Genomic DNA, 447,875 nt, shown 5'->3' on the forward strand with positions numbered 1-447,875 from the left:
TCCGCCACGTCGCGGAACGCCGACTGGATCGCCTTCTCGTAGTTCGCGATCTCGATGCGCTTCTGCACGTGCGCAAGATCGAGGTTCGCGATGTTCGCGCCGCCCTCGAAGATCGGCAGCGCGATGTTCGGCGCGAACGACCAGGCCGCCGTGCCAGCCTTGAACAGACCGCCCAGCGTCGGGCTCGCCGTGCCGAACGCGGCCGTCAACGAGATCTTCGGGAAGAACGCCGCGCGTGCCGCGCCAATGTTCGCGTTCGCCGCCAGCAGCGACTGCTCGGCCTGCATCACGTCGGGGCGACGCGTCAGCAGGTCGGACGGCAGGCCAGCCGGCACGTCCGTCAGCAGGTTCTGCGCGTCGAGCGGCATGCCCGCCGGCAGATCGTCCGGCAGCGGCTCACCGATCAGCAGCACCAGGTAGTTCAGCGCCTGAGCACGCGCACGCGCCTGCGCCTGCTGGTTCGCCAGCGCCTGCTCGACCACCGTCTGCGCCTGACGCAGCTCGAGCTCGGAGCCCGTGCCGTTGTCGAACTGCAGCTTCGTCAGGTCGTACGACGCCTGCGCCGTCTTCAGCGTGTCCTCCGTGACCTTCAGCAGATCGTCGGTCGACAGCAGCGTCAGGTATTGATCGGCCACCTGCGACACCAGCGAGATCTCCGACGCCTGCCGCGCATACGCGGTCGCCAGATACTGCGCGAGCGCCTGGTCCTTCAGGCTCTGCACGCGGCCGAACAGGTCGAGTTCCCACGACGCCGACAGGCCGACGTTGTAGGTCGTCGTGATGTTCCGGCCCGGCGCCACCGACAGCGCATTCGGCAGGCGCTGACGGTTACCGGTACCCGTCGCATCGAGCGTCGGGAACAGGCCCGCGCGCGTGATCTGGTACTGCGCACGCGCCGCCTCGATGTTCAGCACCGACACGCGAAGGTCGCGGTTGTTTTTCAGCGCGATCTCGATCAGCCGCTGCAGGCGCGGATCGACGAAGAACTCGCGCCAGCCGATGGCGGTCGCCGCCTGGCCGTTCGCGCTGCGCGCGCCGGCCGCACCCGGCTGCGTCGCGTAGACGCCGCCGGCCGGGTACGCCTGCGCGACGGGTGCATCGGGCCGCTTGTAATGCGGCGCCATCGTGCAGCCCGTGGCGAAGAGCGCGGCGGCCAGTGCGACCGCGGTTGCAGTCAAAGCGTGTTTTTGCATCATCACTGTCCCTTGTTGCCTTCGTCGCCGTTGCCCGGCTTCTCTTCGTGGTGCGAGTGCTCCTGAGCCAGGCGCAGCGCCTCGTCGACGTCTTCCTTCTCGCCGCTGAAGATCGCGCGGATCTTCACGAAGAACATCGGGATCATGAAGATCGCGAGGAACGTCGCCGTGATCATCCCGCCGATCACGCCCGTACCGATCGCGTGCTGGCTGGCCGAACCCGCGCCATTGCTGATCGCGAGCGGCATCACGCCGAGAATGAACGCGAGCGACGTCATCAGAATCGGACGCAGCCGCAGGCGCGCTGCTTCCAGCGCGGCCTCGATCGGCCCCATCTTCTCCGTCATCTGCAGTTCGCGCGCGAACTCCACGATCAGAATCGCGTTCTTCGCGGACAAGCCCACGGTGGTCAGCAGGCCGACCTGGAAGAACACGTCGTTCTCGAGGCCGCGCATCGTTGCCGCCAGCAGTGCACCGATCACGCCGAGCGGCACCACCATGATCACCGAGAACGGGATCGACCAGCTTTCATACAGCGCCGCGAGACACAGGAACACGACGAGGATCGAGATCGCGTACAGGATCGGCGCCTGCGAGCCGGACTGGATTTCCTGGAACGACAGGCCGGTCCACGAATAGCCGATACCGACCGGCAGCTTCTTCGCGAGCCCTTCCATCGCGGCCATCGCCTGACCGGTCGACTTGCCCGGTGCAGCCTGACCCTGGATTTCCATCGCCGACACACCGTTGTAGCGCTCGAGCTTCGGCGAACCGTACGTCCAGTGACCGGTCGCGAACGAACTGAACGGCACCATCCCGCCCGACCCGTTGCGCACGTACCAGATGTTCAGGTCTTCCGGCGTCATCCGGAACGGTGCGTCTGCCTGCACGTAGACCTTCTTGATCCGGCCGTCGGTATCCAGGAAGTTGTTCACGTACTTCGACGCCCATGCGATCGAGAACGTCTGGTCGATCGCATCCGCCGTCACGCCGAGCGCGTTCGCCTTCTCGCGATCGATGTCGACCTTGTACTGCGGCGTATCGTTCAGGCCGTTCGGACGCACACCCTGCAGCGTCGGATCCTTCGAGGCCATCCCGAGCAGCTGGTTACGCGCGGCCATCAGTGCATCGTGGCCGAGACCCGCGTTGTCCGTCAGCTCGAAGTCGAAGCCGGCAGCCGTACCGAGTTCAGGAATCGACGGCGGGTTGAACGGGATCACGATCGCGTCCTTGTAGCCCGCGTAGCGCCCGAACATCCGGCCGATCAGCGCCTGCACCTTCTGGTTCGCATGCTGACGCTGCGAGTAGTCCTTCAGGCGCACGAACACGAGACCGGAGTTCTGGCCGCGGCCCGCGAAGCTGAAGCCGTTGACCGTGAACGCCGATTCGACGATTTCCTTCTCGTCCTTCAGCAGGTAGTCGGAAATGTTCGCGAGCGTCTTCGCGGTCGTTTCCTGCGTCGAGCCCGACGGCGTCTGCACGATCACGAACATCAGGCCCTGGTCTTCATCCGGCAGGAACGACTTCGGCAGGCGCACGAACAGCAGGCCGACCGCGACGATCACGACCAGGTAGATGATGAGCCAGCGGCCCGACCGCTTGATCACGTGGTGCACGCCGACGTGGTACTTGTCGCGGCTGTTGTTGAACGTGCGGTTGAACCAGCCGAAGAAGCCCTTCTTCTCTTCGTGATGCCCTTGCGGGATCGGCTTGAGGATCGTCGCGCACAGTGCCGGCGTCAGAATCAACGCGACGAGCACCGACAGCACCATCGCCGACACGATCGTCAGCGAGAACTGACGATAGATCGCGCCGACCGACCCGCCGGAGAACGCCACCGGCACGAACACCGCCGACAGCACGAGCGCCACGCCGACGAGTGCGCCGGTGATCTGGCCCATCGCCTTGCGGGTCGCCTCCTTCGGTGACAGGCCCTCTTCCGCCATCACCCGCTCGACGTTCTCCACCACCACGATCGCATCGTCGACCAGCAGGCCGATCGCGAGCACGAGGCCGAACATCGACAGCGTGTTGATCGAGAAGCCCACCATCGACATGATCGCGAACGTACCGAGCAACACGACCGGCACCGCGATCGTCGGGATGATCGTCGCCCGCAGGTTCTGCAGGAACAGATACATCACGAGGAACACCAGCACGATGCCTTCGAGCAGCGTCTTGACCACTTCCTCGATCGACAGCTTCACGAACGGCGTCGTGTCGTACGGGTACTTCACGACGAGGCCGTGCGGGAAGAACGGTGCCAGTTCGTCGATCTTCGCGCGCACGGCCTTCGCGGTTGCGAGCGCGTTCGCGTTGGTGGCGAGCTGGATACCGAGTGCCGCGGTCGGCTGACCGTTGTACTTCGTGTCGAAGTTGTAGTTTTCGCCGCCGAGTTCGATCTTCGCGACATCCTTCAGGCGAACCTGCGAGCCGTCCTGGTTGACCTTCAGCAGGATGTTGCCGAACTGCTCGGGCGTCTGCAGCAGCGTCGATTCGGTGATCGTCGCCTGCAGCATGGTGCCCGGCGTGGCCGGCGTGCCGCCGATCTGGCCGCCTGCGATCTGCACGTTCTGTGCGGCGATCGCGGTCGACACGTCGACCGGCGTGAGGCCGTAGTTCGTCAGGCGGTTCGAATCGAGCCAGACCCGCATCGCGTACTGCGAGCCGAACAGCGTGACGGTACCGACGCCGTTCAACCGGCTGATCGGATCCTTCACGTGCGACGCCACGAAGTTCGCGAGGTCGTACTTGTTCATGCTGCCGTCTTCGGAGTTGAAGGCGAGCACCAGCAAGAAGCTGCTGCTCGACTTCGTCACCGAAAGACCGAGCTGCTGCACGACCTGCGGCAGAATCGGCGTCGCGAGCGACAGCTTGTTCTGCACCTGAACCTGCGCGATGTCGGCGTTGGTACCCGGCGCGAAGGTCAGCGTGATCGTCGCGTTGCCCGAGTCATCGCTGGTCGACGACATGTACAGGAAGTTGTCGAGACCGCTCATCTGCTGCTCGATCACCTGCGTCACCGTGTCTTCCACCGTCTTCGCGGAAGCGCCCGGGTAGTTCGCGGTGATCTGGATCGATGGCGGCGCGATCGTCGGATACTGCGAGATCGGCAGCGTGAAGATCGCCGCAACCCCGGCCAGCATCAGGATGATGGCGATCACCCACGCGAAGATCGGGCGATCGATAAAAAACTTTGCCATGAAACAGGCTCCCTGTTATTGCGCGCTCGAAGCAGCGGCAGCACTCGCCGGCGCAGCGCCCGATGCGGCAGCACCGGAAGCGGCAGCGGCGCCGGAACCGGCGGCAGCCGGCGCGGCGGTGGCGGCAGCCGCACCCGGTGCGGCATCGGCCGCCGGGGTGAGCTGCGCGGGGACCGTCTTCACGGTCGCACCCGGGCGCACCTTGTCGACGCCCTGCACGATCACGTGATCGCCCGCTTCCAGACCGCCTTCGACGATCCAGTTCGCGCCTTGCATGCCCGTCGTCTTCAGCGGGCGCGGCTCGACCTTGTTGCCGGCGTTCACCACCATCGCGATCGCCTGGCCCTTCTGGTCATGCGTGACGCCGATCTGCGGCACCAGGAACGCGTTCTCGTTCACGCCTTCCTCGATCCGTGCACGCACGAACATCCCCGGCAGCAACACGCGGCCCGGGTTCGGGAACACCGCGCGGATCGTCACCGAACCGGTGGTCTGGTCGACCGTCACGTCCGAGAACTGCAGCTTGCCCGGCTCCGAATAGGTCTTGCCGTCCTCCAGGATCAGCGACACCTTCGCGGCGCCCGGGCCGCTCGTCTTCAGGCGGCCGCTCTGCACGTCCTGGCGCAGCTTCAGGCCTTCGAGGCTCGATTGCGTGAGGTCGACATACACCGGGTCGAGCTGCTGGACCGTCGACATCAGCGTCGCCTGGCTTGCCTGCACGTACGCGCCCGGCGTCACCTGCGAGATGCCGACGCGGCCGGTGATCGGCGACACGACATCGGTGTAGCCAAGGTTGATCTGCGCGGTATCGACCGCTGCCTTGCCGGCCGCGACGTCCGCCGCGGCCTGGCCTTGCGTGGCCACCGCGTTGTCGTAGTCCTGCTTGCTGACCGCGTTCGCGGCCACCAGCACCTTGTAGCGCGCGACCAGCGCGTTCTGCGTGACGAGGTTCGCCTGCGCCTTCGCGAGCGTCGCCTTCGCGCTGTTCAGCGCGGCGACGTACGGCGCCGGGTCGATCTTGTAGAGGCGCTGACCGGCCTTGACGTCGGTGCCTTCGGTGAATTCACGGCGCAGCACGATGCCGTCGACCCGTGCGCGGACCTGCGCGACGAGGAACGCACTGGTGCGGCCCGGCAGGTCGGTGAAGACCGGTACGGTTTGCGGCTGGACGGTGACGACGCCAACTTCCGGCGTTTGCGGCGGCGGTGCCGATTCTTTCTTCCCGCACGCGGCCAGGAAAACGGCGGCCGTCGCGACAGTGATTAAGCGGTATGGAACCCGTTCGACGCGCATGGAGCGACCTCTGTGTATAACCAATGGAATAAGTGCCGCACCCGACCGGAGCGAGCGCGACACGGATGCGCCTCACGGCGCAGATCGAACACCTGAAATACTGGACTGCTAGATACAGCAAGCGGCACGAAACCTCCGTGCCGACAGGTTGCCCCGCACTGCGGACTGGTACTTTGGCGGGAATCAGCAGAGTGGGATATTAACTGATTGCCACTTGGGTCATTCGATCGTAGGGTGGTATTGTATATACATTCATGAATGTATGTAAAAAGCCCGTTTATGCCCCGCCTGCTGTCCAGTCTTACGGATTATTACCAACCGCAAGCATAGCCAGTCTATATGACTGCGCCGAGGGTTGCAGACCCTATATTCACCTACGATCGATCCAATCAGGCCTGCACATGGTCAGACGTACCAAGGAGGAGGCGCTCGAGACGCGCAATCGCATTCTCAACGCCGCCGAACACGTGTTCTTCGAGAAGGGCGTGTCGCACACGTCGCTCGCGGACATCGCCCAGCACGCCGGCGTGACGCGCGGCGCAATCTACTGGCATTTCGCGAACAAGAGCGAACTGTTCGACGCGATGTTCGACCGCGTGTTTCTGCCGATCGACGAACTGAAGCGGATGCCGCTCGACGCGCCGGGCGGCAATCCGCTGGAGAAGATCCGCCAGATCCTGATCTGGTGCCTGCTCGGCGTGCAGCGCGACGCGCAGTTGCGCCGCGTGTTCAGCATCCTGTTCATGAAGTGCGAGTACGTCGCGGACCTGGAGCCGCTGCTGCAGCGCAACCGCGCGGGGATGAGCGAGGCGCTGCACGCGATCGACGCCGATCTCGCGGCGGCCGTGCGGCTCAAGCTGCTGCCCGAGCGCCTCGATACGTGGCGTGCGACGCTGATGCTGCACACGCTCGTCAGCGGTTTCGTGCGCGACACGCTGATGCTGCCCGACGAGATCGATGGCGAGCGGCATGCGGAAAAGCTCGTCGACGGCTGTTTCGACATGCTGCGCTACAGCCCGGCGATGCTGAAGGACGACGACTGACCGCGCGACGCGCGTTCGCCCGCGGCTCTCGTTTCATCGGGCGGCGCGGCAACCTCGCCAACGCGCCGCCCCCTCCTCCTCCCCGTCCGGTTCAGGCCGCCTTCGCGCGCTGCGCGCGAGCCCGCCGGTTCGACGCGGCGACCGAATCGTGCTTCGGCATCGGTACGCCGGCCAGTCCCGCGATCCACGCATCGGTCGACATCACAGCCGCGAAATTCGACTGGAACACCACCCCGTACGCGCGGTGAATCTCCTCGGCGCTCGCCGCGCCCGCTTCGTTCTCGTACGGCAGCGCGCCCGTCGCGTCATCGAGGTACTCGACATTCAGCCCCGCGTGCGCCGCGTGATAGACCGTCGCCGCATTGCAGTTGTGCGTCATGTAGCCGGCCACCGCGAGCGTGTCGATCCCGTTCGCCTCGAGCCACTCGGCAAGGTCGGTCCCGGCAAACGAGCTGGCCTGCGTCTTCTCGATCAGGTGCGCGTACGGCCGGCCGGCGACCACCGCGTGCAGTGCAACACCGTCGGAGCCGGGCGCGAAGATCGGCGCACCGGCCGGCGCGACGTGCTGGACGACGATCACCGGCACGCCGGCCGCATGCGCGGCATCGATCGCACGGCCGATGTTCGCGAGCGACACGTCGAGCGGCGGGTATTCGATCGGCAGGTTGCCCGTCACGTACTCGTTCTGGACGTCGATCACGATCAGCGCGCGGCGGGTAGCCGGGCGGGAAACGGAATGGGCAGCGGAATGCGGGACGGCGTTCGACATGGCGGGCTCCTGGTCCGGGGCGCAGCCCCGTCCCGGAACGGGACGGCCAGCGGCGCGATGCGATGCATTGTCGGCGCGCATCGCTCGCGCGGACAGTGGCCCGATAGCCATTCTTCGATAGAATCGGGCCATCGCCATTCGGGAGCTCGCCATGACCGCCGCCTCGTCCACCCGGCCCGCCCCGCCGGTTCCGACCGTCGTTGCCGTGATCGCGTACGACGGCATCAGCCCGTTCCACCTGTCGGTGCCGTCCGTCGTGTTCGGCAAGGAACGCGATGCGGCCGCGTCGCCCGCATTCGAGTTCCGTGTCTGCTCGGCCGAACGCGGCCCGCTGTCGACGACCGGCGGCTTCACGATCACCGCGCCATACGGGCTCGACGGGCTCGACGACGCGGACATCGTCATCGTGCCCGCGTGGCGCGATCCGGACGAAGCGCCGCCCGACGTGCTGGTCGACGCGGTCCGCGCGGTCGCCGCGCGTGGCGCGCAGCTCGTCGGGCTGTGCCTCGGCGCCTACGTGCTCGCCGCGGCCGGCCTGCTCGACGGCCGCCCGGCCACCACGCACTGGGCATGGGCCGACGACTTCGCGCAACGCTTTCCACGCGTGAAGCTCGATCCGGACGTGCTGTACGTGGACGACGGCAACCTGATGACGTCGGCCGGCACGGCCGCGGGGCTCGACTGCTGCCTGCACGTCGTGCGGCGGCGCTTCGGCTCGGACGCCGCGAACCAGATCGCGCGCCGCCTCGTGATCCCGCCGCACCGCCAGGGCGGGCAGGCGCAATACGTGCCGCAACCGGTCGCCGCGCACCCGCGCGACGCGCGGCTCGCGGGCCTGCTCGACTGGGTGCGCGCCCACCTCGACGCCGCGCACAGCGTCGATTCGCTCGCCGAACGCGTGTTGATGAGCCGGCGCACGTTCACGCGCCACTTCCGCCAGGCAACCGGTACGACCGTCACCGCGTGGCTGCAGGCCGAGCGGCTCGCGCGCGCGCAGCATCTGCTGGAAACCACCGGGCAGTCGATCGATGCGATCGCGCAGGCGGCCGGCTACGGGTCGAGCGTGTCGCTGCGCCAGCATTTCGCGGGCGCGCTCGGCACCTCGCCGTCCGCGTATCGAAGGGAATTTCGCGGTGCCGGAGCCGGCGCCGATGTCGTGCGGTAACGCGCGCGGCGGGCGAGCCTTGCAGCGGAACCGTCCGGCCGCTCAGCCGCCGTTGATCCAGCGCGCCGCGTAAAGCAGCAGCGCGACGAAGACGATCATCGCGGCCCAGCCCCAGACGGGCACCGTGCCGGAGCCGCGATGCGGGAGCGCGCTGGCCGCGCGCCCGGTCAGCGCGCCACCGAGGTGCGGCGGCAACGCGCGCTTCGTCGCGGCCACCAGCGCCGCCGGCCGCAGGAACACATGCTGGCGCCGCGGCGCGGCCGAGCGTGCGCGATTCGGTGCGAGGCCGTGCTTCGCCTGGACGACCGCGCAGAATTCGCGGAAGAAATCGTCGGTCCATTCGCGCAGCGTATTTTCGATCTGCCGCCCCGGCAATTCGGTGAGCGGGCCGCTCGCCGTCACCCAGACGACGTACTCGATGCGCGTGGCGTTCGCGTCGTCATCCGGCATCAGCACGAGTTCGACCTGACCGCGCAGCGCGCCGAGCCCGTCGGCCCGCGCCTTGAAGTTGAGCACGCGGCGCGGCTGCCCTTCCGCGTCGCCCTGCTCGGCGGCCGCATGCGCCCGCACGTCGTAGCGGGCACGCAGCGGGCCGAGCGGCACCGTGATCGTCAGCGCGAACTCGCCATGCGCATGCTTCTCGAAGGATTCGCAATGCTCGAAGCTCGCGCGCAGCAACGCGAGATCCTCGAACGCCGCCTGTACGACAGGCGGCGCGAGCGGTACGCGTAATGTGTCGTTCAGTTCCATGACGCCTCCCCGATGAACGCGCGCCGCATCAGGACGTCTCGACGAGACTGTCGATCCGTGCGGCGTCAAAGGCGACATAGTGCGCGAGCGCCGACGCAGCCTCCTCCGGTTCCTCGTAACTCCATGCGGCGTTTTCGATCACGCCGTCTTCCGTCTGCAAGTCGAAGTGCACGGCCTGGCCCCTGAACGGACAGGCCGACGTGACGCCCGATTTCACGAGCCGGCGCATGTTGACGTCGCCGCGCGGCAGGTAGTGGGTGTCCGGCAGGCCCGTTTCGCGCACGGTCAGCGCGCCGTGCGAATCGGCGTACGTGATGCCGCGATGGATCACGCGCACGCGATGGCGGTTCGGCACGATTTCGAGACGAGGGTCGGCTGCATCGGACATCGTTTCTCCTTGGGGCGGCCCGGCCAGGCCGGACTCAGGAAACGAAAAAGCCACGGCACGCGTGCCGTGGCTTTCATTATGGGCGAAACCGCTGCCGAATGCGCGACCCCGGCCGGGGCCGCGCGCGGCGGGCTACTGGGCGCTCCACTGGAATGCCGTTTTCGCGCCGCCCTTCGCGCCGACCGTGACGGCGCGGGATTCCTCATTGCCCTGGTACGACGCATGCACGGTATAGCGGCCCGGCGGCACCTTCACGAGCATGTACGGCCCGCGCGCGTCGGTCTTCAGCACCTCGTCGCCCTTGCCGTCGACGATCCGCACATGGACGTCGGCCAGGAACTCGCCGCCCTTCCCGGTGAACCGCAGCGCCAGCGGCCACATCGGCTCGTTGCGCTGGAACGCCGTCGATTCGTCCTGCCCGACGCCGCCGGACACGAAGGTGACGTCGCCCTGCTGGCGCGCGGCGGGCAAGCCGTCCGACTGCGCGTACGCGCCGGTCGCACCGGCTGCGAGGCCGGCGACCAGCGCCGCGGCGACGGCAAATCGGGACACGTTGCGTAGATATTGCATGGCTCTCTCCTTGGGGTCGGAACACATACAGGGCGCAGCGTCACGCGTTCGAACGGCGGCGGCGCCCGCCGCGGCCGGCCTGGCCGGCCGTCGGCCGTGCCGGTCAGCTCAGGTCGACCGGCACGAAGATCTGTGCATTATCGCGCTGGATCAAGAGAGCAAGACTGTTGCCCGCGCCCTTGACCGCGTCGCGCAACTGCTCGGGGCTCGTGACCGGGCGGCCGTTGACCGCGAGGATCACGTCGCCGGGCTGGATGCCCGCGTTGGCGGCCGGCCCGCCGGCCTGCTGCACGATCAGGCCGTGCGACAGGTTGTCGGCGCTGCGCTCCTGCGGCGACAGCGGACGCACCGCGACGCCCAGGCGCCCCTGCTCGACCGGCCCGCCGTCATTCGACGCGAGCTTCGCGTCGGCCATCGCGCCGAGCGTCACGCTGATCGTCTTCTTCGACTTGTCGCGCCAGATCTGCAGGTCGGCCTTCGAACCCGGCTTCAGGTTCGCGATCTGCGCGGGCAGCGACGTCGAATCGGCAACCGGCGAGCCGTTGACCGACAGGATCACGTCGCCCGGCTGCAGGCCGGCCTTCGCGGCCGGGCCGTTCGGATCGACCGAGCTGACGAGCGCGCCGTCCGGCTTCTGCAGTCCGAACGAGCTCGCGAGCGTCTGGTTCAGCCCCTGCACGGCGACGCCGAGGCGGCCGCGGCTCACGTGGCCCGTCTTCACGAGCTCGTCCTTGACCTTGATCGCCTCGTTGATCGGGATCGCGAACGACAGGCCCTGGAAGCCGCCCGTCTGCGAGTAGATCATCGAGTTGATGCCGATCACCTCGCCCTGCAGGTTGAACAGCGGGCCGCCCGAGTTGCCGGGGTTCACCGGCACGTCGGTCTGGATGAACGGCGTGTAGTTCTCGTCCGGCAGCGCGCGCGACTTCGCGCTGATGATGCCCGACGTGACCGTGTTGTCGAAGCCGTACGGCGAACCGATCGCGACGACCCACTGGCCGACCTTGCTCTGCGCCGGGTCGCCGATCTTCACGGTCGGCAGGCCGCTCGCGTCGATCTTCAGCACCGCGACGTCGGACTGCTTGTCCGCGCCGACGACCTTCGCCTTGTATTCGCGCTTGTCGGTCAGCTTGACCGTGACGACGTTCGCGCCATCGATCACGTGCGCATTGGTGAGGATGTACCCGTCGGAGCTGATGACGAACCCGGAACCGAGGCTCGCGCTCGGCTGGTCGTCCGGCTGCGCGTCGCCGCCCATGCCCGGCACCTGGCCGTAGAAGTGCTTGAAGAACTGGTAGAACGGGTCGCTCGGGTCGATCGGCAGTTGCGGCTGCTGCTGCACGCGTCGCGACACCTGCTTCACGACATGCTTCGCGCTGATGTTCACGACCGCGGGGCCGTAGGTCTCGACGAGCCCGGAGAAATCGGGAATGCCGGTCTTGGCGGCCGCTTCGGCCGGCATCAGCGCGGCGGCCTGCGCCGGCGTGATGATCTGCGGATCGGCACGGTGGGTGCCGGCGACATAAGCGGCGGACAGGGCGGCCGCCACGGCGACCGCGACGGCGCCGCGCGCAAGGAATCGGGTGTTCATCGTAGGACCTCCTCTTTGTTAGGACGCAGCGTAACGACCCTGACTTAAAGGAGGCTTAATCAGCCTTAAGCGGGGCTTAGGGCCTGTTCACGCCCTTCCGGCACCGTTCTTCACACGGATTCGGACGGTTGCCGCGCCTCGGCCGGCATCTCCGCGTCGCGGAACACGACGCTGACGAGCAGGCCACCCGCGGCCGCGTCGCCGAGCGACACCGTCGCGCCCTGCTGCGCGGCCACGCGCTTGACGATCGCCAGCCCGAGCCCGCTGCCCGACACGTCGGTGCGCGCTCGCGCGGAGCTGTCGCGGTAGAAGCGGTCGAACACGCGCTCGCGCTCGTCGGCCGGAATGCCGGGCCCGCTGTCGCCGATCTGCACGCATGCGCGGCCGGCCGCGTCGCGGGTCAGCGACACGTCGATGCGGCCGCCGTCCGGCGTGTACTTCACCGCGTTGTCGAGCAGGTTGCCGAACATCACGCGCAGCGCGCCGACGTCCGCGACGACGCTCGCCGCGCGCGTTTCCTCGAAGCCGAGATCGATGTCGCGCCGCTGCGCGAGCGGCGCAAGCGCGGCCACGCATTCGGCGAGCAGCCCCTGCAGGTCGACCGGCTCACGCATCGTCGCGCCATCCGGTTCGGCGCGTGCGAGCGCGAGCAACTGCTCCGTGAGACGCGTCGCACGCGACACGCCATCCTGGAGATCCGCGACCGCCTCGCGGCGCGATGCATCGTCCTTCGCGCGGGCGACGAGCTGCGCCTGGATCTGCACGGCCGCGAGCGGCGTGCGCAGTTCGTGCGCGGCGTCGGCCACGAAGGCCTTCTGCGTGTCGAGCGCGGCCGACAGCCGCGCGAGCAGCCCGTTCAGCGCCCGTACGAGCGGCTGCACCTCGAGCGGCAAGCGCGCATCGGGCAGCGGATCGAGCGCTTCCGGCCGGCGTGCCTCGACCGCGCGCGTCACGCGACCGAGCGGCGCGAGCCCGCGCCCGACGATCACCCACACGGCCGCGCCGAGGAACGGCAGCAGCACGATCAGCGGCCACAGCGTGCGCAGCGCGACGTTCGCCGCGAGCCGGTTGCGCACCGACAGCGGCTGCGCGAGCTGCACGACGTTGTCGCCGACGATCGCACCGTACACGCGCCATTCGCCGCGGTCGGTGCGCTCGGTCGAGAAGCCGAGCTCCGCGCGCGGCGCGATCGGCGCACGCGGATGCGAGAAGTACATCAGCACGCCGTTGCGGTTCCAGATCTGGATCACGATGCCTTCGTCGCCGTTGGTGCGCGAGCCGAACACCTGCGAGAACGGCTCGGACGGCAAGGCCGCCGCGATTTCCTGCAACTGGTAGTCGAACAGTTCGTTCGCCTCGGCGAGCGCCTGCCGGTAGATGAGCCAGCCCGCGATGCCCACGCCCGCGACGACGATCGCGAGCAGCCAGATCAGCAATTGATGACGAATCGACCTCACGCGTCAGCTTTCCTTGACGACCATGTAGCCGAGCCCGCGCACGTTGCGGATCAGGTCCGAGCCAAGCTTCTTGCGCAGCGCGTGGATGTAGACCTCGACCGTGTTGCTGCCGATCTCCTCGCCCCAGCCGTACATCTTCTCCTCGAGCTGGCTCTTCGACAGCACCGCGCCGGGCCGTGCGAGCAGCGCCTCGAGCAGCGCGAACTCGCGCGCGGACAGCGCGACGGGCACGCCGTCGAGCGTCACCTGGTGCGAAGCGGGATCGAGCGTCAGCGCGCCGTGGCGGATCAGCGATTCGCTGCGCCCGGCCTGGCGGCGGATCAGCGCGCGCATCCGCGCGCCCAGTTCATCGAGGTCGAACGGCTTGACGAGGTAATCGTCGGCGCCCGCGTCGAGCCCTTTCACGCGATCGGCCACCGCGTCGCGCGCAGTGACGATCAGCACCGGCAGCGCCAGCCCGCGCGCGCGCAGCGTGCGCAGCACGTCGATGCCGTCGCGCTTCGGCAGGCCGAGATCGAGCAGCAGCAGGTCGTACGTCTCGCCGCCGAGCGCCGTCAGCGCGGCGTCGCCGTCCTGCACCCAGTCGACCGCAAAACCGTCCGAGCGCAGCGCCTTGCGCACGCCTTCGGCAATCATTCGATCATCTTCGACAAGCAGAATCCGCATCGGGACAGGCATCCATCGGGCGAGTGAAACACGGCGACCATTGTAGCGCCGCGAATCGCGTGCGCGGCACGGTGCAATGCAACAGAAAGGCGGATTGCAAGGGGCCTGTCCGGACTTGTCTCTACAATGTGCGCTTTGGCGCCGCGCGCGCCCTGCCCGAACGTCGTGCTTCTCCCGTATTCGCCCATGCCGATTTCCGATCTGTCCACCCGGTTCGCCCCCCGCGCCCGCGTCTGCCTGCGGGCCGCCGCCGTCGTCGCCACCTGCACGGCCCTCGCATTCGCGCCGTCCGCGCAGGCCCGCAAGAAATCCCACAAGGAAGCGCGCAAGACCCCGGTCGTGTCGCCCGCCGCGCGTGCGGCCGGCCTGCCGGCGTCCGTGCTCGTCGCGCTGCAGCGCGCGAAGGTGCCGGCGTCGGCGATGAGCGTCGTCGTCGAGCGCGTCGGCGATCCGGAGCCGCTGATCGCGTGGAACGCGAGCCGGCCGATGATGCCCGCCTCGACGATGAAGCTCGTGACGACCTTCTCGGGCCTGTCGATCCTCGGCCCCGACTACCGCTGGCGCACGACCGCCTACACGGACGGCACGATCGACCCCGACGGCACGCTGCAGGGCAACCTGTACATCAAGGGCACCGGCGATCCGAAGCTCGTGCCCGAAGAACTGATCGACCTCGTCGACAAGCTCCGCAAGGCCGGCGTCAAGCGCGTGGCCGGCGGCCTGGTGCTCGACAAGAGCTACTTCGCGGCATCGACGCGCGATCTCCCTTCGTTCGACGACGACGCAAGCGCGCCGTACAACGTCGGCCCCGATCCGTTGCTGTACGCCTTCAAGGCCATATCGTTCACCGTCACGCCGGGCGACGACGGCAAGGTGGCCGTCGACGTGCTGCCGCCGCTCGCCGACCTGTCGATCGACAACCAGCTGGTCGAAGGTTCGGGCTCGTGCAGCGCGGCCGCCGCGGCCGCGCGCCCGACGCTGACGGCCGGCAGCGGGATCATGACCGCCTCGTTCGCCGGCGACTATCCGCTGCGCTGCGGCGCGCACACGACCAACCTCGCGATCCTCGATCACACGACGTTCTTCGCGCGCGGCTTCCTCGCGCTGTGGCAGCAGGACGGCGGCACGATCGCGGGGCCGGTGAGCGAAGGCAAGGTGCCGACCACCGCGCGGCCCCTCGCCGTGCATCACAGCCCGGTGCTCGGCAGCATCGTCTACGACATCAACAAGTTCAGCAACAACGTGATGGCGCGCAACCTGTTCCTGACGATCGGCGCGGTCAGCGGCAAGCCGCCCGCGACGCCCGAACAGTCGAGCCGCGTGATCCAGGCGTTCCTGCAGAAGAACGGCATCGCGATGCCCGACCTCTTGCTCGAAAACGGCTCGGGCCTGTCGCGCGAAGAGCACATGAGCGCGTTGTCGCTCGCCGCGCTGCTGCAGGCCGCGAACGCAAGCCCTGTCGCGCAGGCCTTCATCGATTCGCTGCCGATCGCGGGCATCGACGGCACGATGAAGAACCGCCTCACCAACGCCGGCGTGCTCGGTAACGCACACATCAAGACCGGCACGCTGCGCGACGTGCGCGCGATCGCCGGCTACGTCGCCGGCGCCGACGGCCAGAGCTACATCGTCGTCAGCTTCATCAACAACGATCACGCGGAAGCCGCGCGCGCCGCGCACGACACGCTGCTCGAGTGGATCTACGCGGGCGCGCACTGACGTTTCAGCGTGCGGCGACACGATGCGGCGGCGCCGGCGGCCCGCTCGCGTCGACCTGCACCGGCCACGGGGCGGCACCGCGCAGCGGGTCGCCCCGGCGGGCGGGCGGCACGGCCTGCCGGGGCCGCCGCACACGGAATTCCGCCCTCCCCGGTTTGAAACGGTAGCCGCCACCGGTGCGCAACGCACCGCGCACCAACCGTGCCCATAAAACAGGGCCGCACCGCCCCGCCCCGCGCCGCGCGGTTTCCGTAGAAACCCTGTCCTCAGAGGGAACCCTCTACGCTCCCCCCTCGCCTAGCGCGTGGCGATTGCGTAGGCTGTTGGCCTGACTGATATCTACAACGGGCCACACGCCCGGCCTCACGGCTTGCAGGGGAAAGAAGGAGACACGCCCATGCGATTCGACGTCGAATTGCTTCTGCTCGCGCTGGCGCCCGTCTTCCTGCTCTGCATCGCGTGGGAGGCCTGGCACCTCGCCCGCACTCGTGCGCAGGACCATGTCTATGCGTGGCGCGACACGCTGTGCAACGCGGCGCTCGCGCTGATGCACCAGGGCGCCGACAAGCTCGCATGGCTGTTCGTGATCCCCGTTTATGCGTACTGCTACCGGCACTATCGGCTGGTCACGTGGCACGACGGCTGGCTGTCGTTCGCAGTGCTGTTCGTCGCGCAGGATTTTCTCTACTACGTGTTTCATCGCGCGAGCCATCGCGTGCGCTGGCTGTGGGCCGCGCACGTCGTGCACCACTCGTCCGAGCGGATGAATTTCTCGACCGCGTTCCGCCAGAGCCTGATGTACCCCGTCGCGGGGATGTGGGTGTTCTGGCTGCCGCTCGCGTTCGCCGGCTTTCCGCCGCAACAGGTCGTCGGCATCGTGCTGATCAACCTCGCGTTCCAGTTCTTCGTGCACACGCAGGCGATCGGCAAGCTCGGCTGGCTCGAATACGTGCTGAACACGCCGTCGATCCACCGCGCGCATCATGCGCGCAATCCGCGCTATATCGACCGCAATTACGCAGGCGTCCTTGTGATCTGGGATCGCCTGTTCGGCAGCTATGTCGAGGAAACGCCCGACGATCCGCCGCAGTACGGGATCGTCGAACGGCTCGGCTCGAACAACCCGCTCGTCGCGACGTTCCACGAGTGGCTATCGATGGCCGGCGACGCGTTGCGCGTCGACGGCTGGCGCAACAAGCTGCGCGCGATTTTCGGCCCGCCTGAATGGGCGAGCGCTTATCATGCGCAGATTGCCGAGGCCGCGAACCCCGATCCGCGCACCGTGCCGCTTGCGGCTGCGCGCGACCAATAAACCGTTTCAGCCAACGGCCGCCGCGCAGCCCGGAACCGAGCAGGCACGCGGCAGATGAGAAACACATCAGGCCATATCTACGAGGAGATCGAACGATGCAGACACAACAACACGCACCTACCCGCACCCGGCAACGCATGCTGCGTACCGCGCAAGTCGCGATCGCCGGCGCCGCGCTCGCGCTGCTCGCCGCGTGCGGTGGCGGCGGTGACGACAACAACAGTGCGTCGAACACGCCGCCGTCGGGCGTGAAAATGCAGATCGTGTCGTTCGGCGACAGCCTGTCCGACGCCGGCACCTACTCGCAGATCAAGCTCGGCTTCGGCGGCGGCCGCTTCACGACGAACCCCGGCCAGGTGTGGACGCAGGACGTCGCGCAGTATTACGGCGACACGCTGCAGCCGGCCAACCAGGGCGGTTTCGGCGTGCCGCTGCAGGCCACCGGCGGCCTCGGCTACGCTCAGGGCGGCGCACGCGTGACGCAGCAGCCGGGCATCGGCCACGCGGACGCGAGCGTGCCGAACGCGGACTACGCGCAGGCGACCACGATGCCGATCGCCGACCAGGTCAAGCAATACGTGTCGCAGCACGGCAGCTTCAACGCCGGCCAGATCGTGCTGCTCAACGGCGGCGCGAACGACATCTTCTATCAGGTCGCGGCGCTGCAGGCGGGCGCGATCACGCCGACGCAACTGCAGCAGAACATCGGGCTGGCCGCGCAGCAGCTTGCCGGCATCGTCCAGCAGATCGTCGCCGCCGGCGCGACCCACGTGTTCGTGTCGAACGTGCCGGACATCGGCGGCACGCCGCTCGCGCTGCAAGGCGGCTCGCAGACGACCCTCACGCAACTGTCGATGCTGTTCAACGGCACGCTCGCCGCGACGCTGCAGGCGCTCAAGGTCGATACGACCAAGTTCGTGCTGATGGACACGTTCACGTGGCAGGACGGCATCCTCGCGAACTACCAGGCGAACGGCTTCACCGTATCGAACACCGATACCGGGTGCAACCTGAAGGCGATGGTCGCGGCAGCAACGCAATACGGCGTCGCGAACGCAACCGCATTCGGCTCGTCGCTGTTCTGCTCGCCGCAGACCTACACGGCCGCCAACGCGGACCAGACCTACATGTTCGCCGACACGGTCCACCCGACCACGCACCTGTACGCGCTGTTCGCGCAGTTCGTCCAGTCGAAGATCGCGGCGTCGGGCGTCGGCAAGTAAGCCGCCGGCCACGCGCCCAAACGAAAACGCCCGACCGGTTCGCCGGTCGGGCGTTTTTTCATGCGCGGGGCAACCGGCGCGGCGACGGTCGCGTCAGCCGCGCACCTTCATCATTCGGTCGCTTCGAACGCCGCGGCCGCACGGCCGAGCCGGTCGTTGACCGCGATCCATTCGACGGTCTCGGGCAGCTTCTCGACGAGAATCCGCGCGACCTGCGCGCGGTCGAGCGCACGCAGCATCCCGTACAGCTCACGCGCATACGCGGACGGATCTTCCGGCGCCGCGACGAAATGCACGCCGTCGGCCTGCGCCCAGCGTCCCGCGCGCGATGCGCGTGCGACGAGCGCGACGCGTTCGCCGTCGGTCTGCGCGGCCGCGAGCAACGGCTCGAGCGCATCGAACGGCAGCAGCGCGAGCGGCGTGCGCGGCGCGTAATGCGCTTTCAGCGTGCCCGACGCACGCGGCGCGGTCGCATCGCTGCCGTCCGGCAGCCGCGGTGCGCGACCGAGCACGTCGGCGATCTGCTGCGGCGTCACGTGGCCCGGACGCAGCAGCGCCGGGAAGCCGCGCGACAGGTCGAGAATCGTCGACTCGATACCGACTTCCGATGCGCCGCCGTCGAGCACGTGCACGGTGTCGCCGAATTCGTCGCGCACGTGCTGCGCGGTGGTCGGGCTCACATGGCCGAACCGGTTCGCGGACGGCGCGGCCACGCCGCCATGTCCGCCGCGCCGCGCACTGAACGCGGCCAGCAGCGCCTGCGCGACCGGATGCGACGGGCAACGCAGCCCGACCGAATCCTGCCCGCCGCTCACGGCGTCCGGAATGCGCGCATGGCGCTTCAGGATCAGCGTCAGCGGACCCGGCCAGAACGCATCGATCAACGCCTGCGCGTCGGCCGGCAGCGCGTCGGCCCAGTAGCCGGGATCGCCGCCCGGCGGCAGGTGCACGATCACCGGATGATTCGCGGGCCGCCCTTTCGCCGCGTAGATGCGCGCGACGGCCTCGGGATTCGCCGCGTCGCCGCCGAGCCCGTAGACGGTTTCGGTCGGAAAGGCCACGAGCTGGCCCGCGTCGAGCAGCGCGGCGGCCGCGTCGATCTGCGCGGCCGTCACGGAGTTCGGGAGATCGATGGACATCGGCTGGCGCCTCAGTCGAGCGGCACGCGCAGCAGCTGCGCGCACGCGGTGGCCGCGGCAACGGCTTCGTCGCGCGTTTCGGCCGTGAAGTTCACATGGCCCATCTTGCGGCCGACGCGTGCGTCTTCCTTGCCGTACAGGTGCAGGTGCGCGGCCGGCATCGCCGCGACCGTGTCCCACGGCGGCGTGACGGCATCGGCCGCCGCACCGTTCGGGAACCACACGTCGCCGAGGATGTTCAGCATCGCGGCCGGCGAATGCTGGCGCGGGTTGCCGAGCGGCATGCGCGTCATCGCGCGCACCTGCTGCTCGAACTGGCTCGTGGCGCACGCGTCGACCGTGTAGTGGCCGGAGTTGTGCGGGCGCGGCGCCATTTCGTTCGCGACGAACGAGCCGTCTTCCAGCACGAAGAATTCGACGCACAGCACGCCGACATAGCCGAGCGTATCGGCGATCCGCACGGCCGCCTGCTGCGCCTCTTCGACGCGCGCGGCATCGGCCGCCGGTGCCGGAACGACCGTCAGCGCGAGAATGCCGTTGTGATGCACGTTCTGCGCGAGCGGGAACGCGGCCGAGCGGCCGTCCGCGCCGCGTGCGATCAGCGCCGACACTTCGTATTTCAGCGGCAGGCGCTTCTCGAGCACGCACGGCACGCCGTTCAGCGCCGCATGCGCGTCGCGCGCTTCCTGCGCGGTGCTCACGCGCACCTGGCCCTTGCCGTCGTAGCCGAGGCGCGCCGTCTTCAGGATGCCCGGCAGCACCGCGTCGAGCGCGGCATCGTCGAGCGCGGCGAGTGCCGCCGACGATTCGATCACGACGTGCGGTGCAACGGGCACGCCCGACGCTTCGATGAAGCGCTTCTCCGCGATCCGGTCCTGCGCGACCGCGACGCAGCGGCCGGCCGGCGCGACGAAGGTCGTGCGCGCGAGGCAATCGAGGCTCGCGGCCGGCACGTTCTCGAACTCCGTCGAAACAGCCTCGCACAGGTCGGCCAGTTCGGCGAGCGCGGCTTCGTCGTCATACGCGGCGCGCAGGTGGCGGTCGGCGACCGCGCCGGCGGGGCTCGTCGGATCGGGATCGAGCACGGCGACGCGATAGCCCATCGACTGGGCGGCAAAGCAGAACATGCGGCCGAGCTGGCCACCGCCGACCATGCCCAGCCACGCGCCGGGCAGGATCGGGGAAACGGAATCAGGAGTTGCGGTCATGTCAGTGGTCGGTCGCGGCGGGCGCTGCCCGCCGCAGTGGGGAGGTCAGGCAGCCGCGACGCGCGGCCGCCGGTGCGCCGTCATTCCAGCGGCGGCAGCACCATCGCGTGCGCGGCTTCGTTCTGGCGCACGCGGAACGCGGCGAGCCGGTTCGCATAGTCGACCGAGTTGCCGGACAGGATCGACACCGCGAACAGCGCGGCATTCGCGGCGCCGGCCTCGCCGATCGCGAACGTCGCGACCGGCACGCCTTTCGGCATCTGCACGATCGAGTGCAGCGAATCGACACCCTTCAGGTACTTGCTCGCGACCGGCACGCCGAGCACCGGCACCGTGGTTTTCGCGGCCAGCATGCCGGGCAGGTGCGCGGCGCCGCCGGCGCCCGCGATGATCGCGCGCAGCCCGCGCTCACGCGCTTTCTCCGCATAGTCGAACATCTCGTCGGGCATCCGGTGCGCGGACACGACCTTCGCTTCGTACGGCACGCCGAATTCCTGCAGGATGGCAACCGCATGCTTCATCACGTCCCAATCGGAACTCGAACCCATCAGCACGCCGACGAGCGGCGCGCTGTGCGTGTGGGCAGTCTGAACTTCGCTCATGTGTTCTGATCCCCGCTCAGGCAAGCGCCTGGCCCGTGATGCGCTCGAGCGCTTCCTGGTACTTCGCGGCCGTCTTCTCGACGACGTCGGCCGGCAGCGCCGGCGCCGGCGCCGTCTTGCCCCACGGCTGCGCCTCGAGCCAGTCGCGCACGAACTGCTTGTCGAACGACGGCGGGTTCGTGCCGACCTGGTACTGGTCGGCCGGCCAGAAGCGCGACGAATCGGCCGTCAGCGCTTCGTCCATCAGGTACAGCTTGCCGTGGTTGTCGAGGCCGAATTCGAACTTCGTGTCGGCGATGATGATGCCGCGCGTCGCCGCGTAGTCGGCCGCTTCCTTGTACAGCTTGATCGAGATGTCGCGGATCGTCGCGGCCAGCTCGGTGCCGATGCGGCGCTCGGTTTCCTCGAACGTGATGTTCTCGTCGTGCTCGCCCATCTCGGCCTTCGCGGCCGGCGTGAAGATCGGCTCGGGCAGCTTCTGCGCGTTCTGCAGGCCTTCCGGCAGCTGCACGCCGCACACGGCGCCCGACGCCTGGTATTCCTTCCAGCCGCTGCCGGCCAGGTAGCCGCGCACGACCGCTTCGATCATGATCGGCTCGAGTCGCTTGACGACCACGCCACGGCCCTTGACCTGCTCGACCTCGTCGGCCGCGACGACCGCTTCCGGCGCGTCGCCCGTCAGGTGGTTCGGCACGATGTGCGCGAGCTTGTCGAACCAGAAGTTCGCCATCTGGTTCAGCACGCGGCCCTTGTTCGGAATCGGCTCGCCCATCACCACGTCGAATGCCGACAGACGGTCGGTCGTGACGATCAGGAGCTTGTCGTTGCCGACCGCGTAGTTATCGCGGACCTTGCCGCGACCGAGGAGCGGCAGCGAGCGGAGCGTGGATTCGTAGAGGGTAGACATCGTCTTTTCGCAGATAAGGAGCCAAACAAAAAGGGAAACGCCGTTCCCCGCGGCAGGCGGGAACGGCGGCCTTGCAATACGTCGGCGAACCGGCCGGACGACAGCGCCCGGGCGGTTGCCGGCCGGCCCTCGTTCGGCCGGACGGAACGGCTGCGGGGTCGGATCAGATCCGGCCGGACAGCCTTGCCGTTGCCTTTCGGCGCGGCAATCGTACTACAGTCTTAGCGCACGACCTGTGCGAGCGCACCGGACTTGTACTGCTCGGCGATCTTGTCGAGCGACACCGGCTTGATCTTGCCGGCCTGGCCTTCGCAGCCGAACGCGAGGTAGCGGTCGACGCACACCTGCTTCGCCGCTTCGCGCGCGGGCTTCAGGTAGTCGCGCGGATCGAACTTGCCCGGGTTCTCGAACAGGTAGCGGCGGATCGCACCGGTGATCGCGAGACGCAGGTCGGTGTCGATGTTGATCTTGCGCACGCCGTGCTTGATGCCTTCCTGGATTTCCTCGACCGGCACGCCGTAGGTTTCCTTCATGTCGCCGCCGAATTCACGGATCTCGGCCAGCAGTTCCTGCGGCACCGACGACGAACCGTGCATCACGAGGTGGGTGTTCGGGATGCGCGCGTGGATTTCCTTGATGCGCTGGATCGACAGGATGTCGCCCGTCGGCTTCTTCGAGAACTTGTACGCGCCGTGCGACGTGCCGATTGCGATCGCGAGTGCATCGCACTGCGTGAGCTTCACGAAGTCGGCGGCCTGCTCCGGATCGGTCAGCAGCTGCTCGCGGGTCATCGTGCCTTCCGCGCCGTGGCCGTCTTCCTTGTCGCCCTTCATCGTCTCGAGCGAGCCGAGCACGCCGAGTTCGGCTTCGACCGTCACGCCGATCGAGTGCGCCATCTCGACGACCTTGCGCGACACGTCGACGTTGTATTCGTACGACGCGACCGTCTTGCCGTCGGCTTCGAGCGAACCGTCCATCATCACGCTGGTGAAGCCGCTGCGGATCGCGGCCATGCAGACCGCCGGCGACTGGCCGTGATCCTGGTGCATCACGACCGGGATGTGCGGATACGACTCGACCGCCGCTTCGATCAGGTGGCGCAGGAACGGCTCGCCCGCATACTTACGCGCGCCGGCCGATGCCTGCATGATCACGGGTGCGCCGACCTGGTCCGCCGCCGCCATGATCGCCTGGACCTGCTCCAGGTTGTTCACGTTGAAGGCCGGCAGGCCGTAACCGTGCTCTGCCGCGTGGTCCAGCAATTGACGCATTGATACGAGAGGCATTGTGGAACTCCTTGGAATGAAAACCGGTGCGCCCTGACGCCGGCGCGGCGCTCGCTCCCGTTCGAACCCGGGGTGGCGCGGCGCGGCTGAGCGTCGAATAGCCGCATTTTATCGCGAAGCGCCTCCGATTCCGACCGCCCGGTGGCGCCCACTCGCAATTTGTTACGTTCGCACGGCACAAAGCGGGCAAAAAAAGAAAAAAAACCGCGCGGGGCATGCGACCCCGCGCGGCTTTCGTCAAAAATCGGGGCCCGATTGCCTCGGCCGCCGTTTTTTGGGCCGGGCAGCTGCCCGGCCGGTGCTCAATAGTGCTCGCCGACCCGCACGATCTTCAGCGTGTTGGTGCCGCCCGCCTGCCCCATCGGCTCGCCGACGGTCAGCACGACCATGTCGCCGTGCTGCACGTAGCCCTGCTTGACGACGATTTCGAGCGCCGCCTGCAGCGCCGAATCGCGGTCGCTGTTGAAGTCGACGTGCAGCGGCGTCACGTTGCGGTACAGCGCCATCGTGCGCTCGCTGCCGACGCGCGGCGTCAGCGCGAAGATCGGCACGTGCGTGTAGTGGCGCGACATCCACAGCGCGGTCGCGCCCGATTCGGTCAGCGCGACGATCGCCTTCGCACCCAGGTGGTACGCGGTGAACAGCGCGCCCATCGCAATCGACTGGTCGATCCGCGTGAACGTGCGGTCGAGGAAATCCTTGTCCAGCTCGACGTGTTCCGACTTTTCCGCCTCGACGCACACTGCCGCCATCGTCTCGATCGTGACGACCGGGTACTTGCCGGCGGCCGTCTCGGCCGACAGCATCACCGCGTCGGTGCCGTCGAGCACCGCGTTCGCGACGTCCGACACTTCCGCGCGCGTCGGCACCGGCGCGTGGATCATCGATTCCATCATCTGCGTCGCGGTGATCACGAGCTTGTTCGACTCGCGCGCCATCCGGATCATGCGCTTCTGCAGCGCCGGCACGGCCGCGTTGCCCACTTCCACCGCGAGGTCGCCGCGCGCGACCATGATGCCGTCGGACGCGTCGAGAATGCTCTGCAGCGCCGGAATCGCTTCCGCGCGCTCGATCTTCGCGATCATCTTCGGCTTGATGCCGTACGGCGCGCCCGCGATGTTCGCGAGCTGGCGCGCCATTTCCATGTCGGTCGCGTTCTTCGGGAACGACACGGCCACCAGGTCCGCGCCGAGCGACATCGCGGTGCGGATGTCTTCCATGTCCTTCGCGGTCAGCGCAGGCGCCGACAGGCCGCCGCCCTGGCGGTTGATGCCCTTGTTGTTCGACAGCTCGCCGCCCACCTTGACGATCGTGTGGATCTCGTCGCCGAGCACGCGCTCGACGGTCAGCACGATCAGGCCGTCGTTCAGCAGCAGCAGGTCGCCCGTGCGCAGGTCACGCGGCAGCTCCTTGTAGTCGAGCCCGACGCGCTCGTCGTTGCCCATCTCGCAGCCCGCGTCGAGGATGAAGGACTGGCCCGGCTCGAGCGTCGTCTTGCCGTTCTCGAACTTGCCGACGCGGATCTTCGGGCCCTGGAGGTCGGCCATGATCGCGATCTCGCGGCCGACCCTGCGGGCGGCCTCGCGCACCATCTCGGCGCGCTGGCGGTGATCGTCGGCCGTGCCGTGCGAAAAATTGAGCCGCACGACGTCGAGGCCCGCCTGCATCATCTGCAGCAGAATCTCCGGCGAACTGGAAGCCGGGCCGATCGTGGCGACTATCTTGGTGGCGCGCTGCATGAAACTCCTCATCTGGATCAAGGTGGATGCGCTGGGTGAAACGCTGCGAGAGCCGGAAGCGGCAGGCCCAGCGGCGGCCGTTCCGGGGGGCGTGCCGGTGCTTGCGCCCGGCATCGCTTTGTTCTGAATCTCGTGGTGCTGCTCGGCCGCGTCGCCGGCGGCCGCCGGTGCGCGCGGGGCGGTGTTCGCCCGCGCGGGCGCGCGTTTGCGCTTGCCCGCGCCGGCCGGCTGCTCCGCTTTCGCGGAGCGCGCGGCCTTCGTCACCCCTGCGCGCGCCGCCACGCTCAGGCCGCCCGCGTTTCCAGCACTTCCACTGCCGGCAGCTTCTTCCCCTCGAGGAACTCGAGGAAGGCGCCGCCGCCCGTCGAGATGTAGCTGACCTGGTCATGGATGCCGTACTTCGCGATGGCCGCGAGCGTGTCGCCGCCGCCCGCGATCGAGAACGCGGACGATTTGGCGATCGCTTCCGCGAGCGTCTTGGTGCCGTTGCCGAACTGGTCGAACTCGAACACGCCGACCGGGCCGTTCCACACGATCGTGCCGGCCTTCTCGAGCTGGCTCGCGAGCGCCTTGGCGGTATCCGGGCCGATGTCGAGGATCATGTCGTCCGCTTCGATGTCGGCGACCTGCTTCACCGTGGCCACGGCCGTCGGCGAGAATTCCTTGGCCGTCACGACGTCGGTCGGGATCGGCACCGATGCGCCGCGCTCGCGCGCTTCGTCGATGATCGCCTTCGCTTCGTTGACGAGGTCGGCTTCCGCGAGCGACTTGCCGATCGACAGGCCGGCCGCGAGCATGAACGTGTTCGCGATGCCGCCGCCGACGATCAGCTGGTCGACCTTGCCGGCCAGCGACTTCAGGATCGTGAGCTTGGTCGACACCTTCGAGCCGGCGACGATCGCCACCAGCGGGCGGGCCGGGTTGCCGAGCGCCTTGCCGAGCGCGTCGAGTTCGGCGGCCAGCAGCGGGCCCGCGCACGCGACCGGCGCGTACTTCGCGATCCCGTGGGTGGTCGCTTCCGCGCGGTGCGCGGTGCCGAACGCGTCGTTCACGTACACGTCGCAGAGCTTCGCCATCTTTTGCGCGAGCTCGTCCGAATTCTTCTTCTCGCCCTTGTTCACGCGGCAGTTCTCGAGCAGCACGACCTGGCCCGGCACGACGTTCACGCCGTTCTCGACCCAGTTCGAGACGAGCGGCACGTCGCGGCCGAGCAGCTCGGCGAGGCGCTTCGCGACCGGCGCGAGCGAATCTTCCGGCTTGAATTCGCCTTCGGTCGGGCGACCGAGGTGCGACGTGACCATCACGGCCGCGCCGGCGTCGAGCGCGGCCTGGATGGCCGGCACGGACGCGCGCACGCGCGTGTCTTCGGTGATGTTGCCCTGGTCGTCCTGCGGGACGTTCAGGTCGGCGCGGATGAATACCCGCTTGCCGGCGAGCTGGCCGGCGGCGATCAGGTCGGTAAGACGCTTGACTTGGCTCATGTTGAACAGATTGAAGTAGTGGATGGGGAAAGGGGGTTCACGCTGGACGTGCGCGGGCTGCCGCGAAAGGGCGCCGGATGCGGCCGTGGCTGGCGGTTCGCATGACGCGCACGGGTAAAAAATCTCGAACGGGCATTCTAGCCGATCCACCCGGCAGACTGCCCCGCGGGCGGCGAATTCCGCCTATTTGGGATCGCGCGCGGGAATGGACACATTGCCGCAACGCAGCAATGTACCCGCGCAAGCGGCCGGTGCCCGGCGGGCCTGCACGGGCGGTTCATCAGAAGATCAGGCGCAGTACGGTAAACACGAGCATCCCGACGACGATCGTACCGAGCATGCTGCGCCGCCACAAGAACCAGCCGAGGCCGGCGAGCGCCGCGTAGAACGGATGGTTGGACAGCGCGAACGACAGCCCGGCCGGCGTTTCGAGCACGTCGGGCAGCACGACGGCGACCAGCGCCGCCGCCGGCGCGTAGCGCATCGCGCGCTGCGCGCGCTCGGGCAGCACGGTGCGCTCGCCGCCGATCAGGAACAGCGCGCGCGTGACCGCCGTGACGATCGTCATCCCGATGATGACGATCCAGATGTCGGTCGCGCTCATTCGATTTCCTTGTCATGCACGGTTTCGGTGCGGATGCGCCGCCAGTCGGCCCGCTCGACGAAGAAGTCGGCCATGCTGCCGGCCGCGAGCGCGGCGAGCACCGCGAGCGGCAGCGCGAGCCGGTACGGCAGGTCGAACGCGACGAGCGACACGACGCCGGCCACCGCGACGGCCGCAAGCGTCGAGCGGTTCGCGACCGCCGACACCATGATCGGGATCAGCGCGAGCGTGCCGGCCAGCTCCAGCCCCCAGCTCGCGGGAAAGAAGCTCGCGAGCAGGATGCCGGCGAGCGACGACACCTGCCACGACGCCCAGCTCGCGAGCGCCATCCCCCAGAAGTACGCTTCCTTGCCCGGCACGTAGCCGTTCGCGAAGCCCTGCTTCTGGAACAGCAGGTAGATCACGTCGCCGTTGAAATAGCCGATTGCGAGGCGCCGCCACAGCGGCAGGTAGGAGAAATGGGGGGCGAGCCCGGCGCTGAAGATCACGAAGCGCGTGTTGACCATCGCGGCCGTGAGCAGGATGGTCCAGATCGGCAGCTTCGCGGCAAGCAGCGGCAGCACCGCGAGCTGCGACGAGCCCGCGTAGACCAGCAGCGACATCGCGCTCGCCTGCCCGAGCGTCATCACCGACTTGCTCATCGCGATGCCCGTGACGAGCCCCCACGAGAAAATCGCCATCAACGTCGGGGAATAGTCGCGTGCGCCCTGGATCAGCGCGAAGCGGTCGGTGGCGGACAATCGAGCGAGCATGGGAAACGGGCCGCAGCGGGCGGTTCGTCGGGGCGGCGGCGCCTCCTGCCGGCACGGCCCGTCATTATTGGAATCGGTACCGGGCGATTATAGCGCCGGCCCCGCGCCGACCGACCGGGTTGACGCCAAATGACGCTAAAATAAGCGTCTTTCCGGCTCAACGCTGCACATAACCCGCTGCACCTCACTGCTTCCAGGAGAATCCTATGTCAATGGCCGACCGCGACGGCAAGATCTGGAAGGACGGCAAGCTGATCGACTGGCGCGATGCCACGATCCACGTCCTGACCCACACGCTGCACTACGGCATGGGCGTCTTCGAAGGCGTGCGCGCATACAAGACGGCCGACGGCAGCACCGCGATCTTCCGCCTGCGCGAGCACACGAAACGTCTGCTGAATTCGGCAAAGATCTTCCAGATGGACGTGCCGTTCGACCAGGAAACGCTCGAAGCCGCACAACTCGAAGTCGTGCGCGAGAACAAGCTCGAGTCGTGCTACCTGCGCCCGATCATCTGGGTCGGTTCGGAAAAGCTCGGCGTGTCGGCCAAGGGCAACACGATCCACGTCGCGATCGCCGCGTGGCCGTGGGGTGCGTACCTCGGCGAGGACGGCCTCGCGAAGGGCATCCGCGTGAAGACGTCGTCGTTCACGCGCCACCACGTGAACGTGTCGATGGTGCGCGCGAAGGCGTCGGGCTGGTACGTGAACTCGATCCTCGCGAACCAGGAAGCGACCGCCGACGGCTACGACGAGGCACTGCTGCTCGACGTCGACGGCTACGTGTCGGAAGGCTCCGGCGAGAACTTCTTCCTCGTGAACAACGGCAAGCTGTACACGCCCGATCTCGCGTCGTGCCTGGACGGCATCACCCGCGACACGATCATCACGCTCGCGCGCGACGCCGGCATCGAAGTGATCGAGAAACGCATCACGCGCGACGAGGTCTACACGGCAGACGAAGCGTTCTTCACCGGCACGGCCGCCGAAGTCACGCCGATCCGCGAGCTCGACAACCGCACGATCGGCAGCGGCGCGCGCGGCCCGATCACCGAAAAGCTCCAGTCGGCGTTTTTCGATATCGTGTCGGGCAAGAACGCGAAGTACGCGCACTGGCTGACGAAGGTCTGAGCGCGCCGCGCCACCGACCGCCCCACAAAAGAGTGATAAGAGAAAGTCTCATGAGTGAAATCAAGGAAATGCCGCTGGTCGAGCTGACGGCCAAGGATCTTCCCGCGTACTGCCCGAACCCGGCCATGGCGCGCTGGAGCGCGCACCCGCGCGTCTTCATCGACGTCTCGCACGGCGAGGCGCGCTGCCCGTACTGCGGCACGCGCTACAAGCTGCGCGACGGCGAGGTCGTCAAGGGCCACTGAGCCCCGGCGGCCGGGCTTGCAGGCCCGCCGACCCGCAAGGCGGCGCAGCCGGATCCCCGGCGCGTCGCCCTTCTCCATTCTGGCAACCCGAACGCGGCGCCTGAGCGCCGTGCTTCATTACGACATCGGAAGTCGACCTGATGCGTCGAGCGCTGGTTATCGCACCGAACTGGATCGGTGACGCATTGATGGCGCAGCCGCTTTTTGCGCTGCTGAAGAAAAACCATCCCCGCATCGCAATCGATGCCGTCGCGCCCTCGTGGGTCGCGCCCGTGCTCGAGCGGATGCCGGAGATCCACGATGTCTACGCGACCGATCTCGCGCACGGCAAGCTGCAGATGCTGCGCCGCTGGCAGCTCGCGAGCGACCTGCGCGACGTCGGCTACGACGCGGCATACGTGCTGCCGAATTCGCTGAAGTCCGCGGTGATCCCGTGGCTCGCGAACATCCCGCTGCGGGTCGGCTACACGGGCGAGCACCGCTACGGGCTGCTGAACGTGCGGCACGCGAACCCCGACAAGTCGGGCGAGCGGCCGCCGATGACGGCCCACTACGCGGCGCTCGCGTACGCGCCGGGCGCGAAGCTGCCCGAGTCGATGAAGACGCTGCCGCCGCCGCGCCTCGACGCCGACCTGAACGAGACGGCGCGCGTGTCCGCGCGCTTCAATCTCGACACGCGCAAGCCGCTCGTCGTGTTCTGCCCCGGCGCGGAATACGGCCCGGCCAAGCGCTGGCCGCCCGAGCACTTCGCATCGCTCGCCAACATCGTCCACCAGTCGTTCCCGTACACGCAGATCGTCGCGCTCGGCTCGCAGAAGGATGCGGCGGCCGCGCAGGCCATCGCCGACCACGCGCCGAACGTGCGCAACCTGTGCGGGCAGACGTCGCTGTCGGAAGCGTGCGCGCTGATCGCGCGCGCGAACGCGGTCGTCACCAACGATTCGGGGCTGATGCACGTGGCGGCCGCGCTACGCCGGCCGCTCGTCGCGCTGTACGGATCGACCGATCCGCGCCACACCCCTCCGCTGTCGGATCTGGCGAAGGTACAATGGCTTCATCTCGAATGCAGTCCCTGCTTCGAACGCGAGTGCCCGCTCGGCCACCTGAAGTGCCTGCGCGAACTCGGTCCCGAGCAGGTATTCGGCGATTTGCGCGGCATGCTCGTCGGGCAACGCTGACCCTGGCCGGCAGCGTCGCACGACGCGCCGGGCAATCCGATTCACCGGTGTACGGCGGCTCCATCCGGGCCGCCGTGCTGAATACGGCGCGCGACGCGCGCGAGAGATAACCCCGATGCCACGTTTTGCCCGCCTCTTCGAAGCCGCCGCCGATACGCTGAACGCCTACTACCAGGCCGTCGCCGATGCCAATCTCGACGCGCTGCTGGGATTGTGGATCGACGAGGATTTCGCCAGCTGCGTATGGGCGGACGGCGAGCATCTGCACGGCCTCGACCAGATCCGCAGCGGGCTCGCCAACCGGCTCGCCACGCGCCCCGTGACGATCGAGCCGCTCGACATCCGCGTGTACGACAGCCTCGGCACGGTCGTCTATACGATCGCCGAAGCGCATCAGCAGGCCGACCTGACGGCCGAACCCGACATGGTTTTCGCCACGTACGTGATGATTCACGAACGCGGCGAGTGGCGCATCGCACATATTCACGCGAGCCCGATTCCTGAACAAGCGGCCGGACAATTCGCCGCGAAGATCCGTCACGGGCAGGGTCCGCTGCACTGACGAAAAGACGAAGCAACGCATACGCGGGGCGATCATGAGTACGGCTTCTCCGCCCACCTCGCCGCTGACCGGGGCCCCGGCCCCCGACGACGACACACTGCGCTATCGCGCACCACGCTGGCTGCCCAACAGCCATGCGCAAACCATCGTGCCCGCGCTGTTCGCGCGACGCCCCGTCGTCGCTTACCGACGAGAGCGATGGGAAACCCCCGACCACGACTTCATCGATCTCGACTGGGTCGCGCATCTCGACAGCGCGGCGCCGGCGCCCGATGCGCCGCTGTTCGTGCTGTTCCACGGCCTCGAAGGCAGCTCCGGCTCGCACTACGCGCTCGCGATGATGGCCGCCGCGCGCGCGAAGGGCTGGCACGCCGTCGTGCCGCACTTCCGCAGTTGCAGCGGCGAGATCAACCGTCAGCCGCGCTTCTACCATCTCGCCGACAGCGCCGAAGTCGACTGGATCCTGCGCCGGCTCGCCGCGCAGCATCGCGGGCCGCTGGTCGCGGCCGGCGTGTCGCTCGGCGGCAACGTGCTGCTGCGCTGGCTCGGCGAGCATCGCAGCGACACGTCGATCCTGCGGGCGGCCGCCGCGATCTCGACGCCGATCGACGTGCACGCCGGCGGGCGCGCGCTGTCGCAAGGCTTTGCGATGGTCTACACGCGCAGCTTCCTGAAGACGCTCAAGCGCAAGGCGCTCGCGAAGCTCGACCAGTACCCGGGGCTGTTCGACCGCGAAGCGATGCTGCAGGCCGTGACGATGCGCGACTTCGACGAGATCGTGACCGCGCCGCTGCACGGTTTCGCGGATGCGGACGACTACTGGACCAAGGCGACGACACGGCCGCTGCTGCCCGCGATCGACGTGCCGACGCTGCTCCTCAACGCCCGCAACGACCCGTTCCTGCCTGAATCGGCGCTGCCCGGCCCGGCCGACGTATCGCCGGCCGTCGAGCTCGACCAGCCCGCGGCCGGCGGGCACGCGGGATTCATGACCGGACCGTTCCCCGGCCGCCTCGACTGGCTGTCGGCGCGGGTGTTCGGCTATTGCTCCAAATTCGTCGACCATGGATGACATCGTCCGGCAGGCCCTCGCCAAATGGCCGAACGTGCCGCACTGCACCGGCTGGCTGCTGCTCGACCGGCGCGGCGAATGGCGTCTGCGCGACGACGCGGCGCAGGCGGCCGGCGAGCTCGGCTCGCCGATCCGCCATGCGGCGCTGAACGCGTTCATCGGCCGCAACTACGAATGCGATGCGCAGGGCCAGTGGTTCTTCCAGAACGGGCCGCAGCGCGTGTACGTCGAGCTCGCCTATACGCCGTGGGTCGTCCGGCTCGCCGAGCGCGACGGGCAGCTCACGCTCGCCGACCAGACCGGCACGCCGTTCGAACCGGACGGAGCCTGGCTCGACGATGCGGGTGGCGTGCTGTTTCGCGCGGCCGGCACGCCGCCGCGCATCGCGGCGCTGCACGATCATGATCTCGGGCTGTTCGCCGATCACGCGGATTTCGATGCCGCGCCGCCCGTGCTGCGCTGGCGCGACGGCCGCACGCTGCCGCTCGGCAGCATCGTCTGCGCGGACGTCCCCGCCCGGTTCGGCTACGTCGCAAGCCCCGCGCAACAGGCACGCGGTGCGGCAGGCGGCGGTACCTGACCCGCGGCGGCTTCGCCCGCGTTTGCCGCGTCGCGGCCGCTACCCGCGGCCGTTCTTCTCGTCCTCGCGCTCTTCCTTGTAGCGCGCCTCGAATTCCAGCAGCCGCGCGCCGATCATCGACTGCTCGTAGAACGACACGTCCTTCGCGTCGCGCGCATCCTTCAGTTGGCGAATCGCCGACGGCCATGCGCCGTCGAGCGCGAGCTTCTCCGCGAGCGCGCGGCGCCGCGCCAGCACGTCGCCCTTGCCGTCGCTCGCCTTCGCGAGATAGTCCCACCAGTCCGGCTGCTCGGGGTCGGCCTTCGCCTGCGCACGTGCCTGCGCCTGCGCTTCGGCGAAACGGCGCGCGGCGATCAATGCCTGAAGATGCACGACGATCGCGGCGTGCGACGCCGGCCAGCGTCGCTGCGCGAGCGCAGCAAGCCGCACCGCGTCGTCGGCGCGCCCCGCGCGGCGCGCGATGTCGGCGGCCAGCACGTCGAGGCTCGGCGAACCCGTCGCCGGTTCGCCCTCGCGCCGCTCGCGCGCGTCGAACGCGGTGCGTGCCGACGCGAGCGCCTTGCCGGCCGCGTCGTACTCGCCGAGCTGCGCGTTCGCGAGTGCGATGCCGTACCAGTTCGCCGCGACGTTCGGTGCCGTGCGATCGTCGATCTCGAACTGCATCCGGCGCGCCTCGGCCGCGATGTCGGTCGGCGCGCGGTTCTGCAGGATCCGCAGCCGCGCGCGCACGAACCCGTATTCGGGCGACTGGCGAGGCTGCCGGTACGGCGCGCGACGCGCGCGATCCTCCATGTCGGCGATCCGCTCGCCGGTCAGCGGGTGCGTGCGTGCATACGCCGGCACGCCCGCATCGCCCATCGACGCGCGGTCGAGCCGCTCGAAGAAGCCCGGCATCCCGTACGGGTCATAGCCCGCGCCCGCGAGCAACTGGAAGCCGACGCGATCGGCCTCGCGCTCGGCCGAACGCGAGAAGCGCAGCTGGTTGTCCACCGCATACGCCTGCCCGCCCACCGCGATTGCGCTGCCGAGGTCGCCGCTTCTCGCGAGCACGCCGGCCAGCACGCCGAGCAGCATCGTCGCGAGCGCCGTATAGCCGGTCTTCTCGCTCGCACCGATCATCCGCGCGATGTGCCGCTGCAGCACGTGCCCCATCTCGTGGCCGACCACCGACGCCAGCTCCGACTCCGTCTGCGTCGTGACGACGAGCCCGCTGTTGATCCCGATAAAGCCGCCCGGCATCGAGAACGCGTTGATCTGCGGATCGCGCACCGGGAACAGGTCGAAGTCCGGCGTGTAGCCGCCGATGAAGCGCGCGGCCGCGGCGGCCGCGAGCCGCGCCGCCATCGCGTTCAGGTAGTCGCGCACGAGCCAGTCGTCGAGATAGTCGGGATCGCGCCGCACTTCGCGCATCACGCGCTCGCCGAGCCGGCGCTCGGCCTGTGGCGTCAGCGACCCGCCGGAACCGTCGCCGAGATCGGGCAGTTCGAGCGCGCGAAGCGGCGCGCGCAGGCTCGCGGCCGGCGCCGATGCGCCGCCCGTGTCCGAAAACCGGCTCTCCGCGCCGCCGTACGTACCGAACACGCCGGGCGCGATGCCGGAGGGCACGGTGGAAATCGACCGGGCGCCGTCGGCCGCCGATTCGAGCGGCGGTGCGGACGCGCGCTGCGCATGGCCGCTCGGCGGCAACGCGAGCGCCGCCGACAGCAACACGGCAAGCAACTGTTTGACACGCATGGCAGGATGAAAACGACGCCGTCCCGCGCGCCGGGCGCGCATCGCGGCGTTTGGTCTGAATATTCGGGTCATTGTACCGGCGGCAGCGTGACTGTCCCGTGCGGCATGGGTGCCATCTGCGCACCCGGCGCCGCGAATGCCACTGCTATGATAGGCGCCCGTTGAAACGTTGGACCGACTCGCGGCGCAGAGACGAGATTCGATGCCCCGCCCGATCGCGACGCCGGATCGCGGGACGTGCTCGCGCACTCCGTTCCACTAGAGGAAGACATGTCAGGACTCACCCATTTCGACGCCGCCGGCCACGCCCACATGGTCGACGTCGGCGGCAAGCAGGAAACGCAACGCATCGCGATCGCGCGCGGCACGATCCGGATGCTGCCGGCCACCTTCGCGCTGATCCGCGACGGCAAGGCGAAGAAAGGCGACGTGCTCGGCGTCGCGCGCATCGCGGCCATCCAGGGCGCCAAGCGCACGGCCGACCTGATCCCGCTGTGCCACCCGCTCGCGCTGACGCGTGTGGCCGTCGACTTCGAACTCGACGACGCGCTGCCGGGCGTCCACTGCGTCGCGCAGGTCGAGACGTTCGGCCGGACCGGCGTCGAGATGGAAGCGCTGACCGCCGTGCAGGTCGGGCTGCTGACCGTCTACGACATGTGCAAGGCCGTCGATCGCGGGATGGTGATCACCGATGTGAGCGTGCGCGAGAAGCGCGGCGGGAAGTCGGGGGACTGGAAGGCGGAAGAGTAAGGCTTTGTTTCGTAAGTCCTTTTCTCGACTCCATACCGGCCACCCCGGCATCACCTTCGTCTGACGAAATCGCCTCGAATCTGACTGCTGGCATACGAAAAATCGATCTTGTCCCACTCCTGTCCCACAGGAGACTGGAATGGCTTCAATTCGCCAACGAGACGGGAAATGGCAAGTACGTGTTCGGCGTCGAGGATTCGCCGACGAAGCAAAAACGTTCAACACGCGCACCGATGCGGAGCGATGGGCGCGATCCGTCGAAACGGAGATGGATCGCGGAAGCTTCGTCAGTCGCAGTGAGGCCGAAGCGAACACGCTCGAAGACATCATCAACCTCTACATCACCGACGTATGTCCGACGCAACGTAGTGGCCCTGACGCAATCATTCGGCTTCGTGCCACTTGCCGCAAGACACTGGCAAAACTCAGCATGGCGGCGTTGACGCCGAAGGCTGTCGCAGCTTACCGAGATGAACGACTGAAGCAGGTGAAACCGGCGACCGTGATTCGTGAACTGGCGTTCCTGTCGGCCATCATCAACCACGCTCGTCGGGAGTGGGACATCAACATCCCCAATCCCATCGCATTGATCCGCAAACCAACCGCCCCGCAAGGCAGGGACCGGGTACTGTCCATAGAAGAAGAGGCACGGCTTCTTGCTGAACTGGTTCCGGTTGGCCGCATTAATGTCTGGCTGCTTCCAGCAACGATCCTGAGCTTAGAAACCGGCATGCGACGCGGCGAACTGGTCGCACTTCGATGGTCGGACGTCAATCTTGAAGCCCAGACGGCACATTTACCGATGACCAAGAACGGGACCGCACGGACAGTTCCACTATCCAAGAAGGCAGTCGCTACGTTGGCGGCACTGCCACGATCCATCGACGGCCGGGTCATTCCGGTCAAGGGACTCACGTTGCATGCAGCGTTACGGAAAGCATGTGCGCGGGCGGGAATCGTGGACTTCCACTGGCACGACCTACGGCATACAGCCATCACACGGATGGCGCAGAAGCTGCCGAATGTCATTGAACTCGCCGCTGTCTCGGGCCATCGCAGTTTGGCGATGTTGAAGCGGTACTACCATCCGTCCGCAACTGATTTAGCACATAAGCTCGGATGACGGCAGTGACATGCGACGTGCCCATGAGTCTCATGCGCCACGTCGCATTTGGTGCAACGGTTGTCGCCCGATCAAGGGAGACAGCCTGTCGGACAGTTGCATATCGACTTTGCAGACTGCATTCCAATCGTCTGATGTGCCTTGATGGAGTTCATGACACCGCCAGAGCGAAATCTCGTCATCGAATGATGGAATTGGCATTTCCTCCATCTCAGCCCGTCTGCAAGCGGCGCGACAAAAATCCCGAAAATATCTCTTTCATCTCCCACGTCAGGTTGCTAACCTGCCCCCCGCTGAAAAATACTAGGGACATGGGATGGAGCGCGAACTGTTTCAACGTTTCTCGAATGATCTGATGCGTCTTGGTGCAGACGGGATGACCGCACCACAATTCAGTCTTGGAAAATCAGGCGTCTACGAGCTTCGGTACACACCCTTCGAGTACGTCAACCGGGAAGCAAAGTTGGTGATCGTCGGAATCACTCCCGGTAATACACAGCTTGAACTGTCGTATGGCAAGGCGCAGGAACTGCTACGACACGGGCACCGGACGGACATGATCCTCCGCGAAATCAAGAAGGTCGGAGCCTTCGGCGGCCCATCGATGCGACCGAACCTGTTGAAGATGCTGCGGCACTTCGGGTTCGAACGACTGCTTGGAATCGAGGATGTTGAATCGCTTTGGGGTTCACATGCCGACCTCCTGCAATCGACATCGGTAGTGCCACATGCTGCGTTCAAGGCTGGAAAAATGTTCGCGGGGAGCTTCGATGAAGTCTTGGCATCACCGCTGCTCGGCGAATGCTTCCGTGACTGCTTCGTCCCGTCGGTGCGGGAAATGGCATCGGACACACTGTTTGTCGGCCTTGGCCCTTGCCCTGAAGCCGCGTTGGACTGGTGCGTCCGTCATGGCGCACTCCAACGCAAGCAGGTCCTGGGGGCGTTCTGCCATCCGTCCGGTGCGGGCGGCAGCACAACGCGCTACTACCTTCGAGAAGTCGCCAAGGGTGAACTTGACGCCAAGAATCCGGTCCTGCGCAGGACCGACTGGCTTGACCGTGCCTATGAGCAGATGCATGCCGCAACGGCTTCGCTGCTTGGTCGAACTGCGCCGAAACCACTAGCACGGCGCGATAAGGAAGCAGCAATGCCGCCCCCTGACGGGCCGTCGTCTGTAGAGTCGAAAACGACAACGATCAAGGCGGATGACATCGCGATGTGCGGCACAGCCAACGACGAAGTTGCCATCATCCTTGCTGAAGTCCAGAAGGCCGGATACAGGCTGACGAAACAGACATCGAAAGTGGCCGAATTCGCGACCCCTAACGGTCAGATCATCTACTTGGTCAAGACCACATCGAGGATGAATCGCGTCAATCTGATGGTGCATCCCGGCCTGATGCCTGACGAGGTGATGGCATTGCCGGGAGTTGCATCGGTCAGCCACGAACATCGTTTCCATTCGAACATGTCGCAGTTTCCGAAGCGGCTGAACCGTGGGGCGACCGAAACCGCGTATGGCTGGCAGGTGAGCCTCGACACATTCGATGACCTTCCGCGCTTCCTTGCTGCATTCGCTGATTGGGCTGCGCCAGCCGGTGCAAGGCGCTAAAGGTAACTGACTATGGTCAATCGCCCCTCGCCGTCACGGTCAGTGCAGCAGTTCGTTGCCTGATGCCCCTGATCCAGCGTCAACTACGACTGGCAGCGCGTTCGGCGTACCAAAGTCGATCAGGTGGTCTGCGTGGTACTGCTCGACAACAAATTCCAGCAGCGACGCGAATCTGTTCACAACGGCAACAAAATTCCCAGCGATCAATCCCCCGATGTACGGCAAGACATAGGCCACCGTCAGGTCTTCGTCTGGGTCGATGGTGAAGACCGGGAGAAACACATCTTCGTTGAGGCGATTCGCCAGCGCGTACTTCAAGTCGATGGGTGCCTGCCGGTTCAGCGGAAGATATGTGCCGAACCGGATGAACTTCCGGTCGTTGATGAGGGAGATGCGATACCCGATACCCTGTTCCGTGCGCAATCGGATGCAGTCGGACTGCACGCTGTACGGGACTACGCCACTATCGCGGAGGTGCGCGTCGAGGGCTTCGATGGAAACTGAGGATTCTTCGAAAATTTTCGTCAATAGGCGCTCCGTTCGTGGATTCTGCCGGTCGTGATTGAATGGCTGGCCGGGACGACATCCGGCGTACTGTCGTCCCGCGATGACCTCGCCATCAGGTTAATCGTTGGCCGGTCCCATGAATTTCTTGCCGAACGCGGTCAGCCGAACATCCTTGCCAAGGGTGTACTTTCGCGTCTGCGCAGGACTGGTACCGTCCGATTCGTCAACTTCGATGATGCCGTCGATGTCCGTGTAGTTCCAGCTTGCATTCATGCCCTTCTCGGTCGTGCTGGCTTCGAATTCGCAGCCGTCGCATGACCGCTTGTCCAACAGCGTGATGCGTTCGCCGCCGTCGTTGATGGTGCCAACAACGTGCGCGTTCGCTGCCGTCACACCAACCGCCAGCAGCAGGCCAATAATCGGTCGTTTCATTGCATTCCCCTCATGTAGTCGTTGTCGAACATCGTCACATCGCAGACAGGGCTTGGATTCGCGCGTCCGTCACGCGTACCAAGCAGGCCGCATCGTCACAAGCATTGCGTTCCTTGAGCCAGTCTCGCTGCTGCTGCTTCAGTGCGGCCGGGTCACTCGTCGTCGCTACTGCCGCGCGATAGACAGAGGCAAGTTGCTTGTCTGTCGTTGCGGTTTCCGGGCTGGAACAGATCAGTTTCTCGATCTTCGACGCCGCCTTGGCACAATCAAACGATGCGACGATGGACGCTTGTATGGGCGGTGCTGCTTCCGGTTGCGTCGCATTGCCAACAGGGGTCGCCGCACTGTCCTGCACGGGCGTCGCTACCGTGGATGCAGGAGCATTCGGCACCGCGCCTTGATCGCCAACAATCGATGCAACGCTTTGCGTCATCGGGCACTGCTGACTAAGGGACTGCACCAACTTATTGAGATTGACGTACCGGTTTGCGAACATGCCGCCTGCCTGCTGCGCGAAGCCGAATCGCCACATGTCCTTCTCGGGAACGATCTTTTCCAGTTCGGTGACCCGGCAGGTACATCGCTCAACACCGAACGTGTTGCTGCACGACTGGATCGCGCTGTCCTTGAAGGTCTTGTCCCACGATGTCGCGTTCTTCGAATTCGCCGTGATGTCAGCCCCGGACAGGGACAGCACCTCGTAGTACATCGCATAGGTCTTCAGCAGCTTATCGACCCGACGATCCTCTTCGGTCGTCAGCGTGACAATCGGGCCATTCTTCTGTTCGGCTGCATCCGACGGCGTGGCAACCTGATACGTGATCGCCGCAGTGAACGTCGCATCCGATACCGGCGTATGGTTGCCAACCAGCATCACTGCACCAAAGGCGTCCTGCTGCTGCGCACGTTCCAAGTCTTCTTTGGGGAAATCGATCACGAAGCTGGCCGCACAATCGATGTTCTTGGACTCATCGTTTCGGGCAGTTTCCCGGATCGCATCAACGTGAATCTTGATCCGGTTGTCGCGCAAGGCCCAGACCAGATCGGGAATGCCGGTCTTCATTAGCGGATCAGTGCCGTAGGCGTCGATGACGTATTGCTTCACGTTCGGCGCGGCGCAGTCCAGCTTGTTGCCGCTGCCGAACAGACTGGCAAGACTGAAGGACGATCCGCCCGACGACTGATCGGTAGCCGCACCATCGGCGTTGGCACCGCCGTGCGTCGCGACCAGTAGGCCAAAGATGGCGGCTGCATAGGCAATCACGCATGCGAACGCAACCAGTAAGGGTTTCACCAGCGATTTCTTCGCATAGGTCTTGCCGAACTGTTCCTTCACATAGCTGACCTGTTTGCGCCCAGACAGCACGTACCAGACGACGAAGTAGACCAGTCCGCCAATGTTAACCGCGCCGCGAATGGCATCCTTACCGGCATCTGTCTTGCCGACTAAACCGATGGCAACGAGGCCCATCGCAGCCAAGACCAATAGGCTGACGTAGAACCATACCTTCGACGCGGCAGCGCGTTCCGGCTGGCCGAGAATGCGCCAGTTCGACGCGTGCAGATAGCTACCGAACGCCGGGGTCAGCACAACGCTGAGACTGGCGGCGGTCGATGGATTCCAGATCGCTTGGTTCTGGGTGTTTTGCATATGGCGACTCCCCGAAGGTTGTGTTTCTTCTGAGTTGATGTGCCCCAAATACTACCAAATCGGTAGTATTTGGGACGAGCCAAACCACGACGATCTTTGTCTTCAGCAACCTGAAGGCAAGCATGTCGGTATTCGCACAACGGCTCAAAGCCGCACGCTTACGAATCGGACTGTCGCAGGAACGTCTCGGTATCGAAGCCGGACTTGATCCCATGTCGGCCAGCGCACGCATGAACCGCTATGAGCAAGGGAAGCGCGTACCTGACGCACCGCTTGTCGAACGAATCGCAGCAGTATTGGGCGTGCCGGTCGCCTACCTTCATTCAGTCGATGACGAGGAAGCTGATCTGCTTCTGAAATTCCATCGTCTGAACAAGAAGCAACGGTCCAAGGTCGTTGCCTTCATTGACGAAATATCTGACTAGTCCGTCAGCTTCTGGCCGCGCGACTTCCGACGTTCAGACCAGTCGGCCAATGCGTACGGAACCCCATCCGGCCCGATGCCCGTGAAGTCCGTCTGCGTCGATGCCATTGATTCACGGACACGCATGATGGTCTGACGGCTGGTCTTCATCTCTCGGGCAATCTGCGCCACAGACACGCCTGCATTCAGTTGGTCCATGACGGTCGCACGCTGCGATTCAGTGAGTGCCGATGGTCGCCCAAACGTCTTTCCCTCAGCCTTGGCCCGACGAAGGCCAGACTGTGTGCGTTCGATGAGAAGGTCGCGTTCGAATTCGGCAACGGCGCTAATTACGCCCATCGTCATCTTTCCTGCTGCACTGGTGAGGTCCACACCACCAAGGGCAAGACAGTGAACGCGAACCCCGATAGATGCCAGTCTTTCGACCGTTGCCCTTACGTCCATAGCATTGCGCCCGAGCCGATCAAGGCGGGTCACGATCAGCACGTCGTTTTCTTCCAATCGATCCACCAGCTTCGCGAATGCCTTCCGCTCGAATGCTGGAACAGACCCGCTGACCGTTTCCGTAATGACGCGCTGCTTTGCTACTGAAAATCCGGCTGCTTCGATTTCTTGTATCTGGTTGTCTGTCGTTTGGTCGACGGTCGATACGCGGCAGTAAGCAAAGATTCGTGTCATTGGCACCTTGATGTGTCCGTAAAGGGAGTACGAATCATACAGGCCGTCCGAAATACAAACAAGCTATTTTTTGGACATACGGAAGTTGGGAGGTCCGGAACCGGTCGATTTCGGACAGTGGTGCGCGAACAGGATGCCACTTCGGCAATGTCAGTGGCTTCCGCTCAATTCCACGTTGGTCAAGGATAGAATTCGGCAAACAACTTCTGCGCGGCAACCATATGAAACTGACTTCGGCACGTGAAGCCTTTGAAACTTCGCGCGCACGCGACCCGCTCAAAGACTTTTTCAGCCTATGGGACGATGTGCAGCCGTCTGACGTAGAAGCACTTCGTCACGCGCTGGATACGGCGACGCGCGAAGAAGACATCCAGCAGTTCTTGCAAAAGAATCCCTCGCATCTGATCCAGCATTTAGGGGGCGGCCACGGGCGTTGGATCATCCCGAAACAGCGACTCGGCAGTGAGCATGTCACGGACTTCATGATTGCCGACTGCGACTCGATGGGCTTTCATTGGACTGCGGTGGAACTCGAAAGTCCGATGGCAACTATGTTCACCAAGGCTGGTAACCCTTCGGCGACGCTGAATCACGCCATTCGCCAAATCCGAGACTGGCGCATATGGCTCTCCCACAACCAAAACTACGCAGCGCGACTACGCAGCGACAACGGGCTGGGGCTTACCGAGATTGACATGGAGGTGCCCGGACTGATCTTGATGGGTCGTCGCGCAACCGAGTCTGAAGACACTAGGCACATGCGCCGCCAGATCAGTCGTGAGTCGAGAATCGAAATCCACACTTTCGACTTTCTACTCGATGCCTTGATCGGACGTTTGGCGAGTCTCGAACAACGTAGAAACCGAGATGCCGCCACCTAGAAAGGAATCTCATCATCCATTTCATCCAAATATCGATCAACCGCATCAAGTCTATTCGAAATATTGGCAATGATAATATTTTGCTTCTCTCTTGATGCAGATCGAAACATCTCGATGAATTTTCGCAGATGATCTTCCACGGAAAATTTCACCTTGGTACGAAACTTCACCGCCCCCTTAACGAAGCACAGCAACACAATGGCTGAATTCGGCACATCTTTTTCAAGCATCACCTTTTTGTAAGTGCTTTCGAGGTTGTTGAGTACGGTGGGCGCATCAGTGTAATACTTCGCACTTGCCTCTATCTCAATTAGCACATCGCTCATTCTCTGGGAGAAATCCTGATAAATTTTTCGCTCTGAATAGCTGAAGGTTGCACCAGAAAAATCGGCCGTCAACACTGCATTGCGAACCTCCGCAAAAGACGATATTCGATTTTCTGGTTCGATCTTGCACATACTATCAAGCAGATCACCATGCTTGAACATCTCAATACTCATGTCGGATATGATTTTCTGAAACAGCTTCCCGACGAAATATACTTCCGTGCGAAAATCATAGATCGAGCTTTTGAATTCAACAGGAAGATCGCACCACCAACTTAGAGATACGCTCTTCTCAAAATCTGCTGGCGCATTAGCGCGCTTCCCAAAACCGAAATCAATGATTTTCACGACACCCTTTTCTGTTACAAGGATGTTGTCCTCTCGAATATCCCGGTGCAAAACACCATTTTCCTCAAGATATGCAAAGCCACTGATTGTCTGCTCAAATATCTGATTAATGTCCTCCGGCGAGAATAAGAGATGAGTTCCAACATCCGCGCCCTTGATATACTCCATAAGAATGTAGCCCAAGTGCTTATCGGGATACAGATAGTAATTAAACACTCGCACCACGTTTGGATGATTGACTTGGTGCAGCAGTTTAATTTCCCGCACGAAAGCATCGAAAAGCTTCGCCGCCAAAGCTTGCCGTGAAGGCTCATATTTCTTGCAGGCAAAGTACTCATTAATCACGCTATCAAAAAGCAATACCGTATTTCCAGTTGCGCCTTGCCCAAGACGCCCCTCAAGCACGAAGTCCTTCTGTCGCAAAAATTTGACTAGCTGATTATCCATGTAGGATTCCCTCTCTCCCCAACCTTTCACTGCCCCGCAGTCGGCGTGATAAATCGTATTCTGATGGCACGATTATCCGGTTTTTTGCCGCCCCTCGGAATCCATTGCCCAAAGGCACCTTACCCTGATCGCGGGTGCGGCGGCCATGGCGTGCCGAATGAATCGATTAATCCTTCAGACCGGGCTTTCGCATTCGTGCCGTGACCGCGTTGACGTGTGCGGACAGGCCATCAAGATCGGGGAACAAGTACGAACGATCAACGCCATAGTCCGCCAAGAAGTCCAGAATTTCGGCCTTCAATGTCGCGGGGATGTAAAGCTGCATCAGGTTCGTAAATTCGCTACCAAAGCGAGACTGTGTCACCTCGATCTGATGCGAGGCATCGCAATGGACCGTGAATAGCCCTTTCTGATTGATGACACGGGGAAATGCTGCCTTGGGGAGATAGCCGAATACGCCGCGCTGCTCCTTCAACGCCGCTTGGACAATCTCATCTGTCATGACTACATCGCCCATCTCGTACATCCAGACCGCGCCATCCTTGCCATCATGATCGGAACACGCGAAGTAGCATGCGACCAGCGGATTCATCGACCAGTCGAGAAGGCGCGTCGCAAGGCCATGATGTTGCGCCAACGCCAGTTGTTCGAGATAGCTTGACGACAAAGACGTGTACGCGACGGCTTTCCTACCCCATGCATTGAACCGCCCAAGGTCCCTGTCGTCGGGTAGATAAAACTCGGGCCGACCGGCCTTCGGCAGCAACTCCCAACTCGCCTGAGCTTGTCCCCTGAAGACATACCCCACGCCATCGTGGCTTCTGAACCCCCGAAAGACCTTGTGAAGCATATCCACATCGGCCAGCTTGATCGTCTTGTATTCCATGATCTTCGATTAGTTGTCGGTCGAATCCATCGATACCCATATTCTCGCAGACGCAGCCCAGCAATTCCGCTCCCCTGCACCAGTTGGACATCATGTATCGCTCCCTTCAGTCGTGCCGCTGCGCGGACACACAGCCTTCTCAGGTCGGCACCTGCCGCCCACAAATGGGAGTAATTTCTATAAGATATAGATAGAAAAACTACCCATTTGTGGGAACCAGTCACCCCCTTTCTCCTCGCTACGGGGTGCGCCGCCGCACTATCAGATCATGCATAAGTAAACGGCAGCACAAAAGAAAAGACCCCACTGAACACGCATCCAGTGGGGCCACGATATACCCATGAAGCTACCAACCCCATGAGCGTTACTATTTATGCGCGTGTCGCGCCGTCCATGCGACCGACAACTACGACGACACTGCAATCCATCGAAGACATCATTGAGTCCGTCCGAAGCGGCATCTATGAAGACAGAATTCGCCTCATCCGTGAAACGAAGGACGACGACGAACGCAAGGCGCTGAAACTCGACACACTGCCGGTCTTCTATCCGACTGTGTTGCCGAGTGTCGATACCCGTCTCGGAGAAGACAGCGAACCCACCGGCATCGTCCAGTTCGACATCGACAAGAAAGACAACCACGGCTTGGACGTGAACGAGTTATGCACGGCCGTGATGAAGCACAACGCGTGCATCTATGCCTTCAGGTCGCCATCGGGCGGGCTGAAATTCGGCCTGTTAACCGACTTCGCTCGCGCACCCGGCGAACCCATTGACATCACGAAACGACGCTTCAAGATTGCGTATCGCCTGTGTCTTCAACTCATCCACCAATATTGCGGCATCAGGTTTCACGATGACGCGGACGCGAACAAACTTCGCCAGTCCTGTTTCCTATCGCACGATCCCGACGCGTTCTTCCGTGCCGACTGCATCCCGCTGGCGTTGAACGATCAGTGCCATGTGCCGCCGCCCGCAGCATTAATCGCCACGGAAGCAGACATCGCCTCCGTCCAAATTCTGCTGGATTACATCCCGCGCGATCTGCACTACGCCGACCGTTTCAAGGTGAACGTATGCGTCCTAAAGATGCTTGGCCGTCCGGGCATCGGGCTGCTGATGAACCACTGGGAGAAGAAAGAGCGGGCTGTACTTGAACAGCAACTCCAAGAAGCCCTACGCAACGCGACGTATGGAAACATCTACATGTTGCAGTCGTATGCGAAAGAGTACGGCAACTACAAGCCGTCCAACGGTGGCGCGGCACGGCGATATATCCAGCCGATGCCATGCGACTATTCCCTCCGTCCTCTTTCCACGCCCGCAGAAGCCACGGCGAGCCTACAGGCGATCATCCGCGAATTCGTGACTGGCAAGACATCGCACTTCGTCAAGGTCACGACCGGTGCCGGGAAGACCCGCACCGTGCTGGAAGCACTGTCGCGCGAAGTGGGTCACGGCGCGAAGATTCTGTTTCTCGTACCGACACACGACCTTGGCGACCAGATCATCAAGACCTACAACGAAATCCGCGCTGCCGACATTGCCAGTGCCGACACGCTACGCGGCAAGCTGCAACGCCCGTCCATCGTCAAGTTTCATTCACGGAAGACACTCTGCGAGAATAAGGAAGCGCGAGAGAACCTTGAAGAGTTCGGCATCAGCATCCCGCTTCAGTACTGCCTGTCGCGGTGCCCGCACCAAGGCGTCTGCGAGTACACGTTGCAATTCAATACGACAGCGAACATTCGGGTCATGACGCACAACGAATGGATCAACGAGCAGTCGGCATGGTTCAATGGCAGCCGGACGACGGATACGGGCGGCACCGAACCCAACGACAATCGATCCCGGTGGGTGCCCGACTACATCGTCATTGACGAAGACATCCTGAGACTTGGCAGGGTGCAGAAAGAATCCACGTCTAAACGGTTCCCTTCAATAGCCCGGATCATTTTGGACGTAGATACCGGCAAGTCGTTGCGGGACGCAATCTGGAACCACGGCGAACAGGTCATCCTCGATGCCGCGAAAAACACAAAGCCAGCAACACCATCACTGAATCTTCCACTCAAAAAGTACCGTCACGCCTATCTGAAAAGCCAAGAAGATAGCCAGCATTCCGAGATCATTGCGCGACTTGAAAGCTACGTCCAATCCGGCGATCCAACGCTGCTTGACGGCATGTGGGTCGAAGACAATGCGATTAGGTGGTTGCCGTTACCCGCACCGGCTGAACGATACGAAGGCATTCCAACGCTGTATCTCGATGCGACGGCACACCCTGCTGTCGTTCAGCGTCTGCTTCCGGGCGTTCAGTTTCATTCCATTGCCGTCCGACAGCACGCTGACGTTCAATTGTTCCAACTATCGAACAAGACGATTACTAAGGAATGGCTAAGCGGCAAGCCCGAGAACTTGTCGAACCTTGTTGATGGTTTGATCGAGATCGCGAAGCCCTACACGAACGTCGGCTTGATTACCTACATGCAGGTCGGCGACAAAAACGACTTCGCGGCTTATCTGGCAGAAAAGATCGGTGCATCGCATCACGCCCATTTCGGCGACCTACGCGGCCTTGACACGATGAAAGACGTTGATTGTCTGTTGGTCGTTGGGCGGCATATGCTCCTACCGAAGGACACACTGGATTACGCTCGCGCCCTGTTTTCATGTGAAGCCGAATCGGAGAGGCCGATATATGCCGACCTGCCGGTTCGCATGAAAGACGGTGAGACGTATAGCCTGAACAGCATGATTCCCAAGAACCCTTGGCATCAGGTGGTCTATGAACACACATCGCTGTCCGAAACCCTTCAGGCCATTGGTCGCGCACGCCCGGTTCATGGGCCGAAGAAGGATATTTACGTATTCGCGAATGAGAATCTTTCAATCAATACCGAAGTGGCTGGATTCTTCCCGTTCGAACGATATTTCAAGGAACTGGCAATGATTGTCACTCCAGAAGCCGTTGAACGCGTCCGGGACCGAGGTTTCGTACAGTTAATGCCGAAGGACCTGATGGACCAGTTGGGACTGAGCGACCATCAAGTAAAGGGTTCCGAGAAGCAGAACCGGATCGCGGACGAATTGGTCAGCAATGGTGCGGACTGGATCAAAGCAACGGTCAGGTTTGAGAAAGGCAAAGTCGCAGAGCAGACTTACCTCGTCTTCGATATTTCGGCACTCGAACGCCATCTTGATGTAAAAAGCACACGCATCATTGAAGTCAATGCCGTCACTTCCGACGAAGCCTTGACCAACTGACAGCCACCATTCGATGAGAGCAACAGGTGAACCATTGCAACGGACCATCGATCCCCTCTGGTTCGACTATATGACCCATTGCTACAGTCTTGGCGCTACAGTCGGCAGCAAGATCGAAATGCCAACGTGACTGAAGCTACTGCGCCACAATCACGACAAAAAGCACGGCGATTGCAGTCATCAGCAGAACAATCAGTCGGGCGCTAATGATTGCAATCGCCAACAGTGCTTACAGTCATGCGGTCAATGCGTCCGGTTCATCCTTCGCCTCTATCAACTGCCCGACAGTCGGACCATGCGACTGAATGTCCAGATGAGGCAATGACTTCACGATTTTCATCGTTTCCAGACTGACGGTCACAATCCTTTGAAAGAGTTCCAAGGGGTAGCGGGGGTTGTTCATCGTCTCGATGGCGTAGTCGTTCGCGTCGTTGACAATGCCGCTGTCCTTGTCGGTCTTGACGCACTGACGTTCGACGACCCAATCCAGCGCCGGTTTGCCGTTGACCACATATTCGTAGGCTTCCAGCGGGATGCCCTTGACCGTGATCTTGTCGTTGTAGATCAATGTGGTCAGGTCCTTGTCCTTACCATTCTTGCCGTACCGCATCTTCTCGACGCGGTAGTCCGCATCCGTCAACAACGGTCCTTCGCCTTCGATCTGCAACGGGAACTTTTCTACCGTCTCGTAGTTGATGTGCAGGTCGGCGAGCTTTCGTCCAGCCTTCGAAAACGCCCAAAAGTCAGTGGCTGTCTTCACGCATGGGATGCGCGGCAACTCCTTCGACAGATTGTCGGCATAGCGTTCGCGGTAGTCAGGTGAATGCAACAAGCCATAGACGTAGTAGAAGATGTCTTCTTTGCTGATCTGTTCGCCGGGATATGCAACTTCGAAGTGCGCGAGTCCTTCGTCAGTTAGCGCATCTCGGCGTTTGCGCCTAGCGGCCTGATCGGGGTCAAACAATCCGGCTTGTAACTGCTCGTCGCCCACTTCGCCATTCGGTTCGTCGTAGAGATAGAGCGGGAAGCACTGAGCACCGCCATCAGGCTGAAGGGAGACGACCTTGTCCACCATTAGCGCAAACTGACCGGCATCGGCGAGATTGCCTTTAATCATGATGGCGCGATTCTCCGCCGTCGCGTCAGGAAAGATACGCGGCATCTGCAATACCATTTCATTGAAACGGCGGTTGAAATACAGCCATTGCTTGCTGAATGGCCGATACAGACTTGGTGTCAGGCATTCCGGTTCGAAGGCAAACCGTCGGTTCTTGACTAGTTCCTGCTTCAGGCCACGCGTCCAACTGATCCGAGAAGGATCATTGTCAATGAAGTCATCCACGCGCAACATCTGAGTCTTCGGGTCCAGCCGACCGAATTTGCTTGAAAACCTTAAAACTTCACGGTTGTAAGCGTCAATCATGCGTGACATGTTCGCTGTCACGCCGCTCTTGGAAGCGTTGTAGCACCATGCGTCACGGTTTGTGGAAACACCCAACGAGAAGTTTTCAAATAGCCTTGGCGCGTTGCTTCTCTTGTCGCCCAACACGATGTATTCGCCGAAACGGTCGTCTCGCTGGTTCAGCCAATCACCGTGTTGGTCAGGGACGATGTGTTGCCAGCCACCTACTTCCCCGATCCCTTGAATGCTTCTGAATGCACTTACCTTCTCCAATTTCTCTTCGCGGCTGAGATAGTCACCGATGTCGTGGAAGTAAATCTGACCATGCTGCACGGCATTCGGATTCTTGACCAGCACAGAAATCGCAATAGGAGCGCGACTGCCGCTTCCAAAAATCTTGCCACCTTCCTTTCGCGACTGTTCTCCCGCCGTGCGTTGATTGCCGCGCAGATGAAACACATAGATAGTCGAAAACTCTTCTGCCAGACATTGGCGAAGACCATCAGCAGTGTTGGCGTCGAGAAAGCCGGCATTGGTCACAAAGCCGATCACGCCACTGTTGCCGATGCGGTCACTGGCCCAGCGAATAGCGCGAATGTAGCTGTCGTACAACCCCTTGGACAGAGCGGCGCTTGACCGCTGCACGTAAGTTTCCGTGATTCGCTTATCGAGATGCGGGTATGCGACATTCTGGTTGTTGTCATTCGCACTGGCTTGTCCTACCGAATACGGCGGATTCGCCATGATGACGCGAATGTCCAGCTTCTTCTGACGCTTTCGGCGGGCGCTGTTCTGCTCCAACAGCGCATCAACCATGTCTTCCGTCTCGTACATCTGAAACGTATCTGTAAGGCAAATGCCTTCGAACGGCTGGTACTTGCCGCCGACGATGCCGTGATATACCGCTTCTATGTTCACGGCTGCGATGTAGTAAGCCAGCAGCACGATCTCGTTCGCATGAATTTCATGCTTGTACTTGCGTGGCAGTTCTTCGGGCGTGATGTGGCCGCTTTGCAGAAGCCGTGTCACGAACGTGCCCGTACCAACAAAGGGATCGATGATGTGGACTCCCTTGCTACCCAAGGTCTGGCCGAACTCGGACTGCAACACATGGGCAACGCTATGAATGATGAAGTCCACGACTTCGACCGGCGTGTAGACGATCCCCAACCGCTCAGTCATCTTCGGGAAGGCATTGCGGAAGAACCTATCGTACAAATCGACGACGATCTTCTGCTTGCCCGCCGCGTTGTCGATGCCTTCCGCCCGGAGTTTCACACTCTCATAGAACCGTTCCAGCGTGTCGGCTTCCTTGTCCAGCCGATGTTCATCCAGCACATCTAACACATGCTGCATCGCCAGCGACATCGGGTTGTGCTTCGCAAAGCTGTAGTCCGCGAACAGGGCATCGAACACCGGCTTCGTGATGAGATGCTGCGCCAACATCTCGATGATTTCGCCATCGGTGATGCTGCCATTCAGGTCATCACGCAGTTCTGCGGCAAACTCGTTGAACGCGTCTCGTTCCTTCGCGTTGGCAGGGTTCTCGACGATGGCCGTAATACGGTCGATGTGAGTGCGAGCTATCTTCGCGATGTCGTTCGCCCAATCTTCCCAGTGGTGACGGTTGCCGACCTTCTGCACCAGTTTCGCGTAGATGGCCTTCTCGATCTCGCCGATCTCGAATTGCAGTTCGTGCTGTTCCTGCGCGGTGCGCTTCTTGACCGCTTCGCCAATGGTGAAGCCGCCCTTACCAGCGTCCTTGTTCTTCGTCCCGTTGGCTTTCTGCTGCTTCTTCTGAATCTTGTCAGTGATCGCGATGACTTCCATCTTGCTAGTGTTCGGCCCGTTCAATTCGAGCTTGTTCACCATTGCATCGAAGCGGTCGTCGTGCGACCGAAGCGCCTGTAAGACCTGCCAGACGACGGCGTAGGTCTTGTTATCATTCAGGGCTTCGTGTGGTTCGACGCCTGCCGGAATCACCACCGGCAAGACCACATAACCGCGCTTCTTCCCCGGTGCGTTGCGCATCACGCGACCGACCGACTGCACCACGTCAACCTGCGAGTTACGCGGCGTCAGGAACAGCACGGCATCCAGTGCCGGAACGTCCACACCTTCGGACAGGCAGCGAACGTTACTGAGAATGCGGCAAGTGTTTTCGGGCGTCTCGGCCTTCAGCCATGCCAGCTTCGCTTCCTTCTCGCTGGCATTCATGCCACCGTCAACGTGTTCAGCTTCGCAGTGAAGTCGGGCCGCCTGTTCGAATTCTTCCGTCTCTTCAGACTCCTGATACGCTTCAACGACCGCTTGGAACATCCCGGCGATCTGTTTCGAACTGACCTTGTGCGTCTTAGCCCCTTTCGAGACTTCGATGACCTGACAGAAGGCCACTGCACGACTCATAGGATCGCCGTCGCCAACCAAGTCGTCGGTCAATCCCTGCTTCGACAGGGCTTTCCAGCAGCCAACAATCTTGGCTGCGTCGTCAACCTTCAACTGGTTGTTCTCATCCCGCAGCAGGTCTTGCAGACGCCGGTTGACGTGCGTCTCTTCGACCGCCAGCACGATCACCTTGTAATCGACCAGCAACCCGCGTTTGACGGCCTCCGAGAACGTGATGACGAACAGTTCGTCACCGTACAGGGCCTTGTCGTCCATCGAGCAAAGCGCCACGTTGTCCCGTTCAGCCGTCGCCTTGGCCGAATCGCCATAGATGCGCGGCGTCGCCGTCATGTACAGGCGCTTGGCGGCGCGGATGTAGTCGGCGTCGTGAACCCGGACGAAGGTGCTTTCGTCATCGTCGCCGAACGTCGCGCCGGTCGTGCGATGCGCTTCGTCGCAGACGATCAGGTCGAAGTCGGCCAGCCCGAAGTCCTTCTGGGCGCGACTGATGACATCAATCGAGTGGTAGGTCGAGAAAACGACGCTCATGTGCGACGCATCGTGCCGCTTCGCCATCTCTGCCGCCAGTCGGGCCGAATCCGTCGTGGCCGGATAGCGCAGTTCATGGACGAAGGTTTGCACCATGTCGTCTTCTTTCTTGCGCTTCTTGCCAACGTCGCTGTCGGAACAAACGGCAAAGCTATGAAGCGGCGTCGCGCTTTCCTGAGTCCACTCCGTCAAGGTCTGGGAAAGTAGCGACAGACTTGGTACAAGGAACAGAACCCGCTTGCCCGCACCGGCCATCGCTTCGGCGATCCTCAAGCTGGTGAACGTCTTCCCGGTCCCGCATGCCATGATGAGCTTGCCACGGTCGGCATCCGCCAGACCATGAACAGCGGCGTTCAGTGCATTGGTCTGGTGCGGGCGCAGTTCCTTCTTCGCTTTGATGACCGGCGCGGCCTTGGGCTGGTACTGCCCCCAATCGATCTGGCTTTCTTCAAGGGCGGTCAGATCGATCTTGCTAACTGGCGGCTGCTGATCCAGCAACGCGTCTTCGGCGTGTTCGCTCCAATGATTCGTCGTGGCGACGATGATCCGGCGCGTGAATGGCTTCTTGCCGGATGCGGTGAAGAAGCTGTCGATGTCACTCTTCTGAACCTTGTAGTCTGGCGCATATAGCTTGCACTGGATGGCATGGATTTCATCCGTTCCGCGCGTCTTCGCCACAAGATCGATACCGGTGTCCCGCCTATCAAGCCCTTGCAGGTCAGCCCATTCCGCATAGGTCCACACGTCGCTGTACAGATCGCGATATGTGGCTTCGTTTCGCAAATAGGTAACGATCAACTCTTCGAAGTAGGTTCCCTTCTCCCGTTCAGTAACGGCGGTTTGGCGGAAGGTGTCGAGAAGCATTTCGAGTGCGGTCATAGTGCTGAGGTGCTTGTTATTGTGACGATTAAGCCACGAAGGCGACATTATGCCGTTCAGCCAATCCCTCGACACCTGACGGAATCACGAAGCATGTGCCAGCAACGCTGACTGACCCAGTACAACACGTCGGAACGCCACGGCGCGCGTCCAACGATGCGCCGAATGATGCGTCCGGAAAATCCTGTCGTGCTGCGACATGTACATGCACTTCCGCCCGAACGGGCCAATCGCGTAAACTTGCGGCACAGTGCGGTCCGATTGTTGTACCAAATCCGTCCCACTGCCGTCCCACTTTATCAACCGGGTGGGACAAGGTCGAATGAATCGCTACCAGTAAGCCTTTGATTTAAAAGGCCGTGCAGGTCGGGCTGCTGACCGTCTACGACATGTGCAAGGCCGTCGATCGCGGGATGGTGATCACCGACGTGAGCGTGCGCGAGAAGCGCGGCGGGAAGTCGGGGGACTGGAAGGCGGAAGACACGGCGGGTTGAGCGCCAGCGGCAGCAGCAGCCATTCACGGGGCATCGTCGGCCGTAACGATGCCCCGTTCGAACGATAAAAAGCCAGAAAAACACATCGCAAATGAAGACCCACACGCTGAAATACGGCGCGCCGCTGCTGTGCGCGCTCGCCCTGCTGCCGGCCGCCGCATCGGCCGCCGGCACCTGCCCCGCCGCCGACACCGCCGCGCGCGCGGCCATCGACGCGCAGCACCGCGTCCAGCAGATCCGCGTTCCGCCGAGCGACGGCGGCGGCGTCGACATTGCGCCGCCGCTGCGCGACGCGCTGCGTGCATACAAGCAGGCGCTCGTCGGCGCGATCGACGCGCGGCTCGCGTGCAGCGACGAACAGGTCGACCCGGCCGCGCTGAAACGCACGCTCGCGACCGCGCTCGGCGTGCCCGCTCAACCCACTACCCAGTTTAAAGACGGCGAATCGGCATTCGGCCGCAATCCGGACGTCGGCGTCGAACGCGGCGGCACGTCGCGCCCGTTGCTGTTCGTGCGCGCCGGCTTCGACATCGCATGCGGCGACGACAACGTGCTGACCGCGTACGCCTGGGAAAACGGTACTTGGCGGCGCGTGCTGCGCTGGCAGGCCGGCGACTACAAGGACATCGGCGGCGCGTATGGCGCCGGCTTCTGGTTCTCGGCGCTACCCGGCGGGCAGGTCGCGGTCGTCCACGGCACGCCGTGGTGCGCGTCGCGCTGGAGCCAGTTCGCCGTGGACGTGGTCGCGCCGGCCAACGGCTCGGCCGTGCAGCGCACGGTGTTCCATTCCGAGAACAGCTACGTGCTCGACGAAAACCCGATCCGCTTCAAGGTGCGCCCCGACGGCTTCGAGGTGCGGGCGACGGTCGGCTCGAAGGACAGCGACGTGATGACGCGGCCGGGCGTCTTCCGCTATCGCGTCGACGGCGGAACCGTGCAACGCGTACAGCCCGTTGCGCTCAACGGCCGCGATTTCGTCGACGAATGGCTGAAGGCGGACGATGCGCTGGCGCGCGAATGGAGCGAGCCCGCCGCCGCAGCGGCCGCGCTGAAAGGCCGACAGGTGTTCGAAAAGGCCAGCAAGACTGCCGACAGGGGGTTCGCGTACGGCCCGGTGCGCAGTTGCTCGGACAGCAAGGACCGCTTTCAGGTCGAACTGGATCTGACGGGCAACACCGGAGAAACGGTCGCGCGGCACTATGCGCTGATTCGCCAGGAGCGCAACGGGTTCACGCTGCTCGGGCTGAGCACGGCGGCCGAGCCGGCTTGCCGCGGCGCGAACCTGATGCCGCAGCACTGAACGGCGGGCGCGCGCGCCGCAACGGCCGCGCGCATCGACTGTCGGCGGCCGAGCGAAACTGTGCGGGTGGCCGCGGCGAAGCCGGACGGCAACCCGCACGCAGGCCGCACCGCCTGCCCATCACTGGCCGCGCTGCGGCTCGAACACGAACGGTTGGGTCAGCATGAACGGGTTCGCGGTCGCGCCCGTCTGCACGCAGGTCGCGTGCGTCATCGCGTCGATGGCCGCGCGATCGGCCGCCGCATTGCGGCTGCTCGTGGTCACCGTGACGTTCTGCGCCTCGCCGGACGTCGTCATCAGCGCGCGCACGAGTACGGTCGCCGGGCGCGTGAGCGGCTTCGCGGTATCCGGATAGACGGCACGCGGAATGTGGCAGGTCAGCTTGCTTTCCTGCGACGACGACAGCATCGCACAGCCGGAAAACAGCATCGCGACGGCGGGCAGGATCAGGTAGGTCGAGCGAATAGCCATGGTCGAATATCGTTCTTGAGCACTGTTCCGGACACACGCGCCACACACCGGGGAACATCGACCGGCCGCACCACGTGCGTCACACTGCGCCGCGGCCTTCGGACCGGCGCCCCGTTACGGCCGCACGGCCGATCGATGCCCGGCCGCGATCCTGCGTGGTGAACTTCCCGGATGGCCGGGGTACTGCCCGTGCTGACGCCGGCCCAGGCCCTATGCGAGCCGGTACGCACGCGCTTTCGCGCATTGTGCACGCGCCACCCGGAAAGCGGCGGTGATTTGACAATGGTTGACGCGAATCGCCGCGCGTTCAGACGGAATCCGCGCAATCCGCGAGGTAATCGCTATGCGGCCGGATTCGACGGGTTCGCGCCCGGCAGTTCGGCCCGACGTGCCGCTACTTCGTCACCGCGCGGCACATGCCGGTATTCCCCGTCCGGCAGGCGCGGCACGCATCAATCCGAATCGTCGTCCTCGTCGTCGGCCGCATCGGCCGGCACTTCGCCGTATTTCGCGACGACCGCCGCCTTGAACGGCTTCAGCGCCGGCTGCTGATCGCACAGCTTGTACAGCGCCGCCAGTTGCTGCGGCCAGTCCTTCAACTCCTTCGCAAACACGTGCAGGCGCGCGACGGTGTCGAGCGCATCGGTGTTGCGGCCCGCCAGCGCCTGCAGCGCCGCATAGCGGCGCAGCACCGTCTCGCCGGGCAGCAGCGCGATCGCGCGTTCATGCGCGGCGAGCTTGGCCGGCAGGTCGTCCGCCGAAATCGGCAGCAGCGTGGCCGCGCCGTATTCGCCCCACGCGCCGAACAGCAGCGACGGTGCATCGCGGTACTGCGCGGCCGGATCGCTGCCGTAATACAGCACTTCCGCACGCTGGTAGTCGCGCAGCACGGGCACCGCCGCCAGCACGCCGCCGACCGACAGCACCGCGAACAACCCGAACGCTGCGCGCCCCGGCAGGATGCGCAGCGGCTTCACGTCGAGCAGCCCGATCACGAACATCGCCGGCAACAGGAAGAACATGTACTGCTGCGGATACTCGACCAGCGCGTGCATCAGCAGGATGCCGATCAGCGCGAAGCCGAACACGCGCATGCTCGACTGCGGCGCGCGCACCGCACGCACGAACCACGTCACGAGCGTGACGACGAGCACGCCCAGGCCGATGAGGCCGGACTTCGCGAGCAGGTCGATGAAGATGTCGTGCGAGTTGTTCGCGATCTCGACGCCGCCGAGCGAGCGCACGAGCGCGAACTGGTGCGACGGGAACTCGCCCCAGCCGACGCCGAGCAGCGGATGCTCGCGGAACATCGCAAGCCCGTACTTCCACAGCGCGAGACGCGGCGCGATCTGCCCCGCGTCGCGCATCCGGTCGGCCGCGGATTCCGCGAGATTCAGGTGATAGTGCACGTTGGCCCAGCGCACCGCGACGTTCACCGCGATGAACGCCACCGCGAGCACGACCGGGATCAGCCACGCGCGCGCATTGCCCGGCGCACGACGCGATTCGAGCCACGCCATCCAGAAGCCTGCGACGACCATGACCCCGACCTGCAGCCACGGCCCGCGCGACACCGTCAGCGCGAGACCGACCGACAGCACGATCGACAGCGCGAACCACGCCCATACCGCGAGCCGGCGCGTCTGCACGAGATACAGCGCGCCGGCGAGCGCGAACGCGATGTAGCTGGCCAGATGGTTCGCCTGCGCCATGTTGCCGTACGGACGGCGATCGACCGCGACGTTGTACATCACGACGAACGGCGACAGCGCCGACTCGAGGTGGAACAACTGCGCGATCTGGGTTCCGACCGCGAACACGCCGCCGATGAGCAGCGCACCGGCCATCATCCGCGACACGGCCTCGGCCAGCCCGTCGCGCGCGAGCGCATAGCCGGCCTGCATCGCGACCAGCGCGGCGGCAAGATAGCCGACCGCCAGCCAGTTCATCGACGGCACCTTGAGCGGGATCAGTGCGACCTGCGCGATGAGCACCACGGCGAACCCGAGCGGCGCGACGAACGCGGCCGGTGCCGCAAACGGCTCGGCCGGGCGACCCGTGCGCGCGAGCAGCACGACGGACACCCCCACCAGCAGATACAGCACCAGCGCGGAAAACTCGGAATAGAAGGTCGGGATCGGATACGTGTGATTCGTGATTGCGTACGGCACGATCAGGGCGACAGCCAGTGCAACGAGCGGCAACGAACGGGAAAAAGTGGAGGGCATGAGCGAACCGGATGTCAGCAACCGGCGCACTATACAAAACTTTCCCCCCTCTGTGCGGGGCCTTCGCGCCGCGACCCGACGCGGGACGACCGCCCGGGCCGGCTGAAGCGGCGGCCGACATGCTGCCCGCGCCGCCCTGCCCCGCCGCCGGCACTACGCGCGGCACTCCGCCGGCGCATATTTCGCAGGCAGCGTCGCGGCGTCGCCCGGCAACGGCCCGGCCCCCGGCGCCGGCAACGACGACGCATCCTTGCCGGCGGCGAAGCACTCCCACGCGATCGCACCGGCCTGCATCGCGCCCTTTTTAAGCGGCACGCGCGCGGTGGGCGCATCGGCCTTGTCGGGCGCGGACGGCACGAGCACCAGCGTATTGGCGCCGGCCGCGGCGACGCGCGTGGTGAATGCGACCGTGATCTGGCCGGTCGCGCCGTCGATCGCAACGGATTCGACATTGCGGGTCGCGGCCGGCGGGCTGTAGCCGCCATCGAGGCTTGTGCCGCTTGCCGCGTTGTCGGCGACGGCAAGCCGCGCGGACGACGCGAGCGCGAGCCCCTCGCCGACGCGCGAGCGCGCCAGGTAATCCTGGTACGCGGGAATCGCATAGGCCGCGATCACGCCGACGATCGCCAGCACGATCATCAGTTCGATCAGCGTGAAGCCGGCCGGCCGCCAGCGCGGCGACGGCCGGTTCGCGCGCCGCAGATCGGCGGCCACGCGACGGAACAGGGAAATGGAAAAGGCTTCGAACATGGCAGGCTCCGGAAACGAAAAACGCCTGCCCGTAAAGGCAGGCGTCTCGATCGTAGCCAGCGGGCCGTGAATCCGGCAGTCGGCCGGACGGCCAATAGTCAGTGCGCGTGCGGCACGTCGCGGCGTTTCCTGAGCGTGTAACCGATCGCCACGACGAACAGCGCGCCTGCGATGCTCGCGCCGTAGAGGACCTCCGGCGTATCGAGCACCGGCCAGCGGTCGCCGACCGGGTCGTTCACGATCAGCCCGCCCGCGATCCAGCCGAGCAGCCCGGCGCCGAACGCCACGACGATCGGGAAACGGTCGAGCAGTTTCAGCACCAGCGTGCTGCCCCACACGATGATCGGCACGCTGACGACGAGCCCGAAGATCACCAGGGCGATCCGGTGCGACGGGTCGGCCTGCTCGGCCGCGCCGGCGATCGCGATCACGTTGTCGAGGCTCATCACCGCATCGGCGATCACGATCGTCTTCACCGCGTCCCACAGCCGGCTGGCCGGCTTGATGTCGTCGTGCGCGTCGGCGGCCGGCGCCATCAGCTTGATGCCGATCCACAGCAGCAACAGCCCGCCGCCGAGCTTCAGGAACGGCACGTCGAGCAGCGCGACTGCGAACGTGATCAGCGCGACGCGCAGCAGGATCGCCCCCGCGGTGCCCCAGATGACACCGCGCAGCCGCTGGTTCGCGGGCAGGTTGCGGCAGGCGAGCGCGATCACGACCGCGTTGTCGCCGCCGAGCAGGATGTCGATGACGACGATCTGGAGCACGGCGCCCCAGTGCAGCGATGTCAGGAATTCGAGCATGGCGGTGAGGACAGGACAGCGGCCGCCACGCAGGCGGCCCGGTTCATCGCCGGCACATGCGCGATGCATGCCCGGTGCTTACGAATTCATTGCGCGAGCATAACAAAAAACGCCGGCAAAGCCGGCGTTTTCTGCAGGACGAACCCAAGGGAAATATTACAGCGCCTTCTTCAGCAGACGGCCCATTTCCGACGGGTTGCGCGTGACGGTGATGCCGCACGCTTCCATGATTTCCAGCTTCGCTTCGGCCGTATCCGCACCGCCCGAGATCAGCGCGCCGGCGTGGCCCATGCGCTTGCCCGGAGGCGCCGTGACGCCAGCGATGAAGCCGACGACCGGCTTCTTCATGTTGTCCTTGATCCACTCTGCCGCATTGGCTTCGTCCGGACCACCGATTTCGCCGATCATCACGACCGCATCCGTATCCGGATCGTCGTTGAACATCTTCATCACGTCGATGTGCTTCAGACCGTTGATCGGGTCGCCGCCGATACCGACTGCCGACGACTGGCCGAGGCCGAGTGCCGTCAGCTGGGCAACCGCTTCATACGTCAGCGTGCCCGAACGCGACACGACGCCGATGCGGCCCTTGCGGTGGATGTGACCCGGCATGATGCCGATCTTCAGCTCGTCCGGCGTGATCGTGCCCGGGCAGTTCGGCCCGAGCAGCAGCGTCTTGCGGCCTTCACGGCGCATGCGGTCCTTCACTTCGATCATGTCGCGGACGGGGATGCCTTCCGTGATACAGATCGCGAGATCCAGATCGGCTTCGACCGCTTCCCAGATCGCAGCTGCTGCGCCTGCCGGCGGAACGTAGATGACCGACACGGTCGCGCCGGTTTCTGCCTTCGCTTCCTTGACGCTTGCGTAGATCGGAATGCCTTCGAAGTCTTCGCCGGCCTTCTTCGGGTTCACGCCCGCGACGAATGCTTCGCGGCCGTTTGCGTATTCACGGCAGGCGCGCGTATGGAACTGACCGGTTTTGCCGGTAATGCCCTGCGTGATGACCTTCGTGTCCTTGTTGATCAGAATCGACATGTATTTTGACCTCTGTTCGATTGGCGTCGCGAGCGAACCGCGCCGCCATGCGTGTTCATTAGCGCGCGCTTACTTGCCTGCGGCAGCCGCGACGACCTTCTGCGCAGCTTCTTCCATGCTGTCCGCCGAGATGATCGGCAGGCCCGAATCGGCCAGCATCTTCTTGCCGAGGTCCTCGTTCGTGCCCTTCATGCGCACGACGAGCGGCACGTTCAGGTTCACGGCCTTCGAACCGGCGATCACGCCTTCCGCGATCACGTCGCAGCGCATGATGCCGCCGAAGATGTTCACGAGGATCGCCTTCAGATCCGGGTTCTTCAGCATCAGCTTGAACGCTTCGGTGACCTTCTCGGTCGTCGCGCCACCGCCGACGTCCAGGAAGTTCGCCGGCTCGCCGCCGAACAGCTTGATGGTGTCCATCGTCGCCATTGCCAGGCCTGCGCCGTTCACGAGACAGCCGATGTTGCCGTCGAGCGAGATGTACGCGAGGTCGAACTTCGACGCTTCGATTTCAGCCGGATCTTCTTCGTCCAGGTCGCGGTAAGCGACGATTTCCGGGTGGCGGAACAGCGCGTTCGCGTCGAAGTTGAACTTCGCGTCGAGTGCGGTGACCTTGCCGTCGCCCGAGACGTTCAGCGGGTTGATTTCAGCCAGCGATGCGTCGGTTTCCCAGAATGCCTTGTACAGGCCTTGCAGGATCGCGCGCGCTTGCGGAATCGAAGCAGCCGGCACGCCGATCTTCGCGGCGAGGTCGTCGGCCTGAGCGTCGAGCAGGCCCGTCGACGGCTCGACGATGACCTTGTGGATCAGTTCCGGGTGCTTTTCGGCGACTTCTTCGATGTCCATGCCGCCTTCGCTCGAACCCATCAGAACGATCTTTTGCGACACGCGATCGACGACGAGGCTGACATACAGTTCCTGCTTGATGTCGGCGCCTTCTTCGATCATCAGACGGTTGACCTTCTGGCCTTCCGGACCGGTCTGGTGCGTGACGAGCTGCATGCCGAGGATCTGGTTCGCGTATTCGCGAACCTGCTCGATCGACTTCGCCACCTTCACGCCGCCGCCCTTGCCACGGCCACCCGCGTGAATCTGAGCCTTCACGACCCAAACCGGGCCGCCGAGCTCTTCTGCCACCTTGACGGCCTCGTCAACCGAGAACGCCGGCTTGCCGCGCGGTACCGCGACTCCGAATTTCCGCAGGATTTCCTTACCCTGGTACTCGTGAATCTTCATGCGTGATTCCCTTCAGTCTGAGAGTTGGATGAAAAGTCGCTTTAGACGCTTCTTCGAATGATTTCCGTTCATTCCTTCGTGCTGCCATCACCGGGCACGTCCGGCCGGCTCGCGCCATACCAGCGCGGGTAGTACTGCCGCACGACCTCACCGTCGAACCGCAACGCCCGGCAGCGGCCGAGCTGGAAAGGCGCTTCTTCGTGTGCGCCGTCATGATCCGGCCCTTCGCCGCCCTCTTCGCGCACGTTCCACACATCACCGGCGAACGCCTGGATCGCTGCCGTCGGCAGCACGGCGCACAGTTCGGTGAGATGGGAGCAGCCTGCGACGCCGGCGAGCAGCCGGTTCGCGTTGCGGCGGAAATTGCGGAAGAGATTGAGCCCGATGAGGGCCCGATAGGCGGGAGGGGCGGATTGACAGTGACCGGGATAGGGAACCCATTCCGAAGACGCTTCGGCGTCGACGACATTGAGGTCACGATCGATAGTCACGCGCAGCCAGAGTTCGTGGATCGGCAGGCCCTGGGGCCGGATGCCCGACGCAAGCGCGACATCGCGCGGCTTGTGGTCGGTCAGGCAGGCTTCGATGTCCCACAAGCCGTCGCCGCGCTCGTAAGCTTCCGCTCGGATTGCGCGTTGATGTCGCAACTGACGGGGCACGGGCTCGGATAGCGGCATGCTGGAGGTTGAGGCCGAAGAGGAAAACCCGTGGATTTTAGCATATTGGGTATTTGAGACAGCTTGACGCGACGGCGGGTATTCCCGCCTGTCCGGAAGTGGTTGCGTTGCAGCAAAATCGCGCGCCACGCGCGCGATCGGCGCGGTCAGTCGTCGATCAGGAAATCGTCGCCGACTTTCAGCAACTTCACGATGGTCGCGCTCGAGAAGCCGCGCGCGGCGAGAAAGCGCGCCTGCTTCGCACGCTCGGCCGGCGTTTGCGGCAGTGCACCGAATTTCTTGCGCCAGACCGCCTGCGCACGCGCCCATTCGGTCTCGCGGAGCTGCGCGTTCACTTCCTCGACGAGCGTGTCGCCCACCGCATGACGCTTCAGCTCGCTGACGATGCGTGCGACACCGACACGCGACGCACGACGATGCACGAGGCTCTCGGCAAAGCGCGCGTCGGACAGCCAGCCTTCCTGTTCCAGCGCATCGAGCACCGGCTCGACGGATTCGTCTTCGCCGACGTAGGGCGCGAGCTTGCGCGCGAGTTCCGCGCGGCTGTATTCGCGGCGGGATAGATAGCCGAGCGCGCGGCCCTTCAACGATCGCTGAGGCTTCGACGACTTGCGCTCGGTCGCGCCCGGAGCGTCACCTGGCGAAGCACTGGAAGAAGAAGCGCCCGACGCGCGACGTGTGCGACGCGGATGCTGGCTGCTGCGCGTATAGACATCTTCCCTGGCCGGCGCCGATGCATCGGCTGCGCGATCGCCCGGGAAGCTGACACCGGACACGCGACGACGGGAGCGGTCGTGCGCATCGAACGACTCATCGTCGTCGAACGGATCGTCCGGTGCGGTAATCTCAAACGAAACGAGGGCATCGTCGGATGCCCTCGTCGCGGTGCGGTTCGCGGCATGGCTGCCTGCGACCCGCCGATCGGCGCCCGAGGATCCGGCTCGCCGGCCGGAGCGACCCGCCGTTTCGGGCGCGTCGCTCTCCTCCGGCTCGCCAGCCTGACCTCGGCGCCCGACCATCACTCTTCTTCGTCCATCGCCTCGGCTTCGTCCAGGCCAGCACCATCGGGCATGGTGACCACGCCAAGCGATTCGCGAATGCGGTTCTCGATCTCGCGTGCGATTTCCGGATTCTCGCGCAGGAATTCACGCGCGTTGTCCTTGCCCTGACCGATCTTCTCGCCGTTGTAGCTGTACCAGGCACCCGCCTTGTCGACGATCTTCGCCTGCACGCCGAGATCGATGATCTCGCCCTGACGCGAAATACCTTCGCCATACAGGATGTCGAAGATCGCTTCGCGGAACGGCGGCGACACCTTGTTCTTGACGACCTTCACGCGGGTTTCGTTGCCGATCACCTCGTCGTTCTTCTTGATCGAGCCGATCCGGCGGATGTCGAGACGCACCGACGAGTAGAACTTCAGCGCGTTACCGCCCGTCGTGGTTTCCGGGTTGCCGAACATCACGCCGATCTTCATCCGGATCTGGTTGATGAAGATCACCAGGCAGTTCGTGCGCTTGATCGTGCCGGTCAGCTTGCGCAGCGCCTGCGACATCAGGCGGGCCTGCAGACCCGGCAGCGAATCGCCCATCTCGCCTTCGATTTCGGCCTTCGGCACGAGCGCCGCGACCGAGTCGATGACGATCATGTCGATCGAGCCCGAGCGCACCAGCGCGTCGGTGATTTCAAGCGCCTGCTCGCCAGTGTCCGGCTGCGAGATCAGCAGCTCCGGCACGTTCACGCCAAGCTTCGCTGCATATTGAACGTCGAGCGCGTGCTCGGCGTCGATGAACGCCGCCGTACCGCCGATCTTCTGCAGTTCGGCAATGACCTGCAGCGTGAGCGTGGTTTTACCGGACGATTCCGGACCGTAGATCTCGACCACCCGGCCGCGCGGCAGGCCGCCAACGCCGAGCGCGATATCGAGACCGAGCGAGCCCGTGGACACGACCTGGATGTTCTCCGTCGCCTCGCCGTCGCCCATGCGCATGATCGAGCCCTTGCCGAACTGCTTTTCGATCTGGGCAAGCGCGGCGGCCAGCGCCTTGCTCTTCTCGGCGGTCATCCCGGAGCCCTTCTTGCTATCTTCCATGAATCGTCCTTTGCTATGATGAGCAGCGTCTGTTAGAGGCGCGCCCGCTTTCAAGCGCCGCCCACGAATGCAGACACTGTATAAAAAAACAGTGTTTTGTGCAAGCCCGCAATGCAGGCTGCGTTGTACACGAATAACTTCGGAGACAGCCGGCCGGCGCGAACGCCCTGCCGGCCATCGGTCAGCATCATGCGAATTCTCATCGCGGAAGACGACAGCATACTCGCGGACGGCCTCACCCGGTCACTCCGCCAATCGGGCTATGCGGTCGACCACGTGAAGACCGGCGTCGACGCCGATACGGCGCTGTCGATGCAGACGTTCGACCTGCTGATCCTCGATCTCGGGCTCCCGAAAATGCCCGGGCTCGACGTACTCAAGCGCCTGCGCGCCCGCAATTCCAATCTCCCCGTGCTGATCCTGACGGCCGCCGACAGCGTCGACGAGCGCGTGAAGGGGCTCGACCTCGGCGCCGACGACTACATGGCCAAGCCGTTCGCGCTCAACGAGCTCGAGGCGCGCGTGCGCGCGCTGACCCGGCGCGGCGCGGGCGGCGGCCCGACCGTCGTGCGCCACGGCTCGCTCGCGTTCGACCAGGTCGGCCGCATCGCGTATGCGAACGATCACGTGCTCGATCTCTCCGCACGCGAGCTCGGCCTGCTCGAGGTGCTGCTGCAGCGGATCGGCCGGCTCGTGTCGAAGGAGCAGCTCGTCGACCATCTGTGCGAATGGGGCGAGGAAGTCAGCAACAACGCGATCGAAGTCTACGTGCACCGGCTGCGCAAGAAGATCGAACCCAGCGGCGTACGGATCTCGACCGTGCGCGGCCTCGGCTATTGCCTCGAGAAGGTCGCGCCCGCCGCGCCGGCCGACACGGCAGCGCCCCAGCCCGCGGTGGCCGGCACGCCGCTGCGCTGAACCCGGGCGTCGCCGCGATGGCCACGCCGGCCCATACCCGCCACCCGACCGGCGCGCCGTCGTCGGCCGCCGACGAGGCACGCGACGCGCGCTACGAGAACCCGTTCGCGCCACCCGACGAAACCGATGCGCCCGAGGCACCGCGCCCGCGCTCGCTGTTCGGCGAGATCCTCGACTGGATGCTCGCGCCTCTGCTGCTGCTATGGCCGATGAGCATCGCCGTCACTTATCTGGTCGCGAAGACGATCGCGAACGGCCCGTTCGACCGCGCGCTCGAGACCAACGCGTACGTGCTCGCGCGGCAGATCCATCCGGTGAACGGCGTCGCCGAGCTGACGCTGCCGGAGCAGACACGCGACTTCCTGCGCGCGGACAACGTCGACAGTGTTTACTTCCAGGTGCTCGGCACACGCGGCGAGCTGGTCGCGGGCGAAGCCGACATGCCGCTGCCGCGCGACGAGGATCGCCCGCCGCCAGGCGTCGTCATGTTCCGCGACGACCTGCTGCGCGGCAACGACGTGCGCGTCGCCTATACGACGGTCGCGCTGCCGCAACCGGGCAACACGCAGCCCGTGCTCGTGCAGGTCGGCGAAACGCTGGACAAGCGCAACGCACTCGCGAACGACATCATCAAGGGCGTGATCCTGCCGCAATTCGTGATCCTGCCGCTCGCGATCCTGCTGGTCTGGTTCGGGCTGTCGCGCGGCCTCGCGCCGCTCAACGCGCTGCAGGCGCACATCCGCGCGCGGCGGCCCGACGACCTGTCGCCCGTCGAGGCGCAGCGCGCGCCGCCCGAGATCGAGCCGCTCGTCACGTCGTTCAACGACCTGCTCGCGCGCCTCGAACAGAACATGGCGCTGCAAAAGCGCTTCATCGCCGACGCCGCGCACCAGATGAAGACCCCGCTCGCGGGCCTGCGCACGCAGGCCGAGTTCGCGCTGCGCCATCCCGTTCCGCCCGACGTGCAGCGCTCGCTCGAGCAGATCGCGACGAGCTCCGAGCAGGCCGCGCGGCTCGTCACGCAGTTGCTCGCGCTTGCGCGCGCCGAGAACCGCGCGAGCGGGCTGACGTTCGAGCCGGTCGAGATCGCCACGCTCGCGCGGCGCGCGGTGCGCGACTGGGTGCAGGCCGCGCTCGCGAAACGAATGGATCTCGGCTACGAAGGCCCGCCGGACGACACGCCGCTCGACGTCGACGGCAATCCGGTGATGCTGCGCGAGATGCTCGGCAACCTGATCGACAACGCGATCCGCTACACGCCGGACGGCGGCCGCATCACGGTGCGCGTGTGCGCCGAGCCCGCGGCGCGGGTCGTGCATCTCGAAGTCGAGGACACCGGGCCGGGCATCCCGGCCGCCGAACGCGAGCGCGTCGTCGAGCGCTTCTACCGGATCCTCGGCCGCGAAGGCGACGGCAGCGGTCTCGGGCTCGCGATCGTGCGCGAGATCGCCACGCAGCACGGCGGCACGCTGACGCTCGACGATCACGTGTACCAGCACGCACCGCGCCTCGCCGGCACGCTCGTGCGCATCAGCCTGCCGCTGACCGACACCGCCCCGGATTAACCCTGACGCGCGCCGCCGCAGCACGCCGCAACCGCACCAAAACCGGCAATTTGACGGACGTTCGAAGCACGATAGGCACACAAAGCAACCGATTCGACGCGGGTTAACGCGCAGTCGTTTTGCACGCGCGAGTCAGTCCGCCGTAAGTTTCCGTACCAATAATCGTCCACAGGCCCGCTCACCCAAGGCGGCCGCATATCTATATCAAGGGACTTGGAGACGACTCATGGCAACGTTAGGCGGGCAAATTTCGCACGCGCCGATGACGGGCGAAGAGAAGAAGGTGATCTTCGCGTCGTCGCTCGGCACCGTGTTCGAGTGGTACGACTTTTACCTGGCCGGCTCGCTCGCGGCCTACATCAGCAAGAGTTTCTTCTCCGGCGTCAATCCGACCGCCGCGTTTATCTTCACGCTGCTCGGCTTCGCGGCCGGCTTCGCGGTGCGGCCGTTCGGCGCGATCGTGTTCGGCCGGCTCGGCGACATGGTCGGACGCAAGCACACGTTCCTCGTGACGATCGTGATCATGGGCATCTCGACGTTCGTGGTCGGCTTCCTGCCCGGCTACACGTCGATCGGCATTGCCGCGCCCGTGATCTTCATCGCGATGCGGCTGCTGCAGGGTCTCGCGCTCGGCGGCGAATACGGCGGCGCGGCGACCTACGTCGCCGAGCATGCGCCGGCCAACCGTCGCGGCTTCTACACCGCGTGGATCCAGACGACCGCCACGCTCGGCCTGTTCCTGTCGCTGCTCGTGATCCTCGGCGTGCGCACGTTCATCGGCGAGGAAGCGTTCGGCAGCTGGGGCTGGCGCGTGCCGTTCGTCGCGTCGATCCTGCTGCTCGCGGTGTCGGTGTGGATCCGGATGCAGCTGAACGAATCGCCGGTGTTCATGCGCATCAAGGCGGAAGGCAAGACGTCGAAAGCGCCGCTGACCGAGGCGTTCGGCCAGTGGAAGAACCTGAAGATCGTGATCCTCGCGCTCGTCGGCCTGACCGCCGGCCAGGCCGTCGTGTGGTACACGGGCCAGTTCTACGCGCTGTTCTTCCTCACGCAGACGCTGAAGGTGGACGGTGCGAGCGCGAACATCCTGATCGCGATCGCGCTCCTGATCGGCACGCCGTTCTTCCTGTTCTTCGGTTCGCTGTCGGACAAGATCGGCCGCAAGCCGATCATCCTCGCGGGCTGCCTGATCGCAGCGCTGACCTACTTCCCGCTGTTCAAGGCCCTCACGCACTACGCGAACCCGCAGCTCGAGATCGCGACGCAGAAGGCGCCGATTTCGGTGATCGCCGATCCGGCCACCTGCTCGTTCCAGTTCAACCCGGTGGGCACGTCGAAGTTCACGAACTCGTGCGACGTCGCAAAGAGTGCGCTCGCGAAGGCCGGCCTGAACTACGAGAACGTCGCCGCACCGGCTGGCACGACGGCCCAGATCAAGGTCGGCGACACGGTGATCCCCGCCTATGAAGGCAAGGCGGCCGACGCGAAGGCGCAGGGTGCAACGTTCGACAAGACGCTCGCGTCGACGCTGAAGTCGGCCGGCTACCCGGCGAAGGCCGACCCGGCGCAGCTCAACTGGCCGATGACGATCGTGATCCTGACGATCCTCGTGATCTACGTGACGATGGTCTACGGCCCGATCGCCGCGATGCTGGTCGAGATGTTCCCGACGCGGATCCGCTACACGTCGATGTCGCTGCCCTATCACATCGGCAACGGCTGGTTCGGCGGCTTCCTGCCGGCGACCGCGTTCGCGATCGTCGCGGCGAAGGGCAACATCTACTCGGGCCTCTGGTATCCGATCGTGATCGCACTGGGCACGTTCGTGATCGGCCTGCTGTTCGTCAAGGAGACGAAGGACTCGAATATCTACGCGCAGGATTGAGGTCGGGTGGCGGGCGGGTTCCGGGAACGGCAACCCGCCCCGCGACGAGGCCGGCGCGGGCCGACGACAACCTTTTTCACGGAAGATGAAAAAAGGTGTTGACAGCCAGACCGGCATTCTCCATAATTCATTTCTTCGGCGAATTAGCTCAGTCGGTTAGAGCGACGGAATCATAATCCGCAGGTCCGGGGTTCGAATCCCTGATTCGCCACCAAATGCGAGAGCCGCTGTTTCGAAAGAAACAGCGGCTTTTTCATTTGTTCCGCCAAAAACACACGCCGTCACATCACGTTGACCGTGTGAGCCTCCGCCAGTCGAACGCGACGATCATTCGGCCATCGTCAATCGCACACGTCCTGTCGAAATCGCGATGCGTGACTTGAATGCGCCGACGCGAGCCGTCGCGCTGAATGGCCGCGATTCTTTCATCCGAGCTCGTCACGCGCCCCGACACCCGTGTCTGCGCAAGACCGACGCCAACAAGAACGATTGAACACAGTCGCAATCGGAAACCCGCGCTTTCAATTCAACGCTCCAGTACCGGCTCATGCTTTCGTGGCCACGATGATCGTGCCATTGCGCTCGAGAACGGAGCGGATACGCAACCGATGCCGGCACCGCTCTCCATAAAAAGACGATCCACGCGCCGATGCCGGTATGCGGCGATACCGAACGGTGCAAAAGTCGATACCCCGCGCAATCGCACCCAGACCACCGCGGCACGGACACTACACCGCACTTAGAATCGGCATGTCCAAATTTCTGCTGCATCCGGGCATAACGTCAATGAAAAAACGCCTCGCATGCTTCCTGTCGGTTCTGATCGGCATCGCCATCCCGCTTGCCTGCCACGCCGACCCTCTGCCAGACACCACCGTCGACGGCTTGCACTGGAGATTCGAGCAGTTGCACGACACCGGGCATGACGACGATTACGAAGTAGCCGCCCGTCGAAGCGAGCAGGTCCTGATCTGGGACAACGGCAAGAACCGGCAAGCTTATGCGGAAGCCGTGTTCCTGCTGGTCTCCGCCCCCTACGATCAGGTACAGCCGCTGGTGCAACGCGTACTGCAACGGACGAGCCCGGTAACAGCCAGCGCCAATAGCTGGCAGCTGCAGAATTTGCCGGACCCCTGGAGCCGTGTGCTGTTGTCGCGCCGGCCGGACCTGCGCGCAGCCATCGCCGACCACGCGACCCTGCCGAAACTGCAGCAGGCGCTGCAACAAGGCGCGATCACCCGGCAGGAACTGGACTGGCGCATGGATCAGGCTCGGACACGCGTCGACCGGCTGTTCCAGGGCTCGGGCGTGCCTGCGCTGCAGTCCACCTACGCATTCTGGGAAGCCCGCCAGGACCACAGCGATGGCATCACCGGTCAGTACCGGAGCGCGCTGTTCGTCAGGGTGCAGGACGTCAGCGCGATATTCGGGCACCCGGCGACGGTCGTTCAGTTCGGTCGCATCGACTCCCGGCCCAACCCCGACTACAGCCTGTGGAAAGCACTCACACTGCAGGACCTGGACATATTCAGCGGCAACCGGACCCAATCCAGCAGGACAGGCATATCCGTCGTACCGGGCGACGTGTTCACGGCATTGTCCGACGCGCTGTCCGCACTGCCAGCCAAGCTGGAAATCGCCACGTCGCCCGTTGCATGGCAGTTACCCACGACACCGTCGATGCCGCCCCCCGCAATCAAGCTGGTCGTGCCGGACCCGAGCGCCCCGGTCATCAAGCCTGCGATCATCCGCTGGGACAAGTTCGTGACCGACCCGTCGCAGCGCACGTTGCTGTACCCGCACGACATCCTCGGCCTGCCGGATGGCAGCCTGCTGTTCAGTGCCCAAGTGGCCGACAACCGCGGCTGGAACGAGTATGTGTGGCGACTGCACGCGGGCAACGGTGGGTTGCAGGCGGACGAAGTCTGGCACGGCAAGGACGGCCCGCGACGGATGATGATGAACGGCGACGGCAGCGCCGTCTGGTTCGACGGCCAGCCGGATGCCAAGAGCAACCCATGCCTGTACCGATATGACCTCGCGAGCCGCAAGGTCGATCGTCATGAAGTCGTCTGGCCGAGCGAGACCGATTGGCGAGACCATCAGATGAGCGATATGCACTGGATTCTCGACGACGATCTGCCGGTCAATTTCTGGCATGACATCCGGCGTGACGAGAAGAACGAGAACCCGGTCGGTTCCGAATTCCTGACCGTGCAGCGCCCGGCGTCACCGCCGTCGGCCACCGACGATCCATGGCCGTTCGTCACCACGCTGTCGTCGGTACGGCAGTCGCTGATGAACGAGATCAGCAACGGCAGCAATGCCCTGATCTGGCCGGTACGCTGGCGGCCTTCCGGGAGCTACTGGACGGAGGATTCGCAAGGGCTCGCCGAGCTGGACGCCCGCACCGGCCGCGCGCTGCGTACGATCGCCTTACCCCAGCGCTTCGGCATGCCGAATTCCGTCAGCGCTGCCGGTATCGCGCAATGGGTGCCCAAGCCGCTCGGTTCGCCGCAGGGTCAATGGATCGCGACAGGTTTCGTGCTCCTGCTCGACGACGACGGCAGCATGCCGCCTCCCGTGAAGTATCCCGGCCCGAAACGGGAGCGCTTTGTCGGCATGCACGTGGTGGATCTCAAGAGCGGGCACGTGCTGTCGGCACTGCTGGGCAGTGCCGACAACTTCAAGGCCGCCGCCCGTTCGGCGAACGGACGCTTCCTGGCAATGGGCACGACCTACACCACTGGCGGCTGGAAGCATCGCGTGGCACTCTGGGACGTCGCACAGGGCCGCACACCCGTGCAGCTCGACACATCGTCGATCCCCAAAGACAGCGAGATCCAGGCGCTGGCCTTTTCATGGAGCGGTTCGGCGCTGTGGGGACTCGGCACGCGCGAACTGATGCTGTGGCAATTGCCCGCCGCGCTGCGCGATCGCGCGACGCGTGGCGCTGCTCCGGATCAGTCCCACAATTGAGGCCGTGGCATCGACTGGCTGCCGACTTCCACGATCGGCGAAAATCGGACACGCGTTCGACCGGTCGGGCCGCTGCCCGCTTCTCCATGACCGGATTCAGCAGTGACCCGATCGCCAACGAAAATACCGAGGATCAGATGACGGAACGTAACGAATCGAACCGCGACAAGCCACGCGGACGCACGAGACGACGCCGGCTGGTGGCAGGTGTCGCGGTCGCCGCGGTCGCCGTTGCCGCGGTGGCAGGCGTGCGATACCTGTCACCGCCGGGCGGCCTGGGCAAAAGCGAGATCGACGAGATTCTGAAAGCCGCGCTCGCGGACAAGAACACGGCGCCGACTGACGCCTGCGTCAGCCTGAGCGGCGCCGAGCTGCCCGCCGACGTCACTGCGGCGAGCTTGCTGAGAGTGGACGGGACGGTCCGGAAAGACGTGCAGGCGCTCATCGACCGCGGCCTGATCACCGTCAAATTCGACGCGGGCAAAGGCAAGCCAACCATCAGGAATCCGGATTACGAGCTGAGTGACAAGCCTGTGCGCTTGAGCCATATCGAGCTTACCGCGTTCGGGAAGCCATACTACCGATATCAAGAAATCGAGTCGACCGATCCTTCGTCACCCGGCGGGCGCGTCCTGTACATGATCAACCTGTTCTGCGCGCACGTTTCATATGGCGGCGTCGAAAAATTCATGACGCCCTCCAAGAATCCGTTCGACGACAATCCGCATCTGGTGACGTGGGTCAATTTCCTGTGGAAACCGGACAAGCAAGCGACGCCGTGGCTGGCAGACCCGGACCTGCTGGGCGCGTTGTCGTTCTATCCCGAAGACGATGGCTGGGCCCACAAGGGGATCCTCCTCGAGCGGGACGACAACGCGCACTGGGCGCTGGGCAACAATCCGTACACCATCCGCTGGTAGCGGCGGCGTCCCCACGCGTGCCGGCGGCGCGCACCGGAACCCACGGTGGCCGGCAACACGGCCACCGCGGCAGCAGCCCGACGCCTTACGCCGCCACCGCGCCTCTCTGCACCTTCGCCGCCTGCGCCCCCACCCGCCCGCGCCAGTTCTCCCCGCCCTCCAGCGACGGCGTCGACTCGAACACCTCAGCGATCCAGTCGGCGAACACGCGCACCTTCTGCGACAGATGCCGGTTGTGCGGATAGACGATCGAGATCGGCTTCGGCTTCGGATTGCAGTCCGGCAGCACCTCGACCAGCGAGCCGTCGAGCAGGTTCGGCAGCACCATGAACAGCGTCGGCTGGATCATCCCGAACCCTTCGAGCCCGCACGTCACATAGGCATCCGAATCGTTGACCGTGACGCTCCCGTTCATCCGCACCTCGAACGGCTTGCCGTCGATCATGAACACCCATGGAATCGCACGCGCGCCGTGGCTCGAACGAAAATTCACCGCATGATGCTCGGCGAGATCGGCAATCTCGTGCGGCTCGCCGTGACGCGCGAGGTAGTCGGGCGACGCGCAGGTCACGCGCTTCAGCATCCCGATCCGCCGCGCGACCATCGACGAATCCTCGAGCGGCCCGACCCGGATCATGCAGTCGATGCCCTCCTCGACCGGATCCACGTAGCGGTCGGAGAGCCCCAGTTCGAGCGTGATGTCCGGGTAGCGCTGCCGGAAAATCGACAGCGACGGCAACACGACGCGCCGCCCGAGCGAACTCGGCATGTGGACGCGCAGCACGCCGCTCGGCTTGCGGTTGCCGGTCTGGAAACTCGCGTCGGCCTCCGCGATCTCCGAGATGATCTTCATGCAATGCTCGTAGTACGCCGCCCCTTCCGGCGTCAGCGACAGCCGGCGCGTCGTCCGGTGCATCAGGCGCACGCCGAGCAGCGCCTCGAGGTTCTGGATGATGGTCGTCACCGACGCACGCGGCATCGCGAGCGTGTCGGCCGCGCGCGTGAAGCTGTTCGCGTCGACCACGCGGGTAAAAACTTCCATTGCCTGGATTCGGTCCATGCTGCTCCCCCTTCGAATCGCCAACGAAACAGAATAGAGCGCGCGACGGGCACGGCACAAGCCCCCACCTATTGTTCTACGATCCTGAATAATTTCAGAATTTCGGACTGGAAAGCGATCGATTTCCGTTCAGTCTCACGCGACAATCGTTCCGGCCCCGACCCTGGCCGGACGGCCTGCGTTACCGCACGAACCGCTCGCGATACCCCTGCGGCGACACGCCCAGCACGCGCACGAAACAGCGTCGCAGCGTTTCCTCCGAGCCGAAGCCGCAACGCGCGGCGATCCGCTTGACGGGCCAGGCCGTTTCGCCGAGCAAACGCTGCGCGGCCTCGACGCGGATCTGCTCGACCGCGCGCGCGGGTGTGCGGCCGGTTCCCGCGCGGTAGTGGCGCACGAAGCTGCGTTCGCTCATGCGCACGCGCTCGGCCAGCGCGGGCACCGACAGGTCGGCCGTCAGGTGCTCGGCCATCCACGCGTGCAGTTCGCCGAACCGGTCGTCGGTGCGCTGCATCGACAGCATCGTGCTGAACTGCGCCTGTCCGCCCGGACGCTTCAGGAACACGACGAGTTCGCGCGCGACGTCGAGCGCGGTCGCCCGCCCGAGATCCTCCTCGACCAGCGCGAGCGCGAGATCGATGCCGGCCGTCACGCCGGCCGAGGTCCACAGCGCGCCTTCGCGGATGAAGATCGGATCGGACTCGACGCGCACGTTCGGATAGCGCGCCGCGAACTCGTCGCAGCGCGCCCAGTGCGTGACCGCACGCCGCCCGTCGAGCAGGCCGGCCTCGGCGAGCAGGAACGCGCCGGTGCAGACCGATGCCACGCGCCGTGTGCGCGCCGCCTGCTGCCGTACCCAGCGCACCAGCCGCGCATCCTTCGATGCCGCATGCACGCCCTTGCCGCCGGCGACGATCAGCGTATCGGGATGGCGCGCCGCCGAACGCAACGATTCCGCCATCACGACCAGGCCCGACGACGTCTCGACGGGCCCCGCATCGGCCGCGATGACGCGCGGCGCATACGGCGCCGGCTGGCCGCGCTCCAGCGCAAGCTCGTTGACGGACGCAAACACCTGCAGCGGCCCCGACACGTCGAGCAGCTGCGCGCGAGGGAACGCGAGGATCAGGATCGAACGCGGAGCAGCAGGCATGGCGATTGGCTGAAAACGTGGGTGATATGGCAATTTCGCCAAACACTACGCGCCTAGAATCGATCTGTCCATCCCGTGCCCGCAATGGTTCGTTCCCCTTCCTCTCGGAGTCTTCACATGACCCTGCATATCGGCTTTCTCGTGTTTCCGGGCGTCCAGCAACTCGATCTCACCGGCCCGCACGACGTGCTCGCGTCGCTGCCCGACGCCACCGTCCATCTGGTCTGGAAGTCGCGCGACACCGTCGCGTCGAGCAGCGGGCTCGCGCTCGCGCCGACCTGCACGTTCGACGACTGCCCGCCGCTCGACGTGATCTGCATTCCGGGCGGGATCGGGATCAACGCGCTGCTGCTCGATGCCGAGACGATCGCATTCGTGCAGCAACGCGCGGCTGCCGCGCGCTACGTGACGTCGGTCTGCACGGGTGCGCTGCTGCTCGGCGTGGCCGGCCTGCTGCGCGGGCGGCGCGCGACGACGCACTGGGCATTCCACGCGCTGCTCGAACCGCTCGGCGCGGTGCCCGTGCGCGAGCGCGTCGTGCGCGACGGCAACCTGATCACGGGCGGCGGCGTCACGGCCGGCATCGACTTCGCATTGACGATCGCCGCGGAACTGGCCGGCGACGAAGAAGCGCAGGCAATCCAGCTGCAGCTCGAATACGCGCCCGCCCCGCCGTTCGACGCCGGCTCGCCCGACACCGCGCCGGCGGCGGTCGTGAAGCGCGTCACCGAACGCTCGGCGGCCGGCTTCGCGAAGCGCAAGGAGACGATCGAACAGGCGCTGCGCGCGATGTCGCGCTGAATGCGAACGCCAGGAAATTGACGCGAAAACTGGAAGACGACGCGCATACGCGCCGGAGAACTCATCGATGAACATCATCCGCAGCGCCGCGTTCACCGCGGACCGTGCATGGGGCGCGCTCGACATCGCGAACCTCAACGGCATCACGGTCCGCCTGCACTGGACCGACCAGCCGTATCGCTGGCATGTGAACGACGGCGAGGAAGTGTTCGCGGTGCTCGACGGTCGCGTCGAGATGCGGTATCGCGAAGCAGGCGTCGAGCACGCGACGGTGCTCGAAACGGGCGACGTGTTCCACGCGGCGGCCGGCACCGAACACGTCGCGCATCCGCTCGGCGAAGCACGCATCCTCGTGATCGAAACCGCAGGCAGCGCCTGAGATCGGGCGGGCATTCCGCATGCGTTGCACACGCGGAACGCCCGCCTGCACGGCGGGTTCTATCCGGAGATCGTCCCGCTGCGACGCGACGAGTTTCGGCTGCGGCACGCATCGACACGAGCGCAGGTCGTGTTCGAGCGCGACGGCCTTGCCCATCACGGTCACATGCGCTCGCCGCCGTCCGACACGATCGCGCCCTGCGTCTTGCAGGCGGCGCATCTCTCGGCACGCCGGGATAGGCGAGTTCGCGCCCGTCGAACAACACTCGGGCAATCCCGTCGAGACCATGCACCGACACGATCGCGCGAAGCGCGCTGTGGCGATGGCGGCACGCGCGGGCGCGAAGCGCAATCGCATTGCGCAATGCAGCCCGATATCGCCAGAACAATTTTCGTACAATTCCTAAAATTGATTTAGTACAAGTACGAAAATCAACCCGCACAATCCAGTCAGCCCGATTATCTCAATAAATTCCCGGCCAATTATCCCGAAAATCCGGTGCGAGAAACTCATACGAACCCGCCCGCCAAGCAACGCCCGCAAGGCTTCAACGCGCAACCAAACCTTTCAGAATCCCGCCGTCTCCACCTTGAATTTTTACCCGGTTCGATAAAACACAATTGCCTTATGGCGTTTCGTTAATTAAAAAACAGAGGAATACAATTCAATAAAGATAAATTCACTGATCAACATCAAAAAACATGGATGAACTCCAGTCGATGCGTTTGTTCGTCAAGGTCGCCGAAATGCAGAGCTTCGCAAAAGCCGCCGCCGACCTGCACATTTCCAACTCGTCCGCCACCCGCCTGCTCCTGAGCCTGGAAAACCGGCTCGGCGCGCGCCTGCTGAACCGCACGACGCGCAGCCTGTCGCTCACCGACGCCGGACGCCTGTATTTCGAGCAGGTGCGCCGCTTGATCGGCGAGATCGATTGCGTCGAAGAGACGATCGCATCGCTGAACCATGAGCCGATCGGCTCGCTCAAGATCGTCGCGCCCGTGATGTTCGGTATCCAGATGCTTGCCCCGGCGCTCGACACATTCAAGCGCCAGCATCCGAAAGTCGTGCCCGAAGTGACGGTCGTCGACCGGCATGTCGACCTCGTGTCGGAAGGATTCGACGTCGGGCTGCTGATCACGCAGCGCATCAACGGCGCCAGCACCGTACGGCGCGTCCTCACGCGATTCGGTCTCGTCATCTGCGCGTCGCACGAGTACGTCGACCGGCATGGCCAGCCCGCGCATCCGCGCGATCTCGAGCATCATGCGTGCCTGCTGTTCCAGTCGGACTACGCGGGCGAATCGGTGTCGTTCGACCTCGGCAACATGCGCTTCGCCGTGCGCCCGAACAAGTCGGCAGCGTCGAACAACCTGGGCCTGATCCGGCAATTCGCATTGAGCGGCATGGGCGTCGCGATCCTCCCGCGCTTCCTCGTCGAGGACGACCTCCGCGACGGCCGGCTGCTGCCGCTGCTCGACGGTTATTGCGTCGACGATCTCGAGATGAACATCGCGTATCCGAGCCGCCGGCACTTCCCGCGCAAGACGCGCCTTTTCGTCGATCACGTGATCGAATATTTCACGTGCAAGCACTGAATATCCGACCCCACTTATCCGGCCTGCCGTTCCGGCAGCCCGTCGGGCGCCCAGGAACCGCCGGCCTGAAACCGGTTCGACCGCCACCGGCACCCCCTGGCTGCACCACCGGCGGGCACGGGCGTTGCATCCGCGCATCTCCGTAGTGACCGCTCTTGGCAGCACGCCTTTGAGGACTACACTAATCCTTAATGGGGTGCGGCCGGAGCCCGTGCCTTCAGGGAGACGCCGCCATGAATCGGCCGCTGAATCGTATCCTGCCGCGCGTGACCGGTCTCGCATCGGTCTGGACGTGGATCAAGTGGTCTTTGCTGGCCGCGCTGCTGATCGCGGTGGCGATCGTTGCGCGACTCGTGCAGAGCGAGATCGAAACGTCCCGGCTGCAGGCGCACTACCTGTCCGAGCTCACCCGCGATGTCGGCTACACGGTCGAGACGGGCCCGAGCGATCACATCCGCTTCCCCGCCAACGGCCCGTACGACCAGCGCCTCGGCTACGCGATGATTCCGGCGTTCCAGGAGCGCCTGCTCGCGCGCGGCTTCGTCGTCAGCAAGCAGGCGCGCGATTCGCAGCGGATGCTGTTGCTCGGCGATCGCGGGCTGTTCCTCCCGTTCGACGAGAAGGACCAGGCGGGCCTGATGCTGTTCGACTCGACCGGCGCGCCGCTGTTCACGACCGCGTTCCCGCAGCGCGTCTACGCCGACTTCGACATGGTGCCGCCCGTGGTCGCGAATTCGCTGCTGTTCATCGAGGATCGCTACCTGCTCGACGCGAACGAGCCGAACCGCAACCCGGCGATCGACTGGGGGCGCTTCGGCCGCGCGGTCGCCGACCAGGCGCTGCACGTCGTCAACCGCCATCAGGCACGCCCGGGCGGCAGCACGCTCGCGACGCAGATCGAGAAGTTCCGCCATTCGCCCGAGGGCCGCACCGCGACGCCGCCCGAGAAGCTGCGGCAGATCGCGTCCGCATCGGTGCGCGCGTACCTGAACGGCCCGCAGACGATGCCCGCGCGCCGCACCATCGTCGTGCGCTACCTGAATTCCGTCCCGCTCGCCGCGCGGCCGCATGTCGGTGAAATCACCGGCATCGGCGACGGTCTCGCCGCGTGGTACGGCCGCGACTTCAACGACGTGAACCGGATCCTGTCCGCGCCGACCACCGGCGACAACGTCGACGAACAGGGCAAGACATTCCGCGAGGTGCTGTCGCTGATCATCGCGCAGCGCGCGCCGTCGTACTTCCTCAACCGCGGCTATCCGGCGCTGCAGAAGCTGACCGACAGCTACCTGCGGCTGCTGTCGAACGGCGGCGTGATTTCGCCCGCGCTGCGCGACGCCGCGCTCACCGCGCAGATCGAACGCAGCGCGCCGCCAGCCGCCGCGCACGTGCAGTCGTTCGTGTCACGCAAGGCCGTGACGTCCGCGCGCGCGTCGCTGCTGTCGGCACTCGGCATCAGCGACCTGTACCAGCTCGACCAGTTCGACCTGCAGGCGACCAGCACGCTCGACAACGGCGTGCAGCAGGCGGTCGCCGAACGGCTCGCCCAGGCGTCGACGCGTGACGGCGCGCAGAAAGCGGGCCTGTACGGTTTCGAGATGCTCGCGCCGAAGGACGACCCGTCGCACCTCACGTACAGCTTCACGCTGTACGAACACCGCAACGGCGCGAACCTGCTGCGCGTGCAGACCGACAGCGTGAACGAACCGTTCGACGTCAATCGCGGCGGCCGCATCAACCTCGGCTCGACCGCGAAGCTGCGCACGCTGATCACGTACCTGCAGATCGTGTCCGACCTGCATGCGCGCTACGCGAACCTGTCGAACGCGGAGCTGGCCCGCGTGAAGCCCGACCCGATCGACGGGCTGTCGCACTGGGCGCTCGACTATCTGTCGCATACGCGCGACCGCTCGCTGCAGGCAATGCTCGACGCGGCCGTCGAACGCAAGTACTCGGCCAGTCCCGACGTGTTCTACACGGGCGGCGGCGCGCAGGTATTCTCGAACTTCGAAAAATCGGACAACGGCCGGATCCTGACGCTGCACACGGCGTTCGAGCACTCGGTCAACCTCGTGTTCGTGCGGCTGATGCGCGACATCGTCCACTACGAGACGCTGCAGGCGGCCGGCCCGTCGTCGTCGTGGCTCGGCGATCCCGAGCAGCGCCAGCATTACCTGCAGCAGTTCGTCGACGGCGAAAGCCAGGTCTACGTGAAGCGTTACTACACGCGCTATGCGGGCAAGGCGCCCGACGACGCGCTCGCGCTGATGCTGAAGGACGTGCGCAAATCGCCGCCGAAGATCGCGACGGTGCTGCGCAGCGTCGCGCCGAACGAATCGCTCGCGTGGTTCGATGCGCAGATGCGCGCGCAACTGAAGGGCACGCCGGCCGCGACGCTGTCCGACGACGACCTCGCCAAGCTCTACGCGAAGTACGCGATCGACCGCTTCAACCTCAACGATCGCGGCTATATCGCGAGCGTGCATCCGCTCGCGCTGTGGACGCTCAACTACCTGCGCGCGCACCCGGGCGCATCGCTCGCCGATGTCCAGCGCGACAGCCACGATGCGCGTTTCTACACGTACTCATGGCTGTACAAGACGCGCTACCACGCGACCCAGGACCGCCGCATCCGCCGCATGGTCGAACTGCGTGCGTACGCGGAGATCACGAAGGCGTGGCGCGCGCTCGGCTACCCGTTCGCGGAGGTCACGCCGTCGTATGCGGCCGCGATCGGCGCATCGGGCGACCAGCCCGACGCACTCGCGAAACTGATCGGCCTGATCGCGAACGGCGGCCAGAAGGCGCCGACCGAGACGATCACGCGGCTCGACTTCGCGAAGGGGACGCCGTACGAGACGCGCTTCGTGCGCGCGGCCGCGCAGCCGCAGCCGATGCTGTCGCCGGAGATCGTCAACGTGGCGCACACGCTGCTGCGCGACGTCGTGCTCAACGGCACCGCGCGCCGCCTCGCGGGCGGCTTCACGCTGCCCGACGGCAAGACGCTCGACGTGTACGGCAAGACAGGGACGGGCGACCAGCGCTTCAACGTCTATGCGCGCGGCGCGCGGCTGATCGAGTCGCGCAAGGTCAATCGCAGCGGCACGTTCGTGTTCGTGCTCGGCGACCGGTTCTTCGGGGTCCTGACCGCAACGGCGCATGAACCGTATGCGGCGCGCTACGACTTCACGAGCGCGATGGCCGTGCAGTTGCTGAAGTCGATGGCGCCGGCGCTCGCGCCGCTGATCGAACGCCCGGCCGGCACCGGCACGCGCACCGCGGGCCCCGCCCCGCAGGTGGAAACGCCCGCGCCGGATGCCGCTGCCGCGCAACCGTCCTGACGGCCACGCGACCCTTCATGCGCCGACGCGCCGCTCAGTGCGAGCGGCCGTCGTAGTGCGTGACCGGCAGCGCGTCGAGATCGACATCCTCGAGACAGCGCACGTTGATCGCGGCCATCGCGGTGCCGTTCGGGTGGACGCCTTCGCCGAACGTATGAATCCCGCAGCGCTTGCAGAAGCGGTGCTTGATCACGTGCTTGTTGAACATGTAGGTCGCCAGGTTCTCGTCGGGCGTGAGCAGCGTCATGCTCGTGCGCGGCACGAACCACATCAGCGCGCCCTTGCGCTGGCAGATCGAGCAGTTGCACGCCATCACGCCCTGCAGGTCGCCTTCCGCCTCGAACTTCACGTCGCCGCAGTGACAGCTTCCGCGATAAAGCATGGTCGTCTCCCGGTACGGCCCGTGCGCATCGACGGCGCCCCGTCGGGACACCGTTGGCCCGGCCGATCCAAGCGGGTACAGTAGCGCGCACATGCGCTGCACGCAATGTCCGGTGGCGCCCGTCCCGACCCTGCCCGAACCAAGGAACACCGTCATGCTCGAACTGCGCCCCGGCTGCGAATGCTGCGACAAGGATCTGCCGCCCGATTCGGCGGACGCGCGCATCTGTACGTTCGAATGCACGTTTTGCGCGACCTGCGCCGACGACGTGCTGAAGGGCCGCTGCCCGAACTGCGGCGGCGACCTGGTCGTGCGCCCGCGGCGGCCGGCGAGCCTGCTCGCGAAATACCCCGCGTCGACCGAGCGCATCCACAAACCGGGCGGCTGCGCAAACGCCTGACGGCGCCGCACCGCTCGGGCATGCCCGTCACGACATCTCGATCCGCGCGCGCGTCACCGCGAGCAGCGCCGCCATCGCGCGGCGCGCACCGTCCTCGTCGCGCACGCGGATCGCGTCGCTGACGGCCGTGTGCTCGGCGAGCGACGCGTTGTACACGTCCGCGCGGCGCGCATTCAGGTGCAGCTGCGCCTCGAGCGTGCGATCGATCAGCGTGCCGAGCGGCACCAGCAGCTCATTGCCGCCGGCCTCGAGCACGCTCAGGTGAAAACGCAGGTCGGCGCGCACCCATTCGTCGACGTTGCGCGCGGCGGCCATCGCGCGCGCCGCGCCGTCGATCGCGTCGAACGTGTCCTGCGTATGCATGCGCGCGGCGAGCGCGGCCGCGTAGGGTTCGACCATCTCGCGCATCTCCTGCAGCTTCAGCGCGAACGCGAGCGGTGGCGCAACGCGCGCGTACCAGTCGAGCAGGTCGGCGTCGAGCAGGTTCCATACGCCGCGCGGCCGCACGCGCGTGCCGATCTTCGGCCGCGATTCCACGAGCCCCTTCGACGTGAGCGTACGCAGCGCCTCGCGCATCACCGTGCGGCTCACGCCGTACAGCTCCATCAGGTCGGGTTCCCTCGGCAGCAGCGACTCGGGCGGGTAGTCGCCGCGCAGGATCGCCGTGGCGAGCCGGAAGGCCGTCTGTCCATGCAGGTCGCGTCGAATGATCGTTCTCCGTTATGCCGGTACCCGGGCGGGCCGGCTGCCCGCTATCTCACTATCTGCACAATAGTGCTATTAATACTATTTTTTATCGGGCTACGCTAGGATAACCGCGAAAGCACGCGACCGTGCGCCGCGCCCGACTGCCCGCGCCGGTCAACCCTGGAGACCCGCATCGTGAAAATCACCCGCCTCGAAACCTTCGTCGTCCCGCCGCGCTGGCTGTTCCTCAAGATCGAAACCGACGAGGGCATCGTCGGCTGGGGCGAGCCGATCGTCGAAGGCCGCGCGCACACGGTCGAGGCCGCGGTGCAGGAACTGGCCGACTACCTCGTCGGCCGCGATCCGCTGCTGATCGAGGATCACTGGCAGGTGATGTACCGCGCGGGCTTCTACCGCGGCGGCCCGATCATGATGAGCGCGATCGCGGGCGTCGACCAGGCGCTGTGGGACATCAAGGGCAAGCATCACGGCGTGCCCGTGCATGCGCTGCTCGGCGGCCAGGTGCGCGATCGCATCAAGGTGTACTCGTGGATCGGCGGCGACCGGCCGAGCGACGTCGCGAACAATGCGCGCGCGGTGGTCGAGCGCGGCTTCAAGGCCGTGAAGATGAACGGCTCCGAGGAGCTGCAGATCGTCGACACCTACGACAAGGTCGAGCAGGTGATCGCGAACGTCGCAGCGGTGCGCGACGCGGTCGGCCCGCACGTCGGGATCGGCGTCGACTTCCACGGCCGCGTGCACAAGCCGATGGCGAAGGTGCTCGCGAAGGAGCTCGACCCGTACAAGCTGATGTTCATCGAGGAGCCGGTGCTGTCGGAGAACGTCGAGGCGCTGCGCGACATCGTCAACCAGACCAACACGCCGATCGCGCTCGGCGAACGGCTGTACTCGCGCTGGGACTTCAAGCACATCCTCGCGGGCGGCTACGTGGACATCATCCAGCCCGACGCGTCGCACGCGGGCGGCATCACCGAGTGCCGCAAGATCGCGACGCTCGCGGAGAGCTACGACGTCGCGCTCGCGCTGCACTGCCCGCTCGGCCCGATCGCGCTTGCCGCGTGCCTGCAGCTCGACGCGGTCAGCTACAACGCGTTCATCCAGGAACAGAGCCTCGGCATCCACTACAACCAGGGCAACGACCTGCTCGACTACCTGCGCAACCCCGAGGTGTTCCGCTACGAGGATGGCTTCGTCGCGATCCCGCAGGGCCCGGGGCTCGGCATCGACGTGAACGAGGAGAAGGTGCGCGAGATGGCGAAGACGGGCCACCGCTGGCGCAACCCGGTGTGGCGTCACGCGGACGGCAGCGTCGCCGAGTGGTAAGCGCGGCGCGCGGCTGCGGCCCGCGCGGTCAGTATCGATTCGAGAACGGCTGCCCGACGGGCAGCCGTTTTTGCATGCGTGCAGCGACGCCGGGCACGTGCCGGGTGCGCTCGGGCGGCCTTGCGGCGCGCCTCTCCGCGCAAGCCTTGCCGTCAGCCGAGGGCTGCGAACCCCGGCACGCTGAACGACAGCACCGCGGCCGCGACGAACACGCCGATCATCGTCAGCGCTTCGAGATGCAGGATGTTGCGGAACGTGTGCGCATCCTCGGTCGATGCGGTGCGGCGCAGGCGCGGCAGCGCCGAGAAGCGGTTCAGGCCGCCGAGCACGAGCGCGAGCGCGACGAGCAGCAGCTTCAGCAGCAACACGCGCCCCCACGTGCTGCCGTCGAGCGGCGCGAGCGAACCGCCGAGCCCGCGAATCGCGTTGAGCGCGCCGGTGCCGAGCACGAAGACGACTGCGACGATCGACGTCCGCGACAGGTGCTGGCCGATGCGGATCAGCGCGCCGCGCGCGACCGACGAACCGAGCGCCGGCAGCACCGCGAGCCCGCCCGCGAGCACGAGGCCGCCCCACACGGCCGTCGCGAGCAGGTGCAGCGTCTGTACGCCGACCGCCGCGGACAGCGCGCCCGAATCGGCCGCATGGCCGAGCGACGCCTTGCCGGCCGCGACCACGATCACCGCGAGCCACAGCACCGCATGCGCGACCGGGCCCTCCGGCTTGGCCAGCGCGACGATCGCGAGCACCACGGCGCCGCCGAACGCGACGCTCCACGCGAAGCCCGTATGCGTCTGCGTCAGCATGACGGGAATCGCGGCGAACGCGCCGCCGAGCCCCGCCCCGCTCATCGTCGCGGCCTCGTAGACGAGCCAGCCGAGATCCGCGAGCACCAGCGCCAGCGCCGCCGCGGCCAGCGAATGTTGCGCGCGCAGCCACGCGGGATGCGACGGCGCGACGACCGGACGGGCGCCGTCCTTGCCGAGCCATGCCTTGAGCAGCGCCGAGCCGACCGCCATCGCGAACGCGGCGTCCATCAGTGCCGCGAGCGCGACCTGACCGATCCACAAGCTGTCGAACTTCATCGCGCACACCCTCCCGACAGCGGCAGGCCGACGGAGCGGCGGCAACGGGACGGACAGCGTGAGGAAGGCAACGGCACGGTAGAAAACGTCATCGATGAATCCGGAAACGGGAGAAATGACTGGACCTGCGGCGGAGGCGGCGCCGCGCGACCCGCGAGTGTACGGTCTTCGATGGTGAAAACGCACGCCGGTTCACACCAGCACGTCGCAATGCGCGTCAAATTGTCGCAAGTCGCAAACGGACAGGAACCGATGACCTTTTGCCAAATAGCCGTCATTACCCATCGATGATAGAATGCCGCGTCGCAGCAGCCCGGCTGCCTTGCCGTCATGCGCCGAGCCGATCGTAGCCCGGACAACAGGTCCCCGTCGAATAAACATGGAGTCTCGTGTGTCTTCAAGACGCCTCTTCCGTCCGCTGCTCGCCGTTCTGATGTTCGGCGGCGCGGGCCTTATGAGCGCTGCCCAAGCGCAGACCAAGCCCACGGAGCAAGCGCAAGCCCAGCAGGCGCCGCTCAAGGCACCCGATACCATGGCCGAGCGCGTGCGCGGCTGTACGGCCTGCCATGGTGTCCATGGCCAAGGCACCGACAACGACTACTTCCCGCGTCTTGCCGGCAAGCCGGCCGAGTACCTGTACAACCAGCTCGTCAACTTCCGTGACGGCCGGCGCAAGTACCCGCCGATGAACTACCTGCTGACGTACCTGAACGACGACTACCTGCGCGAAATGGCCGAGCACTTCTCGGCCGAACGCCCGCCGTACCCGGCGCCGGCGAAGCCGACGCTGCCGGCCGCGACGCTCGCGCGCGGCAAGCAGCTCGTCACGCAAGGCGATCCGTCGCGCAAGCTGCCGGCCTGCGTGGCCTGCCACGGCGCGACGCTGACCGGCATGCAGCCGGCGATCCCGGGCCTGGTCGGCCTGCACGCCGACTACCTGAGCGCGCAGATCGGTGCATGGCGTTCGGGCAACCGTCACGCGAAGGCGCCCGATTGCATGCATGAAGTCGCTTCGAAGCTTTCCGACGAAGACGTGACCGCCGTGACCGCATGGCTCGCCGCGCAACCGGCGCCCGCCAACCCCGTGCCGGCTCCGGCGCGTTCGATGAAGACTCCGCTCGCCTGCGGCAGCGAACCGCAATAAGGCAAGGGAGACAGACACAATGAAACGCAAGTCCCTGTTTGCACTCTCGGCCGTCGCGATCGTCGCGGCTGCCGCCCTCGTGCCGGTCCTGTGGCCGGGCAACGACACGCTGCACGGCGCTTCCGCCGTCGCGGCCACGCCGGCCGACCAGGCCGCGCTGATCAAGAAGGGCGAATACCTCGCGCGCGTCGGCGACTGTATCGCGTGCCACACCGTGCGCGGCGGCAAGTCGTTCGCGGGCGGCCTGCCGATGGCGACGCCGTTCGGCACGATGTACACGCCGAACATCACGCCGGACGACAAGGACGGCATCGGCAAGTGGACGTCGGACGACTTCTACCGCGCGATGCACACCGGCCGTTCGAAGGATGGCAGCCTGCTGTACCCGGGCTTCCCGTTCGCGAGCTACACGAAGGTCACGCGTGCGGATTCCGACGCGATCTACGCGTACCTGCGCTCGGTGGCGCCGGTATCGGTGCCGAGCCGTCCGCATGAACTGAAGTTCCCGTTCAACAACCGCAACCTGCTGATCGGCTGGCGCACGCTGTTCTTCAAGGAAGGCGAATACAAGCCGGATCCGACCAAGTCGGTCGAATGGAACCGCGGCGCGTACCTCGTCGAAGGCCTCGGCCACTGCTCGATGTGCCACACGTCGATCAACATGATGGGCGGCCCGGTGAGCTCGGCAGCCTTCGCGGGCGGCCTGATTCCGCTGCAGAACTGGTATGCGCCGTCGCTGACGAACGACAAGGAACTCGGCCTCGGCGACTGGCACGTTGAAGAGCTCTCCAACCTGCTGCAGGCCGGCGTGTCGAACAAGGGCGCCGTGTTCGGCCCGATGGCCGACGTCGTGCACAACAGCCTCCAGTACATGAACGACGAAGATACGCGCGCGATGTCGACGTACCTGAAGTCGATCCCGCAGAAGGCTGAAGCGCCGAAGAACATGCAGTACGAGCCGTCGAAGCAGTTCGGCAACGCGCTGTTCGACCAGGGCAAGAAGATCTACGCGGACAACTGCGCGACCTGCCACGCCGCAACCGGCGCAGGCAAGCCGCCGGCGTATCCGCCGCTCGCGGGCAACCATTCGATCGTGATGGAATCGGCAGTCAACCCGATCCGCATGGTGCTGAACGGTGGCTATCCGCCGAGCACGTTCAAGAATCCGCGTCCGTACGGGATGCCGCCGTTCGCACAGTCGCTGTCGAACCAGGAAGTTGCGGCGGTCGTCACGTATATCCGGATGTCGTGGGGCAACAACGGTACGCCGATCTCGCCGCAACAGGTGAGCGACCTGCGTTCCGCGCCGCTCGACTAAGAAGCGGCTGACACAAACGGGGCGCGGCTGCGGGAAACCGCGGCCGCGCCCTTTTGCATTTTGCGATGTCACCTCCCGCGCGGGCCGCGCGAGACGTCGCCGATCATAAAACTGAAGAGTGGTATCTATGTCTTTCGAATCTCTCGGCTTGGCCGAACCGCTGGTCAAGGCGGTCAACGAGCTCGGCTACACGTCGCCGACCCCGATCCAGCAACAGGCGATCCCGGCCGTCCTCGGCGGCGGCGACCTGCTCGCCGGCGCGCAGACGGGCACCGGCAAGACCGCCGGCTTCACGCTGCCGATCCTGCAACGCCTGCATACGTTCTACGCCGAGCATCGCGGCGCAAAGCGCGCGGTGCGCGCACTGATCCTCACGCCGACGCGCGAACTCGCCGCCCAGGTCGAGGAAAGCGTCCGTGCGTACAGCAAATACCTGAAGCTGCGCTCGACCGTGATGTTCGGCGGCGTCAGCATCAATCCGCAGATCGATGCGCTCAAGCGCGGCGTCGACATCGTCGTCGCGACGCCGGGCCGCCTGCTCGACCACATGCAGCAGAAGACGATCGACCTGTCGGATCTCGACATCCTCGTGCTCGACGAAGCCGACCGGATGCTCGACATGGGCTTCATCCACGACATCAAGCGCGTGCTCGCGAAGCTGCCGCCGCAGCGCCAGAACCTGCTGTTCTCGGCCACCTTCTCCGATGAGATCAAGGCGCTCGCCGACAGCCTGCTCGACTCGCCCGCGCTGATCGAAGTCGCCCGCCGCAACACGACCGCCGAAAGCGTCGCGCAGAAGATCCACCCGGTCGACCGCGATCGCAAGCGCGAACTGCTCACGCACCTGATCCGCGAACACAACTGGTTCCAGGTGCTCGTGTTCACGCGCACGAAGCACGGTGCGAACCGGCTTGCCGAGCAGCTGACGAAGGACGGCATCAGCGCGATGGCGATCCACGGCAACAAGAGCCAGTCGGCCCGCACGCGCGCGCTGGCGGAGTTCAAGAACAGCACGCTGCAGGTGCTCGTCGCGACCGATATCGCCGCGCGCGGGATCGACATCGACCAGTTGCCGCACGTCGTCAACTTCGACCTGCCGAACGTGCCGGAAGACTACGTGCACCGGATCGGCCGCACGGGCCGCGCGGGCGCGACCGGCGAAGCCGTGTCGCTCGTGTGCGTCGACGAAAAGCAACTGCTGCGCGACATCGAGCGGCTGATCAAGCGCGAGATTCCGCAGGAAGTGATCGCGGGCTTCACACCCGATCCGAACGCGAAGCCGGAGCCGATCCAGCAGCGCCGCGGCCAGCAGCAGCCGCGCGGCGGTGGTGGCGGTGGCGGCGGCAATCGCCAGCCGCGCGCAGGCGGCTCAGGCCAGCCGGCCGCGAAACGCGACGGCAACGCGCAACCGAAGGCTTCTCAGCAGAAGGCCGCGAAGCCGCGCACGCAAGGGCAAGGCGGCGCCGGCGGCAGCGGCGGACGTCCGGCCGGCGGCGGCAACAGCGCACGCCCGGCGAGCGGCAATGCCGCGCACCCGAACCGCAACCGTTCGTCGCGCAGCGGCCAGCGCGGTCACTGAAGCCGCGCGGCCGCGCGCCGCAGGTGCTCGACCTGGCGTTGCCAGCGCGCGAGCACCGCGGTGCGCTCCCCTTCCAGCGTGAACGTGACGCCTGTCGCGAGACGCGCATAGCCGACCCGCTGCGCATCGCCGTGCGCGATCGTCGCAGCGAATCCGGCCAGTCCGCCGAAGTCTCCTTCGAGCGGCGCCATCCTCAATTGCGCCTGAAAGAACGCGCCGTCCGCGACGAGCGTCAACGCGGCCGTACGCCGTTGCGCGATCGCGCGCGCCGCGCGCGATTGCGGCCAGAGCGCCAGCAGCAGCGTGCGCGCATCGTGCGCGTAGATCTCGCCGACGCCGAGCAGCGTCGTGCGCAACTGGCCATCGTCGGTTGCGACGATCAGCGAGGCGGCGACGTCGGCATGACGCTCGAGCGCGGTGCCGTCGAACAGCGAGACGACGGCCGGCGGCCACGCATCGAACGTCCATTGTTCGAGCGCGTGGCGATGGGTATCGGTCATGATGGCGTGGCCCCGGTGGAAAGCGGATGAAGACCCCGCAGCATACGCGTGTCGGGCCGCGCCGCGGCGATCAGCGCAGGAACACGTGCCGCGTGATCTTGGTGAGCGGATAGTGGACGCCCGGCTGGATCTTCGCGGGCAGGTCGAGCGGCTTGAGCAGCATCTTCACGCACATGTCGGCCGACAGGTTGCGCCGCACGAGCTTGCTGATGCGCGCGGCGCGCTCGCGGTTGTACTGGCTGTCGCCGACACGATCCGGATAACGGACCGCGAACACGTGGCGCAGCGCGATCTCGGAATCCTCGTTCTTGATTTCCATCACGCGGCGCGCCAGCGCGCCGAGCACCGCGAGCCGGCCATTGCCTTCGAGCTGGTTGTACTTCTTGAAGAACTTGAAGAAGTGCTTGTAGTGACGCACTTCGTCCGTACGGATGTTGTCGGTGATTTCCTTCAGCACGGGCTCGTCCGAGCATTCGTTGATCGCGCGATAGAGCGTGGCCGTGCCCGTCTCGACGACGCAGCGCGCGACCATCTCGAGCGCGCGGGTCTTCTCGAACGCCTCGACCTTGCAGGTCTTCGAATACTCGGCGAAGAAATTCGCGAACGCGGTGTCCCAGTCGAACTCCGGCCACACGTGCGCGATGTACGCCTTCAGCGCGCGCCCGTGCTGCAATTCTTCGTGCTCCCATGCATTGTTGAGCCATGCGGAGACTTCCGGATCGTCGTTGAAGAACTGGCTCAGATTGCTCGTGTAGAGATCCGAGCCGCTTTCGATGAACGACGACGCGCACAGCAACAGCAACAGATCCTCGTTCGCGGCGGCACGCTGACGATCGATCCGGTTCAGATCGATGTCCTCGATGCGCCACGGCATCACATGCGTCGTTTTGGTGTCCATGGTGGTGCGCTCCCAGTCGTCGCGCGGGGGCCGGCCCATGCCTTCGGCACAGGCGCCAACCGTCCCGCAGGCGGCGTTTTACTTGCGTTATATAGTGGATTGGTCCGGCCGAACCATGCTGGCATCTTAGCCGGACTTTGATGTTCGTGCTCCAAGCACTGACCATACCGGACCAGCGCAGTTCCACGGCGTCTGTTGCCGTTGGTTAGACGAGTCCTTCAAACCGCTTGCGCCCGCTCGCCGATACGGCCGCGGCAAACGAAACGGGCGGCCGTTCGGCCGCCCGTGAAGCGCAGGAAATGCCGGCGAAAGCCGGCGGCAATCCGTCAGAATCCCGCTGCCAGACCGTCGCGCCGGCTGTCGCTCGCGGCCACGTAGCCGCGTTCGCGATCGTCGCGATCGAGACGCCAGATGAACTGCCCCGAACCGAAATCCATGTAAGGATCGTCGATCGACTTGATCGTATGGCCGCGTGCGGCCAGCGCCTCGACGGTCGCGCGATTCATCGTCGCTTCGACGTCCAGCGTGAAGTCGCGATTGACCTTCCAGCGCGGCGCATCGCAGGCAGCCTGCGGTTGCTGCCCGTAGCCGAGCATTCGCACGACGGTCTGCAGGTGCCCTTGCGGCTGCATGTCGCCGCCCATCACGCCGAAGCTCATCACGGCCTCGGTGCGGCCGTCGACCTCCTCGGTGACGAACGCCGGAATGATCGTGTGAAACGGCCGCTTGCCGCCCGCGACGACGTTCGGCGAAGCCGGGTCCATCGAGAAGCCGTGCCCGCGGTTCTGCAGCGCGATGCCGGTGCCGGGCATGACGAGCCCCGAGCCGAAGCCCATGTAGTTCGACTGGATGAAGCTCACCATCATCCCGCGCTCGTCGGCCGCCGACAGGTAGACCGTGCCGCCCGAATGCGGGCGGCCGGCGCCGAAGTGCGTCGCGCGCGCGGGATCGATCAGCTTCGCGCGTTCGGCGAGATACGCGTCGTCGAGCATCTGCTCGGGCGTGACGTCCATCGCGCGCGGATCGGCGACGTAACGATAGACATCGGCGAACGCGAGCTTCATCGCTTCGATCTGCAGATGCTGCGAGTCGACCGAATCGACTGGCCATTCGGTCAGGCCCGCGTGCTCGGCGATCCCGAGTGCGATCAGCGCGGCGATGCCCTGCCCGTTCGGTGGAATATCGTGGATCGTGTGGCGGCCGAAGCGCTTGCCGATCGGTTCGACCCATTCGGGCCGGTACGCATGCAGGTCGGCGGCGGTCAGCGCGCCGCCGCCTTCGCGGGAGAACGCGGCGATGCGCTCGGCGAGCACGCCCTCGTAGAACGCGCGGGCGCCCTCCTTCTGCAGCGTGCGCAACGTCTGCGCATGGCCCGGCAGGCACATGCGCTCACCCACCTGCGGTGCGCGGCCGTGCGGCATGAAGGTGTCCGCGAAACCCGGCAGCCCCTTGAGTTCCGGCACCGCGGCCGCCCACTTGTGCGCAACGATCGGCGGCACCGCATAGCCGCGCTCGGCGATCTCGATCGCCGGTTCGAGCAGGTCCGCGAACGGCAGCGAACCGAATTTGGCATGCAGCGCCTCCCAGCCCGCGATCACGCCCGGCACGGTGACAGTATCCCAGCCGCGCGTCGGCTTGTTCGCAATGCCGTTGCCCGCCTCGCCGTGGCGCTGGCGGAAATAGTCGACGTTCCATGCGGCCGGCGCGACACCCGACGCGTTCAGCCCGGACAGCCGCTCGCCGTCCCACACGAGCGCAAACGCGTCGCCGCCGAGCCCGCACGACACGGGCTCGACGACCGTGAGCGCGGCCGCGGCGGCCAGCGCCGCGTCGACCGCGTTGCCGCCCTTCCACAGCATCCGCAGGCCGGCCTGCGCGGCGAGCGGGTGCGACGTCGACACGACGTTGCGCGCGAACACCGGAATACGGGTCGTCGGATACGGGTTGTGCCAGTTGAAGCCAGTCATCGGTTCCACCTCGTCGAAAGCTGAATGAACGCGCCGGACGCGCACCCGCGTGCGCGCGCAATCCGCCATTGCAGCGCGATCGGCGCGATCGCACAAATTCATTTGTCACATCAATCCATGCGATTTCCGCATGAATAGCGGGCAACCGTGCCGGCCGGGCCGGCCTAACGCCGTTGCCGCCCTTACAATACCCGCTCCGTCTCACGACACAACCATCGAGCCATGACCCGAGATCCCCGCCTCACCCTCAACGCGCGCCAGCAGGAATTGCTCGAATGGGTGCAGCGCGACGGCTTCGTGACGGTCGACGATCTCGCCGCGCACTTCGCGGTGACGCCGCAGACGATCCGCCGCGACGTGAACTGGCTCGCCGACCTGAACCTGCTGCGCCGCTACCATGGCGGCGCGAGCCTGCCGACCAGCTCGGAGAACGTGTCGTACACGGCGCGCCAGCGGATGTTCCACGACGAGAAGCGGCGCATCGCGGCGCTCGCGGCGTCGCACATTCCCGACCAGGCATCGCTGTTCATCAACCTCGGCACGACCACCGAGGAAGTCGCGCGCGCGCTGAACCGTCACCACGGGCTGCACGTGATCACGAACAACCTGAACGTCGCGTCGATGATGAGCGGCTACCCCGACTGCGAGGTGCTGATCACGGGCGGCATCGTGCGGCCGTGGGACAAGGGGATCGTCGGCGAACTCGCGATCGACTTCATCCGCCAGTTCAAGGTCGACTACGCGATCATCGGCACGTCGGCGATCGAGGCCGACGGCACGCTGCGCGACTTCGACACGCGCGAGGTGCGTGTGGCCGAGGCGATCATGCAGCATGCGCGCACCGTCTATCTCGTGACCGACCATTCGAAGGTCGGCCGCCCCGCGCTGGTGCGCCAGGGGCATTTGAGCCAGGTGCACGCACTGTTCACCGACAAGCCGCTGCCGCCCGAGATGGCCGACACCGTGGCGGCCGCGGGCACCCAGGTGTACGTCGCGGAGTGATGGCTCCGATGCTGCAGCGCACCTGAAACTTCAAGTGAAATCAAGAAGTTGGCGTCGCAAGCAAACCGCTTGCGCGCGGTCGGGCTGTCAAACGGAAAATTAACGGGGCACGATTTGTCGTTGCCTGCGCGCTCGACTAGACTCCAGTTCCCCGGCCCGTTCGGCCGTTCCGCCTGTGCCAGGGCGCGGACGAATGACATGGCCGGCGAATGCAGCTTTTCCCCCCAAGCCATACCCCGCTGGGTATCGCGCGTCGGCTTTCGCGCCGGCCGCGCGGGCTGACTGGTCGCCATGGAGAGAACGATGCTGAGTCCGCATGAATTCGCCACGCTATTGCTTGTGAAGGACGCTCCCGATCAAACCCATATGGATCGGGACGAAATCGACGCACTGCTGGAACAGCAGCTCGTTCGCCTGGAAGGGCTCGGATCGGGGCGCAAATACTGCGTGACCGAAACCGGCGACGCCGCGCTGCGATCCATCAAATACCGCTATTCGTAAAACCACACCGCTCGTCACCTGACCGCGCGGCCCGCATGCCGGGCCCGCGGCCATTTCCGCTTCCCGCTCGCCGCCCCGCCGCAGCCTGCTTCAGCCGCCGCGCAGCGTCGGATCGACCGCCGCCCGCCAGCTGATGGCCTGCGCGCGCGCACCGTTGAAGTAGGCGATCCAGCCGGCGCGCGTCGCCGCGTCGGGCGCCGCATAGTGCGTCGAAAGTTCGTTTACGAACGCACAATAGTTCGCTTCGGTCAGCCCGCGATACCGTTTCGCCACGTACGCGTCGTACAGCGTCGAATAGACCGGCTGCGCGTCCGCGCCCCAGTCCCGCGCCGTGCCGCCGCACGACGTCTGCAGGTCGACGAACGACGGCGCCCGCCAGTTGCCGGCAAGCGGCGGCGTGCCGGCACTGCAGCCCGCCAGAAGGACGGCGCACACGCCGGCCCACATCCCAATACGCATGATTCACCTCGCGAAACGGTCGATTCCGCCAGTATCGTCCGGGATCGCGCCGTGCGCTACTGGCCCCGCTTTTTCGAACTTTACTTTTTCGATTTCGTTCGTTAAATTTCGAATTCGAACATTTTCTGTTCACCCATTTCCCTCAGACGATAAGGACAGCAGGTGACCCAACCGAATCGCTACGATCTGCTCGTCGTCGGCGGCGGCATCAACGGCGCGGGCATCGCGCGCGATGCGGCCGGCCGCGGCCTGTCGGTCATGCTCTGCGAGCAGGACGATCTCGCGTCGCACACGTCGTCGTGCAGCACGAAGCTGATTCACGGCGGCCTGCGCTACCTCGAGTACAACGAGTTCGGACTCGTGCGCAAGGCGCTGCAGGAGCGCGAGACGCTGCTGCGCGCAGCGCCGCACATCATGTGGCCGCTGCGCTTCGTGATGCCGCACATGCCGAACCTGCGTCCGGCCTGGCTGATCCGCATCGGCTTGTTCCTTTACGATCACCTCGCGAAACGCGAACTGCTGCCCGGCTCGCGCGGCATCGACATGCGCCGCCATGCGGCCGGTGCGCCGCTGATCGATTCGATCAAGCGCGGCTTCGTCTATTCGGACGGTTGGGTCGACGACGCTCGCCTCGTCGTGCTGAACGCGATGGATGCGAAGGAGCGCGGCGCGGAGATCCTGACGCGCACGAAGCTGGTGTCCGCCGAACGTCGCGGCGACGAATGGGAAGCGCGGCTGCAGCACGCCGACGGTTCGATCCGTGTCGTGCATGCGCGCGCGATCGCGAACGCGGCCGGCCCGTGGGTCGGCGAAGTGCTGAAAGGCGCGCTCGGTCGCGGCGCGCACCACAGCGTGCGGCTCGTGAAGGGCAGCCACATCATCACGCGCCGCCTGTTCGATCACGATCACGCGTACATCTTCCAGAACCCGGACAAGCGGATCATCTTCGCGATTCCGTACGAACACGATTTCACGCTGATCGGCACGACCGACGTCGAATACACGAACGATCCCGCGAAGGTCGCGATCGATCGCGACGAGACGCAGTACCTGTGCGACTCGATCAACCGCTACTTCAAGCGCAAGATCTCGCCGGCCGACGTGCACTGGACCTACTCGGGCGTGCGCCCGCTGCTGGAAGACGAGAACGCCGCGAACGCATCGGCCGTCACGCGCGACTACCGCCTCGAGCTGGACGACGGCGCGGGCGCCCCGCTGCTGTCGGTGTTCGGCGGCAAGATCACCACCTTCCGCAAGCTCGCGGAAGAAGCCGGCGACATGCTGTGCGGGGTGCTCGGCCGCGACGCGAAGACCTGGACGGCCGGCGTCGCACTGCCGGGCGGCGACATCGCGAACGCGAAGTTCGACGCATTCGCCGATACGTTCGCCAAACGCCATGCGTGGCTGCCCGCCGCGCTCGCCCGCCGCTATGCGCGCGCCTACGGCACGCGCGCGGAGCGCGTGATCGACGGCGCGAAGTCGCTCGCCGATCTCGGCACCGAAATCGCACCGGGCATCCACGACGCCGAACTGCGCTACCTGCGCGATGCCGAATGGGCAACCTGCGCGCAGGACGTGCTGTGGCGCCGCTCGAAGCTTGGCCTGCACGTGGCGCCTGGCACGCTCGACGCGGTGACCGCCGCGGTCGACGCGTGGTTCGCCGCCGCGCACGCGCCGCAGGCCTGATCCGAATGCAGTTGCAGTTGCCGTACCGACGTTGACTCACCGACGCGCCGCCCCACGCGGCGCGCATCACAACTAAGCCAAATCCACGGATGGAGATGAGAGACATGCAGGATCAGTACATCCTCGCGCTTGACCAGGGCACCACGAGTTCCCGCGCGATGCTGTTCGATCGCCAGGGCAATATCGTTTCGATCGCCCAGAAGGAATTCGAGCAGATCTACCCGCAACCCGGCTGGGTCGAGCACGACCCGCAGGAAATCTGGTCGACGCAAGCCGGCGTCGCCGCTGAAGCCGTCACGCGCACGGGCCTGAACGGCACGTCGATCGCCGCGATCGGCATCACCAACCAGCGTGAAACCACGATCGTCTGGGATCGCGAGACGGGCCAGCCCGTGTACAACGCGATCGTCTGGCAGGATCGCCGCACGGCCGACTTCTGCGATTCGCTGAAGGCGCAGGGCTTCGAGGCAAAGGTGCGCGCGAAGACCGGCCTGCCGATCGATTCGTACTTCTCAGGGACCAAGATCCGCTGGATTCTCGACAACGTGCCGGGCGCACGCGAAAAGGCCAAGCAGGGCAAGCTCGCGTTCGGCACCGTCGACAGCTGGCTCGTGTGGAACTTCACGAAGCACGAACTGCACGTGACCGACGTGACGAACGCGTCGCGCACGATGCTGTTCAACATCCACACGCGCGAGTGGGACAACGAACTGCTCGACATGCTCGACATCCCGCGCAGCATGCTGCCGGAAGTGAAGGCATCGTCGGAAATCTACGGCCACACGAAGACCACCGTGTTCGCGTCGAAGATCCCGCTCGCGGGCATCGCGGGCGACCAGCAGGCGGCGCTGTTCGGCCAGATGTGCACGACGTCCGGCATGGTGAAGAACACCTACGGCACCGGCTGCTTCCTGATGATGAACACCGGCGACAAGCCGATCGAATCGAAGAACAACCTCGTCACGACGATCGCCTGGCAGATCGGCGACAACGTGCAGTACGCGCTGGAAGGCAGCATCTTCATCGCGGGTGCGGTGGTGCAGTGGCTGCGCGACGGCGTCGGCATCATCAAGTCGGCCGCTGAGATCGAAGCGCTCGCCGCGAGCGTGCCGCATACCGACGGCGTCTATCTCGTGCCGGCCTTCGCGGGCCTCGGCGCACCGCACTGGAACGCGCGGGCGCGCGGCTCGGTGTTCGGCGTCACGCGCGGCACGACCTCCGCGCACCTCGCACGCGCGGCGCTCGATTCGATCGCGTACCAGTCGCTCGACGTGCTGGCCGCGATGGAAGCCGACTCGGGCATCAGCATCGGCGAGTTGCGCGTCGATGGCGGCGCGAGCGCGAACGACCTGCTGATGCAGTTCCAGGCGGACCTGCTCGGCGTCGACGCGGTGCGTCCGCAGATCACCGAGACGACCGCGCTCGGCGCGGCCTATCTCGCGGGTCTCGCGATCGGCTACTGGAAGAACCTCGACGAAGTGCGCGACCAGTGGCAGCTCGATCGCCGCTTCTCGCCGTCGATGCCGAAGGAGCAGGTCGAACGCTGCATGTCGGGCTGGCAGCGTGCGGTGCGTGCCGCAAAGGCATGGGCCGACGACGCCCAGTAATCCTCGGACATCCAGACGAAATACAACAACACCGGCGGACCGCGCAACGCGCGAGTCCGCGATGACATACGAGAGACAACCATGTCACCTTATATTGCAGAGTTCATCGGCACAGCGATCCTCGTGCTGCTCGGCAACGGCGCGGTCGCAAACGTGCTGCTTGCAAAGACCAAGGGCAAAGGCGCGGACCTGATCGTGATCGTGATGGGCTGGGCGATGGCCGTGTTCGTCGCCGTCTACGTGACCGCGTCGTTCAGCGGCGCACACCTGAACCCGATCGTCACCATCAGTCTCGCGCTCGCGGGCAAGTTCGCGTGGTCGAAAGTCGGCGGCTACATCCTCGCGCAGATGCTCGGCGGGATGGCGGGCGCGCTGCTCGTGTGGCTCGCGTATCGCCAGCACTTCGCGAAGGAAGCCGATGCGGACCTGAAGCTCGCGGTGTTCTGCACGGCACCCGCGATCCGCAGCGTCACGCACAACGTGCTGACTGAAGCGATCTGCACGTTCGTGCTGATCCTCGGCGTGCTGTACCTCGCGTCGCCGCAGGTCGGCCTCGGCGCACTCGACGCACTGCCTGTCGGCCTGCTCGTGCTCGGCATCGGCATCTCGCTCGGCGGCCCGACCGGCTATGCGATGAGCCCCGCACGCGACCTGTCGCCGCGCATCATGCACGCGCTGCTGCCGATCCCCGGCAAGCGCGACAGCGACTGGCGCTATGCATGGGTGCCCGTCGTCGGCCCGCTGCTGGGCGGCGCCGCGGCGGCCGGCCTGTACCTGCGCCTGCACGCGATGGCCTGAACGCCGGCCTGTGACGAAGCGCGTGGCAATCGACCCGCGCGCGCTTCGGCAACAGGCCCGTTCGCCTGACCGCCGGCACGCCGGCATAGCGGCGCGGGTATCGCACCCGTGCCGCTTCTCCCCTCCTTCGCACCGTTCCCACGGCCTGTGGCGCGCGCCCAGTTGCACATTGCGCGCATCGTTTCGCTACCTGCCGCCCGCCTCTCCGATCAGCGATTTCAGCTTCACGTTCACGTCCGCCACTGCGGTCGGCGTCACGTCAGCCCCTCGCTCGACCAGCATCCGCGCAACCCGCATTTCCTTGACGAACCCCGACGCGCGGCCGAACCCGCTCGCCGCGACGAGCCGCGCACCGGCGTCGAAATGGAAATGGATCTCCGCGTCGTCGCCGAGCACGCGCGCGACCGACCGCTCGCCGAGCGCCGGCTCACCGGCCACCTGCAACTGCGCGTCGTATTGATCCGACCAGAACCACGGCATCTCGCGATACGGCTCGTCGGCGCCGAGCATGTTGCGCGCGGCGACGCGCGCCTGGGTCTCGGCGCCGTGCCACGTCTCCTGCCTGACCGGCCGCCCCGACAACGCACTCGGAAACACCGCGACGTCGCCGGCCGCGTAGATGCCGCCCGCCGACGTCTCGAGCCGCGCGTTCACGACGATGCCGCGCTCGACTGCGAGGCCCGCATTGCGCGCCAGCTCGTCGGCCGGCTCGATGCCGATACCGGCGACGACCGTGTCGGCGATCAGCGTGTCGCCGTCGTCGAGCACGACGGCCAGCGCACCGCCCGCCGTGCGCTCGATCGCAACCGGCTTCCGGTTCACGCGAATGGCCACGCCCTGCCGTTCGTGAAGCGCGTGCACGCGCGCCGCGATCGTCTCCGGCACCGCGCGCCCGAGCAGGCGCGTCGCTGCATCGAGCACCGTCACGCGACAGCCGCGCAGTCGCGCCGACGCCGCAACTTCGAGACCGATGAAGCCGCCGCCGATCAGCACGACCCGCGCATCGGGCACGAGCCGCGCGCCGAGTGCCGCTGCGTCGTCGAGCGTGCGCAACGCAAACACGCCGTCGAGCGTCGCGCCCGGAATCGTCAGGCGACGCGCGCGGCCACCGGTCGCGAGCAGCAACGCGTCGTAGCCGAACACGCTGCCATCCGACACGCGCACTTCGCGTGCGCCCGGATCGATGCGCTCGACCGTCGCGACGACCGGCTCGATGCGATCGGCCGCCCACGCGTCCGGATCGCGCAACCGGCACTGCGCCGCGCTGCTCTCGCCGGTCAGCATGCCCTTCGACAACGGCGGCCGCTCGTACGGCAGGTGCGCCTCCGCGCCGATCAGCACGATCCGCCCGCCCCAGCCGGATTCGCGCAGCACCTGCGCCGCGCGGCCGCCCGCGTGGCCCGCGCCGACGATCGCCATCACCCGGTCGTTCGTCATCGCGTCACACCTCGATCAGGATGCGGCCGTCTTCGATCTTCGCGCGGTACGTGCGCAGCTTCTCGCAGGCGGGTGCGGACAGCGGCCGGCCGTCGCGGACGTCGAAGCGCCCGTTGTGCTTCGGGCATTCGATCACGTGGTCGATCACGAGCCCGTCCGCGAGATGCACGTGCTCGTGCGTGCACAGGCCGTCGCTCGCATAGACTTCGCCGTCGATGCGGTAGATCGCGTATGTGTGGCCGGCATGGTCGAAGCGCGCGACGTCTTCGTCGTCGATGTCGTCGAGCGCGCCGGTGTCGATCCATTGCGTCATGTTGCGTGTCTCCTGGGTGGGAAGGGTCGTTGTCGGTCACGCACGCGAGGCAGCCGGCACGGGCCGCACGACGTAATCGGTCGGGTCGCGGGTCTGCCGGACCAGCGCCGGCACGATCTCCGCATACGCGGCCAGCGTGCTGCGGTACGGTGGCGGCATGTCCGCCTTCACCGCCTCGTGCAGCTTCGGCAGTGCGTGGAACGGCACCATCGGGAACATGTGGTGCTCGACGTGGTAGTTCATGTTCCAGTACAGGAAGCGGAACACCGGATTCATCATCACGGTCCGGCAGTTGCGGCGGTGATCGAGCACGTTCTCGGGCATCCCCGCGTGCTGCGTGAGGCCGAAATACAGGTATAGCCACGCGCCGTAGAGGCTCGGCAGCCCGATGTAGAGCAGCGGCAGGATCGTGTGCCAGTAGAGCGAAGCACCGGTCACGAGCGCGTACACCGCGAGATGGATGCGAGACTCGCGCACCACCTTCGGCCGTTCCGATTCGGGCACGTAGGTACGCTCGTCGTCGTCGAGCCGGCCGGTGAACGCAATCGCGATCATCTTGCGCAGCTCGCCGGCCACATGCTTCAGCGCGACGACGTTCAGCGCGAGCGAAAGCCAGTCGGTCGGCTTCGGCGCGGCGATTTCCGGATCGCGCCCGACGACCAGCGTATCGGTGTGATGGCGCGCATGGCTCCAGCGCCACGCCGTCGCGCGGCGGAACACCTGGAACGACGCAACCTGGTACAGCACGTCGTTCATCCAGCGTGTGCGGAACGCGGTGCCATGCCCGCATTCGTGCCAGCGCGAGTCGGCCGGGCTGCAGTAGAGCGTGCCGTACACGAAGAACGCGGGGATCGCCCACGCCGAATGCGCGCGCCACGCCAGCCACGCGAGCACACCGCTGATCGCGATCGCCGCGTACCAGAGCAGCGTGTCGCGGATCGCGCGCGCGTCGCCGCGCTGCATCAGCTGCTTCATCAGCGGCCGCGGCACCGCGCACCGGTACCACTCGGCGTTGACGAGCCCGGCCGCGTGCGCGCGCTCGCCGGCACCGCCGATCATCCGGTATTCCTGACGGCGCGCCGCCGTGCGGTCGTGCGCCTGGTCGTCGAGATGAGCCACGTGCGTCTCCTTGATTCCTTGTTCGTAGGAAGCGCGGCAAGCGCTTCGGCATGGAATCAAAATTAGGCCCGCGGCCGCCTCCGCTCAATCGAAACGTTGACGAAATTTCGCCATCGCTTTAGCGTTCCCCGCATCGCCACGTCTCGATGGCGACCCCACGATGGAGACAACCATGGCAGGCGAATCCGGACCGCGCTGGCGCAAGCGCACCGCGCGCTTCGACGAGATCGCGGCGCTCGCCGGGGTCAGCACGACCACCGTCGACCGTGTGCTGAACGAGCGCGGCAGCGTGTCGGCGCAGGCGCGCGAACGCGTGGTGGCAGCTGCGCGGCAGCTCGGCGTGCCGCGTCAGCTGCCCGACACGCGGCACGGGCTGATCCATGTCGACGTGCTGCTGCCGGATACCGAAGCAGCATTCTTCCGGCGGCTGCAACTGGCGCTGCAGCGCTCGCTGCAGATGCTCGACCGGCGCGTGGTCGTGCACCGGACGATCCTGCCCGCCGCCGACGACGAGCGGGCCGCCGCGCTGATCGAAAAGCCCGCGTACCGGCGCGCGGCACTGATCGTGACGGCGCGCGACACGGCCCGTGTGCGCGACGCGCTGGCCGGCGCGATCGCGCGCGGCGAGACCGTCGTCACGATGGTCACCGATATCGGCGGCGTCGACCGCGTGCACTTCGCGGGCATCGACAACTACCGGGCCGGGCGCACGGCCGGCTACTACATCGGCCGCCTGGCGGCACGCCCCGGCCGCGTGCTGCTGCTCGGCGGGCGCATGGGCTACCGCGCGCACGCCGACCGGATGGCCGGCTGCCGCGACCAGCTCACCGAAGCGTTCGCCGCCGTCCGCTGCGACGACGAGCCGGTCGAGACGCTCGACCAGGACGACCGCTGCTACCGCGCCGTGACGAAGGCGCTGCAGGCGCACGACGACGTGGTCGCGATCTACAACAGCGGCGCCGGCTCGGCCGGCATCGAAGCGGCGCTGCGCAAGGCCGGCGCCACCGGCCGCGTCGTGTGGATCGGCCACGAGATGATCGACCTGCATCGCACCTTCATCGAAGCCGGCGCGATGGACCTCGCGATCGACCAGGATCCGGACGGCCAGGTGATTTCCGCGCTGCAACACGTGCTGCATGCGTGCGGGATCGTCGAACAGCCGCCGCCGGCCGACCCGGTCGAATTCCGCGTGTTCTGTCCGGCGAACGTGAGGACCAGCGCCTACCTGCCGGCCTGAATCCCGCCGCTGGGTGAAGCGTTTGTCGCATCGTCTGTCGCACCGCATGCGCGTTGCAAAAAAATCGACCGCCGCATTGGCGATTTTTCGCCAACGTTTGTCATGCAGCCCGCGCCGCGCATCCGTACATTGGGCAGCCAATCCATGACAACGGCGGACAGGAGACGATGGCTGAACAGATCCTCATCGGCGTGAACCTCGACGGCGTGCTCGAACACGACGGCCTGCCGTTGCCCGCGCCCGCCGAACGCTTCCGGATGGTCGCCGGCGCCGGTGCATTCGACTACGTCGAAAAGAACCCGGCGCGCGGCGAGGACCTGTCGCCGTATTTCGCGCTGGTCGAACGCCACGCGCTGCCGATTCGCGTGATCGGCGGCATCTGGTGCGCGGGCCGTGACGAAGCACACGTCGCCGAGATCGTCGACGCGGGTGTGCGCTTCGGCAGCACGGTGCTCAACTGCCAGTTGCTCGCGCATCACGCGGACGGTCATCCGCTGTCGGATCGCGAGGTCGCCGATTTCTACCTGCGCACTTACGAGCGCGGCGAGCCGGCCGGTTGCCTGCCGAGCCTCGAAGTGCACGTCGACATGTGGAGCGAGGATTTCACGCGCATCGCGCGCGTCGCGCAGCATGTCGAGCAGGCCGGCGCGCCGTTCCGGATCACGCTCGATCATTCGCACCTGCTGTTCAAGATCGGCAATCGCGCCGAACTCGATGCATCGGGCCTGCGCGAAGCGGCCGACGGTGGCCGCCGGATGCTCGACCCTGCGTCGCCCGACGCCCTCTACGCCGACTGGATCGCGCGCGGCTGGGTCCGGCATGCGCATGCGCGCAGCGTGAGCCCGAACAATCCGGACAACCCATGGATGCGCCGCGCCGACGGCAGGCCCGGGCGCGGCATCCAGTATCCGTTCGTCGCGCCCGCGCCGGGCGCCTATCACGGCGCATGGCACGCGGCGGCGCTCGACACGTGGAAGGCCGCGCTTCGGCAATTGCTGGAATCGCAGACCCACGCACAACCGTCTCGACTCGAACAGATCAGCTGCGAGTTCATCCCGTTTCCCGACTACGGCGGCGGCGCGCGCTATTCGATCTTCGACAACAACGTCGCGTGCGCGCACTGGCTGCGCGACACGTGGCATGCCCTCGCCGCGCCGTCGACAGCCGGCCTCGCGCGCACCGGCACCTGATTCGAACCCGCCCCCACTCGAACCCCAAGGACAGAACGATGACGCAAGCCTTCCATTTTTCGCTGAACCGGATGAGCGCGCCGCGCTTGCCGTTCGACCGTTACGTCGCGCTGTGCAAGCGTCTCGGCGTCGACACGATCGAGATCCGCAACGATCTCGACGGCGTCGAGATCGCCGACGGCACGCCGGCCGCCACCGTGCGCGCGACGGCCGAAGCCGGTGGCGTAACGATCCTGACGATCAACGCGCTGCAGCGCTTCGAGCAATGGAACGCCGAGCGCGCGAACGAGGCGACCGTGCTGGCCGACTACGCGACGCAATGCGGCGCGCGTGCGCTGGTGCTGTGCCCGACCAACAGCCGGAGCGACACGCGCAGCGCGGACGTGCGCCACGCCGATCTCGTCAAGGCACTGAAGGCGCTCAAGCCGATCCTCGAAGCGCGCGGCCTGCTCGGCTTCATCGAGCCGCTCGGCTTCGAGGAATGCGCGCTGCGCCGCAAGTCGGATGCGGTGAAAGGCATCTACGACGCGGCGGGCGAGCAGGTGTTCCGGCTCGTGCACGACACGTTCCACCATCACCTGTCGGGTGAGGACATCTTCTTCCCGAACCTGACGGGCCTCGTCCACATCTCGGGCGTCGAGGAAGACGACCTGCCGGTCGACCGGATGCGCGACGGCCACCGCGTGCTGGTCGGCGGTGCCGACCGGCTCGGCAATATCCGGCAACTGCGCGAACTGCTCGCGCGCGGCTACCGCGGCGCGTTCTCGTTCGAGCCGTTCGCGAGCGAGATCGCCGAAGCCGACGACATCGAGGATCGGCTGCGGGCGAGCATCGACTACGTGCGCGGCGCACTGGCGGATCAATGACCGCCGCCACGGTGCATGGCCGACTCGAGACGCGTGCCGATGGAAAACCACCCAATCAACAGGAGAACGGAATGATCGAATTCGCGTTGTTCGGCGCGGGACGAATCGGCAAGATCCACGCGGCGAATCTCGCGCGCCATCCGGGCGCGAAGCTGAAGTACGTGGTCGACCGGCACGCGCCGTCGGCCGACACGCTGGCCCACGCGCACGGCGCGCAGGTGGCCGACGTCGAGCGCGCGCTCGGCGATCCGGCTGTCCAGGCCGTGGTGATCGCATCGAGCACCGACACGCATGCGGACCTGATCGTCGCGGCTGCGCACGCGGGCAAGGCCGTGTTCTGCGAGAAGCCCGTCGACCTGACCGTCGAGCGCTCGCGTGCGTGCGCGGACGTCGTCCGGCGCAGCGGCGTGACCTGCATGATCGGCTTCCAGCGCCGCTTCGATCCGACCTTCGCCGCGCTGAAGGCACGTGTCGAGCGTGGCGAGATCGGTGCGCCGGAAATGCTGGTCGTCACGAGCCGCGACCCGGGTGCACCGCCCGTCGACTACATCCGCAGCTCGGGCGGCATCTTCAAGGACATGCTGATCCACGATTTCGACGTGTTCCGCTGGATTCTCGGCGACGAAGCGCAGACACTCCACGCGACCGGCAGTTGCCTGACCGATCCGGCCGTGCAAGACGCAGGCGACATCGATTCGACCGCCGTGACGATCCGCACGCGGCGCGGGCTGCTGTGCCAGATCAACACGTCGCGGCGCGCGGCGTACGGCTACGACCAGCGTTTCGAACTGCTCGGCAGCAACGGGATGCTGCAGGCCGGCAACGTGCGGCCGACCGAAGTGAGCGCGTGGCTCGCGGGCGGCATCGCGACGGATGTGCCGGAGCCGTTCTTCCTCGAGCGCTACCGGCATGCGTACGCGGCCGAGATCGCGCACTTCGTCGACGCGCTGCGCGACAGCACGCCGGTCAGGACGACGATCGATGACGGGCTCGCCGCGCTCGAACTGGCCGAGGCCGCGATGACGTCGTGGAAAACGGGGCGCGCGATCGAGCTGTAACGCGACCGCTGGCAGGCGGCGGCGCACCGCGCCAGCGGGCCGCCGCCGGACGATCGGCCGCCCCTCTGGACGACACGTGGCGAGCACGCGGCCGCATCGGGAAAATTTGCCGAAGCGTCGCGCGGCGTATGCGTGAAAGCACGTATGATGGCGAATTGATCTGCGTCGCCGACATCCCGCTTTTCACCACCATGCTCGATCACCTCATCTGCGACTGCGACGGCGTGCTCGTCGACAGCGAAGTCATCGCCGACCGCGTGCTGCTCGACACGCTGTCCGCCACGTTCCCGAATCTCGATTTCGAAGCCGCCGCGAAGTCGGCGTTCGGCCAGCAGACGTCGCGCTTCCTGGCGGGAATCGAATCCCGCTTCGGGATCGAGATGCCGGCCAATTTCATCGAGACCATCGAGCACAACATCGAGAGCGCGCTGGCGCAGTCGCTCGCGCCGATCACCGGCGTGCGCGACGCATTGCTGAAGGTGAGCCTGCCGGCGGCCGTCGTGTCGAACAGCCGGCTCGCGCGCGTGCGCAGCTCGCTGAAGCGCGCGTCGCTCACCGAGATCTTCGGCGATCGCGTGTTCAGCTCCGAGCAGGTGGCGCGGCCGAAGCCCTACCCCGACGTCTACCTGCATGCGGCGCACACGCTCGGCGTCGCGCCGGAACGCTGCATCGTCGTCGAGGACAGCGTGTCGGGGTTGAATGCCGCGCGTGCGGCGGGCATGAAGACGATCGCGTTCGTCGGCGCGAGCCACATCCCGGACAACTACGCGGACGCGCTGCGCGCGATGGGCATCACGCGGATCATGCGCAAGATGGACGAACTGCCGGCGTTCGTCGAAGCCGGCATACGCGGCGAATTCGGGGACGTACAGTCCTGACGGTCGTGCCGGCCCGATCACGCTGATCGGGCCGATCCGGCGTGCGCCGGTTCACGCACGCCGTGCCACGGGCGCGCGAACGCGCCCGCCTTCCCTTCCCTCAGGCCGGTTCGCAGCAGCGCTCGCGCGCAGCGGCCAGCGCCTCACGGAACTCGACGAGTTCCGCGATCGTCAGCATCGGCAGCCCGTGCTGTTGCGCAAAACGCTCGACATCGTCGCCGCGCGTCATCGTGCCGTCCGGATTCATCAGCTCGCACAGCACGCCGGCCGGCTTCAGGCCCGCGAGGATCGACAGGTCGACCGTGCCTTCGGTGTGACCGCGGCGTGCCAGCACGCCACCCGGTTGCGCACGCAACGGAAACACGTGGCCGGGGCGCACGATGTCGTGCGGCTTCGCCCCTTCGGCGATCGCCGCGCGGATCGTCGTCACGCGATCGGCCGCCGATACGCCCGTATGCACGCCTTCGCGTGCCTCGATCGAGACGGTGAACGCGGTGCCGTTGCGGCTCTCGTTGGTCTGCACCATCGGCGGCAACTCGAGCGCGCGCACCGTGTCGTCGGTCAGGCACAGGCACACGATGCCGCTGCACTCGCGGATCAGCAGCGCCATCGTCTCGGGCGTGATGCGCTCGGCGGCAACGATCAGGTCGGCTTCGTTCTCGCGGTCGTGGTCGTCCTGCAGCACGACCGCACGGCCTGCGCGCATCGCTTCGAGCGCGGCGGCGATGCGCGGCGGCACCGGTTCGGAATCCAGCAACGGGAGATCGGCAAAGGCGTCGGCGGGTGCCGACGAAATGGACATCAAGGACATGTGAAACGCTCCTCGCAAAGACGATTTGGGCGAAAAACGTTTCAGGGCATTGCAAACAGACAGAACGACAACCCGCTTCGCATGCATCGCGAAGCGGCCCTGGCGGACATGACTATCTGCACATCTTCTCTCATCCGGACTGTGACCGTCGGCTCTGGCATTCGACCAGATCTGCTGACCCCGCGCGGATGCGCGGGCGCTCGCGGGCTCGCCGGCTTACGCCAGCCTACCGCCGGTGGGGAATTTCGCCCCGCCCTGAAGACGCACTGATTGCCGGATGGGCCAACCCCATCAACGGCGGGCCAAGCATACAACAGCTGCGCGCGCGGCGCAGCGAACATCACCTAAAACCTTACTGACGACTCCGTCTAACGGCATCGTCCGAACGGCCGACGGACGACCCGCGATCTCGCCCGAACGACGAAAACGCGGCCCGCTCCCGTGCAGCCTGCGCGATCAGCCGGCCGCGTGCGCGGCATGTGCCGCGTGCGCCGCGTCGGGCACGAGCCAGCGCGGCGGCACCTCGGGGCTCACCGTCACGCGAAACGCGCGCGCCTCGCTGTCGCCCGGGTTGCGCAGGCTGTACGGCTGGTCGGCATCGAACACGATCGCGTCGCCGGTCGCGAGCAACTGGCGGCGGTCATGCACGCTGACTTCGAGCGTGCCTTCGCTGACGACGAGGTTGACCGTCGTACCGGGCGCGCGGCGTGCGCCGGCCTCCGTATGCAGCGGCGCGATCCGCAGCTCGTGGAACTCGGCCGCAGCCGGCTCGCCTTCCGGGTACAGCGCGCGCGCCGAGAAGCGGCCGTTCGAGCTGACGACGCGCGACGCGCGTTCGGCCGCCAGATGCTCGAAGCCGTTCACCGCATGGCGGCGCAGGAACGCGGCGACCGATACCTTCAGCGCCGCAGCAATCTTGCAGAGCACCTTGATCGACGGCACGCTGCGCGCCGACTCGATCTGCGCGAGCATCGCGCGCGACACGCCGGACAACCGTGCGAGCGCATCGAGCGACAACTGCCGCTCGGCGCGCAACCGCGCGAGGTTCACGCCGACGACCTGCTCGAGCACGTCGAGCGACGCAGCAGCCCGCGCATCGACGGCATTGCCGGACTCGAAGGAAGACAGGTCGCGCACGAGCGCCAGGGATGAAGACATAGCATTGCCTCCGGGCCGCTTGTGCAGCCCTGCGTATGGGGTAAGCCGGGATCGGAATCGGGTTGCGCCAGCAACGGCGCGTATCGAGACGCTATCACCCGGCCCTGCACCGGCAAACGAAGTTATCTTCACACCGTTATCAGCATCGCGGAGGAATGCGTTTCTCGCGAACCTTTTCCTGCTGCTATCGCGTCGCGCAGGCGCCGCTCATTCGCCGCTCATTGCGCCGCCGGCGCCGCGCCGCGTGCCGGCCCGCGCGCATCGAGCCGCATCGCGAACCACGTGACGACGAGCGCTGCGACCGTCACCGCGACGGCGACCCACGGCAGCGCATCGAGCGCGAGGCCGCGATCCAGCGCAAAGCCGCCGAGCCACGCACCGAGCGCATTGCCGACGTTGAACGCACCGATGTTCAGCGTCGACGCGAGATGCGGCGCGCTCGCGGCCTTTTCGACCATGCGCGCCTGCAGCGGCGGCACCGTCGCGAACGCGGCGATCCCCCACGCGAACACGGTCACGGCCGCCGCGACCGGATAGTGGCTCGTCTTCGCGAACACGACCATCACCGCGATCAGTGCGACGAGGATCGCGATCAGCGACGGCATCAGCGCGCGGTCGGCGAGCTTGCCGCCCAGCGTGTTGCCGATCGTGAGCCCCGCGCCGAACAGCACGAGGATCAGCGCGACCGCGCGCGGCGAATAGCCCGACACGGACTGGAGGATCGGCGCGATGTACGTGAACACGACGAACACGCCGCCGAAGCCGAGCACCGTCATCAACAGCGCGAGCCACACCTGCGGCTCCTTCAGCACGCGCACTTCGTGGCCGAGGCCGACCGGCCCGCTGTCGTGGCGGTTCGGCACGAGCGCGGCGACGCCGCCGAGCGCCAGCACGCCGAGCGCGGCGACGATCCAGAACGACGCGCGCCAGCCGAGCAGTTGACCGACGAACGTGCCGAACGGCACGCCGAGCACGTTCGCCAGCGTGAGCCCCGTGAACATCAGCGCGATCGCGCTCGCGCGCTTGTCGGTCGGTACGAGCGATGCGGCGACCACCGCGCCGATCCCGAAGAACGACCCGTGCGCGAACGACGTGACGACGCGCGCGACCATCAGCATCGCGTAGCCGGACGCGGTCGCGCACAGCACGTTGCCGACGATGAAGATCGCCATCAGCAACTGCAGCGCGGCCTTGCGCGGCATGCGGCTCGTCAGCACCGCGAGCAGCGGCGCGCCGGCCGCGACGCCGAGCGCGTAGCCGGTCACGAGCAGCCCGGCTGACGGCAGCGACACGGCCAGATCCTGCGCGACTTCGGGCAACAGGCCCATGATGATGAATTCGGTGGTGCCGATGGCGAAGGCACTGATCGCGAGCGCCAGCAAGGGAATGGGCATGAGGTTCTCCGGGAAGCGGCGGGTGCGGCGCCCGGTCGGTGCCGCACCGCACCAAAATGCGGGATGTGCGCGCATTGTCCCGAATACGCCTATATTTGATAATTGGCGTGGCATTTGAACCATTTTCAAAAATTTCTGGAAAATCCGATGGATCGACTGGGCGATATCCGGCTGTTCGTCGAGGCTGCCGACCTGGGCAGCCTGTCGGCGGCCGGGCGCAAGCTGAACCTCACGCCGGCCGCCGCCAGCGCGCGCCTCGCGAAGCTCGAGGCGAAGGTCGCGACGCGCCTGTTCGAGCGCTCGACGCGGCAGTTGCGGCTCACCGACGAAGGCCGGCTGTACCTGAACTGCTGCCGGCAGGCGCTGCAGGCGCTCGACGACGCGGACGCGATGCTGCAGGAAGGCCGCAACGTGGTCGGCGGCAAGGTGCGGCTGTCGTCGACGTCCGACTTCGGCCGCAACCAGCTGCTCGACTGGCTCGACGAATTCACGACGCTGCACCCCGACGTCACGTTCTCGCTGACGGCGTCCGATTCCGCGTCGAACCTGTGGCAGGATGAGATCGACCTCGCGATCCGCTTCGCCGCGCCGCCCGACGGCGCGCTGATCGCCCGCCGGCTCGCCGCGAACCGGCGCGTGCTGTGCGCAGCGCCGTCGTTCGTCGAGCGGCACGGCATGCCGGCCGATCCACACGATCTGGCCTGCTTTCCGTGCAACGTGATCACGATCGCGTCGGGGCCGATGAACAGCTGGCGCTTCACGCGCGGCGACGAGGCGCAGACCCACACGGTGCCGATGTCGACCGCGTTCGAGACCAACGACGGCGGCCTCACCCGCGAATGGACGCTGCGCGGCCACGGCATTGCGCTGAAGTCGCTGTGGGACATCGCCGACGACGTCCGCGCGGGGCGGCTGCGCGTGCTGCTGCCCGACTGGCGGCACCAGGATGCGCCGCTGCACGCGATCTATCACAGCAAGCGCTACATGGCGCCGCGCGTGCGCGTGCTGCTCGACTTCCTCGCCGAACGCTTCGCGCGCGAGGAAGCCGCGCTGGAAGACCTGCTGAACGCGTGCCGCTGACGGCCGGCGCACGGCCCGGCCAGGGTCGGAACCCGACACGTACCGTCGCGCGGCCGCAACCCGCCGGGCGCTCCCGACAGCATGAAAAGCTATAATGGAAGGCTTTCCCGACGGCTTTTCATGCGCGATGCACGCGAGATGCGTGCAAGGCGGCACGCCCGCCCCTGCGCGGCGCGGCATGCGCCAGGCACGGCCGTCCCGATTCACCCTATAGACGACGCCCCCAGGTCAACCACTGCGAACGGCGAACCCCCATGACCAAGAAAGTTTACGTAAAGACCTTCGGCTGCCAGATGAACGAGTACGACTCGGACAAGATGGTGGACGTGCTGAATGCGGCCGAAGGCCTCGAAAAGACCGATACGCCGGAAGACGCGGACATCATCCTGTTCAACACGTGCTCGGTGCGTGAAAAGGCGCAGGAGAAGGTGTTCTCCGATCTCGGCCGCGTGCGCGAGCTGAAGGAAGCGAAGCCGGATCTGCTGATCGGCGTCGGCGGCTGCGTCGCGAGCCAGGAAGGCGCGTCGATCGTGTCCCGCGCACCGTACGTCGACCTGGTATTCGGCCCGCAGACCCTGCACCGCCTGCCGCAGATGATCGACGCGCGCCGCGCGAGCGGCCGCTCGCAGGTCGACATCACGTTCCCCGAAATCGAGAAGTTCGACCACCTGCCGCCCGCGCGCGTCGAGGGCCCGAGCGCGTTCGTGTCGATCATGGAAGGCTGCTCGAAATACTGCAGCTACTGCGTGGTGCCGTACACGCGCGGCGATGAAGTGTCGCGCCCGCTCGACGACGTGCTGACCGAAGTGGCCGGCCTCGCCGACCAGGGCGTGCGCGAAGTCACGCTGCTCGGCCAGAACGTGAACGCGTACCGCGGCGCGCTGACGGCCGGCTCGTCGGAAATCGCCGATTTCGCGACGCTGATCGAATACGTCGCCGACATCCCCGGCATCGAGCGGATCCGCTATACGACGTCGCACCCGAAGGAATTCACGCAGCGCCTGATCGACACCTACGCTAAGGTGCCGAAGCTCGTGAGCCACCTGCACCTGCCGGTCCAGCACGGTTCCGACCGCATCCTGATGGCGATGAAGCGCGGCTACACGGTGCTCGAATACAAGTCGGTGATCCGCAAGCTGCGCGCGATCCGCCCGGACCTGTCGCTGTCGACCGACATGATCGTCGGCTTCCCCGGCGAGACCGAGGACGATTTCGACAAGATGATGGCGCTCGTGCACGACATGAGCTACGACACCAGCTTCTCGTTCATCTACAGCCCGCGCCCCGGCACGCCGGCCGCGAACCTGCACGACGACACGCCGCGCGAAGTGAAGCTCAAACGCCTGCAACATCTGCAGGCGACCATCGAGGAAAACGTCGCGCGCATCAGCCAGTCGATGGTCGGGAAGGTCGAGCGGATCCTCGTCGAGGGCCCGTCGCGCAAGGACCCGAACGAACTCGCGGGCCGCACCGAGAACAACCGGGTCGTGAATTTCCCGGCGCCGCTCGCGTCGCACCCGCGCCTGATCGGCCAGATGATCGACGTGAAGATCAACCATGCGTATCCGCATTCGCTGCGCGGCGAGCTCCTGCTCGTCAGCGACGACGCGAGCGCGGCCACCCACTGACTGACGCTCAACAGGAACCCGACGCCACTTTGAAGCCGACCCAAGCACTGGAATTCGTCGCGCCGCGCGACGACAACGCGCGCCTCGCCAACCTCTGCGGCCCGCTCGACGAGAACCTGCGGCAGATCGAACAGGCGCTCGACGTCACGCTGTCGCGGCGCGGCCACCGGATCGCGATCCGCGGTCGCGGCGCCAAGCTCGCGCTCGCCGCGCTCGAGAACTTCTACAACCGCGCGCGCGATGCGCTGTCGGTCGACGACATCCAGCTCGCGCTGGTCGAAGTGCGCCACACGTCCGGCAACGGGCGCCAGGACACGCTCGACGTGCGCTTCCGCGGCGACCCCGACCATCCGTTCGACGACCCCATCGTTCAGCTCGACGCCAGCGAGCCGGACGAGGAGCCTGCACCGAAGCTCTACACGCGGCGCGCCGACCTGCGCGGCCGCACGCCGGCGCAGCGCGAATACCTGAAGCAGATCCTGTCGCACGACGTGACGCTCGGCGTCGGGCCGGCCGGCACCGGCAAGACCTACCTCGCGGTCGCGTGCGCGGTCGACGCGCTCGAGCGCGACCAGGTCAAGCGGATCGTGCTGACACGCCCGGCCGTCGAGGCCGGCGAGCGGCTCGGCTTCCTGCCGGGCGATCTCGCGCAGAAGGTCGACCCGTACCTGCGTCCGCTGTACGACGCGCTGTACGACCTGCTCGGCTTCGACAAGACGGCGAAGATGTTCGAGCGCCAGATGATCGAGATCGCACCGCTCGCGTACATGCGCGGCCGCACGCTGAACCACGCGTTCATCATCCTCGACGAGGCGCAGAACACGACGCCCGAACAGATGAAGATGTTCCTCACGCGGATCGGCTTCGGCTCGAAGGCGGTCGTGACCGGCGACACGAGCCAGGTCGACCTGCCGCGCGGCCACAAGAGCGGCCTCGTCGAGGCACAGCAGGTGCTCAGCGGCGTGCGCGGCATCGCGCTCACGCGCTTCACGAGCGCGGACGTCGTGCGCCATCCGCTCGTCGCGCGCATCGTCGAGGCGTACGACGAGTTCCACGCGCAGCACCAGGACGGCTGACCGGCCGGCGGCGCCTGCGCGCCGCTGGGCCTGACAGCCCGGCCCGCCAGACGGCGCGCCGGGCTTTTTTTCGCCTGCGCGAATTCGGGTGCGATCGGCCGTTTGGTGTATCCTCAACGCGTCCTAATCGCCGCACGCGTCATGAAATCCTCCCGTTCCCGCAAGTCGGGGCGCGCCCAGTCCGCCGCGCCCGCCTCCCCCCGCCTTTCGCTGTTCGATGCGAAGGGCAAGGCCCGGACCGTCAACGCGCAAGGGCTGCGAATCGACTTCCCGGATGGCCGCAGCCTGATGTTCGACCTGTCGGGCAGTTCGGGAGAAGCCGCCGTTGCGATCGTCGCGCAGCACAACGATCCGGCGATGCGCGCGAAGCTCGCGCTGCAGCCCGAGCACTACGACAGCGTGACGCTGCACGTCGGTGCCGAGCCCGCGCCGCGCGAAGACGACACCGAAGACGCGCTGCGCGAGCCGGAGCTCGACCTGTCCGTGCAGTACGGCGACGAGATCACGAGCGACGTGCGCAAGACTTGCCCAAAGCGCAAGCTGATCGCCGAATGGATCGAGCCGGCGCTGTTCGCCAGCGCGCAGCTCACCGTGCGCTTCGTCGGCGAAGAAGAAGGCCGCACGCTGAACGCCGGTTACCGCCACAAGGACTACCCGACCAACGTGCTGACCTTCGCGTACGACGCGGCGCCCGACGGCACCGTGATCGGCGACCTCGTGCTGTGCTGCCCGGTCGTCGAGAAGGAAGCGCACGATCAGGGCAAGTCGCTCACGGCCCATTACGCGCACCTGCTGGTGCATGGCGCGCTGCACGCGCAAGGCTACGACCACGAGACGAGCGACGAGGACGCGGCCGAAATGGAAGCGCTCGAAGTCGACATCCTCGCGAAGCTGGGCTTCCCGAACCCGTACCAGTAAGCCGTCCGCACGATGCGCAACGCCGCGACGCTCCCGCCCGCCTACCCGCCGTCGATCGGCGACGGGCGCCTGCTGACGGAAGACGAGCTCGCGGCCTCGCTCGCGCACACGATGCGCGACTGGGACGGCCAGCAGGATCTCTGGCTGTTCGGCTATGGCTCGCTGATCTGGAACCCGGGGTTGCCGACCATCGCCGCCGTGCGCGGCAAGGTGCACGGCTATCATCGCGGGCTCTACCTGTGGTCGCGCGTGAACCGCGGCACGCCCGAACGCCCGGGCCTCGTGCTCGCGCTCGATCGCGGCGGCTCGTGCTCGGGCATCGCGTTCCGGCTCGCCGGCCCAACCGCGCAGCCGCACCTCGAAACGTTGTGGAAGCGCGAGATGCCGATGGGTTCGTACCGGCCCGCATGGCTGCCGTGCTCGCTCGAAAACGGCGAACGCGTGAACGCGCTCGCGTTCGTGATGCGCCGCGACGCGCCGACCTATACGGGCAAGCTGTCCGATCCCATCGTGAAGGAAGTGTTCGGCTGCGCGGCCGGCCGCTACGGCACGACGCTCGACTACGTGAGCCGCACGGTCGACGCGCTGCGCGCGAGCGGCATCCCCGATCGCGCACTCGAAGGGCTGCTCGCGCGATGCCGGTGACGCGGCACGACGCCCGGCTTGCCGCCACGCGCTGCCGCGCCGGGTGCGGATTCGAACGAGGGCATGACCGATGAAACCGTCACGCTGGTCGCGCTGCAAGGTCGCCGCGCTGCTCGTCGCCGCGAGCATCGCGCTGTCCGGCTGCGGAATCCTTGGCTGCGGCGGCGCCGCGACCAACGGTGCGGCCGCCGGCGGCTGCTCGGCCGGCATGCGGTTCTGATCCACGCCCCGGCGGCCAAGCCCGCGTGCGGCAGAATGCCGCCGCTGGCCGCGTCGGCCGGCCGCTTTCCCGCGTCACGGTTCCCGGCCCCTTCCGCACCCGTTTTTTGCCGCCGCTGCCCCGCCGGCCTTTTCTGAGATAGGATGGAACCGAGGACGATGTCGCGCCCGGCGCGACCGTTCCCGAGCGGGGCCCGCGCGCGCTGCCCACCCTGGCCGTGCGGCCGGTGTGACACGGTCGCGTCGTGCCCTTGGTGTATCCTTGCCTACTCCGTGACAGCGCGCTCCGGCATGACCCGGGCGCACCACCATGAACGATTCGTATCCCAGTCGTAAGTCAACCGACAAACCGCAAGAAAAGCGCTCGCTCCTCGAGCGCCTGACCGACTTCATCTCGCCCGAGCCCGAATCCCGCGGCGAGCTGCTGGAAATCCTCCAGGACGCCCACGAACGCAACCTGATCGACGCCGATTCGCTGTCGATGATCGAAGGCGTGTTCCAGGTGTCCGACCTGTGCGCGCGCGACATCATGGTGCCGCGCGCCCAGATGGACGCGATCAACATCGCGGACAAGCCCGAAGATTTCATTCCGTTCGTCCTCGAGAAGGCGCACTCGCGCTACCCCGTGTACGAGGAGAACCGCGACAACGTCATTGGCGTGCTGCTCGCGAAGGATCTGCTGCGTTTCTATGCCGAAGAGGAATTCGACGTGCGCGGGATGCTGCGCCCGGCCGTGTTCATTCCCGAATCGAAGCGCCTGAACGTGCTGCTGCACGACTTCCGCGTGAACCGCAACCACCTCGCGATCGTCGTCGACGAGTACGGCGGTGTCGCGGGCCTGATCACGATCGAGGACGTGCTCGAGCAGATCGTCGGCGACATCGAGGACGAATACGATTTCGACGAGGAAGCCGGCAACATCATCTCGGGGCCCGATGGCCGCTACCGCGTGCGCGCGCTCACCGAGATCGAACAGTTCAACGAGACGTTCGGCACCGATTTCCCCGACGACGAAGTCGACACGATCGGCGGGCTGATCACGCATCATTTCGGCCGCGTCCCGCATCGCGGCGAGAAGCTGCAGCTCGGCAACCTCGTGTTCGAGATCCAGCGCGGCGATGCGCGCCAGGTTCACGTACTGCTGGTGCGCCGCAACCCGCTCGCCAGCCGTCGCGCCGAAACCTCGCACGAGGACTGACCGTCGCGCGCCAGCCGCGCGTTCCACAACCGCTCGCCCACTTTCGCTTCACATGGACGATCCGATCCTGTCCCGCCCGGCTGGCGGCCTGCTCGCGCCGACACCCGGCCGCGCGCTGCCGCGCTGGCACTACCCGGCCGCGCTGCTTGCCGGCGCGGCCAATACGCTCAGCTTCGCACCGACGCCGCATGGCGGCTGGCTGCAACTCGTCGTATTCGTCTGGTTTTTCGCGCAGCTCACGCGCACCGCGAGCTGGCGCAGCGCCGCGCTCACCGGCGGCGCGTTCGGCTTCGGCAACTTCATCACCGGCATCTGGTGGCTCTACATCAGCATGCACGTGTACGGCGAGATGGCCGCGCCGCTCGCGGGCGGCGCGCTCGTGCTGTTCTCGCTGTACCTGTCGCTGTACCCGGCGTTCTCCGCCGGGCTGTGGTCGTTCTGCGCGGGCCATGCGTGGCATCGCCGCACGCGCGACCCGCGGCCGTTCTCGCCGACCTGGCATGGCGCATTCGCGTTCGCGAGCGCCTGGGCACTCGGCGAATGGCTGCGCGGCACCGTCCTCACCGGCTTCCCGTGGCTCGCCAGCGGCTATCCGCAGGTCGACGGCCCGTTCGCGGGCTTCGCGCCGGTTGCCGGCGTGTACGGGATCGCGTGGGTGCTCGCGCTGTTCGCCGCGCTCGTCGTGCAGGCGCTCGCCGCCGCCCGGCCGTCGCCGCTCGCCGAACCCCGTGCCGGCAATGCGCGCGTGCGCATCGCCGCGCCGGCCGGCATCGCGCTCGCGCTGATCGCGGCCGGCCTCGGCCTGTCGCAGGTCACGTGGACCGTGCCCGCGAACGCGCCGCTCACCGTGCGGCTGCTGCAGGGCAACGTGAAGCAGGACATCAAGTTCGAGGAAGCGGGCATCGACGCGGCGATCAAGATGTACACGCAGATGATCATCGAGAAGCCCGCCGACCTGATCGTCACGCCCGAAACCGCGATCGCGGTGATGATCCAGGAGCTGCCCGAGCCGTTCGCCGTCGCGATCCGCAAGTTCAGCGACACGACGGGCTCGGCCGTGCTGTTCGGCGCGGTCGGCGCATCGGTGACCGAGGACGGCCACTACGTCGACTATACGAACAGCCTGTACGGCGTGACGCCGAATTCGCGCGACATCTATCACTACGACAAGCACCACCTCGTGCCCTTCGGCGAATTCATCCCGTGGGGCTTCCGGTGGTTCGTCGACCTGATGAAGATGCCGCTCGGCGACTTCGCGCGCGGCGCGCCCGTGCAGAAGCCGTTCCTGGTGCACAACCAGCCCGTGATGGCCGACATCTGCTACGAGGACTTGTTCGGCGAGGAAATCGCCGCGACGATCCGCGACAACCCGCAGCCGCCGGGCGTGCTCGTCAACGTGACGAACCTCGCGTGGTTCGGCGACACGATCGCGCTCGACCAGCACCTGCAGATCGCGCGGATGCGCTCGCTCGAGACGGGCCGGCCGATGCTGCGCTCGACCAACACGGGGATGACCGCCGCGATCGACGCGCACGGCCGCGTGCTCGGCCAGCTGAAGCCGTTCACGATCGGCTCGCTCGACGTGCGGATCGAAGGCACGAGCGGCTTCACGCCTTACGTGACGAGCGGCAACAACATCGTGCTCGCGGTGTCGCTCGTGCTGCTCGCGTTCGGCTTCACGTTCGGCCCCGGCCTGCGCCGGCGCAACGGCCGGAAGAACGGCGACAGCCAGCCGAAGTGACGCGACGGGCGGCCGCTGCGCAATGCGTGGCGGCCGCCGCCAATGCAACATGCAACAGCGGCCCGTGGCCGCGAACCGGCCGGCCGCTCAGCCCTGCCGGGCCGACTCCGTCGACCCTGCCGATTGAACCGGCTGCGCGGCCAGACGCCGCAAGTCGCGGCTCACCGCCTCCATCACCGGCGCCCATGCGCCGAACGCCGGTTGCCGGTACAGCGTCGCGGTCGGATACCACGGGCTGTCCTGGCGTTCGAGCAGCCACGGCCAGTGCGGATTCACGTCGAGCAGCACCCAGGTGTGCGCGCCGAGCGCGCCCGACAGGTGCGCGACCGACGTGCAGACGGTGATCACGAGATCCAGCGCGCCGATGAACGCGGCCGTGTCGTCGAAGCTCGTCAGTTCCGCCGTGAGATCCTCGATCGCGAAGCCCGCCGCGCGCGCCGCCGCGACATCCGCGCCCGCCCCCGGCTGCAGCGAATAAAACGCGACGTCGTCGATCCCGCGGAACGCGTCGGCATAGCGTTCGAGCCCGACGCGCCGGTACGGATTGCGCTGGTGCCCGGCGCTGCCCGTCCACACGAGCCCGACCTTCAGCCGGCGGTCGCCCGCCAGCCGCGCGTGCCACGCGTCGCGCGCGGACGGATCGGCCCGCAGGTACGGCACCGACGACGCGAGCGTCGACGCTTCCATGCCGAGCATCAGCGGCAGGCCGATCAGCGGTACTTCGTAATCGAACGCGGGCAGCACGTCGACGGCACCGCCCGCGCTGAACGCATCCGCATGCGCGCCGAGGCTGCGCTGCATCAGCGTGCCCACCAGCGGGAACGTATTCCAGATGAGCCGGCCGCCCTCGCGATGCACGCGCTCGGCGAGCGGCGCGACGAAGCGGCAGAACTGCAGCACGTCGCCGAGCCCCTGCTCGCCCCACACCAGCAGCGTCTTGCCGGCGAGCGGCTCGCCCTGCCAGCGCGGGCCCGGCAGCGCCGGCCGGCGGCCGCGCAACTCGCCCGCGCCGTCCCAGCGCGCCTCGTGGCCGCGCCAGCCGGCCGCGAAGTTGCCGCGCACGAGCTGGATGATCGCGAGGTTGAAACGGTACGACGCGTCGTCGGGCGCCAGCTCGCACGCGCGCACCGCGTAACGTTCGGCGTCGTCCCAGCGCTGCGCCTCCTTCATCGCCAGCGCGACGTTGTTCATCGCGAGCGCGTTGTCCGGCGCGAGCTCGACAAGCCGCGCGCCGCACGCGAGCGCGCCGTCCAGGTCGTGCGTCGCGAGCCGCGCGACCACGAGGTTGATCCACGCCTGCACGTCGCGCGGATCGGCCTGCACGGCTGCTTCGAGCAGCGCGATCTCCTCCGCGCGGTCGCTGCCCGACAGCCGCAGCGCGATCGCGAGGTTGTTGCGCAGCGATGGCCGCTCGGCATCGAGCGCCAGCGCCGCGCGGTACGGCGCCACGGCGTCCGCGTGACGGCCCGCCATCTGCAGCGCGTAGCCGTGATTGAAATACGCGGTGGCACCCGGTTGCATGCGCGCCGCGCATTCGGCAAGCGCGACCGCGTCGGCCGTGCGCTGCCGCGCGATGAGCGCGCCGGTGAGCTGCGCGAGCGCATCGGGCTCGACCGCATGCAGGTGCGCGGCGGCGGCGAGCCACAGATCGTGCACGGCGCGCTCGCCGCGCGCCTGCGCATCGATGGCCTGCCCGAGCAGCGCGAGGAAGGGCGGAAGCAGCGGAATGAGGATGTCGGTCGGTTCGTCCATGCGATCGGGATCGGCAAGCAGTGACGCAGCACGCATCGCGCGCACCGCAATACGCGCATCTTAACGCCCGCTCGAAGCCGCGCAGCACCCGCGTCGCCCATGCCGCGCGCGGCCGTCCGGCGCGCACCGGTCACGCCCGCACAGGCCGCCCGGACGGGGCCGACGGTGCGCCCGCCCGCGTTCCGGCCGCATCCGCCCGCCGATCCGGTAAAATTACGCGTTTCAGCACACTAACAAGCCGCGCCGCCGCGCGAGCCGACCCTCCGGGCCCCGCCCGGAGCGCCGCCCGCAACGGAGCGCCAGCGCCACGAAGGCTCTTCATGCTTACGTTTCAGCAAATCATCCTGACGCTGCAGTCCTACTGGGACAAGCAGGGTTGCGCCCTGCTCCAGCCCATCGACATGGAAGTCGGCGCAGGCACGTCGCACGTCCACACGTTCCTGCGCGCGGTCGGCCCCGAGCCGTGGCGCGCCGCGTACGTGCAGCCGTCGCGCCGCCCGAAGGACGGCCGCTACGGCGAGAACCCGAACCGCCTGCAGCACTACTACCAGTACCAGGTCGTGCTCAAGCCGGCGCCGGAAAACATCCTCGACCTGTACCTCGGCTCGCTCGAGGCACTCGGCTTCGACCTGCAGCAGAACGACGTGCGCTTCGTCGAGGACGACTGGGAAAACCCGACGCTCGGCGCGTGGGGCCTCGGCTGGGAAGTGTGGCTGAACGGGATGGAAGTCACGCAGTTCACGTATTTCCAGCAGGTCGGCGGCCTCGACTGCAAGCCGGTGCTCGGCGAGATCACCTACGGTCTCGAACGCCTCGCGATGTATCTGCAGAAGGTCGAGAACGTGTACGACCTGGTATGGACGGAGTGGGAAGAGCAAGGCCCGAACGGCCCCGAGCTGCGCCGCCTGTCGTATGGCGACGTCTACCACCAGAACGAGGTCGAGCAGTCGACCTACAACTTCGAGCACGCGAACGTCGACCTGCTGTTCACGTTCTTCAACAGCTACGAAGCGGAAGCGAAGAAGATGATCGACGCGCAGCTCGCGCTGCCCGCGTACGAACTCGTGCTGAAGGCCGGCCACACGTTCAACCTGCTCGACGCGCGCGGCGCGATCTCGGTCACCGAACGCGCGGCGTACATCGGCCGCATCCGCGCGCTGTCGCGTCTCGTCGCGCAGGCTTACTACGACTCGCGCGAGAAGCTCGGCTTCCCGATGCTCGGCAACCCGCCGGGCGTGCCCGGCCTCACCACCGACGCCCAGGATGCCGCCCAGCCGGCATGGGCGCCGCCGCTCAAGGTCGAACGCAAGATCGATCAGGACTGACGAGACGAGATTCACTCCAATCATGACGCACAATCATCCCGCCCCCCTGCTCGTCGAACTGCTGACCGAAGAGCTGCCGCCGAAGGCCCTCGCGCGCCTCGGCGACGCATTCGCCGAAGGTCTCGCGCAACGCCTCGCGGCACGCGACCTCGTCGAAGGCGAACTCGTGTTCGAACGCTACGCCACGCCGCGCCGCCTCGCCGTCGTCGTGCATAACGTGCGCGCCGTCGCCCCTGAAAAGCAGGTCCGCGAAAAGGTCCTGCCCGTGTCGGTCGCGCTCGACGCCGAAGGCAAGCCGACCGCCCCGCTCGCGAAGAAGCTCGCGGCGCTCGGCCACCCGAACCTGTCGATCGCCGATCTCGAGCGCGCCCAGGACGGCAAGGCCGAAGCGTTCTTCCTCAACTATTCTGCAGCCGGCGCGACGCTCGCCGACGGCCTGCAGGCCGCGCTCGACGAAACGCTCGAGAAGCTGCCGATCCCGAAGGTAATGACCTACCAGCGCCCGGACGGCTCCGACGTGAAGTTCGTGCGCCCGGTGCATCGCCTGACGGTGCTGCACGACGATCGCATCGTGCCCGTCACCGCATTCGGCGTCGACGCCGGCGATACCACGCTCGGCCACCGCTTCCTGTCCGACGGCCTCGTCGCGATCCAGCATGCGCGCGCGTACGCCGACACGCTGCGCGACAAGGGCCGCGTGATCGCGCACTTCGCCGATCGCCGCGAAACGATCCGCACGCAGTTGAACGAGCATGCGAACGGCGACACCGTCGTGATGCCCGAATCGCTGCTCGACGAAGTGACGTCGCTGGTCGAATGGCCGGTCGTCTACCCGTGCCGCTTCGAGGACGAATTCCTGCAGGTCCCGCAGGAATGCCTGATCCTCACGATGCAGACGAACCAGAAGTATTTCGCGCTGACCGACGTCGCCGGCAAGCTGCGCTCGCGCTTCCTGATCGTGTCGAACATCGAGACGAAGACGCCGGGCGAGATCATCGAAGGCAACGAGCGCGTCGTGCGCCCGCGCCTCGCCGATGCAAAATTCTTCTTCGAGCAGGACAAGAAGAAGCCACTCGCCGACCGCGTGCCGCAACTCGCGAACGTCGTGTATCACAACAAGCTCGGCTCGGCGCTCGCGCGCGTCGAGCGCCTCGAAGCGCTGGCCGGCGAGATCGCACCCGCGATCGGCGCCGACGCCACGCTCGCGAAGCGCGCCGCGCGTCTCGCGAAGGCCGACCTGCTGACCGACATGGTCGGCGAGTTCCCGGAGCTGCAGGGCACGATGGGCACGTACTACGCGCGCCACGACGGCGAAGCCGACGACGTCGCGCTCGCCTGTGCCGAGCACTACCAGCCGCGCTTCTCCGGCGACGCACTGCCGACCACGCCCGTGTCGACCGCGGTTGCGCTGGCCGACAAGCTCGAGACGATCGTCGGCATCTGGGGCATCGGCCTCGCGCCGACCGGCGAGAAGGATCCGTTCGCGCTGCGCCGCCATGCGCTCGGCGTGCTGCGCCTGCTGCTCGAGAAGCAGCTGCCGCTCGACCTCGTGTCGCTGCTGCGCACGGCCCACGCGCGCTTCGAAGGCGTGGCCGGGGTCGCCGAATCGACCGATGCGATCTTCGCGTTCTTCATGGATCGCCTGCGCGGCCTGCTGCGCGAGCGCGGCTATTCGGCCGGCGAAATCGACGCGGTGCTGAGCCTGAACCCGACGCGCGTCGACGATCTCGTCGCGCGCCTCGACGCGGTGCGCGAATTCACGCGCCTCGCGGAAGCCGAAGCGCTCGCGGCCGCGAACAAGCGGATCTCGAACATCCTGAAGAAGTCGGAAGGCGGCGCGAACGGCACGGTGCAGCCGACGCTGCTCGTCGAAGCGGCCGAGAAGGCGCTGCACGAACAGCTCGCGGCCGTGACGCCGCACGTGCAGTCGCAGCTCGAAGCGCGTGCGTACACGGGCGCGCTGTCGGCGCTCGCCGCGCTGCGCGCGCCGGTCGACACGTTCTTCAACGACGTGATGGTCAACGCGGAAGATCCGGCGCTGCGCGCGAACCGCCTCGCGCTGCTGTTCGCGCTGCACCAGCAGATGAACTGCGTCGCCGACATCTCGAAGCTCGCCGCATAAGGGCCGCACGATGCCGATCAGCCCCAACCGAAAGCTCGTCGTCCTCGATCGGGACGGCGTGATCAACGTCGATTCGGATGCGTTCATCAAGACGCCCGACGAATGGATCGCGCTGCCCGGCGCCCTCGAGGCGATCGCCCGGCTCAACCACGCGGGGTATCGCGTGGTGGTCGCGACCAACCAGTCCGGCATCGGTCGCGGGCTGTTCGACATGGCCACGCTCAACGCGATGCATCTGAAGATGCATCGCGCGGCGGCCGCGGTTGGCGCACGTATCGACGCGGTGTTCTTCTGCCCGCACACGGCCGAGGATCACTGCGACTGCCGCAAGCCGAAACCCGGCATGATGCAGATGATCGCCGAGCGCTTCGAGATCGATCCCGATCACACGCCGGTCGTCGGCGATTCGCTGCGCGACCTGCAGGCCGGCGTCGCGGTCGGCTTCCGGCCGCACCTCGTGCTCACCGGCAAGGGCAAGAAGACGCTCGCCGCCGGCAACCTGCCGCCCGGCACGAAGGTCCACGACGACTTGCGCGCGTTCGCGCTCGATTTCCTTTCACACGAACACGAGTGATGCAGCCGCCGCGCGCATCCTCCCTAACGCCAGACTTACGCCGATGCGCTTCGTCCGCTCCCTGCTGCTGCTGATCTACTTCGTCCTGTACACGGTGCCGTACGCCACCGCGTGCTTCATCGCCTTTCCGTTCATGCGCCCCGACGCGCGCTACTGGATGGCGGCCGGCTGGTGCAAGTCGACGCTGTGGGTCGTGCGCTGGCTGAACGGCATCCGCTACCGGATCGAAGGGTACGAGAACCTGCCCGACGGCCCGGCCGTGCTGCTGTCGAAGCACCAGTCCGCATGGGAGACGCTTGCGTTTCCGGCGCTGATGCCGCGGCCGCTCTGCTACGTGTTCAAGCGCGAGCTGCTGTACGTGCCGTTCTTCGGCTGGGCGCTCGGGCTGCTGCACATGGTCAACATCAACCGCAAGGAAGGCAAGAACGCGTTCGTTTCGGTGATCCGCCAGGGCAAGAAGCGCCTGTCGGAAGGCGCCTGGATGATCATGTTCCCGGAAGGCACGCGCACGCCGGTCGGCAAGCAGGGCAAGTACAAGACGGGCGGCGCGCGCTTCGCGATCGAAACCGGCGCCCCCGTCGTGCCGATCGCGCACAACGCAGGCCGCGTGTGGCCGCGCAACTCGTTCACGAAATTCCCGGGCGTCGTCACCGTGTCGATCGGCAAGCCGATCCCCAGCGAGGGGCTGACGCCCGATGCATTGAACTCGCAGGTCGAAGCATGGATCGAAGCGGAAATGCGCCGGATCGATCCGGATTCGTATCGCCAGGCGGACAATGCCGGCGCGCGCGATGCCGCGCGTGCCTGACGCCCGCAGGTTGCAGCCGTTGCGTACGACAAAAAGAAGCGAACTGATGAAACAGCGTCCGCGGCCACGGCCTGCCGTCGTGGCCCTCGATCATCGCCAGATGGACCTGCCGCTCTTCGACGGGCCGGCCGCCGCACCGTCGGCGCCCGCCACGCCGCCGGCGCCGCCCGCCGCGGCACCCGCCGCGCCCCTCGATCCGGGCCCGGCACCCGACCGCTCGCGCGTGCGGACGTTCGCACTCGACAGCCGCGTGCTCGAATACCGCCTCAAACGCTCCGCGCGCCGCACGATCGGCTTCACGATCGACGGCAGCGGACTGTCGATCACCGCGCCGCGCTGGGTCACGCTCGCTGACATCGAAGCGGCGATCGCCGAGAAACAACGCTGGATCTTCGCGAAGCTCGCGGAGTGGAAGACGCGCACCGAGCAGCGCGCGTTGCCGCAGATCGACTGGCGCGACGGCGCGCAACTTCCCTATCTCGGCAAGACGGTGACGATCGCGCTCGGCGCGGGCGCCGTCGCGTTCGATGGCGACGCGCTGCGGCTCTCGCTGCCGCTGCCCGTGCAGGCCGACATGCAGCAGATCAAGGATCGCGTGCAGGGCTGGCTGCAGGGCGAAGCCAAGCGGATCTTCGGGGAACGCCTCGCGGTCTATGCAGAGAAGCTCGGTGTCACGTATTCGATGTACGCGCTGTCGTCGGCCGCGACGCGCTGGGGCAGCTGCTCGAGCGACGGCAAGATCCGCCTGAACTGGCGGCTGATCCATTTCCCGATGTCGATCATCGACTACGTCGTCGCGCACGAGTTGTCGCACCTGCGCGAGATGAACCACAGCCCGGCCTTCTGGCAGACCGTCGAATCGATCTTCCCCGAGTTCCGCGAAGCGCGGCACACGCTCAAGCATCACCCGCCCGAACTGCTGCCGTCGCTTTGACGCGCACGGCTGCGCCGCCAACGAAAAAGGGCGATGCGGGTCACCCCGCATCGCCCTTTTTTGCGGCCGCGGCGCACATCGCGCGCCGCAGCCCGGTTCATCCGGCGCTCAGTGCGCCTTCTTCTGGATGAACTCGATCTTGTAGCCGTCCGGATCCTCGACGAACGCGATCACGGTCGTGCCGTGCTTCATCGGGCCCGCTTCGCGCGTGACCTTGCCGCCTTGCGCCTTGATCTTGTCGCAAGCCGCGTATGCGTCGTCGACTTCCAGCGCGAGGTGGCCGAAACCCGTGCCGAGGTCGTACGACGGGGTGTCCCAGTTGTGGGTCAGTTCGATCACCGTGTTGTCGCTTTCATCGCCGTAGCCGACGAATGCGAGCGTGAACTTGCCTTCCGGATAGTCGTCGCGGCGCAGCACCTTCATGCCGAGCAATTCGGTGTAGAACTTGATCGAGCGGTCGAGATCGCCGACTCGCAGCATCGTATGCAGCAATCGCATGGGTTGTACTCCTGTGGGGACTTTCCAGAACCGGGAACTCTACCAGAGTCGGGTAGATTTCGCCGGGGGCGCCTAGCCGGGGGCGCCTAGCCGGGGACGGCCAAGGTCAGGGGCGCCAGGCCGGAGCGCGGCCGAACCAGCTCATCGATACCGATCGGCGCGAGCACAACGGCGGAAAACGGCACGATCCGGCTCGCCCGGCTACAGCGCCGATCGGGTAACATCCTTCCACCTCGCACCAAAAGCGGGCATGCGACCTATCGCCCGAACGCGACCACCCACGCTTCCCTACCCCGACACTGCCGTGCGAAACCGCCGATTCGAGCGCGCCGGATGCGCCGCCCTCCCGATCTCGCTGCCGCCGTCCCGAACCGGCGAGGTTCGCCGATGACCACGCTCGCCGCTGCCCCCGTGCGCCGCGCGCTCGATACGCGCGCCGTCGGCCTGATGCTGCTGCTGTGCGCGATCTGGGGCTTCCAGCAGGTCGCGATCAAGAGCACGAACGCGGCGATTGCACCGATGTTCCAGGCCGGGCTGCGCTCGGTGATCGCGGCGGTGCTGCTATGGGGCTGGGCCCGCTCGCGCGGTACGCCGCTGTTCCAGGCCGATGGCACGTTCGGCCCAGGCCTCGCGGCCGGTGCGCTGTTCGCCGGCGAATTCATCTGCGTGTTCTTCGGGCTGACGCTGACGAGCGCGTCGCACATGGCGATCTTCCTGTACACGGCGCCGTGCTTCACCGCGCTGGGCCTGCACCTGTTCGCACCCGGCGAACGGCTGCAGCGCACGCAGTGGGCCGGCGTCGGCCTCGCCTTTGCCGGCATCGCGCTCGCGTTCGCGGACGGCTTCCTGAAGCCGCGCGCACCCGGTGCATCGGTGCTGGCCGGGCTCGCCGGCGACGCGCTCGGGATACTCGGCGGTGCGATGTGGGCCGCGACGACGGTCGTCGTGCGCTCGACGACGCTCGCGCGGGCAAGCGCGAGCAAGACGCTGTTCTATCAGCTCGCGGTGTCGGCGGTCGTGCTGGTCGCGCTGGCCGCGCTGTTCGGCCAGGTGTCGTTCGCGCGCGTCACGCCGGTCGCGATGGCAAGCCTCGCGTACCAGTCGGTGATCGTTGCGTTCGTCAGCTACCTGTCGTGGTTCTGGCTGCTGACGCGCTACAGCGCGTCGCGGCTGTCCGTCTTCACGTTCCTGTCGCCGCTGTTCGGCGTCGCGTTCGGCGTGCTGCTGCTCGGCGAATCGGTCGGCTGGCGCTTCATGTCCGCGGCCGCGCTCGTGCTGACCGGCATCGCACTCGTCAACGCGCCGCCGCGCAGGCGGGCATGACGACCCCGCGCAACACCCGCGCGTCCACGCGATAAAAAAGGCTGCCCCGCAGGGCAGCCTTTTTTATCCATCCGGGCCGGCTCGCGTGACCGGCGTTGACCCGCGTCAACCGGCCTTGCGCACCGCCGCGAGCGCCTGCGCGACGCCGACGTATTCGGCCACGCTCACGTCCTCCGCGCGGCGCGCGAGATCGAAGCCGAGCGCATCGAAATCGATCGTCTCGCGATAGTCGCCGAGCGTATTGCGCAGCATCTTGCGGCGCTGCGAGAACGCAGCGGTGACGACTTCGCCCAACAGCACGGGATCGACGTCCGGCAGTTCATGCGGCTCGTACGGAATCATCCGGACGATCGCCGAATCGACCTTCGGCGGCGGCTGGAACGATTCCGGCGGCACGTCGAGCATCTTTTCCATCACGTAGCGGTACTGCAGCATCACCGACAGACGCGAAAACGCCTTCGTGCCCGGCTCCGCGACCATCCGCTCGACGACTTCGTTCTGCAGCATGAAGTGCTGGTCGATGACTGCGTCGGCGAACGTCATCAGGTGAAACAGCAGCGGGCTCGAAATGTTGTACGGCAGGTTGCCGACGATCCGCAGCGACGGCTTGTCGCCGGGCGCCGCGAGCGAACGGAAATCGAACGCGAGCGCGTCGCCCGCGTGCAGTTCGAGCAGCGGGCCGAAGCGTTGTTGCAGGCGCCCGATCAGGTCGCGGTCGAGCTCGACCGCATGCAGCGGCAACTCGGGCGTCGCGAGGCGCTGGATCAGCGGCTCGGTCAGCGCGCCGAGCCCGGGGCCGATCTCGACCATGCGCTGGCCGCGCGCGGGGCCGATCGTCGAGACGATCGAATCGATCACGCCGTGATCGACGAGGAAGTTCTGCCCGAAGCGCTTGCGCGCGAAGTGGCCTTGGTGCTGTCTGCTGTTCGACATCGACTGAGTAAAACGAAAAATACGACGAATGAGGTGAAGCCGGGCCGCGTCAGGCCGCGCGGCGATGGCGCGCCATCGTGACGGCCGTGTCGAGCGCGGCGATCATGCTGCCCGGATCCGCGCGGCCCGTGCCGGCCAGATCGAGTGCCGTGCCGTGATCGACCGACGTCCGGATGATCGGCAGCCCGAGCGTCACGTTGATGCCCTCGCCGAACGTCGCATACTTCAGCACGGGCAGACCTTGATCATGGAACATCGCGAGCACGCAATCGGCATCGGCGAGATGGCGTGGCTGGAACAGCGTGTCGGCCGGATACGGGCCGCGCGCGTCGATGCCCTGCGCGCTCGCGCGGGCCAGCGCCGGCGAGATCACGTCGATCTCCTCGCGGCCGAGATAACCGTTCTCGCCCGCGTGCGGGTTCAGGCCCGTCACGAGGATGCGCGGCGCGGCCAGACCGAAGTCGCGCCGCAGGTCGCGATCGATGATCGCGAGCGTCTCGACGAGCCCGTCGACCGTCAATGCGGCCGACACGTCCTTGAGCGGCAGGTGGGTGGTCGCGAGCGCGACGCGCAGCGGCTTGTGGCCGGTACCGGCCAGCATCATCACGACACGCGGCGTATGCGTGCGCTCCGCCAGGTATTCGGTATGGCCGGTGAACGGCACGCCCGCATCGTTGATCGTGCTCTTCTGCAGCGGCGCGGTAACGATCGCGTCGTACCGGCCTGCCAGCGCGCCGTCGATCGCCGTGTCGAGCAGCCCGAGCACGTACGGGCCGTTCGCCGCGTCCAGCTTGCCCGCCTGCGCGGGCACGGCGAGCGCGTGATGCGCGACCGACACCGGCCCGCCACCGGCCAACGTGGCCCGGTCGGCGCCGACGGCCGCCGCCCGCGCATCGAGCAGCGCCGCATCGCCGAGCACGGTGAAATGCGCGTCGGGCCAGCGCTGCGCGGCATCACGCAGCGCTTGCACGGTCAGCTCCGGGCCGACCCCCGCCGGTTCGCCGGTGGTGATTGCGATCTGCAGCGCGGGCGTGGTCATCTGATACTCGCTCAGTTCGCCGGACCGGCGCCGCCGAACTTGTACTGCACGTACGACGAATCGCGCAGCTCACGCAGCCAGTCGGCATACGCCTGTTCGGCCTTGCGCTGGCCGATTGCCTGACGCGCGATGTCCATCTGCTGCTGCACCGAGCCTTCCGCTTCGCGGCGGCTCAGCACCTGGATCAGGTGATAACCGTACTCGGTACGAATCGGCTGGCTGACCTGGCCGTCCTGCAGGTTGTTCATCGCGCGCTCGAATTCCGGCACGGTCTCACCCGGGCTGATCCAGCCGAGATCGCCGCCCTGCGACGCCGAGCCGTCCTGCGAGTAGGTACGCGCGAACTTCGCGAAATCGCCGCCGGCCTCGACCTGGCTGCGGATGTCGGCCAGCTGCTGGCGTGCCTGGCCTTCCGACTTGCCTTCGCCCACGCGCAACAGGATGTGGCGCACGTGCGTCTGAACGATCTTCGGTGCCGCGGCGGACGCGCCCTGGCTCTGGCGACGATCGACGAGACGCACGATCTCGAAGCCGTCCGGCACGCGGATCAGCGTCGGGTTGACCTGGCCCGGGCGCAGCTTCGATGCGGCGTCGACGACGTCGGCCGGCAGCGCGCTCGGCGACTTGAAGCCGAGGTCGCCGCCCTTCTTCGCGTCGTTCGCTTCCGAATTGTTCTTCGCGAGCTTTTCGAAATCGGCGCCCGACTTCGCCTGCTGCAGCAGCGCATCCGCCTTCTTCTGCGCGGCTTCGATGTCGGCCTGCGGCGCGTTGGTCGGCGCCTTGATGAAGATGTGCTGGAAGCGCAGGTCCTGCTGCTGCGACGCGTTCGGCCCGCGCTGGCTCGCGATGTAGTTCACGACCTCGGCGTCCGATACGGTGATCTTGCCGTCGACCTCGCGCTCGCGCAGCTTCGACAGCATCAGTTCGGTGCGCGCGTCGCTCGTGAAGATGCTCCAGGGCACGCCTTGCGCCTCGAGACGCGCGCGGTACTGCTCGAGCGTCATGCCGTTCGCCTGCGCGAGGCGCTGCAGCGTGGACTGCACGGTCGCGTCGTCGATGCGGATCCCGTCGTCCTTGGCCTTCTGCACCTGGATACGCTCGAGCACCATCTGGTTCAGCACCTGCGCACGCAGCTGGTCGACCGGCGGCACCGGCGCGTTCTGCTGCTGCAGCCGGCGCGCGATCAGGCCTGCACGCTGGTCGAGTTCGCGGCCCGTGATCACGTCGTTGTTGACGACCGCGACGACTTCGTCGGCGAGCTGCGCACCTTGCGAACCGAGCGCCTGCGCCGCGGCCGGCGCGGCGGCGAGCAGTGCGGCGGCCGCAGCGAGGCTGGACACGACTGCCGCGAAACGAAGGGTTTTCTTCATTGCCACTGGAACTCCATTGAAATCGTGCTGACCGGTGCAGACAAGCCGGCGTTACTCGTAGTTGCTGAAGCGGGACATCGGCGGCGGCGCCGGCGGCAGCGGCGTGTAGCCCGGCACACCGGCACGGAACGCGGACACGAGGCCGTTGTCGACCGTCGACAGGCCCTTGAGCGTCAGCTGCATCATGACTCGCGTCGACGAATTCTGCTGTCCCGACGAATTGATGCCGTTCGCAAACCGCTGCACCCCGACCCCGAGCGCCCAGCAATCCGCGTCGTATTGTAAGCCGACCAGACCGTCGATCACGCGATTGCCGGCGATGTCGTAGTTGAAGCGGCCGATCGCATACAGGCTGCGCGTGAGCGGCCATTGCGCGGACACCAGGAACTGGTTGATCGGCTGGTTGTCGAGCGTGGTGTTCGATCGCGTATAGCGATAGCCGACGTTGATCACGCGGCGCTCGCCCGGGCTGTAGCCGAAACCGACACTCGACTTCACGAGCTGGTTGTTGTTCTGGTTGTACTGGAACGCCGTCTCCGACATGAAGCCCGAGCCGAGCTTCAGCGCGGCGCCGACGATCAGGTCCGAGTGGCGCGCCTGTGCAGCAGCCTGCCCGGAATTCAGCGTGACGCGCTGATTGGCGAAGTAGTACTGCTGCGCGATCACGAAGCGCGCGCGCTCGTCGCCGGTGCGCGGATCGATGAAGCGCGACGTCAGGCCGGCCGTGATCCGGTTCGCATCGGCGATCCGGTCGTTGCCGACGAACGTGTTCGGCTGGTAGATCTCCGCGAGGCCGAAGTCCGATTCCGCGGTGTCGAACAGCGGTGCGTTCGACTGGTTGCGATACGGCGTGTACACGTAGTACAGGCGCGGCTCGAGGGTCTGGATGAAGTCCTGCCCGAACAGGCGCACCGAGCGGTCGAAGATCAGGCCCGAATCGAAGCTCACGGTCGGGATCGACTCGGTGAAGCGCTTCGGGCTGTTCGGCGTGGTCGACGACAGGTAGTTCAGGTCGTACGACGCGACGTGGTACTGGATCTTCGGCACGACGAAGTAGCCGGGGCCGTACACGCCGTACGCGATATACGGGTTGAAGACGATCCGGTCGCCTTCCGTCGCATCGGCCGTCGTGATGCGGAACCGCGAATAGTCGGCTTCCGCGCCGAAGTCGAAGCCGCCGACGTTGTACTTCGTGTACTTCACGTTCAACTGCGGCTCGCGGCTGTAAGGCGCGATCGACGGCGGCAGCGTCTGCCAGTGCTGGTAGCGCGCGAGCACCGACCACGGGCCGTTGTTGTACGTGAGGCCCGCTTCCTGCTGGTACAGCGTCTGCGTCCCGTTGACGAACTGGTTCGTCGACCCGAGGTCTTCGGGATACGTGTTGTCCGAGACCTTGTTGTAGTAGACGTAGCCGCCGAAACCGCCGCCGAAGTTCTGCTGGTGCTGCCAGTAGATCGCGTAGCGGTTGCGATGCGCAAGCCGGTCATCCGGCAGGTAATTGGCCGTAAACGTGCCCGAATACGACGGCGACAGGTAGCGGAACGTCGCCTCGGCCATCACGCCGCGCCGCGAGATGATGCGCGGCGTGAGCGTCAGGTCGCGGTTCGGCGCGATGTTGAAGTAGTACGGCAGCGACAGCTCGAAGCCGTTGTTCGAGCTCATCGAGAACGTCGGCGGCAGCAGGCCGCTGCGCCGCTCGCCCGACAACGGGAACGTCATCCACGGGCTCGCGAAGATCGGCACGCCCTGGAAGAACAGCACGCCGTTGCGCGCGGTGCCTTCGTCGGCGCCCGTATCGAAGTCGAAGCGGCTGCCCTTGATGTACCACGCGGGGTTCGTCGAGCACTGGCACGCGGTATAGGTGCCGTTGACGAACACCGAGCGCTCGTTGTCGACCATGTCGACGCGCTCCGCGCTGCCCGAGCCGCCCGTCATGTTGAAGTGGTACTTCGGCGCCGTCATGAAGCCCTGGTTCGCCTCGATCTTCAGGTGCGCCTCGGGGCCTGCGAACGACGTACCGCCATTGACCACCTTGACCTGGCCGTACGCATCGGCCATGTCGGTATCCTGATCGTAGTGGATCGCGTCGGCCTTCACGACGGCGTCGCCGCGCCGCAGCTCGGCCGAGCCCTTCGCGGCGAGATCCTGCTCGGCCGTCCCGCTCGTGTGGTCGGCGATCACGAAGGCGGCCGGCTTCGCGCCGTCCTTCAGCGGATGATCCTCGAGCTGGGGCGCGAGACGCAGATCCCACGGCGAGTCGAGCGGCTGCGGCTGCGCGGCCGCGCCCGACAGCTGCGCGTACGACACGGCCGGCACGAGGCCGGGCACGGCCAGGAGCGCGAGCGCGAGCCGCCGTTTGCGCGGCGCCCCGTCACCGGGGAAAACATTCGGGAATAGCGGTTTGGGCGGCATCTATCGTTTGGCGAATCGCCCCTTGTCAACCGCGCCGACGCGGCACATTCACGCACGGCGGGCCGCGCCGTCGCACCGCGACTGCGGCTGAGCGCAAACCGGGGAGGCGATCGGGCGACGGCGCGACAGGCGGCGAGCCGGCACGGCGGAAAGCTGACGCGGGGCGCGTCAAAAAAGTCGTGGGGTATTATATGGCAAGACGTTCCCCCCTCCTCCGAGTTTCATGACGCCCCCATCCGCCGCATCCCAGCCCGACGCCCGCCTCGAAGCGCTCACCGCGTGGCTGCACCCGCTCGCCGAGCGCTACGCACTCGACCTGTCGACCCTCGCGCCCGCCTCGTCGGACGCCAGTTTCCGCCGCTATTTCCGTGTCGCATCGGCCACGAGCGCCGGCGGCACGCTGATCGCCGTCGACGCACCGCCGCCCGAGAAGTGCCGTGAGTTCGTCCAGGTCGCGCAGCTGCTCGCCGCGGCCGGCGACCACGTGCCGGACGTGCTGGCCCACGATTTCGACGCGGGCTTCATGCTCGTGACCGATCTCGGCCGCACGTCGTACATCTCGGTGCTCGATCCGGCCGACCCGGCCGCCGCCAAGCCGCTGATGCGCGCCGCGCTCGACGCGCTGATCCGCTTCCAGCTGACGTCGAAGCCCGACGTGCTGCCGCCGTTCGACGAGGCATTCCTGCGCCGCGAGATGGAGCTGATGCCCGAATGGTTCGTCGGCCGCCACCTCGGCAAGCCCGTCACCGACGCGATGCGCGGCACGCTCGACCGCACCTTCGCGCTGCTGGTCGCCAGCGCGCACGCGCAGCCCCAGGGTTTCATGCTGCGCGACTTCATGCCGCGCAACCTGATGGTCTGCGAGCCGAACCCGGGCATCCTCGACTTCCAGGACGCCGTCTACGGGCCGCTGACGTACGACGTCGTGTCGCTGCTGCGCGACGCGTTCATCAGCTGGGACGAGGAATTCGAGCTCGACTGCTTCGCGTACTACTGGGAAAAGGCCAAAAAGGCCGGCCTGCCGGTCGACCCCGATTTCGGCGAGTTCTACCGCCAGCTCGAATGGATGGGGCTGCAGCGCCACATCAAGGTGCTCGGCCTGTTCGCGCGCATCAATTACCGCGACGGCAAGCCGCACTACCTGAACGACCTGCCGCGCTTCATCACGTATGCGCGCAAGGTCGCGCTGCGCTACCGCCCGCTCGTGCCGTTCGCGAAGCTGCTCGACGAACTCGAGGGCAACGCGCCGGCCGACGTGGGCTACACGTTCTGACCGTTCCGACTCTCCTGACACCCGGCCGAACATGAGCAACACCCTGACCACGGCGATGATCTTCGCCGCCGGGCGCGGCGAACGGATGCGCCCGCTCACCGACACCCGTCCGAAGCCCCTGCTCGAAGCGGGCGGCAAGCCGCTGATCGTGTGGCAGATCGAAGCGCTCGCACGCGCAGGCATCGAGACGATCGTGATCAACCTCGCGTGGCTCGGCGACCAGATCGAGGCCGCGCTCGGCGACGGTTCGCGCTGGGGCGTACGGCTCGCGTATTCGGCGGAGGGCGAAGCGCTGGAAACCGCGGGCGGCATCGCTCAGGCATTGCCGCTGCTCGAGCGCGACGGCCAGCCGGCCGTGTTCGCGGCGGTCAGCGGCGATGTGTACTGCGCGTTCGACTACCGGACGCTCGCGCCGCGCGCCGCCCGGATGGCCGCGCTCGACACGCCTGCGATGCACCTCGTGATGGTGCCGAACCCGCCGTTCCACCCGGCCGGCGATTTCGCGCTCGGCGACGACGGCCGCCTGGCGCTCGACGGCGCCGCGCGCTTCACGTTCGGCAACATCGGCGTGTACGACACGCGGATGTTCCGCGATCTCGCACCCGGCACGCGGCGCGCGCTGACGCCGTACTATCGCGCGGCGATCGAAGCCGGCCGCGCGAGCGGCGAACTGTATGAAGGTATCTGGGAGAACGTCGGCACGCCCGCGCAACTGGGCGAGCTCGACGCGCGGCTGCGCGCCGCGGAGTGACCCGCTGACGGGTCGTCAGGTTGATCGATCCGCTGGCGGGTTGATCGACTGGTCAGTTGGCCGGCTGGTTAGCTGACCGACTGGCTGGTTGGCTGACCGGCGAACTGACCGGGTTGGCTAGACCGTCCAACCGGTCCAGCGCCCGCCGGGCCATCGTGTCGGCCCGACTCCGCCCATCGAGCGAGCCCCCTCCCGCTGCGCGCCTCCGCGCGCAGCACCGCCGCTCACGCGGCCTCGGCCTCTTCCCCGCCCGCTGCGGCGCGCTGCTGCTGCAGCGCCCACATCTGCGCATACAACCCGTCGGCGCGCACGAGTTCGTCGTGCGTGCCGCGCTCGACGATCCGCCCGTGGTCCATCACGAGGATCTGTTGCGCGTGGACGACCGTCGACAACCGGTGCGCGATCACGAGCGTCGTGCGATGCCGCGCGATCTGGTCGAGCTCGTGCTGGATCGCGCGCTCCGAGCGCGAATCGAGCGCCGACGTCGCTTCGTCGAACAGCAGCACCGGCGGGTTCTTCAGCAGCGTGCGCGCGATCGCGACGCGCTGCTTTTCGCCGCCCGACAGCTTGAGCCCGCGCTCGCCGACCGGCGTGTCATAGCCCTTCGGCAAGCTTTCGATGAAATCGTGGATGTGCGCGGCGCGCGCAGCCGCGATCACCTCGTCGCGGGTCGCGGTCGGCCGCCCGTACGCGATGTTGTAATAGATCGAGTCGTTGAACAGCACGGTGTCCTGCGGCACGATCCCGATCGACGCGCGCAGCGAATCCTGCGTGACGTCGCGGATGTCCTGCCCGTCGATCCGGATCGCGCCGCCGGCCTGCCGGTCGAGATCGTAGAAGCGGAACAGCAGCCGCGACAGCGTCGACTTCCCGGAGCCGCTGTGGCCGACCACCGCGGTCGTCGTGCCCGCGTCGATCGTGAACGACACGTCGTGCAGGATCTGCCGCGCCGGCTCGTACGCGAAATTCACGTGCTCGAACCGCACCTGCGCGCCGGATACCGCAAGCGGCCGCGCATCGGGCAGGTCGGCCACTTCCTTCGCGGCCGACAGCAGCCCGAACATCCGGTCCATGTCGGTGAGGCTCTGCTTCAGCTCGCGATACACGACCCCGAGGAAGTTCAGCGGAATGTACAGCTGCAACATGAACGTGTTGATCAGCACCAGATCGCCGAGCGTCAGCTTGCCTGCGAGCACGCCCTGCGTCGCACGCCACAGGATGAACACGAGCCCCGTGCCGATGATCGCCTGCTGGCCGAAGTTCAGCACCGACAGCGAATTCTGCGAGCGGATCGCGGCCTTGCGGTAGCGCTTGAGGTTCTCGTCGTAGCGCTGCGCTTCCCACTCCTCGTTGCCGAAATACTTGACCGTCTCGTAGTTGATCAGCGAATCGATCGCCCGCGAGTTCGCGCGCGAATCGAGCTCGTTCATCGTGCGGCGGAAATGCGTGCGCCAGTTGGTCACCTTCACCGTGAACACGATGTAGGTGACCAGCGCCGCGAACGTCACGTACGCGTAATAGGCCTCGTACTTGACCACGAAGAAGCCGAGCACGAGCCCGACCTCGACGAGCGTCGGCAGGATGCTGTACAGCGAATACGAGATCAGCTGCTGGATGCCGCGCGTGCCGCGCTCGATGTCGCGCGACATGCCGCCCGTCTGGCGCTCCAGGTGAAACCGTAGCGACAGCCCGTGCAGGTGCCGGAACACCTGCAGCGCGAGCTGGCGCACCGCGCTCTCGGTGACTTTCGAGAACAGGATCTCGCGCAGCTCGGTAAACAGTGAAGTCGACAGCCGCACGAGCGCATACGCGACGACCAGCAGCCCCACGCCGCCCGCGAGCACGATGCCGGCCGACTGTTCGGCGCGGCCGATCGCGGTGATCTGCTGGACGTAGGACAGGTGGTCGACGATGCGCTTCATCACGACCGGCACGCCGAGGTTCGCGACCTTCGCGCCGATCAGGCAGGCGAGCGCGAGCGCGACGCGCCATTTGTAGGTGGTCAGGTACGGCAGCAACGACCGGATGGTCTGCCAGTCGTTGCGGGGCCCGGTCGAAGCCGGCGCGGGCTCGCCGGAAGCAGGAAATCGGCGCATGGGGGAAGGATCGGCGGCGGTGCCGGGCGCGTGCATCGGCGGCCGGCTCGCTCACTTTCTCGTACAATTTGCGAACGTTGTATTGTCGCAGAAGCCGCTTCGCGCCGCTGCCGGCGCCCTCGCCGGCCGGCCTGCGCGCGGCGGCCTATTTATTACAGGATGAAAGCCCCCGCCATGACCGATTCGACCCTCGACCTCCCGCAAAAGCAGCCCGCGCTGCGCGTCGTCCCGCAACCGCATGACGCGAACGTCCACGGCGACGTGTTCGGCGGCTGGATCATGTCGCAGGTCGACATCGCCGGCTCGATCCCCGCGAGCCAGCGCGCGAACGGCCGCGTCGCGACGGTCGCGGTCAACTCGTTCGTGTTCAAGCAGCCGGTGTTCGTCGGCGATCTGCTGAGCTTCTACGCGACCATCACGCGCACCGGCAACACGTCGATCACGGTCGACGTCGAGGTGTACGCGCAGCGCATGCGCCTGATGGGCGAAGTCGTGAAGGTCACCGAAGCGACGCTCACCTACGTCGCGACCGGCCCCGACCGCAAGCCGCGGCAACTGCCGCCGCTCTGACCGGCGCGCGCCGCGACCGCGCGGCGCACGGCCGCGTCAATGCGTGGCCGTCAGCCCGAACTCCCGCATCGCGGGCAGGAAATCGTGGTTCAGCTTCGGCTTGCGCGACAGCTTCACCAGCACGTAGCGCTGGAACGGCGCGAGCCGCTGCCACTGCGCAAGCTCGGGCGCCATCAGCCCGGCCAGCGCGCTCTGCTGCACGAGCGACTCCGGCACGATGTCGGTGGCGCGCCAGGTCGGCTGCTCGTCCGGCTGGAACCACGACGGTTCCAGATCGGCATGCGTGCGCAGCATTTCGAACAGCGCGTGATCGAAGTTGGGCTCGATCGCGGTGTCCTCGTCGGCCGGAAAGCGCGCGAGCAGCTTGCGGTCCTCGAGCGGCAGCAACTGCCACTGCTCAAGCGAGATCCGCAGACCGAAACGGTCGAGATTGAAACGCACGATCATCGGAATGTACGTCAAATTTTCCGACGAATCGTGTTCGAAGTTGAATAGCAACGGAGCGTCGCTGAGTCCCATGGTCGTTACCTGACGTGGCGGATGCCGGCGCGGCCGGCCTGCCTGAGGTATTTTAGAACCTCTGCGCGCGGGCGGCGGACACGATTGTCGCCGCCCGTGCTTCGAATCAACGGGAGTGCTCGTGAATCCGACCGAAACAACCGAACCGCGCGGCGCGATCGAATTGTCCGTGCGCCGCACCCGCGGCGGCACCGTCGAAGCCGCGCACGACTACGTGGGCCAGGAATGGCCGGTCGCACTCGTGTTCAACGGCATCTCGCACGCGGTGATGATGTGTACGCCGTGCGACCTCGAGGCATTCGCGGTCGGCTTCGCGATTTCGGAGGGGATCGTCGCGCGCGGCAGCGACATCAAGGACATCGAGGTGATGCTGCACGCCGACGCGCCGCTGCCGCATGCGGAAGTTCATCTGGAAGTCGTGCAGCAGGCGTTCGCCGCGCTGAAAGATCGTCGCCGCGCGCTCGCGGGGCGCACCGGCTGCGGCGTCTGCGGGATCGAAAGCATCGACCTGCTCGACCTCGCGCCCGAACGCGTCCCCGATACGGGCTTTCTGGCCCGCCTCGCGCCCGACGCGCTGACCCGCGCGGCACAGGCGCTGCCGGCCCACCAGGCGCTCACGCGGCTCACGGGCGGCCTGCACGCAGCCGCGTGGTGCGACGCAACAGGCGCGATCCGGATGGCGTTCGAGGACGTCGGCCGCCACAACGCACTCGACAAGCTGATCGGCTCGCTCGTGCTGTCGCGCGCCGACACGACCGACGGCTTCGTGTTCCTGTCGAGCCGCGCAAGCTACGAGCTCGTGCGCAAGGCCGCGCGGGTCGGCATCCCGCTGGTGGCGACGATCTCCGCCCCGTCGTCGCTCGCGATCGAGATCGCGAAAGCGGCCGGCTTGCGGCTCGTCAGCTTCTGCCGCGAAACCGGCCACGTCGACTACGGCACGGCCTGAGCGCGATCGCAGGCGCGCGCCGGCGGCTCGCCGCCGGCGTGGCCTGCTCCGTCAGTCGAACTGACGGAAATCCGGCTTGCGCTTCTCGAAGAACGCCGTCATCGCCTCGCGCGCTTCCGGTGCACGCAGCATCGCGGCGAAGTGGCCCGCTTCCTCGGCCATCCGCGCGGACGTCGCAACACCACCCGTGTCTTTCAGCAGCGCCTTCGTCACGCGCAGCGACGACGCCGGCAGCGCCGCGAGCTTCGCCGCCTGCTTCGCCGCGAACGCGTCGAGCTCGGCGGCCGGCAGCACGCGGTTCACGATGCCGATCCGGTGCGCTTCCAGCGCATCGAACGCCTCGCCGAGTATCAGCTTCTCGGCGGCGACCTGATGGCCCGCCAGGCGCGGCAGCAGCACGCTCGATGCGGCTTCCGGGCACAGCCCGAGCTGCGCGAACGGCAGCGAGAACGTCGCCGTGTCGGCCGCGTACACGAGATCGCAGTGCAGCAGCATCGTCACGCCGACGCCGATCGCGATGCCCGGCACCGCGGCCACGATCGGCTTGCTCGCGCTGCTGATCCGAGCGAGAAACTGGAACACCGACGCGTTCTCGTCCTTCGGCGGCGACTTCAGGAAATCCTCGAGATCGTTCCCCGCGGTGAAGTTGCCGTCGCCACCGCGCAACAGGATCACGCGAACCGCCTTGTCTTCCTGGGCTTCGGCGAGTGCGTCGGCCATCGTCTGATACATCGCCGCCGTCAGCGCGTTCTTCTTCGCCGGGCGCGCGATCGTGATCGTCATCACGCCATCGGCGCGTTCCACTTGAATTTCGGCCACAACCGTCTCCTTTGACTTTCCTCTATCGGAATGAAAAAACGGTGCGCGAGCTCGTGGCCCGCGCACCGTCGTCGCTGTTCGTCCCGCTCCGCTTACAGGCGTTCGATGATGCCCGCGGCGCCCATGCCGGTGCCGACGCACATCGTGACCATCCCGTACTTCAGGTTGCGGCGACGCAGGCCATGCACGACGGTCGCCGCGCGGATCGCGCCGGTCGCGCCGAGCGGGTGGCCGAGTGCGATCGCGCCGCCCATCGGGTTGACCTTCGACGGGTCGAGGCCGAGATCACGCATCACCGCCAGCGATTGCGCGGCGAACGCTTCGTTCAGCTCGATCCAGTCGAGATCGTCCTGCTTCAGGCCGGCAGCCTTCAGCGCGGCCGGAATCGCTTCCTTCGGACCGATGCCCATGATTTCCGGCGGCACGCCACGCACCGCGAAGCTCACGAAGCGCGCGAGCGGCGTCAGGTTGAATTCCTTCAGCACCTTCTCCGACACGACGAGCAGCGCACCCGCGCCGTCCGACGTCTGCGAGCTGTTGCCGGCCGTGACCGAGCCCTTGTTCGCGAACACCGTGCGGAGCTTCGCGAGGCCTTCGATCGACGTATCCGCACGCGGACCTTCGTCGAGCGCGATCTCGCGCGTCTTCACGTCGACTTCACCGGTCGCGAGGTTCGGGAAGCGCTCGGTGATCGTGTATGCGGCGATCTCGTCGTTGAACTCGCCAGCCTGCTGCGCGGCGAGTGCCTTGCGGTGCGACTCGACCGAGAACGCGTCCTGGTCTTCGCGGCTCACCTTCCACTGCTCCGCGACGCGCTCGGCCGTCAGGCCCATCCCGTACGCGATGCCGAAGTCTTCGTTGCGATCGAAGATGTGCGGCGACATCGACGGCTTGTTGCCCATCATCGGCACCATGCTCATCGATTCGCAGCCGCCCGCGAAGATCGCGTCCGATTCACCGACGCGGATGCGGTCGGCCGCCATCGCCAGCGCCGTGATGCCCGACGCGCAGAAGCGGTTGACCGTCACGCCGCCGACCGTCTGCGGCAGGCCTGCGAGCAGCGCGCCCATCCGCGCGACGTTCAGGCCCTGCTCGGCTTCCGGAATCGCACAGCCGATGATCGCGTCCTCGATCAGCTTCGTGTCGAAGCCCGGCACCTGCGCCACCGCCGACTTGATCGCGTGCACCAGCAGCTCGTCCGGGCGCGTGTTCTTGAAGACACCGCGCGGGGCCTTGCCGATCGGCGTGCGGCTGGCGGCGACGATGTATGCGTCTTGCAATTGTTTGCTCATTTGAGACTCCTTGCCTTATCCGCTCGCTCAGTTACGCACCGGCTTGCCGGTCTGCAACATGCCCATGATCCGTTCCTGCGTCTTCTGCGTGCCGAGCAGCTCGACGAACGCGCGGCGCTCCAGCGCGAGCAGCCACTGCTCGTCGACCAGGCTGCCGGCTTCGACGTCGCCGCCGCACACGGCTTCGGCGATGCGGCTCGCGATCAGGTAGTCGTGATCGCTGATGAAGCGGCCGTCACGCATGTTGACGAGCGATGCCTTGATCGTCGCGATCGCCGAACGGCCTGCGACCGGCACGTCCTTCGCGCGCAGCGGTGCGCGGTAGCCGGTGGCGGCCAGCGCGCGCGCTTCCTTCTTCGCGGTGTCGAGCAGCTCGAACACGTTGAAGATGATCGTGTCGGACGGCTTCACGTAGCCCATCGCACGGGCGTCGTGCGCGGACGCCGAGACCTTCGCCATCGCCGCGTTCTCGAACGACTTCGTGACGAACTTCAGGATGTCGGTGGTCGCGTTCGCGGCCGTGGCGGCATCCGCTGCGCGCAGCGCCGCTTCCTTCAGGCCGCCGCCTGCCGGCACGAGGCCGACGCCCACTTCGACGAGACCGATGTAGCTCTCGACGTGCACGACGCGCTTCGCGCTGTGCAGCATCAGCTCGCACCCGCCGCCGAGCGCGATGCCCGACACGGCTGCGACGACCGGCACGTTCGCGTACTTCACGCGCAGCATGCCTTCCTGGAACTTCTTCACGAACGGCTCGATACCCTTCGCGCCGCCCATCATGAACGCGGGCATCGCCTCTTCGAGGTTCGCGCCGGCCGAGAACGGGCCGCCCGGCGTGCCGAGCTTCAGCGACGTCGGTTGCCAGATCACGACGCCCTTGTAGTCCTTCTCCGCGAGTTCGATCGCCTGCACGAGGCCGTCGATCACGCTCGGTCCGATCGTGTTCATCTTCGACTTGAACGACACGATCACGACGTCGTCTTCACCCGCGCGGTTGTCGACCCAAGCACGCACGGCATCGGTCTCGAACAGCGTCTTGCCGTACGTCTTCGGATCGGCACCCGCTTCGCCGAGCAGCGGCGCGCGGAATACCTGCTTGTCGTAGACAGCGAGATCCGAACGCGGCACGAAGCGCTTCGTTGCCGGCGCCCACGAGCCTTCGGCCGTGTGCACGCCACCCTTCTCGGCGACTGCGCCTTCGAGCACCCACGACGGCAGCGGCACGTTCGCGAGGGCCTTGCCGGCCGCGATGTCTTCCTGCACCCACTCGGCGACCTGCTTCCAGCCGGCAGCCTGCCAGCCTTCGAACGGGCCTTCGTTCCAGCCGAAGCCCCAGCGGATCGCGAGGTCGACATCGCGCGCGTTGTCGGCGATCGACTCGAGATGCACGCCGATGTAGTGGAACACGTCGCGGAAGATCGACCACAGGAACTGCGCGTGCGGATGGTCCGTTTCACGCAGCAGCTTCAGGCGTTCTGCCGGCGGACGCTTCAGGATGCGGCCGACGGTTTCGTCCGCCTTCGCGCCCGAATCCACGTAGGTGCCCGTCTTCGCGTCGAGCACCTTGATCGCCTTGCCTTCCTTCTTGTAGAAACCGCCGCCCGTCTTCTGGCCGAGCGCGCCCTGCTTCACCAGTTCGGCGAGCACGGCGGGCGTCTGGTAGACCGGGAAGAACGGATCGTCGGCGAGGTTGTCCTGCATCGTCTTGATCACGTGCGCCATCGTGTCGAGGCCGACCACGTCCGCGGTGCGGAACGTCGCCGACTTCGCGCGGCCGAGGCGGCTGCCCGTCAGGTCGTCGACTTCGTCGAAGCGCAGGCCGAACTTTGCGGCCTCGGTGATCACCGCGAGGATCGAGAAGATGCCGACGCGGTTCGCGATGAAGTTCGGCGTGTCCTTCGCGCGAACGACGCCCTTGCCGACGATGCTCGTCAGGAACGTCTCGAGCTGGTCGAGGATCTCCGGACGCGTATGCGCGGTCGGGATCAGTTCGACGAGGTGCATGTAGCGCGGCGGGTTGAAGAAGTGCACGCCGCAGAAGCGCGACTTCAGCTCGTCCGAGAAACCTTCGGACAGCTTCGTGATCGACAGGCCCGACGTGTTGGTCGCGAAGATCGCGTTCGGCGCGATGTGCGGTGCGACCTTCTTGTACAGGTCGTGCTTCCAGTCCATCCGCTCGGCGATCGCTTCGATCACGACGTCGCACTCGGCGAGCTTCGCGATGTCGTCTTCGTAGTTCGCTGCTTCGAGGTACTTTGCGTCGTCCTTCACGCCGAACGGCGCGGGCGACAGCTTCTTCAGGTTCTCGATCGCCTTCAGCGCGATCGCGTTTTTCGGGCCTTCCTTGGCCGGCAGGTCGAACAGCAGCACCGGCACGCGCGCGTTGATGAGGTGCGCGGCGATCTGCGCGCCCATCACGCCGGCGCCCAGCACGGCGACCTTGCGAATCAGGAAATTGCTCACGGGATGTCTCCGGATAGTGTCGTGCAGCGCGGGAGGGGTGGGCTGCACGGCGAAGTGAGTACCAGGAACCGTTGCGTTCGGGCGGCGCGCATCGCGCCCCGCCCGGTCTCGCGTCAGAACAGCGATTCGTCGACTTCCATCATCGTCTTCGAACCGGCGCGTGCGGCGCGGATCGTCGACGCCGTCTCGGGCAGCAGGCGTGCGAAGTAGAAGCGTGCGGTCGCGAGCTTCGACTTGTAGAACGGATCGCCCGACGCTTCCTTGTCGAGTGCGAGGCGCGCCATGCGCGCCCAGAAGTACGAGAACACCAGGTGGCCGACGGTGCGCAGGTACGGCACGGCGGCAGCGCCGACTTCGTCCGGGTTCTGCATCGCCTTCATGCCGATTTCCATCGTCAGCTTCTGCACCTTGTCGCCGATGTCGGCGAGCGGGTTGATGAACTCGGCCATTTCCGGCTTCACGCCTTCGGCTTCCGCGAATTCCGTGACGAGCTTGCCGAACTTCTTCAGCTTCGCGCCCATGTCGCCGAGCACTTTGCGGCCCAGCAGGTCGAGCGACTGGATCGAGTTCGTGCCTTCGTAGATCATGTTGATCCGCGCGTCGCGCACGTATTGCTCCATGCCCCACTCGGAGATGAAGCCGTGGCCGCCGTAGATCTGCATCGCGTGGTTGGTCGACTCGAACGCGTTGTCGGTCAGGAACGCCTTGATGATCGGCGTGAGCAGCGCGACGAGATCGGCCGCTTCCTTGCGCACCGCTTCGTCACCGTGCGACAGTTCCTTGTCGATCTGCAGCGCGGACCAGTACGTGAACGCGCGCGCGCCTTCGGCGTAGGCCTTCTGCGTGAGCAGCATGCGACGCACGTCCGGGTGCACGATGATCGGGTCGGCCGGTTTGTCCGGTGCCTTCGGGCCCGTCAGCGAACGCATCTGCAGGCGTTCCTTCGCGTACGTGAGCGAGTTCTGGTACGCGACTTCCGTGAGGCCGAGGCCCTGCATGCCGACGCCGAGACGCGCGGCATTCATCATCACGAACATCGCGTTCAAGCCCTTGTTCGGCTCGCCGACCATCCAGCCCTTCGCGCCGTCGAGGTTCATCACGCACGTCGAGTTGCCGTGGATGCCCATCTTGTGCTCGATCGAGCCGCACTTGATGCCGTTGCGCTCGCCCGGCTCGCCCGCTGCGTCGGGGATGAACTTCGGCACGATGAACAGCGAGATCCCCTTGGTGCCCTGCGGCGCTTCCGGCAGGCGCGCGAGCACGAGGTGGACGATGTTCTTCGACATGTCGTGCTCGCCGCTCGAGATGAAGATCTTCGTGCCGCTGATCGAGTACGAGCCGTCGCCGTTGGGTTCGGCCTTGGTGCGCAGGATGCCGAGGTCGGTGCCGCAGTGCGGCTCGGTCAGGCACATCGTGCCCGTCCATTCGCCCGTCACGAGCTTCGGCAGGTAGCGCTGCTGCAGTTCCGGCGCGCCGTGTGCGTGCAGGCACTCGTAGGCGCCGTGCGACAGGCCCGGATACATCGTCCATGCCTGGTTCGCCGAGTTCAGCATTTCGTAGAGCGCGTTGTTCACGAACGCGGGCAGGCCCTGGCCGCCGTAGTCCGGATCGCAGCCGAGTGCCGGCCAGCCGGCCTCGACGTACTGCTGGTAGGCTTCCTTGAAGCCGGTCGGGGTCTTCACGACGCCGTCGCCTTCATACGTGCAGCCTTCGCGGTCGCCGACCTGGTTCAGCGGGAACAGTACCTCGGAGCAGAACTTGCCCGCTTCCTCGAGGACCTGGTTGATCGTGTCGGCGTCGAGGTCCGCATGCTTGGGCATTTGCTTGACTTCGGCTTCGACGTTCAGAAGCTCGTGCAACACGAATTGCATGTCGCGCAGCGGCGCGGCGTACTGTCCCATGACTCTCTCCAAAGGTGGGCAAAACGGCTCGAGCTCCTGGCGGGCGGATCACGCGCCGCTAACGGCTCTCGCTCTGATACGAAACAATCGTCTTTTCCAGCGCGGCCCACGTGAGGCGCACGGCGTCCGGCGAATGCAGGAAGCGTGCGTCGTGATGCAGGCCGAGCGTGAAGCTGTACAACTCGAAGAGCATCAGGTCCGGATCCGTATCCGCACGCAGATGGCCTTCTTCCTTCGCCTGCGAAATGGCACGCAGCATCGCGGCACGCCAGGCCGTCACGCTTGCGATCAACTGCTCGCGCACGGGGCTGTCAGGCCGGTCGTCGTACTCGACGGCACCGCTGATGTAGATGCATCCGGTCGTTACCTCCTGGATGCGCTTCTCCGTCCAGCGGGCCAGCATCGCCCGAAGGCGCGGCAAGCCTCGCGGCTCGCGCAGGCTCGGAAAGAACACCTCGTTTTCGAAACGATGGTGATACTCGCGGACGACCTCGACCTGCAGGTCCTCACGCGATCCGAAGTGCGCGAACACACCGCTCTTGCTCATCTGCATGCGCTCGGCCAGCAGGCCGATCGTCAGCCCCTCCAGCCCATCACGGCTGGCGAGGTCCAAAGCAGCTTCAAGTATCGCGGCACGCGTCTGTTCGCCTTTTCGCATAGCTATTTCTGTAACCGTTCGGGGGTTCGAATAAAATCGAACGGCCGTACTATTATTGAGTGCGGCCGCTCGCGAAACAAGGAAATTATTAGAAACCGGTGTCTAACCGAGCCGCTATTTTGCGCGATTCCGGCGGGACCGGAGCGGCTTTTCCGCACGAACGTGCGGACAGATTTTTTGAAGCGAACGCTTAGTCTTCGTCAGTCGTAACCACCGACCGTCAGCGCCTTCATCACGACGCGATACGCCGTATAGGCGAGCCAGTTCAGCATGCGCTCGATGCGCGGGCGCGCGGCGAATCGTGCGGGGTCGATTTCCCGACCGTCGGCGAACGCGGCCGCGATCGCGTCGCGCAGTTCGTTCGTGACAGCATCGTAGCGCACCAGCACGACATTCGCCTCATTGTTCAACATCAGGCTCAGCGCGTCCAGGTTCGACGAGCCGACCGTCGCCCAATTGTCGTCGATCACGGCCACCTTGCCGTGCAGCATCGTCTTGTCGTATTCGGCCACGCGCACGCCCGCGCGCAGCAGCGCGTGATAGAGGAACGGCACGGCCGTATCGAGTGCCGCGAATTCCTTGCGGCCGATCAGGATCCGCACGTCGACGCCGCGTCGCGCGGCGCCCGTCAGCGCACGGCGCAGCTTGCGGCCGGGCATGAAGTACGGATTGGCGAGCAGGATCCGCTGGCGCGCCTGGCCGATCGCCGCGAGATACGCCTTCTCGATCGCGCGGCGGTTCACGACGTTGTCGCGCGCGACGAACGCGACGCTCGGCTCCGTCACGACCCGCAGCGCGCCGGCCTTGATCCAGCGGTGGCTGCGCATCCAGCGCCGGAACATCTCGGGGAATGCTTCGCCGCCATACAGCCCGGCCGCGTATTGCGCATACGGCTTGTGACCGAACATGATCCGGTGCCACTGCAGTTCGAACGCGGCGCGCACGTCGGACACCGCGGGCCCCGCCATCTCGACCGCGAAATCCCAGCGCGGAAACGGCAGCGTCGTGCCGCCCTGCGCGTAGTCGTCGATGATGTTGATGCCGCCGCAGAACGCGACCGCGTGATCGATCACCGCGAGCTTGCGATGCGTGCGCGAGAAGCCGAAGCGGCCGAACAGGAAACGGTTGTAGATGCAGTGCTCGACGCCGGCCTCGCCCCACGTGTCGAACAACGGCAGGCGGGCGGTGCCGATGCCGTCGGTGATCACGCGTACGCGCACGCCACGCTGCGCCGCGCGGATCAACGCGTCCGACACCGGCCGGCCGGCCGCGTCGTCGCAGAAGATGTAGGTTTCGAGCATCACCTGCTCGCGGGCGGCATCGATCCGTTCGATCAGCGCCTGGAAGAATGCGCCGCCGCCCTCGCACAACCGCACGGTGTTGCCCGACGTGAAGGCGAGCCGCGACGCGGAACCGCGTTCCTGCAGGAACATCTGCCGCAATTGCGCGAAGCGCTTGCGGGCTTCCGCCGTCATGCGGACGAGCCGTGCGGCGCGCGCGACAGTGCCACGCGCGCGGGCAATTGCAGGATCGCCTCGGCGTTCGACGGCGAGAAGCAGCGCGCGGCCGCCTCGCGGAACGGCAGCCACGCATGGTCGACATGCTCGCGCGGCGACAGCGTCACGTCGACGCGATGCGGCACGCACAGGCCGAACCAGTGCTCGGTGTTGCGCGTGACGCCCGGCGCATAGCGGTGCAGGTATTGCGGATAGATCGTGTATTCGATCCGGTGGCGCCAGTCGACGAGCGCGCCGGGCGGCACGTCCGGCGTGCCGATCGTGATGCCGGTTTCCTCGGCCACTTCGCGCGCGGCGGTGACCGCGAGCGGCTCGTCGAGCGCGTCCTTCGAGCCCGTCACCGATTGCCAGAAATCAGGCTGGTCGGCACGCTTGATCACGAGCACATCGAGGTCGGGCGTGTAGATCACGACAAGAACGGATTCGGGGATTTTCGGCGGCTTCGTCATCTTTATTTCATGCGGCACGGGGCCGCGCGCCGGGCAAATGCTCCGAACGGGCGGCAAGTGCTGCGACTGTACCGCAAAAAACGAAAAAGGCGCATCGCTGCGCCTTTTTCATGTGCGTCGTGTGCGCGTGAACGCACACACGACCGGGTACGAACCGCGTTACGCCTTCGGTTGCTCCGGCTGACGCAGACGGATGTGCAGTTCGCGCAGCTGACGCTCGTCGACCGGGCTCGGTGCTTGCGTGAGCAGATCCTGCGCGCGCTGCGTCTTCGGGAACGCGATCACGTCGCGGATCGAATCGGCGCCGGCCATCATCGTGACGATGCGGTCGAGACCGAAGGCGATACCACCGTGCGGCGGCGCGCCGTACTGCAGTGCGTCCAGCAGGAAGCCGAACTTCAGCTGCGCTTCTTCCGCGCCGATCTTCAGCGCGCGGAACACCTTGCTCTGCACTTCCTCGCGGTGGATACGCACCGAGCCGCCGCCGATTTCCCAGCCGTTCAGCACCATGTCGTACGCCTTCGCGAGGCAACGGCCCGGATCGGTCTCGAGGTACTCGAGGTGCTCGTCCTTCGGGCTCGTGAACGGGTGGTGCGCAGCGACGTAGCGCGCATCTTCGTCGTCGTATTCGAACATCGGGAAGTCGACGACCCACAGCGGCTTCCAGCCGGCATGGACGAGGCCGTTCGCCTTGCCGAATTCCGAATGGCCGATCTTCAGACGCAGTGCGCCGAGGCTGTCGTTGACGACCTTCGCGCGGTCGGCCGCGAAGAAGATGATGTCGCCGTCTTCCGCGCCGGTGCGCTCGAGGATCGCCGCGATCGATGCATCGTGCAGGTTCTTGACGATCGGGCTCTGCAGGCCGTCACGGCCCTTCGCCTTCTCGTTGACCTTGATCCAGGCGAGACCCTTCGCGCCGTAGATGCGCACGAATTCGGTGTAGCCGTCGATGTCGCCACGCGACAGCTCGCTGCCCTTCGGCACGCGCAGTGCCGCGACGCGGCCGTCCTTCGCGTTGGCCGGCGTGCTGAACACCTTGAAGTCGACGTCCTTCATCGCGTCGGTCAGCTCGGTGAATTCGAGCTGCACGCGCAGGTCCGGCTTGTCCGAACCGAAACGCGCCATCGCTTCCGAGTACGGCATCACCGGGAAGGTCGCGTCGAGTTCGACGTCGATCGTCGTCTTGAAGATGTGACGGATCATGTCTTCGAACAGGTCACGGATTTCCTGCTCGCCGAGGAACGACGTTTCGCAGTCGATCTGCGTGAATTCCGGCTGACGGTCGGCACGGAGGTCTTCGTCGCGGAAGCACTTGGTGATCTGGTAGTAACGGTCGAAGTTCGCGACCATCAGCAGCTGCTTGAACAGCTGCGGCGACTGCGGCAGCGCGAAGAACTGGCCCGCGTTCGTGCGCGACGGCACGAGGTAGTCGCGCGCGCCTTCCGGCGTGCTCTTCGTCAGCATCGGCGTTTCGATGTCGATGAAGCCCTGCTCGTCGAGGTACTTGCGCGCTTCGATCGCGACGCGGTAGCGCAGGCGCAGGTTGTGCTGCATCTGCGGACGGCGCAGGTCGAGCACGCGGTGCGTGAGACGCGTCGTTTCCGACAGGTTGTCGTCGTCGAGCTGGAACGGCGGCGTGACCGATGCGTTCAGCACGTTCAGTTCGTGGCACAGCACTTCGATCTTGCCGCTCTTCAGGCCGGCGTTGACCGTGCCTTCCGGACGGTTGCGCACGAGGCCCTTGATCTGCACGCAGAACTCGTTGCGCACGCCTTCGGCGGTCGCGAACATTTCCGCGCGATCCGGGTCGCACACCACCTGCACGAGGCCTTCACGATCGCGCAGGTCGATGAAGATCACACCGCCGTGATCGCGGCGGCGCTGCACCCAGCCGCACAGCGACACGGTTTGGCCCAGCAGGTGTTCGGTCACGAGACCGCAGTATTCAGTACGCATCGACATGATGTTTGCTTTCGTTCGGTTTGATCAACGGGCGCCGCAACGCGCGGCCCGGGCGATGATTCTTTACTTACAGCGGCGGCTCGACGGGGCGGCGTGCAGGCGCCGGAGCCGGCGCCGGGGGCGCCACCACGCCCATCGAGACGATGTACTTGAGCGCGGCATCGACCGACATGTCGAGTTCGATGACTTCGCTCTTCGGCAGCATCAGGAAGAAGCCCGACGTCGGGTTCGGCGTCGTCGGGATATAGACGCTCACGTATTCTTCCGTCAGATGATTGAGCACGTCGCCGCCCGGCGTGCCGGTCAGAAACGCGATCGTATACGAGCCGCGACGCGGGTATTCGATCAGCAGCGCCTTGCGGAACGCGTTGCCGCTGCTCGACAGCAGCGTGTCCGACACCTGCTTGACGCTCGTGTAGATCGGCCCGACGACCGGGATGTGACGCACCACGGCGTTCCACCACGTGACGAGCTTCTGGCCGATGAAGTTCCGCGTGGCCAGCCCGACGACGAAGATGAACGCGAGCGTCAGCACCGCGCCGATCCCCGGCAGATGGAAGCCGAGCATCCGCTCGGGCTGCCACGATTCGGGCAGCAGGAGCAGCGTCTGGTCCATCGTGCCGATGATGAGACCGAGCACCCACAGCGTGATCGCGAGCGGGACGAGAACCAGCAGGCCGGTCAGAAACACCGATTTCAGGGTCGTCTTTTTCATCATCTGCCGTCAATGAACCGCGCCGGTGGCGCGGGTTGGTCGCAGCCCGGCCGGGCCGCGACGGTCAACTGCTGGCGGCGGGCGCTGCAGCCGGGGCAGGCGCGGCGCTCGTCGTCGTGCTGGCGGAAGGGCTTGCTGCAGCCGGTGCGGCTGCTGCGGGCGCGGCTTCCGCCGGTGCGGCCGGGGCTGCGTCGCCCGACGCCGTCGCCGGCGCGCTGGTGCCGCCCGAACCGCCGCGGAAATCGGTGACATACCACCCCGAGCCCTTCAGCTGGAAGCCTGCGGCAGTGACCTGCTTGCGAAATGCATCCTTCCCGCATTCCGGACACTGCGACAGCGGCGCGTCGCTCATCTTCTGGAGCACGTCCTTCGCGAAACCACACGCTTCGCATCGATAGGCGTAGATCGGCATGATATTTTTCCCGCGGAAACTGGAAACGGCTTGCAAAACCTTGAATTATAGCCGAAACCCTGGCGCGCTCCGGCAATGGCCGCGACACACATGCATCAGCGGCGGCGCCACGTGAGCCAGCGCTCGTGCCCTTCGAACACGGGCAGCGAATCGGTCACGGGCAAATCCTCGATCAGCTCGAAGTGCGGTGCGAGCAGCGCATCGAGTTCGGCACGCTCGATTCCGAACGGCGGGCCCTTCGGTTTCGCCGTCAGGAAGAAATAGCCGGCCAGCAAGCCGTCCGTTGGCAGCAACTCGGCCATGCGCGCCGCATAGCCGGCGCGCATGGCCGGCGGCAGCGCGCACAGGAACGCGCGCTCGTACACCCACTGCACGTCGAACGGCGGCCGGTACGCAAAGAAATCGGCCTGCTCGACGACGCCCGCATGCGCGCCGAGCTGCGCCTTCGCGGCAACCACCGCCTGCGCGGCGAAATCGATCGCCCGCACGGGCCAGCCGGCCTGCGCGAGCCACCCGGCCTCCTGCGCACTGCCACAGCCGGGAATCAGCACCGCGCACGGCTCGAGCCGGTGCGCGAACACACGGAAACCATCCGGCACGCCACCGAATTCCCACGGCGTCATGCCACGCTCGAAACGCTCGTCCCAGAACGATGCGTCGCCGGGATCGCGCGTCGTGAAATCGGCGGCTGCCGGTGTGACGGGTTGCTTCGGATCGGACATCGCCCTGCTCCTTTCGATCATGTGCCGTACGCGAGCGCGAGCAGCACGCGCGCAACGAGCGCCCCGACGCCGACGGCGAGGCCGAAGATCAGCAGCGCCTGCATCAGCCGGTTCGTCCGCTTCTGCTCGACGAGGATCTGCCGCATCAGGTCCTCGCTCGCCGCGCGCGGCGCGTCATGGCGCGCCGCCATCGCGTGATGGATCAGGCGCGGCAGTTGCGGCAGCGTCTTGCTCCACTGCGGCGCTTCGACCTTGAAGCGCTCGTACCAGCCGCGCAGGCCGATCTGCTCGGTCATCCAGCGCTCGAGGTACGGCTTCGCGGTTTTCCACAGGTCCAACTCGGGGTCGAGCGAGCGGCCGAGCCCCTCGACGTTCAGCATCGTCTTCTGCAGCAGCACGAGCTGCGGCTGGATCTCGACGTTGAAGCGGCGCGACGTCGAGAACAGGCGCATCAGCACCTGGCCGAGCGAGATGTCCTTCAGCGCACGGTCGAAATACGGCTCGCACACCGCGCGGATCGCGCTTTCGAGCTCCTCGACGCGCGTTTCGGGCGGCACCCAGCCCGATTCGAGGTGGAGCGTCGCGACGCGGTGGTAGTCGCGCTTGAAGAACGCGAGGAAGTTCTGCGCGAGGTAGTTCTTGTCGAAATCGGACAGCGCGCCGACGATCCCGAAATCGAGCGCGACGTAGCGGCCGAACGTGTTCGGATCGAGGCTCACCTGGATGTTGCCCGGGTGCATGTCCGCGTGGAAGAATCCGTCGCGGAACACCTGCGTGAAGAAGATCTCGACGCCTTCGCGCGCGAGCTTCTTGATGTCGACGCCGGCGGAACGCAGCGTCTCGACCTGGCTGATCGGCACGCCGGTCATGCGCTCCATCACGAGCACCTGCGACGTCGAGAAATCCCAGAACATCTCGGGCACGAGCAGCAGGTCGAGGCCCGCGAAATTGCGGCGCAGCTGGCTGCCGTTGGCGGCCTCGCGCATCAGGTCGAGCTCGTCGTGCAGGTACTTGTCGAATTCGGCGACGACCTCGCGCGGCTTCAGGCGCCGGCCGTCTGCCCACATGCGCTCGGTCCAGATCGCGATGTCGCGCATCAGCGCGAGGTCGGAATCGATCACGGACAGCATGTTCGGGCGCAGCACCTTGACGGCCACGGCCTTACCGGCGTGCTGGCCCTGCTTGAGCTTCGCGAAATGCACCTGCGCGATCGACGCGCTCGCGATCGGCTCGCGCTCGAATTCGTCGAACAGCTCGTCGACCGGCGCACCGAGCGACTTCTCGATGATCCCGATCGCGACCGCCGAATCGAACGGCGGCACCTGGTCCTGCAGCTTCGCGAGTTCGTTCGCGAAATCGACCGACAGCAGGTCGCGGCGCGTCGACAGCACCTGGCCGAACTTCACGAAGATCGGGCCGAGGCTTTCGAGCGCGTGGCGCAGCCGCACGGCAGGCGGATCGGAATAACGGCGGCCGATCGTCGTGATCCGCAGCAGCAGCTTCACGCGCCGGTCGTCGATCCGGGACAGCATCACTTCGTCGAGACCAAAGCGGATGACGGTGTAGACAATCTTGATGAAACGGAAAATGCGCATGCCCTGCGGCCCCTCAGTGCGCGCCGCGCGGGCCGGAACCCGTGCGCGCGCCGATTTTTTGTTCGAGTCGCTCGACCCGCTTTTCGACCCGTGCGAGCGCATCGCGTGCGCGCGCCAGTTCGGCGTCGAAGCCGCCGAGCGACGCGCGCCGGACGACTTGCGGGTTCTCGTCGAGCCAGTATTCGGCGACGGAATCGAGCACGTTGCGGCCGGTGCGTCGCGCGCGTGCACCGGCGTCGCGCACGACCGTCGCGATCCGGTATGCCGCCGCGTCGCCGACCAGCTTCGCGAGATCTTCTTCAGGTTCCCAGCGCAGGTGCTCGGCCAGCTTCGCGATCTGCGTCGCGAACTCCGCGTCGCCCTCGATCTTCACGTGCTTCATCACGGCCGCCTGGCCGCCCTGCAGGAACGCGGCGACCGTGTCGCCGGCGAGCGCGATCGATACGTCGACCTGTTGCGCATCGTGCGCGTCGACGGCCGACAGATAGCCGTCGGGCTGCACTAGCAGCGTGAGCGTAACGGGAGGCACGTCGATCCGGGCTGTCTTGCCCGCATACGGAATCAGGCGGTCGCGCGCCCACGATTCGCGGGCGAGCAGGTGATTGACGGCAGCAGCAAAAGGCTTGGCGGCAAAGGTCATCGGACTGGGAAAGAAAAAACCCGCGCAGGCCGGGCGCCCACGCGGGTTTCTATTGTAACGTCGGATCGTCGGCAGACCGTGGCTGACCGCACACCCGGGCGGCAAGCGGTCGCAGTACGGCGGCCGTTGCCCGGGTGTCCGGCGGCGTGGGCCGCCGGTCACGCTCAGTGCGTGTTGATCTGCTGGATGCCCGCGAGCAGCCAGCCCTGACTGCCCGACTTCGACAGGTTCCACACCTCGTCGAACGGCGCGGCCGACGCACTCGCCGATTCGCGGATCAGGCCGTGGAAGCGCACGCTCGCCGACTGCTCGATGCCGCGATCCTCGATCGCGACCAGTTCCGCGTCGAGCTGCACGACGTCGGTCTGGTTCGACTCGTTGCCACGCGAATCGAGGTCGATCTTGATCTCGGCGAACATTTCGGGCGTGGTGAATTCGCGGATGTCGGCCAGGTTGCCCTGGTCCCACGCGGCCTGCAGGCGCACGAAATAGACCTTCGAGCTGCGCAGGAACGCTTCGGTGTCGAAGCCGGCCGGCACCTGGAGCGGTGCTGCCGCACCCGCCGCCGCTGCGCCGGCGGCCGCGGCACCGCCGCCGAACACGCCTTGCGCTTCGTTCGCGTAGTTGCTGCCGCTGCCCGCGTAGTTGCTGCCGGTGTTGCCCTGCTGGAACGACGGGCTTTGCGAGTAGCCGCCCGACGACGACGCCGAGCCGCCGACCGAGTATGCCGGCTCCTGCGGACGACGGCGGTTCATGAACTTGCGGATCAGCCAGATACCGACCGCCGCGAGCAGTGCGATCACGATGACGTTCGCCATCATGCTTGCGAACGCGCCGCCCATGCCGAAGTGCGACAGCAGCGCCGCGATGCCGAGACCCGCCGCGAGGCCGGCGATCGGCCCGAGCCAGCGCGAGCGGTTGGGCTGCGCGGCCGGCGCCGGAGCGGCCGGGTTCGCACGCTGCGCCTGCGACGGCGCGGCCTGCTGCATCGGCTGCTGCGCGGGCGGCGTAGCCTGGCGCTGCGTGACGGTGGAGTTCTGGCGACCGATGCTGCGCCCGCCGCCCATGCGCTTGGCTTCGGCGTCGAGCGATGCGAACGTGCCGGCCGTGAGCAGGCCGACCATCAGCAGCGTGCCGACCCGTCGAGCCCACGGCTTCGACGGCTTGCTACGGTTGAACAACGAACGCGATTCGAACATCAATTTCTCCAGATGTAAGACAAATGTATGGGAAGAGCCCCTTAGTACTTGGCTCCCATGTGTAAAGCTACCACGCCACCTGACAAATTGTAATATTTGACGGCATCGAGGCCCGCTTGTTCCATCATCGTCTTCAGCGTGTCCTGGTCGGGGTGCATCCGGATAGATTCAGCAAGATACCGGTAACTTTCAGCATCTTTCGCGAACTTGTCGCCAAGCCACGGTAATACTTTGAAAGAATACAGATCGTACGCTTTTTTCAGCGGATCCCAGACTTTCGAGAATTCCAGCACCATCACGCGGCCGCCGGGCTTCGTCACGCGGCGCATCTCGGCCAGCGCGGCATCCTTGTGCGTCATGTTGCGCAGCCCGAACGCGACCGTGACCACATCGAAGTAGTTGTCCGGAAAGGGAATTTTCTCCGCGTCGCACAGCAGCGACGGCGTCACGATGCCCTTGTCGAGCAGCCGGTCGCGGCCGACGCGCAGCATCGATTCGTTGATGTCCGTGTGCCAGACCTCGCCCGTCGGCCCGGCCGCCTTCTTGAACGACTTCGTCAGGTCGCCGGTGCCGGCCGCGATGTCGAGCACCTTGAAGCCGGGGCGCACGTTCGCCTGCGCGATCGTGAACGCCTTCCACGCACGGTGCATGCCCGCCGACATCAGGTCGTTCATCAGATCGTAGTTGCTCGCAACCGAATGGAACACACCCGCCACTTTCTTCGCTTTTTCGTTTTCCTCGACGCTTTCGAAGCCGAAGTGGGTTTTGCTCATCGCGTTGATCCTCAGTAAATGGCAAGACGGCGCCAAGCGGGCGCCGTCGAATTTCAGTGGCAGTGGCCGTGCGACGCACCCGCCGCCGGCATCGGGGCATCGCGCTCGACGCCCGCCGCCTTCAGTTTGTCGAAATAGTCGCGCCAAAGCGCGTCCTGCTGCGTGGCCAGCTCGTACAGCAGATCCCACGAGTAGATGCCGGTCGAATGGCCGTCGGAGAAGGTCGGCTGCAGCGCGTAGTTGCCGACGCCCTCGAGCGCGGTGATCGTCACCTCGCGCTTGCCGGTCTGCAGCGTTTCCTGGCCGGGCCCGTGGCCGCGCACCTCGGCCGACGGCGAATACACGTGCATCAGCTCGAACGGAATCCGGAAACTGTCGCCGTTCGGGTACTGCAATTCGAGCACGCGCGACACCGCGTGCACGACGACGCCGGACGGAATCGGCGTCGTGGAAGTCAAACCGCTCATGGCTGCCTCGAATCGGTCATGCGTTGAATTTCCTCGCGCACCGCATTGTGCAGCAGCGAGGCCTGCGCGGCGCGCGTGCGCAGCAGCGCCTCGGACACGCTGCGCTGGCGCGGCGCCCATACGGGCTGCGGAAAATGGGCGTCGTTGGAAAAGCGCGGAATCACGTGCCAGTGCACGTGCGGCACCATGTTGCCGAGGCTCGCGAGATTCACCTTGTTCGGCTGCATCACGCGGCGCACGGCCCGCTCGACCGCGTAGACCACGCGCATCAAATGTGCCCGCTCGGGCTCGCCGAGATCGGAGAACTCGGCCACGTGCGCACCCCAGATCACCCGGCAGAAGCCCGGATACTCGTGCTCGCCCGTCGCGAGGACGACGCGCACCGCATCGTCCCGCCAGAGCACCTCGCCGCCGTCTTCACGGCAAAACACGCATTCCATCGTCGCTCCCATGTGGACGGGCGCCGGCATTGCTGCGCCGGCGCCCGCTCATTCCTGGCCCGGTCGGGCGGTCGTCATGCCCGCATTAGACCAGCACGCGCTCGATCCCGCCATTGTTCGCACGTGCGACATAATCGGCCATCCAGTTCTCGCCGAGTACCTGACGCGCGATTTCGACCACGATGTAGTCGGCTTCGAGGTTCGCATCCTCGCTGTAGCGCGACAGGCCCTGCAGGCACGACGGGCAGCTGGTCAGGATCTTCACGTCCGGGCCGTTCGCGGCCGCGGCGGCCGGCGCCGGCGCGTTGCCGGCCACGACCGGAATGCTGCGCAGCTTCGCGGCACCCTTGCGGATCTCCTCTTCCTTGCGGAAGCGAACCTGCGTCGAGATGTCCGGACGCGTGACCGCGAGCGTGCCCGATTCACCGCAGCAACGCTCGTTCTTCTCGATCTTGTAGCCGTCCTTCTCCGAGCCCATCAGCTCGTTGACGAGCTTCACCGGGTCCATCGTCTTGATCGGCGTGTGGCACGGGTCGTGATACATGTAGCGCGTGCCCGACACGCCATCCAGCTTCATCCCCTTCTCGAGCAGGAACTCGTGGATGTCGATGATCCGGCAGCCCGGGAAGATCTTGTCGAATTCGTAGCCCGCGAGCTGGTCGTAACAGGTACCGCACGACACGACCACCGTCTTGATGTCGAGGTAGTTCAGCGTGTTCGCGACCCGGTGGAACAGCACGCGGTTGTCGGTGACGATCTTCTCGGCCTTGTCGTACTGGCCCGAGCCGCGCTGCGGATAGCCGCAGCACAGGTAGCCCGGCGGCAGCACGGTCTGCACGCCGGCCTCCCACAGCATCGCCTGCGTCGCGAGGCCGACCTGCGAGAACAGGCGCTCGGAGCCGCAGCCCGGGAAGTAGAACACCGCTTCCGAATCGACGGTGGTCGACTTCGGGTTGCGGATGATCGGCACGATCTTGTTGTCCTCGATGTCGAGCAGCGCGCGCGCCGTCTTCTTCGGCAGGTTGCCCGGCATCTTCTTGTTGACGAAGTGGATCACCTGCTCGACCACCGGCGGCTTGCCGACCGTCGCCGGCGGGTGCTGCGTCTGCTTCGTCACGACCTTCTTCAGCATGTCGTTCGCGAAGCGCTGCACCTTGTAGCCGGCGCCCATCATCACGCTGCGCGCGACGTTGATCGTCTGCGGGTTGGTCGCGTTCAGGAAGAACATGCCCGCCGCATTGCCGGCGTTGAACTTCTTCTTGCCCATCTTGCGCAACAGGTTGCGCATGTTCATCGTGACGTCGCCGAAGTCGATCTTCACCGGGCACGGCGTCGCGCACTTGTGGCACACCGTGCAGTGGTCGGCCACGTCGTTGAACTCGTCCCAGTGCTTGATCGACACGCCGCGGCGCGTCTGTTCTTCGTACAGGAACGCCTCGACCAGCAGCGACGTCGCGAGGATCTTGTTGCGCGGGCTGTACAGCAGGTTCGCGCGCGGCACGTGCGTCGCGCACACCGGCTTGCACTTGCCGCAGCGCAGGCAGTCCTTCACCGAATCGGCGATCGCGCCGATGTCGGACTGCTTCATGATCAGCGACTCGTACCCCATCAGCCCGAAGCTCGGCGTATACGCGTTGCGAAGATCGGCGCCTTCGAGCAGCTTGCCCTTGTTGAAGCGGCCGTTCGGGTCGACCCGCTGCTTGTACGCGCGGAATTCGGCGATCTCGTCGTCGGTCAGGAACTCGAGCTTCGTGATGCCGATGCCGTGCTCGCCGGAAATCACGCCGTCGAGCGAGCGCGCGAGCGTCATGATGCGTGCGACCGCCGCGTGGGCGTCCTGCAGCATCTCGTAGTTGTCGGAGTTGACCGGCAGGTTGGTGTGGACGTTGCCGTCGCCCGCGTGCATGTGCAGCGCGACGAACACGCGGCCGCGCAGCACCTGCTTGTGGATCGCCTGCGCCTCGTCGAGGATCTGCTTGAACGCGCCGCCGTTGAAGATCGCGCGCAATTCCGCGCGGATCTCCTGCTTCCACGAGATCCGCACCGTGCGGTCCTGCGTGATGTGGAACACGGTCGCGCCCGGCTGCTCGTCGGCGCGGTCCGCGAACTTCTCGGCGAGCGCCTCGTAACCGAGCTGCACGAGGTAGTGCTGCGCCTCGCGCAACGGCTGGTCGAGCCGGTCGCGCACGAATTCCCAGCGGGCGCGCACGCGGCTGAGCAGCTCCAGCGCCTGCTGGACACGGTCTTCGAGCAGTTCGGCGCTCGGGATCTCGTTCGCGTCGTCGGTCTTGCCGAGCGGCAGGTTGCCGGCGCGGAAAAACGCTTCCAGCGCGTCGACGAGCTGCAGCTTGTTCTTCAGCGACAGCTCGATGTTGATCCGCTCGATGCCGTCGGTGTATTCGCCCATCCGGTTCAGCGGGATCACGACGTCTTCGTTGATCTTGAACGCGTTCGTGTGCTTCGCGATCGCGGCCGTGCGGCTGCGGTCGAGCCAGAAGCGCTTGCGCGCCTCCGCGCTGACCGCGACGAAGCCTTCGCCGCTCTTGCCGTTCGCCATCCGGATCACTTCGGACGTCGCGTGCGCGACCGCATCGGCATCGTCGCCGACGATGTCGCCGATCAGCACCATCTTGGGGAATGCGTTGCGCTTGCTCTTGGTCGCGTAGCCGACCGCGCGCAGATAGCGCTCGTCGAGGTGCTCGAGGCCCGCGAGGATCGCGCCGCCCTGCTTCGACGTTTCGAACAGGTAATCCTTGATCTCGACGATGCTCGGGATCGCTTCGCGCGCCTGGCCGAAGAACTCGAGACAGACGGTGCGCGTGTGCGCGGGCATCTTGTGCAGCACCCAGCGCGCGGACGTGATGAGCCCGTCGCAGCCTTCCTTCTGCACGCCCGGCAGGCCCGCGAGGAACTTGTCGGTCACGTCCTTGCCGAGGCCTTCCTTGCGGAACCGGCGGCCTTCGATCTCGAGCATCTCGCTCTTCAGCAGCTTCTCGCCCGGCGCGTACGCGCCGTCGAACCACTTCAGCTCGAAACGCGCGACCGCGATGTCGTGGATCTTGCCCTGGTTGTGCTCGTGGCGCGTGACTTCGAGCCAGTTGCCGTCCGGGTCGACCATCCGCCACCAGGCCAGGTTGTCGAGCGCGGTGCCCCACAGCACGGCCTTCTTGCCGCCCGCGTTCATCGCGACGTTGCCGCCGATGCACGATGCGTCGAGCGAGGTCGGATCGACCGCGAACACGTAGCCGGCCGCTTCGGCCGCCTCGGTCACGCGGCGCGTGACGACGCCCGCGCCGGAGAAGATCGTCGGCACCTTGTGCGCGACGCCCGGCAGCTCGGTCAGCTCGACCGCGCCGAGTTGTTCCAGTTTTTCGGTGTTGATCACCGCCGAGAACGGCGTGAGCGGCACCGCGCCGCCCGTGTAGCCGGTACCGCCGCCACGCGGGATCACGGTCAGCCCGAGCTCGAAGCAGGCCTTGATCAGCCCCGCGATCTCGGCTTCGGTATCGGGGGTCAGCACGACGAACGGGTATTCGACACGCCAGTCGGTCGCGTCGGTCACATGCGACACGCGCGACAGCCCGTCGAAGCGGATGTTGTCCTTCTGCGTGCAGCGGCCGAGTGCCTTGGTTGCGCGGCGGCGCAGGTCGGCCATCTTCTCGAATTCGTCGGCGAACTCGTTGACCGCGCGCTGCGCGGCGGTTTCGAGCATCTCGACGCGCACCGCGCGTTCGCGGCCCGCGTCGTCGCGGTGCGCGGTGAGGTCCGCGCTGCGGCGCTTGCCGATTTCGGTCAGGCGGTGGTTCAGCGCCTCGATCAGCAGCGCGCGGCGCTTCGGGTTGTCGAGCAGGTCGTCCTGCAGGTATGGGTTGCGGCGCACGACCCAGATGTCGCCGAGCACTTCATACAGCATCCGTGCCGAGCGGCCCGTGCGGCGCTCGGCGCGCAACTCGTCGAGCACCGACCACGCCTCTTCGCCGAGCAGGCGGATCACGATCTCGCGATCCGAGAAGGACGTGTAGTTGTAGGGAATCTCGCGCAAGCGGGGCGCGGGGTCGGCGGCGACGGCAGCAGCCGCGCCATGCGGATCGAAAACTTGTGGTGCGTTCATGTTCGGACGACTCGGAGGGCCGATACACCGTGCACGGGCGTCGGCAAGCGCGTAGGCGCAATCTTGGGGAAATCTGTTCTGTTACCAGGCGCGCGGCTGTCCTTCATGGGGCCGGAGCGGGCGACTCGCCCCTCCTGGCCGGCGACAGGGCCTGGCGGCACTCGGAACCATCAGCACGATCGCGCGCGGCGCGCATGCCGCTCCGCCGCGGGGGTGGCTGCACGCGGCGTCGGCTTCAACGGGGCGATCCGAGGGTGCCTCTGCATCTTCCGATCCTTGATTCAAAACGGAATTCTAACCCATGATCGGGCCACGCGTGACACGTCGGACAGGTCGTGGGGCTATCGCCGCGAGCCGCGCCAGGCGGGGCTCGGCGCGATTTCGTGCGACCATTCGCCGTCCGTCCGGTCGGTAACCGCGCAGTTAAACCGGTAAAAAAGCCGCGCAAGCTCGCCGACGCACCGCCCGTACGGCCCGCCAAGCGCGCGCTCGGCATGCCGTTTGCATGCGGGCGGACCCTTGGCGCTATCATTGATCTTTTACCGTCTGCTTCCGCACTGCACGCGAGCGCCCATGGCATCCCACGATTACCTGAAGAAAATCCTCACCGCGCGCGTCTACGACGTCGCGATCGAGACGGAACTCGAATCCGCCCGCAACCTGTCGGCCCGGCTGCGCAACGCCGTCTACCTGAAGCGCGAGGACAACCAGCCGGTGTTCTCGTTCAAGCTGCGCGGCGCGTACAACAAGATGGCGCACATTCCGGCGGACGCGCTCACGCGCGGCGTGATTACGGCGTCGGCCGGCAATCACGCACAGGGTGTCGCGTTCTCGGCGGCCCGGATGGGCGTCAAGGCCGTGATCGTCGTGCCCATTACGACGCCGCAGGTGAAGGTCGATGCGGTGCGCGCGCACGGCGGCCCGAGCGTCGAGGTGATCCAGGCCGGCGAGTCGTACAGCGACGCGTATGCGCATGCGGTCAAGGTGCAGGAAGAGCGCAGTCTCACGTTCGTCCACCCGTTCGACGATCCGTACGTGATCGCCGGCCAGGGCTCGATCGCGATGGAAATCCTGCGCCAGCATCAGGGCCCGATCCACGCGATCTTCGTGCCGATCGGTGGCGGCGGGCTCGCATCCGGCGTTGCGGCCTACGTGAAGGCGGTGCGCCCGGAGATCAAGGTGATCGGCGTGCAGGCCGAGGATTCGTGCGCGATGGCGCAGTCGCTCAGCGCGGGCAAGCGCGTCGAGCTGAGCGAGGTCGGCCTGTTCGCGGACGGCACCGCCGTGAAACTGGTCGGCGAAGAAACCTTCCGGCTCTGCAGCGAATACCTCGACGGTGTCGTGACGGTCAACACCGATGCCCTATGCGCGGCGATCAAGGACGTCTTCCAGGACACGCGCAGCGTGCTCGAGCCGTCCGGCGCGCTCGCGGTCGCCGGCGCGAAGCTCTACGCGGAACGCGAAGGCATCGAGAACCAGACGCTCGTCGCGGTCACGTCGGGCGCGAACATGAACTTCGACCGGATGCGCTTCGTCGCCGAGCGCGCGGAAGTGGGTGAAGCGCGCGAAGCCGTGTTCGCGGTCACGATCCCCGAGGAGCGCGGCAGCTTCAAGCGCTTCTGCTCGCTGGTCGGCGACCGCAACGTCACCGAGTTCAACTACCGGATCGCCGATGCGCAGGCCGCGCACATCTTCGTCGGCGTGCAGATCAAGCGCCGCGGCGAATCGGCCGAGATCGCCGCGAATTTCGAATCGCACGGCTTCAAGTCCGTCGACCTGACGCACGACGAACTGTCGAAGGAACACATCCGCTACATGGTGGGCGGCCGTTCGCCACTCGCGCTCGACGAGCGCCTGTTCCGTTTCGAATTCCCGGAACGGCCGGGCGCGCTGATGAAGTTCCTGTCGTCGATGGCGCCGGACTGGAACATCAGCCTGTTCCATTACCGCAACCAGGGCGCGGACTACAGCTCGATCCTCGTCGGGCTGCAGGTGCCGCAGGCCGATCGCGCCGAATTCGAACGCTTCCTCGCGGCACTCGGCTATCCGTATGTCGAGGAAAGCGCCAACCCGGCTTACCGCCTCTTTCTGTCGTAAAGGCGTCACGCATGAATCCCGAACATTCCCCGCTCGGCAAGGCCACCGCCTACGCCGCCCAGTACGACGCGTCGCTGCTGTTCCCGATCCCGCGCGCCGGCGCGCGCGAACAGCTCGGCATCACGTCGGCGCTGCCGTTCTTCGGCACCGACATCTGGAACGCCTACGAGCTGTCGTGGCTCAACGCGCGCGGCAAGCCGCAGATCGCGGTGGCGACCTTCTACGTGCCGGCCGAATCGCCGAACATCGTCGAATCGAAGTCGTTCAAGCTGTATCTCGGCTCGTTCGCGCAAACGAAATTCGACTCGATCGACGCGGTGCGCGACACGCTGAAGCGCGACGTCTCGGCTGCGTGCGGCGCGACCGTCTCCGTGCAGCTGGTGTCGCCGCACGATTTCGGCAAGCTCGAAATGGACGAACTCGACGGGCTGTCGCTCGACCGGCTCGACCTCGACACCGACGTGTACGAACCCGATCCGTCGCTGCTGTCGGCCGCCGAGGACGAAGCGCCGGTCGAGGAGACGCTCGTGTCCGACCTGCTGCGCTCGAACTGCCCGGTCACCGGCCAGCCGGACTGGGGCAGCGTGCAGATCCACTACGTCGGGCCGCAGATCGATCACGCGGGCCTGCTGCGCTACATCATCTCGTTCCGCAATCACACGGGCTTTCACGAGCAGTGCGTCGAGAGGATCTTCCTCGACATCCTGCATGCGTGCAAACCGGTGAAGCTCGCGGTGTATGCGCGCTATACGCGCCGCGGCGGGCTCGACATCAACCCGTTCCGCACCAACTACAACCAGCCGATGCCGGACAACGCGCGCAACGCGCGGCAGTGACGGCGGCGGGCCGCCGCCGCGGTTTGCAGTGGGCAACGCGCGGCCGCCACCCCGGACAAAAACAGCCCGGCCGGAATCAACCGGCCGGGCTGTTTTTCATTGCGCGGAAACGCGCGAACGGCCCTCACCCACTCACCGGCCGCTCCGGGAGAATCTCCACCAGGCGCAACAGGTAGCCGTCGGGATCCTGCACCAGCATCTCGACCTGGCCATGTTCGATCTCGTCCTCCCGATACCAGGACGTGCGCGGTTCGACGAACAGCGTCACGCCCGCGGCGCGAATCCGGTCGAGGATGGGGTCGAGCGCATCGACCTCGATCTGCAGATTGATCCCGCGCCCGAACGGCGGCTCCAGCGGGCCGGTCAGCCAGCCCTCCGGGCTGTACTGCTCGAGCATCAGCTGGGCCCGCCCGATTTCAAGATAGACGAAGCCGTCTTCCGGGCGCTCGAAGCGAATCCGGAATCCCAGCACGTCGCGATAGAAGCGAACGCTTCCGGCAAGGTCCGAGCAGATCAGCTCCGGCACCAGCGCAGCCCATTCCATGCATGTCATCTCCGTATGGTCATGCGGCACATTACCTGAACGAATCGGGTGCGTTGCGGCGGTTGCCGCTTTGGGAACACCGCCCGCCGGTCGACCCGTGGCCGGCACATGAAAAAACGGGCCCGACGCACATGCATGCGTCGGGCCCGTTGCGTAGCGGCTCGCCGTGGCGGCGTTACTTTGCCGGCGCCTTGTACGCGATGCAGTCGACCTCGACCTTGCAGTCGATGACCATGCTCGACTGCACGCACGCACGTGCCGGCGGATGCTCGCCGAAGTACGAGATGAACACCTTGTTGAACGACGCGAAATCGCGCGCGTCGTCGAGCCACACGCCGCAGCGCACGACGTGCTCGAGGCCGTAGCCGGCTTCCTTCAGGATCGCGATCACGTTCTCGATCGTCTGCTTCGACTGCGTGACGATGCCGCCTTCGACGACCTCGCCGTTCACCATCGGCGTCTGGCCCGACACGTACAGCCAGCCGTCAGCCTCGACCGCGCGTGCGAACGGCATCACCTGGCCGCCGGTCCCCTTCGCTTCGCCTACGCCATATCGCTTCATCGTTTCACTCCTTGTTTCGGTTACGGATGCGCGCGCCGACGATGGCGCGCGCGGCAGATCGGAACAACCACCGCGTTCAGAACGCGGCGTCGGCACTCGCCGGCACGCGCTCGCCGCGCGCGACGAAGCCGCCGGCGCGCTCGCCGGTCGGCTGGCCGTTTTCATAAGTGAGCACGCCGTTCACCCACACGGCGTCGATCCCGTGCGCGGGCTGCTGCGGCTTCTCGAACGTCGCGGCGTCGATCACGATCGCCGGGTCGAACAGCACGAGATCCGCGTGGTAGCCCACATGCACCTCGCCGCGTCGCGCGATCCCGTAGCGGCGCGCGGACAGCGAGGTCATCTTGCGAATCGCCTCCTCGAGCGGCAGCAGGTTCGTGTCGCGCACGTAGTGGCCGAGCACGCGCGGGAACGCGCCCCACAGCCGCGGGTGCGGCAGCGGATCGTTCGGCAGGCCGTCGGAGCCGACCATCGTCGCGGGATGCGACAGGATCCGGCGCACGTCGTCCTCGGACATGTTGTGGTACACCGCGCCCGCCGGGCGGATGCGCTGCGCGGCTTCCTGCTCGGTCACGCCCCACTCGGCCGCGATCGCCTTCAGCAGCTTGCCGGCCACTTCCGGGTGCGGCTCCGACCACGTGATCGTGATGTCGATGTCGCCCGTCACCTGCTTCATGTCGAGCGTCGACGAGCTGCGGCTGTACGGATAGCAGTCGCAACCGACCGGCTGGTAGCGGCGCGCGCCTTCGAGCGACGCGAGCACTTCGGTGCTGCGCCCCCAGTTCGACGGGCCCGCGCACTTCAGGTGCGAGATCACGACCGGCACGCGCGCATGGCGGCCGACCTGGTACGCCTCTTCCATCGCGTCGAGGATCGCGTCGAACTCGGTGCGCATGTGCGTGGTGTACAGCGCGCCCGCGTTCGCGAGCGGCTCGGCGAGCGCCATCACCTCCTCGGTCGGCGCCGCGAACGCGGAGCCGTACGCGAGGCCCGACGACAGGCCGAGCGCGCCGTTCGCGAGCGCCTCCTCGAGTTGCACGCGCATGCCGGCGATCTCGCCGTCGGTCGCCGCGCGGTCGAGGCGGTCCATCTGGTTGTTGCGCAGCGCCGTGTGGCCGACGAGCGCCGCGACGTTCACGGCCGGACGCGCGTCGTTCACGGCCGCGACGTAGTCGGCGAAGGTCGGGTACAGGAACGCACCGCGCTCGCCGAGCAGGTTCATCGGGTCGGGCGGATCGCCCGCGAGCGTCACTGGCGACGCGCTGATCCCGCAGTTGCCGACGATCACGGTCGTCACGCCCTGCGAGATCTTCGGGATCATCTGCGGCGCGCGGATCACGTGCGTGTCGTCGTGCGTGTGCACGTCGACGAAGCCCGGCGCGAGCGCGCGGCCGTTCGCATCGACGACGTTCTCGGCCAGCCAGTTCGACAGGTTGCCGATCGCCGCGATCACGCCGTTGCGGATCGCGACGTCGCGCGTGACGGGCGGCGCGCCGGTACCGTCGTAAAGCTGCGCGCCGACGATCAGCGTATCGGCGGCTTCGGGATGCGAATGCATGGTCAGTCTCCTACCGGTTGACGGTCTCCGCCGCCGCGGTGCGCATCGAGCGCGTGCTTGATACGGCGCAGCGATTCTCGGCCCGCATCGCCGAGCCGCAATGCGACTCCGGTGACGAGCACGTCGATCGCCATCATCATCGCGTAGCGCGATGTCGACGGCTTGTAAATGAAATCGGTTTCGAACGCGACGACCGGGATCAGGTGGTCGGCCAGCTTCGCGAGCGGCGACGCCGGCGCGGTGATCGCGATCAGCTTTGCGCCGTAGCGCTTCGCAAGCCGGCAGCTCTCGAGCAGCTCGGGCACGCGCCCGCTCACCGACAGCGCGACCACGACGGTATCGCGCGACAGCGTCGCGGCCACCATCCGCTGCAGCACGCTGTCCTGGTAGCTCGCGACCGGCCGGCCGAAACGCACGAGCCGGAAGCGCAGCTCGTCGGCGAGCGCGGTCGAGCCGCCGCCCTGCCCGTACACGTAAGTCATCTTCGCGCTGGCGAGCAGGTCGGCCGCTTCCTCGAACGACGTATTGCGCAGCAACTGATGGTTGTGCGCGAGCGCCACGCGGATCTCGTCGTAGACCATCGACGCGGGGCTCGTGTCGTCGGCCGGCGCCTCGTCGGACGGCACCAGGAAGCGCTGGCCGACGGCCGCCGCCTGCGCGACCAGCACCTTCAGTTCGCGCACGTCGCGGCAGCCGACGGCCTTCGCGAAACGCGTGACCGTCGCGACGCTGACCTCCGCATCGCGCGCGAGCGCGCCGATGCTCGCATGCGCGGCGCGCGCCAGATCGGCGAGGATGAACGCGGCGACCTTGCGCTCGGCTTCGCGCAGCTCGGGCGCGCATTCGGCGATCCGCGCGACGATGTCGAGGACCGGCGGAGCAGCCGGAGCCGGATGGCGCTCGGCGGCGAGCGGAGCGGACGGGGGAGCGGGCGTATTCATCTGCGGAAAAGGGTGCGAAGCTCGATGTTACTAAATAACATCACCGCGCCGATGCTACTTTCTGTACCATCGGCGTGTCAACTTCAGTGCAATGCATAGTGATGATGGAGCGGGATGACATGAAAGTTACAAACTATCAGGAAGCGACGATCGATCCGTTCGGCAAGGGCCTCGGCAATCTGCCGAGCGCGAGCGTGCCGCTCGGCGACGCAGGCCGACTCGAGTGGAACCTGCTCGCGGAAGACGTCAGCCTGCCGGCCGCCGTGCTTTACGAGGATCGCATCGAACACAACCTGAACTGGATGCAGGCATTTGTCCAGAAGTACGGCGTCAAGTTTGCGCCGCACGGCAAGACGACGATGGCGCCGCAACTGTTCCGCCGCCAGCTCGACGCCGGCGCGTGGGGCATCACGCTCGCGACCGCGCACCAGACGCAGGCCGCGTATCACGGCGGCGTGCGGCGCGTGCTGCTCGCGAACCAGTTGGTCGGCCGCCAGAACATGACGATCATCGCCGGGCTGCTGTCCGATCCCGATTTCGAATTCTTCTGTCTCGTCGATTCGGCGGAGAGCGTCGACCAGCTCGGCCGCTTCTTCGGCGCATTGAAGAAGCCGCTGAACGTGCTGCTCGAGCTCGGCGTGCCGGGCGGCCGCGCGGGCGTGCGCGATGCCGCGCAGCGCGAGGCCGTGCTGGCCGCGATCGCGCGCTATCCGGACACGCTGAAGCTGGCCGGTATCGAACTCTACGAAGGCGTGCTGAAGGAGGAAGGCGAGATCCGCACGTTCCTGCAGGAAGCGGTCGCGCTCACGCGCGAGCTCGCCGAAGCAGGCCGCTTCGCGCGTACGCCGGCGATCCTGTCCGGCGCCGGTTCGGCCTGGTACGACGTGGTCGCGGAAGAATTCGCGAAGGCGTCCAACGCCGGCTTCGCGGAAGTCGTGCTGCGTCCGGGCTGCTACCTGACTCATGACGTAGGGATCTACAAGAAGGCGCAGACCGACGTGTTCGCGCGCAACCCGATCGCACGCACGATGGGCGAAGGGCTGCTGCCCGCGCTGCAGCTGTGGGCGTACGTGCAGTCGGTGCCGGAGGCCGATCGCGCGATCGTCGCGCTCGGCAAGCGCGACGCGGCGTTCGACGCGGGGCTGCCGGAGCCGGCGCGCCACTTCCGCCCGGGCCGCGACACGGCACCGCGCGACGTCGCCGCCGCCGAAGGCTGGGCCGTCACCGGGATGATGGACCAGCACGCGTACCTGCAGATTCCGCCGGGTGCGGACGTGAAGGTCGGCGACATGGTCGCGTTCGACATCTCGCACCCGTGCCTGACGTTCGACAAGTGGCGCCAGGTGCTCGTGCTCGATCCGCAGTTCAGCGTGACGGAAGTCGTCGAAACCTTCTTCTGACGCACCGCGCGCGCACCGCCCCGCCGCTCGCGCGGGGCGGCCGTCACGCGCGCTTCAAGCGGCCGGAGTACACTGCGCTTTCGTCCTCGGGGCCCCAGGCGGGCGTTGCATTCGCCTGTCGCGCGGGCCCTCAACGCAGCTCCACTGGAGAAAGCCATGGCCGCGAAGAAGATCCTGTTCCTGACCGGCGATTTCGCCGAAGACTACGAAACGATGGTGCCGTTCCAGGCGCTGCAGGCCGTCGGCCACCACGTCGATGCAGTCTGCCCGGGCAAGCGCGCGGGCGACAAGATCAAGACCGCGATCCACGATTTCGAGGGCGACCAGACCTACACCGAGAAGCCCGGCCACCAGTTCACGCTGAACGCGGCGTTCGACGACGTCGACGCATCGCGCTACGACGCGCTCGCGATCGCGGGCGGCCGTGCTCCCGAATACCTGCGACTCGATCCGAAAGTGATCTCGCTCGTGCGCGAGTTCGCCGAAGCCGGCAAGCCGATCGCCGCGATCTGCCACGCGGCGCAACTGCTCGCGGCGGCCGACGTGATCCGCGGCAAGCGCATCTCGGCCTACCCGGCGTGCGCGCCCGAGGTGAAGCTCGCGGGCGGCGAATACGCGGACATCCCGGTCGACGCGGCCGTGACCGACGCACCGTTCGTCACCGCGCCCGCCTGGCCTGCGCATCCGGCCTGGCTCGCACAGTTCCTCGTGCTGCTGGGCACGCGCATCGAGCTTTGAACCTGAAGGGAATTGAGATGAGATGAAGGGCCGGGCCGGCGGCGTATGCGCGCCGCCCTGCCCCGCGCTTCAGCGCGCGGCCGGCGTCGAGCCGACGTCCGCGATCCGCGACTCCAGCATCGCCAGCGCGCCCGACAGCGCATTCAGCACGTCGTCCGGCAATTGCGCCATCGTCTGCTCGAGAAACGCCTTGCGGCGCGGCAGGCACGCGTCGAACGCGGCGCGGCCTTCGTCCGTCAGCGTCACGTTGGTCACGCGATTGTCGCGTGCGTCGGATTCGCGCTGGATCCAGCCGAGCGCGTCGAGCGACTTCAACTGGCGCGTAAGCGCGCCCGGATCGACGCGCAGCACTTCGACGAGCTTCTTCTGCGACGAATGCCCGCCCATCGTGTGCAACGCGACCATGATGCGCCAGCGCGGCATCGGCTGCCCGACCTGCGCCTCGAACGCGGTCATGAACGCGCGATACGTGCGTCCGAATTGCTGCAAGATCGCGACGCGGTCCTGTTCTTCCATGCGCTCAGTTCTACTCGTTCAATCGTTCAGTCGGCCGCGACATGCGGTTCGATCTTGCGCCGCAGCGCGATGGGCGGCACGCGGCGGCATTGCCACACCGACACGACGGCGACGACGGCCGCCATCGCGACGCCCAGGTGAATCGCGCTGACGAGCGATTCGCGGGCCGCTTCCAGCAGCAGCGCGCCATTATGCCCGGCACGCGTCAGCTCCGCGACCAGGCCGCCCTGCGCCGCGCGATCGATCAGGATCTGCGGATCGGCGAGCTGCGCATGCCACTGCATCGCGTGGTCGGCCGACAGCGCATTGCGCACGCCGCCCGAATACATCTGGTTGACGAGCGTGCCGGTCAGCGCGGTGCCGATCATCCCGCCGACCATCCGCAGCGACTGCAGCAGCGCGGTCGCGATGCCGAGGTGCTCGCGGCCGGCCGTCTGCTGCGCGAAGACGGTGAGGTTCGGCAGCACGAAGCCGAGCCCGATGCCGCCCGCGACCATCAGCGCCATCAGCACCCACTTCGGCGTCGTGTGGGTCGACACGACGATGCCCGCGCAGGTGATCGCGAACAGCACGAAGCCGACGTGCAGCATCGCGTTCGGATTGCGGATGCGCGTGACGACCCGGCCGTTCATGATGCTGCCGATCGTGATGAACACGACGAGCGGCGTGATCACGAGCCCCGCCTCCTTCGGCGACATCCCGAACCCGCCCTGGAACAGCAGCGGCGCGTAGAACAGCAGCGAGAACATCGAGAAGCCGGCGAGGATCGCCAGCACGAAGAGCGCCGACAGCGCGCGGTTGCCGAACATGTCGAACGGCAAAATCGGCTGCGCGCAGCGCCGCTCCCAGTGCCACAGGCCGAAGCCGGCCGCGACCGCGACGACGAGCAGCAGCGACGCCCAGCTCGCGACGCCGTACTTCGGCAGCCATTCGACGAACAGTTGCAGCGCGCCGAGCGACAGCGCGATCAGCAGCGCGCCCGGCCAGTCGAGCCGCATCTTGCGATCGTGCTCGACCTGGCGCAGGTGCGGCAGGTAGCGCCACACGAACAGCAGCGACAGCAGGCCGACCGGCAGGTTCACGTAGAACACCGACCGCCAGCCGAACGACTGGGTCAGCACGCCGCCGAGCGACGGCCCGACTGCGTTCGCGATGCCGAACGCGGAGCTCATCAGCACCTGCCAGCGCAGCCGCACGACGGAATCGGGGAACAGGTCGGGAATGCACGCGAACGCGGTGCCGACCAGCATCCCGCCGCCGATCCCCTGCAGCCCGCGCGCGAGCACGAGCATCAGCATGTCGTTCGCCATCCCGCACAGCACGGACGCGCCGGTGAACACGACGATCGACACGATGACGAACGGCTTGCGGCCGTAATAATCGCCGAGCCGGCCGAAGATCGGCACCGTGATCACGGAACTGAGCAGGTACGAGGTCGCGACCCACGCGTACAGGTCGAACCCGCGGAGCTCGGCGACGATGGTCGGCAGTGCGGTGCCGACGACGGTCTGGTCGAGCGCGACGAGCATGGTGACAAATGAGATCCCGATCATCGCCAGCAGCGATTCGCGGAACGGCAGGACTTGCCCACTCGAATGATGGGCGGCAGTATGGACGGCCATTTTTTGTTGGCGCAACTTTTGACGAGTCAAACAATCTCAAAATTCTAGCACGCCGGAGTAATCTAGGCTGGCGACGGTCAAACTCACTCAGACCGCCAAGGAGAATGATGGAACCGATTTCAATTACCCCCGCGACCACGCTGTCGCAGGAGGATCGGGACGCGCTGTGGCGCGCGAAGCAGGTGCTGGAAAGCCCGTCGCTGACGATGAAGCTGACGGGCATGCTGGGCGCGCCGGTGGAGAAAATGATCGCCCGGCTGCCGGATTTCGCGACCGGCAAGATCAACGATGCGACGCAGCTCGCGCTGCGCAAGTGCCTGAACATCGCGCTGCGCACGCTCGGCAAGCCGCCCGCGCCGGACGCCGAGCCCGACAAGCCGAGCAACCTGCTGCACAAGCTCGCGGTCGCGACGACCGGCGCGGCGGGCGGGGCGTTCGGCTTTCTCGCGCTGCCGGTCGAGCTGCCGGTCACGACCACGCTGATCTTCCGCTCGGTGTGCGACATCGCGCGCAGCGAGGGCGAAGACCTGAGCTCGGTCGATACGCAGCTGCAATGCCTGGCCGTGCTCGGCATGGGCGGCAACCCGGACAAGCAGGAAGAGGACGCCGATCTCGGCTATTTCGTGCTGCGTGGCGCACTCGCGCAGGCGATCTCGAAGGCCTCGTCCGACATCACGACGAAGGGCATCGCCGCGCACAGCTCGGCGGCCGTGTTCAAGCTCGTGCAGACGGTGGCGTCGCGCTTCTCGGTGCAGGTGACCGAGCAGATGGCCGCGAAGTCGATTCCGGCGATCGGCGCCGTGCTCGGCGCGACCGTCAATACGCTGTTCATCGACCATTTCCAGCAGATGGCGCACGGCCACTTCACCGTCCGCCGGCTCGAGCGCAAGTACGGCTCGGTGGCCGTCAAGGCCGCCTATCAGGCAATCGACGCCTCGCCGGCACGCTGAACCGCACGCTCGACCGCGACGCGGCGCAGGAACGCGGCCGCGCGGTCGAGCGCGTCGCGCGCTTCCGGCACCATCGGCGTGTACAGCTGCCACACGTGCGGCATGTCCGGCCACACCTCGATCTCCACCGCCACGCCGGCCGCCTTCGCCTTCTCGGCGACGCGGCGCGAATCGTCGAGCAGCACCTCGGTGCTGCCGACCTGGATATACAGCGGCGGCAGGCCCGTGAAATCCGCGTAGAGCGGCGACGCGTACGGATTCGTCCCCGGCTCATCGCCCAGGTACAGCTTCGCGGCCTTCGACAACGCCGCACCCGCGAACATCGGATCGGCGCCATCGTTCGTGCGCAGCGTGGCGCCGGTGGCGGCCAGGTCGGTCCACGGCGAGAACAGGATCGCGCCGGCCGGCAGCGGCTCGCCGCGGTCGCGCAGCGCGACGAGCGTCGCGAGCGCGAGGCCGCCGCCCGCCGAATCGCCGCCGAGCACGATCGACTCGGGCGGGATGCCGAGCGCCAGCAGTTGCCGGTACGCGGCCAGTGCGTCGTCGAGCGCGGCCGGGAAGCGGTTTTCCGGCGCCAGCCGGTAGTCGAGCGAGAACGAGCGCACGCCCGCACGCTTCGTCAGGCCGAACACGAGCGGCCGGTGGGTCTTCGTCGAACAGAAGTAATAGCCGCCGCCGTGGATGTACAGCAGCGTGCGGCCGGACCCGCGGCCTGCAACCGAGTCGGTGCGTTCGAGCCATTCGCCGCGCAGCGGCGCGTCACCCGGGCCATAGCACTGGCGCAACCGGTAGCCCGATGGCGCACGGCGCGGCACGTACATCCGCAGGTCGGTAAAGCGCCGTGCGCGGGCAGGATCGAGCACCTCGCGCGTAGTCTCGGGACGGAACTGCCAGCGCAGCAGCCAGCAGGCGAACTTGCTTTGCCAACTCATCGGACGCACTCCGTAATCGCAGTGTGACGATGGTACGTGCGATCGCTCCCGCACCACTCGACAGGTGCCTCTATTTGACATCCTCCCGCGCCTGAAGGCTCGGGATTCCTACCGCGTTTGAAACGATGATGCTTGTCTCAGGCCGCCTCGGCGGGTTCCTGCTTCACGGAGCGGCCCGACTGCACCGGCTCTCCACCGGCTGCAACGCGGTGCCCCCGCGCCAGTATGTCGATCGCACCGACCGCATCGGCATGGCCCTCACGACCGCACGCGACACAGCGGAATGCCGCCTGCGTCTGCCGGTTTCGGTGCTCACGAATCAAACGCCGGCACTCAGTTCGCCGGCATCACCTGGCCGCGGATCTCGCCGGCCGGGTGGTCCTTCGTATGGACGTTGAAATACCACTTGCCGCCCATCAGGTCGGTGACCTGCGCGTCGGTGAGTTCCTTCGAACCCTTGATCGGGCTCGCCAGCTCGTCCTTCGGAATCGGCACCTGCACGCCCGCGTTCTGGCCGACCGGTGCGGGCCCGTGGAAGTGCGCGGCGGTGGCCGGCCCCGTGAGGTGTTCGTAAGTGACCTTCCACTGCAGCATGTGCGTGGCCGTGTCGTAGGTGGCCTCGACGTCGCCCGAGCCCTTGGTCGCCGTCGGCGGCACTTCGCTCGACGGCTGGAGATTGGCGGACAGGCGCACCGTTTCGGCGGCGGCGCTGCCGGCGGCCAGCACGCCCGCGAGTAACGCAACCTGGAGCAAACGCAGCTTGAGCATGGACTCTCCTTGTACGACGTGGTACGCCGCCCGAGCGGGGGCGTCAGACAAGATGGTAGTCGATCGCCGCTGATCCGGGCATCCACCGAACGGCCATGCTGCGAATCGCCGCAGCGCGCACGGCCGGCCATCTCGTGCGGCGCACGACGCGTCAGTCTGCGTCAACCTGGAATGGACCTTTGCAGCCAGATGACTGAATCGGCGCGCGGCCTTTCGCTACACTTCGTCTCACAGTTGCTTGTTTCCTTCGTCCGAAGGAGTCTGCGAGTATTCACGCGGCCGCCCGGCCGCGTTTTTTTTGCGCGCGCCGCCGGATCGATCCGGCTCACACCGTATCAAGCACGACGAAGCGATCTCGCCGCTTCGCGTCACGCGCGATAGCCGGGATCGATGCGATCGACGAGACGCTGCAGCGCATCGAACGCGTCCTGCCCCGCGCCATGCTTCGGATCGAAATTCAGCGAATCGCGCACGCACCCTTCGAGCACGGGCGGCGCGATCGACAGCGCATCGCCGATCGCATGCGTGGCGACCTGCACCTCGCACGCGCGATTGAGCAGCCACATCAGCGAGAACGTCTGCGCGAGCGTCGCGCCGATCGTCACGGGCCCATGATTGCGCAACAGCAGCACGGGCCGGCCGCCGGCGCTCTCGACGATGCGCCGCCCCTCTTCGAGATGCACGGTGATGCCCTCGAAGTCGTGATACGCGACCTTCCCGTACAGCTGCGCCGAATAGAAATTCGAGAACGACAGCCCGTCGCGCGAACAGCACACGGCCATCGTCGGCGTCGTGTGCACGTGCATCACGCAGTGCGCGTCGGGCAGCGCCGCATGGATCGCGCTGTGGAACGTGAAGCCGGCCGGGTTGATCGGCCAGTCGGAGTGACCGATCACGTTGCCGTCGATGTCGATCTTCACGAGGTTCGACGCGCACACCTCGCGGTAATGGAGCCCGAACGGGTTGATCAGGAAATGTCCGTCCTCGCCCGGCACGCGCAGCGAGATATGGTTGTAGATCAGCTCGGTCCAGCCGAGATGGTCGAAGATGCGGTAGGCCGCCGCGAGCTGCACGCGCGCCTGCCATTCGGCTTCGGAGAAACGCGCGGGACGCGTGAACGGCTGGTTCGGGACACGTTGCATGGGGGAGGCTCCGGTTGCGGGCGCATGGCGCGGCGGTACGGCCGTGCGCCCTGTCTCCTGGCGCCGCGCAGGATCAAATCGCGGCCCGGTTCGTCTGGCCGCCCTGCCCCTTGAATGCGGCTGCCGGCGGCACCTTCACGATGCAACGATAGTTGCTCACACAACCATATCACCTTTCCCCGCGCACCGGTATCGCGGGTTTTGCCGGAGCGCCCTGCCCGCGTCTGCCCCTTTTACAGCTGGTCGTCGACCGGCAGCAGCATGAACATGCCGGTCATCAGGTTGCGCAGCAGCCCCGCATGCGGGTCGACGTGGTACGTGCTCGGCACGCCGTTGTCGACGCCGGTCCATTCCAGTTCGGGCGTGCCGCCGCCCGGCGGCGTCACGAGGCTCACGCGGTAGCTGTCGTCGGGCTGCGTCACGCGCGCGAAGATCGTCGCGACCTGCTGCGCGAGCGCCGGGCTGTGGATCACCAGCGCCAGCTCGGTATTCAGGTTCGCCGAGCGCGGATCGAGGTTCATCGAGCCGATCACGAGGATCTTCCGGTCGATCACGTACGCCTTCGCGTGCAGGCTCGCGCGCGAACGCGAACCGAACAGCCGCGCCCGCCGCCGGCCCGGCTCCGCCTTGAACTCGTACAGCTCGACGCCGTGCTGCAGCAGCGGCACGCGGTACGGCCCGTAGCCGGCCTGCACGGCCACCGCATCGGTCGCGGCGAGCGAATTGGTCAGGATCGCGACCCGCACGCCGCGCGCGGTCGTCTCGCCGAGGATCTTCACGCCCGCGTCGTGCGGCACGAAGTACGGCGAGAACGCGAGGAACTCCTGCTGCGCGTGGCGCGTCAGCTCGACGAGCCGCTGCATCGGCGGGCTCACGTAGCCGGTCGGCTGCGCGACCTTGTCCGGCGCGTCGACCTCGAATTCGGCCGACGCCCACACGAGCCCGAGCTCGTCGCGTGCAATCTGCTGCGCGAGCGGCGTCGCGTTCAGCGGCTTCGCGTTGTACGGCTCGGCGTTCTTGCGCCAGTGGGCGCGCAGCTCGTCGCGCATCGCGTCGAGGTCCTTCGCGTCGAACGACTGGTGGTTCAGCTCGCGCAGCGGATAGCTGCTGCCACTCGCCCAGTAGGTGTCGAAGCTTCCGGAGACGTCGTTCGTCACGGGGCCCGCGGCGAGCACGTCGAGATCGCGGAACTGCAGCGTCGGGCTCGCGCTGAAGTATTCGTCGCCGAGATTGCGCCCGCCGACGATCGCGATCTGGTTGTCCGCGATCATCGCCTTGTTGTGCATCCGGCGCGTGAAGCTGTCGATCCGCGTGAAGAAGTTGGTCGTGCGCTCGACCATCCCCTGCTGCGACGCGCCGAACGGGTTGAACACGCGGATCTCGATGTTCGGGTGCGTGTTCAGCGCGGCCATCACGCGATCGATGTCGCGGAAGTTCAGATCGTCGACCAGCATCCGCACGCGCACGCCGCGATCGGCCGCGTACAGCGCCGCGCCGAGCAGCAGCTTGCCGGTCGTATCCTCGGTCGCGATGTAGTACTGCATGTCGAGCGTCTTCGTCGCCGCCCGCGCGAGTGCGATGCGCATCTGCAGCGCCGACGCGCCGTCGGCCAGCAGCCGGAAGCCCGACTGGCCCGGATGCGCGGCTTCGGGTGCGGCGAGCGCGTCGCGCAGCGGCGTCGCGGTGTCGGGCGACAGCGCACGGGACACGGGGCGATCGAGCGCGGTGGCGGGCGGATGGGTCGCACAGGCCGCGACGAGCGACAGCAGTGCGCAGGCGGCGAGCGCGCGGGCCGGGCGGCACGCGGCACGCCACGACCGGGCGGCCGGCGCGTGCCGGATGAAAGACATGAGCACGGGGCTTCCTCGACAGGCGGATCAACGGGTCCGCATTCGCCGCGGCGCGCGGCTGACGGGCGTTCCGGCCGATTCTAGTGGGCGGCCGACGACACGGTCAATCGCGCGGCGGCGGCCGGACAGGCTTGCGGCCGCCGCGTGGCGTCGCGCCACCGGGGCAACCGGTCGCGCGTTCGCCGCGGCCGTCACGCGCCGCCCCGCACGGTTCGCCCGCGCCCGCCCGGCGGCCTGCACCGCGAAGCGGTCCAACCAATCTCAGCGCGTATCGCCGCTTTGTTCGAAGTGGCTGCGCACGTAGTCGATATGCGTCTGCATTGCGGTGCGCGCCTCCTCGGGCCGCTGCGCGCAGATCGCGTCGCACACGACGCGGTGCTGCCGCAGCAGCAGATCCGACGCATATTCGTCCTGCTCGGTCATTCCCGACACGTTGATCGAGATGTGTTCGCGCAGCATCCCGAGCACGCTCGTATGCAGGTGCAGGAACATCGTGTTGTGCGACGCGAGCGCGATCGCCTCGTGCAGCTTCGAATCGGTCGCGGCCTCCACGGCCCGGTCGTTGTGCGCGTGCGCGGTTTCGAGCTCGCGCAGCAGCGCACGGATCCGGCGCCGGTCGTTCGCGTCGGCGCGCAGCGCGGCGAAATATGCGGTCGCGCCTTCGAGCACGCGGCGGAATTCGAGGATGTCGTCGCGCAGCGCGGGGTGATCGGCGACCAGCTGGCCCCACGGCGATGCGATGCCGGCCCGCAACTGGTCCGTCACGTAGACGCCCGCGCCGCGCCGGCTCTGCAGCAGCCCGCGCGCGACGAGCCGCTGGGTCGCCTCGCGCACCGTATTGCGCGCCACCCCGTACTGCTGCGCGAGCACGCGCTCGGCCGGCAGGCGTGCGCCGGCCGGCCAGGTGCCGTCGAGCAGCGCCGTCTCGATCTTGCGCATCACCACTTCGGTCCGGCCCCGTGCCGTCATCGCTGCCATCGTCGTGTCTCCCTGCGGAATGCCTGTCACGCCGATTGGCCCAACCAATTTGAGCTACGGCGCCGTCGCGGGAATTATGCAGCGAAATCGTCGTCCCGCATCCGCATGCCGGGCCGTCGCCTCTGGAGCGAGACATGAACGAAAGGCAGTACCCCGCCGCCGCCCCCGCGCACGTCTATCTGTTCGCGACCTGTCTGGTCGACCTGTTCGTCCCCGAAGCCGGGCTCGACGCGGTCCGCCTGCTGGAACGCGAAGGCCTGACCGTCCACTATCCGCGCGGCCAGAGCTGCTGCGGGCAGCCGGCCTACAGCAGCGGCAATCCCGACGAAGCGCGCCGCGTCGCGGCCGCGCAGCTCGACCTGTTCGCCGAACCGTGGCCCGTGATCGTGCCGTCCGGCTCGTGCGGCGGGATGATCCGGCACCATTGGCCGGCGCTGTTCGCCGACGATCCCGTCCACGGCCCCAAGGCCCGCGCGATCGCGGAACGGACCTACGAACTCGCCGAATTCCTCGTCCATGTGCTCGACGTGCGGCTCGATGCCCTCGCCGCGCCGGCCGGCGACGACGAGCGCGTGGTGCTGCATACGTCGTGCGCAGCCCGCCGCGAGATGGGCACACGCGTGCACGGCGTCGCGCTCGTCGACGCGCTGCCGGGCGTGACGCGCATCGAACACGAACGCGAATCCGAATGCTGCGGCTTCGGCGGCACGTTCTCGCTGAAGCATCCCGACATCTCCGGCGCGATGGTGCGCGACAAGGTCGCGTCGGCCTGCGCGACGGGCTGCGACCGGCTCGTGTCCGCCGACTGCGGCTGCCTGCTGAACATCGGCCACGCGGCCGACCAGTCCGGCGCGCCGCTGCCGGTCGAGCACCTCGCCAGTTTCCTGTGGCGCCGCACGGCCGGCGCCGCGTCGCTGCGCGGAGACAAGCGATGAGCGCGCGCGACGCAATCCTCAAGCGGCTGCGCGCCGCCGCCCCGGGTGTCGCCGCCGAGGCCGCCCCCGCGCTCGACGCGCGCATCGACACGCACTACGACACGTGCCGCGCACAGACCGAGACTGCTCTCGATCCGCACACACTGGCCCACACGATGCAGGCCGCGCTCGCCGCGTCGCACGCGGACGTCTGGTGTGCAACCGGCGACGAATGGCCCGAGCAACTCGCGGCGCGCCTCGCGGAAGCCGGCGTACACCGCCTGCTGCTCGATCCGGCCCGCGCCGAATCCGCGGCGCTCGCCCGCGCGCTGCCCGACACGGTCGCGCCCGTGCCGTTCGACCGGCCGATCGACGCGTGGAAAACCGAACTGTTCGACACGATCGATGCGGGCTTCACCGTGGCGCGCTCGGGCATCGCGGCCACCGGCACCGTCGTGCTCGCGCCCGACGCCGGCACGCCGCGCACGGTGTCGCTGGTGCCGCCGCTGCATGTCGCGCTCGTCCACGCGAGCACGCTGCATCCCGACCTGCACGCGGCCGTCCACGCGGAGCGCTGGCACGCCGGCATGCCGACCAACCTCGTGCTGGTGTCGGGCCCGTCGAAGACGTCCGACATCCAGCAGACGCTGGCCTATGGCGCGCACGGCCCGCGCCGCCTGTGGGTCGTGATCGTCACCGATTCTGCCGCTCCGCCCGCCGCCACCGCCCGCGAGGACCTCCCGCAATGAGCGACCACACGCTGCAATTCGTCGCCCCCGGCGACTTCAAGGCCCGCGCGCGCGCCGCGCTCGACGACCCCGCGCTGCGCAAGAGCTTCCGCGGCGCGATGGACTTCCTCCAAGGCAAGCGCGCGACCCAGTTCCCCGACGACGCCGAGCTGCAGCAGTTGCGCGACCTCGGCGAAGCGGTGCGGCAGCATGCGCTCGCGCAGCTGCCCGCGCTGCTCGAACGGCTGGAGACGAAGCTCACCGAAGCCGGCGTGCACGTGCACTGGGCCGAGACGGCCGCCGACGCGAACGCGATCGTGCTCGGCATCGCGCAGGCGAAGAAGGCGCGCCGCGTGATCAAGGGCAAGTCGATGGCGAGCGAGGAAATCGAGCTGAACCATTACCTCGCGGAGCACGGCGTCGACTGCATCGAATCCGACATGGGCGAATTCATCGTGCAGCTCGCGGGCGAGAAGCCGTCGCATATCGTGATGCCGGCGATCCACAAGACGCGCGGCGACATCGCCGAGCTGTTCGAGGCACACATCCCCGGCACGCGCTACACGGAGGACGTCGACGAGTTGATCCAGACCGGCCGGCGCGCGCTGCGCCGCGCGTTCGCCGATGCGGACATCGGTCTGTCGGGCGTGAACTTCGCGGCGGCCGACACGGGCACGCTATGGCTCGTCGAAAACGAAGGCAACGGCCGCCTGTCGACGACGGTACCCGACACGCACGTCGCGATCATGGGGATCGAGAAGGTCGTCGAGAAGCTCGAGCACATCGTGCCGCTGTCGAGCCTGCTCACGCGCTCGGCCACCGGCCAGGCGATCACGACCTACTTCAACCTGATCTCGGGCCCACGCCGCGACGGCGAACGCGACGGCCCGCGCGAGCTGCATCTCGTGCTGCTCGACAACGGCCGCACGCAGGCCTACGCGGACGAGCAGCTGCGCGCGACGCTGCAGTGCATCCGCTGCGGCGCGTGCATGAACCACTGCCCCGTCTACACGCGCATCGGCGGCCACGCATACGGGACGACCTATCCCGGCCCGATCGGCAAGATCATCTCGCCGCACCTGCTCGGCCTCGACGCAACGGCCGACCTGCCGACCGCGTCGACGCTGTGCGGCGCATGCGGCGAAGTGTGCCCGGTGCGGATCCCGATCCCGCAACTGCTCGTGCGGCTGCGTACCGAGGCCAACCGCAAGCCCGACGAACCCGTCGCGCATCCGCTGCGCGGCCAGGGCGCGAACTACAACCGCGCGGAAGACCTCGTGTGGCGCTTCTGGTCGGGCGCGTTCGCGCATCCGCGCGCGTACCGCGCGTTCCGCTGGACCGCGACACGCCTGCGCGCGCTGACACCCGCGAAACAGATGGGCTGGACGCAGCACCGCACGCCGCTCGAACCGGCACCGCGCAGCCTGTCCGACCTGCTGCGCGCACGCGGCCAGCCCGAATAGCACCCCGCTTTACCCGCCCGTACCCATAGAGATACAGATACAAATGGAGGAGACACCCATGCAGGTTTGGCACCAGATCTATACGCCGCTCGGCAGCCTCGGGCTGTCGGCGTTCGTCGCCGCAATCCCGATCATCTTCTTTTTCGTCGCGCTGGCCGCGCTGCGGCTCAAGGGCCACATCGCCGCGGCGATCACGCTGCTGCTGTCGCTCAGCGTCGCGATCCTCGCGTACGGCATGCCCGTGCCGCAGGCGCTCGCGGCGGCCGGCTTCGGCTTCGCGTACGGCCTGTGGCCGATCGCGTGGATCATCGTCGCGGCCGTGTTCCTGTACAAGATCGTCGTGAAGACCGGCCAGTTCGACATCATTCGCGCATCCGTGCTGTCGATCACCGACGACCAGCGCCTGCAGATGCTGCTGATCGGCTTCTCGTTCGGCGCATTCCTCGAAGGCGCGGCCGGTTTCGGTGCGCCCGTCGCGATCACGGCCGCGCTGCTCGTCGGCCTCGGCTTCAAGCCGCTGCACGCGGCAGGACTGTGTCTCATTGCAAACACTGCGCCGGTCGCGTTCGGCGCGATGGGCATCCCGATCATCGTCGCCGGGCAGGTGACGGGTATCGATCCGCTCCATATCGGCGCAATGGCCGGCCGCCAGTTGCCGCTGCTGTCGCTTGCGGTGCCGTTCTGGCTCGTGTTCATGATGGACGGGCTGCGCGGCGTGCGGCAGACGTGGCCGGCCGCGCTCGTCGCGGGCGGCAGCTTCGCGATCACGCAGTACTTCACGTCGAACCACATCGGGCCCGAGCTGCCGGACATCACGTCGTCGCTCGTCAGCCTCGTCGCGCTCGCCGCGTTCCTCAAGGTCTGGCAGCCGCGCACCGCGAAGCAGCCGGCCGGCGGCCTGGTCGCGTCGGGTGGCGGCGCCGCGCTCGCGGGCTTCGGCGGCGCGGGCGTGCGCAACGGCTCCGGCACGAGCCGGCAGGCGTCGCCGTACACGCTCGCGCAGACCGTGCGCGCGTGGTCGCCGTTCCTGATCCTGACGGCCGTCGTCACCGTATGGAGCATCGCGCCGTTCAAGGCGCTGTTCGCCGCGCACGGCGCGCTCGCGTCGACCGTGTTGAAGTTCCATGTCGCAGGGCTCGACCAGCTCGTCGTGAAGACCGCGCCGATCGCCGCGACGCCGAAGGCGCTCGAGGCGGTGCTGAAGATCGATCTCGTGTCGGCGGTGGGCAGCGCGATCCTCGTGACCGCGCTGATCTCGATGGCGCTGCTGCGGATGAAGCCGCGCGACGCGCTCGTCACGTTCGGCGAGACGCTGAAGGAGCTGACGCGCCCGATCCTGTCGATCGGCCTCGTGCTCGCGTTCGCGTTCGTCGCGAACTATTCGGGGATGTCGTCGACGCTCGCACTGATGCTGACCGCGACCGGCGCCGCGTTCCCGTTCTTCTCGCCGTTCCTCGGCTGGCTCGGCGTGTTCCTGACGGGCTCGGACACGTCGTCGAATGCGCTGTTCTGCTCGCTGCAGCAGGCCACGGCCCATCAGCTCGGCGTACCCGAGACGCTCGCGGTGGCCGCGAACACGACGGGCGGCGTGACCGCGAAGATGATCTCGCCGCAGTCGATCGCGGTCGCCTGCGCGGCGACGGGCCTCGTCGGCAAGGAGTCGGAGCTGTTCCGCTTCACGGTGCGGCACAGCCTGCTGTTCGCGGTGATCGTCGGGTTGATCACGCTCACGCAGGCGTACCTGCTGCCGGGCATGGTGCCGTAAGCGGCGCACGCCCCAAAACAAAACCCCACGCCGGGAAAAGCGTGGGGTTTTTCATTTCGCCGCTGGATCGCCCGCTTCGGCAGGCGACCCGTTATGCGATCAGCTGCCCTTCGCGATGCGATCCTCGATGTGCTGCGCGCGGCTCGCCGACGACGGGTGCGAATCCATCATCGAGCTCTTGCCGCCGTCCAGCTTCGCGAGCTTCTGGAACGACGTGACCAGACCCTTCTGGTTCATGCCCTTCTGCTTGAGCAGGTCGAACGAGTAGTCGTCGGCCGCGCTTTCCTGCGACTGCGAGAACTGCGCGTTGATGAACTTCTCGGTGATGTCGCCGAGCTGCGAGCTCGTCAGTGCCGCCACGCCCGGCGAAGCCGCGCCGGCCGCGGTGCGCGCCGCGCTGACCGCGTAGGCCGTCTGCATCGCCTTCTTCGAGTGGCCGAGGGCGACGTGGCCCATTTCATGGCCGATCACGCCACGCAGCTCGTCGTCGGTCATCAGGTCCATCAGGCCGCTGTACACGCGCACGCAGCCGTTGCCCATCGCCCACGCGTTGATGTCCTTGGTCATGTAGACCTTGTAGTTGATCTTCTGGTTGTTCAGCGTCATGTTGCCGAAGCCCTTCATCACATTCGTCAGGCGCTTCGAGTACGCGCTGTTCGCCGGCGCGACCTTCGATTCGGCATCGCTCGCCTTGCACGAGTCGTTCGACAGTGCGGCGATGTCGGCATCCGACAGCGTCGCTGCCTTGTACAGGCTCGTCCCCGCCGACGTCAGGCTGTTCGCGTCAAGGTTCTGAATCCCGCCACACGCGCTCAACAGAAACGCCACGCCACACGCTGCCACCGCTTTCTTGAGTTGCATCCCGGATCCCTCGATAGTTGTATTTGGGAGCGGCGATTTTGCATAATCCGGCAGAAAATTACCAGATGTTTACATCCGATGACACGTTCATTACTTATCGGACTGGAACGAAGCGGCGTTCCGGCGCGGAATTGACAACGAAAAACGGTGCAATCGCCGCACCCGGGCGACGATCGGCAGGGAAACCGGGGCTGTTCAGGCCGTCTGGTCGCGACGACGCATCAGCCGCCGCGCCACCAGCATCGGCAGCCGCACCGCGAAGCCGGTGAACAGGCGCAGGTGCATCCACGCGAGCAGCGCGTTGTCGCGGCCGTAATGGAAATGCGAGACGCCGCCCTCGTGCCGGCCGAAATAGCGCACCGGCGCGTCGATGCGAATCGGCCGCACGCCGGCCCAGCACAGCCGCACGGCCGCCTCGGGATCGAAGTCGAAGCCGCGCATCCACGGCTGGCGGCGCATGATCGCGGCAAGCGGCGCGACCGGATACACGCGAAACCCGTACAGCGAATCGCCGATCCCGGCCCACAGCGTCTCGAGGTCGGCCCATGCGTTCGACAGCCGGCGCCCCTGCACACGCAACTGCGGCGCGCTCGCGTCGAACTTCGGTACGCCCAGCACCATCGCGTCGGGCGCGGCCTGCGACGCGGTCATGAACGCGGGAATCAGGTCGGCCGGATGCTGGCCGTCGGAATCCATCGTCAACACATGCGTGAAACCGCTCGCGGCCGCCGCGTCGAGCCCGGCCAGCACCGCGGCGCCCTTGCCGCGGTTCTCGGGCAGCACGATCACGCGCAGCCCGGGGTCGCGCTCGGCCATGGCCTGCAGCCGTTCGGCGCTGCCGTCGGTGCTGCCGTCGACGACGACCCACACCGGATTCCACTGCGCGCGGGCATTGCGCACGGTCGTGTCGACCTTGGCGCCCGGGTTGTAGCTCGGAATCAGGACGAGATGGGTGGACGAGGCGTGCAGCTTGGACATGGAAACAGCCGATTGCGAAGACAGGGATCCTGACAAAAGTTTATGACTTGCCGGCGACCGTCGGCAGGCTTCGTCGACGTCGCCCGCGTGCGGGGCCGGTTGCTCGATCGTGAGGTTTTCTCGCTTCATGACAGCCACGCCTCCTGATGACCCGCGCTGGCCTCGATCTCGACCAGCAGGTCGTCGCGGCACACGTCCGCATGGACAATCAGCGGCCGCACGCCGGGGCCGGCCGCCTCGCGCAGCACGCGCTCGATCGCGGCCAGCGCCGCGGCATCGCCGGCGTCGCGCACGTAGACGCGATAGCTCAGGTCGGCGAGCGAGAACGGGCCATGCCCCTGGCGCGCGGCCTGCTTGAGCACGGCCGCTAGGTTCGCGACCGTCTCGCGCGTTTGCGCGACGACGTCGCCGTGATGCACGGTGCGGTGCCCGACGATGCTCGCGGTGCCCGACACGAACAACACCGGCGCGGCGTCGCCTGCCGTCCAGGCGGCGGCGCGCGCGAACGTCGGCGCACGCGGGCCGTACTGCGCCGGATAGTGATACGCGCTGACCTGGCGCGGGTTCTCGACCGGATCGGCCGGCGTGCGGCTCGCGAGGAAATGGATCGCGAGCGGCGCGGCTGGCGATGCGTCACCCGCGACCGGCACGACCGAGCCGAGCGCACATGCGGCCGGCACGCCGCCCGTCAGCGCGCGGCGGCACGCGTCGAACGCGTGCTGGCGGCCGATATTGAACTGACGATAGCGCTCGATCCCGAACTGCACCGCGTTGATCGCCGGCACGGTATTCCAGATGCGCAGCGGATGCGGCATGCGGAGGGAATCGAGCACGTCGAACAGCGCACGGTACGCAGCGTGCGTCGCGCGTTCGAGCGGCGTGCTGCCGTCGTGCGTTTCGTGCATTTCGTGCATTTCGTGCGTTTCGTGCGTTTCGTGCGTTTCGTGCGTTTCGTGCGTTTCGTGCGTTTCGTGCGTTTCGTGCGTTTCGTGCGTTTCGTGCGTTTCGTGCGTTTCGTGCGTTTCGCTCGTCTCGTGCACGACGATGCTGCCGAACACGAGGCCCGCCGTTTCGCTGTACCGATAGTGCAGCGCGCCGCGCCGTTCGCTGCGCAGGTCGCGCGCATCGCATTGCCAGATTTCACAGACGGCGTCGTCCGGCGCGATGCCGGCGCCGAGCAACGTCATCGGCACCGGCGCGACCGGCAGGTCGGGTACGACATCGGCCAGCATCCGTGTCGCCGCGTCCGCGTTCGATTCGTCCTGCAGGCCGGCAGCGCCGATGCACACCGCGCCCAATGCGCCAGGCAACGCGCGCTCGAATCCGTCGCCACGACCACGCGCATCGTCCAGCAACGCGGCGAGCCGCGCATGGCTCATCCGGACGAGCCGCAGCGCGCGGTCGCCGTCGTGCGCGAGCGGCGCGCCCGATCGCGATGCGGCCGGCCCGGCCGCCGTCTGCCCGCGCGCAACGGGCGCGGCGGCGGACGACAGGGAACACGGACGCCGTTCGGCGTCGACTGGATGCACGGACACTTCGATTTCCTCACTAGGCGGCGCAAGCCGCGCAACCTCGCGGCTGCGCCGCGTTGCGTTACGTCACGCCGACGCTGCGCGCTTCGTCAGGCCAGCCCGCCGTTGACGGACAGCACCTGCCCCGTCACATAGGCCGCGGCGTCGGACACCAGGTACGCGACCATCGCCGCGACTTCGTCGGGCCGCCCCGCGCGCTGCGCGGGTACGAGCTGTTTGATGCGTTCGGCGGGAAACGCCTGTTCGGCCATCGGCGATTCGATGATGCCGGGCGCCACCGCGTTCACGGTGATGCCGCGCGACGCGAGCTCCAGCGACAGCGACTTCGTCGCGCCGATCAGCCCCGCCTTCGCGGCCGCGTAATTGACCTGCCCGCGATTGCCGGTCACGCCGGCCACCGACGCGATGTTGACAATGCGGCCGCGCCGCGTGCGGATCATCGGCAACAGCAGCGGCTGCGTGACGTTGAAGAAGCCGTTGAGCGTCACGTCGATCACGCTGTGCCACTGCCGGTGCGACATGCCGGCCATCGGCGCGTCGTCGTGAATGCCCGCGTTGTTGACGAGAATCTGCACCGGCGCATCGTCGATGAACGGCTTCAGCGCGGCGAGCGTCGCATCGGCGTCGGTCACGTCGAACGCGATCGCGTGCGCGGTGCCGCCGGCCGCGACGATCTGCTGCGCGATCGCCTCCGCCTGCGCGAGATGGCGGTTCGCATGCACCCACACTTCATGGCCGGCCTGCGCGAGCGCCGTGCAGATCGCCTGCCCGAGTGCGCCGCTGCCGCCCGTCACGAGCGCCCGCATCGAATTGCTCCGTTCATCGCGTTCCACCTCGATCGACGCGGCCGCGTATCGTCTGCCGATTGCTGCCGCGTGCCGTCATCGTCTGCGCATCGCGCCCGTGCGCGACGCCGTCACTTCGTGCGGTGCGCGGCCACGTATGCAGCCAGGGCACCGAGCGTCGCAAAGATCTTCTGGTTGTCCGGATTGTCCGAACGCAGCTCGAAGCCGTATTTCTTCGAGATCAGCAGTGCGATTTCCAGGATGTCGATGGAGTCGAGCCCGAAACCCTCGCCATACAGCGGGGTCTCGGCCGTCACTGTTTCGAGCGGGACGTCTTCGAGATTCAGTTCGCCGATGATCAGCGTGGCGAGCTCTTGTTCCAGTGCGTTCATCATGCGTGCGGGCAGGCGGCCCCTGGCAGCGGAAGGTGCCCGGAAACGGCAATCGCCATGCACGCCCGGCGCGTGCGAATCTCCGTCCCTCCGGCGTCTGCCGGCTTCCCCGCCTGCTTTATTTGGGGATCGTTTGTAAAAGTTACGCGGATTCTAGACGAACGGGTATCGGGCCGTATACCGCCAATGGTTACAGACTGGCGAGCCGGCGCCGCGGCCCGTCTCGGGACCCGAATGCACCAGACGCTTGAGCCGCTTTGGATGGAAATGGACCGACCCCGAGAAACCGTTCGTCCTGCGCCATACAATCGGTTACAAAACCCGTTCGCGCCCGCCCCGAACACGCGGTGCCGCGGCCCTAAAATGAGCGTGCCCGACCACCGGCCCGGACCCGCGTCCCGGCCGCCATTCATATGATGTTTGACGGCCCGACCACGACGTCCGGCCACGATCTTCCCGATGTCGCCAGTCATGCCGCGCCCGACCTTCCGCTCCGTTCCGGTTCGCCCGTCCGTCCGCTGCCGCCCGGCCGCCGGTGACGGGTACCCGCGCCGTGTGCGCGGAGGCCGCCGATGAGCCGGCTGCTGCCCGTCGCGCGCGGCCTCGCCGCAGTCGGCGCCGTCGCGGCCTACCAGGCCGGCGCGCACTACGCGGCCGCGACGCCCGGCGCGCACGGCTTCGGCCTCGCGATGGCGCTCGTACCGCCGCTGCTCCTCGCGCTCGGCGCGGCGCTGCGCTCGCCGCGTCGCATCGGGTTCGTGCCGGCATGGCTGCTTGCCGCCGCCGCGCTGTGGGCCGCGCGCGTGCCGCTCGCCCGGCATTTCGAATGGGGCCTGTATCTGGAACACGCGAGCTTCAACCTCGCGATGGCGCTGCTGTTCGGCCGCACGCTCGCGGCCGGCCAGGTGCCGCTGTGCACGCGCTTCGCGACGATGATCCACGGCGCGATCACGCCGGCCGTCGCACGCTACACGCGGCAGATCACGCTCGCGTGGACGCTGTTCTTCGTCGCGATCGCCGCCGTGTCGACGCTGCTGTTCGCAACCGCGCCGATCGTCACGTGGTCGACGTTCGCGAACTACCTGTCGCTGCCGCTCGTCGCCGTGATGTTCGCCGCCGAGCATGCGTGCCGGCGCTTCGCACTGCCGCACGAACCGCGGCCGCGCATGGTCGATGCGGTGCGCGCGTATCGCGCGACGACGCACGCATCGCAGGCGTCACGATGAATTCACGGCCGGTGCGGCGCCGCCACGCGGCGCGCCGGCTTTCGCTCCCGTTTTGACCGATTTATGCCGACTCACCCGCTGGTTTTCCATTCATCGCCGGACCAGACGATCGCCTGGCGCGACGGCGCGCCCGTCACCGTGCGCGCGTTCGTCGCCGACGTCGCGCGCGTGGCCGCCGCGCTGCCCGCCGGCGGCCACGTGTTCAACGTGTGCCGCGACCGCTACCGCTTCGCGGTCAGCCTGTGCGCCGCGCTCGTTGCCGGCAAGATCAGCCTGCTGCCGTCGACCCACACGCCGGAAATGGTCCGCCAGCTCGCGTCGTTCGCGCCCGACGCGTTCTGCCTGCACGACGCGCCCGACTGCGCGATCGACCTGCCGCGCTTCGCGTACCCCGACGCCGCCCCCGGCGAACTCGCGAGCGATGCGCCGTTCGCCGTCCCGCAGATCGATGCGGCGCGGATCATGGCTTACGTGTTCACGTCCGGCTCGACCGGCGCGCCGGTGCCGCACCGCAAGACCTGGGGTTTCCTGGTCGGCTGCGTGCGCGCGGCGGCCGACCGCCTCGGCCTGCTCGACGGCCGCGCGGCCACGCTGATCGGCACGGTGCCCGCGCAGCACATGTACGGCTTCGAGTCGACGGTGCTGCTCGCGCTGATCGGCGGCCTCGCGTTCAGCAACCGCCAGCCGTTCTACCCGGTCGACATCCGCGACGAACTCGACGCGATCCCGCAGCCGCGCGTGCTCGTCACGTCGCCGATTCACCTGCGTGCGCTGCTGGCGGCCGGCCATGCGCTGCCGCCTGCTGCGCTCGTGCTGTCGGCCACCGCGCCGCTGTCGGAAAAGCTCGCATGCGAAGCCGAGGCCGCGCTCGACGCGCCGCTCGTCGAGATCTACGGCAGCACCGAAACCGGCCAGATCGCCACCCGCCGCACGTCGCAAGGCGCGACGTGGGCGTTGTTCCCGGGCATCCGGCTCGACCCGCGCGACGAACCGGAGAGCGACGACGGCGAGCCGACGATCTGGGTGTCGGGCGGGCACGTCGAAGCCCCCGTGCCGATGGGCGATGCGCTCGAACTGCTCGGCGACGGCCGGTTCCTGCTGCACGGCCGCAAGGCCGACCTCGTCAACATCGCCGGCAAGCGCACGTCGCTCGCGTACCTGAACCATCAGCTCAATGCGATTCCGGACGTGATCGACGGCGTGTTCTTCATGCCCGACGAAGCCGTGCCGGCGCACGCCGACGCGGGCCTCGAACCGGTCACGCGCCTCGTCGCGCTGGTCGTCGCGCCGACGCTCGCGGCCGCCGAGCTGCAGCGCGCGCTGCGCGAGCGGATCGATCCCGCGTTCATGCCGCGCCCGCTCGTGTTCGTCGACGCGCTGCCGCGCAATGAAACGGGCAAGCTGCCGCGCGACGTGCTCGCCGCACTCGTTGCGCAACATGCGCGCGCGGCGGCCGCGCCGACGCCCGTGCGCGACCCGGCCGGCACGCTCGCGCCCGCGCTCGGGTTCACGATCCCCGCCGACCACCCGGCACTGCCCGGCCACTTCCCCGGCCACCCGGTCGTGCCGGGCGTCGTGCTGCTCGATCACGCGATCCATGCGATCGGCACGGCGCTGAACCGCCCGCTGCACACGTGGCGGCTCGGTTCCGCTAAATTCCTGAGCCCGGTCGCCCCCGGCGAACCGCTCGAACTCACGTTCGACCCGGCCGCCAGCGGCGCGATCCGCTTCACGCTGCGCACCGGGGCGCGCGAGGTCGCGAGCGGCGTGCTGGCCGCGCAGGATGGCGCGCAGCCATGAAGCGCACCGCGTGGGCCGAACGCCAGGAGCGCAGCAATGCGGGCTTGCTGCGCGCGATGACGTGGATCTCGCTGCGCTTCGGCCGGCAGCGCGCGCGTATCGTGCTGCATCTGATCGCGACGTATTTCGTGCTGTTCTCGCCGGTCGCGTGCGCGGCGTCGCGCGACTACCTGCGCCGCGTGCTTGGCCGCCCCGCGCGCTGGCGCGACGTGTACCGGCACGTGTTCACGTTCGCGGCAACGATCCACGACCGCATCTACCTGATGAACGGGCGCTTCGACCTGTTCGACATCCGGCTGCACAGCGAGACGCTCGTCGATGACGCGCTCGCGGGCGGACGCGGCGCGTTCCTGATGGGCGCGCATCTCGGCAGCTTCGAGGTCGTGCGCGCGATCGGCCGCACGCACCCGGACCTGCGCGTCGTCGTGACGATGTACGAGAAGAACGCGCGCAAGATCAACGCGACGCTCGCCGCGGTGAATCCCGCCGCGCAGCCGGAAGTGATTCCGCTCGGGCAGGTCGACTCGATGCTGAAGGTGCGCGAGCGCCTCGACGCGAACTGCATGGTCGGCATGCTCGCCGACCGCACGCTGCTCGACGAGTCTGCCGCGTCGCTGCGGCGGCTGCCGCTGCTCGGCGCGCCGGCCGCGTTTCCGCTCGGGCCGCTCTACATGGCCGCGATGTTGAAGCGGCCGGTGATCTTCATGACGGGCCTCTATCGCGACGGCAACCGCTACGATGTGCACTTCGAGACGCTCGCCGACTTCTCCGACGTGCGGCGCGACGCGCGCGCGGCGGCCGTCGACGCGGCACTCGCGCGCTACGTCGCGCTGCTCGACCAGTATTGCCGCGCGGCACCGTACAACTGGTTCAACTATTTCGATTTCTGGCAAGGCGGCGATGCCACGGCTGCGCGCAGCGACGCGGCGCGCGCCGGTGCCGGCCTGTCCGCCACGAGGGATTCCGACGCATGACCGCCGTTCGCCGCTGCCTGCCCACGCCCCCGTCCGTGCTGCATCGTGCCGTCCGCACGCTTGCCGTCGCCGTTGCGGCAACCGCCGCCGCGATCGCGCTGACGGCCACGCCCGCGCAGGCGGCCGACGCGGGGTCGGCGTGGAGCCTCGACCGGCTGATGTCGACGCTTGCGCAGCACAAGTCGGGGCGTGCGACGTTCACCGAGACGAAATACCTGTCGATCGCGACGCAGCCGGTCGAATCGTCCGGCGAGCTCGTGTTCGTCGCGCCCGACCATCTCGAGAAGCACACGCTGAGCCCGAAGCCCGAACACCTCGTCGTCGACGGCGACATGCTCACCGTCGAACGCAACAACCGCAAGTACACGCTCGCGCTCGCGCGCTACCCGGAACTCGGCGCGTTCATCGACAGCATCCGCGCGACGCTCGCCGGCAACCGCTTCGCGCTCGAACAGGTGTACAAGGTTGCGCTCGCCGGGCGCGGCGACGACTGGACACTGACGCTCACGCCGCTCGACTCGCGGATGCTGAAGGTCGTCAGCACGATCACGCTCGACGGCACGCGCGACGTGTTGCGCAGCGTCGCGATCCGGCAGGCCGACGGCGACCGTTCGGTGATGCGCCTGCAACCCGTTCCCGCGAACCCGAACTGATGGACGAACGCACCCGGCCCTCGTCGTCACCGGTCGCGCGCCGCCTGCACACGCTGCGGCAGCGCGCGGTGCTGGTGTGGCTGCTCGCGCTTCTCGCGTGCGGCGTCGCGATCGGGCGCGCCCACTTCACGGCCGACCTGTCCGCCTTCCTGCCGAGCGCGCCGAGCGCCGGGCAGCGCGTGCTCGTCGATCAGTTGCGCGACGGCGTCGTGTCGCGGCTGATCCTCGTCGCGATCGACGGCGGCGATGCCGCCACGCGCGCCGCGCTGTCGCGACGCGTCGCCGGCGCGCTGCGCAACGATCCGCAGTTCGCGGCCGTTCACAACGGCGAAGCCGCGAATGACGCGCGCGACCGTCAGTTCATCTTCGATCACCGCTACCTGCTGAGCCCGGCCGTCACGCCGCAGCGCTTCAGCGCCGCCGGCCTGCATCAGGCGCTCGGCGACAGCCTCGACCTGCTGAGTTCGTCGGCCGGCCTCGTGGCCAAGGCGATGCTGCCGCGCGACCCGACCGGCGAAGTCGCCACGCTCGTCGACCAGCTCGACAGCGCGGCCGAGCCGGCGAGCCGCGACGGCGTGTGGGCGTCGCGCGACGGCACGCGCGCCGTGCTCGTGGTGCAGACGGCCGCCGCCGGTTCCGATACCGACGCGCAGGCCCGCGCGATCGACACGGTGCGCCGCGCGTTCGCCGCCGCGACGCAGGCCGTGCCGAACGCGGCCGCGACCACGCTCGCGATGACGGGCCCCGGCGTGTTCTCGGTCGACACGCGCGACACGATCCGGCACGACGTCGAGCGGCTGTCGACGGCGAGCGTCGTGCTGATCGTCGCGCTGCTGCTGACGCTGTACCGTTCGCCGCGCACGCTCGCGCTCGGCTTGCTGCCGGTGCTGACGGGCGTCGCGGCGGGAATCGCGGCGGTCAGCCTCGCGTTCGGCACGGTCCACGGGCTGACGCTCGGCTTCGGCACGACGCTGATCGGCGAAGCCGTCGACTATTCGATCTACCTGTTCGTGCAATCGGCGCAGGCCGGCGCGCGCGGCGCGGCACGCCCGGCCGACGCGACGCGCGCATGGGTCGCCGCGTACTGGCCGACGATCCGGCTCGGCGTGCTGACCTCCGTGTGCGGGTTCGCGTCGATGCTGTTCTCCGGCTTTCCGGGCCTCGTGCAGCTCGGGCTGTATTCGATCGTCGGGCTGACGGCCGCCGCGCTCGTCACGCGCTTCGTGCTGCCGCACCTGCGCGGCGAACATGTCGCGATCCGCGACGTGTCGCGGGTCGGCGCCGTACTCGCGCGCGCGGCCGACGCCGCACCGCGGCTGCGCTGGCCGCTCGCCGTGCTGGTGATCGCCGCGGTCGCGACGCTCGTGCTGCATCGCGATGGCTTGTGGAGCCGCGAACTCGCCGCGCTGAGCCCCGTGCCGGCGCAAGCGCAGGCACTCGACGCGCGGTTGCGCGCCGATGTCGGCGCACCCGACGTGCGCTACCTCGTCGTGATTGCCGCCTCGACCGAACAGGCCGCGCTCGAAGGCGCCGAAAAAGTGGCCGCGCAATTGCAGCCGCTCGTCGACCGGGGTGCGCTCGCCGGCTTCGAAAGCCCCGCGCGCTACCTGCCGAGCGACGCCGCGCAGCGCGCGCGCCTGGCCAGCCTGCCGGATGCCGATGTGCTCGCCGGGCGGATGCGCGATGCCGTCGCGAACCAGCCGATCGCGGTCAAGCCCGACCTGTTCGCGCCGTTCATCGTCGATGTCGAGGCCGCGCGCCACGCACCGCTGCTTGCGCGCGCGGACTTGCGCGGCACGTCGATGGCGCTCGCCGTCGATGCGCTGCTGACCGAACGTGACGGCCGCTGGAGCGCGATGCTGCCGCTGCGCGCGCCGGACGCCGCGCGCACCGCGCAACCGGCGTCGAGTCTCGATGCCACGCCGATTCGCGCGGCCGTCGCGCGCGCGGGCGTGCCCGATGCGCTGTTCGTCGACATGAAAGCCGAAGCCGATCGCCTGTACGTGAGCTACGTGCACGAGGACATCCGGCTGTCGCTCGCGGGTTTTGCCGCGATCGCCGTGCTGTTGCTGATCGCGCTGCGCTCGCCACGCCGCGTCGTGCGCGCGCTCGCGCCGCTCGTCGCGGCCGTGCTGGTCGTGACGGCCGGCTTCGCGCTCGCCGGCGTGCAACTGACGATCCTGCATCTCGTCGGGATGCTGCTGATCGTCGCGGTCGGCTCGAACTACGCGCTGTTCTTCTGCAAGCGCGACGACGCGCAGCCCGTCACGCCCTACACGCTCGTGTCGCTGCTGATCGCGAACCTCGCGACGGTCGCCGGCTTCGGGCTGCTCGCGCTGTCGCGCGTGCCGCTGCTCGAAACCTTCGGGCTGACCGTCGGCCCGGGCGCGATGCTCGCGCTTGGGTTCGCGGCGATTCTCGCGCCGCGCGCGGCTGAGGTCGCGACCGTCAACCGTCATCGAGGAAGCCGCGCATGAACGCGCCGTCGTCCGTTCCGTCGCGACCGCCCGGCGACACGCGCCGCTGGAAACCGACGCCGCTGATCGCGGGCACGGCCGCGCTGCATGCAGGCGCGGCCGCCGCCGTCGTCGCGCAACCGGCAACGTGGCCGTGGGCCGTCGGCGGCGTGGTCGCGTCGCATCTCGCGCTGACCGCCGCCGGCCTGTGGCCGCGCAGCACGCTGCTCGGGCCGAACTGGACGCGCCTGCCGTCCGGTGCCGGCCGCCGGATCGCCCTGACGATCGACGACGGCCCGGACCCGGACGTCACGCCGCGTGTGCTCGACCTGCTCGACCGTTACGACGCGCGCGCGACGTTCTTCTGCATCGGCGATCTCGCGCGCCGTCATCCGCGCTGGATCGAGGCAATCGTCGCGCGCGGTCACGCGATCGAGAACCACAGCCAGCGGCACCGGCACACGTTCTCGCTGTCGGGGCCCGCCGCGCTGCGGCGCGAGATCGCGGCCGCGCAGCAGACGCTGACCGAGCTCGCCGGTACGCGCCCGCTGTTCTTCCGTGCGCCGGCCGGCCTGCGCAATCCGTTTCTCGAACCGGTGCTGTGCGAACTCGGCCTGCAACTCGCAAGCTGGACGCGGCGCGGCTTCGACACGCGCGCGCGCGATGCCGCGACCGTCACGCGCCGCCTGCTGCACGGTCTCGAAGCGCGCGACATCCTGCTCGTGCATGACGGCCACGCAGCGCGCGACGCACGCGGCGAACCGGTCGTGCTCGACGTGCTGCAAGCGGTGCTGCGCGCGGCCGCCGATGCGCAGTTGCACTGGACCACGCTGCGCGCGGCGCTCGCGCCGGAGCCGCCCGGCAGGCCGGGCGAGCCGGCCGGTTCGGCACCCCCGTTTGATAAAATATGACCTCGAACGGCGCGCCTGCCAGCCCTGCTGCGGCGCCCGTTCCGGCCACCGGATGCGACCCTCGTGAAACCTCTCCTGCTCTCGCACTTCACCGCCACCAGCTGCATCGGCCGCGGCCTCGATGCGACCCTCGATGCGCTGCGCCACGCGCGCGGCGGGCTCACGCGCTGCGACTTCGAGCGTGCGGATCTCGACACGTGGATCGGCGCGGTGGACGGCGTCGACGCGCAGCCCGTGCGTGCCGACCTCGCCGACTTCGAGTGCCGCAACAACCGCCTCGCCCAGCTCGGCCTCACGCAGGACGGCTTCGACGCAAGCGTCGCGGCGGCCGTCGCGCGCTACGGCGCGGCGCGCGTCGGCGTGTTCATCGGCACGAGCACGGCCGGCATCCTCGAGACCGAGCACGCCTACCAGCGCCGCGATCCGGCGAGCGGCGCGCTGCCCGCCGACTTCCGCTACGCACAGACGCACAACCCGTATTCGCCGGCCGCGTTCGTGCGCGCGTTTTTCGCGCTGCGCGGGCCGGCGATGGCGATCTCGTCCGCGTGCTCGTCCGGCGCGAAGGTGTTCGGCTCCGCACGCCGCATGATCGAGGCAGGCTTGATCGACGCGGCCGTCGTCGGCGGCGTCGATTCGCTGTGCCTGACGACGCTGTACGGCTTCAATTCGCTCGAACTGCTGTCACGCCAGCCGTGCCGGCCGTTCGACGTCGCGCGCGACGGCATCTCGATCGGCGAGGCCGCCGCGTTCGCGCTCGTCGAACGCGTGCCCGACCGGCCCGCCGCACTCGACGCCGACGCGATCCTGCTGCTCGGCATCGGCGAATCGAGCGACGCGCATCACATGTCGTCGCCGCATCCGGACGGGCTCGGCGCGCGCGTCGCGATCGAGCAGGCGCTCGCATCCGCCGGCCTCGACGCGACCGACATCGACTACGTGAACCTGCACGGCACCGCGACGCCGAGCAACGACGCGGCCGAAAGCCGCGCGATCGGCGCGCTGTTCGCCAGCACGCCGTGCAGCTCGACGAAGGGCGCGACCGGCCATACGCTCGGCGCGGCGGGCGCGCTCGAGGCGGTCGCCGCCGCGCTCGCGCTGCGCGAGCAGTTCGTGCCGGCCGGCGTCAACACGACGCAACCCGACCCGGCCCTCGCCGCCGACTACGTGCTCGCGAGCCGCGATGCGCGCGTACGCGCCGTCCTCTCCAATTCGTTCGGCTTCGGCGGCACGAATTGCAGCCTGATCCTCGGCCGCGCCGACCACGCCCGCCGTTGAGGCCCGCCATGACACTCACCGCCTTCATCGAAAGCATCGGCCTCGTCGGCCCCGGACTGCCCCACTGGCCGCACGCGGCCGACGTGCTCGCGGGCCGCGCGCCGTATGCGCCGGCTCGCACCGAACTGCCGCCGCCGGCCGGCCTGCCGTCGGCCGAGCGGCGCCGCACGGGCCCCGTCGTGCGCGTGGCGCTCGCGGCCGGCCACGAAGCGGTAGCCGCGAGCGGACGCGACGCCGCGACGCTCGCGACCGTGTTCAGCGCGTCGGGCGGCGACGGCCAGAATTGCCACGCGATCTGCGAGACCCTCGCCGGCGACGATCGCCAGCTGTCGCCGACGCGCTTCCACAACTCCGTGCACAACGCGCCGGCCGGCTACTGGAGCATCGCGACCCGCGCGATGGCGACGTCGAACGTGCTGTGCGCGCACGACGGCAGCTTTGCCGCGGGCCTGCTCGAAAGCCTGTGCCAGGTCGCGGTCGATCGCGTGCCGACGCTGCTGATCGCGTACGACACCGACTATCCGGAACCGCTGCGCGCGGTGCGGCCGATCGGCGACGCATTCGGCGTGGCGCTCGTGCTCGCGCCCGACGCAAGCGAACGCGCGCTCGCCCGCATCGACGTGCAACTCACCGACGCGCCCGCCACGACGCTCGCGCATGCCGAACTCGACGCACTGCGCGCCGGCAATCCGGCCGCGCGCGTGCTGCCGTTGCTCGATGCGCTCGCCGCGCGGCGTTCGACACGCATCGTGCTCGACTACCTCGCCGACACACGCGTGCAGGTCGATGTCGCGATGCCGGATACGTTTGCGGAGCCTGCGTGATGACCGCGACGATCCCGCTCGCGCCGCCGCTCGACCACGCGTGGATCGCCGCGCACATTCCGCACGACGGCGCGATGTGCCTGCTCGAGACGGTCGATGCGTGGGATGCCGACCGCATCCGCTGCACCGCGACGAGTCACCACGATCCGCACAACCCGCTGCGCACGCATGGCCGGCTCGCATCGGTCTGCGGCATCGAATACGCGGCGCAAGCGATGGCCGTGCACGGCGCGCTGCTCGTTACGCACGACGCGCGTCCGCGTGTCGGCTATCTCGCGAGCGTGCGCAATATCGACGCGTTCGTCGACCGGCTCGACACGTTCGCACAGCCGCTCGTCGTCGAAGCGGAGCGCGTGAGCGGCGACGCCCGCTCGGTGCTGTACGGCTTCGCGCTGCGCTGCGGCGAGCGCGTGCTGCTGGCCGGCCGCGCGGCAGTGATGCTCGACGCGTCGGCGGCCGGCACGTTTCGCCCGGCGCCAGCCGGCAATGCGCATCCTCGATGAAGCCGCTTACTCAAGAGAAGGAAACCTGGTCGTGAAAGTTCGTCAGTTCATTGGTATCGCGCTCGTTCTGGCGCTGATCAGCCCGATCGCGCACGCGGACATGTCGGAAGTGAAGCAGGACATCAAGCGCGATTCGAAGGAAGCCGCGCACAAGACCGGCGAGGCGGCCCGCAGCTTCGGCCACGCGACCGCAAGCGCCGCGAAGGCGGTCGGGCACGGGGTCGCACACGCGTCGCGCGAAGGCTGGGATGCCACCAAGCGCACGACGAAGCGGATCTTCCACAAGAACGACTCGGGCGAGTCGGGTGGAAAGAGCGAAAAGAGCGATTGATCAAGGGCACCGCGCGCGTCGCCTGTGGCATGCGCGCGATGCGTGACCGCTCGTCAATCGTGACGCGTCACTACCGCAATGCAGTCGTCAACGCGCGCCGCGCAGGCGGCGTGCCGGCTTGGCCCGCACACGCGCGAAGCACCTGCCGTACGCGACGAGCCAGCAATCGCGATGATCGAAGTTCCGCAGCAGCCGCGCACGGCGCCGCTCGAGCCAGTAGAGCGAGATCGCCATCGTCAGCGCGACGGCCAGTGCCGTGCCGCCGATCGCGAGTCCCATCCAGGTGTCGCCCATGCCTTCTCCGGAATGCAAAGCCGAAGCGGCGCACCTGCCGCCGCCCTGGCACTGGATAGTGCGGAACGCGGCCCGGCACGTGCGCGCACGCCGCCGGACCGCCGTGCCACTGCGCGTCAGTGCATGTGCTGCCCGCCGTTGATCGCGATGTTGGAGCCCGTCACGAAGCCGGCCTCCTCCGAGCACAGGTAAGCCACCAGCGCCGCGACTTCCTCGGGCTTGCCGAGCCGGCCCGCCGGAATCTGCGGGAGGATCTTCGAATCGAGGATGTCCTGCGGGATCGCCGTGACCATCTTCGTCGCGAGGTAGCCCGGCGACACCGTGTTCACCGTCACGCCCTTGCGCGCGATTTCGAGCGCGAGCGATTTCGTGAAGCCGTGCATGCCCGCCTTCGCGGCCGCGTAGTTGGTCTGGCCGACCGAGCCTTTCGAGCCGTTCACCGACGAGATGTTGACGATGCGACCCCAGCCGCGCTCGACCATGCTTTCGCAGACCGGCTTCGTCATGTTGAACACGGAATCGAGGTTGGTGCGGATCACCGCATCCCAGTTGACCTTGTCGAGCTTGCGCAGCGTCATGTCGCGCGTGATGCCCGCGTTGTTCACGAGAATGTCGACCGGGCCGACGTCCCGCACGATCTTCTCGATGCATTGCTGGCACGAATCGTGATCGGCCACGTCCGCCGGGTACGCGTGGAACTCGCGGCCGGCCGCATGCATCTCGGTCAGCCAGCGGTCCGCGCCGGTGTTGTTCGGCGAATACGTGACGACTACCCGGTGGCCCGCGTCGTTCAACCTGATGCTGACCGCTTCGCCGAGGCCGCCCATTCCACCAGTCACAACTGCAATTCGCTTAGTCATCCTATAAATTACCGACAGAAAAGTAATCGATGAAGGCGGGGCGACGGCATCGCACCTGCTGCCGCCCCGCCGCTTCGATGCGAGCCGCCCGCGTCGCGGGCGCGGCACGCACCGGCACCTCGCGCTTGTTGTTCACGGCTTGTCGTGCGCGAAAACCGCTTCGCCCGCATGCAGCGCCGGCAGGCACCACACGCGGGACGTGTGTCAGGCCCTGCTCACGCGCGCTCGACCGCGAGCGCGACACCCATCCCGCCGCCGATGCACAGCGACGCCAGCCCGCGCTTCGCGTCGCGCTTGGCCATCTCGTGCAGCAGCGTCACCAGGATCCGGCAGCCCGACGCACCGATCGGGTGGCCGATCGCGATCGCCCCGCCGTTCACGTTCACCTTCGACGTGTCCCAGCCCATCTGCTTGTGCACCGCCAGCGCCTGCGCCGCAAATGCCTCGTTGATCTCCATCAGGTCCAGGTCGCCCGGCGTCCAGCCCGCGCGCTCCAGCGCACGGCGCGATGCCGGCACCGGGCCCATCCCCATCACGCTCGGATCCACGCCCGCGTTCGCGTACGCCTTGATCCGCGCCAGCGGCGTCAGACCGAGTGCCGCCGCCTTTTGCGCCGACATCACCAGCACCGCCGCCGCGCCGTCGTTCAGCCCCGACGCGTTCGCCGCCGTCACCGAGCCGTCCTTCGAGAACGCCGGCTTCAGCCCGGCCAGCGAGTCCGCCGTCACGCCGTGACGCACGAATTCATCGGTGGCGAACTGCAGCGGCTCGCCCTTGCGTTGCGGAATCGCCACCGGCACGATCTCGTCGTCGAAGCGACCGGCCTTCTGTGCGGCTTCCGCCTTGTTCTGCGACAGCGCCGCGAATGCGTCCTGCTCTTCGCGCGTGATCCCGTATTCCTTCGCGACATTCTCCGCCGTGATGCCCATGTGGTACTGGTTGTACACGTCCCACAGGCCGTCGACGATCATCGTGTCGACCAGCTTCGCATCGCCCATCCGGAAGCCGTCGCGCGAGCCCGGCAGCACGTGCGGCGACGCGCTCATGTTCTCCTGGCCGCCTGCGATCACGATCTCCGCGTCGCCCGCGACGATCGCGTTCGCCGCCAGCATCACGGCCTTCAGGCCCGAGCCGCACACCTTGTTGATCGTCATCCCCGGCACGGCCGTCGGCAGCCCGGCCTTGATCAGCGACTGGCGCGCCGGGTTCTGCCCGGAACCGGCCGTCAGCACCTGGCCCATGATCACTTCGCTGACCTGCTCGGGATTCACGCCCGCACGCTCCAGCACCGCGCGGATCACCGTCGCGCCCAGCTCCGGCGCCGCAATCTTCGCAAGCGAACCGCCGAATTTGCCGACCGCGGTCCGCGCGGCCGATACGATCACTACATCCGTCATGTCCAGTTCCTGCATTGAAATCAGTTCGTCGTTCCGACACCGGCTCTGACACCGGCGCGAGCCGGCCTCGGCTGGCGCTCGCGCATCCCGGGCCATCCGGCGCGAGAGCGGTCGCACGCCGCCGTACGGGCGAGCGGCGCCCGTTCGCACGGACGGCACACCGGTACGGCTCGCCGGGTCACCGGCGCGTTGCGGCAAACCGGACGTTCACCGGACGCCACGCGGCACACGCGGCGTCCGGCGCCATCCGGCGCCGATCAATCGTGTCGCGCGCGTGCGCGACACGTGCTTGCGTGGCTACGCGATTACGCAGCCGATTCGCGTGCGGCTGCTGCGTCCTTGCGTGCGGCGGCAGCCGTTTGCTTCGCGCCGCGCGTTGCCGTTTCGCTGACCGCATCGAAGCCGCTCTGGGCCGCTTCGATCGCCTGGCCCGTCGCTGCGCGCACGGAGTCGGCTGCGGCGGTCGCCGCGGACAGCGCCGAGTTCAGCGCGGCCACCACCGGCGCCGAGCCGGCCGGTGCATGCTTCGACAGCTCGCCCAGCACGTCCTTCAGGCGCTTGTCGTTCTGTTCGTATTGCGCTTGCGCGACCTTGGCCCACTCGGACTGCGTCGACACCGCGATGTCGAACAGATGGCGGCCATACGACACGGCCTTGCCGGCCGCTTCCTGCGGCGCTGCGACCTGCTGGGCGAAGCCCGCGGCCGGATTGCTGCTGTTGAACGCGTTCTTCAGCTTGTCCTCATATTCCTCGAGCGCCGTCCGGGCCGCTTGCAGGTTGAGTTCGACGACAGCCTCGAAACCTTGGATCGCCGGACGGGCGATCGCAAACCACGCGGCGATACCGGACTGATAATCGGCGTTGAGTTTTTCGGGGGCAAATACGGACATCGGGCACGCTCCTGTTAGCAATGCGAGAGACGACGTAAAGAAAATTGGAAGCCGGATCGACAGCAGACTTCCTTATTGACAACCCGTCACTTATTTGAGTACGGGAAGTTGAAGGAGCCCATTCTAGATCGATTAATTGTCAATTAAATGGCATTAATACTAGGTGTAAACCCTTATTTCTATTCGGGGCGACCGCTGGAACGCGCGATGCGCCGATCGCGCAGACAAAAATGCATACCTCTCTGTCCCGCAATGTATTTTTACCTTTTTACAGGATAGCGGATCATGACGTCGCGCAACATTTACCAATCCATTATTCCATTTATTAGAAAACCGGGACGTATTGAAAATGGAGCGGTCGCTTATGTAATCGTTTTTTCTGGATTTATTATGAAACCGTTTCCGCGATTATTAATGACGGGATCAATGATCGGATGAATTGCGGGTCGTAATGGAAAACGGCCGCGTGATGCAGCCGCGTCTCCATCGGGCAGACGCGAAATCAGCCGGCCAGTTCGCGATGCAGCGCGAGGAACTCCTGCGCGAGCTTGTGCCCGGGTTCCAGATGGATCACCGGCTTCGACTGCTGATGCGACTCGCGGATCTTCACCGACGCCGACAGCCTCGACGCGAGCACCGGCAGCCCTTCTTCGACGAGCTCGTCGACCAGCCGCTGCGGCAGGCTCGCCCGCGGCTGGAACTGGTTGATGACGATTCCTTCCACCTCGAGCGCCGCGTTGTGGTCCTGCTGGATTTCCTTCACGTTCTCGAGCAGCGTGTACAGCGCGCGGCGCGAGAAATCGTCGCAGTCGAACGGGATCAGGCAGCGTTCGACCGCGATCAACGCCGAACGCGTATAGAAATTCAGCGCGGGCGGCGTGTCGATGTACACGGCGTCGTAGGTGTCGAGCTCGTTCAGCGCGTCGCGCAGCTTGTAGATCTTGTAACGCGATTCGAGCTTGCCGTGCAGCGTGTCGAGATCCGGATGCGCGGGCATCACGTCGAGCCCTTCGAACGGGGTCGGATGGATGAACGACGCGACGTCGACCGGACGGAAGTTGAAGGTCAGTGCGGTTTCGAAGAAATCGGCGACGCCCGGCTGCGCGTCGGCCGCGGCGTCGCCGAGCAGGTAGCGCGTGGAGTTCGCCTGCGCATCGAGATCGATGACGAGCGTGCGCAGCCCTTCGCTCGCGCTGATCGCCGCCAGGTTGCAGACGATCGTCGATTTGCCCACGCCGCCCTTCTGGTTGAATACGACCCGCCGCATTGTGTCTCCTGTCGATCTGGATGTCGAAACGGACAGGATAGGCACGCAATCATGGCGCGCGCGTGAATGTGTCGACGCGGCGTGCGTCGGCTCGCGCCCCCGCGAGCGCGGGGGCCAAAAGGTTCAGCGACGCACCAGCGCCACGACGTACACGCAGGTTTCGGTTCCCGCATTGAAGAACGTGCACGGCGCGGGCGGCCCGAGCTGCAGGCAGTCGCCGGTGCGAAGCTCGTGGGTCAGTTCCCCTTCGTCGAACGTGAGCGTCCCCTGTTGCACCCAGATCTGCTGGTGCTGGAACGTAAACGCGGACGACGGATACGACACCCGCACGCCCGCGGGCAAGTTCACCTCGACCAACTCGAGCATGCCGCCGTTGCGCGGCGAAACGGCGCGCCGCAGGTAGCCCGTCTCCGGGTCCTGCCACACCAGTTGCTCGGCGTGGCGGCTCAACCGTTCTCCCGACTGCTCCGCCAGCGACAGCAGCATCGACAACTGCAGACCGAACGCGCCCGACAGACGGCCGAGCAACATCGCGGTCGGGCTGGCGGCCCCGCGCTCGATCTTGCTGATCATGGCCTTCGACACGCCGGACCGCTCGGCGAGGTCGCCCAGCGACCAGCCGCGCGACTCGCGTTCGATGCGAATGCGCTGCGAAATCGCGGGCGTGGGATCGATGGTCGAAGACGTCATGCCGGGCTTCCAGGTTTGCGGTAGCGAAATTATACGGCGCGGCCTCTCCCCGGCCGGCTTCGCCCCGGTCATCCCCCCTGCGTCACCCCCGTCGCCTCGCGTAAACCCCTGTGCGAAAGATTATTGATCGTAGCCAAACGTCTACTATAGTAAACATCAAGCGAGTTTGATCTCGTCCCCATTTCGTTGCAGACAAGGAGTAGACATGCCGCGTGAAATCCGACTGAACGCCTTCGAGATGAACTGCGTGGGCCATATCCAGCAAGGTCTGTGGACGCACCCCCGCGACCAGTCGTCACGCTACGGCGAGCTGCAGTACTGGGTCGACTATGCGAAGAAGCTCGAGCGCGGCCTGTTCGACGGCATGTTCTTCGCCGACGTGGTCGGCGTGTACGACGTCTACGGCGGCAACGCGGACGCCGCGCTGCGCCATGCGGTGCAGGTGCCGGTCAACGATCCGCTCATGCTGATCCCGGCGATGGCCGCGGCCACGCAACACCTGGGCTTCGGCGTGACGGCCAACCTCACGTACGAGCAACCGTTCCTGTTCGCACGCCGCATGTCGACGCTGGATCACCTGACCGGCGGCCGGATCGGCTGGAACATCGTCACCGGCTATCTCGACAGCGCCGCGCGCGCCATCGGCATCGACGGGCAGATCGCGCACGACGACCGCTACGACCTCGCCGACGAATACATGTCGCTCGTCTACCAGCTCTGGGAAGGCAGCTGGGACGACGACGCCGTCGTGGCCGACCGCGCCGGCGCGATCTACGCCGATCCGTCGAAGGTTCGCGCGATCCATCACCACGGCAAGCAGTACAAGGTCGACGCGATGCATCTGTGCGCGCCGTCGCCGCAACGCACGCCGGTGCTGTACCAGGCCGGCTCGTCGGCGCGCGGCTGCCGCTTCGCCGCGACGCACGCCGAATGCGTGTTCGTGAACGGCCAGAAGATGGACGCCGTGAAGGAGATCGTCGGCGAGATCCGCACGCAGGCGGTGCAGCTCGGCCGCGACGCCGGCGACGTCAAGGTGTTCATGGGCGCCACGCCGATCGTCGGCCGCACCGATGCCGAAGCGCAGGAGAAGTTCGACGAATATCGCCGCTACGTCAGCTCGGAAGGCGCGCTGGCGCACGCGGCCGCGTCGCTCGGCATCGACTTCGCGAAATACGACCTCGACGAACCGATCGACACCACGAAGAGCCAGGCAATCGTGTCGAACGTCGCGGCCATGACGCGCGCAGCCGGCCCGCAATGGACGCGCCGCAAGCTGCTCGAACAGATGGTGCTCGGCAGCCGCCAGGTGCCGTGGGTGGGATCGGCCGAACGCATCGCAGACCTGATGATGGCATGGAGCGAAACCACCGGCATCGACGGGTTCAACCTGTCGCGCACCGTGGTGCCGGAATGCTTCGAGGACGTGATCGATCACGTCGTGCCGCTGCTGCAGGAGCGCGGCGCGTACAAGACGTCGTACGGCGGCGGCACCTACCGCAACAAGCTGTTCGGCCACGACCGCCTGCCTGCCACGCACACGGCTGCGCAGTACCGCTCGGGTAGCAAGCCCGCCTGATCTTCACGCCAAACCGATCCCATTTGAGCGAGGCATCGAACATGGACCAGACCACGGTCGACAAAGCGACCTTCCGCGAAGCGATGGCCGGCCTCGGCGCCGCCGTCAACGTCATCACCACCGACGGCCCCGGCGGCCTCGCCGGCTGCACCGCGTCCGCGGTGTGCGCGGTGACCGACGATCCGCCGACGCTGCTCGTCTGCATCAACCGCGCGAGCCGCAACAATACGGTCATGCGGGAGAACGCGCGGCTGTGCATCAACGTGCTGTCGGCCGAGCAGCGCGACATCGCGATGCAGTTCGCGACCAAGGACCTGTCGATCGAAGCGCGCTTCGCGAGCGGCGCCTGGGATCGCCTGACAACCGGTGCGCCCGTGCTGCGCGGCGCGGTCAGCGTGCTCGACTGCGAAGTCGCGTCGGTGACCGAAGTCGGCACGCATACGGTCTTCTTCTGCGAAGTCAAGGCGGCACGAACCACCGGCGACCTCGACGGCCTCATCTACTTCGGGCGCGGCTTCCATCGCGTCGGCGCAGCCGCGCAAGCGGCAGCCGCCTGACGACGGGGACCTCATGGACCGTACTTCCCCGTACGACGCGCCGGCGGCCGGCCGCCGCGCCGAACGATGCGTGCCGCGAGGCAAGCTGCCGTCGCTCGTCATCGTGCTGTTCGCGCAGGTTGCCGCGATGGGCGTCTGGTTCTCGTCGACCACGGCGATGGCGCTGATCAAGCTGTCGCACGCGATCGCGCCGTTCGACGAAGCGATGCTGACCAGCGCCGTGCAACTGGGTTTCGTCGCCGGAACCATCGTTTCCGCCACGCTGTCGCTGCCCGACCGCCACGACCTGCGGCGGCTGTTCATGGGCTCCGCGCTGGTGGCAGCCTTCGCCACCGGGCTGCTCGCGGTCCTGCCGCCGACCGGCACACCCGTCGTCGTGCTGCGTTTCGTGACCGGCATGTGCATGGCCGGCGTCTATCCGGTCGGGATCCGCCTCGTCGCGACCTGGGCCAACGCCGACCTCGGCCTGCTGATCGGCCTGCTCGTCGGCGCGCTCACGCTCGGCTCGGCCAGCCCGCACCTGGTGGCTGGCATGCCGGGGCTCGACTGGCGCCTGATCTATCTCGTGGCAGCCGGCTTCGCGCTGCTCGCGGCGATCGCGATCGGCTTTGCCGGTATCGGCCCGAACCTGAAACGCGCCGCGCGCATCGACGTGCGCAAGGTGACGCAGGCGTGGCGCAATCCGGCGGTGCGGCTCGCCAATCTCGGCTATCTCGGCCACATGTGGGAGCTGTACGCGATGTGGGCGTGGCTCGGGCTGTTCCTGCAGCAGACGCTCGCGTCCCATGGCGTGGCCGGCTACCGCTCGAAGGCCGAGGCGCTGACGTTCGCCGTCATCGCGTTCGGCGCGGCCGGCGCCTGGGCCGGCGGCTGGCTCGCCGACCGCGTCGGCCGCACGCTCGTCACGATCGGCGCGATGGCGGTGAGCGCGACCTGCGCGGCCACCATCGGCTGGCTGTCCGGCGCGCCGCTGGCGCTCGTCGTCGCGGTCGCGTTCGTGTGGGGCTTTTCCGTGATCGCGGATTCGGCCCAGTTCTCCGCGAGCGTCGCCGAACTCGCCGAGCCCACCTCGGTCGGCACGTTGCTGACCGCGCAGACCTGCGCGGGTTTTCTGGTGACGCTCGTCAGCATCCATCTCGTGCCGGACGTCGTCGCGCAGTTCGGCTGGCGCGGCGGCATGGGCATCCTCGCGATCGGCCCGGCCCTCGGCTGCCTCGCGATGTGGCGCCTGCGCCGGCACCCCGATTCACGACGCATGGCCGGCGGCAAACGCTAGTCGCGCCCTCTTCCCCCAGTCATCCCGAACCCTGACATGCATTCCTATCCCGATATCAAGATGCTGATCGGTGGCGAGTGGCGCAGCGCGCCCGGCACGCCGATCGTCAACCCGTCCGACGAGACGACGATCGGCACCGTGCCGACCGCGCGCGCGGCCGACCTCGACGACGTGCTCACCGCCGCCGAACGCGGCTTCCGGATCTGGCGCGGCACTCCGCCCGCGCAGCGCGCGGAAATCATGCTGCGCGCGATCGCGCTGCTGAAGGAACGCGTCGACGCGATCGCGTACGCGATCTCGCTCGAGCAAGGCAAGACGCTCGCGCAGGCCCGCGCGGAAGTCCTGCGCGGCTGCGACCTGATGACGTGGGACGCGAACGAGGGCAAGCGCCTGTACGGTCGCGTGATCCCGGCCGCGCCGGGCATGCGCCACACGGTCGTGCGCGAACCCATCGGCGTGATTGCCGCGTTCACGCCGTGGAACTTCCCGATGAGTTCGCCGGCGCGCAAGGTCGGCGGCGCACTCGCGGCCGGCTGCGCGATCATCCTGAAGGCCGCGGAGGAAACGCCCGCCGGCGCGGTGCTGATGGCGCAGGCGTTCAAGGACGCCGGGCTGCCCGACGGCGTGTTCAACCTCGTGTTCGGCAATCCGGCGATGATCTCGGCGCACCTGATCGCGAGCCCCGTCGTGCGCGGCATCACCTTCACCGGGTCCACGCCGGTGGGCAAGCACCTCGCCGGGCTCGCCGCGCAGGCGATGAAACCGGCGATCCTCGAGCTCGGCGGGCATGCGCCGGTGATCGTCTGCGAGGACGCCGACCCCGATGCCGCGGCGCAGGCATGCGTCAACGGCAAGCTCAACAACGCCGGGCAGGTATGCGTCGCGCCGACGCGCTTTTTCGTGCACCGGAGCGTCTATGACGCGTTCGTCGCGGCGTTTGCCCGCCATGGCGGCGCGGTCCGCGCGGGCCACGCGCTGGAATCGACGAGCGACATCGGCCCGGTCGTCAACGCACGCCGGCGCGACGCGCTGCAGGCGCTGCTCGACGACGCGCTCACGCGCGGCGCGCGGCTCGTCTGCGGCGGCCAGCGGCCAGCCGGCCCCGGCTACGTGTTCCCGTTCACCGCGCTGGCCGACGTGCCCGCCGATGCGCGCGCGATGCATGAAGAGCCGTTCGGCCCGCTGTCGCTGATCGTGCCGGTCGACAGCCTCGACGAAGCGATCGAACGCGCGAACAGCCTGCCGTACGGGCTTGCCGGCTATGCGTTCACGCGCTCGTCGTCGAACGCGTACCGCCTCGGCGACGCGCTCGAGGTCGGCAACCTGGCCATCAACCACCTGGTGTCGGCCGTCTCCGAAACGCCGTTCGGCGGCGTCAAGGAAAGCGGCTACGGGCGCGAAGGCGGCACCGAGGGGCTCGAGTGCTATACGCACGTCAAGAGCATCTCGCACCTCATGGATCCGGCGTAACCCGACGGCGGACCTGATGCGGTGAGCATGCCGGACGCGCCACCGCAAACGTAGCGGGCGCGCGGGCGCCGGCCGATCGTCATCGGCCGTGCACGCGCCCCCGACAATCACAAGGGCACACTCTGGAGATCATTCATGCGCCCCGTCCATCTATTAGCAGTCCTGCCTGTCCTGATGGTTCTCGTCGGTCCGTTCTTCCTGAATCGCGTCACGCCATACGTGTTCGGCATCCCGTTCCTGCTCGCATGGCTATCGAGCGCGCTCGTGATCACGTCGGTCGTGATGGCCGTCATTTTCTATGCCGATCGCGCGCGGCTCGCCGCGAACCGCGTCGACCACGAAGGAGCCTGACATGAACAGCGCCTTGATCTTCATCGCTCTGGTTGTCGCGCTGGCGCTGTTCCTGGGTATCCGGGCGCGCCGCGGCAAGACCATGAGCCTCGAGCAATGGGCGGTCGGCGGACGCGGCTTCGGCGCCGCGATCGTGTTCCTGCTGATGGCCGGCGAGATCTACACGACCTTCGTGTTCCTCGGCGGCAGCGGGTATGCGTATGGCCACGGCGCCGGCGCGTACTACCTGCTCGGCTACGGCAGCCTGCCGTTCATCCTGTCGTACTTCCTGCTGCCGCCGATCTGGCGCTACGCAAAGGCGCGCGGACTGATCTCGCAGCCCGACTTCTTCGCCGCGAAGTACGACAGCCCCGCGCTGGGCGTGCTCGTCGCACTGGTCGGCTTCGCCGCGCTGATTCCGTACCTGGTGCTGCAGTTGAAGGGGCTCGGCATCATCGTCAGCGTGTCGTCGTACGCGGCGCTGTCGTCGAACCAGGGCATCGTGATCGGCGCGTGCGTGGTCGCGCTGTATGTCGCGCTCTCCGGCGTGCACGGTTCCGCGTGGACGTCGGTGGTCAAGGACGCACTCGTGATGTTCGTCGCGGTGTTCCTCGGCCTGTACCTGCCCTACCACTACTACGGCGGCGTCAACGGTATGTTCGTCGCGATCGAACAGGCCAAACCCGGCTTCCTCGCGCTGCGCGACGTCGGCGAAAGCCCGGTGTGGATGGTGTCGACGGTCGTGCTGTCGACGCTGGGCTTCTACATGTGGCCGCACATGTTCATGGCGATCTACACGGCCAAGCGCGAAGAGGTGCTGCGTCGCAACGCGTTCGTGCTGCCGGTCTATCAGCTGATGCTGCTGTTCATCCTGTTCGTCGGCTTTTCGGCGGTGCTCGTCGTGCCGGGCCTCACCGGCGGCGCCATCGACCTCGCGCTGTTCAAGGTGTCGCTCAAGACGTTCGACCCGTGGTTCGTCGGCATCATCGGTGCCGCCGGCGTGCTGACCGCGCTCGTGCCCGGCTCGATGATCCTGATGACCGCGTCGACGCTGCTCGCGAACAACGTCTATCGCCCGCTGCGCCCGCACGTGAGCAGCGCGCACGTGGCGCTCGTCGCGAAGTGGCTCGCGCCGGCGATCATGGCCGTGGCCGTGCTGTTCACGCTGAACGGCGGCCAGACCATCGTCGCGCTGCTGCTGATGGCCTACGCGCTCGTCACGCAGCTGTTCCCGGCGCTGGTCGCGAGCCTGGTCGGCAAGCAGTTCGTCACGCGGCCGGCCGCGTTCGCCAGCATCATCGTCGGCGAGGCCACCGTGGCCTGGGTGTCGCTGACGAAAAAATCGGTCGCGACGCTGTTCCCGCTCCTGCCCGATGCGCTGAAAGACCTCAACGTCGGCACCGTCGCACTGGTCTTCAACATCGCGACCCTGGTGATCGTCTCGCTGCTCACGCGGCGCACGGCCGGCGCGCGGCAACTGTCGGCCGACGCCTCCTGAAACCGCTGTATCGATACGCGCGGCCGGCCCCCGAACCGGGCCCGGCCGCGCCGGTGAACACCATGACCCCTACTCCCGACAAGCCGCGCATCGCGTTCGTGCAGGCCGGCTGGCACGCCGACCTGCTGAATGGCGCGCGCGACACCTTTCACGCCCGCATGGCCGAGCACGGCGTGCCGGCCGCGCAGATCGCGTGCTTCGACGTACCGGGCGCGTTCGAGATTCCGCTGTTCGCGCGGCGCCTCGCCCGAACCGGCGAATACGACGCGATCGTCGGCGCGGCGCTGGTGGTCGACGGCGGCATCTACCGGCACGAGTTCGTCGCCCAGGCCGTCGTCGACGGGCTGATGCGCGTGCAGCTCGACACCGACGTGCCCGTTTTCTCGATGTCGCTCACGCCCCATCGCTTTCACGCGCACGACGAACATCACGCGTTCTTCCGGCAGCACCTGCTCGACAAGGGGCGCGAAGTGGCCGACGCGTGCGCCGGCATGCTGCGCGCGCTGAAGCAGATCGAATCGTCATCCTGATGAACCACACCGCACCATGAAACCCATTCTTGATCTGGACACGCTGCTCGCGACCGGCGACGACGCGCTGCGCGCGGTCCGCCGCGACCTTCACGCGCACCCCGAACTGAGATTCGACGAACATCGCACGGCCGACGTCGTCGCGAGCCATCTCGCGCAGCTCGGTTATGCGGTCGATCGCGGGATGGCCGGCACCGGCGTCGTCGCGAGCCTGCCGGGCCAGGATCCATCGCGCGGCATCGTGCTGCGCGCCGACATGGATGCGCTGCTGATCCGCGAAGCCAATACGTTCGCGCATGCGTCGTGCCACGACGGGATCATGCATGCGTGCGGACACGACGGGCACACGGCGATGCTGCTCGGCGCCGCGCGCGTGCTCAAGGCGTTGCCGCCGCTGGCCGGCGCCGTGCACTTCGTGTTCCAGCCCGGCGAGGAAGGTGGCGCCGGTGCGCAGAAAATGATCGACGACGGCCTGTTCGCGCGCTTCCCGACGGAAGCCGCGTTCGGCATGCACAACTGGCCCGGCCTGCCGGCCGGTGAATTCGGCTTGCGGGTCGGCCCGATCATGGCCGCCGGCGTACGCTTTCGCATCACCGTGCGCGGCAAGGGCGCGCACGCCGCGCAGCCGCATCTCGGCCTCGATCCGGTGCCGCTCGCCTGCTCGGTGGTGCTCGAATGCCAGACGCTGGCCGCACGGCACAAGGATCCGGTGGCGCCGGCCGTGATTTCGGTCTGCATGATGCGCGCGGGCGACACGGACAACGTGATTCCCGATTCGGCGGAGCTGCGCGGCACGATCCGGACGCTGTCGTCGGCCGTCCTCGACAAGCTCCAGGCCGACGTCGCGCGCCTGTGCGGCGGCCTCGCGATCGCGCACGGCGCCGCGATCGACGTCGAGTTCTTCCAGTACTACCCGGCCACGGTGAACACGCCGGCCGAAACGGCGCTGTGCGAGCGCGTGATGCGCCGGACGTTCGGCGATGCCGCAACGCACGCGGACGTCCCGCCGAACATGACGTCGGAGGACTTCGGCTTCATGCTCGAAGCCCGGCCGGGCACCTACGCGCTGATCGGCAACGCACCGCGCGGGCAGGCCGGCGTCGGGCTGCACCACCCCGCGTACGACTTCAACGACGACATCATTCGCGACGGCGTCCGCTACTGGGTCGAACTCGCACATGCGTACTACGACGAGCGACCGGCCGCCGTCGCGGGGCAAGACCGGCTCGCGCCGGCGCGTCCCTGATCCCGCACCCGGCCGGGCTCGATTGCCGCGCATGGCCGCATGCCCGGCAAACCATTGACGACTTCGAAGCGAGGAAACGATGTTGATACGAGATGCAGTCGTCGCGGACATGGCAGCCGTGACCGCGATCTACAACGATGCGGTCGAGCACTCCACCGCGATCTGGAACGACACGACCGTCGATGTCGCAAACCGCGTGAAGTGGCTGGATGACCGCTCGCACGCGGGCTATCCGGTCATCGTCGCGGTCGATGCGGCCGGCGACGTGCTCGGCTATGCGTCGTTCGGCAATTGGCGCGCGTTCGACGGCTATCGCCATACGGTCGAGCATTCGGTCTATGTGCGGCAGGATCAGCGGGGCCGCGGCGTAGGCAAGCTGCTGATGCTGGAACTCGTCGCGCGGGCGGGCGCGCTCGGCAAGCATGTGATGATCGCCGGCATCGAAGCCGGGAATACCGGATCGATCGGCCTTCACAAGGCGCTCGGGTTCGAGCAGGTGGGGTACCTGCCGCAGGTCGGCGCAAAGTTCGGGAAGTGGCTGGACCTCGTCTTTCTGCAACGCGTGCTCGATGCCCGCGATGCTCCCGGCGAACATCGCGGCCCCCGGGCCGGCTAGCCGCGAATCAGACGCGCGGCCCCGATACATGGCGGTTGCCCGGCACGCGCCATCGCCACGGGAAGTCCTGGCCGACGCGGATGCCGATGCGTGGCCCGCTCAACGGATGTTCGGGCGGCGCCGTGCCGTCGTCAACGATCGCGAAGCCGTCACGGGCGCGCACCAGATCGATGCCGTCCTGCGCGCCGCCGATCCCCATCGCCTGCGTCAGCCGGGCCGGCCCGCGGCACAGATCGCGATCGCGCGTCTGCGGCGGCCGTGCCGCACGCATCCGTTCGAGCCCATGCAGCGGCTCGAGCGCACGGATCAGCACACCCGTTCCCGTGCCATCGGGGCCGCACACGCAGTTGCAGCACCAGTGCATGCCATAGGTGAAATAGACGTACAGGTGGCCGGGCGGCCCGAACATCGTCGCATTGCGCGGCGTCTTGCCGCGGTAGGTATGCGCGGCCGGGTCGATTGCGCCGACATAGGCTTCCACTTCGACGATCCGCCCGGCCCGGCCGTCCGCTGCCGCGAGGATCTTGTTCAGCAGTTGCGGCGCGACGTCGGTAGCCACGCGGTCGAAGAACGCGCGCGGCAGCACGGTGCCCGGCCACCGGGGCGCGGTGTCACTGCGCCGCATCCCGCCCCTCCGGTTGAAGACCGGAAACGGTCTTCGCCTGCAGACGAAGCTGACGGTATGCGTCGACCAGGTCGTCGAGACTGAACGCAAGGTTTCGCCCACTCGGATTGGGCAGCACCCAGACGCTCGATCCCTGCATCCGGGCCGGCTGCAATCCCCACTCGATTTCTCGCTGCCCGGAAAGCGCCGAGTACGCCGCCTTGCCGAGAAAAGCGACGAAGCGCGGCCCATAGCGCGCCACCTTGTGCTCGAACTCGGCAGCCGCGGCGATGAATTCCGCACGGGAAAGCTGGTCGGCACTCGCGGTTGGCCGCTTCACCACCGCCGTCAGGCCGCAGCCATATTGAAGAATCGCGCGATCGTCCTGCGGCGAAATTTCCACCGGCGTGAAGCCCGCGAGATGGATCACGCGCCAGAAGCGGTTGTTTCTCCCCGCGAAGTGATGCCCGGTCGCGGCCGCGGTCAGGCCCGGGTTGATCCCGCAGAACAGCACGTCGAGATGCGGAGCGATGAGGTCGGGGAGTTCGTCAGCCACGGTTTGCCTGGCGCGCAAGAAACATCGACGTAAACGAAACAAGGCCCGAAGACCCGGGCCAAGCAGCTGGCTTGACTCGGACATTCGGGCCCATCGTGATGCTGGATGCCGGCTTGCCGATCAGAACGGGATATCGTCGTCCATCTCGTCGAAGCCGCCGCCTGCCGGTGCGCTCGGACGGCTCTGCGCGCCGCCGCCTGCACCGCCACGCGGTGCGCCGCCGGCACGACCGCCGCCGCCACCGCCGCGCTCCATCTGCTCGCCACGGCCGCCGCCACCACCACCGTAGCCGCCGCCGTAACCGCCTTCGTCACCACCGCCGCCGCCGCCCGCACCGCCGCGGCCGCCGAGCATCTGCATCTGATCCGCGACGATTTCGGTCGAGTAACGATCCTGGCCGTCCTGACCCTGCCACTTGCGCGTGCGGATGCGGCCTTCGATATAGACCGACGAGCCCTTCTTCAGGTATTCGCTGACGATTTCCGCCAGACGGCCGAAGAACGCGACGCGATGCCACTCGGTCATTTCCTTGAAATCGCCGCTCGCCTTGTCCTTGTAACGGTCGGTCGTCGCGAGACGGATGTTCGCAACCGCGTCGCCGCTCGGCAGGTAACGGACTTCAGGATCGGCGCCGAGATTGCCGACGAGGATGACCTTGTTGACGGATGCCATGTGTTTCTCCAGTAAATTCGATGCCGGGCCGCCCGCGCATGCTGTCGGTGCGGCCCGCCGGGCAAGCCGGCGAACGCCGCCGGTGCCTGCCCGAAGTAAGTTCAGGCCTTGCGCGGCGGCGCTTTCATGCTGGCCGCGATTATAAGCCACGCGGCAACGAGCCCTGAGCAGGTGTAGAACACCGTATTGGCGCCCCCGTGCTTCAGCAGCCAGCCGCCCACGATGCCGCCGAGCGCGAGCCCGATCGACTGCGTGGTGTTGTAGACGCCCGTGGCCGCGCCCTTGCGCGAGCCAGGCGCGAGCTTCGACACGAGCGACGGCTGCGACGCTTCCAGGATGTTGAAACCCAGGAAGTACACGAAAAGAACCGCTGCCACAATCAGGATGGTATGCGGCGCGCTGCCCAACAACAATTGGCCGATCAGGATAGCCAGGATGCCGCCGAGCAGCACCGGCTTCATCTTGCCCCGTTTTTCCGCGACGATGATCGCCGGGACCATCATCACGAATGCGAGCCCCATCACCGGCAGGTAAACCTTCCAGTGCGAGGCGACCGGCAGGCCGCCATCGACCAGCAGGCGCGGCACGACGAGGAACAGCGCCGTCTGCGTCGCATGCAGCACCAGCACGCCGAAGTTCAGGCGCAGCAGCTCGACGTTGTGCAGCACCTCGGCGAACGGCGCCGGCACGTGCACGGGCTTCGCCGCGTCGGGCACGATCCACAGCACCACGCCGATCGCGAGGATCGACAGCACGCCGACGATCGCGAACAACCCGCTCATCCCGACCCAGTGGAACACGATCGGCGCGCCGACGATCGCGACCGCGAACGACACGCCGATCGACCCGCCGACCATCGCCATCGCCTTCGTGCGGTTCTGCTCGGAGGTCAGGTCGGCAATGAACGCGAGCACCGCGGACGACACCGCGCCCATCCCCTGGATCACCCGGCCGACGATGATCCACGTGATGTCGTGCGCGGACGCGGCGACGAAGCTGCCGATCGCGAAGATCACGAGGCCGGTGGCGATCACCGGCTTGCGGCCGAACTTGTCGGACGCCCAGCCGTAGAAGATATAGAACAGCGACTGCGTGACGCCGTAGGCCCCGAGCGCGATACCGACGAGCAGCACGTTGTCGCCGCCCGGGATGGTTTTCGCGTAGACCGAGAACACCGGCATGATCATGAACAGGCCGAGCATGCGCAGCGCGAAGATCGCCGCGAGCGACGTGGTCGCGCGCAATTCGGGCGCGGTCATGCGGGAAGACGTGGCAGACGGATTGGACATCGGGAATGAATTTCGAATGATCGGAATGTCCGCCCGACACCGGGCGGCGGAAGATCAGGACCAGCGGCCCGGGGGCTTGGCGGGCGACACGTCGGGGCAGGATTCAGGCAGCCCGCAGGCCACCCGGAACCACGCGGCGCGGCCGCTTTCCCGGCGCAGGTGCCACCTTGCTGCCACCTGCTGCTAAGGCTGGGGGCCCCAAACGACGGCCTCGAAAAGCCGTTATAGTAGCAGGTTTGGTTCCCTCCATTTTCGCCAGGTTCATGGAACAGATCCGTATCCGTGGGGCACGAACCCACAACCTGAAAAACGTCAATCTCGACCTGCCGCGCCACAAGCTGGTCGTGATTACCGGGTTGTCCGGGTCGGGCAAGTCGTCGCTCGCGTTCGACACCCTTTATGCCGAAGGCCAGCGCCGCTACGTCGAAAGCCTGTCTGCGTATGCCCGCCAGTTCCTGCAACTGATGGAGAAACCCGACGTCGACCTGATCGAAGGCCTGTCGCCCGCGATCTCGATCGAGCAGAAGGCGACGTCCCACAACCCGCGTTCGACCGTCGGCACGGTCACGGAAATCCACGACTACCTGCGACTTTTGTACGCACGTGTCGGCACGCCGTACTGCCCCGACCACGACATTCCGCTGGAAGCCCAGAGCGTGTCGCAGATGGTCGACGCCGCGCTGGCGCTGCCCGAGGAAACCAAGCTGATGATCCTGGCGCCCGTCGTCGCGAACCGCAAGGGCGAGCACGCCGAGCTGTTCGAGGACATGCAGGCGCAGGGTTTCGTGCGTTTTCGCGTTCGCTCGGGCGGCGGCGCCGCGAACGAAGGCGTCGCGAAGATCTACGAGGTCGAGTCGCTGCCGAAGCTCAAGAAGAACGACAAGCACACGATCGACGTCGTCGTCGATCGTCTCAAGGTGCGCCCGGACATGAAGCAGCGCCTCGCCGAATCGTTCGAGACGGCGCTGCGCCTCGCCGACGGCCGCGCGATCGCGCTCGAGATGGACACCGACCACGAGCACCTGTTCAGCTCGAAGTTCGCATGCCCGATCTGCTCGTACTCGCTGCAGGAGCTCGAGCCGCGCCTGTTCTCGTTCAACAACCCGATGGGCGCGTGCCCGGAATGCGACGGCCTCGGCCAGATCACGTTCTTCGACCCGAAGCGGGTCGTCGCGCACCCGTCGCTGTCGCTCGCCGCCGGCGCCGTGAAAGGCTGGGACCGCCGCAACCAGTTCTACTTCCAGATGCTGCAGAGTCTCGCGGCGTTCTACGAATTCGACATCGACGCCGCGTTCGAGGATCTCCCGGAAAAAATCCGGAAGGTGCTGCTGTTCGGCTCGGGCAAGCAGACGATCCCGTTCTCGTACATCAACGAGCGCGGCCGCACGACGATCCGCGAGCACGTGTTCGAGGGGATCATCCCGAACCTCGAGCGCCGCTACCGCGAGACCGATTCGGTCGCGGTGCGCGAAGAGCTGTCGAAGTACCAGAACAACCAGCCGTGCCCGTCGTGCGACGGCACGCGCCTGCGCCGCGAAGCGCGCCACGTGCGGATCGGCACGGGCGACTACGCGCGCGGCATCTTTGAAATCAGCGGCTGGCCGCTGCGCGACGCGCTCGGCTATTTCGACGGCCTGACGCTCGACGGCGCGAAGCGCGAGATCGCCGACAAGGTGATCAAGGAAATCGTCGCGCGCCTCACCTTCCTGAACAACGTCGGCCTCGACTACCTGTCGCTCGAGCGCAGCGCCGAAACCCTGTCGGGTGGCGAGGCGCAGCGCATCCGGCTCGCGTCGCAGATCGGCTCGGGCCTCACGGGCGTGATGTACGTGCTCGACGAGCCGTCGATCGGCCTGCACCAGCGCGACAACGACCGCCTGATCTCGACGCTCAAGCACCTGCGCGACCTCGGCAACTCGGTGATCGTCGTCGAGCACGACGAGGACATGATCCGCACGGCCGACTACGTCGTCGACATGGGCCCGGGCGCCGGCGAGCACGGCGGCGTGGTGGTCGCCGAAGGCACGCCGAAGCAGGTGCAATCGAACCCGCAGTCGCTCACCGGCCAGTACCTGGTCGGCAAGCGCACGATCGAGTATCCGGACGAGCGGATGGCCCCCGATCCCGAGCGGATGCTGCGCATCCTCGACGCGCACGGCAACAACCTGAAGCACGTCGATCTCGAGCTGCCGGTCGGCCTGCTGACCTGCATCACCGGCGTGTCGGGCTCCGGCAAGTCGACGCTGATCAACGACACGCTGTACCACGCGGTCGCGCGCCACCTGTACGGGTCGTCGGCCGAGCCGGCGGCGCACGAGGCAATCGAGGGTCTCGAACACTTCGACAAGGTGATCAACGTCGACCAGTCGCCGATCGGCCGTACGCCGCGCTCGAACCCGGCCACCTATACGGGCCTGTTCACGCCGATCCGCGAGCTGTTCTCGGGCGTGCCGACCTCGAAGGAGCGCGGCTACGATCCGGGCCGGTTCTCGTTCAACGTGAAGGGCGGCCGCTGCGAGTCGTGCCAGGGCGATGGCGTGCTGAAGGTGGAAATGCACTTCCTGCCGGACGTCTACGTGCCGTGCGACGTGTGCCACGGCAAGCGCTACAACCGCGAAACGCTCGAAGTGCAGTACAAGGGCAAGAACATCAGCGAAGTGCTCGACATGACCGTCGAGCAAGCGTACGAGTTCTTCAGCGCGGTGCCGGTCATCGCGCGCAAGCTGAAGACGCTGCTCGACGTCGGCCTCGGCTACATCCGCCTCGGCCAGTCGGCCACGACGCTGTCGGGCGGCGAGGCGCAGCGCGTGAAGCTGTCGCTCGAACTCTCCAAGCGCGACACCGGCCGCACGCTGTACATCCTCGACGAGCCGACCACCGGCCTGCACTTCCACGACATCGCGCTGCTGCTCGAGGTGATCCACCGGCTGCGCGACCAGGGCAACACGGTCGTGATCATCGAGCACAACCTCGACGTGATCAAGACGGCCGACTGGGTGATCGACCTCGGCCCCGAAGGCGGTGCCGGCGGCGGCCAGATCATCGCGCAGGGCACGCCCGAGCAGGTCGCGAAGACCAAGGCCAGCTTTACCGGCAAGTACCTCGCGCCGCTGCTCAAGCGCCCGACCCGCAAGGTCGCCGCGGGCTGACGCTTCCCTCCCGCGCGCGGCCGCCCGGCCGCGCGCGCCGCTGCGCACCGCGCAACCGGCCTCTTCTCGTTTTCCCTTCTGCGTTTACACCATGCGCCAAACGGCCCCGTTGCGGACCATAATGGCGGCTATACTTTACGGTCGTAAGGTTCGCCGTACGCACCAATCCGGTGCGGCGCCGGGCGAACACGGCTCTGCCGCGCATTCCACGGCATGACACACGAACGACAGGAATCCACGATGGAGAAGCAACCCGACTCGTCTCGCGATGCGCAGAATCGCGAACCGCACCTGCGCAGCGTGCGGCTGACGAGCGATTTCAGCCTGCCGAAGCTGTCGGCACTCGAGATCGGCAGCTATGTGTTTGCGATCGTCGCGATGTGGCTCGTGATCGAGCTCAAGCTGCTCGGCGGGCTGCTGGCCGGCCTGCTCGTCTACCAGCTGATCCACACGATCGCCCCCGTGATCGAACGCCACACCACGAGCATGCGCGCGCGCTGGGTCGCCGTCGTGCTGCTGGCGATCGCGATCGTCGGCGGGCTGACGGGCCTGACGATCGGCATCATCGAACACTTCGAACGCACGGTGCCGAACCTGCAAAGCCTGCTCGACCAGCTGATGCAGATCGTCGAGCAGACCCGTGCACGCACCCCGGCCTGGATCGCGAACCTGCTGCCCGTCGACGTCGAGCAGATGAAGACCAAGGCGGCCGTGCTGATGCACTCGCACATGGACCAGCTCCAGCAGAGCGGCAAGAGCGTCGCGCGCGGCTTCGGCCACGTGCTGTTCGGCATGATCATCGGCGCGATGATCGCGATCGGCGTCGAGCACGGCAAGGTGCGCCGGCCGCTGTCCACTGCACTCGTCACGCGCGTGTCGCGCTTCGCCGACGCCTTCCGCCGGATCGTGTTCGCGCAGATCAAGATCTCGGCGATCAACGCGGTGTTCACCGGCATCTACCTGCTCGTCGCCCTGCCGATCTTCCACCAGCGGCTGCCGCTGTCGAAAACGCTCGTGCTCGTCACGTTCATCGTCGGCCTGCTGCCCGTGATCGGCAACCTGATCTCGAACACGCTGATCGTCGCCGTGTCGCTGTCGGTCAGCATGGGCACCGCGATCGCATCGCTCGCGTTCCTCATCATCATCCACAAGCTCGAATACTTCCTGAACGCGAAGATCATCGGCGGCCAGATCGAGTCGCGCGCGTGGGAGCTGCTGCTCGCGATGCTGATCATGGAAGCCGCGTTCGGGCTGCCGGGCGTGATCGCCGCGCCGATCTTCTATGCGTACCTGAAGCGCGAGCTGTACCTGCTGCGGCTGATCTGAAGCAGCCCGCGCGTCAGAAGCGATAAAAAAACGCCGCGCCCCGTGAAGGGCGCGGCGTTTTTGTTTGTGGCGGCCGGCGATCCGGGGGCCGGCCATCCGGCGGCCGGCGAACCGGGGGCCGGCCATCCCGCAGCCGGCTGTCCAGCGCCCAACGAATCAGCGGAACACGACCGTCTTCGTCCCGTTCAGCACGATCCGGTGCTCGACATGCCACTTCACCGCGCGCGCAAGCGTCACGCATTCGACGTCGCGGCCGATCGCGGTCAGCTGGTCGGGCGTCATGCTGTGATCGACGCGCTCGACTTCCTGCTCGATGATCGGGCCTTCGTCGAGATCGGTCGTCACGTAGTGCGCGGTCGCACCGATCAGCTTCACGCCGCGGTCGAACGCCTGGTAGTAAGGCTTCGCGCCCTTGAAACTCGGCAGGAACGAATGGTGGATGTTGATCGCGCGGCCGGCGAGCTGCTGGCACATGTTCGGCGACAGGATCTGCATGTAGCGCGCGAGCACGACGAGATCGGCCCGATGCTCGTCGATCACTTCCAGTACGCGTGCTTCCTGCGCGGCCTTCGCGGCGTCGGACGAGCCGCCGATCAGCGGGAAGTGATGGAACGGGATGTTGTAGCTCGCGGCGAGCTGGTAGAACTCCTTGTGGTTCGACACGATCGCCGGGATCTCGATCGGCAGCTGGCCGGTGCGATAGCGGAACAGCAGGTCGTTCAGGCAATGGCCGATCTTCGACACCATGATCACGACGCGCGGCTTCACGGCCGCGTCGTGCATTTCCCAGCGCATCGAGAACTGCTCCGCGAGCGGGGCGAACTCCCGGCGCAGCGTGTCGAGCGCCGTGGCGGCATCCGCGCCGCCGCCGTCCTGCTCGAAGTGCACGCGCATGAAGAATTCGCTGGTGCGGCTGTCGCCGAACTGCGCCGAATCGAGGATGTTGTTGCTGCGCTCGAACAGGAAGCCCGAGACCGCATGGACGATGCCGTGCCGGTCGGGGCACGACAGTTTCAAGATAAAGCTGTGATCGGTCGGCATGACCGCTACTCCCTTCGTTTCCGTATTCGTCAAATTGCCCGTTCGCGCCGCCAGGCTGCGTGCGCGGCACGCGTCACGCGGCCGGTGCGAACAGTGCGTCGATACCCGCCGCGTCGGCCGCCGGGATCCAGCGATGGCGCAGCAGCGTGTCGAGCGTCGCGAGGCTCGCATCCATCGTCGCGCGGCCGGCGCGCAGCCAGCCGATCACCTCGGGCACACCGGCCAGCAGGTGCTCGGCCACTTCGCCGTCCTGGTTGCGCGGCGCGAAGTCGCGCGGCAACGGCAGGTCGTACACGAAGATCAGTTCGGACTGCGTGCCTTCCGGCAGCGAGCACAGCACCTGCACCGCGCGGCCCGCGATCGCGCGCGCGGCCAGTTCGGCCGGAATGCCGGCTTCTTCCCAGCATTCCTTCGCGAGCGTCTCGTGAACGCCCAGGCCCCAGCCGATGCCACCGGCAACGACGTTGTCGAGCATGCCGGGGTCGGTCGCCTTGGTCTCGCTGCGGCGGCCGAGCCACATCTGAGGGACGGCCGCGGCAGACGGCTCGCCCGGTGCAACCGCATATTCTACGATGCCGTTCAGATGCACCGCGTAAGTCTGTGTGCCGAAGAAGCGCGACGCGGCGCGCTCGATGTACGCGAGCGGCGGATCGTCGAAGCGGTTGCGGATCGCGTAGATCTCGTCGCGCCAGCCGGGAATCGCGCCTTCGGCCGCGAGCGCGCCGATCGCGCTCGCCAGCGCCATGCTGCGCGCATCGACCGAGTCGTAGCGCGCCGACAGCACGACGCGCTCATCGGTCAGCTCGAACACGTCGGGCCAGCGGGCAAGCATCGCGACGTCCTGGCGACGCACCCAGCCGACCGCCTGGCCGGCGATCTCGAAACGCAGGTGCGCGGCCGGATCGAAGCGGCGCGCGGCTGCAATGCACGGAAACGTCATCGTCTATCAGTCCTTCAACGCCACGCGGATGCCGATCGCGATGAACGTCGCGCCGGCGATCCGGTCGAGCCACACGCCGGCCTTCGGGCGGCGTTTCAGCCACGCGCCGATCATGCCCGCGCCGACGCCGAACAGCGAAAAGATCGCGGCCGTCTGCAGCATGAACAGCGCGCCGAGTTCGAACATCTGCAGCGTCACGCTCTGCCCGCCGTGCGGATCGACGAACTGCGGCAGGAACACGACGAAGAACAGCGTGACCTTCGGGTTCATCAGGTTGCCGATCACGCTCTGCCGGAAGATCGTGCCGAGCGGCTGCGGCGGACGCGCGTGCGCGTTCGCGAGGCCCTGGCTGCGCAGCGCCTTGATGCCGATCCACACGAGGTACGCGGCGCCCGCGAGCTTCAGGATCTCGAACGCGACCGGCGACGAACGCAGCACGGCCGCGACGCCGAGCGCCGCGAGCGTCGTGTGGAACAGGATCCCGGCGGTGAAGCCGAGCGCGGCGACGAAGCCGGCCGCGCGGCCCTGCGAGATGCCGCGAGCGAGCACCTGCAGGTTGTCGGGACCCGGCGCGAACGTGATCGCGATCGACGTGGCGAGAAACAGCATGAAGTTGGGCATCGTGACCTCGCTGCTAACGTGAACTCAGGTGGATTCAGGCTGGCCGGCGTTCAGTGGCCGGCGAATTCGGTGACGGTATAAACCGGCAGTCCCGCGTTGCGCAGCAGCGCCGAGCCGCCGAGATCGGGCAGGTCGATGATCGCCGCGCCTTCGACCACTTCCGCGCCGAGCCGCTGCAGCAGGTTGCGCCCCGCCATCATCGTGCCGCCGGTCGCGATCAGGTCGTCCATGATGATCACGCGGTCGCCGGGGCGGCACGCATCTTCATGGATCTCGACCGTCGCGCTGCCGTATTCGAGGTCGTACGATTCCGAGCGCGTCTTGTACGGCAGCTTGCCGACCTTGCGGATCGGCACGAAGCCGACGCTCAGTTCGTACGCGACGATCGGCGCGATGATGAAGCCGCGCGCGTCGAGGCCCGCGACATAGTCGAGCTTCGCATCGACATAGCGTTCGACGAACAGGTCGACGAGGATGCGCAGCGCCTTCGGGCTCTGCAGCAACGTCGTAATGTCGCGGAACATCACGCCCGGCTGCGGCCAGTCCGGCACCGTGCGGATCTGGCTGTGGATGAAGGCGACCGGATCGAGCGGTGCGCCCGACGACGAATGCGGCATGAAACTCTCCGAAAAAAACGGTGCGCGAAGATCGGGCACCGTTTCGAGTAAATACGGGTCAGGTTATCAATCCGAGCACGGGCTCAGGCGACTGCGGCCGGCGGATCGCGCCGATGGCGCGACAGCCGCTCCTCCGCGAGCGCGAGCGCCTCGGGCAGCCCGCGCAGCACGACGATGTCGCTCGCGCGCAGCTTGGTCTGCGGATCGGGTTCGACGCCGCGGATGCCGTGCCGGCGAATCGCCGTGACTTCCAACCCGAGCGCATACAGCCCCAGTTCTTCCAGCGACCGCCCGACCGCGTCCGCGCGCGCATCGACCGGCACCGATTGTAGCCGCACCTGCTCGTGGTCGTCGTCGTCCGCATCGTCCGCCCCGCGGAAATAGCCGCGCAGCAGGCTGTAGCGTTCGTCGCGCATCTCCTCGACGCGCCGCACGACCTTGCGCATCGGCACGCCGACCAGCACCAGCGTGTGCGACGCGAGCATCAGGCTGCCCTCGACGATCTCCGGAATCACCTCGGTCGCGCCGGCTGCGAGCAGCTTCTCGAGATCGGCATCGTCGACGGTACGCACGATCGCGGGCAGCGTCGGCTCGAGTTCGTGCACGTGATGCAGCACGCGCAGCGCGGACGGCGTGTTCGCATAGGTGATCGCGACCGCCGCCGCGCGGTGGATACCGGCCGCGAGCAGCGACTCGCGGCGCGCCGCATCACCGAACACGACCGATTCGCCGGCCGCGCCGGCCGCGCTGACGCGATCGGGGTCGAGGTCGAGCGCGACGTACGAAATGCCTTCCTGTTCGAGCATCCGCGCCAGGTTCTGGCCCGCGCGGCCGTAGCCGCAGATGATCACGTGGCCGCGCTGCTTGAGGCTCTGCGTCGCGATCCGCGTCATCTGCAGCGACTGCTGCATCCATTCGGTCGACGACAGCCTCATCACGATCCGGTCGGCGTTCTGGATCAGGAACGGCGCAGCGAGCATCGACAGCAGCATCGACGCGAGGATCGCCTGCAGCAGCGTCGCATCGACGAGATGGCGGTCGAGGATCAGGTTCAACAGCACGAAGCCGAATTCGCCGGCCTGCGCGAGGCCGATGCCGGTGCGCATCGCGACGCCCGGCGTCGCGCCGAACAGCCGCGCGAGCCCGGCGATCATCGTCCCCTTGAACAGGATCTGCCCGACGAAGAACGCGAGCACGAGGAACGGGTGCTCCCAGATCACGCGCGGGTCGAGCAGCATCCCCGTGGTCACGAAGAACAGGCCGAGCAGCACGTCGCGGAACGGCTTGATGTCCTCCTCCACCTGGTGGCGGAACGGCGTCTCGGAGATCAGCATCCCCGCGATGAACGCGCCGAGCGCGAGCGACAGGCCGAACTTGTCGGTGATGAACGCGGCGCCGAGCGTGACGAGCAGCAGGTTCAGCACGAACAGCTCCTGCGAGCGGCGCCGCGCGACGACGTTGAGCCAGCGCGTCATGAAGCGCTGGCCGATGACCAGCAGCAGCGTGAGCGCGATCACGATCTTGACGGCCGCGAAGCCGAGCGTGATCGCGAGGTCCTTCGACGATTCGGCGCCGAACGCGGCGATCACGATCAGCAGCGGCACCACCGCGAGATCCTGGAACAGCAGCACGCCGAAGATGTTGCGGCCGTGCTCGGTCTCGATCTCGAGCCGCTCGGCGAGCATCTTCGACACGATCGCCGTCGACGACATCGCGAGCGCGCCGCCGAGCGCGATACTGCCCTGCCACGTGATGTGTACCCAGTGCTCGAACAGCATGCCGAGCACGAGCGCGAGCACGAGCGTCGCGACGACCTGCAGCAACCCGAGCCCGAACACGAGCCGCTGCATCGCCCTCAGCTTCGCCAGCGAGAATTCGAGGCCGATCGAAAACATCAGGAACACCACGCCGAATTCCGCGAGATGCTCGGCCCGTTCCAGATCCGCCGCGATGCCGAACGCATGCGGGCCGACCAGGATGCCGACGGTCAGGTAGCCGAGCATCGGCGGCAGGTTCAACGAGCGGAATACGACGACGCCCACCACTGAGGCCAGCAGCAGCAGCAGGGTCATTTCGAGCGGGGAAATCACAGGCGAAGCGTCCTCGTTCGTCGGGGCCACGGCAATGCGGGCGCGGGTGGTGGCGGTGGTCGGGCGACCTCGGACGAGTCCGAAGGCCCGGCGCGGCGAACAAACGCCTTTGCTATACTCCGCGCATGATAGCGAAAATCAATGATGATCGGGCGCTCGCGCTCGCCCGCGACGTGCTCGACATCGAGGCGGACGCCGTGCGCGCGCTGCGCGACCAGCTCGACGGCGGCTTCGTCCAGGCCGTCGCGCTGCTGCTCGGCTGTCGCGGCCGCGTGGTGGTGTCCGGTATCGGCAAATCAGGGCATATCGCCCGCAAGATCGCGGCCACGCTGGCCAGCACCGGCACGCCGGCCTTCTTCGTCCACCCTGCCGAGGCCAGCCACGGCGACCTCGGGATGGTCACCTCCGACGATGTCTTCATCGGCATCTCCTATTCCGGCGAATCCGAAGAACTCGTCGCGATCCTGCCGCTCGTGAAGCGGATCGGCGCGAAGCTGATCGCGATCACGGGCCGCGCGGAATCGAGCCTCGGCACGCTCGCCGACGTGAACCTGAACGCCGCGGTCTCGAAGGAGGCCTGCCCGCTGAACCTCGCGCCCACCGCGAGCACGACCGCCGCGCTCGCGCTCGGCGACGCGCTCGCCGTTGCCGTGCTCGACGCGCGCGGCTTCGGGTCGGAAGATTTCGCGCGCTCGCACCCGGGCGGCGCACTCGGCCGGCGCCTGCTCACCTACGTGCGCGACGTGATGCGCTCGGGCGACGACGTCCCGTACGTCGGGCTCGACGCGACGCTGTCGGACGCGCTGTTCCAGATCACCGCGAAGCGCCTCGGCATGACCGCCGTGGTCGACGCCGACGGCAAGGTCGCCGGCATCTTCACGGACGGCGACCTGCGCCGCGTGCTGGCGCGCGACGGCGACTTCCGCGCGCTGCCGATCACCGACGTGATGACGCGCGACCCGCGCACGATCGCGCCGGATCACCTGGCGGTCGAAGCCGTGGAACTGATGGAGCGCCACCGGATCAACCAGATGCTGGTGGTCGATGCCAACGGCGCGCTGATCGGCGCGCTGAACATGCACGACCTGTTTTCGAAGAAGGTGATCTGATGAGCGCAGCGCTGACTGCGGCCGAACGCGCGAGCCGCGTGAAGCTGATGATTTTCGACGTCGACGGCGTGCTGACCGACGGCGGCCTGCTGTTTACCGCGGCCGGCGACACGATGAAGTCGTTCAATTCGCTCGACGGCCACGGCGTGAAGCTGCTCGGCGAAGCCGGCATCGCAACCGCGATCATCACGGGCCGCCGCTCGGAAATCGTCGCGGCGCGCGCGAAGGAAATGAAGATCGCGCACCTGTTCCAGGGCGTCGAGAACAAGCTCACCGTGTTCGCCGACCTGATCGCGTCGCTCGGCCTCACCGCCGACCAGTGCGGCTACATGGGCGACGACTGGCCCGACCTGCCCGTGATGCTGCGCTGCGGCTTCGCGACCGCCCCCGCGAATGCGCACCCCGAGGTGATCGCCCGCGCGCACTGGGTGGCCGAGGCCCGCGGCGGCCACGGCGCCGTACGCGAAGTCTGCGACGCGATCCTGCGCGCGCAGCGCCGCTACGACGCGCTGCTCGCGGCCGCCTGCGGAGCCTGACGGATGAACAAGCATTTCCGCTGGACCCAGTTGCTGCCGCTCGTCGCGGTCGCCGCGCTCGCGGGCATCACCTGGTGGCTGCTGCAGGCCACGCTGCCGCCGCCCGGCGAAGGCACCGTGCAGCCGAAGCGCCATACGCCCGACTATTTCGCCGACAACTTCTCGGTCACCGAGCTCGACCAGTCCGGCGCGACCCAGTACCGGCTGACGGCCGCGAAGCTGATCCATTACGAAGACACGGAAAGCAGCGACCTGGCCGATCCGGCCATGCGCGCGTTCCAGCCCGGCAAGCCGGTCGTGACGACCACCGCGAAGCGCGGCACCGTCAACGGCGACGTGTCGATCGTCGACTTGTACGACGACGCGCGCATCCTGCGCGCGGCCGGCGGCGGCGATCCGCAGATGCAGGCCGATTCCCAGCATTTCCGGATCTTCGTCAATGACGATGTGATCCAGACCGAAAAGCCGGTTAAACTTCAGCGCGGCCTGTCGCTCGTCAATGCGACCGACGGCATGAAGTACAACAACGTCACCCGGGTCATCGAGCTTTACGGCAACGTGCGCGGCACGATCGCCGCGGCGGACACGTCCGGCGGCTCGAAAGGTCAACCCAAGTGACGCTTCCCTCACGTGACTGCATGAACGAACCGTTCCCTCGACAGATTTCCGGCGGCGCTGCGCGCGCCGTCCGCGCCGCGCTTGCCGCGGCGCTCGTGGCGCTCCCGCTGGTCGGGCTGGCGCCGCTCGCCCATGCCGAGAAGGCCGACCAGAACAAGCCGATCAACGTCGAGGCAGACAACCTGACCTATGACGACCTGAAGCAGGTCACGGTCGCCACCGGCAACGTCGTGATCACGAAGGGCACGATCGTCATCAAGGGCGATCGCGTCGAAGTGCGCCAGGATCCGGAAGGCTATCAGTACGCCACCTCGTTCGGCAGCGGCAAGAAGCACGCGACGTTCCGCCAGAAGCGCGAAGGCCTCGACGAGTACATCGACGGCGACGCCGAGCGCATCGACTACGACGGCAAGCAGGACCTGACCACGCTGACCACCGCCGCGACCGTGCGCCGCCTGCAGGGCACGTCGACGATTGCCGATACCGTGCACGGCAGCGTGATCACGTACGACGGCCAGCGCGACTTCTACACCGCGAAGGGCGGCAAGGACGTCGCCGCGCCGGGCAACCCGAACGGCCGCGTGCGCGCGATGCTGTCGCCGAAGAACGGCGGTCCTGCACCGCTGAACGGCGCGCCGGCAAAGCTGTCGCCGTCGACCACGATCCAGGGGGCGCCGGGCCAATGAACGCGCTACCGAACCGCCAGCCGGCCGGCACCACGAGCTCGCTCGTCGTCCGCAACCTGAAGAAACGCTACGGCTCGCGCACGGTCGTCAAGGACGTGTCGCTCGACGTGAAGAGCGGCGAAGTCGTCGGCCTGCTCGGCCCGAACGGCGCGGGCAAGACCACGTCGTTCTACATGATCGTCGGCCTCGTGCCGCTCGACGCGGGCGAGATCTCGCTGAACGGCAGCTCGATCAGCCTGCTGCCGATCCACAAGCGCGCATCGCTCGGCCTGTCGTACCTGCCGCAGGAAGCGTCGGTGTTCCGCAAGCTGACCGTCGAGGAAAACATCCGCGCGGTGCTCGAGCTGCAGCACGGCGAAGACGGCAAGCGGCTGTCCAAGGACGCGATCTCGTCGCGCACCGAAGCGCTGCTCGACGAGCTGCAGATCGGCCACCTGCGCGAGAACCCCGCGCTGTCGCTGTCGGGCGGCGAACGGCGCCGGGTCGAAATCGCGCGCGCGCTGGCCACCAACCCGAACTTCATCCTGCTCGACGAACCGTTCGCCGGCGTCGACCCGATCGCGGTGCTCGAGATCCAGAAGATCGTCAAGTTCCTGAAGCAGCGCAACATCGGCGTGCTGATTACCGATCACAACGTCCGCGAAACGCTCGGCATCTGCGACCACGCCTACATCATCAGCGACGGCTCGGTGCTCGCCGCCGGTGCGCCGAGCGAAATCATCGAAAACGAAAGCGTGCGCCGCGTGTACCTCGGCGAACACTTCCGGATGTAACTCCCCCCTCGTGGCTGGCTGCACCCCGCCCGGCATCGCCGTGCGGGGACGCGCCCTGCTTCGCGGCCATGCCCGCGGCCGGGCGGCGCGCCGCGCGTAATCGCGGATGGCTCAACGCGCCTGGGTCGTGGCAAACTGCCGGTATGACTCCCTCCTTGCCATGAAAGCCAGCCTTCAACTCCGCCTGTCGCAACATCTGGCGCTGACGCCCCAGCTACAGCAGTCGATCCGGCTCCTGCAGTTGTCGACGCTCGAATTGCAGCAGGAAGTCGCGATGGCCGTCGCGCAGAACCCGCTGCTCGAGAACGACGACGAATGGATCGCGAGCCCGCTGCGCGTCGCAGCGGACGGATCGCTGATCGCGCAGACGCCGCCCGCGCAGAACACCGAGCCCACTTCGACGAACAGCAGCAGCTCGTCGAGCGATCGCGCCGAGCGCGACGAGCCGGCCGGCGCGGACGAGTACGACGGTTACGGGTCCGGCGACGGCAACGACGGCCCGCAGTGGAATCTCGACGAATTCGGCCGCTCGAGCGGCGCATCCGACGACGACGACCTCCCGCCGCTGCAGGTGCAGGAAGCGGCGACGTCGCTGCGTGACCACCTGTCCGCGCAGTTGCGCGTCACGCAGGCCGGCCCGCGCGATCGTGCGCTCGTGATGTTCCTGATCGAATCGCTCGACGACGACGGCTACCTGACCGCGACGCTCGACGAAGTGCTCGCCGACCTGCCGCCCGAGCTGGAGATCGACTGCGATGAACTGAACGCGGCGCTCGCGCTGCTGCACAGCTTCGATCCGGCCGGGGTCGGTGCCCGCTCCGCCTCCGAATGCCTGAAGCTGCAGTTGCTGCGCCTCGATCCGTCCCCGACGCGCACACTCGCGCTCGAGATCGTGTCGCAGCATCTCGAACTGCTCGCCGCCCGCGACTTCACGCGCTTGCGCAAGCACCTGAAGGCGAGCGACGACGCGCTGCGCGACGCGCACACGCTGATCCGTTCGCTGGAGCCGTTCCCCGGCGCCGCATACGGCAAGGCCGAGGCCGACTACGTCGTGCCCGACATCATCGTGAAGAAGGCCGGCCAGGGATGGCTCGCGGAACTCAATCCGGAGGTCGTGCCGCGCCTGCGGATCAACAACCTCTACGCGAACATCCTGCGCAACAGCCGCGGCGATCCGTCGGCCGGTTCGCTCAAACAGCAGCTCCAGGAAGCACGCTGGCTGATCAAAAACATCCAGCAGCGATTCGACACGATCCTGCGTGTCGCGCAGGCGATTGTCGAGCGTCAAAAGAACTTCTTTGCGCACGGTGAAATTGCCATGCGCCCCTTGGTTTTGCGGGAAATAGCTGATACGCTGGGCCTACACGAGTCGACTGTCAGCCGTGTGACAACCGGGAAGTACATGCTGACCCCGTTCGGGACGCTTGAATTTAAGTACTTCTTCGGATCTCACGTTTCGACCGACACCGGAGGCGCCGCTTCGTCGACAGCCATCCGAGCCCTCATCAAGCAACTGATAGGAGCTGAAGACCCTAAATCGCCACTTTCGGACAGCCGCATTGCCGAGCTGCTGGCAGAACAAGGATTCGTGGTCGCGCGCCGCACGGTTGCGAAGTACCGCGAAGCCCTCAAGATCCCGGCAGTGAATCTGCGCAAGTCTCTTTAAGCCTGCTGCCTGCCCGGCGGCAGGCGTGTTCCGGCCACCGCGCATACGGGGAACAGGCCGGGCGACCTGTCCGCGATACGCCGCCTCGTGCGGCACGGGCAAGTCGACCGGAGCGCCGCCTCGATGCGGCCGGGTGGTCACTCGCTTGGAGAAGCACTATGAACCTGAAGATCAGTGGACATCATCTCGAAGTCACGCCTGCAATTCGCGAATACGTGATCACCAAGCTGGACCGGGTGCTACGGCATAGCGATCAGGTGATCGATGGCACTGTGATCCTCTCGGTCGACAACCACAAGGAAAAGGACAAGCAGCAGCGCGCGGAAATCAACCTGCACCTGAAGGGCAAGGACATCTTCGTCGAAAGCGCCAACGGTAATCTGTATGCAGCGATCGATCTGCTGATCGACAAGCTGGATCGCCAGGTCGTCAAGCACATGGAGCGCCTGCAAACGCACGCGCACGACCCGATCAAGCTTCAACCGTCGATCGACCAGATCGAACTGCCGCCGCAGTAACCTTCACCGCAACACACACGTCGCCCGGTTCGCCGGGCGTTTTTTTTGCGACTCCGCGCAGTGGTGCAACCGGTCTGTCCGCGCTGCGCCACGCACGCGGCTGTGCTCTATAATGTTCCGGTTATCGCCGGGGGGCGCTGGACGCGGTAGCTGCCTTGCAGGTTGCCGATGCCGAACGCCTTGATATCGCCGAACATGGGTAATCAGTCTGCCGCCGCAAGGAGACCCCAGGCCGCCCAATCGCCTGCCAACATGAATCGCCTAGCCAAAATCCTGCCCATAGAGAACGTCGTCATCGACCTCTCAGTCACCAGCAAGAAACGCGTGTTCGAACAAGCCGGGCTGATGTTCGAGAATCAGAACGGCATCGCCCGCAGCACCGTCACGGACAACCTGTTCGCGCGCGAGCGCCTCGGCTCGACCGGGCTCGGCGAAGGCGTCGCGATTCCGCACGGGCGCATCAAGGGTCTCAAGCACCCGCTCGCCGCGTTCGTCCGGCTCGCCGATGCGATCCCGTTCGAAGCCCCCGACGGCCAGCCCGTCGGCCTCCTGATTTTCCTGCTCGTGCCCGAGCAAGCCACCCAGCAGCACCTCGAGATCCTGTCGGAAATCGCGCAACTGCTGTCCGACCGCGACGCGCGCGAGCGTCTGCACAACGAAACGGATGTCGCCGAGTTGCATCGCCTGCTCACTCAGTGGCAACCTTGAGTTGATCCGGGCGGAATATTTCCCCGTACGCGGCGGCACACGCCGCCGTTCAGGGCCGCCCGGCGCCGGCCCGGCATGGCGATGTCCGTCGCCGCACGCACGCACCGGCCCATTGGAGTGACGAAAGTCATGGATACGTCCAGCATCAACGCCCAGAGCATCTTCGACGACAACGCGGCCACGCTGAAACTGAGCTGGCTGACGGGGCATGAAGGCTGGGAACGCGGCTTTTCGGCCGACACCGTCGGCAATGCCACCTCGAGCGCCGACCTCGTCGGCCACTTGAACCTGATCCACCCGAACCGGATCCAGGTGCTCGGCGAAGCCGAAATCGACTACTACCAGCGGCAGACCGACGAAGACCGCTCGCGCCACATGGCCGAGCTGATCGCGCTCGAACCGCCGTTTCTCGTCGTCGCCGGCGGCGCCGCGGCGCCGCCCGAACTCGTGCTGCGCTGCACGCGCTCGTCGACCCCGCTGTTCACGACGCCGATGTCGGCCGCCGCGGTGATCGACAGCCTGCGGCTCTACATGTCGCGGATCCTCGCGCCGCGCGCGACGCTGCACGGCGTGTTCATCGACATCCTCGGGATGGGCGTGCTGCTGACGGGCGACTCGGGCCTCGGCAAGAGCGAACTGGGCCTCGAACTGATCAGTCGCGGCCACGGCCTCGTCGCCGACGACGCGGTCGATTTCGTCCGACTTGGCCCCGATTTCGTCGAAGGGCGCTGCCCGCCGCTGCTGCAGAACCTGCTCGAAGTGCGCGGCCTCGGCCTGCTCGACATCAAGACGATCTTCGGCGAAACCGCCGTGCGGCGGAAAATGAAGCTGAAGCTGATCGTCCAGCTCGTGCGGCGCCCCGACGGCGAATTCCAGCGCCTGCCGCTCGAAAGCCAGACCGTCGACGTGCTCGGCTTGCCGATCAGCAAAGTCACGATCCAGGTCGCGGCCGGCCGCAACCTCGCGGTGCTCGTCGAGGCGGCCGTCCGGAACACGATCCTGCAGTTGCGCGGAATCGACACGTTGCGCGATTTCATGGATCGGCAACGACTCGCGATGCAAGATCCCGACAGTCAGTTCCCCGGCAAACTGGTGTAACCCGCACGCGCCGGCCGCGCAACGCCGACGCGTCGAGCCGGTGCTATGATGAAACGTCAGGATTCTCTGCTTCCCATGCGCATCGTCCTTATCACTGGCATCTCCGGCTCAGGCAAGTCCGTCGCGCTGAACGCGCTCGAAGACGCAGGCTATTACTGCGTCGACAACCTGCCGCCGCACGTGCTCCCCGAACTTGCCCGCTACCTCGCCGAGGACGGCCAGCGCCGGCTCGCGGTCGCGATCGACGCGCGCTCGAGTGCGTCGCTCGACGAAATGCCCGGCCTGATCCGCGAGCTGTCGCGCGAGCACGACGTGCGCGTGCTGTTCCTCAACGCGAGCACCCAGGCGCTGATCCAGCGCTTCTCCGAAACGCGCCGCCGCCATCCGCTGTCCGGTTCGCTGTCGCACGATGCGAACGTCGGCCTGCTGTCGTCGCTCGAGGAAGCGATCGAGCGCGAACGCCACCTCGTCGCGCCGCTCGCCGAATTCGGCCACCAGATCGACACGAGCACGCTGCGCGCGAACGCGCTGCGTACGTGGGTCAAGCGCTTCATCGAGCAGAAGAACAACGACCTGATGGTGATGTTCGAATCGTTCGGCTTCAAGCGCGGCGTGCCGCTCGACGCCGACCTGATGTTCGACGTGCGCGCGCTGCCGAATCCGTACTACGACCATGAGTTGCGCCCGCTCACCGGGCTCGACCAGCCGGTCATCGCCTTTCTCGACGCACTGCCGATCGTCCACCAGATGATCGACGACATCCATGCGTTCCTGATGAAATGGCTGCCGCACTTCCGCGATGACAACCGCAGCTACCTGACCGTCGCCATCGGCTGCACGGGCGGGCAGCATCGTTCGGTGTTCATCGCGGAAACGCTCGCCACGCGCCTTGCGCACGAGGCGAACGTGATCGTGCGGCATCGTGACGCGCCAGTGGATGTCGACGCGTCGTCGCGGCTCGTCTCCGAGGTCGACCGACCCTAGCGACGCACGCCCCAACGCCCGCGCGCCATGTCCTCCCTATCGACCACCCTGATCGACCTGCCGCTGTTTCCGCTGCATACGGTGCTGTTTCCGGGAGGCCTGCTCCCGCTCAAGGTGTTCGAGGCGCGCTATCTCGACATGTCCCGCGCGTGCCTGCGCGACGACGCACCGTTCGGCGTGTGCCTGTTGAAGAGCGGGCCCGAAGTCGCGCAGGACGGTGCCGTGTCGGTGCCCGAGACCATCGGCTGCATGGCGCGCATCACCGAGTGCGATACCGGCGAATTCGGCATGCTGTACCTGCAGGCGGTCGGCACGCAGCGTTTCGAGCTGCTGTCGTATCGCGTCGAAGGCAACGGGCTGCTGGTCGGCATCGCGGAGCCGCTGCCCGACGATATCCCGCTCGAAGGCGAGCAGACGCTCGCGCAGTTCGGCTCGTGCGCCGAGGTGCTCGAGCGCATCATCGACGCGCTGAAGAAGTCCGAACCGGGCAAGATGCCGTTCGGCGAACCGTTCCGCCTCGACGATCCGAGCTGGGTGTCGAACCGCCTCGCGGAACTGCTGCCGCTCGACCTGCGCGCGCGGCAGAAGCTGATGGAGTTTCCGGACGTCGGCGCGCGCATCGACGCCGTGCACCACGTGCTCGGCCGGCACGGCTGGTTATAAAGGCCCCCAGACCAGTCGCTCCGCGCCAGGCCCCCGAGGGGGTCCAGAAAACCTGGGACGGCCCGGCGTTTTCTTGAGCGCGCCCCTCCCCTTCGTTACAGCAGCGGCCCGCTCAGCGCATCGAGCAGCTTGCGCACCGGTGCCGGCACGCCATACGCGTCGAGCCGGCTCAGCGGCACCCAGGCGGTGTCCGCATCCCGCGCGCCCGAAGGCAGCCCGCCACCGTCGGCCATGTCGCTCAGCCGCGGCTCGATTTCGAGCCGGAAATGCGTAAACGTGTGCGTGAGCGGCGCGAGCGGCACCGTGCCGCCGCCGCCGAAGCCGCGCGCGAGTTCCGCGAGCGCGGCGTCGCCGTCCGCTTGCGGCAGACTCCACAGCCCGCCCCAGATGCCGGTCGGCGGGCGCCGCTCGAGCAGCACGGCGTCGCCGTCGCGCAGCACGAGCATCCAGGTCTTGCGCGTCGGCACGGCCTTCTTCGGCCGCGCGGCCGGCAGTTCGCGCTGGCGGCCCGTCGATTGCGCGACGCAGTCGCCCGCGAACGGGCAGCGCGCGCAATCGGGCTTGCCGCGCACGCACAGCGTCGCGCCGAGATCCATCAGCCCCTGCGTATAGGCGCTCACGTCGGCCGCGTTCGCGGCGTCGGGCAACAGCGATTCGGCGAGCGCCCACATGTCGTTCTCGACCCGCTTCTCGCCCGGAAAGCCCTCGACGCCGAACACCCGCGCCAGCACGCGCTTCACGTTGCCGTCGAGGATCGTCGCGCGCGCGCCGTATGCGAACGACGCGATCGCCGCGGCCGTCGAACGGCCGATGCCCGGCAGTTCGGCCAGCGCGTCAGGCGTCGCCGGAAACGCGCCGCCGTGCTCGGCGACGACGACCTGTGCGCAGCGGTGCAGGTTGCGCGCGCGCGAGTAGTAGCCGAGCCCCGCCCACAGCGCCATCACGTCGTCGGTCGGCGCGGCCGCGAGCGCGGCGACGTCGGGGTAGCGGTCGAGAAAGCGCGTGTAATACGGGATGACGGTCGATACCTGCGTCTGCTGCAGCATGATTTCCGACAGCCAGATCCGGTACGGATCGCGGGTGTTCTGCCACGGCAGGTCATGGCGGCCATGCTCGCGCTGCCACGCGACCAGGCGCGTGGCGAACGTGCGGTGCAGCGGCGTAACGGGGAACGGAGCGGGGGCGATGCGGGGCGGCTTCAAGTTATCTAATCGTGAAAAAAGGTTTCAACGCTGGCACGTCGGGCAGAAATAGGTCGACCGCTGGCCCTGCACGATCTGGCGGATCGGCGTGCCGCATACGCGGCAAGGCTGGCCCGCACGGTCGTAGACGAAGCAGTCGAGCTGGAAATAGCCGCTTTCGCCGTTGCTGCCGACGAAATCGCGCAACGTGCTGCCGCCGCGCTCGATCGCGTCGGCGAGCGTCGCGCGCACCGCATCGGCCAGCCGCTCGTAGCGCGGCAGCGAGACCTTGCCGGCGGCCATCGTCGGCCGGATGCCGGCGCGAAACAGGCTCTCCGACGCATAGATGTTGCCGACGCCGACGACCATGTCGCCCGCGAGCAGCGCCTGCTTGACCGACACGGTGCGGCCGCGCGTGCGCGCGTGCAGCAGCGCGCCGGTAAACGCCGGCGAGAACGGCTCGACGCCGAGGCTCGCGAGGAGCGGATGCGCATGCACGTCGCCCGCTTCGCGCGGGTGCCACAGCACCGCGCCGAAGCGGCGCGGATCGCGAAACCGCAGCACGAATTCGTCGAAGATCCAGTCGATGTGGTCATGCTTCGCGGCAGCCGGCACGCCGTCCGCGGGCAGCACGCGCAGCGTGCCGGTCATGCCCAGATGGACGATGAACCAGCCCGCATCGACCTCGAACAGCAGGTACTTGCCGCGACGCTCGACGGCGAGCACCTCGCGCGCGCGCAACTGCTCGGCGAGCCCGGCCGGCACGGGCCAGCGCAGCATCGCGGTACGGACGTCGACACGCTCGACGCGGCGGCCTGCGACAAAGGGCTCGATGCCCCGGCGCGTGACTTCGACTTCTGGCAACTCTGGCATTGTTTGCGGGTCTGAGACTGGATTACCGATCGTGCGTGTATTGTAGCGAGCGCGTTACAATCGGTTGAAACATCGAACGGATTTCCATGACCCTGCCCTCGAAGCTGCTTCAGAAGCGCCCCGCCGCCGAGCGCGGCGCACGCGCCTTCCCGGTCCGCCGTGCACTCGGCGCCGCGTTGTTTGCTGCCTGGACCCTTACCGCCTTCCCGGCCCACGCGCAGGATCCGGCATCGGACGACGCGGAGCCGCAGGGCGCGTTCGAGCATGTGATGCCGGACGAGCAGAAGAATCTCCCCAGCGTGCCGCTGACGAGCCAGATCGTCTACCAGGTGCTCGCCGCCGAGGTCGCGCTCCAGCGTAACCAGCCGGCGCCGGCCTACCAGACCTACCTCGCGCTCGCCCGCGACACGCGCGATCCGCGCATGGCGCAGCGTGCGACCGAGATCGCGCTCGGCGCGCAGAGCCCGGCCGACGCGCTGTCCGCCGCGAACCTGTGGCGCCAGTACTCCCCGGATTCGAACCGCGCATCGCAGGTCGACGCCGCGCTGCTGGTGCTCGCCGGCAAGCCGGCCGACGCGCAGCCGATGCTCGCGCGCGAACTGGCCCGGGCGACCGGCGAGACGCGCGGCCCGGCGATCCTCGCGCTGCAGGCGCTGCTCGTGCGCGGCTCCGACCGCGTCGGCGGCCTCGCGGTGCTGAAGGACATGCTGAAGAACGACCTGAACCGGCCCGAGGCCCAGCTCGCGATCGCGCGCCAGCAGCTTGCCGTCGACGACAAGGACGGCGCCGCGCAGTCGCTGAAGCAGGCGCTGCAGATCCGCCCCGACTACCTGCCGGCCGCCCTGATGCTGTCGCAGATGGGGCCCGCGGAACGTGCGGCGGGCATCGCGTCGTTCGAGAAGTATGTTCAGCAGAATCCGAAGTCGCGCGATGCACGGCTCGCGCTGTCGCAGCTCTATCTCGCCGACGATCGCCTCGACGACGCGCAGAAGCAGTTCGAGACGATGCGCAAGCTCGACTCGAAGGATCCGACGCCGCTGATGGCGCTCGCGCTGATCAAGATCCAGCAGAAGAAGCTCGACGAAGCGACCGTCTACCTGAAGCAATACGTCCAACTCGGCGACAAGCAGCCGAACCTCGACGTCGGCCAGGGTTACATCTACCTCGCGCAGATCGCGATCGACCAGGACAACGACGCGCAGGCGTCGCAATGGCTCGACAAGGTCGACCAGACGAGCCAGCACTACCTCCCCGCGCAGATCACGCGCGCGCAACTGCTGCAGAAACAGGGCAAGACCGACGAGGCACGCAAGGTACTCGACGACCTGCCGATCACGGATCCGCGCGATGCGGCCGTGGTCGCACGCACCGACGCGTCGATCCTGTTCACCGCGAAGCGCTATCCGGAAGCCGAGGCCCGGCTCGGGCAGGCGGTCCAGGACTTCCCCGACGATCCCGACCTGCGCTACGACTACGCGATGGCGGCCGAAAAGACCGGCCACTACACGACGATGGAAAAGCAGCTGCGCGAGTTGATCCGCACGCAGCCCGACAATCCGCAGGCGTACAACGCGCTCGGCTATTCGCTCGCCGATCGCAACCAGCGGCTGCCCGAAGCCAGCAAGCTGATCGACAAGGCGATGACGCTCGCGCCGAACGACGCGTACATCATGGACAGCCTCGGCTGGGTGAAGTACCGGATGGGCGATACGGCCGGCGCGGCGAAGGTGCTGCGGCGCGCGTACGAACTGCAGCCGAACGCCGAAATCGGCGCGCATCTCGGCGAAGTGCTGTGGAAGAGCGGCGCGCAGGACGACGCGCGTACCGCGTGGCGTGCCGCGCAGAAGCTCGAGCCGGACAACGACACGCTCGTGCAGACGCTGAAGCGCCTCCAGATCAACGGTCTCTGATGCAGATGTTCCCGATGTTTTCCCTGTCCTCCCGCGCGCAGCGCACGCTGGCCGCAGCCGGCGCGGCGCTCGCGCTCGCCGGCTGCGCGAGCACGCCGCCGTCGGCAAACGCGCCGACCGGCGCGGCGCTGCAGACTGCCGCCACGCACGCTTACCATGGCCGCTTCGCGGTGCAGTACGACGACCGTCTCGGCAAGCAGCAGAACGTGTACGGCAACTTCGACTGGCAGGAGCACGGCGACGACGTGTCGCTCGAGCTGCGCAGCCCGCTCGGCCAGACGCTCGCGGTCGTGAAGTCGACGCCGCAGGCGGCGTCGCTCGAATTGCCGAACCGTCCGACGCAATATGCGCCGGACGTCGGCGACCTGATGCAGAAAACGCTCGGCTTCGAACTGCCGCTCGCGGGCCTGCGCTACTGGCTGCTGCCGACCGCCGCGCCCGCGACGCACGCGGAGACGGTGCGCGATCCGGCCGACGGCACGCGCGTCAAGCAGATCCGCCAGGACGGCTGGACGATCGACTACCTCGCCTACGCGGATGCCCCGGCCACGGGCGTCAAACGCGTCAACCTCGTGCGCGCGACACCGCCGCTCGACATCAAGCTCGTGCTCGATCAGTGAGCGCCTGCCTAGCCCAGACATACGCATGACCGATTCGACCCGCTCGCTGCGCAACTGCCTTGCGCCCGCGAAACTCAACCTGTTCCTGCACATCACCGGCCGCCGTCCGAACGGCTATCACGATCTGCAGAGCGTGTTCCAGCTGCTGAACTGGGGCGACACGCTGCACTTCACGCTGCGCGACGACGGTCGCGTCGCGCGCGTCACCGACGTGCCCGGCGTGCCCGAGGAAAGCGACCTCGTCGTGCGCGCGGCCAACCTGCTGAAAGCGCATACGGGCACCGCGCACGGTGTCGACATCGAGATCGACAAGTGCCTGCCGATGGGAGCCGGCCTCGGCGGCGGCAGCTCCGACGCGGCGACGACGCTGCTCGCGCTGAACCGCCTGTGGCAACTCGACCTGCCGCGCGCCGAGCTCCAGTCGCTCGCGGTAAAACTCGGCGCAGACGTCCCGTTTTTTATTTTTGGAAAAAATGCGTTCGCAGAGGGTATCGGAGAAGAATTAGCTGAGGTACAATTGCCGACTCGCTGGTTCTTGGTTGTAACGCCCCGCGTTCACGTCCCAACCGCTGAAATATTTTCAGATGAGTTGTTGACAAGAGATTCGAAGCGCGTCACAATTACGGACTTTCTTGCACAGCAAAGCAGCGATGCGGGATGGCCGGATAGTTTCGGTCGGAACGATATGCAGCAAGTTGTAACAAGTAAGTACGCGGAAGTTGCGCAGGTGGTCAAATGGTTGTATGATGTGACCCCCGCGAGGATGACCGGCTCCGGAGCAAGCGTGTTTGCAGCGTTTCGCAGCAAGCATGAGGCAGAAGCGGCGCAAGCCAAGCTGCCCACCGGTTGGAATGGTGCAGTTGCCGAGAGCCTGAACGAGCATCCGCTCTTCGCTTTCGCGTCATGAAGTTTTACTTTGCCGAACGGCCTACACGAGTTCGGTAAAGCAGTCAGTTAAGTGTAGGGGAGTCGCCAAGTTGGTCAAGGCACCGGATTTTGATTCCGGCATGCGAGGGTTCGAGTCCTTCCTCCCCTGCCAAAAATTTTCCCGCATTTCCCGCCCAAGCCTGAAGCAGGTGCACGATGAGCAGCCACAGCCATGATGGCCTGATGGTCTTTACTGGCAACGCGAATCCCGCGCTCGCCCAGGAAGTCGTCAATATCCTTGGTATTCCCCTCGGCAAAGCAATGGTCAGCCGTTTCTCCGACGGCGAGATCCAGGTCGAGATCCAGGAAAACGTGCGCGGCAAGGACGTCTTCGTCCTGCAATCCACGTGCGCACCGACGAACGACAACCTGATGGAACTGATGATCATGGTCGATGCGCTCAAGCGCGCATCCGCCGGCCGGATCACTGCAGCCATCCCCTACTTCGGCTATGCCCGTCAGGATCGCCGCCCGCGTTCGGCGCGCGTTGCGATCTCGGCGAAGGTCATCGCGAACATGCTGGAAATCGCCGGCGTCGAGCGGATCATCACGATGGATCTGCACGCCGACCAGATTCAGGGCTTCTTCGACATCCCGGTCGACAACATCTACGCAACGCCGATCCTGCTGGGTGACCTGCGCAAGCAGAACTACTCGGATCTGCTCGTCGTGTCGCCGGACGTCGGCGGCGTGGTGCGTGCCCGGGCACTCGCGAAGCAGCTCAACTGCGATCTCGCGATCATCGACAAGCGTCGCCCGAAGGCGAACGTCTCCGAAGTGATGAACATCATCGGTGAAGTCGAAGGCCGCACCTGCGTGATCATGGACGACATGGTCGATACGGCAGGCACGCTCTGCAAGGCCGCGCAAGTGCTGAAGGAACGCGGCGCGAAGCAGGTATTCGCCTACGCGACGCACCCGGTGCTGTCGGGTGGCGCAGCCGATCGCATCGCTGCGTCGGCACTCGACGAACTGGTCGTCACCGACACGATCCCGCTGTCCGCCGAATCGCTGGGCTGCTCGAAGATCCGTGCACTGACGAGCGCGAGCCTGCTGGCCGAAACGTTCTCGCGGATCCGCCGCGGCGATTCGGTGATGTCGCTGTTCGCGGAATCCTGATCGCGAATCGACTGAACAAAGCATGCGCAGAAAGCGAAGCGGCAACGCTTCGCTTTTTGCACAATCGGACGGGATAGACGAAACCCCGCCGTTTCATCGGGGGCCGCTGTTTGACGGCCCCGTTTTACTGCCTGGTCGCGGGCAGCTATTGGAGAATCACATGAAAGTCGTCGCTTTCGAGCGCCAAGAGCAAGGTACGGGTGCGAGCCGCCGCCTGCGCAACGCTGGTAAGACCACGGGTATCGTTTACGGTGGCGAAGCAGCCCCGCAAAAGATCGAACTCGATCACAACGCCCTGTGGCACGCCCTGAAGAAGGAAGCTTTCCACTCGTCGATCCTCGACCTCGAAGTGGCTGGCCAGTCGCAACAGGTTCTGCTGCGCGACGTGCAATACCACCCGTTCAAGCAACTGGTGCTGCACGTGGACTTCCAACGCGTTGACGCGAAGAAGAAGCTGCACACGAAGGCTCCGCTGCACTTCCTGAACGCTGAAGTCAGCCCGGCAGTGAAGCTGTCGAGCGCGATCGTTTCGCACGTCGCGACGGAAATCGAAATCGAGTGCCTGCCGGCTGACCTGCCGGAGTTCCTCGAAGTCGACCTGTCGAAGATCGAAGCGGGTCAATCGCTGCACGCGAAGGACATCACGCTGCCGAAGGGCGTCGCGCTGGTCGCGCACGTCGACGCGGAAAACCCGGTTGTCGCATCGGCGACGGTCCCGGCTGGTGCCGTGTCGGACGCAGCAGAAGGCGAAACGCCGGCTGCCTAAGCGGGCTGCTTACGCGCCCCATCGATCCGTTTCTCGAAACGGTCGACGCAACCCGCCGCGGCTTGCCCGGCGGGTTTTTCTTTTTCTGCGCCCAGGCGGCCGTTGCCGCCTTCGAAACGTCATGATCAAACTGATCGTCGGCCTCGGCAATCCCGGGGCGGAATACACCGCGACGCGCCACAATGCCGGCTTCTGGCTGATCGACCAGCTCGCCCGCGAAGCAGGCACGACGCTGCGCGACGAACGCCGCTTCCACGGCTTCTATGCGAAAGCGCGCCTGCACGGCGAGGAAGTCCACCTGCTCGAGCCGCAAACCTACATGAACCGCTCCGGCCAGTCGGTCGTCGCGCTCGCGCAATTCTTCAAGATCCTGCCCGACCAGATCCTCGTCGCGCACGACGAGCTCGACCTGCCGCCCGGCACCGTGAAACTGAAGCTCGGCGGCGGCAGCGGCGGCCACAACGGCCTGAAGGACATCACCGCGCATCTGTCGTCGCAGCAGTACTGGCGGCTGCGGATCGGCATCGGCCATCCGCGCGACCTGATTCCGGAAGGGGCACGCGCCGGCGCGAAGCCCGACGTCGCGAACTTCGTGCTGAAGCCGCCGCGCCGCGAGGAACAAGACGTGATCGACGCGTCGATCGAACGCGCGCTCGCCGTGATGCCGATGGTCGTCAAGGGCGAACTCGACCGCGCGACGATGCAGCTGCATCGCAACTGACCGCGTCGCACCGCTACGGTGCATCGGGCCGTCCGGCGTCACCGGGCGGCTCCGCCCACCCCACCCTGCGCGCACATGCGGTAATCTGGTCGCTTTGCCCGACAGGAGCCAAGCGGTGAGCCGTTACTGGAGCGACGTCGTTCAGCAACTCGTGCCTTACGTGCCGGGCGAGCAGCCCGCGCTCGCACACCCCGTCAAGCTGAACACCAACGAGAATCCCTATCCGCCGTCGCCGCGCGTCGTCGCGGCGATCGCGCGCGAACTCGGCGAGACCGGCGACACGCTGCGCCGCTATCCCGACCCGGTTGCGCGCGCGCTGCGCGAGACGGTCGCGGCCCATCACCGCATCAAGCCCGAGCAGGTGTTCGTCGGCAACGGCTCCGACGAGGTGCTCGCGCACACGTTCCAGGCGCTGCTCAAGCACGACCGGCCGCTGCGCTTCCCCGACATCACGTACAGCTTCTATCCGACCTATGCGCGCCTGTACGGCGTCCAGACGTCGATCGTGCCGCTCGCGGACGACTTCTCGATCCGCGTCGACGACTATCTCGACGATGCTGGCGGCGTGCTGTTTCCGAATCCGAACGCGCCGACCGGGCGCGCGCTGCCGCTCGCGGACGTCGAGCGGATCGCGGCCGCGAATCCGTCGTCGGTCGTCGTGATCGACGAAGCCTATGTCGACTTCGGCGCGCAGTCCGCGATTACGCTGATCGACCGCCATCCGAACCTGCTCGTCGTGCATACGACGTCGAAGGCGCGCTCGCTTGCGGGCATGCGCGTCGGTTTCGCGTTCGGCGATGCCGCGCTGATCGACGCGCTGAACCGCGTGAAGGACAGCTTCAACTCGTACCCGCTCGACCGGCTCGCGCAAGTCGCCGCGCAGGCCGCATACGAAGACACCGATTATTTCGGCGCAACCTGCCGGCGCGTGATCGACAGCCGGACGCGGCTCACGCACGCGCTCGACACGCTCGGTTTCGACGTCGTGCCGTCGGCCGCGAATTTCGTGTTCGCGCGCCATCCCGCACAGGACGCGGGTGCGATTGCGGCGAAACTGAAGGAACGGGAAATTTTCGTGCGGCACTTCCGGCTGCCGCGGATCGACCAGCACCTGCGCATCACCGTCGGCACCGATGCCGAATGCGATGCGCTCGTCGCGGCGTTGCGCGAGCTGCTGGCCTGAGACGAAAGAACCGGCGCCAGGCGGCGCCGATCGGGATGCGTGACGTGCGTGCCGACGAACGAGCGCGCGCGTCACCTCCGGGTCACGACGCGTCGTCGCCCTTCCCGGCGGTCAACGCGTGATACTTCTCCATCAATTGCGCGTGCGATTCGTCATGCTGCGGATCGCGCGGAATGCATTCGACCGGACACACCTGCTGGCACTGCGGTTCGTCGAAATGGCCGACGCACTCGGTGCACTTGTTCGGGTCGATCACGTAGATATCCGGGCCCATCGAAATCGCGCCGTTCGGGCACTCGGGCTCGCACACGTCGCAATTGATGCACTCGTCGGTAATCATCAAAGACATACTGATCTCACTTCTTCAGGCCGGCGGCCGGCTTCGCAACGAAACCGGCCGGCGCCGCATCACGCGGCAGGGCCTCCCATCGCAGCGACTTTCTCGGTCAGCCACTTCTCGACGGACGGGAACACGAACTTGCTGACATCGCCGCCCAACTGCGCGATTTCCCGCACGATCGTCCCCGAGATGAACTGGTACTGATCGGACGGCGTCATGAACATCGTCTCGACGTCGGGCAGCAGGTAGCGGTTCATCCCCGCCATCTGGAACTCATATTCGAAATCGGACACGGCGCGCAGGCCGCGCACGATCACGCGCGCATTGTTGGTCCGGACGAAATCCTTCAGGAGGCCGGTGAAACTCATCACCTTCACGTTCGGATAATGGCCGAGCACCTCGTTCGCAATCGTCAGACGTTCTTCGAGCGAGAAAAACGGCTTTTTCGCGCGGCTGTCGGCAACACCGACCACCAGCGTATCAAAAATGCTCGACGCACGCCGCACGAGGTCTTCGTGCCCGCGCGTCAGCGGATCGAACGTACCGGGATACACGGCGACTACCATGTCGCTCCTCCTGTCATCACGCAAACGGGATGGCAGCCGTGCGATGCGCACGCCGCTGCCGAGATGGGCATGCGTCGCCTTTGCGGCGCGCCGCCTCGTATGGAACGCGCATTATTCATCATTTTCGCGCCGCAGCAAATGATAGTGAACCGCACCGGCCTTGCCGTGCTTCACGACCTGCCAGCCGGCGAGCGCGTCGTGCGCGGCCGGATCGAGCTCCGCCCCCGTCTCGACGTACAGCGCGCCGCCCGCCGCGACGAGCGATGCCGCCAGCGCGATCGCGCGCTCGAGCACGGCCAGATCGCCGAACGGCGGATCGAGAAACACGACGTCGAACGCGCCCGGCGTGAGCCCGGCCGCGAGCCGCAATGCGTCCGCTTCCGCGACCTCGACCGCACGCGCGCCGAGCTTGTCCTTGATCGCACGCAGCTGCTGCGCGGCACGCGGATGGCGCTCGACCATCACGACGCTCGCCGCGCCGCGCGACGCGGCCTCGAAACCGAGCGCGCCGGTGCCCGCGAACAGGTCGAGGCAACGCCGGCCTTCGAGATCCTGGCCGAGCCAGTTGAACAGCGTCTCGCGCACGCGATCGGGCGTCGGCCGCAGGCCGTCGAGATCGAGCACCGCGAGCGGCGTGCGTTTCCAGTCACCGCCGATGATGCGGATCGTGTGCGGCTTGCCGCGGCTGGAAGGGGCCGCCGGGCGGCCGGAAGAGGAACGGGACATACGGAATATCGACGACGGAGGGACCGGGCGCGCGCGGGGGCGCACCGCCAAACAGGCGCACGTTACCACAGCGGCGGCGCACACTGACGCGAGCGCCCCGCCGCACTGATAAAATGCACGGTTTCGGCCGCCGTGCGCCGCGCCCGCGCGAACGCAGAACGGCCCGTCCGGTGCCCGCCCCTGGCGGCGGCCCGCCCTCTTCCCGACGTCAGACCATGTTCAGCTTCTTCAAACGATTCAAGAAAACGCAGGAGCCCGATCCGGCGGAATCGCAATCGGCCGACGCGCAGCAAACGGACGAACCGTCCGATGCGCCCGCGCTCGAGGCGCCGCCTGCGGTCGAAGTGCCGCAAGCGCCCGCGCAACCGGCCGCGCCGGCCGTCGTGATGACGGTCACGCCGACCAACGACGGCCGCGACGAAGTCGTCGAGACGGTCGAAATCGTTCCGCCGCCGCTGCAGGACGCCACCGCGAAGAAATCGTGGCTCGCGCGCCTGAAAACGGGGCTCGCCAAGACGGGCTCGAGCATCACCGGCGTGTTCGTCAACACGAAGATCGACGAGGATCTGTACGAGGAGCTCGAAACCGCGCTGCTGATGTCCGACGCGGGTGTCGACGCGACCGAGTACCTGCTCGGCGCGCTGCGCGAAAAGGTGCGCGCAGGCCGCCTGACCGACCCGCAGCAGGTGAAGGCCGCGCTGCACGACCTGCTCGTCGAGCTGCTGACGCCGCTCGAGAAATCGCTGATGCTCGGCCGCGCGCAGCCGCTCGTGATGATGATCACCGGCGTGAACGGCGCGGGCAAGACGACCAGCATCGGCAAGCTCGCGAAGCACCTGCAGAGCTTCGACCAGTCGGTGCTGCTGGCCGCGGGCGACACGTTCCGCGCAGCCGCGCGCGAACAGCTGGCGGTCTGGGGCGAGCGCAACAACGTGACGGTCGTGCAGCAGGAAAGCGGCGATCCGGCCGCGGTGATCTTCGACGCGGTCAGCGCCGCGCGCGCGCGCAAGATCGACGTGATGATGGCCGACACGGCCGGCCGCCTGCCGACGCAGCTCCACCTGATGGAAGAGCTGAAGAAGGTGAAGCGCGTGATCTCGAAGGCGCACGACGGCGCGCCGCACGAAGTGCTGCTGGTGATCGACGCGAACACCGGCCAGAACGCGCTCACGCAGGTCAAGGCATTCGACGACGCGCTCGGCCTCACCGGCCTGATCGTCACGAAGCTCGACGGCACCGCGAAGGGCGGGATTCTCGCCGCGATCGCGCGGCAGCGCCCGGTGCCCGTCTACTTCATCGGCGTCGGCGAGAAGGTCGAGGATCTGCAGCCGTTCAGCGCAGTCGAATTCGCGGACGCGCTGCTCGGCTGAACGCCGCCGGCACACGTCGCACAGGGCGCCTTCGGGCGCCCTTTTTCATGCGCGCCCTCTCGTCACCAAGAGCGCGCTCCGCTCACTCGGCGTCAGGCTGCACGCCAGGTTCGGCGGCCTTGAACGCATCGAGCGTCGACGCATGGTCGACGATCCGCTGGATCGTCGGATAGCGCGTCGTGTCGATCGAGAAGCGGTTCGCATTGAACACCTGCGGCACGAGGCACACGTCGGCGAGCATCGGCGTGTCGCCGAAGCACAGCTTCCCGGTGCGCGGATCGCTCGCGAGACGCGTCTCGAGCGATTCGAAGCCCGCCTCGATCCAGTGCCGGTACCACGCGTTCTTCGCCTCCTCGGGCACCTGCAGCGTGTGCTTCAGGTACTTCAGCACGCGCAGGTTGTTGAGCGGATGGATTTCGCACGCGATCTGCAGCGCGACCGCACGCACATACGCGCGATCGACCGGCTGCTTCGGCAGCAGCGCCGGTTCCGGATGGGTTTCCTCGAGGTATTCGATGATCGCGAGCGACTGCTGCAGCGTCGCGTCGCCGTCGGTCAGCGTCGGCACGACGGCGTCCGGATTCAGCGCGCGGTACGCGTCCTTCAGTTGCTCGCCGCCGTCGCGCAGCATGTGCACGGGCACGTAGTCGAACGGCAGCTGCTTCAGGTTCAGGGCGATCCGCACGCGGTACGACGCGGAACTGCGGAAATAGCTGTAGAGCTTCATGGGATGTCTCTCGTAGTCGTATTCGGCCGGCAACGGCACGGGCGCGGCGCAGCCGGCGCGCGCACCGCCGGGAACCAGAGTGTAGCGCGCCGCGCGGCGCGGCCTCGCTTGGCGACAGCCGCACCCGTGCGATACTCGGGGCATTCCTCACCGCTCACAGCGCGGCCCGATGCCGGCCGCCCTCCCCACGCCCCGATGACCGCTTCCCACGATCCCGCTGCCGTTCCGTTCCCGTGCGCCCGCTTCATCAAGGAAATCGGCCGCGGCCCGCACGGCGCGCGCGCGCTGTCCGCCGAGGACACGTTCGAGCTCTATCGCGCGATGCTCGACGCGCGCGTGTCGGACGTCGAACTCGGCGCGATCCTGATCGCCTATCGGCTGAAAGGTGAATCCGCCGACGAGCTGGCCGCGATGCTCGCCGCCGCGCAGGCGTCGTTCGCGCCGGTGCACGTGCAGGACGCCGCGTTCCGCCCCGTGTCGATCCCGAGCTACAACGGCGCGCGCAAGCAGCCGAACCTCGTGCCGCTGCTCGCGCTGCTGCTCGCGCGCGAAGGCGTACCGGTGCTCGTGCATGGCGTCGAGCAGGATCCGGGCCGCGTGACGAGCGCCGAGATCTTTTCGGCACTGTCGCTCGCGCCGTCGGCATCGCACGATGCGATCGAGGACACGCTTGCCGAGCGCCGCGTCGCGTTCGCGTCGATCGAAGTGCTGGCGCCGCGCATCGCGCATCTGCTGTCGATGCGCAGCGTGCTCGGCGTGCGCAACTCGACGCACACGCTCGTGAAGATCCTGCAGCCGTTCGCGCCGGCCGGCCTGCGGCTCGTCAACTACACGCACCCACCGTACCGCGACAGCCTCGCGCAGCTGTTCCGCGACCATCCGGACGCCGCGCTCGGCGGCGCGCTGCTGGCACGCGGCACCGAGGGCGAAGCCGTGGCCGATACGCGACGCCAGGTGCAGGTCGACTGGCTGCACGACGGCGTGTGCGACACGCTGATCGAAGCCGAACGCTCGTCGACCGATGCGTCCCCCGTCGCGCTGCCCGAATCGCGCGATGCGGCCACGACGGCCGCGTGGACCGACGCCGTATTGCGCGGCGAAGTGCCGGTGCCCGACACGGTCGCCCGGCAGGTCGCGACGATCGTGCAGATCGCCCGCATCGCGCGCTGACGGCGCGCTCGCGAACCGGCCCCGTTTGCAGGGCATTTGACACGAGAACGCATCCTGACTTAGAGTTGTCCTCATGCGTTCCTCTCCGAACACCCTCCGAATTACCTCCGGCCGCCTAGCGCGGCCGCTATCGCTACGACTAGCCTAAGGCTTTCGTAGCGCCGTGTGCTGTCCGCACGGTCCCTCCCAGCAGTTCCTCGCAGTACCCCTCTCGCAGTTTTTACAACCCGAAGTCGTCAGCCTTCGTCCGTCTATCCGTCGGCCGATTCGCGAAGATCATCCGCATCCGCAGCGCGCTTACGTGCCGCGGAGCGAGGCAGCGCCAACCGTCGCCCATGCCGCCCGTCTTCGCTCGCGACTTGAGACCCGAGGTCCAGAAGATGCAGCGCAATCCGCAAGACAAGTACCGCCCGTTCGAGCCCGTCCGCCTCAATGGCCGCAAATGGCCGTCGCGCACCATCGAGCGCGCGCCCGTCTGGATGAGCACCGACCTGCGCGACGGCAACCAGTCGCTGATCGAGCCGATGAGCATCGAGCAGAAGCTCGAATTCTTCGAGATGCTGGTGGCGATCGGGTTCAAGGAGATCGAAGTCGGTTTTCCGTCGGCGTCGCAAACCGACTTCGATTTCGTCCGCAAGCTGATCGACGACAAGCGGATTCCCGACGACGTGACGATCGAAGTGCTCGTACAGGCGCGCGAAGACCTGATCGCCCGCACGTTCGACGCGCTCGAAGGCGTGCCGCGCGCGATCGTGCACCTGTACAACGCGGTCTGCCCGTCGTTCCGCCGCATCGTGTTCGGGATGTCGAAGGCCGACGTGAAAGCGCTCGCAATCGACGGCACGCGCATCATCAAGGAGCACGCCGCCGCGCGCCCCGACACGCAGTGGACCTTCCAGTACTCGCCGGAAACCTTCAGCATGACCGAGCTGACGTTCGCGCGCGAGATCTGCGACGCGGTCGCGCAAACCTGGCGCCCGACCCGCGATCACAAGATGATCGTCAACCTGCCGGCCACCGTCGAGGCCGCGAGCCCGAACGTATTCGCCGACCAGATCGAGTGGATGGACCGCAACCTCGCGTATCGCGACAGCATCGTGCTGTCCGTGCATCCGCACAATGACCGCGGCACCGCGGTCGCGGCGGCCGAACTCGCGCTGCTCGCAGGCGCCGACCGTATCGAGGGCTGCCTGTTCGGCAACGGCGAGCGCACCGGCAACGTCGATCTCGTCACGCTCGCGCTGAATCTCTACACGCAGGGCATCGATCCGGGCCTCGACTTCTCCGACATCGATGCCGTGCGCCGCATCGTCGAACGCTGCAACCAGATTCCCGTGCATCCGCGCCATCCGTACGCGGGCGACCTCGTGTTCACCGCGTTCTCGGGCTCGCACCAGGACGCGATCCGCAAGGGCTTCGCGCAGCAGCGCCCCGACGCGGCCTGGGAAGTGCCGTACCTGCCGATCGACCCGGCCGACCTCGGCCGCAGCTATGACGCGGTGATCCGCGTGAACAGCCAGTCCGGCAAGGGCGGCGCGACGTTCCTGCTCGAACGCGGGATGGGCTTTACGCCGACGCGCCGGGTGCAGATCGAATTCAGCCATGCGGTGCAGACGCTCGCCGACGCGTCCGGCGAGGAAGTGACGGGCGACGCGATCTGCGCGCTGTTCGCACGCGAATTCTTCGACACCGACGGGCCGGCTGCACGACACGGCAGCGGCGCGCGCTGGCGGAACCGCGAGATCGCGGCGGCGTCCGCCGCGGACACGATGCCCGACGATGCCGTGCGACGTTTGGCCGCGGCCTTCGCGGCGGCCGCCGACGCCGCGATCGACGTCGCGTCGTGCGAACACGCGCGCACGACGGACGGGCGGATCGCGGTATCGGTCGGCTGCCGGGTCGGCGATGCGCCGCTGCGGCACGGCGTCGGCCTGCACGCCGATGCGGCGAGCGCCGCGCTCGATGCGGTCGTCAGCGCGATCAACCGCTCGGCCTGGCACTGCGCGGATCGCCGCGCGGCGGCCTGAGCGCCGGGTTCCGTTTCAGGGTTCAAACGTCAGCGAGCGGAGCGTGACCGCCCGTGCGCCGCGCGATCCGCGCCGCACGAGGCAGCAAAAAGCGGCCCAGAAGGCCGCTTCGGTCGGGACATGAAAAGGAGCGCCACGCGCGCTCAGGTCTCGGTCGCGCACCGCGTCGCCTGCCACGCGAACAGGCACCAGCGGCCCTGCTCGTGGGTGTGGACAGAGGTATACGCAATCGGGAAGACCAGGCCGCCGTTGTTCGTTTCCATCTCGATCAACGCGCGCCCGGTGACGACGCAGGTTGCATCGCCGACGGGCAGCACGTCCTGCGACTGGATTTCGATCTGGCGATAGCGGCGGCGGCCGGCGACGATGGCGTCGATGAACTGCTGCTTGGTTTCGCGTTTGCCGTTGGTGTGCACGAAGAACACCTTGTCCGACAAAAGCGTGTCGAGCGCTTCGCCGTCCCCGTCCACCATCGCCCGGAACCGGTCGCGCTCGAGCGCGCGGACCGCATCGACCACCTTCGCCATCGCCTGACTCCTCGGCAACGCGCACGCCGTGCGCGGGCGTGCGGATCAGAAGTTGTACTGCAAGTAGAACTGGTGGAAATTTATACCAGGATTCGGCTCTTTGATACCCGCGTTAGACACATGTTCAAAACGGTAGCCGACCTGATACTGTTGCCGTTGGCCGAACTGCACGCCCACCCCCGCGGTCGGTGCGAACTGGAACGCGGTCCCCATCGAGAAACTGTCCGAGATCGTCGGGTGCGTCAGCAGCCGGACGCCGCCGCCGGCCTCGATGAACGGTCGGATCGCCCCGGCGCTCTTGATGAAGCGGAACATCGGCGTCACGCCGAATTCGCCGATGCTGCTGTGGACGTTGCCGCCCGTATGCCAGTAGCCGGCGTGCCCTTCCACGACGAACGCGAAGTGCCAGCCGCCGATTTCCCACCAGTTCCAGCCCGGATCCCACACCACGCCGAGATCGGCCTTGTCGACCCCGCGGCGATCCGAAAAGCCGCCGCCCGCCTGAATCCCCCATCGATCCGCGCATGCCGCACCCGATCCACCCAGAAGGGACGCCGCCAGCATCGCGTGCAGCGCAAGCCGGCTGCGGGGCCGGCGATTCTTCTTATTGTTCATCTGACACTCCAACTTTATGGGTTGAATGGAGCCTGCCGCTTCGGCCGGCTCGAGCGAACTGAATGGTATGGTAAAGGACTTTTCGAATCGGCATCACAAAGCGAAATGGCTTCCTTCCAAAACGACAAAAATTGAAATCGTCTACTGATTACCATCAGAAACAACGGCTTACGGAACTTCGCTTCTCCACCTCTGTCGCAGATTAGACTATCGGCTCGAGTGGCTCGATAGAAAAAGCGGGAACTCCGATGCCCACGCTTGCTCTAAGGAATTAGCACTCGTCTTGCGGGAGTGCTAAGATGGCCCACGGAATTTCATTCGAGACCGGGGGTTTGTCCCTGATTCCAAAGGAGTTTTTTTAGTGAGCAACGCCCTGACCCTCCCGAACACCCTGAGCCCGACGCCGGCCAAGGCCGCATCGGCAGGCTCGCTGGCGCTCGCAGCCCAATCGATGTTGCCGGGCCAGCTTGGCAACATCGACGCGTATATCCAGGCCGTCAACCGTATTCCGCTGCTGACCGCCGAAGAGGAACGCCAGTACGCAACCGAATTCCGTGAAGGCAACAATCTCGACTCGGCACGCCGCCTCGTGCTGTCGCACCTGCGGCTCGTCGTGTCGATCTCGCGCAACTATCTCGGCTACGGCCTGCCGCACGGCGACCTGATCCAGGAAGGCAACATCGGCCTGATGAAGGCCGTGAAGCGCTTCGATCCGGCCCAGAACGTGCGTCTCGTGTCGTATGCGATCCACTGGATCAAGGCAGAGATCCACGAGTACATCCTGCGCAACTGGCGCACGGTGAAGGTCGCGACGACGAAGGCGCAGCGCAAGCTGTTCTTCAACCTGCGCAGCCACAAGAAGGGCCTGCAGGCGATGACGCCCGAGGAAATCGACGGCCTCGCGAAGGAACTCAACGTCAAGCGCGAAGACGTGACCGAAATGGAAACGCGCCTGTCGGGCGGCGACATCGCGCTCGAAGGGCAGGTCGAAGACGGCGAGGAGTCGTACGCGCCGATCGCCTACCTGGCCGACTCGCACAACGAACCGACCGCCGTGCTCGCCGCGCGCCAGCGCGACACGCTGCAGACGGACGGCATCGCGCAGGCACTCGGCGCACTCGACGCGCGCAGCCGCCGCATCATCGAGGCGCGCTGGCTGCACGTCGACGACGACGGCTCGGGCGGCTCGACGCTGCACGATCTCGCCGCCGAGTTCGGCGTGTCGGCGGAACGCATCCGCCAGATCGAAGCGAGCGCGATGAAAAAGATGCGCACCGCCCTCGCCGAATACGCGTAAATCGCTGCGATTTAGAGCGCTTCATCAAAAACCGCTGCCCGCCCGGCAGCGGTTTTTTTTCGCCTGTCTTTTCCCGGGCATTTCATTCGTTTCTTCGTTCGTTTCTCCACTCGTTTCTTTGCCGATTAATTGACCTGATTCGTCAGGTAATAGGCCGTTTGCGGGCCCCTTCCGCATAACCTTGATCTGCCTCAAATTTCGGCCCGTGTTTCGCGACGGTCTGCCGCAGCGCAGCACTCGGCATTGGAAAGCCGTCCTTTTAAAATTGGCATGTCAGGCGCAGAAGGATTAAAACAGCTTCACAGCCGTCATAAATCCGACGTAAAGTCGCCCCAAATCCGACCTAAATCGATTCAGGATAATCGCCTTGATCTCGATCAATAAAGAGCCTGCGCCGCCTCCGCCGCGGCCGGCCGGTACGATCGGCTGGCGCGCGCGCATCGCCGCGTGGGCACGCGGACCGACCCTCGCCCGCGACATCACCCTGGTGCTGATCGTCAAGCTGATCCTCCTGATGTCGCTCAAATACGCATTCTTCAATCATCCGCAGGCCGAGCACATGTCGTTGCCGCCTGCCGCCGTCGCCGAGAAGCTGCTCTCGGTACCGGCGCCTGCATCTACCGAGGGAGACCACCATGATAAGTAGTGAAGTTGTCGATCTGTCACGTCTGCAGTTCGGCATCACGGCGCTCTACCACTTCCTGTTCGTGCCGTTGACGCTCGGCCTGTCCTGGCTGCTCGTCATCATGGAAGCCGTTTACGTGATGACCGGCAAACAGGTCTACAAGGACATGACCCAGTTCTGGGGCAAGCTGTTCGGCATCAACTTCGCGATGGGCGTGACCACCGGCATCACGCTCGAATTCCAGTTCGGTACGAACTGGTCGTACTACTCGCACTATGTCGGCGACATCTTCGGCGTGCCGCTCGCGGTCGAAGGCCTGATGGCGTTCTTCCTCGAATCGACGTTCGTCGGCCTGTTCTTCTTCGGCTGGAACCGCCTGTCGAAGGTCAAGCACCTGATGGTCACGTTCCTCGTCGCGCTCGGCTCGAACCTGTCCGCGCTGTGGATCCTCGTCGCGAACGGCTGGATGAACAACCCGGTCGGCGCCGAGTTCAACTACCAGACGATGCGCATGGAGATGACGAGCCTGTTCGACGTGCTGTTCAACCCGGTCGCCCAGGTGAAGTTCGTGCACACGGTGTCGGCCGGCTACGTATCGGCGGCGATGTTCGTGCTCGGCGTGTCGTCGTGGTACCTGCTGAAGAAGCGCGACGTCGACTTCGCACTGCGCTCGTTCGCGGTCGCGGCCGGCTTCGGCCTCGCGGCGACGCTCTGCGTGATCGTGCTCGGCGACGAATCGGGCTATACGACCGGCGAAGTGCAGAAGATGAAGCTCGCCGCGATCGAATCCGAATGGGAAACGCAGCCGGCACCCGCATCGTTCACGCTGATCGGCATTCCGAACCAGGAAGAACAGCGCACCGACTACGCGATCAAGATCCCGTATGCGCTCGGCCTGATCGCGACGCGCTCGATCGACGAACCGGTGATCGGCCTGCGTGACCTCGCGAAGCACAGCGAGGAGCACATCCAGAGCGGGATGATCGCGTACGGCGCGCTGCAGAAGATCAAGCAGGGCGACACGAGCGACGCGACCCGCGCGCTGTTCGACCAGCACAAGCAGTATCTCGGCTACGGGCTGATGCTCAAGCAGTTCACGCCGAACGTGGTCGACGCGACGCCCGAGCAGATCAAGGCCGCCGCGAAGAAGACGATCCCGCCGGTCGCCCCCGTGTTCTTCTCGTTCCGGATCATGGTGGCCCTCGGCTTCCTGTTCGTCGCGACGTTCATCGCCGCATTCTGGTTCTGCGCGCGCCGCGAACTGCTGCAGGACAACCGCCGCTGGTTCCTCCGTTATGCGGTGTGGGCGATCCCGCTGCCGTGGATCGCGATCGAATTCGGCTGGATCGTCGCCGAGCTCGGCCGCCAGCCGTGGACGATCGCCGGCGTGCTGCCGACGCACCTGTCCGCGTCGAGCCTGCAGCCGAGCGACCTGTACCTGAGTCTCGCGGGCTTCATCCTGTTCTACACCGCGCTGTTCGTCATCGAGATCAAGCTGATGTTCAAGTACGCGCGCCTCGGCCCGTCGTCGCTGCATACCGGCCGCTATCACCACGAAATCGCGGCCGCCAGCGAGCGCGCCCCGGCGTGAGCACGCACCTGAAACGGAACAAGGAATCGCTATGGACTATGCAACTCTCAAGCTGATCTGGTGGCTGCTCGTCGGCGTGCTGCTGATCGGCTTCGCCGTCACCGACGGCTTCGACATGGGCGCGACCGCGCTGCTGCCGTTCCTCGGCAAGACCGACGAGGAGCGCCGCATCATCGTCAACACCGTCGGTGCGACGTGGGAAGGCAACCAGGTGTGGCTGATCACGGCCGGCGGCGCGATGTTCGCGGCCTGGCCGCTCGTCTACGCGGCGTCGTTCTCCGGCTTCTACTTCGCGATGCTGCTGGTGCTGTTCGCGCTGTTCTTCAGGCCGGTGGGCTTCGACTACCGCAGCAAGCGGCCTGACCCGCGCTGGCGCGCGGGCTGGGACTGGGGCCTGTTCATCGGCGGCTTCGTGCCGGCACTCGTGTTCGGCGTCGCGTTCGGCAACCTGCTGCAAGGCGTGCCGTTCAAGTTCGACAGCGACCTGCGCGTGACCTACTACGGCAGCTTCTGGGCGCTGCTGAACCCGTTCGCGCTGCTGTGCGGCCTCGTCAGCCTCACGATGCTCGTCGCGCACGGCGCGGCCTTCATCAAGATGAAGACGGAAGGCGTGATCGCACGCCGTGCATCGGTCGCACTGCGCGTGGCGTCGTTCCTCGCGGTCGTGCTGTTCGTGCTGGCCGGCGTGCTGATCGCGTCCACCATCGGCGGCTTCCACATCACGCACGCCGCGCCGACCGATACGGTCGCGAACCCGCTGCTCAAGGACGTCGCCGCAGGCTCGGGCCTGTGGCTCGCGAACTACGGCGAATTCCCGTGGATGATCGCGGCGCCCGTCGTCGCGATTGCGGGCGGCCTGCTCGCGCTGCTGCTCGCCGGCTCGAAGCAGGAAAAGACGGCGTTCTTCTGCACGGGCCTGATGATCACCGGCGTGATCCTCACCGCCGGCTTCTCGATGTTCCCGTTCATCATGCCGTCGTCGCTCGACCCGCGCAGCAGCCTGACCGTGTGGGATTCGACGTCGAGCCACATGACGCTGCAGGTGATGCTGTTCGCGGTGATCGTGTTCCTGCCGCTCATCCTGCTCTACACGAGCTGGGTGTACCGCGTGATGCGCGGCAAGGTCACGCGCGAAGTGCTCGAAGAGAACAAGCATTCGATGTATTGATGCTTTGAACCGGGACGGGGCGCGCATGCGCCCTCGCCCACCGTTTCGCAAGGAGTCGGATCATGTGGTATTTCAGCTGGATTCTCGGTATCGGCGTCGCGCTGTCGTTCGGCATCGTCAATGCGATGTGGCTCGAAGCGCGGCAGAAGACGCAGGAAGCACGCGTCCGCGACTGACGCGTACGGCCGGTCACGCGGCCGCCGTCCGGAAGAAACCTCGCCTCGCGCGAGGTTTTTTTTCGCCCCGGCCGACCGGGCAGGCCCGGTGCGTCGATGCCAATTTAGCGCCAGATTGATACCACTTGAATACCAATAAAAGGTTTCATAAGATCTTTGGACACGGCCGCTGACAGGCCGAATCCATCTGGGTGGGGGAGACATGCGAATCCCGTCTGTGGCGCGCGCTTGCGCGCCGTCTCGCCGTCGCCGTGCGGCGACCGGTTGCGCGTCGTCGGCGAGCGTCGCCATCATCGTCCGTATAGGTCGAACGCGCGCCTTTGCCACCGGCCGCGCCGCCACGACATCAGCAGCTGCTGCCGCGCGCCACCGATGAAGACGCGCACCCGCCCCCGCCGATCCGACCGGCACGCCTGCCCGCCACCCGTTCCGTAACCGCACGCCCACGCGTGCCGACTGCGCGCGGGGCGGCTGCATCGCCCGCGCACCCCGTTGTCCCCGCAGCTCCGTTGAAAGACCCGCCCGCAGCGACGTCATCCCGTGACGCCGCTACGCCCCCTTTTTTCTCAGGAGTTCGCATGAACCGAACCTTGTCCACCCTGTTTGCCGGCCTGCTGATCGCGGCACTGTCGCCGGTCGCGCTCGGCGCGCTGCCCGCGTCGAGCGCGGCGGTCGCGGCGGTCGCGGCGACCGGCACCGTCCGTCCACCGGTGCCGCCGGCCGATCTCGCGGCGCGGCTGGCGAACGGCCTCGCGCTGCGCGTCGCCGTCGACAACAATCACGCGGCCGCGGCCGGCGTGCCGTGCGCCGATCTCGGCGCCGACGGCGCGGCCTGCGCGACGGGCCGCCTGATTCTGCAGAACCGCGGCCACCAGGCGATCGCCGACGGCGGCTGGAAGCTCTACCTGCACAGCATCCGCCGCCTGCTGCGGATCGACCGTCCGGGCTTCGCGCTGCGGCGGCTCACCGGCGACCTGTACGAACTGACGCCGCAACCGGGCTCGGTGCGGCTTGCGCCCGGCGAGCGCCTCGAGTTGCCGTTCGTCGCCGAATACTGGCTGCTGCGCTACAGCGACGTGATCCCGCGCCCGTACGTGGTCGTCGACGGCGCTCCGCCCGCCGTGCTCCGCTACAACGACACCGACGACGAGCTGCGCTACGTCGAATCGCTGCCGGCCGATGCGCAGAGCAACTCGACCGGCAATGCGCCGCCGGTGGCCGCGCGGCCCGACGCGAGCCGCGCGCTGCCGAGCGTGAAGCGCGAGCAGCCGCTGCCCGGCACGCTCGACCTGCGCGGCGTCGAGCTCGCGCTGCCCGACCTGCCGGACGCGCAGGTCGCGGCGCTGCGCGAACGCGCGACGACACTCGGGCTCGACGGCGCACGCGTGCCGGTACGTGGCGCCGTCGCGCCGCGCCGGCTGCCGGCCGACATCGCGACGCCGGGCGGCTACCGGCTCGCGATCGGGCCGCGCGGCGTGCTGATCGAAGGCTACGATCGCGCCGGCCTCTACTACGGCGTGCAGACGCTCTACTCGCTCGCGCCCGCCGGCGGCGGCCCGATCCCGGCGATGCTCGTCGAGGATGCGCCGCGCTTCACGCATCGCGGGATGCACGTCGATCTCGCACGCAACTTCAAGCACCCGGCGACGCTGCGCCGCCTGATCGACCAGATGAGCGCGTACAAGCTCAATCGCCTGCACCTGCACCTGTCCGACGACGAGGGCTGGCGCATCGAGATTCCCGGCCTGCCCGAGCTGACCGAGATCGGAGGACGCCGCTGCCACGACCCGAGCGAGACGCGCTGCCTGCTGCCGCAGCTCGGCTCCGGCCCGGACAACCGCTCGGGCGGCGGCTACCTGACCCGCGACGATTACGTGTCACTGGTGCGCTACGCGGCCGCGCATTTCGTCGAGATCATCCCCGAGATCGACATGCCCGCGCACGCGCGTGCGGCCGTCGTGACGATGGAGGCACGTTACCGGCGGCTGCATGCGGCCGGCCGCGAGCAGGAAGCGAACGCATACCGGCTGCTCGATCCGCAGGACACGTCGAACCTGACGACGGTGCAGTTCTACGACCGGCGCAGCGACCTGAACCCGTGCGTGCCGGGCGCGCTCAATTTCGCGTCGAAGGTGATCCGCGAGATCGCCGCGATGCATGCGGACGCGCAGGCGCCGCTGCACATCTGGCACTACGGCGGCGACGAGGCGAAGAACATCTTCCTCGGCGGGGGCTTCCAGCCGCTGAACGGCACCGATCCGAACAAGGGGCGCATCGATCTCGCCGCGCAGGACAAGCCGTGGGCGCGCTCACCCGCGTGCACGGCGCTGCTCCAGCGCGGCGCAATCAAGTCGATCGACGAGCTGCCGACGCGTTTCGCGCAACAGGTGAGCGCGGCGGTCAGCGCGAACGGAATCGACACGATGGCCGCGTGGCAGGACGGCATCAAGCATGCGAACGGGCCGCAGGACTTCAGCACGCGCCACGTGATGGTGCCGCTGTGGGACACGATCTTCTGGGGCGCATCGGACAGCGCGCGCGACCTGAGCGGCAAGGGCTACCTGACGGTGCTCGCGCTGCCCGACTACCTGTACTTCGACTTCCCGTACACGCTGAACCCGCGCGAGCGCGGCTACTACTGGGGCTCGCACGCGACGGACGAGTACAAGGTGTTCTCGCTCGCGCCCGAGAACCTGCCGCAGAACGCCGAGGTGATGGGCGACCGAGACGGCAACGCGTTCGAGGTGACGGGCACGGGCCCTGCGCCGCGCATCGAAGGCATGCAAGGGCAGGCGTGGGGCGAGGTGATGCGCAACGACACCTTCCTCGAATACATGGCCTATCCGCGGCTGCTCGCGCTGGCCGAGCGCGCATGGCACCGGGCCGACTGGGAGCTGCCGTATGCGGCCGGCGTACGCTTCAAGCGCGGCGACACGCATCACGTCGACATGGCCGCGCTGCAGCGCGACTGGGCCGGCTTCGCGACGCTGCTCACGCAACGCGAATTGCCGAAGCTCGACCGGGCCGGCATCGGCTACCGGAAGCCGACCTTCACGCTGACGAATCCGTGAACGGCTGAACGCTCGGGCGACGCGCGATGCGGACGCAGGCATCGCGCCATCGCCCGCACCAAAGAAAAACGGCTTGCGACGCATCGCAAGCCGTTTTCGTTTTGCCGGCCGGCCCGAACCCGCGTCGCGGATCAGGCCGGCTTCATCGCATCAGGCCGGTTGCACGGCCGCCCCGCTGCCCGACGGCGGCAAGCGCGCGCCGAGCTGTTCGGCATAGCGTGCGGCCGCGTTGCCGCAGACGATGTGGAACGTGTCGACCGACACCCATGCGACGTCGAGCGCACCGAGACGATCGCGATCGACCGCCGACGGATCGCGCACGACCACACGCAGGCGCGTGGTCGCGATCGCGTCGAGCGACACGACGTTGGTCGCGCCGCCGAACACCGCGAGCCAGCGTGTCGGCTCCGGATCGAGCGGGCCGGCGGCCGCGCCCGTGACGGGCTGCGCGGCGGCGGCCGTCGCCGTCGATGCTGCGCCTGCCGCGCCGCTGCCGATGGCGGTACGCATCTCGTCGGCAATGATGTCGGCCTCGGGCCCGATGATCACCTGCACGCTGTTGCCGCCGCGCTTGAGCACGCCACGCGCGCCGATCGACTTCAGTTCCGGCTCCGAGATCTTCTCCGGATCGACGACGGTCAGGCGCAGGCGCGTCGTGCACGCGTCGACGACCGACAGGTTGCCGGCCCCGCCGAGTGCAGCGATGTAGCGCTGCGCGCGCGGCGCAGCGGCAACCGCCGCAGCGCCTGCAGCCGGCGCGACGAAGCCGCCCGATGCGTACGATTCCGCGGCCGCATCGGCCGATGCCGGCTCACGGCCCGGCGTGGCCATATTGAACTTGCGGATGAAGAAGCGGAACAGCCCGTAGTACGCGGCACCGTACGCGAGCCCGAGCGGGATCGCGATCCAGCCCTTCGTCGACAGCCCGTAGTTCAGCACGTAGTCGATCGCGCCGGCCGAGAACGTGAAGCCGAGCTTCACGTCGAGGATCTGGCAGATCGCGAGCGACAGCCCCGTCAGCACCGCGTGGATCACGTACAGCACCGGTGCGAGGAACATGAAGCTGAATTCGATCGGCTCGGTCACGCCGGTCAGGAACGACGTCAGCGCCATCGACAGCAGCAGGCCGCCGACCATCGCGCGGCGCTCCTTCGGCGCTTCGTGCAGCATCGCGAGACACGCTGCCGGCAGGCCGAACATCATGATCGGGAAGAAGCCGGCCATGAAGGTGCCCGCGGTCGGGTCGCCCGCGAAGAAGCGGTGCAGGTCGCCGTGCACGATCTCGCCGCCGGCCGGCGGCGTGAAGTTGCCGAACACGAACCACGCGAGCGAGTTGAGAATGTGGTGCAGGCCCGTGACGAGCAGCAGGCGGTTCAGGAAGCCGAACACGAACGCACCGATCGCGCCCGCCGTCGTCAGCCACTGGCCGGCCGCGTCGATCAGATGCTGGACCGGCTGCCAGACGTACCCGAACGCGATGCCGAGTATCACGCAGACCAGGCCCGTGATGATCGGCACGAACCGTTTGCCGCCGAAGAACGCGAGGTAGTCCGGCAGCTTGATGTCTTTATAGCGGTTGTACAGCAGGCCCGCGACCACACCCGCGATGATCCCGGACAGCACGCCCATGTTCAGCTTGGGATCGATGTCCTTCATGATCGCGGTTTCGATCAGGTAACCGATCGCGCCCGCGAGCGCCGCCACGCCGTTGTTGTCCTTCGCGAAACCGACCGCCACGCCGATCGCGAACAGCAGCGGCAGGTTGTCGAAGATCGCACCGCCGGCGTCGGCGATCATCTTGATGTTGAACACGTCCGGCTGGCCGAGTCGCAGCAGGATGCCGGCAACCGGCAGTACCGCGATCGGTAGCATCAGTGCCCGGCCCAGGCCCTGTATTTTCAGAAACGGATTCCCGTTCATTCAGTCCTCCAATCCTTGTCTCGTCATTAATCGTCGTTGACCTAATTGCTTTCGTCGTGAAACCGTCGCGAACCTGCCGTCGACGCTCAGTCGAGCGGCCAGACCTCGCGGCTTGCTGCCCTTACCGCCTGTGCCGAATCGAGCGCGAGCAGATCCTGCGTGCGCTGCCGGCACAACTGGTAATCGAGACGGCGCACACGCGCCTTGATGCCCGGCACCGATACGGGGTCGACCGACAGTTCGGTCACGCCGAGGCCCACCAGGATCGGCACCGCGAGCGGATCGCCGCCGAGCGCACCGCACACGCCGACCCACTTGCCGTGCCTTTCCGCACCGCGCACCGCGATGTCGATCAGGCGCAGCACGGCCGGATGCAGGCCGTCGGATTGCGCGGCGAGATCGGCCTGGCAGCGGTCCATCGCGAGCGTGTACTGCGTCAGGTCGTTGGTGCCGATCGACAGGAAATCCGCGTGCTGCGCGAGCTGGTCGGCCAGCAGCGCGGCCGACGGCACCTCGATCATCACGCCGACCTCGATCGGCTCGGTGCGGCCCTGCGCGCGCGCGAATTCGTCGATGCGCTTTTTCAGGCGCACGAGCTCGCCCACGTCGGTGACCATCGGCAGCAGGATGCGCACCGCGCCGAGCGGCTTCACCGCGAGCAGGCCCTGCAACTGGTCATCGAGCAGATCGGGGCGCACCTGCGCGAGACGGATGCCGCGCAGGCCGAGCGCCGGGTTCGGTTCGGGCGGCAGCGTCAGGTAGTCGACTTCCTTGTCCGCGCCGACGTCGAGCGTGCGGATGATCGCCGTGCGGCCCTGCAGCGCGTCGACGATCGACTGGTAGCTCTGCTGGTGCTCGACGACCGTCGGCGCAGCCTGGCGATGGATGAACATCAATTCGGTGCGCAGCAGGCCGACCGCATCGGCGCCGTTGTCGACCGCGGTGTTCGCGTCGTCGAGCGTCGCGATGTTCGCGGCGACCTCGATCGCGCGACCGTCGACCGTCGCGGCGGCTTCACCCGCCAGTTGCCGGTTCGCCTCGCGCACGCCGTCCAGGCGCTGGCGTTCGTGCCGCGCGCGCTCGACATCGAGCGCGGTCGGGGCGTGTTCGAGCCGGCCCGCGCTCGCATCGACGACGACCTGCGTACCGTCCGGAATCGCGTACAGCGCATCGCCGACCGCGACCAGCGCCGGAATGCCGAGCTGCCGCGCGATGATCGCCGCGTGCGACGTCGCGCCGCCGCGCGCCATCACGAGCGCGGTCACGCGCTGGCGATCGAGCGACGACAGGTCGGACGGCGTGAATTCCTCGGCCGCGAGCACCGCTTCGTCGGGCAGTGCACGCGCGGCTCCGTTCGTATGACCGAGCGCGCGCAGCACGCGCTTCTCGATGTCGCGCAGGTCGGCCGCGCGTTCGGCGAGCAGCGCATCGTCGAGCTTCGACAGCGTGTCGATCTGCGTGCGGATCGTCGCGCGCCAGGCGAAGCCCGCGCTCTTGCCGAGGCTGATCAGGTCGCGCGCCGCGTCGATCAGCGTCGGGTCCTCGAGCAGCACGCGGTGCACCGCGAAGATGCCCGCTTCGCCGACCGCGCCGCGCGCCGATGCGTTGCGCACCGTTTCGTCGAGTTCGGCATCGACCGCCTTCAGCGCCTGGTCGAGCTGGCGGCTTTCCGCAGCCGGCGTGCCGGCGGCCTGCTCGGGCGGCACGATTTCCGCATCGTCGAGACGCACCAGCGTACCGACCGCGATGCCGGGCGCCGCGCACACGCCTGCGAGCGTGTTCGGGTCGATGGACGCGCCGACGTTGCGCGCGATCGTCTGCGGCACGGGCGATGTCATCCGCGCCGGTTTTTCCTCGACTTCGCCGTGCGCTTCGCGCAGCAGCTCGTGCTCGACCGCATCGACGGCCTGCTGCGCATGCGCGCCACGGCCGACCAGTTCGACCGTCACACCTTCGCCGGCGCCGAGGCCGAGCAGGCCGACGACGCTCGCGATCGACGCCTTGCGGCCGTCGAACAGCACGTCGACGGTCGCGTCGAACCCGCGCACGGCTTCGCGTGCTCGCGCGGCCGGCCGCGCATGCAGCCCGCCCGGTTGCGCCAGCACGATTTCACGGCGCACTTCGTTCTGCGCCGCGGCGCCGGCCTGTGCCGCCTGCACGGCCGCTTCGCCCTTGCCGCGCAGCGCGAGCAGCGGCGTCTCGCCGGCCGTCGCGAAGCCGCTGGCACGATCGACGACCTCGAACGCATCCGAGTTCGCGATCGCGATCACCGACACGAGCGAATGCGCGCTGCGCGCCACCGCATCCTGGTCGAACTCGATCAGCAGCGTGCCCGCCTCGACACGCGCGCCGGCCTCGATGTGCGCAGTGAAGCCCTGCCCGTTCAGCTCGACGGTGTCGATGCCGATGTGCAGCAGCACTTCCGCGCCTTGCGGCGTCGTGATCGTCACCGCGTGGCCTGTGCGCGCGAGGTGCGACACGACGCCCGCACACGGCGCGACGAGCTTGCCCGCGAGCGGGTCGATGCCGATGCCGTCGCCGAACATCCCGCCGGAGAACACCGGATCGGGCACGTCGGCCAGCGGAACGATCGGCCCCGTCAGCGGGGCAAGCAGAACGATCTGATCGTGGGTGGGGCTCTTCAACTGGGACTCCTCGGCGCGTCTCATCGGCTGTCTCGGCTATCAGTGCGTTTCGGTGACTTTGTTCAGGTGGCGCGGCGTATCGGGATTGCGGCCGCGCGCGACGGCGAGATCCGCCGCCATCACGTAGAACGAAAGAATGGCGGCGATCGGGTCGAGCGCCGAATGGGCAGACTGCGCAAGCGGCAGCGTCGCGCCGGGCGTGCCGGCGGGCGCCGCGAGCAGCACGGCCGCGCCGCGGGCGCGCATGTCTGCGGCGAGCTGCAGCAGGCCGGCCTGCTCGGGCCCCGGCGGTGCGAACACGAGCAGCGGATAGTCGCGGTCGATCAGTTCCATCGGGCCGTGACGGACTTCGGCGCTCGAGAACGCCTCGGCCTGGATGCCGGACGTTTCCTTCAGCTTCAGCGCGGCTTCCTGCGCGATCGCAAGGCCCAGCCCGCGGCCGATCACGATCATCCGCTCGACACCCGCCAGCGCGGCAACGGCCTGCGACCAGTCGAGCTGGCCGGCCTGCGCGAGTACGTCGGGCAGGCCGCGCAGCGCAGTTATCAGCGCGGCATCGCGCTGCCAGTAGGCAACGATCTGCGCGGACAGCGACAGCATCGCGATATAGCTCTTCGTCGCGGCCACCGACAGTTCGGGGCCGGCGAGCAGCGGCAACTGGTGCTCGCATGCGTCGGCGAGCGGCGACGGCAGCACGTTCACGGCGGCGACGGTACGCGCGCCGGCTTCGCGCAGCGCGGCCATCGTGTTGACGAGATCGGGGCTCTTGCCCGACTGGGAGAAGGCGATCGCGAGCTGGTCCTGCACCTTCAACGGCGCCTGCTGCAGCGTGGCGACCGACATCGGCAGCGACGCGACCGGCACGCCGAGGCGGCTCATCGTCAGGCTCGCGAAATAGCTCGCGGCGTGATCCGAGCTGCCGCGCGCGACCGTCAGCGCGACGGCCGGCGGGTGATCGAGCAATTGGCCGGCGAGCGCTTCGACGCGCGTGGTGTCGGCGATCTGCGCGGCGACGACCTGGGCGGACTCGCGCGCTTCCTTAAGCATATTCGACAATCGATTCTCCTTCGACGTAAGTCGCGGTGAGGTTCAGGTCGCGATCGAACACCGCGAGGTCGGCCCATGCGCCGCGCTCGAGGCGGCCGCGATCGGTGACGCCGAGGTAGTCGGCCGCATAGCGCGACATCCGGTTCGACACGTCGGCGATCGGCAGGCCGAGCGACACGAGATTGCGCAGCGCCTGATCCATCGTCAGCGTGCTGCCGGCGAGCGTGCCGTCGGCGAGGCGCACGCCGCCGAGGCACTTCGTCACGTGCTGGCTGCCGAGCCGGTATTCGCCGTCGGGCATGCCGGTTGCCGAGGTGCTGTCGGTCACGACGTACAGGCGCGGGATCGCGCGCAGCGCAGCACGAATCGCGCCCGGGTGTACGTGCAGCAGGTCGGGGATGATTTCCGCGTATTCGGCATGAGCAAGCGCCGCGCCTACCAGGCCCGGGTTGCGGTGATGCAGCGGCGACATCGCGTTGAACAGGTGCGTGAAACCGCACGCGCCGTGCTTGAGCGCGGCCACCGCGTCGTCGTAGGTCGCGAGCGAATGGCCGAGCTGCACGCGCACGCCGCGCGCCGCCATCTCGCCGATGATCTCGATGTGGCCGGCGATTTCCGGTGCGAGCGTGACGACGCGGATCGGCGCGATCGACAGGTACTTCAGCACTTCATCGAGCACGGCCGACACGGCCGCGTCGGGCTGCGCACCGAGCTTGCCGGGGTTGATGTACGGCCCTTCGAGGTGCACGCCGAGCACGCGCGCGCCGCCCGGCGTGCGGGTGCGCGCGACGGTGCCGAGGTTGCCGACGACTTTCATCAGTTCGTCGCGCGGCGCGGTCATCGTCGTCGCGAGCAGGCTCGTCGTGCCGAATTGCGCGTGCGTGCGGGCGATCGTCTCGATCGCGTCGCCGCCTTCCATCACGTCGGCGCCACCGCCGCCGTGCACGTGCAGGTCGATGAAGCCGGGCAGGATGTAAGGCGCATCGTTCTTCGCGGGATCGACGGGCTTGCCGTCGAGGGTCGTGATGCGGCCGTTCTCGCTATCGAGCGAACCGTGAATCCAGCCGTCGGGGGTAAGGATGTTTCCAGTCAGCATGACGTTCTCTTGATGATCTGGTGACGCGGGCATCCGCGTCGTGATTTGCAAATCCGTGTCGTTACTTCACGCGTGTCGCGCGCGGGCAGTCTCGCGCGTCAGCGTTTCAGTTCGGCGACGAAGTCGTAGTAATCGTCGCGGCAATACGTTTCACTCACTTCGATCGCGCGCTGGTCGGCGCCGTAGCCGATCCGCGTGATCACCAGCAGCGCCGAACCCGGCTTCACTGCCATCCATTTCGCGATCGCGTGGGTCGCGTTCGCCGCGCGAAAGTGCTGCAGCGCGCGCACGACGGTCATCCCGCGCGCTTCGAGGTATTCGTACAGCGACGCGCCGAGCACCTGCGGATCGGGCACCACCGCGGCCGGCAGCGTCGAGTGCTCGACGGCCATCACGATGCCGTCCGCGCGGCGCAGCCGTTCGAGCCGCGCCACCGTCGCGCCGGGCGCGAGACCGAGACGCGTGATCTCGTCGCGGTTTGCGGCGCGCAGCGTGCGCGACAGCCACACCGAATCGGGCACGAAGCCGCGCTGCTGCATCTTCGCGGTGAAGCCGACGAGACGCGACAGCGGATCGGCGACACGCGGCGTAATGAAGCTGCCCGCCCCGCGCGCCCGCTTGATCAGCCCCTGCTCGACCAGCAACGCGAGTGCGCGACGGGCCGTGATCCGCGACACGCCGACCGACACCGACAGCAGCCGCTCCGACGGCAGCGCCTCGCCGGCCCGCCACGCGCCGGCGTGGATCGCGCTCGCCAGGTTGCGGGCGAGCTGCAGATAGAGCGGCGTGTCGCTGAGGGGATCGGGCGCCAGTTCGGACCAGCCGGTTTCCATGTGCCTCCGGGTGTCGGACGACGACCGCAGGCCGTCGAAAGTGAGGGCATTATATAACCACCATAATACCAGTCAACGAACTGGTATTAGCCGTGCCGAAATCGCCACAAGCCTTGCTAGGCAAGCGTTTTAGTTCCAACAAACCCTTTGTTTACAACGAAGTGCGGGGTAGGGATTTACCCGGATTGGTATGCAAGGGGACAGTTCCAGCACGCGGTTCGGCCAGGTTTTGGGCACGAATATAAGACCTGAATAGAACCAGTTGAGCCGACTGGTATGCATGGATGGAAAAGCACCGCGCGTTCGGCGGCGCGCGCCGGTTGCGTCAGTGGAATTCGCGGCTCGATGTGCGCAGGCCGCCGAGCAGCGGCGTCAGATCCTCGAAGTGCTGTACGACGAGGTGCCGCACGTCGCTCGCGACCTGCCACACGCCGGACGCGGCGAGCAGCCGCGAGTCGAGGGTTTCGCGGCGCTGCCGCGCGAGCAGCTCGGGCCGGACGATCAGGTTCACGCAGCCCGTTTCGTCCTCGAGCGTCATGAACATCACGCCTTTCGCGGTGCCCGGCATCTGCCGCGCGGTCACGAGCCCGCACGCACGCGCGAGCCGGCCGTCGGGGCGGTCGTGCAACTCGGCTGCGGACGACAGCCGCCGCGCGCGCAGCGCGGGCCGCAGCAGCGCGACCGGGTGGCGGTTCAGCGTAAGGCCAGTGGTGTGATAGTCGGCGAGGATGTCGTCGGCTTCCGACGGCGCGCCGAGTGCAGGCTTCTCCGCTTCGTCGATCGGTGCGGTCGCGAGCAGGTCGCGTTCGGGGGCTGCTGCAACCGCTTGCCACAGCGCATCGCGGCGGTGGCCGGCGAGCGTTGCAAGTGCGTTCGCGGCGGCGAGCGCTTCGAGATCGCGGCGTTCGAGTTGCGCGCGGCGCGCGAGGGTGTCGACGTTGTCGAACGGGCCGGCCGCCGTGCGTGCGGCTTCGATGCGGCGCGCGGCAGCTTCGCCGAGACCGCGCACGAGCGACAGGCCGAGCCGCACGGCCGGCTGACCATCGGGAGGCGGCTGGTCGGGCAGCGCTTCGAGCGAGGCTTCCCAGTTGCTTTGCGTCACGTCGATCGGCAGCACCTGCACGCCGTGGCGCTTCGCGTCCTGCACGAGTTGCGACGGCGGGTAGAAACCCATCGGCTGGCTGTTCAGCAGCGCGGCGAGGAAGATCGCCGGTTCGTGGCATTTGAGCCAGCTGCTGGCGTACGCGAGTTTCGCGAAGCTGGCGGCGTGGCTTTCGGGGAAACCGTAATCGCCGAAGCCCTTGATCTGTTCGAAGATCTGCTCGGCGAAGTCGGGCGGATAGTCGCGCTCGCGCATCCCGTCGACGATCTTGCGGTGATATTTCTCGAGATTGCCCTTGCGCTTCCACGCGGCCATCGCGCGGCGCAGTTCGTCAGCCTCGCCGGGCGTGAAGCCCGCCGCGATCATCGCGATCTGCATCACCTGTTCCTGGAAGATCGGCACGCCGTACGTCCGTTCGAGCGCAGGCTTCAAATCCTCCTTCGGATAACTGACCTTTTCGATGCCCTGGCGGCGTTTCAGATAGGGATGCACGGCCCCGCCCTGGATCGGCCCCGGCCGCACGATCGCAACCTCGATCACCAGATCGTAGTAAGTCCGCGGGCGCAGGCGCGGCAGCATCGACATCTGCGCGCGCGATTCGATCTGGAACACGCCGACCGTATCGGCACGGCAGATCATGTCGTAGGTCGCCTTGTCATCCTGCGGAATGTGCTTCAGCGTGAACGGTTCGCCATCCGGCTCCGGCGGCCCGCGCCACGCGGTACGCATGTCGAAGGCGCGATGCAGCGCCGACAGCATGCCGAGCGCGAGCACGTCGACCTTCATCAGCCCGAGTGCTTCGAGATCGTCCTTGTCCCACTGGATCACGCGCCGCCCGTCCATCGCCGCGTTCTCGACCGGCACGAGCCGCGTGAGCTTGCCGCGGCTGATCACGAAACCGCCCGAGTGCTGCGACAGGTGGCGCGGAAAATTCAGCAGCCGCGCGGCGAGCCGGGCCCATGCCAGGATGAGCGGCGTCTCGGGATCGAGCCCGATCGTCGAGAATTGCTGCAGCAGGTCGCGGCTGCCGTCGAACCAGCGGTGCGCTTTCGCGACGCGATCGACCAGCATCGGATCGACGCCGAGCGCCTTGCCGGTTTCGCGCAGCACGCCGCGCGGGCGATAGGTCGATACCGCGGCCGCAAGTGCGGCGCGGTTGTGTCCGTATTTTTCGTAGATATGCTGGATCACCTCTTCCCGACGCTGATGCTCGAAGTCGACGTCGATGTCGGGCGGCTCGCCTCGCTCCACGCTGATGAAGCGTTCGAACAGCATCGTGCTCTGCTCGGGATTCACCTCGGTGATGCCGAGGCAGAAGCAGACGACCGAGTTCGCCGCCGAGCCGCGACCCTGGCACAGAATGTTCTGGCTGCGCGCGTATTTGACGATGTCGTAGACGGTCAGGAAGAACGGCTCGTAGCTCAGTTGCGCGATCAGGTCGAGTTCATACCGGATCTGCTTCGACACCCTCTCCGGCACACCTTGCGGATAGCGTGCGGCCGCCCCGGCCATGGTTTCCTGCTCCAGATAGCTCGTTGGCGTGAGCCCCTTCGGCACGATCTCGTCGGGATACTCGTAGCGAAGCGAGTCGAGTTTGAAATCGCACGTATCGAGAATCGTGCAGGTCTCCTCGATCTCCGCCGGCGAATACAGATTCCCGATCCGGTTCCGCCCGCGCAAATGCTGTTCCGCATTCGGCGCAAGCGCATACCCGCACTCGGAAACCGGCATGCCGACGCGAATCGCCGTCATCACGTCCTGCAGCTCCTTGCACGAGCGCCGGTGCATCGTCACGTCACCGAGTGCGACGATACGCACGCCACGCCGCTCGCCGGCTGCACGAATCTCCTCGCGCTGCGCACCGTCCAGCGCGCGCTGCAGTTGCACGAGCCCGAGCCGCGCACGTTCGCCGAACGTCGTGCGAAACCACGCGACCTGCGCATCGAGTACATCCGCACGCACCGGATACGTCGGCACGAGAATCACGAAGCAGTCGGGCATGCCGCGCAAGTGCGCAAACTCGGCAGGCGGCGCCGACAGCATCCGCGACGTCAGCGTGTAAGTGCCCTTCGGCGAAGCCATCCGCCGTCACGAAATCAGCTCGGACAGATTGCCGTAGCCTTCACGATTCTGCGCAAGCAACACGAGCCCGAATGCGCCGGGGCCGGGATCGTGGCCAGGTGCGACGTCATCCGGCGTGACCTCGAAATACGAACCGATGACGAGCGGCAACCCTTTCGCCTTCGCCGCGACGTGCATGCGCGGTGCGCCTGCAAGCGAGCATTCGTCGGTGATCGCGATCCCGCGATAGCCGAGCTCGAATGCACGCTCGACCAGTTCCTCCGCATGCGACGCGCCATGCAGGAACGAAAAGTTCGAACGGCAGAACAACTCCGCGTAATCGGGCAGCCAGCTGAATTCCGCAACCATCACCGTTCACCCGAACAGGCCGTGCAGGAACCAGCGCGGCTCGGCCTCGCTCCCCGCCCGCTCCTTGAACACCCAGTAGCACGCACCGGCCTCGTCCTGCGCGACGCAGTAATCGCGCGCAGCGAGCTGACCGTCGAACCACCCGGCCTCGATCCGTTCCACCGACGACATCATCCTCAGCGGCGTATGAAATACCGGCCGCTCCCCACGCATCAACAACGGCAGCGGCTCCGCCAGCAACCACGCGGGCCTCGGCGGCACAGCCGGCGGCCCGGCAGCCGGCTTGCCGGCCTGCGCGTCGAGCGGCAGCCAGCGGTTCGCGGCCTCGGGCCGGTGATCGGCGACGGGCGCCGCGCGCAACACGTTGTCCGCGCCGAGCCGCGCGACCAGCAGCTCGAACAGCCGCGCACGCGTCTCGCGCGTGCCGCCGGGCTCGGGAAACAGATCGTCGGCCGGCGGCGCGACCGATTCGACGCGCGTGGCCTTCAGGCGCACCGCGATCACCGCGGCCGGCAACTCCACGCGCGCGAGCCGCTCACCGAGCAGCCGCATGAAGTGCGCCTCGTCGCGCACGGGTGCCGCGAATGCGAGTTCGAGCGGCGTCGGCGGCACGGCCTGGCGGCCGCGCTCGTGTTCGAGATCGAACGTCATCGCGGCCAGTGACAGGTGCCGCGCGGCCAGCCAACCGCAGAGCTGCACGACGAGCCGCCGCGCAACGAACAGCACGGCTTCCGCGTATTCGACGCGCTCCTGCAGTTCGAGCCGCACGTCGAACACGGGCGGCACCGCCATCCACGCGAGCGGCTCGACCGCATCGCCATACGCGCGATCGAGCGCGGCCAGCAGCGCGGGACCGCAGCGGCGCTGCAGCCCTGCGCGCGGCAGGCCGCGCAGATCGGCGAGCGTGCGGCAACCGAGGCCGTCGAACCAGCCTGCATAGGGACGCGCGTCGGGCAGCAGCACGCATGGCAGCCGGTCGAGCACGCGCACGAGCGACGCTTGCCCGGCGACCCGGCGCCGGATGCGTGCGCGAGCCGACACGCGCGCGAGCAGCCACGCGCCGCCCCTGGTCGGAGCGGCAGACAGGCGCACGGCATAGCCGAGCGCCGCGAGCGTCGCGCGCACCTGGCGGCACAGCGACGGCAGCCCGCCGAACAGGCGCAGGCTCGGGCCGACGTCGACGATCAGCGTGGCTTCGTCGTCGAGTGCGACGCACGGCGAGAAGCGCAGCAACGCGAGCGCGACCGCGCGCAGCGCATCGGCCTCGCGTGCGGGATCGCGTTCGACGAGCTTCGTGTGCGGCGCGAGCGTGAGCACGCCGCCGCGCTTCATGCCCGCGCGCACGCCCTGCCGGCGCGCGGCCGCGTCGGCGATCAGCACGACACCCTGCTCGAGCACCGCACGGCCGGCGCTGCCGGCCTCGCCGTCAGACGGGGGCGCGACGCACACGTCGAGCGGCAGGCGCGGCAGATGGATGCCGAGCAAGACGCGCATAGCGGCTCTCCACGATGGGCGACGGCAGGTCGAGCACGAGCGGCTCGCTGCGGGCGGGGCCGCGCCGCTTGACGATGTCGAGCGACACACCGCCCGGCACCGGGTACAGCGCGACCCGCAGCACGGCCGGCGACGGTTGCCGCTCGGCCGACAGCGGGCGCAGCATCACGAACAGCGTGTCGCCCGTGCGCGCGGCCGCGAGATGCAGGCGCCGCAGCGCATCGGGCCGCGCGTCCTGCCACAGCAGCAGCGCGCCGCAACAGCCGGTCTTGAGTGCCTGCTCGGCAGCCCACAGCGCATCCGTGCGGCTGCCGGCACGCAGCCACAGCAGCGCGTCGGCCGGCACGCCGAGACTGGCGAGCGCGGTGGCATGCGGCGACTGCGGCGGCGCGACGAGCGCGAGCGGGCGCCGCGCGCTGACGGTGCGCGCGAGCGCGGGCGCGAGCAGCCGCATTTCGCCGCAGCCCGGCTGCGCGGCCAGCAGCTCGACGAGCCCGCCGACCGGCCAGCCGCCGCCCGGCAACTCGGCGGACAGCGATGCAAAGCCCGTGTCGATCGTGCGCGGACCGCCACGCGCGAGCTGCGAACCGCGCCACAGCGACGGATGAAGGGATTCGGGAGAAATGGAGGATGCGAGCATGACGCCACCCACAACTGTATGGATATACAGTATATGGCAATGCGTCCACGCCGCACAGTACTGGTACGAAACCGGTATTTCGTCAGATGAAAGACGGGTGAAAAGCCGGCGGGCCCGCGATATTACGGCGGGCCGCCACCGGCATCACCGGCTCGCACCGCCCGGACGCCCGCCACACCCCTCGGGCGCCGATGCGGCACATGCGAACCGAATCGCGCAGCCGGGCCGAACCGAGCAGAGCCCAGCCAGCCTGCCAACCGGCACGATGCACATCCTGCACACCGCGCCGGCCCGCCTGCCGCGCGTCAGCCGAGCAGCAACGCGTCGTCGTCGAGCTGCTCGTGACGCACCTTCTCGAACATCTGCAGCAGGTCCGGCACGTCGAGCCCCTTGCGCGCGTCGCCCGACACGTCGAGCACGACCTGCCCCTGGTGCAGCATCACCGTACGGTCGCCGTAGTCGAGCGCCTGCCGCATGCTGTGCGTGACCATCATCGTCGTCAGCTTGCTCTCGGCGACGATGCGCGCGGTCAGCTCCAGCACGAACGCGGCCGTCTTCGGGTCCAGCGCGGCCGTGTGCTCGTCGAGCAGCAGGATCCGCGACGGCCGCAGCGACGCCATCAACAGGCTCACCGCCTGCCGCTGGCCGCCCGACAGCAGCCCGATCCGGTCGGTCAGCCGGTTCTCGAGGCCGAGGTTCAGGAGCCGCAGCTTGTCGCGGAACAGCTCGCGCGACGGCCGGTCGAGCGCGGCCCGGAAGCCGCGCCGCGCACCGCGCGCCATCGCGAGCGCCATGTTCTCCTCGATCGTCAGCGCCTCGCAGGTGCCGGCCATCGGATCCTGGAACACGCGCGCGACGAGGTGCGCGCGATCCCACGCGGCCTTGCGCGTGACGTCCGTGCCGTCGATCGAGATGCGTCCCGCATCGACCGCTTGGTCGCCGCTGACCGCGTTGAGGAAGGTCGACTTGCCGGCGCCGTTCGAGCCGATCACCGCGACGAACTGGCCGTCGGGAATCTCGAGCGACAGCCCGCGCAGCGCGCGCGTCTCGATCGGCGTGCCGGGATTGAACGTGAGTTTCAGGTCTTGTGCGGACAGCATGTCAGGCCCCTCCGTTCTTGCGCGCGAACAGTTTCTTGCGCGTCGCCGGCAGCACCAGCGCGATCGTGACGAGCGCGGCCGTCACGAGGTTCAGATCCTGCGCCTTCAGCCCGATGAATTCGCTGTTGAGCGCAAGCGCGATGAAGAAGCGGTAGACGATCGCGCCGAGCACGACGGCGAGCGTCGTCAGCACGAGCCGGCGCGCCGGCAGCAGCGTCTCGCCGATGATCACGGCAGCCAGCCCGATCACGATCGTGCCGATCCCCATCGAGATGTCCGCGCCGCCCTGCGTCTGCGCGAACAGCGCACCGGCGAGCGCGACGAGCGCGTTCGACAGCGCCATCCCGGCGAGCGTCGCGCGGCCGGTCGCGATGCCTTGCGCACGCGCCATCCGCGGGTTCGCGCCGGTCGCGCGCATCGCGAGGCCGAGCTGCGACGAGAAGAACCAGTCGAGGCCGAGCTTCGCGACCACGACGACGATCGCGAGCAGCGCCGGGCGCAGCACGTAGTCGGGCATCCAGTCGGGCTGCAGCACGGTGAAGATGGTCGGTTCGGTGATGAGCGGCACGTTCGGCCGGCCCATGATCCGCAGGTTCACCGAATAGAGCGCGATCATCATCAGGATACTGGCGAGCAGATCCATGATCTTCAGGCGCACGTTGAGCCAGCCGGTGATGAAGCCGGCCACCGCGCCCGCGACGATCGCGATGCAGGTCGAGCTGAACGGGTCGTAGCCGGCCGAGATCAGCGTTGCGGCAACCGCGCCGCCGAGCGGAAAGCTGCCGTCGACGGTGAGGTCGGGGAAGTTGAGGATGCGAAACGAGATCAGCACCCCGAGGGCGACGAGGCTGAAGATCAGGCCGATCTCCAGGGCGCCCAGAAACGAGAACAGAGACATGATGGGGAAATCCTGTTGCTTCCCGGCCGGACGTGTACGGCCGGGCGAAGCGAACGGGCGGCCCCGGGTGGGAGCCGCCCGTCCGGCGAGGTCGTTCAGGCCCGGATCGGGCCCGCAAGCGCAGCGGTCGGGCCGCGGCTTACTTGATGACCGTCTTCGCTTCCTTGAGCAGATCCGGCGACAGCGTGACGCCCTGCTTCGCGGCCGCGCCCGTGTTCGCGAACAGTTCGAGGTTGCTGCTCGTCTCCGACGCGATCGCGCCCGGCTTCTCGCCCTTCAGGATGCGCGCGACGACTTTGCCCGTCTGGCGGCCGAGGTCGCCGTAGTTGATGCCGAGCGCCGCGATGCCGCCGCGCTTCACGCTGTCGGTGTCGCCGGCGACGAGCGGAATCTTCGCTTCGTTCGCGACCTTCACGAGCGCTTCGTACGCGGACACGACGTTGTTGTCGGTGTTCGTGTAGATCACGTCGACCTTGCCGATCAGGCTCTTCGCGGCCGGGCCGATGTCGACGGTACGCGGCGCGGCCGCTTCCTTCAGCGTCATCCCCTGCTTCGCGAGGATCTCCTTGAGCTCCTTCACGACCACGACCGAGTTCGCCTCGCCCGGGTTGTAGACCATGCCGACCGTCTTCGCATTCGGGACGACGCGCTTGATCAGCGCGACCTGGCGATCGAGCGGCAGCTTGTCGGACACGCCCGTCACGTTGGTGCCCGACGGGCCCCAGCCCTTCACGAGCTGCGCGGCGACCGGATCGGTCACGCCCGAATAGACGACCGGCACGCTCTTGGTCGACGCGACCACCGCCTGCGCGGCCGGCGTCGCGATCGCGACGATCACGTCGGGCTGGTCGCCGACGAACTTGCGCGCGATCTGCGCAGCCGTGCCCGTGTTGCCCTGCGCGCTCTGGTATTCCCACTTGAGCTTGTCGTCGCCGTAGCCTTCCGCCTTCAGCTCGGCGCGCACGCCGTCGCGGATCGCGTCGAGTGCCGGGTGGTCGACGATCGACAGCACCTTGACGGTCTGTGCGTGCGCGGCACCTGCCAGCGCGAGTGCGGCCACGCCGGCCGTGATCGAACGGATCGCGAAAGTCTTGAAACGCTTCATGGGTGTCTCCCCCGTATTGTGTCGGTTCTGGATGATGGATTCCCGCCGCCGTCATGCGGGCGCCGCCACGCGTGCAACGCGGTGGCGGCCGGCCCGCGCATGCCCCGGGAAGGCGTGCAGCGGCGAACGCACGAGGATACCATTTCCGCAGACCACCGCCTGACTCCGCGCTTTCGCGAAGATGCCGGTCCGCGGCGCCCGACGGGGCGCCACTCCCGCGCGCGAAGGCTGCCCGGCGGCGGCTCCCGTCGGCCCGGCGCAACGCGTCAGCCGCGCTCGCGGCTTTACGTTATGCTGTCGGCCGACCCAGTCCACTCCTTCGGAGAGCACATGAAACGGGGGATCCGAGCCATCGCATTCGCGGCCGCCGCGCTGGCGCTGCCAGGTGCGGCGTTCGCGCTGACCGACGGCAGTGCGCAATACGACGAGTGCATGCTCAATGCGCTGCGCGAAAGCCGCAACGGTGCGGCGGCCCAGCTGATCCAGCGCTCCTGCGACGCGCTGTATCGCAACAACGCGATGCTGCTGCCGCGCGAGCGGCGCTTTCACGAGTGCGTCGTGCAATCGCTGCCGGGCGTGCGCGACAACTATGCGATCCAGCAGATCATGTCGATCTGCTCGCGGCGCGGCGAGATGTGAGCCGGCGCTGAACCCGATGCACCCTGTGGGCGTCGGCCGGCCGCGCACATAAAAAAGGGCCTGCGCGATGCAGGCCCTTTTCATTCAGCGGGACGACCTGTGTGCGGCGTTCAGAACGACGCGACCATCGAGCCCTTGAACTGCTTCTTGATGAATTCCTTCACTTCCGGCGACTGGTACGCCTTGACCAGCTTCTTCACCCATGGCTGATCCTTGTCCTTCGCGCGCACGGCGATCACGTTCGCGTACGGGCTCGTCAGCGATTCGAGCGCGATTGCGTCCTTGGTCGGCTGCAGGTTCGCGGCGAGCGCGTAGTTCGTGTTGACCACGGCCGCGTCGACGTCCGACAGCACGCGCGGCAGTTGCGCGGCGTCGAGTTCGGAGATCTTCAGCTTCTTCGGGTTGTCGGCGATGTCGAGCACCGTCGCGTTGTTGCCGCCCGTGCCGGCGCCCGCCTTCAGCTTGATCAGGCCCTGCGTCTGCAGCAGCAGCAGCGCGCGGTTCTCGTTCGACGGATCGTTCGGCACCGCGACCTTCGCGCCTTGCGGCAGGTCCTTTAGCGCCTTGAACTTCTTCGAGTACACGCCCATCGGCGAGATGTAGGTCAGGCCAGCGGTGACCAGCTTGTAGCCGCGCTGCTTCACCTGGCTGTCGAGGTAGGGCTGGTGCTGGAAGCTGTTCGCGTCGAGGTCGCCCGCGTCGAGCGCCGCGTTCGGCTGGACGTAGTCGTTGAACTCGACGACCTTCACGTTCAGGCCTTCCTTCTCCTTCGCGACCTTCTGCACGAGCTGCCACACTTCCGAATCCGGGCCGGCGACCGTGCCGACCTTGATCACCTTGTCTTCGGCGTGCGCACCTGCCGACAGCGTCAGCGCTGCACCGGTGGCCAGCACGGAAAATACCTTCAGGAGACTGCGACGCTTCATCTGTTTCTCGCTTTCTTGCTTGACTGAAATGGGGCGCGATACGGGTATGCCCCGACTCGCTGGAAGGGGCAAATGGTGTCACAGGATCGGCGGGAAGTGAAATACATCCCGCTCATATGGGTATGCACCGCAGCGGTGCTGGCGGAGGTGGCGCGACTCGGCCGTTAGTTGCGTTTATGCGAGTCGCGCGTCAGCCTGGGTACGTCACGCCACCGTCGCCTGACCCGCCACCTTCGTATCGAATGCAGGTTCGCCCACCTGCCCGCCGACCCGGAACGCGCCGACCGCGTCGCGCAGCCGCGCGGCCTGTTCCTGCAGCGACGCGGCGGCGGCGGCGGCCTCCTCGACGAGCGCCGCGTTCTGCTGCGTCACCTGGTCCATCTGCGTGACCGCGCGCCCGACCTGCGTGATGCCGCTCGCCTGCTCCTCGGACGCGGCCGCGATCTCGCCCATGATGTCGGTCACGCGCGCGACGGCCTGCAGGATCTCGCCCATCGTCGTGCCGGCCTGGCCGACCAGCGTCGACCCGTTGCGCACGCGCTCGACCGAGTCGACGATCAGCTCGCGGATCTCCTTCGACGCCGTCGCGCTGCGCTGCGCGAGCGAGCGCACTTCGCCCGCGACCACCGCGAAGCCGCGGCCTTGCTCGCCGGCGCGCGCGGCTTCGACCGCCGCGTTCAGCGCGAGGATGTTGGTCTGGAACGCGATGCCCTCGATCACGCCGATGATGTCGGCGATCTTGCGCGAGCTGTCGTCGATCTGGCCCATCGTGCCGATCACGCGGTTCACGACGTCGCTCCCCGTGCGCGCGATCTCCGATGCGCTGTTCGCCAGCCCGCTCGCCTGCCGCGCGTTGTCGGCGTTCTGCTTCACCGTCGCGGTCAGCTGCTCCATGCTCGCGGCGGTTTCTTCCAGCGACGCGGCCTGCTCCTCGGTGCGCTGCGACAGGTCGTCGTTGCCGGCCGAGATCTGGCGGCTCGCCGACGCGATCGATCCGGCCGACTGGCGAATCCCGCCGATCGTCGCCTGCAGCCGCGCCTGCATGTCGTGCATCGCGGCCATCATGCTCGTGCGGTCGCCCGCGCGCACCGGCACCGGCTGCGTCAGGTCGCCCTGCGCGATGCGCGCCGCGAGCGCGGCCGCTTCGTCGGGCTCGCCGCCGAGGCTGCTGCGCACGTTGCGGATGATCACCAGCATCGCCGCGCTGATCACGAAGCCGATCACGAACACGACCGCGAGGTGGCCGAGCAGCGTCCGGTAGTAGATGGTGTCGATGTCCTTCAGGAAGACGCCGCTCGAGATGTTCCAGTCCCACGGCGTGAAGCGCGTGACGTAGCTGATCTTCGGCACGGCGGTCTCGCTGTGCGGCAGGCGCCCGCGGTATTCGGCGAAGCCGCTGCCGGTTTCCTTCGCCGCGTTCAGGATCGTGACGAACAGCGGCTTGCCGTCCGGGTCGAGATAATCGCCGACCTGCGTGCCGACCAGCTTCGGCAGCGTCGGATGCATCAGCACGACCGGCTTCGAGTCCATCACGAACACGTAGCCCGAATCGCCGTAGCGCATCGCGGCGAGGCTCGCGAGCGCATCGCGCTTCGCGTCGGCCTCGGGCAATGTGCCGCTCTGCGCGAGTGCGTGATACGCCTTCACGATGCCGGCCGCCGAGTCGACGAGATTCGCGATGCCTGCCTTGCGTTCGGCGAGCATCGTCGCGCGCGTCTCGTACGCGCTCCATGCGCCGACGCCCAGGAGACCGATCCATACCAGCGCAAGCGCGAGCCACAGCTTGCGGTTCAAACTCATTCTGCTCATCTGCGTGCCTTTGTCGATGTCGATGCGCACGCTGCGCGCGAACGGCCTGCCGCGCGCAAACGCTTGCCCTTTTATTTACGGCATCGAGGCTTACAACTTGAATACGCGCAGCAGCCGCGAACCGGCGATCAGCACGCCGCCCCGCACCGCGACCGCCGGCGCGACAGCCCGCATCCGCTGTGCTAAAAAGACCGGCTAGCCGGCACACGAAGAGCCGGCACCATTCCGGGGGCCATCCATGTACGTCATCGATATTCACTACACCGCATCGCTCGAACGCATCGACGATGCGCTCGAACGCCATCGCGCGTTTCTGCAGCCGCAGTTCGACAAGGGCATCTTCATCGCGGCCGGGCCGAAGGTGCCGCGCGAAGGCGGCGTGATCCTCGCGGCCCGCATCGATCGCGACGAGCTGGACGCGATCCTGAACACGGATCCGTTCGTCATCGAAGGAATCGCCACGTATCGCGTGACGGAATTCCGGATCACGCGCGCCGCATCCGGCTTCAACGTGCCCGCACTGCCGTAACGCGACGCCTGCGCGATGCGCGCGCAGGCCGACACGCCGCCCGACGGGCGGCGCATGCACACAACAAGGAAAGAGGAAAAGCGTGACGGCGCGTGGCGGCCGTCACGTGATCGCCGGGCCGGGCGCCCGGCGGCTTCCGGTCAGTCGACCAGCAGCTTCAGGTCGTGGACCCACGGGCCGGGGCCCTGGCCGTCGCGCACGAACAGGCGCAGCTTGCCGTCGCGGTCGAACACGTAGCTCGCGGCGGTGTGGTCCATCGTGTAGCTGCCGGGCGTCTTGCCGGTCACCTTCGCGTAGTACACGCGGAAATCCTTCGTGACCTTCTTCAGTGCGGCTTCGTCGGCCGGCCGCAGGCCGATGAACGACGGATCGAACGCGGGCACGTACTGGCCGAGCAGCGCCGGCGTGTCACGCTCCGGGTCGACGGTGACGAACAGCACCTGCACGCGCTTCGCGGCATCCGGCCCCAGCTGCTTCAGCGCTTCGGACAGCTCGGCCATCGTCGTCGGGCACACGTCCGGGCAGTGCGTGTAGCCGAAGAACATCACGACCGCCTTGCCCTTGAAGTCGGCCAGCGTGCGCACCTTGCCGGCCGTATCGGGCAGCGAGAAGTCGCTGCCGAACTGCGTGTTGCCGGTGATGTCGAGATTCTGGAATTTCGGCGCGTTGTCGCATCCGGCGAGCAGCAGCGCTGCCGTGAATGCGCATGCGAGCATCCAGCCTTGGCGCGCGCGGCGCCCGAACCGTGATTGGAGCATTGCGTTCAAACCGTGCGGTTACACGCCGAGCAGCGGGCGTGCATAGTGATCGACGAGCAGCGCGGCGAACAGCAGCGACAGGTAGACGATCGAGTAGCGGAAGGCCTTGCGGGCGAGTTCATCCGAATAATCGCGATGGATCTTCCACGCATACGCGAGGAACACCGCGCCGAGCAGCACCGCGCTCGTCAGGTAGACGGCCCCGCTCATCCCGGAGATGAACGGCATCAGCGTGACCGCGAACAGGATCACCGTGTACAGCAGGATGTGCAGCCGCGTGAACTTCTCGCCGTGCGTGACGGGCAGCATCGGCAGCCCCGCATTCTCGTAATCCTTGCGGCGATAAAGTGCGAGCACCCAGAAATGCGGCGGCGTCCACACGAAGATGATCAGCACGAGGATCCACGCGTCGCCCGGCACCGCGCCGGTGACCGCGGCCCAGCCGAGCGCCGGCGGCATCGCGCCCGACGCGCCGCCGATCACGATGTTCTGCGGCGTCATCGGCTTGAGCAGCAGCGTGTAGATCACTGCGTAGCCGACGAAGGTGGCGATCGTCAGCCACATCGTCAGCGGGTTCGTGAACGTATAGAGCGTCCATGCGCCGACGCTGCCGAGCACGGCCGAGAAGATCAGGATCTGCGGCGTCGTGATCTCGCCGCGCGCGGACGGGCGCCACGCGGTACGACGCATCATCGCGTCGATCTTCTGTTCGACGAGGCAATTGATCGCGAACGCGGCGCCGGCCAGCAGCCAGATGCCGACCGTGCCGCCGATCAGCACATGCCACGGCACCATGCCCGGCGTCGCGAGGAACATGCCGATCACCGCGCAGAACACCGCGAGCTGCGTGACACGCGGCTTCGTCAATGCCATGTACTGCGAAAACCGGCTACCGGGCGATTGGGAGAGGGTGCTTTGCATGGGGGCGGTCACGCCGGGGCGGCGTCGCGCGCAGGCTGCGCGACACGGCCGGGGCGGCTTGAAAGGATGCGAAAGTTTAACATGACGACGAGCAGCAGCAGGATCGCGGCCCCGCCGTTGTGCGCGACGGCGACCGGCAGCGGCCACTGCAGCACGATGTTGGTCAGGCCCGTCACGAACTGCAGCAGGACGACCAGCAGCACGCCGTTCGCGGGCCGCCGCAGCGACTCGAAGCGGCGCATCTTCAGCGCGAACGCGACCAGGTACGCGACCACGACGAACGCGAACGTGCGGTGCGTCCAGTGGATCGCGACCAGCGCGTCCTGCGTGATCGCCTCGCCGTCCTTCGTCATCCCGAGCGCGCGCCACAGGTGGAAGCCGTGCTGGAAGTCCATCGGCGGGATCCACTGGCCGTTGCAGGTCGGGAAGTCGGTGCACGCGAGCACCGCGTAGTTGGTGCTCACCCAGCCGCCGAGCGCGATCTGCACGACCAGCAGCACGAGCGCCGCGAGCGCGGCCGCGCGATAGCGGCCGGCTTCGGGGTCATGCGACGGCAGCGGCGTCTGCCGCGCCGCGAGCCAGCCGAGCGTGCCGAGCAGCGTGAGGCCGAGCAGCAGGTGGATCGTGACGATCACCGGCTGCAGCTTCATCGTGACCGTCCATGCGCCGAACGCGCCCTGCACGAGGATCAGCAGCAGCAGGCTCGTCGGCCACCACGGCGACACGTGCAGCGGACGGCGGCGCAGCCGCGCGGTCCACGCGATCACGACCTGCGCGATGATCAGCACGCCGATCGCCATCGCGAAATAGCGGTGGATCATCTCGATCCACGCCTTCGACATGCTGACGGGGCCCGTCGGCATCGCCTGGTGCGCGGCCGTGATCGCGGCGTGCGCGATGAACGGCGACGACGTGCCGTAGCAGCCGGGCCAGTCCGGGCAGCCGAGCCCCGAATCGGTCAGCCGCGTGAAGCCGCCGAACATCACCAGGTCGAGCGTCAGGAAGGTGGTGATCCACACCAGCTTGCGAAACTTGTTGTCGTCGGCCTTCACCCACACGTACGACAGCGGCAGCAGCGCGATGCAGAAGCCGATCAGGCCGAGTTGCAGTAGATACGACATCGGTTCATTGCCTCTCGTATTGCCTTAGCCGATGCTCGACCACTTCAGCAGCTTCGTCACGTCCGCCTTGATCTTGCTGGGGTTCGGATCCTTCGGGAAGCGCATCATCAGGTTGCCGTTCGGGTCGACCATGTAGATGTGGTCGCTGTCCTTCGTGCCCGCGTCGGCCGGCAGCCACGCGGCCACCGCGGCCGGATCGGCGACGAGCCGGCGCGTATCCGGGTACGCATCCAGCACCTTCTGCGGCGTCGCGCCTGTATCGCTGCGCAGCCACACCATCGTGATCCGGTGCCGCTCGCCTGCCTGCGTGACGCGGATCTGGCGCATGAAATAGAGTTTCTCCGCGCATGCCTTGTCGCACGCGCTGCTGTCGGTCATCACGAACAGCCACACGCCGCGCAGCGACGACAGCGGCACGGTCTTGCCGGTTTCGTCGGTCACCTGCAGATCCGCGGGGATCGGGCGCTGCGGCTCGATCAGCGTGCCGTAGTTGGTCGAGCCACCCTTCGGCTTGATCACGTAATAGGTGAAGTACGACGCGATCATCGGTGCGGCGCACACGAGACCCAGCAGCACGAGCATCCAGCGGCCGCGCTTGCGGGCCGCCGGCGAGATCGGCGCAGCGGCCGGACCCTGACGGGAAGATTGCATGGACAAATCAGACCTCTCGAAACGAACCCGCGGCGTCCTCGCCGCGTCCGGGCATCGCATTCACGCGTCGGACGACTTCTTCGCCGCGCGTCGCGCCGCGTACAAGCCGAAACCGAGCGCGGCCGCCGCCATGCCCCACCACTGAAACATGTAACCGTAATTGCGCTCGACGCCGGTCGTCGCCGCCGGCCAGTCGCGCACGAGCTTGTCGCCGTCGTCGCTCGTCTGCTGGATCACGAACGGCTGCAGCGGCAGCCCCGTTTCCTTCGCATACGCGGCGACGTCCAGGTTCTGCCGGATCTTCTGGTGTGCCGCCGACCCGCCTTCGCCGAGCTCGAACGCACGCGACGCGTCCGCGCGCGCGATGCCCACGACCTCGACGTCGCCCGCGGGCGTCGCGAACGGCTCGATCGTCGTGCGATCGGAGATATTGCGCGGTAGCCAGCCGCGGTTCACGAGCACGACGCCGCCGCCCGTGAGTTTAAACGGCATCACGACGTAAAAACCCGGCTGGTCGTTATACGGCCGATTGTCGAGAAACACGGCCTGCTCGGGCAGGAAACGGCCCGTGGCCCGCACGCGATGGAACTCGATCGACGCGAGCGGCATCGGCTGCGCGCCGACGTCGACGGGCGCCGCCTGCTCGTAGCGCTCGATGCTCGCCTGCAGCGCTTCCTTCTGGTGCGCGCGGTCGCGCTGCCAGAAACCGAGACGGATCGTGACCGCGACGACGACGAGAATCAGCAGTGCAGGCAGCCAGCGGATCTTCATCATGCGGCCCGCCCGGCACCTGCCCGAAAGCGAAGTGCGATAATTATCCTCTTCCTTTCGAATTGCCGTCGTCCGGTTCGTGTCATGCACATACTCGTTCCCATCGCCTTCGTCCTCATCATTGCCAGCATGGGCTCGGCGCTCTACTTCATGATGCACGACCGCGGCCACACGAAACGCATGGTCTGGTCGCTCGCCACCCGCGTCGGGCTGTCGGTGTCGCTGTTCCTGCTCATCCTGATCGCGAACGGGATGGGCTGGATCCATTCGACCGGCCTGCCGATCGGGCGTTGATCCGTTTGCCGCCGCGGCCGCTGTGACATTTCGCCGCACGGCCGCGCCACCAAGCAAAAGCGCCGCCTGACTGAGTCGTGGCGGCGCCAGGGTGGTGAAGGCCGGCAGTCAGGCTGCCCGGCCGACCCCAATGAAAACGGCCCGCGCATTGCTGCGCGGGCCGTTGTTCCATTTACAGCCAGTAGACGACGACGTACAGGCCGAGCCAGACGACGTCGACGAAGTGCCAGTACCACGCGGCGCCTTCGAATGCGAAGTGGTGATCGGGCTTGAAGTGGCCGCGGATCATCCGCACCAGCACCACCGCGAGCATCGTGCCGCCGAGGAACACGTGGAAACCGTGGAAGCCCGTCAGCAGGAAGAACGTCGAACCGTACACACCCGAGTTCAGCGTCAGGTTCAGTTCGTTGTACGCGTGGTAGTACTCGAAGCCCTGCAGGAACAGGAAACAGATACCGAACGCGAGCGTCGCGGCCAGCCAGGCGATCGCCTTCTTGCGATGATCGTCACGCAGCGCGTGGTGCGAGATCGTCAGCGTCACGCCCGACGACAGCAGGAATGCCGTGTTCAGCGTCGGGATCGGCCACGGGCCCATCGTCTTGAAGTGACCGGCGAGCGCGGCGGGGCCTTCGTTCGGCCACACGGCGGAGAAATCCGGCCAGATCAGCTTGTAGTCGAGGCTGCCGAGCTGGTGCAGCGCGATTTCACGTGCATAGAACAGCGCGCCGAAGAACGCGCCGAAGAACATGACTTCCGAGAAGATGAACCAGCTCATGCTCCAGCGGTACGACTTGTCGACGTTCTTGCCGTAGTGACCGCCTTCCGATTCGGCGATCGCGTCGCCGAACCAGTGATACAGCGTAAAGAGCAACCAAAGCAGGCCGAGCAGCGCCGTAAACGGCGCCCAGTCGTGACCGTTGATCCACAGCGCTGTCGATCCGAGCATGACCAGCAGGCCGATGGCCGCGCTGATCGGATGCTGCGACGGATGCGGCACGAAATAGTACGGGGTCTGGTTTTGACCGCTCATGCTTGATTCTCCACTTCAGTCCAATTTGTGTACCGGAAACCGCTCCGGCTTTATTTCTTGCGCGGCGTGACCACCACCGCTCCTTCCTGCACGCGGCGCCGTGGCGCCGCGCACTGCATTCTTTCGTGGCCGCGGGCTTCAGCCCACGACGGCACGCACGATCAGGATCAGCACGCCGATGAACACACCGGCTGCCAACAACGCGACGATCAGCACGTGCAGCGGATTCAGCTGCGTCGCGTCGGCCTCCAGGTCGCGCCGCTTGCGCACCCCGAAGAACGACCACAGCACCGCTTTCAGCGCCTGGCCGAACGTCCCGCCCCGCTTCTCCGTCATCGCCCCGCCTCCGTCGTCATGCGTCCGGCTTCGCCGCGCCCTGCGCCGCGGTCTTGCCCGGCGCCGGCGCCGGCGTGGCCGGCGTATTCAGCTCGAAGAACGTGTACGACAGCGTGATCGTCTTCACATCCTTCGGCAGTTTCGGATCGATCACGAACACCACCGGCATCTTGCGCGACTCGTTCGCGGCCAGCGTCTGCTGCGTAAAGCAAAAGCACTCGATCTTCTTGAAGAACTCCGTCGCCTGTTTCGGCGCGTAGCTCGGAATCGCCTGGGCAACGACCGGCCTGCCCTGCCCGTTCGTCACGTCGTACACGATCGTCGTCAGTTCGCCCGGATGCACGTCGAGACTGTTGTGCTCCGGCTTGAAACCAAGCGGGCCGCGCGCGTTCGCATCGAACTCGACCGACACCGTGCGGCTGTAATCGACCTGCGAGTTCTTCACCTCGCGCTCGCTGACATCGCGCTGCACCAGGTTGTTGATGCCGGTGATCTGGCAGATCGCCCGGTACATCGGGATCAGCGCGAAGCCGAAACCGAACATCAGCCCGGCCACGACGAAGAGCTTCACCAGCATCGAACGATTGAACGCGCGATCGACGGCGCCCTCTTCCGGCTTCGACATACGACAACTTCCTCGCTACTGCGTCCGTTACTGCATCAGTGTGTGGACAGCCACCACTGCTTGATCACGACACCCATAAAAAAGACGGCGGCGATGACGAGCAGGATGAGGCCGAGCCGCTTGTTACCCGCGCGAATCTGCTCGGGCGTTCGTCTTTCTTGTGGATTCCGGTTCATCTGACACTTCGGTTCGGCGCCCGCCGCGCCTGCCTGCAACGGCAGGCAGCGGCGGAGCGCACGGTGAAACTTATTCGACGTGCGGCGGTTGCTCGAACGTGTGGAAGGGAGCCGGGCTCGGCACCGTCCACTCGAGGCCCGTCGCGCCATCCCACGGCTTGTCCGACGCCTTTTCCAGCTCGCCGCCGCCACGGTAGGCCGGCAGCGCGACTGCGAACAGGAAGTACACCTGTGCGAGGCCGAAGCCGAATGCACCGATCGTCGCCACCTGGTTGAAGTCCGTGAACTGCGCCGGGTAGTCCGCATAGCGACGCGGCATGCCTGCGAGACCGACGAAGTGCATCGGGAAGAACGTCAGGTTGAAGAAGATCATCGACGCCCAGAAGTGGATCTTGCCGCGCGTCTCGTTGTACATCCAGCCCGTCCACTTCGGCGCCCAGTAGTACCAGCCCGAGAACAACGCGAACAATGAGCCTGCCACCAGCACGTAGTGGAAGTGCGCCACCACGAAGTAGGTACCGTGATACTGGATGTCGAGCGGCGCCATCGCGAGCATCAGGCCCGTCAGACCGCCGAACGTGAACACGAACAGGAAGCCGATCGCGAACAGCATCGGGGTTTCGAACGTCATCGAGCCGCGCCACATCGTCGCGAGCCAGTTGAACACCTTCACGCCCGTCGGCACCGCGATCAGCATCGTCGCGTACATGAAGAACAGCTGGCCGGTGACCGGCATGCCCGTTGCGAACATGTGGTGCGCCCAGACCATGAACGACAGGATCGCGATCGAAGCCGTCGCGTACACCATCGAGCTATAGCCGAACAGCGTCTTGCGTGCGAACGCCGGGATCACCTGCGACACGATCCCGAACGCCGGCAGAATCATGATGTACACCTCGGGGTGGCCGAAGAACCAGAAGATGTGCTGGTACATCACCGGATCGCCGCCGCCTGCCGCGTTGAAGAACGACGTGCCGAAGTGGCGGTCGAACAGCACCATCGTGATCGCGCCTGCCAGAACCGGCATCACCGCGATCAGCAGGTAGGCCGTGATCAGCCACGTCCATGCGAACATCGGCATCTTCATCAGCGTCATGCCCGGTGCGCGCATGTTCAGGATCGTCACGACGATGTTGATCCCGCCCATGATCGACGACGCGCCCATGATGTGCACCGCGAAGATCGCGAAGTCCATGCCCGGGCCCATCTGCGTCGACAGCGGCGCGTAGAGCGTCCAGCCGGCGGCCGTCGCGCCACCCGGCGCGAAGAACGAACCGACCAGCAGCACGGCCGCGACCGGCAGCAGCCAGAAGCTGAAGTTGTTCATCCGCGCGAACGCCATGTCGGACGCGCCGATCTGCAGCGGAATCATCCAGTTCGCGAAGCCGACGAACGCCGGCATGATCGCGCCGAACACCATGATCAGGCCGTGCATCGTCGTGAGTTCGTTGAAGAACTCCGGACGCATGATCTGCAGGCCCGGCTCGAACAGCTCGGCCCGGATGGCGAGCGCCATCACGCCGCCCGACAGGAACATGATGAACGAGAACAACAGGTACAGCGTACCGATGTCCTTGTGGTTGGTGGCGAACAGCCAGCGCCGCCAGCCGTGCGGCATTTCGTGCGCGTGGTCGTCGTGCGCGTGGTCCGCGGCTACGTCGTGCCCGATGCTAGACATGAGAATCTCCTAATGCGAATACGTCGACTAACTCAGCGACACGTCAAGCCGCCGGGCCGATCTCGACACGCCGGGCTTCCTTCGCGTCCGCCCCGCCCGTGATCGTTTCCGGCTTTTTGAGAATAATGTGGTCTTCCGCCACGCCTGCTGCCTTCAGCGCGTCGCGCACGGCTTGTGCGCGATGCTTCGCCAGTTCGGCGTTCGCGTCGGCCGAGCCCGACTTGTCGGTAAAGCCCGACAGCGCGAGCTTCGCGTCCGGATGTGCCTTCGCATAGTCGGCCGCGGTGGCGATCGCCGCTTTCGCGTCGGCCGGCAGCACGCTCTTGCCCGTCTCGAAGTAGATCGTCGACAGGGCGGCCGAGGCCGCTGCGGCCGGCTGCTCCGCGCCCGACGCGGCTTGCGCCGGCGCCGAAGCTGCTTCGGCCGGTGCGGCTGCCGCTGCGCCCGCCGCGTCTTCCGGCATCTTGCCGTTACGCGCGTCGGCCACTTGCTTCGGCTGCAGCAGGTCGTTCTTGTGGTTGCCCCACGAGTTGCGTTCGTACGTGATGACCGATGCGATGTCGAGATCCGACAGCGACGCCCACGACGGCATCGCGCCCTTGCCGTGCAGCACGCGCTCGACGTGGCCGGCGATCGGGCCGTTCACGATCGCGCTGCCGTCCATTGCCGGGAATGCGCCGAGACCCTTGCCGTTCACCTGGTGGCAGGCTGCGCAGTTCGCCTTGTAGACGTCCTCGCCGTGCGCGACGAGTTCAGCCATCGTGTAGACCTTGTTCGGATCGACTGCGGCGCTGGCCAGCTTGGCCTTCTGCGCGGTGACCCACTTCGCGTAGTCGTCTTCCGACAGGACTTCGACGACGACCGGCATGTACGCGTGTTCCTTGCCGCACAGCTCGGTACAGAAACCGCGGAACGTACCGACCTTGTCGGCCTTGAACCACGTGTCGCGCACGAAGCCGGGGATCGCATCCTGCTTCACGCCGAACGCGGGCACGTACCACGAGTGGACGACGTCGTTCGCGGTCGTGATGATGCGGATCTTCTTGTTGACCGGCACGACGAGCGGGTTGTCGACTTCCTGCAGGTAGGTGTCGGTGATCGGCTTCTTGCCCATCACTTCGTCACGCGGGGTGCTGAGCGTCGACAGGAAGCCGATGCCCTCGCCCGGGCCCTTCACATAGTCGTAGCCCCACTTCCACTGGTAGCCGGTGACCTTGATCGTGAGATCGGCGTTCGTCGTGTCCTTCATCGCGACGACGGCCTTCGTCGCCGGCAGCGCCATCAGCACGACGATGACGAACGGCACGATCGTCCAGATGATCTCGACGGTCGTGCTTTCATGGAAATTGGCGGCCTTGTGGCCCTTGGATTTGCGGTGCGCGAAGATCGAATAGAACATCACGCCGAACACGCCGACGAAGATCACCGTACACAGGATCAGCATCATCGTGTGGAGATCGTAGAGCTCCTCGGCGATCTTCGTGACAGGCGGCTGAAAGTTGATCTCGTTGACGCGGGGGCCGCCCGGGCTATCACCGACCGCCAGGGCGGCACCGGCAAAGAGCAATCCGCTGCATGCCAGCACGCCCGTGAGGGCTCGCTTGATTGTTTTCATAGCATCCTTACCCAAAATTTCCATTCAAACCCTCCCCCGTCGCAAGCCGCCGGCCATATCCGCCGGTGCCCGCGCCTCGTCAGCCGCAGCGCCTGAGCGACACGCGCAGTTCGTCGGCGAACTGCGCGCGCTTGTACTGCGCGAGATGCTGCCCGATTACGACGGTCTGCCCGCGCGATACCAGCCGAATCGGATCGCGTGGCGTCGCACCCGGCTCGACCCGCACCCAGCGCGGGTTGAATTCGATCTGCGTGAGCCGCTCCGCATCCATCCGCTCGATCACGAGCCGGTGCGGATACAGCCTGATGCGTTCGTAATCGACCGCATGGCGAGCATAAATCGCAAATGCGACACCCACAGCCAGCAACTCGATTCCGGTGAAGGGCATGACGAGCCAAGCCCCCCGCCACATCAGCAATGTCGCGATCACCAGCGAGAAGCCCGCGAGCGACGCGTAAAACAGCACGAACTGGCGCGGCGACGCCGAACAATTGCGTTTCATGAGCCAGTCTTCGAGGACCGGCTCACCGTTCGTCGTCTCCGCCAAAACCCTCGCTGCTTCCATCGCCGCCTCACGCGAATGGCATGCGATGCATGCCTGCATCGGACTCGTCGCCCCGTATTGCGGGGACCCCGGGACGACAAGCTGACGCATTATAGGCGGGTTCAATGGCATCCACAAGCAAGCGACTATCGGCCCGCGAGCCAAGCGCGACAAGCTTTTCGGCCATTTTAGGCGCCAATTCGACCCCGCTTTGCGCTGCTAATTTCAGACATAACAAAACCCCTCTTTACCGCTTTACCGATTCTTCGGACGCCCCTTTCCGATGTCTTCGATGCGCACGATCCCGTGCCCTTCGGCGGTCGTGCGCGGCACGGCCTTCCAGGCGTGGCCGTAGATCACTTCGAACGTCAGCGGAATCGTGCCGTCCGCGCGCCGGCGGGCCTCCAGCGCGTCGCCGAGCGCCGCGCGAAAGCGCCGCGTCGCGCGCTGCGGCGCCTCGCGGTCGAACGGATAGGCGCCCCAACCGCGCACGTCGGCCAGCAGGGAATCGGGGGTTTTGTAGGTGACGGTCAGCACTTCCTGATCCATCACGGGAATCTCGAAGCCGCTCTCGACGAGCATGTCGCCGAGGTCGTGCATGTCGACGAAATCGATCACGCGCGCGGCGGGCGGCGTCATGCCGAGCGCCGCTTCGGCGTCCGCGCAGGCCGCGCGCAGTTCGCGCAGGGTATCGGGGCCGAGCGTGCTGAACATCAGCAGCCCGTTGACGCGCAGCACGCGCTGCCATTCGGGCAGCACTGCGTCCGGGCGCGAATGCCAGTGGAGGGCGAGGTTCGACCAGATCAGGTCGAACGCGCCGCCGGGGAACGGCAGCGCGGCGAAATCGGCCTGCGCGACGCGCGGGCCGCGCTGGCCCAGTGCACGGCCGAGCGAGGCCGGCAGCCAGCGGCGCCAGCTCGTCTGCTCGACCTCGCGCTGCCCCGCTCGCGCGAGCATCGCGCCGGACAGGTCGACGCCGAATACGGGCGCCTCCGGAAAGCGCGCGCGCAGCGCCGGCAGGTCGTCACCCGGGCCGCAGCCCGCGTCCAGCACGGCTGCGGGGCTCACCTTGATGTATTCGAGGCGCTCGTTCATGCGCTGCGCGATCTCGCGCGGCAGGAACGCGACCGCATCGAACGTGGCGGCACGGCGGTCGAAGATCCGCCGCAGGCGCCTTGCGTCATTGGCCGGACGGCCGGTTGAAGTCGAAGCTGGGGACATGTCGGGCACACTGGCGAAGAGCCCGAAGTATACTCGCTCGCCCCGCAGGCTTCATTGAGGCGGGGTGTCAGGAGTGTTGCGATGATCCGCAGTTCCGCCCGACGTACGATGCGCGTCGCTTTGTCGCAGGTTTGCACGCTGGCAGCGCGCGTCGCCGCGGTCGCGCTACCCAATCGCTGCGCACTGTGCGGCAATTTGTCACACGCCGTGATTTGCGGCGCTTGCGACGCCGCGTACTGGAATGAAGCGCGGCTGCGCTGCGACGTCTGCGCGCTGCCGCTGGGCATCGGGCACGCTCGTTCGCCCCGGCCCCGCGGCGCTCGCGCCGCCGGCCGTGCAGCCGCGTACCGTTGCGACGCGTGCCGTGCGGCGCCGCCGCCGTTCGATGCGACGCTCGCGCTGGCGGATTACCGCGCGCCGCTCGACGGGCTCGCGCGCGGCCTGAAGTTTCACCGGCAACTCGCGCTCGGCGCCGAATTCGCGGCACGGCTCGCCCGGCTGACCGAGGATACGCCCGGCGCCGGCGGCTTCGACCTGGTGGCGCCGGTGCCGCTGTCGCACCGGCGGCTCGTCGCGCGCGGCTACAACCAGGCGTGGGCGATCGCGCGTCCGCTCGCGCGGCGGCTCGGCGTGCACGCGGATGCGGCGCTGCTCGCGCGGGTCGCCGACACCGCGCCGCAGTCGCGGCTCGACCGGCACGCACGGCGCGACAACGTGATGGCGGCATTCGCAGTGGCGGGTGGCGTCGCCGGCCGCCACGTCGCGCTCGTCGACGACGTGATGACCTCCGGCGCGACGCTCGCGGCCGCCGCGCAGGCGCTCAAGGCGGCGGGCGCCGCACGCGTGACGAATCTGGTTGCGCTGCGCACCGCCAGGGACTAATTAGATAGAGAGGCCAGCCGCCCGGATACGGCGGCGGCCGTCATGAACCGGCCGGCCGGGAAAGCGCACGCGTCGCCCCGGCCGGCCCAGCCAAACCGAAACATGTTCAACGTCGTCCTCGTCGCTCCCGAAATTCCGCCGAACACCGGCAACGTGATCCGCCTGTGCGCCAACACGGGCGCGCGCCTGCACCTGATCGAACCGCTCGGCTTCCCGCTCGACGACGCGCGCATGCGCCGCGCGGGCCTCGACTATCACGAGTACGCGCAGATGCGCGTGCACCGCGACTGGGACGCGTTCGTCACGGCAGAAACGCCCGATCCCGCGCGGATGTTCGCGTTCACGACGCGCGGCTCGGGCCGCTTCCACGATCATGCGTTCCTGCCCGGCGACTGGTTCGTGTTCGGCTCGGAAACGCGCGGCCTGCCCGCCGAGCTGCTCGAGCGCTTCCCGAACGAACAGCGCGTGCGCCTGCCGATGCGGCCGGACAACCGCAGCCTGAACCTGTCGAACACGGTCGCGGTGGTCGTGTTCGAGGCGTGGCGCCAGGCCGGCTTCGAAGGCGGCGCATGACGCCGGCGCGGCGCATCCCGCCCCGCGGGACGCGTCACGTCCGCGCGAGCCGCGCGCGATACAGGTCGTAAATGTCGGGGGAAAAGCACGCGAACACCACGCGTGCGAGGTTCGGCGCCTGCGGCAGCATTTCGGCGACGGTGCCCACCGCGATCTCGACGGCTTCTTCAGCCGGATAGCGATAGATGCCACAGCTGATCGCCGGGAACGCGATCGACGTTGCCGCGACCTCCTCGGCCAGCTCGATCGCGCGCCGGTAGCACGACGCGAGCAGCTCGGCCTCGCCACGCCCGCCGCCATGCCACACGGGCCCGACCGCGTGGATCACGTAGCGCGCCGGCAGCCCGTGGCCGCGCGTGAGCTTGGCATCGCCCGTCTCGCAGCCGCCCAGCGTGCGGCATTCGGCGAGCAGGCCGGGGCCGGCCGCGCGGTGGATCGCGCCGTCGACGCCGCCTCCGCCGAGCAGCGAGCCGTTCGCGGCATTGACGATCGCGTCGACATCGAGCGTCGTGATGTCGACGACCTGCGCATCGAGCGTGGTGGAATGGATCTGCAGCATGACAACCTCCCGGAACGCCGGAGACTGTTCAAGCGTAGCGCGCTTTGACGCCCCGCGCCCGACGCAAACACGGCGCCAGGCGGCGCCGTGCCACGTTACTCGGCGCGTGCGTCGCGCCGCAGCAGGCCGCTGACGGCGTCGCGCGGCGCGATGCCGTCGAACAGCACGCCGCACACGGCTTCGGTGATCGGCATTTCGATCGACTGCGCGCGCGCGATGGCCAGCACGGCCTGCGCGCAGCGCACGCCTTCGGCCACGTGGCCAAGCGCGCCGAGGATATCGTTCAGCGTGCGGCCGGCCGCCAGTTGCAGGCCGACCGTGCGGTTGCGCGACAGGTCGCCCGTGGCGGTGAGGATCAGGTCGCCGAGGCCCGTGAGGCCCGTGAAGGTTTCTGCGCGGCCGCCGAGCGCGACGCCGAGCCGCGACATTTCGGCGAGCCCGCGCGTAATCAGCGCGGCGCGCGCGTTCAGCCCGAGACCGAGGCCGTCGGCGATGCCGGTCGCGATCGCGAGCACGTTCTTCACCGCGCCGCCGACCTCGACGCCGACCACGTCGTCGCCCGTATAGATCCGCATCGCGCCGTGATGGAACGCGGCGAGCGTGCGCTCACGGCATTCGGCGGACGGGCTTGCCACCGTCAGCGCGACGGGCAGCGACTGTCCGACCTCGCGCGCGAAGCTCGGCCCCGACAGCACGCCGTTGCTGTGCTGTTCGGGCAGCTCGGCCGCGATCACCTGATGCGGCAGCAGATGCGTATCGGCCTCGAAGCCCTTGCAGACCCACACGACGTGCGCGGGCACGCAGCCTGCGTCGCGCATCGCGTGACACAGCGTGCGCAGCCCTGCCACGGGCGCGGCGATCACGCACAGTGCGTCGTCCGCGGCGCCATGCGCGAGCGCGGCGCCGAGATCAGCGTCGTAGCGCAATGCGTCAGGCAGCGCGATGCCGTCCAGATAGCGGGAATTTTCGTGCCGGGCCTGCAGCCCGGCGATGAGCGCGGCGTCGCGCGCCCACAGAAGCGTATCGTGCCGCGCGGCCAGATGGCCCGCGAGCGCGGTGCCCCAGGCACCGGCGCCGAGAACGGCTACTTTCATACCCAGCACCGGTCCTCCGAGTAAAACGTCAGTTCAGCGTCGTGCCGTTCGGTGCACCTGCTGCGGCACCGGCCTGCTGCTGAAGCTGCGCGAGGCGTTGTTCGTACAGCGCCTGGAAGTTGATTTCCGCCAGGTGGATCGGCGGGAAGCCCGCGCGCGTGATCGCGTCGGCGATGTTCGAACGCAGGTACGGGAACAGGATCGTCGGGCATGCGATGCCGACGAGCGGGTCGAGCTGTTCGTCCGGAATGTTGCGGATGTCGAAAATGCCGGCCTGCTTCGCTTCGATCAGGAACGCGACCTTGTCCTTCACCTTCGCGGTGACGGTGCCCGACACGACGACTTCGAACACGCTTTCCGCGAGGCGGTCGGCCTTGACGTCGACTTCGACTTCAACCGACGGCATGTCCTGCTCGAGGAAGATCGCCGGCGAATTCGGCTGCTCGAGCGACATATCCTTCAGGTAGACGCGCTGGATGTTGAAGAACGGTTGGTTTTCGACGTCGGACATGGTGTTTCCCTAAAAGTGGTGACGGGGCGGCCCGGCTTCTCGCCGGCCGCCTCGGATAATCCTGCGCGCTCAAGCCGCAGCGCGGCCGGCGGCCATTCTGCCCTAATCAGGCCGCTTGCAGAAGCGGGACGAGCCCGCCTTCACGGTCGAGCTTCGACAGATCGTCGTAACCGCCGACGTGCGTGTCGCCGATATAGATCTGCGGCACCGTGCGGCGCCCCGTGCGCGTCATCATTTCATCGCGGCGGGCCGGATCGCGGTCGATCAGGACCTTCTCGATCTGCTCGACACCGCGCAGCTTCAGCAGGCGCTCGGCCTGGATGCAATACGGACACACCTGCGTGCTGTACATCAAAACCTTGTTCACTTCGCCACTCCTTGTTTGACGACCGGCATCCCGGCCTGCTGCCAGGCGGCCACGCCGCCCTCGAGCACGTGCACCTCGGCGTAGCCCGCCGCCTCGACCTCGCGCGCCGCCTTCTGCGACTGCTGGCCGTTCTGGCAGACGAGCAGCACCGGCGTGCTCTTGTTCTTCGCGACCTGCGCGATCTTCGTGCCGATCTCGCCCGCCGCGACCTGACGTGCCGACGGCAGGTGGCCGGCAGCAAAATCGGACGCGGCGCGCACGTCGATCACGACCGCGTTGCGGCGGTTGATGAGTTGCGTCGCCTCTGCGGCCGACAGGCCGCCACGGCCGCGGCGCAGCGCGGGCCAGGCCAGCAGGCCGCCGGATACCACCAGGATCGCGATAAGGGCCAGGTTGGTGTAATCGGTAAAGAACGTCACGGAATTCCGCCGGAAAAAGAGAAATCGGATGAGGACAATCCCGCCATTATAAAATAACCGTCTTGCGCGATGGCGGGCCCGGGTCGGGTCCTGCTCGATGCGCCACAGCTTCCTTCACTACCGACCGCAAGATCCATGTACAAACTCGTTCTCATCCGCCACGGCGAATCGACGTGGAACAAGGAAAACCGCTTCACCGGCTGGGTCGACGTCGACCTGACCGAACAGGGTCGCAACGAGGCCTACCAGGCCGGCGAATTGCTCAAGGAGGCCGGCTACACGTTCGACATCGCGTACACGTCCGTCCTCAAGCGCGCGATCCGCACGCTGTGGCACGTGCAGGACAAGATGGACCTCATGTACCTGCCGGTCGTCCACTCGTGGCGCCTGAACGAGCGCCACTACGGCGCGCTGTCGGGCCTGAACAAGGCGGAAACGGCCGCGAAGTTCGGCGACGACCAGGTGCTCGTGTGGCGCCGCAGCTACGACACGCCGCCGCCCGCGCTCGAGCCGACCGACGAACGCGCGCCATTCAACGACCCGCGCTATGCGAAGGTGCCGCGCGAGCAGCTGCCGCTCACCGAATGCCTGAAGGATACGGTCGCGCGCGTGCTGCCGCTGTGGAACGAGTCGATCGCGCCGGCAGTCCGCGCCGGCAAGCAGGTGCTGATCGCCGCGCACGGCAACTCGCTGCGCGCGCTGATCAAGTACCTCGACGGCATCTCGGACAGCGACATCGTCGGCCTGAACATCCCGAACGGCGTGCCGCTCGTGTATGAACTCGACGAAAACCTGAAGCCGATCAAGCACTATTACCTCGGCGACCAGGACGCGATCGCGCAGGCGCAAGCCGCCGTCGCGAAGCAGGGCAAGGCGGGCTGACGCCCGTCGGCCGGGTGAGCCGCGTCCGGCGCGGCGTGCCCGGCCCCCGCCCCTGCCCCTGCCCCTGCCCGGCGCACTGCGCGAACCTTCGCGGCTCCGGCGCTGTCGAAACCGCTTTCGAACCCGCAGCGCATGCGGCGGTGCCCCGCCGGGCTGGCTCCCGGCCCTTTTCGACGCTTTTCGCGCCGTTCCACTGAGTTATCGGACGAACAGTTATACTTGTCCGCTACATCATCCCCGCTACCGCCACGCGCTTCCCGACCGCACCAGATCTCTATGCGAATGAAATTGAAGAACATCGGCCTGATTGCCGCGGGCCTCGCCACGGGCGTGTTCGCCACGCTGCAGGTTTCCGCATCGGCCGAGCAGACCGCCACGGCGCCGCTTCCCCTCGACCAGCTCCGCCTGTTCGCGGAAGTCTTCGGACAGATCAAGCGCGAGTACGTCGAACCGGTCGACGACAAGAAGCTGCTGACGGCCGCGATCAAGGGCATGGTGTCGAGCCTCGACCCGCACTCGTCGTTCCTCGACAAGACCGACTATGACGAGCTGCAGGAGCAGACGAAGGGCCGCTTCGCGGGTCTCGGCATCGAGATCTCGCAGGAAGACGGCCTCGTCAAGGTGATCTCGCCGATCGAAGATACGCCCGCGTTCCGCGCCGGCATCCGTCCGGGCGACCTGATCACGCGCATCAACGACAAGCCGGTGCGCGGCATGACGCTCGACAAGGCCGTGAAGCAGATGCGCGGCGAGCCGGGCACCAAGGTCACGCTGACGATCTTCCGCAAGAGCGACGACCGCACGTTCCCGGTCACCGTCACACGCGCGATCATCAAGGTCCAGAGCGTGAAGATGAAGATCCTCGATCCGGGCTATGCGTATGTCCGCATCACGAGCTTCCAGGAGCGCACGACGCCCGATCTCGCCCAGAAGCTGCAGGACATCGCACGCCAGCAGCCGAACCTGAAGGGCCTCGTCCTCGACCTGCGCAACAACGGCGGCGGCCTGCTGCAGAGCGCGGTCGGCGTGGCCGGCGCGTTCCTGCCGCCCGACTCCGTCGTCGTGTCGACCAACGGCCAGATCGCCGATTCGAAGCAGGTCTACCGCGATACGTACGACAACTATCGCCTGCCGTCCTTCGACGGCGATCCGCTGAAGAACCTGCCGCCGGTCTTCAAGACCGTGCCGATGATCGTGCTGACGAACGCCTATTCGGCGTCCGCGTCGGAAATCGTCGCCGGTGCGCTGCAGGATTCGAAGCGTGCGCAGATCATGGGCAAGACGACGTTCGGCAAGGGTTCGGTGCAGACGGTCCGCCCGATGACGGCCGACACCGCGCTGCGCCTGACTACCGCGTACTACTACACGCCGAGCGGCCGTTCGATCCAGAACAAGGGCATCACGCCGGACGTGCCGGTCGATCAGTACGCGGACGGCGATCCGGACGACGTGCTCGTGACGCGTGAGGTCGACTACTCGAACCACCTCGCGAACACGCAGGATCCGAACGAGAAGAAGGAACAGGAAGACCGCGAGCAGCGCCGGATGGATCAGCTGCGGATCCTCGAAGAGCAGAACGACAAGAAGACGCCGGAGCAGCGCCAGAAGGATCGCGATCGCAAGCCGATCGAGTTCGGCAGCGCCGACGACTTCATGATGCAGCAGGCGCTCAACAAGCTCGAAGGCAAGCCGGTCCAGGAATCGAAGTCGCTGCTCGCCGAGAGCACGACGAAGAGCCCGGCCGGCAAGGCTGCGGCGGGCTCGAAGGCATCGGGCGCAAGCGCGAAGCCGGCAGCCGCACCGAAGCCCGCGTCCGCGCCGCAGTAAGCGCCGGCCGGCATCCGACGGGCCATCGCGGGAAGACCGCGATGGCCCGTTTTTCATGCGCGCCTAAAATAACGACACGTCCGCCGCCTCGCCCACGACTCCCCATGAACGACGATCAACTCCTTCGCTACTCCCGTCACATCCTCGTCGACGAAATCGGCATCGAGGCGCAGCAGCGCTTTCTCGATGCGCATGCGATCGTCGTCGGCGCGGGTGGTCTTGGCTCGCCCGCCGCGATGTACCTCGCGGCATCGGGCGTCGGCACGATCACGCTCGTGGACGCCGATACGGTCGACCTGACGAACCTGCAGCGGCAGATCCTGCACGTGACGGCATCGGTCGGCCGCCACAAGGTCGAATCGGGGCGCGACGCGCTCGCGCAGCTGAACCCCGAGGTGAAGGTGCACGCGGTCGCCGAGCGCGTCGACGACGCGTGGCTCGACGCGCACGTGCCGCGCGCGACCGTCGTGCTCGACTGCACCGACAACTTCGCGACGCGGCACGCGATCAACCGCGCGTGCGTCGCGCACGGCGTGCCGCTCGTGTCGGGCGCCGCGCTGCGCTTCGACGGGCAGATCAGCACGTTCGACTTCCGCGACCCGGCCGCGCCCTGCTATGCGTGCGTGTTTCCGGAAGACCAGCCGTTCGAGGAAGTCGCGTGCGCGACGATGGGCGTGTTCGCGCCGACGGTCGGGATCATCGGCGCGATGCAGGCCGCCGAGGCGCTGCGCGTGATCGGCGACATCGGCAAGACGCTCAACGGGCGGCTGATGATGCTCGATTCGCTGCGGATGGAATGGACGACGATGAAAATCGCGCGCCAGGCCGACTGCCCCGTGTGCGGGGGCCGGCACTGACGCGCGACGGGCATGCGCCGTTCGGCGCATGCGTTGTGACACTTCCCTACAGTCTGAGCGGCGCCGTGAGCGCCTACGCAGCCGCGTCGGCGCGCGGTTCGGCAACCGACAGGCGCTGCAACGCGGCCTGCACTTCCTCCGGCTCGAACGCAGCCAGCACGTCGGCCGTCGGCTTTTCGAGCGCCTTCAGGTGCGCACGCAGGATCTCCTGCTTCACGACCAGCAACTGGCTCGGGTGCATCGAGAACTCGGTGAGCCCCATCCCGAGCAACAGGCGCGTGAGCGCCGGATCGCCGGCCATCTCCCCACAGACCGACACCGACACGCCTGCGCGCTTCGCTTCGCGCAACGTATAGGCGATCAGGTGCAGCACGGCCGGATGCAGCGGGTCGTACAGGTGCGCGACCGCGTTGTCGGCGCGGTCGATCGCGAGCGTGTACTGGATCAGGTCGTTCGTGCCGATCGACAGGAAATCGAACCGCTTCAGGAACAGCGGCAGCGCGATCGCCGCGGCCGGAATCTCGATCATCGCGCCGATCCGCACGTTCGGATCGTAGGCGAGCCCCGCGTCGTCGAGCTGGCGCTTCGCCTCGCGGATCAGGTCGAGCGTCTGGTCGATCTCCTGCGCGTGCGCGAGCATCGGGATCAGGATCTTCACCTGGCCGAACGCGGACGCGCGCAGGATCGCACGCAACTGCGTGAGGAACATCTGCGGCTCGGACAGGCTCCAGCGGATCGCGCGCAGGCCGAGCGCGGGGTTCGGCGCCGTCTCGTAGCCTTCGTCGAGCGCCTCGAGCGGCTTGTCCGCGCCGACGTCGATCGTGCGGATCGTCACCGGCATGCCCTTCATCCACTCGACGGCCCGCTTGTACGCGGCGAACTGCTCCTCCTCCTCCGGCATCTCCTTCTGATGCATGAACAGGAACTCGGAACGGAACAGCCCGACACCGACCGCGCCGGCCTCGACGGCCGCCTTTGCGTCGTCGGGCAGCTCGATGTTCGCGTACAGCTCGATCTTGGTGCCGCATAACGTTTGCGTCGGCGAGAACTTCAGACGCTGCAGCTTGCGTTGCTCCAGCAACTTTTCGGACTGCCGGTACGAATATTCCTCGAGGACGATCGGCGCCGGATCGACGATCACGATGCCCTGGTCGCCGTCGACGATGATCAGGTCGTCCTGGCGGATCAGCGCGCTCGCGTGCTGCACGCCGACCGCGGCCGGAATGCCGAGGCTGCGCGCGACGATCGCCGTGTGCGACGTGCGCCCGCCGAGGTCGGTGACGAACGCCTGGAACGACTGCGACTTGAACTGCATCATGTCGGCCGGCGCGATGTCGTGCGCGACGACGATCATCTCGTTCGTGCCGTTCTTGGCCGCGCGATCCAGTGCCTGCGACGCCGACGGCGCACCGGCGAGCGCCTTCAGCACGCGCTCGACCACCTGCTCGATGTCGGCCTTGCGCTCGCGCAGGTACTCGTCCTCGATGTCGTCGAAGTGGCGCGTGAGCAGCTCGAGCTGCTCGGTCAGCGCCCACTCGACGTTGTAGCGGCGCGTGCGGATCAGGTCGATGGTCTCCTGCACGAGCATCTCGTCGCTCAGGATCATCGCGTGCACGTCGATGAATGCGCCGACTTCGCTCGGGGTGTCGTCGGTCAGATCGGCGCGCAGCGCTTCGAGTTCGTGATGCACGACCTCGAGCGCCGTGCGGAAGCGCTCGACCTCCGCATCGATCTGGTTTGCCTCGACCAGGTAATGGGCGACGTCGAGCGCCGCCGGCGCGATCAGATACGCTCGCCCGATCGCGATACCACGTGAGACGGGAATGCCATGCAGCGTGAAGGACACGCGCACCTCCTCTGTACAAGTAAAGCCGCGGCACACTGCTGCGATGCGCTTATGACCCCGGTTAGCGATTATAAATTCCGCGACTCCCCGCTGACTGCATGCACCGCAGCATTGCGCATTCCGCATCAATGCTTCCGACGAAAAAAATGCCGCGGAATCCGCGGCATTCTGGCTGGAAACGGCAACGATCCCGCGTGAGGATCACTGGCCTTCGCCGAACTTGTCGGCGATCAGCTTCAGCAGTGCGTCCATCGCTTCCTGCTCGTCGGACCCTTCGGTCTCGATCGTCACGGTGCTGCCGATGCCGGCCGCCAGCATCATCACGCCCATGATGCTCTTCGCATTGATCTTGCGCCCGTTGCGTGTCATCCAGACTTCCGACTGGAAGTTGCCGGCCAGTTGCGTGAGCTTGGCCGATGCGCGCGCATGGAGCCCCAATTTATTGACGATGGTGGTTTCTTGTTGAAGCATGATTCTCGGTCGGGTCGGTCGGGGCCGCCGGCGGCGCGCGTCGGCGGTGCTGTCTAAAACGGAAAACGGGAAATCAGTGCGACTCGGTGCGCGGCTGCGGTTCGGGCGGAATCGGTGCGCACTGGCCGCAGCCGGTTTCCGTCGGCGGCGGCGGCGTACCGGCCGACACCTCGTGGACGCCCTTCGCGCCGCCGGACAGCGCCTTGTCGACCAGCTTGTCGAGCGGCACGGTGCGGTAGCAGACGACCCGCACGAGCATCGGCAGGTTCACGCCCGCGAGCACGCGCACGTTGTCGAGCTTCGCGAGCTGGCCCGCGATGTTCGCCGGCGTCGCGCCGTACATGTCGGTCAGCACGACCACACCGTTCTCTTCCCTGAGCCGCGCGAGTTCCGCGTGCGCGAACGCCATCACCTGGGTCGGATCGCTGTCCGCCATCACGTCGATACAGCCGATGCGTGCGGGCACGCCGCCGTAGATGTGCGCGATGCAGTCCCGCAGCGCGGTGGCGAGCGGGGCGTGCGCGATGATCAGAATCCCGGCCATGTCAGATCGCTCCCGGCCGCCCCTGGCGGGCCGACACCCCGCGGTGGGGCAATGAGCGTAGCGAGTGTGGGAAACGTTTCATGATCAGCCTTGCAACAGGTTCGGCCCGACCGCCGGGCCTTCGGTGCGCGATCGCGGCACCGGGCAAGCGGGCATTGTAGCAGGCCGGTCGAGCTGCTCCGGCGACGGGGGACCTGCGCGGCCCGCCGCCGGGGTTGCGCGGGAGACGGCCTACGCGGCCGCACGCTCCAGCGCGTCGATGAACATCGCGGCGACGTCGAAGCCGGTCTGCTCCATGATCTCGCGGAAACACGTCGGACTCGTGACGTTCACCTCGGTCAGCCAGTCGCCGATCGCATCGAGGCCGACCAGCAGCAGCCCGCGTGCCGCGAGCACCGGGCCGAGCGTGTCGGCGATCTCGCGATCGCGCGCGGTCAGCGGCTGCGCGACACCGAGCCCGCCCGCCGCGAGATTGCCGCGCACCTCGCTGCCCTGCGGAATCCGGGCGAGCGAATACGGCACCGGCTCGCCGCCGATCAGCAGGATGCGCTTGTCGCCGGCCTTGATCTCGGGGATGAATTTCTGCGCCATCACCGAGCGCGTGCCGTCGTGGCTCAGCATCTCGATGATCGAACCGAGGTTCATGCCGTCCGGCTTCACGCGGAACACGCCCATCCCGCCCATCCCGTCGAGCGGCTTCAGGATCACGTCGCCGTGCTCGGCATGGAACGCGCGCAGCCGTTTCGCATCGCGCGTGACGAGCGTCGGCGCGACGAACTGCGGAAACTCGCCGATCGCGAGCTTCTCCGAATGGTCGCGGATCGACTGCGCCTTGTTGAACACGCGTGCGCCCGCGCGCTCGGCCAGCTCCAGCAGCCAGGTGGACGTCACGTATTCCATGTCGAACGGCGGATCCTTGCGCATCAGCACCGCGCCGAACGATTCGAGGCGGCGCGCATCGACGGGCCCTTCTTCGTACCAGGTGTCGCGATGGAGGTCGTCCAGCTCGCCGACGAACGTGACGCGCCGTACGTCGGCCTCGACGGCGGAACCCGTCCACGCGAGGTGGCGCGGCTCGCACGCGTAGATCGCATGCCCGCGCCGCGCGGCCTCCGCCATCATCGCGTAGGTCGAATCCTTGTAGATCTTGAAGCGCTCGAGCGGGTCGGCGATAAAGAGAATGTCCATGAGGTCCTGTACTTGGCGAAGGTCCGTTACACCTGGATGGCTTCGGGATCGGTCTTTTCCAGTTCGATCGACGACGCGATCAGCGACAGCCGCGCGACGACGCCGTACATGTAGAAACGGTTCGGCGGCGCGGCACCCGGCTTCGCGCCGGCATCCGGCAGCGCGGTGTGCTCGAAGCCGAGCGGCACGTAGTGCATGCCGGGCGCGTTCAGGTTCTGGTCGCGCTCGCGGCCGGCGTGCGTGCGGTAGAAGCCGCCGACCACGTAGCGGTCGATCATGTACACGACGGGCTCCGCGACTTCGTCGCCAACGCGCTCGAACGTATACACGCCTTCCTGCACGATCACGTCGCGCACCGCGAGGCCGGCCTTCGACTCGGCCATCTGCGCGCGCTCGGCTTTCGACATGCGGCCGATCTCGGCCGCGTCGTGCACGGTCATCACGCCGCGCCCCGCCGTGCCCGCGTCGGCCTTCACGACGACGTACGGCTTCTCGCTGATCCCGTATTCGCGATACTTGCGCGCGATCTTCTTCAGCACGCCGTCGATCGCGTCGGCGAGCGCCTGCTCGCCTTCATGCGCCTGCCAGTCGACGCCTTCCACGTGCGCGAAATACGGATTCACCATCCACGGATCGACGCCGACCATCTTCGCGAACTTCTTCGCGACGTCGTCGTAGCACGAGAAGTGCGTCGACTTGCGGCGCACGGCCCAGCCCGCGTGCAGCGGCGGCAGCAGGTACTGCTCGTGCAGGTTTTCCAGCACGCCCGGAATCCCGGCCGACAGGTCGTTGTTCAGCAGGATCGAGCACGGATCGAAATTCTTCAAGCCGAGGCGGCGCTGCGAACGCTCGAGCGGTTCGAGCACGATCTTCTGGCCGTCGGCCAGCGTGATCGGCGTCATGTCGGTGATGCTCGGGTCGAGCGACCCGAAGCGCACGTTCAGGCCGGCCTGGCGCATGATCGTCGCGAGGCGCGCGACGTTTTCGAGGTAGAACGCGTTGCGGGTCGGCAGCTCGGGAATCACGAGCAGGTTTTTCGCGTCCGGGCAGATCTTCTCGATTGCGGCCATCGCGGCCTGCACGGCGAGCGGCAGCACTTCGGACGGCAGATTGTTGAATGCGCCGGGAAACAGGTTCGCGTCGACGGGCGCCAGCTTGAAGCCGGCGTTGCGCAGGTCCACCGAACAATAGAACGGCGGCGTATGTTCCTGCCATTCGAGCCTGAACCAGCGTTCGATCGCAGGCGTCGCGTCGAGGATCTTCTGCTCGAGTTCGAGCAGCGGACCGTTCAACGCGGTAACGAGGTGGGGAACCATGAATCACTCGCGAGCGGGAGAATGAAGATTGTAGAGCAATTGCTTTGCCCATTTGGGGATTGTTCCCGGCTTCGCAAGGGTTTGGAGGAAGTTTTCGGCTATTGACCCGATAGCGCGAAGGGTTATGCGCTACGGCAGCGCGCAGCAGGAGAAAAAAAGCCCGCCGGGTGGGGCGGGCCGAAGTCGCTGCGCTCATTCGTGACGGGCGCCGTCGTCGCGGCGGCCCGCCGGTCATTCTTATGACTTATTCGACGTGCTCGCCGTGCAGCACCACGTCGAGGCCTTCGCGCTCTTCCTCTTCCGACACGCGCAGGCCGATCGTCAGGTCGATCAGCTTCAGCAGCACGAAGCTCAGCACGCCGCTGTAGACCAGCGTGATCGCCACGCCCTTGGCCTGCAGCAGCAGGCTGCCGTCGGCGCCGCCGATATCCTTGACCGCGAACACGCCCGTCAGCAGCGCGCCGAGAATCCCGCCCACGCCGTGCACGCCGAACGCATCGAGCGAATCGTCGTAGCCGAGCTTCGACTTGAGCCACGTCGCCGACCAGAAGCACACGACGCCGGCTGCGATACCGATCGCGAGCGCACCCGTCACGCCGACGAAGCCGGCCGCCGGCGTGATCGCGACGAGGCCCGCGACCGCACCCGACACGATGCCGAGCACCGACGGCTTGCCGTGCGAGATCCACTCGGCGAACATCCAGCCGAGCGCCGCGCAGGCCGTCGCGACTTGCGTCGTCAGCATCGCGAAGCCGGCACGGCCGTCAGCCGCCACCGCCGAACCCGCGTTGAAGCCGAACCAGCCGACCCACAGCATCGAGCCGCCGATCATCGTCAGCACGAGGTTGTGCGGCGCCATCGATTCGCGGCCGAAGCCGACGCGCTTGCCGAGCATCAGGCACGACACGAGGCCTGCGATACCGGCGTTGATGTGCACCACGGTGCCGCCCGCGAAGTCGAGCACGCCGTCCGACGACAGCCAGCCGGTCGGCTCCCACACCATGTGCGCGATCGGCACATAGACGATCAGCGACCAGAGCGTCATGAACACGAGCATCGCCGAGAACTTCATGCGGTCGGCGAACGCGCCGCAGATCAGCGCCGGCGTGATGATCGCGAACGTCATCTGGTAGACGAAGTAGACCGATTCCGGAATCGTCGGCGCGAGGTGGCTGACGGTCAGCGTCGTCGCCTTGTCGCCGTGGATGTAGTTCATCCCGTGCAGGAACGCGCGCGACAGGCCGCCGATGAAGCCGTTGCCCGGCGTGAACGCGAGGCTGTAGCCGATCACCGTCCACAGCACCGTGATCACCGCGGTGATCGCGAAGCTCTGCATCACCGTCGCCAGCACGTTCTTCTTGCGGACCATGCCCGCGTAGAACAGCGCGAGGCCCGGGATCGTCATGAACAGCACGAGCGCGGTGGAGGTCAGCATCCACGCGGTGTCGCCCGCGCTGATCTTCGACGAATCGACGGAGAACGGTGCGGTCGGCGCAGCGGGTGCGGCCGGTGCCGATGCGGCAGCGGCAGCCGAGGCGTCGGTGGCGCCCGAGGCCGGTGCGGCGGCGGCGGCCGTGGCGGCCGTGGCGGATGCGTCGGTTGCAGCCGGCGCCGAAGCGGCCGGCGCGGCGGCAGCCGAGGCGTCGGAAGCCGTTGCGGCGGGCGCGGACGCAGCCGCGGCGGATGCCGCGTCGTCGGCGAGCGCGGAGCCGACGCCGGCCGCGATCAGCGAGCCGGCCATCAGCAGGGACATCAGAAGTTTGCGCATCTTGGGTTTCCTCTTGTCGCTTGTCTTGTCTGTTCTGTTACAGCGCGTCTGCGCCGGTCTCCCCGGTGCGAATCCGGATCACCTGTTCGATCGCCGTGACGAAGATCTTGCCGTCGCCGATCTTGCCGGTGCGCGCGGCCCGCTCGATCGCCTCGACCGCCTGGTCGACGAGATCGTCGGACACGGCGGCCTCGATCTTCATCTTCGGCAGGAAATCGACCACGTATTCGGCGCCGCGGTACAGCTCGGTATGCCCTTTCTGGCGCCCGAACCCTTTCACCTCCGTCACCGTGATGCCCGAGACGCCGAGGGCCGACAGCGCCTCGCGCGTCTCATCGAGCTTGAACGGCTTGATGATTGCGGTAATGAGTTTCATGAAGTCCTCTCGCTGGGTTGTCCCGTCGAATTGGTTGGAATGTTGTAACGGACTCTTCTCAGCAACTCGCATGCCATGTTGGCCCGAGCACCGTTTCAAAGGGCTTCATCAAGGGGTCGCATCCCGTGATGTAAGGTGCGGAAGCCCGGCCGAATGGTCAACATGGCCCGGTTTGCTGGCGCGGCGAAAGGATCGTTGCTAGAGTGCACGCACGTCCCGGATCACCGGGGCATTCACCCATGCGGGCGCCATGCCCGGAATTCGCGCTCCGGGCGCACCATTTCCGGTCATGCGTGCATCATGGGCACGTACGCAACTGAAGATGCACATTTTTTGTGCAAGGAAGGGGAATCACATGAAGCAACCCAGCGACGTTTTCAACGATCTGCAGTCGCGCGTCAGCGATCTGCTGAAAAACTCGCCGGCCAAGGACGTCGAGCGCAACGTGAAGGCCATGCTGTCGCAAGGCTTCTCGAAACTCGATCTCGTCACGCGCGAGGAATTCGACACGCAGGCCCAGGTGCTCGCCCGCACCCGCGTGCGCCTCGAGGAACTCGAGAAACGCGTCGCGGAACTCGAGCAGAAGCTCGCCGCGCCGCAAGCCTGACGCCCCACCCGGCCGCAAGGTCCGGGCGCGGGCCGCCTCGTGCGGCCCGCGCCCGCCGCCTCCGAAGTACTGAAGTACTGAGATCGTCCCCGCTCTTCGTCGTCCGTCGTTCTCCGCAGTACCCCCGCTCTTCGTTGTTCCTCGCTCTTCGCGGTTCCTCGCTCTTCGCCGTCCCTCGCTCTTCGCCGTCCCTCGCTCTTCGCCGTCCCTCGCTCTTCGCCGTCCCTCGCTCTTCGCTGTCCCTCGCTCTTCGCCGTCCCTCGCTCTTCGCAGCACCCCCGCTCTTCGCTGTCCGTCGTTCCGCAGTTCCTCGTTCTTTCCCCGCGCCACGCCGGCAAGCGCGCACCGATTCTCCGATTCCCGCGGCATGCGGCCCCGAACGGCCGTCGCCCGTCCGCCTTGTTTACAGGAGCCTCGCCATGTCGCTCGCCGTGGTGCGCAGTCGCGCGCCCGCCTCCGGCCGCGCGCCGGACGTCACCGTCGAAGTCCATCTCGCCAACGGGTTGCCGTCGTTCTCGATCGTCGGCCTGCCCGATCTCGAAGTCCGCGAAAGCCGCGAGCGCGTCCGTGCCGCGCTGCAGAACTGCGGCTTCGAATTCCCCGTGCGCCGCATCACGGTCAACCTCGCGCCGGCCGACCTGCCGAAAGAGTCGGGGCGGTTCGACCTGCCGATCGCGCTCGGCATCCTCGCCGCGAACGGCCAGATCCCGGCCGACGCGCTGGCCGGCCGCGAATTCGCGGGCGAGCTGTCGCTGACGGGCGCGCTGCGGCCGATGCGCGGCGCGTTCGCGATGGCGTGCGGGGTGGCGCGGGACTGGCAGGCCGCGGAAACCGGCGCGGGGTACGGTTCGCGCTCCGGCGCCCTTTCCGATTCGGGCCACGGCGGCGGGGGTTCTGCTTCGGGTGGGAGTGACGTCACCGGGTCGAGCGCCCCCGAGCTGTACCTGCCGCTCGCCAGCGCCGCCGAGGCCGCGCTCGTGCCGGGCGTCACCGTGTTCGGCGCGCCGGACCTGCCCGCGCTGTGCGCGCACCTCGCCGGTGCGCCGGACGCCCGGCTCACCCCGGTCGCGGCGCCGTGCCTCGACGGCCTGCCGATGCCAGCCGCCCCCGATCTCGCCGATGTAGTCGGCCAGCGCGGCGCCCGCCGCGCGCTGGAAGTCGCGGCCGCGGGCGGCCATCACATGCTGATGGTCGGGCCGCCGGGGGCCGGCAAGTCGATGCTGGCCGCACGGCTGCCGGGCCTCCTGCCGCCGCTGACCGACGACGAAGCGCTGACCTCGGCCGCGCTCCTGTCGGCGAGCCGCCTCGGCTTCTCGCCTGCGCAGTGGCGCCGGCGGCCGTTCCGCGCACCGCATCACTCGTCGAGCGCGGCCGCGCTGGTCGGCGGCCGCAACCCGCCGCAACCGGGCGAGATCACGCTCGCGCACCTCGGCGTGCTGTTCCTCGACGAACTCCCGGAATTCGACCGGCACGTGCTCGAAATGCTGCGCGAGCCGCTGGAGGCCGGCCGCATCACGATCTCGCGCGCGGCGCAGCAAGCCGACTTCCCGGCCGCGTGCCAGCTGATCGCCGCGATGAACCCGTGCCCGTGCGGCTGGCACGGCGATCCGTCCGGGCGCTGCCGCTGCTCGCCGGACGTCGCCGCGCGCTACCTGCGCAAGCTGTCGGGGCCGCTCGTCGACCGCATCGACATCCAGATCGACCTGCCCGCGCTGTCGCCGGCCGAACTGGCGACGCGCGTAACGGCGCCCGGCGAGCCGAGCGCCGCGGTGGCGGCGCGGGTCGCGCAGGCGCGTGCGCTGCAACTCCATCGGCAGGGCAAGACGAATCACATGCTGAGCGGCCGCGAGACGGACGACCTGTGCCGCCCGACCAACGAAGGCGAACGGCTGCTGCGCGAGGCCGGCGAGCGCTTCGGCTGGTCTGCGCGCGCGTATTACCGCGTGCTGAAAGTCGCGCGGACGATCGCCGACCTGGCCGGCGACCCGCTGCCGACGGCCGCGCAGATCGCCGAGGCGATCCGCTACCGACGCGCGCTGACGGCGCTCTGAACGCCCTCGGAGGACAAAAACCGGCTGTCAAGACTTGACTTATGCACAATTTCGCGAATCCGGCCCCGGATCCCGGTTCGGCGAGACCTTTGCGGCACGGAATCCGTATCCCATTGTTTTGATTGATTTTTCTCAAAACGCGAGCGATCCGCCAAACGGGCCGAAAGGCCGTCTGGCGTGGCTCAGCGGGAAATTCGGGCAACTTTTCAACAAAGTTATCCACATGCGCTGTGGATAGCCGAAAAAACCCCGCAAAATCCGACGACTAGCGCCGAAAGCTGCGAATGAACTTTCAGTTGTCACAGAGTGTCTGAGCGCCCTCGCCGGCCGCCGTCAGTCGAGTTTGAACGACCCGAAAAACTGGTCGAGCTGCTCCTGCGTGAGCGGCCCGTCGGCAATCACGACCGCCTGGTACGCGTGCCGGCCGCGCGCGACGAGCCGCGCGACGATCGTCTTGTGCGCGCGATCGCCGCCGGCGGCCGCGCCGGCGACGCGCAGTTCGAGCCCGTTCACCGCGCCGCCGGCCGCGAGCGGCACCGGCACCGCAGCCGTCTGCGGCGCGCCTTCGAGGTTGCGGGACAGCCCGGCGCGCAGGAACTCGAGCGCCGCACGGCGCGTGTCGTCTCGGTCGTCCGGCAGCGTCAGCGTACCGACCGCGAACACCGCGCCGTCAACGTGCGCGGCCTGCATCCGCATCGGCATCGATGCGCCGCCGATCACCACCGGCTGATTCTCGACGGTCGGCTTCGCCGGCAGGTCGATCGTGTAGCCGGCATCGTTGTGCAGCGTGCGCCAGTCGTACGACGGCGAGCACGCGGCCAGCGCAACGCTCACGCACGCGAGCGCGGCGAAGTGTCGCAGCGGACGAAAAAGGGGGCGCAACGAAACGGTGACTTCCTTCGGCATGGCGTGGGTCGGGCAGGCAAAACGGGCATTATCCGCCGAACGTGAATTCCGGGATGTGTGGCCGCCGCCGGTGCGCGCGCCGCATTCGCGCTAAAATGAGCGCCGAATTTCGATGTCCTTTGCATTGATCCGCGTCATCGACCGACTCCGAGAGCACCAGATGAACACCACGCCTCCCGCCCGGCGCAGCGCCGGCCCCGTCCGCTACATCGTCGCCGCCGCCGTCGTCGCGGCGATCGCCGTCGCCGGCTTCTTCGCATTCAACGGCAAGTCCAGCGTGCCGGACGCCACGTTCACGCTGCTGTCGGGCCAGAAGGTCTCGACTGCAGGCGATCTGAAAGGCAAGGTCTATCTCGTGAACTTCTGGGCGACGAGCTGCGCGACCTGCATGCAGGAAATGCCGCAGATGGTCGATACCTACAATCGCTTCAAGGGCCAGGGTCTGGAATTCGTCGCGGTCGCGATGAACTACGATCCGCCGATGTACGTCGCGAACTACGCACAAACACGCCAGCTGCCGTTCAAGGTCGCGCTCGACGACGGCAGCGTCGCGAAGCAGTTCGGCAACGTGCAGCTCACGCCGACGACCTTCGTCGTCGACAAGGACGGCAAGATCCTGAAGCGCTACGTTGGCGCACCGCAGTTCGCGGAACTCGACGCACTGCTCAAGAAGGCGCTCGGCAGCAACGCGGCCTGAGCACCGCCCGATCCGGCTCGAAGGGCCGCGCACCGCGCCCTTCCCCGCACGACGGACCGCACGACCGGGTAACCCGGTTCCGCGGTCCGTCTGCTTTTCAGCGCTCGGTTTCGCCTTTCGCCGACAACCCGTAGCGCTTCATCTTCTCGTACAGCGTCGCCTTGCCGACATGCAGCCGGTCGGCCGTCGCGGCAACCGCGCCGCCCGTCTGGTTCAACGCCTCGGCGATCACCGCGCGCTCGAATTGCTCGATGCGCTCCTTCAGCGTCTGCTCGTTGTCGGCTTCGTCGCCGCCCGCGCCCGTCTCCTGCGGCATGTCGGCCACGCCGAGCACGAAGCGGTCGGCCGCGTTGCGCAGCTCGCGCACGTTGCCGGGCCAGTCGCGCTGCATCAGGCTCGCGCGCTGCCGGTCGGTCAGCACCGGCGCGGGCCGCGCGTAACGCACGGCCGCATCGAGCATGAAGTGCTCGAACAGCGGCACGATGTCCTCGCGGCGCTCGGCAAGCGGCGGCAGCGCGATCGTCACGACGTTGAGGCGGTACAGCAGGTCGCGCCGGAACGTGCCGGCCGCGACGAGCTCGCTCATGTCGCCCTTCGCGGCCGCCACCACGCGGCAGTTCACGCGGATCGGCTGGTTCGAGCCGAGCCGCTCCAGCACGCCGTCCTGCAGCACGCGCAGCAGCTTCACCTGCAACGCGAGCGGCATGCTTTCGATTTCGTCGAGAAACAGCGTGCCGCCCGACGCGTATTCGAGCTTGCCGACCCGGCGCTTCGCGGCACCGGTGAACGCACCGGGCTCGTAGCCGAACATCTCCGACTCGAACATCGGCTCGGGCAACGCGCCGCAATTGACCGCGATGAACGGCTTGTCGCGGCGCGGCGACAGCTCGTGCAGGCTGCGCGCGATCAGCTCCTTGCCGGCGCCCGTGTCGCCGTTGATCAGCACCGACGCATCGGTCGGCGCGACGTTCGCGATCAGCTTGCGCACCTGCTCGATCGCGGGGCTGCGGCCGATGATGCGCGGCGCGACGACGTTCTGCCCGGCCAGCTCGCGCCGCAGCGCGTGGTTCTCGAGCACGAGCTCGCGCCGCTCGAGCGCGCGGCGCACCGTCTCGATCAGGCGCTCGGCCGCGAACGGTTTTTCGATGAAGTCGTACGCGCCGTCGCGCATCGCCTGCACGGCCATCGAGATGTCGCCGTGCCCCGTGACGAGGATCACGGGCACGTCGGGCACGCGCTCGCGGCACTGCGCGAGCACGTCGAGCCCGCTCGCGCCGGGCAGCCGGATGTCGCTGACGATCGCGCCGGCGGTATCCGCGACGATCGCCTTTTCGGCCGCTTCGGCCGACTCGAAGCCGGCGACGTCGAACCCCGCCAGCTGAAGGCTCTGCACGCTTGCCCGGCGAACGAGCGCATCGTCTTCGATATAGATCACTTGCAGCCGGTTGGCCATCGTACTCACTTGCTCCTGACGGGCCGCGCGGCGGCAGCGCGCGCGGCGTCGTTGATACCGATCGTGCGACGATCGGGCGGGCGGCGGGGCGCACCTAGCGCGGCGTGCCCGCCGGCTCGGACACGGAGTCCGGATGATGCGTGCGCGTGCGCCGCAGCGTCAAGACGAACAGCGCGCCGCCCGACGGCGCGTTGCGCGCGGTCAGCGCACCGCCCGCGTCGCTCGCGATCGACGACGAGATCGCCAGGCCGAGCCCGAGCCCGCGCCCCATTTCCTTGGTCGTGAAGAACGGCTCGAACAGGCGCGGCAGCAGGTCGGGCGCAATGCCGCAGCCGTTGTCGCGCACCTCGACCGCGAGCGTGGTCGCCGACACCGCGATCGTCACCTCGATCGCCGGCGCCGCAACGCCGGCCACCGCGTCGAGCGCGTTGCCGAGCAGGTTGATCAGCACCTGTTCGAGACGCAGATCCTCGCAACGCGCGACGAGCTCGGGATAGTCGCGCGCCAGGTCGAGCGACGCATCCTGCGCGGGCGACACGGTCGCGTCCTGCAGTGTCAGCGTGAGCGCGACGCCGCGCAGCCGCTCGTCGAGCAGCGACAGCACGCTGCGCAGCGCACGCACGACGAGCGCCTGCTCGTTGCGCGGCTTCGCGCGGCCGACGAACAGCTTCAGCTGGTTCGTGATCTTGCCCATCCGCTCGGTGAGCGCGGCGATCGCCTCGAGGTTCTCGCGCGCGGCGCCCTGCTCGCCGCGATCGAGCAGCACACGCGTGTTGTCCGAGAAGCTGCGCAGCGCCGCGAGCGGTTGGTTCAGTTCGTGCGTGATGCCGGCCGCCATCTGGCCGAGCGCGGCGAGCTTGCTCGCCTGGATCAGTTCGTCGTGCGCGGCGCGCAGTTCCTGCTCCGCGCGGATCCGGTCGCCGACCTCCTTCTGCAATTGCTCGTTCGCTTCCGACAGGTCGGCCGTGCGCTCCTCGACGCGCCGGTTCAGCTCCGCGTACGCCTGCTGCAGCAGCGCGCGGCCGCGGATCATTTCGCGCACGCGCGCGCGGCGCATCCGCCAGTAGAACGCGAGCAGCGCGACCGACACGAAGCCGAAGCCCGTGACGATCGTCGCGTTGCGCGCATCGGCGTCGACGGGGGCGACCGGCGCGAGCGTGACGAGCAGCCAGTCGGGCTCGCCGATCCGCCGCTTGCTCGCGAGGAAGCGCGGCGCACGCAGGCCGGGGCCGAGGCGCACGATCTCCGCATCGGGGCCGAGCACCTGTTCGATGCGCAGCGGCAGCGGCGTGACGGGCTGCTGCGCATACTGGCGCGTCTCGTAGATCGACGCGGCCACGGGCCCCGTCAGCGGCCGCAGCGTGTGGTACTTCCACGCGGGCACCGACGACAGGAACACGACGCCGTGATCGTCCGCGACGACGAGCGGCTCGGACGCATCGGCGCCCTGGAACCATTCGAGGTTGAGCTTCACGACGACGACGCCCGCGATCCTGCCGTCGCGCCAAACGGGCTGCGAGATGTAGTAGCCGGGATCGCGCGAGATCGTGCCGATCCCGAAGAAGCGGCCGACCTGGCCATTCATCGCGTCGAGGAAATACGGGCGGAAGCGGTATTCGATCCCGACGAAGCTTTCGGGTGCGCGCCAGTTGCTCGCGGCGACGCACAGGCCGTCCGCGCCGATCACGTAGGTGACGGTCGCGTGCGCGTGTTCGTTGAGGTCTTCGAGATAGCGGTTGACGCGCGCGGTGTAGTCGGCGCGCTTCGGCTCGGCGAGCAGGTCCTGCACGTACGGATGGCTGCCGAGCAGATAGGGCAGCGATTCGTAGCGGTCGAGTGTGCTCTTGAGCGCGTTGGTGGTGCGGTCGACGCGCACTGCGGCGTTGCGCTGCAGCTCCGCGACGCCGCGCCGCCAGGTGATCGTCCACGTCAGCGTGCACGCCGCAGCGAGCGCGGCGGCAAGCACGACGAGAATGAGCAGGCGGCGCGTCACGGTCGAGGCTTCCTGGCGATGCGGATCGCCTATTGTGTCATAGGCCTCCGCCTCGCCGCCCTGGCCGCCGCGGGCCGCGCCGCCGGCGGGCGGTGCCGCCGCCTGCTCGTTCATGGTGTCAGACGCCAGCCGTCTCGGTCGTCGTGACCTCGCCGCTGCCCGTCAGCGCCTGGCGCAGCTTGTTGCGGTCGAGCTCCTTCTCCCAGGCCGACACGACGACCGTCGCGACGCCGTTGCCGACGATGTTGGTCAGCGCGCGGCATTCGCTCATGAAGCGGTCGATGCCGAGGATCAGCACCATGCCCGACAGCGGGATCGTCGGCACGACGGCGAGCGTCGCGGCGAGCGTGATGAAGCCCGCGCCCGTGACGCCGCTCGCGCCCTTCGACGTCAGCATCGCGACGGCCAGCAGCGTGAGCTGCTGCATCCACGTCAGTTCGATGTTGGTCGCCTGCGCGATGAACAGCACCGCCATCGTCATGTAGATGTTGGTGCCGTCGAGGTTGAACGAATAGCCGGTCGGCACGACGAGGCCGACGACCGAACGCGAGCAGCCGGCCTTCTCGAGCTTTTCCATCAGCTGCGGCAGCGCGGCTTCCGACGAGCTCGTGCCGAGCACGATCAGCAGCTCTTCCTTGATGTACGACACGAAGCGCAGGATCGAGAAGCCCGTGACGCGCGCGATCGTGCCGAGCACGACGAGCACGAACACGACCGACGTCAGGTAGAACGTGCCGATCAGCTTGAGCAGCGGCACCAGCGAGCCGACGCCGTACTTGCCGATCGTGAACGCCATCGCGCCGAACGCGCCGATCGGTGCCAGCTTCGTGACGATGTGCACGATGCCGAACAGCACGCGCGTGAGCCCGTCGATGAAGTCCGTCACCACCTTGCCGCGCTCGCCGAGGTGCGCAAGCACGCTGCCGAACAGCAGCGCGATCAGCAGGATCTGCAGGATCTCGCCCTGCGCGAACGCATCGACCATCGTGTTCGGGATGATGTGCATCAGGAAGTCGACCGTCGACTGCCCGTGTGCCTTCGCCGCATACGACGCGACGGCCTTGCCGTCGAGCGTCGCCGGATCGATGTTGAAGCCGACGCCCGGACGCAGGATGTGCGTCGCCGCGAGGCCGAGCAGCAGCGCGAAGGTCGACACGATCTCGAAGTACAGCAGCGCCTTGCCGCCGACGCGGCCCACCTTCTTCATGTCCTCCATGCCGGCGATGCCGGTGACGACCGTACAGAAGATGATCGGGCCGATCACCATCTTGATCAGCTTGATGAACCCGTCGCCGAGCGGCTTCATGTCGGTGGCGAGCGCCGGGTAGTAGTGGCCGAGGATCACGCCGACGATGATGGCGAAGATCACCTGCACATAGAGCACTTTGTAGAAGGGTTTCTTCTTCACGATGGTTCCTGCTGAAGTAGATGAGCCGATGGAAACGGCGTCACGCGCGCGGACGAATGTCAGGGGAAGAATCGTTCGCCCGCGCGGCTGCCGTGCCGCAACAAGCGATGCCTCAGGACGTCCGGAGGGGAAGGAAGGCAGTGGTCATCGATTGTCTCCTTGCTTGCTGTAGTAGTTCGGCCGGGGGGATGGCCGTGCGCTTTATATTGCAAGGTCGATGCCAGGTTCCCGGAACCCGTCAAACCTTTGTTTTCATTGTATTTCTCATAATGCGGCAGGCAAGGAAATCCGGGATTCCGGATTTCCGGAAAATATCCGTCCGGCGATCCGGACGGATATCCCCATTTGTCTAATGAATCAATGCTGTACGGCGCGGCCGGCGAGCACGCCCGTCTGCGCGTAGAACTCCTGCTGCGCGAACGCGTCGCGCTCGCGCCGCGCGCGCTCGCCGCGATCCAGCAGCGAGCCGACGACGATCCCGATGAACGCGAGCGGCACCGACACGAGCGCCGGGTTGTCGAGGAACACCGGCGCATGCGCGTGGTGCAGCACGTCGACCCACACCGACTTCGACAGCACCGTGAGCGCGACCGCCGACGCGAGGCCGAGGCCGCCGCCGAGTACCGCGCCGCGCGTCGTCATTCCGCGCCAGAAGATCGACATCGCCAGCACCGGGAAATTCGCGCTCGCAGCCACCGCCGCGACGAGCCCGACCATGAACGCGACGTTCACGTGCTCGAACAGGATCGACAGCCCGATCGCCACCGCCGACAGCGCGATCGTCGCCGCGCGCGAGATGCGCATCTCGACGCGTTCGTCCGGCTTGCCACGCGCCCACATCTGCGCATACAGGTCGTGCGAGATCGTCGTCGCGCCGGCGAGCGTCAGGCCCGCGACCACCGCGAGGATCGTCGCGAACGTGACGGCTGCGATGAAGCCGTAGAACCAGTTCCCGCCGACCGCCTGCGCAAGCTTCACCGCAACCATGTTCGAGCCACCGAGCAGGTCGTGCGTGAGGTTGAACGAGCCGTTCGCGCCGAGCTTGAAGAACTCCGGATGCTGCGCGAGCAGCACGATCGCCGAGAAGCCGATCACGAAGGTCAGCAAGTAAAAGTAGCCGATGAAGCCGGTCGCGTAGAGCACCGACTTGCGCGCCTCCTTCGCGTTCGGCACCGTGAAAAAGCGCATCAGGATGTGCGGGAAACCGGCCGTGCCGAACATCAGCGCAATGCCGAGCGACAGCGCGTTGGCCGGATCGCGGATCAGCTTGCCGGGCCCCATGATCGACAGCGCGCCCGGATGCACGGCCACCGCGCGGCGGAACATCTCGTCGACGCTGAAGCCGAATTCGCTGAGCGCGAGCACGACGAGCAGCGTCGCGCCGCACAACAGCAGCACGGCCTTGATCACCTGCACCCAGGTGGTGGCCGTCATCCCGCCGAAGAACACGTACACGACCATCAGCACGCCGACGATCAGCTCGGCCGTGCCGTACGACAGCCCGAACAGCAGCTGGATCAGCTTGCCCGCGCCGACCATCTGCACGACGAGGTACAAGACGACGATGGTCAGCGAATTCGCGGACGTCAGCAGCCGGATCGGCCGCTGCGCGAAGCGGTACGCGACGACGTCGACGAACGTGAACTTGCCGAGGTTGCGCAGCGGTTCGGCGATCAGGAACATCACGAACGGCCAGCCGACCAGGAAGCCGATCGAGTAGATCAGCCCGTCGAAGCCGAACATGAACACCATCCCGGACAGCCCGAGGAACGATGCGGCCGACATGTAGTCGCCCGCGATCGCGAGTCCGTTCTGCAGCCCGGTGATGCCGCCACCGGCCGTGTAGAAGTCGCGCGTCGAGCGCGTGCGGCGCGCGGCCCAGCGCGTGAGCGCGAGCGTCGCGAACACGAATGCGAAGAACATCCCGATCGCGACCGGGTTCAGTTCGACCTTGTCGGGCATCGGGCCCGCAACGGATACCGCATGGGCGGCGGAGGAAACGAGAGATACGGGAACGGCCAGCGCGCCGAGCGCGATCGAGGGTCGTCGCATGTGGGCCTCCGTCACGAACGCTGCAGGATCGCGTCGACGCGGCGGTCGAACGCACGGTTCGCGCGCAGCACGTAGCACGCGGTCAGGCTGATCGCGACCAGGATGATCGCGACGCCCGTGGCGATCCCGACCGTCGTGGTCGCGCCGCGGTACAGCGGCGCGGCGAGCACGTGCGGCGCGAGCGCGACGAGCAGGATGAAGCCGTAGTACGTGGCGATCATCAGGGCCGTCAGCGTGAAGCTGAAGCGGCGCCGCGCACGCACGAGCTGCTGGTAGTCACGGCGCGCCGTGACCGATTCGATGACGGAAAGCTCCATGGTGTCTCCTGTCGACCAGAGTTAGCGCTTCAGCGCTTATGTCGGCCGGTGTTAGTGCTTCAGCACTTACTCCGGCCCCATGCTTCGCATCTGGTCCCATGCTTCGCAGTCGACTGGAGTTGGCGCTTCAGCACTTACTCCAGTCCCCGCAGGGCAAAACTCCTCGTCGTCGCGAGGGGTGTTTTGTGGATGGTCGGCGCGTCTACCGATCCGCCCGCGCCGCGGCGGCAAGAAATGCGCTACACGATGCGATCCGCACGCAACCGTGCGACCTCGTCAGCCGACATCCCGAGCCAGCCGCCGAGCACCGCATCCGTATCCGCGCCGAGCACCGGTGGCGCACCGCGCACCGGCAGCCGTGCGCCGTCGAACCGATACGGCGGCGCAAGCACGTCGACGCCGCCCGCGACCGGGTGCGGCTGCCGCGTGACGAGCCCCGCGCGCGTCGCGCGTTCCGACTTCAGCGCTTCGTGCAGCCCGAGCACTTCCCCGCACGGAATACCCGCATCGGCGAGCGCCGCGAGCAACGTCGCGCGCGACCGGCTTGCGAGTTCGCGACGAATCTCCGGCAGCAGATCGGCGCGGTTCTCCGAGCGGCCGAGGTTGGTCTTGTAACGCGCGTCGGCCGCGAGATCGGGCCGCTCGATCGCGTCGCAGAAGCGCGCGAACTGCGTGTTGTTGCCGACCGTGATCACGAGCGGGCCGTCGGCCGCGTCGAACACGCCGTACGGCACGATCGACGGATGCGCGTTGCCGTAGCGCGGCGGGTCCTCGCCCATCAGCAGCGCGTCGAGCCCGTAGTACGCGGTGATCATCAGCCCGCAGTCGAACAGCGCCATTTCGATGCGCCGCCCGCGCCCCGTTGCATGGCGCTCGTACAACGCGGCGAGGATCGCCTGCGCCGAATACATGCCGGTGAACAGGTCGACCGCCGCGACGCCGAACTTCAGCGGCGGCTGGCCGGCCTCGCCGTTCAGCGCCATCAGCCCGGCCTCGCCCTGCACGACGAGGTCGTAGCCGGGCCGCGCGGCCTCGGCACCCGACCGGTCGTAGCCGGAGATCGCGCAGTGCACGAGGCGCGGATTCAGCTCGGCCAGCGCGTCGTAGCCGAGCCCGAGCTTTTCCGCGCCGCCGAACTTGAAGTTGTGCAGCACGACGTCGGCCTGCGCGGCCAGCTCGCGTGCGAGCCGCTGCCCTTCGTCGGTCTGCAGGTCGAGACAGATCGAGCGCTTGCTGCGGTTCACGCTGTTGAAGTAGGTCGTCTCGGTGTCGCCGATCCTCAGGCCCCAGTCGCGCGTGTCGTCGCCGCGCGCCGGATGCTCGACCTTGATCACTTCCGCGCCGAAATCGGCGAGCACCATCGCGCACCACGGGCCCGCGAGCACGCGCGAGAAATCGAGCACCTTCACGCCGGCCAGCGGCAATGCGCGCGATTCGTTCGTCATCCTTGTCTCCTCCATTCGCGTCGTTCGTTTTTACTGTTTCGACAGCGCGATATAGCGCGCGAGATGGTGATCCTCGTCGCCGAGCTGGTGATCGATCATCACGAGGCGCTTCGCGTAATGCGACAGCGGCAGCTCCCACGTCATCCCGATCCCGCCATGCAACTGGATGCTCTCCTCGGCGACGAGCGTGCCGATCCGGCCGATCGTGACCTTCGCCGCCGCGAGCGCGCGTTCGCGCACCGCGCGCGGCGCATCGAGCTGCGCGGCTGCGTTGATCACGGCCGAGCGTGCCTGCTCGATTTCGAGCAACAGGTCGGCCATCCGGTGCTGCAATGCCTGGAAGCTGCCGATCGGCAAACCGAACTGCTTGCGCGTGCGCAGGTAGTCGAGCGTGTACTCCTTCGCGACATCCATCGCGCCGAGCGCTTCCGCGGACAGCGCGAGCAGCCCGTAGCCGAGCACGCGTTCGAGCAGCTCGGCGCCCGCTTCGCCGTCATGCGTGCCGAGCGCCGCATCGGCCGGCAGCGCGACGCGTTCGAAGCGCACTTCGGCCGCGCGGCCGCCGTCGATCTTCTGGTAGTCGCGCAGCGATACGCCCGGCGCGTCGGCCGGCACGACGAACAGGCCGATGCCGGCCGCATCGTCGTCGTGACCCGACACGCGTGCGCTGACGACGAAGAACGCCGCCTGCGCGGCCTGGTCGACGACGCCCTTCGCGCCCGTCAGCAGCCAGCCGTCACCCGAGCGCTCGGCGCGCGTGCGCACGGTCGTCAGTTCGTAGTGCGAGCCCGGCTCGTCATGCGCGAACGCGGCGCTCGCACTGCCGTCGATCAGCGTGGCGAGCCGGTCGCGATGCGCCGCGCCGCCGGCGAGCGACAACGCGCGGCCCGCGAGCAGCGCGCCGAGGAACGGCTCGACGACGAGCCCGCGCCCGAGGCATTCGAACACCACGGCGATGTCGAAGCCCGCGCCGCCGAAACCGCCGTCGGCTTCGGAAAACAGCGCGCCGACCGTACCGAGTTCGGCAAAGCGCTGCCACATCGCGCGATCGAACCCCTCGGCCGACTGCGCAATGCGATCGCGCACCGGGAACGCGTACTGTTCGGCGATGAAGCGGTTCAACGTATCCGCCAGCATCCGGCGGTCTTCTGTGTGCTGGAAATCCATCGTCGCGTCCCTCGTTACAGCCCGAGCATCATCTTCGCGATGATGTTCTTCTGGATCTCGTTCGAGCCGCCGAAGATCGACAGCTTGCGGTTGTTGAAGTACTGCTGCGCGGCGCTCGCGGCTTCGTCCGGGCCGACCGGCTCGCCGTCGTAGTCGGCATCGAGTGCTTCCTCGACGAACGGCTGCGCATACGGCCCCATCGCGCGCCGCATCAGCGCGGTGATCTCCTGGCGGATCTGCGTGCCGCGAATCTTCAGCATCGAGCTTTCCGCACCCGGCGCGCCGCCGCCCGCGACTGCGGCCAGCACGCGCAGGTTGGTCGTGCGCATGTTCTCGAGTTCGATCTCGACCCGCGCGATGCGCGCCGCGAAGAACGGATCGTCGGCGAGCGGCCGGCCGTTCTTCGTGACCTTCGCGGCCACCGCGCGCAACCGGTCGAGCGCGGCCGTCGAGAAGCCGATTCCGGCGATGTTGGTGCGCTCGTACGTGAGCAGGTATTTCGCGTAGGTCCAGCCACGGTTCTCTTCGCCGACGAGGTTCTCGGCCGGCACGCGCACGTCGGTGAAGAACACCTCGTTCACTTCGTGCTCGCCGTCGAGCGTGATGATCGGGCGGACCTCGACGCCCGGCGTGTTCATGTCGATCAGCAGGAAGCTGATGCCTTCCTGCTTGCGCACGTCGGTCGCGGTGCGCACGAGGCAGAAGATCATGTTCGCGTAGTGGCCGAGCGTGGTCCACGTCTTCTGGCCGTTCACGACGTAGTGCTCGCCCTGCGCGTCGATGCCGCGCACCGCGCTCGTCTTCACCGCCGCGAGATCGGAACCGGCGCCCGGCTCCGAGTAGCCCTGGCACCACCAGTCGGTGCCGTCGAGGATGCGTGGCAGCCAATGGCGCTGCTGCGCTTCGTTGCCGTATTTGATCAGCACGGGCCCGAGCATGTTCACGCCGAACGGCACGATGCGCGGCGCACCCGCGAGCGCACACTCGTTGTCAAACAGGAACTTCTGCGCGACGCTCCAGCCGGGGCCGCCGTATTCGCGCGGCCAGTGGCTCGCGAGCCAGCCGCGCGCGTTGAGGATCGCGTGCCATTCGCGCATGTCGTCGCGCGTGAGATGCAGGCCGCCCTTCACCTTGCGCGCGATGCGCGCGGGCAGTTCGGCTTGCAGGAAGCGCTGCATTTCGGTGCGGAAGGCTTCCTCTTCGGGTGTGAAATTGAGGTCCATCTTCGGTCCGTTACGAATGCGGTGGGCGTTCAGTCGATGCGGTTCAGGCTCGCGAAATCCGCGCCGCGCGCGACGAGATCGACGAGCAGCGGCGACGGCTTCCAGAACAGCGGATCTTCCTTCGCGAACGCACGGATATCGGCGAGCACGTTCGCGAGGCCGACCGTGTCCGCGTAGTGCATCGGGCCGCCGCGATAGCGCGGGAAGCCGTAGCCGTACAGGAACACCGCATCGACATCGAGCGGGCGCAGCGCGATCTTCTCGTGCACGACGTTCGCGCCTTCGTTGATCATCGCGGCAAGGTAGCGGCGCATGATTTCGTCGTCGGTGAACGTGCGCGGCGTGACGCCCTTCTTCGCGCGCTCTTCGGCGACGATCGCTTCGACGTCCGGGTCCGGCGTGCCGACCCGCGCGCCGTCCGGATACAGGTAATAGCCGCGCGCCGTCTTCTGGCCGAACCAGCCGCGCTCGCACAGCCGGTCGGAAATCTCCACGTAGCGTGCCCGCGGGTCACGCGTCGCCGCGCGGCGCTTGCGGGTCGCCCAGCCGATGTCGCCGCCCGCGAGGTCGACAACCTGGAACGGCCCCATCGGGAAACCGAATTCGCGCACCGCGCGGTCGATCTGGTACGGCGACGCGCCGTCTTCCATCAGGTAGTCGGCCGCCGTGCGATAAACCGCGAGGATCCGGTTGCCGATGAAGCCGTCGCACACGCCCGCGCGCACCGGCGTCTTCTTGAGCTGCTTCGCGAGCGCGAACGCGGTCGCGACGACGTCCGCGCTCACGCGCGCCGGCACGACGATCTCAAGCAGCTTCATCACGTTGGCCGGCGAGAAGAAATGCAGGCCGATCACGTCGGCCGGACGGTCGATGCTCGCGGCCAGTTCGTCGATGTCGAGATACGACGTGTTGGTCGCGAGCACCGCGCCCGGCTTGCACACGCGCGCGAGTTCGGCGAACACGGCCTGCTTCACGGCCATGTCCTCGAACACGGCCTCGATCACGACGTCGGCCTGCGCGAGCGCGTCGTACGACGTGCTGCCCTTGAAGCGCGCGAGCCGCGCCGCGTGCGCGGCCGGCGTCATCCGTCCCTTCGCGACGAGGCCGTCGTACACCTTCTCGACATGCGCGCGGCCGCGCGCGAGCGACGCTTCGTCGCGTTCGATCATCGTCACCGGCAGCCCGGCATCGAGCGCCGCGACCGCGATGCCCGCGCCCATCGTGCCGCCGCCGACCACGCCGATCCGCTCGACCGGCCGTGCGCTCGCGCGCCGCGCCTCGGGCGCCTTCGCCGCTTCGCGCTCCGCGAAGAACGCATGCACGAGGCCCGCGCGCTGCGGGCTGTCGATGCACTGCAGGAACAGGCTGCGTTCGAACTTCATCCCCGCGTCGAACGACTGCGTGAGCGCGGCCTCGACCGCGTCGACGATCTTCGCGGGCGAGAACAGGCCGCGCGATTTCTTCGGCAGCTCCGCGCGCGCCGCATCGATTGCGGCCTGCGCGGCCGCGCGGTCGGCGAGCCCCTGCGCATCGCGCGTGCGGCGCACCGGTGCGCCGAGCGACACGAGCTCCTGCGCGTACGCAAGGCCTTCGGCGAGCGTGTCGTCGCTGTGCGCGACGCGGTCGACGAGGCCGAGCGCGAGCGCTTCGTCCGCGCTCACATGACGCCCCGTCAGCATCAGGTCGAGCGCGGCCTTCGCACCGATCAGGCGCGGCGCACGCTGCGTGCCGCCGGCACCGGGCAGCAGGCCGAGCGTGACTTCGGGCAGCCCGAGCTTCGTGCCGGGCACCGCGAGCCGGTAATGCGCGGCGAGCGCGACTTCGAGGCCGCCGCCGAGCGTCGCGCCGTGCAGCGCGACCACGACCGGCTTCGTGCCCGATTCGATCCGCTCGCACACGTCGGGCAGCGACGGCGGCACCGGCGGCTTGCCGAATTCGCGGATGTCGGCGCCCGCGATGAAGTTGCGGCCGGCGCCGACGATCAGCACCGCGCGGATCGCATCGTCGGCCTGCGCGGCGTCGAGCGCGTCGGCAAGGCCGCGCCGCACATCGGCGGACAGCGCGTTGACGGGCGGATGGTCGATCGTGACGACGAGCACCTTGTCGCGCCGCTCGCGCGTGACGGTGCCGGCCGGGCTGGTGGGGGAAGCGGGTGAGTTCATCGTGTCTCCTTGACGCGGCGGCAGGTGCGTCGACGCCGGTTCATGGCTCGCGGCATCGCGAGCGGCGCCGGGGCACCCACCCCGGTCCCGCACGAAGCGGGACAAGATCCGGCCGTACGCCGGGCATGACCCGATTCTCGATTGATCGAGATTCATTGACAATTCCCTCCCGCTTTTACAAGCTGTCAAGTCTGACTTGACACTGAATGCTTCCAACCGTTAAACGGGACGGATCAGGAGACGCGACGCATGGACCTGAACGCGCTGACGCTGCTCGTCGAGATCCTCGACGCCGGCAATCTCAGCAAGGCCGCGCAGCGGCTCAAGATGAGCCGGGCGAACGTCAGCTACCGGCTGAACCAGCTCGAACGCTCGATCGGCCAGCAGCTCGTGCGGCGCACGACGCGGCGCATCGAGCCGACCGAGATCGGGCTGAAGCTGTACGAACACGGCCGGCGCATCCGCAACGAACTGCTGGCCGCGCAGGAATCGGTGACGACGCTCGGCCAGGACCTGCAGGGCCGCGTGCGGCTGTCGGTGCCGAGCGGCTACGGGCAGATGGTGATGTCCGACTGGCTGCTCGCGTTCAAGCGGCTGCATCCGGGCATCGTGCTCGACGTCGTGTTCGAGAACCGCGTGGAAGACTTGATGCGCGACGAGATCGACATCGCGGTGCGCGTGATGCCGGAGCCGCCGCAGAACCTCGTCGCGCGCGACATGGGCGCGGTGCGCTACGTCGCGTGCGCGTCCGCCGCATTCGCGGCCGAGCACGGGATGCCGGCGAGCCTCGGCGCGTTGTCGGCCTCCCCCGTCGTCACCGCGACGGTGATGGGCCGCCAGCTCAGGATCGCCGCCTATCTCGGCGACGAGCGCCACGAGGTGCTGCTCGAGCCCACGCTGGTTTCGGAGAACTTCCTGTTCCTGCGGCAGGCGATCCTCGGCGGGATCGGCGTCGGCATCGTGCCCGACTACGTGGTGCACGACGACATCCGGCGCGGCACGGTCGTCACGTCGCTCGACGCGTACCGGCTCAGCATCTTCGGCACGCACATGTACATGCTCTACATGCCGAACCGGCACCACACGCGCGCGACGTCGACGTTCATAGAGTTCATCCTCGAACAGGCCGGAAAGACCGGCCGGGGCGGGCCCGGCGCGCTGCGTCAGGGTTTCCTGTCGGGTGACAAGCCGCCGGCCGCGCGGCGACAATAGCGCGCCCGGGGCGGGCAGCCGCGCTGCGCCGGCACCGTCGCCTCCTTCGAATTCACTGCTGCCGAGGGTTCAATGTTCGACCGGATTCGTCCGCATTCGCGCTCCTGGACGCTGCTCGCCGCCGTCGCGCTCGTCGCGTTCAATGCCGGCTGCACGTCCCCGTCCACGCCGCCGTCGGGTGCGGTGGTGCCCGTCGCCGCCGCATCGGGCGCCGCCGTGCCGCTGCCCGGCGTCCACGCGCCCGAAATGTCGTCCGGCTGGACCGACAAGCCGGGCTGGACCTCGCAGCACTACATGATCGCGGCCGCGAACCCGCTCGCGACGCAGGCCGGCTACGACATGCTGAAGGCGGGCGGCACCGCGATCGACGCGGCGATCGCCACGCAGATGGTGCTCGCGCTCGTCGAGCCGCAATCGTCGGGCATCGGTGGCGGCGCGTTCCTGCTGTACTTCGACGGCAAGGCGACGCAGGCCTACGACGGCCGCGAAACCGCGCCGGCCGCCGCGACCGACCGCCTGTTCTACGGGCCGACCGGCCAGCCGATGAGCTTCTACGAAGGTGTCGTCGGCGGGCGTTCGGTCGGCACGCCTGGCGTGCTGCGCATGCTCGACGCCGCGCACCGCGCGCACGGCAAGCTGCCGTGGCGCCGGCTGTTCCAGGCGGCGATCCGGCTCGCCGAGCACGGCTTCACGATCAGCCCGCGGCTCGCGATGCTGATCGCAAACGACAAGTACCTGAAGAACGATCCGGCCGCGCGCGCGTACTTCTACAACAAGGACGGCACGCCGAAGGCGGCCGGCACCGTGCTGAAGAACCCCGCGCTCGCGACCGTGCTGCGCCAGGTCGCCGACCGCGGCGCGAACGCGTTCTACAGCGGCGCGATCGCGCGCGACATCGTCACGAAGGTGCGCAAGCACCCGACCAACCCGGGCCTGCTGTCGCTCCAGGATCTCGCGCGCTACAAGGCGAAGGTGCGCGCGCCGCTGTGCGCCGATTACCGGCGCTCGGTCGTGTGCGGGATGCCGCCGCCGTCGTCGGGCGGTCTCGCGATCGCGCAGATGCTCGGCATCCTCGAAGCGATGCCCGACTGGCAGCAGATCGGCGCGCAGAAGCCGGTGCGCAACGACGTCGGCTACGAGCCGACGCCGTTCGCCGCACACCTGTTCAGCGAAGCCGGGCGCCTCGCGTATGCGGACCGCGCGCGCTATGTCGCCGATCCCGATTTCGTGCCGCTGCCGGGCGGCAGCTGGGCGAGCCTCACCGACAAGACCTATCTCGCGCAGCGCGCGCACCTGATCGGCGACAGCAGCATGGGCGTCGCGCAGGCCGGCACGCCGCAGGGCGCGACGCTCGCGATGGCCGACGACCGCAGCCCCGAGTTGCCGTCGACGTCCGACATCGCGATCGTCGACCGCTACGGCCAGGCGCTGTCGATGACGACCAGCATCGAGGACGCATTCGGCTCGCGTCTGATGGTGCGCGGCTTCATGCTGAACAACCAGCTCACCGATTTCTCGTTCGTGTCGAACGACAACGGCCGGCCGGTCGCGAACCGCGTGCAGGCCGGCAAGCGGCCGCGCTCGGCGATGTCGCCGGAGCTCGTGTTCGACAAGAAGACGAAGCAGGTGACGATGGTCGTCGGCTCGGCCGGCGGCCCCGCGATCATCAATCACGTCGCGAAGACGCTGGTCGGCGTGCTCGACTGGGGGATGACGATGCAGCAGGCGATCGCACTGCCGAACTTCGGGTCGATGAACGGGCCGACCCAGCTCGAACGCGGCCGCGTGTCGGACGCGCTCGCCGACGGGCTGAAGGGTCGCGGGCACGACGTGCAGGTCGTCGAGATGAACTCCGGGCTGCAGGGGATCCAGCGGCTGAACGTGCAGGGGCAGACGGTGTGGTTCGGCGGTGCGGATCCGCGGCGGGAAGGGATCGCGATGGGGGATTGAGAGCGATGAGCGGCGCCCCCGTGCGCCGCTCGACGCGCGTGTGCGATCCGGCAGCGCGATCCGGCTGGCGAACGGGTGCGGAGTGCACCCATGCCGCCCATCCGGTCAGGTTTAAACTGACGGCTTCCGCTACCCGTTCAGAAGCCGCGACATGAATTCGACGACACTCCTGCTGTACGTCATCACGGTATCCGCCGTGACGGTCACGCCGGGCCCCACGATGCTGCTGGCACTGAACAACGGCGCCACGCGCGGCCTGCGCATCGCGGCTTACGGAATCGCCGGTGCCGCGCTGTCGGACCTGATCCTGATCGGTGCGGTCGGATGCGGCCTCGGCGCGATCATGCAAGCATCGGAGCACCTGTTCGTGATGCTGAAGTGGGCGGGCGCCGTGTATCTGCTGTACCTCGCATGGGCACTCTGGCACGCCCCGGCGACGCTGCCGTCGGCCGACGTCGTGCAAGCCGACGGTGCACGGAACGGCCGGTCGGCATTCAAGCGTTCGCTGCTGGTCGCGTTATCCAATCCGAAAGGGCTGCTGTTTTTCTCGGCCTTCCTGCCCCAGTTCATCCAGCCCGCAGCGAACGTTGCAGCCCAGTACGCTACGCTGGCCGTCCTCACTGCCATGATCGACATCCTGTTGATGGCGATCTACGCAGCGAGCGGCTATCACGTGATGAAAGCGATGTCCGGACGCGCGCTGAAATGGCTCAATCGCGGCTGCGCCGGCATGCTCGCCGGGCTGGCGGTGGCACTGAGCCTCTATCGTCGCGGCACGACGGCATGACCCGGCCACGCCCGTGACGGCACCGATGCGTGTCGCATCGACATGACCGTGCTCAACGGGTCGAACCGGATTCCGCCCCCGGCCGCCCGTTCTGTCCATCGCTACGAAGCCCGGGCGATACCCGCGCTTACCCCGCTTACCCCCGCCCCTTCCACGGCACGATCCGCCTTTCGACCCACCGCATCGCGAGATCGAACAGCCACGCGATCGCGCCGATGATCAGGATGCCCATCACGACGATGTCGGTGCGCAGGAAGCTCGACGCGTTGAGCACCATCTGCCCGAGCCCGGCCGTCGCGGCGACCATCTCGGCCGCGACGAGCGTCGTCCAGCCGAAGCCGATCGCGATCCGCAGCCCGGTGAGGATTTCCGGCAACGCGGCCGGCAGCACGACGTGCCGCACGATCTGCGCGAAGCTGCCGCCGAGCGAATACGCGGCATTGATCTGCTCGACCGTCGCGGCGCGCACGCCGGCGCGCGCGGCCATCGCGATCGGCGCGAAGCACGCGAGGAAGATCACGACGAGCTTCGCCGTTTCGTCGATACCGAACCAGATCACGACGAGCGGCAGGTACGCGAGCGGCGGCAGCGGCCGGTAGAACTCCAGCAGCGGATCGAGCACGCCGCGCGCGACGCGGCTCACGCCCATCAGGATGCCGGCCGGCACGCCGATCGCAGTCGCGAGCAGGAACGCGCCGAATACGCGCGCAGCACTCCACAGCAGATGCTCGGACAACGGCAGGCCGCCCTGAATGCGCCCGTGCCACGCGTCGACGAATGCCGCCCACACGGCCTCCGGCGCGGGCAGGAACAGCGGCGGCAGCCACTGGCGATGCGTGGCGACCCACCACAGCACGGCCAGCACCGCGACCGTCGCCGTGCTCAAAGTCGCCGTCTTCCCCTCCCCCGGCAACCGGTAGCGGCGCGACGACGGCGCACGACGCGCGGCCGCCCGTGCCTGCGTGCGATCGCCCTGCTCGAAACCTGCGGCCGTCTGGCCGGCCGTCCACGAATCCTGCGTGCTCATGCTGTCCTGCCTGTGCAAAGTGCTGATCCGACCGCGTCCGACCGACGCGCCCTGTCGCGCGAGTTCGTGCATCACGCGGCCACCTCGGCGGCCTCGTCGCGATGCAGGTACGCGATCAGCCGCTCGCGCCACGCGATGAAATCCGGTGAAGACTTCACGGCACGCGCATCGCGCGATTCGACGTAGCGGCGCGCGAACGGCAGGTCGAAGGTTTCCGCGATCCGGCCGGGGCCGGGCGTCATCACGACGAGACGCGTCGCGAGGAACAAGGCTTCCTCGACATCGTGCGTGATGAAGAACACCGTCTTGCCGGTGCGCGCCCACACGTCGAGCACGAGCGCCTGCATCGTGCCGCGCGTCATCGCGTCGAGCGCGCCCATCGGCTCGTCCATCAACAGCACGCGCGGATCGCTCGCGAGCGCACGCGCGATGCCGACACGCTGCTGCATCCCGCCCGACAGCTCGTACACGCGCGCATGCGCATGACCGTCGAGCCCGACGAGCGCAAGCATCTCCCGCGCACGCGCTTCGCGCTCGGCCTTCGACACGCGCGCGAAGCGCAGCCCGAGCGCGACGTTGTCGAGCACGTCGAGCCACGGCAACAGCGCGTACTTCTGGAACACGACGCCGCGATCGGCGCCGGGGCCCGTGACCGGCACGCCGTCGACGCGCACGTCGCCGGTCGTCGGCGCGACGAAGCCGGCCATGCAGTTCAGGAGCGTCGTCTTCCCGCAGCCGGACGCGCCGAGCGCGACGACGAATTCACCGGCATCGATGCGCAGGTCGACGCGCGCGAGCGCCTGCGTCGTCGGCCTGCCGCGCTCGCCCGGATAGGCCACCGATACCTGACGGACTTCCAGCGTGCTCATGCTCAGGACTCCGCGATGATCGCCGCGCTCAGCGCGCGGCCTTCTGCACGAACTGCGGATCGACGCCGGTCGAATAATCGGCGAGCACCGTCTGGATCGTGCCTTGCGATTTGAGGAACGTGGCCGTCGCCGCGAGCGACTTCGCGGCGCCCGACTGCGCACCGCCGCCGAGCCACGTCGACGATGCCTGCTCGGCCGGCGTCGGGAATGCGTAGAGCGCAAGGCTGGCCGGCACGTCCTGCGCGTTCGCGCCCGATACCTTCGCGACCGCCGCGACCTGCGGCGAGCCGACCTTCCACGCGGCGGCATGCGCGCGGTAATCGGCATCGGCGGCCGCGAGCACCTTCACGAAGCGCGTGACGAACTCGGGGTTCTCGCGCGCGAACTTGCGGCTCACGACGAAGCCATCGAAGGTCGCCTTGCCGCTTTCTTTCGCCACCTGGCCGGACGTCGTCAGCACGGTGCCCGACTGCTTGACCTTCGCGAGCACCGGATCCCAGATGTAGGTCGCATCGATGTCGCCGCGTGCCCACGCGGCCGCGACTTCGGGCGGACGCAGGTTGACGATCTTCACGTCGTTCGGATTGACGCCCGCGGCCTGCAGCGCGACGAGCGTGTGGAAATGCGACGTCGACACGAACGGCACGCCGACCTTCTTGCCCTTCAGCCCGGCGACGCTCGTCACGCCCGAGCCGTTGCGCGCGACGAGCGCCTCGGCATCGTTGATGTTGTCGAGCACCCAGAACAGCGAGATGTCGAGCCCCTGCGACAGCCCGGCCGCGATCGGGCTCGAGCCGGCCTCGCCGAGCTGCACGGAGCCCGACGCGAGCGCGCGGATCACGTCGGCGCCGCTGTCGAGCTTGCGGAACGTGACCTTGTAGCCGGTCGCCTTTTCGACTTCACCGCTCGCCTGCGCGTAGCGCCACGGCACGACCATGTCCTGGTACGCGATCACGACTTCGCGCGATTCGGCGTGCGCCGCACCGAACGCGGCCAGGGCGGTCAGCGCGACGACGGCGCGGCGGATGAAGCTGAAACGGGACATGCGGCTCTCCTTCGGAATGCGGGCATTGCTGCGGGAGAGCCGACTATAGGAGCTTTGTGCGCGGCGGGAGCGAACTTATCCTGCGAAGCTATCGATGCCGTTTCAGCTTTGCTTTCCACGCTCGACCGGATTGCGCGCCCGGTCGGGTGGCGATTGCCGTGCGAACGCAGGAATGGCATCCGCACCAACAAAAAAGCCCGCATCGCTGCGGGCTTTTTCGGTTTCGCCGGAAGACGGCGAAGCAACGGCGCTCAGACCACCCCGGCCCCGTGCGCCTGCAGATCGGCGTGATAGCTCGAACGCACCATCGCGCCGACGGCCGCGTGCGTGAAGCCCATCTTGTACGCCTCTTCCTCGTACATCTTGAACGTATCCGGATGCACGTACGCACGCACCGGCAGGTGGTGCTCGGACGGCTGCAGGTACTGGCCGATCGTCAGCATGTCGACGTCGTGCGCGCGCAGGTCGCGCATCACCTGCAGGATTTCCTCTTCGGTTTCGCCGAGGCCGACCATCAGGCCCGACTTCGTCGCGACGTCCGGATGCAGCGCCTTGAAGTCCTTCAGGAGCTTCAGCGAGTGCGCGTAGTCCGAACCCGGGCGCGCTTCCTTGTACAGGCGCGGCACCGTTTCGAGGTTGTGGTTCATCACGTCCGGCGGCGCGGCGTTCAGGATCGAGATCGCGCGGTCGAGACGGCCGCGGAAGTCCGGCGTCAGGATCTCGATGCGCGTTTCCGGCGACTGCTCGCGCACTTCGCGGATGCACTCGACGAAGTGGCCGGCGCCGCCGTCGCGCAGGTCGTCGCGGTCGACGCTCGTGATCACCACGTACTTGAGCTTCAGCGCGCCGATCGTGCGCGCGAGGTTCTTCGGCTCGTCCGGATCCAGCGGATCGGGGCGGCCATGACCGACGTCGCAGAACGGGCAGCGGCGCGTGCACTTGTCGCCCATGATCATGAACGTCGCGGTGCCCTTGCCGAAGCATTCGCCGATGTTCGGGCAGCTCGCTTCCTCGCACACCGTATGCAGGTTGTGCTCGCGCAGGATCGTCTTGATCTCGTTGAAGCGCGAGCTGCCGGTGGCCGCCTTCACGCGGATCCACTCGGGCTTCTTCAGCTTCTCGATCGGAATGACCTTGATCGGGATGCGCGCCGTCTTCGCCTGCGCCTTCTGCTTGGCGGTCGGATCGTAGGCAGGGGTCGCGGCCGAATCGGCCGGTGCGGGGGAAGCGGTAACGTCAGTCATTCGAATGTTGTTCCAGTGCCTGCGGCTTGTCGGCGGCCGCGGATGCGCCGTCGAGGTTGGCGATCAGACGGCGCACCAGCGTCTGGGCGACGTCGTTCCAGTCGGCGGCAACCTCGAGGCTCGCCATGTCGACAGTTTCCAGTCCGGCATAGCCGCACGGGTTGATCGCAAGAAACGGGCGCAGATCCATCTTCACGTTCAGGCTCAGCCCGTGATAGCTGCAGCCGTTGCGGATCTTCAGGCCGAGGGCCGCGATTTTCGCGCCCTCGTGCACGCCGGATGCCACGTAGATCCCGGGCGCACCCGCCTTGCGGACCGAAGCGAGATTATACGCCGCAAGGGTTTCGATCACGGCCTCCTCGATCTTCGTCACCAGCGTGCGCACCATCAGCTTGCGCCGGCGCAGGTCCAGCAGCAGGTAGGCGACGATCTGCCCGGGGCCGTGGTAAGTGATTTGCCCGCCGCGGTCGACCTTCACGAGCGGCACGCCGCTGTCGGCCACCAGCAGGTGGGCCGGGTCGCCAGCCTGGCCGAGCGTGTAGACGGGCGGGTGTTCGACCAGCCAGATCTCGTCGCCGGTGTCGGCCGTGCGCGTGTCGGTGAACGCGCGCATCGCGTCGAAGCTCGCTTCGTAGGTCTCGACGCCCCGCCAGCGCACGGTGACCGGCGGAGCCGGCTGATCCGGGGACCCGGCGGACGATGCGGAAACGGCAACAGGCGTGGACACGATGGAAACCGGCGAAACGGACATGGGCGGTAGTTTACCGAAAACCCGTGGGTCTCGCCGGCCTTGGAGGGGGACGGATCGCCGGTATCCGTCGGAGGAAATGATGGTCAGACGGTGCGCCATCCGTCATGGAGCAGCGCGCTCACGCGTTCGCGCAGCCGTGCCAGCCCGCCAAGCGCGACTTCCCGGGGCGGCCGCGACACCGAGAACGCCACGCGCGTACCCTCCCGGCCTTCCGCGCTGAGCCACAGCCGCTCGCCGCGGCGCAGCTTCAGCGTTTCGCCGTCGACCAGGAAGTAATCGTTGACGTCGTTGCTGCGCGTCGCCCACACCGGCCCGCTCTGGACCACCAGCCGCGTGCTGCGTTGTACCTTCATCGGCACGGTTTCGCCCGCGGGGATTTCGAACGTGATGCTTGAAGAAATTTCTTGCATGATCGACTCCGCCAATAAGTGCTTCGATGGCTACAATCGTAGTCACTTCAAGGCGTCTGACAAAACGACCAATTTTCACGTCGATGTGAGGAAAATTAGCAAATGGACCTCCGCCAGCTACCTGCGCTGAACGCGATTCGCGCGTTCGAAGCCGCCGCCCGTCACGAGAATTTCTCGCGCGCCGCCGACGAGCTGTACGTCACGCACGGCGCGGTCAGCCATCAGGTACGCGCGCTCGAGGAGGAGCTCGGCGTGCAGCTGTTCACGCGCAACGGCAAGCGGCTGTGCCTGACCGACGTCGGCATGCGCTACGCGCAGCAGATCCGCACCGCGCTGATGGTGATCGCCGACGCGACCCGCGACGTGCGCGCGAGCGACCGCGACCGGCGGCTCGTGGTGTCGATGCTGTCGTCGTTCGCCGCGCGCTTCATCACGCCGCGCATCGGCACGTTCATCGAGCGGCATCCGGAAATCGACGTCGAACTGCAGTCCACCAACTCGCTCACCGATTTCGCGCGCGACGACGTCGATCTCGCGATCCGCTTCGGTCACGGCAACTATCCGGGGCTGCATGTCGAGCCGCTGTTCGACGAGGTGTTCTTTCCGGCGTGCGCGCCGACGCTGAACGGCGGCAAGCTGCCGCAAACGCCGGCCGATCTCGTCCACTACAACCTGCTGCGCTCGGACGACGAACTGTGGCGGCCGTGGTTCGACGCGGCCGGGCTCAAGACGCTGACCGAGCCGAAACGCGGGATTCTGTACCAGGATTCGTCGAACCTGCTACTGGCCGCGATCGACGGCCAGGGCATCGCGCTGGTCCGCCGCTCGCTCGCGGTGCACGACCTGCTCGACGGGCGCATCGTGCGCCTGTTCGACATCGACGGGCCGAGCCCGTGGCACTATTTTTTCGTGTGTCCGCCGCCGCTCCTGAACACGCCGCGCGTGCAGGCGTTCAGGACCTGGCTGCTTCAGGAAGTCGCCGAATACAAACGGCTGTGCGACGAGCTGGACGCGCGGCGCGCGGCGGGGAAGACCCCCGCCGAGTGCGCGCAAGAGGGAGGCTGGAAGGCGCTTAGAGTACGACCTTGACCATCGGATGGCCGGTCAGTGCGCGGTAGATGTTGTCGAGCTGTTCCTGGCTCGTCGCCCGCACGGTGATCGTGAGGCCCGTGTAATTGCCGCCGCTCGACGCGCGCTCTTCGATCTTCTCGACATCGATCTCGTTGTCGTGAACGGCGACGACCTTGAAGATCGTGTCCTTGAACTCCGGGTGCGCCTTGCCCATGATCTTGATCGGGAAATCGCACGGGAACTCCAGCAGCGACTCCTTCCGGGTATCGATCGCGCCGGTCACCTCGATAGTTTTGGTCGGTTCGCTCATCATTTGCTCCGGGTTAGGTCAAACTGTTCAAACTCGCGCGCTTTCGCGCGCTGGTACGCGTCATACAACGCCGCGAACACGGGGCCCGGCTTGCCGCCCTGCACGGGCAGATCGTCGAGCGACGTGACGGGCAGCACTTCCTTCGTGGCCGACGTGATCATGATTTCGTCGGCTGCGCGCAACTCCACTTCGCTGATCTCGCGCGCGACGAACGGGATCTTGCACTCGTCGGCCAGCTCCTCGATCAGCGCGTAGCGGATCCCCTCGAGGATCTTGTTGCTGCGCGGCGGCGCGAGCAGCTCGCCGTTCTTCACGATCCACACGTTCGACGACGAGCCTTCCGTCAGGTTGCCGTCGCGCAGTTGCAACGTCTCGAACGCATCGCGTTCGGCCGCATGCTGCGCCATCAGCACATTGCCGAGCAGCGAGATCGACTTGATGTCGCAATGCAGCCAGCGGCGATCCTCGGCCGTCACGCAACGCACGCCCTGCGCGCGTTCTTCGTCGGACGGCAGGCGCAGCGGGCTCGTCATCACGAACACCGTCGGCACCGCGTTCGCCGGGAACGCGTGGCCGCGCTTCGCGACGCCGCGCGTCACCTGCAAATAGACCAGCGCGTTGCCGTCGCCGAGCCCTTCGGCATTCGCCGCGACGACGCGCTCGATCAGCGCACGCCAGCCCGCGTCGTCGTGCGGGCTGACGATGCCGATCTTCTTCAGGCTGCGCTCGAGCCGGGCCAGATGCTGTTCGATCCGGAACGGCACGTGCGCGCCGTCGTGCGCATAAACGGGGACAACTTCATACACGCCGTCGCCGAAGATGAACCCGCGGTCGAGCACCGGTACACGGGCTTCCGACAGCGGCACCATTTCCTCCTGCGACGACACGCTGAGGTAGACGATCGGTTCAAATTCGGCTTGGCTCATAGCAATGACAGATGGGGATGAAGTCGTGAAAACAAAGGCCCGTCGTGCTTACTTCTTCTTGCTGAACATCAGCAGGATCGAGTCCCAGATACGCCCGAAGATACCCGCTTCCGGCACCGCCTGCAGTGCGACGACCGGGAATTCGGACAGCGTCTTGCCGTCGGCGACGATCTTCACGGTACCGACCTGCTGGCCTTCCGCGAGCGGCGCGATCAGCGGCGCGTTCACGTCGACTTCCGTCTTGATCTTGTCGCCGAGGCCGCGCGGCACGGTCGCCCACTGGTCGCCCTTCACGCCGACCTGCACGGTGTTTTCCTTGCCCTTGTAGATGCGCGGCGTCGACATCGCCTGACCGCCCTTGAACAGGCGCACCGAATCGAACGCGCTGTAGCCGTAGTTCAGCATCTTCATGCTGTCCTGCGTGCGCTCGCCTTCCTTCTGCTCGCCCATCATCACCGACACCAGGCGGCGCTGGCCGTCCACACCCGGGATCGCGCGCTTCGCCGACGCGATCAGGCAGTAGCCGGCCGCTTGCGTATGGCCCGTCTTCAGGCCGTCGACCGTCGGGTCGAGCCACAGCAGACGGTTGCGGTTGCCCTGGCGGATGTTGTTGTACTTGAATTCCTTCTCCGAGAAGATGCTGTAGTACTGCGGAAAATCGCGGATCAGGTGCGCGGACAGCTTCGCGAGGTCGCCGGCCGTCGTGTAGTGGTTCGGGTCGGGCATGCCGTTCACGTCGGCGAAGTGCGTGCCCTTCATGCCGAGGCGCGCGGCCTCGTCGTTCATCAGCGTGACGAACTGCCCTTCGCTGCCGCCGACGAGTTCGGCCAGCGCGATCGCGGCGTCGTTGCCCGACTGGATGATCATCCCGTACACGAGGTCGTGCACGGACACCGGCTTGTTCGCCTCGATGAACATGCGCGACTCGTCGCGGCCGACGCGGCGCACGGCGTCGCTCGGCGTGACGATCTGCTCCATCGAGATCTTCTTCTTGTCGAGCGCCTCGAACACGAGGTATGCCGTCATCAGCTTCGTCAGCGAGGCGGGCTCGACGCGTTCATCGGCATTGCCCGACGCGAGCACCGTGTTGCTGGTCGCATCGACGAGCACCCACGAGTGCGCATTCACGCCCGGCGGCGGCACTGCGCCCGGCATGTAGGTCGCGGGCGCGCCGGTGAACTGCTCGGTGGCGGCCGGCGCCGCATGCGCGGCCTTGGCCTTGGCGGCCGGCTTCGCCTCGGCGACGACGATCGTCGATGCGAGCGCGACGGGCAGCATCACGCCGAGCGCGACGTTGCGCGCGGCGGTGCCGAAGGCGATGGAGGAAGCGAGGGACTTGAGGCCTTGGGGAGACAGACGCATGATCGATTCAGGCTGATGGCAGAAAGTGCGGTGCGAAACGCGCAGGGTTGAACGGCAAGGCGGCGGGCGTTTCGGGCACTCGCCCGAAATCGTCGGGCGACGCGAAACGCGCCGGTTGGACTCGTGCGGACGCGTTCGGTTCGCTGCCGTCGCGAGCGGGCGGACAGGCGGCGAAACGAGCGCCGCATGGGCCCAGCCGGGCCGCGGGCAACGCGGATTGCGGCCATTATACGTGGCCGCGCAGGGCGTTTTCGCGAACCGGGCGCCGCACAGTTGCACATCCGCATCGGGCGCAGGGTGCCGGCAAGCTGCACGTCATCGCACGCGAAGCTGTGCGAAAGGCATGCGCAGGCGGGATGGAAGTCGGGTTGCGCCGCAAGCAGCGGCGCGATGTCGTGCGGCGGGAGCGCGCATCCGGCGCATGCCGGATGTCGCGTATGCGACGCGACGCAGGCAGCCGGCATCACGCCGCCACCCGCGCGCCGGCTAGCGCCAGGCGTCGACGATGATGCGCTTCAGCACGTGCAGCTTGCGATGCAGGAAGTGCTCGGCGCCAGGGATCACGACGACCGGCAGTTCCTGCGGCCGCGCCCAGTCGTACACCGACGCGATCGGCACCGTGTCGTCGGTCTCGCCGTGGACCACGAGCGTGTTCTCGGGCACGTCGGCCACCTGCCAGCGGCTCGCGGCCGTGCCGACGAACACCATCCGTTCGATCGTCTCGCCCGCGTCGCGCAGCCGCTTTGCGACGTGCGACAGCACGAAGGTGCCGAACGAGAAGCCCGCGAGCACGAGCGGCAGGTCCGCATACGCGGGCTGCGCGCGCATGTGCGCGAGCACCGCGAGCAGGTCGTCGGCCTCGCCGGTGCCGTTGTCGTGCACGCCTTCGGTCGCGCCGACGCCGCGGAAGTTCGACCGGAACACGACGTAGTTCAGCTGCACGAGCGTGCGCGCGAGTGTTTGCGCGACCTTGTTGTCCATCGTGCCGCCGAACAGCGGATGCGGATGTGCGACGAGCGCGATGCCGCGTGGCGCGGCCGTGCCTTCGCGCACGGCGTCGGGCAGGTCGACCGCGATTTCGATCTGCCCGACCGGGCCCGCGATCAGCGACTTCTGCGTATGAACGTTCATTCGGCCGGCCCGCTCAGATCTTCAGGCGGTCGACGACCTTGCCGTCGCGCAGGTGCGATTCGACGATCTCGTCGATGTCGGCCTTGTCGACGTACGTGTACCACGTGCCTTCCGGATACACGACCATCACGGGCCCTTCCTCGCAGCGGTCGAGGCAGCCGGCCTTGTTGATGCGAACCTTGCCGGGCCCCGCGAGGCCGAGCTCCTTCACGCGCTTTTTCGCATATTCCTGCATGGTCTGCGCGTCACATTGCGCGCAGCTCGGGCGTTCGGCGCCCGGTTCGCGCTGGTTCAGGCAGAAGAAGACGTGGTGCTGGTAGTAGGAATCCATGATGGTGACGAGCGGCCCGGCGCGAGGCCGTGCGGAAAGAGAAGCGGTTGCCGCTGCGCGGCGCAGCGGAGGATGCGGACGATTATAGCGAGCGGCGCAGGCAGCTGCCCGCGATACCACTGCCGCGCCGCCGCAGCCACTGCTTCAACGGCGCAACGCAGCCGGCAGCCACGCATGCTCGACGCGCTGGCCGAGCCAGATCAGCGCCGCGTAGGGCCAGATCCACGCGAGCCAGCGCGCGAGGCTGTTGAAGTGCACGTAGCGGCCCTGCCGCCAGCCCGACAGCGTGAAGTCGAAGAACGGATTGACGGGCAGCAGGTTCACGAGCGCCACGCCGGCCAGCAGCGCGAGCGCCGCGAGCGTCGCGCGCCAGGTCGCCGGCACGTGCAGCGCGACGAGCGCGGCCGCGAACCCGAGTTCGATCCCGAGCCGCGCGCCGGGCGTCGCCCATACGACGACGAGGCCGGTGGCCGACTGCATGAAGGTCGCGGCCGCCTTCAGCACGAGCGTCGCGGCGACGAGCGCGATCAGGAGCCGGATGCGCGGCGCGCGCGGCCGCATCGCGAGCGACGCGATCGTCAGCGCGGCGAACAGCATCAACCCGCCGAGCGCGGCCTCCCACGCGGAGTCGGACAGCCAGCCGTCGACGCGCTCGGGCCATTCGCCCACGCGCCACGCGGCCGGCAGCCACGCGAGCAGCGCGTCCTGCATCGACGCGTCGGCACGCTCCCACAGTGCGGCCGGCCAGTCGCCGATGCCGAACAGGAACGGCGACGGGAACAGGATCGCGAACGGCCATAGCCCGGCGAGCAACAGCGGCGTCGCACCGTCGTCCTCGAACCATGCGAAGCGCAGCCGGCGCAGTGCGCCGCGATCGAGCAGCGCACCGGTGGCCGGCGCGACGAGCGCCGCGCCCAGCAGCGCGCCGAGCGCGTTGGCCGCGAGATCGAGATTCGACGCGACGCGCGTCGGCAGGTAGGTTTGCAGCGCTTCCATCGAGCCCGACAGCAGCACGCCGAGCCCGGCCGCGATCAATGTCGCGGCCACGCCGCGCCAGCGCGGATGCAGCGCGAGCACGGCAAGCGCCCCGAATGGCATATAGCCGAGCACGTTCGTGACCACGTCGAATGCGGTCACGTAGCGCTGCATCGGCGCGAACAGATAGTCGAACGGCCCGATGCCGAGCGACGCCCAGCCTTCGAACGGATACAGCGATGCGTAGACGATGAGTGCCGCATAAGCGGCAAAGGCCTGCCGCGCGAGCGGCGATGCGCGAGGGGTACCGGTCGCGCTCATCGCGGCTGCGCGGCACGCGTCACGGCGTACCCGCGTACGCCTGCATGCCGACCCACGCGGCGATCTGCGACACGAGCTCGTTGCTCGCCGTCGCGAGCGCACGGGCACCGCCCGCTGCGTCCGGCGTGCTCGACGGCGCACGCGCGACGAACGTGCGCTGGCCGAGCACCTTGCCGTCCAGCGTCAGCGTCGCGCGCGCGGTGACGGCGCCATGGCTCTGCGACTGGCCGTCGAACACCTGTTCGAATTCGTTCAGGTCGACCTTGAGCGTCGGCGCACGCACGCCGTCGGATCCTTCGAGCACCGTGCCGCGCGACGACAGCGCGCCGCGCAGCCGCTGCGTGAGCAGTTGTGCGGGCGGCGCGGTCCAGCGGCTGTCGCGATAGACGGCCACGTGCTGCGCGTCCACGTATGCCAGGCGATACGCGAATTTGTCGGAGTCGAGCGCGTCGGGCGCGGCGACGTCGAGCACCTTCAGCGCGGGGCCGGGGCCGGCGGTCACGACCGACGTGGCCGGCCCGAGGTCGTAGCGGACATTCGACAGCGCCGCGCTGTTGCCGGCGCAGCCGGCCGCGAGCGACAGTGTCAGCACGGCAAGCGCGGCCGCGGCGGGACGCAGCGCGCGGTCAAGGATTCGTGGCATGGCGTGTTCCTGCATGATGTTTCCGGTTTCGATGGGTGTCACTGCCCGGCCGTCGCACCCGGCCAGGTGAAGCCCGGCTCGCCGGGCCCCGGCGCCGCGCCGGGCGAACCGAACAACAGACTGCGCGGGTTGCGGCCAAGTTCACCGGCCACGTCCTTCAATTGCCGCGACGCGTCGCCGACGCTGCCGGCCAGCGCGTTGAAACGCGGCAGCGTGTCGTACTGCACGCGCGCGTTGAGATCGTTCAGCGCGACACCCACCTGCTCGGCGGCCGTGCCGGCCTTGTTCAGGTTCGACACGAGCGGCCCGTTCGGCTGCATCAGCGTGTTCGCCGACGCCATCGCACGGTTCACCTCGTGCATCGTTTCCGGCAGCGCGGTCACCGCCGGGCCGAGCTGCTTCGTCAGCGTGGTAGCGCCATCGGCCGCGTGCTGCAGGCTTTCGGCGGTCGCGCGCAACTGCTCGCGCATCTCGGGCGACATCAGCGCATTCGCGCTCTTCGCGGCGAGTTCGAGCTGTCGCAGCAGCACGTCGCCGCGCTCCTGAATCTGGTCGAACAGGCTCGGCCGCATGGGGATCTGCGCGATCGCCTTGGTCGACGACGGCAGCGGCGCCAGGTCGCGGCCCGTGTCCTCGAGCTGCACGAACGCGATGCCCGTCACACCCTGGAAGCCGAGGCTGCCGTAGGTCGACTGCGTGATCGGCGCGTCGTGGTCGACGAGGATCCGGATCCGGATCTGGCCCGGGTGCGCGCGATCGAAGCCGATCGACTGCACCTTGCCGACGTCGAGGCCGCGAAAGCGCACGGCCGCGTCCGGGAACAGCCCGGTCACGTTGGTACGCGCGAGCAGGTCGTACGGCACGCGCACGGTGCGGTCGACGTTGAACCAGAATACGGTGCCCGCGATCGCGAGCGTCAGCGCGATCGTGAACAGGCCGGCCCAGAACGCATGTGATTTGTTTTCCATTCGCGGAGTCCTTCGTGCCTACAGCTCGACGCTCGACAGCGCCGGTTCGAGGGCCGCCTTCGGCAGCTTCGCGCGCCGCTCGGGCGGCAGCGCCTGCAATGCGCGGCGCCCGCGCAGCCCCAGGAAATATTCGTGGATGAACGGATGGTCGACGTTCGCGGCCTCCTCGACCGGCGCCGCGACCAGCACCTTGCGGTCGGCCAGCACCGCGACGCGCGTCGACAGCGCGACCATCGTGTCGAGATCGTGCGTCACCATCACGACGGTCAGCCCGAGCGTGCGGTGCAGCGTCGCGATCAGCTCGACGAATTCGTCCGACGCCTGCGGATCGAGGCCGGCCGTCGGCTCGTCGAGGAACAGCAGCTCGGGCTCGAGCGCGATCGCGCGCGCGATGCCGACCCGCTTGACCATCCCGCCCGACAGCGCGGCCGGCATCTTCGACGCGTGCTTGCACGGCAGCCCGACCATCTCGAGCTTCAGCATCACGATGTCGTGCAGCAGATCCGGCGGCACGCGGCCGAGCTCGCGCAGCGGCTGCGCGACGTTGTCGAACACCGTCATCGACGAGAACAGCGCGCCCTGCTGGAACAGCATCCCGGAGCGCGTGCGCATCATCCGCGCGCTCGCGTCGTCGATCGTCGCGGTATCTTCGCCGAACACCTTGATCGTGCCCGACGTCGGCCGCTCGAGGCCGAGGATCTGCCGCACGAGCGTGGTCTTGCCGGAACCCGAGCCGCCGACGATCGACACGATCTCGCCGCGCTTCACGTCGAAGTCGAGCTTCTGGTGAATGATGTTGCGCCCGTAGCGCTTGGTCAGGTTGCGCACCTCGATCACGAGATCGTCGGTATCGGCCGCCGCGGTTGACCCGGTGCCGACCGACCCGGCACCGACTGCCGCGGCGTGCGCGGTCGTTTCGTTCGATGCGTTCATCCGAGCCCCACGTTCTGGAACAGGATCGCGAACACCGCGTCGGCGAGGATCACGACCGTGATCGACGATACGACCGACGTGGTCGTGCCTTCGCCGAGGCTCTGCGAGTTCGCCTTGATCCGGAAGCCGAAATGGCACGCGACCAGCGCGATCAGCATGCCGAACACGATGCCCTTGCCGACGCCGATGTACAGGTTCGCGATCGGCACGACGCCCGGCAGCGAGCGCACGAAATAGTTGACGTCGATCCCGAGCACGAGCTTCGCGGCGAGCGCGCCGCCCGTCAGCGCGATGATGTTGGTCCACATCACGAGCAGCGGCATGGCAATGCCGAGCGCGAGCACGCGCGGCAGGATCAGCCGCAGCCCGTGCGGGATGCCCATCACGCGCATCGCGTCGAGCTCCTCGGTCACGCGCATCACGCCGATCTGCGCGGTGATCGCCGAGCCCGAGCGGCCTGCGACGAGAATCGCCGACAGCACCGGGCCGAGCTCGCGGATCACCGATAGCCCGAGGATGTTCACGATGTAGCGGTTCGCGCCGAACATCTGCAGCTGCTGCGCGGACAGGTAGCTGAGCACGATGCCGATCAGGAACGCGACGAGCGCGGTGATCGGCAGCGCCTGCGCGCCGGCGCTGTAGATGTTCGCCGAGGTTTCCTTCCACGGCATCGTCTTCGGACGGCGCAGCACCGACAGCGCGTCGAGGATCACGAGGCCGAACATCGCGATGCCGCCCTGCAGGTGTTCGCCGAACCCGAAGATCGCCTGGCCGAGCCGCGTGACAGGATCGTAGCGCACCACGCGCTCGGGCGCCTCGCGCTCGGTGTCGAGCCGCTCGATGCGCTCGAAGATCGTGCGCTGCGTGACGCTCAACGCGACACCGGCCGGCAGCTTGCGACCCCACACGCGCCACAGCGCCTGGCCGCCGACGTGGTCGAGCCGCTCGATGCCGGACAGATCCCATTCGCTCACGCGCCCCGACGCGATGCTCGCGATACGGCGCGCCACCGCGCCGCGATTGCGTGCAAGCGCGAGCGCGGTCCACTGGCCGTACAGGCGCACCGTCTGGCCCTGGCTGCCGGCGTCGACCGACAGGCCGGGAGGAGTCTCGAAGTCCAAGGGCAGGTTGTTTGCAAAAAGGTGACAGCGGCCATTGTAGCGAACCGCCCGACGACGCGACGTGAGGATTTCCGTGGGGGGCGCCTAGTTGGAGACGCCTGGCCGAGAGCGCCCGCCCCAGGTGTGCATGGCAGCCGCCGCCCCCTGCCAGTTGCCGGCTTCACCACCTTTCATTCTTCCGTCACGTTTCCTTTCGATACTCTCACGCGCCGCACATCAGGCCGTCGGCGCCCCGCGCCGCCATTCGTTGCGTACTCGCATTTCATAAAACAGAACACCGAACAGGACAACCGATGCGTCTCCCCCTGCTTTCCCGCCGTCGCGTGCCGGCCATCGCCGCGCTCGCCAGTCTCGCCTTCATCCTCGCCGCCTGCGGCGGCGACGACGTCACCTCGCCGCCGGTGACGCCGCCGGCGGCCCAGGCGCCCGTCGGCACGACGGCCACGCTCGCGCTGCTGGAGACGACCGACCTGCACACCAACGTGCTGTCGTATGACTATTTCAAGCTCGCCGCCGACAACTCGCTCGGCTTCGAGCGCGTGTCGACGCTGATCACGCAGGCGCGCGCGCAGTATCCGAACACGCTGCTGCTCGACAACGGCGACACGATCCAGGGCACCGCGCTGTCGGACTACCAGGCGCTCGTGAAGCCGATCGGCTGCGACCAGACGCTCGCGATCTACAAGGTGATGAACGCCGCGAAATTCGACGGCGGCGGGATCGGCAACCACGAATTCAACTACGGGCTGCCGTACCTGTCGCAGGTGACCGGCAACACGTTCGAGGTCGACGGCCTGCCGGCACCGGCCCAGCAGAAGAAGTGCGCGGGCCCGAACTTCCCGCAGGTGCTCGCGAACGTGATCAGCGCAAAGACCAACGCGCCGCTGTTCACGCCGTACACGATCCTGACCCGCACCGTGACCGCGACGACGCCGGACGGCAAGACGGTCAGCGCGCCCGTGAAGATCGGCATCATCGGCTTCACGCCGCCCGCGATCATGAACTGGGACAAGCGCTGGCTCGACGGCAAGGTCTACACGACCGGCCTGAAGGAAGCCGCGGAGAAGTACATCCCCGAGATGCGCGCGAAGGGCGCCGATCTGATCGTCGCGATCTCGCACGGCGGCCTCGACAATTCCGCGTATTCGCCGACGATGGAGAACGGCAGCTGGTGGCTGTCGAAGGTGCCGGGCATCGACGCGATGCTGATCGGCCACTCGCACCAGGTGTTCCCGGACGCGAACAGCACCGTGTCGCAGTTCAACCTGCCGGGCGTCGACAAGGTCAAGGGCACCGTCAACGGCGTGCCGACCGTGATGGCCAACTACTGGGGCAAGCACCTCGGCGTGATCAAGCTCGGCCTGAAGTTCGACGGCAAGGCGTGGGGCGTCGACAAGTCGCTGACGACCGTCGAGGCGCGGCCGATCCAGAATGCCGACAAGAGCTACGTCGCGGCCGATCCGACCGTGTCCGCCGCGATCGCCGCCGAGCACCAGGCGACGATCGACTACGTGAAGACGCCGATCGGCTCGACCGACTACCGGATGAACTCGTACTTCGCCGATGTCGGCGATCCGGGCGCGATCCAGATCGTCAACGAGGCGCAGGCCGACTACGTGAAGACCTACGTGCAGGCGAACCTGCCGCAATACGCGTCGCTGCCGGTGCTGTCGGTCAGCGCACCGTTCAAGAGCGGCTTCGGCGGCGGCACCGACTACACCGACGTCGCGCCGGGCGCGCTCGCGATCAACAACGCGGCCGACCTGTACCTGTATCCGAACACCGTGTACGCGGTGAAGGTGAGCGGCGCCGACGTGAAGAACTGGCTCGAAACCGCCGCGAAGCGCTTCAACCGCATCGACCCGACCAAGGCGACCGTGCAGCCGCTCGTCAGCACCTTCCCCGGCTACAACTTCGACATGTTCACGTCGGCCGATCTCGCTTATGAAATCGACGTCACGCAGGCGGTCGGCAGCCGGATCAAGAACCTGACATACAAGGGCGCGCCGATCGACCCGAACGCGCAGTTCATCGTCGCGACCAACAACTATCGCGCGAGCGGCGGCGGCAACTTCCCGGGCCTCGACGGCAGCAAGACGATCTTCGCGTCGCCCGATGCGAACCGTGACGTGCTGATCGCGTTCGTGAAGCAGCGCGGCAAGATCACGCGCGCGGCCGACGGCGCGCAGCGCAGCTGGCGCTTCACGAAGCTCGCGAGCTCGGTCGCGCACGTGCAGTTCGCGTCCGCGCCGAACCGCCTCGGCGACGCGGCGGCAGCCGGCCTGACCGGCATCACGCAGGTCGTGGCCGACGACGGCTCGGGCAAGAACCTCGCCACCTACGAAATCGACCTCACTCAATGAGACCCGCGATGCAACCGATCCGGACGATGCGGCCGGCCGAAACCGGCCTCGCCGCTGCCGCGCGGCGCCTGCTGCGCGCGAAACTCCCGCCGTCCGCGCTGCTCGCGGCGGCGGCCGTGACCGTCGCGGCCGTCGTCGCGACGACCGGCCTGCGCGGGGCCGGCCCCGCGCCGAGCGCCGCGCAGCTCGACGAGTGGCAGGCGATGGTCACGCAGGCCACCGAGCCGCACGCGCTCGCGCAGTTGCGCACGCTGGCGCGGCGCGGCTCGGGCGACGCGCAGGCGGCGCTCGGCATCGCGCTCGTCGACGCGCGCGAACCGGGGCTGCGCGACGAGGGGCGCGGCTGGCTGGAAACGGCCGCGACGGCAGACAGCAAGGCCGACGCGCCGGCTGCCCGACGGGCGCAGCTCGCGCTCGGCAAGGCATTGCTGCTCGGCAGCAGCGACATGCCGAAGGACTACGCACGCGCTCGTACGCTGCTCGGCGAAGCGGCCGCGCAGGGCGACCCGGCCGCCGCGTATTACCTCGGGCTGATCCATCGCAGCGGCTACGGCATCGCTGCCGATCCGGTGCAGGCCGCGCACTGGTTCGAGATCGCGTCGCGCGCGGACATCCCGGCCGCGGACTTCATGCTCGCAAACGCGTACCGCGAAGGCAGCGGCGTGCCGCGCGACGAGGCACGTGCGCTGGCGCTGTATCGCCGCGCCGCCGAGCACGAGCTGCCGGAAGCCGTGCAGACGCTCGCGATGGCCTATCGCAACGGCGAGCTCGGGCTCAAGCCCGACGCGGACGAATTCCACGCGCAGTGGATCGAGACCGCGCACGCGCTGAAGCACCCGGTCGTCGCGCCGTAACGGTTCGTCCGCGCGCACGCGCACGAACCGGCATCACACCGGCTGCATGACACGCGTGCCCCGACGCCCCGCGCATTGATCACCCGGCAACGGAATCGATCGCGGGGCGCGGGCGCACGCGCCTGTTGCCTTGCCGCCATCCGGCTGCGCCACGTCGATCGTTCGGCTCGCGGCAATGCATTAACATGCAGCCTCACAATAAAACCTGAGAGAACTGCATCCATGTCCCATCGCCTTTCCAGGCTTGGTGCCGCTGCCGTCGGCGCCGTCGCCCTTGTCATTGCCGGCGCACCGCTCACCGCACGCGCCGCGCCGCCCGCCCAGCCCGACATCTTCAATGCCGCGCTTTGCAAGCCGCCGTTCACGTCGGACCTGATGGACTCGATCTACAACACCGCCAAGGCAGCCGATCCGAAACCGGACGAGTCGATGCTGGGTGCCGCGGTCTATCGCCTGCCGGAGCCGATCCACCGCGACGGCTTCACGACGCAGCAGGTCGTGTTCGTCAGTACCGGCATCGGTGTGCTCGTGGACGGCGAGGTTGCCGACCAGCTCGCGAAACGCTACCAGCTCACCCTCGAGAAGGGCCACCTGCTGGGCGCGTCGTCCGTCGGCTATTCGCGCCGGCTGACGGTCCGCGGCCCGGGCGGTGCGCTGATTCTCGTGTCGGCCCGCCAGGGCCCGGCGCTGAAGGGCAAGACGCTGCTGGCCTGCGAAATGACGTCCGAGGAGGACATCAAGGCGCTGGAGCGGATGGAAAAGCATTGAATCGAGCGGCGCTGCGGCGCCGCTCGCGTGCAGGCGGCCGGCGCGCCGCCCTGCCAGTCGCGCGCGTCGCCCGACGCGCGCCAGCGCCCCCTGTCGCTACAATAGGCGCCATGAACGCCCCCACCTCCTCCGACACGCCCGATTCCGGCGACGCGCACATCGCGCGCAACCGGCTCGAGGCGCACCTGGACGCCGCGCCGCGTGCGTGGCCGCTCGACATCGTCGCCGCAACCGGCTCGACCAACGCCGACGTCGCCACCCGGCTCAAGGCGCTGCCGCGCACCGCGAACGCGCTGCCCGCGCCGCTCGTGCGCGTCGCGTTCGAGCAGACGGCCGGCCGCGGCCGGCAGGGCCGCCCGTGGTTCGCGCAGCCCGGTAACGCGCTGCTGTGCTCGGTCGGCTGCATCGTGCCGCGCCCCGTCGAAGCACTCGGCGGCCTCAGCATCGCGATCGGCGTTGCGCTCGCCGAAGGGCTGGCCGCGCTGCCGCTCGACGCCCATACGCGCGTCGCGCTCAAATGGCCGAACGACCTGCTGCTGACCGCCACCGACGACGGCACGCCGCGCATCGTCGGCAAGCTCGCCGGGATCCTGATCGAAACCGCGTGGACCAGCGCCGACGCCACCGCCGTCGTGATCGGCTTCGGCATCAACGTGCGCGGCGCGGAAGCCGTCGCCGCGCAGGTCGACGCGCTGCGCGCGCGCGAAGCGACGCTCGCGAGCGGGCTACCGCCCGCTGCGCTGTCGATCGCGTGTGCATCGGCCAACCTCACCGATACGCTCGCCGCGTCGCTGAACGCGCTCACGCCTGCACTCGCGCAGTTCGGCGCCGAAGGGCTCGCGCCGTTCCTGCCGCGCTGGCACGCGCTGCACGCGTACGCGGGGCGCGAAGTCGTCCTGCTCGAACAAGGCGTCGAACGCGTGCGCGGTATCGCGACGGGCATCGACGCGACCGGCCAGCTGCTGCTCGACACGCCGGACGGCATGCAGGCGATCGCCGCCGGCGACGTGTCGCTGCGCGAAGCGCAATGAGCGAGCCGCACCTGCTGATCGACGCCGGCAACAGCCGGATCAAGTGGGCGCTCGCCGATGCGCAGCGCACGCTCGTCGAGACGGGCGCATTCGGCCATGCGCGCGACGGCGGCGCCGATCCCGACTGGTCGAACCTGCCGCGTCCGCGCGGCGCGTGGATCTCGAACGTCGCGGGCGCCGACGTGGCGGCCCGGCTCGACGCGCTGCTCGACGCGCGCTGGCCGGGCCTGCCGCGCACGACGATACGCTCGCGCCAGACGCAATGCGGCGTGACGAACGGCTATACGACGCCCGACCAGCTCGGCAGCGACCGCTGGGCCGGCCTGATCGGCGCGCACGCGGCGTTTCCGGGCGAGCACCTGCTGATCGCGACGTTCGGCACCGCGACGACGCTCGAGGCGCTGCGCGCGGACGGCCGCTTCACGGGCGGGCTGATTGCACCGGGCTGGGCGCTGATGATGCGCGCGCTCGGCACGCATACCGCGCAGTTGCCGACGCTGACCACCGACATCGCGAGCGGGTTGCTCGCGGGTGCGCAGGCCGAGCCGTTCCAGGTCGATACGCCGCGCTCGCTGTCGGCCGGCTGCCTGTACGCGCAGGCCGGACTGATCGAACGCGCGTGGCGCGATCTCGTGGATGCATGGAAAGCGCCCGTGCGGCTCGTGCTGGCCGGCGGCGCGGCGGACGACGTCGCGCGTGCGCTGACGGTTCCGCATACGCGGCACGATGCACTGATCCTGTCCGGGCTCGCGCTGATTGCCGCGGAAGCAGCAACCGCAACGGCGGCGCAGGAGTGACGGAACGGCGCCGGCATCGCGCCGGCGCACGGTAACGCAAGCCCGGGCGGGCCTGCGTCACGATGACGGTGAAAGTCGGGCGGCGCCACGACGGCAGCACGCGCGCACGGTCAACGGAAGGAATGAGAAAGCCGGCCATGCGGCCGGCCCGATTCAATGACGTGAACCACGTCAATGACGACGAGGAGTGTCGACGATGCTGCGCTGGCTGATCGCTGTTCTCTTTCTCGCCAACATGCTCGCGTTCGTGGTGGCACGCGGCGTGTTCGGGCCGCTGCCGGCGGCCGGCCCGCGCGAACCCGGTGTGCTGACGCGGCAGGTGCGGCCCGATGCGCTGCGCGTGACGCCGCTCGCGCAGGCCACGGACCAGCCCGTCATCGGCGGCCCGATCGCGCCGCCGGCCGTCACGGCCGAACCGCTCGCGGCATCCGCGCCCTGACGGCGCCGGGCCGCGCTCAGGACTGCTGCGCGCGCACCTTCTTCAGCAACGCGGTGGTCGAGCGGTCGTGCTCGAACGGAATCGCCAGCGCCCGGCCGCCCCAGCCGCGCACCAGCGCCGATTCCGGCAACGCATCCATGTCGTAGTCGCCGCCCTTCACGAGAATGTCCGGACGGACGGCCTCGATCAGCGACACGGGCGTCTTTTCCTCGAATTTCACGACCCAGTCGACGCTTTCCAGCGCCGCGAGCAGCGCCGCGCGGTCGTCCTCGCGATTGATCGGCCGGTCGTCGCCCTTGCCGAGCATGCGTACCGACGCGTCGCTGTTCACGCCGACGATCAGGCATGCGCCGAGCGCTTTCGCGTCGGCGAGATAGGTGACGTGGCCGCGATGCAGGATGTCGAACACGCCGTTGGTGAACACGACGGGCGACGGCAGCGTGGCGCGCAGGGCGACGAGGGCGTCGCGGGTGATCAGCTTGCGTTCGAAAGTGGCGGACATGATGAAGGTCGGATCGAATGAGCAGTGCGTACGGCGACGAGGCGCCGTGGCGCCGGAAACGAAAAAGCCCGCCGGACGTGCCGAGCGGGCTTCATGGGGCAGCGGCGAAGCGGCGCGCGCGGCCGGCGTGAATCAGGCCAGCCCCGGCGCGCCAGCCGGCCTCAGGCCGGTTGCGCGGCCGACGACGGGCCGCTTTCGGCCTGCAGGCGGCCGGTGACTTCCTTGCGGTAGCGGTTCAGCTCCTGCGCGGTCGCGAACGTGCGCTCGAACAGGATCGACAGGTTGTGCAGGATCCGCTCGATGACCTTCTTTTCCCATTCGCCGTCGAAACGGATCTGCTCGTCGAGCCAGCGTTCGAGCCATTCCGGATCGGGCAGGCGCGACTGCACGGTGTCGCGCGGGAACAGCGCCTGGTTCACGTGCAGGTTGGTCGGGTGCAGCGGCTTCTCGGTGCGGCGCGCCGACGCCATCAGCACGCCGATCTTCGCGAATGCGGCACGTGCGACGTCGCCGCAGTTGTTCAGCGCCTTCTTCATGTAGCGCAGGTAAGCGCCGCCGTGGCGCGCTTCATCGCGCGAGATCGTTTCGTAGATCTGCTTGATGACCGGCTCGGTGTGCCAGTCGGCCGCGCAGCGGTACCAGTGGTTCAGGCGGATCTCGCCGCAGAAGTGCAGCATCAGCGTCTCGAGCGGCGGCGCCGGATCGAATTCGAAGCGCACCGCGTGCAGCTCCTCTTCGGTCGGCACCATCTCCGGCCGGAAGCGGCGCAGGTATTCCATCAGCACGAGCGAATGCTTCTGTTCCTCGAAGAACCACACGCTCATGAACGCGGAAAAGTCGCTGTCGTGCTGGTTGTCGCGCAGGAACATCTCCGTCGCGGGCAGCGCCGACCATTCGGTGATCGCGTTCATCTTGATCGTCTTCGCCTGCTCGTCGGTGAGCAGCGAAGCGTCGAACTTGTCCCACGGAATGTCCTTCTCCATGTCCCAGCGGACGGCTTCGAGCGATCGGTAAAGTTCCGGATAAAGCATCGTGTTCATGATGGTCCCACCCCTGTTCTGCGCAATGCGACTTCTCTAAACGTGACTGTTGCCGCAAAGGCGCGCCAAGCGCGCTTTTTGCGGCCAAGACTGTGATTTTACGCGTGAAACCGACCGGCCGGACGCCGATTGCTCGTCCGGCAGCCGGGCGGCCGCGTCGCCGCCGTTGCGGCATGCCGCAGCCACGCTCCGCACGAACGGAACCGGCTGCACGCTTGCCTGAGTGGGGGCCGGCGCTGGCCGGCTCGTTGGCGCGCCCGTCCCCTGCCCCAGGCGGGTTCCCCGAAAGGTCCCGTGCGGATGCCGGATCGGCGGGCTGCTCGATATGGTGTATACGGCGGCGGCCATGATATCACGCGTGCATGACGGTTCCGAGACGCCTGCCCGGTCGTGCGCCGCCAATCGCGGTGCGGCGATCTGTCGCGGCCGACCGTCGCGAAAACGCAACCTTACATTGTCCTGTCCGCATCAGGCCCGCATTTCGCCGGTCGCGAGGCCGTCTTCCGGCGGCATGCCGGCGGCCGGCGCGCTGCCGCCATCCGCCAGTGCAATCCAGCCGGCCAGCGTGTCGCGCTGCGCGCGCCCGTCGCGGTAGCCGAGCTCGATCAGTTCGCGCGTGAATGCCTCCTCGAACAGCAGGTAGCTCGCGAACGACGCGCCGGCCGGCTGGCTGCCGCCGATCGCGCCGAGCAGCCCGCGCATCGTCGCCGGCATCTGCTTCAGGTGCTTCGCCGCGATCAGCTCGATCCGCTCGGACGGCGCGATCGCGAGCACGTCGACGTGCCGCCAGCCGCTGTCCACCTCGACCTGGTGCGGCAGGTGCTCGATCATCCGGTTGATGTGCTCGATGCGCTCGATGTCCGAGCCGATCGAGTCGAGGAACACGCTCGCGAGTACCTGCTGGCCGATCTGCGCGAGCGTCGGGTAGCCGCGTACCAGCCCGGCGCCGTTCGCGGCCGGAATCTCGGGCCGCGGGTCGGCCGCGCCGACCACGACGATCCGGTCCGCGCCGAAGTGGATCGCCGGCGACAGCGGTGCAATCTGCCGGATCGATCCGTCGCCGAAGTATTCAATCTGCCCGTCGAGCACCAGCGGCACGGCCGGGAACACGAACGGAATCGCCGACGACGCGAGCAGGTGCGACGCCGACAGGTCGACGAGCCGCGCGGTGCGCTGCGCGCGCCGCCACGCCTGGATCGGCTCGGCCGCCTGGTAGAACGTGAGGTGCCGCCCGCTCGAATAGCTGAGCGCCGTCACCGCGAGCGCGTGCAGCAGGCGCGCCTCGAGCATCTGCTCGATCCGGTGGAAACTCAGCTCGCGCTGCAGCAGGTGCGCGAGCGGCGCGTTGTCGAGCAACCCGCGCGGCGAACGGCGGGCCGCCCAGCCGAAGGTCATCGCCGCGAGCCAGCGCGCGCCGGCGGCTGCGATGCCGAGCCAGTCGGTGCGATACACGTAGTCGGCGCGCAACGGCTCCCAGAATTCGAGCAGGCGCCGCACGCCGTGGGAAAAGTCGTCCGCGTGGCTCGCGATCGACGTCGCGTTGATCGCGCCGGCCGACGAGCCGCACACGACCGCGAACGGCAGCGTGTGCCGCTGCGGATCGGCCTCGCGCGCGATCTCGGCCAGCGCCTTCAGCACGCCGACCTGATAGGCGGCACGTGCGCCGCCTCCCATCAGAACGAGCGCGAGCCGCATGATCGACCTGCTACCTGCGCCGCGTCACGTCGAGCGCTTCGGCGGACGGGTTTCGGGCGACGAAGCGGCTGCCGCGCGCGCCGCGGCCGAACCGGTCGCTCCGGCCGGCTTCGCGCGCTTCGCGGCGGGCTTGCGCGGCGCGGCGGCAGCCGGCGCCGGCTTCGCGGCCGGCTCCTGCGGCGCAGCTTGCCCCGGCTGTGCGGCCGCGGCCTGCGGCGCATCGCCCGGCGCGGCGGACTGCATGCCCGGCTGCGCCATCGCGAGGCTCGCGAGCTGGTTGAACTGCGACTGCAGCAGGTTCCACCAGCCGGAAGGATCGAAGGCCTGCTGCGCGGCGTCGCCGGCCGATGCATCCGCGGCGGACGCCGCAGCGTCGGCATCCGACGCCGGCGACGCGTGTTTCGCCGCATGCGCGGCCGCGACGGCCGCTTCCTCGGCCGCCGACATCGAGCTTTGCGCGAACGCGCCGAACGCACGCAGCGTCGCGAGCGTCGCGCGCTGCACCTCGAGCGCCTGGATCGCGGACTGCAGCATCCCGAGATTGAGCTTCAGCCACTGCTCGACGGCGCGCAGATCGGTGATCCGCTTGTCGAGCTCCTCGACGCTCGTGAGCGGCGCCATCATGTCGGACATGCTCGACAGCGACGGCGGCAGCCCTTGCGTGGCGCCCGGAAACGACGTCATCCCGCCGAATGGCGACATCCGCATCATGTCCCACATGCGGTCCATCATGTCGGCGGGCTTGAAGCCGGCAAAGCCGGCGAAAGGGTTGGAGCCGGAGGCATCGGTCGTCATACGGGCATCCTGGTTGACTGGGTGAGAGCGAGGCGGCCGCCATGCGTCGCGCGAGCCGCGCCTGGATCGATCATAGCGCCAGCGCGTGTCAGAACGGCGCGTCGCTGGGAAACTCGGGCGGGCGCCGCTCGCGCAGCGAGCGGATCCCTTCCTGCACGTCGGGCCCGGAAAAACCCATGAATTCGAGCGCAAGCGACGTATCGAAGGTCGGCCCGGCCGTGCGCAGCCAGTTGTTCAATGCGTACTTGGTCCAGCGGATCGCCGACTGCGAACCGTGCGCGAGCCGCTCGGCCACTTCGTAGGCCTTCGGCAGCAGGTCGGCCGGCTCGACCGCGAGCGAGACCAGCCCGATCCGCTCGGCCTCCTCGCCGCTCACCGGCTCGCACAGCAGCAGGTAGTACTTCGCCTTCGCCATCCCGCACAGCAGCGGCCACACGATCGCCGCGTGGTCGCCGGCCGCGACGCCGAGCCGCGTGTGGCCGTCGATGATGCGCGCATCCTTCGCGGCGATCGAGATGTCGGCGAGCAGCCCGGCGACGAGCCCCGCGCCGACGGCCGGCCCGTGCATCGCCGACACGATCGGCTTGCTGCAGTTGATCACGTTGTAGACGAGGTCGCGCGCCTCGCGCCACACGCGGGCGCGCACGTCGAAGTCGTTCGCCATGTCCTCGACGAGCGCGAGATCGCCGCCCGCCGAGAAGCCCTTGCCTTCGCCGCGGATCACCGCGACGCGCGTGTCGGGATCGCGGTCGACGTCGCGCCAGATGTCGGCGAGCTCGCGATGCATGCGTGCGTTCGCGGTCGCGAGGCCGCTGCGGTTCGCGCCCTCGCCGCTCATCACGATGTCGAGCACGCCATGGTCGCGGCGCGTCACCTTCAGTGCTTCGTAACCGCCGTATGCGGCGAGATTGGCCATGCGCTGCTCCTTGCTCGAGGTTCTCGAACCCCTGAATCGAGTGTAGCCAAGCCCGCGCGGGCAAACATCAGGCGAAACCCGGCGCGCGGGCCGAAGCCGGGTTTCGCGGGCGCGGAGCGCTGCGTGCGCTGCGTGGCTTACGCCGCGCCGTCGGGCGGCGCGACCGACTGCTCGATCGCGCCGAAGATCGACTTGCCGGCCGTGTCGAACATCTCGATGCGCACGGTATCGCCGTAGCGCATGAACCCGGTCTGCGGCGCGCCGTGCTCGATCGTCTCGAGGCAGCGCTTCTCGGCGATGCAGCAATAGCCGCGCTTCGCGTCCTTGTTCGACACCGTGCCCGAACCGACGATCGAGCCGGCGCGCAGGTTGCGCGTCTTCGCCGCGTGCGCGACCAGCTGGCCGAAGTGGAACACCATGTCGGTGCCCGCATCGGGCTGGCCGACCTTCTTGCCGTTCCAGTGGACGATCATCGGCCGGTGCACGCGGCCTTCACGCCATTCGTCGCCGAGCTCGTCGGGCGTCACGGCGACCGGCGCGAACGCGGTGGCAGGCTTGCTCTGGAAGAAGCCGAAGCCCTTCGCGAGCTCGGCCGGAATCAGGTTGCGCAGCGACACGTCGTTCACCAGCGTCACGAGCCGCACGGCCTTCAGCGCTTCGTCGGGCGTCGCGCTCATCCGCACGTCACCGGTGATCACCGCGACTTCCGCCTCGAAATCGATGCCCCATTCCTCGGACGGGCACACGACGTCGTCGCGGGCCCCAAGGAAATCGTCGCTGCCGCCCTGGTACATCAGCGGGTCGGTCCAGAATTCGGGCGGCATCTCCGCGCCGCGCGCGCGGCGCACGAGCTCGACGTGGTTCACGTACGCGGAGCCGTCGGCCCACTGGAACGCGCGCGGCAGCGGCGCCATGCAGTTGGCCGGATCGAACGCGAAGGCATTGCGCGCGCGGCCGTGGTTCAGCGCGTCGTACAGGTCGCGCAGCTGCGGCGCGTAGAACGCCCAGTCGTCGAGGACGCGCTGCAGCGTCGGCGCGATCGCGTCGGCGATTGCCGCGGTGTGCAGGTCGCGCGACACGACGATCAGTTGGCCGTCGCGCGTGCCGTCCTTCAGCGAAGCAAGTTTCATAAGGGGGACTCTGCCGTTGTAGTGACGATGGAGGGAATCTATTTTACGATGGTGAATCCCTGCGGCGCGCCACGATTTCGCGCCCGCTTTCGCCCCGATTTTTCGGTCCGGTTTTTCAGCCCGGTTTTTCAGCTCGATTCCTGCCGCCTTTTCGCGCACCTGACGCCCATGCCTGCCAGCCCGCTTCCCGACGACGATCTTGCCGACTCCGACACCGACGACGCCGCTTCCGTCGAGCACGGCGAGAAGGTCCGTTCCGGCATCCAGTCGATCGAGGTCGGCTTCCGCCTGCTCGACGTGCTGACGAGCGAGCCGCGCGCGATGATGCTGCGCGACCTCGCGCAGCGCGCGGGCATGAGTCCTGCGAAGGCGCACCGCTACCTCGTCAGCTTCTCGCGGCTCGGCGTGGTGTCGCAGGATCCCGTCTCGGGCCGCTACGAGCTCGGCGGCTTCGCGCTGCAGATGGGGCTCGCGCGGCTCGCGCGCGTCGACGGCGTGAAGCTCGCGCGGATCGCGCTGACCGAATTCCGCGACCGCCTCGACCAGACGGTCGGTATCGCCGTATGGGGCAACCAGGGGCCGACGATCGTGCACTGGATGGAATCGAGCCACCCGGCGAAGGCATCGCTGAAGCTCGGCGACGTGATGCCGCTGCTCGGCTCCGCGACGGGGCTGCTGTTCGCCGCGTACCTGCCGCGCAGCAAGACCGCCGCGATGCTCGAGCGCGAACTCGCCGATACGCGCCGCTCGCCGCACCACGGCGGCCCGCGCACGCTCGACGAGGTCGATGCGGTGCTCGCCGACGTGCGCCGGCACGAAGCCGCGCGCGTCGAGGGGATGCTGCTGCCGACGATCCACGCGTTCTGCATGCCCGTGTTCGATGCGGTCGGCGAACTCGCGCTCGCGATCGTCGCGCTCGGCCAGGAAGGCTCGTTCGACATTGCGTGGGGCGGCGAGATCGACACGGCGCTGCGCGCCTGCGCGCAGAAACTGTCTTACGAACTCGGCTATAGTCCCGACGCGCGCGACGCCTGACGCACGCGGCACCCGCCCCGTCACGCAGCGCGAACGCGCGACGCATTCGACAGTCCGATTCCTGTGGCGCGCGCCGCGCGCCCGACGTCACGCGAGCGCCCCGATCCTGTTCCGATGCCCATGCAGCCTGCCGACCTCCGTCCGAGTCACGCCTTGCCCCGCCACTGGCTGCGGGTGGGCATTGCGCTCGTCGTCGTGCTGGTGCTGCACACGCTCGCCGCGTTCTGGCTGATGCGCAACCGCGACGCGTTCACACCGCCCGAGCCCGCCGAGGTCCCCGTGCAGATCGAGCTGCTGAAACCGCAACCGATCGAGCGCCAGCCCGCACCGCCTGCGCCGAAGCCGGTCGAGCAGCCGGCCGCGCCCGCACCGGCTGCCCCGAAGGCCGCCGCACCGAAACCCGCGCCGGCGCCCGAGCCGGTCCTCACGTCGACGCAAACGGCCGAGCACGGCGAGCCGCCGGCCGCCGCGTCCGCGGCGAGTGGCGTGCCGGGCGTGCCGGGCGCATCGGGCGCGCATGCCGCGTCGGCCGCCGGCGCCGCCAGCGCCACGACGCCGGGCCCCGCGACACAAGGCGTGAAGTTCACCGCACCGCCCTCCGGCGACCTGCAGTACGACACGTTCTACAACGGCATGCAGAACATGATCGGCACGATCCGCTGGCGCACCGACGGGCGTACCTACGACCTGTCGGTGTCGATGCCCGTGCCGTTCGTCGGCCCGTTCACCTATCGCAGCGAAGGCCGCATCGACGCGTTCGGCGTCGCGCCCGACCGCTACGTCGAGAAGCGCGGCAAGCGGCCGGAAGACATCGCGATCTTCAACCGCGAGATCCGGCAGGTCGTGTTCACGCGCACGCCGAACAACGCGCCGCTGCCCGACGGCGTGCAGGACCGCTTCAGCATGCTGATGCAACTGTCGGGGCTCGTGCGCGGCAATCCCGCCGCATACAAGCCGGGCGTCACGCAGCAGTTCTTCGTGATCGACAACAACAGCGGCGAGACCTGGCCGATCACCGTGATCGGCGACGAGCAGGTGCAGACGCAGACCGGCATCATCAACGCGCGGCACTTCATGCGCCTGCCTCGACGCGACGGCGACACGCGCCGGATCGACATGTGGCTCGCGCCGTCGCTCGGCTGGCTGCCCGCGCGGCTCGTGCAGACCGAACCGAACGGCGCGCAGATCGAGCTGTTGTGGCATGGCCGGCTCGCGGCGCCGGGCGCGCCGTCCGACGCGGCATCCGCAGACGGCGCCACGCATGCGCCCGGCGGTGCACCGACGCCCGATGCATCGGCCGCACCGGCCGCGGCACCGGCACAACCCGCGCCGCCGGCCACCGTGCAACCGCCGGCACAACCGGCTGCACCGCCCGCGTCATCGCCTGTCACAACACCTGTCACACCGTGAACTCACGCGCGAACGCGCGCGATTCGGCAATTTCGACCGATTACAGATTTCCTTGAAATCGCCGATGACACTCTTTAACAACTATTTCAGTCCACCGGCCGACAATAGGAAACGTTTCATAGACATCGGCTTCTAACCGATACACCCCATGCAGACGGGAACGGGGTGTGCAGCGCAAGCCCCTTGAAACCGGCAAGGCTCGCCCCACCTAGGGGACAACAAGGCCAGATGCCACTGCGAAGAGGAGTGCCGCCATGCAAATGATCTACAACAGCCCCAACTACTGCGTCGTCGAATTCGCGCCGCAGGCCGGCCACCACCTGATGAATGCCGGCGGATATGAAATCGTCGACAAGAACGCGCAGCGCGAAATCTTCATCGACGGCGAACTTGCCGAACGATTCCGCGCGCACGTGAAGCAGTTGATCGAGGATGAACCGTCGCTCGATGAAGTCGACGAATTCCTCGGACAATTCGACAGCCTGATGATGATGCCCGTCGTGCTGCACTGACGACCCGCGGCCCGGCGCCTCGCGCGGCCGGGTCATTCGCCGCGCAACGACGCGGCGCCGCGAGCACTCCGATCATGCCCCCGCCCGGTTCGCCGTGCGGGGGTTTTCATTTGGCGGCCCACCGGCGCGGCGCCAGGCCGGGCGGGCCCCAGGCGCACCGGCTACAATGACGGTTTTCCCGTCTTCGCCGGTCCTTCGCCCATGTCTGCGACTCCTCTCGCCGCTTCCGTCCCGCTCGACGCGCCCTACACGCGCGGCGCCGCTCTGCCCGCGCTGCTGAAATCGCGCATCCTGATCCTCGACGGCGCGATGGGCACGATGATCCAGCGCTACAAGCTCGACGAAGCCGCGTATCGCGGCGAGCGCTTCAAGGATTTCGCGCGCGACATCAAGGGCAACAACGAACTGCTGTCGATCACGCAGCCGCAGATCATCCGCGAGATCCACGACCAGTACTTCGCGGCCGGCGCCGACATCGTCGAGACCAACACGTTCGGCGCGACGACCGTCGCGCAGTCCGACTACGAGATGGAAGATCTCGTCGTCGAGATGAACATCGAATCGGCAAAGCTCGCACGCGAAGCCGCCGAGAAATACGCGACGCCGGACAAGCCGCGCTTCGTCGCGGGCGCGATCGGGCCGACGCCGAAGACAGCGAGCATCTCGCCGGACGTCAACGATCCGGGCGCACGCAACGTCACGTTCGACGAGCTGCGCACGTCGTACTACCAGCAGGCGAAGGCGCTGCTCGATGGCGGCGTCGACCTGTTCCTCGTCGAGACCATCTTCGACACACTGAATGCGAAGGCTGCGCTGTTCGCGCTCGACGAGCTGTTCGAGGACACCGGCGAGCGCCTGCCGATCATGATCTCGGGCACCGTCACCGATGCGTCCGGCCGGATCCTGTCGGGCCAGACGGTCGAGGCGTTCTGGAATTCGCTGCGCCACGCGAAGCCGCTCACGTTCGGCCTGAACTGCGCGCTCGGCGCGGCGCTGATGCGCCCGTACATCGCCGAGCTCGCGAAGCTGTGCGACACCTACGTGTCGTGCTACCCGAACGCGGGCCTGCCGAACCCGATGGCCGAGACGGGCTTCGACGAAACGCCGGACGTCACGTCGGGCCTGCTGAAGGAATTCGCGCAAGCCGGGCTCGTGAACCTCGCGGGCGGCTGCTGCGGCACGACGCCCGAACACATCGCCGAGATCGCGAAGGCGCTCGCCGACGTGAAGCCGCGCCGCTGGCCGAACCAGTACAGCGACAACGCCTGACCCGACCGCCCACGCCCTTCATCACCAGAATTCGCACCGCCATGACCGATCACATGATGCGCCTTGCCGGCCTCGAGCCGTTCAACGTCACGCCCGGGACGCTCTTCATCAACGTCGGCGAACGCACCAACGTCACCGGCTCGAAGGCGTTCGCGCGCATGATCCTCAACGGCCAGTTCGACGAGGCGCTCGCCGTCGCGCGCCAGCAGGTCGAGAACGGCGCGCAGGTGATCGACATCAACATGGACGAGGCGATGCTCGATTCGAAGGCGGCGATGGTGCGCTTCCTGAATCTCATCGCATCCGAGCCGGACATCGCGCGCGTGCCGATCATGATCGACTCGTCGAAGTGGGAGGTGATCGAGGCGGGCCTGAAGTGCGTGCAGGGCAAGGCGATCGTCAACTCGATCTCGCTGAAGGAAGGCGAGGACGCGTTCCGCCACCACGCGCACCTGATCCGTCGCTACGGCGCGGCGGCCGTCGTGATGGCGTTCGACGAGACCGGCCAGGCCGACACCTACGAGCGCAAGATCGAGATCTGCACGCGCTCGTACAACTTCCTCGTGAACGAAGTCGGCTTCCCGCCGGAAGACATCATCTTCGACCCGAACATCTTCGCGGTCGCGACCGGCATCGAGGAGCACAACAACTACGCGGTCGACTTCATCGAGGCGACCCGCTGGATCAAGCAGAACCTGCCGCACGCGAAGATCAGCGGCGGCGTGTCGAACGTGTCGTTCTCGTTCCGCGGCAACGACCCGGTGCGCGAGGCGATCCACACCGTGTTCCTGTACCACGCGATCCAGGCGGGGATGGACATGGGCATCGTCAACGCGGGCCAGCTCGGCGTGTATGCCGACCTCGATCCGGAGCTGCGCGAGCGCGTCGAGGACGTGATCCTGAACCGCCGCGACGATTCGACCGACCGCCTGCTCGAGATCGCCGACAAGTTCAAGGCAGGGGGTACGAAAAAGGAAGAGAACCTCGAGTGGCGCAACCAGCCGGTCGAGAAGCGGCTCTCGCATGCGCTGGTGCACGGCATCACGAACTTCATCGTCGAAGATACCGAAGAAGTGCGCGCGAAGATCGCCGCGGCCGGTGGCCGACCGATCAACGTGATCGAAGGGCCGCTGATGGACGGGATGAACATCGTCGGCGACCTGTTCGGCCAGGGCAAGATGTTCCTGCCGCAGGTGGTGAAGTCGGCGCGCGTGATGAAGCAGGCGGTCGCGCACCTGATCCCGTTCATCGAGGAAGAAAAGCGTCTGCTCGCGGAAGCGGGCGGCGACGTGCGCGCGAAGGGCAAGATCGTCATCGCGACCGTGAAGGGCGACGTGCACGACATCGGCAAGAACATCGTGTCGGTCGTGCTCCAGTGCAACAACTTCGAAGTCGTCAACATGGGCGTGATGGTCCCGTGCAACGAGATCCTCGCGAAGGCGAAAGTCGAGGGCGCGGACATCATCGGGCTGTCGGGCCTCATCACGCCGAGCCTCGAGGAAATGGCTTACGTCGCGTCGGAAATGCAGCGCGACGACTACTTCCGCGTGAAGAAGATCCCGCTCTTGATCGGCGGCGCCACGACGTCGCGCGTGCACACGGCCGTGAAGATCGCGCCGCACTACGAAGGCCCGGTGGTCTACGTGCCGGACGCGTCGCGCTCGGTGTCGGTCGCGTCCAGCCTGCTGTCCGACGAAGGCGCGACGAAGTACCTCGACGAGCTGAAGTCCGACTACGAACGCATCCGCGACCAGCACGCGAACCGCAAGGTGCAGCCGATGGTCACGCTCGCCGAAGCGCGCGCGAACAAGACCAAGGTCGACTGGGCGGGCTACCAGCCGGTGAAGCCGAAGTTCATCGGCCGCCGCGTGTTCAAGAACTACGACCTGAACGAGCTCGCGCAGTACATCGACTGGGGCCCGTTCTTCCAGACCTGGGACCTCGCGGGCCCGTACCCGGCGATCCTGAACGACGAGATCGTCGGCGAATCGGCGCGGCGCGTGTTCTCCGACGCGAAATCGATGCTCGCGCGCCTGATCCAGGGCCGCTGGCTGACCGCGAGCGGCGTGCTCTCGCTGCTGCCGGCGAATACCGTCAACGACGACGACATCGAGATCTACAGCGACGAATCGCGCTCGGAAGTGCTGCTCACGTGGCGCAACCTGCGCCAGCAGAGCGTGCGCCCGGTGGTCGACGGCGTGATGCGGCCGAACCGCTCGCTCGCCGACTTCATCGCGCCGAAGGAATCCGGTGTCGCCGACTACATCGGGATGTTCGCGGTGACGGCCGGCCTCGGCGTCGACGTGAAGGAAAAGCAGTTCGAAGCCGACCACGACGACTACAGCGCGATCATGCTGAAGGCGCTCGCCGACCGCTTCGCGGAAGCTTTCGCGGAAGCGATGCACGCTCGCGTGCGGCGCGAGCTGTGGGGCTACGCGAGCGGTGAAACGCTCGACAACGAAGCGCTGATCGCGGAAAAGTACGCGGGCATCCGCCCGGCACCCGGCTACCCGGCCTGCCCCGACCACCTCGTGAAGCGCGACATGTTCGACGTGCTGCGCGCGGACGAGATCGGCATGAGCGTGACCGACTCGCTGGCGATGCTGCCGGCGGCGAGCGTGTCGGGCTTCTATCTCGCGCATCCGGACAGTACCTACTTCTCGGTCGGCAAAATCGGGCAGGATCAGCTCGAGGACTACGCGCAGCGCATGGCGCTGTCGCTCGACGACGCGCGCCGCGCGCTCGCGCCGCAGCTCTGATCACGCCGCTTTCATCAGACAAAATAAAAAGCCCGCTCGGAAGCGGGCTTTTTCTTGTCTTACTAACCTTTCGTACTGCCGGGCAAGGAAGCTCAGAAACCCCAGTGCACGTCGGCCTGGCCGGCCTTCGCTTCGCGCAGCATCGTGAGGAACGGCGCGACGCGCTGTGCCAGGCTCGGCGGCACTTCGTGGTGCGAGTGGTCGGCTTCGTCCTCGTGGAAATGGCCGGCATGCTCGGCGCGTTCCTGCTTCGCCTGCGCGACCGCGCCTTCCAGCTTGGCGATCGCGTGGTCCAGCTCGTCGTGCGTAATCACACCGCGCTCGCCCAGCTGCTTGCCGACGAGACCCAGCACATACACGGCGAAATCCTTCAGCACGTCGAGATCCTGTGCCGCCTTGCTCTTGAACGTAATCATGACAATTCCCTTTTCATCTTGTTGTGCCTGCGCAGCGCGGTTGGGGAACGCCGGCAGACCGGCGTCCGGCCTCGCGGACACGGGCCGCCTGAGCGGCATATTAGCACCTGTTAAAATTCTGCGATCCCTGAAACGCGCGCTTAAAAAGCGTGCCGGCGGGCCGGCGTTTCCGGCCGCCACCAACGAAGCCTTCTACCAGCATGCTGCCAGCACACAAACAGACCCTCGAAGCCCTGCTCGCGGATAGCGTCAAGCAGGTCGCACACGCGCTGAAAGGCGCCGACGCGGCATTCGTCGCCCCCGTCATCACGCTGGAGCGCCCGAAGGTCGCCGCGCACGGCGACGTCGCGTGCAACGTCGCGATGCAGCTCGCGAAGCCGCTCGGCACGAACCCGCGCCAGCTCGCCGAGCAGATCGTCGCCGCCCTCACCGCCCAGCCGGGCGCGCAAGGCCTCGTCGAAGCCGCCGAGATCGCCGGCCCCGGCTTCATCAACCTGCGCCTGTCGGCCGCCGCGAAGCAGGCGGTGATCGCCGCCGTGTTCGACCAGGGCCGCGCGTTCGGCACGTCGGATCGCGAGAAAGGCAAGCAAGTGTTGCTCGAATTCGTGTCGGCCAACCCGACCGGCCCGCTGCACGTCGGCCACGGCCGCCAGGCCGCGCTCGGCGACGTGCTCGCGAACGTGATCGCGAGCCAGGGCTACGCGGTGCACCGCGAGTTCTACTACAACGACGCGGGCGTGCAGATCGGCAACCTCGCGATCTCGACGCAGGCGCGCGCACGCGGCCTGAAGCCGGGCGACGCGGGCTGGCCGGAAGCCGCGTACAACGGCGAATACATCGCCGACATCGCACGCGACTTCCTGAACGGCGAAACGGTCGCGGCGTCGGACGGCGAGCCGGTCAAGGGCACGGGCGACGTCGAGGATCTCGACGCGATCCGCAAGTTCGCGGTCACGTACCTGCGTCGCGAGCAGGACATGGACCTGCAGGCGTTCGGCGTGAAGTTCGACCAGTACTACCTCGAGTCGTCGCTGTACAGCGAAGGCCGCGTCGAGAAGACGGTCGACGCGCTGATCAAGGCCGGCATGACCTACGAGCAGGACGGCGCGCTGTGGCTGCGCACGACCGACGAAGGCGACGACAAGGATCGCGTGATGCGCAAGTCGGACGGCACGTACACGTACTTCGTGCCGGACGTCGCGTACCACGTGACGAAGTGGGAGCGCGGCTTCACCAAGGTGATCAACATCCAGGGTTCGGACCACCACGGCACGATCGCGCGCGTGCGCGCGGGCCTGCAGGGGCTGCACATCGGGATCCCGAAGGGCTATCCCGACTACGTGCTGCACAAGATGGTCACCGTGATGCGCGACGGCCAGGAAGTGAAGATTTCGAAGCGCGCGGGCAGCTACGTGACGGTGCGCGACCTGATCGAATGGTCGGGCGGCGCGGCGGCGGGCCAGGAAGCGGCGCCCGACCTGATCGACGAAGCGACCATCACGCGCGGCCGTGACGCGGTGCGGTTCTTCCTGATCTCGCGCAAGGCCGATACCGAGTTCGTGTTCGACATCGACCTCGCGCTGAAACAGAACGACGAAAACCCGGTCTATTACGTCCAGTACGCGCATGCGCGGATCTGCTCGGTGCTCAACGAGCTGAAGTCGCGCTACAACGTCGACGTCGCGCAGCTGCCGGGCGCCGACCTGGCGCAGCTGACGAGCGCGCAAGCGGCGTCGCTGATGCAGAAGCTGGCCGAGTACCCGGACATGCTCACGCACGCGGCCAACGAGCTGGCGCCGCACGCGGTCGCGTTCTACCTGCGCGACCTCGCTGGCGAATTCCACTCGTTCTACAATGCGGAGCGCGTGCTGGTCGACGACGAAGCACCGCGTAATGCGCGCGCCGCGCTCCTCGCCGCGACCCGGCAGGTGCTCGAGAACGGTCTGGCGGTGCTCGGCGTGTCCGCGCCCGCCAAGATGTAACGCAGCAAGCGGCCCGAATCGGGCAGCGAATGGCCGCAGCGGGAGCGCCCGCCGCGGCCTTTTCACGATTCTTTTTGCAGGTGACTCAAGCAATGGCACAACCACGCCGAACTTCGAAGCAATCGAAACAAGCCGGAGGGACATTTCTTGGAATCGTGCTGGGCCTGATCGTCGGCCTCGCGATCGCCGTGGTGGTGGCGCTCTACATCACGCGCTCCCCGTCGCCGTTCGTGTCGAAGGTCGCGCCGCCGCCGGCCGACAACGGCGCGAGCCAGCCGCAGCAGTTCGATCCGAACCGCGCGCTGCAGGGCAAGACGCCCGGCCAGCCGGTGCCGCAGGCCGCGCAGCCCGCGCCGCCGAACACCGCGCCTGGCCAGGCCGCGAACCAGACCCAGGGCGGCCTGCTGCCCGAACCGCAGATCGTCGAAGTGCCGCCGTCGGCCAACGGGTCGAGCGGCTCGAACAATACCGGCAGCTCGAACGGCACGACCGCGTCGAACAATCCGTCGTCGGGCAACGGCGTCGCCGTCGCGCCGAAGCCGGCCGACACCACGCCGCCGCCGAAGAAGACGCAGCAAGCGCAGCAACAACAGCAACAGCAGCAACAACAGCGCCCGCAGCAGCAGTCCGGCGGCGAGGACGACCTCGCGCGCTTCGCCGCGCAGAAGCAGGCCCAGCAAGCCGCCGCGCAAAAGCAGCAACAGCAGCAACTGGCCGCGAACACGCCGAAGCCGACCTCGTCGGCCACGGCCGCCGCGGCAGCGAAGCCGCCGACCGCGAACGACGCGAATACCGGCTACTTCCTGCAGGTGGGCGCGTACAAGACGGAAGGCGACGCCGAGCAGCAGCGCGCGCGCCTCGGTTTCCAGGGCTTCGAGTCGAAGGTGTCGAAGCGGGATGTCAGCGGCGTGACCTATTTCCGCGTACGCGTCGGCCCGTTCTCGAAGTTCGAGGAGATGAACTCGGCCCGCCAGCGCCTGTCCGATGCAGGTGTCGACACGGCGGTGATCCGTTTCACGAAGCAGTAAGCAACCGGCCGAGCCCACTCAGAACCCGTTACGTTCCGTAACCCGAGCAACTGATTCGACGTTCACAACATGAAAAAACTGCTTAGCACGCTCCTTCTGTCCCTGGGCCTGGCCGCCGGTCTCGCGCAGGCTTCGCCTGCCGCGCCGGTCGCCGGCAAGGACTTCGAGGTGATGAAGTCGCCGCAGCCGGTGTCCGCGCCGGCCGGCAAGGTCGAGGTGATCGAGTTCTTCTGGTACGGCTGCCCGCACTGCTACGAATTCGAGCCGACGATCGAGGCCTGGGTGAAGAAGCAAGGCAACAACATCGACTTCAAGCGCGTCCCGGTCGCATTCCGTGACGATTTCGTCCCGCACTCGAAGCTGTTCTACGCGGTGTCCGCGCTCGGCATCTCCGAGAAGGTCACGCCGGCGATCTTCAACGCGATCCACAAGCAGAAGAACTACCTGCTGACGCCGCAGGCGCAGGCCGACTTCCTGGCCACGCAGGGCGTCGACAAGAAGCAGTTCATGGACGCGTACAACTCGTTCAGCGTGCAGGGCGAAGTCAACCAGTCGGCCAAGCTGCTGAAGGACTACGCGATCGACGGCGTGCCGACGGTCGTCGTCCAGGGCAAGTACAAGACGGGCCCCGCTTACGCGAACAGCATCCCGGGCACCGCCCAGGTGCTGGACTTCCTCGTGAAGCAGGTTCAGGACAAGAAGCTCTGATCCCCGCCCGCGCGCCGGCATGACTACTCCGCTGAAGGTCTTCATCACCGGCGCATCGAGCGGCCTCGGCCTCGCGATGGCCGAGGAATACGCCCGCCAGGGCGCCACGCTCGCACTCGTCGCGCGACGCACCGATGCGCTCGATGCGTTTGCGCAGCGCTTCCCGAAGCTGTCCATCTCCGTCTATTCCGCCGACGTGCGCGATGCCGACGCGCTCGCGACGGCCGCCGCGTCGTTCATCGCGACGCACGGCTGCCCCGACGTCGTGATCGCGAACGCGGGCATCAGCCAGGGCGCCGTCACGGGCCAGGGCGATCTCGCGACGTTCCGCGACGTGATGGACATCAACTACTACGGGATGGTCGCGACGTTCGAGCCGTTCGTCGGCCCGATGACGGCTACGCGCCACGGCACGCTGGTCGGTGTCGCGAGCGTCGCCGGCGTGCGCGGCCTGCCCGGCTCCGGCGCGTACAGCGCGTCGAAATCGGCCGCGATCAAGTATCTCGAAGCGCTGCGCGTCGAGCTGCGGCCGGCCGGCGTCGGCGTCGTGACGATCGCGCCCGGCTACATCCGCACGCCGATGACCGCGCACAACCCGTACCGGATGCCGTTCCTGATGGACGCCGACCGCTTCGCCGCGCGTGCGGCCCAGGCGATCGCGCGACAGCGCGCGTTCCGCGTGATTCCGTGGCAGATGGGTGTCGTCGCGAAGGTGCTGCACGTGCTGCCGCGCTGGCTGTACGACCGCCTGTTCGAAAAGGCGCCGCGCAAGCCGAAGGCCGGCGCGCACTGACACGCCAGCGAGCCGCCGGCCCGCGAAGCTTCGCGGGCCGCCTCTCCGCCTCTCCGCCTCTCCGCCTCTCCGTCTCTCCGTCTCTCCGTCTCTCCGTCTCTCCGTCTCTCCGTCTCTCCGTCTCTCCGTCTCTCCGTCTCTCCGTCTCTCCGTCTCTCCGTCTCTCCGTCTCTCCGTCTCTCCGTCTCTCCGTCTCTCCGTCTCTCCGTCTCTCCGTCTCTTCGTCTCTCCGTCTCTTCGCTTCACCGCGTCACCGCACCGACGCCTGGCCGCTTCGACGCTTCGATTCGCGACACACCCGCACCGCTCCCGCGCCGGCCCCGACGCGCCGCCGCCCTGCTTGCCCAGCGCCAGCTCTCCGCCGTCCGCAGCCTCCTCCCCGCCCGCCGCCCCAACACCCGTTCCGTCGCGAACGCAGCCGTTTTTCGGTCAATTCGCCGCGTTCAGGCGCCTTTTTTCACGCGTCGCGCGCTTTGACGGTATGCTATTCGCCAGCCGCGCCGGCCCTGTCCGCTTCCGGGCCGCGCCCGCATCCCGTCACCCAGCAAAAAACACAAGCCACGTGGGAGATCCTATGCAGGTCAAGCTGTTCGCCACGGCCGCGCTCGCCGCCGCCCTCGCCGTCCCCGGCCTCGTCGCCGCCAAGCCGCTCACCGTCTGCACGGAATCGAGCCCGGACGGCTTCGACGTCGTGCAGTACAACTCGCTCGTCACGACCAACGCATCGGCCGACGTGATCTTCAACACGCTCGTGTCGTACGACGAAGCCGCGAAGAAAGTCGCGCCCGCGCTCGCCGACAAATGGGACGCGAGCGCCGACGGCCTCACGTACACGTTCCACCTGCGCCCGAACGTCGCGTTCCAGACCACCGAGTACTTCAAGCCGACCCGCACGCTCAACGCGGACGACGTCGTGTTCACGTTCAGCCGGATGCTCGACGATGCGAACCCGTGGCACAAGGTGGCCGGCGCGAGCGGTTTCCCGCACGCGCAGTCGATGGGCCTCGTGAAGCTCGTGAAGTCGGTCACGAAGGTCGACGACAGCACCGTGAAGTTCGTGCTGAACGAGCCGAACGCGACCTTCGTGCCGATCCTGACGATGGGCTTCGCGTCGATCTACTCGGCCGAATACGCGGACCAGCTGCTGAAGGCCGGCAAGCAGGCCGACCTGAATGCGAAGCCGGTCGGCACGGGCCCGTTCGTGCTGAAGAGCTACACGAAGGACGCGCTGATCCGCTACGACGTGAACCCAACCTACTGGGGCACGAAGCCGAAGGTCGACCGGCTGATCTATGCGATCACGCCCGACCCGTCGGTGCGCCTGCAGAAGGTGAAGGCCGGCGAATGCCAGATCGCGCTGTCGCCGAAGCCGCAGGACGTGCTCGCGGCGAAGGGCGAAAGCGCGCTGAAGGTCGTGCAGACGCCCGCGTTCATGACCGCGTTCGTCGCGCTGAACACGCAGAAGAAGCCGCTCGACAGCGACAAGGTGCGCGAAGCGCTGAACCTCGCGTTCGACCGCGCGACCTACCTGAAGGTCGTGTTCGACAACACCGCGACGGCCGCGAACAACCCGTATCCGCCGAACACGTGGAGCTACGCGAAGGACGTCGCGCCGTACGCGTACGATCCCGCGAAGGCGAAGCAGCTGCTCGCGCAGGCCGGCTTCCCGAACGGCTTCTCGACGACGATCTGGACGCGCCCGACCGGCAGCGTGCTGAACCCGAATCCGAAGGTCGGTGCGGAGCTGCTGCAGGCCGACCTCGCGAAGATCGGCGTGAAGGCCGAGGTCAAGGTGATCGAATGGGGCGAGCTGATCAAGCAGGCGAAGCTCGGCCAGCATGACATGCTGTTCATGGGCTGGGCCGGCGACAACGGCGATCCGGACAACTACCTGTCGCCGCTGTTCAGCTGCAACGCGGTGAAATCGGGCATCAACTTTGCGCGCTTCTGCGACGCGCAGCTCGACAAGCTGATCGCCGACGGCAAGTCGACCGCCGACCAGGCCAAGCGCGCGAAGCTGTACGAAGCGGCGCAGAAGATCATCCACGACCAGGCGCTGTGGATTCCGCTCGGCTATCCGACCGCGGCCGCGCTCACGCGCACGAACGTGAGCGGCTATCACGTGAGCCCGTTCGGGCGGCAGAACTTCACGACCGTCGCCGTGCAGTAACGCGACCCTCGCGCGTGGCGCGCAAGCGACGGTGCGTCGGGCCGTCGCTTGCGGCCCGCGCGCCACGCGCGCTACACTGCGCGCTCATTCCTCATACCGGACGCCAGCCAAAGTGAACAACTAAGCCTTCCCAAAATGTTTTCGCCGCCGTGCCACGCACGCCGCGCGCGAAGGTCTTCACGCATTTTTGGAGGTGCTTATGGCTGCTGCCACGCCCACCGGCGCGCTCGTCGCGCTTCATCACGTTTCCTTCCGCTTCGACGACGGCGTCACGCTGTTCGATTCGCTCGACCTCTCCATCGACCGCACGCCGACCGGCATCGTCGGCCGCAACGGCATCGGCAAGAGCCAGCTCGCGCAACTGATCGCGGGGCGCTGCGCACCGAGTTCGGGAACGATCGACCGGCACACGCCAGTCGTCTACGTCGCGCAGCAGCATGACGACGACACTGCGTCGGCCGGCCCGCGAACCGTCGCGCAGATCGCCGCGCTCGACGCGCCGCTCGGCGCACTCGCGCGTCTCGCCGACGGCCGCGCGGAACCGCACGACTTCGACCTGATCGGCGATCGCTGGGATCTCGCGGAGCGGCTGCGCACCGCGCTCGACGCGGCCGGCCTGCACGACGTACAACCCGATACGCCCGCGCACGCACTGAGCGGCGGGCAGCTTGCGCGCGTCGCGCTGATCGGCGCGCTGCTGTCCGGCGCGGGCCTGCTCGTGCTCGACGAACCGACCAACCATCTCGACACACCGGGCCGCGCGTGGCTGCGCGCGGCGCTCGACGGCTGGCGCGGCGGCCTCGTCATCGTGAGCCATGATCGTGCGCTGCTCGCCGACGTGCAGCGCATCGTCGAGCTGACGCCGCAAGGCGTGCGCTCGTTCGGCGGCAACTACGCGCTCTACCGCGCGCAGCGCGACGCGGAACAGGATGCCGCGCAGTCTGCGCTCGACAACGCGCGTGCCGAACGCGGGCGCGTCAGGCGCAGGCTCGAACAGGAACACGACACGATCCAGCGTCACGCGGCTGCGTCGCTGCGCGACGCGAAGACAGCCAACCTGTCATCGATGGCAAAACAGAGCCGCAAGGGTGCGGCACGCAGCATCATGGGCACGGTGCGGCGCCACCAGAATGAATTCAAGGCGACGCTCGACGAACGCGTGCAGGAAGCGGCCGCGCGCGTCGAAGCCGATGCGCCCGTGCTCGTGTCGCTGCCGGGCACCGAGGTCAGCGCACGCCGCCAGCTGTTCACGCTCGAAGGTGCGCAACTGCCGTGGCGCATCGCCAACGATGGCGACGCGATCACGTGGTCGGCCAGCGGCCCGGTACGCGTCGCATTGACCGGCCCGAACGGCTGCGGCAAATCGACGTTGCTGCGAATGCTCGCGGGCGAGCTTGCGCCGCGTTCAGGCGCATGCACGACACACGTGAGCGCCGCGTATCTCGACCAGCGGCTCGCGCTGCTCGATCCCGAGCGTTCGATCGTCGAGCAACTGGGGCTGCTCGATACGCCGCTCGCCGAAGGCGACCTGCGCAGCCGGCTCGCGCTGCTGCAGCTCGACGCGGCACGCGCCACGCAGCCGGCGCGGCAACTGAGCGGCGGCGAGCGGCTGAAGGCCGCGCTCGCGTGCGCGTTATGGCGCGGCACGCCCGCGCAACTGCTGCTGCTCGACGAGCCGACCAACCATCTGGATCTCGAATCGGTGCGTGCGATCGAAGCCGCACTGGCCGGCTTCCCCGGGGCGATCGTGGTCGCGTCGCACGACACCGCGTTTCTCGCGGCGCTCGACCCGACGCACACGATGCAATGGCATCGCGACGGGTGGCGCTACGAACCCGTCGCATGAGGAGAACGACGCGGTATCAGCCGGCGGTGCGGAACCGCAGCACGCCATCGTCGCCCTGCTCGCGCACGAGCTCGCCCGCGAGCCACAGCAGGTTCAGGTGCGCGAGCGCCTCGCCGAGCGCGAACGTCATCTGGTGGATGTCGAGTTCGCGGCGGCGGAACATGATCGGCACGATGTCGGCCGCGCTCATCGGCTTTTCCGCGCACGCGACGCGCACTTCGGCCAGGCGCGCGTCGTGGTGCTCGCGCAGTTGCGTGATGCGCGTGCGCACGCCGCGGAACGGCTTGCCGTGCGACGGCAGCACCAGCGTATCGGGCGCCATCGTCTCGTAGCGGCCGAGCGACTGCAGGTACAGCGCGAGCGGGTTCGCTTCCGGCTCGAGGTCGAACACGGACACGTTCGTCGAGATGCGCGGCAGCACCATGTCGCCGGAGATCAGCACGCCGTCCGCTTCGCTGTGCAGCGCGCAATGTTCAGGCGAATGGCCGAAGCCGGTCACGACGCGCCAGGTGCGCGCGCCGATCGTCACCGCATCGCCTTCACGCAGGCGCCGGTAGCGCGGCGGCACGGCCGGTACGAGATCCGAGTAGTAGTTGCGGCGGTTGCGCAGCTTGTCGAGCGCAGCCGGATCGGTCAGCCCGTGACGGGCGAAATGATCGGCCGCCGCCGCGCCGCCCGCGTTCGAACCGTTGCCGGCCGCCATCAGGCAGCCGAACATGTACTCGCCGAGCGTCATCCACAGCCGCACGTTCCAGCGGCCCTTGTCGCCGCCCTCGCACAGCCAGTTCGCGAGGCCGAAGTGATCGGGGTGGCAGTGCGTGACGAGCACGCGCAGCACGGGCAGGCCATCGAGATGCGTGTCGAAGATCTGCTCCCAGTGCGTGCGGATCGCATCCGACGCGATCCCGCTGTCGACGATCGTCCAGCCGGCCTGCCCGTCGATCTCGTCGCGCAGCAACCAGAGGTTGATGTGATCGAGCGAGAACGGCAGCGGCATGCGCAGCCAGCGCACGCCGGGCGCGACCTCGAACGTGTCGCCCGCGGCGGGCAGCGTGTCGGCGAAGGGATAGTCGAGTTGGTGTTCCAGTGCGTTCATCGGTGGGGCGTCTCGTCGTTATCGGTGCGGATGCGCGCCGGCGGCAGGCCGTGGCGGGCGGTGCGTCGATTCTATCGCCGTCGCGCGAAACGCGTGCCCGGCGGCGCCCGGCCCGTCAAAAAAAGTTCGTGCCAGAATCGGTTCCGTACCCGTATCTTTACGCGAAGATGCACCGAACGGCATCCAACGGTGGATAACCCGCCGCCTGCCCGCCGGCTGCGGATCGCCGCAAAGCCCTTGAAGCGCCCGCTTGGGCGCTAAAATGGCGAGTGCTTACAGCCCCTCCCGAACGAGCCTGCACGCGATGAATCACTTCCCCAAACTGCTGTCTTCGCAGATCGGTTTCGACGTCGCGCAGACGATGCTCGAAAACTTCGACCGTCACTACCGGATCTTCCGCGAGGCGGCCGACGAAGCGAAGACGCTGTACGAGCACGGCGACTGGCACGGGCTGCAGCGGCTCGCACGCGAGCGGATCACGTCGTACGACGATCGCGTGAAGGAATGCGTCGAGGTGCTGGAAGACGAATACGACGCGGAGAACATCGACGACGAAGTGTGGCAGCAGATCAAGCTGCACTACATCGGCCTGCTCACGTCGCACCGCCAGCCCGAGTGCGCGGAGACCTTCTTCAATTCGGTGTGCTGCAAGATCCTGCACCGCTCGTACTTCAGCAACGATTTCATCTTCGTGCGCCCGGCGATCTCGACCGAGTATCTCGAGAACGACGAGCCGGCCGCGAAACCGACCTACCGCGCGTACTATCCGGGCACCGACGGGCTCGCGGCCACGCTCGAGCGCATCGTCACGAACTTCCAGCTCGAGCCGCCGTTCGACGATCTCCCGCGCGACATCGCATGCGTGATGCAGGCGATCCACGACGAATTCGGCCACTTCGACGAAGCGCCGAATTTCCAGATCCACGTGCTGTCGTCGCTGTTCTTCCGCAACAAGAGCGCGTACATCGTCGGCCGCATCATCAACGCCGACCGCGTGCTGCCGTTCGCGGTGCCGATCCGCCACGTGCGCCCGGGCGTGCTCTCGCTCGACACCGTGCTGCTGCGCCGCGACCAGCTGATGATCATCTTCGGCTTCTCGCACTCGTATTTCCTGGTCGACATGGGCGTGCCGTCCGCGTACGTCGACTTCCTGTGCACGATCATGCCCGGCAAGCCGAAGGCGGAGATCTACACGTCGGTCGGCCTGCAGAAGCAGGGCAAGAACCTGTTCTACCGCGACCTGCTGCACCATCTGTCGCATTCGAGCGACCGCTTCATCATCGCGCCCGGGATCAAGGGCCTCGTGATGCTCGTGTTCACGCTGCCGTCGTTCCCGTACGTGTTCAAGATCATCAAGGATCACTTCCCGCCGCCGAAGGAAACGACGCGCGCGCAGATCATGGAGAAGTACCAGCTCGTGAAGCGCCACGACCGCCTCGGGCGGATGGCCGACACGCTCGAGTATTCGAGCGTCGCGCTGCCGCTCGCGCGGCTCGACCACGCGCTCGTGCGCGAGCTGGAAAAGGAAGTGCCGTCGCTGCTCGAATACGAGGACGGCAATCTCGTGATCGAGCACCTGTACATCGAGCGCCGGATGACACCGCTCAACCTGTACCTGCAGAACGGCACCGATACCGACATCGAGCATGGCGTGAAGGAGTACGGCAACGCGGTGAAGGAGCTGATGAAGGCGAACATCTTCCCCGGCGACATGCTGTACAAGAACTTCGGCGTCACGCGCCACGGCCGCGTCGTGTTCTACGACTACGACGAGATCGAATACCTGACCGACTGCAACGTGCGCCGCGTGCCGGCGCCGCGCAACGAGGAAGACGAGCTGTCCGGCGAACCGTGGTATACCGTCGGCCCGCACGACATCTTTCCGGAGACCTACGGGCCGTTCCTGCTCGGCGACCCGCGCGTGCGCGACGTCTTCATGAAGCATCACGCGGACTTTTTCGATCCCGCGCTGTGGCAGGCCAGCAAGGACAAGCTGATCCAGGGCGAATTGCCCGACTTTTATCCGTACGACACCGCGCTGCGCTTTTGCATGCGCTACCCCGCGCGCTTCGGCGCAGCGGACCAGAACGACGGCGCAGGCGACGCGCAGCGCGCCGCCTGACGTCGACTACACCGAACCGATCGCGACCCGATTTCCGCCAACGGAATCCACACCGATGAACACCCAAGACAATCCGCTTTCACACCTGTTCGACAACAACGACGCCTGGGTCAAACGCAAGCTCGCGGACGATCCGGAGTTCTTCACGCGTCTCGCCGACCAGCAGGCGCCGGAATATCTGTGGATCGGCTGCTCGGATTCGCGCGTGCCCGCGAACCAGATCATCGGCCTGCCGCCGGGCGAAGTGTTCGTCCACCGCAATATCGCGAACGTCGTCGTGCACAGCGACCTGAACTGTCTGTCGGTGATCCAGTTCGCGGTCGACATCCTGCGCGTGAAGCACATCATGGTCGTCGGCCACTACGGCTGCTCGGGCGTGAACGCGGCGCTGCACAACCGGCGCGTCGGCCTCGCCGACAACTGGCTGCATCACGTGCAGGACGTGCGCGAACGCCACGCCGCGCTGCTCGACGAATGGCCGGTGGGCGAAGCACGCTACCGCCGCCTGATCGAGCTGAACGCGATCGAGCAGGTCGTCAACGTGTGCCGCACGACGATCGTCAACGACGCGTGGGCGCGCGGCCAGGCGCTCACCGTGCACGGGCTCGTGTACGGCGTACACGACGGCCGGATGCGCAACCTCGGGATGGCCGTGTCGAACTTCGACGCGCTCCACGAGACCTACAAGCGCTGCGTGGCCGCGCTCACCGCACGCGGCGAACATGCGCCCTACAACGACATGGTCGCCGCGGACGCCGCGCAGCTCGACGACGTCGCTCAAGCCGTCGCCGACACGCTGAAGCCGTGCGGGGACGCGAAGTAACGCCGCGGCCTCCGCGGCGGCAACCGCGCCGGCGCAGCCGCGCGGCCCATCGAACGGATCGGATACCGGCGCGGCCGCCCCGGCGGCGCCAAGCACAGGAGCGACGGGCATGAAAACCGCATTGATCGTCGGCGCATCGCGCGGCCTCGGCCGCGAATTCGTCCGGCAATATCGGCGCGACGGCTGGAACGTGATCGCCACCGCGCGCGACGACGCATCGCTCGACGCGCTGCGCGCGCTCGGCGCGCACGCGCATGCGCTCGACATCACGCAGCCCGAGCAGATCGCGGCGCTCGGCTGGAAGCTCGACGGCGAGCGGCTCGATGCGGCCGTGCTGGTGTCGGGTGTCTACGGGCCGCGCACCGAGGGCGTCGAGACGATCACCGCCGAGGATTTCGACGCGGTGATGCATACGAACGTGCGCGGGCCGATGCAGTTGCTGCCGATCGTGCTGCCGCTCGTCGAGGACGCACGCGGCGTGCTGGCCGTCGTGTCGAGCCGGATGGGCAGCATCGCCGAGGCGACCGGCACGACCGGCTGGCTGTACCGCGCGAGCAAGGCCGCGCTGAACGACGCGCTGCGCATCGCGTCGCTGCAGACGCGCCACGCCGCGTGCATCTCGCTCCATCCCGGCTGGGTGCGCACCGACATGGGCGGCGCGCAGGCCGCGATCGATCCGGAAGCCAGCGTGACCGGCATGCGCCGCGTGATCGCCGAATCCGGCGCGGACGTGTCGCAGGCAAACGGCCGTTTCTTCCAGTACGACGGTATCGAGCTGAGCTGGTAGGCAGCCGACAACCGTGCGTCGTTAATTCCCGTTTCGCATGATTCTGAACCGACCTGACGCGTGCCCGTGCGGCGGCGCGTCCCCCGCTCCCGCCGGCAAAGCCCCGGCGCCCCGCTATGCGGCCTGCTGCGGCCGCTTCATCGACGGCGGCGAAGCCGCGCCGACCGCGCTCGAGTTGATGCGTTCGCGGTACAGCGCGTATGTGCTCGGCGCGACCGACTACCTGCGCGCGACCTGGGCCGCGCGCACCTGTCCGCCCGATCTCGACACCGACCCCGAAGCACCCGACGCGCCGCGCTGGCTCGGCCTCGCGGTCAAACGTCATGCGCCGCTCGACGAACGGCACGCGGAGGTCGAATTCGTGGCCCGCTACAAGGTCGGCGGACGCGCTTACCGGCTCCACGAGACGAGCCGTTTCGAGCGCGACGAGCATGGTTTCTGGCGCTACGTCGACGGCGAAGTAAGTGAACGTTGACAAATAGTTGCTGTGTCAGACGCCGGGTAATTCCCGCATTGCACAACCCCATTTTGTCCGGCTACGATGACCTCGAATTGGTCAAGTTGCATGGCAGGGCTTACGAATGGCGTTCAGCAAGGTATTGGTGGGATGGATGGCGGCCTGTGCGCTGTCGGCCGCTCAGGCCGGTACGCTGCCGAGCGCCAATACGGGGTCGGGTGCCGGCGCCAGCGGGTCGCTCGCCCACGCCGAACGCTTCGACTACGGCAATTCGAACCTGCCGCAGGTCGCCGCCGACCTGAACGAACAGATCCTCCGCATTCCGGCCGACGCATCGGGCAACGTCACGCTCGAGGCAACGCTCTTCAAGCCGAACGGCCCCGGCCCGTTCCCGCTCGTCGTCTTCAACCACGGCAAGAACACCGGCGATCTTCATCAGCAGCCGCGCAGCCGGCCGCTCGCGTTCGCGCGCGAATTCGTGCGCCGCGGCTATGCGGTGATCGCGCCGAACCGCCAGGGCTTCGCAGGTTCGGGCGGCACGTACCAGCAGGAAGGCTGCAACGTCGGCAAGAACGGCCTCGCGCAGGCGGCTGACGTCGACGCGACGGTGCGCTACATGTCGCGCCAGTCGTATGTCGATGCGTCGCGCATCGTCGTCGCCGGCACGTCGCACGGCGGCCTCGTATCGGTCGCGTACGGCACCGAAGCCGCACCGGGCGTGCGCGGCATCATCAACTTCTCCGGCGGGCTGCGCCAGGACCTCTGCGACGGCTGGCAGAAGAACCTCGTCGACGCGTTCGACCAGTACGGCGCGCACACGGCCGTACGGTCGCTGTGGCTGTACGGCGACAACGACTCGGTGTGGACGCCCGAGCTCGTCGCGCAGATGCACGACGCGTACGTGTCGCACGGCACGCAGGCCCGGTTCATCGATTTCGGCCGCTACAAGGACGACGCGCACCGGCTGATCGTCGATCGCGACGGCGTGCCCGTGTGGTGGCCGGCCGTCAACGCGTTCCTCGCGCAGCTGAACCTGCCGACTTCGGTGCGCTACGCGGTCGCAAACCCGCACGAGCCGAAGGCGAGCGGCTATGCGTCGATCGACTCGGTCAACGCGGTGCCGTATGTCGACGAAGCCGGCCGTGAAGGCTATCGCCGCTTCCTGAACCAGCATCCGAGCCGCGCGTTCGCGGTGTCGTCGGAAGGCGCATGGTCGTGGGCCGAAGGCGGCGACGATCCGATGGCGCTCGCGCTCGACAACTGCTCGAAGCAGGGCGCGGGTTCGTGCCGACTGTATGCGGTCAACGACCGGGTCGTGTGGAACAACGCGACGCAGACGGCCGACAACGACGACAGCAACGCAAGCGACACCGGTACGCCGGCGCTGGCTTCGCGTTGACGAGCGGCGGCCTGCGCCGCCGTTTTTCGTTTTCTCCTCCCCCTTTTTTCGCTTCTTCGCAGACGCGCTGCACGTAGCGTTCGCGGCCGACGTCGCGCACGCGGCACGCACCGCATGCCGGCGTGAACACGCCGTCTGGCTGCGCCTCGCTCCGGGCGCCCTTCGTCACCTGCATGCAATCTTTCTTTCCGATCGCATGGGGGCCACATCGTCCCGCACCGCCCTTTCCTCCTTCGCGCCCCGATTTTTCACCCCGCTGCCCTGCCCGACGCACGAATTTTTTCAGTTGGGGGGGCTCACTCGAACGTCGTCATCTGCGGTCATTTCGGGACATCTGAACCGTACCGTCCCGAGCCGTCCCGATCTGCGCCGAACTCCCGTCCGACAAGGCTCTGCAGCGTTTGTAACCGGTAGTGCAACGGGTCGCGGAACACGCTAATCTCAGCGCGTTTCGTGTCCCGCCGCGCGGCATCCCGTCGATGCCGCGCTGCCGTTTTATCCCCCGGAGCCGCCTTGAGTACGCCAGCCACCGACGACTGGGTCGCGCGCAGCCTGCGCGCGGTCTGGCATCCCTGCACCCAGATGAAGCACCACGAGCGCCTGCCGCTCATCCCCGTCGCGCGCGGCGCGGGCCTGTGGCTGTACGACCGTGACGGCCGCCGCTACTTCGACGCGATCAGCTCGTGGTGGGTCAACCTGTTCGGCCATGCGAACCCGGACATCAACGCGGCGCTGAAAGACCAGCTCGACACGCTCGAGCACGCGATGCTCGCCGGCTGCACGCACGAGCCCGCGATCGAACTCGCGGAGCGGCTGCACGCGCTCACCGCGCGCACGCTCGGCCATGCGTTCTTCGCATCGGACGGTGCGTCGGCGGTCGAGATCGCGCTGAAGATGAGCTTCCACGCGTGGCGCAACCGCGGCCGCGCGAACAAGCAGGAATTCGTCTGTGTCGCGAACAGCTATCACGGCGAGACGATCGGCGCGCTCGGCGTGACCGACGTCGCGCTGTTCAAGGACGCGTACGACCCGCTGATTCGCCACGCGCATGTCGTCGCCTCCCCCGACGCGCGCGGCGCGCTGGCGGGCGAAACGGCCGCCGACGTCGCGGGCCGCGCGCTCGCGGACGTGCGACGCCTGTTCGTCGAACGCGGCGACCGGATCGCCGCGCTGATCGTCGAGCCGCTCGTGCAGTGCGCGGCCGGCATGGCGATGCACGATCCGTCGTACGTGCGCGGGCTGCGCGCGCTGTGCGACGAATTCGGCGTGCACCTGATCGCCGACGAGATCGCGGTCGGCTGCGGCCGCACCGGCACCTTCTTCGCGTGCGAGCAGGCCGGTGTCTGGCCCGATTTCCTGTGTCTGTCGAAAGGCATCAGCGGCGGCTACCTGCCGCTGTCGCTCGTGCTCACGCGCGACGACGTGTTCGCCGCGTTCTACGACGACGACACGACGCGCGGCTTCCTGCACTCGCATTCGTACACCGGCAACCCGCTCGCATGCCGCGCGGCGGTCGCGACGCTCGACCTGTTCGCGCGCGACGACGTGCTCGCGAGCAACGCCCGCAAATCGGCGACGCTGCGCACGGCGCTCGCGCCGCTCGATGCACACCCGCAAGTACGCCACCTGCGCGAGCGCGGCACGCTGTTCGCGTTCGACGTCGCACTCGACGGCGACGCGGCACGCGGCTTCTCGCGTCGCTTCTTCGAACGTGCGCTGGAACGCGAGCTGCTGCTGCGCCCGATCGGCACGACCGTGTACCTGATGCCGCCGTACGTGATGAGCGACGACGACATCGCATGGCTCGCGCAAAGCACGCGCGACACGCTCGATGCGACGCTCGCGGAGATTGCACGATGACGAACCGCCTGCTCGACACCCTGCAACGCGGCCTCGCCGATCTCGACGCCCAAGGGCTGCGCCGCGTGCGCCGCACCGCCGACACCGCGTGCGATGCGCGCATGACCGTCGACGGCCGCGAGATCATCGGCTTCGCGAGCAACGACTATCTCGGCCTCGCCGCGCATCCGGCGCTCGTCGCCGCGTTCGCCGAAGGCGCGCAGCGCTACGGCTCCGGCAGCGGCGGCTCGCACCTGCTCGGCGGCCATTCGCGTGCGCACGCGACGCTCGAGGACGAACTCGCGGCCTTCTCGGGCGGCTTCTCCGACGCACCGCGCGCGCTGTACTTCAGCACCGGCTACATGGCGAACCTCGCCGCGATGACGGCACTCACCGGCAAGGGCGCGACGATCTTCTCCGACGCGCTGAACCATGCGTCGCTGATCGACGGCATGCGGCTGTCGCGCGCGAACGTCCAGGTCTATCCGCATGCGGACACCGCCGCGCTCGCCGCGTTGCTCGACGCATCGGATGCCGAAACGAAGCTGATCGTCAGCGACACCGTGTTCAGCATGGATGGCGACCTCGCGCCGCTCGCCGAACTCGTCGCGCTGGCCGAACGCCACGGCGCGTGGCTCGTCGTCGACGATGCGCATGGCTTCGGCGTGCTCGGTCCGCAGGGGCGCGGTGCGCTCGCAGCCGCCGCGCTGCGTTCGCCGCATCTCGTGTACGTCGGCACGCTCGGCAAGGCGGCCGGCGTCGCGGGCGCATTCGTGATCGCGCACGAGACCGTGATCGAATGGATGATCCAGCGCGCACGCAGCTACATCTTCACGACGGCCGCGCCGCCGGCCGTCGCGCACGCGGTATCGGCCAGCCTGAAGGTGATCGCCGGCGACGAAGGCGACGCGCGACGCGCGCATCTCGCCGCGCTGATCGAGCGCACGCGCGCGCTGCTGCACAAGACGCGATGGCAGCCGGTCGATTCGCACACGGCCGTGCAACCGCTCGTGATCGGCAGCAACGACGCGACCCTCACGGCGATGCGCGCGCTCGACGCGCACGGCCTGTGGGTGCCCGCGATCCGGCCGCCGACGGTACCCGTCGGCACGTCGCGGCTGCGCGTGTCGCTGTCGGCCGCGCATTCGTTCGACGATCTCGCGCGGCTCGAAGCCGCGCTGATCGAAGCCAGCGACGCGCAGGCCGTGCGGGAGACTGCAGCATGACCGCCCCGCTCTCGCTGTTCGTCACCGGCACCGACACCGAAATCGGCAAGACCTTCGTATCGGCGGCGCTGCTGCACGGCTTCGCGCGGCACGGCCTGCGCGCCGCCGCGCTGAAGCCCGTCGCGGCCGGCGCGTATGAACGCGACGGCGTGTGGCGCAACGAAGACGCCGACCAGCTCGACGCGGCCGCGAACGTCGTGCTGCCGCCCGAGCTGCGCACGCCGTTCCTGTTGAAAGCACCGGCCGCGCCGCATATCGTCGCCGCGCAGGAAGGCGTGACGCTCGACATCGACACGATCGTCGCGTGCCATCGCGAAGCGTTGACGCGCGCGGAGATCGTCGTCGTCGAAGGCGCCGGCGGCTTTCGCGTGCCGATGAACGACACACAGGACATGGCCGATCTCGCGGTCGCGCTCGGCGTGCCGGTCGTGCTCGTGGTCGGCGTGCGGCTCGGCTGCATCAGCCATGCGCTGCTCACCGCCGACGCAATCGCCGCGCGGGGCCTCACGCTCGCCGGCTGGGTCGCGAACCACGTCGATCCGGCCATGTCGTTCCCCGACGAGAACGTCGCGACGATGCGCGACTGGCTCGCCCGCGAACACGGCGCGCCGCTGCTCGGCCGCATTCCGCACATGAGCCCGGCCGCCCCCGAATCCGCCGCGGCGATGCTCGACATCGCCGCGCTCGTCGATACGCTGCGCGCCGCGCAGCATTGACCCAACAGAAACAGATCCCCCGATCCCTCATCCCCGTCCAGGACAGGAAAACGATATGACCCAAGCCCAGACCGCCACCGTGCAACCCGATGCGATTCCCGTGGCCGCTCCGGCCTCGCAGCGCTGGCGCGTCGCCGACGTCGTCGCGCTGTTCGAGCTGCCGTTCAACGACCTGATCTTCCGCGCGCAGCAGGTGCACCGCGAACACTTCGACGCGAACGCGGTGCAGCTGTCGACGCTGCTGTCGATCAAGACGGGCGGTTGCGAGGAAGATTGCGGCTACTGCTCGCAATCGTCGCACCACGACACGGGCCTGAAGGCCGAAAAGCTGATGGACGTCGACGCGGTACTCGACGCCGCGCGCGCCGCGAAGGCGAACGGCGCAAGCCGCTTCTGCATGGGCGCCGCGTGGCGCAACCCGAAGGAGCGCCACATGCCGGCGCTGACCGAGATGGTGCGCGGCGTGAAGGAACTCGGCCTCGAGACCTGCATGACGCTCGGCATGCTGGAAGACGAACAGGCGCAGGAACTCGCGAACGCGGGCCTCGACTACTACAACCACAACCTCGACACGTCGCCGGAGTTCTACGGCCAGGTGATCTCGACACGCACCTACCAGGATCGCCTCGACACGCTCGACCGCGTGCGTGACGCGGGCATCAACGTGTGCTGCGGCGGCATCATCGGGATGGGCGAATCGCGCCGCGAACGCGCGGGCCTGATCTCGCAGCTCGCGAACCTGAACCCGTATCCGGATTCGGTGCCGATCAACAACCTCGTCGCGATCGAAGGCACGCCGCTCGAAGGCACCGCAGCGCTCGACCCGTTCGAATTCGTGCGCACGATCGCGGTTGCCCGCATCACGATGCCGAAGGCCGTCGTGCGCCTGTCGGCTGGCCGCGAGCAGCTCGACGACGGGCTGCAGGCGATGTGTTTCCTCGCCGGCGCGAACTCGATGTTCTACGGCGACCAGCTGCTGACGACGAGCAACCCGCAGTCGCAGAAGGACCGCGCGCTGTTCGAGCGCCTCGGGATCCGTGCGAGCGACGCGGACGCGATGTCGGCGAACGCGTAAGCGGCAGCACCGCGTAACGACGAAAAAGCCGGGGCATGCCCCGGCTTTTTTTCACCCGATCGTCTGCACCGCGTTGCCCTGCGCATCGCGGATCACGGTCTTCTCGACCCGCCAGCGCACACCGTCGAGCCCGTCGACCGCATACTCGCCGGCACGCGGCTGCAACGTGCGCGCCAGCGCCTGCACCGTCGCATCGGTGAGCCGCAGCGTCAGCCTGCCGTCTTCGTCGGCGATGGTGTTCGCGTCGCCGCGCTCGAAACGCACCGCGGTGTCGCGGCCGACCAGCCGCAACGGCCGGTCGAACGGCAGCCGCAGCGGCAGCAGCGCGACGAGTTCGTCGACCTGCCGCGCACCCACCGTGATCTCGACGAGCGGCGCGCGCAACAGCCGCTTGCGGGTCTCCCACGCGAGCACATCGGTAAACAGCGAGCCGCTCGACGAGCCGTCGCGCCGGGTGCCCTCGTCAACCTGCGCACGCACGTCCGCACGCTCGAGCAGCGACACGCGGCGGAGATCGGTCACCCATAGCGGCAGGTGCGGCAGCAGCACGTCGAGCAGCGAGCGGGTGCGCCAACGTTTCGCGGCGCGCTCCTCGTCGAGCGTCAGCCCGACCACCTGCAGGAACGCCAGGTGGCCGTGCGGCGTGTCGATCGCCGGCAGTTCGGGATCGAACGCGAAGCCCATCGAGCAGAGTGGCGTGTCGGACTCGAGCGCGATCGGGCCGTTGGCCGACATCCAGTGGCCGTCGCCGAACGCATTGCCGCTCTCGAACACGTAGCGCGCGAGATTCTGCAGGAAGCTGAACACCCAGCGCGGTGGCTCGTCGTCGTCCGGCGCGCAGGCGACGCGCATCGTCAATTCGAAGCCGAAGCCGCTGACGGCCGGATCATCCGACTCCTTCGCGTACAGCTCGGTGAGCCCGTACGTGACGAAGTGCCAGTGCGGTACGGGTTCCGCGCGCTTCCACACGCTGATGCCGTCGAGTGGATCGGGGCCGCCGAGCCGCCACTTGATCAGCGTGCCGTAGTGCTTCGGTTCCTGGCCCGGATAGAGGCGCGCGAGCGCGCCGTCGATCGCGTCCCAGCCCGGCGCGCTGTCGTCGGCGCCGCCGTCCTGCGTGTCGTGTGATGCGTCCGTCATGTGCTCCTCCGTTCCGAATGGCGTCCTGGTGTGCCCTACCGGCGCGCACGCCGGCTGTGGCCACCGTACGACGTGAGCGTTACACGTGCGCCGCCGCGCCGTCGATCGCCGCGCGCACGCGCTCGACGAGTGCCTGATCGACCGGTGCCAGCACCTCGCCGCGCGGCCGCACGCCCGAACCGAAGTGCACCGCGCGCACGCCGGTGGCGCGGACGAAATCGCCGACCGCGTCGACCGTGAGCCCCGAGCCGGCCAGCACCGTACAGGTCGAGCCGGCGGCCTGCCGCACCAGCCGCGTGATCGTCGCGGACGCGTCGAGCACCGACGGATGGCCGCCGGACGTCAGCACCGATGTGACGGCCGGCACGCGCAGCAGCGCGTCGAATGCGGCGTTGAGGTCGCGCGACACGTCGAACGCGCGGTGAAAGGTCAGCGCGCGGCCGTCCGCCGCGGCCGCGATACGGGCTAGCGCGCCGAGATCGACGTCGCCGCGCGCGTCGAGCGCGCCGAACACGACGCCGTTCGCACCGGCCGCGACGGCCGCGCGCACGTCGCGTTCGATCACGCGCAGGTCGTCGGCGTCGTACACGAACGACCGGCTGTGCGGGCGCACGATCACATTGACGGGAATCGGCACGGCGGCCACGACGGCTTCGATCAGGCCGACGCTCGGCGTCAGCCCGCCTTCGGTGATCGCGGTGACGAGTTCGAGGCGGTCGGCGCCCGCGCGGGCGGCGGCCTTCGCGTCGCCGACGGTCGTGGCGATCACTTCGAGAAGGACGGAAGAGGCGGCGTTTCGGTTCATGGGCGGCCCGCGAATCGTCAGGACAATTCGCGCATCCTAGCCGAGCCGCGTGACGGGCGCCAGCGTGCCGGCCGCCGCGCCATGAGTCGCGCCGTCAGCCGCGCCGCGCGAGCCACACGCCGACGAGCGCGGACAGGCCGGTCACCACGGCGCCGGGCGCGAACCGGAACATCCGCGCGTTCACGTCCACGCCCTGCTGCTGCATCACGTCGACGATCCCCGGTGCCATCAGGAGCGTCACCCAGCCGATCATCCCGAACGCGGTGGTCGCGGTCGCGATGAGGAGCACGATGCCCGCACCGCGCGCGCGTGGCCGGAACGCGCCGGCAAACGCGCCCACGGCCAGGAGCACGGCCGACAACGCGCACAGCACGGTGACGAACACGAGCATCGCCCCCGTATGGCCGAGCTTCAGGAACGCCATCGTCTGCGCCGTGATTACGCACATGCCCGCGATCGTGAACAGCACGATCGCCAGCGCGTTGCGCACGACGCTCATGCGTTCGCCTGGAAATACGCGGTCGCGGGGCGCCGGAACATCAGGTAGACGAACAGCGCGAACAGCAGGACGCCCGGAATCAGCACCGCGTACATCGACGCCGGCATGTTGACGAACGAGAACACGAAGCTGAACACGGACGTCGCGATGTAGGTCTTGCGCGACCATTCGCGCCCCTTGAGGATCGCGATGCCGACCACGATGTTCACGACTTCGAGGATCACGCTGATGCCGAGCGTCGCCCAGACCGGCAGCAGGTAGTGCGACAGCAGCGCCTGGGTGGTCGGCATGCCGATGGTGAAGGGCGTATAGATGCACGTGATCGCGTTGGTCACGATGATGATCCACGCGAGAATGGTCAGCGAAATCGGTCTTTTCATTGTGTTTTCCTTGTTATTCGCCGCCATGGTGGCCCCCGGGACGGCGCGCTCGCGGTCACGATGGCCGCGGTCGGGCCATTGTCGGGGAAGCACGCGGCGAACGCAACGACCGCCCCGCGCCGCTCGCCCCGCCCGCCGCCTGCGGTGCGTGCGCGGCTAGCCCGCGTCCGCTGCGTCGTCGCCCCAGTCGATATCGCCGCACAGCACGCGCTGCGTATCGCCGACGCGCACGGCCACCGACAGCGTCACGCACGGCTGCGCCTCGTTGATCGACAGGTACGGCCGCGTGACCTGCACGCGCCCCGGCTCGGCGATCGCCGAGCGGAAATACGGCCGGCGCAGCCAGTTCGCGCCCTGCGCGTCCGCGAGCGGCGAGAAGCGCGCCTCGGCGAGCGCGCGGTCGGCGCGCAGCACGACGTTGCGGCCCGACTGGCGGCCGTGCGCGTCGAGCAGGAAGCAGCGCGCGGCGGCATCCAGCGCGAGGAAGTTCCAGCACACCTCGTCGAGCGGCTCGCCGGCCGCCAGGCGCTCGGCCGCGCGTTCGAACGCGCGCAGGTACGGCGCGAGCCGCTGCGCATCGCGCCGCTCGCGCGCGTCTGTCTGCTGCCGAAAGCGTTCGGTCAGCTCGCCGATGCAGCCCGTCGCGGCCGCGCTGTCGGGCAGCCCCGGCGCCGGCCGGCCGAAGTAATAGCCCTGCACGAAATCGGCCTCGCACGACAGCGCGATCTGCGCCTCGTGCTCGGTCTCGATGCCCTCCACCAGCACCAGCTTGCCGGCTTCGTGCAGCAGCGTCACGAGCCCGTGCAGGATCGCGGTGAGCCCGGTACGGTGCGCCGCGTGCGACAGCATGATCCGGTCGAGCTTCACGATGTCCGGGTTCAGTTGCCAGATCCGCTCGAGGTTCGAATGGCCCGCGCCGAAATCGTCGAGCGCGATCAGGAAGCCGTGCGTGCGGAATTCGCGCACGGCCTCGGCAAGCCGCTCGACGTCTTCCGCGCGCTGTTCGAGCACTTCGAGCACGATGCGGCGCGGCGGCATGCCGAGCCGCTTCAGGTTCGCGAGCAGCGCGGCCGCCTGGAACGGATCGGTGAGCACGCCCGGATGGACGTTGAGGAACAGCCACTCGCGCTCGGCGCCGAGCAGCGCGAAGTTCTCGAGATGCAGCGCCTGCGCGAGCCGGTCGAGCTGCAGCAGTTCGCCCTGGCGCGCAGCCTCGCCGAACACGTCGAGCGGCGACACGGCGCGGTCGAGCGCATCGTGCGCGCGCAGCAGCGCCTCGTAGCCCACCGCACGCTGGTGCGACAGGCTGAAAATCGGCTGGAACACGGTCGTGAGCGTCAGGTCGCGGTGCTGCGTCGCCAGACGTTCGAGGCCGGAACTCACCTCCCGCTCGAACCGGTACGGCGATGCGGCGGCCGGACGCTCCTGTTGCACGATCGTCATGCCTTCCTCCTGGTATTGCCTTCGAACGCGGCGCCCGGCGAAGCGAACGGCGCGTGCAATGTCATGGTTGGACCCTCGGTTGCCCGGTCAGCGCCGGACGGCTGCCCCACATCAAGCAAGCTCCGTGCAAGGCACGGGCAACCCGCGTGCCGCGGTGATGCACGGGGCTGCCGCACCACCGCGGCGCATGTCTCGCGCACCATTTTCGTGCACGCGCACCGGCCGCTCGAACGCATCCGTCACGTCATCACGCTACACTCCGTACGATCGTTTCATTCCCCGTATTCGCCGTATCGATGGAAATCGTCTTCACCGTCCTGATCCTGCTGCTGACCGTCGCGCTGTCCGGCGCCATCACGCGCATCCTGCCGTTCCAACTGCCGTTGCCGCTGATGCAGATCGCGTTCGGCGCGATGCTCGCATGGCCGAAGCTGAACCTGCACGTCACGTTCGATCCCGAAATCTTCATGCTGCTGTTCATTCCGCCGCTGCTGTTCGCGGACGGCTGGCGGATTCCGAAGCGCGAGCTGTACCTGCAGCGCCGCGCGATCCTGATGCTCGCATTCGGGCTCGTGTTCATGACGGTACTCGCAGTGGGCTACTTCGCGCACTGGCTGATACCCGAGTTGCCGCTGCCGATCGCGTTCGCGCTCGCGGCCGTGCTGTCGCCGACCGACGCGGTCGCGCTGTCCGGCATCGCAGGCAAGGGCCGGATCCCGCCGCAGCTGATGCATATCCTCGAAGGCGAGGCGCTGATGAACGACGCGTCGGGCCTCGTCGCACTGAAATTCGCGATCGCGGCCGCGCTGACCGGCATGTTCTCGCTGCGCGACGCGTCGATCACGTTCGTGATCGTCGCCGCGGGCGGGCTCGCGACGGGTGCGATCGTGTCGTGGGCATTCAGCGCGCTGTCGACGCGTTTCCTGAACGCCGAGCAGGAAGGCGATCCGGCCCCCGGTATCGTGATGACGCTGCTCGTGCCGTTCGCAGCCTACCTGTTCGCCGAGCACCTCGACCTGTCGGGCGTGCTGGCGGCCGTGTCGGCCGGGATGATGATGAATTACACGAGCTTCTCGCGCAAAAGCACCGTCGCGTCACGCGTGCGCGCCGAAAGCACGTGGGCGATGATCGAGTTCGTGTTCAACGGCATGGTGTTCATCATGCTCGGGCTGCAGCTGCCGCACATCATCGGCCGCACGCTCGTCGACGCGCACCACACGAGCGACGCGCTCGTCGGCCGGATGATCTTCAACGTCTGCGCGATGATGCTCGCGCTGTATGCGATCCGCTTCCTGTGGGTCTGGCTGCTGCGCTGGTTCGCGAGCCGCCGCGCGGCGCGCCAGGGCCTCGCGGGCACGATGGCCGGCGTGCGCACGATCGCGGTGATGACGGTCGGCGGCGTGCGCGGTGCGGTCACGCTCGCGGGCGTGCTGTCGATTCCGGTCGCGCTGTCCGACGGCGTGCCGCTGCCGGGCCGCGACACGGCGATCTTCGTCGCGTCGGCCGTGATCCTCGGCTCGCTCGTCGTCGCGGTGATCGGCCTGCCGCTGCTGCTGCGCGGCGTGCGCTCGGCACGCAGCCCGCTCGGCGACGAGGAACGCGCCGCGCGCGCGGCCGCCGCGCAGGCCGCGATCCGCGCGATCGACTCGTCGCACGACGCGATCTCGGTCGATCTCGACGAATCGGGCGCCGCACGCTGTGCCGACATCTCCGCACGCGTGATGGACCAGTACCGCCGCCGCCTCGCGACGCTCGCCGAGGACGGCCCCACGCCGCGCGCGGAAGCGAAGCAGGCCGAAACGATGGAACTGCAGATGCGGATCGCGGCCGTGCGCGCGGAACGCTCCGCGCTGTACCGGCTGCGCAGCGAAAGCAAGATCTCCGACGAGACGCTGACGAAGCTGCTCCGCGAGATCGACCTGTCGGAGACCGCGCTGTCGACGCGCAAGAAAGGCATTCTCTAAAGGGCAAGCTGCCGCTTCGGCGCAGCAGCCCCATAAAAAAACGGCGACGCACCAGCGTCGCCGTTTTCACATCCGCCCGCGTTCGCGTTACTTCGCGACGACGACCGGAATCCCCTTCAGCATCCCCGCGCCCTTCATCTCGTCGAGCGCGTGCTGCACGGCCGCGCTCGTCGCCGCTTCGATGCCGAGCTGCAGCACGAGCTCGCGCTCCGTGCGCTTCACGCCGGCCAGGTTGCGCACCTTCACGTGACCGAAGCCGCGCACGCGTGCGTGCAGGTCGGCCAGTTGCGTGACCTGCGCGGCATTGCCGGCCGTCGTCGCGGCGAGCGCACGCGCGAGCGTCGTCTCGTAGTCGTCGGCCAGCGCACGCTCCATCCTGCGCTCGACGGTGCGGCCGAACGGATCGAGCCACGTGCCGCGCAGGCTGCGCACGCGCGCCAGCATGCCGAACACCGGCCACATCCACTGGCCGAACACGCGCTTCTTCGGCGCGCTGCCGTCGCGGCCGGCCTTCGCGACCGTCGGCGGCGCCAGGTTGAACTTCACGCGATACGTCTGCCCCGGTACGCCTTCGAACTGCGCTTCGAGCGCGGTGCGGAACGCGTCGTCCGTGTAAAGCCGCGCGACTTCGTATTCGTCCTTCACCGCGAGCAGCCGGTAGAACGTCGTCGCGACCGCGCGCGTCAGCGCATCGTCGCCCTTCGCGCGTGCCGCGCTGACGAGCGCACGGTAGCGTTCGACATAGCGCGCGCCGCCGTAGGCATCGAGACGCGCTTCGCGATCGGCGATCAGCTCGGCGAGCGTCTCCGGCGCGGCGTGAGTGGCCACCGTGTGACGCGCGTTCCACAACGCATCGAGGCCTGCCGCGTCGCCGGCCGCCATCCGGCCGATCGAGAACGCGAGCTTGTTCATCGGCACCGCGACGTTGTTCAGTTCGATCGCGCGCATCATCGCGGCGAGCGACACCGGCACGAGGCCGAGCTGCCACGCGTAACCGAGCATCAGGATGTTCGCGCCGATCGAATCGCCGAGGAACTTCGCGGCGAGCGCCTGCGCGTCGCAGCTCGACAGGTAGCCGTCGCCGGCCGCGTGATGCATCTTCTCGAGCAGCGCATCCGCATGCAGGTTCGCGTCGGGGTTCTGCACGAACGACGCGTTCGGGATCCGGTGCGTGTTGACGACGATCCGCGAACGCTCGTGACGCACCGTCTGCAGCGCCTCCGCGCTCGCACCGACGACCATGTCGCAAGCGAGCAGCACGTCGGCCTGCTGCGTGTCGATGCGCACCTGGTTCAGCCACCGGTCGCTCGACGCGATCCGCACGAACGACAGCACCGAGCCGCCCTTCTGCGCGAAGCCCATGAAGTCGAGCACCGACGCGCTCTTGCCTTCGAGGTGCGCGGCCATGCTGATCAGCGCGCCGACCGTCACGACGCCCGTGCCGCCGACACCCGTCACGAGCATGTCGAACGGCGCCGCGTCGAGATGCGTGGCCGGCACCGGCAGCGCATCGACGCGCACGGCGAGCGCCGCTTCGTCGAATGCGGCACCGGCAGCCTTCTTCAGCGCCGCGCCTTCGACCGTCACGAAGCTCGGGCAGAAGCCGTTCACGCACGAATAGTCCTTGTTGCACGACGACTGGTCGATGCGGCGCTTGCGGCCGAGCGGCGTTTCCAGCGGCTCGACCGACAGGCAGTTCGACTGCACGCCGCAATCGCCGCAGCCTTCGCACACCGCGTCGTTGATGAACAGGCGCTTGTCCGGGTCGGGGAATTCGCCCTTCTTGCGGCGGCGGCGCTTCTCGGCCGCGCAGGTCTGGTCGTAGATCAGCACGGTGACACCCGGCGTCTCGCGCAGCTCGCGCTGCACGGTGTCGAGCTCGCTGCGGTGATGGAACGTCGTGCCTGGCGGGAACTGGCCGTGATGGCCGTCGTACTTCTCCGGTTCGTCGGACACGACGACGAAGCGCGACACGCCTTCCGCCTCGACCTGCCGCGCGATCTGCGGCACCGAGATGCTGCCGTCGACCGGCTGGCCGCCCGTCATCGCGACCGCGTCGTTGTAGAGGATCTTGTACGTGATGTTCGCTTTCGCGGCGACCGCCTGGCGGATCGCGAGGATGCCCGAGTGGAAGTAGGTGCCGTCGCCGAGGTTCTGGAACACGTGCTTCGTGTTGGTGAACATCGCATGCGCGGCCCAGTCGACGCCTTCGCCGCCCATCTGGATCAGCCCGGTCGTATCGCGCTCCATCCATGACGCCATGAAATGGCAGCCGATGCCGGCCTGCGCGATCGAGCCTTCCGGTACCTTCGTCGACGTGTTGTGCGGGCAGCCCGAGCAGAAGTACGGCGTGCGCTTCACCGCGTCCGCCTCGTTCGACAGGATCTGCGGCGCGACGAGATCGACGACGCGCTCGCGGCGGTCGAGCGCCGGCTTGTGGCGTGCGAGCCAGTCGGCGAACACCGGCAGGATCCGCGACGGGCGCAGCTCGCCGAGCTCGGACAGCAGGCAGCCGCCGGCGGCGTCGTGCTTGCCGAGCACGCGCGGGCGCGCGCCTTCGGTGCGGTTGTACAGGTAGTCCTTGATCTGCTGCTCGATGACGGGGCCCTTCTCCTCGATCACGAGCACTTCGGCCAGGCCGTCGACGAAGGTTTCGAGCCGCGTCATTTCGAGCGGATACGACAGGCCGACCTTGTAGATCCGCACGCCGGCCGCGTCGAGGTCGGCCACCGTCAGGTCGAGGCGGCGCAGCGCTTCCATCAGGTCGAGGTGCGCCTTGCCGCAGGTCACGATGCCGACGTTCGCCTGCGCGCTCGGCGCGATCCACTTGTCGATGCTGTTGGTGCGCGCGAAATGGCGCACCGCGTCGAGCTTCGCGGCGAGGCGCGCCTCGATCGTGAGGCTCGGCAGGTCGGGCCAGCGGTTGTGCAGGCCGCCCGCCGGCGGCGTGAAGCCTTCCGGCGCCGGCCACTGCGTCTGCAGCGCGTCGAGGTCGACGGTCGAACCCGATTCGACCGTTTCCGAGATCGCCTTGAAGCCGACCCACGTGCCCGAGTAGCGCGACAGCGCCCAGCCGTACAGGCCGAATTCGAGCATGTCGGCGATGTTCGCCGGGTTCACGACCGGCATGTGCCACGCGATCATCGCGAAGTCGCTCTGGTGCGGCATCGACGACGACACGCAGCCGTGGTCGTCGCCCGCGACGACGAGCACGCCGCCATGCGGCGACGAACCGTACGCGTTGCCGTGCTTCAACGCGTCGCCCGCGCGATCGACGCCCGGGCCCTTGCCGTACCACATCGCATACACGCCCTCGACCGTGCGCTCGGGATCGGCCTCGACGCGCTGCGTGCCGAGCACGGCCGTGCCGCCGAGTTCCTCGTTGATCGCGGGCAGGAAGCGCACGCCGCCCGCGTCGAGCAGTTTCTTCGCCTTCCACAGCTGCTGGTCGACCATGCCGAGCGGCGAACCGCGATAGCCGCTGACGAAGCCGGCGGTGTTGAGCCCCTGTTCGGCGTCGACCGTGCGCTGCATCAGCAGCAGGCGAACCAGCGCCTGCGTGCCGGTCAGGAAGATCCGGCCGCGCGTCGCGGTCAGGTTGTCGGTCAGGCGGTAGTCGGACAGGGCAGGCGTGCCGTCGACGGGCAAGCGGGCAGTCATGGGGGATGTCTCCGGATTGTGCTGTTCTGGGCTGCTCGGCAAGGCGTCAGGCGACGCGTGGGGGCCGGCAGCGAATGGCTCTATTTTTTCGCGCGGCGCCGAGAATGTTTTTTCTCATCTTGCTCGGGCGGGGCCGGGGCGAGAAAAACTACGCAGGTTTTGGGGGGGTTTTGAGAGAGTTCTCGCGCTGCGCGGAATGGGTGGGGGTGTGCGGCGGTTGCGTGGCTGCGTGGGGGAAGCCGCGCGTTGGTGGAGGGTGTGGCGGGATGCCGGGGCGTCGCCCGCGGGGTGGCGATGGGCGTTTGAGCCTTTGCTGGCGGGGGTTTGAGCGGATCGAGGCGGTATCCTCACCGTTCGATTGCACAGCGTTTCGAGTGGCGTGGGGGGCGGATGTCCACAACGGGATCGGGCTGGCACGTCGGTGGCCGGGACATCCTTCCCCCCGTTCGGATGCGCGGGGCTTCGTGCCAACTTTCGAGTGGATTCTGCTTCGGCCCGGTGCGGGTACTCATCGCCGGGATGCACCGGGGTTCGAGTGGTCGCATGGACGGGATACCCACATCGAAGCCGGCACGCGTTTCGATTTCGGGCTGACACTCACCGTTGAATTGCACAGGCGCACGAGTGGTTGCGAGGCCTGGATATCCACATCGCAACCAGCTCGCGTTTCGACGCCGAGTCGACCATCACGGTGGAAATACACGGGCGCTCGCGTGATCGCCGAGGCCGGATATTCACAACATGACCGGCGCGATTTCCGGCGTAAGGACTCTGCTTCTCCTCGACATGCACCGGCGTCGAATGGGCTCGGAGGTTGAACCGGCACCCTGATATTCACGCTGGAATGCGCGTTTCGGCCGATCGATCACCGACACTCACCCTCGAAATGCACAGCCCTTCGAGTCGTTTCGGGGGCGGGATATCCACACGGGAACGAGCGCCGTATTCGATCACGTGCTCGCACTCACCGTCGAAATACACAGCGTTTCAAGTCTCTTCGGAAGGGAGATATCCACACCGCCTGCACCCGTTGCCCGCTCACCAACGCGCTCACGCTCACCGTTGCTGGGCGGCGCTTCGCGTCACATGCGATCAGGGCTTGAAGCCGCGTGATGTGGAAAACGTTCTGGCGAGTCGCTGTCCGTCGCGCAAAAAACCGTGCCGCGCGTAGAAGCGGTGGGCATCCGGCCGGTGGTCGCCGCTCGCCACTTCCAGCTTCACGCATCCGGCCGCGTCGAACCACCGCTCTGCAGCGGCCATCAGCGCACTGCCCACGCCGGACCCGCGATGGCGCTCATCGACGACCAGGCTGGTAATGCGTCCGAGGTATCCAGCCGCGTGGAAGAGCGGCAGCGCGTGGAGACTGATGCTGCCGACGACCTCGTGTTGCACGACCGCCACGACGATCGTGTCCGTCGGACTCGGAAGCAACGCTTCGATCTTCGCGAGGATCAGCGACGGCGTAGTGTCGTAGCCGAGCTGACTCAACAGTGCGGCAATGGCTGCGTGATCGGACGGCTGCGCGTCCCGGATCGCGAGGTTCGACGACGTGATCAAGTCCGGCGCTCCCGAGGGAAAAGTGTTCGTCGTTGCCGAGCGTTATCGCTCCGGGTATCCGCACCGTCAACGGCCGCACAAGGCCGCCGGCTCGGACAGGCACCCACGCTCACCGTTGAAATGCACAGCGGTTCGAGTCCCTTCCAGAGCGAGATATCCACACCTCGGCGGGTACCTCGTTCGATCGGGCATGCACCCTCACCTTCGAAATACACAGTGCTTCGAGTCCTTTCCGGGATGAGATATCCACACCTCGGCGAACGCCTCGGCCGATTCCGCGATCGCACGTGCTTTCGAAATTCTCGGCACTTCGGGTCCCGACCAAGGCAGGACATTCACACCTCAGCGAATCCCCCAGCCGATTCCGCGATCGCAACCACCTCGAAATACACGACGCTTCGCGACTCTTCAAACGCAGAATATCCGCACCGCTGCGAGCGCCGCGGCCACCCCGTCAATCACACTCACCTTCGAAATGCACAGCGCTTCGAGTCCATTCCAGGGAAGATATCCACACCTTCGCGAATGCCTCGTTCGATGCCGCACTCGCTTTCGAAATTCTCGGCAACTCGGGTCTCGACCAAGGCAGGATATTCACACCTTAGCGGATCGCCCAGCCGATCCCGCGATCGCAACCACCTCGAAATACACGACGCTTCGCATCTCTTCAAACGCAGAATATCCACACCGCTGCGAGCGCCGCGGCCGCCCCGTCGATCACACTCACCATCGAAATGCACAGCGCTTCGAGTCCATTCGAAGGCGAGATATCCACACCTCGGCGAACGCCTCGTTCAACTCGGCGCGCGTACCGACCCTCGCCCTCCACAGCATGCCGAGTCGCTTGCGGGGACCGGATACTACATCGAAACGGGCGCCCCGTTCACATCGATGGTCGACATTCACCTTTGAAAAGCACGGTTTTTCGCGTCTTGCCGGGTATCGGATGCCCGCAACAAGGGGGGCGCATCCGACCGCGGTCAACGATCCTCATCGATGCGATACACAGCGTTTCACGTCGTTCGAACACGACAGGTACGCCGTGCGCGCGAAAAACCTCGCAACCGGCAGCGCACCACGCCCCGTTACGCTGACGCCGCTCAATGTCCGGCGCCGGTCATCCGTCGCAAGTCCGCCAGCCAGCTTTGACTCGTATCCATCTGATCGCCGGGCGCGCTTTCCGTCCATACGATCACGCCGTTGATGGCTCGCCCTGCCTCGGACAGTTCACCGAGCCATTCCGCATCGCCCAGAAATCCGTTCGCCGTCTGTCCGGCCTTGTAAGGCGACACGTACGCATAAATCGGCAACGATCGGTTGATGGCCCGGTCGTTTTCGACGACCGCCCGCAGATTCGTTCGCCACAGCGCATGGTTCGGCCATCGCTGATACATCGTCGGTGCAAAGAAATCGAATCCGCCGGCCTGATAAAGCTGCGCCCGGATGTCGCGGAATTTCGGATTGAAATCGTAGTCGTACATGCCGAGCCGGGCATTCGGATAGGCCGCTCGCGTCCAGGCGATGAACTTCTGGAACAGTGCCACTTCGTTTTCGGCCTGCGCCTCCGAGCGCGCCGCATCGATCACGATCTTTTCGAAATCGAACGCGATGACTTCATTCGATCTGAATTGCGACACATAACCGGCCAGCACCTTCTTGAACTGGCCCTCGGTCGGGACGTGATAGCAGCGGGTTGCATCGCACGACAGCCCCCAGACGTCATAGATGGACGTGAAGGGCACCAGCCCCATCCGGTCGAGATCGGCGGCGTTCGCGTACCGGTTTCCGTTGAACGCGGTGAAGCCGTTGCCACGCGGGAATGCGACCACGGACGCTTTCGTCTGCGCAGCATTCGTCTCGTGAGCCAGCGGCTCGTTCGCGGCGACGGCCGCACAACCCGCCATCGCGATGGCAGTCGCTACCGACAGGCAGCGGGCAAGAAGCGTGCACTTCGACATGACGTTGGAACTCCGATCGTCCTGGGATCACTCGGCGGCTCACCGACTTCCTTTCGGACGGCGAGCGCCTGACATTGCTCGGCGGCGGCCGCGCCATCGCTGCGCATCTGCCGCTGCTTCATCCTGCGCATGCGCCCGTGTTCGGCGCTCGGTCTGCGAGGCATCGAATTCTCGCGGCAATCAGGATCGGCATGCAAGCGGTTCGCACGGCCACGCTCGCCCGCGCCTCCGAACCGCTCGCTCTGCCCTCACCGTTCCAATCCACAGCATTTCGGGTTGCTTTGCGCGACGGTTTTCCACAATCTACCGACTCCTCGACGTCGGACACACGTGTGATATTCCACCCGGCAGATCGGCATGACGAAGCACGTACGCTCGCGCCGGGATACCGGCCGGCCCGGCGTATCGCCCGCCCGGCACGTCATTGACCGGCATCAGCCGCATCAACCCCGCATCCACAGAATTAATGACTAGTTCGCGCATGACTAGTTATAAATTTCCATCGTCGACCGCCCCTGTCCGAACCGTTCCCGCTCGGGTACGCTTGAACATCGATCGACACGGCACCCACCCCCTACGCGGAGGCGCAATGAAGCTCTACTACTGGCCGAAGACCCGGGCGTTCCGGGCGTTGTGGATGCTCGAGGAACTCGGCGTCGTCTACGAGCTCGTGCCGATCGACCTGCGCTCGCACGAACAGGGGAGCGACGCGTTCATCCAGGTCAATCCGATGGCCAAGCTGCCCGCGCTCGACGACGGCAACGCGCCGTTCGCCGAATCGGGCGCCGTGCTGCTCTATCTCGCCGACTGCTGCCCGGGCGCCGGGCTCGGCATCGCGCCCGACGATCCGCTGCGCGGCCGGTTCCTGCAGTGGATGTTCTTCACGCCGACCTGCCTCGAACCGGCGATGGCCGAGAAATTCACGGGCGCGTCGGGCAATCCGGTCGCGTTCGGCTGGGGCAACATCACGCGTGTGCAGCGCGCGCTCGCGCAGGCGCTCGCCCATAGTCCGTGGCTCGTCGGCGAGCGCTTCACCGCGGCCGACCTGCTGCTCGCCAGCACGCTGAAGATCGCGTTCGACGCGCATCTGCTGCCGCATGAAGGCGTGCTGGGCGATTACGTCGCGCGTGCCGAGGACCGCGACGGGTTCCGCCGCGCGGCGGCGATCGAACAGCGCGAAGCGGCGCGCCTGCTGCATGCGTGACGCGCGCGGGCGTATCGCCCGCCGGCCGGCCTAGGCGGCCGGCCTCGGCACGGTGGTCGCGGCCACCGCGCCCGGCGTGCCGCCTTCGTCGGTCTCGACTTCGACCGGCACCACCTCATGAAAATGCGTGTAGTCGATGTGCGTGATGCCGTCTTCTTCGTGCATCAGGTCGACATAGCGATGCCGCCAGCGGATCTCCGCGTGCTCCCACGAATGGCGCGCCTGCATCACCTGCGCGGTGGTCTCGTCCGAACCCTCGATCGTGATCAGCAGCGACGCATCCCGCGCCGCGAGCGACTCCGGCGTTTCACCGAACAGCGGGCTCGATTCGTCGATCACGTGCATCAGGTTCCAGCCGAGCAGGAAGATCGGATGCTCGCTGCGCACCAGCGGCAGGTCGTGGATCTTGCGCAGCGTGTAGCCCTCGTGCGTGCCTTCGACGCGCATCAGCCGCAGCTTCGCCTGCGCCTCGGCGATCACGTTCTGGCGAGCGTTTGCCGCGCGCACCATCAGCGTCATCCGGCCATTCAGCGGCCGCACGATCGCGTAGCGCGCGAACAGGATCTTCGCCTGCGGACGGGAGAAACGCGCGAACACGAGCCCGGTGGCCAATGCGATGCCCGACATCCCGATGAAGATCTCGAACGTCGCGACCAGGTGCGCATAGACGGTCTGCGGATGCATGTCGCCGTAACCGACGGTCGCGAGCGTCTCGACGCTGAAGAAGAAGGCGCCGCCGAACCCGGCCGGCGACTGGTTCGCGATCGCCGCGTGGCCGAGCAGGTAAAGCATCGCGAAGCCGCCGTTGAGCAGCAGGAACAGCACCGCAAGCGACAGGAAGAAAACGGGCCAGCTCACCGTCAGCGCGCGGTGATAAAGGTCGCGCCAGCCGAGCGGCGGCATCCCGTAGGCGATCACCAGGCGCGTGCCCGACCAGATCTTGCGGCCACGGCCGCGGGAGGCTGAGGAGGACGAATCGACGTTCATCGCGCGGTGCCGAAAGCAGGAAGGCGATGAGCGTAGCACGCGCGACGGCGGCCGGGAATGCGGGCCGCTGCGCAACCCACGGCACGCCGGCGACGCGCGAACATGCGCCGCGCGCCGCCATGAAAAAAGCCGGCCGCATCAGCGGCCGGCTTCCCGTTGATCCTGCCGCGGCGCGCACGGTGCGCGCCGGCCCGTCACTTCCGGTCGACGATCACGCGATCGAACGTGCCGCCGTCGGCGAAGTGCGTCTTCTGCGCGTTCGCCCAGCTGCCGAAGACCTGCTCGACGCTGAACGTCTTCAGCGGCTTGAACTCGGCCGCATGCTTCTTCAGCACGTTCACGTCACGCGGGCGCAGATGATGCTGCGCGATGATCTCCTGCGCTTCCGGCGTGTACAGGTAGTCGAGATACGCCTGCGCGACCTTGCGCGTGCCTTTCTTGTCGACGACCTTGTCGACGACGGCGACCGGCGGCTCCGCGAGGATGCTCGCCGACGGATATACGGCGTCGAACTGCGCGCCCGATGCCCCCGTGTCCATCAGCGCGACTTCGTTCTCGAACGTCACGAGCACGTCGCCGATGCCCCGCTGCGTGAACGTGGTCGTCGCCCCGCGGCCGCCCGAGTCGAGCACCGGCACGTTGCGGAAAATCGCCTTCTCGAAGTCGAGCGCCTGCTGGTCGGTTGCGCCCTTCTGCTTCTGGAAACCCCACGCGGCGAGATACGCGTAGCGGCCGTTGCCGGACGTCTTCGGGTTCGCGATGATCACCTGGACACCCGGCTTCGCGAGATCGCTCCAGTCCTTGATCGCCTTCGGGTTGCCCTTGCGCACCAGGAACACCATCGTAGTCGAGTACGGCGAGCTGTTGTCCGGGAAACGCGCGCGCCAATCCTTCGGCAGCAACTGGCCGCGCTCGGCGAGCAGGTCGATGTCGTTCGGCTGGTTCATCGTCACGACGTCGGCCTGCAGCCCCTGCAGCACCGACAGCGCCTGCGCGCTCGACGCGCCGTGCGACTGCTTGATCGCCACCGTCTCGCCGGTCTTCTGCTTGTAGGCGGCGGCAAAGCTCGTGTTGATGTCCTTGTACAGCTCGCGCGTCACGTCGTACGACACGTTCAGGATCGACGTGTCCGCGTGCGCGGCCGTCGCCGCCACGACCAGCGCCGCCGCGGCGCCCGTGTGCAGCCAGCGGCCGATCCCCTTCATGCTTGCCATCGTGATATGCCCCGTTTCCAGTGGTGGTGAGTGTGCGTGACGGCACGCGTACGCGCTGTCATCGAAACGTAAGCGGGCATTCTAGCGGCCGGGCGCGACGCGCTTTCCAATCAGTCGTGGAAAGCAAATCTCGAATCCTGCTAAACGGTGGCGGACGCTCGCGCACGCATCGGATCCGGTGTTAAGATCGCCGCTCAGCCCACTTACGGTTCCTCCATGTCCGCTGCCCTGCGCTCGCTTTCGATCCTCGCCGCCGTCGCGGCAGGTACGCGCGCGGCCGGGCTGAAACTGAAAAAACGACTCCTCGACTGACGGGGACGTCGCGTCCCGTCAGGCGAATGCCGGACGGGATGCCCGCAGGTCGTTTCTTTCTCCTTGCACGCACGCCTCGCTCCGGCACTCCGCCGGCGGAACGGTTCCTTCCCACTCCGTTTCCACATGAGGCTTTGCATGAACACACGTTTCGAAGGTATCTGGCTGCCGATCATCACGCCGTTCCACCACGGCGAGGTCGACCACGCCGCGCTCGCGCGGCTCGCGCGCCACTATGCGGCCGCGGGCATCGCGGGCTTCGTCGCAGGGGCGACGACCGGTGAGGGCGTGCTGCTCGACGCGCGCGAACAGGACGCGGTGTTCGCGACGCTGCGCGACGCGGCGCCCGGGCTGCCGATCGTCGTCGGGCTGACCGCGAGCGCGACGCACTTCGCGGCCGCCCGCGCGCGCGAACTCGCGGCACTGCGGCCCGACGGGCTGCTCGTCACGCCGCCCGTCTACGTGCGGCCGACGCAGGACGGCATCCGCCGCCACGTCGAGGCGATCGTCGAGGCGGCCGACCTGCCGGTGCTCGTCTACAACATCCCGTACCGGACCGGCGTGAACGTCGAACTGGAGACGCTGCAGGCGCTGGCGCAGGACCCGCGCGTCGCGGGCATCAAGGAATGCGGCGGCACGCTCGACCGGATGAGCCGGCTCGTGCACGACACGCCGCTCGCGATCCTGTCCGGCGACGACAACCAGAACTTCGCGGCGATGTGCGCCGGTGCGCACGGCGCGATCGCGAGCAGCGCGCACGTGCTGCCCGAATGGCATGTGCGTATCCACGCGCTGCTGCGCGACGGGCGGCTCGCCGATGCGCGGCGCCTGTCGGTTGCGCTGCAGCCGCTCGTCGCGGCGCTGTTCGCGGAGCCGAACCCGGCGCCGGTGAAGGCCGTGCTGGCCGCGCAAGGGTGGTGCGAGGACGGGTTGCGGCTGCCGTTCGTGCCGGCGAGTGAAGGGTTGAGGGCACGGCTGGCGGCCATTTGTGCGGAACTGGACGAAATCGAGCCGGACGTCGCAGTGGCATAAACCGCGACGCCGCACGAGGCGCTGGCGCCCGACGAATTTCGCCCCGGCAGATTGCTTCAAACTGTCAGAACGAGAGACAGACCGTACTGTGCAAGATGGGCATCGGCCGTCACGAGCTGAAGCGGTTCGAGCCGGGCCTGCGCCACCAGCAAGCGATCGAATGGATCACGATGGTGATGCGGCAAATCACGGACCGCGGCCCCATGCACGGCCCGAACCGGTAGCTCGCGAATCCCGCTTGAGCCGATCGCTCGGATCAACTTGCCGACGTCGATATCGAGCTTCCCCAAGCCGGCCTTGATGGCGGCCTCCCAGATACTCGCGCTGCTGACGAAACGTTCGTCGGCGGCCGAGATCAGTCTGCGCGCCCGTGTGCTGAGCTTGGGGTCATTGGTCACGATCCACAAAAAGATGTGCGTATCGAGCAACAGCCGCATCAACGCCCTTCGAAAGCATCCAGCAGGTAATCGGGCAGCGGGGCATCGAAGTCGTCCGCGATCCAGGCCTGCCCTTGCAGGACACCGAACCGAATGGGCGGCTTGGCAGGGAGGCGTCGATCGGCTGAAGCCCCGTCACCGCGGATCGTGGCATCTGCCCTTTGAGCCGGATCGACCGCACCGGCGCCGGGTGTATTCGCGTTTTGCATGATGACCTCCGTTTCAAGTGATCACCACTGTAGTCAGGTTCCCCCGATCGATCCATTCGACCGATCGGCAGAGGGACTGGCGAACCGCAACCCGCGGCGGCAATCGAGTGTTTCATCACGCCGCCAGCGCCACCCCTGCCCCCTCCGTCGCATCCCGCACCGCCTGCTTCACGATCCGCGCGAGCCGATCGACGGTCGGCGTCGCCGACGACGTGCGCCGCAGCAGGATCAGCGGCAGGCTCGGCAGTGCCGGCAACCCGCACGTCGCCGCATCGAGCACGCGCACCGACGCGGGCAGCCCGTAGTGCGAGCGCACCGTCAGCCCGAGGCCGGCCGCCGCCGCGGCCCATAGCCCGGCGAGGCTCGGCGTCGTGAACGCGACCCGCCACGGCATGCCCGCACGGTCGAGCGCACCGGTCGCCGCGCCGAAGAACCGGCAGGGCCGGTCGAACACGACGAGCGGCAGCGGCTCGCCCGGCACACGCATCGCACGGCCGCCCGTTTCGAGCGCGCCGTCTTCCGCCCCCTCCTCCGCGGCGCCGCCCGGCATGCCGAAGCCGCCCGCTCCCGCCGCCCCGACCCACTGCATCGGCACCTGCGCGATCGCCTCGCTGTCGATCCCCGTGCGCGCCACCAGCGCCGCCGACGCCGGATCGCCCCACACCAGCGCGAGATCGAGCTGGTTCGCGTCGAGCCGGTCGAGCAAATCGGCATTGCGCGCCACCCGCGCCTCGATCCGCACCTTCGGATGCGCGCGCGCGAACCGCCCGAGTACGTCGGGCAGGATCGCCTCGCCGAAATCCTCCTGCAGCCCGACGCGCACCCAGCCGTCGAGATTCGTGCCGCGCACCGCCGCGGCCGCCTCGTCGTTAAGCTCGATCATCCGCCGCGCATAGCGCAGCATCGCGTCGCCGGCGTCGGTCAGCGCCAGCCCGCGCCCGGCTTTCACGAACAGCGGCGTGCCGGCCTGCTCCTCGAGCTTGCGGATCTGCGCGCTCACCGCCGACGACGAGCGCGCGACGCGGTCGGCCGCCTTCGCGAAACTGCCGAGATCCACCCCCGCGACGAGGCTGCGCAGCGCCGCCACGTCGAAGTTGGGCCGTGCCAGCGCGGCATCGGCCAGCGCGAGCGACTCGTCGCCGTCGCGCGGAATGTCTTGTCCGGGCATATCAATCATCCTGTTTCATCGAACGATTCATCAAGAACTTTCCGATTTTCAGGATGAATGTAGGTCGCCAGACTGTCGATGTCAATTTCCAACCGGGCCTGCCGTCATGGATACCTCGTACCTCGCCTCTCCCTCCTCGTCCGCCCGCGATGCACGCGGCCCGGCCCATCGCTGGCGCGTGCTGGCCGCCGGCGTCGCCGCGAACATGAGCTTTTCGGCCGCGGCGGCGGGTATTCCGACCACGGCCGTGTGGATGCGCACGGCCTATCACCTCGACAACGCCGCACTCGGCCTCGTGCTCGGCGCGCTCGGCTTCGGCGTCGCGCTGTCCGAGCTGCCGTGGGGGATGGCCGCCGATCGCTTCGGCGATCGCCGCGTGCTGCTCGCCGGGCTCGTCGCGACGGCCGCGATGTTCGCGCTGATGGTGTGCACGATCGTCCCGACCGCGCACGGGGTGCCGCCGCTGCTGCGCGTCGTCGCGGCGATGTGCTGCGTCGGCCTGCTCGGCGGCAGCGTGAACGGGTCGAGCGGGCGCGCGGTGATGCGCTGGTTCGGCGAGCGCGAACGCGGGCTCGCGATGAGCATCCGCCAGACGGCCGTGCCGCTCGGCGGCGGGATCGGTGCAGCGCTGCTGCCGTCGCTCGCGTCGCACCTGGGCTTTGCCGCGGTATTCGGCACGCTGATGCTGCTGTGCGCGGGATCCGCGGCGCTGACCTGGCGCTGGCTGCACGAGCCGCCCGCCGCACCGGTCACCGTGGACGCCGCTGCGACACGCGCGGCGGAACAGCCGCATCAGGCAGCCCCGCGCACCCGCGGCCCGCTGACGAGCGGCCCCGTGTGGCGCATCGTGCTCGGCATCGGCGCGCTGTGCGCACCGCAGTTCGCGGTGCTCACGTTCGCGACGGTGTTCCTGCACGACTTCGGCCGGCTCGGCCTCGCCGGCATCAGCGCGGCGATGGTCGTGCTGCAGCTCGGCGCGATGGTGACGCGCGTCTGGAGCGGCCGCCATACCGACCGGCACGGCAACCGGCGCGCGTACCTGCGCCGTTCGGTGCTCGTCGCGGCCGGGTCGTTCGCGCTGCTTGCGGCCGCGACGGCCGGCAGTCCGCAAGTCCCCGTCGCCGCGATCGTCGTGATTCTCGTGTTCGCCGGCATCTGCGTGTCGGCGTGGCACGGCGTCGCGTACACTGAGCTCGCGACGCTGGCGGGCGCGAACCACGCGGGCACCGCGCTCGGGATGGCGAACACGATCTGCTACCTCGGGCTGTTCGCGACGCCGCTCGCGATTCCGCCGCTGCTCGCCGTCAGTTCGTGGAGCGTCGTGTGGCTCACGGCCGCGCTGGTCGCGGCCGCGACCTATCCGCTGTTCGCCGCGCGATAGCGGCCGTGCGATGCCCGCGGGCATCGCGGCACCGGCCGCGACACCGACACTTGCATCAGGCCGCTTCGCGCGCCAACGCGCGTCGCGCGGCCGGCCGTTCGGCCTCGCGCTGCGCATGGGCGGTCCACGCGGGATGCCGCGTCATGTCGAGCCCGATCGCGACACCCCAGCGATACAGCACGAACAGGAACGGATCGACGATCGAATGTGCGCCTGGCTCGGCCCATGGGCGGCCGTCGGCGAGCGCGGCTTCGATCGTTGCGTTCGCGGCTTCGATCGTGTCTCGACCGTGCGCACTGACCTCGCCGTGCAGGGCCGGATCGCCGATGAAGCGGCCCGGCCGCCACAGCGCGCCGTAGCCGACGCCATGCACCCAGCCGACCAGCCAGGCGAGCCATTCGTGACACCGTGCCTCGCGCAACGGATCGCCGAGCGGCAGCAATTGCGCGTCCGGATAACGGCGCGCGAGATACGTGAGGATCGCCGGCGTTTCGGTCAGCACGCGCGGCTCGCCCGGAATCGCGAGCACCGGCACGCGCGCCTTCGCGTTGATCGCGAGATAGCGCGCTTCGAGGTTCTGCTGCTTCTGCACGGAGACGATCTCGACGTCGAACGGCGCACCGGTTTCCTCCAGTGCGATGTGGGCGGCAAGCGAACAGGCGCCCGGCGAAAGATAGAGACGATATGCGTTCATGGTGGTGTGGCCCGACGGCGCTGTGGAAGACGGAACCGAGTGTAGGAACGCGTGCACGTGCGCCGCAAACGATGAATTGTCGTGCTCGGACATTAGTGTTACTAATACCCGCATGCGACGCATCCACCTTCCTCCGCTGCAGACGCTGCGCGCGTTCGAGACCGCCGTGCGGCTGCAGAGCTTCACGCGCGCGGCCGACGAACTTGCGCTCACGCAAGGCGCCGTCAGCCAGCACATCCGCGCGCTCGAGGCGCAGCTCGGCTACCCGCTCTTCACGCGCGAACGCAACGGCGCGACGCCGACGCACGCCGCGCACGCGCTCGCACTGCAGGTGCGCCAGGGCCTCAGCGTGCTGGAACGCGCATTCGAGCCGGCACTCGCCACGCGCAGCCGCCCGCGCACCGGCGACGTCACGCTGAACGTCAGCGTGCTGCCGAGCGTCGCCGAGCGCTGGCTCGCCCCGCGCCTGCCGCGCTTCTCGGCCGCGCATCCGCACATCGCGATCGCGCTGCACCCGGACGTGGCGCTCGCGCCGCTGCGCAAGCGCGACCGCATCGACGTCGCGCTGCGCTATGGGCCCGGCACGTGGCCTGGCGTCGTCGCCGAGAAGCTGATGAACGAGACGATCTTTCCGGTCGCGAGCCCCGCGTACCGCAATCGCGACGGCGTCGCGCCGCGCGCGCCGGCCGATCTCGTGCGCGCGACGCTGCTGCGCCATCCCGCCCAGCCGTGGGAACCGTGGCTCCAGGCCGCGCGGCTCGACCTCACCGAATCCGCGCGCGCGCCGCGCTTCACCGATGCGAATGCGCTGATCGACGCGACGCTGAAAGGACGCGGCGTCGCACTCGCGCGCCGCTCGCTGATCGAGCCCGAACTCGCGGACGGCACGCTCGTGCGCGTGTCGACGGTGCGCGTGACCGACGTGTATGCGCACTACGTCGTGTGGCGCCCCGGCCATCCTCACGAAGCGGCGATCCGCACCTGGCTCGACTGGCTGCGCAGCGAGGTGCGGCGACGCACGCCGCGGCGCTGACGCAACGCGATCGGCTGCACTCGTTCATCATGAACGGTCACGCTGCCGTGAACGTCTTCGCGCATCGCGTCGCGTGCCCGCGTAAAAGTGCCCGGCCCGCATCGTCCACCGGGAAATGTTGCACGGGCATCATTCCGTTCGGGCGACGGGTCAGGATCTCGAAAGCATTCCGCGATCACGCGCCAGTCGCGAACGATTCACCGAAACGTCGCACCATATCGGCATACTCGAAAACGTTTCCCGATCAGCCTGCCAGGAGAGAAGTCATGCGTCGCGTTTCCGTCGTCGTCGTTCTTTGTGCCGCCGCTTTCGTCGCCGCCTGCAGCGACGACGCGCCGCACGACGCACACGCGACCGACGCGTCGCAGCAGGCCGGCGCATCGGCCGGCTCCGCCAGCGCATTCAACAACGATGCAGCCGCGAACGCCGCCGCGTCCGATGCCGCGCCGCTCGCGCCGCCTGTCGTGCACTACCCGCCCGATGACGACGACGACGCGAAGCCCACGGCGAACGCGGCCGCGTCGAGTGCCGCCGCGTCGTCGCCCGGCTGATCCCTTCGCTTCCGTCCCCCGATCGCAGTAGATCCGAGGTGGACAACAACGGAAACCTGTACCTGACGCTGCGCAACCCCGGCGGGGCTCGCGTCACGCTGCCGCTGACCGACAACACGTACGGCGCGCCGTCGCGGCAGGTGACGCTGCATGGCGGCGACGAGCGTGTCGAGCAGTGGACGCTCGCGTCGAGGCACCAATGGTATGACGTGACGGTGAGCGACGGCGCTGCCGGCACCTTCTCGCGCCGTTTCGCGGGCTACGTCGAGAACGGCCGGCCGAGCTATCCGGATCCGGCGCCGGTACAGCTGGTCTCCGCGGCGTAGGCACGACGGCGCAACGCGGCGCGGCCCAGACGAGCCGCACGCGCCGCCCGCCCGGCTCGTCAGATCGCGTGCGCGAGCGCGCGGTCGACGAGCGTGGCTTCGAAGCCGTCGTCCGCGTCGCGAAAGCGCAGCGGTGCCGCGCAGTGGACGAGCGTGTCGATGAAGTACTTCGCGCGCGGCCACGGCCCGAAGCCGGCTGCCGTGTTGATGTGCCCGGCGTCGCCGAGGTTCACGAACGCGCTGCCCAGGTGCTGCGCGAGCGTGCGCGCATCGGCGAGCGGCATCCACGGATCGGTCTCGCTGCCGATCACGATCGACGGCACGGCGAGCCGACGCGCGTCGAACGGCCCGGCAAACGTGAATTTCTTCGGACTGGCGGGCGCGACCAGCAGCACCCCCGCGACATGGCCCGTCTGCGGCCATTGCGCCAGCGCATGCGCAGCCGCGAGGCAGCCGAAGCTGTGCGCGGCCAGCACGAACGGGCCGCGTTCGCGGTCGAGCAACGTGCGCACCGATTGCGCCCAGCGCGCGAGATCGGGCGCGTCCCAGTCGTGCTGCTCGACGCGCAGCGAGCGCGGGAACTGCCGTTCGAGCCAGGTCTGCCAGTGAGCGCCTTCGCTGCCGTGCAGGCCCGGAACGGTGACGAGCCGCGGCGGCCACGCCGATTTGCTGCATGCGCGCATGATTGCCCTCGCTTGCTTGAAGACGGGATTCGATTGTGGCGCGGCGCCCGCGGCCACCGAACCAATATTTTGTGCTTTGCTTTTGCGTGGGCCGGCCATCCGGGGGCCGGCCATCCGGGCGACGGCCATCCGGGACGGCAACCGGGAGCGATCGCCCACGCCGGTCGCCCACGCTGGTCACCCGCCCCGCAGTACCGGCGCGCGATGCGCCGCGAAACCGTAGAATGTGGGCTTCCCGTCAGCTTCACACGGAACCGGGGCCGGGCGCCGACGCGCCGGGCGCCCGGTCGTCAGGAGACGCCCGATGTCCGCTACGCCCGCCGGCGCACTGCGCCCGGCTCCTCTCGCCGTTCACGTGACGCGCCTCGCCGGCGCGCGCATCGTCATCCAATGAAGATCCTGTTCCATTCCCCGCACCAGGAAGCAGGCGCGTGGCGCGACGAGTTCGCGCATGCGCTGCCGGAAGCCCAACTGCGCGCGTGGCAGCCCGGCGACACGGCCGCCGCCGACTACGCGCTCGTCTGGCGCGCGCCGCGCGAATTCTTCACGCCGCGCGACGGCCTGCGCGCGATCTTCAATCTCGGCGCCGGCGTCGACGCGCTGCTCGCGCTCGAGCACGCGCATCCGGGCACGCTGCCGCGGCACGTACCGCTCGTGCGCCTGGAAGATTCCGGCATGGCGCAGCAGATGGTCGAATACGTGACGCACGCGGTGCTGCGCTACCTGCGCCGCTTCGACGAATACGACGCGCTGCAGCGCGAGCGTCGCTGGCGGCCGCTCGAGCCGCACGCGCGCGCCAGCTTCACCGTCGCCGTGCTCGGCCTCGGTGTGCTCGGCGCGCAGGTCGCGCAAGCGCTCGCCGCGCTCGGCCTGCCCGTGCGCGGCTACAGCCGCAGCGCGAAGCAGCTCGACGGCGTCACGACCTTCGCGGGCGACGGCGCGTTCGACGCGTGCATCGACGGCGCGAAGGTGCTCGTCAACCTGCTGCCGAGCACGCCCGACACCGACGGCATCCTGTCGGCGCGCACGTTCGCGCGGCTCGCGCCCGGCGCGTATGTCGTCAACGTCGCGCGCGGCGCGCATCTCGTCGAAGCCGACCTGCTCGACGCGCTGTCGAGCGGCCGGATCGCCGCCGCAACGCTCGACGTGTTCGATCGCGAGCCGCTGCCGGAAGACCATCCGTTCTGGCACGCGCCGCGCATCACGATCACGCCGCACAGCTCGGCCGAAACGCTGCGCGACGAAGCCATCGCACAGATCGCCGGCAAGATCCGCGCGCTCGAGCGCGGCGAGCGCATCGGCGGCATCGTCGACTACGCACGCGGCTACTGAACCTACAAGCAAACCAGGAGACAACCATGACGTTCCCCACCGCCGTCAAGATCGTCGAAGTCGGCCCGCGCGACGGGCTGCAGAACGAGAAGACCTTTGTGCCGACCGACGTGAAGATCGCGCTCGTCGACCGGCTGTCGCACGCCGGCTTCCGCAATATCGAGGCCGCGTCGTTCGTGTCGCCGAAATGGGTGCCGCAGATGGCCGACGGCGCCGACGTGATGGCCGGCATCGAGCGCCGCGCGGGCACCGTGTACTCGGTGCTCACGCCGAACCTGAAGGGCTTCGAGAACGCAGTCGCCGCGCGCGCCGACGAAGTCGTGATCTTCGGCGCGGCGAGCGAGGCGTTCTCGCAGCGGAACATCAACTGCAGCATCGCCGAGAGCATCGCGCGCTTCGAGCCCGTCGCGAAGGCCGCGAAGGATGCGGGCCTGCGGCTGCGCGGCAGCGTGTCGTGCACGCTCGGCTGCCCGTACCAGGGCGAGGTGCCGGTCGCATCGGTCGTCGATGTCGTCGAGCGCTTCGCCGCGCTCGGCTGCGACGAGATCGACATCGCCGACACGATCGGCGTCGGCACGCCGAAGCGCACGCGCGAAGTGCTGTCGGCCGTCACGCGCGTGTTTCCGCGCGAACGCCTGTCGGGCCACTTCCACGACACCTACGGCCAGGCGCTCGCGAACATCTACGCGGCGCTGTTCGAAGGGATCGAGATCTTCCACGCGTCGGTCGCGGGCCTCGGCGGCTGCCCGTACGCGAAGGGCGCGACCGGCAACGTCGCGACCGAGGACGTGCTGTACCTGATGCAGGGGCTCGGCATCGAAACCGGCATCGATCTCGCGCAGGTCGTTGCCGCCGGCGACTTCATCTCGAACGCGATCGGCCGCGCGAACGTGTCGCGCGCCGGTCGCGCACTGCTCGCCAAGGCGCAGAGCGCGGCCGACGCCGCGAACTGCGTGTGACCCCGACTTTCCACGGATTCCTCGACATGACGACACCCGCTTCACTCGACGCCCTCCCCGATTCCGCGCGCCGCGTCGCGCTGCTGCTGCGCGAGCGCGGCCACGAGAAGGGCATCGTGATGCTCGCCGAAACCGGCAAGACTTCCGCCGAGGCCGCGGCCGGGCTCGGCTGCTCGGTCGCGCAGATCGCGAAGTCGATCCTGTTTCGCCGGCAGTCGGACGGTGCGCCGGTGCTCGTGGTCGCGAGCGGCGTCAATCGCGTCGACGAGAAGAAGGTCGCCGCGCAGGTCGGTGCAGTGGGCCGCGCGGATGCGAAGTTCGTGCGCGACAACACCGGCTACGCGATCGGCGGCGTCTGCCCGATCGGCCATCTCGTCGAACCCGTCACGCTGATCGACGCCGACCTGCTCGCGCTCGACAGCCTGTGGGCGGCCGCCGGCCATCCGCACGCGGTGTTCAACCTGTCGCCGAACGAACTCGTGTCGCTGACGGGTGCGCCGGTCGCGGACGTCGCGTTGCGGGAGCCCGCATGAGCGACGTGCCCGTGCAAGTCGGCACGGTCGCGTCGCCGTGCACCGACGTCTGCCGGATCGATCCGCGCACCGACTGGTGCGCGGGTTGCCTGCGCACGCGTGACGAGATCAAGGGGTGGCGTGCGTCGGACGACGACGCGAGGCGCGCGTTGCTCGCGCGGCTCGATGCGCGGCGGCGGCTGATTGCGGGAAGCGGCGCGTGAAGATCTTTGGGCGCGTTTGAGGAGAAGTCGATGACCCGCGTTCACGAAAGGATCACCCGGCACCTCGCCGTTCTCGAAGGGCTCGACATAGGCGGCATCAATCGTGCAGCCGACATGCTGATGATCCAGTTCGGCCCGATGCAGCAAACCACTACGCGAAAGGGTACGGTGAAATGGGTGGGCGCCTGGGCGCTGCACGTTCAATGCGATTGGCAAATCCGGCGAGAAAGCGACATCGTCGCGACCCAGGACGATCTTTCCGGGTCCGACGACACGGCACGCCACACCGTGGAGCGCCTCGATGCGTTATTGATCAAGCAAGGCCCAATGACCGTTGCACGCGCACTGGGCAGTGAATCGGGACAAGCATCGATTACGTTGTCCGGCGGACTGAGCCTCGTCGTCACGCCGACGGGCGCGGCACACGAAGAGGACTGGCGGCTCTTTGCACCGAGCGTCGACGGTCCGCACTTTGTGATCGAGGGTGGCCGGATCGATCCCGATTCGCCCGCGTAAAACGGGCGGGTATCAAACGGGCCGCTCAAGGCCGTTGCCGGAGCCACGCATAAAAAAAAGCCGTTCAGCCTGACGGGCGAACGGCATCGAGATCGGAATCCTGTGAACGTGATCAACGTCACAGCCCGCATCATACGAGCGACGCGGCCGCATCGCATCGGGTGTTTCCCTACAACTTCTTACAGCGTCTTTCGTGCGCGCACGCACGCCGCTTTCGCTCGCCATCTGCGCGCCGTCCGCTCGCAATACGCGTTCCTGAAATTCGCATTCGACACGCCGCGGCGCTGCGCCGCGGCGGCGCCGAATCGTACGACCGTTTCAGTTGCCGACTGCCGCGCGACGCGCGGGCACGATGCGCCAGCCGAGATTCACGCCGGCCGCCGCGAGCAGGATCAGCAGCGCGCCGAACACCTGCGTCCACGCGAGCGTCTGCCCGAACGCAACGTGATCGACGACGATCGCGACGACCGGATAGACGAACGACAGCGCACCCGTCATCGCGGTCGGCAGCTTCTGGATCGCGCCGTACAGCAGCACATACATCAGGCCCGTGTTCACGACGCCGAGCACGACGAGGTCGAACCACTGCCCGGCGGTCGCCGGCAGCGTGCCGAAGTGCGCGAACGGCGCGAGCAGCAAGACGCCGAGGCCGGCCTGCAGCAGCGCGAGCAAATGCGGCGGCGTGCCCTTCAGGTGCTTCGTGACGATCGACGAGATCGCATACAGAAAGGCCGCGCCGAGCGACAGCGCGACGCCTTCCAGATATTCGCCCGGCACCGCGAGCACGGCCGGCTCGACGCGCACCACGGCGACGAGCCCGACGAATGCGAGCGCGAGCCACGCCACCGTCGACGCGGTGATCCGCTCGCGGAACACGATCGCGCCGAGCGCGACCAGCATGAACGGCTGCGTGTTGTAGACGGCGGTCGCCATCGAGATCGATGCACGCGAATAGGCGGCGAACAGCAGCAGCCAGTTCGCGACGATCGCGACGCTGCCGAGCGTCGCAAGCGCGAGCATCCGCGGCGAGAACAGCGCGCGACGCAGGAAGCCGAACGCCGCGCAGACGATCGCAAGCGTCGCGGCACCGAACAGGCAACGGAAGAACACGACGTTCGTCAGCGGCTGCTGCGACGACATCACGAGCCAGCCGATCGTGCCGGACATCATCATCGCGACGACCATCTCGGCGGCGCCGCGGCGAATTTCATTCGAAGCCATCGTGAACTCCGTTCAGAAGAGTGGATGACTTCGATTCTAGAAACTTGCTTTCACGACAACCACGGCTAAACTGAAGTGAATCAACCGATTCACCTTCGAAAGCAAAGCGATCATGCCGAAACGCCTTTCCCCGCCCGCCGTCGCGTCGCTCGACGCGATCGACCGCGCGATCCTCGCGGCGCTGGCCGACGACGCGCGCATCGCCACCAGCGAACTCGCCCGGCAGATCGGGCTGTCGGCGCCCGCGACCGCCGACCGCGTGCGGCGGCTCGAAGCGCAAGGCGTGATTGCCGCGTTCACGGTCGAGCTCGACCCGCGCGCGCTGGGCTACACGCTGCAGGCGATCGTCCGCGTGAAGCCGCTGCCCGGCCAATTGCATCTCGTCGAAGAGATGCTGCGGCGGATTCCCGAATTCGTCGAATGCGACAAGGTCACCGGCGACGACTGCTTCATCTGCCGGCTCTACCTGCGCACGATCGAGCACCTCGACGGCATCCTGTCGAAAGTGACGGAGCGGGCCGAGACGAGCACCGCGATCGTGAAATCGACACCGGTGCCACGCCGGCTGCCGCCGCTCGTCGAGGACGACGGCGCGCACCGCTGAGCAGCGGGCGGCGCGCGCCGCCCGCACGCGCGCTTATGCCGCCGGGTCGCGCGCCTCGAAAAACGCGAGCAGCTCGTCGATCAGCGCGACGGGCGCCTCTTCCGGAATGTAGTGCCCGCAGTCGAGCGCGCGGCCGCTGACGTCGCGCGCGACACGACGCCATTCGTCGAGCGGATCGAAGCAGCGGCCGACGATCCCGTTCTCGCCCCACAGCACACGCAGCGGACACGCGACCTTGTTGCCGCGCTCCAGATCCGCACGGTCGTGCTCGAGATCGATCGTCGCGGACGCGCGGTAGTCCTCGCACATCGCGTGCACGGCGCCTGGCTGCGCGAGCGCGGCCCGGTATGCGGCGAGCGCCTCGGGCGCGAATGGCGCGAGCCCGGCGGACCGGTTGCCCATCACGCGCTCGATGTACGCATCGGTATGCGCGCCGACCAGCGTCTCGGGCAGCGGCGCCGGCTGGATCAGGAAGAACCAGTGGAAATACGCGGTCGCGAACGCACGATCGGTTTTCTCGTACATCGCGAGCGTCGGTGCGATGTCGAGCAGCATCATCCGCTCGACGGCGTCCGGATGATCGAGCGCGAGCCGGTGCGCGACCCGCGCGCCGCGATCGTGCGCACACAGGTGGAAGTGGTCGAAGCCGAAATGCCGCATCACGGCGACCTGGTCGGCCGCCATCGCACGTTTCGAATACGGCGCGTGCTGCGCGTCGCTCGGCGGCTTGCCCGATGCGCCGTAACCGCGCAGGTCGGTGGCGATCACCGTGAAATGATTCGCGAGCGTCGCGGCAACGCGATGCCAGATCATGTGGGTTTGCGGATGTCCGTGCAGCAACAGAAGCGGCGGACCCGCGCCTCCTTTGACACCGAAGATGTCGGTGTCCTGCACCGTCACGCGAAACGGTGCAAACGCCTCAAACGACATGGTTTGTTTCTCGTTGGTTTGTTATGGCGGCTATTTTAGGAGCGCTTGTGCGTCTACACAGCGCGGTAACCCCCAGAATCTGTAGAAAGAGAACACTCACTCGATTGCCGCCACACCGTGCGGTTTGTTAAGCTCGCGTAGAATCGCACGATCGTTCGTATTAATAAGGACGACCTCGTTTCGCAGCTACACTCGAATTACGGTTCGACCGCAAAGCATGGCGTCGGCGCGACCGCGCAGCCGCCCCTGGAGACTGGAGACATCACATGGCATTGCCCACCGTCCTGCAGAACCTGACGTTGCCCGTCATCGCGTCGCCGATGTTCATCGTCAGCTACCCCGAACTCGTGCTCGCGCAATGCAAGGCGGGCATCGTCGGTTCGTTCCCCGCGCTCAACGCCCGCCCGGCCGAACTGCTCGACGAGTGGCTGACGCAGATCCAGTCCGAGCTCGCCGACCACCAGGCAAAAAATCCCGACGCGGTGATCGGCCCGATCGCGGTCAACCAGATCGTCCATCAGTCGAATGCGCGGCTCGAGCACGACGTGCGCGTGTGCGTCGAGCACAAGGTGCCGATCTTCATCACGAGCCTGCGCGCACCGGCGCGCGAGATCGTCGACGCGGTGCACAGCTACGGCGGCATCGTGCTGCACGACGTGATCAACCTGCGTCACGCGCAGAAGGCGCTCGAAGCCGGCGTCGACGGGCTGATCCTCGTCGCGGCCGGCGCAGGCGGCCACGCGGGCACGACGTCGCCGTTCGCGCTGGTCGGCGAAGTCCGCAAGATCTTCGACGGCCCGATCGTGCTGTCCGGCTCGATCGCGAACGGCGGTTCGATCCTGGCCGCGCAGGCGATGGGCGCCGATTTCGCGTACATGGGCACGCGCTTCATCGCGACCCAGGAAGCGCACGCGATCGACGACTACAAGCACGCGATCGTGAACGCGAAATCGTCGGACATCATCTACACGAACCTGTTCACGGGCGTGCACGGCAACTACATCCGCGAGAGCATCGAGAAGGCCGGCCTCGATCCGGACGCACTGCCGGAATCCGACAAGACCAAGATGAATTTCGGCAGCGACAAGACGAAGGCGTGGAAGGACATCTGGGGCGCCGGCCAGGGCGTCGGCCTGATGGACGACCTGCCGAGCGTGGGCGCGCTCGTCGAGCGCCTGAAGCGCGAGTACGACGACGCGAAGGCGCGGCTCGGCATCCCGCGCTGACGGATGCGGCGGCCTTGACGGCCGCCACCGGCGCACATACCGTCAGACAAAACAAAAAGCGCGAACCGCAGCGGTTCGCGCTTTTTCATTGCCCCGCCGCAGCGGGAAAGACGCTTCAGACCGCGCGCTTCATCCGCGTCATCGGCAGCACGCGCAGGTGCGATTCGATCGACGGGCACAGCGACTGCCCTTCGAAACGCGCCGCCAGGAAGTCGACGAACGAACGCACCTTCGCGGACACGTGACGCCGGCTCGCGTAGACCGCATAGATCGGCGCCTCGTGCGGCGGCACCGCATCGAGCAGCACCGGCACGAGCCGACCGGACTCGATGTCGTCGCCGACCACCTCGGTGCCGAGCAGCGCGATGCCCGCGCCCGCGAGCACGGCCGCTCGCAGCCCTTCGAGGTGATTCACGATCAGGTTGCCGTTGAGATTCACGCGCGACGCGGCGGCCGCGTCGATCACCAGCGAATCGAGCATCGTCGAATTCGAGTCGCGCCGCAGGTAGTTGTGGTGCGCGAGATCGGCGATCGTCGTGGGCGTGCCGTGTTTCTCGAGATACTCGGGCGACGCGACCAGCAGGATGTGCGCGGTCGCGATCTGCCGCGCGACCAGCGACGACGATTTCAATCCGTTCGGCGCCGCGCGCACCGCGACGTCGTAGCCTTCCTCGATCAGGTCGACCACGCGATCGGACAGCGTCATGTCGACGGTCACGTCCGGGAACCGGCCCGCATAATCGGTGACGGCCTGCATCACGTGCCGCAGCCCGAACGCGGACAGCGACGTCACGCGCAGCCTGCCTTGCGGCACCACGCTTGCGGCGCCGACGGCCTGCCCGGCTTCGTCGAGTTCCGACAGCGCCTGCACGAGGCGCTCATAGTATTCGCGTCCAGCCTCGGTAGGGGCGACGCGTCGTGTCGTGCGATGCAGCAGCCGCGCACCGAGCTGTTGCTCGAGATGCATCACGTGCTTGCTCGCCATCGCAGCCGACATCTGCATGCGCTCGGCCGCGCCGACGAAGCTGCCCACTTCGACGACGTAGCGAAACACATTCATGCTGACGAGGGTATCCATCGAACTAGCTCGTAATGACGGGGGAATGGTCCAATTACGAGATAGGGTAACAAAGGCGAGGAAACAGAAAGGTCAACAAAGGCAAAACGGCGCCGCGGGTGGCGGCGCCGTTTTGGCGGAAAAACATGTAGCTCGGACGCGATTTTCGCGCGCGACCGGCGCACCGGCCGCGTGCGCGCGTCAGAACTTCGCGCGGATGCCGGCGCCGAACGTGTTGCCGGACGACAGGCCGCTGATGTGGTCGTTCATGTACGCAGCGTAGACGTCCGTGCGCTTGGACAGCGGATAGTCGTAGCCGACGGCCCAGGTCTGGCGCGTCTGGTCGAGGCCGCCCGCGTCGCGCGAGTATGCGTACGACGCCATCGCGTTGCCCACGCCGAGCGGCACCGATACGCCGCCTTGCGCGGTATTCACGTGCCAGCTGCCCGCGACCTGGTCATTCTTCGTATACATGTACTGGCCGAACAGCTTCACGTACTTCAGGTCGTAGGTTGCGCCGACTTGCGCGATGCCCTGGCTCTTCATGCCGGCCACCAGCGCGCTCAGGTCACGCGGGCCGTTGTTGAAGTTCACGTACTGGTAGACCGCGGTCGCCGCAAACGGGCCGTTCGCATAGTTGAACTGCGCGCTCCACTTCTTCGAGCCGTTGTCGCCGGCCTGGTTGCCGAGCGCGTACATCGCTCCGAAATTCAGGCCACCGAACGACGGCGACGTATACGACAGCGCGTTGTTCCAGCCCGAATCGCCGACGGCGCCCTGGTCGCTCGGATAGGTCGGGAACGTGCCGAGGCCGAGGAACACGTGGTACACCATCGGCGAGAAGGTGTACGAGTCGTAGAACGGGTTGAACAGGATCGTCGACAGGAACAGGTGCGTCGTCAGGCGACCGGCCGTCACCGTGCCGTACGGCGAATCGATGCCGACGTACGCGTTGCGTGCGAAGAACGTGTCGCCCTGGAAGCGGCCGAACTGGCCGTTCTGCGCGCGGAAGAAGCTTTCCAGCGTGAAGATCGCCTTGTAGCCGTTGCCGAGATCCTCGGCGCCGTGCATGCCCCAGTACGACGTCGACATCCCGCCGCCGCTCACGTTCCACGCGCGGTTGCCGCCCGGGAACTTGGTTGCGCCGACCCATTCGTCGACCTGACCATAGAGCGACACGCTCGACTGTGCATGGACGGGAGCGGTTGCCGCCACGCAGGCGGCCGCGGCGATCAGCTTGACGGACGTGCGCGATGCACGGCGAGCGAATGCTTTCATTAGATCTCCAGATCTTGTCGAATTGTCGAGAAGTGGCGCGAGCGTTGTTTTTTGGAGCCGAGTGCTTGCGTCGTATGGGGCGCAGCCATCTTTACGGATCATTCGTCCGGTCAAAATTGCGCACACTTATTGCTGGTATAGCGGCAGCATTAACTTCGCGGAACGGATACATGGCCGGAAACCCGTCGGCGGCCCGGCCTGAACGCGGTCGCACGGCGGGCCGGCGGCGTGGCACACGCGAGCCGGGCGCGAAAGATAGCGCAATGCGGCGGGAAAATCAGCGGAAATCTGTGCGCGACTGTGGCGAATTCGCATCAGCCGGCGGAGGGGTGAGCGCGCGGGCGCTCAGTTTCGGTAGAACGGGGAGAAAAACGGCGAGTGCGCAGGCTCTTCCTGCGAGCGGGGCGGCGGCATCGGACGGCCGCCGCGCTCCTCGTTGTAGCGTGCGACGTCGGCGCGGATCGAACCGGCGCGCAGCGGCACGTTGCCGCCGCCCGGCGGGCGCGGCATCTGACGCGCGTCGGCGCTGATCGGGCGATACGGGCTCTGCGCGGCGTAATGGCCATACGACGGCGTCGGCCGCAGCCCCCAGCGGGAGCCGTAGCCGCTCACGCCGCCGGCGCGTGCGCCAGGGGGAGGCGCGACGCGGCGCCAGACGGGCGCACCGCCAGCCGGCTGACCGTACGCGCGCATGTCGCCGCCACCGAAGCCGTGGCCGCCGAACGCATGACCGCCGTGGGGCGGTTGCGCGAGCGCGAGCGGCATCAGCAGCGCGCCGAGCACGCCTGCCACCCATCGTCCGATCTTCCGTTTCACCCGTTCCGTCATCGTTCAGAGCCTGTCCATGCCCGCCGCCGGCCGCTTTTGGCCGACGCTAGGCTTTCAGCAGTAATTTATGAGCGGGCCGAAAGCGTGTCGAGCCAAAAAGTGTTATGTCGCCGGCATCGGTGTAACACCATGTTACTGCTAGGTTTTTTCACTTCCGCCCGCGGCCGGGACAGAACATTCTTCTGCCGTTTTGCGCATGGCCGAGCCAATGCCGTGGGCGCTCTTGCATGAGATTGATTCATCAATCGATTAACACAATGAATTTGTGTAGTGAATCGTCAACCGGGACAATGGCGCCATCCGCGCGCGCGATGCGCGCCTCCGTCGTTTCCGAATCGAGTTCCTGATGGCCCGTCCCCGTTTTCTTCCCGACAATTTCACGCTCGCGCTCGTCGGCACCGTCGTGCTCGCGAGCCTCCTGCCGTGCCGCGGCCCGGCCGCCCATGCGTTCAACTGGGCGACCAACATCGCCGTCGGCCTGCTGTTCTTCCTGCACGGCGCGAAGCTGTCGCGCGAAGCCGTCGTCGCGGGGGCGACCCACTGGCGGCTGCACGCGGTCGTGCTGCTCAGCACGTTCGCGCTGTTCCCGCTGCTCGGCCTCGCGCTGAAACCCGTGCTGCAGCCGCTCGTCACGCCGACGCTGTATGCGGGCGTGCTGTTCCTGTGCACGCTGCCGTCGACGGTCCAGTCGTCGATCGCGTTCACGTCGATCGCGAAGGGCAATGTGCCGGCCGCCGTGTGCGCGGCATCCGCGTCGAGCCTGCTCGGCATCTTCGTCACGCCGGCGCTCGTCGGGCTGATGATCACGTCGCAGTCGGCGGCCGCCGCGTCGCCGTGGAGCACCGTCGGCAGCATCGTGATGCAGCTGCTCGTGCCGTTCATCGCCGGCCAGCTGCTGCGGCCCGTGATCGGCGGCTGGATCGACCGCAACCGCGGCGTGCTGCGCTTCGTCGACCAGGGCTCGATCCTGCTCGTCGTCTACGTCGCCTTCAGCGAGGCCGTCAACGAAGGCCTGTGGCACCAGATCCCGCCGCGCGCGCTCGGCGGCCTGCTCGTCGTCAACCTCGTGCTGCTTGCGATCGCGCTGTTGCTGACTGCGTTCGTCAGCAAGCGGCTCGGCTTCAACCGCGCCGACCAGATCACGATCATCTTCTGTGGATCGAAGAAGAGCCTCGCGGCCGGTGTGCCGATGGCGAAGGTGATCTTCTCGGCGAACGCGGTCGGCGCGATCGTGCTGCCGCTGATGCTGTTCCACCAGATCCAGCTGATGGCGTGCGCGGCGCTCGCGCAGCGCTGGGGGGCGCGCGACATGAGCGGCGAGCACGACGAGGGCGACGCGACATCGGCGCCCGGCGCGCTGAGCGCAGGCAAGCGCTGACGATCAGGGCGGAAGGGCGGGACGGCCGTGGGGGGGCGCCTGCCCGCCCTTTCCGCCTTTCCGCCTTTCCGCCTTTCCGCCTTTCCGCCTTTCCGCCTTTCCGCCTTTCCGCCTTTCCGCCTTCCCGCCTTCCCGCCTTCCCGCCTTCCCGCCTTCCCGCCTTCCCGCCTTCCCGCCTTCCCGCCTTCCCGCCTTCCCGCCTTCCGCCTTCCGCCTTCCGCCTTCCGCCTTCCGCCTTCCGCCTTCCGCCTTCCGCCTTCCGCCTTCCGCCTTCCGCCTTCCGCCTTCCGCCTTCCGCCTTCCGCCTTCCGCCTCGCGCCTCGCGCTTCCCGCCTTTCCGACCAACTGCCCTCCTGCCTTCCCGCCCTCCTGCGGTACCGCCCTCCCAACTGCACACCGACGCGATGCACCAGCAACGCCCATCGCGTCACGAAATCTTCATTCAATTCCCCGCGAGCGGTGCCGTTAAGTCGGGCGTCCTGTCGATTCGGCTGCTCTCGCCCATGCCCGCGCCCCACTCCGACTCCGCTGCCGCCTGCACCACGCGCCTGATCGCGGATCGCGCGCTCGCCGCCGTCTTCCAGCCGATCGTCGATCTCGGGTCGGGGACGGTCGTCGGATACGAGGGCCTGATACGCGGCCCGCGCGGCACCGATCTCGAGCCGCCCGCCGCGCTGTTCGCGCAGGCCGCGCGCGAAGGCGAGACCCTCGCGCTCGAACAGGCCGCCGCGCTCACCTGCCTCGACGCGTTCGCGGCGCTCGGCTGCGACGGCAAGCTGTTCCTCAATTTCAGCGCGGGCACGATCCTGCAACTCGCGCGCGAACGCGAGCGCATCCGCCAGCTGCTCGGCCGCGCGCGGGTCGCCGCCGAGCGCATCGTGATCGAGCTGACCGAGCAGAACGCGACGACCGACATTACGCATATCGGGCCGGCGGTCGCCTCGCTGCGCGAAACCGGCATCCAGTTCGCGCTCGACGACTACGGCACCGCGAACGCGAGCATGAACCTGTGGCTGCGCCTGCATCCGGACGTCGTGAAGATCGACCGCTTCTTCATCCACGACATCGCCCGCGACCCGCTGAAATTCGAGGCCGTGAAGGCCATGCAGCACTTCGCGCAGGCGAGCGGCGCGCAACTGATCGCGGAAGGCATCGAGAACGAATGCGACCTGATCGTCGTGCGTGACATGGGCATCTGCTGCGTGCAGGGTTTCCTGCTCGGCCGGCCGAACGCGCAGCCGTCGCGGGTCGTCGCGCCGGCCGCGCGCGATGCGATCCGCGCGCCGCACATCGCGGTGTTTCCCGGCGCGACGCGCTCGGTGCGGCCGGCCGGCACGATCGCCGGGAAGATGCTGGTTCCGGCGCCGGCATTGCCGCGCGACGCGACCAGCAACGACGTGCTCGACCTGTTCAACCGGATGCCCGACCTGCACGCGGTCGCGCTCGTCGAACGCGGGCGGCCCGTCGCGCTGGTGAATCGCCGCGGCTTCATCGACCGCTTCGCGCTGCCGTACCACCGCGAGGTGTTCGGCAAGAAGCCGTGCCTGCAGTTCGCGAACGACGCGCCGCTGATGATCGACAACGCGACGACGTTCGAGCAGCTCGCGATGCTTCTCGCGAGCCACGACCAGCGCTATCTCGCGGACGGCTTCGTGATCACCGAACACGGCCGCTACGTCGGGCTCGGCACCGGCGAGAGCCTCGTGCGCGCGGTGACCGAGATGCGCATCGAAGCCGCGCGCTACGCGAATCCGCTGACGTTCCTGCCCGGCAACATCCCGATCAGCGCGCACATCGACCGCCTGCTCCAGCGCGACGCCGGCTTTCACGCGTGCTACGTCGACCTGAACCAGTTCAAGCCGTTCAACGACCAGTACGGCTACTGGCAGGGCGACGAGGTGCTGAAGTTCGCGGCGACGGTGCTGGCCGGCGTGTGCGACCCGCAGCGCGACTTTCTCGGGCACGTCGGCGGCGACGATTTCCTCGTGCTGTTCCAGCGCGCCGACTGGCGCGAACGCGCCACCGACGCGATCGCGCGCTTCAACGACGGCGCGCAGCTCTTCTACACGCAGGCCGACCGGCAGGCAGGCGGGTTGCGCGGCGAGGACCGCCACGGCAATCCGGCATTCTTCGGCTTCGTGACGATGGCGATCGGCGTGGTCGGCGTGCCGGCCGGCGCGCATGGCGCGAAGCGCTACGGCAGCGACGAGATCGCATCGGTCGCCGCGCTCGCGAAGCGGCGCGCGAAACAGCAACCGGACGGGCTCGCGGTAGTCGATCTCGATGCCGGCCGTGCCGCGCTGCGCCATCGCGGCGAACCGCCGGCAGTGGCAATACGCTGAACTGCGGCGGCCGTCTTTACGGAACACGGCGCCCCGGTGCGGCGGTAGCGAACTACCGCCCGTCATGCAACCAGACCGTTAGTTGCACGCCAACTTCCCGGCGGCCGGCGAAGGCAGTCCGGTACTGCCCGCGCGAATGCGTGAAGCCGGCCCGCTTGCCACCCATTTCCCGCTCGCCCTTCCCCCGCACGCCCACCTTGCCTTTTTCGTGTTTTGTTTAGTATTTTTAGTAACGGCGTTTTCGCAGATTAGCGCTTAAAAACCCGGAATTCGCGGGTATTCCCCGGCTATCCGGCCCGAATTCCGCGATATGTTTTACTATACAATCGCTTTCACCCTAAACAAACCGGACCCCGAACGAACGATGGGTACCACCATTCGCGATGTGGCGCGGGCGGCAGAGGTCTCGATCGGCACCGTCTCCCGCGCGCTGAAAAACCAGCCGGGCCTGTCCGAAGCCACGCGTGCGCGCATCGTCGAGATCGCGCAGCAGCTCGGCTACGATCCCGCGCAGCTGAGGCCGCGCATCCGCCGGCTCACCTTCCTGCTGCATCGCCAGCACAACCGCTTTCCGGCCAGCCCGTTCTTCTCGCACGTGCTGCACGGCGTCGAGGACGCGTGCCGCGAGCGCGGCATCGTGCCGACGCTGCTCACGGTCGGGCCGAACGACGACGTGCTGCGCCAGATGCGCCCGCACGCGCCGGACGCAATCGCGGTGGCCGGCTTCATCGAGCCGGAGACGATCGAGGCGCTCGCCGCGACCGGCCGGCCGCTCGTGCTGATCGACCTGTGGGCGCCCGGGCTGCGCTCGGTCAACATCGACAACGCGACGGGCGCGGCGCTCGCGATGCGCCACCTGCTCGCCACCGGCCGCACGCGGATCGCGTTCATCGGCGGCTCGCCCGCGCACTACAGCATCGCGCAGCGCGCGATCGGCTACCGGCGCGCGTTCTTCGAGGCCGGCCGGCTGTTCGATCCCGCGTACGAAGTGACGATCGACGCGGGGCTCGATCCCGACACCGGCGCCGCGCGTGCGATGGAGCAATTGCTCGACGCGCCGGGCCCGCGCCCGGAGGCCGTCTTCGCATACAACGACGCGGCCGCGCTCGCCGCGCAGCGCGTCTGCACTGCACGCGGGCTGCGCATTCCCGACGACATCGCAATCGTCGGCTTCGACAACATCCCGGCCGCCGCGCACGCGAGCCCGCCGCTCACGACGCTCGCGGTCGACAAGGAGGCGCTCGGCCGCCGCGGCGTCGAGCTGCTGCTCGCCGACGCGCCCGAGCGCACCGAGATCTCCCTGCCCGTCGAGCTGATCGTGCGGGCCAGCAGCCAGCCCGCCGGCTCCCCGGCACTCGATACCGCCACGGTCACCGAATCATGAACATGCCCCCGGTCCAACCCTGCACGGCCGCGCCGGCCGCCCACACGCAAGCCGCGCCGTTCGTCGCGAGTTTCCGCGATCCGTCGTTCCTGCTGTCGCACATCGAGGACACGCTGCGCTTCTACGCGACGAACGCGTTCGACCCGACGGGCGGCTTCTACCACTACTTCCGCGACGACGGCAGCATCTACAACCGCACGTCGCGCCACCTCGTCAGCAGTTGCCGGTTCGTCTTCAACTACGCGATGGCGTACCGGCATTTCGGCGATCCGCGCCACCTGGAATACGCGCGCCACGGGCTGCGCTTCCTGCGCGACGCGCACTGGGACGACGAACTGCAGGGCTACGACTGGGAACTCGACTGGCGCGACGGCGCGAAGCGCGCGACGCTCGACGGCACGCGCCACTGCTACGGGCTCGCGTTCGTGCTGCTCGCGGCCGCGCACGCGACGATGGCCGGCATCGACGAGGCCCGCCCGCTGATCGCGGCCACCTACGAGCTGGCCGAGCACCGCTTCTGGGATGCGGCAGCCGGCCTGTACGCGGACGACGCGACGCCGAACTGGATCGTGTCGTCGTATCGCGGCCAGAACGCCAACATGCACATGACGGAGGCGCTGCTCGCCGCGTACGAGGCGACCGGCCACCTCACGTACCTCGATCGCGCGGAGAAGCTCGCGTCCCACGTCACGCAGCGCCAGGCCGCGCTGTCGGGCGGGCTCGTGTGGGAGCACTACCATGCGGACTGGTCGGTCGACTGGGACTACAACAAGGAAGACAGCTCGAACATCTTCCGTCCATGGGGCTTCCAGCCCGGACACCAGACCGAATGGGCGAAGCTGCTGCTGATCCTCGAGCGGCACCGCCCGCTCGACTGGCTCGTGCCGCGCGCGGCCGAGCTGTTCGACGCCGCACTCACGCACGCGTGGGACGCCGATCACGGCGGGCTGAACTACGGCTTCGGCCCCGACTTCACGATCTGCGACCACAACAAGTACTTCTGGGTGCAGGCGGAAACCTTCGCGGCGGCCGCGATGCTCGGCGCGCGCACCGGCAGCGAGCGCTTCTGGGACTGGTACGACGAGATCTGGCGCTATAGCTGGGCGCACTTCGTCGATCACCGCTACGGCGCGTGGTACCGGATCCTCACCTGCGACAACCGCAAGTACAGCGACGAGAAAAGCCCGGCCGGCAAGACCGACTATCACACGATGGGCGCGTGCTACGACGTGCTCGCAACCCTCGCCCGCACTCAACGCAGCGAGCCGACGCAATGAGCGGCGGCACGTTTCCGGCTTTCGTGTCGGCGGGCGACATCCTGACCGACATGGTGCGCGCGGGTGACGCGCAATGGACGTCGGTGCCGGGCGGCGCCGGCTGGAACGTCGCGCGCGCGGTCGCGCGGCTCGGCGTGCCGAGCGCGCTCGCCGGTTCGATCGGCGAAGACTGCTTTTCCGACGTGCTGTGGCGCACGAGCGAAGCGGCCGGACTCGACCTGCGCTTCCTGCAGCGCGTCGCGCGGCCGCCGCTGCTCGCGATCGTCCACGAGACACGCCCGCCCGCGTACTTCTTCATCGGCGAAGCGAGCGCCGACCTCGCGTTCGATCCGGCGCGGCTGCCGGCCGGCTGGACCGACCACGTGAAATGGGCGCATTTCGGCTGCATCAGCCTCGTGCGCGAACCGCTCGCCGGCACGCTGGCCGCGCTCGCGGCCGACCTGCACGCGCGCGGCGTGAAGATCAGCTTCGACCCGAACGTCCGGAACCTGATGACGGCCGCGTACCGGCCGACGCTGGAGAAGATGGCCGCGCTCGCCGACCTGATCAAGGTGTCCGACGAGGACCTGCGGCACCTGTTCGGCGGCGACGGCCCCGACGCGATCGGCGCGGTGCGCGCGCTGAACCCGCGCGCGGCCGTGCTCGTCACGCGCGGCGCGCAGGCGGCAACGCTCTACGCGGACGGCGACGTGCATGAAGCCAGCCCGCCGCGCGTCGAGGTGGCCGACACCGTCGGCGCGGGCGACGCGTCGATCGGCGGCATGCTGTTCAGCCTGATGGCCGCGCCGCAGCGATCGTGGCGCGAGCATCTCGTGTTCGCGCTGGCGGCGGGCGCCGCCGCGTGCCGGCATACGGGCGCGCACGCACCGACGCTCGACGAGGTCGTCGCGCTGATCGAACGATGACGGGAAGGACGGTGACCGGACACCGCGACCGGACGCCGTTCGGTCACCGATAAGCGGCGCTGTACATGCTGCGCCGCAGTGCTACGATGAAGTGTCCTTTTGCGGGAGAGCACGATGGACACCAACACGTTCACGAAAGGCATCTACACGGCCAAGGCGCATACCCAGCATGCGGGCAACGGGCAGTTCCAGGGTTACGTGATCCTCGCGCGGGACGACGGGGACGACACCGAGAACACGCGCTACGACGTCCACTCGACGAGTCCCAGCGAGGAAGAAGCGTTCGACGAGGCAAAGGCGCTCGCGCACCGGATCCTCGGCGAAATCGAGCTGTAACGCGCCGCCATTCAGGCGCGGCTCAGAGCAGCCGCGCCACCATCGACAGCAGCATCGTCAGCACCAGCGTCGACATGAACGGGAACGGGTAGCGCCGTCCGCCGAGCGTCAGCGTGACGTCGCCCGGCATCCGCCCGATGCCGAGCTTGCCGAGCCACGGCCAGCAGCGCGTCAGGATCATCACCGCGACGAACGACGTCATCAGCCAGCGCAGCATGTCAGCTCCCGTCAGAGTGCGTGCGAGCGGTCGCCGCGCGCGAACGCGTCGAGCGTGCCGTCGATGCCGCGCGAGAACGCGATCACCTTGAACAGCTCGCCCATCTCGGCCTCGGAGATCAGCTTCTGCACCGCGTTCGCGGCCGGCAGGAACGCGTGGATGTTCGACGGATCGATCGCGGCCAGCGCGTCGGTGATGCCCGCGTTCAGCAGGAAGCGCGCCTGCGACGTGTAGCCGAGCAGGTCGGCGCCGGTGGCGATCGCCGCGTCGTAGATGCCGGTGAATTCGACGTGCGCGGTGATGTCCTGCAGCCCCGGGTACAGGAACGGATCGTCGTGCGCGTGGTGACGGTAGTGGCACATCAGCGTGCCGCGGTCGCGCTGCGGGTGGTAGTACTCGTGTGCGGGAAAGCCGTAGTCGACCAGCAGCACCGCGCCGCGCCCGAGCATCGTGCAGACGGTGCGCGTGAAGGCCAGCGCGGCCTCGTGCGTCTCGGTCAGGTAGCCGTCGCCCGTATCGTCCAGCCCCGCGAGCACCGGCGGCAGGCCGGCCGGCGCGGCCGGGCGGTCTTCGAACACGAACGCCTGGTGCGCGTCGAGCGCGACGCCGCGCTCGTGCCATGCGTCGCCCGCCTTCGCGAACAGCCGCACGGGCATCGCATCGAGCACCTCGTTGCCGACCACGACGCCGTCGAACCGCTCGGGCAGCGCGTCGAGCCAGCGCACCTTCGCGGCAAGCGCCGGCGCGGCGGCCGTGATCGTGTCGCGCTGCCGTTCGCGCAGCTCGCCGGACAGGTCGACGATCAGGTATTCGTCGAGCCCGGCCTCCAGCACGTCGAGCGCCGCGAGCAGCCCGGCCGCGAGCTTGCCGGTACCGGCGCCGAATTCCATCACGCTACGCGTGCCGCTCGCCGCGAGCGCTTCCGCGACCGGTTGCGCGAGTGTCTGCGCGAACAGCGGCGACAGCTCGGGCGCGGTGACGAAGTCGCTGCCGTCGTCGGCGCGGCGCCCGAACTTGCGCGCGCCGCCGCTGTAGTAGCCGAGACCGGGCGCATACAGCGCGCGCTCCATGAAGCGGTCGAACGGCAGCCAGCCGCCGGCCGCCGCGATCTCGTCGCGCAGTTGCGCGGCAAGGGTTTCGGACTGCGCGAGCGCGTCAGGGCCGGGAGCAGGTAAACTAGCGGGTTCGTGAGCTTTCGGGTTCATCCCGGCATTGTAAATGACCGTTTCAGCCGATACGTCGACCCAGCGCGTGGCGCTCGTCACAGGCGCCCTGGGCAGCGCTGCCGACGCCGCGTCGATCGGCCGTGCGCTCGCGACCGGCTTCGCGCGGCACGGCTGGGACGTCGCGCTGCAGCGCAGCCACGGCGCGCCGCACGCGGCCGCCGACGCGCTCGTCGCCGAAGTCGCGGCACTCGGCCGCCGCGCGGTCGTGCTCGACGCCGATCTGGCCCTGGAAGCCGACGCCGCCGCACTCGTCGCCGCGTGCAGCGCGGCACTCGGCCGGCCCGCGTGCGCGGTGTTCGTGAGCGCCAGCGCGGGCGCCGACGACGCCCACACGGTGGACGGCGCGTCGCTCGCCGGCGCCCTCGCGCGCAACGTGACGGCGCCGCTCGCGCTGGCCCGCGCGCTCGCCGATGCGACGCCCGACGCCGCACGCGAGCACGAAGCGCTGCGCGCGTGCGCGATCCACGTACTGGATCAGGCCCTGTTTCACCCTGCGCCGGCGCAGATGTCGCACGCGCTGATGCAGGCCGCGCTGAACCGCGCGACGTCGGCGCTGGCGCTGGCACTCGCGCCGAAGGTGCGGGTCGCGGCGCTCGTGCGCGGCCACGCGCCGCACGCGGACGACATCGCGGCGGCGGCCTGCTATCTCGCGAGCGCGCCCGGCGTCACGGGCGCGACGCTGACCGTCGACGGCGGCGAGCACCTCGTGCCGCCCGCCGCCGGCCCGAATGAATGAACTGCGCGGATCGCGCGGCCTGACTGCCGCCGCCCGCGCCGCTTTGCGTGTGCGCACGCCAATTTGACTGGAACGACCATGTTTTCCGCTCTCCTGCACCCCCGCCTCGCGGACTGCCGCAGGCTCTACCTGCGCGACTACGAAGTGCACATCAACATCGGTGCCTTCGAACACGAGAAGCGCGGCGAGCAGCGCGTCGTCATCAATGTCGACCTGTTCGTGCCGCTCGCGCTGTCCACCCCCGTCGACGACCGGCTGCATGAAATCGTCGACTACGATCTGATGAAGCAGAGCGTCACGCAATGCCTGGCGCGGGGCCACATCCACCTGCAGGAAACGCTGTGCGACGCGATCGCCGCGCGCCTGCTGGCGCACGATGCCGTGCGCGCGGTACGCGTCTGTACCGAGAAACCGGACGCTTATCCGGACTGCGACGCCGTCGGCGTCGAAGTCTTTCGCATCAAGGACGAGGAGCGCGCATGAACGCCCCCCACATGAATGACACGGCGGCCGATGCCGCCCCCCTCGACGCGACCGCCGCGCCGGCCGGCCGCCCGGCGCTGACGCGCCGCGAACAGAAGGACGCGTACGAGAACAACAAGCTGTTCAAGCGGATCGCGCGCCAGGTCGGCCAGGCGATCGGCGACTTCAACATGATCGAGCAGGGCGACAAGGTGATGGTGTGCCTGTCGGGCGGCAAGGACAGCTACGCGATGCTCGACGTGCTGCTGCGCCTGCGCGAGCGCGCGCCGATCGATTTCGACATCGTCGCGGTGAACCTCGACCAGAAGCAGCCGGGCTTCCCCGAGCACGTGCTGCCGGAATACCTGAAGCAGGTCGGCGTGCCGTTCCACATCGAGAACCAGGACACCTACAGCATCGTCAAGCGGCTCGTGCCCGAAGGCAAGACGACCTGCTCGCTGTGCTCGCGGCTGCGCCGCGGGATCCTGTACCGCGTGGCCGGCGAGCTCGGTGCGACCAAGATCGCGCTCGGCCACCACCGCGACGACATCGTGCAGACGCTGCTGCTCAACATGTTCTACGGCGGCAAGCTGAAGGGAATGCCGCCGAAGCTGCAGTCGGACGACGGCAAGAACATCGTGATCCGCCCGCTCGCGTACGTGAAGGAAACCGATCTCGAGAAATACGCGGAACTGCGCGAATTCCCGATCATCCCGTGCAACCTGTGCGGCAGCCAGCCGAACCTGAAGCGCGCGGAAATGAAGGCGCTGATCCGCGAATGGGACAAGCGCTTCCCGGGCCGGGTCGAGAACATGTTCAACGCGCTCGCGAAGGTCGTGCCGTCGCACCTGATGGACACGACGCTGTACCCGTTCCAGTCGCTGCGGGCGACGGGCGAAGCCGATCCGCAGGGCGACATCGCGTTCGACGAGGAGCCGTGCGCGTCGGGCGACGACACCGCGGCGCCGGGCGGCGCCCAACCGATCTCGATCGTCCAGTTCGACGACCTGTAAGCGGGGCCGGAACCCTTGCCGGAACGGCGCGCCAGCCGCCCGTTCCGGCGTTGCAGCCGCGCCGCAGCACGCCCGGATCGACGGGGGCTGCATGCTAAAATGGACGGCTTCGAACTCTTCTGACAAGCTGGCGCCATGAATATCGTGATTTTGGCGGCAGGCACCGGTAAGCGCATGCGTTCCGCGCTGCCGAAAGTGCTTCATCCCCTGGCCGGCAGGCCGCTTCTCTCCCACGTCATCGACACCGCGCGCACGCTGCAGCCGTCCCGGCTGGTCGTCGTCGTCGGTCACGGCGCCGAGCAGGTCCAGGCCGCCGTCGCCGCCCCGGATGTGCAGTTTGCCGTGCAGGCCGAGCAGCTCGGCACCGGCCACGCGGTACGCCAGGCGCTGCCGCTCCTCGATCCGGCGCAACCGACGCTCGTGCTGTACGGCGACGTGCCGCTCACACGCGAGTCGACCTTGCAGCGCCTCGTCGACGCCGCGCGCGAAGGCCGCTACGGGATTCTGACCGTCACGCTCGACGATCCGACCGGCTATGGCCGCATCGTGCGCGACGCGGCCGGCTTCGTCACGCGCATCGTCGAGCAGAAGGACGCGTCGCCCGAGCAGCTGAAGATCGCCGAGATCAACACCGGCATCATCGTCACGCCAACGGCCCAGCTGTCGATGTGGCTCGGCGCGCTGAAGAACGAGAACGCGCAGGGCGAGTACTACCTGACCGACGTCGTCGAACTCGCGATCGAGGCCGGTTTCGAGGTCGTCACCGCGCAGCCCGACGAGGAATGGGAAACGCTCGGCGTGAACAGCAAGGCGCAGCTCGCCGAGCTCGAACGCATCCACCAGCGCACGATCGCCGACGCGCTGCTCGTCGACGGCGTCACGCTCGCCGATCCCGCGCGCCTCGACGTGCGCGGCACGCTGCGCTGCGGCCGCGACGTGTCGATCGACGTGAACTGCGTGTTCGAAGGCAACGTGACGCTCGCCGACAACGTGACGATCGGCGCGAACTGCGTGATCCGCAACGCGTCGGTCGGCACGGGCACGCGCATCGACGCGTTCACGCACATCGACGGCGCCGAGCTCGGCGCGCACACCGTGATCGGCCCGTACGCGCGGCTGCGCCCGGGCGCGCAGCTCGCGGACGAAGCGCACGTCGGCAACTTCGTCGAGGTGAAGAACGCGGTGATCGGCCACGGCTCGAAGGCGAACCACCTGACGTACATCGGCGATGCCGACATCGGCGCGCGCGTGAACATCGGCGCGGGCACGATCACCTGCAACTACGACGGCGCGAACAAGTTCCGTACCGTGATCGAGGACGACGTGTTCGTCGGCTCCGACACGCAGCTGGTCGCGCCGGTGCGCGTCGGCCGCGGCGTGACGATCGCCGCCGGCACGACGGTCTGGAAGGACGTGGCCGACGGCCTCCTCGCATTGAACGAGAAGACGCAGACCGCAAAAAGCGGCTACGTCCGCCCGGTCAAGAAGAAAAGTTAACACCATGCGGGTGCCCCAGGGCGCCCGCTTCCCTATAGAAGGTAGATTTCATGTGCGGCATTGTCGGCGCAGTTGCGCAACGTAATATCGTTCCGGTGCTGATCGAAGGATTGCGGCGCCTCGAGTACCGTGGCTACGACTCGTGCGGCGTCGCCGTGCTCGAGCCGGACGCGCCGAAGCGCGCGCGCAGCGTTGCGCGCGTCGCCGATCTCGACGCACAGGTGCGCGAATCGCACGTCGAAGGCACGACGGGCGTCGCACACACGCGCTGGGCGACGCACGGCGCGCCCGTCACGCACAACGCGCACCCGATCTTCTCGTCGAACGCGCTCGCGCTCGTCCACAACGGCATCATCGAGAACTTCGAATCGCTGCGCGAAGCGCTGCGCGCGAAGGGCTACGAATTCGTGTCGCAGACCGACACCGAAGTGATCGCCCACCTCGTGCACAGCCTGTATCGCGGCAACCTGTTCGACGCGGTGCGCGAGGCGGTCGGCCAGCTGCACGGCGCGTACGCGATCGCCGTGATCCACAAGGACCAGCCGCACACCGTCGTCGGCGCGCGCCAGGGTTCGCCGCTCGTGGTCGGCCACGGCGACGGCGAGAACTTCCTCGCGTCCGACGCGCTCGCGCTCGTGGGCAGCACCGACCGCTTCACGTTCCTCGAGGAAGGCGACGTGTGCGAGCTGTCGCTCGACGGCGTGAAGATCGTCGACCGGAACGGCGCGCTCGCGCAGCGCGAGATCCGCGTGGTCAGCACCTACGGCGGCGCGGTCGAACTCGGCCCGTATCGTCACTTCATGCAGAAGGAAATCTTCGAGCAGCCGCGCGCGATCAGCGACACCGTGCCGCAAACGGACGCATTCGACGCGACGCTGTTCGGCGACGCCGCGCCCGCCGCGTTCGCGAACATCGACAGCCTGCTGATCCTCGCGTGCGGCACGAGCTACTACTCGGGCCTGACCGCGAAGTACTGGCTCGAATCGATCGCGAAGATCCCGACGCAGGTCGAGATCGCGAGCGAATACCGCTATCGCGAATCGGTACCGAACCCGCGCCAGCTCGTGCTGGTGATCTCGCAGTCGGGCGAGACGGCCGATACGCTCGCGGCGCTCAAGCACGCGCAGTCGCTCGGCCACACGCATACGCTGGCCGTCTGCAACGTCGCGACGAGCGCGATGGTGCGCCTCACCGAAATGCAGTTCCTGACGCACGCGGGCACCGAGATCGGCGTCGCGTCGACCAAGGCGTTCACGACCCAGCTCGTCGCGCTGTTCGTGCTGGCCGCGACGCTCGGCAAGCTGCGCGGGCACGTCGACACCGCACAGGAAGCGGAATTCCTGAAGCAGCTGCGCCACCTGCCGGCCGCGCTGAACAGCGTGCTCGCGCTGGAGCCGCAGATCATCGCGTGGTCGGAGGAATTCGCGCGCAAGGAAAACGCGCTGTTCCTCGGCCGCGGGCTGCACTACCCGATCGCGCTCGAAGGCGCGCTGAAGCTGAAGGAAATCTCGTACATCCACGCCGAGGCCTATCCGGCCGGCGAACTGAAGCACGGGCCGCTCGCGCTCGTCACGGAAGCGATGCCGGTCGTCACGGTCGCGCCGAACGACACGCTGCTCGAGAAGCTGAAGTCGAACATGCAGGAAGTGCGTGCGCGCGGCGGCGAGCTGTACGTGTTCGCCGATGCCGACACGCAGATCGTCAACGACGACGGCCTGCACGTGATCCGGATGCCGGAGCACTACGGGCAACTGTCGCCGATCCTGCACGTCGTGCCGCTGCAACTGCTCGCGTATCACACCGCGTGCGCACGCGGCACCGACGTCGACAAGCCGCGGAACCTCGCGAAGTCGGTGACGGTGGAGTAAGCGGTACCCGGCCGGGATGGCCCTGCGGGGCCGTTCCGGTGGCGCGTCGATGTCCAGCCGGCCGCTCGTGGCCGTTTGGCCAGGTCGAAATATGTACCACGTAGTGGTATATAATTCTGTGCTAACTCGACCGGCCCGACATGCCTGCTTCCGTACGACGCGTCTTCAAGACGAAATGGTTTCACAAGGCAGCCAGAAAAGCAGGAATCGCCGATGCCGAGCTCTGCCGCGCAATCCGGGAGCTGGCGCGCGGCCAGGGCGTCGATCTCGGCGGCAACGTCTGGAAGAAGCGCCTGGACGGCAACCGTCAGCGCGGGATCGTGCTGGGCAGGATCGGGCAGGCGTGGGTGTTCGTGTTCCTGTTCGCGAAACGCGATCGGGACGACATCGACGAACGCGAACTGCGCGCCTTCAGAAAGCTCGCGGTCGATGTCGGGCATCGCACCGACGCCGACCTCGCGACGCTGATCGCACTGAAAGAGCTTGTGGAGATTTGCAATGGCTAAGAGTCGGTTCAAGAGCGACGCAACGGAGGCGATCCACAGCGCCGCGTCCGGTCTTTATCGCGCCAGCCTGATCGACAAGAAGACGATGCGCGAATACGACGACCTCTGCATCGAAGCCGCCCCGCAGTTCGCGCCGGAAGCGATCGCCCGCATCCGCAAATCGGTCAATGTCAGCCAGAGCGTGTTCGCGCTCTACCTGAACACGACGACGTCGACGATCCGCCAATGGGAACAGGGCGACAAGCGGCCGAGCGGCATCGCCGCGCGCATGCTGCAGATCGTCGAGAAGCACGGGCTCGAGGTGTTCTCCTGAGCACGCCATCCCGCCTCGCAGGCCGCCTCGTGCGCCAACAAGAATTTGACGGAGAGACCATGGTAAGACTGTTGGGATGCGGAGTGCTGGCACTGACGTTCGCGTCGACGGGCTGGGCAGCCGAGCACTATGTCGAGGTCTGGAACCCGCCCGAGGCGCGGTTGCCGGCCGCGCACGCGCCGGCGGCACGCAAAGGTGCCGACGCCCCCGCCGCCACGACGACGAAACACGCCGCCGTGCCGCCGAAGGCCGTCGCGAAGCCGCCGCACAAGCGTCACGTCGCGCAAACCGCGCAGGCCGTGAAAGCCGGTTCGCATCGTCCGCCCGCAGCCGCGGCCGAGGCACCGGCCGCCCCGCGCCCCGTCGCGCAGCCCGCACCGGGCCGCCTGACGGTGATGCAGCCGGCTGCGCCCGATGCGCAGCACGCGCTAAACTTCTCAAACATCCCGCGTCAATACACGCCGGACGGCAACGTGCTGCAGGTCGGCACGCACGGCCGCTCCGCGGAGGTGACTCGATAATGGAAGCGCAAACCTACCACGGCTACCAGATCTGGGGCCACGCGATCCTGCAGCAGGACGAGATCCTGCAGCCCGAGCGCTTCGCGGCGAGCGGCACGATCACGCAGAACAACAAGCTGGTCGAGGCATCCGGCGTGCTCGGCGTGTTCGACACCGAGGACGACGCGCGCGATGCGGGGCTCGAATGGGCCCGCGCATGGATCGACAGCCACCGCTGACCGGGCGCGGCGGGCGCCACCCGCGTGCGGCTGCCCAGGCCGCGCACGGGCCGGCCGCGAACCGCACATGAAAAAAGGGGCGTCCATGACGCCCCTTTTTTATTCGAACCTGAACCACTCAGGCCACCGGTCGTGGCGGCCGCACCGCCGCCTGCGGCCGGCCGACGAGCCGTGCCAGCCCGACAATCGCGGCCAGCGTCGCGAGATACGCGACGATCTGGATTCCCGCCGGGCGCGCGGTATAGCCGACCAGCGTATGCAGCGCCTTGCCGACGATGCTCGAATCCTTGAGCAGCCACGACGTATCCCAGATCACATCGCCCCACGACGGCACGAGGCCAGCCGAGAGCAGGAAACCGACGCACTGGCTTGCCATCCCCGCCGCGAGCAGCACGATCAGCCAGTTGGTGACGGAGAACAGGCGCTTCAGCGGAATCTGCAGCAGGCCCGCATACATCCCGTAGCCGAGCCCGGCGCCGCCCAGCACGCCGAGCAACCCGCCGACGATCATCTGCGGCGTCTGCCCCGGATCGCCCGCCGCGATGCCGTACAGGAACAGCACGGCCTCGGAACCTTCGCGCAGCACGGCGACGCCGACCACGATCGCCAGCCCCGTCAGCGGCTTGCTGCCGGCCGCGACGGCACGTCCGACCTCGGTCATCTGCATCGCCATCTCGCGACCGTGCCGGCTCATCCAGATGCTGTGCCACGCGAGCATCAGCGTCGCGACGAACATCACGCCCGCGTTGAAGACCTCCTGCCCCATGCCGGACGCCCACTGCGAAATCACGTCGGCGAACGCGGCGATCAGGCCGGCGCCGATCACGCCGCCCACCAGCCCGCTGCCGACCCACCAGCCGCGTCGCGGCACGCCCTTCGTGGCGGCCATCACGATCGACACCACCAGCGCGGCCTCGAGCACTTCACGAAAGACGATCAGAGCGGTAGACAACATGGCGATATCGGCTTACTTGACGGTCAGGTGCGTCTTCGACTGCGCTTCGTGATACTCGTCGTGGAATTCGTACGTGCCGGCCTTCAGCGGCCCGACCAGGATCTCCACCGACTTGCCGGCGGGCACGACCTTCTCCGCCTTGAAGTCGTCGCTCTCGAATTCGGCGGGCGTCGCGTCGAGGTTCTTCACGACGAACTTCACCTTCTTGCCGGCCGGGATCGTCACGCCGTCCGGCGAAAACTTGTGATCCTTCAGGGTCAGGTTGACGACATCGTCGGCCGCGAAGGCGGACGTTGCCGATGCGCCCAGCAGCGCCAGCGCGAAGCCGAAAGCAAAACGATTCATAGGGGTAACGAAATGAAATATCGAAGGGAGCTGATACTAAGATCGATTCGCATTTTCACCTCGCGTACCCTTACTCGCAATAGGGTGATCGCGCTTCATGGATCGACGTCGCGCGTTGCCCGGCAAGGCATTCGCCCTGCGTCGCCCGGAACGCTTCGCCGTCAATCAGGACAAGTGCCGAATGACGTCAAAGGCCCGATCGATATTCGTCAGACTTCATCTTTACAACGCGCTGTCGCCCGATCCAGGCGCAACACTGATTCCCGGCGACGCGCGCACGCTTGACCTTCCCACTATGGCAAGCTTCATGCTGTCGATGCTTGTCAATCGTCAACTCAGGAGAACACGATGGAATTCGAAGTCCAGGACATGACCTGCGGCGGCTGCGCCAATGCCATCACCCGCGCGGTGACGGCCGCCGATCCCGCCGCGAAGCTCGACATCGACGTCGCGGCGAAGATCGTCAAGGTCGAATCGGCGCAAGGCGCCGAGCGCGTGCAGTCGATCATCGAAGCAGCCGGCTTCCACCCTGCGCTGCGCGCCGCATAACGCGCGCCCGCCGCGGGTGCGGGCACGCCGTCGTACGGCGCCGCGCCCGCACCCGGCAGCGCGTCAGCGCAGCCGGATCAGCGTCGACTTCAGCTCGGTGTACTTCTCGAGCGCGTGCAGCGACTTGTCGCGACCGTTGCCCGACTGCTTGTAGCCGCCGAACGGGAAGTTCATGTCGCCCCCCTCGTCGTAGCAGTTCACCCAGACGGTGCCCGCACGCAGCCGGCGCGACACGTCGTGCGCGGTCGTCAGGTTCGACGTCCACACGGCCGCGGCCAGCCCGTATTCGGTGTCGTTCGCGATCCGCACGGCCTCGTCGACGTCGTCGAACACGATCACCGACAGCACTGGCCCGAAGATCTCCTCGCGCGCGATCTTCGCATCCGGTTTCACCTCGAACACCGTCGGCTCCACGTAGAAGCCGCCCGTTTCCGCCTTCACGCGCGCACCGCCGGTGACAAGCTTGCCTTCACTGCGCCCGGCCTCGATATAGCCGAGCACACGCTCGAGCTGGATGCCGTCGACGATCGCGCCCATCGACACCGACGGATCGAGCGGATTGCCGGGCACGTACGCACGCGCGGCCGCGACGAGCTTCTCGATGAATGCGTCCTTGATGTCGCGATGCACGAGCAGCCGGGAACCTGCGGTGCACATCTCGCCCATGTTGTAGAAGATCGCGCCGGCGGCAGCCTGCGCCGCACGGTCGAGATCGGGACAATCGGGCAGCACGATGTTCGGCGACTTGCCGCCGAGTTCGAGCCACGCGCGCTTCAGGTTCGACTGCGCGGCGTACTGCATGATCAGCTTGCCGACCGCCGTCGAGCCTGTAAACGCGATGCAATCGACGTCGCGATGCAGCGCGAGCAGCTTGCCGGGCTCGCCCGCGCCCGGCACGACGTTGAACACGCCGGCGGGAATGCCGGCCTCGTACGCGAGTTGCGCGACGCGGATCGCGGTCAGCGGCGATTTCTCCGACGGCTTCAGCACCACGCTGTTGCCGGCCGCGAGCGCGGGGCCGAATTTCCACGCGGCCATCAGGATCGGGAAGTTCCACGGCACGACGGCGGCCACCACGCCGACCGGCTCGCGCGTGACGAGGCCGACGAGATGATGATCGGCCGGCGCGACCTCGCCACCCACCTTGTCGATCGCTTCCGCAAACCACTCGACGCAGTACGCGGCGCCCGGCACGTCGACCGTCGTCGTGTCGCCGATCGGCTTGCCGGCGTCGAGCGTTTCGAGCAGCGACAGTTCGTCGAGATGCTCGCGCATCAACGCGGCCCAGCGCAGCAGCACGGCCTTGCGCGCACGCGGGTTCAGCCCGGCCCATACGCCCGCATCGAACGCGCGGCGCGCGGCCGCAACGGCCGCGTTCACGTCGGCTTCGCCGCAATCGGCGACCTTCGCGAGCACGCGGCCGTCGATCGGGCTCACGCAGTCGAATGTCTTGCCGCCATGCGCATCGCGCGACGCGCCGTCGATGAATGCGCGCCCTTCGATCTCGAGCGACGCCGCCTTGTCCTGCCAGTCAGCCAAAGTCAACTTGTTCATCAGGATGCCTCAGTTTTTTGGCATTCGCGATGCGGCGCGCCGCTGCGCGTGACGCGCAGCCGGCCGGCAACGAATGCAGTGACGCGCGGTGGAAAGGTCAGAAGGTCGCCGGCGAATTGGCCGAAACGACCTCGCAGATCAGGTCCGCGCTGGGATTGCGAAAACGGTGCGGCAAACGGCTTTCGAAGTAGTAGCCGTCTCCGGGGTCGAGCAGCCACGTCGCGCCGTCGACGGTCAGCTCGAGCCGGCCCGACACGACGACACCGCCCTCGTGCCCCGCGTGCACGAGCATCTCGGGCCCCGTGTCGGCCTGCGGCTGGTAGATCTCGCGCAGGATGCACATGTTGCGGTCCTTCATGCTCGCGCCGACCAGATGGAACGCAAGCGTTTCGTTGCCGAGGTTCGGCATCTCGTCACGACGCGACACGACCGAACGCGAATCGACGAGCTCGAACGTGAAGAACTCCGCGAGACTCATCGGGATGCATTCGAGCAGCTTCTTCAGCGAGCCGACCGACGGGCTCACACGGCCCTGTTCGATCAGCGAGATCGTGCCGTTGGTCACGCCGGCCCGCTTCGCGAGTTCGCGCTGCGACAGGCCATGCTTGTTGCGCACGAAACGCAGGCGCTCGGCGACTTCGGTAGACATCGATTCGGTTTCGGACACGATAAGTGCGATGACAAAGTGAAACGACGCGTTGGACAGCCGTTGAATATTCTAATCACTTTATGCCGCGCATCAGCGGGGAAAACCCTGAAAGGCGTTCGAAATAATGAACACCCTGTCGATTATTCCGTTTACGAATCTTTTGTTCGCACTGCTCGGGAAAGCCCTGATGCAACACCGTTAAAAAACATTTGACGCCGTTTTTGGCTCGTATATGCTGGCTCTCAGGTTAGCGTCATCAAGCTTTCATGGGCAGCAAAAACGTTATTGCAACGCAAAAATTGATGCCCATCAATGTAAATAACGCGTAACCGGCGCCTTGATTATTTTAAACGCCTAGCGCGTCGAAACGGTCAGGTGTTCAATACTTTCAACAACCCAGTCGAGTGTAATCGTGAGAGTCCGTGGCCCTCTGGTGAGGTGGGATCGAGGCGATGTGCGAAGTTTGCGCAGCGCGGCGTCCGCTTCCGACGACGGCAGTTGCGGCTGGCATAGTCCTCGCCTGCTTCATCTGTCGATCTACACCATCCTGTCCCGTCGTTCCGTTCGGCGTCACAACGCCGTTTCCGCACGCGCCTTCGTTGCCGTCGATACCGACGAAGTGGCGTCGCTGCTGCCGTAGCGCCTCTCCTTTCTTTACGTCGTTCGTTTCATCTGCCGATTCGCCAACCGCATCGTCCGTGCGGTGACGGAACGCGTTCGCGCATGCGTTGCTGCGTCGCGTATCGCCATGAAATGAACGACGGCCTGATCGTCGCGCGCAGCGCGGATCGCCACACCATCCCGTTGCGCCCATTCACCAGCGGCCCTGCGTCTCGCGCAAGGCTGCGGGGTTGTTGCACGCCGGCGTTTCGCCACATCCGGCAAGACGTAAGCGACAACCCTCCGGATAACTGATTGACGTCATGGAAAGAAGGAAACCTCTCGTCGGCATCACCGCCGACCACACGCAAATCGGCGCACACGCGTCGCACACGGTCGGCGACAAGTACGTCGCCGCGATCGTCGACGGCGCGCAAGCGTTCGCGATGGTCCTGCCCGCCCTCGGCGATCGCCAGTCGGTCGACGACGTGCTCGACACGGTCGACGGCCTGCTGTTTACCGGCAGCTACTCGAACGTCGAGCCGCACCTGTACGGCGGCGAACCGAGCGCACCGGGCACGAAGCACGACCCGGCCCGCGATGCGACCACGCTGCCGCTGCTGCGCGCGGCGATCGCCGCGGGCGTACCCGTGCTGGCCGTCTGCCGCGGCTTCCAGGAGCTGAACGTCGTCTGCGGCGGCACGCTGCACCAGCGCGTGCATGAAGTGCCGGGCTTCGCCGATCACCGCGAAGACGACGACGCGCCGATGGACACGCAGTACGGCCCCGCGCACGTCGTGCGCCTGACGCCCGGCGGCCAGCTGCACGCGCTCGCCGGCGGCCGCGACGAAGTGCACGTGAACTCGCTGCACAAGCAGGGCATCGCCCAGCTGGGCTCCGGCCTCGCCGTCGAGGCCGTCGCACCGGACGGGCTGATCGAAGCCGTGAGCGTCGTCGACGCACCGGCTTTCGCCCTGGCCGTGCAGTGGCATCCGGAATGGCGCCATGCGCAGGACCCGCTGTCGAGCGCGATCTTCCGCGCCTTCGGCGACGCCTGCCGCGCCCGCCGCGCCGCCCGCACGCGTGCCACGGCCGCCGCCGCGCTCGCCTGAGCGCGCCGACCCAAACCAACGAGAACAGACATGCAAGACATCGAAGATTTTCTGAAGCAGCACCGGATCACCGAAGTCGAGGCGATCATTCCCGACATGGCCGGCATCGCGCGCGGCAAGATCACGCCGCGCAACAAGTTCACGTCCGGCGAATCGATGCGCCTGCCGCAAGCCGTGATGGTGCAGACCGTCACCGGCGAATATCCGGAAGACGGCTCGCTGACCGGCGTGACCGACCCCGACATGGTGTGCGTGCCCGACGCGTCGACGATCCGCCTGATCCCGTGGGCCATCGACCCGACCGCGCAGGTGATCCACGACTGCGTGCACTTCGACGGCTCGCCGGTCGAGATCTCGCCGCGCTACGTGCTGCGCCGCGTGCTCGACCTGTACAAGGCGAAGGGCTGGAAGCCCGTCGTCGCGCCCGAGCTCGAGTTCTACCTGGTCGACATGAACAAGGATCCCGACCTGCCGCTGCGTCCGCCGGTCGGCCGTACGGGCCGCCCCGAAACGGGCCGCCAGTCGTATTCGATCGAGGCCGTCAACGAGTTCGACCCGCTGTTCGAGGACATCTACGAGTACTGCGAAGCGCAGAACCTCGACATCGACACGCTGATCCACGAAGTCGGCGCCGCGCAGATGGAGATCAACTTCATGCACGGCGACGCGCTGTCGCTGGCCGACCAGGTGTTCCTGTTCAAGCGCACGGTGCGCGAGGCCGCGCTGCGTCACAACATGTACGCGACGTTCATGGCCAAGCCGATGGAAGACGAACCGGGTTCGGCGATGCACGTGCACCAGAGCATCGTCGACGAGGAAACGGGCCATAACCTGTTCACGTCGCAGGAAACCGGCGGCGCGACGTCGATGTTCTACAACTACCTCGCGGGCCTGCAGAAGTACACGCCGGCCCTGATGCCGATCTTCGCGCCGTACATCAACTCGTACCGCCGCCTGTCGCGCTTCATGGCTGCACCGATCAACGTGCAGTGGGGCTACGACAACCGCACGGTCGGCTTCCGCATCCCGCACTCGAGCCCGTCGGCACGCCGCATCGAGAACCGCATCCCGGGCGTCGACTGCAACCCGTACCTCGCACTCGCCGCGACGCTCGCGGCCGGCTATCTCGGCATGACGCAGCGCCTGGAGCCGACCGAGCCGCTCGTCAGCGACGGCTACGACCTGCCGTACCAGCTGCCGCGCAACCTCGAGGAAGGGCTCACGCTGATGGCCGCCTGCGAGCCGCTCGGCGAGATCCTCGGCCACAAGTTCCTGAAGGCGTATTTCGCGCTGAAGGAAACCGAATACGAAGCGTTCTTCCGCGTGATCAGCTCGTGGGAACGCCGCCATCTGCTGCTGCACGTCTGAGCGTGCGCCCAACCGAATACGGAATCACGGAGGAAACATGACGTACCGCAACGAATCTGCCTGGATCCAGCCCGCCGCCCCCACCGCCACGGCCGCCGCACCGCGCGCGGCGCAGGCGCGCACGACCGCCGAATACCGCGCGCTCGACGCCGCGCACCACATCCATCCGTTCTCGGACATGGGTGCGCTGAACCGCGCGGGCAGCCGAGTTATCGTGAAGGCCGACGGCGTCTACCTGTGGGACTCGGACGGCAACAAGGTGATCGACGGGATGGCCGGCCTCTGGTGCGTGAACGTCGGCTACGGCCGCAAGGAGCTCGCCGACGCCGCCTATCGCCAGCTCCAGGAACTGCCGTTCTACAACACGTTCTTCAAGACCACGCACCCGCCGGTGATCGAACTCTCCGCGATGCTCGCGGAAGTCACGCCGAAGGGCTTCAACCACTTCTTCTATTGCAACAGCGGCTCGGAAGGCAACGACACGGTGCTGCGCCTCGTGCACCAGTACTGGCGCGTGCAGGGCCAGCCGCAAAAGAAATACGTGATCTCGCGCAAGAACGGCTATCACGGCTCGACGATCGCCGGCGGCACGCTCGGCGGGATGGGCTACATGCACGAGCAGATGCCGTCGAAGGTCGAGAACATCGTGCACATCGACCAGCCGTATTTCTTCGGCGAAGCGGCGGCCGGCGAAACGCCGGAAGCGTTCGGCCTGGCCCGCGCGCAGCAGCTCGAAGCGAAGATCCTCGAACTCGGCGCGGAGAACGTCGCCGCATTCATCGGCGAGCCGTTCCAGGGCGCGGGCGGCGTGATCTTCCCGCCGTCGACGTACTGGCCGGAAATCCAGCGGATCTGCCGCAAGTACGACATCCTGCTGGTTGCCGACGAAGTGATCGGCGGCTTCGGCCGCACCGGCGAATGGTTCGCGCACCAGCACTTCGGCTTCGAGCCGGACCTGATCACGATGGCCAAGGGCCTCACGTCGGGCTACGTGCCGATGGGCGCCGTCGGCATTCACGAGCGCGTCGCGCGGCCGATCATCGACAACGGCGAATTCAATCACGGCCTCACGTACTCGGGCCACCCGGTCGCGGCGGCCGTCGCGGTCGCGAACCTGAAGCTGCTGCGCGACGAAGGGATCGTCGAGCGCGTGAAGAACGACACGGGCCCGTACTTCCAGGCGCTGATGCGCGAAACCTTCGCGCGTCACCCGATCGTCGGCGAAGTGCACGGCCACGGCCTCGTCGCGAGCCTGCAGCTCGCCGAATCGCCGGCCGAACGCCGCCGCTTCGCGAACGGCGGCGACGTCGGCACGATCTGCCGCGACTTCTGCTTCAACGGCAACCTGATCATGCGTGCGACCGGCGACCGGATGCTGCTGTCGCCGCCGCTCGTGATCTCGCGTCCGGAAATCGATGAACTCGTATCGAAGGCGAAAAAAGCAGTCGATGCAACCGCCCAGCAACTGGGTATTTCGTAACGGTTTTGTCTACAGGCGTGCGGCGGGCGCCGCACGCCGCCATAACCAGGGGAATTCCACCATGCGTGCCTGCTTTCTTCGCCAAGCCTGTTCTGTTGCCGCCCTTGCCGCCGCGGCCGCGTTCACGTCGGTCGCCAGCCCGACGGCGCACGCGGCCGACGAGCTGAATGTCTACAACTGGTCCGACTACATCGCACCCGACACGATCCCGAACTTCCAGAAGCAGACGGGGATCCACGTCAAGTACGACAACTACGACAGCGACGACACGCTTCAGGCGAAGCTGCTGGCCGGCAGTTCGGGCTACGACATCGTCGTGCCGACGTCGAACTACATGGCCAAGCAGATCCAGGCCGGCGTGTACCAGAAGCTCGACAAGTCGAAGCTGCCGAACCTCGCGAACCTCGACCCGCTGCTGATGAAGATGATCGCGGATGCCGATCCGGGCAACCAGTACGGCGTGCCCTGGGCCTACGGCACGGACGGCATCGGCTACAACGCGCAGGCGGTGAAGAAGGCACTCGGCGACAAGGCGCCGGTCGACAGCTGGGCACTGGTGTTCGACCCGGCCAACATGGAAAAGCTGAAGGGCTGCGGCGTGTCGTTCCTCGACCAGGCCGTCGACGTGTTCGCCGCCACGCTGCAATACATGGGCAAGAACCCGAACAGCACGAACCCCGGCGATTACCAGGCAGCCTTCGAAGTCCTGAAGAAAGTCCGCCCGTACATCACCCAGTTCAACTCGTCCGGCTACATCAACGACCTCGCGAACAACGACGTGTGCGTCGCGCTCGGCTGGTCGGGCGACGTCGGCATCGCGCATCGCCGCTCGGCCGAAGCCAAGCGTTCGTACGACATCAAGTTCTCGAACCCGAAGGAAGGCGGCCTGCTGTGGTTCGACGTGATGGTGATCCCGAAGGATGCACCGCACCCCGAGGCCGCACTGAAGTGGATCAACTACGTGTCCGATCCGAAGGTCAACGCGGCGATCACCAACACGGTGTTCTACCCGACTGCCAACAAGGCTGCGCATCAGTTCGTCACGCCGAGCGTCGCGCAGGACCCGACGGTCTACCCGCCCGAAGACGTGCTGAAGAAGATGGTGCTGATGAAGCCGATGCCGGCCGACATCCTGCGCCTCCAGAACCGCCTGTGGGCCCAATTGAAGACCGGCCACTGATCGCCCTGCATTCCGGCGGCGCAGGCATCGCTTCACGCCTGCCCGCCTGAGATCCGCGGACCTCCGTCCGCCCGCGCGCGCCGCGCGCACTGTTCCATCCGGCACGAGCCGTCGTCCGCGAGTCGCGTTGCGCGCCTCGTGCGGGGACGCTCACGCCTGCAATCCGTGAAGAACGAATGGTGACTCCCATGCAATCGATACCCTCTTCCGCTGCTGCACGACAGACCCAACCGGCCGCCGCGGCCCGTACGCAAAACGACGCGTTCGTGCGCATCGAAAACGTCGTGAAGAAATTCGGCGACAGCACGGCCGTCGACAACGTGAACCTGACGATCGCCAAGAACGAGCTGTTCGCGCTGCTCGGCAGCTCGGGCTGCGGCAAGTCGACGTTGCTGCGCATGCTCGCCGGGCTCGAGACGGCCACCTCCGGCAAGATCTTCGTCGACGGTGAAGATCTTGCGTCGCTGCCGCCGTACCGCCGTCCGGTGAACATGATGTTCCAGTCGTACGCGCTGTTCCCGCACATGACGGTCGAATCGAACGTCGCGTTCGGCCTGAAGCAGGAAGGCACGCCGAAGCACGAGATCAAGGAGCGCGTAGCCGACGCGCTCGCGCTCGTGCAGATGAGCAAGTACGCGCAGCGCAAGCCGCATCAACTGTCCGGCGGCCAGCAGCAGCGTGTCGCGTTGGCCCGCTCGCTGGTCAAGCGCCCGAAGCTCCTGCTGCTCGACGAGCCGATGTCCGCGCTCGACAAGAAGATCCGCCAGAAAACCCAGCTCGAACTCGTGAACATCATCGAGAAGGTCGACGTGACTTGCGTGATGGTCACGCACGACCAGGAAGAGGCGATGACGATGGCCAGCCGCCTCGCGGTGATGAGCGAAGGCAAGATCGTGCAGATCGGCGCGCCGGGCGAGGTGTACGAGTTTCCGAACAGCCGCTTCTCGGCCGAATTCATCGGCTCGACGAACCTGTTCGAAGGGCGCGTGGTTGAAGACGAGCCCGACCACATCTTCGTCGAAAGCGACGACCTCGAAGCGCGCATGCACGTGAGCCACGGCATCACGGGCCCGCTCGGGATGCCGGTCGGCATCTCGGTGCG

Annotated in this window: 410 protein-coding genes, 2 tRNA genes, 6 pseudogenes and 1 riboswitch (2 of these 419 only partly in view); of the genes and pseudogenes, 200 read left to right on the forward strand and 218 right to left on the reverse strand. The window is 67.3% G+C overall.

The window, feature by feature from the left end; genetic code table 11:
- The 3 genes in view from ACN8ZM_RS14025 to ACN8ZM_RS14035 are tightly spaced (at most 15 nt apart) and all read right to left on the reverse strand, a layout consistent with a single transcriptional unit that may run on beyond the window.
- On the reverse strand, positions 1–1,196 hold the 5' portion of the coding sequence (locus ACN8ZM_RS14025; protein ID WP_089451200.1) for an efflux transporter outer membrane subunit. 340 nt of this gene lie to the left of the window's left edge; the window shows 1,196 of its 1,536 coding nt (coding positions 1–1,196); its start codon is at positions 1,194–1,196; the stop codon falls past the left edge of the window.
- Positions 1,196–4,396, reverse strand: coding sequence for an efflux RND transporter permease BpeB (gene bpeB, locus ACN8ZM_RS14030; RefSeq protein WP_043190186.1), 3,201 nt, complete (start codon positions 4,394–4,396; stop codon positions 1,196–1,198). Before bpeB ends, ACN8ZM_RS14025 begins: the two co-directional genes overlap by 1 nt.
- Before the next feature lie 15 nt (positions 4,397–4,411).
- Positions 4,412–5,689 (reverse strand): efflux RND transporter periplasmic adaptor subunit, encoded by a 1,278-nt coding sequence (locus tag ACN8ZM_RS14035; RefSeq protein WP_420210168.1) that lies wholly within the window; start codon positions 5,687–5,689, stop codon positions 4,412–4,414.
- Positions 5,690–6,090: 401 nt separating this feature from the next.
- On the opposite strand from ACN8ZM_RS14035, the gene ACN8ZM_RS14040 reads away from it, so the two are divergent.
- Positions 6,091–6,732, forward strand: a complete 642-nt coding sequence (locus ACN8ZM_RS14040; protein WP_420210169.1) for a TetR family transcriptional regulator — start codon at positions 6,091–6,093, stop codon at positions 6,730–6,732.
- Positions 6,733–6,823: 91 nt separating this feature from the next.
- Here ACN8ZM_RS14040 and ACN8ZM_RS14045 read toward each other — a convergent pair whose 3' ends face one another.
- Positions 6,824–7,501, reverse strand: a complete 678-nt coding sequence (locus tag ACN8ZM_RS14045; RefSeq protein ID WP_420210170.1) for a cysteine hydrolase family protein — start codon at positions 7,499–7,501, stop codon at positions 6,824–6,826.
- A gap of 151 nt (positions 7,502–7,652) precedes the next feature.
- On the opposite strand from ACN8ZM_RS14045, the gene ACN8ZM_RS14050 reads away from it, so the two are divergent.
- Positions 7,653–8,666, forward strand: coding sequence for a helix-turn-helix domain-containing protein (locus ACN8ZM_RS14050; protein WP_420210171.1), 1,014 nt, complete (start codon positions 7,653–7,655; stop codon positions 8,664–8,666).
- Between the two features lie 42 nt (positions 8,667–8,708).
- On the opposite strand, the gene ACN8ZM_RS14055 is transcribed toward ACN8ZM_RS14050, so the two are convergent.
- The 6 genes from ACN8ZM_RS14055 to ACN8ZM_RS14080 form a co-directional block, all read right to left on the reverse strand.
- A complete protein-coding gene (locus tag ACN8ZM_RS14055; RefSeq protein ID WP_043190203.1) occupies positions 8,709–9,416 on the reverse strand; it encodes a CoxG family protein in 708 nt (235 codons plus the stop codon).
- Positions 9,417–9,444: 28 nt separating this feature from the next.
- Positions 9,445–9,804, reverse strand: a complete 360-nt coding sequence (locus ACN8ZM_RS14060) for a DUF427 domain-containing protein (RefSeq protein WP_089451204.1) — start codon at positions 9,802–9,804, stop codon at positions 9,445–9,447.
- Positions 9,805–9,936: 132 nt separating this feature from the next.
- Entirely contained in the window at positions 9,937–10,374 is a 438-nt protein-coding gene (locus ACN8ZM_RS14065) for a carboxypeptidase-like regulatory domain-containing protein (protein ID WP_043190209.1), read from the reverse strand.
- 103 nt (positions 10,375–10,477) lie between these two features.
- Entirely contained in the window at positions 10,478–11,965 is a 1,488-nt protein-coding gene (locus ACN8ZM_RS14070) for a DegQ family serine endoprotease (RefSeq protein ID WP_043190210.1), read from the reverse strand.
- A gap of 110 nt (positions 11,966–12,075) precedes the next feature.
- The gene (locus ACN8ZM_RS14075; protein ID WP_043190213.1) at positions 12,076–13,422 is read right to left on the reverse strand and encodes an ATP-binding protein; all 1,347 of its coding nucleotides are present in this window, start codon (positions 13,420–13,422) and stop codon (positions 12,076–12,078) included.
- A 3-nt stretch (positions 13,423–13,425) separates the two neighbouring features.
- Positions 13,426–14,088: a response regulator gene (locus ACN8ZM_RS14080; protein ID WP_039360640.1), complete on the reverse strand. Its 663-nt coding sequence runs from the start codon at positions 14,086–14,088 to the stop codon at positions 13,426–13,428.
- A gap of 186 nt (positions 14,089–14,274) precedes the next feature.
- On the opposite strand from ACN8ZM_RS14080, the gene dacB reads away from it, so the two are divergent.
- From dacB to ACN8ZM_RS14095, 3 genes are all read left to right on the forward strand, one after another.
- Positions 14,275–15,807, forward strand: a complete 1,533-nt coding sequence (gene dacB / locus ACN8ZM_RS14085) for a D-alanyl-D-alanine carboxypeptidase/D-alanyl-D-alanine endopeptidase (protein ID WP_043190218.1) — start codon at positions 14,275–14,277, stop codon at positions 15,805–15,807.
- A gap of 397 nt (positions 15,808–16,204) precedes the next feature.
- Positions 16,205–17,119: a sterol desaturase family protein gene (locus ACN8ZM_RS14090; RefSeq protein WP_043190221.1), complete on the forward strand. Its 915-nt coding sequence runs from the start codon at positions 16,205–16,207 to the stop codon at positions 17,117–17,119.
- 95 nt (positions 17,120–17,214) lie between these two features.
- A complete protein-coding gene (locus tag ACN8ZM_RS14095) occupies positions 17,215–18,342 on the forward strand; it encodes an SGNH/GDSL hydrolase family protein (protein ID WP_043190225.1) in 1,128 nt (375 codons plus the stop codon).
- Between the two features lie 110 nt (positions 18,343–18,452).
- Here ACN8ZM_RS14095 and ACN8ZM_RS14100 read toward each other — a convergent pair whose 3' ends face one another.
- From ACN8ZM_RS14100 to pyk, 6 genes are all read right to left on the reverse strand, one after another.
- Complete coding sequence (locus ACN8ZM_RS14100) at positions 18,453–19,481, reverse strand: L-threonylcarbamoyladenylate synthase (protein WP_043190227.1); 1,029 nt, start codon at positions 19,479–19,481, stop codon at positions 18,453–18,455.
- Positions 19,482–19,492: 11 nt separating this feature from the next.
- Complete coding sequence (locus ACN8ZM_RS14105; RefSeq protein ID WP_043190230.1) at positions 19,493–20,689, reverse strand: 5-(carboxyamino)imidazole ribonucleotide synthase; 1,197 nt, start codon at positions 20,687–20,689, stop codon at positions 19,493–19,495.
- A gap of 80 nt (positions 20,690–20,769) precedes the next feature.
- On the reverse strand, positions 20,770–21,291 hold the full coding sequence (gene purE / locus ACN8ZM_RS14110) for a 5-(carboxyamino)imidazole ribonucleotide mutase (RefSeq protein ID WP_039360624.1): 522 nt from the start codon (positions 21,289–21,291) through the stop codon (positions 20,770–20,772).
- A 16-nt stretch (positions 21,292–21,307) separates the two neighbouring features.
- Positions 21,308–22,198 (reverse strand): phosphoribosylaminoimidazolesuccinocarboxamide synthase, encoded by an 891-nt coding sequence (locus ACN8ZM_RS14115; RefSeq protein WP_043190234.1) that lies wholly within the window; start codon positions 22,196–22,198, stop codon positions 21,308–21,310.
- Positions 22,199–22,419: 221 nt separating this feature from the next.
- A complete protein-coding gene (gene fba, locus ACN8ZM_RS14120) occupies positions 22,420–23,484 on the reverse strand; it encodes a class II fructose-bisphosphate aldolase (RefSeq protein WP_011353066.1) in 1,065 nt (354 codons plus the stop codon).
- A gap of 302 nt (positions 23,485–23,786) precedes the next feature.
- The gene (pyk, locus tag ACN8ZM_RS14125; protein WP_043190263.1) at positions 23,787–25,223 is read right to left on the reverse strand and encodes a pyruvate kinase; all 1,437 of its coding nucleotides are present in this window, start codon (positions 25,221–25,223) and stop codon (positions 23,787–23,789) included.
- Between pyk and ACN8ZM_RS14130 the strand changes: the two genes are divergently transcribed.
- Positions 25,222–25,350 (forward strand): hypothetical protein, encoded by a 129-nt coding sequence (locus ACN8ZM_RS14130; RefSeq protein WP_021164118.1) that lies wholly within the window; start codon positions 25,222–25,224, stop codon positions 25,348–25,350. The two genes, pyk and ACN8ZM_RS14130, sit on opposite strands and share 2 nt — an antisense overlap.
- 157 nt (positions 25,351–25,507) lie before the next feature.
- Here ACN8ZM_RS14130 and ACN8ZM_RS14135 read toward each other — a convergent pair whose 3' ends face one another.
- The 3 genes from ACN8ZM_RS14135 to ACN8ZM_RS14145 all read right to left on the reverse strand — a co-directional run bounded on the left by ACN8ZM_RS14135 (position 25,508) and on the right by ACN8ZM_RS14145 (position 28,060).
- On the reverse strand, positions 25,508–26,704 hold the full coding sequence (locus ACN8ZM_RS14135; protein ID WP_420210172.1) for a phosphoglycerate kinase: 1,197 nt from the start codon (positions 26,702–26,704) through the stop codon (positions 25,508–25,510).
- Between the two features lie 280 nt (positions 26,705–26,984).
- Positions 26,985–27,308 (reverse strand): AzlD domain-containing protein, encoded by a 324-nt coding sequence (locus ACN8ZM_RS14140; protein ID WP_043190239.1) that lies wholly within the window; start codon positions 27,306–27,308, stop codon positions 26,985–26,987.
- Positions 27,305–28,060: an AzlC family ABC transporter permease gene (locus ACN8ZM_RS14145; RefSeq protein ID WP_043190241.1), complete on the reverse strand. Its 756-nt coding sequence runs from the start codon at positions 28,058–28,060 to the stop codon at positions 27,305–27,307. Before ACN8ZM_RS14145 ends, ACN8ZM_RS14140 begins: the two co-directional genes overlap by 4 nt.
- Before the next feature lie 206 nt (positions 28,061–28,266).
- Here ACN8ZM_RS14145 and ACN8ZM_RS14150 point away from each other — a divergent pair, with 206 nt between their 5' ends.
- The 6 genes from ACN8ZM_RS14150 (at position 28,267) to ACN8ZM_RS14175 (ending at position 32,827) form a co-directional block, all read left to right on the forward strand.
- Positions 28,267–29,190: a branched-chain amino acid transaminase gene (locus ACN8ZM_RS14150; protein WP_089451211.1), complete on the forward strand. Its 924-nt coding sequence runs from the start codon at positions 28,267–28,269 to the stop codon at positions 29,188–29,190.
- 50 nt (positions 29,191–29,240) lie between these two features.
- A complete protein-coding gene (locus ACN8ZM_RS14155) occupies positions 29,241–29,435 on the forward strand; it encodes a zinc-finger domain-containing protein (protein ID WP_006749970.1) in 195 nt (64 codons plus the stop codon).
- 140 nt (positions 29,436–29,575) lie between these two features.
- Positions 29,576–30,613, forward strand: coding sequence for a lipopolysaccharide heptosyltransferase II (gene waaF / locus ACN8ZM_RS14160; RefSeq protein ID WP_043190244.1), 1,038 nt, complete (start codon positions 29,576–29,578; stop codon positions 30,611–30,613).
- 115 nt (positions 30,614–30,728) lie between these two features.
- Positions 30,729–31,175: a nuclear transport factor 2 family protein gene (locus tag ACN8ZM_RS14165; RefSeq protein ID WP_006749968.1), complete on the forward strand. Its 447-nt coding sequence runs from the start codon at positions 30,729–30,731 to the stop codon at positions 31,173–31,175.
- A 34-nt stretch (positions 31,176–31,209) separates the two neighbouring features.
- Entirely contained in the window at positions 31,210–32,247 is a 1,038-nt protein-coding gene (locus ACN8ZM_RS14170; protein WP_205824489.1) for a hydrolase, read from the forward strand.
- Positions 32,240–32,827 carry a DUF2946 family protein gene (locus tag ACN8ZM_RS14175; protein WP_420210173.1) on the forward strand — a complete coding sequence of 196 codons (588 nt, stop codon included), beginning with the start codon at positions 32,240–32,242 and terminating at the stop codon, positions 32,825–32,827. The genes ACN8ZM_RS14170 and ACN8ZM_RS14175 overlap by 8 nt, the downstream gene beginning before the upstream one ends.
- 39 nt (positions 32,828–32,866) lie before the next feature.
- Here ACN8ZM_RS14175 and ACN8ZM_RS14180 read toward each other — a convergent pair whose 3' ends face one another.
- Positions 32,867–34,561, reverse strand: a complete 1,695-nt coding sequence (locus ACN8ZM_RS14180; protein WP_420210174.1) for a M48 family metalloprotease — start codon at positions 34,559–34,561, stop codon at positions 32,867–32,869.
- A gap of 270 nt (positions 34,562–34,831) precedes the next feature.
- Between ACN8ZM_RS14180 and moaC the strand changes: the two genes are divergently transcribed.
- The 3 genes from moaC to ACN8ZM_RS14195 all read left to right on the forward strand — a co-directional run bounded on the left by moaC (position 34,832) and on the right by ACN8ZM_RS14195 (position 38,046).
- Positions 34,832–35,311 (forward strand): cyclic pyranopterin monophosphate synthase MoaC, encoded by a 480-nt coding sequence (gene moaC / locus ACN8ZM_RS14185; RefSeq protein ID WP_420210175.1) that lies wholly within the window; start codon positions 34,832–34,834, stop codon positions 35,309–35,311.
- 139 nt (positions 35,312–35,450) lie between these two features.
- Positions 35,451–36,434, forward strand: coding sequence for a tyrosine-type recombinase/integrase (locus tag ACN8ZM_RS14190; protein WP_420210176.1), 984 nt, complete (start codon positions 35,451–35,453; stop codon positions 36,432–36,434).
- Positions 36,435–36,750: 316 nt separating this feature from the next.
- Positions 36,751–38,046, forward strand: a complete 1,296-nt coding sequence (locus ACN8ZM_RS14195; protein ID WP_420210177.1) for a hypothetical protein — start codon at positions 36,751–36,753, stop codon at positions 38,044–38,046.
- A 39-nt stretch (positions 38,047–38,085) separates the two neighbouring features.
- Here ACN8ZM_RS14195 and ACN8ZM_RS14200 read toward each other — a convergent pair whose 3' ends face one another.
- The 3 genes from ACN8ZM_RS14200 to ACN8ZM_RS14210 all read right to left on the reverse strand — a co-directional run bounded on the left by ACN8ZM_RS14200 (position 38,086) and on the right by ACN8ZM_RS14210 (position 40,636).
- The gene (locus ACN8ZM_RS14200; protein WP_420210178.1) at positions 38,086–38,574 is read right to left on the reverse strand and encodes a YbjN domain-containing protein; all 489 of its coding nucleotides are present in this window, start codon (positions 38,572–38,574) and stop codon (positions 38,086–38,088) included.
- Positions 38,575–38,670: 96 nt separating this feature from the next.
- Positions 38,671–38,985, reverse strand: a complete 315-nt coding sequence (locus ACN8ZM_RS14205; RefSeq protein WP_420210179.1) for a hypothetical protein — start codon at positions 38,983–38,985, stop codon at positions 38,671–38,673.
- Between the two features lie 34 nt (positions 38,986–39,019).
- Positions 39,020–40,636: a lysozyme inhibitor LprI family protein gene (locus ACN8ZM_RS14210; protein ID WP_420210180.1), complete on the reverse strand. Its 1,617-nt coding sequence runs from the start codon at positions 40,634–40,636 to the stop codon at positions 39,020–39,022.
- A 122-nt stretch (positions 40,637–40,758) separates the two neighbouring features.
- On the opposite strand from ACN8ZM_RS14210, the gene ACN8ZM_RS14215 reads away from it, so the two are divergent.
- Positions 40,759–41,061 carry a helix-turn-helix domain-containing protein gene (locus ACN8ZM_RS14215; protein ID WP_420210181.1) on the forward strand — a complete coding sequence of 101 codons (303 nt, stop codon included), beginning with the start codon at positions 40,759–40,761 and terminating at the stop codon, positions 41,059–41,061.
- 104 nt (positions 41,062–41,165) lie between these two features.
- Here ACN8ZM_RS14215 and ACN8ZM_RS14220 read toward each other — a convergent pair.
- Positions 41,166–41,738: pseudogene (locus ACN8ZM_RS14220) on the reverse strand (recombinase family protein); the annotation flags it as partial.
- Between the two features lie 221 nt (positions 41,739–41,959).
- On the opposite strand from ACN8ZM_RS14220, the gene ACN8ZM_RS14225 reads away from it, so the two are divergent.
- The gene (locus ACN8ZM_RS14225) at positions 41,960–42,619 is read left to right on the forward strand and encodes a Shedu anti-phage system protein SduA domain-containing protein (RefSeq protein WP_420210182.1); all 660 of its coding nucleotides are present in this window, start codon (positions 41,960–41,962) and stop codon (positions 42,617–42,619) included.
- Here the strand turns inward: ACN8ZM_RS14225 and ACN8ZM_RS14230 are convergent.
- A complete protein-coding gene (locus ACN8ZM_RS14230; RefSeq protein WP_420210183.1) occupies positions 42,616–43,740 on the reverse strand; it encodes a protein kinase domain-containing protein in 1,125 nt (374 codons plus the stop codon). The two genes, ACN8ZM_RS14225 and ACN8ZM_RS14230, sit on opposite strands and share 4 nt — an antisense overlap.
- A 166-nt stretch (positions 43,741–43,906) precedes the next feature.
- Positions 43,907–44,626: an FRG domain-containing protein gene (locus ACN8ZM_RS14235; RefSeq protein ID WP_420210184.1), complete on the reverse strand. Its 720-nt coding sequence runs from the start codon at positions 44,624–44,626 to the stop codon at positions 43,907–43,909.
- Between the two features lie 357 nt (positions 44,627–44,983).
- On the opposite strand from ACN8ZM_RS14235, the gene ACN8ZM_RS14240 reads away from it, so the two are divergent.
- Positions 44,984–47,893 (forward strand): DEAD/DEAH box helicase family protein, encoded by a 2,910-nt coding sequence (locus ACN8ZM_RS14240; RefSeq protein ID WP_420210185.1) that lies wholly within the window; start codon positions 44,984–44,986, stop codon positions 47,891–47,893.
- 235 nt (positions 47,894–48,128) lie between these two features.
- Here ACN8ZM_RS14240 and ACN8ZM_RS14245 read toward each other — a convergent pair whose 3' ends face one another.
- Entirely contained in the window at positions 48,129–53,108 is a 4,980-nt protein-coding gene (locus ACN8ZM_RS14245) for a DEAD/DEAH box helicase (RefSeq protein WP_420210186.1), read from the reverse strand.
- A 356-nt stretch (positions 53,109–53,464) separates the two neighbouring features.
- On the opposite strand from ACN8ZM_RS14245, the pseudogene ACN8ZM_RS14250 reads away from it, so the two are divergent.
- Together ACN8ZM_RS14250 and ACN8ZM_RS14255 are read left to right on the forward strand one after the other, a co-directional pair.
- Positions 53,465–53,602: pseudogene (locus ACN8ZM_RS14250) on the forward strand (cyclic pyranopterin monophosphate synthase MoaC); the annotation flags it as partial.
- Between the two features lie 91 nt (positions 53,603–53,693).
- Complete coding sequence (locus ACN8ZM_RS14255; protein ID WP_420210187.1) at positions 53,694–54,902, forward strand: hypothetical protein; 1,209 nt, start codon at positions 53,694–53,696, stop codon at positions 54,900–54,902.
- Between the two features lie 120 nt (positions 54,903–55,022).
- On the opposite strand, the gene ACN8ZM_RS14260 is transcribed toward ACN8ZM_RS14255, so the two are convergent.
- The 10 genes from ACN8ZM_RS14260 to ACN8ZM_RS14305 form a co-directional block, all read right to left on the reverse strand.
- Positions 55,023–55,373 (reverse strand): TonB family protein, encoded by a 351-nt coding sequence (locus tag ACN8ZM_RS14260; protein ID WP_089451216.1) that lies wholly within the window; start codon positions 55,371–55,373, stop codon positions 55,023–55,025.
- Positions 55,374–55,825: 452 nt separating this feature from the next.
- On the reverse strand, positions 55,826–57,601 hold the full coding sequence (locus ACN8ZM_RS14265; RefSeq protein ID WP_420210188.1) for a PglL family O-oligosaccharyltransferase: 1,776 nt from the start codon (positions 57,599–57,601) through the stop codon (positions 55,826–55,828).
- Between the two features lie 153 nt (positions 57,602–57,754).
- Positions 57,755–58,351, reverse strand: a complete 597-nt coding sequence (locus ACN8ZM_RS14270; RefSeq protein WP_043190753.1) for a pilin — start codon at positions 58,349–58,351, stop codon at positions 57,755–57,757.
- Between the two features lie 98 nt (positions 58,352–58,449).
- The gene (locus ACN8ZM_RS14275) at positions 58,450–59,154 is read right to left on the reverse strand and encodes a TerC family protein (RefSeq protein WP_089451482.1); all 705 of its coding nucleotides are present in this window, start codon (positions 59,152–59,154) and stop codon (positions 58,450–58,452) included.
- Between the two features lie 156 nt (positions 59,155–59,310).
- On the reverse strand, positions 59,311–60,192 hold the full coding sequence (gene sucD / locus ACN8ZM_RS14280; protein ID WP_006477916.1) for a succinate--CoA ligase subunit alpha: 882 nt from the start codon (positions 60,190–60,192) through the stop codon (positions 59,311–59,313).
- Between the two features lie 69 nt (positions 60,193–60,261).
- Positions 60,262–61,428 (reverse strand): ADP-forming succinate--CoA ligase subunit beta, encoded by a 1,167-nt coding sequence (gene sucC / locus ACN8ZM_RS14285; protein ID WP_043190750.1) that lies wholly within the window; start codon positions 61,426–61,428, stop codon positions 60,262–60,264.
- 68 nt (positions 61,429–61,496) lie between these two features.
- On the reverse strand, positions 61,497–62,105 hold the full coding sequence (locus ACN8ZM_RS14290; protein ID WP_043190747.1) for a DUF2889 domain-containing protein: 609 nt from the start codon (positions 62,103–62,105) through the stop codon (positions 61,497–61,499).
- Between the two features lie 146 nt (positions 62,106–62,251).
- A complete protein-coding gene (recX, locus tag ACN8ZM_RS14295) occupies positions 62,252–63,124 on the reverse strand; it encodes a recombination regulator RecX (protein WP_043190744.1) in 873 nt (290 codons plus the stop codon).
- Positions 63,124–64,197 carry a recombinase RecA gene (gene recA, locus ACN8ZM_RS14300; RefSeq protein WP_043190741.1) on the reverse strand — a complete coding sequence of 358 codons (1,074 nt, stop codon included), beginning with the start codon at positions 64,195–64,197 and terminating at the stop codon, positions 63,124–63,126. Before recA ends, recX begins: the two co-directional genes overlap by 1 nt.
- 50 nt (positions 64,198–64,247) lie before the next feature.
- Positions 64,248–64,388: a hypothetical protein gene (locus tag ACN8ZM_RS14305; protein WP_155292077.1), complete on the reverse strand. Its 141-nt coding sequence runs from the start codon at positions 64,386–64,388 to the stop codon at positions 64,248–64,250.
- Between ACN8ZM_RS14305 and ACN8ZM_RS14310 the strand changes: the two genes are divergently transcribed.
- From ACN8ZM_RS14310 to ACN8ZM_RS14335, 6 genes are all read left to right on the forward strand, one after another.
- Entirely contained in the window at positions 64,387–65,115 is a 729-nt protein-coding gene (locus ACN8ZM_RS14310) for a response regulator transcription factor (RefSeq protein ID WP_041492943.1), read from the forward strand. The genes ACN8ZM_RS14305 and ACN8ZM_RS14310 overlap by 2 nt on opposite strands.
- 17 nt (positions 65,116–65,132) lie before the next feature.
- Positions 65,133–66,680 carry a sensor histidine kinase gene (locus ACN8ZM_RS14315; RefSeq protein ID WP_043190739.1) on the forward strand — a complete coding sequence of 516 codons (1,548 nt, stop codon included), beginning with the start codon at positions 65,133–65,135 and terminating at the stop codon, positions 66,678–66,680.
- Positions 66,681–66,906: 226 nt separating this feature from the next.
- Positions 66,907–68,565, forward strand: a complete 1,659-nt coding sequence (locus tag ACN8ZM_RS14320) for an MFS transporter (protein WP_420210189.1) — start codon at positions 66,907–66,909, stop codon at positions 68,563–68,565.
- A 137-nt stretch (positions 68,566–68,702) separates the two neighbouring features.
- Positions 68,703–68,779: transfer RNA gene (locus ACN8ZM_RS14325), tRNA-Met, on the forward strand.
- Positions 68,780–69,315: 536 nt separating this feature from the next.
- Positions 69,316–71,544: a hypothetical protein gene (locus ACN8ZM_RS14330; protein ID WP_420210190.1), complete on the forward strand. Its 2,229-nt coding sequence runs from the start codon at positions 69,316–69,318 to the stop codon at positions 71,542–71,544.
- An 86-nt stretch (positions 71,545–71,630) separates the two neighbouring features.
- Positions 71,631–72,464: a hypothetical protein gene (locus tag ACN8ZM_RS14335; protein WP_420210191.1), complete on the forward strand. Its 834-nt coding sequence runs from the start codon at positions 71,631–71,633 to the stop codon at positions 72,462–72,464.
- A gap of 85 nt (positions 72,465–72,549) precedes the next feature.
- On the opposite strand, the gene ACN8ZM_RS14340 is transcribed toward ACN8ZM_RS14335, so the two are convergent.
- A complete protein-coding gene (locus ACN8ZM_RS14340; RefSeq protein ID WP_043190729.1) occupies positions 72,550–73,524 on the reverse strand; it encodes a LysR family transcriptional regulator in 975 nt (324 codons plus the stop codon).
- 181 nt (positions 73,525–73,705) lie between these two features.
- Positions 73,706–74,677 carry a GlxA family transcriptional regulator gene (locus ACN8ZM_RS14345; protein WP_420210192.1) on the reverse strand — a complete coding sequence of 324 codons (972 nt, stop codon included), beginning with the start codon at positions 74,675–74,677 and terminating at the stop codon, positions 73,706–73,708.
- A gap of 117 nt (positions 74,678–74,794) precedes the next feature.
- Between ACN8ZM_RS14345 and ACN8ZM_RS14350 the strand changes: the two genes are divergently transcribed.
- Both ACN8ZM_RS14350 and ACN8ZM_RS14355 read left to right on the forward strand, forming a co-directional pair.
- The gene (locus ACN8ZM_RS14350; protein WP_089451221.1) at positions 74,795–75,478 is read left to right on the forward strand and encodes a DJ-1/PfpI family protein; all 684 of its coding nucleotides are present in this window, start codon (positions 74,795–74,797) and stop codon (positions 75,476–75,478) included.
- A 67-nt stretch (positions 75,479–75,545) separates the two neighbouring features.
- Positions 75,546–75,857 (forward strand): cupin domain-containing protein, encoded by a 312-nt coding sequence (locus ACN8ZM_RS14355; RefSeq protein WP_089451222.1) that lies wholly within the window; start codon positions 75,546–75,548, stop codon positions 75,855–75,857.
- A gap of 78 nt (positions 75,858–75,935) precedes the next feature.
- On the opposite strand, the pseudogene ACN8ZM_RS14360 reads toward ACN8ZM_RS14355, so the two are convergent.
- Positions 75,936–76,158: pseudogene (locus ACN8ZM_RS14360) on the reverse strand (PAAR domain-containing protein); the annotation flags it as partial.
- 400 nt (positions 76,159–76,558) lie between these two features.
- Here ACN8ZM_RS14360 and ACN8ZM_RS14365 point away from each other — a divergent pair.
- Both ACN8ZM_RS14365 and ACN8ZM_RS14370 read left to right on the forward strand, forming a co-directional pair.
- On the forward strand, positions 76,559–77,452 hold the full coding sequence (locus ACN8ZM_RS14365) for a LysR family transcriptional regulator (protein ID WP_043190722.1): 894 nt from the start codon (positions 76,559–76,561) through the stop codon (positions 77,450–77,452).
- A 233-nt stretch (positions 77,453–77,685) separates the two neighbouring features.
- Positions 77,686–80,793, forward strand: coding sequence for a transglycosylase domain-containing protein (locus ACN8ZM_RS14370; protein WP_420210193.1), 3,108 nt, complete (start codon positions 77,686–77,688; stop codon positions 80,791–80,793).
- Positions 80,794–80,827: 34 nt separating this feature from the next.
- Here the strand turns inward: ACN8ZM_RS14370 and ACN8ZM_RS14375 are convergent, their stop codons facing one another.
- Positions 80,828–81,175, reverse strand: coding sequence for a GFA family protein (locus tag ACN8ZM_RS14375; protein WP_043190717.1), 348 nt, complete (start codon positions 81,173–81,175; stop codon positions 80,828–80,830).
- Between the two features lie 154 nt (positions 81,176–81,329).
- On the opposite strand from ACN8ZM_RS14375, the gene ACN8ZM_RS14380 reads away from it, so the two are divergent.
- Positions 81,330–81,575: a DUF1272 domain-containing protein gene (locus ACN8ZM_RS14380; protein ID WP_069248784.1), complete on the forward strand. Its 246-nt coding sequence runs from the start codon at positions 81,330–81,332 to the stop codon at positions 81,573–81,575.
- Between the two features lie 27 nt (positions 81,576–81,602).
- On the opposite strand, the gene ACN8ZM_RS14385 is transcribed toward ACN8ZM_RS14380, so the two are convergent.
- Positions 81,603–82,235: a FadR/GntR family transcriptional regulator gene (locus ACN8ZM_RS14385; protein WP_420211001.1), complete on the reverse strand. Its 633-nt coding sequence runs from the start codon at positions 82,233–82,235 to the stop codon at positions 81,603–81,605.
- A 222-nt stretch (positions 82,236–82,457) separates the two neighbouring features.
- On the opposite strand from ACN8ZM_RS14385, the gene dgoD reads away from it, so the two are divergent.
- Entirely contained in the window at positions 82,458–83,606 is a 1,149-nt protein-coding gene (gene dgoD / locus ACN8ZM_RS14390; RefSeq protein ID WP_043190713.1) for a galactonate dehydratase, read from the forward strand.
- A gap of 152 nt (positions 83,607–83,758) precedes the next feature.
- Here dgoD and ACN8ZM_RS14395 read toward each other — a convergent pair whose 3' ends face one another.
- Together ACN8ZM_RS14395 and ACN8ZM_RS14400 are read right to left on the reverse strand one after the other, a co-directional pair.
- Positions 83,759–84,691 (reverse strand): CopD family protein, encoded by a 933-nt coding sequence (locus ACN8ZM_RS14395; RefSeq protein WP_301770299.1) that lies wholly within the window; start codon positions 84,689–84,691, stop codon positions 83,759–83,761.
- A gap of 192 nt (positions 84,692–84,883) precedes the next feature.
- On the reverse strand, positions 84,884–85,072 hold the full coding sequence (locus ACN8ZM_RS14400; protein ID WP_143331030.1) for a hypothetical protein: 189 nt from the start codon (positions 85,070–85,072) through the stop codon (positions 84,884–84,886).
- On the opposite strand from ACN8ZM_RS14400, the gene ACN8ZM_RS14405 reads away from it, so the two are divergent.
- From ACN8ZM_RS14405 to ACN8ZM_RS14415, 3 genes are all read left to right on the forward strand, one after another.
- Positions 85,071–85,835: a c-type cytochrome gene (locus ACN8ZM_RS14405; RefSeq protein WP_043190709.1), complete on the forward strand. Its 765-nt coding sequence runs from the start codon at positions 85,071–85,073 to the stop codon at positions 85,833–85,835. The two genes, ACN8ZM_RS14400 and ACN8ZM_RS14405, sit on opposite strands and share 2 nt — an antisense overlap.
- A gap of 19 nt (positions 85,836–85,854) precedes the next feature.
- The gene (locus tag ACN8ZM_RS14410; RefSeq protein WP_043190707.1) at positions 85,855–87,153 is read left to right on the forward strand and encodes a c-type cytochrome; all 1,299 of its coding nucleotides are present in this window, start codon (positions 85,855–85,857) and stop codon (positions 87,151–87,153) included.
- A gap of 127 nt (positions 87,154–87,280) precedes the next feature.
- On the forward strand, positions 87,281–88,732 hold the full coding sequence (locus tag ACN8ZM_RS14415) for a DEAD/DEAH box helicase (protein ID WP_043190706.1): 1,452 nt from the start codon (positions 87,281–87,283) through the stop codon (positions 88,730–88,732).
- Here ACN8ZM_RS14415 and ACN8ZM_RS14420 read toward each other — a convergent pair.
- The 3 genes from ACN8ZM_RS14420 to ACN8ZM_RS14430 all read right to left on the reverse strand — a co-directional run bounded on the left by ACN8ZM_RS14420 (position 88,726) and on the right by ACN8ZM_RS14430 (position 92,097).
- Complete coding sequence (locus ACN8ZM_RS14420; RefSeq protein WP_175022053.1) at positions 88,726–89,232, reverse strand: hypothetical protein; 507 nt, start codon at positions 89,230–89,232, stop codon at positions 88,726–88,728. The genes ACN8ZM_RS14415 and ACN8ZM_RS14420 overlap by 7 nt on opposite strands.
- Before the next feature lie 70 nt (positions 89,233–89,302).
- Entirely contained in the window at positions 89,303–90,130 is an 828-nt protein-coding gene (locus ACN8ZM_RS14425; protein ID WP_043190698.1) for a ferritin-like domain-containing protein, read from the reverse strand.
- A gap of 326 nt (positions 90,131–90,456) precedes the next feature.
- Positions 90,457–92,097 carry a gamma-glutamyltransferase family protein gene (locus ACN8ZM_RS14430; protein ID WP_420210194.1) on the reverse strand — a complete coding sequence of 547 codons (1,641 nt, stop codon included), beginning with the start codon at positions 92,095–92,097 and terminating at the stop codon, positions 90,457–90,459.
- Positions 92,098–92,319: 222 nt separating this feature from the next.
- Here ACN8ZM_RS14430 and ACN8ZM_RS14435 point away from each other — a divergent pair, with 222 nt between their 5' ends.
- Together ACN8ZM_RS14435 and ACN8ZM_RS14440 are read left to right on the forward strand one after the other, a co-directional pair.
- Positions 92,320–93,099 (forward strand): DeoR/GlpR family DNA-binding transcription regulator, encoded by a 780-nt coding sequence (locus ACN8ZM_RS14435; RefSeq protein ID WP_006493999.1) that lies wholly within the window; start codon positions 92,320–92,322, stop codon positions 93,097–93,099.
- A gap of 303 nt (positions 93,100–93,402) precedes the next feature.
- Positions 93,403–93,600 (forward strand): hypothetical protein, encoded by a 198-nt coding sequence (locus ACN8ZM_RS14440; RefSeq protein WP_011353109.1) that lies wholly within the window; start codon positions 93,403–93,405, stop codon positions 93,598–93,600.
- A 90-nt stretch (positions 93,601–93,690) separates the two neighbouring features.
- Here ACN8ZM_RS14440 and ACN8ZM_RS14445 read toward each other — a convergent pair whose 3' ends face one another.
- Positions 93,691–94,059: a hypothetical protein gene (locus ACN8ZM_RS14445; protein WP_301768861.1), complete on the reverse strand. Its 369-nt coding sequence runs from the start codon at positions 94,057–94,059 to the stop codon at positions 93,691–93,693.
- A 162-nt stretch (positions 94,060–94,221) separates the two neighbouring features.
- Here ACN8ZM_RS14445 and glpD point away from each other — a divergent pair, with 162 nt between their 5' ends.
- The 3 genes from glpD to ACN8ZM_RS14460 all read left to right on the forward strand — a co-directional run bounded on the left by glpD (position 94,222) and on the right by ACN8ZM_RS14460 (position 98,150).
- Positions 94,222–95,745 (forward strand): glycerol-3-phosphate dehydrogenase, encoded by a 1,524-nt coding sequence (gene glpD, locus ACN8ZM_RS14450; protein WP_043190692.1) that lies wholly within the window; start codon positions 94,222–94,224, stop codon positions 95,743–95,745.
- A 104-nt stretch (positions 95,746–95,849) separates the two neighbouring features.
- The gene (glpK, locus tag ACN8ZM_RS14455; RefSeq protein ID WP_043190690.1) at positions 95,850–97,352 is read left to right on the forward strand and encodes a glycerol kinase GlpK; all 1,503 of its coding nucleotides are present in this window, start codon (positions 95,850–95,852) and stop codon (positions 97,350–97,352) included.
- Between the two features lie 81 nt (positions 97,353–97,433).
- The gene (locus tag ACN8ZM_RS14460) at positions 97,434–98,150 is read left to right on the forward strand and encodes an MIP/aquaporin family protein (RefSeq protein ID WP_011353113.1); all 717 of its coding nucleotides are present in this window, start codon (positions 97,434–97,436) and stop codon (positions 98,148–98,150) included.
- A 186-nt stretch (positions 98,151–98,336) separates the two neighbouring features.
- On the opposite strand, the gene ACN8ZM_RS14465 is transcribed toward ACN8ZM_RS14460, so the two are convergent.
- Genes ACN8ZM_RS14465 through ACN8ZM_RS14475 form a run of 3 tightly spaced genes read right to left on the reverse strand, consistent with a single transcriptional unit; the run spans position 98,337 to position 101,019 of the window.
- Complete coding sequence (locus tag ACN8ZM_RS14465) at positions 98,337–99,587, reverse strand: NAD(P)/FAD-dependent oxidoreductase (RefSeq protein ID WP_420210195.1); 1,251 nt, start codon at positions 99,585–99,587, stop codon at positions 98,337–98,339.
- Positions 99,588–99,591: 4 nt separating this feature from the next.
- Positions 99,592–99,900: a non-heme iron oxygenase ferredoxin subunit gene (locus ACN8ZM_RS14470; RefSeq protein ID WP_011353115.1), complete on the reverse strand. Its 309-nt coding sequence runs from the start codon at positions 99,898–99,900 to the stop codon at positions 99,592–99,594.
- Between the two features lie 36 nt (positions 99,901–99,936).
- On the reverse strand, positions 99,937–101,019 hold the full coding sequence (locus ACN8ZM_RS14475) for a fatty acid desaturase family protein (RefSeq protein ID WP_420210196.1): 1,083 nt from the start codon (positions 101,017–101,019) through the stop codon (positions 99,937–99,939).
- A 172-nt stretch (positions 101,020–101,191) separates the two neighbouring features.
- Here ACN8ZM_RS14475 and ACN8ZM_RS14480 point away from each other — a divergent pair, with 172 nt between their 5' ends.
- The 5 genes from ACN8ZM_RS14480 to ACN8ZM_RS14500 all read left to right on the forward strand — a co-directional run bounded on the left by ACN8ZM_RS14480 (position 101,192) and on the right by ACN8ZM_RS14500 (position 106,248).
- A complete protein-coding gene (locus tag ACN8ZM_RS14480; protein WP_420210197.1) occupies positions 101,192–102,256 on the forward strand; it encodes a LacI family DNA-binding transcriptional regulator in 1,065 nt (354 codons plus the stop codon).
- Between the two features lie 167 nt (positions 102,257–102,423).
- Positions 102,424–103,446, forward strand: a complete 1,023-nt coding sequence (locus ACN8ZM_RS14485) for a xylose isomerase (protein ID WP_420210198.1) — start codon at positions 102,424–102,426, stop codon at positions 103,444–103,446.
- Positions 103,447–103,484: 38 nt separating this feature from the next.
- The gene (locus tag ACN8ZM_RS14490; protein ID WP_420210199.1) at positions 103,485–104,312 is read left to right on the forward strand and encodes a TIM barrel protein; all 828 of its coding nucleotides are present in this window, start codon (positions 103,485–103,487) and stop codon (positions 104,310–104,312) included.
- A 71-nt stretch (positions 104,313–104,383) separates the two neighbouring features.
- Positions 104,384–105,370, forward strand: a complete 987-nt coding sequence (gene iolG, locus ACN8ZM_RS14495) for an inositol 2-dehydrogenase (protein ID WP_420210200.1) — start codon at positions 104,384–104,386, stop codon at positions 105,368–105,370.
- Positions 105,371–105,561: 191 nt separating this feature from the next.
- Entirely contained in the window at positions 105,562–106,248 is a 687-nt protein-coding gene (locus ACN8ZM_RS14500; protein WP_420210201.1) for an HAD family hydrolase, read from the forward strand.
- Between the two features lie 100 nt (positions 106,249–106,348).
- On the opposite strand, the gene ribB is transcribed toward ACN8ZM_RS14500, so the two are convergent.
- From ribB to ACN8ZM_RS14515, 3 genes are all read right to left on the reverse strand, one after another.
- Positions 106,349–107,059 carry a 3,4-dihydroxy-2-butanone-4-phosphate synthase gene (gene ribB, locus ACN8ZM_RS14505; protein ID WP_011353122.1) on the reverse strand — a complete coding sequence of 237 codons (711 nt, stop codon included), beginning with the start codon at positions 107,057–107,059 and terminating at the stop codon, positions 106,349–106,351.
- Positions 107,060–107,177: 118 nt separating this feature from the next.
- Positions 107,178–107,326: riboswitch (FMN riboswitch) on the reverse strand.
- Between the two features lie 189 nt (positions 107,327–107,515).
- Positions 107,516–108,217 carry a helix-turn-helix domain-containing protein gene (locus ACN8ZM_RS14510; protein ID WP_205823188.1) on the reverse strand — a complete coding sequence of 234 codons (702 nt, stop codon included), beginning with the start codon at positions 108,215–108,217 and terminating at the stop codon, positions 107,516–107,518.
- Positions 108,218–108,435: 218 nt separating this feature from the next.
- Positions 108,436–109,611 (reverse strand): MFS transporter, encoded by a 1,176-nt coding sequence (locus tag ACN8ZM_RS14515; protein WP_089451239.1) that lies wholly within the window; start codon positions 109,609–109,611, stop codon positions 108,436–108,438.
- Positions 109,612–109,758: 147 nt separating this feature from the next.
- On the opposite strand from ACN8ZM_RS14515, the gene ACN8ZM_RS14520 reads away from it, so the two are divergent.
- From ACN8ZM_RS14520 to lnt, 8 genes are all read left to right on the forward strand, one after another.
- A complete protein-coding gene (locus ACN8ZM_RS14520; RefSeq protein ID WP_420210202.1) occupies positions 109,759–110,691 on the forward strand; it encodes a LysR family transcriptional regulator in 933 nt (310 codons plus the stop codon).
- Between the two features lie 254 nt (positions 110,692–110,945).
- Complete coding sequence (gene miaB, locus ACN8ZM_RS14525) at positions 110,946–112,319, forward strand: tRNA (N6-isopentenyl adenosine(37)-C2)-methylthiotransferase MiaB (RefSeq protein WP_089451241.1); 1,374 nt, start codon at positions 110,946–110,948, stop codon at positions 112,317–112,319.
- 29 nt (positions 112,320–112,348) lie between these two features.
- On the forward strand, positions 112,349–113,395 hold the full coding sequence (locus ACN8ZM_RS14530; RefSeq protein WP_043190661.1) for a PhoH family protein: 1,047 nt from the start codon (positions 112,349–112,351) through the stop codon (positions 113,393–113,395).
- 141 nt (positions 113,396–113,536) lie between these two features.
- Positions 113,537–114,313 (forward strand): rRNA maturation RNase YbeY, encoded by a 777-nt coding sequence (gene ybeY, locus ACN8ZM_RS14535; RefSeq protein ID WP_043190659.1) that lies wholly within the window; start codon positions 113,537–113,539, stop codon positions 114,311–114,313.
- Positions 114,314–114,325: 12 nt separating this feature from the next.
- A complete protein-coding gene (locus ACN8ZM_RS14540; protein WP_089451242.1) occupies positions 114,326–114,958 on the forward strand; it encodes a gamma-glutamylcyclotransferase in 633 nt (210 codons plus the stop codon).
- 70 nt (positions 114,959–115,028) lie between these two features.
- The gene (locus tag ACN8ZM_RS14545; protein ID WP_179258727.1) at positions 115,029–115,178 is read left to right on the forward strand and encodes a hypothetical protein; all 150 of its coding nucleotides are present in this window, start codon (positions 115,029–115,031) and stop codon (positions 115,176–115,178) included.
- A gap of 309 nt (positions 115,179–115,487) precedes the next feature.
- A complete protein-coding gene (locus ACN8ZM_RS14550) occupies positions 115,488–116,375 on the forward strand; it encodes an HlyC/CorC family transporter (protein WP_043190655.1) in 888 nt (295 codons plus the stop codon).
- A 52-nt stretch (positions 116,376–116,427) separates the two neighbouring features.
- Positions 116,428–118,116, forward strand: coding sequence for an apolipoprotein N-acyltransferase (gene lnt / locus ACN8ZM_RS14555; RefSeq protein WP_420210203.1), 1,689 nt, complete (start codon positions 116,428–116,430; stop codon positions 118,114–118,116).
- Positions 118,117–118,203: 87 nt separating this feature from the next.
- Here lnt and ACN8ZM_RS14560 read toward each other — a convergent pair whose 3' ends face one another.
- Positions 118,204–119,868: a hypothetical protein gene (locus tag ACN8ZM_RS14560; RefSeq protein WP_420211002.1), complete on the reverse strand. Its 1,665-nt coding sequence runs from the start codon at positions 119,866–119,868 to the stop codon at positions 118,204–118,206.
- Positions 119,869–120,188: 320 nt separating this feature from the next.
- On the opposite strand from ACN8ZM_RS14560, the gene glyQ reads away from it, so the two are divergent.
- The 5 genes from glyQ to ACN8ZM_RS14585 are packed head-to-tail and all read left to right on the forward strand — an operon-like array spanning position 120,189 to position 125,631.
- Positions 120,189–121,193: a glycine--tRNA ligase subunit alpha gene (gene glyQ / locus ACN8ZM_RS14565; RefSeq protein ID WP_011885965.1), complete on the forward strand. Its 1,005-nt coding sequence runs from the start codon at positions 120,189–120,191 to the stop codon at positions 121,191–121,193.
- 22 nt (positions 121,194–121,215) lie between these two features.
- Positions 121,216–123,315, forward strand: coding sequence for a glycine--tRNA ligase subunit beta (gene glyS, locus ACN8ZM_RS14570; RefSeq protein WP_043190650.1), 2,100 nt, complete (start codon positions 121,216–121,218; stop codon positions 123,313–123,315).
- 10 nt (positions 123,316–123,325) lie between these two features.
- Positions 123,326–123,889, forward strand: coding sequence for a D-glycero-beta-D-manno-heptose 1,7-bisphosphate 7-phosphatase (gene gmhB / locus ACN8ZM_RS14575; RefSeq protein WP_043190647.1), 564 nt, complete (start codon positions 123,326–123,328; stop codon positions 123,887–123,889).
- 43 nt (positions 123,890–123,932) lie between these two features.
- A complete protein-coding gene (locus ACN8ZM_RS14580; protein ID WP_043190642.1) occupies positions 123,933–124,697 on the forward strand; it encodes a lysophospholipid acyltransferase family protein in 765 nt (254 codons plus the stop codon).
- A 46-nt stretch (positions 124,698–124,743) separates the two neighbouring features.
- Positions 124,744–125,631: a M48 family metallopeptidase gene (locus tag ACN8ZM_RS14585; RefSeq protein ID WP_043190777.1), complete on the forward strand. Its 888-nt coding sequence runs from the start codon at positions 124,744–124,746 to the stop codon at positions 125,629–125,631.
- A 108-nt stretch (positions 125,632–125,739) separates the two neighbouring features.
- Here ACN8ZM_RS14585 and gloA read toward each other — a convergent pair whose 3' ends face one another.
- Entirely contained in the window at positions 125,740–126,129 is a 390-nt protein-coding gene (gene gloA / locus ACN8ZM_RS14590) for a lactoylglutathione lyase (protein ID WP_043190639.1), read from the reverse strand.
- Positions 126,130–126,516: 387 nt separating this feature from the next.
- Here gloA and ACN8ZM_RS14595 point away from each other — a divergent pair, with 387 nt between their 5' ends.
- Positions 126,517–127,452, forward strand: coding sequence for a DMT family transporter (locus tag ACN8ZM_RS14595; RefSeq protein WP_043190636.1), 936 nt, complete (start codon positions 126,517–126,519; stop codon positions 127,450–127,452).
- Positions 127,453–127,557: 105 nt separating this feature from the next.
- Here the strand turns inward: ACN8ZM_RS14595 and rsmA are convergent, their stop codons facing one another.
- From rsmA to ACN8ZM_RS14615, 4 genes are read right to left on the reverse strand one after another with little or no spacing between them, the layout of a single operon-like run.
- Positions 127,558–128,385: a 16S rRNA (adenine(1518)-N(6)/adenine(1519)-N(6))-dimethyltransferase RsmA gene (rsmA, locus tag ACN8ZM_RS14600; RefSeq protein ID WP_420210204.1), complete on the reverse strand. Its 828-nt coding sequence runs from the start codon at positions 128,383–128,385 to the stop codon at positions 127,558–127,560.
- A 49-nt stretch (positions 128,386–128,434) separates the two neighbouring features.
- Entirely contained in the window at positions 128,435–129,424 is a 990-nt protein-coding gene (pdxA, locus tag ACN8ZM_RS14605; protein ID WP_420210205.1) for a 4-hydroxythreonine-4-phosphate dehydrogenase PdxA, read from the reverse strand.
- A gap of 11 nt (positions 129,425–129,435) precedes the next feature.
- On the reverse strand, positions 129,436–130,794 hold the full coding sequence (locus ACN8ZM_RS14610; RefSeq protein WP_089451246.1) for a peptidylprolyl isomerase: 1,359 nt from the start codon (positions 130,792–130,794) through the stop codon (positions 129,436–129,438).
- A gap of 51 nt (positions 130,795–130,845) precedes the next feature.
- Positions 130,846–133,206: an LPS-assembly protein LptD gene (locus ACN8ZM_RS14615; protein ID WP_089451247.1), complete on the reverse strand. Its 2,361-nt coding sequence runs from the start codon at positions 133,204–133,206 to the stop codon at positions 130,846–130,848.
- A 223-nt stretch (positions 133,207–133,429) separates the two neighbouring features.
- Here ACN8ZM_RS14615 and ACN8ZM_RS14620 point away from each other — a divergent pair, with 223 nt between their 5' ends.
- Positions 133,430–134,479: an aminoglycoside phosphotransferase family protein gene (locus ACN8ZM_RS14620; RefSeq protein ID WP_301768879.1), complete on the forward strand. Its 1,050-nt coding sequence runs from the start codon at positions 133,430–133,432 to the stop codon at positions 134,477–134,479.
- Positions 134,480–134,510: 31 nt separating this feature from the next.
- Positions 134,511–135,230: an N-acetylmuramate alpha-1-phosphate uridylyltransferase MurU gene (gene murU / locus ACN8ZM_RS14625; RefSeq protein WP_420210206.1), complete on the forward strand. Its 720-nt coding sequence runs from the start codon at positions 134,511–134,513 to the stop codon at positions 135,228–135,230.
- Positions 135,231–135,454: 224 nt separating this feature from the next.
- Here murU and ACN8ZM_RS14630 read toward each other — a convergent pair whose 3' ends face one another.
- Positions 135,455–137,326, reverse strand: coding sequence for an ABCB family ABC transporter ATP-binding protein/permease (locus ACN8ZM_RS14630; RefSeq protein ID WP_043190616.1), 1,872 nt, complete (start codon positions 137,324–137,326; stop codon positions 135,455–135,457).
- A 174-nt stretch (positions 137,327–137,500) separates the two neighbouring features.
- On the opposite strand from ACN8ZM_RS14630, the gene ACN8ZM_RS14635 reads away from it, so the two are divergent.
- Positions 137,501–137,896 (forward strand): acyl-CoA thioesterase, encoded by a 396-nt coding sequence (locus tag ACN8ZM_RS14635; protein WP_043190612.1) that lies wholly within the window; start codon positions 137,501–137,503, stop codon positions 137,894–137,896.
- Between the two features lie 36 nt (positions 137,897–137,932).
- Here ACN8ZM_RS14635 and ACN8ZM_RS14640 read toward each other — a convergent pair whose 3' ends face one another.
- Positions 137,933–138,415, reverse strand: a complete 483-nt coding sequence (locus tag ACN8ZM_RS14640; RefSeq protein WP_043190609.1) for a nitrate reductase associated protein — start codon at positions 138,413–138,415, stop codon at positions 137,933–137,935.
- A 115-nt stretch (positions 138,416–138,530) separates the two neighbouring features.
- On the opposite strand from ACN8ZM_RS14640, the gene fdhD reads away from it, so the two are divergent.
- A complete protein-coding gene (fdhD, locus tag ACN8ZM_RS14645) occupies positions 138,531–139,361 on the forward strand; it encodes a formate dehydrogenase accessory sulfurtransferase FdhD (protein ID WP_420210207.1) in 831 nt (276 codons plus the stop codon).
- Between the two features lie 51 nt (positions 139,362–139,412).
- Here the strand turns inward: fdhD and ACN8ZM_RS14650 are convergent, their stop codons facing one another.
- The 18 genes from ACN8ZM_RS14650 to ACN8ZM_RS14735 form a co-directional block, all read right to left on the reverse strand.
- Positions 139,413–140,180, reverse strand: a complete 768-nt coding sequence (locus ACN8ZM_RS14650) for an enoyl-CoA hydratase (protein WP_420210208.1) — start codon at positions 140,178–140,180, stop codon at positions 139,413–139,415.
- 92 nt (positions 140,181–140,272) lie between these two features.
- Complete coding sequence (locus ACN8ZM_RS14655; RefSeq protein WP_043190603.1) at positions 140,273–141,472, reverse strand: acetyl-CoA C-acyltransferase; 1,200 nt, start codon at positions 141,470–141,472, stop codon at positions 140,273–140,275.
- A gap of 27 nt (positions 141,473–141,499) precedes the next feature.
- Positions 141,500–143,935 carry a 3-hydroxyacyl-CoA dehydrogenase/enoyl-CoA hydratase family protein gene (locus ACN8ZM_RS14660; RefSeq protein WP_420210209.1) on the reverse strand — a complete coding sequence of 812 codons (2,436 nt, stop codon included), beginning with the start codon at positions 143,933–143,935 and terminating at the stop codon, positions 141,500–141,502.
- 113 nt (positions 143,936–144,048) lie between these two features.
- A complete protein-coding gene (locus ACN8ZM_RS14665) occupies positions 144,049–145,836 on the reverse strand; it encodes an acyl-CoA dehydrogenase C-terminal domain-containing protein (RefSeq protein WP_043190599.1) in 1,788 nt (595 codons plus the stop codon).
- 58 nt (positions 145,837–145,894) lie between these two features.
- Positions 145,895–146,494, reverse strand: a complete 600-nt coding sequence (locus ACN8ZM_RS14670) for a TetR/AcrR family transcriptional regulator (protein WP_006751498.1) — start codon at positions 146,492–146,494, stop codon at positions 145,895–145,897.
- Between the two features lie 200 nt (positions 146,495–146,694).
- Positions 146,695–147,969 (reverse strand): cardiolipin synthase ClsB, encoded by a 1,275-nt coding sequence (gene clsB, locus ACN8ZM_RS14675; protein WP_043190595.1) that lies wholly within the window; start codon positions 147,967–147,969, stop codon positions 146,695–146,697.
- A complete protein-coding gene (gene nudB / locus ACN8ZM_RS14680; RefSeq protein ID WP_089451252.1) occupies positions 147,966–148,460 on the reverse strand; it encodes a dihydroneopterin triphosphate diphosphatase in 495 nt (164 codons plus the stop codon). Before nudB ends, clsB begins: the two co-directional genes overlap by 4 nt.
- Before the next feature lie 159 nt (positions 148,461–148,619).
- Complete coding sequence (aspS, locus tag ACN8ZM_RS14685) at positions 148,620–150,422, reverse strand: aspartate--tRNA ligase (protein ID WP_011353156.1); 1,803 nt, start codon at positions 150,420–150,422, stop codon at positions 148,620–148,622.
- 67 nt (positions 150,423–150,489) lie between these two features.
- Positions 150,490–151,140 carry a DUF502 domain-containing protein gene (locus ACN8ZM_RS14690; protein ID WP_011353157.1) on the reverse strand — a complete coding sequence of 217 codons (651 nt, stop codon included), beginning with the start codon at positions 151,138–151,140 and terminating at the stop codon, positions 150,490–150,492.
- A gap of 61 nt (positions 151,141–151,201) precedes the next feature.
- A complete protein-coding gene (locus ACN8ZM_RS14695) occupies positions 151,202–151,549 on the reverse strand; it encodes an FmdB family zinc ribbon protein (protein WP_034189001.1) in 348 nt (115 codons plus the stop codon).
- A 95-nt stretch (positions 151,550–151,644) separates the two neighbouring features.
- Complete coding sequence (locus ACN8ZM_RS14700) at positions 151,645–152,271, reverse strand: SAM-dependent methyltransferase (RefSeq protein ID WP_089451253.1); 627 nt, start codon at positions 152,269–152,271, stop codon at positions 151,645–151,647.
- Positions 152,272–152,288: 17 nt separating this feature from the next.
- Positions 152,289–153,866, reverse strand: a complete 1,578-nt coding sequence (ubiB, locus tag ACN8ZM_RS14705; protein WP_043190583.1) for a ubiquinone biosynthesis regulatory protein kinase UbiB — start codon at positions 153,864–153,866, stop codon at positions 152,289–152,291.
- Between the two features lie 13 nt (positions 153,867–153,879).
- Entirely contained in the window at positions 153,880–154,506 is a 627-nt protein-coding gene (locus tag ACN8ZM_RS14710) for a ubiquinone biosynthesis accessory factor UbiJ (RefSeq protein WP_006487883.1), read from the reverse strand.
- A 164-nt stretch (positions 154,507–154,670) separates the two neighbouring features.
- Positions 154,671–155,705, reverse strand: coding sequence for a Tim44 domain-containing protein (locus tag ACN8ZM_RS14715; protein ID WP_043190581.1), 1,035 nt, complete (start codon positions 155,703–155,705; stop codon positions 154,671–154,673).
- A 41-nt stretch (positions 155,706–155,746) separates the two neighbouring features.
- Positions 155,747–156,478 carry a bifunctional demethylmenaquinone methyltransferase/2-methoxy-6-polyprenyl-1,4-benzoquinol methylase UbiE gene (gene ubiE, locus ACN8ZM_RS14720; RefSeq protein WP_043190578.1) on the reverse strand — a complete coding sequence of 244 codons (732 nt, stop codon included), beginning with the start codon at positions 156,476–156,478 and terminating at the stop codon, positions 155,747–155,749.
- A gap of 53 nt (positions 156,479–156,531) precedes the next feature.
- Positions 156,532–156,945: a gamma-butyrobetaine hydroxylase-like domain-containing protein gene (locus tag ACN8ZM_RS14725; RefSeq protein ID WP_420210210.1), complete on the reverse strand. Its 414-nt coding sequence runs from the start codon at positions 156,943–156,945 to the stop codon at positions 156,532–156,534.
- Positions 156,942–157,385 (reverse strand): HIT family protein, encoded by a 444-nt coding sequence (locus tag ACN8ZM_RS14730; RefSeq protein WP_043190772.1) that lies wholly within the window; start codon positions 157,383–157,385, stop codon positions 156,942–156,944. Before ACN8ZM_RS14730 ends, ACN8ZM_RS14725 begins: the two co-directional genes overlap by 4 nt.
- An 85-nt stretch (positions 157,386–157,470) precedes the next feature.
- Positions 157,471–161,496, reverse strand: coding sequence for a DUF3683 domain-containing protein (locus tag ACN8ZM_RS14735; protein WP_043190572.1), 4,026 nt, complete (start codon positions 161,494–161,496; stop codon positions 157,471–157,473).
- 573 nt (positions 161,497–162,069) lie between these two features.
- Between ACN8ZM_RS14735 and ilvA the strand changes: the two genes are divergently transcribed.
- Together ilvA and queF are read left to right on the forward strand one after the other, a co-directional pair.
- Complete coding sequence (ilvA, locus tag ACN8ZM_RS14740) at positions 162,070–163,593, forward strand: threonine ammonia-lyase, biosynthetic (RefSeq protein WP_420210211.1); 1,524 nt, start codon at positions 162,070–162,072, stop codon at positions 163,591–163,593.
- Between the two features lie 11 nt (positions 163,594–163,604).
- Positions 163,605–164,429: an NADPH-dependent 7-cyano-7-deazaguanine reductase QueF gene (gene queF / locus ACN8ZM_RS14745; protein ID WP_089451255.1), complete on the forward strand. Its 825-nt coding sequence runs from the start codon at positions 163,605–163,607 to the stop codon at positions 164,427–164,429.
- Between the two features lie 124 nt (positions 164,430–164,553).
- Here the strand turns inward: queF and ACN8ZM_RS14750 are convergent, their stop codons facing one another.
- The 4 genes from ACN8ZM_RS14750 to ACN8ZM_RS14765 all read right to left on the reverse strand — a co-directional run bounded on the left by ACN8ZM_RS14750 (position 164,554) and on the right by ACN8ZM_RS14765 (position 168,034).
- Positions 164,554–164,973, reverse strand: coding sequence for a bleomycin resistance protein (locus ACN8ZM_RS14750; protein ID WP_420210212.1), 420 nt, complete (start codon positions 164,971–164,973; stop codon positions 164,554–164,556).
- Positions 164,974–165,148: 175 nt separating this feature from the next.
- Positions 165,149–165,535 (reverse strand): RidA family protein, encoded by a 387-nt coding sequence (locus ACN8ZM_RS14755; RefSeq protein ID WP_011353171.1) that lies wholly within the window; start codon positions 165,533–165,535, stop codon positions 165,149–165,151.
- 76 nt (positions 165,536–165,611) lie between these two features.
- Positions 165,612–167,093, reverse strand: coding sequence for an N-acyl-D-amino-acid deacylase family protein (locus tag ACN8ZM_RS14760; protein ID WP_301805439.1), 1,482 nt, complete (start codon positions 167,091–167,093; stop codon positions 165,612–165,614).
- 2 nt (positions 167,094–167,095) lie between these two features.
- Entirely contained in the window at positions 167,096–168,034 is a 939-nt protein-coding gene (locus ACN8ZM_RS14765; protein WP_420210213.1) for a MurR/RpiR family transcriptional regulator, read from the reverse strand.
- 119 nt (positions 168,035–168,153) lie between these two features.
- On the opposite strand from ACN8ZM_RS14765, the gene ACN8ZM_RS14770 reads away from it, so the two are divergent.
- Positions 168,154–169,434 (forward strand): amino acid deaminase, encoded by a 1,281-nt coding sequence (locus ACN8ZM_RS14770; RefSeq protein ID WP_043190560.1) that lies wholly within the window; start codon positions 168,154–168,156, stop codon positions 169,432–169,434.
- A gap of 156 nt (positions 169,435–169,590) precedes the next feature.
- Entirely contained in the window at positions 169,591–170,172 is a 582-nt protein-coding gene (locus tag ACN8ZM_RS14775) for a DJ-1/PfpI family protein (RefSeq protein ID WP_039360134.1), read from the forward strand.
- A gap of 69 nt (positions 170,173–170,241) precedes the next feature.
- Here ACN8ZM_RS14775 and ACN8ZM_RS14780 read toward each other — a convergent pair whose 3' ends face one another.
- Positions 170,242–170,688, reverse strand: coding sequence for a MarR family winged helix-turn-helix transcriptional regulator (locus tag ACN8ZM_RS14780; protein ID WP_043190558.1), 447 nt, complete (start codon positions 170,686–170,688; stop codon positions 170,242–170,244).
- 26 nt (positions 170,689–170,714) lie between these two features.
- Complete coding sequence (locus ACN8ZM_RS14785) at positions 170,715–172,310, reverse strand: MDR family MFS transporter (RefSeq protein WP_043190556.1); 1,596 nt, start codon at positions 172,308–172,310, stop codon at positions 170,715–170,717.
- Positions 172,311–172,417: 107 nt separating this feature from the next.
- Between ACN8ZM_RS14785 and ACN8ZM_RS14790 the strand changes: the two genes are divergently transcribed.
- Positions 172,418–173,260, forward strand: coding sequence for an EcsC family protein (locus tag ACN8ZM_RS14790; protein ID WP_043190554.1), 843 nt, complete (start codon positions 172,418–172,420; stop codon positions 173,258–173,260).
- On the opposite strand, the gene ACN8ZM_RS14795 is transcribed toward ACN8ZM_RS14790, so the two are convergent.
- The 6 genes and pseudogenes from ACN8ZM_RS14795 to ACN8ZM_RS14820 form a co-directional block, all read right to left on the reverse strand.
- On the reverse strand, positions 173,230–174,192 hold the full coding sequence (locus ACN8ZM_RS14795; protein WP_420210214.1) for an alpha/beta hydrolase: 963 nt from the start codon (positions 174,190–174,192) through the stop codon (positions 173,230–173,232). The genes ACN8ZM_RS14790 and ACN8ZM_RS14795 overlap by 31 nt on opposite strands.
- A 137-nt stretch (positions 174,193–174,329) precedes the next feature.
- Positions 174,330–174,497, reverse strand: a pseudogene (locus tag ACN8ZM_RS14800) (cytosine methyltransferase); the annotation flags it as partial.
- Positions 174,498–174,525: 28 nt separating this feature from the next.
- A complete protein-coding gene (locus ACN8ZM_RS14805; RefSeq protein ID WP_043190550.1) occupies positions 174,526–174,960 on the reverse strand; it encodes a CHRD domain-containing protein in 435 nt (144 codons plus the stop codon).
- 368 nt (positions 174,961–175,328) lie between these two features.
- The gene (locus tag ACN8ZM_RS14810) at positions 175,329–176,102 is read right to left on the reverse strand and encodes a class II aldolase/adducin family protein (RefSeq protein ID WP_420210215.1); all 774 of its coding nucleotides are present in this window, start codon (positions 176,100–176,102) and stop codon (positions 175,329–175,331) included.
- Between the two features lie 233 nt (positions 176,103–176,335).
- Positions 176,336–177,958 carry a phospholipase D family protein gene (locus tag ACN8ZM_RS14815; RefSeq protein WP_420210216.1) on the reverse strand — a complete coding sequence of 541 codons (1,623 nt, stop codon included), beginning with the start codon at positions 177,956–177,958 and terminating at the stop codon, positions 176,336–176,338.
- 255 nt (positions 177,959–178,213) lie between these two features.
- Positions 178,214–178,930: a FadR/GntR family transcriptional regulator gene (locus ACN8ZM_RS14820; RefSeq protein ID WP_043190542.1), complete on the reverse strand. Its 717-nt coding sequence runs from the start codon at positions 178,928–178,930 to the stop codon at positions 178,214–178,216.
- Between the two features lie 134 nt (positions 178,931–179,064).
- Between ACN8ZM_RS14820 and ACN8ZM_RS14825 the strand changes: the two genes are divergently transcribed.
- The 4 genes from ACN8ZM_RS14825 to ACN8ZM_RS14840 are packed head-to-tail and all read left to right on the forward strand — an operon-like array spanning position 179,065 to position 183,800.
- Complete coding sequence (locus tag ACN8ZM_RS14825; RefSeq protein ID WP_301768891.1) at positions 179,065–179,865, forward strand: (Fe-S)-binding protein; 801 nt, start codon at positions 179,065–179,067, stop codon at positions 179,863–179,865.
- Complete coding sequence (locus ACN8ZM_RS14830; RefSeq protein ID WP_420210217.1) at positions 179,862–180,593, forward strand: LutC/YkgG family protein; 732 nt, start codon at positions 179,862–179,864, stop codon at positions 180,591–180,593. Before ACN8ZM_RS14825 ends, ACN8ZM_RS14830 begins: the two co-directional genes overlap by 4 nt.
- Complete coding sequence (locus ACN8ZM_RS14835) at positions 180,590–182,035, forward strand: LutB/LldF family L-lactate oxidation iron-sulfur protein (RefSeq protein ID WP_043190533.1); 1,446 nt, start codon at positions 180,590–180,592, stop codon at positions 182,033–182,035. The genes ACN8ZM_RS14830 and ACN8ZM_RS14835 overlap by 4 nt, the downstream gene beginning before the upstream one ends.
- A gap of 58 nt (positions 182,036–182,093) precedes the next feature.
- Positions 182,094–183,800 carry a lactate permease LctP family transporter gene (locus tag ACN8ZM_RS14840; RefSeq protein ID WP_420210218.1) on the forward strand — a complete coding sequence of 569 codons (1,707 nt, stop codon included), beginning with the start codon at positions 182,094–182,096 and terminating at the stop codon, positions 183,798–183,800.
- A 99-nt stretch (positions 183,801–183,899) separates the two neighbouring features.
- On the opposite strand, the gene ACN8ZM_RS14845 is transcribed toward ACN8ZM_RS14840, so the two are convergent.
- The 5 genes from ACN8ZM_RS14845 to ACN8ZM_RS14865 all read right to left on the reverse strand — a co-directional run bounded on the left by ACN8ZM_RS14845 (position 183,900) and on the right by ACN8ZM_RS14865 (position 188,348).
- The gene (locus tag ACN8ZM_RS14845; protein ID WP_043190526.1) at positions 183,900–184,661 is read right to left on the reverse strand and encodes a M48 family metallopeptidase; all 762 of its coding nucleotides are present in this window, start codon (positions 184,659–184,661) and stop codon (positions 183,900–183,902) included.
- 195 nt (positions 184,662–184,856) lie between these two features.
- The gene (locus ACN8ZM_RS14850; RefSeq protein ID WP_089451265.1) at positions 184,857–185,639 is read right to left on the reverse strand and encodes a glycosyltransferase family 2 protein; all 783 of its coding nucleotides are present in this window, start codon (positions 185,637–185,639) and stop codon (positions 184,857–184,859) included.
- 125 nt (positions 185,640–185,764) lie between these two features.
- The gene (locus ACN8ZM_RS14855; RefSeq protein WP_420210219.1) at positions 185,765–187,174 is read right to left on the reverse strand and encodes an endoribonuclease L-PSP; all 1,410 of its coding nucleotides are present in this window, start codon (positions 187,172–187,174) and stop codon (positions 185,765–185,767) included.
- Between the two features lie 86 nt (positions 187,175–187,260).
- Positions 187,261–187,977 carry a 3-oxoacyl-ACP reductase FabG gene (fabG, locus tag ACN8ZM_RS14860; protein ID WP_175025257.1) on the reverse strand — a complete coding sequence of 239 codons (717 nt, stop codon included), beginning with the start codon at positions 187,975–187,977 and terminating at the stop codon, positions 187,261–187,263.
- Positions 187,978–188,087: 110 nt separating this feature from the next.
- On the reverse strand, positions 188,088–188,348 hold the full coding sequence (locus tag ACN8ZM_RS14865; RefSeq protein ID WP_043187455.1) for a phosphopantetheine-binding protein: 261 nt from the start codon (positions 188,346–188,348) through the stop codon (positions 188,088–188,090).
- Between the two features lie 572 nt (positions 188,349–188,920).
- On the opposite strand from ACN8ZM_RS14865, the gene ACN8ZM_RS14870 reads away from it, so the two are divergent.
- The 10 genes from ACN8ZM_RS14870 to ACN8ZM_RS14915 all read left to right on the forward strand — a co-directional run bounded on the left by ACN8ZM_RS14870 (position 188,921) and on the right by ACN8ZM_RS14915 (position 199,301).
- On the forward strand, positions 188,921–189,574 hold the full coding sequence (locus tag ACN8ZM_RS14870; protein WP_301768898.1) for a hypothetical protein: 654 nt from the start codon (positions 188,921–188,923) through the stop codon (positions 189,572–189,574).
- Between the two features lie 63 nt (positions 189,575–189,637).
- Positions 189,638–191,374: an AMP-binding protein gene (locus tag ACN8ZM_RS14875; protein WP_420210220.1), complete on the forward strand. Its 1,737-nt coding sequence runs from the start codon at positions 189,638–189,640 to the stop codon at positions 191,372–191,374.
- Positions 191,371–192,348: an acyl-CoA synthetase gene (locus ACN8ZM_RS14880; RefSeq protein ID WP_420210221.1), complete on the forward strand. Its 978-nt coding sequence runs from the start codon at positions 191,371–191,373 to the stop codon at positions 192,346–192,348. Before ACN8ZM_RS14875 ends, ACN8ZM_RS14880 begins: the two co-directional genes overlap by 4 nt.
- Positions 192,345–193,001, forward strand: coding sequence for an outer membrane lipoprotein carrier protein LolA (locus ACN8ZM_RS14885; RefSeq protein WP_420210222.1), 657 nt, complete (start codon positions 192,345–192,347; stop codon positions 192,999–193,001). Before ACN8ZM_RS14880 ends, ACN8ZM_RS14885 begins: the two co-directional genes overlap by 4 nt.
- The gene (locus tag ACN8ZM_RS14890; protein ID WP_420210223.1) at positions 193,001–195,478 is read left to right on the forward strand and encodes an MMPL family transporter; all 2,478 of its coding nucleotides are present in this window, start codon (positions 193,001–193,003) and stop codon (positions 195,476–195,478) included. Before ACN8ZM_RS14885 ends, ACN8ZM_RS14890 begins: the two co-directional genes overlap by 1 nt.
- Complete coding sequence (locus tag ACN8ZM_RS14895; protein WP_043187394.1) at positions 195,475–196,368, forward strand: polysaccharide deacetylase family protein; 894 nt, start codon at positions 195,475–195,477, stop codon at positions 196,366–196,368. The genes ACN8ZM_RS14890 and ACN8ZM_RS14895 overlap by 4 nt, the downstream gene beginning before the upstream one ends.
- A gap of 63 nt (positions 196,369–196,431) precedes the next feature.
- Positions 196,432–197,643 carry a beta-ketoacyl-[acyl-carrier-protein] synthase family protein gene (locus tag ACN8ZM_RS14900; protein ID WP_089451272.1) on the forward strand — a complete coding sequence of 404 codons (1,212 nt, stop codon included), beginning with the start codon at positions 196,432–196,434 and terminating at the stop codon, positions 197,641–197,643.
- Between the two features lie 8 nt (positions 197,644–197,651).
- Complete coding sequence (locus ACN8ZM_RS14905) at positions 197,652–198,467, forward strand: beta-ketoacyl synthase chain length factor (protein ID WP_420210224.1); 816 nt, start codon at positions 197,652–197,654, stop codon at positions 198,465–198,467.
- A complete protein-coding gene (locus ACN8ZM_RS14910) occupies positions 198,467–198,970 on the forward strand; it encodes a hotdog family protein (RefSeq protein WP_420210225.1) in 504 nt (167 codons plus the stop codon). Before ACN8ZM_RS14905 ends, ACN8ZM_RS14910 begins: the two co-directional genes overlap by 1 nt.
- Positions 198,954–199,301, forward strand: a complete 348-nt coding sequence (locus tag ACN8ZM_RS14915) for a hypothetical protein (RefSeq protein ID WP_420210226.1) — start codon at positions 198,954–198,956, stop codon at positions 199,299–199,301. The genes ACN8ZM_RS14910 and ACN8ZM_RS14915 overlap by 17 nt, the downstream gene beginning before the upstream one ends.
- An 87-nt stretch (positions 199,302–199,388) precedes the next feature.
- Here ACN8ZM_RS14915 and ACN8ZM_RS14920 read toward each other — a convergent pair whose 3' ends face one another.
- The 4 genes from ACN8ZM_RS14920 to phaP all read right to left on the reverse strand — a co-directional run bounded on the left by ACN8ZM_RS14920 (position 199,389) and on the right by phaP (position 202,742).
- Positions 199,389–199,595 (reverse strand): hypothetical protein, encoded by a 207-nt coding sequence (locus ACN8ZM_RS14920; RefSeq protein WP_089451275.1) that lies wholly within the window; start codon positions 199,593–199,595, stop codon positions 199,389–199,391.
- 116 nt (positions 199,596–199,711) lie between these two features.
- Positions 199,712–200,455: an acetoacetyl-CoA reductase gene (gene phbB / locus ACN8ZM_RS14925; RefSeq protein ID WP_420210227.1), complete on the reverse strand. Its 744-nt coding sequence runs from the start codon at positions 200,453–200,455 to the stop codon at positions 199,712–199,714.
- Positions 200,456–200,670: 215 nt separating this feature from the next.
- On the reverse strand, positions 200,671–201,852 hold the full coding sequence (locus tag ACN8ZM_RS14930) for an acetyl-CoA C-acetyltransferase (RefSeq protein WP_420210228.1): 1,182 nt from the start codon (positions 201,850–201,852) through the stop codon (positions 200,671–200,673).
- Positions 201,853–202,157: 305 nt separating this feature from the next.
- Positions 202,158–202,742 carry a TIGR01841 family phasin gene (gene phaP, locus ACN8ZM_RS14935; RefSeq protein ID WP_043187378.1) on the reverse strand — a complete coding sequence of 195 codons (585 nt, stop codon included), beginning with the start codon at positions 202,740–202,742 and terminating at the stop codon, positions 202,158–202,160.
- A 285-nt stretch (positions 202,743–203,027) separates the two neighbouring features.
- On the opposite strand from phaP, the gene ACN8ZM_RS14940 reads away from it, so the two are divergent.
- Positions 203,028–203,180 carry a hypothetical protein gene (locus ACN8ZM_RS14940; protein WP_155292021.1) on the forward strand — a complete coding sequence of 51 codons (153 nt, stop codon included), beginning with the start codon at positions 203,028–203,030 and terminating at the stop codon, positions 203,178–203,180.
- 64 nt (positions 203,181–203,244) lie between these two features.
- Here ACN8ZM_RS14940 and ACN8ZM_RS14945 read toward each other — a convergent pair whose 3' ends face one another.
- Both ACN8ZM_RS14945 and ACN8ZM_RS14950 read right to left on the reverse strand, forming a co-directional pair.
- The gene (locus ACN8ZM_RS14945) at positions 203,245–204,009 is read right to left on the reverse strand and encodes a ParA family protein (RefSeq protein ID WP_089451276.1); all 765 of its coding nucleotides are present in this window, start codon (positions 204,007–204,009) and stop codon (positions 203,245–203,247) included.
- Positions 204,010–204,132: 123 nt separating this feature from the next.
- Complete coding sequence (locus ACN8ZM_RS14950; RefSeq protein ID WP_043187374.1) at positions 204,133–204,699, reverse strand: helix-turn-helix domain-containing protein; 567 nt, start codon at positions 204,697–204,699, stop codon at positions 204,133–204,135.
- Between the two features lie 205 nt (positions 204,700–204,904).
- On the opposite strand from ACN8ZM_RS14950, the gene ACN8ZM_RS14955 reads away from it, so the two are divergent.
- The 9 genes from ACN8ZM_RS14955 to ACN8ZM_RS14995 all read left to right on the forward strand — a co-directional run bounded on the left by ACN8ZM_RS14955 (position 204,905) and on the right by ACN8ZM_RS14995 (position 213,798).
- Positions 204,905–206,275 (forward strand): LLM class flavin-dependent oxidoreductase, encoded by a 1,371-nt coding sequence (locus ACN8ZM_RS14955; protein WP_420210229.1) that lies wholly within the window; start codon positions 204,905–204,907, stop codon positions 206,273–206,275.
- A gap of 41 nt (positions 206,276–206,316) precedes the next feature.
- On the forward strand, positions 206,317–206,832 hold the full coding sequence (locus tag ACN8ZM_RS14960) for a flavin reductase (RefSeq protein ID WP_205824662.1): 516 nt from the start codon (positions 206,317–206,319) through the stop codon (positions 206,830–206,832).
- Positions 206,833–206,845: 13 nt separating this feature from the next.
- Positions 206,846–208,108: an MFS transporter gene (locus ACN8ZM_RS14965; protein WP_420210230.1), complete on the forward strand. Its 1,263-nt coding sequence runs from the start codon at positions 206,846–206,848 to the stop codon at positions 208,106–208,108.
- A 36-nt stretch (positions 208,109–208,144) separates the two neighbouring features.
- Entirely contained in the window at positions 208,145–209,578 is a 1,434-nt protein-coding gene (locus ACN8ZM_RS14970; protein ID WP_420210231.1) for an NAD-dependent succinate-semialdehyde dehydrogenase, read from the forward strand.
- 135 nt (positions 209,579–209,713) lie between these two features.
- Entirely contained in the window at positions 209,714–209,929 is a 216-nt protein-coding gene (locus tag ACN8ZM_RS14975) for a DUF3311 domain-containing protein (RefSeq protein ID WP_205824660.1), read from the forward strand.
- Position 209,930: 1 nt separating this feature from the next.
- Positions 209,931–211,406 (forward strand): sodium:solute symporter family protein, encoded by a 1,476-nt coding sequence (locus tag ACN8ZM_RS14980; RefSeq protein WP_420210232.1) that lies wholly within the window; start codon positions 209,931–209,933, stop codon positions 211,404–211,406.
- A 62-nt stretch (positions 211,407–211,468) separates the two neighbouring features.
- Positions 211,469–211,936, forward strand: coding sequence for a 6,7-dimethyl-8-ribityllumazine synthase (locus tag ACN8ZM_RS14985; RefSeq protein WP_205824658.1), 468 nt, complete (start codon positions 211,469–211,471; stop codon positions 211,934–211,936).
- A 16-nt stretch (positions 211,937–211,952) separates the two neighbouring features.
- Complete coding sequence (locus ACN8ZM_RS14990) at positions 211,953–213,182, forward strand: M20 aminoacylase family protein (RefSeq protein WP_420210233.1); 1,230 nt, start codon at positions 211,953–211,955, stop codon at positions 213,180–213,182.
- A 79-nt stretch (positions 213,183–213,261) separates the two neighbouring features.
- Positions 213,262–213,798 (forward strand): GNAT family N-acetyltransferase, encoded by a 537-nt coding sequence (locus tag ACN8ZM_RS14995; RefSeq protein ID WP_420210234.1) that lies wholly within the window; start codon positions 213,262–213,264, stop codon positions 213,796–213,798.
- 7 nt (positions 213,799–213,805) lie between these two features.
- Here ACN8ZM_RS14995 and ACN8ZM_RS15000 read toward each other — a convergent pair whose 3' ends face one another.
- The 4 genes from ACN8ZM_RS15000 to ACN8ZM_RS15015 form a co-directional block, all read right to left on the reverse strand.
- Positions 213,806–214,423 (reverse strand): DNA-3-methyladenine glycosylase, encoded by a 618-nt coding sequence (locus tag ACN8ZM_RS15000; protein WP_420210235.1) that lies wholly within the window; start codon positions 214,421–214,423, stop codon positions 213,806–213,808.
- A complete protein-coding gene (mug, locus tag ACN8ZM_RS15005) occupies positions 214,410–214,958 on the reverse strand; it encodes a G/U mismatch-specific DNA glycosylase (protein WP_420211003.1) in 549 nt (182 codons plus the stop codon). The genes ACN8ZM_RS15000 and mug overlap by 14 nt, the downstream gene beginning before the upstream one ends.
- A gap of 120 nt (positions 214,959–215,078) precedes the next feature.
- Entirely contained in the window at positions 215,079–215,630 is a 552-nt protein-coding gene (locus ACN8ZM_RS15010; protein WP_043187351.1) for a single-stranded DNA-binding protein, read from the reverse strand.
- A 101-nt stretch (positions 215,631–215,731) separates the two neighbouring features.
- The gene (locus ACN8ZM_RS15015) at positions 215,732–216,919 is read right to left on the reverse strand and encodes an MFS transporter (RefSeq protein WP_043187349.1); all 1,188 of its coding nucleotides are present in this window, start codon (positions 216,917–216,919) and stop codon (positions 215,732–215,734) included.
- A 263-nt stretch (positions 216,920–217,182) separates the two neighbouring features.
- Here ACN8ZM_RS15015 and uvrA point away from each other — a divergent pair, with 263 nt between their 5' ends.
- Together uvrA and ACN8ZM_RS15025 are read left to right on the forward strand one after the other, a co-directional pair.
- On the forward strand, positions 217,183–220,068 hold the full coding sequence (uvrA, locus tag ACN8ZM_RS15020; RefSeq protein ID WP_089451296.1) for an excinuclease ABC subunit UvrA: 2,886 nt from the start codon (positions 217,183–217,185) through the stop codon (positions 220,066–220,068).
- A gap of 240 nt (positions 220,069–220,308) precedes the next feature.
- Positions 220,309–221,394 (forward strand): AI-2E family transporter, encoded by a 1,086-nt coding sequence (locus ACN8ZM_RS15025; protein ID WP_043187344.1) that lies wholly within the window; start codon positions 220,309–220,311, stop codon positions 221,392–221,394.
- Between the two features lie 156 nt (positions 221,395–221,550).
- On the opposite strand, the gene purU is transcribed toward ACN8ZM_RS15025, so the two are convergent.
- From purU to ACN8ZM_RS15050, 5 genes are all read right to left on the reverse strand, one after another.
- A complete protein-coding gene (gene purU / locus ACN8ZM_RS15030) occupies positions 221,551–222,435 on the reverse strand; it encodes a formyltetrahydrofolate deformylase (protein ID WP_089451297.1) in 885 nt (294 codons plus the stop codon).
- 73 nt (positions 222,436–222,508) lie between these two features.
- Positions 222,509–223,375, reverse strand: a complete 867-nt coding sequence (locus tag ACN8ZM_RS15035; protein ID WP_043187339.1) for an NUDIX hydrolase — start codon at positions 223,373–223,375, stop codon at positions 222,509–222,511.
- Positions 223,376–223,381: 6 nt separating this feature from the next.
- Positions 223,382–223,996, reverse strand: a complete 615-nt coding sequence (locus ACN8ZM_RS15040; protein WP_175221625.1) for a LysE family translocator — start codon at positions 223,994–223,996, stop codon at positions 223,382–223,384.
- Between the two features lie 50 nt (positions 223,997–224,046).
- Complete coding sequence (locus ACN8ZM_RS15045; RefSeq protein ID WP_011353218.1) at positions 224,047–224,613, reverse strand: adenine phosphoribosyltransferase; 567 nt, start codon at positions 224,611–224,613, stop codon at positions 224,047–224,049.
- An 83-nt stretch (positions 224,614–224,696) separates the two neighbouring features.
- A complete protein-coding gene (locus tag ACN8ZM_RS15050; RefSeq protein ID WP_043187334.1) occupies positions 224,697–226,703 on the reverse strand; it encodes a monovalent cation:proton antiporter family protein in 2,007 nt (668 codons plus the stop codon).
- A gap of 125 nt (positions 226,704–226,828) precedes the next feature.
- On the opposite strand from ACN8ZM_RS15050, the gene kdsD reads away from it, so the two are divergent.
- The 11 genes from kdsD to ACN8ZM_RS15105 all read left to right on the forward strand — a co-directional run bounded on the left by kdsD (position 226,829) and on the right by ACN8ZM_RS15105 (position 236,062).
- Complete coding sequence (gene kdsD / locus ACN8ZM_RS15055) at positions 226,829–227,812, forward strand: arabinose 5-phosphate isomerase KdsD (protein ID WP_043187332.1); 984 nt, start codon at positions 226,829–226,831, stop codon at positions 227,810–227,812.
- Entirely contained in the window at positions 227,812–228,348 is a 537-nt protein-coding gene (locus tag ACN8ZM_RS15060; protein ID WP_043187330.1) for a KdsC family phosphatase, read from the forward strand. Before kdsD ends, ACN8ZM_RS15060 begins: the two co-directional genes overlap by 1 nt.
- A gap of 3 nt (positions 228,349–228,351) precedes the next feature.
- The gene (lptC, locus tag ACN8ZM_RS15065) at positions 228,352–228,966 is read left to right on the forward strand and encodes an LPS export ABC transporter periplasmic protein LptC (protein ID WP_043187328.1); all 615 of its coding nucleotides are present in this window, start codon (positions 228,352–228,354) and stop codon (positions 228,964–228,966) included.
- Between the two features lie 20 nt (positions 228,967–228,986).
- Positions 228,987–229,652, forward strand: a complete 666-nt coding sequence (lptA, locus tag ACN8ZM_RS15070) for a lipopolysaccharide transport periplasmic protein LptA (RefSeq protein WP_043187325.1) — start codon at positions 228,987–228,989, stop codon at positions 229,650–229,652.
- Positions 229,649–230,425, forward strand: a complete 777-nt coding sequence (lptB, locus tag ACN8ZM_RS15075; RefSeq protein WP_034189275.1) for an LPS export ABC transporter ATP-binding protein — start codon at positions 229,649–229,651, stop codon at positions 230,423–230,425. The genes lptA and lptB overlap by 4 nt, the downstream gene beginning before the upstream one ends.
- 160 nt (positions 230,426–230,585) lie before the next feature.
- Complete coding sequence (locus tag ACN8ZM_RS15080; RefSeq protein ID WP_043187322.1) at positions 230,586–232,091, forward strand: RNA polymerase factor sigma-54; 1,506 nt, start codon at positions 230,586–230,588, stop codon at positions 232,089–232,091.
- 158 nt (positions 232,092–232,249) lie between these two features.
- Positions 232,250–232,609: a ribosome hibernation-promoting factor, HPF/YfiA family gene (hpf, locus tag ACN8ZM_RS15085; RefSeq protein ID WP_006477786.1), complete on the forward strand. Its 360-nt coding sequence runs from the start codon at positions 232,250–232,252 to the stop codon at positions 232,607–232,609.
- Positions 232,610–232,777: 168 nt separating this feature from the next.
- A complete protein-coding gene (locus ACN8ZM_RS15090; RefSeq protein ID WP_080741751.1) occupies positions 232,778–233,317 on the forward strand; it encodes a PTS sugar transporter subunit IIA in 540 nt (179 codons plus the stop codon).
- 129 nt (positions 233,318–233,446) lie between these two features.
- A complete protein-coding gene (hprK, locus tag ACN8ZM_RS15095) occupies positions 233,447–234,415 on the forward strand; it encodes an HPr(Ser) kinase/phosphatase (protein WP_011353227.1) in 969 nt (322 codons plus the stop codon).
- A gap of 75 nt (positions 234,416–234,490) precedes the next feature.
- Positions 234,491–235,399 carry an RNase adapter RapZ gene (rapZ, locus tag ACN8ZM_RS15100; protein ID WP_043187318.1) on the forward strand — a complete coding sequence of 303 codons (909 nt, stop codon included), beginning with the start codon at positions 234,491–234,493 and terminating at the stop codon, positions 235,397–235,399.
- Between the two features lie 27 nt (positions 235,400–235,426).
- Complete coding sequence (locus ACN8ZM_RS15105; RefSeq protein WP_043187316.1) at positions 235,427–236,062, forward strand: LON peptidase substrate-binding domain-containing protein; 636 nt, start codon at positions 235,427–235,429, stop codon at positions 236,060–236,062.
- Between the two features lie 95 nt (positions 236,063–236,157).
- Here ACN8ZM_RS15105 and mutY read toward each other — a convergent pair whose 3' ends face one another.
- Both mutY and mutM read right to left on the reverse strand, forming a co-directional pair.
- On the reverse strand, positions 236,158–237,264 hold the full coding sequence (mutY, locus tag ACN8ZM_RS15110; RefSeq protein ID WP_205824189.1) for an A/G-specific adenine glycosylase: 1,107 nt from the start codon (positions 237,262–237,264) through the stop codon (positions 236,158–236,160).
- 24 nt (positions 237,265–237,288) lie between these two features.
- A complete protein-coding gene (mutM, locus tag ACN8ZM_RS15115) occupies positions 237,289–238,116 on the reverse strand; it encodes a bifunctional DNA-formamidopyrimidine glycosylase/DNA-(apurinic or apyrimidinic site) lyase (protein WP_420210236.1) in 828 nt (275 codons plus the stop codon).
- Between the two features lie 86 nt (positions 238,117–238,202).
- Between mutM and ACN8ZM_RS15120 the strand changes: the two genes are divergently transcribed.
- From ACN8ZM_RS15120 to hisC, 8 genes are all read left to right on the forward strand, one after another.
- Entirely contained in the window at positions 238,203–240,026 is a 1,824-nt protein-coding gene (locus ACN8ZM_RS15120; RefSeq protein WP_043187307.1) for a tetratricopeptide repeat protein, read from the forward strand.
- Positions 240,026–240,646 carry a lipoprotein insertase outer membrane protein LolB gene (lolB, locus tag ACN8ZM_RS15125; protein WP_043187304.1) on the forward strand — a complete coding sequence of 207 codons (621 nt, stop codon included), beginning with the start codon at positions 240,026–240,028 and terminating at the stop codon, positions 240,644–240,646. The genes ACN8ZM_RS15120 and lolB overlap by 1 nt, the downstream gene beginning before the upstream one ends.
- A 25-nt stretch (positions 240,647–240,671) precedes the next feature.
- Positions 240,672–241,553, forward strand: coding sequence for a 4-(cytidine 5'-diphospho)-2-C-methyl-D-erythritol kinase (gene ispE, locus ACN8ZM_RS15130; RefSeq protein ID WP_069248895.1), 882 nt, complete (start codon positions 240,672–240,674; stop codon positions 241,551–241,553).
- Positions 241,554–241,608: 55 nt separating this feature from the next.
- Positions 241,609–241,685 (forward strand) — tRNA-Gln (locus ACN8ZM_RS15135).
- 44 nt (positions 241,686–241,729) lie between these two features.
- Positions 241,730–242,692: a ribose-phosphate pyrophosphokinase gene (locus tag ACN8ZM_RS15140; protein WP_043187297.1), complete on the forward strand. Its 963-nt coding sequence runs from the start codon at positions 241,730–241,732 to the stop codon at positions 242,690–242,692.
- Positions 242,693–242,852: 160 nt separating this feature from the next.
- Complete coding sequence (locus ACN8ZM_RS15145) at positions 242,853–243,458, forward strand: 50S ribosomal protein L25/general stress protein Ctc (RefSeq protein WP_043187294.1); 606 nt, start codon at positions 242,853–242,855, stop codon at positions 243,456–243,458.
- A 121-nt stretch (positions 243,459–243,579) separates the two neighbouring features.
- Positions 243,580–244,179: an aminoacyl-tRNA hydrolase gene (gene pth / locus ACN8ZM_RS15150; RefSeq protein ID WP_089451303.1), complete on the forward strand. Its 600-nt coding sequence runs from the start codon at positions 243,580–243,582 to the stop codon at positions 244,177–244,179.
- 115 nt (positions 244,180–244,294) lie between these two features.
- The gene (gene hisC / locus ACN8ZM_RS15155) at positions 244,295–245,362 is read left to right on the forward strand and encodes a histidinol-phosphate transaminase (protein ID WP_420210237.1); all 1,068 of its coding nucleotides are present in this window, start codon (positions 244,295–244,297) and stop codon (positions 245,360–245,362) included.
- 82 nt (positions 245,363–245,444) lie between these two features.
- On the opposite strand, the gene ACN8ZM_RS15160 is transcribed toward hisC, so the two are convergent.
- From ACN8ZM_RS15160 to rsmD, 3 genes are all read right to left on the reverse strand, one after another.
- Positions 245,445–245,711, reverse strand: a complete 267-nt coding sequence (locus ACN8ZM_RS15160) for a YfhL family 4Fe-4S dicluster ferredoxin (RefSeq protein WP_175025443.1) — start codon at positions 245,709–245,711, stop codon at positions 245,445–245,447.
- A gap of 59 nt (positions 245,712–245,770) precedes the next feature.
- Positions 245,771–246,268 (reverse strand): pantetheine-phosphate adenylyltransferase, encoded by a 498-nt coding sequence (coaD, locus tag ACN8ZM_RS15165; protein ID WP_031403077.1) that lies wholly within the window; start codon positions 246,266–246,268, stop codon positions 245,771–245,773.
- Positions 246,269–246,379: 111 nt separating this feature from the next.
- A complete protein-coding gene (rsmD, locus tag ACN8ZM_RS15170; RefSeq protein ID WP_089451305.1) occupies positions 246,380–246,994 on the reverse strand; it encodes a 16S rRNA (guanine(966)-N(2))-methyltransferase RsmD in 615 nt (204 codons plus the stop codon).
- Between the two features lie 215 nt (positions 246,995–247,209).
- On the opposite strand from rsmD, the gene ftsY reads away from it, so the two are divergent.
- Positions 247,210–248,364, forward strand: coding sequence for a signal recognition particle-docking protein FtsY (gene ftsY, locus ACN8ZM_RS15175; RefSeq protein ID WP_043187283.1), 1,155 nt, complete (start codon positions 247,210–247,212; stop codon positions 248,362–248,364).
- 82 nt (positions 248,365–248,446) lie between these two features.
- On the opposite strand, the gene maiA is transcribed toward ftsY, so the two are convergent.
- Positions 248,447–249,091, reverse strand: coding sequence for a maleylacetoacetate isomerase (gene maiA, locus ACN8ZM_RS15180; protein WP_420210238.1), 645 nt, complete (start codon positions 249,089–249,091; stop codon positions 248,447–248,449).
- 195 nt (positions 249,092–249,286) lie between these two features.
- On the opposite strand from maiA, the gene ybiB reads away from it, so the two are divergent.
- Together ybiB and leuA are read left to right on the forward strand one after the other, a co-directional pair.
- Positions 249,287–250,261 (forward strand): DNA-binding protein YbiB, encoded by a 975-nt coding sequence (ybiB, locus tag ACN8ZM_RS15185; protein ID WP_089451308.1) that lies wholly within the window; start codon positions 249,287–249,289, stop codon positions 250,259–250,261.
- Positions 250,262–250,641: 380 nt separating this feature from the next.
- The gene (gene leuA, locus ACN8ZM_RS15190; protein ID WP_420210239.1) at positions 250,642–252,288 is read left to right on the forward strand and encodes a 2-isopropylmalate synthase; all 1,647 of its coding nucleotides are present in this window, start codon (positions 250,642–250,644) and stop codon (positions 252,286–252,288) included.
- Positions 252,289–252,431: 143 nt separating this feature from the next.
- On the opposite strand, the gene ACN8ZM_RS15195 is transcribed toward leuA, so the two are convergent.
- Entirely contained in the window at positions 252,432–252,815 is a 384-nt protein-coding gene (locus tag ACN8ZM_RS15195) for a nuclear transport factor 2 family protein (protein ID WP_043187274.1), read from the reverse strand.
- 45 nt (positions 252,816–252,860) lie between these two features.
- Complete coding sequence (pagL, locus tag ACN8ZM_RS15200; protein WP_043187272.1) at positions 252,861–253,430, reverse strand: lipid A 3-O-deacylase PagL; 570 nt, start codon at positions 253,428–253,430, stop codon at positions 252,861–252,863.
- Positions 253,431–253,791: 361 nt separating this feature from the next.
- Here pagL and rpoH point away from each other — a divergent pair, with 361 nt between their 5' ends.
- The 6 genes from rpoH (at position 253,792) to ACN8ZM_RS15230 (ending at position 261,358) form a co-directional block, all read left to right on the forward strand.
- Entirely contained in the window at positions 253,792–254,727 is a 936-nt protein-coding gene (gene rpoH / locus ACN8ZM_RS15205; protein WP_043187270.1) for an RNA polymerase sigma factor RpoH, read from the forward strand.
- 367 nt (positions 254,728–255,094) lie between these two features.
- On the forward strand, positions 255,095–255,373 hold the full coding sequence (cydP, locus tag ACN8ZM_RS15210; protein ID WP_011353248.1) for a cytochrome oxidase putative small subunit CydP: 279 nt from the start codon (positions 255,095–255,097) through the stop codon (positions 255,371–255,373).
- A complete protein-coding gene (locus tag ACN8ZM_RS15215) occupies positions 255,363–256,943 on the forward strand; it encodes a cytochrome ubiquinol oxidase subunit I (protein WP_043187268.1) in 1,581 nt (526 codons plus the stop codon). The genes cydP and ACN8ZM_RS15215 overlap by 11 nt, the downstream gene beginning before the upstream one ends.
- Before the next feature lie 31 nt (positions 256,944–256,974).
- Positions 256,975–258,111: a cytochrome d ubiquinol oxidase subunit II gene (cydB, locus tag ACN8ZM_RS15220; protein ID WP_043187266.1), complete on the forward strand. Its 1,137-nt coding sequence runs from the start codon at positions 256,975–256,977 to the stop codon at positions 258,109–258,111.
- A gap of 62 nt (positions 258,112–258,173) precedes the next feature.
- A complete protein-coding gene (gene cydX, locus ACN8ZM_RS15225; protein WP_043187264.1) occupies positions 258,174–258,287 on the forward strand; it encodes a cytochrome bd-I oxidase subunit CydX in 114 nt (37 codons plus the stop codon).
- A gap of 578 nt (positions 258,288–258,865) precedes the next feature.
- Positions 258,866–261,358, forward strand: a complete 2,493-nt coding sequence (locus ACN8ZM_RS15230; RefSeq protein ID WP_420210240.1) for a family 20 glycosylhydrolase — start codon at positions 258,866–258,868, stop codon at positions 261,356–261,358.
- A 150-nt stretch (positions 261,359–261,508) separates the two neighbouring features.
- On the opposite strand, the gene nagE is transcribed toward ACN8ZM_RS15230, so the two are convergent.
- The 11 genes and pseudogenes from nagE to ACN8ZM_RS15285 form a co-directional block, all read right to left on the reverse strand.
- Positions 261,509–263,278: an N-acetylglucosamine-specific PTS transporter subunit IIBC gene (nagE, locus tag ACN8ZM_RS15235; RefSeq protein ID WP_420210241.1), complete on the reverse strand. Its 1,770-nt coding sequence runs from the start codon at positions 263,276–263,278 to the stop codon at positions 261,509–261,511.
- Between the two features lie 86 nt (positions 263,279–263,364).
- Entirely contained in the window at positions 263,365–265,947 is a 2,583-nt protein-coding gene (gene ptsP, locus ACN8ZM_RS15240) for a phosphoenolpyruvate--protein phosphotransferase (RefSeq protein WP_420210242.1), read from the reverse strand.
- A 15-nt stretch (positions 265,948–265,962) separates the two neighbouring features.
- Positions 265,963–266,970, reverse strand: coding sequence for an SIS domain-containing protein (locus ACN8ZM_RS15245; RefSeq protein WP_043187258.1), 1,008 nt, complete (start codon positions 266,968–266,970; stop codon positions 265,963–265,965).
- Positions 266,963–268,066 carry an N-acetylglucosamine-6-phosphate deacetylase gene (gene nagA, locus ACN8ZM_RS15250; protein ID WP_043187257.1) on the reverse strand — a complete coding sequence of 368 codons (1,104 nt, stop codon included), beginning with the start codon at positions 268,064–268,066 and terminating at the stop codon, positions 266,963–266,965. Before nagA ends, ACN8ZM_RS15245 begins: the two co-directional genes overlap by 8 nt.
- Before the next feature lie 98 nt (positions 268,067–268,164).
- Positions 268,165–268,899, reverse strand: coding sequence for a GntR family transcriptional regulator (locus ACN8ZM_RS15255; RefSeq protein ID WP_043187255.1), 735 nt, complete (start codon positions 268,897–268,899; stop codon positions 268,165–268,167).
- Between the two features lie 325 nt (positions 268,900–269,224).
- A pseudogene (locus tag ACN8ZM_RS15260) lies at positions 269,225–272,431 on the reverse strand (error-prone DNA polymerase).
- A gap of 6 nt (positions 272,432–272,437) precedes the next feature.
- Positions 272,438–273,925 carry a Y-family DNA polymerase gene (locus tag ACN8ZM_RS15265; protein WP_420210243.1) on the reverse strand — a complete coding sequence of 496 codons (1,488 nt, stop codon included), beginning with the start codon at positions 273,923–273,925 and terminating at the stop codon, positions 272,438–272,440.
- A complete protein-coding gene (gene imuA / locus ACN8ZM_RS15270) occupies positions 273,858–274,565 on the reverse strand; it encodes a translesion DNA synthesis-associated protein ImuA (protein WP_420210244.1) in 708 nt (235 codons plus the stop codon). The genes ACN8ZM_RS15265 and imuA overlap by 68 nt, the downstream gene beginning before the upstream one ends.
- A 305-nt stretch (positions 274,566–274,870) precedes the next feature.
- Positions 274,871–275,665 carry an ABC transporter ATP-binding protein gene (locus ACN8ZM_RS15275; RefSeq protein WP_011353261.1) on the reverse strand — a complete coding sequence of 265 codons (795 nt, stop codon included), beginning with the start codon at positions 275,663–275,665 and terminating at the stop codon, positions 274,871–274,873.
- Between the two features lies 1 nt (position 275,666).
- Positions 275,667–276,563 (reverse strand): ABC transporter permease, encoded by an 897-nt coding sequence (locus ACN8ZM_RS15280; protein WP_039346181.1) that lies wholly within the window; start codon positions 276,561–276,563, stop codon positions 275,667–275,669.
- A 139-nt stretch (positions 276,564–276,702) separates the two neighbouring features.
- On the reverse strand, positions 276,703–277,668 hold the full coding sequence (locus ACN8ZM_RS15285) for an ABC transporter substrate-binding protein (RefSeq protein ID WP_043187240.1): 966 nt from the start codon (positions 277,666–277,668) through the stop codon (positions 276,703–276,705).
- A 330-nt stretch (positions 277,669–277,998) separates the two neighbouring features.
- Here ACN8ZM_RS15285 and ACN8ZM_RS15290 point away from each other — a divergent pair, with 330 nt between their 5' ends.
- Positions 277,999–278,307 (forward strand): VF_A0006 family four-cysteine protein, encoded by a 309-nt coding sequence (locus tag ACN8ZM_RS15290; RefSeq protein WP_420210245.1) that lies wholly within the window; start codon positions 277,999–278,001, stop codon positions 278,305–278,307.
- A gap of 110 nt (positions 278,308–278,417) precedes the next feature.
- Here ACN8ZM_RS15290 and ACN8ZM_RS15295 read toward each other — a convergent pair whose 3' ends face one another.
- Positions 278,418–279,233, reverse strand: a complete 816-nt coding sequence (locus ACN8ZM_RS15295; protein ID WP_043187236.1) for a MetQ/NlpA family ABC transporter substrate-binding protein — start codon at positions 279,231–279,233, stop codon at positions 278,418–278,420.
- A gap of 204 nt (positions 279,234–279,437) precedes the next feature.
- Positions 279,438–281,042: a methyl-accepting chemotaxis protein gene (locus tag ACN8ZM_RS15300; protein ID WP_420210246.1), complete on the reverse strand. Its 1,605-nt coding sequence runs from the start codon at positions 281,040–281,042 to the stop codon at positions 279,438–279,440.
- Between ACN8ZM_RS15300 and ACN8ZM_RS15305 the strand changes: the two genes are divergently transcribed.
- Positions 281,017–281,241, forward strand: coding sequence for a hypothetical protein (locus ACN8ZM_RS15305; protein ID WP_420210247.1), 225 nt, complete (start codon positions 281,017–281,019; stop codon positions 281,239–281,241). The two genes, ACN8ZM_RS15300 and ACN8ZM_RS15305, sit on opposite strands and share 26 nt — an antisense overlap.
- A gap of 39 nt (positions 281,242–281,280) precedes the next feature.
- Entirely contained in the window at positions 281,281–281,571 is a 291-nt protein-coding gene (locus ACN8ZM_RS15310) for a YciI family protein (protein WP_043187235.1), read from the forward strand.
- A gap of 140 nt (positions 281,572–281,711) precedes the next feature.
- Here ACN8ZM_RS15310 and ACN8ZM_RS15315 read toward each other — a convergent pair whose 3' ends face one another.
- Genes ACN8ZM_RS15315 through ACN8ZM_RS15335 form a run of 5 tightly spaced genes read right to left on the reverse strand, consistent with a single transcriptional unit; the run spans position 281,712 to position 285,793 of the window.
- Positions 281,712–282,329, reverse strand: a complete 618-nt coding sequence (locus ACN8ZM_RS15315) for an SCO family protein (protein ID WP_420210248.1) — start codon at positions 282,327–282,329, stop codon at positions 281,712–281,714.
- An 18-nt stretch (positions 282,330–282,347) separates the two neighbouring features.
- Positions 282,348–283,250 (reverse strand): heme o synthase, encoded by a 903-nt coding sequence (gene cyoE, locus ACN8ZM_RS15320; protein WP_011353269.1) that lies wholly within the window; start codon positions 283,248–283,250, stop codon positions 282,348–282,350.
- A gap of 8 nt (positions 283,251–283,258) precedes the next feature.
- Positions 283,259–284,371 carry a COX15/CtaA family protein gene (locus ACN8ZM_RS15325; protein WP_043187231.1) on the reverse strand — a complete coding sequence of 371 codons (1,113 nt, stop codon included), beginning with the start codon at positions 284,369–284,371 and terminating at the stop codon, positions 283,259–283,261.
- Positions 284,372–284,395: 24 nt separating this feature from the next.
- A complete protein-coding gene (locus ACN8ZM_RS15330) occupies positions 284,396–285,022 on the reverse strand; it encodes an SCO family protein (RefSeq protein WP_043187229.1) in 627 nt (208 codons plus the stop codon).
- Between the two features lie 60 nt (positions 285,023–285,082).
- Positions 285,083–285,793: an SURF1 family protein gene (locus ACN8ZM_RS15335; protein ID WP_301768942.1), complete on the reverse strand. Its 711-nt coding sequence runs from the start codon at positions 285,791–285,793 to the stop codon at positions 285,083–285,085.
- Between the two features lie 84 nt (positions 285,794–285,877).
- Here ACN8ZM_RS15335 and ACN8ZM_RS15340 point away from each other — a divergent pair, with 84 nt between their 5' ends.
- The gene (locus tag ACN8ZM_RS15340; protein WP_043187227.1) at positions 285,878–286,087 is read left to right on the forward strand and encodes a twin transmembrane helix small protein; all 210 of its coding nucleotides are present in this window, start codon (positions 285,878–285,880) and stop codon (positions 286,085–286,087) included.
- A gap of 172 nt (positions 286,088–286,259) precedes the next feature.
- Here the strand turns inward: ACN8ZM_RS15340 and ACN8ZM_RS15345 are convergent, their stop codons facing one another.
- The 8 genes from ACN8ZM_RS15345 to ACN8ZM_RS15380 form a co-directional block, all read right to left on the reverse strand.
- Positions 286,260–287,117, reverse strand: coding sequence for a cytochrome c oxidase subunit 3 (locus ACN8ZM_RS15345; RefSeq protein ID WP_011353274.1), 858 nt, complete (start codon positions 287,115–287,117; stop codon positions 286,260–286,262).
- 138 nt (positions 287,118–287,255) lie between these two features.
- The gene (locus ACN8ZM_RS15350; RefSeq protein ID WP_043187225.1) at positions 287,256–287,453 is read right to left on the reverse strand and encodes a DUF2970 domain-containing protein; all 198 of its coding nucleotides are present in this window, start codon (positions 287,451–287,453) and stop codon (positions 287,256–287,258) included.
- Positions 287,454–287,469: 16 nt separating this feature from the next.
- A complete protein-coding gene (locus ACN8ZM_RS15355; protein ID WP_043187224.1) occupies positions 287,470–288,078 on the reverse strand; it encodes a cytochrome c oxidase assembly protein in 609 nt (202 codons plus the stop codon).
- Positions 288,079–288,113: 35 nt separating this feature from the next.
- Positions 288,114–288,254, reverse strand: a complete 141-nt coding sequence (locus tag ACN8ZM_RS15360; protein WP_043187223.1) for a cytochrome oxidase small assembly protein — start codon at positions 288,252–288,254, stop codon at positions 288,114–288,116.
- A 70-nt stretch (positions 288,255–288,324) separates the two neighbouring features.
- Positions 288,325–289,932 (reverse strand): cytochrome c oxidase subunit I, encoded by a 1,608-nt coding sequence (gene ctaD / locus ACN8ZM_RS15365; RefSeq protein WP_031401318.1) that lies wholly within the window; start codon positions 289,930–289,932, stop codon positions 288,325–288,327.
- Between the two features lie 43 nt (positions 289,933–289,975).
- Entirely contained in the window at positions 289,976–291,571 is a 1,596-nt protein-coding gene (coxB, locus tag ACN8ZM_RS15370; RefSeq protein ID WP_043187220.1) for a cytochrome c oxidase subunit II, read from the reverse strand.
- 55 nt (positions 291,572–291,626) lie between these two features.
- Positions 291,627–292,151 (reverse strand): DUF2244 domain-containing protein, encoded by a 525-nt coding sequence (locus tag ACN8ZM_RS15375; RefSeq protein ID WP_046544359.1) that lies wholly within the window; start codon positions 292,149–292,151, stop codon positions 291,627–291,629.
- A 195-nt stretch (positions 292,152–292,346) separates the two neighbouring features.
- On the reverse strand, positions 292,347–293,312 hold the full coding sequence (locus ACN8ZM_RS15380) for a methyltransferase domain-containing protein (RefSeq protein WP_043187218.1): 966 nt from the start codon (positions 293,310–293,312) through the stop codon (positions 292,347–292,349).
- Positions 293,313–293,393: 81 nt separating this feature from the next.
- Between ACN8ZM_RS15380 and ACN8ZM_RS15385 the strand changes: the two genes are divergently transcribed.
- Positions 293,394–294,194, forward strand: coding sequence for a ComF family protein (locus ACN8ZM_RS15385; protein WP_420210249.1), 801 nt, complete (start codon positions 293,394–293,396; stop codon positions 294,192–294,194).
- 102 nt (positions 294,195–294,296) lie between these two features.
- Positions 294,297–294,767 carry a tRNA (uridine(34)/cytosine(34)/5-carboxymethylaminomethyluridine(34)-2'-O)-methyltransferase TrmL gene (gene trmL, locus ACN8ZM_RS15390; RefSeq protein WP_089451320.1) on the forward strand — a complete coding sequence of 157 codons (471 nt, stop codon included), beginning with the start codon at positions 294,297–294,299 and terminating at the stop codon, positions 294,765–294,767.
- Between the two features lie 34 nt (positions 294,768–294,801).
- Here trmL and ACN8ZM_RS15395 read toward each other — a convergent pair whose 3' ends face one another.
- The 5 genes from ACN8ZM_RS15395 to ACN8ZM_RS15415 all read right to left on the reverse strand — a co-directional run bounded on the left by ACN8ZM_RS15395 (position 294,802) and on the right by ACN8ZM_RS15415 (position 297,717).
- Positions 294,802–295,326, reverse strand: a complete 525-nt coding sequence (locus tag ACN8ZM_RS15395) for an O-acetyl-ADP-ribose deacetylase (protein ID WP_043187212.1) — start codon at positions 295,324–295,326, stop codon at positions 294,802–294,804.
- Positions 295,327–295,421: 95 nt separating this feature from the next.
- Positions 295,422–296,420 carry an NAD(P)H-dependent glycerol-3-phosphate dehydrogenase gene (locus tag ACN8ZM_RS15400; RefSeq protein ID WP_043187210.1) on the reverse strand — a complete coding sequence of 333 codons (999 nt, stop codon included), beginning with the start codon at positions 296,418–296,420 and terminating at the stop codon, positions 295,422–295,424.
- Positions 296,421–296,448: 28 nt separating this feature from the next.
- Positions 296,449–296,931 carry a protein-export chaperone SecB gene (secB, locus tag ACN8ZM_RS15405; RefSeq protein WP_011353285.1) on the reverse strand — a complete coding sequence of 161 codons (483 nt, stop codon included), beginning with the start codon at positions 296,929–296,931 and terminating at the stop codon, positions 296,449–296,451.
- Positions 296,932–297,037: 106 nt separating this feature from the next.
- Entirely contained in the window at positions 297,038–297,298 is a 261-nt protein-coding gene (gene grxC / locus ACN8ZM_RS15410; protein ID WP_039346228.1) for a glutaredoxin 3, read from the reverse strand.
- On the reverse strand, positions 297,295–297,717 hold the full coding sequence (locus ACN8ZM_RS15415; protein ID WP_011353287.1) for a rhodanese-like domain-containing protein: 423 nt from the start codon (positions 297,715–297,717) through the stop codon (positions 297,295–297,297). Before ACN8ZM_RS15415 ends, grxC begins: the two co-directional genes overlap by 4 nt.
- Before the next feature lie 135 nt (positions 297,718–297,852).
- Between ACN8ZM_RS15415 and gpmA the strand changes: the two genes are divergently transcribed.
- From gpmA to ACN8ZM_RS15430, 3 genes are all read left to right on the forward strand, one after another.
- Positions 297,853–298,599 (forward strand): 2,3-diphosphoglycerate-dependent phosphoglycerate mutase, encoded by a 747-nt coding sequence (gpmA, locus tag ACN8ZM_RS15420; RefSeq protein WP_027789056.1) that lies wholly within the window; start codon positions 297,853–297,855, stop codon positions 298,597–298,599.
- Positions 298,600–298,875: 276 nt separating this feature from the next.
- Positions 298,876–300,426 (forward strand): S41 family peptidase, encoded by a 1,551-nt coding sequence (locus ACN8ZM_RS15425; RefSeq protein WP_043187202.1) that lies wholly within the window; start codon positions 298,876–298,878, stop codon positions 300,424–300,426.
- 104 nt (positions 300,427–300,530) lie between these two features.
- On the forward strand, positions 300,531–301,283 hold the full coding sequence (locus ACN8ZM_RS15430; protein WP_420210250.1) for a HesA/MoeB/ThiF family protein: 753 nt from the start codon (positions 300,531–300,533) through the stop codon (positions 301,281–301,283).
- A gap of 73 nt (positions 301,284–301,356) precedes the next feature.
- On the opposite strand, the gene ptsP (ACN8ZM_RS15435) is transcribed toward ACN8ZM_RS15430, so the two are convergent.
- From ptsP (ACN8ZM_RS15435) to ACN8ZM_RS15465, 7 genes are all read right to left on the reverse strand, one after another.
- Positions 301,357–303,129, reverse strand: coding sequence for a phosphoenolpyruvate--protein phosphotransferase (gene ptsP / locus ACN8ZM_RS15435; RefSeq protein ID WP_043187426.1), 1,773 nt, complete (start codon positions 303,127–303,129; stop codon positions 301,357–301,359).
- A gap of 201 nt (positions 303,130–303,330) precedes the next feature.
- On the reverse strand, positions 303,331–303,600 hold the full coding sequence (locus ACN8ZM_RS15440) for an HPr family phosphocarrier protein (protein ID WP_011353292.1): 270 nt from the start codon (positions 303,598–303,600) through the stop codon (positions 303,331–303,333).
- A 73-nt stretch (positions 303,601–303,673) separates the two neighbouring features.
- Positions 303,674–304,144 (reverse strand): PTS sugar transporter subunit IIA, encoded by a 471-nt coding sequence (locus tag ACN8ZM_RS15445; protein ID WP_043187196.1) that lies wholly within the window; start codon positions 304,142–304,144, stop codon positions 303,674–303,676.
- A gap of 231 nt (positions 304,145–304,375) precedes the next feature.
- The gene (gshB, locus tag ACN8ZM_RS15450) at positions 304,376–305,332 is read right to left on the reverse strand and encodes a glutathione synthase (RefSeq protein ID WP_175026591.1); all 957 of its coding nucleotides are present in this window, start codon (positions 305,330–305,332) and stop codon (positions 304,376–304,378) included.
- A gap of 26 nt (positions 305,333–305,358) precedes the next feature.
- Complete coding sequence (gene gshA, locus ACN8ZM_RS15455; RefSeq protein WP_043187192.1) at positions 305,359–306,648, reverse strand: glutamate--cysteine ligase; 1,290 nt, start codon at positions 306,646–306,648, stop codon at positions 305,359–305,361.
- A gap of 244 nt (positions 306,649–306,892) precedes the next feature.
- Positions 306,893–308,416, reverse strand: a complete 1,524-nt coding sequence (locus ACN8ZM_RS15460) for an ammonium transporter (protein WP_420210251.1) — start codon at positions 308,414–308,416, stop codon at positions 306,893–306,895.
- Positions 308,417–308,453: 37 nt separating this feature from the next.
- Positions 308,454–308,792 (reverse strand): P-II family nitrogen regulator, encoded by a 339-nt coding sequence (locus tag ACN8ZM_RS15465; protein ID WP_027789049.1) that lies wholly within the window; start codon positions 308,790–308,792, stop codon positions 308,454–308,456.
- 355 nt (positions 308,793–309,147) lie between these two features.
- On the opposite strand from ACN8ZM_RS15465, the gene ACN8ZM_RS15470 reads away from it, so the two are divergent.
- Both ACN8ZM_RS15470 and ACN8ZM_RS15475 read left to right on the forward strand, forming a co-directional pair.
- Positions 309,148–309,399, forward strand: a complete 252-nt coding sequence (locus ACN8ZM_RS15470; RefSeq protein ID WP_006489451.1) for an accessory factor UbiK family protein — start codon at positions 309,148–309,150, stop codon at positions 309,397–309,399.
- Between the two features lie 419 nt (positions 309,400–309,818).
- A complete protein-coding gene (locus ACN8ZM_RS15475; protein ID WP_420210252.1) occupies positions 309,819–311,450 on the forward strand; it encodes a YifB family Mg chelatase-like AAA ATPase in 1,632 nt (543 codons plus the stop codon).
- A 333-nt stretch (positions 311,451–311,783) separates the two neighbouring features.
- On the opposite strand, the gene ACN8ZM_RS15480 is transcribed toward ACN8ZM_RS15475, so the two are convergent.
- Positions 311,784–312,356 (reverse strand): hypothetical protein, encoded by a 573-nt coding sequence (locus tag ACN8ZM_RS15480; protein WP_420210253.1) that lies wholly within the window; start codon positions 312,354–312,356, stop codon positions 311,784–311,786.
- Positions 312,357–312,516: 160 nt separating this feature from the next.
- Here ACN8ZM_RS15480 and ACN8ZM_RS15485 point away from each other — a divergent pair, with 160 nt between their 5' ends.
- Positions 312,517–313,053 carry a TlpA disulfide reductase family protein gene (locus ACN8ZM_RS15485; protein WP_043187181.1) on the forward strand — a complete coding sequence of 179 codons (537 nt, stop codon included), beginning with the start codon at positions 312,517–312,519 and terminating at the stop codon, positions 313,051–313,053.
- Positions 313,054–313,150: 97 nt separating this feature from the next.
- Here ACN8ZM_RS15485 and ACN8ZM_RS15490 read toward each other — a convergent pair whose 3' ends face one another.
- From ACN8ZM_RS15490 to ACN8ZM_RS15530, 9 genes are all read right to left on the reverse strand, one after another.
- Positions 313,151–314,506, reverse strand: a complete 1,356-nt coding sequence (locus tag ACN8ZM_RS15490) for a sigma-54-dependent transcriptional regulator (protein WP_043187179.1) — start codon at positions 314,504–314,506, stop codon at positions 313,151–313,153.
- A gap of 94 nt (positions 314,507–314,600) precedes the next feature.
- A complete protein-coding gene (locus tag ACN8ZM_RS15495) occupies positions 314,601–316,613 on the reverse strand; it encodes a sensor histidine kinase (protein ID WP_420210254.1) in 2,013 nt (670 codons plus the stop codon).
- A 4-nt stretch (positions 316,614–316,617) separates the two neighbouring features.
- The gene (locus ACN8ZM_RS15500; protein WP_043187175.1) at positions 316,618–317,907 is read right to left on the reverse strand and encodes a dicarboxylate/amino acid:cation symporter; all 1,290 of its coding nucleotides are present in this window, start codon (positions 317,905–317,907) and stop codon (positions 316,618–316,620) included.
- Between the two features lie 357 nt (positions 317,908–318,264).
- Positions 318,265–319,959 carry a cation acetate symporter gene (locus ACN8ZM_RS15505; RefSeq protein ID WP_420210255.1) on the reverse strand — a complete coding sequence of 565 codons (1,695 nt, stop codon included), beginning with the start codon at positions 319,957–319,959 and terminating at the stop codon, positions 318,265–318,267.
- A gap of 11 nt (positions 319,960–319,970) precedes the next feature.
- Complete coding sequence (locus ACN8ZM_RS15510; protein ID WP_011353318.1) at positions 319,971–320,276, reverse strand: DUF485 domain-containing protein; 306 nt, start codon at positions 320,274–320,276, stop codon at positions 319,971–319,973.
- A 239-nt stretch (positions 320,277–320,515) separates the two neighbouring features.
- On the reverse strand, positions 320,516–321,721 hold the full coding sequence (locus ACN8ZM_RS15515) for a CaiB/BaiF CoA transferase family protein (protein ID WP_301770617.1): 1,206 nt from the start codon (positions 321,719–321,721) through the stop codon (positions 320,516–320,518).
- Positions 321,722–321,751: 30 nt separating this feature from the next.
- Positions 321,752–322,888: an acyl-CoA dehydrogenase family protein gene (locus tag ACN8ZM_RS15520; RefSeq protein WP_420210256.1), complete on the reverse strand. Its 1,137-nt coding sequence runs from the start codon at positions 322,886–322,888 to the stop codon at positions 321,752–321,754.
- Between the two features lie 14 nt (positions 322,889–322,902).
- Positions 322,903–324,111 carry an acyl-CoA dehydrogenase family protein gene (locus ACN8ZM_RS15525; protein WP_420210257.1) on the reverse strand — a complete coding sequence of 403 codons (1,209 nt, stop codon included), beginning with the start codon at positions 324,109–324,111 and terminating at the stop codon, positions 322,903–322,905.
- 29 nt (positions 324,112–324,140) lie between these two features.
- Positions 324,141–326,273 (reverse strand): 3-hydroxyacyl-CoA dehydrogenase NAD-binding domain-containing protein, encoded by a 2,133-nt coding sequence (locus tag ACN8ZM_RS15530; RefSeq protein ID WP_301770623.1) that lies wholly within the window; start codon positions 326,271–326,273, stop codon positions 324,141–324,143.
- Between the two features lie 249 nt (positions 326,274–326,522).
- On the opposite strand from ACN8ZM_RS15530, the gene ACN8ZM_RS15535 reads away from it, so the two are divergent.
- The 3 genes from ACN8ZM_RS15535 (at position 326,523) to ACN8ZM_RS15545 (ending at position 330,222) form a co-directional block, all read left to right on the forward strand.
- Complete coding sequence (locus ACN8ZM_RS15535) at positions 326,523–327,485, forward strand: LysR family transcriptional regulator (protein WP_043187166.1); 963 nt, start codon at positions 326,523–326,525, stop codon at positions 327,483–327,485.
- Positions 327,486–327,557: 72 nt separating this feature from the next.
- Complete coding sequence (gene ggt, locus ACN8ZM_RS15540) at positions 327,558–329,435, forward strand: gamma-glutamyltransferase (protein ID WP_420210258.1); 1,878 nt, start codon at positions 327,558–327,560, stop codon at positions 329,433–329,435.
- 151 nt (positions 329,436–329,586) lie between these two features.
- On the forward strand, positions 329,587–330,222 hold the full coding sequence (locus ACN8ZM_RS15545; protein WP_043187163.1) for a LysE family translocator: 636 nt from the start codon (positions 329,587–329,589) through the stop codon (positions 330,220–330,222).
- A 136-nt stretch (positions 330,223–330,358) separates the two neighbouring features.
- Here ACN8ZM_RS15545 and ACN8ZM_RS15550 read toward each other — a convergent pair whose 3' ends face one another.
- From ACN8ZM_RS15550 to ACN8ZM_RS15575, 6 genes are all read right to left on the reverse strand, one after another.
- The gene (locus ACN8ZM_RS15550) at positions 330,359–331,321 is read right to left on the reverse strand and encodes an ABC transporter permease subunit (protein ID WP_420211004.1); all 963 of its coding nucleotides are present in this window, start codon (positions 331,319–331,321) and stop codon (positions 330,359–330,361) included.
- Positions 331,321–332,118, reverse strand: a complete 798-nt coding sequence (locus tag ACN8ZM_RS15555) for a taurine ABC transporter ATP-binding protein (RefSeq protein WP_420210259.1) — start codon at positions 332,116–332,118, stop codon at positions 331,321–331,323. The genes ACN8ZM_RS15550 and ACN8ZM_RS15555 overlap by 1 nt, the downstream gene beginning before the upstream one ends.
- Before the next feature lie 28 nt (positions 332,119–332,146).
- The gene (gene tauA / locus ACN8ZM_RS15560; RefSeq protein WP_043187158.1) at positions 332,147–333,163 is read right to left on the reverse strand and encodes a taurine ABC transporter substrate-binding protein; all 1,017 of its coding nucleotides are present in this window, start codon (positions 333,161–333,163) and stop codon (positions 332,147–332,149) included.
- Between the two features lie 251 nt (positions 333,164–333,414).
- Entirely contained in the window at positions 333,415–334,407 is a 993-nt protein-coding gene (lipA, locus tag ACN8ZM_RS15565) for a lipoyl synthase (RefSeq protein ID WP_039346279.1), read from the reverse strand.
- Positions 334,400–335,158, reverse strand: coding sequence for a lipoyl(octanoyl) transferase LipB (gene lipB / locus ACN8ZM_RS15570; RefSeq protein WP_205824314.1), 759 nt, complete (start codon positions 335,156–335,158; stop codon positions 334,400–334,402). The genes lipA and lipB overlap by 8 nt, the downstream gene beginning before the upstream one ends.
- 83 nt (positions 335,159–335,241) lie before the next feature.
- Positions 335,242–335,568 carry a DUF2917 domain-containing protein gene (locus ACN8ZM_RS15575; RefSeq protein ID WP_043187424.1) on the reverse strand — a complete coding sequence of 109 codons (327 nt, stop codon included), beginning with the start codon at positions 335,566–335,568 and terminating at the stop codon, positions 335,242–335,244.
- Between the two features lie 102 nt (positions 335,569–335,670).
- Here ACN8ZM_RS15575 and ACN8ZM_RS15580 point away from each other — a divergent pair, with 102 nt between their 5' ends.
- Positions 335,671–336,657 carry a transcriptional regulator GcvA gene (locus ACN8ZM_RS15580; RefSeq protein ID WP_043187153.1) on the forward strand — a complete coding sequence of 329 codons (987 nt, stop codon included), beginning with the start codon at positions 335,671–335,673 and terminating at the stop codon, positions 336,655–336,657.
- On the opposite strand, the gene ACN8ZM_RS15585 is transcribed toward ACN8ZM_RS15580, so the two are convergent.
- The 10 genes from ACN8ZM_RS15585 to ACN8ZM_RS15630 all read right to left on the reverse strand — a co-directional run bounded on the left by ACN8ZM_RS15585 (position 336,641) and on the right by ACN8ZM_RS15630 (position 345,660).
- A complete protein-coding gene (locus tag ACN8ZM_RS15585; protein WP_011353335.1) occupies positions 336,641–336,949 on the reverse strand; it encodes a YbeD family protein in 309 nt (102 codons plus the stop codon). The genes ACN8ZM_RS15580 and ACN8ZM_RS15585 overlap by 17 nt on opposite strands.
- Positions 336,949–337,875, reverse strand: a complete 927-nt coding sequence (locus ACN8ZM_RS15590; protein ID WP_089451337.1) for a D-amino acid aminotransferase — start codon at positions 337,873–337,875, stop codon at positions 336,949–336,951. Before ACN8ZM_RS15590 ends, ACN8ZM_RS15585 begins: the two co-directional genes overlap by 1 nt.
- Before the next feature lie 48 nt (positions 337,876–337,923).
- Positions 337,924–339,237, reverse strand: a complete 1,314-nt coding sequence (locus ACN8ZM_RS15595; protein ID WP_043187148.1) for a D-alanyl-D-alanine carboxypeptidase family protein — start codon at positions 339,235–339,237, stop codon at positions 337,924–337,926.
- A 486-nt stretch (positions 339,238–339,723) separates the two neighbouring features.
- Positions 339,724–340,368, reverse strand: a complete 645-nt coding sequence (locus ACN8ZM_RS15600; protein WP_043187147.1) for an alpha/beta hydrolase — start codon at positions 340,366–340,368, stop codon at positions 339,724–339,726.
- Between the two features lie 13 nt (positions 340,369–340,381).
- The gene (locus ACN8ZM_RS15605; RefSeq protein ID WP_420210260.1) at positions 340,382–340,699 is read right to left on the reverse strand and encodes a (2Fe-2S) ferredoxin domain-containing protein; all 318 of its coding nucleotides are present in this window, start codon (positions 340,697–340,699) and stop codon (positions 340,382–340,384) included.
- Positions 340,700–340,843: 144 nt separating this feature from the next.
- Complete coding sequence (locus ACN8ZM_RS15610) at positions 340,844–341,995, reverse strand: VanZ family protein (RefSeq protein ID WP_043187144.1); 1,152 nt, start codon at positions 341,993–341,995, stop codon at positions 340,844–340,846.
- Positions 341,996–342,014: 19 nt separating this feature from the next.
- Positions 342,015–342,653, reverse strand: coding sequence for an ABC-type transport auxiliary lipoprotein family protein (locus tag ACN8ZM_RS15615; RefSeq protein WP_407649945.1), 639 nt, complete (start codon positions 342,651–342,653; stop codon positions 342,015–342,017).
- A 23-nt stretch (positions 342,654–342,676) separates the two neighbouring features.
- On the reverse strand, positions 342,677–343,606 hold the full coding sequence (locus ACN8ZM_RS15620) for an MlaD family protein (protein ID WP_043187140.1): 930 nt from the start codon (positions 343,604–343,606) through the stop codon (positions 342,677–342,679).
- Between the two features lie 18 nt (positions 343,607–343,624).
- Complete coding sequence (locus tag ACN8ZM_RS15625) at positions 343,625–344,539, reverse strand: ABC transporter ATP-binding protein (RefSeq protein ID WP_089451339.1); 915 nt, start codon at positions 344,537–344,539, stop codon at positions 343,625–343,627.
- A complete protein-coding gene (locus ACN8ZM_RS15630; protein ID WP_089451340.1) occupies positions 344,536–345,660 on the reverse strand; it encodes an MlaE family ABC transporter permease in 1,125 nt (374 codons plus the stop codon). The genes ACN8ZM_RS15625 and ACN8ZM_RS15630 overlap by 4 nt, the downstream gene beginning before the upstream one ends.
- A gap of 293 nt (positions 345,661–345,953) precedes the next feature.
- On the opposite strand from ACN8ZM_RS15630, the gene ACN8ZM_RS15635 reads away from it, so the two are divergent.
- The 6 genes from ACN8ZM_RS15635 (at position 345,954) to ACN8ZM_RS15660 (ending at position 351,912) form a co-directional block, all read left to right on the forward strand.
- Positions 345,954–348,023 carry a bifunctional 2',3'-cyclic-nucleotide 2'-phosphodiesterase/3'-nucleotidase gene (locus ACN8ZM_RS15635; protein ID WP_420210261.1) on the forward strand — a complete coding sequence of 690 codons (2,070 nt, stop codon included), beginning with the start codon at positions 345,954–345,956 and terminating at the stop codon, positions 348,021–348,023.
- A gap of 8 nt (positions 348,024–348,031) precedes the next feature.
- Complete coding sequence (locus ACN8ZM_RS15640; RefSeq protein ID WP_420210262.1) at positions 348,032–348,877, forward strand: tetratricopeptide repeat protein; 846 nt, start codon at positions 348,032–348,034, stop codon at positions 348,875–348,877.
- A 222-nt stretch (positions 348,878–349,099) separates the two neighbouring features.
- Positions 349,100–349,645, forward strand: coding sequence for a hypothetical protein (locus tag ACN8ZM_RS15645; RefSeq protein ID WP_301770943.1), 546 nt, complete (start codon positions 349,100–349,102; stop codon positions 349,643–349,645).
- Between the two features lie 110 nt (positions 349,646–349,755).
- Positions 349,756–350,676 (forward strand): biotin--[acetyl-CoA-carboxylase] ligase, encoded by a 921-nt coding sequence (locus ACN8ZM_RS15650; protein WP_043187128.1) that lies wholly within the window; start codon positions 349,756–349,758, stop codon positions 350,674–350,676.
- Positions 350,673–351,473 carry a type III pantothenate kinase gene (locus tag ACN8ZM_RS15655; protein WP_089451347.1) on the forward strand — a complete coding sequence of 267 codons (801 nt, stop codon included), beginning with the start codon at positions 350,673–350,675 and terminating at the stop codon, positions 351,471–351,473. Before ACN8ZM_RS15650 ends, ACN8ZM_RS15655 begins: the two co-directional genes overlap by 4 nt.
- Positions 351,474–351,669: 196 nt before the next feature.
- The gene (locus ACN8ZM_RS15660) at positions 351,670–351,912 is read left to right on the forward strand and encodes a hypothetical protein (protein ID WP_420210263.1); all 243 of its coding nucleotides are present in this window, start codon (positions 351,670–351,672) and stop codon (positions 351,910–351,912) included.
- A 16-nt stretch (positions 351,913–351,928) separates the two neighbouring features.
- Here the strand turns inward: ACN8ZM_RS15660 and rfaE2 are convergent, their stop codons facing one another.
- The 6 genes from rfaE2 to ACN8ZM_RS15690 form a co-directional block, all read right to left on the reverse strand.
- Entirely contained in the window at positions 351,929–352,414 is a 486-nt protein-coding gene (gene rfaE2 / locus ACN8ZM_RS15665) for a D-glycero-beta-D-manno-heptose 1-phosphate adenylyltransferase (RefSeq protein ID WP_043187125.1), read from the reverse strand.
- 161 nt (positions 352,415–352,575) lie between these two features.
- A complete protein-coding gene (locus ACN8ZM_RS15670; protein ID WP_043187123.1) occupies positions 352,576–353,454 on the reverse strand; it encodes a diiron oxygenase in 879 nt (292 codons plus the stop codon).
- Between the two features lie 468 nt (positions 353,455–353,922).
- Positions 353,923–355,149: a patatin-like phospholipase family protein gene (locus ACN8ZM_RS15675; protein ID WP_089451348.1), complete on the reverse strand. Its 1,227-nt coding sequence runs from the start codon at positions 355,147–355,149 to the stop codon at positions 353,923–353,925.
- Positions 355,150–355,173: 24 nt separating this feature from the next.
- Positions 355,174–355,944, reverse strand: a complete 771-nt coding sequence (locus tag ACN8ZM_RS15680; RefSeq protein WP_420210264.1) for a PhaM family polyhydroxyalkanoate granule multifunctional regulatory protein — start codon at positions 355,942–355,944, stop codon at positions 355,174–355,176.
- A gap of 88 nt (positions 355,945–356,032) precedes the next feature.
- The gene (locus ACN8ZM_RS15685) at positions 356,033–356,860 is read right to left on the reverse strand and encodes an enoyl-CoA hydratase/isomerase family protein (RefSeq protein ID WP_420210265.1); all 828 of its coding nucleotides are present in this window, start codon (positions 356,858–356,860) and stop codon (positions 356,033–356,035) included.
- A gap of 137 nt (positions 356,861–356,997) precedes the next feature.
- Complete coding sequence (locus ACN8ZM_RS15690) at positions 356,998–357,990, reverse strand: fumarylacetoacetate hydrolase family protein (protein ID WP_043187117.1); 993 nt, start codon at positions 357,988–357,990, stop codon at positions 356,998–357,000.
- A gap of 168 nt (positions 357,991–358,158) precedes the next feature.
- Here ACN8ZM_RS15690 and ACN8ZM_RS15695 point away from each other — a divergent pair, with 168 nt between their 5' ends.
- The 5 genes from ACN8ZM_RS15695 (at position 358,159) to metH (ending at position 364,975) form a co-directional block, all read left to right on the forward strand.
- Positions 358,159–359,025, forward strand: a complete 867-nt coding sequence (locus ACN8ZM_RS15695) for an IclR family transcriptional regulator (protein ID WP_420210266.1) — start codon at positions 358,159–358,161, stop codon at positions 359,023–359,025.
- Between the two features lie 114 nt (positions 359,026–359,139).
- Positions 359,140–360,435: a DUF3108 domain-containing protein gene (locus ACN8ZM_RS15700; RefSeq protein ID WP_420210267.1), complete on the forward strand. Its 1,296-nt coding sequence runs from the start codon at positions 359,140–359,142 to the stop codon at positions 360,433–360,435.
- Between the two features lie 254 nt (positions 360,436–360,689).
- A complete protein-coding gene (locus ACN8ZM_RS15705) occupies positions 360,690–360,947 on the forward strand; it encodes a DUF3567 domain-containing protein (RefSeq protein ID WP_006477667.1) in 258 nt (85 codons plus the stop codon).
- A 201-nt stretch (positions 360,948–361,148) separates the two neighbouring features.
- On the forward strand, positions 361,149–362,216 hold the full coding sequence (locus ACN8ZM_RS15710) for a homocysteine S-methyltransferase family protein (RefSeq protein ID WP_043187112.1): 1,068 nt from the start codon (positions 361,149–361,151) through the stop codon (positions 362,214–362,216).
- Positions 362,217–362,257: 41 nt separating this feature from the next.
- Complete coding sequence (gene metH / locus ACN8ZM_RS15715; RefSeq protein ID WP_420210268.1) at positions 362,258–364,975, forward strand: methionine synthase; 2,718 nt, start codon at positions 362,258–362,260, stop codon at positions 364,973–364,975.
- A 92-nt stretch (positions 364,976–365,067) separates the two neighbouring features.
- Here the strand turns inward: metH and ACN8ZM_RS15720 are convergent, their stop codons facing one another.
- Positions 365,068–365,391 (reverse strand): DUF1840 domain-containing protein, encoded by a 324-nt coding sequence (locus ACN8ZM_RS15720; RefSeq protein ID WP_043187107.1) that lies wholly within the window; start codon positions 365,389–365,391, stop codon positions 365,068–365,070.
- A 200-nt stretch (positions 365,392–365,591) separates the two neighbouring features.
- On the opposite strand from ACN8ZM_RS15720, the gene argS reads away from it, so the two are divergent.
- The 6 genes from argS to ACN8ZM_RS15750 all read left to right on the forward strand — a co-directional run bounded on the left by argS (position 365,592) and on the right by ACN8ZM_RS15750 (position 373,918).
- Positions 365,592–367,373, forward strand: coding sequence for an arginine--tRNA ligase (gene argS / locus ACN8ZM_RS15725; RefSeq protein ID WP_420210269.1), 1,782 nt, complete (start codon positions 365,592–365,594; stop codon positions 367,371–367,373).
- A 92-nt stretch (positions 367,374–367,465) separates the two neighbouring features.
- Entirely contained in the window at positions 367,466–368,401 is a 936-nt protein-coding gene (locus ACN8ZM_RS15730) for an SPOR domain-containing protein (RefSeq protein WP_043187103.1), read from the forward strand.
- A gap of 69 nt (positions 368,402–368,470) precedes the next feature.
- Positions 368,471–369,109 (forward strand): thiol:disulfide interchange protein DsbA/DsbL, encoded by a 639-nt coding sequence (locus ACN8ZM_RS15735; protein WP_011353364.1) that lies wholly within the window; start codon positions 368,471–368,473, stop codon positions 369,107–369,109.
- Between the two features lie 19 nt (positions 369,110–369,128).
- The gene (locus ACN8ZM_RS15740) at positions 369,129–369,902 is read left to right on the forward strand and encodes an SDR family oxidoreductase (RefSeq protein WP_420210270.1); all 774 of its coding nucleotides are present in this window, start codon (positions 369,129–369,131) and stop codon (positions 369,900–369,902) included.
- A gap of 574 nt (positions 369,903–370,476) precedes the next feature.
- Entirely contained in the window at positions 370,477–372,072 is a 1,596-nt protein-coding gene (locus ACN8ZM_RS15745) for an ABC transporter substrate-binding protein (protein WP_043187100.1), read from the forward strand.
- 199 nt (positions 372,073–372,271) lie between these two features.
- Positions 372,272–373,918, forward strand: coding sequence for an ABC-F family ATP-binding cassette domain-containing protein (locus ACN8ZM_RS15750; RefSeq protein WP_420210271.1), 1,647 nt, complete (start codon positions 372,272–372,274; stop codon positions 373,916–373,918).
- 16 nt (positions 373,919–373,934) lie between these two features.
- On the opposite strand, the gene ACN8ZM_RS15755 is transcribed toward ACN8ZM_RS15750, so the two are convergent.
- Entirely contained in the window at positions 373,935–375,014 is a 1,080-nt protein-coding gene (locus ACN8ZM_RS15755) for an MBL fold metallo-hydrolase (protein WP_043187096.1), read from the reverse strand.
- 304 nt (positions 375,015–375,318) lie between these two features.
- Here ACN8ZM_RS15755 and aceK point away from each other — a divergent pair, with 304 nt between their 5' ends.
- The 9 genes from aceK (at position 375,319) to bioB (ending at position 385,458) form a co-directional block, all read left to right on the forward strand.
- On the forward strand, positions 375,319–377,136 hold the full coding sequence (gene aceK / locus ACN8ZM_RS15760; protein ID WP_043187094.1) for a bifunctional isocitrate dehydrogenase kinase/phosphatase: 1,818 nt from the start codon (positions 375,319–375,321) through the stop codon (positions 377,134–377,136).
- Positions 377,137–377,191: 55 nt separating this feature from the next.
- The gene (gene can / locus ACN8ZM_RS15765; RefSeq protein ID WP_043187092.1) at positions 377,192–377,959 is read left to right on the forward strand and encodes a carbonate dehydratase; all 768 of its coding nucleotides are present in this window, start codon (positions 377,192–377,194) and stop codon (positions 377,957–377,959) included.
- A gap of 109 nt (positions 377,960–378,068) precedes the next feature.
- Positions 378,069–378,746 carry an SDR family oxidoreductase gene (locus ACN8ZM_RS15770; protein ID WP_043187090.1) on the forward strand — a complete coding sequence of 226 codons (678 nt, stop codon included), beginning with the start codon at positions 378,069–378,071 and terminating at the stop codon, positions 378,744–378,746.
- A 37-nt stretch (positions 378,747–378,783) separates the two neighbouring features.
- Entirely contained in the window at positions 378,784–379,221 is a 438-nt protein-coding gene (locus ACN8ZM_RS15775; protein ID WP_043187089.1) for a YchJ family protein, read from the forward strand.
- Between the two features lie 106 nt (positions 379,222–379,327).
- Positions 379,328–380,602 (forward strand): dienelactone hydrolase family protein, encoded by a 1,275-nt coding sequence (locus ACN8ZM_RS15780; RefSeq protein ID WP_420210272.1) that lies wholly within the window; start codon positions 379,328–379,330, stop codon positions 380,600–380,602.
- A gap of 513 nt (positions 380,603–381,115) precedes the next feature.
- Complete coding sequence (gene bioA, locus ACN8ZM_RS15785; protein WP_043187085.1) at positions 381,116–382,462, forward strand: adenosylmethionine--8-amino-7-oxononanoate transaminase; 1,347 nt, start codon at positions 381,116–381,118, stop codon at positions 382,460–382,462.
- Positions 382,459–383,667, forward strand: coding sequence for an 8-amino-7-oxononanoate synthase (bioF, locus tag ACN8ZM_RS15790; protein WP_420210273.1), 1,209 nt, complete (start codon positions 382,459–382,461; stop codon positions 383,665–383,667). The genes bioA and bioF overlap by 4 nt, the downstream gene beginning before the upstream one ends.
- Positions 383,664–384,383, forward strand: a complete 720-nt coding sequence (gene bioD / locus ACN8ZM_RS15795; RefSeq protein WP_420210274.1) for a dethiobiotin synthase — start codon at positions 383,664–383,666, stop codon at positions 384,381–384,383. Before bioF ends, bioD begins: the two co-directional genes overlap by 4 nt.
- A 55-nt stretch (positions 384,384–384,438) precedes the next feature.
- A complete protein-coding gene (gene bioB / locus ACN8ZM_RS15800) occupies positions 384,439–385,458 on the forward strand; it encodes a biotin synthase BioB (protein WP_043187080.1) in 1,020 nt (339 codons plus the stop codon).
- 51 nt (positions 385,459–385,509) lie between these two features.
- Here the strand turns inward: bioB and ACN8ZM_RS15805 are convergent, their stop codons facing one another.
- From ACN8ZM_RS15805 to ACN8ZM_RS15825, 5 genes are all read right to left on the reverse strand, one after another.
- Positions 385,510–386,598 carry a suppressor of fused domain protein gene (locus ACN8ZM_RS15805; protein WP_420210275.1) on the reverse strand — a complete coding sequence of 363 codons (1,089 nt, stop codon included), beginning with the start codon at positions 386,596–386,598 and terminating at the stop codon, positions 385,510–385,512.
- A 79-nt stretch (positions 386,599–386,677) separates the two neighbouring features.
- The gene (locus ACN8ZM_RS15810) at positions 386,678–387,403 is read right to left on the reverse strand and encodes a copper homeostasis protein CutC (protein ID WP_205823212.1); all 726 of its coding nucleotides are present in this window, start codon (positions 387,401–387,403) and stop codon (positions 386,678–386,680) included.
- 94 nt (positions 387,404–387,497) lie between these two features.
- The gene (locus ACN8ZM_RS15815; protein ID WP_420210276.1) at positions 387,498–387,902 is read right to left on the reverse strand and encodes a hypothetical protein; all 405 of its coding nucleotides are present in this window, start codon (positions 387,900–387,902) and stop codon (positions 387,498–387,500) included.
- Positions 387,899–388,282, reverse strand: a complete 384-nt coding sequence (locus ACN8ZM_RS15820) for a hypothetical protein (protein ID WP_089451364.1) — start codon at positions 388,280–388,282, stop codon at positions 387,899–387,901. The genes ACN8ZM_RS15815 and ACN8ZM_RS15820 overlap by 4 nt, the downstream gene beginning before the upstream one ends.
- Before the next feature lie 156 nt (positions 388,283–388,438).
- Positions 388,439–389,725 carry a sensor domain-containing phosphodiesterase gene (locus tag ACN8ZM_RS15825; RefSeq protein WP_043187059.1) on the reverse strand — a complete coding sequence of 429 codons (1,287 nt, stop codon included), beginning with the start codon at positions 389,723–389,725 and terminating at the stop codon, positions 388,439–388,441.
- Between the two features lie 296 nt (positions 389,726–390,021).
- Between ACN8ZM_RS15825 and ACN8ZM_RS15830 the strand changes: the two genes are divergently transcribed.
- On the forward strand, positions 390,022–391,689 hold the full coding sequence (locus ACN8ZM_RS15830; RefSeq protein WP_420210277.1) for a Na+/H+ antiporter: 1,668 nt from the start codon (positions 390,022–390,024) through the stop codon (positions 391,687–391,689).
- Positions 391,690–391,776: 87 nt separating this feature from the next.
- Here the strand turns inward: ACN8ZM_RS15830 and ACN8ZM_RS15835 are convergent, their stop codons facing one another.
- The 3 genes from ACN8ZM_RS15835 to ACN8ZM_RS15845 form a co-directional block, all read right to left on the reverse strand.
- Positions 391,777–395,349 carry an indolepyruvate ferredoxin oxidoreductase family protein gene (locus ACN8ZM_RS15835; RefSeq protein ID WP_420210278.1) on the reverse strand — a complete coding sequence of 1,191 codons (3,573 nt, stop codon included), beginning with the start codon at positions 395,347–395,349 and terminating at the stop codon, positions 391,777–391,779.
- A gap of 1,092 nt (positions 395,350–396,441) precedes the next feature.
- On the reverse strand, positions 396,442–396,906 hold the full coding sequence (locus ACN8ZM_RS15840; RefSeq protein ID WP_420210279.1) for a GNAT family N-acetyltransferase: 465 nt from the start codon (positions 396,904–396,906) through the stop codon (positions 396,442–396,444).
- Positions 396,907–398,006: 1,100 nt separating this feature from the next.
- Positions 398,007–398,657, reverse strand: coding sequence for a hypothetical protein (locus ACN8ZM_RS15845; protein ID WP_420210280.1), 651 nt, complete (start codon positions 398,655–398,657; stop codon positions 398,007–398,009).
- A gap of 796 nt (positions 398,658–399,453) precedes the next feature.
- On the opposite strand from ACN8ZM_RS15845, the gene ACN8ZM_RS15850 reads away from it, so the two are divergent.
- Positions 399,454–400,068: a glutathione S-transferase family protein gene (locus tag ACN8ZM_RS15850; protein ID WP_043187053.1), complete on the forward strand. Its 615-nt coding sequence runs from the start codon at positions 399,454–399,456 to the stop codon at positions 400,066–400,068.
- Positions 400,069–400,098: 30 nt separating this feature from the next.
- On the opposite strand, the gene ACN8ZM_RS15855 is transcribed toward ACN8ZM_RS15850, so the two are convergent.
- Complete coding sequence (locus tag ACN8ZM_RS15855) at positions 400,099–401,055, reverse strand: ion channel (RefSeq protein ID WP_420210281.1); 957 nt, start codon at positions 401,053–401,055, stop codon at positions 400,099–400,101.
- A 194-nt stretch (positions 401,056–401,249) separates the two neighbouring features.
- Complete coding sequence (locus ACN8ZM_RS15860; RefSeq protein WP_420210282.1) at positions 401,250–402,269, reverse strand: sulfate ABC transporter substrate-binding protein; 1,020 nt, start codon at positions 402,267–402,269, stop codon at positions 401,250–401,252.
- A 450-nt stretch (positions 402,270–402,719) separates the two neighbouring features.
- Here ACN8ZM_RS15860 and dapA point away from each other — a divergent pair, with 450 nt between their 5' ends.
- A complete protein-coding gene (gene dapA / locus ACN8ZM_RS15865) occupies positions 402,720–403,613 on the forward strand; it encodes a 4-hydroxy-tetrahydrodipicolinate synthase (protein ID WP_420210283.1) in 894 nt (297 codons plus the stop codon).
- A gap of 56 nt (positions 403,614–403,669) precedes the next feature.
- Here dapA and ACN8ZM_RS15870 read toward each other — a convergent pair whose 3' ends face one another.
- From ACN8ZM_RS15870 to ACN8ZM_RS15880, 3 genes are all read right to left on the reverse strand, one after another.
- Positions 403,670–404,050, reverse strand: a complete 381-nt coding sequence (locus tag ACN8ZM_RS15870) for a type II toxin-antitoxin system VapC family toxin (RefSeq protein WP_205822363.1) — start codon at positions 404,048–404,050, stop codon at positions 403,670–403,672.
- A complete protein-coding gene (locus ACN8ZM_RS15875) occupies positions 404,050–404,259 on the reverse strand; it encodes a hypothetical protein (RefSeq protein WP_420210284.1) in 210 nt (69 codons plus the stop codon). The genes ACN8ZM_RS15870 and ACN8ZM_RS15875 overlap by 1 nt, the downstream gene beginning before the upstream one ends.
- 115 nt (positions 404,260–404,374) lie before the next feature.
- Entirely contained in the window at positions 404,375–405,427 is a 1,053-nt protein-coding gene (locus ACN8ZM_RS15880; RefSeq protein WP_301769914.1) for a LysR substrate-binding domain-containing protein, read from the reverse strand.
- A gap of 106 nt (positions 405,428–405,533) precedes the next feature.
- Between ACN8ZM_RS15880 and ACN8ZM_RS15885 the strand changes: the two genes are divergently transcribed.
- Positions 405,534–406,808, forward strand: a complete 1,275-nt coding sequence (locus ACN8ZM_RS15885) for an MFS transporter (protein ID WP_420210285.1) — start codon at positions 405,534–405,536, stop codon at positions 406,806–406,808.
- A 55-nt stretch (positions 406,809–406,863) separates the two neighbouring features.
- Here ACN8ZM_RS15885 and ACN8ZM_RS15890 read toward each other — a convergent pair whose 3' ends face one another.
- On the reverse strand, positions 406,864–407,502 hold the full coding sequence (locus tag ACN8ZM_RS15890; protein ID WP_089451375.1) for a glutathione S-transferase family protein: 639 nt from the start codon (positions 407,500–407,502) through the stop codon (positions 406,864–406,866).
- A 112-nt stretch (positions 407,503–407,614) separates the two neighbouring features.
- Between ACN8ZM_RS15890 and ACN8ZM_RS15895 the strand changes: the two genes are divergently transcribed.
- The 3 genes and pseudogenes from ACN8ZM_RS15895 to ACN8ZM_RS15905 all read left to right on the forward strand — a co-directional run.
- Positions 407,615–408,535 (forward strand): LysR substrate-binding domain-containing protein, encoded by a 921-nt coding sequence (locus ACN8ZM_RS15895; RefSeq protein WP_122946410.1) that lies wholly within the window; start codon positions 407,615–407,617, stop codon positions 408,533–408,535.
- 266 nt (positions 408,536–408,801) lie between these two features.
- Positions 408,802–409,086 (forward strand): hypothetical protein, encoded by a 285-nt coding sequence (locus tag ACN8ZM_RS15900; RefSeq protein WP_043187035.1) that lies wholly within the window; start codon positions 408,802–408,804, stop codon positions 409,084–409,086.
- A 47-nt stretch (positions 409,087–409,133) separates the two neighbouring features.
- A pseudogene (locus ACN8ZM_RS15905) lies at positions 409,134–409,412 on the forward strand (phospholipase domain-containing protein); the annotation flags it as partial.
- A gap of 59 nt (positions 409,413–409,471) precedes the next feature.
- Here ACN8ZM_RS15905 and ACN8ZM_RS15910 read toward each other — a convergent pair.
- The gene (locus tag ACN8ZM_RS15910; protein ID WP_205822369.1) at positions 409,472–410,095 is read right to left on the reverse strand and encodes an RBBP9/YdeN family alpha/beta hydrolase; all 624 of its coding nucleotides are present in this window, start codon (positions 410,093–410,095) and stop codon (positions 409,472–409,474) included.
- A gap of 390 nt (positions 410,096–410,485) precedes the next feature.
- Here ACN8ZM_RS15910 and ACN8ZM_RS15915 point away from each other — a divergent pair, with 390 nt between their 5' ends.
- The 5 genes from ACN8ZM_RS15915 to ACN8ZM_RS15935 are packed head-to-tail and all read left to right on the forward strand — an operon-like array spanning position 410,486 to position 413,638.
- Positions 410,486–411,427 carry a 2-hydroxyacid dehydrogenase gene (locus ACN8ZM_RS15915; protein WP_205822370.1) on the forward strand — a complete coding sequence of 314 codons (942 nt, stop codon included), beginning with the start codon at positions 410,486–410,488 and terminating at the stop codon, positions 411,425–411,427.
- 26 nt (positions 411,428–411,453) lie between these two features.
- Positions 411,454–412,386 (forward strand): hydroxymethylglutaryl-CoA lyase, encoded by a 933-nt coding sequence (locus ACN8ZM_RS15920; RefSeq protein WP_089451378.1) that lies wholly within the window; start codon positions 411,454–411,456, stop codon positions 412,384–412,386.
- Between the two features lie 26 nt (positions 412,387–412,412).
- Positions 412,413–412,919, forward strand: a complete 507-nt coding sequence (locus ACN8ZM_RS15925) for a YbaK/EbsC family protein (protein ID WP_043187025.1) — start codon at positions 412,413–412,415, stop codon at positions 412,917–412,919.
- Entirely contained in the window at positions 412,916–413,122 is a 207-nt protein-coding gene (locus ACN8ZM_RS15930; RefSeq protein ID WP_043187024.1) for a DUF1289 domain-containing protein, read from the forward strand. Before ACN8ZM_RS15925 ends, ACN8ZM_RS15930 begins: the two co-directional genes overlap by 4 nt.
- Before the next feature lie 30 nt (positions 413,123–413,152).
- Positions 413,153–413,638, forward strand: a complete 486-nt coding sequence (locus ACN8ZM_RS15935) for a hypothetical protein (protein WP_420210286.1) — start codon at positions 413,153–413,155, stop codon at positions 413,636–413,638.
- A 318-nt stretch (positions 413,639–413,956) separates the two neighbouring features.
- On the opposite strand, the gene ACN8ZM_RS15940 is transcribed toward ACN8ZM_RS15935, so the two are convergent.
- Positions 413,957–414,859 (reverse strand): DMT family transporter, encoded by a 903-nt coding sequence (locus tag ACN8ZM_RS15940; protein WP_043187023.1) that lies wholly within the window; start codon positions 414,857–414,859, stop codon positions 413,957–413,959.
- 112 nt (positions 414,860–414,971) lie between these two features.
- Between ACN8ZM_RS15940 and ACN8ZM_RS15945 the strand changes: the two genes are divergently transcribed.
- Positions 414,972–415,463, forward strand: a complete 492-nt coding sequence (locus ACN8ZM_RS15945) for an Lrp/AsnC family transcriptional regulator (RefSeq protein WP_043187021.1) — start codon at positions 414,972–414,974, stop codon at positions 415,461–415,463.
- 33 nt (positions 415,464–415,496) lie between these two features.
- On the opposite strand, the gene ACN8ZM_RS15950 is transcribed toward ACN8ZM_RS15945, so the two are convergent.
- The gene (locus ACN8ZM_RS15950; RefSeq protein WP_420210287.1) at positions 415,497–416,393 is read right to left on the reverse strand and encodes an alpha/beta fold hydrolase; all 897 of its coding nucleotides are present in this window, start codon (positions 416,391–416,393) and stop codon (positions 415,497–415,499) included.
- A 266-nt stretch (positions 416,394–416,659) separates the two neighbouring features.
- Here ACN8ZM_RS15950 and ACN8ZM_RS15955 point away from each other — a divergent pair, with 266 nt between their 5' ends.
- The gene (locus ACN8ZM_RS15955; protein ID WP_043187018.1) at positions 416,660–417,619 is read left to right on the forward strand and encodes an NAD(P)H-dependent flavin oxidoreductase; all 960 of its coding nucleotides are present in this window, start codon (positions 416,660–416,662) and stop codon (positions 417,617–417,619) included.
- Positions 417,620–417,734: 115 nt separating this feature from the next.
- Here the strand turns inward: ACN8ZM_RS15955 and ACN8ZM_RS15960 are convergent, their stop codons facing one another.
- From ACN8ZM_RS15960 to ACN8ZM_RS15970, 3 genes are all read right to left on the reverse strand, one after another.
- A complete protein-coding gene (locus ACN8ZM_RS15960; RefSeq protein ID WP_043187016.1) occupies positions 417,735–418,697 on the reverse strand; it encodes a LysR family transcriptional regulator in 963 nt (320 codons plus the stop codon).
- Between the two features lie 180 nt (positions 418,698–418,877).
- Positions 418,878–419,954 (reverse strand): porin, encoded by a 1,077-nt coding sequence (locus ACN8ZM_RS15965; RefSeq protein ID WP_043187014.1) that lies wholly within the window; start codon positions 419,952–419,954, stop codon positions 418,878–418,880.
- 345 nt (positions 419,955–420,299) lie between these two features.
- Positions 420,300–420,782 (reverse strand): hypothetical protein, encoded by a 483-nt coding sequence (locus ACN8ZM_RS15970; RefSeq protein WP_043187012.1) that lies wholly within the window; start codon positions 420,780–420,782, stop codon positions 420,300–420,302.
- A 346-nt stretch (positions 420,783–421,128) separates the two neighbouring features.
- Between ACN8ZM_RS15970 and ACN8ZM_RS15975 the strand changes: the two genes are divergently transcribed.
- The 6 genes from ACN8ZM_RS15975 to ACN8ZM_RS16000 all read left to right on the forward strand — a co-directional run bounded on the left by ACN8ZM_RS15975 (position 421,129) and on the right by ACN8ZM_RS16000 (position 428,404).
- Positions 421,129–422,160 (forward strand): bile acid:sodium symporter family protein, encoded by a 1,032-nt coding sequence (locus ACN8ZM_RS15975; protein ID WP_011353419.1) that lies wholly within the window; start codon positions 421,129–421,131, stop codon positions 422,158–422,160.
- A gap of 503 nt (positions 422,161–422,663) precedes the next feature.
- Positions 422,664–424,502 carry an EAL domain-containing protein gene (locus ACN8ZM_RS15980; protein WP_420210288.1) on the forward strand — a complete coding sequence of 613 codons (1,839 nt, stop codon included), beginning with the start codon at positions 422,664–422,666 and terminating at the stop codon, positions 424,500–424,502.
- Between the two features lie 364 nt (positions 424,503–424,866).
- Positions 424,867–425,886, forward strand: coding sequence for a LacI family DNA-binding transcriptional regulator (locus ACN8ZM_RS15985; protein ID WP_043187009.1), 1,020 nt, complete (start codon positions 424,867–424,869; stop codon positions 425,884–425,886).
- Entirely contained in the window at positions 425,883–427,163 is a 1,281-nt protein-coding gene (locus ACN8ZM_RS15990) for an AGE family epimerase/isomerase (protein ID WP_301769902.1), read from the forward strand. Before ACN8ZM_RS15985 ends, ACN8ZM_RS15990 begins: the two co-directional genes overlap by 4 nt.
- Positions 427,160–428,068 carry a carbohydrate kinase family protein gene (locus ACN8ZM_RS15995; RefSeq protein ID WP_043187005.1) on the forward strand — a complete coding sequence of 303 codons (909 nt, stop codon included), beginning with the start codon at positions 427,160–427,162 and terminating at the stop codon, positions 428,066–428,068. Before ACN8ZM_RS15990 ends, ACN8ZM_RS15995 begins: the two co-directional genes overlap by 4 nt.
- A 114-nt stretch (positions 428,069–428,182) precedes the next feature.
- Positions 428,183–428,404, forward strand: coding sequence for a hypothetical protein (locus ACN8ZM_RS16000; RefSeq protein ID WP_011353424.1), 222 nt, complete (start codon positions 428,183–428,185; stop codon positions 428,402–428,404).
- Positions 428,405–428,426: 22 nt separating this feature from the next.
- On the opposite strand, the gene ACN8ZM_RS16005 is transcribed toward ACN8ZM_RS16000, so the two are convergent.
- Together ACN8ZM_RS16005 and ACN8ZM_RS16010 are read right to left on the reverse strand one after the other, a co-directional pair.
- On the reverse strand, positions 428,427–428,621 hold the full coding sequence (locus tag ACN8ZM_RS16005) for a DUF2905 domain-containing protein (RefSeq protein WP_039355363.1): 195 nt from the start codon (positions 428,619–428,621) through the stop codon (positions 428,427–428,429).
- Between the two features lie 11 nt (positions 428,622–428,632).
- Positions 428,633–429,826, reverse strand: a complete 1,194-nt coding sequence (locus ACN8ZM_RS16010; RefSeq protein WP_420210289.1) for a class I SAM-dependent methyltransferase — start codon at positions 429,824–429,826, stop codon at positions 428,633–428,635.
- 13 nt (positions 429,827–429,839) lie between these two features.
- Here ACN8ZM_RS16010 and ACN8ZM_RS16015 point away from each other — a divergent pair, with 13 nt between their 5' ends.
- The 9 genes from ACN8ZM_RS16015 (at position 429,840) to ACN8ZM_RS16055 (ending at position 436,981) form a co-directional block, all read left to right on the forward strand.
- A complete protein-coding gene (locus tag ACN8ZM_RS16015) occupies positions 429,840–430,583 on the forward strand; it encodes an SDR family oxidoreductase (RefSeq protein WP_420210290.1) in 744 nt (247 codons plus the stop codon).
- Between the two features lie 78 nt (positions 430,584–430,661).
- The gene (locus ACN8ZM_RS16020; protein WP_043186999.1) at positions 430,662–431,066 is read left to right on the forward strand and encodes a dihydroneopterin aldolase; all 405 of its coding nucleotides are present in this window, start codon (positions 430,662–430,664) and stop codon (positions 431,064–431,066) included.
- The gene (ttcA, locus tag ACN8ZM_RS16025; RefSeq protein ID WP_043186997.1) at positions 431,063–432,058 is read left to right on the forward strand and encodes a tRNA 2-thiocytidine(32) synthetase TtcA; all 996 of its coding nucleotides are present in this window, start codon (positions 431,063–431,065) and stop codon (positions 432,056–432,058) included. Before ACN8ZM_RS16020 ends, ttcA begins: the two co-directional genes overlap by 4 nt.
- A 135-nt stretch (positions 432,059–432,193) precedes the next feature.
- Complete coding sequence (gene glmU / locus ACN8ZM_RS16030; protein WP_043186996.1) at positions 432,194–433,555, forward strand: bifunctional UDP-N-acetylglucosamine diphosphorylase/glucosamine-1-phosphate N-acetyltransferase GlmU; 1,362 nt, start codon at positions 432,194–432,196, stop codon at positions 433,553–433,555.
- 50 nt (positions 433,556–433,605) lie between these two features.
- Positions 433,606–435,423, forward strand: a complete 1,818-nt coding sequence (gene glmS, locus ACN8ZM_RS16035; RefSeq protein ID WP_420210291.1) for a glutamine--fructose-6-phosphate transaminase (isomerizing) — start codon at positions 433,606–433,608, stop codon at positions 435,421–435,423.
- Positions 435,424–435,563: 140 nt separating this feature from the next.
- Complete coding sequence (locus tag ACN8ZM_RS16040; protein ID WP_205824502.1) at positions 435,564–435,929, forward strand: type II toxin-antitoxin system RelE/ParE family toxin; 366 nt, start codon at positions 435,564–435,566, stop codon at positions 435,927–435,929.
- Positions 435,922–436,242 carry a helix-turn-helix domain-containing protein gene (locus ACN8ZM_RS16045; protein WP_089451389.1) on the forward strand — a complete coding sequence of 107 codons (321 nt, stop codon included), beginning with the start codon at positions 435,922–435,924 and terminating at the stop codon, positions 436,240–436,242. Before ACN8ZM_RS16040 ends, ACN8ZM_RS16045 begins: the two co-directional genes overlap by 8 nt.
- 59 nt (positions 436,243–436,301) lie before the next feature.
- Entirely contained in the window at positions 436,302–436,763 is a 462-nt protein-coding gene (locus ACN8ZM_RS16050; protein ID WP_420210292.1) for a hypothetical protein, read from the forward strand.
- Positions 436,763–436,981: a hypothetical protein gene (locus ACN8ZM_RS16055; RefSeq protein ID WP_011353435.1), complete on the forward strand. Its 219-nt coding sequence runs from the start codon at positions 436,763–436,765 to the stop codon at positions 436,979–436,981. The genes ACN8ZM_RS16050 and ACN8ZM_RS16055 overlap by 1 nt, the downstream gene beginning before the upstream one ends.
- Before the next feature lie 118 nt (positions 436,982–437,099).
- Here the strand turns inward: ACN8ZM_RS16055 and ACN8ZM_RS16060 are convergent, their stop codons facing one another.
- Positions 437,100–437,936: an FTR1 family iron permease gene (locus tag ACN8ZM_RS16060; protein WP_043184596.1), complete on the reverse strand. Its 837-nt coding sequence runs from the start codon at positions 437,934–437,936 to the stop codon at positions 437,100–437,102.
- A gap of 12 nt (positions 437,937–437,948) precedes the next feature.
- Positions 437,949–438,281, reverse strand: coding sequence for a cupredoxin domain-containing protein (locus ACN8ZM_RS16065; protein WP_011353437.1), 333 nt, complete (start codon positions 438,279–438,281; stop codon positions 437,949–437,951).
- Between the two features lie 348 nt (positions 438,282–438,629).
- On the opposite strand from ACN8ZM_RS16065, the gene ACN8ZM_RS16070 reads away from it, so the two are divergent.
- Positions 438,630–438,830, forward strand: coding sequence for a heavy-metal-associated domain-containing protein (locus ACN8ZM_RS16070; protein WP_011353438.1), 201 nt, complete (start codon positions 438,630–438,632; stop codon positions 438,828–438,830).
- A 63-nt stretch (positions 438,831–438,893) separates the two neighbouring features.
- Here ACN8ZM_RS16070 and ACN8ZM_RS16075 read toward each other — a convergent pair whose 3' ends face one another.
- Together ACN8ZM_RS16075 and ACN8ZM_RS16080 are read right to left on the reverse strand one after the other, a co-directional pair.
- Positions 438,894–440,384: an aldehyde dehydrogenase gene (locus ACN8ZM_RS16075; protein ID WP_043184601.1), complete on the reverse strand. Its 1,491-nt coding sequence runs from the start codon at positions 440,382–440,384 to the stop codon at positions 438,894–438,896.
- A 97-nt stretch (positions 440,385–440,481) separates the two neighbouring features.
- A complete protein-coding gene (locus ACN8ZM_RS16080; protein ID WP_420210293.1) occupies positions 440,482–441,033 on the reverse strand; it encodes a cupin domain-containing protein in 552 nt (183 codons plus the stop codon).
- A 454-nt stretch (positions 441,034–441,487) separates the two neighbouring features.
- Here ACN8ZM_RS16080 and ACN8ZM_RS16085 point away from each other — a divergent pair, with 454 nt between their 5' ends.
- The 6 genes from ACN8ZM_RS16085 to ACN8ZM_RS16110 form a co-directional block, all read left to right on the forward strand.
- Entirely contained in the window at positions 441,488–441,673 is a 186-nt protein-coding gene (locus ACN8ZM_RS16085; protein WP_043184603.1) for a hypothetical protein, read from the forward strand.
- Positions 441,674–441,956: 283 nt separating this feature from the next.
- Positions 441,957–442,745, forward strand: a complete 789-nt coding sequence (locus tag ACN8ZM_RS16090) for a gamma-glutamyl-gamma-aminobutyrate hydrolase family protein (RefSeq protein WP_043184605.1) — start codon at positions 441,957–441,959, stop codon at positions 442,743–442,745.
- Positions 442,746–442,775: 30 nt separating this feature from the next.
- Entirely contained in the window at positions 442,776–444,113 is a 1,338-nt protein-coding gene (locus tag ACN8ZM_RS16095) for a glutamine synthetase family protein (RefSeq protein WP_043184609.1), read from the forward strand.
- A 37-nt stretch (positions 444,114–444,150) separates the two neighbouring features.
- Positions 444,151–445,593 carry an aspartate aminotransferase family protein gene (locus tag ACN8ZM_RS16100; RefSeq protein WP_420210294.1) on the forward strand — a complete coding sequence of 481 codons (1,443 nt, stop codon included), beginning with the start codon at positions 444,151–444,153 and terminating at the stop codon, positions 445,591–445,593.
- Between the two features lie 61 nt (positions 445,594–445,654).
- Positions 445,655–446,773 carry a polyamine ABC transporter substrate-binding protein gene (locus tag ACN8ZM_RS16105; RefSeq protein WP_175025869.1) on the forward strand — a complete coding sequence of 373 codons (1,119 nt, stop codon included), beginning with the start codon at positions 445,655–445,657 and terminating at the stop codon, positions 446,771–446,773.
- Between the two features lie 188 nt (positions 446,774–446,961).
- Positions 446,962–447,875: the 5' portion of an ABC transporter ATP-binding protein gene (locus ACN8ZM_RS16110; RefSeq protein WP_420210295.1), read on the forward strand. The gene runs 241 nt beyond the window's last position; 914 of the gene's 1,155 nt are visible here — the first part of the coding sequence; its start codon is at positions 446,962–446,964; its stop codon lies off the right edge, out of view.

It is taken from the genome of Burkholderia aenigmatica, assembly GCF_048627025.1.
Lineage (GTDB): Bacteria > Pseudomonadota > Gammaproteobacteria > Burkholderiales > Burkholderiaceae > Burkholderia > Burkholderia aenigmatica.

What these genes read in the sequence shown, in the direction of transcription:
- ACN8ZM_RS14895 (WP_043187394.1), top strand. Translation starts at nt 195,475, where the DNA reads ATGAACGCGCCGTCGTCCGTTCCGTCGCGACCGCCCGGCGACACGCGC.
- lnt (WP_420210203.1), top strand. Translation starts at nt 116,428, where the DNA reads ATGGACGATCCGATCCTGTCCCGCCCGGCTGGCGGCCTGCTCGCGCCG.
- cydX (WP_043187264.1), top strand. Translation starts at nt 258,174, where the DNA reads ATGTGGTATTTCAGCTGGATTCTCGGTATCGGCGTCGCGCTGTCGTTC.
- ACN8ZM_RS14460 (WP_011353113.1), top strand. Translation starts at nt 97,434, where the DNA reads ATGTCACCTTATATTGCAGAGTTCATCGGCACAGCGATCCTCGTGCTG.
- ACN8ZM_RS15480 (WP_420210253.1), bottom strand. Translation starts at nt 312,356, where the DNA reads ATGCCGAAGGAAGTCACCGTTTCGTTGCGCCCCCTTTTTCGTCCGCTG.
- ACN8ZM_RS14615 (WP_089451247.1), bottom strand. Translation starts at nt 133,206, where the DNA reads ATGCCGCCCAAACCGCTATTCCCGAATGTTTTCCCCGGTGACGGGGCG.
- ACN8ZM_RS14700 (WP_089451253.1), bottom strand. Translation starts at nt 152,271, where the DNA reads ATGTCCGATCCGAAGCAACCCGTCACACCGGCAGCCGCCGATTTCACG.
- gshB (WP_175026591.1), bottom strand. Translation starts at nt 305,332, where the DNA reads ATGGACATTCTCTTTATCGCCGACCCGCTCGAGCGCTTCAAGATCTAC.
- ACN8ZM_RS14655 (WP_043190603.1), bottom strand. Translation starts at nt 141,472, where the DNA reads ATGAGCAAACAATTGCAAGACGCATACATCGTCGCCGCCAGCCGCACG.
- ACN8ZM_RS14825 (WP_301768891.1), top strand. Translation starts at nt 179,065, where the DNA reads ATGAACGAAAGGCAGTACCCCGCCGCCGCCCCCGCGCACGTCTATCTG.
- ACN8ZM_RS16095 (WP_043184609.1), top strand. Translation starts at nt 442,776, where the DNA reads ATGCAAGACATCGAAGATTTTCTGAAGCAGCACCGGATCACCGAAGTC.
- ilvA (WP_420210211.1), top strand. Translation starts at nt 162,070, where the DNA reads ATGGCATCCCACGATTACCTGAAGAAAATCCTCACCGCGCGCGTCTAC.
- ACN8ZM_RS14260 (WP_089451216.1), bottom strand. Translation starts at nt 55,373, where the DNA reads ATGGCTATTCGCTCGACCTACCTGATCCTGCCCGCCGTCGCGATGCTG.
- ACN8ZM_RS15040 (WP_175221625.1), bottom strand. Translation starts at nt 223,996, where the DNA reads ATGCCCAACTTCATGCTGTTTCTCGCCACGTCGATCGCGATCACGTTC.
- gshA (WP_043187192.1), bottom strand. Translation starts at nt 306,648, where the DNA reads ATGGTTCCCCACCTCGTTACCGCGTTGAACGGTCCGCTGCTCGAACTC.
- ACN8ZM_RS15590 (WP_089451337.1), bottom strand. Translation starts at nt 337,875, where the DNA reads ATGAGCCAAGCCGAATTTGAACCGATCGTCTACCTCAGCGTGTCGTCG.
- ACN8ZM_RS14135 (WP_420210172.1), bottom strand. Translation starts at nt 26,704, where the DNA reads ATGAGCCAAGTCAAGCGTCTTACCGACCTGATCGCCGCCGGCCAGCTC.
- ACN8ZM_RS14975 (WP_205824660.1), top strand. Translation starts at nt 209,714, where the DNA reads ATGCGCCCCGTCCATCTATTAGCAGTCCTGCCTGTCCTGATGGTTCTC.
- ACN8ZM_RS14810 (WP_420210215.1), bottom strand. Translation starts at nt 176,102, where the DNA reads ATGCAACGTGTCCCGAACCAGCCGTTCACGCGTCCCGCGCGTTTCTCC.
- ACN8ZM_RS14790 (WP_043190554.1), top strand. Translation starts at nt 172,418, where the DNA reads ATGGAACCGATTTCAATTACCCCCGCGACCACGCTGTCGCAGGAGGAT.
- ACN8ZM_RS14340 (WP_043190729.1), bottom strand. Translation starts at nt 73,524, where the DNA reads ATGGACCGAATCCAGGCAATGGAAGTTTTTACCCGCGTGGTCGACGCG.
- ACN8ZM_RS14865 (WP_043187455.1), bottom strand. Translation starts at nt 188,348, where the DNA reads ATGAACGCACTGGAACAAGAGCTCGCCACGCTGATCATCGGCGAACTG.
- ACN8ZM_RS14310 (WP_041492943.1), top strand. Translation starts at nt 64,387, where the DNA reads ATGCGAATTCTCATCGCGGAAGACGACAGCATACTCGCGGACGGCCTC.
- ACN8ZM_RS15960 (WP_043187016.1), bottom strand. Translation starts at nt 418,697, where the DNA reads ATGGATACCCTCGTCAGCATGAATGTGTTTCGCTACGTCGTCGAAGTG.
- ACN8ZM_RS15935 (WP_420210286.1), top strand. Translation starts at nt 413,153, where the DNA reads ATGACCCGCGTTCACGAAAGGATCACCCGGCACCTCGCCGTTCTCGAA.
- bioD (WP_420210274.1), top strand. Translation starts at nt 383,664, where the DNA reads ATGACCGCCCCGCTCTCGCTGTTCGTCACCGGCACCGACACCGAAATC.
- glmU (WP_043186996.1), top strand. Translation starts at nt 432,194, where the DNA reads ATGAATATCGTGATTTTGGCGGCAGGCACCGGTAAGCGCATGCGTTCC.
- ACN8ZM_RS15310 (WP_043187235.1), top strand. Translation starts at nt 281,281, where the DNA reads ATGTACGTCATCGATATTCACTACACCGCATCGCTCGAACGCATCGAC.
- ACN8ZM_RS15855 (WP_420210281.1), bottom strand. Translation starts at nt 401,055, where the DNA reads ATGAACGTCGATTCGTCCTCCTCAGCCTCCCGCGGCCGTGGCCGCAAG.
- ACN8ZM_RS15285 (WP_043187240.1), bottom strand. Translation starts at nt 277,668, where the DNA reads ATGAAGCGTTTCAAGACTTTCGCGATCCGTTCGATCACGGCCGGCGTG.
- ACN8ZM_RS14545 (WP_179258727.1), top strand. Translation starts at nt 115,029, where the DNA reads ATGAAACCGTCACGCTGGTCGCGCTGCAAGGTCGCCGCGCTGCTCGTC.
- ACN8ZM_RS14845 (WP_043190526.1), bottom strand. Translation starts at nt 184,661, where the DNA reads ATGCAACTCAAGAAAGCGGTGGCAGCGTGTGGCGTGGCGTTTCTGTTG.
- ACN8ZM_RS15355 (WP_043187224.1), bottom strand. Translation starts at nt 288,078, where the DNA reads ATGTCGAAGCCGGAAGAGGGCGCCGTCGATCGCGCGTTCAATCGTTCG.
- ACN8ZM_RS15335 (WP_301768942.1), bottom strand. Translation starts at nt 285,793, where the DNA reads ATGAAGATCCGCTGGCTGCCTGCACTGCTGATTCTCGTCGTCGTCGCG.
- ACN8ZM_RS14055 (WP_043190203.1), bottom strand. Translation starts at nt 9,416, where the DNA reads ATGGAACTGAACGACACATTACGCGTACCGCTCGCGCCGCCTGTCGTA.
- bioB (WP_043187080.1), top strand. Translation starts at nt 384,439, where the DNA reads ATGACCCAAGCCCAGACCGCCACCGTGCAACCCGATGCGATTCCCGTG.
- ACN8ZM_RS16010 (WP_420210289.1), bottom strand. Translation starts at nt 429,826, where the DNA reads ATGAACCCGAAAGCTCACGAACCCGCTAGTTTACCTGCTCCCGGCCCT.
- ACN8ZM_RS15945 (WP_043187021.1), top strand. Translation starts at nt 414,972, where the DNA reads ATGCCGAAACGCCTTTCCCCGCCCGCCGTCGCGTCGCTCGACGCGATC.
- ACN8ZM_RS15835 (WP_420210278.1), bottom strand. Translation starts at nt 395,349, where the DNA reads ATGACTGCCCGCTTGCCCGTCGACGGCACGCCTGCCCTGTCCGACTAC.
- ACN8ZM_RS15975 (WP_011353419.1), top strand. Translation starts at nt 421,129, where the DNA reads ATGGCCCGTCCCCGTTTTCTTCCCGACAATTTCACGCTCGCGCTCGTC.
- pagL (WP_043187272.1), bottom strand. Translation starts at nt 253,430, where the DNA reads ATGAACAATAAGAAGAATCGCCGGCCCCGCAGCCGGCTTGCGCTGCAC.
- ACN8ZM_RS14410 (WP_043190707.1), top strand. Translation starts at nt 85,855, where the DNA reads ATGAAACGCAAGTCCCTGTTTGCACTCTCGGCCGTCGCGATCGTCGCG.
- ACN8ZM_RS14140 (WP_043190239.1), bottom strand. Translation starts at nt 27,308, where the DNA reads ATGAGCGCGACCGACATCTGGATCGTCATCATCGGGATGACGATCGTC.
- ACN8ZM_RS14205 (WP_420210179.1), bottom strand. Translation starts at nt 38,985, where the DNA reads ATGAAACGACCGATTATTGGCCTGCTGCTGGCGGTTGGTGTGACGGCA.
- ACN8ZM_RS16005 (WP_039355363.1), bottom strand. Translation starts at nt 428,621, where the DNA reads ATGCTGCGCTGGCTGATGACGTCGTTCGTCGCGGTGATGATCCTGACG.
- sucC (WP_043190750.1), bottom strand. Translation starts at nt 61,428, where the DNA reads ATGAAGATTCACGAGTACCAGGGTAAGGAAATCCTGCGGAAATTCGGA.
- ACN8ZM_RS14610 (WP_089451246.1), bottom strand. Translation starts at nt 130,794, where the DNA reads ATGAAGAAAACCCTTCGTTTCGCGGCAGTCGTGTCCAGCCTCGCTGCG.
- ACN8ZM_RS15295 (WP_043187236.1), bottom strand. Translation starts at nt 279,233, where the DNA reads ATGAAGCGTCGCAGTCTCCTGAAGGTATTTTCCGTGCTGGCCACCGGT.
- ACN8ZM_RS16050 (WP_420210292.1), top strand. Translation starts at nt 436,302, where the DNA reads ATGGTAAGACTGTTGGGATGCGGAGTGCTGGCACTGACGTTCGCGTCG.
- ACN8ZM_RS15730 (WP_043187103.1), top strand. Translation starts at nt 367,466, where the DNA reads ATGGCACAACCACGCCGAACTTCGAAGCAATCGAAACAAGCCGGAGGG.
- ACN8ZM_RS14445 (WP_301768861.1), bottom strand. Translation starts at nt 94,059, where the DNA reads ATGCGTATTGGGATGTGGGCCGGCGTGTGCGCCGTCCTTCTGGCGGGC.
- ACN8ZM_RS14355 (WP_089451222.1), top strand. Translation starts at nt 75,546, where the DNA reads ATGAACATCATCCGCAGCGCCGCGTTCACCGCGGACCGTGCATGGGGC.
- ACN8ZM_RS14270 (WP_043190753.1), bottom strand. Translation starts at nt 58,351, where the DNA reads ATGTTCGAAGCCTTTTCCATTTCCCTGTTCCGTCGCGTGGCCGCCGAT.
- secB (WP_011353285.1), bottom strand. Translation starts at nt 296,931, where the DNA reads ATGTCCGACGTCGAAAACCAACCGTTCTTCAACATCCAGCGCGTCTAC.
- ACN8ZM_RS14990 (WP_420210233.1), top strand. Translation starts at nt 211,953, where the DNA reads ATGAAACCCATTCTTGATCTGGACACGCTGCTCGCGACCGGCGACGAC.
- ACN8ZM_RS14945 (WP_089451276.1), bottom strand. Translation starts at nt 204,009, where the DNA reads ATGCGGCGGGTCGTATTCAACCAGAAGGGCGGCGTGGGCAAATCGACG.
- ACN8ZM_RS15640 (WP_420210262.1), top strand. Translation starts at nt 348,032, where the DNA reads ATGCAACCGATCCGGACGATGCGGCCGGCCGAAACCGGCCTCGCCGCT.
- ACN8ZM_RS14330 (WP_420210190.1), top strand. Translation starts at nt 69,316, where the DNA reads ATGTCCAAATTTCTGCTGCATCCGGGCATAACGTCAATGAAAAAACGC.
- ACN8ZM_RS14620 (WP_301768879.1), top strand. Translation starts at nt 133,430, where the DNA reads ATGACGCCCCCATCCGCCGCATCCCAGCCCGACGCCCGCCTCGAAGCG.
- ACN8ZM_RS15705 (WP_006477667.1), top strand. Translation starts at nt 360,690, where the DNA reads ATGCAAATGATCTACAACAGCCCCAACTACTGCGTCGTCGAATTCGCG.
- ACN8ZM_RS14370 (WP_420210193.1), top strand. Translation starts at nt 77,686, where the DNA reads ATGAATCGGCCGCTGAATCGTATCCTGCCGCGCGTGACCGGTCTCGCA.
- ACN8ZM_RS15585 (WP_011353335.1), bottom strand. Translation starts at nt 336,949, where the DNA reads ATGAGCGAACCGACCAAAACTATCGAGGTGACCGGCGCGATCGATACC.
- ACN8ZM_RS15700 (WP_420210267.1), top strand. Translation starts at nt 359,140, where the DNA reads ATGCCCATGCAGCCTGCCGACCTCCGTCCGAGTCACGCCTTGCCCCGC.
- ACN8ZM_RS15315 (WP_420210248.1), bottom strand. Translation starts at nt 282,329, where the DNA reads ATGCTCCAATCACGGTTCGGGCGCCGCGCGCGCCAAGGCTGGATGCTC.
- ACN8ZM_RS15080 (WP_043187322.1), top strand. Translation starts at nt 230,586, where the DNA reads ATGAAAGCCAGCCTTCAACTCCGCCTGTCGCAACATCTGGCGCTGACG.
- ACN8ZM_RS14380 (WP_069248784.1), top strand. Translation starts at nt 81,330, where the DNA reads ATGCTCGAACTGCGCCCCGGCTGCGAATGCTGCGACAAGGATCTGCCG.
- ACN8ZM_RS14070 (WP_043190210.1), bottom strand. Translation starts at nt 11,965, where the DNA reads ATGAACACCCGATTCCTTGCGCGCGGCGCCGTCGCGGTCGCCGTGGCG.
- ACN8ZM_RS15255 (WP_043187255.1), bottom strand. Translation starts at nt 268,899, where the DNA reads ATGGAAACCGGCTGGTCCGAACTGGCGCCCGATCCCCTCAGCGACACG.
- moaC (WP_420210175.1), top strand. Translation starts at nt 34,832, where the DNA reads ATGTCAGGACTCACCCATTTCGACGCCGCCGGCCACGCCCACATGGTC.
- gmhB (WP_043190647.1), top strand. Translation starts at nt 123,326, where the DNA reads ATGCCGATCAGCCCCAACCGAAAGCTCGTCGTCCTCGATCGGGACGGC.
- purU (WP_089451297.1), bottom strand. Translation starts at nt 222,435, where the DNA reads ATGCCGACCGATCACAGCTTTATCTTGAAACTGTCGTGCCCCGACCGG.
- ACN8ZM_RS14910 (WP_420210225.1), top strand. Translation starts at nt 198,467, where the DNA reads ATGACCGCGACGATCCCGCTCGCGCCGCCGCTCGACCACGCGTGGATC.
- aspS (WP_011353156.1), bottom strand. Translation starts at nt 150,422, where the DNA reads ATGTCGATGCGTACTGAATACTGCGGTCTCGTGACCGAACACCTGCTG.
- ACN8ZM_RS14820 (WP_043190542.1), bottom strand. Translation starts at nt 178,930, where the DNA reads ATGGCAGCGATGACGGCACGGGGCCGGACCGAAGTGGTGATGCGCAAG.
- ACN8ZM_RS14115 (WP_043190234.1), bottom strand. Translation starts at nt 22,198, where the DNA reads ATGTCTACCCTCTACGAATCCACGCTCCGCTCGCTGCCGCTCCTCGGT.
- ACN8ZM_RS14785 (WP_043190556.1), bottom strand. Translation starts at nt 172,310, where the DNA reads ATGGCCGTCCATACTGCCGCCCATCATTCGAGTGGGCAAGTCCTGCCG.
- ACN8ZM_RS15140 (WP_043187297.1), top strand. Translation starts at nt 241,730, where the DNA reads ATGAGCAGCCACAGCCATGATGGCCTGATGGTCTTTACTGGCAACGCG.
- ftsY (WP_043187283.1), top strand. Translation starts at nt 247,210, where the DNA reads ATGTTCAGCTTCTTCAAACGATTCAAGAAAACGCAGGAGCCCGATCCG.
- mutM (WP_420210236.1), bottom strand. Translation starts at nt 238,116, where the DNA reads ATGCCAGAGTTGCCAGAAGTCGAAGTCACGCGCCGGGGCATCGAGCCC.
- rapZ (WP_043187318.1), top strand. Translation starts at nt 234,491, where the DNA reads ATGCGCATCGTCCTTATCACTGGCATCTCCGGCTCAGGCAAGTCCGTC.
- ACN8ZM_RS16100 (WP_420210294.1), top strand. Translation starts at nt 444,151, where the DNA reads ATGACGTACCGCAACGAATCTGCCTGGATCCAGCCCGCCGCCCCCACC.
- ACN8ZM_RS14760 (WP_301805439.1), bottom strand. Translation starts at nt 167,093, where the DNA reads ATGCATTCGCATCCCGAAGCCGCCGATACGCTGATCGTCGGCGCGCAG.
- ACN8ZM_RS14440 (WP_011353109.1), top strand. Translation starts at nt 93,403, where the DNA reads ATGCTGAGTCCGCATGAATTCGCCACGCTATTGCTTGTGAAGGACGCT.
- ACN8ZM_RS15555 (WP_420210259.1), bottom strand. Translation starts at nt 332,118, where the DNA reads ATGAGCACGCTGGAAGTCCGTCAGGTATCGGTGGCCTATCCGGGCGAG.
- ACN8ZM_RS15675 (WP_089451348.1), bottom strand. Translation starts at nt 355,149, where the DNA reads ATGCGGCTCGCGCTCGTTCTGATGGGAGGCGGCGCACGTGCCGCCTAT.
- aceK (WP_043187094.1), top strand. Translation starts at nt 375,319, where the DNA reads ATGAATCACTTCCCCAAACTGCTGTCTTCGCAGATCGGTTTCGACGTC.
- ACN8ZM_RS15505 (WP_420210255.1), bottom strand. Translation starts at nt 319,959, where the DNA reads ATGCGACGACCCTCGATCGCGCTCGGCGCGCTGGCCGTTCCCGTATCT.
- ACN8ZM_RS14955 (WP_420210229.1), top strand. Translation starts at nt 204,905, where the DNA reads ATGCCGCGTGAAATCCGACTGAACGCCTTCGAGATGAACTGCGTGGGC.
- ttcA (WP_043186997.1), top strand. Translation starts at nt 431,063, where the DNA reads ATGAACGCCCCCCACATGAATGACACGGCGGCCGATGCCGCCCCCCTC.
- ACN8ZM_RS14830 (WP_420210217.1), top strand. Translation starts at nt 179,862, where the DNA reads ATGAGCGCGCGCGACGCAATCCTCAAGCGGCTGCGCGCCGCCGCCCCG.
- ACN8ZM_RS15035 (WP_043187339.1), bottom strand. Translation starts at nt 223,375, where the DNA reads ATGACGTTTCCGTGCATTGCAGCCGCGCGCCGCTTCGATCCGGCCGCG.
- ACN8ZM_RS14090 (WP_043190221.1), top strand. Translation starts at nt 16,205, where the DNA reads ATGCGATTCGACGTCGAATTGCTTCTGCTCGCGCTGGCGCCCGTCTTC.
- ACN8ZM_RS14765 (WP_420210213.1), bottom strand. Translation starts at nt 168,034, where the DNA reads ATGAATACGCCCGCTCCCCCGTCCGCTCCGCTCGCCGCCGAGCGCCAT.
- ACN8ZM_RS14805 (WP_043190550.1), bottom strand. Translation starts at nt 174,960, where the DNA reads ATGCTCAAGCTGCGTTTGCTCCAGGTTGCGTTACTCGCGGGCGTGCTG.
- ACN8ZM_RS16090 (WP_043184605.1), top strand. Translation starts at nt 441,957, where the DNA reads ATGGAAAGAAGGAAACCTCTCGTCGGCATCACCGCCGACCACACGCAA.
- lptC (WP_043187328.1), top strand. Translation starts at nt 228,352, where the DNA reads ATGAACAAGCATTTCCGCTGGACCCAGTTGCTGCCGCTCGTCGCGGTC.
- ACN8ZM_RS14665 (WP_043190599.1), bottom strand. Translation starts at nt 145,836, where the DNA reads ATGGGACAGTACGCCGCGCCGCTGCGCGACATGCAATTCGTGTTGCAC.
- ACN8ZM_RS15635 (WP_420210261.1), top strand. Translation starts at nt 345,954, where the DNA reads ATGCGTCTCCCCCTGCTTTCCCGCCGTCGCGTGCCGGCCATCGCCGCG.
- nudB (WP_089451252.1), bottom strand. Translation starts at nt 148,460, where the DNA reads ATGACGAAGCCGCCGAAAATCCCCGAATCCGTTCTTGTCGTGATCTAC.
- ubiB (WP_043190583.1), bottom strand. Translation starts at nt 153,866, where the DNA reads ATGCGCATTTTCCGTTTCATCAAGATTGTCTACACCGTCATCCGCTTT.
- ubiE (WP_043190578.1), bottom strand. Translation starts at nt 156,478, where the DNA reads ATGAGCAAAACCCACTTCGGCTTCGAAAGCGTCGAGGAAAACGAAAAA.
- ispE (WP_069248895.1), top strand. Translation starts at nt 240,672, where the DNA reads ATGACCGATTCGACCCGCTCGCTGCGCAACTGCCTTGCGCCCGCGAAA.
- pdxA (WP_420210205.1), bottom strand. Translation starts at nt 129,424, where the DNA reads ATGACCACGCCCGCGCTGCAGATCGCAATCACCACCGGCGAACCGGCG.
- ACN8ZM_RS14795 (WP_420210214.1), bottom strand. Translation starts at nt 174,192, where the DNA reads ATGAGTTGGCAAAGCAAGTTCGCCTGCTGGCTGCTGCGCTGGCAGTTC.
- ACN8ZM_RS14470 (WP_011353115.1), bottom strand. Translation starts at nt 99,900, where the DNA reads ATGACGCAATGGATCGACACCGGCGCGCTCGACGACATCGACGACGAA.
- ACN8ZM_RS14695 (WP_034189001.1), bottom strand. Translation starts at nt 151,549, where the DNA reads ATGCCGATCTACGCCTATCGATGCGAAGCGTGTGGTTTCGCGAAGGAC.
- ACN8ZM_RS14875 (WP_420210220.1), top strand. Translation starts at nt 189,638, where the DNA reads ATGCCGACTCACCCGCTGGTTTTCCATTCATCGCCGGACCAGACGATC.
- ptsP (WP_420210242.1), bottom strand. Translation starts at nt 265,947, where the DNA reads ATGAGACGCGCCGAGGAGTCCCAGTTGAAGAGCCCCACCCACGATCAG.
- ACN8ZM_RS14230 (WP_420210183.1), bottom strand. Translation starts at nt 43,740, where the DNA reads ATGGATAATCAGCTAGTCAAATTTTTGCGACAGAAGGACTTCGTGCTT.
- coaD (WP_031403077.1), bottom strand. Translation starts at nt 246,268, where the DNA reads ATGGTAGTCGCCGTGTATCCCGGTACGTTCGATCCGCTGACGCGCGGG.
- ACN8ZM_RS15980 (WP_420210288.1), top strand. Translation starts at nt 422,664, where the DNA reads ATGCCCGCGCCCCACTCCGACTCCGCTGCCGCCTGCACCACGCGCCTG.
- ACN8ZM_RS15265 (WP_420210243.1), bottom strand. Translation starts at nt 273,925, where the DNA reads ATGCGCGTCTTGCTCGGCATCCATCTGCCGCGCCTGCCGCTCGACGTG.
- ACN8ZM_RS14210 (WP_420210180.1), bottom strand. Translation starts at nt 40,636, where the DNA reads ATGCAAAACACCCAGAACCAAGCGATCTGGAATCCATCGACCGCCGCC.
- trmL (WP_089451320.1), top strand. Translation starts at nt 294,297, where the DNA reads ATGTTCAACGTCGTCCTCGTCGCTCCCGAAATTCCGCCGAACACCGGC.
- ACN8ZM_RS15970 (WP_043187012.1), bottom strand. Translation starts at nt 420,782, where the DNA reads ATGACGGAACGGGTGAAACGGAAGATCGGACGATGGGTGGCAGGCGTG.
- ACN8ZM_RS14670 (WP_006751498.1), bottom strand. Translation starts at nt 146,494, where the DNA reads ATGCGAAAAGGCGAACAGACGCGTGCCGCGATACTTGAAGCTGCTTTG.
- ACN8ZM_RS15965 (WP_043187014.1), bottom strand. Translation starts at nt 419,954, where the DNA reads ATGAAAGCATTCGCTCGCCGTGCATCGCGCACGTCCGTCAAGCTGATC.
- ACN8ZM_RS14985 (WP_205824658.1), top strand. Translation starts at nt 211,469, where the DNA reads ATGACCCCTACTCCCGACAAGCCGCGCATCGCGTTCGTGCAGGCCGGC.
- ACN8ZM_RS14640 (WP_043190609.1), bottom strand. Translation starts at nt 138,415, where the DNA reads ATGGGACTCAGCGACGCTCCGTTGCTATTCAACTTCGAACACGATTCG.
- ACN8ZM_RS15275 (WP_011353261.1), bottom strand. Translation starts at nt 275,665, where the DNA reads ATGCTGTCCGCACAAGACCTGAAACTCACGTTCAATCCCGGCACGCCG.
- murU (WP_420210206.1), top strand. Translation starts at nt 134,511, where the DNA reads ATGAGCAACACCCTGACCACGGCGATGATCTTCGCCGCCGGGCGCGGC.
- ACN8ZM_RS14345 (WP_420210192.1), bottom strand. Translation starts at nt 74,677, where the DNA reads ATGCCTGCTGCTCCGCGTTCGATCCTGATCCTCGCGTTCCCTCGCGCG.
- ACN8ZM_RS15160 (WP_175025443.1), bottom strand. Translation starts at nt 245,711, where the DNA reads ATGTCTTTGATGATTACCGACGAGTGCATCAATTGCGACGTGTGCGAG.
- ACN8ZM_RS15805 (WP_420210275.1), bottom strand. Translation starts at nt 386,598, where the DNA reads ATGACGGACGCATCACACGACACGCAGGACGGCGGCGCCGACGACAGC.
- ACN8ZM_RS15445 (WP_043187196.1), bottom strand. Translation starts at nt 304,144, where the DNA reads ATGGCCGGGATTCTGATCATCGCGCACGCCCCGCTCGCCACCGCGCTG.
- ACN8ZM_RS14395 (WP_301770299.1), bottom strand. Translation starts at nt 84,691, where the DNA reads ATGAAGTTCGACAGCTTGTGGATCGGTCAGGTCGCGCTCGCGGCACTG.
- ACN8ZM_RS14630 (WP_043190616.1), bottom strand. Translation starts at nt 137,326, where the DNA reads ATGCGCCGATTTCCTGCTTCCGGCGAGCCCGCGCCGGCTTCGACCGGG.
- ACN8ZM_RS15575 (WP_043187424.1), bottom strand. Translation starts at nt 335,568, where the DNA reads ATGCAAGAAATTTCTTCAAGCATCACGTTCGAAATCCCCGCGGGCGAA.
- ACN8ZM_RS14550 (WP_043190655.1), top strand. Translation starts at nt 115,488, where the DNA reads ATGAACGATTCGTATCCCAGTCGTAAGTCAACCGACAAACCGCAAGAA.
- bioF (WP_420210273.1), top strand. Translation starts at nt 382,459, where the DNA reads ATGACGAACCGCCTGCTCGACACCCTGCAACGCGGCCTCGCCGATCTC.
- ACN8ZM_RS14155 (WP_006749970.1), top strand. Translation starts at nt 29,241, where the DNA reads ATGAGTGAAATCAAGGAAATGCCGCTGGTCGAGCTGACGGCCAAGGAT.
- ACN8ZM_RS15595 (WP_043187148.1), bottom strand. Translation starts at nt 339,237, where the DNA reads ATGCGTCTGTCTCCCCAAGGCCTCAAGTCCCTCGCTTCCTCCATCGCC.
- ACN8ZM_RS15755 (WP_043187096.1), bottom strand. Translation starts at nt 375,014, where the DNA reads ATGAACGCACTGGAACACCAACTCGACTATCCCTTCGCCGACACGCTG.
- rsmA (WP_420210204.1), bottom strand. Translation starts at nt 128,385, where the DNA reads ATGTCGAACAGCAGACAGCACCAAGGCCACTTCGCGCGCAAGCGCTTC.
- ACN8ZM_RS15745 (WP_043187100.1), top strand. Translation starts at nt 370,477, where the DNA reads ATGCAGGTCAAGCTGTTCGCCACGGCCGCGCTCGCCGCCGCCCTCGCC.
- ACN8ZM_RS14730 (WP_043190772.1), bottom strand. Translation starts at nt 157,385, where the DNA reads ATGGAATGCGTGTTTTGCCGTGAAGACGGCGGCGAGGTGCTCTGGCGG.
- ACN8ZM_RS15300 (WP_420210246.1), bottom strand. Translation starts at nt 281,042, where the DNA reads ATGAGCAGAATGAGTTTGAACCGCAAGCTGTGGCTCGCGCTTGCGCTG.
- ACN8ZM_RS14035 (WP_420210168.1), bottom strand. Translation starts at nt 5,689, where the DNA reads ATGCGCGTCGAACGGGTTCCATACCGCTTAATCACTGTCGCGACGGCC.
- uvrA (WP_089451296.1), top strand. Translation starts at nt 217,183, where the DNA reads ATGGAACAGATCCGTATCCGTGGGGCACGAACCCACAACCTGAAAAAC.
- miaB (WP_089451241.1), top strand. Translation starts at nt 110,946, where the DNA reads ATGACCAAGAAAGTTTACGTAAAGACCTTCGGCTGCCAGATGAACGAG.
- ACN8ZM_RS15425 (WP_043187202.1), top strand. Translation starts at nt 298,876, where the DNA reads ATGCGAATGAAATTGAAGAACATCGGCCTGATTGCCGCGGGCCTCGCC.
- ACN8ZM_RS15280 (WP_039346181.1), bottom strand. Translation starts at nt 276,563, where the DNA reads ATGTCTCTGTTCTCGTTTCTGGGCGCCCTGGAGATCGGCCTGATCTTC.
- ACN8ZM_RS15870 (WP_205822363.1), bottom strand. Translation starts at nt 404,050, where the DNA reads ATGCGGCTGTTGCTCGATACGCACATCTTTTTGTGGATCGTGACCAAT.
- ACN8ZM_RS15360 (WP_043187223.1), bottom strand. Translation starts at nt 288,254, where the DNA reads ATGAACCGGAATCCACAAGAAAGACGAACGCCCGAGCAGATTCGCGCG.
- ACN8ZM_RS14225 (WP_420210182.1), top strand. Translation starts at nt 41,960, where the DNA reads ATGAAACTGACTTCGGCACGTGAAGCCTTTGAAACTTCGCGCGCACGC.
- ACN8ZM_RS14080 (WP_039360640.1), bottom strand. Translation starts at nt 14,088, where the DNA reads ATGCGGATTCTGCTTGTCGAAGATGATCGAATGATTGCCGAAGGCGTG.
- ACN8ZM_RS14045 (WP_420210170.1), bottom strand. Translation starts at nt 7,501, where the DNA reads ATGTCGAACGCCGTCCCGCATTCCGCTGCCCATTCCGTTTCCCGCCCG.
- ACN8ZM_RS14040 (WP_420210169.1), top strand. Translation starts at nt 6,091, where the DNA reads ATGGTCAGACGTACCAAGGAGGAGGCGCTCGAGACGCGCAATCGCATT.
- ACN8ZM_RS15645 (WP_301770943.1), top strand. Translation starts at nt 349,100, where the DNA reads ATGTCCCATCGCCTTTCCAGGCTTGGTGCCGCTGCCGTCGGCGCCGTC.
- ACN8ZM_RS15230 (WP_420210240.1), top strand. Translation starts at nt 258,866, where the DNA reads ATGAACCGAACCTTGTCCACCCTGTTTGCCGGCCTGCTGATCGCGGCA.
- ACN8ZM_RS15930 (WP_043187024.1), top strand. Translation starts at nt 412,916, where the DNA reads ATGAGCGACGTGCCCGTGCAAGTCGGCACGGTCGCGTCGCCGTGCACC.
- ACN8ZM_RS15090 (WP_080741751.1), top strand. Translation starts at nt 232,778, where the DNA reads ATGCCGAACGCCTTGATATCGCCGAACATGGGTAATCAGTCTGCCGCC.
- ACN8ZM_RS14755 (WP_011353171.1), bottom strand. Translation starts at nt 165,535, where the DNA reads ATGAAGCGATATGGCGTAGGCGAAGCGAAGGGGACCGGCGGCCAGGTG.
- ACN8ZM_RS15460 (WP_420210251.1), bottom strand. Translation starts at nt 308,416, where the DNA reads ATGCGCAAACTTCTGATGTCCCTGCTGATGGCCGGCTCGCTGATCGCG.
- ACN8ZM_RS14195 (WP_420210177.1), top strand. Translation starts at nt 36,751, where the DNA reads ATGGAGCGCGAACTGTTTCAACGTTTCTCGAATGATCTGATGCGTCTT.
- ACN8ZM_RS15385 (WP_420210249.1), top strand. Translation starts at nt 293,394, where the DNA reads ATGATCCGCAGTTCCGCCCGACGTACGATGCGCGTCGCTTTGTCGCAG.
- ACN8ZM_RS14130 (WP_021164118.1), top strand. Translation starts at nt 25,222, where the DNA reads ATGAAACTCCTCATCTGGATCAAGGTGGATGCGCTGGGTGAAACGCTG.
- ACN8ZM_RS14255 (WP_420210187.1), top strand. Translation starts at nt 53,694, where the DNA reads ATGAAGACCCACACGCTGAAATACGGCGCGCCGCTGCTGTGCGCGCTC.
- ACN8ZM_RS15910 (WP_205822369.1), bottom strand. Translation starts at nt 410,095, where the DNA reads ATGCGCGCATGCAGCAAATCGGCGTGGCCGCCGCGGCTCGTCACCGTT.
- ACN8ZM_RS14540 (WP_089451242.1), top strand. Translation starts at nt 114,326, where the DNA reads ATGCGCAACGCCGCGACGCTCCCGCCCGCCTACCCGCCGTCGATCGGC.
- maiA (WP_420210238.1), bottom strand. Translation starts at nt 249,091, where the DNA reads ATGAAGCTCTACAGCTATTTCCGCAGTTCCGCGTCGTACCGCGTGCGG.
- ACN8ZM_RS16105 (WP_175025869.1), top strand. Translation starts at nt 445,655, where the DNA reads ATGCGTGCCTGCTTTCTTCGCCAAGCCTGTTCTGTTGCCGCCCTTGCC.
- iolG (WP_420210200.1), top strand. Translation starts at nt 104,384, where the DNA reads ATGATCGAATTCGCGTTGTTCGGCGCGGGACGAATCGGCAAGATCCAC.
- ACN8ZM_RS14940 (WP_155292021.1), top strand. Translation starts at nt 203,028, where the DNA reads ATGACGTCGCGCAACATTTACCAATCCATTATTCCATTTATTAGAAAA.
- ACN8ZM_RS15995 (WP_043187005.1), top strand. Translation starts at nt 427,160, where the DNA reads ATGAGCGGCGGCACGTTTCCGGCTTTCGTGTCGGCGGGCGACATCCTG.
- ACN8ZM_RS16020 (WP_043186999.1), top strand. Translation starts at nt 430,662, where the DNA reads ATGTTTTCCGCTCTCCTGCACCCCCGCCTCGCGGACTGCCGCAGGCTC.
- glyQ (WP_011885965.1), top strand. Translation starts at nt 120,189, where the DNA reads ATGCTTACGTTTCAGCAAATCATCCTGACGCTGCAGTCCTACTGGGAC.
- ACN8ZM_RS15890 (WP_089451375.1), bottom strand. Translation starts at nt 407,502, where the DNA reads ATGAACGCATATCGTCTCTATCTTTCGCCGGGCGCCTGTTCGCTTGCC.
- ACN8ZM_RS14560 (WP_420211002.1), bottom strand. Translation starts at nt 119,868, where the DNA reads ATGGACGAACCGACCGACATCCTCATTCCGCTGCTTCCGCCCTTCCTC.
- leuA (WP_420210239.1), top strand. Translation starts at nt 250,642, where the DNA reads ATGCAGCGCAATCCGCAAGACAAGTACCGCCCGTTCGAGCCCGTCCGC.
- ACN8ZM_RS15615 (WP_407649945.1), bottom strand. Translation starts at nt 342,653, where the DNA reads ATGCAGGAACACGCCATGCCACGAATCCTTGACCGCGCGCTGCGTCCC.
- ACN8ZM_RS14920 (WP_089451275.1), bottom strand. Translation starts at nt 199,595, where the DNA reads ATGGGCGACACCTGGATGGGACTCGCGATCGGCGGCACGGCACTGGCC.
- ACN8ZM_RS14770 (WP_043190560.1), top strand. Translation starts at nt 168,154, where the DNA reads ATGAAAGTTACAAACTATCAGGAAGCGACGATCGATCCGTTCGGCAAG.
- ACN8ZM_RS15470 (WP_006489451.1), top strand. Translation starts at nt 309,148, where the DNA reads ATGAAGCAACCCAGCGACGTTTTCAACGATCTGCAGTCGCGCGTCAGC.
- ACN8ZM_RS15740 (WP_420210270.1), top strand. Translation starts at nt 369,129, where the DNA reads ATGACTACTCCGCTGAAGGTCTTCATCACCGGCGCATCGAGCGGCCTC.
- ACN8ZM_RS14690 (WP_011353157.1), bottom strand. Translation starts at nt 151,140, where the DNA reads ATGATGAAAAAGACGACCCTGAAATCGGTGTTTCTGACCGGCCTGCTG.
- ACN8ZM_RS14150 (WP_089451211.1), top strand. Translation starts at nt 28,267, where the DNA reads ATGTCAATGGCCGACCGCGACGGCAAGATCTGGAAGGACGGCAAGCTG.
- ACN8ZM_RS14435 (WP_006493999.1), top strand. Translation starts at nt 92,320, where the DNA reads ATGACCCGAGATCCCCGCCTCACCCTCAACGCGCGCCAGCAGGAATTG.
- ACN8ZM_RS16080 (WP_420210293.1), bottom strand. Translation starts at nt 441,033, where the DNA reads ATGTCTACCGAAGTCGCCGAGCGCCTGCGTTTCGTGCGCAACAAGCAT.
- argS (WP_420210269.1), top strand. Translation starts at nt 365,592, where the DNA reads ATGCTGCCAGCACACAAACAGACCCTCGAAGCCCTGCTCGCGGATAGC.
- ACN8ZM_RS15775 (WP_043187089.1), top strand. Translation starts at nt 378,784, where the DNA reads ATGATTCTGAACCGACCTGACGCGTGCCCGTGCGGCGGCGCGTCCCCC.
- ACN8ZM_RS16015 (WP_420210290.1), top strand. Translation starts at nt 429,840, where the DNA reads ATGACCGTTTCAGCCGATACGTCGACCCAGCGCGTGGCGCTCGTCACA.
- ACN8ZM_RS15120 (WP_043187307.1), top strand. Translation starts at nt 238,203, where the DNA reads ATGACCCTGCCCTCGAAGCTGCTTCAGAAGCGCCCCGCCGCCGAGCGC.
- ACN8ZM_RS15920 (WP_089451378.1), top strand. Translation starts at nt 411,454, where the DNA reads ATGACGTTCCCCACCGCCGTCAAGATCGTCGAAGTCGGCCCGCGCGAC.
- ACN8ZM_RS14890 (WP_420210223.1), top strand. Translation starts at nt 193,001, where the DNA reads ATGGACGAACGCACCCGGCCCTCGTCGTCACCGGTCGCGCGCCGCCTG.
- ACN8ZM_RS15925 (WP_043187025.1), top strand. Translation starts at nt 412,413, where the DNA reads ATGACGACACCCGCTTCACTCGACGCCCTCCCCGATTCCGCGCGCCGC.
- ggt (WP_420210258.1), top strand. Translation starts at nt 327,558, where the DNA reads ATGTTCGACCGGATTCGTCCGCATTCGCGCTCCTGGACGCTGCTCGCC.
- ACN8ZM_RS14970 (WP_420210231.1), top strand. Translation starts at nt 208,145, where the DNA reads ATGCATTCCTATCCCGATATCAAGATGCTGATCGGTGGCGAGTGGCGC.
- ACN8ZM_RS15820 (WP_089451364.1), bottom strand. Translation starts at nt 388,282, where the DNA reads ATGAAAAGACCGATTTCGCTGACCATTCTCGCGTGGATCATCATCGTG.
- ACN8ZM_RS14105 (WP_043190230.1), bottom strand. Translation starts at nt 20,689, where the DNA reads ATGACCGCAACTCCTGATTCCGTTTCCCCGATCCTGCCCGGCGCGTGG.
- ACN8ZM_RS15650 (WP_043187128.1), top strand. Translation starts at nt 349,756, where the DNA reads ATGAACGCCCCCACCTCCTCCGACACGCCCGATTCCGGCGACGCGCAC.
- lptA (WP_043187325.1), top strand. Translation starts at nt 228,987, where the DNA reads ATGAACGAACCGTTCCCTCGACAGATTTCCGGCGGCGCTGCGCGCGCC.
- ACN8ZM_RS15780 (WP_420210272.1), top strand. Translation starts at nt 379,328, where the DNA reads ATGGCGTTCAGCAAGGTATTGGTGGGATGGATGGCGGCCTGTGCGCTG.
- fba (WP_011353066.1), bottom strand. Translation starts at nt 23,484, where the DNA reads ATGCCTCTCGTATCAATGCGTCAATTGCTGGACCACGCGGCAGAGCAC.
- ACN8ZM_RS15880 (WP_301769914.1), bottom strand. Translation starts at nt 405,427, where the DNA reads ATGCCCGGACAAGACATTCCGCGCGACGGCGACGAGTCGCTCGCGCTG.
- ACN8ZM_RS15400 (WP_043187210.1), bottom strand. Translation starts at nt 296,420, where the DNA reads ATGAAAGTAGCCGTTCTCGGCGCCGGTGCCTGGGGCACCGCGCTCGCG.
- ACN8ZM_RS14425 (WP_043190698.1), bottom strand. Translation starts at nt 90,130, where the DNA reads ATGGACACCAAAACGACGCATGTGATGCCGTGGCGCATCGAGGACATC.
- ACN8ZM_RS15060 (WP_043187330.1), top strand. Translation starts at nt 227,812, where the DNA reads ATGAGCGCAGCGCTGACTGCGGCCGAACGCGCGAGCCGCGTGAAGCTG.
- ACN8ZM_RS14905 (WP_420210224.1), top strand. Translation starts at nt 197,652, where the DNA reads ATGACACTCACCGCCTTCATCGAAAGCATCGGCCTCGTCGGCCCCGGA.
- ACN8ZM_RS15860 (WP_420210282.1), bottom strand. Translation starts at nt 402,269, where the DNA reads ATGGCAAGCATGAAGGGGATCGGCCGCTGGCTGCACACGGGCGCCGCG.
- ACN8ZM_RS14215 (WP_420210181.1), top strand. Translation starts at nt 40,759, where the DNA reads ATGTCGGTATTCGCACAACGGCTCAAAGCCGCACGCTTACGAATCGGA.
- ACN8ZM_RS14420 (WP_175022053.1), bottom strand. Translation starts at nt 89,232, where the DNA reads ATGACCGATACCCATCGCCACGCGCTCGAACAATGGACGTTCGATGCG.
- ACN8ZM_RS14780 (WP_043190558.1), bottom strand. Translation starts at nt 170,688, where the DNA reads ATGGAAGAACAGGACCGCGTCGCGATCTTGCAGCAATTCGGACGCACG.
- ACN8ZM_RS15895 (WP_122946410.1), top strand. Translation starts at nt 407,615, where the DNA reads ATGCGACGCATCCACCTTCCTCCGCTGCAGACGCTGCGCGCGTTCGAG.
- ACN8ZM_RS15605 (WP_420210260.1), bottom strand. Translation starts at nt 340,699, where the DNA reads ATGGATTCCTACTACCAGCACCACGTCTTCTTCTGCCTGAACCAGCGC.
- ACN8ZM_RS14320 (WP_420210189.1), top strand. Translation starts at nt 66,907, where the DNA reads ATGGCAACGTTAGGCGGGCAAATTTCGCACGCGCCGATGACGGGCGAA.
- ACN8ZM_RS15685 (WP_420210265.1), bottom strand. Translation starts at nt 356,860, where the DNA reads ATGGCCAATCTCGCCGCATACGGCGGTTACGAAGCACTGAAGGTGACG.
- ACN8ZM_RS15245 (WP_043187258.1), bottom strand. Translation starts at nt 266,970, where the DNA reads ATGCTTAAGGAAGCGCGCGAGTCCGCCCAGGTCGTCGCCGCGCAGATC.
- ACN8ZM_RS15735 (WP_011353364.1), top strand. Translation starts at nt 368,471, where the DNA reads ATGAAAAAACTGCTTAGCACGCTCCTTCTGTCCCTGGGCCTGGCCGCC.
- hpf (WP_006477786.1), top strand. Translation starts at nt 232,250, where the DNA reads ATGAACCTGAAGATCAGTGGACATCATCTCGAAGTCACGCCTGCAATT.
- ACN8ZM_RS14735 (WP_043190572.1), bottom strand. Translation starts at nt 161,496, where the DNA reads ATGAACGCACCACAAGTTTTCGATCCGCATGGCGCGGCTGCTGCCGTC.
- ACN8ZM_RS14500 (WP_420210201.1), top strand. Translation starts at nt 105,562, where the DNA reads ATGCTCGATCACCTCATCTGCGACTGCGACGGCGTGCTCGTCGACAGC.
- ACN8ZM_RS15105 (WP_043187316.1), top strand. Translation starts at nt 235,427, where the DNA reads ATGTCCTCCCTATCGACCACCCTGATCGACCTGCCGCTGTTTCCGCTG.
- ACN8ZM_RS15485 (WP_043187181.1), top strand. Translation starts at nt 312,517, where the DNA reads ATGAACACCACGCCTCCCGCCCGGCGCAGCGCCGGCCCCGTCCGCTAC.
- ACN8ZM_RS14880 (WP_420210221.1), top strand. Translation starts at nt 191,371, where the DNA reads ATGAAGCGCACCGCGTGGGCCGAACGCCAGGAGCGCAGCAATGCGGGC.
- ACN8ZM_RS15195 (WP_043187274.1), bottom strand. Translation starts at nt 252,815, where the DNA reads ATGGCGAAGGTGGTCGATGCGGTCCGCGCGCTCGAGCGCGACCGGTTC.
- ACN8ZM_RS16060 (WP_043184596.1), bottom strand. Translation starts at nt 437,936, where the DNA reads ATGTTGTCTACCGCTCTGATCGTCTTTCGTGAAGTGCTCGAGGCCGCG.
- sucD (WP_006477916.1), bottom strand. Translation starts at nt 60,192, where the DNA reads ATGTCGATTCTGATCAACAAGGACACGAAGGTCATCACGCAGGGCATT.
- ACN8ZM_RS15430 (WP_420210250.1), top strand. Translation starts at nt 300,531, where the DNA reads ATGAACGACGATCAACTCCTTCGCTACTCCCGTCACATCCTCGTCGAC.
- ACN8ZM_RS15680 (WP_420210264.1), bottom strand. Translation starts at nt 355,944, where the DNA reads ATGACGACCGATGCCTCCGGCTCCAACCCTTTCGCCGGCTTTGCCGGC.
- ACN8ZM_RS15885 (WP_420210285.1), top strand. Translation starts at nt 405,534, where the DNA reads ATGGATACCTCGTACCTCGCCTCTCCCTCCTCGTCCGCCCGCGATGCA.
- ACN8ZM_RS15695 (WP_420210266.1), top strand. Translation starts at nt 358,159, where the DNA reads ATGCCTGCCAGCCCGCTTCCCGACGACGATCTTGCCGACTCCGACACC.
- ACN8ZM_RS15690 (WP_043187117.1), bottom strand. Translation starts at nt 357,990, where the DNA reads ATGAAACTTGCTTCGCTGAAGGACGGCACGCGCGACGGCCAACTGATC.
- ACN8ZM_RS15515 (WP_301770617.1), bottom strand. Translation starts at nt 321,721, where the DNA reads ATGACGAACGAATCGCGCGCATTGCCGCTGGCCGGCGTGAAGGTGCTC.
- ACN8ZM_RS14725 (WP_420210210.1), bottom strand. Translation starts at nt 156,945, where the DNA reads ATGAGCGGTTTGACTTCCACGACGCCGATTCCGTCCGGCGTCGTCGTG.
- dacB (WP_043190218.1), top strand. Translation starts at nt 14,275, where the DNA reads ATGCCGATTTCCGATCTGTCCACCCGGTTCGCCCCCCGCGCCCGCGTC.
- ACN8ZM_RS14490 (WP_420210199.1), top strand. Translation starts at nt 103,485, where the DNA reads ATGACGCAAGCCTTCCATTTTTCGCTGAACCGGATGAGCGCGCCGCGC.
- ACN8ZM_RS15330 (WP_043187229.1), bottom strand. Translation starts at nt 285,022, where the DNA reads ATGCAATCTTCCCGTCAGGGTCCGGCCGCTGCGCCGATCTCGCCGGCG.
- nagA (WP_043187257.1), bottom strand. Translation starts at nt 268,066, where the DNA reads ATGCTGACTGGAAACATCCTTACCCCCGACGGCTGGATTCACGGTTCG.
- ACN8ZM_RS14585 (WP_043190777.1), top strand. Translation starts at nt 124,744, where the DNA reads ATGAAACAGCGTCCGCGGCCACGGCCTGCCGTCGTGGCCCTCGATCAT.
- rfaE2 (WP_043187125.1), bottom strand. Translation starts at nt 352,414, where the DNA reads ATGTCCGCCACTTTCGAACGCAAGCTGATCACCCGCGACGCCCTCGTC.
- ACN8ZM_RS15655 (WP_089451347.1), top strand. Translation starts at nt 350,673, where the DNA reads ATGAGCGAGCCGCACCTGCTGATCGACGCCGGCAACAGCCGGATCAAG.
- ACN8ZM_RS15955 (WP_043187018.1), top strand. Translation starts at nt 416,660, where the DNA reads ATGGCATTGCCCACCGTCCTGCAGAACCTGACGTTGCCCGTCATCGCG.
- ACN8ZM_RS14060 (WP_089451204.1), bottom strand. Translation starts at nt 9,804, where the DNA reads ATGTCCGATGCAGCCGACCCTCGTCTCGAAATCGTGCCGAACCGCCAT.
- glpK (WP_043190690.1), top strand. Translation starts at nt 95,850, where the DNA reads ATGCAGGATCAGTACATCCTCGCGCTTGACCAGGGCACCACGAGTTCC.
- lolB (WP_043187304.1), top strand. Translation starts at nt 240,026, where the DNA reads ATGCAGATGTTCCCGATGTTTTCCCTGTCCTCCCGCGCGCAGCGCACG.
- ACN8ZM_RS15010 (WP_043187351.1), bottom strand. Translation starts at nt 215,630, where the DNA reads ATGGCATCCGTCAACAAGGTCATCCTCGTCGGCAATCTCGGCGCCGAT.
- ACN8ZM_RS15025 (WP_043187344.1), top strand. Translation starts at nt 220,309, where the DNA reads ATGGAGAAGCAACCCGACTCGTCTCGCGATGCGCAGAATCGCGAACCG.
- ACN8ZM_RS14350 (WP_089451221.1), top strand. Translation starts at nt 74,795, where the DNA reads ATGACCCTGCATATCGGCTTTCTCGTGTTTCCGGGCGTCCAGCAACTC.
- ACN8ZM_RS15465 (WP_027789049.1), bottom strand. Translation starts at nt 308,792, where the DNA reads ATGAAACTCATTACCGCAATCATCAAGCCGTTCAAGCTCGATGAGACG.
- glmS (WP_420210291.1), top strand. Translation starts at nt 433,606, where the DNA reads ATGTGCGGCATTGTCGGCGCAGTTGCGCAACGTAATATCGTTCCGGTG.
- ACN8ZM_RS14245 (WP_420210186.1), bottom strand. Translation starts at nt 53,108, where the DNA reads ATGACCGCACTCGAAATGCTTCTCGACACCTTCCGCCAAACCGCCGTT.
- ACN8ZM_RS14635 (WP_043190612.1), top strand. Translation starts at nt 137,501, where the DNA reads ATGACCGATTCGACCCTCGACCTCCCGCAAAAGCAGCCCGCGCTGCGC.
- ACN8ZM_RS14870 (WP_301768898.1), top strand. Translation starts at nt 188,921, where the DNA reads ATGAGCCGGCTGCTGCCCGTCGCGCGCGGCCTCGCCGCAGTCGGCGCC.
- ACN8ZM_RS14415 (WP_043190706.1), top strand. Translation starts at nt 87,281, where the DNA reads ATGTCTTTCGAATCTCTCGGCTTGGCCGAACCGCTGGTCAAGGCGGTC.
- ACN8ZM_RS14965 (WP_420210230.1), top strand. Translation starts at nt 206,846, where the DNA reads ATGGACCGTACTTCCCCGTACGACGCGCCGGCGGCCGGCCGCCGCGCC.
- ACN8ZM_RS15215 (WP_043187268.1), top strand. Translation starts at nt 255,363, where the DNA reads ATGATAAGTAGTGAAGTTGTCGATCTGTCACGTCTGCAGTTCGGCATC.
- dapA (WP_420210283.1), top strand. Translation starts at nt 402,720, where the DNA reads ATGAACACACGTTTCGAAGGTATCTGGCTGCCGATCATCACGCCGTTC.
- recA (WP_043190741.1), bottom strand. Translation starts at nt 64,197, where the DNA reads ATGGAAGATAGCAAGAAGGGCTCCGGGATGACCGCCGAGAAGAGCAAG.
- ACN8ZM_RS14145 (WP_043190241.1), bottom strand. Translation starts at nt 28,060, where the DNA reads ATGCTCGCTCGATTGTCCGCCACCGACCGCTTCGCGCTGATCCAGGGC.
- queF (WP_089451255.1), top strand. Translation starts at nt 163,605, where the DNA reads ATGAATCCCGAACATTCCCCGCTCGGCAAGGCCACCGCCTACGCCGCC.
- rsmD (WP_089451305.1), bottom strand. Translation starts at nt 246,994, where the DNA reads ATGTCCCGTTCCTCTTCCGGCCGCCCGGCGGCCCCTTCCAGCCGCGGC.
- ACN8ZM_RS15620 (WP_043187140.1), bottom strand. Translation starts at nt 343,606, where the DNA reads ATGGAAAACAAATCACATGCGTTCTGGGCCGGCCTGTTCACGATCGCG.
- ACN8ZM_RS15950 (WP_420210287.1), bottom strand. Translation starts at nt 416,393, where the DNA reads ATGTCGTTTGAGGCGTTTGCACCGTTTCGCGTGACGGTGCAGGACACC.
- ACN8ZM_RS14405 (WP_043190709.1), top strand. Translation starts at nt 85,071, where the DNA reads ATGGAGTCTCGTGTGTCTTCAAGACGCCTCTTCCGTCCGCTGCTCGCC.
- ACN8ZM_RS15845 (WP_420210280.1), bottom strand. Translation starts at nt 398,657, where the DNA reads ATGGGGCTGGTGCCCTTCACGTCCATCTATGACGTCTGGGGGCTGTCG.
- ACN8ZM_RS14485 (WP_420210198.1), top strand. Translation starts at nt 102,424, where the DNA reads ATGGCTGAACAGATCCTCATCGGCGTGAACCTCGACGGCGTGCTCGAA.
- kdsD (WP_043187332.1), top strand. Translation starts at nt 226,829, where the DNA reads ATGATAGCGAAAATCAATGATGATCGGGCGCTCGCGCTCGCCCGCGAC.
- ACN8ZM_RS15815 (WP_420210276.1), bottom strand. Translation starts at nt 387,902, where the DNA reads ATGAGCGTCGTGCGCAACGCGCTGGCGATCGTGCTGTTCACGATCGCG.
- ACN8ZM_RS15490 (WP_043187179.1), bottom strand. Translation starts at nt 314,506, where the DNA reads ATGGCCAACCGGCTGCAAGTGATCTATATCGAAGACGATGCGCTCGTT.
- hprK (WP_011353227.1), top strand. Translation starts at nt 233,447, where the DNA reads ATGGATACGTCCAGCATCAACGCCCAGAGCATCTTCGACGACAACGCG.
- nagE (WP_420210241.1), bottom strand. Translation starts at nt 263,278, where the DNA reads ATGAACGGGAATCCGTTTCTGAAAATACAGGGCCTGGGCCGGGCACTG.
- ACN8ZM_RS15495 (WP_420210254.1), bottom strand. Translation starts at nt 316,613, where the DNA reads ATGAACGAGCAGGCGGCGGCACCGCCCGCCGGCGGCGCGGCCCGCGGC.
- ACN8ZM_RS15610 (WP_043187144.1), bottom strand. Translation starts at nt 341,995, where the DNA reads ATGAGCGCGACCGGTACCCCTCGCGCATCGCCGCTCGCGCGGCAGGCC.
- ACN8ZM_RS14835 (WP_043190533.1), top strand. Translation starts at nt 180,590, where the DNA reads ATGAGCGACCACACGCTGCAATTCGTCGCCCCCGGCGACTTCAAGGCC.
- ACN8ZM_RS14915 (WP_420210226.1), top strand. Translation starts at nt 198,954, where the DNA reads ATGCGCATCCTCGATGAAGCCGCTTACTCAAGAGAAGGAAACCTGGTC.
- ACN8ZM_RS14775 (WP_039360134.1), top strand. Translation starts at nt 169,591, where the DNA reads ATGGCCGCGAAGAAGATCCTGTTCCTGACCGGCGATTTCGCCGAAGAC.
- ACN8ZM_RS15915 (WP_205822370.1), top strand. Translation starts at nt 410,486, where the DNA reads ATGAAGATCCTGTTCCATTCCCCGCACCAGGAAGCAGGCGCGTGGCGC.
- ACN8ZM_RS14465 (WP_420210195.1), bottom strand. Translation starts at nt 99,587, where the DNA reads ATGACGAACGACCGGGTGATGGCGATCGTCGGCGCGGGCCACGCGGGC.
- ACN8ZM_RS14100 (WP_043190227.1), bottom strand. Translation starts at nt 19,481, where the DNA reads ATGTCCATCGATCTCCCGAACTCCGTGACGGCCGCGCAGATCGACGCG.
- ACN8ZM_RS14065 (WP_043190209.1), bottom strand. Translation starts at nt 10,374, where the DNA reads ATGCAATATCTACGCAACGTGTCCCGATTTGCCGTCGCCGCGGCGCTG.
- ACN8ZM_RS14710 (WP_006487883.1), bottom strand. Translation starts at nt 154,506, where the DNA reads ATGACCTTTGCCGCCAAGCCTTTTGCTGCTGCCGTCAATCACCTGCTC.
- ACN8ZM_RS16045 (WP_089451389.1), top strand. Translation starts at nt 435,922, where the DNA reads ATGGCTAAGAGTCGGTTCAAGAGCGACGCAACGGAGGCGATCCACAGC.
- bpeB (WP_043190186.1), bottom strand. Translation starts at nt 4,396, where the DNA reads ATGGCAAAGTTTTTTATCGATCGCCCGATCTTCGCGTGGGTGATCGCC.
- ACN8ZM_RS14050 (WP_420210171.1), top strand. Translation starts at nt 7,653, where the DNA reads ATGACCGCCGCCTCGTCCACCCGGCCCGCCCCGCCGGTTCCGACCGTC.
- ACN8ZM_RS16000 (WP_011353424.1), top strand. Translation starts at nt 428,183, where the DNA reads ATGGACACCAACACGTTCACGAAAGGCATCTACACGGCCAAGGCGCAT.
- ACN8ZM_RS15580 (WP_043187153.1), top strand. Translation starts at nt 335,671, where the DNA reads ATGGACCTCCGCCAGCTACCTGCGCTGAACGCGATTCGCGCGTTCGAA.
- metH (WP_420210268.1), top strand. Translation starts at nt 362,258, where the DNA reads ATGACCGATCACATGATGCGCCTTGCCGGCCTCGAGCCGTTCAACGTC.
- ACN8ZM_RS14950 (WP_043187374.1), bottom strand. Translation starts at nt 204,699, where the DNA reads ATGACGTCTTCGACCATCGATCCCACGCCCGCGATTTCGCAGCGCATT.
- ACN8ZM_RS14365 (WP_043190722.1), top strand. Translation starts at nt 76,559, where the DNA reads ATGGATGAACTCCAGTCGATGCGTTTGTTCGTCAAGGTCGCCGAAATG.
- ACN8ZM_RS15535 (WP_043187166.1), top strand. Translation starts at nt 326,523, where the DNA reads ATGGACCTGAACGCGCTGACGCTGCTCGTCGAGATCCTCGACGCCGGC.
- lptB (WP_034189275.1), top strand. Translation starts at nt 229,649, where the DNA reads ATGAACGCGCTACCGAACCGCCAGCCGGCCGGCACCACGAGCTCGCTC.
- ACN8ZM_RS14480 (WP_420210197.1), top strand. Translation starts at nt 101,192, where the DNA reads ATGGCAGGCGAATCCGGACCGCGCTGGCGCAAGCGCACCGCGCGCTTC.
- ACN8ZM_RS14170 (WP_205824489.1), top strand. Translation starts at nt 31,210, where the DNA reads ATGAGTACGGCTTCTCCGCCCACCTCGCCGCTGACCGGGGCCCCGGCC.
- ACN8ZM_RS14580 (WP_043190642.1), top strand. Translation starts at nt 123,933, where the DNA reads ATGCGCTTCGTCCGCTCCCTGCTGCTGCTGATCTACTTCGTCCTGTAC.
- ACN8ZM_RS15875 (WP_420210284.1), bottom strand. Translation starts at nt 404,259, where the DNA reads ATGCAAAACGCGAATACACCCGGCGCCGGTGCGGTCGATCCGGCTCAA.
- ACN8ZM_RS15550 (WP_420211004.1), bottom strand. Translation starts at nt 331,321, where the DNA reads ATGCACGAACTCGCGCGACAGGGCGCGTCGGTCGGACGCGGTCGGATC.
- ACN8ZM_RS14430 (WP_420210194.1), bottom strand. Translation starts at nt 92,097, where the DNA reads ATGACTGGCTTCAACTGGCACAACCCGTATCCGACGACCCGTATTCCG.
- waaF (WP_043190244.1), top strand. Translation starts at nt 29,576, where the DNA reads ATGCGTCGAGCGCTGGTTATCGCACCGAACTGGATCGGTGACGCATTG.
- ACN8ZM_RS15000 (WP_420210235.1), bottom strand. Translation starts at nt 214,423, where the DNA reads ATGCGGCGCAGTGACACCGCGCCCCGGTGGCCGGGCACCGTGCTGCCG.
- ACN8ZM_RS14375 (WP_043190717.1), bottom strand. Translation starts at nt 81,175, where the DNA reads ATGCTTTATCGCGGAAGCTGTCACTGCGGCGACGTGAAGTTCGAGGCG.
- ACN8ZM_RS14520 (WP_420210202.1), top strand. Translation starts at nt 109,759, where the DNA reads ATGGATCGACTGGGCGATATCCGGCTGTTCGTCGAGGCTGCCGACCTG.
- purE (WP_039360624.1), bottom strand. Translation starts at nt 21,291, where the DNA reads ATGAGCGAAGTTCAGACTGCCCACACGCACAGCGCGCCGCTCGTCGGC.
- ACN8ZM_RS15810 (WP_205823212.1), bottom strand. Translation starts at nt 387,403, where the DNA reads ATGAACCGAAACGCCGCCTCTTCCGTCCTTCTCGAAGTGATCGCCACG.
- ACN8ZM_RS15350 (WP_043187225.1), bottom strand. Translation starts at nt 287,453, where the DNA reads ATGACGGAGAAGCGGGGCGGGACGTTCGGCCAGGCGCTGAAAGCGGTG.
- ACN8ZM_RS14960 (WP_205824662.1), top strand. Translation starts at nt 206,317, where the DNA reads ATGGACCAGACCACGGTCGACAAAGCGACCTTCCGCGAAGCGATGGCC.
- phbB (WP_420210227.1), bottom strand. Translation starts at nt 200,455, where the DNA reads ATGACTAAGCGAATTGCAGTTGTGACTGGTGGAATGGGCGGCCTCGGC.
- ACN8ZM_RS15830 (WP_420210277.1), top strand. Translation starts at nt 390,022, where the DNA reads ATGGAAATCGTCTTCACCGTCCTGATCCTGCTGCTGACCGTCGCGCTG.
- ACN8ZM_RS15530 (WP_301770623.1), bottom strand. Translation starts at nt 326,273, where the DNA reads ATGAACTCACCCGCTTCCCCCACCAGCCCGGCCGGCACCGTCACGCGC.
- tauA (WP_043187158.1), bottom strand. Translation starts at nt 333,163, where the DNA reads ATGTCCCGTTTCAGCTTCATCCGCCGCGCCGTCGTCGCGCTGACCGCC.
- ACN8ZM_RS15340 (WP_043187227.1), top strand. Translation starts at nt 285,878, where the DNA reads ATGCACATACTCGTTCCCATCGCCTTCGTCCTCATCATTGCCAGCATG.
- ACN8ZM_RS14190 (WP_420210176.1), top strand. Translation starts at nt 35,451, where the DNA reads ATGGCTTCAATTCGCCAACGAGACGGGAAATGGCAAGTACGTGTTCGG.
- ACN8ZM_RS16055 (WP_011353435.1), top strand. Translation starts at nt 436,763, where the DNA reads ATGGAAGCGCAAACCTACCACGGCTACCAGATCTGGGGCCACGCGATC.
- ACN8ZM_RS15720 (WP_043187107.1), bottom strand. Translation starts at nt 365,391, where the DNA reads ATGATTACGTTCAAGAGCAAGGCGGCACAGGATCTCGACGTGCTGAAG.
- cydB (WP_043187266.1), top strand. Translation starts at nt 256,975, where the DNA reads ATGGACTATGCAACTCTCAAGCTGATCTGGTGGCTGCTCGTCGGCGTG.
- ACN8ZM_RS14265 (WP_420210188.1), bottom strand. Translation starts at nt 57,601, where the DNA reads ATGCCCTCCACTTTTTCCCGTTCGTTGCCGCTCGTTGCACTGGCTGTC.
- ACN8ZM_RS15015 (WP_043187349.1), bottom strand. Translation starts at nt 216,919, where the DNA reads ATGTCCAATCCGTCTGCCACGTCTTCCCGCATGACCGCGCCCGAATTG.
- ACN8ZM_RS16070 (WP_011353438.1), top strand. Translation starts at nt 438,630, where the DNA reads ATGGAATTCGAAGTCCAGGACATGACCTGCGGCGGCTGCGCCAATGCC.
- ctaD (WP_031401318.1), bottom strand. Translation starts at nt 289,932, where the DNA reads ATGTCTAGCATCGGGCACGACGTAGCCGCGGACCACGCGCACGACGAC.
- ACN8ZM_RS14315 (WP_043190739.1), top strand. Translation starts at nt 65,133, where the DNA reads ATGGCCACGCCGGCCCATACCCGCCACCCGACCGGCGCGCCGTCGTCG.
- ACN8ZM_RS14930 (WP_420210228.1), bottom strand. Translation starts at nt 201,852, where the DNA reads ATGACGGATGTAGTGATCGTATCGGCCGCGCGGACCGCGGTCGGCAAA.
- ACN8ZM_RS14595 (WP_043190636.1), top strand. Translation starts at nt 126,517, where the DNA reads ATGACCACGCTCGCCGCTGCCCCCGTGCGCCGCGCGCTCGATACGCGC.
- ACN8ZM_RS15750 (WP_420210271.1), top strand. Translation starts at nt 372,272, where the DNA reads ATGGCTGCTGCCACGCCCACCGGCGCGCTCGTCGCGCTTCATCACGTT.
- ACN8ZM_RS15770 (WP_043187090.1), top strand. Translation starts at nt 378,069, where the DNA reads ATGAAAACCGCATTGATCGTCGGCGCATCGCGCGGCCTCGGCCGCGAA.
- ACN8ZM_RS15600 (WP_043187147.1), bottom strand. Translation starts at nt 340,368, where the DNA reads ATGAACGTTCATACGCAGAAGTCGCTGATCGCGGGCCCGGTCGGGCAG.
- pyk (WP_043190263.1), bottom strand. Translation starts at nt 25,223, where the DNA reads ATGCAGCGCGCCACCAAGATAGTCGCCACGATCGGCCCGGCTTCCAGT.
- ACN8ZM_RS15940 (WP_043187023.1), bottom strand. Translation starts at nt 414,859, where the DNA reads ATGGCTTCGAATGAAATTCGCCGCGGCGCCGCCGAGATGGTCGTCGCG.
- pth (WP_089451303.1), top strand. Translation starts at nt 243,580, where the DNA reads ATGATCAAACTGATCGTCGGCCTCGGCAATCCCGGGGCGGAATACACC.
- ACN8ZM_RS14715 (WP_043190581.1), bottom strand. Translation starts at nt 155,705, where the DNA reads ATGTTCGAATCGCGTTCGTTGTTCAACCGTAGCAAGCCGTCGAAGCCG.
- ACN8ZM_RS15510 (WP_011353318.1), bottom strand. Translation starts at nt 320,276, where the DNA reads ATGGAGCTTTCCGTCATCGAATCGGTCACGGCGCGCCGTGACTACCAG.
- ybeY (WP_043190659.1), top strand. Translation starts at nt 113,537, where the DNA reads ATGAAATCCTCCCGTTCCCGCAAGTCGGGGCGCGCCCAGTCCGCCGCG.
- gloA (WP_043190639.1), bottom strand. Translation starts at nt 126,129, where the DNA reads ATGCGATTGCTGCATACGATGCTGCGAGTCGGCGATCTCGACCGCTCG.
- ACN8ZM_RS15375 (WP_046544359.1), bottom strand. Translation starts at nt 292,151, where the DNA reads ATGCAGGCATGCATCGCATGCCATTCGCGTGAGGCGGCGATGGAAGCA.
- ACN8ZM_RS14400 (WP_143331030.1), bottom strand. Translation starts at nt 85,072, where the DNA reads ATGTTTATTCGACGGGGACCTGTTGTCCGGGCTACGATCGGCTCGGCG.
- ACN8ZM_RS14305 (WP_155292077.1), bottom strand. Translation starts at nt 64,388, where the DNA reads ATGATGCTGACCGATGGCCGGCAGGGCGTTCGCGCCGGCCGGCTGTCT.
- ACN8ZM_RS15710 (WP_043187112.1), top strand. Translation starts at nt 361,149, where the DNA reads ATGTCTGCGACTCCTCTCGCCGCTTCCGTCCCGCTCGACGCGCCCTAC.
- ACN8ZM_RS15525 (WP_420210257.1), bottom strand. Translation starts at nt 324,111, where the DNA reads ATGGACCTCAATTTCACACCCGAAGAGGAAGCCTTCCGCACCGAAATG.
- ACN8ZM_RS16065 (WP_011353437.1), bottom strand. Translation starts at nt 438,281, where the DNA reads ATGAATCGTTTTGCTTTCGGCTTCGCGCTGGCGCTGCTGGGCGCATCG.
- ACN8ZM_RS15045 (WP_011353218.1), bottom strand. Translation starts at nt 224,613, where the DNA reads ATGCCGCATTCGTCGTCGGGCGCACCGCTCGATCCGGTCGCCTTCATC.
- can (WP_043187092.1), top strand. Translation starts at nt 377,192, where the DNA reads ATGAACACCCAAGACAATCCGCTTTCACACCTGTTCGACAACAACGAC.
- ACN8ZM_RS16040 (WP_205824502.1), top strand. Translation starts at nt 435,564, where the DNA reads ATGCCTGCTTCCGTACGACGCGTCTTCAAGACGAAATGGTTTCACAAG.
- ACN8ZM_RS14850 (WP_089451265.1), bottom strand. Translation starts at nt 185,639, where the DNA reads ATGTCCAAGCTGCACGCCTCGTCCACCCATCTCGTCCTGATTCCGAGC.
- ACN8ZM_RS15985 (WP_043187009.1), top strand. Translation starts at nt 424,867, where the DNA reads ATGGGTACCACCATTCGCGATGTGGCGCGGGCGGCAGAGGTCTCGATC.
- ACN8ZM_RS14335 (WP_420210191.1), top strand. Translation starts at nt 71,631, where the DNA reads ATGACCGGATTCAGCAGTGACCCGATCGCCAACGAAAATACCGAGGAT.
- ACN8ZM_RS15660 (WP_420210263.1), top strand. Translation starts at nt 351,670, where the DNA reads ATGCTGCGCTGGCTGATCGCTGTTCTCTTTCTCGCCAACATGCTCGCG.
- ACN8ZM_RS15825 (WP_043187059.1), bottom strand. Translation starts at nt 389,725, where the DNA reads ATGACGATCGTGCAACAGGAGCGTCCGGCCGCCGCATCGCCGTACCGG.
- ACN8ZM_RS15990 (WP_301769902.1), top strand. Translation starts at nt 425,883, where the DNA reads ATGAACATGCCCCCGGTCCAACCCTGCACGGCCGCGCCGGCCGCCCAC.
- recX (WP_043190744.1), bottom strand. Translation starts at nt 63,124, where the DNA reads ATGGTCGGGCGCCGAGGTCAGGCTGGCGAGCCGGAGGAGAGCGACGCG.
- ACN8ZM_RS15850 (WP_043187053.1), top strand. Translation starts at nt 399,454, where the DNA reads ATGAAGCTCTACTACTGGCCGAAGACCCGGGCGTTCCGGGCGTTGTGG.
- ACN8ZM_RS14165 (WP_006749968.1), top strand. Translation starts at nt 30,729, where the DNA reads ATGCCACGTTTTGCCCGCCTCTTCGAAGCCGCCGCCGATACGCTGAAC.
- ACN8ZM_RS14510 (WP_205823188.1), bottom strand. Translation starts at nt 108,217, where the DNA reads ATGTCTTCATCCCTGGCGCTCGTGCGCGACCTGTCTTCCTTCGAGTCC.
- ribB (WP_011353122.1), bottom strand. Translation starts at nt 107,059, where the DNA reads ATGTCCTTGATGTCCATTTCGTCGGCACCCGCCGACGCCTTTGCCGAT.
- ACN8ZM_RS16075 (WP_043184601.1), bottom strand. Translation starts at nt 440,384, where the DNA reads ATGAACAAGTTGACTTTGGCTGACTGGCAGGACAAGGCGGCGTCGCTC.
- ACN8ZM_RS15440 (WP_011353292.1), bottom strand. Translation starts at nt 303,600, where the DNA reads ATGCTTCAACAAGAAACCACCATCGTCAATAAATTGGGGCTCCATGCG.
- ACN8ZM_RS14290 (WP_043190747.1), bottom strand. Translation starts at nt 62,105, where the DNA reads ATGCCGCTATCCGAGCCCGTGCCCCGTCAGTTGCGACATCAACGCGCA.
- ACN8ZM_RS15345 (WP_011353274.1), bottom strand. Translation starts at nt 287,117, where the DNA reads ATGAGCGGTCAAAACCAGACCCCGTACTATTTCGTGCCGCATCCGTCG.
- ACN8ZM_RS14235 (WP_420210184.1), bottom strand. Translation starts at nt 44,626, where the DNA reads ATGGAATACAAGACGATCAAGCTGGCCGATGTGGATATGCTTCACAAG.
- ACN8ZM_RS15290 (WP_420210245.1), top strand. Translation starts at nt 277,999, where the DNA reads ATGAAACGGGGGATCCGAGCCATCGCATTCGCGGCCGCCGCGCTGGCG.
- ACN8ZM_RS14180 (WP_420210174.1), bottom strand. Translation starts at nt 34,561, where the DNA reads ATGCGTGTCAAACAGTTGCTTGCCGTGTTGCTGTCGGCGGCGCTCGCG.
- fabG (WP_175025257.1), bottom strand. Translation starts at nt 187,977, where the DNA reads ATGCGGGCGCTCGTGACGGGCGGCAGCGGCGCACTCGGGCAGGCGATC.
- ACN8ZM_RS14275 (WP_089451482.1), bottom strand. Translation starts at nt 59,154, where the DNA reads ATGCTCGAATTCCTGACATCGCTGCACTGGGGCGCCGTGCTCCAGATC.
- ACN8ZM_RS15520 (WP_420210256.1), bottom strand. Translation starts at nt 322,888, where the DNA reads ATGGATTTCCAGCACACAGAAGACCGCCGGATGCTGGCGGATACGTTG.
- ACN8ZM_RS14995 (WP_420210234.1), top strand. Translation starts at nt 213,262, where the DNA reads ATGTTGATACGAGATGCAGTCGTCGCGGACATGGCAGCCGTGACCGCG.
- ACN8ZM_RS14175 (WP_420210173.1), top strand. Translation starts at nt 32,240, where the DNA reads ATGGATGACATCGTCCGGCAGGCCCTCGCCAAATGGCCGAACGTGCCG.
- coxB (WP_043187220.1), bottom strand. Translation starts at nt 291,571, where the DNA reads ATGGAAATTTTGGGTAAGGATGCTATGAAAACAATCAAGCGAGCCCTC.
- ACN8ZM_RS14240 (WP_420210185.1), top strand. Translation starts at nt 44,984, where the DNA reads ATGAGCGTTACTATTTATGCGCGTGTCGCGCCGTCCATGCGACCGACA.
- lipA (WP_039346279.1), bottom strand. Translation starts at nt 334,407, where the DNA reads ATGACTGACGTTACCGCTTCCCCCGCACCGGCCGATTCGGCCGCGACC.
- ACN8ZM_RS15625 (WP_089451339.1), bottom strand. Translation starts at nt 344,539, where the DNA reads ATGAACGCATCGAACGAAACGACCGCGCACGCCGCGGCAGTCGGTGCC.
- gpmA (WP_027789056.1), top strand. Translation starts at nt 297,853, where the DNA reads ATGTACAAACTCGTTCTCATCCGCCACGGCGAATCGACGTGGAACAAG.
- ACN8ZM_RS14750 (WP_420210212.1), bottom strand. Translation starts at nt 164,973, where the DNA reads ATGGAATGGGCTGCGCTGGTGCCGGAGCTGATCTGCTCGGACCTTGCC.
- ACN8ZM_RS15395 (WP_043187212.1), bottom strand. Translation starts at nt 295,326, where the DNA reads ATGCTGCAGATCCATTCCACCACGCTCGATGCGCAGGTCGTCGACATC.
- ACN8ZM_RS14840 (WP_420210218.1), top strand. Translation starts at nt 182,094, where the DNA reads ATGCAGGTTTGGCACCAGATCTATACGCCGCTCGGCAGCCTCGGGCTG.
- lipB (WP_205824314.1), bottom strand. Translation starts at nt 335,158, where the DNA reads ATGTCCGTTTCGCCGGTTTCCATCGTGTCCACGCCTGTTGCCGTTTCC.
- clsB (WP_043190595.1), bottom strand. Translation starts at nt 147,969, where the DNA reads ATGACGGCGGAAGCCCGCAAGCGCTTCGCGCAATTGCGGCAGATGTTC.
- phaP (WP_043187378.1), bottom strand. Translation starts at nt 202,742, where the DNA reads ATGTCCGTATTTGCCCCCGAAAAACTCAACGCCGATTATCAGTCCGGT.
- ACN8ZM_RS15325 (WP_043187231.1), bottom strand. Translation starts at nt 284,371, where the DNA reads ATGTCGTATCTACTGCAACTCGGCCTGATCGGCTTCTGCATCGCGCTG.
- ybiB (WP_089451308.1), top strand. Translation starts at nt 249,287, where the DNA reads ATGACCGCTTCCCACGATCCCGCTGCCGTTCCGTTCCCGTGCGCCCGC.
- ACN8ZM_RS14095 (WP_043190225.1), top strand. Translation starts at nt 17,215, where the DNA reads ATGCAGACACAACAACACGCACCTACCCGCACCCGGCAACGCATGCTG.
- ACN8ZM_RS14980 (WP_420210232.1), top strand. Translation starts at nt 209,931, where the DNA reads ATGAACAGCGCCTTGATCTTCATCGCTCTGGTTGTCGCGCTGGCGCTG.
- ACN8ZM_RS15900 (WP_043187035.1), top strand. Translation starts at nt 408,802, where the DNA reads ATGCGTCGCGTTTCCGTCGTCGTCGTTCTTTGTGCCGCCGCTTTCGTC.
- ACN8ZM_RS15670 (WP_043187123.1), bottom strand. Translation starts at nt 353,454, where the DNA reads ATGAACACGATGCTTTATCCGGAACTTTACCGATCGCTCGAAGCCGTC.
- ACN8ZM_RS15380 (WP_043187218.1), bottom strand. Translation starts at nt 293,312, where the DNA reads ATGTCCCCAGCTTCGACTTCAACCGGCCGTCCGGCCAATGACGCAAGG.
- ACN8ZM_RS15145 (WP_043187294.1), top strand. Translation starts at nt 242,853, where the DNA reads ATGAAAGTCGTCGCTTTCGAGCGCCAAGAGCAAGGTACGGGTGCGAGC.
- ACN8ZM_RS14515 (WP_089451239.1), bottom strand. Translation starts at nt 109,611, where the DNA reads ATGCCCATTCCCTTGCTGGCGCTCGCGATCAGTGCCTTCGCCATCGGC.
- imuA (WP_420210244.1), bottom strand. Translation starts at nt 274,565, where the DNA reads ATGCTCGCATCCTCCATTTCTCCCGAATCCCTTCATCCGTCGCTGTGG.
- cyoE (WP_011353269.1), bottom strand. Translation starts at nt 283,250, where the DNA reads ATGCAAAGCACCCTCTCCCAATCGCCCGGTAGCCGGTTTTCGCAGTAC.
- ACN8ZM_RS14885 (WP_420210222.1), top strand. Translation starts at nt 192,345, where the DNA reads ATGACCGCCGTTCGCCGCTGCCTGCCCACGCCCCCGTCCGTGCTGCAT.
- ACN8ZM_RS15475 (WP_420210252.1), top strand. Translation starts at nt 309,819, where the DNA reads ATGTCGCTCGCCGTGGTGCGCAGTCGCGCGCCCGCCTCCGGCCGCGCG.
- glyS (WP_043190650.1), top strand. Translation starts at nt 121,216, where the DNA reads ATGACGCACAATCATCCCGCCCCCCTGCTCGTCGAACTGCTGACCGAA.
- ACN8ZM_RS15545 (WP_043187163.1), top strand. Translation starts at nt 329,587, where the DNA reads ATGAATTCGACGACACTCCTGCTGTACGTCATCACGGTATCCGCCGTG.